Genomic DNA, 453,829 nt, shown 5'->3' on the forward strand with positions numbered 1-453,829 from the left:
TAGAACACCGGACGACTGCGGTCGAGGTTGAGGGTGAGCGACGACTGGTTGATCGTCTCCGAGCGAACCCAGAGGTACAACAGTCGGCGCAAGGTGCCAAACACTAGACGGCGGAACGGGGAACGGGTCATACGGCTTCTGCGTGAGTGGATAAACCGAGCGGTTGCTCGGGAGGGCGACAGTTTGCCGTATTCACCGAAAATCGGCAAAAAAGCGGCGAAGTAATCTCCTGTTGAGACTTTCCGCACCTGTCATATACTCGGCGGTCTGTCGCCGGGGGCCTTTTATGGACGTCGGACGCAGGCTGACGTTCCGCAAAGGCTTTCCTGCGAAAAGCCTGTCCAATAATAAAAAAGGAGTATGAACAGATGGCAACACGCGAAACCGGCAACGTGAAGTGGTTCAACGACGCCAAGGGCTACGGCTTTATCCAGCGCGAAGACGGGGTGGACGTGTTCGTGCACTACCGCGCGATTCGCGGCGAAGGGCATCGGTCGCTGACTGAAGGCCAGCAGGTTGAATACGCAGTGATTACTGGCGAGAAGGGGTTGCAGGCTGAGGATGTTGTAGGCCTGTAATGATCGTTCCCACGCTCTGCGTGGGAATGCCTCAACGGACGCTCCGCGTTCGCTTTGGGACGCAGAGCGTCCCGGACTGCATTCCCACGCGGAGCGTGGGAACGATCAAAGATCGCAGCCTTCGGCAGCTCCTACAGCTGTACACATAGCCCTTTAGGAGCTGCCGAAGGCTCGGGCCGCGATCGGACGATCTTTTGCTTTTAAGCGGTTTTCCAGGTGATTTCTTCTTCACCGTCTTCGCTGATGCGCATCCAGCGGTCCGCCGTTTCCTCACCTTCTTCTTCAACCCACGTCCCCGGCGCGCAACGCACTTCGACGTTCAGCGCAGCAAACGCGGCGCGGGCGCAGGCGATGTCGTCGTCCCATGGGGTCTGGTCGCTTTCGAGGTACAGGCTGTTCCACTTGCCCACGGCTTTCGGCAGCCAGGTCACCGGCACGTTGCCGGCCTTGCATTTGTAGGTCTGGCCTTTCTGTACCCAGTCACTGCACGGGCCCAACGCTTCGCCCAGCCAGGCCGAAATGGCCTTGTGGTCGACGTCGGCGTCTTTCAGGTAAATCTCGATGTCCGGTTGGCGCATGGATGTCCTCACTGCGGGTCTGAAAAATCCATTCGCGGATTTAGCCAGCCCCGGGCACTCGCCCGAGACCAAAAGTTATTGAAGAACGAAATAATCGTAGCGCATCGACACGGTGGTCACGAACGGCTCAGCCTGTTCGATCACCGCCGCACGACGCTCGGCACTGGCGCGCCAGCCGTGGGGTGTCATCGCCAACAGGTTGGCGCGATCCTCAGGCTTTTCCAGCGTCAGCTTGAATTCCAGGGTTTCACTGTGCGCCAGCGTCATGCCTTCCGGCACCAGGGCCAGATGCTTGTCGTCGGTGTATTCGCGCACTTCGTCATAAAGACGTTCGCGCAACTCCATCAGGTGGCCGCTGGTCGGGCCGACTTTCATCAGACCGCCGCCGACACTGAGCAGCCGCTTGGCTTCTTCCCAGTCCAGAGGACTGAAAACGCTGGCGAGAAACTGGCAACTGCCCGACGCCAACGGCACGCGGGCCATGCTGGCGATCAACCAAGTGATCGCCGGATTACGCTTGCAGGCACGTTTGACCGCTTCGCGGGAAATGTCCAGTGCGTAGCCGTCAGCGTTCGGCAAGGCCTCGGCGATCTGCGCGGTGTAGTAACCCTCGCCACAACCGATATCGACCCAGCGATCTGGCGCATAACTCGCCGCCAGCTCGGCCAGACGCTTGGCCACCGGCGCGTAATGCCCTGCGTTCAAGAAGTCCCGGCGTGCTTCGACCATGGCCTGGTTGTCGCCAGGGTCGCGGCTGTTTTTGTGCTGCACCGGCAACAGGTTCAGGTAACCCTGGCGCGCACGGTCGAAGCGATGGCCGGCGGGGCAGACCACGCCGTTGTCCACCGCATTCAGCGGTTCACTGCAGATGGGGCAAGCGAGCATCAGGCGAGCAACTTGATCAGGGTCTGGTAGTAGATCTCGGTCAGTACGTCGAGATCGGCTGCCAGTACGCGTTCGTTGACCTGGTGGATGGTCGCGTTGACCGGGCCCAGTTCAACCACTTGCGTGCCCATGGTCGCGATGAAACGGCCGTCGGACGTTCCGCCGCTGGTGGACGCTTTAGTCTCGCGACCGGTGATGTCCTTGATGCTCGCCGACACCGCGTCGAGCAGTGCGCCTGGTTCGGTGAGGAACGGCAGGCCGGACAGTGCCCAGTCGATGTGCCAGTCCAGATCGTGCTTGTCGAGAATATCGGCCACGCGTTTCTGCAGGCCTTCGACGGTCGATTCGGTGGAGAAGCGGAAGTTGAACACCGCCACCAGATCCCCCGGAATCACGTTGGTCGCGCCAGTGCCGGAATTGACGTTGGAGATCTGGAAACTGGTCGGCGGGAAGAAATCGTTGCCATGATCCCAGTGCTCGGCGGCCAGTTCGGCCAGCGCCGGAGCAGCGAGGTGGATCGGATTCTTCGCCAGGTGCGGATAGGCGACGTGACCCTGAATGCCTTTGACGGTGAGCTTGGCACCGAGCGAGCCGCGACGGCCGTTTTTCACCACGTCGCCAACCAAAGTGGTGCTCGACGGTTCGCCGACGATGCACCAGTCCAGACGCTCGTTGCGTGCTGCCAGACGCTCGACCACAGCCTTGGTGCCGTGGTGCGCCGGGCCTTCTTCGTCGCTGGTGATCAGGAACGCGACCTTGCCCTTGTGGTTCGGGTAGTCAGCGACAAAGCGCTCGGCGGCGACGGTCATCGACGCCAGGCTGCCTTTCATGTCCGCCGCGCCACGGCCGCAGAGCATGCCGTGTTCGTCGATCAGCGCGTTGAACGGGTCGATCTGCCACGCCGTGACCGGGCCGGTCGGCACCACGTCGGTGTGGCCGGCGAAGCACAGCACCGGGCCGTCGTTGTTGCCGTGGGTCGCCCAGAAGTTATCCACATCTTCGATGCGCATCGGCTCGAGGCTGAAACCGGCATCGCCCAGGCGCTGCATCATCTGCTTCTGGCAATCGGCGTCGACCGGCGTCACAGACGGACGGCGGATCAGGTCGATGGCGAGTTGGAGGGTCGGCGAAAGGTCGGCGTGGGCCGTCATGTAATAACTCCGGGTGCGCACGGTAAACCTGTAGGAGCTGCCGCAGGCTGCGATCTTTTGATTTTGTTTTTTAAAATCAACAGCAAGATCAAAAGATCGCAGCCTTCGGCAGCTCCTACCGAGTTTGTTGGCATTGAAAAAGGCGGTCATTCTAAAGCAAAACGGCGGCCCGAAGGCCGCCGTTTGACGTATCCGTTACTGATTATGCTGTTGCCGGCTCAGGCGCAGTGGCCGGTTTAGGCAACGACGACAGGAACGCCATGATCAGCGCCGCCAGATACGGCAGCGACTGCACCAGCAACATCACCACCCAGAAACGCATGTCGTTGCTCGGCATGCCGTTGACCAGGAAGATCCCCAGCGCCGCGCCCCACAACAGCAGCATGATGAACAGCTCTTCCCGTGCCTCGGAAATTGCCACCCAGAAGCCGTGGCTGTCAGCGTTTTTTGGCGTGCGTATGAACGGAATGCTGCTGGTGAAAAAGCCATACAGCACCGCTTTGGCGATGGTGTGCGACAACGCCAGCCCGGCCAGTGCCGCGCAAAACGCATCTTTCAGGTTCACGCCGACGGCGCGACGGTAGAGGAAGATGATCTTGCCGACCTTGAACACGAACAGCGCCAGTGGCGGGATCGCGAAGATCAGCAGCGGCGGATCGACCCGTTGCGGCACGATGATCATTGCCGCCGACCACAACAGCGCGCCGACGGTGAAGAAGATGTTCATGCCGTCCGCGACCCACGGCAACCAGCCCGCGAGGAAGTGGTAACGCTGGCCACGGGTCAGCTCGGTGTCCTTGCCACGCAGCAGACTGCCGGTGTGGCGTTTGATGATCTGAATCGCACCGTAAGCCCAGCGGAAACGCTGTTTCTTGAAGTCGATAAACGTATCCGGCATCAGGCCCTTGCCGTAGCTGTCGTGGTAATACGCCGCCGACAAGCCTTTTTCGAACACGCGCAGACCGAGTTCGGCGTCTTCACAGATGCACCAGTCGGCCCAGCCCAATTCTTCCAGCACCGAGCGGCGGGTCATGGTCATGGTGCCGTGCTGGATGATTGCGTCACGGTCGTTACGAGTGACCATGCCGATATGGAAGAAGCCTTTGTATTCGGCGTAGCAGAGCTTCTTGAAGGTGCTTTCGTTCTGATCGCGGTAATCCTGCGGCGACTGCACCACGGCGATTTTCGGGTCAGCGAAGTGCGGCACCATGTGCTTGAGCCAGTTCGGATGCACGCAGTAATCGGAGTCGATCACCGCGATCACTTCGGCATCCTTGGCGGTGTGCGGAATCAGGTAGTTCAGCGCGCCACCCTTGAAACCGGCCAGGGGCGAGACGTGGAAGAACTTGAAGCGCGGACCGAGGGTTGCGCAGTAGTCGCGCACCGGTTCCCACACCGCCGGGTCCTTGGTGTTGTTGTCGATGATCAGGACTTCGTAGTCCGGATAATCGAGGGCGGCGAGGGCGTCGAGGGTCTGTTTGACCATGTCCGGCGGCTCGTTGTAGCACGGCACATGGATCGAGACTTTCGGGCGATAGCTGGAGTCGCCCTCGACCGGCAGGAACTCACGCCGCCGCTTGTGAATCCACACCGCTTCGGCCAGTTCATGGGCTTCCGTCAGCAAGACGATAAACACTCCGAGCGCACCCAGTGCCAAGAGGAAGCCGACCGTCAAACTGAACCACGTGCTGTATTGCAGGCTGTAGTCGTAACCGATCCACACCAGCACCGAACCACAGAGGAAGGCGATAAAGGTCAGGAAGATCCGCCCACGCTGACGCAGCGCCGAGCCGTCGATCATCAGCAGGGTCAGCGACAGCAACGCCAATACCACCGAACCGACTGCCAGCACTCGCCATTGCGGGATCGCGACCACCGGGCCTTCGAAGTTGAATTTCTGCTGACGCGCAGCGTTGAACACGCCCCAGTACGCGCCGACCGAGCCTTCGTCGCTGGCCTTCCACGGCTGGTCAAACGCTTCGATCACGAAGTAGTTGAAGCCTTGGCGGTTGAGCTTGTTGACCAGTGTGCGCAGGTAGATCGCCTGATCCGCCGGCGACGCATCGGCGCCACCGCGCATGCGACCGTTGCTCGGCCAGCCGACTTCGGAGAGCAGCAGCGGTTTTTTCGGGAACATCTTTTTCAGATCGCGGGCGCGGTCGAAAACGAACTGCCCGGCCTTGTCGACCGGGATGAATTCCCAGTACGGCAGAACGTGCGCAGCGATCAGGTCAACGTGCTTGGCCAGTTCCGGGTGTTCTTCCCAGACGTGCCATTGCTCGGAGGTGGTCACCGGCACTTTCACCGCCGCGCGCACGCGATCGAGCAGCACGCTCAGCTCTTGGGCGGTGATTTCCTTGCGGAAGATCGCTTCGTTACCGACCACCACGCGAACCACGCTGCGTGAAGTGTTGGCCAGTTCGATGGCTCGGGTGATTTCCCGTTCGTTGCGTTCCTGATCGGGGCTGATCCAGATCCCCAATGTCACGCGCAGGCCGAATTCTTCAGCCAGTTTCGGGATGTCTTGCAACGAGCCGTCGACCGAGTAGATGCGGATGTTGTCCGTCAGCTTGCTCATGATCTCCAGGTCGCGGCGCATCTCTTCGTCAGACGGATATTGATCCTTCTGGGGGTATTGGCCCTGCTGGAATGGCGAATAGGAGAAACCGGAGATCTGCTCCGGCCAGTTCGGCGCGGAAACCGGACGATTGATCAGCGCCCAGAAACCGGTGAACAGGGCGGCGATTGCCAGAACCACCACCAGGTTGAGTCCAAATTTACGCGATGACATAGCTATTTCGGGTTCCAAAGGCTGTGGAACGGAGGATCGGTCGGCTATACGCCCGAGGGGCGCGCATCCTACACCGGCAGTTCGCAAGTCGTACATCAGACAGGGAAATGCCCGACATTGGGCAGCCGACTTTGACTTAAGTTCTTACACTTGTAGTTCGAAGCTTAAAACTTGTCGCTGTGTAGCCCTATAATGCGCGCCGGTTTTTGGGGTAATGGTCATGAGTACAGAAGATCCGCGGTTTGCAGGCATCGCCCGTTTGTATGGCATCGAAGGCATGGAGCGCTTGCGCGCGGCCCATGTGGCGATTGTCGGCGTCGGTGGCGTCGGTTCCTGGGCGGCGGAAGCCATGGCCCGTTGTGGCGTCGGCGAGATTTCGCTGTTCGACCTTGATGACGTTTGCGTCAGCAACGCCAACCGCCAGTTGCACGCGCTGGACAGCACCGTCGGCAAGCCCAAGGTCGAAGTGATGGCCGAGCGTCTGCGCGGGATCAACCCGGATTGCACCGTGCACGCCGTGGCGGATTTTGTCACCCGCGAGACCATGGCCGAATACATCACACCGAACATCGACTGTGTGATCGACTGCATTGACGCGGTCAACGCCAAGGCTGCGCTGATTGCCTGGTGCAAGCGCCGCAAGATCCAGATCATCACTACCGGCGGTGCGGGCGGGCAGATCGATCCGACGCTGATTCAGGTGTGCGATCTCAACCGCACGTTCAACGACCCGTTGGCCTCGAAAGTGCGTTCGACGTTGCGTCGTGATTATGGTTTTTCGCGCACCGTGACCCGCCATTACAGTGTGCCGTGTGTGTTTTCCACGGAACAGCTGCGCTACCCGAAACCGGATGGCAGTATTTGTTTGCAGAAGAGTTTTGTCGGCGATGGCGTGAAGCTCGACTGCGCCGGCGGGTTTGGTGCGGTGATGATGGTCACAGCGACGTTCGGCATGGTTGCGGCGACCAAGGCTGTGGACAAGATTGTCGCGGGTGTTCGGCGCCCGGCTGACCGAGTCAAACCTCAGGTTTGATCGGTGAGGCCTTGATCGTTCCCACGCTCCGCGTGGGAATGCAGCCCGGGACGCTCCGCGTCCCATCCAGAGCCGAACGCGGAGCGTCCGATGAGGCATTCCCACGCAGAGCATGGGAACGATCAGTTAGCGCGCCAGATCATTCATTCGCTGGAGCACGGCATTGAGGCCATTACTGCGCGATGGCGATAGTTGTCGCGAAAGCCCTAGCTGATTGAACCAGTCCGGTAAATCAACCTGCTGCAGTTCAGTGGCCGACAAACCGTTAACCCGCAACAGCAACAACGCCACCAACCCACGAATCATCCGTGCATCGCTGCTGGCGCTGAATTGCCAGTGACCGTCGTGCAGTTCACCAACCAGCCAGACCTGACTCTCACAGCCATGCACCCGGTTAGCGTCACACTTGTCGGCGTCACTTAGTGGCGGCAAACGATCACCAAACTGCATCAACAACCGCGCCCGTTGTTCCCAGCCCGCTGCATTCTGAAAAGTCTGCAGCGCCTCGGCGGCCTCAACCGGCAAACTCATCGCAACAACTCCAGCGCCTGATCCAGCGCTTCAAAGAAGCGTTCCAGATCCTCGGAATCGTTGTACAGCGCCAGCGACACCCGAATCGCCCCAGCCAGTTCGAAGCTTTTCAGCAGCGGCATCGCGCAGTGATGCCCGGCGCGCACGGCAATACCTTGCTCAGTCAAAAGATGCGCGAGATCGGCGTTATGCACACCCTCGACAACAAAACTCGCCAGCGCCAATTGCGGCTTGCCGAGCAAACGAATGCCGTTACGGGCGGCAAGGCCACGCAGCAGATAGTCATGCAGCGCAGCCTCGTGGGCGGACACCGCGTCCTGATCCAGACCGGCCAGATAATCCAGCGTCGCACCTAGGCCGATCACACTGGCAATCGGCGGTGTGCCCGCTTCAAAACCCAGCGGAGCAGGGCGGAAGCGCGCGTCGTGGTAGTTGGCTTCCAGCACCATTTCGCCGCCAAACTGCCAAGGCTTCAGTTGTTCAAGCGCTGCATTGAGCCCGAACAGAACGCCTAAACCATCCGGCCCATACAGCTTGTGGCTGGAAAACACGTAGAAGTCGCAACCCAGCGCCTGCACGTCATGCCGACCATGCACCACGCCTTGCGCGCCATCGACCACGGTCAGCGCGTTCTGCGCCTTGGCCATGCTCAGCAACGCCGGCAATGGCTGCCACGAACCGAGCACGTTGGACAACTGACTGACTGCCAGCAATCGCGTGCGCGGGCCAATCAGATGCACAGCGGCAGCGAGGTCGATCAGGCCGTCGGCATCCAGCGGCAGAATCACCAGCTTCAGATTGCGCCGTTGTGCCAGTTGCTGCCATGGCAGCAGGTTGGCGTGATGCTCCAGGGCGCTGATGACAATTTCATCGCCCGGTTGAAAAAGAGGTTCCAGGCCATACGCCAGGAGGTTCAGCGCACTGGTGGCGCCGTGAGTAAAGATGATTTGCCCGCTGTCACCGGCATTCAGCCACTGGGCCACCTTCAGCCGACTGTCCTCGAAAGCCTGCGTGGCGTGGGCGCCGGGCAAGTGTTGCGCGCGATGCACATTGGCTGCGCCATTGGCGTAGTAATGCGTCAGTGCGTCGAGCAGGGCTTGGGGTTTTTGCGTGGTGGCGGCGTTGTCCAGATAGGTCTGGTCTTGCCGTTGCAGCGCGGCGATGGCCGGGAAATCGGCACGCCACGGGGAGGGAATCATCACAGTTTTTAGCCCTGGTGAAGAGGGGCGGGATGTACGCCAAATCCTGTAGGAGTGAGCCTGCTCGCGATGGCGTCCGTGAGGGCGCTAAAAGCATCGCGAGCAGGCTCACTCCTACAATGGATTATTCAAGCACTTAGTTGTGAGCGTGCAGCGCTTCGTTCAGTTCGATCGCCGATTTGTGGGTTTTGCACTCCACAGCACCGGTTTCCGAATTGCGACGGAACAGCAGGTCAGTCTGACCGGCCAGCTCACGCGCTTTCACAACTTTAACCAGATTGTTGTGCTCGTCGAGCAGCGCAACCTTGGTACCGGCCGTCACATAGAGGCCCGACTCAACGGTGTTGCGGTCGCCCAACGGGATACCGATACCGGCGTTGGCGCCGATCAGGCAGCCTTCGCCGACCTTGATCACGATGTTGCCGCCGCCCGACAGGGTGCCCATGGTCGAGCAACCGCCGCCCAGGTCCGAGCCCTTGCCGACGAATACGCCAGCGGAAACGCGGCCTTCGATCATGCCCGGGCCTTCGGTGCCGGCGTTGAAGTTGATGAAGCCTTCGTGCATCACGGTGGTGCCTTCGCCCACGTAAGCACCCAGACGCAGACGCGCGGCGTCAGCGATGCGCACGCCAGCCGGTACCACGTAGTCGGTCATTTTCGGGAACTTGTCCACCGAGAACACTTCCAGCAGCTCGCCACGCAGACGGGCCTCCAGTTGCATTTCCGCCAGTTCGCTCAGGTCGATGGCGCCTTGGCTGGTCCACGCTACGTTCGGCAGCAGCGGGAAGATCCCGGCCAGGCTCACGCCGTGCGGCTTGACCAGACGGTGCGACAGCAGGTGCAGCTTGAGGTAAGCCTCAGGTGTCGAGGTCAGTTGCGCGTCTTCGGCCAGCAGGGTGGCGACCAGCGGCTTGTGGCTTTCCGCCAGACGGGTCAGCAGCTTGCCTTGTACGGCGTCGATGCCTTTCACGGCTTCAGCCAGTTGCGCAGCCTGCGCGGTGGTGAAGGTGATGGCCTGATTGCCTTCGGTGTAACCGAGGATCGGCGCAACCGCCGCGACCAGTTCGGCCGAAGGGTTGAGCAGTGGCTGTGCGTAGAACACTTCCAGCCACGCGCCTTGACGGTTCTGAGTGCCGACACCAAAGGCGATGCTGAACAGGGAATTGGACATGTAAATACACCTCTACAAAGAGTGACGGGCTGCTTACTTCAGAGCGGCCGCGTAGATATCTGGCTTGAAGCCAATCAGGGTTCGATCACCGAGATCGAGCACCGGGCGCTTGATCATCGAGGGTTGAGCGAGCATCAGTTCGATGGCTTTCGACTGGTCGAGATCGGCTTTGCGTTCGTCGTCGAGTTTGCGAAAGGTCGTGCCTGCACGGTTCAACACCGTTTGCCAGCCATGTTCGTCACACCATTGGGTCAGGTGCTCACGGTCGATGCCGGCGGTTTTGTAATCGTGAAAGTCGTAGCTGACAGCGTGTTCATCGAGCCAGGTGCGCGCCTTCTTCATGGTGTCGCAGGCTTTGATGCCGAAAAGGTGCAACGTTTTACTTGAAACGGTCAAGGAATCGCCCCCTTTACAGGTGCTGGAGAAAAATGGTGTCGGATTATGCCATGACCGAACGGTTTCGGGCGCCCGGCTTCATTTCCTTGCATAAATCCCTGTAGGAGCTGTCGAGTGAAACGAGGCTGCGATCTTTTGATTTTTTTTCAAAGATCAAACGATCGCAGCGTGCCGCAGCTCCTACAGGTTTGGCTTTGGTGCGTGCGACATAGGTGCAACGGTCAGACGCATCCTAAGCGGCTAATATGGCAGTTCAACGCTGTCGATTGTCTGAGATTTCCGCTATATGCAAACTGCTTACACCGTCCTGATCCTGCTGATGCTGGTTAGCGTTTCGCGTCTGGTCGGGCGGGTCATTCCGCTGCCTCTGCCACTGGTCCAGATTGCCGCCGGCGCCTTGCTCGCCTGGCCGACCTTGGGTCTGCATGTGGCCCTCGATCCCGAATTGTTCCTGTTTCTGTTCCTGCCGCCCCTGCTGTTTTCCGATGGCTGGCGCATGCCCAAGCGCGAGTTCTGGCATTTGCGCGGGCCGATCCTCACGCTGGCGGTGGGGCTGGTGTTGTTCACCGTGGTCGGCGCCGGGTACTTCATTCATTGGCTGTTGCCGTCCATTCCACTGCCGGTAGCGTTCGCCTTGGCGGCGGTGTTGTCGCCCACCGACGCTGTGGCGGTGTCGGCCATTTCGCAAAACCGCTTGCCGACCCCGTTGATGCATATATTGCAGGGCGAGGCGCTGATGAACGATGCCTCCGGTCTGGTGACCTTCAAGTTCGCCCTGGTGGCGGCCATCACAGGCGTGTTCTCGCTGACCAACGCCAGCCTGACTTTCGTCCTGGTGGCGCTCGGCGGGTTGGCGGTCGGTGTGGCCTTGAGCTGGCTGGTCGGGCGCTTGCGGGCGTGGATGATTGCCCGTGGCTGGGATGATCCGGCGACTCATGTGGTGTTCATGTTGTTGCTGCCGTTCGCGGCTTATGTGCTGGCGGAACGTCTTGGCGTCTCGGGCATTCTCTCGGCCGTGGCGGCGGGGATGATGCAGAGCTGGCTCGATCTGTTGCCAAGGCAGACCAGCACCCGATTGCTCAATCGCAGCGTCTGGTCGTTGCTGGAGTTCGCTTTCAATGGTTTGATTTTCCTCCTGCTCGGCCTGCAATTGCCGGACATCATCAAAGCCGTGGTCAGTCACGAGCCGACGTTGTGGCCGACGTTGTTCTATCGCTGCCTCGATGTCGTGGCGATTTTTCTTGCGCTGGTTTTGTTGCGGTTTATCTGGGTGCAGAGCATCTGGCGTTTATCGGTGCTGTTGCGCCGCTTGCGCGGCAAGGGCGAGCTGACGCAAGTCCCGACCGCGCGCTCCTGCTGGCTGCTGACTGTCGGCGGTGTGCGCGGTGCAGTAACGCTGGCCGGCGTGATGTCGGTGCCGATGTTGATGGGCACGGATACGTTTCCCGAGCGTGACCTGCTGATCTTCATCGCCGCCGGGGTGATTCTGCTGTCGCTGATTTCGGCATGCATCGCGCTGCCGCTGTTGTTGCGCGGGATTGAAAAAAGCCCGGACGACAAGCGACGCCAGGAAGTGCGCGATGCCTGGCGCAAAACCGCGGAAGCGGCGATACATGCGCTGGAGACCGAGGAAGCCACCCCGCAGGACGCTGCTCAGGCTGCGCTGTCGGCCGAGTTGAAGGCGCGGATCATGTCCGAATATCGCCATCAACTGGATGTCTTCAACGATTCCGCCGAAGCGCAGGCCCTCGCGTTTCAGATGGATTTACTCGAGCGGCGCATGCGCCTGAAAGCGCTCAGGGCACAGCGTCTGGAACTCTATAGCCTCAGTCGTCATCACCAGATAGCTGATGACGTCCTCAGAGAAGTGTTGGCCGATCTGGATTTGAGTGAGGCCAATCTGGGGAAGGTCAAATAACCCATCAAGAGTCCGCACCAGATGCCTGGTGCGGACTCTTGATGATTACTGCTGGCGAGTGATGAAGGCGCGAATCCGTTCGGCGGCTTCGACGCATTCGGCCAGGGGGGCAACCAGCGCCATGCGCACACGGCCTGCGCCCGGGTTGACGCCATCGACATCACGGGACAGGTACGAACCCGGCACCACGGTCACGTGCTCTTGCTCAAACAGGTCGCGGCAGAATGCGGCGTCATCACCTTGCACGTTCGGCCACAGATAGAAGCTGCCATCCGGACGCTGCACGTCCATCACCGGGCTGAGAATTTCCAGCACGGCATCGAATTTTTCCCGGTACAGAGCGCGGTTGGCGCGCACGTGGACCTCGTCGTTCCACGCGGCAACGCTGGCCAGTTGGGTTTGTACCGGCATTGCGCAGCCGTGGTAGGTGCGATACAGCAGGAAGCCTTTGAGGATATCGGCGTCGCCGGCAACAAAGCCGGAGCGCAGGCCCGGCAGGTTGGAGCGCTTGGACAGGCTGTGGAACACCACGCAACGCTTGAAGTCCTTGCGGCCCAGTTCGACGCAGGCCGTCAGCAAGCCCGGCGGCGGCGTTTGCTCGTCGAAGTACAACTCGCTGTAGCACTCGTCGGCGGCGATCACGAAGTCGTACTCGTCGGCCAAAGCGATCAGTTTTTTCAGGGCGTCGACCGGGATCAGCGCGCCGGTCGGGTTGCCCGGCGAGCAGAGGAACAGGATCTGGCAACGTTTCCAGATGTCCGGCGAAACGGCATCGAAATCCGGGTTGAAGCCGTTCTCGTCCAGGCACGGCAGGTAGTGCGGCTTGGCCCCGGCGAGGAACGCGGCGCCTTCGTAGATCTGGTAGAACGGGTTCGGGCTGACCACCAACGCATCATCGCCACGGTTGACTACGGTCTGGGTGAACGCGAACAGCGCTTCACGGGTGCCATTGACCGGCAGCACGTTGCGCGCCGGATCGATCCAGCCGCTTGGCACGCCGAAACGACGCTCGCACCAGCCGGCAATGGCCTCGCGCAGGGCGGGGATACCGAGGGTGGTCGGGTAGACGGCCATCTGATCCAGACTGTTGGCCAGCGCTTCGGCGACAAAGCTTGGCGAGCGATGTTTCGGCTCGCCGATCGACAGGGCGATCGGGCGTTTGTCCGGGTTCGGGGTCACGGTGCCGAGCAGGGCGCGGAGCTTTTCGAACGGGTACGGCTGGAGCTGGTTCAGAGCGTTGTTCATTGGGGCTGGGTCTCGTGCAAAGCCATTTGAATCCGGGGCGCCATCAAATACTGAGGCGCGACAGTTTGATATCGGGTTCCTGATTGACGCTCAGTTGCTCAACGATCGCATCCTGCAAACGGCTGCACAGCAACGGGTCGGACAACGGTTGGTTGTGGGCGTCGGTGATGAAGAAGACGTCTTCCACCCGCTCGCCGAGGGTCGCAATCTTGGCGTTCTGCAGCGACAGGTCGAACTCGAGGAAAATCCCGCCGATCCGTGCCAGCAGGCCCGGGCGATCAGGGGCGGTCAACTCCAGCACGGTCACCGGACGCTGCGCATCGTTGTGGATGGTGACCTGCGGCGCAAAGGCGAAATGCTTGAGCTGGCGCGGCACGCGGCGCTGGATGATCGTCGGGTAATCGTCTGGGTTGCGCAGGGCTTCGGTCAGGCCTTCGCGGATCTGCTTGACCCGTGCCGGGTTGTCGCCGATGGATTCGCCTTCGTTGTCGAGCACAATGTAGGTGTCGAGGGTGAACTGGCTGCTCGAAGTGATGACCCGGGCGTCGTGAATGTTCAGGTTGAGCTGATCCATCGCCGCCACGGTCACGGCGAAAAAGTCGTGCTGGTCCGGTGCATAAATGAAGATTTGCGTGCCGCCCTCGAACTCGCGCTGGGTGGTTTCCTTGATCAGTACGAGCGGCCCGCCATCGACCGGTTGCTGCAGGATCGCATCGCTGTGCCAGGCCACGTCGCCGGCGGTGTGGCGCAGGAAATAGTCATCGCCCAATTGCGCCCACAACTGCTCGACGTCGTCCGGGTCGGTGCCACCACGCACCAGAATATCCAGCGCGGCGCTTTGGGTCTGGCGGATCTGCTCTTCGCGGTCCACCGGGTTTTCCAGGCCACGGCGCAAGGCGCGCTTGGTCTCGGTGTAGAGCTGGCGCAACAGGCTGGCGCGCCACGAGTTCCACAGTGTCGGGTTGGTCGCGTTGATGTCGGCCACGGTCAGCACGTAGAGATAGTCGAGGCGGGTTTCATCGCCAACCGCCAAGGCAAAATCGTGGATCACCTGCGGGTCGGACAAGTCCTTGCGCTGGGCGGTGGTCGACATCACCAGATGGTTCTGCACCAGCCAGACAATCAGACGGCTATCCCACACCGGTAACTGATGACGCTGGCAGAACGCCTCGGCATCGACTGCGCCGATCTCCGAGTGATCGCCATGCCGGCCTTTACCGATGTCGTGGTACAGGCCCGCCATGTAGATCAGTTCGGGCTTAGGCAGTTTGGCCATGAGTTTGGCGGCCAGCGGAAATTTCTCCGAGACCTGGGTGTACTGCAATTTGCGCAGGTGCTTGATCAGGTTCAGCGTATGCGCATCGACCGTATAGATGTGAAACAGGTCGTGCTGCATCTGCCCGACGATAAAGCCGAATTCGGGCAGATAACGCCCGAGAATGCCGTAACGGTTCATCCGGCGCAGGTTGCGGTGGATGCCGATCTTGCACTTGAACAGCTCGATGAACAGGCTGGTGTTGCGAATATCGTTGCGGAAGTTGTCGTCGATCAGGTGACGGTTTTCCCGCAGCAATCGAATAGTGTCGGCACGCACGCCTTTGATTTCCGGCTGCTGGGCCATCAGCACGAAGATCTCGAGCATGGCGAATGGCGTGCGGCGGAACACGTTGTCGTTGCGTGCCTCGATATAACCGTCGTGCAACTGGAAGCGTGAGTTGATCGGCTGCGGCGCAGCTTCGTCTTCCGGCGCGAGAATGACTTCCTCGAAGTGCTGGATGATCAGGTCGCTGAGCTGGGCAATGCTCATCACCACACGGAAATATTGCTGCATGAAGTTTTCGACGGCCTGTTTGGCGTCGTCACCTTCAAACCCGAGCAGCCCGGCAATGGTGCGCTGGTGATCGAACAGCAAGCGGTCTTCCGATCGTCCCGCCAGCATGTGCAGGGCGTAGCGCACTTTCCAGAGGAATTCCTGAGAGGAGGCGAGCAGGGCGTTTTCGCTTTCGACCAGGAAGCCTTCGCCGGCGAGGGCGCGCAGGTTCAGGGTGCCGTACTGACGCCGGGCCACCCACAGAATCGTCTGGATATCCCGCAGGCCACCGGGCGAGCCTTTGACGTTGGGTTCCAGGTTGTATTCGGTGTCGTTGTATTTGTGATGACGGGCTTTTTGCTCGGCGCGCTTGGCCAGGAAGAACTCTTTGGCCGGCCACATGTGCGCGGTGCTGGTGACATCGAGCATGCGCTGGCGCAGACGCTCGGGACCGCAGATGGTGCGGCTTTCCATCAGGTTGGTGACGACGGTCAGGTCAGCGCGGGCCTCTTCGGCGCATTCGTCGACCGAGCGCACGCTCTGACCGACTTCCAGGCCGATGTCCCACAGCAGCGTCAGAAAGCGCTCGATGGAGTCGCGGAAAACTTCGTGGTCGGCGCTGTCCAGCAGAATCAGCAAGTCGATGTCGGAATACGGGTGCAGCTCACCGCGACCGTAGCCGCCGACCGCGACCAGCGCGATGTCGGCGTCTTCGCTCCAGTTGAACTGCTCCCAGGCCTTTTGCAGGATGTTGTCGACGAACCAGGCGCGGTCTTCGATCAGGCGGCGGATGTCGCGGCCATTGCGAAAACGCGTGTCGAGCACCTCCCGAGCCTGGCGGATCGCCTTCTTGAACGCCGCGATAGGACTCGCTTTCAGGGCCAGTTCAGCCTGGAACTGGCCGCGGTCGAAGAGTTCGGGATCCACCTGCGGCATCGATTGGCTTTCCTTCTATAAGGCTGGGAGCGTTGTCTGGATCAGGCCGAGACGCGCGGGATGGTGTCATCGGCGCGCAGAGTGAAGATCTCGTAGCCGGTGTCGGTGACCAGCAGGGTGTGTTCCCACTGTGCCGAGAGCTTGCGGTCCTTGGTGATCGCGGTCCAGCCGTCGCCCAGTACTTTGGTGTCGGCCTTGCCCTGGTTGATCATCGGCTCGATGGTGAAGGTCATGCCGGCCTTCAGTTCCATGCCGGTGCCCGCGCGGCCGTAGTGGAGGATCTGCGGCTCTTCGTGGAAGACCTTGCCGATGCCGTGACCGCAGAACTCGCGAACCACCGAGAAACCGTTCTTCTCGGCGTGCTTCTGGATCACTTCGCCGATGTCGCCGAGGCGGCAGCCGGGTTTGACGATCTCGATCGCCTTGTACATGCATTCCTGGGTGATCTGCGACAGACGCTCGGCCCAGACCGGCACTTCGCCGACGTGGAACATGCGGCTGGTGTCGCCGTGGTAGCCGTCTTTGATCACGGTAACGTCGATATTCAGGGTGTCGCCGTTTTTCAGCGGCTTGTCGTTCGGGATACCATGGCAGACCACGTGGTTGATCGAGGTGCAGATCGACTTCGGGTAGCCCTTGTAGTTGAGCGGGGCAGGGATGGCTTGCTGCACGTTGACGATGTAGTCGTGGCAGATCTGGTTCAGCTCATCGGTGGTGACGCCCGGCTTGACATGTTCGGCAATCATTTCCAGCACATCGGCGGCCAGTTTGCCGGCGACACGCATGCCAGCGATGTCCTCGGGAGTTTTGAGGTTGACGGTCATACAGGCTCTCTCTGCGCTCGGCGGCGCTTGCTGATACGGATAGGGTGGCGAGTGTTCGATTGGCGACCCTGAAAAACGCGATTCTAACAGACGCACGGCGCAATTCAGCGCCCGCGTGTATCGCTTCTCTCTATACAATGGTGCGTTCGGGGCCGATTCCAAGGGGCTGCGCCCATGTCCTTGGTGCGAATACAGATTCCGGGTTCCGTTTCTGCGCACCCTGTGGTATAAAATGCGCCGCTTTCCGGGGATACCCCGAAAAGCTTAAATCCACACACGTGTCGACACGATGACCTGGGTGCTTTTGGCTTTATGCCACTGGTTGGTCATTGGGATACGTGGAGGCCAAACCCGACTTATTAAGGAACTATCATGTCCCAAGTCAATATGCGCGATATGCTGAAGGCCGGTGTGCACTTCGGTCACCAAACCCGTTACTGGAATCCGAAAATGGGTAAGTACATTTTCGGCGCGCGTAACAAGATTCACATCATCAACCTTGAAAAAACCCTGCCAATGTTCAACGAAGCTCTGACTTTCGTAGAGCGTCTGGCCCAGGGCAAAAACAAGATTCTGTTCGTCGGCACCAAGCGTTCCGCTGGCAAGATCGTTGCTGAAGAAGCAGCACGTTGCGGTTCGCCGTACGTCGATCACCGCTGGTTGGGCGGCATGCTGACCAACTTCAAAACCATTCGTGCTTCCATCAAGCGTCTGCGTGACCTTGAAGTTCAAGCCGAAGACGGTACTTTCGCCAAGCTGACCAAGAAAGAAGCGCTGATGCGCTCCCGTGACCTGGAAAAGCTGGATCGTTCGCTGGGCGGCATCAAGGACATGGGCGGTCTGCCAGACGCACTGTTCGTGATCGACGTTGACCACGAGCGCATCGCGATCACCGAAGCCAACAAGCTGGGCATCCCGGTAATCGGCGTTGTCGACACCAACAGCAGCCCGGAAGGCGTTGACTACATCATCCCAGGCAACGATGACGCAATCCGCGCTATCCAGCTGTACATGGGTTCGATGGCTGACGCAGTGATCCGTGGTCGCAACAATGTTGCTGGCGGCACTGTAGAATTCGCAGCTGAAGAAACTCAGGCTGCAGCTGAGTAATTAGCGCCCTGGCGTTAACTCAGTAAGCAAAAAGGGGGCTTGGCCCCCTTTTTGCCACCTCGAAAACCATTTGTCGGCAGCGCAGCTACAGCTCCTGTAACGTGCAGCAGCTACAAGGTGGGGCTCGGGAAGAATTGAACGCCCGTTCGATCGGGTGGAATGGTTGAAAACCTATCCAAGAGGAATTTGAAAATGGCAGCAATTACTGCAGCGTTGGTTAAAGAACTGCGCGAGCGTACCGGCGAAGGCATGATGGACTGCAAGAAAGCCCTGGAAAAGGCTGACGGCGACATCGAAAAAGCCATTGATGACATGCGTGCTTCGGGCGCGATCAAGGCTGCGAAAAAGGCTGGCAACGTTGCCGCTGAAGGCGCAATCGCAATCAAGGACGACGGTAAAGCTGCCGTTATCCTGGAAGTGAACTCGCAGACCGACTTCCTGGCCCTGCAAGACGACTTCAAAAACTTCGTTGCTGCCAGCGTTGAAAAAGCCTTCGCTGACAAGCTGACCGACGCTGCTCCGCTGATCGCTTCGCAAGAAGCTGCTCGTGAAGCGCTGGTTGCCAAAGTAGGCGAGAACGTCAACATCCGTCGTCTGACCCGTATCGAAGGTGACGTTGTAGGTTCGTACCTGCATGGCAACAAGATCGGTGTTGTTGTGGCTCTGAAAGGCGGTGACGTCGAGCTGGCCAAAGACATCGCGATGCACGTCGCTGCTAGCAACCCTGAGTTCCTGCTGCCTTCGCAAGTTTCGGCTGAAGCGATCGAGCGTGAAAAAGCTGTGTTCCTGCAGCTGAACGAAGAGAAGATCAAAGGCAAGCCAGAAAACATTGTTGAGAACATGGTCAAAGGCCGTATCAGCAAGTTCCTGGCAGAAGCAAGCCTGGTTGAGCAGGCGTTCGTCAAGAACCCTGAAATCAAGGTTGGCGAGCTGGCCAAGAAAGGCGGCGCAGAAATCGTTTCCTTCACTTACTACAAAGTAGGCGAAGGCATCGAGAAGCCGGTCGACAACTTCGCTGAAGAAGTTGCTGCCCAGCTGGCTGCCGCCAAGCAATAAGACGGTTTTTCAACTGTCGCCCGAAAGAGGCTGCCCGCTTACGCGCGCAGCCTCTTTTCAGATGGGGTTGCCAATTTTTAATTGGTTTCCACTTGGAACTGACTTACAAAGCCATGTTCCGATGGCGCTGAAGCAGCGCCAAGCTAGAGTGAACGCCAGCTGTAAACAGCTCGCAAAGAATTTTTAAATACGCCGCAGGAGAGATTCGCAATGGCTCAGCAGGGCAGTGGTTATCAGGCTCGCTATAAACGCATTCTACTCAAGCTTAGCGGCGAGGCCCTGATGGGCTCGGAAGAGTTCGGGATCGATCCAAAAGTGCTGGATCGGATGGCGCTGGAAGTCGGCCAACTGGTCGGCATCGGCGTACAGGTCGGTCTGGTGATCGGTGGTGGCAACCTGTTCCGTGGCGAAGCGTTGAGCAAAGCCGGTATGGATCGGGTGACAGGTGACCACATGGGCATGCTGGCCACTGTGATGAACGCCCTGGCCATGCGCGACGCGCTGGAGCGTGCCAATATCTCGGCCATCGTGATGTCGGCCATTTCCATGGTGGGCGTGACCGATCACTATGATCGCCGCAAAGCCATGCGCCACCTGAACTCCAAAGACGTCGTGATCTTCGCTGCCGGTACCGGCAACCCGTTCTTCACCACGGATTCGGCAGCCTGCCTGCGTGCAATCGAAATCGATGCCGATGTCGTGCTCAAGGCGACCAAGGTCGATGGCGTCTACACCGCTGACCCGTTCAAAGACCCGCATGCCGAGAAGTTCGATCATCTGACTTATGATGAAGTACTGGATCGCAAGCTGGGCGTTATGGATCTGACCGCTATTTGCCTGTGCCGCGACCACAAAATGCCGCTGCGCGTATTCAACATGAACAAGCCCGGTGCCCTGCTGAACATCGTCCATGGCGGCGCTGAAGGCACCCTGATCGAGGAAGGTCAACAATGATCAACGAAATCAAAAAAGACGCTCAAGAGCGCATGCAGAAATCCCTGGACTCTCTGATCCACGCCTTTGGTCAGATTCGTACCGGCAAGGCTCACCCAAGCATTCTGGGTAGCGTGATGGTGCCGTACTACGGCGCAGACACTTCCATCACCCAAGTGGCCAATATCACTGTAAAAGACTCGCGCACCCTGCAAGTCGTTGCCTTCGAGCGCAACATGCTCGCCGCAGTCGACAAGGCAATCCAGAGCGCTGGTCTGAACCTCAACCCGACCAACCTGGGCGAGTTGTTGCTGATCTCCATGCCTGCCCTGACTGAAGAAACCCGCAAGGGCTTCACCAAGCAGGCGCGCAGTGCTGCCGAAGACGCGCGTGTTGCCGTGCGCAACATTCGTCGTGACGCTTTGGGTGAGCTGAAGAAACTGGTCAAGGACAAAGAAATCAGCGAAGACGAAGAACGTCGTGCTGCTGCCGATATTCAGAAAATCACCGACAAGGCTGAAGCTGATATCGACGCGGCTACCAAGCAAAAAGAAGCGGATCTGATGGCCGTATAAGGTTCGAGCTTTTAATGGACAAGACCAAGCAGACTGCGCCGTCCGCGGTGCCGCGCCATGTCGCGATCATCATGGATGGCAACAATCGCTGGGCGAAAAAACGCTTTATGCCGGGTGTCGCCGGGCATAAAGCGGGTGTGGATGCTGTGCGGGCCGTCATCGAGGTGTGCGCCGAGGCCAAGGTCGAGGTGCTCACCCTGTTCGCGTTTTCCAGTGAAAACTGGCAGCGCCCGGCCGATGAAGTCAGTGCCTTGATGGATCTGTTCTTCAAGGCATTGCGTCGTGAGGCCAAGCGCCTCAACGACAACAACATTAGCCTGCGCATCATTGGCGATCGTTCACGCTTTCATCCGGAGCTTCAGGCAGCAATGCGTGAAGCTGAAGCGATGACGGCGGGTGCCAACCGTTTCATCCTGCAAATCGCCGCCAATTACGGCGGTCAGTGGGATATTGCACAGGCTGCCCAGCGTCTGGCGCGTGAAGTTCAGGCTGGGCACCTGCGCCCGGAAGACATCACCCCGGATCTGCTGCAAACCTGTCTGGCGACCGGCGATCTGCCATTGCCGGACCTGTGCATCCGTACCGGTGGCGAACACCGCATCAGCAACTTCTTGCTGTGGCAACTGGCTTACGCCGAGTTGTACTTCTCCGACCTGTTCTGGCCGGACTTCAAACACGATGCCATGCGTAATGCGCTGGCCGATTTCGCTTCGCGCCAGCGTCGCTTCGGTAAAACGAGCGAACAGGTCGAAGCTGGAGCCCGGGTTTAATGCTTAAACAACGAATCATCACTGCGCTGATCCTGCTGCCGATCGCCTTGTGCGGTTTTTTCTTGCTCGAAGGTTCGGGTTTTGCCCTGTTCATCGGTCTGGTCGTGAGTCTGGGGGCTTGGGAATGGGCGCGTCTGGCGGGATTTACCGCTCAATCGTTCCGCGTCGGGTATGCTGCGGTCGTCGCATTGATGTTGTTCGTCATGTATGTACTGCCGGGCCTGGCACCGTGGGTGCTGGGGGCTTCGGTGCTCTGGTGGGCGGTGGCGACTTACCTTGTGCTGACGTATCCGCGTTCCAGCGAGCATTGGTCCACGGCTGCCACCAAACTGGTCATTGGCTTGCTGATTCTGTTGCCGGCCTGGCAGGGTTTGGTGCAGATCAAGCAGTACCCGCTAGGTAACTGGCTGATCATGGCGGTGATGGTGTTGGTCTGGGGTGCCGATATTGGTGCTTACTTCTCCGGGCGCAAATTCGGCAAGCGCAAGCTCGCCCCGCAAGTCAGTCCGGGTAAAAGCTGGGAAGGCGTGTACGGTGGTCTGGTGCTGAGTCTGCTGATTACCGCCATTGTCGCGTTTGTCCGCGACTGGACCGTCGCCGAGTTGCTTAAAGGCTTGATTGGCGCTGCGCTGATCGTCTTCATCTCCGTGGTTGGCGATCTGACCGAAAGCATGTTCAAGCGTCAGTCCGGTATCAAGGACAGCAGTAATCTGCTGCCCGGTCATGGCGGCGTGCTTGATCGTATCGACAGTCTGACCGCGGCCATTCCGGTCTTCGCCGTGCTGCTGTGGATGGCTGCACCGTGAGTCGCCCACAACAGATTACCGTTTTGGGTGCGACGGGCTCGATCGGCCTGAGCACACTCGATGTCATTGCTCGTCATCCTGAGCGTTATCAGGTTTTCGCGTTGAGTGGTTTCACGCGTTTGAGCGAGCTTTTCGCCTTGTGCGTGCGCCACGTGCCGCAATTCGCTGTGGTGCCCGAGGCAACTGCCGCGCGCAGTTTGCAGGACGATTTGCGTGCCGCCGGTTTGCCGACCCGCGTATTAGTAGGGGAGGAGGGCCTGTGTCAGGTCGCTGCTGCTCCGGAAGTCGACGCGGTGATGGCAGCAATCGTTGGTGCAGCAGGGCTGCGTCCGACCTTGGCGGCCGTTGAAGCGGGCAAGAAGATTCTTCTGGCCAATAAAGAGGCGCTGGTGATGTCCGGCGCCTTGTTCATGCAAGCGGTGCGCAAGAGCGGTTCAGTACTGCTGCCGATCGACAGCGAACACAACGCGATTTTCCAGTGCATGCCACAGGATTTTGCTCGTGGATTGAGCTCGGTCGGTGTCCGTCGGATTTTACTCACGGCCTCTGGTGGTCCGTTCCGACAGACGCCCATGAGTGAATTGGCGCATGTTTCACCTGATCAGGCGTGTGCGCACCCTAACTGGTCCATGGGGCGCAAGATTTCGGTCGATTCGGCCAGCATGATGAATAAAGGTCTTGAACTGATCGAGGCTTGTTGGTTGTTTGATGCAAAGCCTTCGCAGGTCGAGGTGGTGATTCACCCGCAGAGCGTGATTCACTCGCTGGTCGATTATGTCGACGGTTCGGTACTGGCGCAGTTGGGCAATCCCGATATGCGTACGCCGATTGCCAATGCCCTAGCCTGGCCGGAGCGCATTGATTCCGGTGTAGCACCGCTGGATCTGTTCGCCGTCGCGCGTCTGGATTTCGAGGCGCCGGATGAAGAGCGCTTCCCTTGCCTGCGTCTGGCGCGGCAAGCTGCCGAGGCTGGCGACAGCGCTCCGGCGATGCTCAATGCGGCCAATGAAGTGGCGGTGGCGGCGTTTCTCGACGGACGGGTCCGTTACCTGGAAATCGCGAGTATCATCGAGGAAGTCTTGAACCTCGAGCCGGTTGTTGCATTGGCAGATCTCGAGGCCGTGTTTACGGCTGATGCCAAGGCGCGAGTCCTGGCTGAGCAATGGTTGAAGCGTCACGCTCGATAAAACTTGCAACACAATGGCTACACGCGGCACTGAACAGGATTGCGGAGAAAGTAGATGAGCGCGCTCTATATGATTGCCGGCACCCTGATCGCCTTGGGTGTGCTGGTCACCTTTCACGAATTCGGCCACTTCTGGGTCGCGCGTCGCTGTGGCGTCAAGGTTCTGCGCTTTTCCGTAGGCTTCGGCATGCCGTTGCTGCGCTGGCATGACAAGCAAGGCACCGAATTTGTAATCGCGGCGATACCGTTGGGTGGCTACGTCAAGATGCTCGATGAGCGCGAAGGCGAAGTGCCAGTCGATCAGCTTGACCAGTCGTTCAACCGCAAATCCGTGCGTCAACGTATCGCCATTGTTGCCGCCGGGCCCATTGCCAACTTCCTGTTGGCGTTGGTGTTCTTTTGGGTATTGGCCATGCTCGGCAGCGAGCAGATTCGCCCGGTCATTGGTGCAGTTGAGTCCGGCAGTATCGCCGCCAGTGCCGGTTTGAACGCTGGTCAGGAAATTGTTGCTGTAGATGGTGAGCCGACTACCGGTTGGGCTGCCGTCAATCTGCAATTGGTCCGGCGCCTTGGTGAAAGCGGTTCTCTGCAGTTGCTGGTGCGTGAGCAGGGTTCGACTGCGGATACGCCGCGTGAGCTGAAGCTCGATAACTGGCTCAAAGGTGCTGATGAGCCGGACCCGATTCGCTCTCTGGGTATTCGTCCTTGGCGCCCGGCTCTGCCGCCGGTGTTGGCCGAGCTTGATCCGAAAGGTCCGGCCCAGGCCGCTGGCCTGAAGACTGGTGATCGCCTGTTGGCACTCGACGGCCAGGCGCTGAATGACTGGCAACAAGTGGTCGATACCGTTCGTACGCGTCCTGATACCAAAATCATGCTGCGCATCGAGCGTGACAGTGCTCAAATCGACGTCCCTGTGACTCTGGCAGCGCGCGGTGAAAGCAAATCGCCAAGCGGATATCTGGGCGCGGGTGTGAAAGCTGTCGACTGGCCGCCGGAGATGATCCGCGAGGTCAGTTATGGGCCGTTGGCCGCGATTGGCGAGGGCGCCCGTCGCACTTGGACCATGAGCATTCTGACGCTCGATTCACTGAAGAAAATGCTGTTCGGCGAGCTCTCGGTAAAAAACTTGAGTGGACCGATAACCATTGCTAAAGTGGCGGGCGCTTCTGCCCAGTCGGGCGTTGCTGATTTCCTGAATTTCCTTGCTTATCTGAGTATTAGCCTGGGGGTTCTGAATTTGCTGCCCATTCCTGTACTGGATGGGGGGCATTTGTTGTTTTATCTGATCGAGTGGGCGCGTGGTCGTCCCTTGTCGGATCGGGTGCAAGGTTGGGGGATACAGATCGGTATCAGTTTGGTGGTCGGGGTGATGTTGCTTGCTCTGGTCAACGATCTGGGTCGACTGTAACGCTTCGCTGAATTGCGAATCTGCCGCATTTTGCGGCAGTTTGTTTATTGCCAGTTGGAATAAGAAAGGACTTCATGAAACGTCTGCTGCTAACTGCGGTTCTCACCGTATTGATGATCGCCGAAGTTCACGCCGAGTCCTTCACTATCTCTGATATTCGCGTCAATGGCCTCCAGCGGGTCTCCGCGGGTAGCGTCTTTGGTGCCTTGCCGTTGAACGTCGGTGAGCAGGCGGATGATCGTCGCCTGGTGGAATCCACTCGTGCGTTGTTCAAAACCGGTTTCTTTCAAGATATCCAGCTGGGCCGCGAAGGCAACGTTCTGGTAATCACGGTCGTCGAGCGTCCGTCGGTCGCCAGTATCGAAATCGAAGGCAACAAGGCGATCTCGACTGAAGACCTGATGAAAGGTCTCAAGCAATCCGGTCTGGCCGAAGGCGAGATCTTCCAGCGCGCCACCCTTGAAGGCGTGCGTAACGAACTGCAACGTCAGTACGTCGCGCAAGGTCGCTACTCGGCTACGGTCGATACCGAAGTGGTATCGCAACCGCGTAACCGCGTCGGCCTGAAAGTGAAGATCAACGAAGGTACCGTTGCGGCGATTCAGCACATCAACGTGGTGGGCAACACGGTTTTCCCTGAGGAAGACCTGACCGACCTGTTCGAACTGAAGACCACCAACTGGCTGTCGTTCTTCAAGAACGATGACAAGTACGCCCGTGAAAAACTGTCCGGTGACCTGGAGCGTCTGCGTTCCTACTACCTGGATCGTGGCTATATCAATATGGATATCGCTTCGACTCAGGTGTCGATCACTCCGGACAAGAAACACGTCTACATCACTGTCAACGTCACCGAAGGCGAGAAGTACACCGTTCGTGACGTCAAGCTCAGTGGTGATCTGAAAGTCCCTGAAGATCAGGTCAAGTCCCTGCTGCTGGTGCAGAAGGGTCAGGTGTTCTCGCGCAAGCTGATGACCACCACGTCCGAGCTGATCACTCGTCGTCTGGGTAACGAGGGTTACACCTTCGCCAACGTCAACGGCGTACCTCAGCCGCACGATGAAGATCACACTGTCGATATCCTGTTCGCTGTTGATCCGGGCAAGCGTGCCTACGTCAACCGCATCAACTTCCGTGGCAACACCAAGTCCGAAGACGAAGTGCTGCGTCGTGAAATGCGTCAGATGGAAGGCGGCTGGGCTTCGACTTACCTGATCGACCAGTCCAAGACCCGTCTTGAGCGTCTCGGCTTCTTTAAAGAAGTGAACGTTGAAACTCCGGCTGTTCCGGGTGTCGACGACCAGGTAGATGTTAACTACAGCGTTGAAGAACAGGCTTCCGGTTCGATTACCGCCAGCGTCGGTTTCGCCCAGAGCGCCGGTCTGATCCTCGGTGGTTCGATCACTCAGAACAACTTCCTGGGTACCGGTAACCGCGTCAGCATCGGCCTGACTCGCAGCGAATACCAGAGCCGCTACAACTTCGGTTACGTTGACCCGTACTGGACCGCCGATGGCGTGAGCCTGGGTTACAACGCGTTCTATCGCACCACTGACTACAAAGACCTCGACGTCGACGTAGCGAGCTATGCGGTAGACAGCCTGGGCGCCGGCGTAAACGTTGGCTACCCGATCAGCGAGACTTCGCGTCTGACGTTTGGTCTGTCGGTTCAGCAGGACGAGATCAAGACCGGTACCTATACCGTTGACGAGATTTTCGACTTCGTGAACAAGGAAGGCGACAAGTACCTGAACTTCAAGGCTTCGGCCGGCTGGTCCGAGTCCACCCTGAACAAAGGCGTACTGCCGACCCGTGGTCGTTCCCAGAGTCTGACCCTGGAAACCACAGTGCCGGGCAGCGACCTGTCGTTCTACAAACTTGATTACCGCGGTCAGCTGTTCCAGCCGATCAGCGAGAACTACACCCTGCGTCTGCACACAGAGCTGGGTTATGGCGACGGATACGGCGGAACCGATGGCTTGCCATTCTATGAAAACTACTATGCTGGTGGTTTCAACTCGGTTCGTGGCTTCAAGGACAGTACCCTCGGCCCGCGCAGTACGCCGAGCCGTGGTACCAACCCGGGTACATTGGCTGACCCGGACCAGGATCCACTGCCGTTCGGTGGTAACGTCCTGATCCAGGGTGGTGTCGAGGTTCTGTTCCCGCTGCCGTTCGTGAAAGATCAGCGTTCCCTGCGTACTTCTGTTTTCTGGGATGTGGGTAACGTATTTGACTCGCAGTGCAAGGACACTACCAATGCGAACGGCTCGACGTCGAACACCAAGTGCAACGACATCAGCTTGAGCAACATGGCCAGTTCCGTTGGTGTGGGTGTGACCTGGGTCACCGCACTGGGTCCTCTGAGCTTCGCGTTGGCCATGCCGATCAAGAAGCCGGATGAGGCTGAAACTCAAGTGTTCCAATTCTCCCTCGGCCAGACGTTCTAAGCGTCTGACCCAAGATAACGACAATGGATTTTGTAGGAGTGCATCGTGCGTAAGTTGACTCAATTGGTTCTCCTGGCCTCCTTGATGGTGGCAGGCCCGGCATTTGCCGACATGAAAATTGCCGTTCTGAACTATCAGATGGCCTTGCTGGAATCCGACGCGGCGAAGAAATATGCCGTGGATGCCGAGAAGAAGTTCGGTCCGCAACTGACCAAACTGAAGACGCTGGAAAGCAGCGCCAAAGGCATTCAGGACCGTCTGATGGCCGGTGGCGACAAAATGCAGCAAGGTGAGCGTGAGCGTCTGGAGCTGGAATTCAAGCAAAAGGCCCGTGACTTCCAGTTCCAGTCCAAAGAGCTGAACGAAGCCAAAGCTGTTGCCGACCGCGAAATGCTCAAGCAGCTGAAGCCGAAACTGGATAGCGCAGTGGAAGAAGTCATCAAGAAAGGTGGTTTTGACCTGGTGTTCGAGCGTGGCGCAGTGATTGATGTCAAACCTCAGTACGACATCACGCGCCAGGTTATCGAGCGCATGAATCAGCTGAAGTAACCCATGACCGTGACTATCAAACTCGGCCAGTTGGCCGAGTTCCTCGGCGCCACCCTGCGTGGCGACCCTGAGAAGCAAATTACTGGGCTAGCCACTTTGCAAGAGGCTGGCCCAGCTCAGTTGAGCTTTCTGGCAAACCCTCAATATCGCAAATACCTGGCGGGCTCGCAGGCAGCTGCATTGCTGCTCAAAGAAGCTGATGCCGAAGGTTTTGCCGGTAATGCGTTGGTCGTGCCTGATCCTTACCTGGCTTACGCGCGTATCTCTCATCTGTTCGATCCCAAGCCAAAAGCCACTGCGGGTATCCATCCTTCAGCGGTCATTGCGGCGGACGCGGTGGTTGATGCAACCGCCAGCATCGGTCCTTTCGTAGTGATCGAGGCCGGCGCACGCGTTGGTGCGCACGTGACGCTGGGTGCGCATTGTGTCGTCGGTGCCCGCAGCGAAATCGGCGAAGGCGGCTGGCTCGCGCCGCGCGTGACGCTGTATCACGACGTGCGCGTCGGTAAGCGTGTGGTGATTCAGTCCGGTGCTGTGCTCGGGGGTGAAGGCTTCGGCTTCGCCAACGAAAAAGGCATCTGGCAGAAAATTGCTCAGATCGGTGGTGTGACTATCGGCGACGATGTCGAGATTGGCGTGAACACCGCCATCGACCGCGGCGCTCTGGCCGATACCGTGATTGGCAATGGCGTGAAGCTCGACAACCAGATCCAGATCGCCCACAACGTTCAGGTCGGTGATCACACCGCCATGGCGGCGTGCGTCGGGATCTCCGGCAGCACTAAAATCGGCAAGCATTGCATGCTCGCCGGCGGTGTCGGTCTGGTCGGCCACATTGATATTTGCGACAACGTTTTCCTGACCGGGATGACCATGGTGACCCACTCGATTACCGAGCCGGGTGCCTATTCTTCCGGTACAGCCATGCAACCGGCGGCCGAATGGCGCAAAAGCGCGGCCCGCATCCGTCAGCTCGATGACATCGCGCGACGTTTGAAACAGCTGGAAAAGCGCGTAGGGGAAGTGACCCCTGACGGCAATGCTTCATCTGATGGCTGATACCATTTCCATATCAAGTGTGCACAGCCTCTAGACTGCCTCCTTGATTTGCTAGAGGAGTGCGCGTCAGTCGCGCTCCCAATCTTTACATAGGCTTCCCCCGAAATGATGGACATCAACGAGATTCGCGAATACCTGCCTCACCGTTACCCGTTCCTGCTGGTGGACCGGGTGGTGGAACTGGACACTGAAGGCAAGCGCATTCGCGCCTACAAGAATGTCAGCATCAATGAACCGTTCTTCAATGGTCACTTCCCGGCGCATCCAATCATGCCGGGCGTGCTGATCATCGAAGCGATGGCTCAGGCTGCCGGGATCCTCGGTTTCAAAATGCTTGATGTGAAGCCTGCCGACGGCACCCTGTATTACTTCGTCGGTTCCGACAAGCTGCGCTTCCGCCAGCCGGTGTTGCCGGGCGATCAACTGATCCTTGAAGCCAAGTTCATCAGCTGCAAGCGTCAGATCTGGAAGTTCGAATGCCAGGCTTCGGTCGACGGCAAACCAGTCTGCTCCGCTGAAATCATCTGCGCGGAACGCAAGCTATGAGTTTGATTGACCCTCGCGCAATCATCGATCCGTCAGCCGTTCTGGCTGATGGCGTCGAGGTCGGCCCGTGGTCGATCATCGGCGCAGGTGTGGAAATCGGCGAGGGTACCGTGATCGGGCCGCATGTAATCCTCAAAGGCCCGACCCGCATCGGCAAGCACAATCGCATCTACCAGTTTTCTTCGGTAGGCGAAGACACGCCTGATCTGAAGTACAAGGGTGAAGAAACCCGTCTGGTGATCGGTGACCACAACGTCATCCGCGAAGGCGTGACGATTCACCGCGGCACCGTGCAGGACCGTTCGGAAACCACGTTGGGCGATCACAATCTGATCATGGCCTATGCGCACATCGGTCACGACAGCGTCATCGGCAACCACTGCATTCTGGTCAACAACACCGCGTTGGCTGGCCATGTGCACGTGGATGACTGGGCGATCCTCTCCGGGTTTACTCTGGTTCACCAGTATTGCCATATCGGCGCCCACAGCTTTTCCGGCATGGGCACTGCCATCGGCAAGGACGTTCCGGCGTTCGTCACCGTGTTCGGCAACCCGGCTGAAGCGCGCAGCATGAACTTCGAGGGCATGCGCCGTCGTGGTTTCAGCGAGGACGCGATCCACACGCTGCGTCGCGCTTACAAAACCGTCTATCGCCAAGGCCTCACGGTCGAACAGGCGTTGGCCGAGCTGGCCGAGCCTGCTGCGCAGTTCCCGGAAGTTGCGATATTCCGTGACTCCATCCAGTCGTCGACTCGCGGCATCACTCGCTGATCATGGCCAATTTGCGTATTGCGCTGGTGGCGGGTGAAGCTTCCGGTGACATTCTCGGCGCCGGCCTCATGCGCGCGCTCAAGGCTCAACATCCGGCGGTCGAGTTCATCGGCGTCGGTGGTCCGTTGATGCAGGCTGAAGGCCTGACTTCCTACTTTCCCATGGAACGCTTGTCGGTCATGGGCCTGGTGGAAGTCCTCGGTCGTTTGCGCGAACTGCTCAAGCGCCGCAAAGACCTGATCGCTACGTTGATCGCCAAGAAGCCGGACGTGTTCATCGGTATCGACGCGCCGGACTTCAACCTCAATATCGAACTTAAGCTGCGTCAGGCCGGGATCAAAACCGTGCATTACGTCAGCCCGTCGGTTTGGGCGTGGCGCCAGAAGCGCGTGCTGAAGATCCGCGAAGGCTGCGATCTGATGCTGACCTTGCTGCCGTTCGAAGCAAAATTCTACGAAGAGAAAGGCGTGCCGGTGCGGTTCGTCGGTCACACCCTGGCCGATACCATTCCGCTGGAAGCTGATCGCGCTGCGGCGCGTGCCGAACTGGGCTTGCCCGACGGCCCGCTGGTGGCGTTGATGCCCGGCAGCCGTGGCGGCGAAGTGTCCCGGTTGGGGGCGTTGTTCCTCGATGCCGCTGAGCGCCTGCGTGCGCTGCGCCCGGGTTTGCGCTTTGTCATCCCGTGCGCCAACCCGGAGCGCCGCGCGCAACTTGAAGAGCTGCTTGCCGGTCGCGATCTGCCGGTGACCCTGCTCGATGGCAAATCCCATCTGGCTCTGGCCGCGTGCAACGCCGTGTTGATCGCCTCCGGCACCGCGACCCTTGAAGCGCTGTTGTACAAGCGGCCGATGGTGGTGGCGTACCGCCTGGCACCGCTGACGTTCTGGATTCTGAAACGCATGGTCAAGAGCCCGTACGTGTCCTTGCCGAACCTGCTGGCCCAACGTCTGCTGGTCCCGGAATTGTTGCAGGATGATGCGACGGTCGAAGCACTGGCGCAGACGCTGTCGCCATTGATCGAGGGCGGCGAAGAGCAGACCCGCGGTTTCGACGAGATCCATCGCACGCTGCGCCTGGACGCTTCCAATCAGGCGGCGGACGCCGTCCTTAACCTGATCGGTCAGAATCGATGAGCAAGACAAGCATACAGATGGGCCTGGATTTCACCCTGGTCGCCGAAGTCGAAGAGCTGGTTGCCGGCGTCGATGAAGTCGGTCGTGGCCCATTGTGCGGCGCGGTGGTGACGGCGGCGGTGATCCTCGATCCGAACCGGCCGATCCTCGGGCTTAACGACTCGAAGAAGCTCACCGAAGCCAAGCGCGAAAAGCTCTACGACGAAATCATCGAGAAGTCCCTGAGCTGGTGCATCGCCCGCGCCGAAGTCGAAGAAATCGACGAGCTGAATATTTTGCACGCGACCATGCTGGCCATGCAGCGCGCGGTTGCCGGGCTGCACATCCAGCCGAAACTGGCGATGATCGACGGCAACCGCTGCCCGCAACTGCCGATGCGCGCCGAAGCGGTCGTGCAGGGCGACGGCAAGGTTCCAGCCATCGCTGCCGCATCGATTCTGGCCAAGGTCAGCCGCGACCGCGAAATGGCCGCCTTCGAATTGATCTACCCGGGTTACGGCATCGGTGGCCATAAAGGCTATCCGACGCCCGTTCATCTGGAAGCGTTGGTGCGCCTTGGCCCGACGCCGATTCACCGGCGCTCGTTCGCCCCGGTGCGTCTGGCTTACGAAGCGCTGGAAGGTCTGACGCAGGTTTAGTCGCCAGGCTGATGTTTTGTTCGAGGCCCGGTACAATCCGGGCCTTGTTGTCTCTATGTAACTGGACAGGATCACTATGCCGGCTTCATTCGTTCATCTACGCCTGCACACTGAATACTCCCTGGTCGACGGGCTGGTGCGGATCAAGCCGCTGGTCAAGGCGCTGACCGCCATGAACATGCCGGCGGTCGCGGTCACCGACCAGAACAACATGTGTTCCCTGGTCAAATTCTACAAAAACACCATGGGCGCGGGCATCAAGCCGATCTGCGGCGCCGACCTGTGGCTGTCGAACAAAGACCCGGACGCACCGCTGAGCCGGCTCAGCCTGTTGGTGATGAACGCCAAGGGCTATCGCAACCTCACCGAGTTGATCTCGCGCGGCTTCATCGAAGGCCAGCGCAACGGCATGATCATCGTCGAGCGTGAGTGGGTCGCCGAAGCCAACGAAGGCCTGATCATGCTGTCCGCCGCCAAAGAAGGCGAGATCGGCATGGCCATGATCGGCGGCAACCCGGCCGAAGCCGAAGCCTTGGCGCGCGAATGGATGGCGGTATTCCCTGATCGTTTCTATCTGGAAATCCAGCGCACCAACCGTCCCAACGATGAAGAACAATTGCACGGTGCCGTCGCCCTCGCCGACAAGCTCGGCGCGCCGCTGGTGGCGACCAACGATGTGCGTTTCATCAAGCAGGAAGACTTCGCCGCCCACGAAACCCGCGTGTGCATCGGTGAGGGCCGTGCCCTCGACGATCCACGGCGCTCGAAGAATTACAGCGATCAGCAATACCTGAAAAGCGCCGAGGAAATGATCGAGCTGTTCAGCGATATTCCCGACGCGATTGAAAACACCGTCGAGATCGCCAAGCGCTGCAACATTGAAGTGAAACTGGGCACTCACTTCCTGCCCAACTTCCCGATTCCCGATGGCATGACCATCGACGAGTATTTCCGCAAAGTCTCCTTCGACGGTCTGGAGGAACGCTTGTCGGTGCTGCTGCCCAAGGACACCACCGAAGACTACGAAGCCAAGCGTCAGGTCTACGTCGACCGACTGAATTTTGAGCTGGATATCATTATCCAGATGGGTTTCCCCGGTTACTTCCTCATCGTTATGGACTTTATCCAGTGGGCCAAGAACAACGGCGTGCCGGTAGGTCCGGGCCGTGGGTCGGGTGCCGGTTCGTTGGTGGCTTATGTACAGAAGATCACCGACCTCGATCCGCTGGAATACGACCTGCTGTTCGAACGTTTCCTTAACCCGGAACGGGTATCCATGCCCGACTTCGACGTCGACTTCTGCATGGACGGTCGCGACCGGGTGATCGACTACGTGGCCGAGAAGTACGGCCGCAACGCGGTAAGCCAGATCATCACTTTCGGTTCCATGGCCGCAAAAGCGGTGGTGCGTGACGTAGCGCGGGTGCAGGGCAAGTCCTACGGCCTGGCGGATCGTCTGTCGAAGATGATTCCGTTCGAAGTCGGCATGACCCTGGAGAAAGCCTACGAGCAGGAAGAAATCCTCCGTGACTTCATCAAGGTTGATGAAGAAGCTGCGGAAATCTGGGAAATGGCGCGCAAGCTCGAAGGCGTTGTGCGTAACGTTGGTAAACACGCCGGTGGTGTGGTTATTGCGCCGACCAAACTGACTGACTTCTCGCCAATCTATTGCGATGAGGCCGGTGACGGTCTGGTGACCCAGTTCGACAAGGACGACGTTGAAGCGGCCGGTCTGGTGAAGTTCGACTTCCTCGGTCTGCGGACCCTGACGATCATCGACTGGGCGCTGAAAACCATTAACCGTGATCGCGCCAAGGTCAACGAGCCGCCGCTGGATATCGCGTTTATCCCGCTGGACGACAAACCGACGTACTCGCTGTTGCAGAAAGCTGAAACCACCGCGGTGTTCCAGCTTGAATCGCGCGGCATGAAAGAGCTGATCAAAAAGCTCAAGCCCGACTGCCTGGAAGACTTGATCGCACTGGTGGCCCTGTTCCGTCCGGGCCCGCTGCAGTCCGGCATGGTGGACGACTTCATCAACCGTAAGCACGGCCGCGCCGAACTGGCGTATCCGCACTCGGATTACCAGTACGAAGGTTTGAAACCGGTTCTGGCACCGACTTACGGCATCATCCTGTATCAGGAACAGGTGATGCAGATTGCTCAGGTCATGGCCGGTTACACCCTTGGCGGTGCGGACATGCTCCGTCGGGCGATGGGTAAGAAAAAACCCGAAGAAATGGCCAAGCAGCGCGGCGGTTTCATTGAAGGTTGCGCGACCAACAACATCGACGCCGACCTTGCCGGTAACATTTTCGACCTGGTAGAAAAATTCGCCGGTTACGGCTTCAACAAATCCCACTCCGCCGCCTACGGCCTGGTCTCGTACCAGACTGCGTGGCTGAAAGCTCACTACCCGGCGCCGTTCATGGCAGCGGTACTTTCTGCGGACATGCACAACACCGACAAGGTCGTGACCTTGATCGAGGAAGTGCGCACGATGAAGCTGCGCCTCGACGCGCCGGACGTGAACACTTCGGAGTTCAAGTTCACGGTGAACGACGACGGCCGCATCGTTTACGGCCTGGGCGCGATCAAAGGTGTTGGTGAAGGCCCGGTTGAGGCGATCACCGAGGCGCGTCAGGAAGGTCCGTTCAAGGATCTGTTCGATTTCTGCGCGCGGGTCGACCTCAAGCGCATCAACAAACGTACCCTCGACGGCTTGATCCGCAGCGGTGCGCTGGATCGTCTGGGGCCGTACTTCCATGACGAACAGAAGGCTTATCAGGCCAACATCGACCGCAACCGCGCCGTGCTGCTGGCAGCGATGGAAGAGGCGATCAAGGCGGCCGAGCAGACCGCGCGTACCCACGACTCTGGTCACGCCGACCTGTTTGGCGGGCTGTTTGTCGAGGAAGACGCCGACGTGTATGCGTCGCACCGCAAGGCCAAGGAGTTGACTCTCAAGGAGCGCCTCAAAGGTGAGAAAGACACCTTGGGCCTGTACCTGACCGGTCACCCGATCGACGAATACGAAGGCGAGATCCGCCGTTTCGCCCGTCAGCGCATCATCGACCTGAAGCCGGCGCGCGATACGCAAACCGTGGCGGGGATGATCATTGCCCTGCGGGTGATGAAGAACAAGAAGGGCGACAAGATGGGTTTCATCACCCTCGACGACCGTTCGGGGCGGATTGAGGCGTCGCTGTTTGCCGATGCGTTCCATTCTGCGCAGTCGTTGTTGCAGACCGACGCGATGGTGGTGGTCGAAGGCGAAGTCAGCAACGATGACTTCTCCGGTGGCCTGCGCCTGCGGGTCAAACGTGTGATGAGCATGGAAGACGCGCGCACCAATCTGGCCGAAAGCCTGCGCCTGAAGCTGCAAACCCAGGATCTGAAAGGCGATCAGCTACGCTGGTTGGGGGATTTGCTCAAGCGTCATCGCGGCGCGTGCCCGATCACCATGGAGTACACGAGCCCGGATGCGAAGACCTTGCTGCAGTTCGGCGAGACCTGGCGGATCGATCCGGCGGATGCGTTGATTCAAGCCCTGCGTGACCAGTTCGGGCGAGACAACGTCTTCCTCCAATACCGTTGACCGGCAAGTGCCATCATGGCGCTTGCCCGCAACCTGAATTTTTAATCTCGACCTCAGCGCGCCTCTCCCTTAAGGTAGGGCGCGAATAGACAACCGGCCGGCCCAAGCTCATTTGGGACACGACCCAAGACGGACGCCTATGAACCCGAATTTTCTAGATTTCGAACAGCCGATCGCCGACCTGCAAGCCAAGATCGAAGAGTTGCGCTTGGTCGGTAATGACAATTCGCTGAATATCGGCGATGAGATCTCCCGCCTGCAGGACAAGAGCAAAACGCTGACCGAAGACATCTTCGGCAAGCTGACCAGCTGGCAGATCGCACGCCTGGCGCGTCACCCGAAACGCCCGTACACCCTCGACTACATCGAGCATATCTTCACCGAGTTCGACGAACTGCACGGTGACCGTCACTTCTCTGACGACGCGGCCATCGTTGGCGGTATCGCCCGTCTGGAAGACCAGCCGGTGATGATCATCGGTCACCAGAAGGGTCGTGAAGTCCGTGAGAAGGTGCGCCGTAACTTCGGCATGCCGCGTCCGGAAGGCTACCGCAAGGCTTGCCGTCTGATGGAGATGGCCGAGCGTTTCAAAATGCCGATCCTGACCTTCATCGACACCCCGGGTGCCTATCCTGGCATCGACGCTGAAGAGCGTAACCAGAGCGAAGCGATCGCCTGGAACCTGCGCGTGATGTCGCGCCTGAAGACCCCGATCATCGCCACCGTTATCGGTGAGGGTGGTTCCGGTGGTGCACTGGCCATTGGCGTCTGCGACCAGCTAAACATGCTGCAGTACTCGACCTACGCGGTAATCTCGCCGGAAGGTTGCGCTTCGATTCTGTGGAAAACCGCCGAAAAAGCGCCGGATGCTGCTGAAGCAATGGGCATCACCGCCGAGCGTCTGAAAGGCCTGGGCATTGTCGACAAGGTGATTGGCGAGCCTCTGGGCGGCGCGCACCGTGATCCGGCGGCTGCGGCTGCATCGATCCGTGCCGAGCTGAGCTCGCAACTGGCGATGCTGAAGAAGTTCGATAACGAAGCGTTGCTGAAGCGCCGTTATGATCGACTGATGAGCTACGGTCTCTAAGTCGAGCGCAATACCCCTGTAGGAGTGAGCCTGCTCGCGATGAGGGCGTAACATTCAACCAATGTGTTGGCTGTCACACCGCTATCGCGAGCAGGCTCACTCCTACATTTGTTTTGGGGCAAAGAGTTAAATATGGGGCAGTCCATGATTGATTTGCCTTCACGGCTTTTGCACAACCTTGAGCCTTGGCGCAATGCCGCTCATTGGCGTATCGCGTTTTCCGGTGGTCTCGATTCCACCGTCCTGCTGCACCTGCTTGCCGATCTGGCAAAAACCGAATCCATCCCCGCGCTAAGCGCTATCCATATCCATCACGGCCTTCAGGCTGCGGCTGATGCGTGGCCGCAACATTGCCAGTCCGTGTGTGATGCGCTGGGAGTGCCGTTGCTGATCGAGCAGGTGACGGTGCAACCAGGCGCGAGTCTGGAGCGGGCGGCGCGGGATGCGCGTTACGCCGTGTTCAGTGCGCTGACCCAAGCTAATGAGGCGTTAATCACTGGTCAGCACCGTGATGATCAGGCGGAAACACTGCTGTTCCGGCTGCTGCGTGGTGCGGGAGTGCGCGGATTGTCGGGAATGCCGCAGCAAAGGCCAGTGGGGCAGGGCATGTTGATTCGCCCGTTGCTGGATGTCACTCGAGCCGAGCTGGAACGTTACGCGCAGGCTCACTCGTTAAGCTGGATCGAAGATCCGTCAAATCAGGATCGACAGTTCTCGCGCAATTACCTGCGCCATCAGGTCATGCCGGTGCTGAGCGAGCGCTGGCCGCAAGCGCAGGCGAACATGGCCCGCAGCGCCGCGCATCTGCGTGAAGCTCAGGGGCTGCTCGATGAGTTGGCGCAGATCGATCTGGCGCAAGCCGCGACTGCTCATGATTATGAATGGCTGGTTTTACCGTCGCTGGAACTGGCGCCGCTCGCCGCACTGTCTGCTGCCCGGCAACGAAACGCGATCAGCCATTGGCTCGAACCCTTCACGCAACTGCCAGATACCGACCACTGGTCGGGTTGGAAAAATCTGTGCGACGCCGCTCACGATGCTTCACCAGTATGGCGTCTGGCCGATGGCGAGCTTCATCGCAGCGCCGGGCGTCTGTGGTGGCTGAGTGGCAACTGGCTACGCACGCCGATGATCGGCGTCGAGTGGCAGAGTCCGGCGTCAGCGCTACGCTTGGCCGATAACGGACATGTCACGTTCAGCGGGCAGACTCCCGTCGGGCCTTTGCGCATTGCCTATCGTCAGGGCGGTGAAGTCATGCAACTGGCGGATCGCGGCCACCGTGACCTCAAGCGCCTGCTCAATGAGCGCGCGGTCCCGGGCTTCATGCGTGGCAGATTGCCGCTGCTGTTTCGCGGCGATGAATTGCTCGCGGTGGCGAACCTGCCGGGACTTGATGGTCATGCACAGGACGGCTGGAAATTGCATTGGCTGCCAACAGACGAAGATCAAGGTTTGAGCTGAAAGGAGCATTCCGGTAGACTACGCTCCCTTCTTGATACAACTTCTGTGGATTCGCCTGAATTGCAGGAGTTGCCGATTACCAAGCAGTCTTTGCTGGGCGATTCCAAAAAATGTGTAGCGAGCAACGTACCGGTGTTTCACCTGCCGGTCTGTCCCAACGCGGCGGTTTTTTTGAAAGGTGCACTGTGATTAATGCAGGTGATCGGGGGCTTCGGCCTTCCTTCGCTTTCCCCGGCGGCTCGTACCGCTTTAACGCAGACTTCTAGGGTTTTTCATGACGCGCTACATATTCGTCACGGGCGGTGTTGTTTCTTCATTGGGGAAAGGCATTGCATCGGCTTCATTGGCAGCCATCCTGGAGGCGCGGGGACTTAAGGTCACCATGCTGAAGCTGGATCCGTACATCAACGTCGATCCGGGCACCATGAGCCCGTTCCAGCACGGTGAAGTGTTCGTCACCCACGACGGCGCCGAGACCGACCTGGACCTGGGGCACTACGAGCGGTTCATCCGCACGACCATGACCCAGAACAACAACTTCACCACCGGTCGTGTCTACGAGCACGTGCTGCGCAAAGAGCGCCGTGGTGACTACCTGGGTGCAACCATCCAGGTGATCCCGCACATCACCGACGAAATCAAGCGCCGCATCATCAAGGGTGCCGGTGACGCTGACGTGGCGATGGTTGAAATCGGTGGCACCGTCGGTGACATCGAGTCGCAACCGTTCCTCGAAGCCATCCGTCAACTGCGTTTCGAAGTCGGCGCCAAGCGCGCGATGCTGATGCACCTGACACTGGTGCCGTACATCGCCACCGCTGGCGAAACCAAGACCAAACCAACCCAGCACTCGGTAAAAGAACTGCGTTCGATCGGCCTGCAGCCAGACGTGCTGGTGTGCCGTTCCGATCACCCGATCGACATCTCGTCGCGTCGCAAGATCGCTCAGTTCACCAACGTTGAAGAGCGTGCGGTGATCGCACTGGAAGACGCCGACACCATCTACAAGATCCCGGGCATCCTGCACTCGCAGGGTCTGGACGATTTCGTCGTTGAGCGTTTCGGCCTGCAATGCGGCAGCGCGGATCTGTCCGAGTGGGACGCGGTGGTTGACGCCAAGCTGAATCCGGAACACGAAGTGACCATCGCCATGGTCGGCAAGTATATGGAGCTGCTGGACGCTTACAAGTCGTTGATCGAAGCGATGAGTCACGCCGGCATCAGCAACCGCACCAAGGTCAACCTGCGTTACATCGATTCCGAAGATATCGAAAACCAGGGCACTGCGCTGCTCGAAGGTGTCGACGCGATCCTCGTACCGGGCGGCTTCGGTCTGCGTGGCGTGGAAGGCAAGATTACTGCCGTTCAGTACGCTCGCGAAAACAAGGTTCCATATCTGGGTATCTGCCTCGGTATGCAAGTGGCGGTCATCGAGTTCGCCCGTAACGTGATGGGCTGGAAAGACGCCAACTCCACCGAGTTCGATCGCGCCAGCGGCCATCCGGTGGTCGGTCTGATCACCGAGTGGGAAGACGCGACCGGTGCCGTTGAAGTACGTACCGAATCGTCCGACCTGGGCGGCACCATGCGCCTTGGCGCTCAGGACTGCCTGCTTGAAGCCGGTTCCAAGGTCCACGACTGCTACGGCAAGGACGTGATCGTCGAGCGTCACCGTCACCGTTACGAAGTGAACAACAACCTGCTGCCACAGCTGATCGAGGCTGGCCTGAAAATTTCCGGTCGCTCCGCTGATGCGGCGCTGGTTGAAGTGGTTGAAGCGGCCGATCACCCATGGTTCGTTGCTTGCCAGTTCCACCCTGAGTTCACCTCGACACCACGTGATGGCCATCCGCTGTTCAGCGGTTTTGTCAAAGCAGCGTTGGCTCAACACCAGAAAAAGGCGTAACCCCGATGGCACAGAAGATCATCCGCGTCGGCGACATTGAAATTGCCAACGACAAACCCATGGTGCTGTTCGGCGGCATGAACGTGCTGGAAAGCCGTGACATGGCCATGCAGGTTTGCGAAGAGTACGTAAAGGTCACCGAAAAACTCGGTATCCCTTACGTGTTCAAGGCCAGTTTCGACAAGGCTAACCGTTCTTCTGTGGCCTCTTATCGTGGTCCTGGCCTGGAAGAGGGCATGCGCATCTTCCAGGACATCAAACAAGCCTTTGGCGTGCCGATCATCACCGACGTCCACGAGCCTGATCAGGCCGCGGTCGTCGCTGAGGTCTGCGACATCATTCAACTGCCGGCCTTCCTGTCGCGCCAGACCGATCTGGTCGTCGCGATGGCCAAGACCAATGCAGTGATCAACATCAAGAAAGCCCAGTTCCTCGCGCCTCAGGAAATGAAACACATCCTGAACAAGTGCGTGGAAGCGGGTAACGATCAATTGATCCTCTGCGAGCGTGGTTCGAGCTTCGGCTACAACAACCTCGTGGTCGACATGCTCGGCTTCGGCATCATGAAGCAGTTCGAGTACCCGGTATTCTTCGACGTGACCCACGCGCTGCAAATGCCTGGCGGTCGTGCCGACTCCGCTGGCGGTCGCCGTGCCCAGGTTCTGGATCTGGCCAAGGCAGGCATGAGCCAGTCGTTGGCAGGTCTGTTCCTCGAAGCGCACCCGGATCCGGACAATGCCAAATGCGACGGCCCTTGCGCCTTGCGTCTGGACAAACTGGAGCCATTCCTGGCCCAGCTCAAGGCTTTGGACGAACTGGTGAAGAGTTTTCCGACGGTAGAAACCGCGTAACACTCAATTCTCCGGTAAAGTACCGCACGATTTGTCGCTCATGCCCTCGGGCATGAGCGTTATCGTCTGCAAGCCTGCCCGCTGCACACCCCTTGCCGACGGTAAAAAGATTTCCTCTAGCTGCGTCGTTTTCGTCAACTTTGGAGTGTTTACAACAATGGCAAAAATCGTCGACATCAAAGGTCGTGAAGTTCTCGACTCCCGTGGCAATCCCACCGTGGAAGCGGACGTGCTTCTCGACAACGGCATCATCGGCAGCGCTTGCGCGCCGTCCGGTGCATCCACTGGCTCGCGTGAAGCACTCGAGCTGCGTGATGGCGACAAGAGCCGTTACCTGGGCAAGGGCGTGCTCAAAGCGGTAGCCAACATCAACGGTCCGATCCGCGATCTGCTGCTGGGCACCGACCCAAGTGACCAGAAAGCCCTGGATCACGCGATGATCAAGCTCGACGGTACCGAAAACAAGGCAACCCTGGGCGCCAACGCCATCCTCGCCGTGTCCCTGGCTGCGGCCAAGGCTGCTGCACAGGATCAGGACCTGCCGCTGTACGCACACATCGCCAACCTCAACGGCACTCCGGGTGTTTACTCGATGCCAGTACCGATGATGAACATCATCAACGGTGGCGAGCACGCCGATAACAACGTCGACATCCAGGAATTCATGGTGCAGCCGGTTGGCGCCAAGTCGTTCTCGGAAGGTCTGCGCATGGGCACCGAGATTTTCCATCACTTGAAAGCTGTGCTGAAGGCCCGTGGCCTGAGCACTGCCGTTGGCGACGAAGGCGGTTTCGCACCGAACCTGGCGTCCAACGAAGACGCGCTGAAAGTGATCTCGGAAGCTGTGGCCAACGCCGGTTACAAGCTGGGCACCGACGTGACCCTGGCGCTGGACTGCGCGGCTAGCGAATTCTACGAAGACGGCAAGTACAACCTGTCCGGCGAAGGCCAGGTGTTCACCGCTGAAGGTTTCGCCGATTACCTCAAAGGCCTGACCGAACGTTATCCGATCATCTCGATCGAAGACGGTCTGGACGAGTCCGACTGGGCTGGCTGGAAGATCCTCACCGACAAGATCGGCGAGAAGACTCAGCTGGTGGGCGACGACCTGTTCGTAACCAACACCAAGATCCTGAAAGAAGGCATCGATAAAAAGATCGCCAACTCGATCCTGATCAAGTTCAACCAGATCGGCACCCTGACCGAAACCCTGGAAGCCATCCAGATGGCCAAGGCTGCCGGTTACACCGCAGTGATCTCGCACCGTTCGGGCGAAACCGAAGATTCGACCATTGCCGACCTGGCTGTGGGCACCTCGGCTGGCCAGATCAAGACCGGTTCCCTGTGCCGTTCCGACCGCGTTTCCAAGTACAACCAACTGCTGCGTATCGAAGAGCAGTTGAATGGCAAGGCCAAGTACAACGGTCGCAGCGAGTTCCGCGGCTAAGTACAAATCGATGGAAGGACACCGGATTGTGTCGAAAAAGTCGTGACAGCGATGGATTTGCCACTAATCTGATGCCTTAACAGCACAAGCCTGGGTCTTCCAGGCTTCGTGCTATCAGATGCTTCAAAGTTTTGGCGTGGCTGTCTTTTTTCACTGGATACCTGATATTCGATGCGCAGTCCTTACTGGTTGTTTCTCGTTTTGCTCTTGCTACTGGCCGGTTTGCAGTACCGCCTGTGGGTGGGCAATGGCAGTCTGGCGCAAGTCGCCGAGCTGAATCAGCAGATAGCTGATCAACACGCCGAGAACGAAGGTTTGCTGGAGCGCAATCGCGTGATGGACGCTGAAGTCAGCGAGTTGAAAAAGGGCATGGAGACCGTTGAAGAGCGGGCTCGTCACGAACTGGGCATGGTCAAGGACGGCGAAACCCTTTACCAGTTGGCCCAATGATCAATTCCCTGCCGGCCTTCTGGGCCGTGATTCCTGCTGCGGGCATCGGTGCCCGAATGGCCGCGGACCGTCCCAAGCAATACCTGCAACTGGGCGGACGCACAATTCTCGAACACAGCCTCGGCTGTTTCCTCGATCACCCAAGCCTTAAGGGCCTGGTGGTCAGTCTTGCTGTTGATGATCCTTATTGGCCGAACCTGGCGTGCGCTGGCGATTCGCGTATTCAGCGCGTCGAGGGCGGCGCCGAGCGTTCCGGCTCGGTGCTCAATGCTTTGCTACATTTGCATGCGCAGGGTGCCGATGATGAGGATTGGGTGCTGGTGCACGATGCGGCACGACCGAATCTGAGTCGCGAAGATCTCGACAAGTTACTGGATGAACTGGCGGACGATCCGGTCGGCGGCCTGCTCGCCGTTCCGGCGCGCGACACCTTGAAGCGAGTCGACAAGCACGGTCGTGTGCTGGAGACCGTGGATCGCAGCGTGATCTGGCAGGCGTATACGCCGCAGATGTTTCGCCTCGGCGCGTTGCATCGGGCGTTGGCGGACAGTCTGGTGGCGGATGCTGTGATCACTGATGAAGCTTCGGCGATGGAGTGGGCGGGGCTTAAGCCTCGTCTGATCGAAGGGCGGGCGGATAACCTCAAGGTGACCCGGCCGGAAGATCTGGAGTGGTTGCGTCAGCGTTGGGCGAATCGCCGCTGAATTTTTGTGGTGCCTGTTGAATCGCCATCGCGAGCAGGCTCACTCCTACATTTTGAAATGCGTTCCCCTGTAGGAGTGAGCCTGCTCGCGATAGCGCATTTACAGCCAACGCAACACTCATTCCTGATACTCCGGCCGCTCAGCCAATCCTTCCTTGAGAAAGTCCACCAACTTGCGCACCTTCGGCGACAGATGCCGCTGTTGCGGATACAGCGCCCACACCGCCGTATTTGGTGGCTGATGCGCCTCCAGCAACGAAATTAGCGCGCCGCTGTGCAAATGCTCCAGCACGTAATAATCCGGCAACTGACACAGCCCAACCCCCTGCAACGCCGCATCCAGCACCGCTTGCCCGCTGTTGCAGCGCCAGTTGCCCTGCACGCGCTGGGAAAACTCCCGTCCGTTTTGCTCAAGCTGCCAGATGTCCGAGCTGCCAATCAGGCAATTGTGCCGACTCAATTCCGACAGGCTATGTGGGCGACCGTACCGCTCGACGTAGGACGGTGACGCACACAGATACATTCGCCGTGGCGCCAGGCGTGTCGCGACCAACCGCGAGTCCTGCAAGCGGCCCAGGCGAATCGCCAGATCAAGGCCTTCATGTACCAGATCGAGCTGGCGATTGCTCAGTTCGATATCGATGCGCAGTTGTGGATAAAGCCCCATGAACCGCGTCACCAGCGGCACGATAAAACGCTCGCCGTAGGCTACTGCGCAGGTCATGCGCAGCATGCCCTTCGGTTCGCTGGTCAGATCGCCGACGGCGCGCAATGCTTCCTCGCGACCGTCCTGCAAGCGTTGGCAATGTTGCAGGAAGGTCTGCCCGGCCTCAGTCAGTGTCACCCGGCGTGTGCTGCGATAGAGAAGTCGCGTCTGAAGTCTTTCTTCCAGCCGTACGATTTGTCGGCTGATGTGCGAGGACGAAACCCCAAGGCGTTCGGCGGCGGCGGTGAACTGGCTGCATTCGGCAACGGCAACGAACTCGTCGATGCCTTCCCAGCGATTTTCGGACATCGGGATTATCCCTGTGTGGCAATAATGTTTTGCTTTTGTCCTGATTATTCATCGTAAGGCTGTGTATTACACTCCTTGTCTGGTTTTTTATTATTCGATTCACTGGAGAGTCAACATGATCAAGTCGCGCGCCGCCGTTGCCTTCGAGGCCAAGAAGCCGCTGGAAATCGTAGAAGTCGATGTCGCCATGCCCAAGGCTGGTGAAGTGTTGCTGCGCGTGGTGGCTTCCGGGGTTTGCCACACGGATGCCTACACCCTGTCCGGTGCAGACCCGGAAGGTATCTTCCCGTCGATCCTCGGCCACGAAGGCGGCGCCATCGTCGAAGCGATCGGCGAAGGCGTGACCTCGGTTGCGGTGGGCGATCACGTCATTCCGCTGTACACCCCGGAATGCGGCCAGTGCAAATTCTGCAAGTCGGGCAAGACCAACCTGTGTCAGGCGATTCGCGCGACTCAGGGCAAGGGTTTGATGCCGGACGGCACTTCGCGTTTTTCCTACAAGGGCGAAACCATTTTCCACTACATGGGTACTTCGACATTCTCGGAATACACCGTGTTACCGGAAATCTCCGTGGCCAGGATCTCCAAAGATGCGCCGCTGGAAAAGGTTTGCCTGCTGGGCTGCGGCGTCACCACCGGTATCGGTGCGGTGCTCAACACTGCCAAGGTCAAACCCGGTGACACCGTGGCCATCTTCGGTCTGGGCGGCATTGGTTTGTCCGCAGTCATTGGCGCGGTGAAAGCCAAGGCTGCGCGAATCATCGCCATCGACATCAACCCGGCCAAGTTCGAGATCGCCAAACAACTCGGCGCTACCGACTGCGTAAACCCGAAAGATTTCGATCGTCCGATCCAGGAAGTGATCGTCGACATGACCGATGGCGGCGTCGACTTCTCCTTCGAGTGCATCGGCAACGTGCAATTGATGCGCGCCGCCCTTGAGTGCTGCCACAAAGGTTGGGGCGAGTCGGTGATCATCGGTGTGGCCGGTGCCGGCCAGGAAATCGCTACCCGTCCATTCCAACTGGTGACTGGTCGCGTCTGGCGCGGTTCGGCATTCGGTGGCGTGCGCGGTCGTACCGAATTGCCAAGCTATGTCGACATGGCTCAGAGCGGTGAGATCCCGCTGGATACGTTCATCACCCACACCATGGGCCTGGAAGACATCAACAAGGCGTTCGACCTGATGCACGAAGGCAAGAGCATCCGTACCGTCATTCATTTCTAAAAGCAGCCCCAAGTTACGAGCTTCAAGCTGCAAGTCAGGCCGCTTTTGCCTTTTCTTGAAGCTCGAAGCTTGCCGCTTGCAGCTGGGAGAATCCCAATGAGTCTGGAAAACATCTCCTGTCAGAAGAGTTTTGGCGGTTGGCACAAGCGCTATCGCCATCGCTCCGACGTGCTCGGTTGCGACATGGTGTTCGCCGTATACCTGCCGCCGCAGGCGGAACAGGGCGGCAAGTTGCCGGTGGTGTACTGGCTGTCAGGCCTGACCTGCACCGACGAGAATTTCATGCAAAAGGCCGGCGCGATGCGCATGGCTGCCGAACTGGGTCTGATCATCGTTGCGCCGGACACCAGCCCTCGTGGGCCGGATGTGCCGGGTGATCCGGATGGCGCGTGGGATTTCGGCCTCGGTGCCGGTTTCTATCTGAATGCCACGCAGGAACCTTGGTCGCGCCACTATCGGATGCATGACTATGTCGTGCATGAGTTGCCTGCACTGGTCGAAGCGCATTTCCCCGCCTCGGACAAACGCAGCATCAGCGGTCACTCCATGGGCGGTCACGGTGCGCTGGTCTGCGCGCTGCGTAACCCGGGACGCTATCAATCGGTGTCTGCGTTTTCGCCAATCAACAATCCGATGGATTGCCCTTGGGGTCAGAAAGCCTTTTCGCGCTACCTGGGCGAAGACCGTTCCAAATGGAAAGAGTGGGATGCCTGCGCACTGATTGCCGAGGCGGATGAAAAACTGCCGCTGCTGGTCGATCAAGGGGATCGCGATGACTTCCTCGTCACCCAGCTCAAACCCGAAGCTTTGCAACAAGCGGCAAAACAAGCGGGTCATCCGCTGACATTGCGCTTGCAACCGGGCTACGACCACAGCTATTTCTTCATCTCAAGCTTCATAGACGACCACTTGCAGCATCACGCACAAGCCCTTCGGGACTAATGCAGGTAGAATCACGCCCTGACAAAAATCGGGGCGTTTTTTTATGCGTATTGGCCACGGCTATGATGTGCACCGTTTCGCTGAAGGCGATTTCATTACTCTGGGCGGCGTGCGCATTGCACACAGCTTCGGGCTGCTCGCTCATTCCGACGGTGATGTCCTGCTGCACGCCTTGAGCGATGCCTTGCTCGGCGCCGCGGCGCTGGGTGATATCGGCAAACACTTCCCGGACACTGATCCGCAATTCAAGGGCGCCGACAGCCGTGTGCTACTGCGTCATGTGGTCGCGCTGATCCATGCCAAAGGCTGGAAAGTCGGCAACGTCGACAACACCGTCGTTGCCCAGGCGCCAAAAATGGCGCCGCATATCGAATCGATGCGCGCGCTGATCGCGGCGGATCTTCAAGTTGAGTTGGATCAAGTGAACGTGAAAGCTACCACCACCGAAAAGCTCGGCTTTGTCGGTCGCGAAGAAGGCATCGCCGTGCACTCCGTTGCCTTGTTGCTGCGCGCATGAATGAACTGCAATTGCTCGGCCCGCGTGCCTATGGTGAACCCCTCGGCACGGCGGTACTGAAAGCCATCGCTGAAGACTTTCAGGTCGATGAAGTCCTCGATATTCCGTTCAGCGGCGATGGCGAACATCTGTGGATCTGGGTCGAAAAACGCGGCCTGAACACTGAAGAAGCCGCGCGGCGTATCGCCAAGGCTGCCGGCGTGCCGTTGCGCACCGTCAGCTATGCCGGTCTCAAGGATCGTCAGGCGCTGACTCGCCAGTGGTTCAGCGTGCAATTGCCGGGCAAGGCCGATCCGGATCTGTCGGCGGCGGAAAACGACACGCTGAAGATTCTCAAGACCACTCGCCACAAACGCAAACTGCAACGCGGTGCGCATTCGGCCAACGGTTTCACCTTGCGTTTGACTCAGTTCGATGGCGACAAAGCAGCGATTGAGCAGCGTCTGCAGCTGATAGCCCAACAAGGCATCCCCAATTATTTCGGCGCCCAGCGTTTCGGCCACGACGGCGGCAATGTTGTTGATGCGCGTTCGTGGGCGGCGCGCAAGGCGTTGCCGGAGCAACGCAATGTTCGTTCGCGCCTGCTCTCGACCGCGCGCAGTTTTCTCTTCAACAAGGTGCTCGCCGCACGAGTGGCCGATGGCACCTGGCAAAAAGCCCAGGTCGGCGACCTGCTCGCGTTCACCGACAGCCGCAGTTTTTTCCCGGCCGGAGAAGCTGAATGCAGCGACCCGCGTCTGGCGATTCTCGATCTGCACCCGACCGGTCCTCAGTGGGGCGAAGGTGACTCGCCGACCGCAGGCGTTGTCCATGAATTGGAGCAGGGGATCGCCGCCGATGAAGCAGAGCTGCGCGATTGGTTGATTCATGCCGGCATGAGCCACGAACGTCGCATCCTGCGGCTGCCCATTGCCGGGTTGACGTGGCATTATCCCCAGCCTGACATTCTGCAACTGGAATTCGTCCTCCCGGCCGGATGCTTCGCCACCGTATTGGTGCGCGAGCTTGTTGATCTGGTGCCGGTGGGGCAGACGGACAGCCCATGCGTATTCTGATTTCTAACGACGATGGGGTAACCGCACCCGGTCTCGCCGCGCTTTATGCTGCGCTGGCGGATTACACCGAGTGCGTGGTTATCGCCCCGGAGCAGGACAAAAGCGGCGCCAGCAGTTCGCTGACGCTCGACCGTCCGCTGCACCCGCAATACCTGGCCAACGGCTTTATCAGCCTCAACGGCACCCCGACCGACTGCGTGCACCTGGGCCTCAACGGCTTGCTGGAGCGCGAGGCGGACATGGTGGTTTCCGGGATCAACCTCGGCGCCAATCTTGGCGATGACGTGCTGTATTCCGGGACAGTGGCGGCCGCCCTTGAGGGACGTTTTCTCGAGCGTCCGTCGTTCGCTTTTTCGCTGGTCTCGCGGCAGGTGGATAATCTGCCGACGGCGGCCTACTTTGCGCGCAAACTGGTCGAGGCCCATGCCGGGCTTGATCTGCCACCGCGCACGGTGCTCAACGTGAACATTCCCAATCTGCCGATCGACCATATTCGCGGTATTCAATTGACCCGCCTCGGCCATCGCGCCCGTGCAGCGGCGCCGATGAAAGTGGTCGATCCACGGGGCAAGGCCGGTTACTGGATTGCCGCGGCCGGTGATGCCGAAGATGGCGGCCCGGGCACTGATTTTCACGCAGTGATGCAGGGCTATGTTTCCATCACGCCGTTGCAGCTCGATCGCACCTTTAACGATGCGTTCAGAAGCCTCGACGGCTGGCTGGAGGGACTGCGCTGATGGCCCGTGAACATGAAGACAGGCTGCGCAGCGGGATCGGCATGACCTCTCAGCGTACCCGCGAGCGGCTGATCCAGCGCCTGTACGAAGAGGGCGTGTCCAACGCCAAGGTGCTGGAAGTGATCCGGCGTACGCCGCGTCATCTGTTCGTCGATGAAGCGCTGGCACACCGTGCTTATGAAGACACGGCGCTGCCGATCGGCAATAACCAGACGATTTCCCAGCCTTATATGGTGGCGCGCATGAGCGAGCTGCTGCTGGAGGCGGGCCCACTGGATAAGGTGCTGGAGATCGGCACCGGTTCCGGTTACCAGACGGCGGTGTTGTCACAACTGGTTGAGCGGGTGTTCTCGGTTGAGCGCATCAAGGTACTGCAGGATCGCGCCAAGGAACGTTTGGTTGAACTTAACCTGCGCAACGTGGTGTTCCGCTGGGGCGATGGTTGGGAAGGGTGGCCGGCGCTGGCACCTTATAACGGTATTATCGTCACCGCCGTGGCCACGGATGTACCGCAAGCCTTGCTTGACCAACTAGCTCCGGGCGGACGCATGGTGATTCCGGTGGGCTCCGGGGAAGTGCAGCAATTGTTGCTGATCGTGCGTGAGGAAAACGGCTTTTCCCGGCATGTTCTCGGGGCTGTCCGTTTTGTGCCGTTGCTCAATGGGCCACTGGCCTGAGCATTTGTTTGCGTGCGCTGAATTCCTTTCGTTCGCTTGTGTCTTACTTCGGCGACGATGGTTTAAACGCAGCAGATTGTCAGCTGGCAAACGTGTGCGTGAAGCGATTTCGCTTCATTAAAGGTAAAGCCGATCCGGCCCGTTATACTTGCGACACCTCATGCCGAAATCCGGCATTCCACATTTTTCAGCCACCACAAAGGGAGCGGCGGGTGAGTCTCACAGTCATTGCGCAGCGTATGGGTAACACGAGCTTTCAGCGCCTGGTGACTGGCCTCGTCTTGAGCACCTTGCTGGTCGGTTGCTCCAGCACCAAATCGAGCAATGTGCGGGTGGTCGATCGCAACAACGCGGTGGCCCAGCGTCCTACGGTGACGACCGGACAATACGTAGTCCGTCCGGGCGATACGATGTTTTCGATCGCATTTCGCTACGGCTGGGACTACAAAGCCCTCGCTGCCCGGAACAATATTCCTACGCCGTATACGATCCATCCGGGTCAGACAATTCGCTTTGACGGCCGCACCGGTTCAACGCCGACGGCGGTGGTGAGCAATAGCAGTTCTTCACCTTCTTCGTCGAGTAAAACCACGGTAATCCGGCGCCAGGCAAATGGCACCACGACCACTACAACCACCGGTTCTACGGGGGCTGTACCGTCCGTCGCCAACAAGCAAGCGCCCGCGCCGTTGCCTCCGGCAGGCCCAGCCCCGACCGGCTGGGGATGGCCATCTAATGGCATTCTGATTGGAAAATTCTCTTCAAACGGTAGTTTGAATAAAGGAATTGATATCGCCGGAGATTTGGGACAGCCTGTTTTAGCTGCGTCTGATGGGACGGTGGTATACGCCGGGAGTGGCTTAAGGGGCTACGGCGAATTAGTCATCATCAAACACAGCGAAACCTACGTCAGTGCCTACGGACATAACCGCAGGCTGTTGGTTCGGGAGGGACAGCAGGTCAAGGTCGGACAGACAATTGCCGAAATGGGGTCAACGGGTACAGACCGGGTGAAACTGCATTTTGAGATTCGCCGCCAAGGTAAACCTGTAGATCCGCTGCAGTTCCTGCCAAGACGTTGATTTGTAAGCCAGCCTGTTCCGTCGCGTAGAGGGGACAGGCTCCAGCGCTGCCAAGGATAAAGGCGTCGCTTGAGCTTGGGGTCGAACTCACCAAAGGACTATAACAATGGCTCTCAGTAAAGAAGTGCCGGAGTTTGACATCGACGATGAGGTTCTCCTTATGGAGACCGGCATCGATTCGGAATCTTCGATGTCGAATGATGAAGGGGCTGCTCCACCTTCCGTTCGTTCCAAATCCAAACACTCCGCTTCACTTAAACAACATAAGTACATCGACTACACGCGTGCACTTGATGCCACGCAGTTGTATCTCAACGAAATCGGCTTTTCCCCACTGCTCTCTCCGGAAGAAGAAGTTCATTTTGCGCGACTGTCGCAAAGTGGCGATCCGGCCGGACGCAAGCGCATGATTGAAAGTAACCTGCGGCTGGTGGTCAAAATCGCCCGGCGTTACGTCAATCGGGGGCTGTCGCTGCTGGATCTGATCGAAGAGGGCAACCTCGGATTGATCCGGGCGGTGGAAAAGTTCGATCCCGAGCGCGGCTTCCGCTTCTCGACCTACGCGACCTGGTGGATTCGTCAGACCATCGAGCGCGCGATCATGAATCAGACCCGGACCATCCGGTTGCCGATCCATGTGGTCAAGGAGCTCAACGTGTACCTGCGGGCTGCACGGGAGCTGACGCAGAAGCTCGACCACGAACCTTCACCCGAAGAAATTGCCAACCTGCTGGAAAAACCGGTGGGCGAGGTCAAGCGCATGCTTGGCCTGAACGAGCGGGTTTCTTCGGTCGACGTCTCGCTGGGTCCGGATTCGGATAAAACCCTGCTGGACACCCTTACCGACGATCGTCCGACCGATCCTTGTGAATTGCTGCAGGATGACGACCTGTCGCAGAGCATCGATCAATGGCTGTCGGAGTTGACCGACAAGCAGCGCGAGGTGGTCGTACGCCGCTTCGGCCTGCGCGGCCATGAGAGCAGCACGCTGGAAGATGTAGGCCTGGAGATCGGCCTGACCCGGGAACGGGTGCGGCAGATCCAGGTAGAAGGTCTCAAGCGCCTTCGTGAAATCCTCGAGAAGAATGGCCTGTCGAGCGAGTCGCTGTTCCAGTAAGCGCCTTCCACGCGTGCCCGCAAGAAGCCCCGACTGGTTCGGGGTTTTTTGTTGACCTGAATTTGCTGGCAATCCAGCACCACCCTGCGCATTGCCGGACGTATGGTTGGCATTTCCATCGTTTGTAGTCTCGCGGTGTAAGCCTTGGCTTACTCTTTCGTAAGTGTTCACTATCTTTACGCGGGAGCAGACGTCGATTGCTCTAAATGGCTAATTCTAACTTATTGAATTTTATATATATTTTTTAATGTGAAGTGCTTATTACAGCGCTCTTTCGCTCCTACGGCCGATTGCTCTCGGCAGGGAACTCTTTAGTATCTGGGTTGTGTCGACGGACAGACACGCCCTTCAAGGAAGAGGGGAACGGACATCGCAGGACGCGATTCATCAGGACGATGAAAAGGAATACAGGGAATAGGGAAAAAATGTGGGCGGGTCATACCGCCCCTTTTTTCGCCTGCAGAATAGTAGAACCCGCAAAAAGCAAAAAGGCCCGCAAGGGGCCTTTTATTGAACGCGCGACAGATCAGCGTTCGAGGTCTTTGATCTTGCCTTTGACGCCATCCCACTCTTCGGCATCCGGCAGCGATTCTTTCTTCTCGGTGATGTTCGGCCAGATTTCAGCCAGCTCAACGTTGAGTTGAATGAATTCCTGCATCTCTTCCGGAACTTCGTCCTCGGAGAAAATGGCTACGGCCGGGCATTCCGGTTCGCACAGGGCGCAGTCGATGCACTCATCCGGGTGAATCACCAGGAAGTTCGGGCCTTCGTAAAAGCAGTCCACCGGACACACTTCTACGCAGTCGGTGTACTTGCACTTGATGCAGTTGTCGGTGACGACGAAGGTCATTTCTAATTTTCTCCTCAGGCGGCGGCAGCGTTGCCCCTTCACGGTTGGGGTCGCCAGGTTCGGGAGCGATACCTGCTGGCCAGGCTATTAGCCAGCAGCATCCCAAACCGCGCGAGATTCTAACAGCTTGAAGCCGTTTGCGTTATATCCGCTTCTTCAGTGCTTATATCCGGTTCTTCAGTGCATAGAGCATTTCGAGCGCACGACGCGGGCTCAGGTCATCCAGATCCAGTTTAGCCAGCTCATCGAGCACCGGGTGCGGCAGGCTGGCGAACATGTCGCTTTGCTGTGGCGTCGCCGGTTTGCCCTTGGCGGCAGGTTTCGGCGCTTCATGCGGCAAAGCGGTTTCTTCCAGTCGGCTCAAATGCTCACGGGCACGCACGATCACTTCGCTTGGCACACCGGCCAGTTGCGCCACCGCCAGACCGTAGCTCTGGCTGGCAGGTCCCGGCAGCACGTGGTGCAGGAAGACGATGCGTTCGTTATGCTCGGTCGCATTGAGGTGGACGTTGGCCACCAACGGCTCGGCTTCCGGCAACACGGTCAGTTCGAAGTAGTGGGTGGCAAACAGCGTATACGCGCGCAGATGCGCCAGACGCTCGGCCGCCGCCCATGCCAGCGACAGACCGTCGAAGGTGCTGGTGCCGCGCCCGACTTCGTCCATCAGCACCAGACTGCGCTCGGTGGCGTTGTGCAGGATGTTGGCGGTTTCGCTCATCTCGACCATGAAGGTCGAACGGCCACCGGCCAGGTCATCGCTGGAACCGATTCGAGTGAAGATGCGGTCGACCAGCGACAGTTCGCAACTGGCTGCGGGCACGAAGCTGCCAATGTGAGCGAGCAACACGATCAATGCGGTTTGGCGCATGTAGGTGGATTTACCACCCATGTTCGGGCCGGTGATCACCAGCATACGGGTGTTGTCATCCAGGCTCAGGTCGTTGGCCACGAACGGCGTGGTCAGCACTTGCTCGACCACCGGGTGACGACCCTGGGAGATGCGCATGCACGGCTCGCTGACGAAGCGCGGGCAGTTCAGGTCAAGATTCAGCGCACGCTCGGCGAGGTTGCTCAACACGTCCAGTTCGGCCAGCGCGCCGGCGGTGTCCTGCAGCGGTGGCAACTGGCTGATCAGGTCTTCCAGCAGGGCTTCGTAAAGCATCTTCTCGCGCGCCAAGGCACGGCTCTTGGCAGAGAGGGCTTTGTCTTCGAACTCTTTCAGTTCCGGCGTGATGAAGCGCTCGGCGCCTTTCAGGGTTTGCCGACGGATATAGTCCGCCGGTGCCGACTCGGCCTGCTTGCTCGGCAATTCGATGAAGTAGCCGTGAATGCGGTTGTAACCGACTTTCAGGTGGCTAAGACCGGTGCGAGCTTTCTCGCGGGCTTCGAGATCGATGAGGAACTGGCCGGCGTTTTCGCTCAGTGATTGCAGCTCGTCGAGTTCGCTGTCGTAACCGGTTTTCAGCACGCCGCCGTCACGGATCACCGCCGGCGGATTGTCGATGATGGCCTTTTCCAGCAGTGCCGCCAGTTCCGGGTAGGTGCTGGTGATGGTCGCCAGACTTTGCAGGTGCGGTGCTTCCAGGTCAGTCATCGCCACTTGCAGTTCAGGCAGGGCACCGAGGGCGTCGCGCAAGCGAGCAAGGTCACGAGGACGTGCGTTGCGCAGGCCGATCCGCGCGAGAATTCGCTCGATGTCGCCGATTTCCTTGAGCTGTGGTTGCAGCTTTTCGAAACGATAGCGATCGAGCAGGCACGTGATCGAGGTCTGGCGCGCCAGCAGTACGGTCAGATCGCGCAACGGACGATTCAGCCAGCGGGTCAGCAGGCGACTGCCCATGGCGGTCTGGCAGCGATCAACCACCGATTGCAGGGTGTTATCGCGACCACCGGCCAGGTTGGTGTCGAGTTCGAGGTTGCGACGGCTTGCACCGTCCAGCACCACGGTGTCATCCAGGCGTTCGTGGCGCAGGCTGCGCAGGTGGGGCAGGGCGGTGCGCTGGGTTTCCTTGGCGTAGGCCAACAGGCAACCGGCCGCGCCGATTGCCAGGGTCAGGTTCTCGCAGCCAAAACCCTTCAGGTCTTGGGTGGAGAACTGCTGGCAAAGGCTTTTCAGTGCTGAATCACGCTCGAAATCCCACGGCGCACGACGACTGACGCCACGGCGTTTTTCCGCTGGCAGGTCTCTTGGCCAGTCATCTGGTATCAGCAGCTCCACCGGGTTGATCCGCTCCAGTTCCGCCAGCAGGTTTTCCCAGCCTTTGATTTCCGACACGCTGAAACTGCCGCTGGTGATGTCCAGCACGGCAAGGCCGAACAGACGTTCGTCACCCAGCAGGGCTGCAATCAGGTTGTCGCGGCGTTCATCAAGCAGCGCTTCATCACTGACCGTACCCGGCGTGAGGATCCGTACGACCTGACGCTCAACCGGGCCTTTGCTGGTGGCCGGATCGCCGACCTGCTCACAAATCACCACGGACTCGCCAAGCTTCACCAGCTTCGCCAGATAGCCTTCCGCCGCGTGGTAAGGAATCCCACACATCGGAATCGCCTGCCCCGCCGACTGTCCGCGCGCGGTCAGAGTGATGTCCAGCAACTTGGCTGCCTTCTTCGCGTCTTCGTAGAAGATCTCGTAGAAGTCGCCCATGCGGTAGAACATCAGCTGATCTGGATGCTGATTCTTCAGGCGCCAGTACTGCTGCATCATCGGGGTGTGGGAGGACAGGTCTGAAATAGCTTTATTCATCAGGGGTTTAGCTTTACCGGAAAAAGTGACAAGGCAAAAACGGGGTCGTTTGCATCTACGAAATGGCGAGTGTTTGCCAGCGATGCGGCCCGTGAGTTGATTCAGTGGAGCCGAGTATGAAGTTTTTTTGAGGTGGATGCAGCAACGCACCGCCGCTTGGGTTGGCATTGTGTCCTATAGTGCCGAAAAGCTATCGAATGATCAGAATGCGTGGGTGAAGGCCAGTCGAGGAGTCAGCTTGGAACAGTCAGAGGGCATCGGCTCAGGAGCATCAGCGAGCGGTTGTTACTACGATGCGGAAAAAATGACCCTCAGCCGGTCGGGGCAGTCAGCCTTGCTAGGCAGCAATGAAGGTGACCTGCTGCTGGCCCTCATAGCCGGCGTGACCGATAAGGAGCAGCTTATCTCCCGAGTCTGGGGGGAGCGCGGGCTGGTGATTTCCGACAGCAGTTATTACAAGACCCTGCACATGCTCCGCGCGCATTTCGCTGATGTCGGGTTACCTCGGGACAGTCTCAAGACCTTGCCTCGCCGTGGCGTGGTGCTGTTATGTGAAATCCGCTTGCTCAGCCCGGAGATTCAACCCCCTGAACCCCCACTTGCGGTCGTAAGCGATGCGGCGGCAATCAGCGACGCTCCTACAGTGAAGACGTCTGCAAAGCGTTACTGGCGTTTCCTTCTGCCTGCAACGGTAGTGCCGGCGATTGCTCTTCCGGTCTTTTACGCCTATCTGGTGTTTAAAAAAACCTGCCGATCTGGAGGAGTGGAAACTCATCTGGCAAGAAGGCGAAGCGAAGTTGTATGTAGAAGAAAGTGAAAGAATGTCCAAAGAGGATATTGTCAAAGCGCTCAGCGAGTTTGAGCCGCCGATTATACTTACCGATATCAATTATTATGTGCGAAAGCCGCTCTCCCAATTGCTGGTAAAGTGCGTCAAGCCGGAAAGTAAGGGGGAGGCTATATGCGTAAACTATCAACTCGTTGGAAAAAAATAGTAGCACTGTTTGGCGTCTCGTCCGTCTGTATCTTCGGTGCTCTGGTTATCAAGCATTTTTATTTGATCAGTCGCGATATTCCACGCGCCCCCTGTTTCGCATCCATCGATTTTGTCCATACTCATGATCATAAAGTTCGTTGGCATGGTGTCGGTGATATGACGATCGATCCAAGGGAAGGCGCTCTTTATGTGTACTACGTCGTCAAAACCCCTGAAGGCAAAGTTTACACCTATGATCGCAAGTTCGAGATTGCTTTAACTCATCTGGATACTTCCAGGTTTCTGTTCAAGACGCGTTCGATTGTAAAGTTTGACGCGGACACCGCAGGCGATGAACTTCCGTTTATGGAAAGAGGTTTTCAAGGCGGTATGGTGACGTTCAATTACTTCTCCGATGCCGAGTATTACTACAATATCAATAATCTGATCAATGGCGTATGCCACGTTCCTCGCTAGCGCAAAACCCCAGGGTGCAAGGCCTCTGGGCGACTAAGTAAGACTGAGTAAGACGTCAGTAAGGCCTCGACGCCCCCCGCGTTGTTAATGTGATTCGAGTCAAGCCAACAGCTCCTGCGACTAACGGAGAGTCAGCGCAGTGCGGCTGTTTAGTTGCCTTGAATAACATGATGATGTTTAGGCTGTTGAGGAACGTTATAAATGCTCTGGTTTTGCGTGCGCAGTTCTCATGGGATCAAGTCTCCCGCCTGGAAGCGATCGATTGCAATAAGCCGGGAAGGTGTTGTGTTTGTGCCGGCGGTTATTGCTGGAAAAGAAAAGGATGTGAGTATTTCCACATTGTTTGATCGCACTCCTGTTCTGCTGTGTTTCGATCATGTTTACGTACCAGTAGCGTGGATGGTCGAACACTATCCAACGTGCGGAGCTCGCTGTCGCGACATGATGGTCGCAGCACTTTCTGGCTTACAAGAAACGTTAGGTTGTCGTAATGCATGGTCTCGGGTGAGCAACTTCCGTGGCCGCGCTGGAGAAAAAAGTTATCTGGGGGTTGTCTCATGAGATCGACTCTGCTCTGGAATCTATCTCTGTTAGTTGGTGGTGTTTTGATCATCGATAGTTCTTGGGCCGGCGCGCGAGAAAATTGTGCGCAGCGTCGCGCCGAACTTGTATTCCAAATTGAACGTGCTGATAAGGCGGACAATGTTTATCGCAAGTCCGGTCTGGAACAGGCGCTTGCCAATGTGGAGCGTTACTGTCGCGAGCCTTCTGCACAGGATGACCGTTCGAGCGCTATCGAAAAGGCCGAAGCCGAAGTACGGCGCAGACAGAACTATCTGAAGGCCGCGCGTCAGTATGGCGATGTGAAAGTCATCAAGAAACAGGAAGCGAGGCTCGAACGAGCTCAGACAAAACTGCAAAAGCTCATGGATGAGTAAAGGGGCAACCACGGCCAACAAACCGCAGCAGGTGTTCTTTTTCAACTCTGCAATTCAACGCGCTCATCAGCGACACCGGAAAATCGAATATGAAAAACATCCTTATCTTTGCTTCAGTCTTTACTTCTGCTGTGCTGATCTCTGGTTGTACCGCCACCGACTGGGTGCATGCTGCCGGTGGAATCATGGGCGCCAAGGACGATTACGACAGAAAGGCCAGAACTGATCGGCTTAAAAAAGCCAATGCTGCCGCGCGTCGCGTCAAAGGCTGACCACACGTTGGAGCCGGGCCGTTATTCAATGCAGAATGATGGCTCGGCGATATCATTTTGCAGCTGAATTCATATTTATGCGTTAATTATGCAAATCAGCATTTGTCTTAACGAATAACTTCAAGCACTATGCGCGTTATGCAAAAACGCAACGTAGCCTCCGTCTTAAGAGCACTGCTCGACCAGCACGGGATCTCCCCCACGGAGCTCCACCGTCGCACCGGCGTGCCTCAATCAACTCTCTCGCGGATTCTCAGCGGGAAGATCGTCGATCCCTCGGATAAACACATCTCGAAGATCGCCGAATACTTCGCCGTGAGCACCGATCAATTGCGCGGGCGCGCGGATGTCGCGCCGTCGGCCGGTGCCGCGCGTGATGACGTACACGCGGAACTCAAGGACATAATGCTGTGGGACGACGATACGCCTGTCGATGATGACGAAGTATCGGTGCCGTTCCTTCGCGAGGTTGAATTGGCTGCTGGATCAGGAAGATTCGTCATCGAAGAGAGCGAGCGCTCTAGCCTGCGCTTCGGCAAGCGCAGCCTGCGCCATAATGGTGTGCAGTTCGACCAGGCCAAATGCGTGACTGTACGCGGCAACAGCATGTTGCCGGTGTTGCGTGATGGCGCCACTGTCGGCGTGAATGCGGGCAAGTGCGGCATCGGCGACATCATTGATGGCGACCTGTACGCGATCAATCACAACGGCCAGTTACGCGTAAAGCAGCTTTACCGCTTGCCTACCGGCATTCGTCTGCGCAGCTTCAATCGCGATGAGCATCCGGACGAGGACTACAGCTTCCAGGAAATCCAGGAAGAGCAGATCGTCATCCTCGGTCACGTCTTCTGGTGGGGCATGTACGCCCGCTAACCCGACCCTTCTCAGATAAACCCGCCTCGCAGGCGGGTTTTTTTTCGCCTTGATGAAACCGCCAAACCCTTGAGTTGCGGGGCTTCCATGCATCTGCGCATTTTTCATGCATAAATAAATGCATCTACGCATTGACTGGATATGCATACATGCATATTCTTGCCACCAAGCCGCTCGACAAAGCGGCTGGCAAGAAAGCTCTTTAGTTCCACAAGAACAGGCAGCGATGAACCGGCCTCAACGGTTCAGAGGGTTGGCAACTGACCCGGGTGTGCAGCGTAAAGCACCAGAAGCAGTTATCCGGCGGGCAGGGACCGCGGTCGGAAAAACAATTTGAACGGACTCGTACCGCGCCAGTAGCGCCGAAAAGTCAGCTTCCTTCTTGAACACAGGATTTGAAGGAAGGCGAAGGAGCGCATTACTGAAAAGCCCGGCGGACTGCCGGGCTTTTTGGAATGCCTGCCTGATGGATATCCCGTTGAAGAACCTTGACGGAGAGGCAAGTAAGCAAAACCCAAGGACAGTACTCGCGATGAGTGCAAACAGGAGAAACAAATGAACCGCTACGCTTTTGTTCGATTCAACTATTCCAAAGCCTTCAACAAAGTTCTGGTGATTGTCGACGCTGTAGAGAAGCCTACGGCCATGCCAGTAGAAGCACAGTTATCGAATGGTTTTTGGGTGGATATCACAGCAAACCCGGCAGTCCAGGTGGGATGGAAGGGGGCGACGACAAACTTCGTTGATTGGGAGTTCAGTGAACCCACCTATCAAGAGCTCGAAAAGGATGTGGCGCAAGAAGCGCTGGAGCTTCTGTCTGCTGCTGGCCAGTGGCTGATGTTGAATTCTCTGCATTACAAGGTCGACCTGGATGTTGCCACCCCTGAAGAACAAGCGCTGTTGCTCGCCTACAAACAGTACTGCGTGGGTCTCAGCGACATGAAGAAACAATCCGGCTATCCGTCCACCGTCAACTGGCCGGTGGCACCGTTCTGATTCGATCATCACCTTCATGGCCTCTATCGAGAGCGCATTACTGAAAAGCCCGGCCCTGCGCCGGGCTTTTTGGAATGCCTACCTCAAGAGAAAACGATTGAACCCTACACACACCATTCATCCAACACTCCCGGAGGCGTGACATGACAAACGAGCAACAAGCGTTGGCGGACATGCCGATCTGGCTGGTCATCCTGCTCGCAGTGGTAGGCGGGGTCTCCGGCGAAATGTGGCGTGCGGACAAGGAGGGCGCCCGCGGCTGGCCGCTTATGCGGCGTCTGGCCTTGCGCTCTGGCGCCTGCATGATCTGCGGCGTGTCGGCAATCATGCTGCTGTACGCCGCTGGCATGTCGATTTGGGCCGCTGGCGCCTTCGGCTGTCTCACCGCAATGGCCGGGGCCGATGTGGCCATCGGTCTGTACGAACGCTGGGCCGCCAAACGCATCGGCGTCTGCGAAGTCCCACCCCGCGACCAGCCTTAACCTCGAATGTGATTCGTGCCGCCCTTTGGGCGGCAGGGCTGCGCGTGGACGATTGAAAAGGAGGTCATGTATGCCCACACCGATCCAGCAGCCGTCGCAACTGTTCACAGCCATCGCGACGACGCTGCGCAACACTGCCGGGCTCAACATCAATGTCGGCAATCACGATGATTTCACTGCACCGGGCGATCAGGCTTGGGTGTTGATCGACTTCGACCGAAATGCATCAGGACAGCGTGCCGCAGATGGGCGTATCGCTCATGTCCTGACATTGTCGCTGCAAGTTGTTCCGGCGCTATCGGCCAGTGCCTTTGCCGCCTGCGATCTGATCGCTGTACTGAAGAATCTGATTACCGACAATCGCTGGAGCCTGCCGGGCGATCAATGCGATCTGCCGATGAACATGGATGGTTTGCCGTCCATGCTCATTCGCGCCGACCAGCAATTCAAGGCCTGGACCCTGACGTTCAACCAGACCCTCTACCTCGGCCCGACCTTGCTCGACGACCCGCTGGGCACACCGAAATTCGCCCGCACCTGGGAAGTCAGCAACATCGACGATCCAGACCAATACACCGCGCTGGAGGCCTGACCGATGTTCGACGCGTTATTGCGCATGCAACTGGGTCCGATCATCGAACGCCTGGCCGAAATGGAAGCGGAAATCGACGACCTGCACCGCCGCGCTGAAAGCTTCTGCCGCATCGGCATTTGCCAGACAGTCGATGCGGCGAGCAATACCTGCCAGGTCGCCCACGGTGGCTTGCTCACGCCAGCGATCAAGTTTTTCAACCCCAGCGCCGGCGCACAGAGTGAGTCGCGGATTCCGACCGTGGGTGAGCAGTGTCTGCTGTTCAACTACGGCAGCGGCGAAAGTGGCGCACAAAGTGTCGCCCTGTTCGGCCTGAACAGTGATCGCTTTCCACCCGTTTCGACTGTCCCCACGCTGACGCGGCGGGTTCATGTCGACGGCAGCGAAAGCGGCTACGACGATGCCACGCACACCCTCCACTGGCAAAACGGCCCAACGGCTTTCAGCGGTTCTCGCGAGTCGCTGGAACTGAGCATCGGCCCGGCGCGACTGGCGATGACGCCACAACTGATCACCCTGCAACTGGGTGCCGTCGGCATGACCATCGACCCTTCGGGCGTGCACTTCAGCGGTCCATTGGTCGATCACCAGGGCCGTGTCATCAGCCCATGATTCAAGAGCCTCCACATGATCGGAATCGATAGAGACAGCGGGGCCACGGTCGACGACTGGCTGCAATTTGTGCAGCGCGCGACCCGGGCCCTGACCACACCGCTGGGCACCCGGCAAAAACGCCCGTTGTACGGATCGTTGATCCCCACGCTGCTGGGGCAGAACCTCGGTGACGACGTTCTGCTGTTGGCCCAGAGCCACGCCGCGCAAGCGTTCTACAACAAGCAAAACGGTATCGATGATTTTCAGCCACAAGTGATCGTCGCCAGCCGCCAGGGCGCGGGTCTGCTGCTGCGCTTCGCCGGCACCTGGAAAAACCGTCAACAAACCTTCGAGGTCGTGACATGAGCATGTTGATCCCCGGCCAGAACCAATTGGCCGAACCCGCGCTGATCACCGTTGAAGCCTTTGAAGACTTGCTCGCCGAGTTCAAGACTTTCGTCATTGAATACGTCGGTGTGCGCTCGCCGGACAGTGCCGCAAAACTCAAGACCAGCCTGGAAAACGAGAGTGAACTGCTGACCCTGGCGCTTGAGGCTTTCTGCGTGCGGCTGCAAACCCACGAGCGCAAATACAACGCTCGCATCAAACAGATGCTGGCGTGGTGGGCAACGGGCAGCAATCTCGATGCGCGGCTGGCGGACATGGGCCTTGAGCGGCAGTTGCTCGATCCCGGCGATCCGGCGGCATTCCCGCCGGTGCCGGCGATTTATGAAAGTGACGACGACGCTCGCTTGCGTTATTACCTGGCGCCCCATGCGCCGGCAGCAGGTTCGCGGATGCAGTATCGCCGCGAAGTTTTCACCCTCGGCGAGCGTCCGACGGTGCGGGTCGAATCCACCGAGGCAGGTGTGGTGAATGTCACTTACACCTTCAACCCGGACGGCCTCGCTGCGCAGGTCAAGGATGGCAACGGACGTCGCACGGCACCGGGCGAAGTGCAGGTCACGGTGCTGTCCCGTGACGGTGATGGCACGCCTTCCGCGACATTGCTTGACGGCGTTCGTCAGCACTTCGCACGACCGGATGTACGACCGGAAACCGACCTGGTTACCGTCAAGGCAGCCGACATTCAGCGCTACAGGATCCGCGTTGTCGCGAAGATCAATTCCGGCCCCGATTCGGGCCTGACCAAAGTCGCCGCGCAACAACAATTGCAGGCCTACGCCGACAGTTGCCATCGACTCGAAGGCCGGGTCGATCCGAGCTGGATCGACTACACGCTGCACAGCGCCGGTGCCGTGCAACTGCAGATTCTCGAACCGCTGGCGCCGATCGTGACGACGGCGTTTCAAGCGCCGTATTGCACGGCGGTCGAGGTTGAGGTGCTGACGCTATGAGTGAAAAGACTCAGCGCCCAACGCTGCTGCCGGCCAACAGTTCGGCACTGGAACGAGGTCTGGATCTGGGCTTTGGCGCCTTGCTTGATCGCATCGCGCCGCCGTTCCCGGAACTGATGAACCCCGCAGAAACCCCGGCTGCCTTTCTGCCGTATCTGGCAGCGGATCGCGGTGTTGCTGAATGGAGCACCGCTGCGCCGGAAGCGGAAAAACGCCTGACCGTCGAACTGGCCTGGCCCACCGCGCGCCAGGCTGGCACCCGCAAGTCGTTGGAAAACGCCGCCAAGGGTTTGCAGTTAAGACCCGAGATCCGCGCCTGGTACGAACAGACACCGCCCGGCGCGCCGTACAGCTTTTCCGTACGAGCTTTTAGCGACCAGCCCTACAGCGAAGAAATCGACGCCCGTCTCGACCGACGCCTGGCGGATGCCAAGAGCGAACGCGATGTGCTGACGGTCTCGGTCGGCTTGAGCGCTTTCGGCAATCACGTCATCGGCGCCGCGACGTTCTGCGGTGAGCTGACCACGGTTTATCCGGTGTTCATCGAAGGGCTCGAAACCTCGGGAGAGGCGTTCATGGCTGCCGGCATGTACACCGTCGAAACATCCACTATTTATCCTCAGGGGGCCTGAATGGCTGACTATTACACCCTGCTCACCAACGCAGGGATTGCCTACGAAACGGCATGCAAGGCCGCAGGCACGCCGATCAAGCTGACGCAGATTTCCGTCGGCGACGGCGGCGGCACGGTCTACAACCCGGCCGCGACCGCCACCGCGCTGAAACGCGAAGTCTGGCGCGGGCCGCTCAATGCGCTGTTCCAGGACGAGAAGAATCCGAGCTGGCTGCTCGCCGAAGTGACCATTCCGCCGGATGTTGGCGGCTGGTATGTGCGTGAAGCGGGACTGTGGACCGACACTGGAATTCTCTACGCCATCGTCAAATATCCGGAGTCGTTCAAACCGGTGCTGGCGACGTCGGGTTCGGGGAAAGAGTTCTATATTCGCTCGATTTTCGAGACGAGTAATGCGTCGTTGGTGACGTTGCTGATCGATGACACCGTCGTCAAAGCCACCCGTGCCTGGGTCATGAGTTACCTCGCCGAAGAACTCGGCAAACTCGATGGTAAGCAATCGGTGCGTGTTGCTGCATCCAGCAACATCGTGTTGAACGGTGCGCAGCAAATCGACGGTGTCGCAGTGATTGCTGGCGACCGCGTGCTTGTTGCGAATCAGACGCTGGCCAAGGACAACGGCCTGTGGGTTGTTGCCAATGGTGACTGGGTGCGGGCGACCGATGCCAATAGCAGCGCCAAGGTCACGCCGGGACTTACGGTCATGGTCGAGGAGGGCACGGCGAATGGAGATTCGTTGTGGCATCTCACGACTAACGCGCCGATCACTTTGGGTACCACAGCGCTGACGTTCAAGATGCTGGCGGGGCGTACCGGGATTGCTGCCGGGACTTACAAGAGTCTGACCGTCGACGAATATGGTCGCGCTACTGCGGGTGCAAACCCGGAGACGCTGGCCGGATTTGGTATCAAGGATTCGTACACCAAGGCTGAAGTCGAAGCGCTGATTGCCAAGGCGTCGGCGTTGCCGGTGGGTTCGATCGTGGCGTTCCCGGTTGATGCGCCGCCTCCGGGGTTTCTTGAGTTGGATAACAGCGTCAAGAGCAGCGCGACGTATCCAGACTTGAGCGCTTATCTGGGCGGCAAGTTTAATAAGGGTGATGAGGGTGTTGGGAACTTCCGCTTGCCTGAGGCGCGTGGGGAGTTTTTGCGCGGTTGGGATCATGGACGTGGAGTAGATGCCGGACGCGGTCTCGGTAGCGTGCAGTCCATGCAGGCTGAGGATCACTCCCATGTAACAGGTGTAAATGATACGGCGGCGATTGCGGCAGTACAGAGTGCGCGCGGCATGGGAGCGAGTGCGGGAAACTGGCCGTACGGTGCGGTAGCTATAGGAGTCGCCGGCACCAACTCTGTCAGTTCCAATGCAACTTACATCCCTTCCGGTGAGGACAGTTGGCTGAAGACAGGTCCAGCCATTTCGCTGGGTAACGGCGAAACCCGCCCCCGCAACATCGCTGTTATGTGGTGCATCAAAGCCTGGAACGCCCCGGTCAATCAGGGAACCATCGATGTCGCCGCGCTGGCCAAGGAAGTAGAACGGCTCAAATCCGCCGTTCCGGTTGGTGCTGTTCTGGCATTCCCGATCGGCATCGTCGCTCCCGGTTATCTGGAGCTGGATGGCAGTGTGCAAAGCATTGCGACTTATCCGGATCTGGCCGCCTATCTCGGCACTGTCTATAACAAAGGCAATGAAGGCGCGGGTAACTTTCGATTGCCGGAGTCCCGTGGCGAGTTTCTTCGTGGCTGGGATCATGGGCGAGGTGTGGATGCTGGAAGGGGAATTGGTACAAATCAAGCCGAATCATTTGCTGCACACAACCATCGCTATTTTGATGGCACTGCTGCGACCTTCGATCCTGCAGGTAATTGGCAGGACGGGAAAATCAATGGTGCGGCAGCGAGTATCTCAACGGGTGCGTTTCTTTCCCCGATAGAAAACGGTAGCACCATGCAGATGGTGAATGCCGCGAACACCGTCAACGCTGGCGGTGCTGAAACCCGCCCCCGCAACATTGCCGTCATGTGGTGCATCAAAGCCTGGAACGCACCGATCAATCAGGGGAGCATCGATATCGCCGCGTTGGCCGTTCTCGCACAGCAAGCCTCGGAAATTAATCAAGGTACAGCGAAAGTAGCTACCCAGGCGCAGACCAATACCGGCGCCGATGACAGCGTTATCGTCACGCCGAAAAAATTGACGTGGGGCTTTCAGTTTCAGAAAAGTGGCATCGGCTACTGTGTTTTCCCGTCCTGGCTGGGTGGTTTCACTATTCAGTGGGGCGTGTACAGCATTGTCTCCAGTACGACTGATCAGACAATCAGTTTTCCTCTCACGTTTCCTAATGCCGCGTTATCAGCCGTTGCGCTCAGTGACTATACCCCTGGTTCCGGGTCGGTCGGATTCGTCGCGATGGGGGCGTTGAACAAGAACGGCTTTACGGTTCGCTCGTCTTCCGGAACTTCAACGCGATGGCTCGCAGTCGGGTGCTAAGGGAAAAACATGACTAACAAATACATGACGTTCGATGAGTCAGGCTCCATTAAAGACCGCCTGATTCACGGGGTTTGCGACATTCCTGAGGGCGCGATATGCATCAGCGAAGAACTTTGGCTGCAGTCTGCAACAGACCTGACTGGGCACTGGTGCCTAATCGACGGAACGCTGACCAAGGTTCCTTTTGAAATCAAACCAGACTTCGCGAAGTTAATTGCTGCAGAGCGTTTTCGCCGGGAAACGTCTGGTGTCGTATTTGAAGGCTCCGTCGCTGATACCACTCGAGACGGCCAGGCATTGATCGCCGGCGCTGCGGTAGCAGCGATGCTTGATCCAACTTACAAATGTGCATGGAAGTTTGCTGAAGGTTTCGTCGAGTTGCAGGCTGCCCAATTAATCGCATTGGCAACCTCGATTCGAACCTATGTTCAGGATTGTTTTGATCGTGAACGAGCTTTGTTGTCAGCAGTTGAGGCTGGTGAGTGTTCTGAGGACATGATCCTGCAAGGTTGGCCGAATTCGGGCCCGCTACATAAAGCGCCTCAATCATAACACCCCGAATTCCGGGGCGTTTTCATATCTGCTTCAAACCACTCAACACCCGCAAAGCCCCTCCCCAAGAGGGGCTTTCCCGTTTATGGAGAAACGAAAAATGGCAACCCGCCAAACCTACACCGTGCTCGTCCCATTCCCCACCGGCGGTGGGCACTGGTCGAGCGTCGGTCAAGACCTCGATCTGCTCGACGTCGAGGCCAGTGCCTTGCACACCGCCGGTCGACTGGAACTGAAAACATCGTCCACCCAGGCCAAAAAGGCCGCTGCCAAGAAGGCTGACTAAACATGGCTGAGGTTCTGAACTTCGAGCACAACGGCATTACCGTCAATGCCACTGAATCCCCCGAGGCCATGGGTGGCCTGGGGGACAACGTTATCGGTCTGGTCGGCACCGCGCCGAAAGCCGATCCGCTGATTCCGCGCAACGCGCCGTTCCGCATCAACAGCTTCACCACCCACGCGCTGCTCGATCCGACCGGTTCCGAAGAGGGCACCCTGTACCACGCGGTTTACCAGATCCTCAAAGTGGTCAAGGTGCCGGTGTACGTGGTCATCGTCGAAGCGGGCGCGACTCCGGCTGACACGGTCAACGCGGTGATCGGTGGCGTTGAGCCGGCGACTGGCCGCAAGCTCGGTCTGGCCGCACTGGGCAGTGTCCCGGAAGACCTGACCATCATCGGCGCGCCGGGCTTCACCGGCACCAAAGCGGTGGCTAGCGAGTTCGCCTCGTTCGGTAAGCGCATCAAGGCTCGTGTGGTACTCGATGGCAAGGACGCCTCGGTCGCTGACCAAGTCTTGTACAGCCAGGAACTGGGCGGCGCTGATCTCGGTTTCGACCGTTGCCTGGTGGTGCACAACATGCCGGCGGTGTACTCGAAAGCGGCGAAGAAAAATGTCTTCATCGCGCCATCCAGCCTGGCGATCGCCGCGCTGGCCAAGGTCAAGCAATGGGAAAGTCCTGGTAACCAGGTGACCTACGCCGAAGACGTCTCCCGCGTCGTCGAATACAACATCCTCGACACTTCGACCGAAGGCGATCTGCTCAACCGTTATGGCGTCAGCTACTACGCCCGCACCGTGCTCGGTGGCTTCTCGCTGCTGGGTAACCGCTCGATCACCGGCAAGTTCATCAGCTACGTCGGCCTCGAAGATGCGATCAGCCGCAAGCTGGTCAAGGCCGGCCAGAAAGCCATGGCCAAGAACCTCACCAAGTCGTTCATGGATCAAGAGGTCAAGCGCATCAACGACTGGCTGCAAACCCTGGTCGCCGACGAAACCATTCCTGGCGGCAGCGTATATCTGCACCCGGAACTCAACAGCGTCGAGAAGTACAAGAACGGCACCTGGTACGTGGTCATCGACTACGGCCGTTACGCGCCGAACGAACACATGATTTACCAACTCAACGCCCGCGATGAAATCATCGAGCAGTTCCTGGAGGACGTTCTCTAATGTTTACCAACCGCGTAAGACAGGCCATCGCGGCCACCCTGCAAGGCCTGCCGTTGTCGGCAACCGTTGAAGAATTCACTCCGCCGAAGATCGAATTCGACGTGGAAGAAATGCGTGGCGGCCGCTTCATCGTCGAAGAAATGGCCAAGGGCGGCAAAGCGCTCAACGCCAAGTTGACCCTGCAAGGCATGGGCACAGAAGTCATGCTCGCACTGGGCGTGAAGCTGGGCGACGACATCCTGCTGAACGTGCGTGAAGCCGGTCAGGATCAGGATGGCAACACCTGGTTCACCTATCACACCGTCGGCGGCAAGCTGAAATCCCTGGAAGAGACTGCGGTGAAAATGGGTGAAAAACCCAAGACCAACCTGGAGCTGTCCTGCCGCACCTACAACCGCCTGGAAAACGGCGTGCCGGTGATCGACATCGACGTGCGTACCCAGAAGTTCGTGCTCAACGGCGTCGACATCCTCGGTGATGCGCGGCGTGCGGTGCTGATGCCGTAACCCGTTACACCGCAAAACCTGTGGGAGCGAGCCTGCTCGCGAAGAGGCCATCACATTCGCTACCGATGTGACTGTAAGACCGCTTTCGCGAGCAGGCTCGCTCCCACATTGGGCCAGGTTAACTGGCCCCTTTGCGCAACACCCCCTCAAGAATCACCAAGGAATTCATACATGTCGTGGATGCCACCCCAGCATGACCTGTTGTCGCCGATCACCGGTGATGACGGTTCGCAGATCGAAACGATCCAGCTCAAACCGCTGTTCTACGCCGCACAGAAAGAAGCGCTGGAACGCGCCGGCGATGACGAAGACGATCAGTTCTTCGAACTGGCCCTGCTCGCCACCGGCCTGTCGGTCAAGGAACTCGACCAGCTCAAGCGCCCGGACTACGTGAGCATCGCCCAGTACGTGCACGAGATGTCGACACGCCCTGCGTCATACTTTCTGGAGCAGGTCGAAGAGGCGGAAAAATCCGCCGATCCCGACCAGGTGCAATTGCTGCAACCGCTCGCAGTGAGCGGCCGCACCGTGACGTCGCTGTCGCTGGAAATGCCTGCGCTGCGCGCGACCAAAGTGATGAAGAAACTGAAAACGGCCAAGGAACGCGCCGAGTTCATCACTGCCCATTGCACCGGCCTGATGATCCCCGATCTGGCCCTGATGACCGTCCCGGACTGGACGCAATTGCAGGTGCGCATCGACGATTTTTTAAACCAGCCGGCGGCCTACTTTCGGAACGCGACATCGAAGTAATCCTCGATATCGTCCCGCTCATTTACCCGGTAAGTGAGGCGGAGATTCTGGAATGGGACGCCGAAAAGGCGTTGCGCCGCTACGACATAGCGATCACTCGCCTTGGCGTAAAACAGGAGTAGAGCGGCAATGGCAGAGAGTAAATATGCGCCGATAAATGCCGGTGAAAGCGGCGTTGCGGCTGCCGGCAATATCAGTTTGAACATGGCAGCAGTGAGCTCCGGTACAGGAACGATCGGCCGCGAGCAGATTTCCAGCCTGAGTCAGGCGCTCATCACTGCGAGTATCAAGATCGGCTCGCTGACGGCCGCGATCGACTCATTGAGGCTGGCGTTGTCCAGCCTGCGTTCGATTTCGCTGAACAACAATGCGAAGAGCGGGTCGACCCGCGAACCTACTACGCCGGGTGAGGCCAGTGAGCGGGCCAAGGTGCCTGAGAGTCTCAAGCCAGCGATTGACTTGTACACGGCTGCTGCCGAGTTGGGCATCGCCGCGCAACTGCCGCCAAAGCAGACCAACGAAATGGCGCTGTCGAGCCTGATCATAGCCACTAAGCCATTGGTTGCCGCGGGCGGCACCAGCGGTCAAGAGTTGCTCAAGGCCGCTACGCTGGCGGCTGACGCAGGGGTTGGCAATGAGCTGACGAATGCGGCGGACAAACCCTTTGAATTGCTCAACTTTGCTGGCGACGCTGCGATCGTTGCATCAGCCTTCAAAGTCCCGGCTGTGGAAGTCGCCGAAATGATGGCGGTGTGGCGCACTTCGATGAAGCTCACTCGCGACCAGGCGTTTGACCTTGCGGATGCGACAAACCAGCTCGGCAAAATACCGGGTGGTGCCAAACCGGCAGACATCGGTGCCGTTCTCAAACAGTCGGGTGATGCGGCCATTGCGGTAGGCATGCAACCCGAGCAAGCCGCCGCGCTGTCCGCAGCCTTGCTCAACAGCGGGACGAAAAAAGACGATGCCGGCGACGCGTTGAAGCGCATTTCCCACGCGCTGGACAAGGGGGACAACGCGTCCGCCACCGAGCGTGGCGCCTGGAAGCAACTGGGGCTGGATCCCGCGGCCGTGACCGCGGCGATGCATGACCCGGACAAGCAAAGTGCACAGGGAGCGGTACTGTCGGTGCTGGCTGCGCTGAACGCCCAACCGGCCGAGCAACGCGCCCAGTTGGCGCAGACACTCTTTGCCGATGGCGGTAATGCGGTGCAGTTGCTGTCGCAGAACCTTGGCGACGTCAATCAGGCCTTCTCGCAAGTGAAGGACAAAGACCAATACGCGACGTCGAAGGTCGGTGATCAGAGTTCGGTGCGCCAGTCTGCACTGGCGCTCTCCAATACCCCGCAAGGACAGTGGAACGCTCAGAATGCGCGAAGCGATCGGTTGACCATCGCCAGCGCCAATGCCGTGGCGCCCTCTCCAGAGGCGCTAAGTGTTGCCGGTGCCAGCCTCGACAGAATGAGTGAATTCGCCGAGGCCCATCCGACGACGGCTGCGGTGATCATCACTGTCGGCACGGCCTTGAAAAAGATATTCGATGTGCTGTTGGACACCGCTGTCGAGGAGGGGAAAGAGCGGCTGGGCAAACGGATACCCGGTGGCGCGCCGGGCAATCCTCCCGATCTTTCATCTACCGGCGATTCTGCAGTGCAGCTTCCAACGGATGCGCCGGTGGTGGAGATCGCCAGTCTGGCGCCCGCGACTGCCAGGGAAATGGACATCGGCGAACCCTCCTCCTTGCTCAATACGCCGCGCCTGGGGCCTCCGAGCGTTGCCATGGAAACGATTGCCCAGGTTGCTCCAGCTTCGGACAAAGTTGCGGGAGCCGCATTGAGTGATCGGCTCGTGTTCTTCGCTCCCGACACCCTCTCCGCGCCCGGCCAGGTCAGCAAGGATCTGGCGAGCGCCCAGGCCGCCAACCAGCATGTCACTTACGCACCTTCGGTTCAGGTGTACTGCAGTGATCCGGGTAGTTCGGAAAACATCGGATTGCTGGTGACACAGCACCTGCGAAGCCAGTTCGACAGCCAATTCACACCGCTGTTGACCAACAACCCTCTCGCCACCCGCCGTGACGCAGCTCTGACCGATGGAGTCGCCTGATGAAACAACAAATGGCATTGGGCAGTTTCATCTTTGGCCTCTCGCGCCAGTTTGCGTACCACTCGTTGTTGCGCAAGTCCGATGGCGGCTGGACAGAAATACAGATTCTCACTAGCAAACCCAAATCCAGTCAGACCGGGCAGAAGCCGGAAACCCTGACCATCACCGGCAAGTCGATGTACGCCGTGGCCATGGATCGGCTGGATGAATTGCGCGCCTTACAGGCACTGCGCATACCGCTGCCATTGATTGACGGCATCGGTCGCAATTGGGGCTTGTGGCGGATCAACAGCGTTCAGGAAACCCAGACCCAGATCATCGATGACGGTACGGCGATGGTGGTCGATTGGGTCATCGAATTGGCGGAGTTCAACAATGCGTAAGGTACGAAGCGTGGCCGGTGATTCGGTGAATCTGCTGCTCTACCGCGAAACGGGGCGCAGCGATGATGTGGCTGAAGAAGCGCTGTGGAAACTTAATCCGACGCTGGCCGAGCATGGTCCGATCCTGACTGCGGGCATCTGGATCGCACTGCCTGAACTCGACAGCAAACCCGCCGCAATCAAACCGCTCACAGCCTGGGATTAAGGAGGTCGCATGACACTGGGTTTTACCCCGGCGGTAGAAATCTACGGCGCCCATGCGGCCCTGCTCAATCAGCGTCTGATCAGTTGGGAACATATCGATGCCGCGGGCATCGAGTCGGACCAACTGACATTGACGGTGGACCTTGAAGGTCTCGACGGTTTGCCGAGTCTCGGTGGTCGAATCGGCCTGAAAGTCGGTTACCTGGAATCGGGCATGGTCGACAAAGGCCAATTCAAAGTCACTCGCCTGACGCCGACGCTGTTCCCGTTCCGTCTGACCCTGGTCGCTACTGCAGCGCCATTCAGCAAGGATGACGAGACCGGCTTCAAGCAGCGCCGCACGGCGAGTCACGGGCCGACCACTTTAGGTGCGCTGTTTCGCGAGCTGGTATTGCGACACGGCTTTTCACCGCGGGTCGCTCCCGATGTGTCGTTGATCCGTATCGAGCACATTGATCAGACCAACGAAACCGACATGGGCTTTCTGACTCGATTGGCGATGAAGTACAACGTGGTCGCCAAACCGTACGATCAGATTTACGTGCTGGCGCGGTCCGGCCAGACCAAATCGTTGTCGGGGCAGACGCTGGCGGATGTGACCTTGTCGGTGACCCGCAACAACCGCCCCGGCGATCATGCCTTTATCAGCGCCACTCTGGAAGAATCCGCCCGCGAGCAGGCCAAAGGCTGCAAGACCTGTTTTGTCGATGCGGCGACAGGCGTGTTGCGCTGGGTCGAAACCGGGCTTGCGCCGTTCAAGACCATCCGCCAGAAGCAACCCAACGAAGCGGATGCCATCGCCGTCGGCGAGGGTGAAGTGCGCAAGATGCTCCGGCAAAAGTTCAAGGTGAAGATCACCTGCCCGGGCGATCCACGGTTGGCGGCCGAAGGCCTGGTGCTGCTCGATGACACCTGGCCGGACTTCATGCGCGGACGCTGGTCGATCGACAGGGTCACCGCCAGTGGCAATCGAGAGAACAGCTATCGCTGCCTGATCGATGCGTCGTGCCTCGACCCCAAAGCCGAGTCCAAAGACTGACCCACGAGCCACCCTGTAGGAGTGAGCCTGCTCGCGATAGCGGTGCCACATTCAAAACCAACGCGCCTGACACACCGCTATCGCGAGCAGGCTCACTCCTACAGGGGCCTGCGGTAACTCCCACTATTTTGGAACACCCCCATGAAGATCACCCCGATCCTCACGCAATTGCGTGGGCAATGCCCTGGCTTTGCCAATCACATTTCGGTGGGTGTCGATCTGGCGCTGCTACAAGGCAACCCGGATCTGCCGACACCTTCGGCCCACATGCTGCCACTGGCCGACTTGGCGAGTGAAAGCACCACCCAAAACCTCACCACCCAACCGATCCGCGACCGCTTCGAAATCGTCCTGGTGCTTGACGCCACCGACGCTACAAAAGCGCTGGATCTGTTGCACGACCTGCGCGCCGAGTTGTGGCGCGCGCTGGTCGGTTTCAAACCAGATTCGACCTACAGCGCCATCGTTTACGACGGCGGCGAGATGGTCTCGATCAACAGCAGCCGCGCCTTTTACCGGCTGCGCTTTTTTGCCGAGTTCCAGCTTGGCCGCAATCTGCCGAGTCAGCCTGCGGAGAGTTGGCACGAACGTGAACTGGACGGTTTGTCGTCCTTTACCGGGGCCACCGTGCGGGTCGATGCGATCGACCCGGCCGACCCCAACCTGAAACGCCCGGGCCCCGATGGGCGCGTGGAAATGACTTTCTCTGGAGACGTAACCCCATGAGCAATCGCATCACCGTACTGCCGGCCGCTGGCCGTGTCGTACCGGACCCGGAGGCCGGCGATCTGCTGCCGCTCGAAGGCCGTGAAGTGCTGGACAGCGCCTGGTGGCGCCGACGTCTGGCCGACGGCGATATCACCCTCAAAACCGCACCAGCCAAACAAAAGGGAGCCAAATAATGGCGATCGGATTCAGCAACATCCCCGCGGACATTCGTGTACCGCTGTTCTATGCCGAAATGGACAACTCGGCCGCCAATAGCGCGAGTTCGACCCTGCGTCGTCTGATCGTCGCTCAGGTCAACGACAACATCGCGCCGACGGAAGTCGGCAAACTGGTGCTGGTGTCCAGCGTTGCGCTGGCCAAGAGCATCGGCGGCCAAGGCTCGATGCTCGCCTCGATGTACGAGACCTTCCGCAAGGCCGACCCGATCGGTGAGATCTGGTGCCTGCCGCTGCACAACACCGAAGGCGCGATCGCCAAAGGCGTGCTGACCCTGACCGGCAACGCCACTCAGGCCGGCGTGCTCAATCTGTATGTCGGCGGCGTGCGTGTGCAAGCCACCGTGGTCAACGGTGCCACCGCTGCCCAAGCGGCCACCGCCCTGGCGCAAAAAATCAACGCCACCGCCGACCTGCCGGTCAGCGCTGCCGCTGCCGAAGGTGTGGTCACCCTGAACGCCAAATGGACTGGCGACAGCGGCAACGACATCAGCTTGCAATTCAATCGCCTGGGCAAGAGCAACGGCGAAGAAACCCCGGCTGGCCTGACCACTGCAGTCACTGCCATGACCGGCGGTGCCGGTGTGCCGGATCAGGTTGAAGCCATTGCCGCGCTGGGTGACGAGCCGTTCGAATTCATCGCACTGCCATGGTCCGATCTGTCGACCCTCAACACCTGGCAAGCGGTCATGGATGACAGCACCGGTCGCTGGTCGTGGGCCAAACAACTGTTCGGTCACGTCTACAGCGCCAAACGCGGCACTGTCGGCACTCTGGTTGCTGCCGGCCAGGCACGCAATGACCAGCACATGACCATTCAGGCGCTGGAGCCGGGCGTTCCGCAACCGTTCTGGGTACAAGCGGCGGCACTGGCTGCACGCACCGCCGTGTTCATCTCCGCCGACGCCAGCCGTCCGACCCAAAGCGGCAGCCTGCCGGGTGTCGACCCTGCCCCGGCGAGTGAGCGCTTCACCCTGACCGAGCGTCAGTCGCTGCTCAACTACGGCATCGCCACCGCGTACTACGAGGGCGGCTACGTGCGCATCCAGCGCTCGATCACCACCTACCAGAAAAACGCTTACGGTCAGGCCGACAACTCCTACCTGGACAGCGAAACCATGCACCAGTCGGCGTTCATCGTGCGCCGTCTGCAAAGCGTGATCACCAGCAAGTACGGCCGGCACAAACTGGCCTCCGACGGCACCCGCTTCGGCGCCGGCCAGCCGATCGTCACCCCGGCGACCATTCGCGGTGAACTGATCGCGCAGTACGCCAAGCTAGAACTGGAAGGTCACGTCGAGAACGCCGAGCTGTTCGCCGAGCACCTGATCGTCGAGCGCGACGTGCAGGACCCGAGCCGCGTGAACGTGCTGTTCCCGCCGGATTACATCAACGGTCTTCGCGTGTTCGCACTGCTCAACCAATTCCGTCTGCAGTACGACGACGCGGCCTGATAAGCGCGTTTGACGGCAAGTTTTCAGCCCACCGCGTGTGGGCTTTTTTATTCAAGGGAGTAACACCATGGGTCAACTGATTGCAGGCACCTGCTACGTCAAAGTCGACGGCGCACAACTGACCATCAATGGCGGCTGCGAAGCCCCGCTGATGGCGGTCAAACGCGAAACCGTCGTACCCGGCTTCTACAAGGAAACCGACATTGCGCCGTCGTTCAAAGTGACCGCGCTGCACACCGCCGACTTCCCGCTGAAGAAGCTGATTGAAGGCACCGACATCACCGTCACCTGCGAATTCAGCAACGGCAAAGTTTACGTACTGGCCGGCGCCTATCTGGTCGAAGAGCCTGTTTCCAAAGGCGATGACGCCACCATCGAACTGAAATTCGAAGGCATCAAGGGGACTTGGCAATGAGCGGCGCCGTGAAGCTTCAGGTTGCGATCGAAGCTCACGGCGAGCCCCTGACCGAACTCCTTCTGCGCCGTCCGACGGTGCAGGAGGTGCGAGCGATCAAGGCGCTGCCGTACAAGATTGACAAGAGCGAAGAAGTCAGCCTCGACATGGACGTGGCGGCCAAATACATCGCCGTGTGCGCCGGTATTCCACCGTCGTCGGTCAACCAGTTGGATCTGGCTGACCTCAATGCGCTGAGCTGGGCCGTTGCGAGTTTTTTCATGAGTGCGGCGTCGGCGCCATCACCGACCTGATCGCCGTCGCCTATGACCTGGCCTGGTTCTGGAAGGTTGACCCCGAACAGATGATGGCCAGGCCACTGGATGTGCTCCGCGAATCGCTGGAGCACGCGCAACGGATCAATGCGATGCAGCAGGTGCAGTGATGGCAGACGAAGAGAAAAAAGTGAAAACGCCGGTGCTGATCACGGGCATCGATGAACTGTCGCCCAAACTCGGCGCCCTGCGAGTCAAGGTCGAGAGCTTCAAGAACAATCTCGAACAGACCGGCCTCGGTAAGCTGGACATCAGTGGCCTGTTCAAGGGCGGCAGCGTGATCACGCCGTTCGTGGACGGGATCAAATCGGCGGCGGCGTTTCAGGGCAAATTGACCGAAGTCAGCGACACGGCAAAAACCGTCGACCTGCCCGCTACGCCGAAAGTCGCTGCGCAAAACATGAACGTGTTCAGTGCATCGATGGAAAAGGTTTCCGCAGCCGTCGATGCCGCACTGGTGCCGGCGGTGGGCGCATTGGTGGTCGGGCTGGAACCGATGCTGACCCAGGTCGGCAGCCTGCTCGCCGACAACCCGAAACTGGTCGAAGGCCTGGCGGCGGGGGCGATTGCCTTCTCTGCCATGCAAACCGCCGTTACCGGCATGACCCAGGTGATGGACGTCATGAGCATGGTGCTCAAGACCAATCCGATCATGTTGATCGCCATGGGTATCGCAGTGGCAGCCGGTTTGATTTATGCCAACTGGACGCCGATCAGCGCTTTCTTCAAAGGCATGTGGGAGGGCGTGAAAAACATCGGTGTGAGTGCGATGGCGACGTTGCGCTCGATCCTCGATTGGCGACCGCTGGATGCGCTGGCGGCGCTGTGGTCACCGATCGAGGGATTTTTCTCCGGGATCTGGGACAAGGTCAAAGCGGTCACCGCGCCAGTGATCGACTTTTTCAAATCGGTGTTCTCGTGGACGCCCGCCGGCATGATCCTGGAAAACTGGGCGCCGCTGACCGGTCTGTTTTCGGCTATCTGGGACTTGCTCAAGGCCTTGAGTGTGCCGGTGATGACGTTCCTCAAAGATCTGTTCGACTGGACACCGTTGGGGATGATCATCAACAACTGGGGATCGATCACCGGGTTCTTCGCCTCGATCTGGGCGGCGCTGCAACCTGCGGCGCAAGCGATCAAGGACTTCTTCGGCACGTTGTTCGACTATTCCCCACTGGGGATGATCGTCAACAACTGGGGCAGCATCGTCACGTTCTTCGAACCGATCTGGGCCGCATTGCAAACCTCGGCGCAGCAGATCAAAAGCTTCTTCCAGAGCCTGTTCGAATGGTCGCCGCTGGAACAGATCGCGATGTACTGGCAACCGATCAGCGAAGTCTTTTCGGCGCTGTGGGGCGTGGTGCAGGCGTTGGCCGCACCGGTACTCGAGTTTTTGCACAACATGTTCGAATGGACGCCGTTGGGGCAGATCATCAAGAACTGGGGGCCGATCACCGAGTGGTTCGGCGAGTTGTGGCAAAAACTGCAAACCGTGATTGCGCCGATCAAAGAGCTGTTCGACGGCGGCTTTGCCGGACTGATCGCCAAGGTCACCGGCAAGGTTGAAACGTTCACCGAAGCGCAACGCCAGACCAATGCCGAAGGCAAAGGCGAACTGGCACCCGCGTTCTTTGGGGCAACGCCGCAAGCAGCCAACGGTGCACTGCAAAGTGGTTCGTTGCCACAGAGTTCTGGCGCACTGATTCAACAAAGCGCAATCAACAACCGCACGCAACTCGAAGGCGGCCTGACCGTGCGCTTCGAAAATGCGCCGGCAGGGCTGCGTACCGATCAACCGCAAACCAATCAACCAGGGCTGGCGCTGTCTTCGCGCATCGGCTATCGCTCGCTGTCGGCAGGAGGTTCCAATGAACTGGCGTGACCGTTTGTTGCCGGCATCCTTTCGTGGTGTCGGCTTCTGGATCGATCAGGCGAAAACCCCGGTCGGTCGCAAAGGTCAGTTGCATGAATACCCGCAACGCGACCTGCCGTATTTCGAGGATCTGGGCCAGCAGGCCAAGACTCACGAAATCACGGCATTCATCATCGGCGCCGACTGCCTGGAGCAGCGCGACAAGCTGCTCAAGGCATTGGAGGCGGGCAATGGTGAGCTGGTGCACCCGTGGCTCGGGCGCCTGCAAGTCAAGGTCGGTGAATGCGACATGACCCATACCCGCCAGGACGGCGGGCTGGTGACGTTCAGTCTGAAGTTCTACCCCGACCGGCCGTTGCCGTTTCCGACTGCCACCGTCAGTACGCAAAAAGTCCTGTTGGCCAAGGCTGACACTTTGCTGGGGTCAGCAGTGTCGCGTTTCGAAGAGGTCATTGTCCGGATTCAAGCGGCACGGATTGGCATTAACAATCTGCGAAACAGCCTGACCGGGGTGTTCGATGTGATTAAGGAACAGCTGAAACCACTGATCGCGCAATACAAGGAAATCACTGAACTGGTCAGAGCCGTCAAGGAGTTGCCCAAGGAAGTGGCGGCGGAGTTCAAGGGGTTGCTCGGCGATATCAAGGAGCTCAAGGCGTTCGCGAAGGAGGGCTACCGTGGCGTGATTGCCGACGTGTCCCAACAACTCGAAGCGATCCGCAAGGCTGATGCGCCGAAGATCACCACGGGCAAGGACACCAATGCGGCGGCGCAAGCCATGGCCGATCTGGTGCAGGACACTCTGATTGTCAAAGTGGCGCAATGGGTTGCCTCAATGCCGGTGGCGGCGAAACCGGTGAAGTTGCTGTCGACCCCTTCCTTGGATCAGCAGTCGAAGCAGCCGATCTCTCGACAGGAAGTGCCGGCTACCGACGATTTGCAGGCGCTTCAAAAGGACTTGGTCGAGGCGCTCCAAATGGCCAAAAACAAAGCCGGTCCAGCGCACTATCAGGCTATCAGCGACGTGCAGGATGCTCTGGTGGCGCACCTCAAAGCCGTAGCGTCATCGGGGGTGCGTCTGGTCACCAAGTCGTTTCAGGAAAGTTTGCCGGCACTGGTAGTGGCTTACAAACAATTCAGTGATGCGACACGGGTGACCGAAGTGGTCCAGCGTAACGGAGCGACCAACCCGTTGTACCTGCCACCCAACGACGTGAAAGTCTCTCGGGAGTAGTCATGGACGTAATGGACAACCATGTCACGCTGACCGTCAACAACATGGAATACGGCGGCTGGAAAAACGTGGAAATCACCGCTGATCTGGAGCGCCAGTTCCGCACCTTCAAACTCGACATCACCTGGCAGTGGCCAGGGCAGACGGTGGATCAGCGGATCAAACCGGGTGACCCCTGCGAAGTGAAAATCGGCCAGGACCTGGTGCTCACCGGCTATGTGTTCAAGGCCCCGATTCGCTATGACGGACGCCAGATCAGCCTGAGCATCGAGGGCAGTTCCAAGACTCAGGATCTGGTCGATTGCGCTGCCAGGAACACGCCGAACCAGTGGCAGGAACAACCGCTGCTGAGCATTGTTCAGGCGCTGGCGATGGAGTACGGGCTGATGGTGGTCAATGAAATCCCCGAGACCGCGCGGCTGACCAAACACACGATTGTGCCGGGAGAAACGGTGTTTCAGTCGATCGACCGTTTGCTCTCGCTGCTGCGGGTGTTTTCCACCGATGACGAGCAGGGTCGGCTGGTGCTGGCCAAGCCGGGCAGCGGTGGGCGGGCCAGTGATGCGCTGGAGCTGGGCAAGAATATTTTGTCCGCCAACGCGTCGATGGATCAGAGCCAGGTGTTTTCCGAATACCGAGTGATCGGCCAGCAGAAAGGTTCGGACAAGAAGAGCGGGGCGGCGGTAAGCGAGGTTGAATCCAGCGCGACCGATCTGAGCTTCAAACGTCGACGCACCACGATCATCAACGAGGGCACCGCGCTGACGTTCGAACTGGCCCAGCAGCGCGCCCTGTGGGAGAGCGCCACCCGTATGGGGCGGGCGCAGACCACCACTTATCAGGTGCAGGGCTGGCGCCAGTCCAACGGCGATCTGTGGCGCCACAACACGCTGGTCAAGGTCACGGATCCGGTGCTTGGATTTGATGGCGACATGCTGATTTCCAAAGTCACGTATTCGCTGTCGGCTCAAGGCTCGGTGACCACGCTGCAAGTGGCGCCGCCGCATACCTTCGACGCCAATCCAATGCCACCGAAAAAATCCCCGGCCTGACACCGAACCCTGTAGGAGTGAGCCTGCTCGCGATAGCGTCGGCAGCCTCAACATCACAGTGCCTGACCCACCGCCATCGCGAGCAGGCTCACTCCTACAGTTGATCGCGTCGTGGCCGCCTCTTTGAAGGACACCCCATGAGCCTACTGACACGCCTGCTGGCGCGCGGCACTGTCGTGCTCGCCAATTCGGCATCCAAGCTGCAATCGCTGCAAATGCGCCTCACCGCCGGCGAAGTGAACGACGACATGGAGCACTTCGAACCTTACGGCTTCACCAGCCACCCGCTGGCCGGTGCCGAAGGTGTCGTCACCTTTCTCGGCGGCGACCGTTCCCACGCCATCGCTCTGGTCATCGCCGACCGCCGCTATCGCCTGCAATCGCTGGCGTCGGGCGAAGTGGCGATCTACACCGACGAGGGCGACAAGATTCATTTCAAACGCGGGCGGATCATCGACATCGAAACCGCCACGCTGAACATCCGCGCCAGCAGCGCGGTGAACTTCGATACGCCGGTGATCAACCAGACCGGCAAGATCGTTTCCACCGGCGATCAGTTGGCCGGCGGCATCAGCCAGATCAAACACGTGCACGTCGGCGTACAGGCCGGCAGCGGCCAGACCGGCGCGCCGGCAGGAGGCAAGTGATGCTGATCAGCCCGAACCTCCACGCCGCGCTGACCCGCGCCGTACTCATCAGCCTGTTCACCTGGCGCCGCGCCGCCGATGACGACGCCCTCGACGACGAAGAACGTTTTGGCTGGTGGGGCGATACCTTTCCCACCGTCGCCGACGATCGCATCGGCTCGCGGCTGTGGCTGTTGCGCCGGGTCAAGCTGACCCGACAAACGCAGATGGACGCCGAGTTCTATGCCCGCGAAGCCTTGCAATGGCTGATCGACGACGGCCACTGCAGCGCCATCGACATCATCAGCGAACGCCTCGACGCCCAGCGCCTGAACCTGCGCACGGTCCTGACCCTGGCCGACGGCGAACGTCTGGACATCAACCCCGATAACAGTTGGCAGGTGATCTATGCCGTTTGAAACCCCTTCGCTGCCGGTGCTGATCAAGCGCACCCAAAGCGACCTGGCCGGCGATTCGCTGCGCCAGTCCGATGCGCAAGTGCTGGCCCGTACCCTCGGTGGTGCGGCTTATGGTCTGTACGGTTATCTCGACTGGATTGCCGAGCAGATCCTGCCCGACAAGGCTGATGAGTCGACCCTGGAGCGCATCGCCGCACTGCGTTTGAACCAACCGCGCAAACCCGCGCAAGTCGCCACCGGCAGCGTCAGCTTTACCGCCACGGCCGGTGCCGTGCTGGATGTCGACACGCTGCTCCAAGCGAGCGATGGCCGCACCTACAAAGTCACCACCGCACGCACGACCGTCAATGGCAGCAACACCACCACGATCGCCGCGCTCGATGCCGGCAGTCTGGGCAATGCCGACGCCGGTCTGGCGCTGACACCGGTGCAGCCGATTGCCGGTGTGGTCGGCAACAGCTTTGTCGTGCTGGCACCGGGACTCAGCGGCGGCGTGGCGCGGGAAAGTCTGGAGTCGCTGCGTTCGCGGGTGATCCGTTCCTACCGCGTTATTCCCCATGGCGGCTCGGCCAGTGACTACGAGACCTGGGCACTGGAAGTGCCGGGCGTAACGCGCGCCTGGTGTCGTGGCGGTCTGCTCGGGCCGGGCACGGTGACGGTGTTCATCATGCGTGATGAAGACCCGCAACCGGTGCCCAACGATGAGCAATTGGCGGAGGTTCAGGACTACATCGAACCGCTGCGTCCGGTGACTGCGGAAGTGCACGTGCAGCGGCCGATTCAGGTGCCGGTGGTGTATCGCTTCAAGAGCGTCAATCCGGACACCACCGCCGTGCGTGCCGCCGTTGAAGCGCAATTGCGCGACCTGCACAACCGTGAGGCCGATCTGGGTGTGCCGTTGCTGATCAGCCATATCCGCGAAGCCATCAGCAGCGCCGGTGGTGAGTACGATCACACCCTGACCGCGCCGGCCGCTGACGTGCCTGCCGGGCAAAGCGAACTGCTCACCTTCGGAGGCTGCGTATGGGGGGCATAAGAACCGCCGCGCAATATCAGGCGCAACTGCGCGCCTTGCTGCCCAGTGGCCCGGCGTGGGACCCGGAACGCGTACCGGAACTCGAAGAAGTGCTGCAAGGCGTCGCCGTCGAACTGGCCCGCCTCGATGCCCGCGCCGCCGACCTGCTCAACGAAATGGACCCGGCCGGGGTGAGCGAACTGGTGCCGGACTGGGAGCGGGTGATGAACCTGCCCGACCCGTGCCTGGGCGCCACGCCACTGTTCGACGACCGCCGCCTCGCCGTCCGCCGTCGCTTGCTCGCGGTCGGCAGCCAGGCCGTCGGCTATTACCTCGAAATCGCCAAAAGCCAGGGTTACCCCAACGCCACCATCACCGAACTCGAAGCCCCGCGCATGGGCCGCTCGCGTTTCGGCTCGGCGCACTGGGGCACGTGGGAGGCGCAGTTCATGTGGACGCTCAACACCGGCGGCCGCTTGCTGCTCGGCCGGCGTTTCGGCGCGAGCTATTGGGGTGAGCGCTTCGGCGTCAACCCGGGTTCGGCGCTGGAATGCCTGATTCACCGCAGCGCACCGGCGCATACCAAGGTGCACATCAATTATGACTAGGGAGGGATGAGGGGATGGATTATCCGAAGAGTGTGCCCAGCTCGGGTCTGGTGAATGGCCAGTTCGTCGATGAAAATCCGTTGACCGGCACGCCGGGATCACTGATTCCGGCGACTTGGGGCAATGCGGTAACCGAGGAGTTGCTGACCGTGATTCGTGCGGCGGGACTGGTGCCTTCCGAGAGTGAGTCGAATCAACTGCTCAGGGCGCTCAAGAGCGTGCTATCACAGGATGCGTTGCCCTTCGCCGCGTTGGCATTTCCAACAGTGGCTACGGCGGATGGACGCATTGCAGTGACCGCTGCGAGCGGCTCGGCGGGAGGCAACGTGTCGGTACCGGGCGGTGTTCTGGTCAGTCTCTGCGAAGAAGTGACCGTTGGCATGACAGCTCGGCCGCGTGGCTTGTTGACGACAGGTTGGGCATCGCCTGCGCTTGATATCAACAGCACTTACTTTCTGCGATTGCAGGTGCGTGACGGGGCACTGGTTTGCTACCTGCACAAAGGTGCTGATACCGATGCGATCCCAGCGGCACTGAAGGGCGGAACCGGGGGCGGCGGTGGCGGGTTCGACTCCACCTGTATCGACATGCTTGTAGCCAAAGTGGTAACCGCAGGCGCAGGGACGGCGCCCAAGCTGACGCTCTTGGCGAACAAGGCGAGGCTTGAAGCCGTAGGGGTCTGGTCCGCTGCCAGTGGCAGTTACTCGGTAACGTTGAACTGGGCCCGTAAACCGCGCGCGTACATTGCAGGGATCTACGATTTTGACGGCAACGTGAAAACCGATTATGGCGTGGTCAGTGAAGAGATCGGGGTAGCTGTGTCAGGGACGCAGGTTGTACCAGAGGGTGGATTTACGGACCGTTATATGGGACGCGTGTTAATTGTCGCGTGGGCGCAGAACCTTAGTGCGGCAGGTGTCATCAACGCCCGCGTGCGTTGGGAGGTTTGACTATGAAAGCCATTATCGAAAACGGTTTGGTGACTGCTTTGGTGAACGGAGACGTCGATTGCGGCGTTGTGATTCCCATTGGCAAGCCGGTCTCCACAGGTTGGATCTATAAGGACGACACCTTCAGTGAGCCTGCCGCAGTGACCGTTTCGCAGGACGCCGCGGCAACAGCGGAGCGCCAATGGCGCACCGCAGTGCTCATCGAGTCTGACTGGCTGGTGATCCGTCATCGCGATGAACTAGACGCCGGAGTACAAACAAGTTTGAGTTCCAAGCAGTTTGCGAAGTTGCTCGCCTATCGCCAAGCCCTGCGTGATTGGCCCGCCGCTAGCGATGCCGTTGATAACGCGTCGCGCCCTCAAACGCCTAAGTGGCTTGCCCGGTTGTCTCAACGCGTGGTTTGAAATATTGCTTCGATCAAGATCGGTCATCCGATCAAACAGTTGCGATCCGTTCGTGCTGTATCACCAAAGCCCACTCCAAAGTGGGCTTTTTTTATTTTCAGAAACTGACCGTGGACGAGGTTGCAATGGCAGCGCTCGGGACGCGGTTCATTTGTATTTCAGAGGAACGAAAGACCTATGGATTATCCAAAAAGCGTCCCCAGCGTCGGCCTGGTTGATGGTCGCTTCGTCGATGAAAACCCGGTGGCGGGTACGCCGGGGTCGTTGATTCCGGCGGTGTGGGGCAACAGTGTCACCGAAGAGTTGCTAAGCGTTATCAAAGCCGCCGGAATCATTCCGGCCGAAGCCGCTACGGATCAATTGTTGGCAGCATTCAAAAAACTTCTCAGCCTGGCCAGCCCCATGGCATCGCGCGTGACGGAAGTTTCCGGAACAAAGACGTTGATTGCCGATGAACTTGGGCTGGTCTTGATCAGTGCCAATGGGGCCGATGCAACGATCACGTTGCCGGCGGTGAACGCTCTTTCCGGTGTGCGCGACGTCATTGTCCGTCGAACCGACAACAGCGCTAATCGCTTGGTGGTGCAAGCCGCGGGCAATGATCGAATTCGCTTTCATACTCATTTGTCGGCAAACGGCTACCCGTTTCTGGTGCTGATGGGGGCGGGCGACTGGTGGCACCTGCGCAGCGATGGTTCTGGTAATTGGTGGCCGGTCGGGCGTTTCGATGCCAGCGCGCTTGGACGAATTATATTTGAGACGTCGACTGCGCTCAGCCCAGGTGGATATGGCGCACTCAACGGTCGTGAGTTTCTGCGTGCCGAATGGCCGTGGCTCTGGGATCACGCTGTTCAATCGGGAATGTTGCGTGCCGAAGCTGACCGCGCGGGTGGCTGGAGCAGCGGTGACGGCATCAAGACCTTTCGCGGGCCTGAGGTTCGCGGCGAGTTCCTGCGGATGCTGGATGAGCAACGCAATATTGATGCGGGCCGAGTGGCCGGCTCATGGCAGACGGGAACCAACATCGCCGGTGATAACGGCTCTGCACCGGCGGTTCACGCGATCGGCAATCTGGCGACGATCGGGGCAGATCCGACCGTTTTCCTCGGCCTGACGTACTACGTCACTGCCACTAATGCTGAAAACTTCAGCGCCCCGTATTGGGGAATGGCCCGACCTAGAAACATTGCGTATCCAGGTCGCCTGAAACTGATTTGAGGTATTTATGGCTTATTACTATGTCAACGAACTCACCGGGGAACTGACCGGGCCCGTCGAACTGCCGATTTGCCCTGGCATGGGAGTTGTTATACCGGGCAATGCAATCAAGTTGCCGCAAGTATTGCCTGCTGCGGACTCCGGGCATGCCTGGGTTTGGCGCAATGAGCGCGCCCTGCAAATGGTCGACTTGCGCAACCGCACGGTTTTTCGCAAAGACAATGGCAATCCTCAGTACTGGGCGCAATTGGGTTGCCTACCCGATCACCTCACTGCCAAGCCTAGACCGGGTATCTATCACTTCTGGAAGAGTGGCGATTGGGAACTGGATGTCGAAGCCGAGCGCACAGGCCTGATCGCGCACGCGCAAATCGATCGGGACAGCAGACTGCGCGAAGCAGTCATTCGGGTTGCGCCTCTGCAATATGCCTATGAGTTGGGCGAGGCGAGCAGTGATCAGTTAACCACTCTGCAAGCGTGGAAGCGTTATGCGCTGACGTTGGCCCGGATCGAGCAGCAGCCGGATTATCCATCGGTTATTGATTGGCCTGCGCCGCCAACCGCGTAACTCGCCACTCACTTAATAAAAACCTTACAGACGGCCCTTTGCTGCCGGCATTCGGCTGCCTGTAAAACCTCGAAGGTGCCGACATGGACTATCCAAAAAACATTCCCGGCGTGGGGCTGGTCAACGGCGGCTTCGTCGATGAAAACCCGCTCGTCGGAACACCGGGATCGCTGATTCCCGCAGCGTGGGGCAACAGCGTCACACAGGAAATTCTCAATGCCATCAAGGCGGCCGGGCTGACGCCCGATGAGACGAAAACCGATCAGTTGGCGACCGCGATCGGTGCACTGGTCGATTTCACCAAACTGAAAAACACCCCGACGACCTTGAGTGGTTACGGCATCACCGACGCGGTCGGGCGGCTGCTGGCGGTCCGGCAGATCGAGACGGTCGGGATTACGGTTTACAAGCCCAACCCAAGGGCCAAACGGATTCGCGTGAGGTTGGTGGGGGCGGGTGGTTCGGGTGGCGGGTGTGGGCCTGTATCGGCAGGAAACCAAATCCTTGGTGGCGGTGGTGGCTCCGGTGCTTACGCGGAAAGCCTGTATGACGTTACTGCACAAATGCTCGCCGGCGTGCCGGTTTCGCTGGGCGCCGGTGGTGCGGTCAGCAACACCACAGGTCTGGCGGGTGGAGGTGCTTCTTTTGGCGCCTACATGAGCGTTTCGGGAGGCGGCGGTGGGCAAAAACTGGCGATCGTGACCTCGGCTACATCGTCTGGATTCATTCAAGGCGGGGTAGGCGGAATGTTAACCGGGGGCAATCTGTGCAGCTCCCGGGGCATCACGGGTGGATTCGGGATGAGTAACGCTAATTGGGGGCTGCTTTCAGGTTGCGGGGCTCCGAGTCCGTTCGACGGCGGAGCATCTTTTACCGGATCCAACACGGCTGGTAACGCAGGCATCCGTGGCTCGGGTGGCAGCGGTTCATGCTCGGTCAATGCTTCGGCTTCGGTCGTCAGTGGTGCTGGCGGTGACGCCTTCTGTGAAATCTGGGAGTACGAATAATGGCCTGTTATGCACGAGTGGAAAACGGTGTCGCGGTCGAATTGATCGATACCGGCGACTACGCGATTACTCAACTGTTTGCCCCCGCTTTCGTCGAGACGATGGTGCAGGTGCCGGAGGGCATGCACGTTGATATCGGCGCGCCCCTCAGTGAACTGCGCCATGAGCTCGCGCCGTTACCGGTCATGGGCAATCCTGTCGTCATTCCTGAAACTGTCGTCGAGGAGCAAGAGCCTTTGACGGCAGCGCGAACGTGGCGTCAGTCCAGTCTGTCGGCCACTGAATGGTGGGTGACGCGGCATCGCGACGAGCAGGCGCTGGGGCGTGGGACGACGCTCAAGGCCGCGCAGTATCTGGAGTTGCTGGAGTACCGCCAGGCGCTGCGTGACTGGCCTGAGGCTAAAGGTTTCCCGACGGCGGTTTCTCGCCCGACAGCACCGCAATGGTGGGTCGCCAATGCGGATTGACTGGTCTCAGGCATTTTTAAACAAGGAGTTGAATCATGGATTATCCAAAGAGTGTTCCTAGCGCCGGGTTGGTAGATGGCAAGTTTGTCGATGAAGATTTACTGACGGGCAAGCCAGGGTCGTTGATTCCGGCCAGTTGGGGTAATGGTGTTACGCAAGAGTTGTTGACGGTCATCCAGAGCGCAGGGCTGACACCGACGGAGGCCGCCAATAATCAACTGCTCAGTGCGCTGCGCAGCAACAACCTGTTCGTCACGGCGCCGCAATTCAATCAAGGCAAAGCGGTTGCCACTACCGAGTTCGTCGCCCGCGCGGGTCTGCAGTTTTCCGGCTTCGTTTCTTACCCGACCAGCACTGTCCTGACCGTAGCCCACGTGGGGGGCGTGGCGAGTTTCGCCAGCGCAACGCCGATCACGGCAACGTTGCCCTCCATCAATGGCATTGCCCATGCCAGCACGCTACACGTGATCAATGCGGGCAACGGTGTTCTGACCATCAACCCCGCCGCAAACGAGCAAATTGAAACCTGCAACGGCACGTTCGGGTCGCTGAAACTCGGACTCGGCGACTCCGCATGCCTGATCAAACTGGCGAGCCAATGGCGGCTGTACGGAGGGTCGATCAGCGATCGTTATGCCACGGCCCATTCGGGCGTCTATGGCAACGTCGGTTACCAACGGTTTGCCAGCGGCAACATTGAGCAATGGGGTGTCGGCACAACGGATGCGAAGGGCGAAGTCGACGTCATTTTCCCAATCTCTTTTCCTACAGCCTTTTCTTCTCTGGTGGCCACTCATGCCGGCGGTGACGGGGCGATGGTCATCCTGATTGCGGGTTCTGGAAAGCAACAAGGCTGCAAGCTCAAGGTTCGTGATTACAGCGGCAGCGTCGCTGCGGGTTGGGGCATCAATTATTACGCAAAGGGCTATTGAATGAATCCGTTCAACGTTTTGTTCAGCGCCAGCACCCGGGGCGTTTATGTACCGGGTATCAACTCAACTGACATTCCCGACGATGTCATCGAGATTCCTCAGACTTACTGGATCTCGCTGCTGCAGCAATTGGCCGTTGCGGCAAAGGTGATCGGCGTGCGTGCGGATAACGGCTATCCGATTCTGGTCGATCCTGCGCCTCCTTCGGCCGATGAAGCGGCTGACGCCGAGCGCCGTTGGCGCACCGCGCAACTGGCCGCCACCGACGGGTTGGTGGCGCGTGATCGCGATGAGTTGGAAGACGGTGGCGGCACGACGCTGACCACAGAGCAATATGCCCAATTGCAGACGTATCGCCGTGAATTGCGCGACTGGCCGCAGGGTTCCTTTTTTCCGTTCGGCGAGCATCGGCCGGTTGCGCCGAAGTGGTTGGCTGCAGCGCTGTAAGTCATCAGGAGGGTTGCAATGGATTATCCGAAAAGCGCTCCCAGCGTCGGGCTGGTGAATGGCAAGTTCGTCAATGAAGATGTTGTCGCGGGATTGCCCGGATCGTTGATCCCGGCGACCTGGGGCAACAGCGTTACCGATGAATTGTTGAACGTCGTCAAATCTGCGGGTCTTGAACCAAACGAAACCGATGCGACGCAGCTATTGCAGGCGCTGAAAAAACTCAGTCAGGCCGGTGAAGACAAACATGCGACTGATATCGGCGCGGCCAATCTGTACATGGCCAACTACGTGCCGGCCATCACTACGTTGAAAGACGGTCTGGCGCTGCGCTTTACCGCTGGTAATGCCAACACTGGAGCCAGCACGTTCGCACCCAATGGCTTGCTGCCCAAGCCGTTATTGAGCCTTGGGCTGAGTGCATTGCGGCCAGCGGAGATTGTCGGCAGCAGTGTGTGTTCGGTGGTGTACAGCGCGGCGCTGGACAGTTGGGTGCTGGTGTATGCGAGCGGTGGTAATGCTGCGAGCGGCCGGTTGTTGGGGGTAAAGACGTTTACCGTATCCGGCACCTATGAGCCGATAGTCGGGACGAAGCACGTTCTGGTCAAGGTTGTGGGCGGTGGTGGTGGAAGTGCGGGAGTCGGGGCGACGACAACTTCCCAATATGCAACCGTGGGTGGCGGTGCCTCCGGTAGTTATGCTGAAGCGTGGTTACCTTCCGAGGCGATTGGTTCTCGTCAGGCTGTCACTGTGGGGGCTGGGGGAAGCGCGGGACAGGCCGCGGCGAATGCCGGGGGAGGAGGCACCAGTTCTTTCGGCTCGCTGGTTTCGGCTGCCGGTGGTGGAGGGGCGCCGTGGATTGGCTTTGTTGCGAACCAGGGGATGGGACTTTATACCGGAGGCTATCCCGGCCAGTCGGCCAGTGGCGGCAACATCGTCAATAGCGCGGGAAACGCCGGTGCTCCCGGGATCTCTGTCAACGGCTCAACCCTTGCTGGACACGGTGGTAACTCGCCATTGGGCGGAGGCGGTTTTGGCAGCAGTGCAACAGGCTCTCTGGCTGCACCCGGTTCCGGTTTCGGCTCCGGTGCGGGAGGAATCGCCAACGCCCCCAATCAGCCTGGCAGACCAGGTGGCGCAGGTGCCTCGGGCGCCGTGATCATCTACGAGTACGCCTGATGAAAACCTACGCACGCATCGTCAACTCCACTGTGGTCGAGCTGTTCTCCACCGAAGGCAATATGGCCGAGATGTTTCATCCGGATCTGCTCTGGGTCGACATCACTGAAATCACTCCTGCACCGCAAATCGACTGGAGCGCCAACTTCGGCACCCTCGGTTGGTTCTTCGCATCACCCGAAGAACCTGCGCCGGACAGCACCCTGAAAACTCTGGCAAAAAAATGGCTGACAGGCATTAACCGTCAACCGTGATTCAATCGGGGCAATATCCAGGGAGGATCAAGCATTATGCAAATAACTGAAAACAACCTTATCGACATCATGCCTAACGCCCGCTCCCAAGCGGGCGTTTTTGTTTCTGCACTCAACAGCGCGATGGCGCGCCGTCATATCGACTCGCCCAAACGCGTCGCGGCGTTCCTTGCGCAAGTCGGTCACGAGTCCGGGCAATTGCGCTACGTGCGCGAACTGGGCAACAACCAATACCTGAGCAAATACGACACCGGTACGTTGGCCTTGCGTCTGGGCAACACACCAGAGGCTGACGGCGACGGGCAAAAATACCGAGGGCGCGGGCTGATCCAGATCACTGGCCGCAGCAACTATCGCCAGTGCAGCGTTGGCCTGTTCGGCGATGAGCGTCTGTTGTCCCTGCCCGAACTGCTCGAACAGCCACAATGGGCCGCCGAGTCTGCGGCATGGTTCTGGGAGCAGAACGGCTTGAACGAACTGGCTGATCGCGATCAGTTCAACACCATTACCCGTCGCATCAACGGCGGGTTGAACGGTTTACAGGATCGCCTGGAAATCTGGGCACGGGCGAGGGCGGTGCTATGCCAATCCCCTGGCGAGTGATCGCTGTTGTGTTGCTGGCTGCTGGTGCCTTTGCAGCGGCCTGGCAATTTCAGGAGTGGCGCTACGGCCGACAGCTGGCCGAGCAGGCCCGGTTAAACGCCGAAACCCTTAATCAACTGACGCAGACCGCCGCCACTGCGCAACAGGCTGAGCAGGATAAACGTCTGGCGCTGGAGCAACGGCTCGCGACCAGTGAACAAACCCACTACCGAGCGCTGAGCGATGCCCAACGTGATCAGGATCGCCTGCGCGATCGTCTTGCCACTGCTGATGTGCGCCTGTCAGTCCTTCTCGACGCCAGCGACGTTGCCCCAGGCTGCAACGTGCCAGCCACCGCCGGCGCCAGCGGCGTGGATCATGCAACCGTACGCGCCCGACTTGACCCGGCGCATGCTCAACGAATTATCGCCATCACCGACACCGGCGACCGTGGACTGATCGCCTTGCAGGCTTGTCAGGCCTATGTCAGAGCGCTGGCGCCCGAACATTTTGAATGAGTCTGTGTATTGAAAGCGCAACCGGCTCGTGTACGGTGGAGGCATTCCACACGATCCGGAGCACGCCGTGAAAGAGATCACTCAACTGGCCGCCGACCTTGGCCGACGTCTGCAACTGCTCAATGCCCACGTCACCACTGCTGAATCGTGTACCGGTGGCGGAATTGCCGAAGCCATTACGCGGATCCCAGGCAGTTCGGCGTGGTTCGAGGCTGGCTACGTCACGTACTCCAATCGGCAGAAAACCCAGCAATTGAATGTGCCGACCGAGTTGTTCGAAACGGTGGGCGCGGTCAGTCGCGAAGTGGTCGAGGCGATGGTGCGTGGCGCGCAGGACAAAAGTTTGGCGAGATTTGCCGTGGCAGTCAGTGGTGTAGCGGGGCCGGACGGCGGCTCGCCGAACAAACCGGTCGGCACGGTGTGGCTGGCGTGGGGCGTTGGCGAGACGGTGAGCAGTGAGGTTCAACACTTCCCCGGCAACCGCGATGAAGTCCGCCGACAAACGGTGAAGGCCGCGCTAGAGGGGCTCCTGCGACTAGCGGCACGAGAAATCGAAAATCAGGGGTAGGCGATCCGCGAACGCTGTGGAATAATACTGGCTACTTATACAGGTGTTGGCCGTCAGGCCTTATTGATTACGTGAGGACTTTAATGGACGACAACAAGAAGAAAGCCTTGGCTGCGGCCCTGGGTCAGATCGAACGTCAATTCGGCAAGGGTGCCGTGATGCGTATGGGCGATCAGGACCGTCAGGCGATCCCGGCTATCTCCACTGGCTCTCTGGGTCTGGACATCGCACTCGGCATTGGCGGCCTGCCAAAAGGCCGTATCGTTGAAATCTACGGTCCGGAATCCTCCGGTAAAACCACACTGACCTTGTCCGTGATCGCCCAGGCGCAAAAAGCCGGCGCGACCTGCGCATTCGTCGACGCCGAACACGCCCTCGATCCTGAGTACGCCGGCAAACTGGGCGTCAACGTCGACGACCTGCTGGTGTCCCAGCCGGACACCGGCGAACAGGCGCTGGAAATCACCGACATGCTGGTGCGCTCCAACGCGGTTGACGTGATCATCGTCGACTCCGTGGCTGCCCTGGTACCGAAGGCTGAAATCGAAGGCGAAATGGGTGACATGCACGTGGGCCTGCAAGCCCGTCTGATGTCCCAGGCGCTGCGTAAAATCACCGGTAACATCAAGAACGCCAACTGCCTGGTAATCTTCATCAACCAGATCCGCATGAAGATCGGCGTGATGTTCGGTAGCCCGGAAACCACCACCGGTGGTAACGCGCTGAAGTTCTACGCCTCGGTTCGTCTCGACATCCGCCGTACTGGCGCGGTGAAAGAAGGCGACGAAGTGGTTGGTAGCGAAACCCGCGTCAAGGTTGTGAAGAACAAGGTCGCTTCGCCATTCCGTCAGGCCGAGTTCCAGATTCTTTATGGCAAGGGCATTTATCTCAACGGTGAGATGATCGACCTGGGCGTGCTGCACGGTTTCGTCGAGAAGTCCGGCGCCTGGTATGCCTACGAAGGCACCAAGATCGGTCAGGGCAAGGCCAACTCGGCCAAGTTCCTGGCGGACAACCCGGAAATTGCCGCGAAGCTCGAGAAGCAACTGCGTGACAAGCTGCTTACTCCAGCCGTGATCGACTCCAAGGCCTCAGCAGTCAAAGAGACTGAAGACGACCTGGCCGACGCTGACATCTGATTGCAGCGATGACCACTGCAGTACTCGATACCCTCGTCGCGGTGCGGCGAACTGCCATGGACCTGCTCGCACGTCGCGAGCATGGTCGAGTCGAGTTGACGCGCAAACTGCGTCAACGCGGCGCTGAGGCGCAGATGATCGAAACAGCCCTCGACCGTTTGACGGAAGAGGGGCTGCTTTCCGAAGCCCGTTACCTTGAAAGCTTTGTTTCCTACCGTGCCCGTTCCGGCTATGGCCCTCTGCGGATTCGCGAAGAGCTGAGCCAGCGCGGTTTGCAGCGCGCCGATATCGAACTCGCCCTGCGCGAAAGCGGTATCAGTTGGCAGGAGCAATTGCAGGAGACGTGGCAACGCAAGTTCTCCGGGCATTTACCGATTGATGCGAAAGAACGGGCCAAACAGGGCCGGTTCCTGGCCTATCGGGGGTTTTCGATGGAGATGATCAACCGCTTGTTCAGCGGTCGAGGGATAGACGATTAAACCGATTCAATAAAAACGGCCCGCTATGAAAATAGCGGGCCGTTTTTTTTTGCCCTCAAATTGCCTTTGACGGTTCGCGGCTGCGTTGCGCTGTTTGCGGTTGGGAATCTGCCCAGTTTTCCGGCAGGTTGATGTAATCGATCAACTCCCTCAGACGCCCGTGAGTGCGCGCGTTGAAAGCGAAGGCCAGTCGCGCCAGATGGCTGAACTGCGCTTCATCGTGTTCCTCGCCGGCGTAGGCCTGTTGATGAAACCGATCGCTCAGGCACAAATCGGCAAAGGCCTCCTGCATGTGCTCCAGCGCTTGATCGCTGAGTTTATGATTCATGCGGATCATGAATTGTCGCTTGAGCCAGCGACTGGAGTGGAAGTTACTGTAGAACTGGTTGATCTGCTCCACCGCCTCGTCGACGCTGTAGACCAGTCGCATCAGTTTCATGTCGGTCGGCAGGATGTAGCGGTTGCTCTCCAGTTGCTGGCGGATAAAGTCCATCGCGCCCTGCCAGAACGTGCCGCCTGGCGCATCCAACAGCACCACCGGCACCAATGGACTTTTACCGGTCTGGATCAATGTCAGCACTTCCAGCGCTTCATCCAGCGTGCCGAAGCCACCGGGGCATAAAACCAGTGCGTCGGCCTCTTTGACGAAAAACAACTTGCGGGTAAAGAAGAAGTGGAACGGCAGCAGATTGCCGGTGCCGTCCACCGTCGGGTTGGCATGCTGTTCGAAGGGCAGGGTGATATTGAACCCGAGGCTGTGATCGCGGCCGGCACCTTCGTGCGCGGCGGCCATGATGCCGCCGCCAGCACCGGTGATGACCATCATTCCCGAGCGGGTCAAGGCTGCACCGAGTTCGCGGGCCATCGCATACAACGGATGTTCGACCGGTGTGCGCGCCGAACCGAATACGGTGACTTTGCGTCGGCCCTTGAATTGCTCCAGTACCCGAAACGCCTGCTCCAGTTCGCGCAGGGCTTGCAAGGTGATCTTGGCGTTCCAGCGGTTGTGGTCTTCCTGGGCCATGCGCAGCACGGTCAGGATCATGTCGCGGTAGATAGGGATATTCGGGCTGTTGGGGGAAACACGGTTGAGTTGTTCTTCGACCTTGCTGATGAGGTCGGGGCCGCTTTCCTGAAAATGACGACTGAGCAAGTCATTCGGTTGGTAAGGCATTCAACGTCTCCTTCTGCACAGGGCGTCGGCCCTGACGAGCGGCGTCAGTGCCGCGCTGCAAAAAACACACGATCGGCAGTTCCTTGCCTGCCGTTGAAAAAAGATCGGGAATACACTGAATCTAGACCCTCGCGCGCATTTGCGCTGACTTGATCATTGCGCTGTAAAGTTTTGGCTGGCAATCGTTTATTGATTTTCCGCGTGTTGCTTCACCGCTCGTCCGAACGTGCGCCGAGGGGCAATCCCTCTGATTAACTAACGTACAGGCGCCGTACGACAGCTTTGCGTCAACGATCGTACGCCAGGCGCATGCAATTCAAGGATTCGTGGGTGGCAAGGAGGCGGGACATATGGCCAGAGTGATTCTGGAGATCGATACGCAGCTGTATCGGATGTTGAAAGCGGCAGCCGAGACCAATCAACTCAGTCTCGAAGAGGAGTGCTGCCGGCGGTTGGCGGGCGGCGAGCGCCGTTCACACTATCTACAGGCCTTGCTGGCCGAACTGCGCGCCGAGGATGAACAGCGGCGCGCCAATTCGCGATGATTACTTCTTCTTCGCCGGGGCGGCTTTCGGGCAATCCGATTCCTGGTAGCTGGCGGAGCCGATCGCTTTGTTGGTTTTCACTTCAGTGAAGTCGTAACGCATGATCGCACCCTTGGCCATCAGCTTGCGGAACGACGGGTTGTTGCACACCGAGGCGCCCAACTGGAAATACACGGCTTTAGGGTCTGCGCGCATTTTGTCGGCGTGGCTCTTCTGCACGCTCAGGTGGTTGATCAACTGCGTGCCTTCCACGGTGAAACCCTGATCAAGAATGTCTTCACTGATGGCGCGTGGCGTGCCGACGCTGCTTTGTGCGGCGACGTTGCGCAGCTCGCGGTTCAGATTCTGCTCACTCAGCGATGCAGCCTGAGCGGTGAAGGACGACGCCAGCAGAATGGCAGCGGTGGGAACGATAAGGCGCAGCATGAAACTCTCCTGGTTCAGTGACTGGTGGTTCGACCAGCCACGTGACTGTGCGTTCAGTGGCGGCGAATTATAGGGGAGCCGGTCGGGAGGGTACAGGCTTGTGCCCGTCGCTCTGGTAAACTGCCGGCCTTTATTGCCCTGCCGAGTGTTGTTCGTGTCGAGTTTTCCAGCTTTTCGGCGTTATCCGCGATGAACCATGCCCCCAACGCCGTCGCTCGTCTGCGCGACCAGCGCGAAGACGAAGGTATCAAGCCGATTCAGGCCCGTGGCTTTCGCTCCGAGCGTTGCCGCGACTGCCGGGTGATCATCAGCCATTGCCTGTGCGCCTGGCGACCTAGTGTCGAGACGCGGTCGGGCGTGTGCCTGATCATGACCGGCAAGGAAGTGTTCAAACCGAGCAACACCGGTTGGCTGATTGCCGACGTGGTGCGCGATAACCATGCGTTTATCTGGTCGCGTACCGAGCCCGATCCGCAGATGCTGGCGCTGCTCAATGACCCGCAATGGCAACCGTATCTGGTGTTTCCCGGCGAATACGTGGAGCCCTCGCGAGTAACCAACACCGTCGCCATCGATAGCAGCAAGCGCCCATTGTTCATTCTGCTCGACGCCACCTGGACCGAAGCGCGGAAGATTTTCCGCAAGAGCCCGTATTTCGACCGTTTGCCAATCCTCAGCCTGCTGCCCGAAAAACTCTCGCGCTACCGCTTGCGCCGTTCGACCCGCAGTGAGCACCTGTGCACCGCCGAAGTCGCGGCGTTGTGCCTGGAGCTGGCCGGTGACAGTGACGCCGCCTCGGCGTTGGACGCCTATTTCGACGTGTTCAGCCAGCATTACCTCGGCGCCAAACAGCAACTGGACATGAATGAATCGACGCCGGCTCACGCCGAGTTGCTGCCCTATATACGAAAGCCGCAGCCGGAGTTGGCCCAATAGTGGCCCATACTGTACAAGCCAGCGGCCGTGCTGCTTGACCACCCCGTCTTCGCTGGGCATGCTTGGCGCCGATTAGGGTGCGGCCAAGGTTTGAAACGCCGTGTTTGCTGATGATTGGCGTTGAACGTGCCCCTGTGGATATCGCTTGAAAGCGGCATCTTGAGTTGCTTTGGCCAGACCGGAATGCTCCGGGTCTGCCATCAAAAACAGGATCATTTGAAAAATGGCCACATACGACATCCTGATTGCCGATGATCACCCTCTGTTTCGTAGCGCCCTGCATCAAGCGGTGACGCTGGGCCTTGGCCCGGATGTTCGGCTCGTGGAGGTGGCGAGCATCGCCGAGCTGGAAACGCGTCTGACCGAAAAGGCTGACTGGGATCTGGTCCTGCTGGACCTGAACATGCCAGGTGCTTTCGGGTTTTCCGGTTTGGTCATGCTACGCGGACAGTACCCGCAGATTCCGGTGGTGATGGTCTCGGCGCAGGAAGAAGCTTCGGTGATGGTCAAGTCCCGTGAGTTCGGCGCCAGTGGTTTTATTCCCAAGTCCAGCGACCTCAGCGTGATTCAGGAAGCCGTGCGCAAAGTGCTCGATGGCGATGTGTTCTGGCCGCCACAAGCGTTCGAGGCGGTCAGTGTTTCCGACGAAGCCAAAGCCGCCAGCGATGGCCTCGCCAGCCTGACGCCCCAGCAGTTCCGCGTGTTGACCATGGTCTGCGAAGGCCTGTTGAACAAGCAGATTGCCTATGAACTGAGCGTGTCGGAAGCGACCATCAAGGCCCACGTCACGGCGATCTTTCGCAAGCTGAATGTGCGCACTCGTACGCAGGCGGCTTTACTGCTGCAACAACTTGAGTCAATTCCGAGCCAATAATGGCTGGCGTCTTCACGCTTTTTTGACTTTTGTTGATCTAGCTTTCCCACTCCTTTTTGGTTGGTTTCTACTTTATGTCACCTTTCAAGGGCCAGACCGGCCTGAAACGTATCCTCAATGCCTCCGGTTACTCGCTGGATGGCCTGCGCGCAGCTTTTACCGGTGAAGCAGCCTTCCGCCAATTGGTACTGCTCAATGTGGTGCTGATTCCGCTGACGTTCTTCCTTAATGTCAGCCGTGTCGAACAAGCGTTGTTGATTGCCGTGTGCCTGTTGGCGCTGATCGTCGAGTTGCTGAATTCGGCGGTGGAAGCGGCCATCGACCGCATCTCGCTGGAACTGCATCCACTGTCGAAGAATGCCAAGGACATGGGCAGCGCCGCACAATTCGTGGCATTGAGCATGATCGCGCTGGTGTGGGCAGTGATTCTGCTTTAAGCGATTGTCGGCAAAACGATCTCGTCGCTGCGCTGCACCCCGGCGGTGAAAGCGCGGCACAGATCGAGAAATTCGCGCATGGCAGAAGTCTGATACTTCTGTTTGTGCCAGATGAAGTAGAACTGTCGCGCCAGATCCAGATCCGGCGTTTCCACGGGCACCAGACTGCCGCGGCGGAACGCATCACGCAGCGCCAGCCGCGAGATGCAGCCAATCCCTAGTCCTGATTCCACCGCACGTTTGATCGCTTCGGTGTGTTCCAGCTCAAGACGGATATTCAATGCGCTGCGATGGTGACGCATGGCTTGATCGAAGGTCAGCCGCGTGCCGGAACCCTGTTCACGCAGAATCCATGCCTCGCGAGTCAGTTCTTCCATGGTCGCGCTGCCGCGCTTGGCCAGCGGATGCTGCGGAGCGCAGAACACCACCAACTCATCCTCAACCCAGCTCTGCACTTCGATGTCCGGGTGGCTGCAATCACCTTCGATTAGACCCAGATCAATTTCGTAGTGGGCGACTTGTTGCACGATATTGGCCGTGTTCTGTACGTGTAGCTTCACCTGGCTTTCCGGGTGGCGCTGCATGAAACTGCCGATCAGCAGGGTCGCCAGGTAATTGCCGATGGTCAGCGTCGCGCCCACTGACAGCGAGCCGAACCCGGATTTGCCGTTGAGCAGGTCTTCGATTTCCTTGGCCTGATCGAGCAGGGCCACCGCCTGCGGCAATAGCTGTTTGCCGAGGGCGTTGAGGCTCAGCCGTTTACCGGCACGGTCGAACAGCTGGCAGCTGGATTGGCGCTCGAGTTCGGTGATCGAGGTGCTGGCGGCCGACTGCGAGAGGTTGAGCAGACCCGCAGCACGGGATACGCTTTCCTGCTGGGCGACGGCGACGAAGACTTGCAGTTGACGGAGAGTAAATCGCATATCGATATAACCGATAACCCTTATCTTAATAATCCAGTTAACAGATATTGTCGTCGCTATTAGAATGCGATGCAATTGCGCACCGTCGCCTTTAAAAGCCAGCGCAGACCCAATATCCAGGAGTCAAACGTACATGAGCAACATGAACCACGAGCGTGTCCTCAGTGTTCATCACTGGAACGACACTCTGTTCAGCTTCAAGTGCACCCGCGATCCGGGCCTGCGCTTCGAGAACGGTCAGTTCGTGATGATCGGCCTGCAACAGCCCAACGGCCGGCCGCTCATGCGCGCTTACTCGATCGCCAGCCCGAACTGGGAAGAGCATCTGGAGTTCTTCAGTATCAAGGTGCAGGACGGCCCGCTGACCTCGCAACTGCAGCACTTGAAGGAAGGCGACGAGATCATCATCTCGAAGAAGCCTACCGGCACCCTGGTTCTCGACGACCTGAACCCGGGCAAGCACTTGTACCTGCTGAGCACCGGCACCGGTCTGGCGCCGTTCATGAGCGTGATCCAGGACCCGGAAACCTACGAGCGCTTTGAAAAAGTGATCCTGGTTCACGGTGTGCGTTACGTCAACGAAGTCGCGTATCGCGAATTCATCACCGAGCACTTGCCGCAGAACGAGTTCTTCGGCGAGGCGCTGCGTGACAAGCTGATCTACTACCCGACCGTGACCCGCGAGCCTTTCGAGAATCAGGGCCGCCTGACCGACCTGATGCGCAGCGGCAAGCTGTTCAGCGACATCGGTCTGCCACCGATAAACCCGCAGGACGACCGCGCGATGATCTGCGGCAGCCCGAGCATGCTCGACGAGACCAGCGAAGTGCTCGACAGCTTCGGCCTGAAGATCTCGGCGCGGATGCGCGAGCCGGGTGACTACCTGATCGAGCGTGCGTTCGTCGAGAAGTAAGCCCCCCCTTAAAAAGCCCCCATTGCCTATGCAGGCAATGGGGGCTTTTTTATGCCCGAAACATTTCCTTCATGCCTGCCACAATCCATGTAGGAGCTGCCTCAGGCTGTGGCAGGAATGACTTCGAGTACGCGGATCTGCTCAGGCGTCGGGTAATGCCAGCGCACATCCAGATCCCAGAATTGCGCGCCGTACTCGCGTTCAGGCGCCGGGGTTTGATACGCCGGGCGAGGATCCTGCGCCAGGCACTGCTCGATCAGCTCGACCAACGGCTCTTGGAGGCGCTGAGCGTGTGTGTGCGCTTGTTTCAGTGCAGCGTCCGTCCACTGCACGTCAATCAACTGCGGCGCGGCGCTGGCGATGCTATTGGCGGCGTCGGGAATGATATCGGCGTAAGGCACGTAGGGTTTGATGTCGAGAATCGGCGTGCCGTCGAGCAAATCGATCCCGGAAATGAACAACCGATTGGCTTCGACCTTGTCCAGTTTCACCACCGATTGGCCGATGCCGTTTGGTCGGTGGGTGGCGCGGGTGGCGAACACGCCCATGGACTTGTTGCCGCCCAAACGTGGCGGGCGCACTTTCAGCCGTGGTTTGTCTTCCAGTGCCTGATGAAACAGGAATAGCAGCCAGACATGGCTGACCTGTTCCAGACCCTGCACGGCGTCACCCTGATCGAACGGCGCCACCAGTTCCAGCACGCCACGGGCGGCGGGGGCCAGTTGCGGTTGGCGGGGGATGGCGAATTTCTCCTTGAAGCAGGAGCGCACGAAGCCGATGGGGGAGACGCTGTAAGTCATGGTTTGCATTCGAAGCGGGGCAGGGGTGGGCATGATAACCCGGTAGCCCTTATGGCAGGTGGTGACTGGGCTGACGCCATCGCGAGCAGGCTCACTCCTACAGGGGCATGGGTGTACACAAAATCTGTGTTCGCTGAAAATCCCTGTAGGAGTGAGCCTGCTCGCGATAGCTTCACCGCCGACCTAGAGGCTGAACCCACCATCCAGCGGAATAATATTCCCGGTCATATAGGCCCCAGCCGTACTCGCCAGACTGATCGCCAACGCCGCCATCTCCTCTTCACGCCCCCAACGCTTCATCGGAATCAGCGCCGTATCCTCGGCCAACGCCTGCTGATCATTGCCAATATGCTGGGTCATCTTGCTCGGAAAGCGCCCCGGCGCAATCACGTTGACGTTGATGTGCTGGCTCACCAGTTCCCGCGCGAGAATCCGCGACAATTGATGTAGGGCAGCTTTACTTGGCCCATAGGCATACGCCTGCTCGCCAAACGAAGAAATCCCCGCCACCGAACCGATGTTGATGATCCGCGCCGGGTTCGCCGCCGAACCCGCTTTGCGCAACAACGGTAGAAACTGCTGGATGCAACTGAACACCGACGTCACGTTGAGCTGCATGACTTTTTCCCAACCCTTGACCGGGTAGCTCTCCAGCGGCGCGCCCCAAGTAGTGCCGGCGTTGTTCACCAGAATATCCAGATGCGTGATCTGCTCGCCCAGGCGCGCGGCCAGTTCCTGCACGCCTTCTTCCGTCGCCAGATTCGCCGCCACGCCGTGACACTTGCCCAAGGCGCTGAGTTCTTCCGCGGTTTGATGGCAGGCTTCGGCGTCGCGCGAGCACACGTAGACACGCGCGCCAGCCTCGACAAAGGCTTTGGCGATCATTTTGCCGATACCACGGGTGCCGCCGGTCACTAGAGCGGTGCGGCCTTGCAGGGAGAAATACGGGTGCATGGCGAGTCCTGAGTGCTAGGGATCAATACACCCTAGTCGTCAGCCGCGAAAAGCGGAGCCACTATTTTCAGAGGGAATGAGCGGTCATGCGTTGCGGCGGCGACCATCCGTCGCCACCGCAGAAGGGAATCAGGCCGGGCGAACGCGCAGGGTCAGACCCTTGAGGAAGTTGCGCAGCAACTGGTCGCCACACGGGCGGTAGTTGGTGTGGCCGACCTTGCGGAACAGCGCGCTCAGCTCAGGTTTGGACACCGGGAACTCGGCGGCCTTGAGGATCGCGTGCATGTCGTCTTCTTTCAGTTCGAAGGCCACGCGCAGCTTTTTAAGGATGATGTTGTTGGTCACCGGCACTTCGATCGGCTGCGGCGGACGGCTTTCGTCCTTGCCACGCTTGAAGATCACCAGGCCATCGAGGAAGTGTGCGATCACTTCGTCTGGGCAGCGCACGAAACCTTCTTCGTCTTCTTCTTTCTTGTCGAGCCAGGTGATCACGTCGGCGAGGGCCACGTCCATGCCACCGAGTTGGATGATCTCGACAACCTTCTTGTCGCTGATGTCGAGCATGTAGCGCACGCTGCGCAATACGTCGTTATGAATCATGTGAGTAATCCTGATAAGCGTTGTGGGCAGCGCGCGGGCGCACTGCCGGAATGTGTGGCGGCAGTGGAAGTCTTAGAACTTCTCTTTGCCGGACAGGTAGCGCCATTGGCCGACCGGAACCTTGCCGATCGAGACGCCGCCGATACGGATGCGACGGATGCCGATGACCTTGAGGCCGACCGCTTCGCAGAACTGGGCGATGATGCCGGGCTGCGGGTTTTTCATGGCGAAGCGCAGGCGGTTTTCGTTCTGCCAGCTGGCCTTGACTGGCGGCAGCTCCTTGCCCTTGTGGGTCAGGCCGTGCTGCAAACGGTTGAGGCCGTGGGCGACCATGTCTCCTTCGACTTCAACCACGTATTCCTGCTCGATCTTCGCGGCGTCGGCAGTGAGCTTGCGGAGGATTTTCCAGTCCTGGGTGAACACCAGCAGGCCGCTAGCCTTGGCTTGCAGGTCGGCGCTGGCGGTCAGGCGCAGGAAGTGCCCGCGCAACGGGCGCTTGCTGAAGCGGTGTTCTTCGCTGAGGGTTTCGGCGCTCAGCGATTGCATGGCGGTCTCGACATCCATGCCAGCCGGCGCGTTGAGCAGGATGGTCACCGGCTCCGGCGCGGTGGCCTTGGCGTCCTTGTCGAGCTCGACCTTCTGGTCGCCGACCTTGAATTGCGGCTCGTCAATCACTTCGCCGTCCACGGTGACCCAGCCGCCCTCAATGAACAGCTCGGCCTCCCGGCGGGAGCAACCGACCAGTTCGATGAGGCGTTTGGAGAGGCGAATCGGGTCAGTCATGACAGGGCCGTAACAAAAAAGGGGTGGGCATTGTACCTGTGTGGCGCCGGTTAAGCCCGGTTCCATTTACAGGCTGTTCGCTTTACCTGTGGGAGCTGGCTTGCCAGCGATGGCATCACCTCGGTATTTCTTGCAGACCGCAGCGCCCGCATCGCTGGCAAGCCAGCTCCCACAGGGTTTTATGGTGTGTCAGCCATTGCTGGTGCGCTGCTGGTTCTGCCGCAAGCGCATATGCAGCAACGGATACGGCTGCCCCATGCCATCCACCTCCGAACGGCCGATTACCTCAAAACCCTGCTTGAAGTAAAAGCCCAGCGCCTGCGGGTTCTGCTCGTTCACATCCAGTTCATCGGCGTTCAGATGCTGCAGGGCGTAAGTCAGCAACTTTTTACCCAGGCCCTGACCGCGATGGGCGGGGTCGATGAACAGCATCTCGATCTTGCCCGCTGCAACTCCGGCAAACCCGGTGATGCGCTGGTTAGCGTCCTTGGTGCAGATCAGCATTACTGCATCGAGATAGCGGGTGAGCACCAGATTGCGCAGCAGCTCGATATAGCTGTCTGGCAGAAAATCATGGGTCGCGCGAACCGAGGCCTCCCAGACCCGGGTCAGTTCCTGATAATCGCTGAGTTTCGGCGTGTGGATGACCGAATGGTGACGCATGCCCGTCTGCCTCTTGTCCGTTTCAAGGGAGTCCGTCCCCCGCTAAACGATAGCCGTAAAAAAGCCCCGCATCTCGTAAAAAGAGCGGGGCTTTTTGTATTTTTTGCGGTGTCTTGCTGGATACTTCTGTCGCCAGCAAGAGCTCACCCCCTCACCCCAACCCTCTCCCCCAAGGGGGCGAGGGGGAAGGGAGCTGATCTCCGTGCTGTTCAAAGCCTGAGTCCGACTCGATATTTCAGGTCGCCGCAATTCGAAAGAACACCTCGATCAGTCCCCGCTTCCTCTGGGAGGGGGCGAGGGGGAAGGGAGCTGATCTTCGTGCTGTTCAAAACCTGAGTTCGACTCGAACGTTCAGGTCGGTGCAGCTCGCAAGAACACATAGATCAGTCCCCTCTCCCTCCGGGAGAGGGTTAGGGTGAGGGGCTTTTGATCTTCAGATCAGATCAGATCAGATCAGATCTGCTCAGCCCACAGGTCATATTCGTCAGCGTCAGTAACCTTGCACCAGACCTTGTCGCCAGGCTTCAAATTGCTGCCGTTATCGATAAACACATTGCCATCGATTTCCGGCGCATCGAAGAAGCAGCGGCCAACCGCGCCTTGCTCGTCAACTTCGTCGACCAGCACTTCAATCTCACGGCCGATGCGCATTTGCAGGCGGGCCGAGCTGATCGCCTGCTGGTGCGCCATAAAGCGATCCCAACGATCTTGCTTGACCTCGTCCGGCACCACTTCCAGATCCAGATCATTGGCCGGAGCGCCTTCAACCGGCGAGTACTGGAAGCAGCCGACGCGGTCGAGCTGGGCTTCGGTCAGCCAGTTCAGCAGGTACTGGAAGTCTTCTTCGGTTTCGCCCGGGAAGCCGACGATGAAAGTCGAACGGATGATCAAATCCGGGCAGATTTCGCGCCAGTTCTTGATCCGCGCCAGGGTCTTGTCTTCGAAGGCCGGGCGTTTCATCGACTTCAACACTTTCGGGCTGGCGTGCTGGAACGGGATGTCCAGGTACGGCAGGATCTTGCCGGCGGCCATCAGCGGGATCAGCTCGTCGACGTGCGGGTACGGGTAAACGTAGTGCAGACGGACCCAGACGCCGAGAGTGCTCAGCGCTTCGCAGAGTTCGGTCATGCGGGTTTTCACCGGCGCGCCGTTCCAGAAACCAGTACGGTATTTCACGTCAACGCCATAAGCGCTGGTGTCTTGCGAGATCACCAACAGCTCTTTAACGCCGGATTTGACCAGGCGCTGAGCTTCGTCGAGTACATCACCGACCGGACGGCTGACCAGTTTGCCGCGCATCGACGGGATGATGCAGAACGAGCAGCTGTGGTTGCAGCCTTCGGAAATCTTCAGGTAGGCGTAGTGGCGCGGGGTCAGCTTGATGCCTTGTGGCGGCACCAGGTCGATCAGCGGGTTGTGATCCTTACGCGGTGGAACCACTTCGTGCACAGCGTTGACCACTTGCTCGTACTGCTGCGGACCGGTCACGGCCAGCACGCTCGGGTGCACGTCGCGGATATTGCCTTCTTCCACGCCCATACAGCCGGTGACGATCACCTTGCCGTTTTCCTTGATCGCTTCGCCGATCACTTCCAGCGACTCAGCCTTGGCCGAATCGATGAAACCGCAGGTGTTGACGACTACAACGTCGGCGTCCTGATAGGTGGACACCACGTCATAGCCTTCCATGCGCAGCTGGGTCAGGATGCGCTCGGAGTCGACCAGTGCTTTCGGGCAACCCAGAGATACAAAGCCAACCTTTGGATTGGCCGGCGCAGGAGTGGTGGACATGTCTAACCTCGGTATTTTGTGACATCGCTTTCTTGGTGCGAAAGCCGACGGACGGGCGCTTAGGGCGCGCCTCTGATCAAAAAGTGCGCAATTCTAGCGGCGGGCAACGCACTTGACCAGCTTTATGCAGGGAAATACGACGAGTGCTGCGCTATGCTTCGCGCCGTTGCGCTTTACCAATTTTTTACAGTTAACAAAACGTCTGTAACAACAGGTAAAACAGCGCATGCTGCACCACAAAGCATAGTGCTTCATTCAAGAAGCCGGTTCTGAGAAGTAGGAGTGTTGGATGGGTCAGGCAAGTAGTCATGCGGCAGGCGCCGAGGGTTCGGCCTCCAAGCCGCTGAGCATGCTGGTCGCGGCGGTCGGGGTGGTTTACGGCGACATCGGCACGAGCCCGCTGTACACCCTCAAAGAAGTGTTTTCCGGCGCTTACGGCGTATCGGTCAATCACGATGGCGTGCTGGGTATTCTGTCGTTGATCTTCTGGTCGCTGATCTGGGTCGTGTCGATCAAATACATGATGTTCGTGCTGCGCGCCGACAACCAGGGCGAGGGCGGCATCATGGCGCTCACCGCACTTGCGCGGCGCGCGGCGGGGCATCGCAAGAAGTTGCGGTCGTTGCTGGTGGTTTGCGGACTGATCGGCGCGGCGCTGTTTTATGGCGACAGCATGATCACCCCGGCGATTTCCGTACTGTCGGCGATTGAAGGTCTGGGGCTGGCATTCGATGGTATCGACCATTGGGTCGTGCCGTTGTCGCTGGTGGTGCTGGTGGCGCTGTTTCTGATCCAGAAACACGGTACGGCGCGGATTGGCATTCTGTTCGGGCCGATCATGGTCACCTGGTTCCTTGTCCTCGGCGCCCTCGGTGTGTATGGCATCAGCCACGCGCCAGAAGTGCTGCATGCGATGAACCCGATCTGGGCGGTGAATTTCTTCGTCGTTCATCCGGGCATGGGCGTGGCGATCCTCGGCGCCGTGGTGCTGGCGCTAACCGGTGCAGAAGCGCTGTACGCCGACATGGGCCACTTTGGTCGCAAGCCGATTGCCCGGGCGTGGTTCATCCTGGTGTTGCCGGCGCTGGTGCTCAATTACTTCGGTCAGGGCGCCTTGCTGCTGGAAAACCCGGAAGCAGCGCGTAACCCGTTCTATCTGCTGGCACCGAGCTGGGCGCTGATTCCGCTGGTCGGTCTGTCGACGCTGGCCACGGTGATTGCCTCGCAAGCGGTGATTTCCGGTGCATTCTCCCTGACCCGTCAGGCGATTCAGCTCGGTTACATCCCGCGTATGTACATCCAGCACACCTCCAGCGACGAGCAGGGCCAGATCTATATCGGCGCGGTGAACTGGGCGCTGATGGTCGGCGTGGTCCTGTTGGTGCTCGGTTTCGAGTCCTCCGGCGCACTGGCCTCGGCCTACGGCGTGGCGGTGACCGGCACCATGCTGATGACCACCATTCTGGTGTCGGCAGTGATGCTGCTGCTGTGGAAATGGCCGCCGATCCTCGCGGTGCCGGTGCTGATCGGCTTCCTGCTGGTGGACGGTCTGTACTTCGCCGCCAACGTGCCGAAGATCGTTCAGGGCGGTGCCTTCCCGGTGATCGCCGGTATCGCGCTGTTTGTGCTGATGACCACTTGGAAACGCGGTAAGCAGTTGCTCGTCGAACGCCTCGACGAAGGCGCACTGCCGCTGCCGATCTTTATCAGCAGCATCCGCGTGCAACCACCGCATCGCGTGCAGGGCACCGCTGTGTTCCTCACCGCGCGCTCCGACGCCGTGCCGCACGCGCTGTTGCACAACCTGCTGCATAACCAGGTGTTGCATGAGCAAGTGGTGTTGCTGACGGTGGTCTACGAAGACATCCCGCGTGTACCGCCATCGCGACGCTTCGAAGTCGAGGCCCACGGCGAAGGCTTCTTCCGGGTGATCCTGCACTTCGGCTTCACCGACGAGCCGGACGTGCCGCAGGCGCTGAAGCTGTGTCATCTGGATGATCTGGACTTCAGCCCGATGCGCACCACGTACTTCCTCAGCCGGGAAACGGTGATTGCCTCGAAACTTGAGGGGATGGCGCGTTGGCGTGAAGCGTTGTTTGCGTTCATGTTGAAGAATGCCAATGGGAACTTGAGGTTCTTTAATTTGCCGTTGAACCGGGTGATTGAGTTGGGGACGCAGGTGGAGATGTAGGCCACGCTCCAACTGAAAAGCCCCCGTCAGCTTCAAGGCTGGCGGGGGCTTTTTTGTGCGTGTCCGGTGTGAGTGCTTGGTCGGATGAGTGAGAGGTGATTATGACGGCATTATTAGAGCGTGCTGACCAGGCAATCTCCGTTACTGCCATGGTCAGGAGCTTCAGCGCGAAGCTCAAGGAGATTTCCAGTCGTGCCACTGAACGTCTGGTCATCTTCAAGGACAATCAACCGGCAGCGGTCATCATCAACGTGCAGGCCTATCAGGAAATGCTGGATGAACTTGAGAACCTTCGCATCGAAGCGGCAGCCCGTGAGCGTCTGAGCAATTTTGATCAGACCAAGGCTGTCAGCCATGAGGATATGCGGGCAAGGTACGCCCGGAAGGATTAAGGGAGCGCTGGATGGTTTGGGGAGTGATTTATCATCCGGAAGTCCAAGGGGATCTTGATTAATTGGGATCAGCAGCTGCCAACCGGATTCTGGATGTAATCGAAGAACGGATCATCCATGGCGAGCCGGACAAAAGTGGCAAGCCTCTGAGAGCCAGTCTTGCGGGTTGCAGACGAATTCGAACGGGCGACACGCGAATCGTTTATCGAGTCGATGGCCGAGCCATCCAGGTGTTGATCGTTGCGGTGGGTGCCCGACGTGATGAAGAGGTGTATGGCGCTGCTGAACGGCGCCTCTAAAGAATAAGCCCCCGTCAGCCTTGTGGCTGGCGGGGCTTTTGTTTTTTGCGTCTCGGCCGGGTCCTTCAGAAGCGAAATTGCTTGGCTTCCACGCACATCCGCCGCAGCAATTCCTTGGCGTTTTCGGGCGACATCACATGCGCGTGCAGCATGCGCGAAAGGTGCGCGTACTCGAGGCGCAAACCCGTGGCAAAAATCCCCGGGTCATCCGAGCCGATAACCACGCTCACGGGGGCGTCTACTGGATGTTTGCCCAAACCCAGCCAATTGCGCGCGTGGTGATCGTTGTAACTCTTGTGAATGCTGATCCGCAGGTTGCTGCTCGGCAGGGTTTCAATCGCAATCGAGCGTTCACGCAGCAAGCGCAACACCGCGTTCTGGATGGCGCGGATGACTTTGGGACGCAACACATCGTTCTCCCTTGAAACGACCACGTCTTCGCGTGCGGCCTTCAGTTCCTCGGAGTTCGCGTCGATGCCGTGCCGGCGCAGGAAGTGATTGAGTGCTCTGGCGTTGCCTTGACGGGCGTTGGCAAAGCATCGGGCTTCGAAGCGGCGATTGGGGTCCACATCGTCCACGCCCACGTTTTGCGCCAACGGATCGAGGGAGCGCAGCTTCCACGATTCGGCGAGGAGGTCAGGGGTGATACGCGGATCGTTCCAGATCTTCATCGACAGTCGCTGAATCTCCGCTTCAATCAACGGCAGGCTATCGATATGGGTGCGCGTGGACAAGAGCATTGCCCGGGCGAACACCAGGTCGTCCAAGCGCTCTTCCGCCGGCATGACCACGTAGCCGCTGACTGCCTGCCACCACGCCTTCGGATCCAGTCCGGAAGCTGTGCCATGGCCAATCCGGCAGCCCGCATCGAAGTCGAGAAAGACCACCGCCTCGTGGATTGCGCGTACTCCGGAGACAATGTGCCCGAAGTCTTCACCAGCGTGATAGGTAAAGCGGCGGATCCCGGCCTGACGCATGCGCCGAAATACCGGGGCGAATACTTCGGGGCCGGCGTGACGTTCGTTACTGGCGGCATCGATGCCGCGAATCAGCGTTTCGAGTCCAGGGGTGCGCTGGATCAGCGCGACCAGTGCTCGTGCACGTTGATCGGATTCGCGACGGACTTTCGCGTCCCGGCAAATCGCTCGCAGTTTGTCCCCGCTAAAGAAGCTTTCGCGTTCCTTCTTGTCGCTCTGTTTGACGAAGTGCGGCACCAGCCCCAGGCGTAAGCGTCGGGACGAGGGGGGGATGTGGCTGTGACCGGGTTGCTCTGGCGAAATGCCAGACCATTGATCATCGCCTTTTTCCAGCCGACGGACCCGGTTCAGCAAGTCCGACAGAGAGCGATACTTGCGTGCTTCGCGCATCACCCCGGCAGGTCGCGCCACCCCTTCGCCAAGAAACTCCAGATAACCGCGCAAGATCAATCCGAGCAATTTTGCACTGTCATCGGGCGTCATTTTCGGGGTGAAGCGACCTTCTAGGAAGTCCACGCCTTTTTGCTGTCCGCGCTCGATCTGGCGGAACCGCTCGGCGTAGTCCTTTTCTGTCGCTTCGCGCAACTCGTTGAGAGTGATGCTTTGAAACTGATCGAAGCCTTTCTGATCCGCTTGCTGGATCAGCAAACGACAGAACTGCGCGCGCAGCAGGGCGTAGTGCCAGAGCAGCAGGCCGCTGGTGTGGTCCATGCGCTGCTTATCGAAACCTTTGAACAGTGTCACCAGTTGCCAGGCTTCCTTGACCACTCGGGGCGTCTGCGAAGACAGACGCCGCAAACAGTGTTCCTGGGCACGTCGATAGGCCGCGACCGGCGGTTCGCCACACATCTGGGGTACTTTCCCGGCAGCGTGGTTCAACAAGCGTGCCTTCAGTGCCGCAGCGCTGGTAACTCGCTGCATCAGTCGCTCCGGGGAAAGGTCCGGATCTTCTTGTTGCAGCAAGCGTTTCACGCCATTGCCGATCGGGATCCTGATGCCGATGTCTTGTTTGATGGTCTTGGCCGTAAGACCGCCGACCACCTGTTCCGGGCGCTCCAGCGCATCGAACCAGACCTTTTCCGCCTCGGTGGTGCCGTTGAGGTGCAGATGAGTTTCGTCCAGCCCCTCGGTGCGGCACAGGTGATCGAGAAACGGATCATCGTCCACCGGCAGGGTGGAATCGCACAACCATGCGTTGATCCGGCTGACAGCGCGCCGCAACTCGTCAGCTGAGGGCGTGGTGTCGGACAAGTCCAGACGCTGCGCCATCCAGACCGAGGTGATCAGCAGCGGCGGAACCACCAGCACCAGATCCTGCCACGGCTCCAACAGGCGTGCGCGCACGCGGATCGAACCGTCGCGACCTTCGCACAGGAACAGGTCGCCGAGGCACCACAACAGTTCCGGCAGATTGCCATTGAGGTCATCGTCCGTGCCTTTCGGCGGTTTCTGCCCACGACCCAGGCGAAGGCTGCCCGGATACTTATCGGGCACTGCGGTGCGACCATTGATCCGTTTCACGATCCGTGCGATCCGGTTCTCGACGCCCTCATCGGTCAACGCAGGATGCAGTCGGCGCATTTCCAGGAAGCGTCCGGTGCTGTGGGCATCGTTCAAGATTGCCTGTTGCTCGCGAGTGAAGTGCTTGAGCGGCTCGACCCCGGTCGGCGCTGGTTGCGCCATCCGCTCGAAGGCGCGCATCAGGTCGAGGTTGCCCAGCACGCACTTGGCGTAATCCACCAACTCACGGGCCTCGAACAGCTCGTTGGCGAGGGGCGAGGACTGCTCGGGTTTATTTCGTGACATTGCGTGGCACGACGTTGAGGACGTGGTAGAAGCCAGAAATTTTCACTGAACGCTGGTTGCCGGATTGAACGATCGGGCCGATTTTGATCGGGATCGTCGGCTGTACCAGCCAGCTCTCAAAGTCCGGCTCGAGTTTGAAGCTCTCCGCGTCCTGATTGTCTTTCCAGTCGTTGAGCGCTAAGCATGCGGTCAGACCGAGTGGATTAATGGCCCATTCAGTATGATTGTCGTCGTCGTGGGGGTTCAAGAAGGCCCACACCAGTGGGCACGACAGGACAATAATCGCTAAAGGATGAAGGGCTGCAACGGTCCCGGCTGCCTGGATACGTCCCAGTGCCTCGATCAAAGGTCGGTCAGATTCTTTCGGACTTTCCTTACGCCCCGGCAAACCGGAGGTGAGCACGAGAATGCCGTGCAGGATATTGGTGATCTGCCGATGCAGAATCTGCCCGCTTTTCCAAGAGGACGTGACCTTTTCATCCAAGTCCATCAGATCATCATGGATACGTGAGGCAATGCTGCCCAGCATTGCTGGAGACAGAGCCGCATTCAGGTAAGCGTCGCGAGCAAAGGTGTGCCAATTCCTGAGGTTTTGCCCGAAGCTGTCGAAATATCCATCTTCTGGAACACTAGCCGCATCATCCTCGTCGCTTGATTCCTCATCGCTTGGATCATCGTCGACCTCGGTCGGATAAATGACTTCGTCTTGAGTTCTTTCGCGTTTGAATGGAGGAATGGTGGCCGACACAGAGTATGAAGTCAGGTCGCCAATATCGCTGGACATCAACAGATCCCCAATCACGGCGAACAGGGAGAGTGCTGACAGTGACCGAAACATCTCGCCGCGCGCACTGAATCGTTTGTAAACGACCAGTTTCAGCACGTCGCCGAACTTTCCCGTCCGATCTTGGATGAGATCGTCGATTGAGAACCAACTCACATTTTGGCGGATTTGCAGGTCGCCATAGTCGTCAGCTATGTGGGAAATCCAGTTTGCGGCCACAGCGTTAATTTCTGACCCATTAAAATTGTAGAGATCAGCGACAGTCGGCCGATCGCCGCTCTTCACTGGGGCAGATAAACCATACACCCGAAGCAGGTTTTCTTTTTGACTCAATCGATTAGTCAGCCCAACCGAGCCGAATGAACTGGCGGGTATTTTCCCGACTTCCTGACGGCGAGACCTGTCGATGGTGCCGATACGAGCGGCGATTTCCGGTAGTGACGGAGATGCGTTGGTCCAGAGAAATCGGAAGATCGAGGCGCGGGTTTCTGTGTCGCTGTTTTCCGGACGCCGCATCATCGTAATGGGCAGTGCGAGGGCGAACAGCGCCCTCAAAGCCCCTCCGTTATGCGCTTCAATGCCTTGGGCAAGTGCCAGCGCCAAGCAGTGAATTACGACGGCCCTGACTGGGTCAACCGGAACTCCGAATGACAGCAAATCGGCCGCGTCGTCCTGTTTGCACAGCCACTCGAAAGCGGATCTCAGCGCGTAATCGAAATTACCTCGTTCAAGCAGGTTTGTTGGAACCTGGCTGGTTCTCAGGCGAGTTTCAAACACTCGCAAAATCATTTGGCGACTGGCCTTTATGTCGTCTTGATTAAGTGCGCGTAGGTAGCCAATGACCAGGCGAAGGTGTTCCATGGAGATGAAGTCGAAGAACCGCTGCGACTGACCTTCCTTTTCGAGCAATAGCTTGCGTATCTGTTCATTCGCCCAAAAAGCCAGCTCCATAGACTTCTGGCTCTTGCCTGGATCCACCAATATTTTTGATCCCAGCATGATGCCACCCAGAGGCAGCATCGCAATCCGGTTCTGCGGAGGGACGATCTTCAGAAGATATTGTTCTTCCAGTTCGAGAACCGCGTGGCCAAGATTTTGTTTGTCGCCGCCAATGATGTCGGAATCGTGTTCCAGCACTTTGTTGCCAAAAGTGCTGTAAATGTTGCGTCGTAGCAGTCGACCGTACAGATCGGGATCGCCTGACAGAAGGAGGACAAGACGCGGAGAGGTCAGGTATTTGCGGATGGTCTCGAGAATGGTGTGACCATGGGTGAAATTCGTATCGACATCGTCAAAGGCCAAGACGAAAGCCTTCTTTTTCAACATGTCCAGCGCTGTCTCGAGATACACGCCAAACTTGAGCTCGAACAAGCGGCCTTTCTTTGCTTTATGTAGCCCGCGGCTCATTACCCAGTCCGCGTCTTCCCATTCGCTGCCGTAAGCCGAGCTCGAGCCAATCCCATCGAGCAACCCTAGCCCTTCAGACAACGATTGGCGGGCCGTATGCATCTGGCCGTTTTTATCTGCCACGTCTTTGATTGCAGCTTCGATCATCGAAAGGATGACGATTACAATGTGCTCTTTGGTTTCGATCAGGGTCGGATCAATCATCGGCAGTACATGAAGATCGCTTGCCATGCTGGCAATATCTTTATCTGTTCCATCGTGTAGACGTTGAAGCGCGTTCAGCAGAAACGTGGTTTTACCACTGCCCCTGCCACCCTGAACGAGGATCGCGTTGTGCGGCCGTGGATAGCTCAACGAAGTTTCACTGAACTCGGAATGGGGTTTAGTTGGAATGCCGTCCAGCTGTTCACCGATGAGTCTGTCCAGACGCGTGAGGGCAACTGTCTGCAGGATGTCGTCGGGTTTTTCCAACCTTTCCTTTTCGCTCTTGGATAGGTTGATTACCAGCGGCGTCTCAATCATTTCGGCTTCCCTTCCTGAAAAATAGGAAGAGTTTACTTTGAGAAACGCGTGATGGCTATATAATGGCCTTGGCGCCTTTTCGCTCGCTCACATGTAAGTTTTCAGCGGAAGATGAACCACTCGCCCACAAAAAAGCCCCCGCAGCCACAACACTGCGGGGGCTTTTTGTCATCTTGGCTTCAGATCACTCTGTCGGCTGATCCTTGCTCTGACGCTTCTCGATGAGGTCCACCAGACGCTTGGCCAGCGCCGGGTAGTTTTCGTCGAAGTGGTGGCCGCCAGGCAGCTTCACCGCTTCGCCCACCGCGGTCTTGTCGGTGCAGCCGCTTTCGTCGGTTTCCTCGGCGCCGTAGATGCACACCACTTTGGCGGCTGGCAGCTTGGCCATTTCCGGGCCGGTGGCGGCTTCTTTGCCGGCGTTGCCGAGCCAGCCTTCGACTTCGATTTCGAAGCTGCCGGTGCGGGCGAAGGCCAGCAGGATGATTGCGTCTACGCGTTGCTGCTCGGTGTCCGGCAGGCGGTTGTAGATCGCTGGCAGTACGTCAGCGCCGAACGAGTAACCGGTGAGGATGAAGCGTTTGGTGCCCCATTTCTGCCGGTAGTGCTGCATCAGTTCGGTCAGGTCCAGCGCGCTTTGCTCCGGGCTCTTGTGCTGCCAGTAGTAGCGCAGGGTGTCGATGCCGACGACCGGGTAGCCGATCTTGGCCATTTCACCGGCCACGTCGCGGTCGAGGTCGCGCCAGCCGCCGTCACCGGAGAGGAACAGGGTCACGGTGTCTTTGGCCTGGCCGGCCGGCACTTCCACCACCGGGATCGCCAGACCGCCGTTGGCCTTGTCGCCGCCGACGAGGATCTTGCGCAGTTCGTTGTTCAGCACTTGCGGCAGGTTGATGTCGTAGTCGCTGATGCTGGTTTCGGCGTTCGGTTGATCGCGCACGAAACCTGCGCTGGCGTCGTCCGGGTTGTCGTTCCACGCCACCAGCCAGTGGCCGTGGGCGGCGGATTTCGGCAACAGGTGAGTGCAGCCGGGTTTTTCCAGCGCCAGGTCCACGGAAATCGCTTGGGCCTTGTCGTCCTTTTGCTCAGACAACCAACGCCAGGCCAGTACCGCGCCGGGGCCGATACCGCTGACCAGCGTAGCCGGGCCGTTCAGTTCGCGCAGACCGGTTTGCAGGGCGCGGCTTTGCAGCAGGCAGTCCTTGGGCAGAATCACCTGAACGATTTGCGCCGAGGCGCTGCGGCTCAGGGTGGTCAGTTGTTTTTCAGAGAGTTTCTGGTCGTCGTTGACCGCGACCAGCACCTGCGCCTTGGGTTTGGTGCCGGGGATGACGCGGGTCAAAACGGTGCCGTCTGCCGTCGTAACAGGTTCGAGCGTCGGTTCTGGTGCCGGACGTTTGAGGTACCAGAAACCGCCGCCGGCAATCACGGCCAGCACGATCAGTGCGGCCAGGATGTACTTCAAGGAGCGTTGAATCATCAGCGTTTCACCAATCCAGTCAAGCCGCCCGCGATCAGGGCAGCAGTGTCGGCCAGCGCCACCAGCGGATCGAGTCCGGCGGGCACGGCCATATAACGGGGTTCCCAGTCAGGCTGGAACTTGTCTTTGAAGCGGCGCAAGCCTTGGAAGTTGTACAGCTGCTCACCACGGCGGAAAACCATCGAGCCCAGTCGCTGGGTCAGCGGTGCACCACGCCGGGGTTGCAACCCCGACAACGGCACCATGCCCAGGCTGAAGCGCGCGTATCCGTGACTCTTATAGTGTTGAATCAGGCCGACCATCATGAATTCCATGGTCAGCTTGGGGGCGTCCGGGTGCGCGCGCATCAGGTCGAGACTGGCCAGGTCATGGCTGTAAGTCTCGAGCAGGTTGGCGAATGCCACCGGGCGACCTTCGAAGCGAATCACCGCGATGCGGAAATGCTTCAGGTAATCGTCGCTGAATCGGCCGAGGGAGAAGCCTTTCTCACGCACGTTCTTGCCGGTCAGCCATGCATCGGAAATCACTTTCAGCTCATCCATCGGCGCTTGGCCCGGTTCGTGGATTTCCAGCGACAAGCCGTCGCGGGTGCCACGGTTCCAGGTGTAACGCAGGTCCTTCATCTCTTTGCCCTTGGCTTCCAGGTCAAAGCGAAGCAGATCGACCCGGGCTTCTTCGCCGAGTTTGATCGCGGTCAGGCCGATGTCCATGTAGTACGGCAGGTTCTCCGCGCGCACCTGGTAGAACACCGGGCGAGCGTGGTGAATGTCACAAAGGTCGCGGAACTGCCAGATCATTTCGGCGCGCTGCTGGCCGGGGCCGATCGGGTCGTACAGCGCCACCAGGCTGCGGCCACGGCGTGCGTACATCAGGAACGCTTCGTCATTCTGGTGAAACAGCAGCGCCTTGTCACCGGTCAGCGCGAGGCCACCGTCGGGTTGCGACGATGCCATCAGAATCTTCGCCGCGCGATCAAGTTCGTCAGGTGTCGGCAGGTGAATGACCGGGCGCGCGGTGCGCAGCAGCCAGGTCAGCGCGATCACCAGCAACAGCACGGCAGCGCCAAGCAGCGAACGCAGGCCACGCGGGGCGTCAGCGTCGAGGGTGAACTGCCACCACAGTTGATGGCTGTACGGCACGTCCTGATAGGCGAACAGCAGCAGCCACGTCGAAGCGCCCAGCACACAGAGGCTGGCCACCAGATACAGGGGGGAGAAGGGCAGTTCGGTCAGGCGGCTCGGGCGATAGAACGAGCGACGGAACACACCGAGCAAGGCTGCGGTGAGGGTCATCAGCGTCGCTTCTTCCCAGTCGAAGCCTTTAAGCAGCGAGAGCAGGGCGCCGACCAGCAGCAGAATGGTGGTCAGCATCCACGCCGCCGACAGGCGCCGGCGCAGGCCCTGGGCCAGCATCAGGCAGAGCACGCCGATCAGGCTGGCGCCGAAGTGCGAGGCGTCGACCAGACGATGCGGGATCAGAAAGCCGATGTGTTCCAGACGTGTATCGATCTCGGGCGTCGCACCAGAAAACAGCAGCACCACGCCGGACAGGAACACCAACACCGCCAGAATCGGCGCGGCCAGACCAGACGCGGCGCGCATGGTCTGGGTTTGAAACAGGCGCTGACCTTCGTTGATCAGCAGGAATACGCAGGCCACCAGCAGCGGCAGCACCACATAGATCAGGCGATACAGCAGCAGCGCCGCGGCCAGTGGTGCGGCACCTAGCGTGTCGGCGAAAGCGGCCAGCAGAATCGCTTCGAACACACCGACGCCGCCGGGTACATGACTGAGTACACCGGCAGCCAATGCCAACAGGTACACCAGCAGGAATGCGCCGAACGGCGGCGCCTCCGGCAGCAATAGATAGAGAACGGTCGCGGCAGCGGCAACGTCGAGGGCGGTAATGATCAGTTGCAGGAACGTCAGGCGACGCCCCGGCAAGCGCAACGTGCGGCGGCCAACCCTGACCAGCAGGTTGTCGCGCAACGGTTGTTCCGGCAGGCGCCGACGGTAGATGCCAACAGCCAGTACTGCGCCAAGCGCCAGCACGACAGTGGCGACTGTGCCGAGCAGACCTTCGGACAAACCCAGGGCTTGAGAGGCAGCAGGCAGGTCGCTCAGCGTTGCCAATGCAGCCAGTGGCGGCAGGGCGCAACCCAGCGACAGGCTGGCGAACAAGGTCATGTGCGCGACTTCCGACGCCCCCAGACCCAATCGTGCATATAAACGGTAGCGCACCGAACCGCCGGACAGCAGCGACAGACCGATCGCATTGCCAATCGCAAACGCGGTGAAGCCGCCCAGCGCCAATATGCGCGGCGGCAAGGTCACGCCGGCATAGCGACTGGCCGACCATTCGTAGCCAAGCAGAATAATGAAGCCGACCACGGTCGCACCGAAGGCGCCGAGCAGGGCGGGTTTCGGCACGTCAAGAATCGAGTCGTGCAACGCATCGAGATCGAGTTCGGCGAGCAGATGACGACAGGCAATCAGCGCAATGGCGAACAACAGCAAGGTGACCCCCAGCCCGATGGGCTGACGGTATTTGCTCAACCGATCCAGCAAGCGCAGGCGCTCGGGTTTGATCGGGTGTTCCGCTGTGACGGTGTCTTGTGGATCAGACGAGTTGGCGCGCATCAATCACCTCTTGGATTGTGCGCGACAGGATGGAGGTATCCAGCCAAGTTACCAATCCCTGTAGAAAAAAATAATCACAAAATACTACGCCTCTCACCGGGCATCGGCGAGGGCAGTTCCTGGATTGCAGAGGCCTTGCCTGCGACTCAAGCATAGTCGCAAGTGAGTACTTCTGAAGATCCCAAGCGGTTCACTGCACAGTGACAGATCATTGTTGCGAAAGGACTTTTTCAACAGATACAAAAAAGGCCACTCTTTCGAGTAGCCTTTTTTGATGTTTGGTTGCGGGAGCCGGATTTGAACCGACGACCTTCGGGTTATGAGCCCGACGAGCTACCAGACTGCTCCATCCCGCGTCTGTGTGGCGGCATTCTACAGGCGAACGGCGAGGTGTCAACCGCTAATCCCATAAAGGGTCAAATAAGTGTGCATTCGCGTCAAACGGTCGCAGCTGATGCGTTAAGTTTCGGAAATGCAAAGAATTCCTGTTTGGCGATCGCTTCTTTATAAGAAGAGGAAATCGACAAAACAGACGCGCACAAAAAAGGCCACTCTTTCGAGTAGCCTTTTTTGATGTTTGGTTGCGGGAGCCGGATTTGAACCGACGACCTTCGGGTTATGAGCCCGACGAGCTACCAGACTGCTCCATCCCGCGTCTGTGTGTCGGCATTCTACAGAGGAACGCAGGGGTGTCAACCCGCAATCTGGATAAATCTGTTGAGGTTCAATCGGTTAGCGCATTTTTCCGGGTGTTTGTTACGCTACAGGTCAGGCTGGGCAAGGCTTTCAGCTCTATTGGCGGCCGCTCGTCGATTGAGAAAATAAATTCAAAGGACATTTCCTACCGCCTGGAAAGAACCTTCATACCACTGGTGCTATATACAGGTGTCAGTGAGATACTGCCGATCCGGTTCGCCACGTTTCCTTTTCTGACATGACTCAGCGAAAAATCATCCACATTGACTGCGACTGTTTCTACGCCGCCATCGAGATGCGCGATGACCCGCGTCTGGCCGGCAAGCCGTTGGCGGTGGGTGGTTCGGCGGACCGGCGCGGGGTGATCGCCACCTGCAATTACGAAGCGCGGGCCTATGGCGTGCGTTCGGCGATGGCTTCGGGACATGCTTTGAAGCTGTGCCCGGACCTGACCATCGTCAAGCCGCGCATGGACGCCTATCGCGAAGCGTCGAAAGAAATACACACGATCTTCAGCGACTACACCGACCTGATTGAACCGCTGTCGCTGGATGAGGCTTATCTGGATGTTTCCGATAGCGCGCATTTCGGCGGCAGTGCCACACGCATTGCCCAAGACATTCGCCGGCGGGTCTCCAATCAATTGCACATCACCGTGTCTGCGGGCGTGGCGCCGAACAAGTTTCTGGCAAAAATCGCCAGTGACTGGAAAAAGCCCAACGGCTTGTTCGTTATTACGCCGGATCAGGTGGAGGAGTTTGTCAGCGGTTTGCCGGTGAGCAAGTTGCACGGCGTCGGCAAGGTCACCGCCGACAAGCTCGGCAAGCTGGGGATCGTCGACTGCCAGCACTTGCGCGAGTGGGACAAGCTGGCGCTGGTGCGCGAGTTCGGCAGTTTTGGCGAGCGACTGTGGAGTCTGGCCCGTGGGATCGATGACCGGCTGGTGCACAACGACAGTCGGCGTCAGTCGATCAGTGTGGAAAATACCTACGACGTTGATCTGCCGGATCTGCGCAGTTGCCTGGATAAATTGCCCGAACTGCTCGAAACCCTGAAAACCCGTATGGCGCGGATCGACAGCAGTTATCGGCCGGGCAAGCCGTTCGTCAAAGTGAAGTTTCATGACTTTACCCAGACGACACTCGAGCAGGCCGGGGCGGGGCGGGATCTGGGCAGTTATCAGTTGATGCTGACGCAAGCGTTCAATCGCGGCGGGAAACCGGTGCGGTTGTTGGGGGTTGGGGTAAGGCTGGAGGATTTGCGGGGTGGGTTTGAGCAGATGGAGTTGTTTGAACGTTAAAGTCAAAAGATCGCAGCCTTCGGCAGCTCCTACAGGAAAACGCGTTCCAATGTAGGAGCTGCCGAAGGCTGCGATCTTTTATGGGGCCTTAATTCGGTCCCGGATCCGCCACCAGACGTCCGGCATCCTTGGTCAGCGACTTGAGAAACTCAGCCTGCAACTCAGGATCGTTACGCGTCAGTTCGATGAGGCTTTGTTCCAGCTCGCTGGCCTCTTCTTCCAGACCCAGTTCCGACAGACGTTTGACCCGGTGCACCCACTGGCTCACTTCGTCGTCTTCCAGGTCGTCATAAATCAGCCCGTGCGCTTCCAGCAGCTTGCCGCGCAGATGACTGCTGATCATCAGCGATGAGTCAGAGTGCACGTCATCCTTGGCGTCTTCGACGCTGATCTGCAGTTTGCCGACATGATTAAGGTCATTTTCGGCAAACGGACTGTCGAGCAGGTTCAGACGCAGCACACCATTGCGGTCGGTGGTCATGTCGAAGGTCTGCTTGCCAGCCTTGACCTGCACCGGCCGCTCGCTCCACGGCAGGCTCGAATACTCCGTGCGCTTGTCGCGCTGGACTTCATCGATACCGGCGAGGTTCTGTTGTGCGCGACCGTTGGACTGCACGTTCATGAACGGATTGAGCCCGGCGAAACCGTAACTCAGCCAGTCCTTGGTCACGCTGTCCGGCAGGTTGCCGAGGGCGAAAACGTTGACCACGTTGGCACCGACGCCGCCGACCACGGCCACCGCGCCCAGCGGAATCTCATAGATCTCCCGCCAAGGCTGGTAAGGCGTGTAGCGATCGTAGCGACGCGTCACTTCGAACTCGGTGACTTCGAAGGTCTTCTGCTCGTTGATCTTTACGCGTCGCTGCGGCAGCTCAAGCTCCTTAGGCTCACCGACATCGATCTGCAGGCTGTGGTCGAGCAACTTTCGCTCGACCCGCTCTTCGTGCTCGCTGCGTTGTGACATGTGATTGGCACAGCCGCTGACCAGCAGGGCACCGCACAGGGCGGTGCCACCTAGGCCTAAGGTGTTTCGCTTGAACATGACGTCTCTATCTGGTTTCAGCGGCGGATACGGGCCTGAAGGAAGGACACCACATCGGCGACCGGCAGCGCTTGCGCTTCCGGCTCGGTACGGCTCTTGTATTCCAGGTTGCCTTCGGCAAGACCGCGGTCGCTGACCACGATCCGGTGTGGAATGCCGATCAGCTCCATGTCCGCGAACTTGATGCCCGGGCTGGTTTTCTTGTCGCGATCGTCCAGCAGCACTTCGAAGCCGGCGGCTGTCAGTTCGGCGTACAGCTTGTCGGTGGCTTCGCGCACCTGCTCGGTTTCATAGCGCAGCGGTACCAGAGCGATCTGGAACGGCGCCAGGGTGTCGCTCCAGATGATGCCGTTGGCGTCGTTGTTTTGCTCAATGGCCGCAGCCACCACGCGAGACACGCCGATGCCGTAGCAACCCATTTCCAGGGTGACTGGCTTGCCGTTCTCGCCCAGCACTTCACACTTCATCGCTTTGCTGTACTTGTTGCCAAGCTGGAAGATGTGCCCGACTTCGATACCGCGCTTGATTTCCAGCGTGCCCTTGCCGTCCGGGCTTGGGTCACCAGCGACCACGTTACGCAGGTCAGCCACGGTCGGAACTGGCAGGTCACGCTCCCAGTTCACGCCGAAGTAGTGTTTGTCGTCGATGTTCGCGCCGATACCGAAGTCGCTCATCAGCTCGACCGAGCGGTCGATGATGATTGGCAGCGGCAGGTTCAGCGGGCCGAGCGAACCGGCGCCGGCGCCAATGGCGTCACGCAGTTCGGCATCGGTGGCCATGACCAGCGGGCTGGCTACGCCAGGTTGCTGGGCAGCCTTGATTTCGTTGAGCTCGTGGTCGCCACGGATGACCAGTGCGATCAGCTTGCCTTCTTCTTCGGCGCGCACGATCAGGGTCTTGATGGTCTTTTCAATCGGCAGATTGAATTTTTCCACCAGCGCCGCGATGGTTTTGGTGTCTGGCGTATCGACCAGGCGCAGCTCTTCGGTCGGAGCAGGGCGCGAAGTTTCGCGTGGCACGGCTTCGGCTTTTTCGATGTTCGCCGCGTAGTCGGAGCCGTTGCTGAAGACGATGTCGTCTTCGCCGGATTCGGCCAGTACGTGGAATTCGTGCGAACCGGCACCACCGATCGAACCGTTGTCGGCTTCAACCGGACGGAATTTCAGGCCCAAGCGGGTAAACACGTTGCAGTACGCTTGGTGCATGCGGTCATAGGTGACCTGCAGCGATGCCTGATCAGCGTGGAACGAGTAAGCATCTTTCATGATGAATTCACGGCCACGCATCAAACCGAAGCGTGGGCGGATTTCGTCACGGAATTTGGTCTGGATCTGGTACAGGTTGATCGGCAACTGTTTGTAGCTGCTCAACTCGTTGCGCATCAGATCGGTGATCACTTCTTCGTGGGTCGGGCCCGCGCAGAAGTCGCGACCGTGGCGGTCTTTGATGCGCAGCAGCTCAGGGCCGTACTCTTCCCAGCGCCCCGATTCCTGCCACAGCTCGGCCGGTTGGGTGCTCGGCATCAACACTTCCAGAGAACCGGCAGCGTTCATCTCTTCGCGAACGATGGCTTCAACCTTGCGCATGACTCGCAGGCCCATGGGCAGCCAAGTGTACAGGCCCGAGGCGAGTTTGCGGATCATGCCGGCGCGCAGCATCAGCTGGTGGCTGATCACGACCGCGTCGGAAGGCGTTTCTTTCTGTGTGGCGAGCAAAAATTGACTGGTGCGCATGGTTGGCCGTTGTCGGTTGCTATGACTGGAAATGACTCCGCAGTGTACCGGCGAGATTTGCCGACGTACAGGCGTGAGGTCAGTGGGGAGGCACGACGGCGAGATTCCTCCCGCCGTTGCCGAAACGTCTTACGATTCTTCTGCGACCGGCGTCGGCACAGGCTCGGGTGTTGGCGTCGGGCCTTCGCGGCGGCTTTCCTGGAACCAGTGCAACGCGATCAGAATCAGCGTCGGCACGCCGAGCAGAGCGGTGATCAGGAAGAAGCTGTGATAGCCGAACTTTTCCACCAAGACACCGGAATACCCGCCCATCAGGCGCGGCAACAGCAGCATGATCGAGCTGAGCAGCGCGTATTGCGTGGCCGAGAACTTCAGGTTGGTCAGGCTCGACAGGTAGGCAACGAACGCCGACGTCGCCAGGCCGGAGCTGAAGTTATCGAGGGAAATGGTCACCATCAGCATCTGCAGGTTCGGACCCATGTCAGCGAGCATGACGAACAGCAGGTTGGTGGCTGCCGAGGCCGCGCCGCCGATGAACAGGATCGGCAGAATGCCGAAGCGCACGATCAGCAGGCCGCCCATACCGGCGCCGACCAGCGTCATGATCAGGCCGAAGATCTTGCTGACACTGGCAATCTGATCCTTGGTAAAACCCTGATCGATGTAGAACACGTTGGCCATGACGCCCATCACCGTGTCCGACATTCGATAGGTGGCGATCAGGCCGAGCAACAGCAGTGCCTGCCAGCGATAGCGCAGAATGAAGTCGTTGACCGGCGTCAGCACCGGGGCGAGGCCGCGACGGCCCATGGTCGACAGGCACAGACCGGTCAGCAGCGTATACAGAATGGCACGCAGGAACGCGCGGTCTTCGAGCAGCAGGTCGAGCGGGCTCATGCCGCCGAACAGTACGCTGGCGAAATCAGTGTTGTAGAGCTGGGTGAACATCGCCGGTACCGAGACCAGCAACACGATCAGCACAAACACCGACATCAGTTGGTGCATGAAGGTGTAGCGCCCGGCCTGCAACTGAGTGCGTAGCGGCACCGGCGGCTCGCGCATGAACAGCGTGGTCAGCAGCGCGGGAATCATCAGTGCACCGAACAGCGCGTAGGTGCCGGCCCAGGCCGAATGCTGATAGTTGAAGCCAGTGGAGCCGAAGCCCTCAGCGAAGAACAGCGCGCCAGCAGTGGCCAGCAGCGCAGCCACGCGATACCCGGACATATAGCTGGCAGCGAGGGCGGCCTGGCGGTTGTCTTCGGCGATTTCCAGGCGATAGGCGTCGACCGCGATGTCTTGGGTGGCGGAGGCGAAGGCGACAACAACAGCAATGGCGATCAACCAGGACAGGTGCTTTTGCGGGTCGCAGAAACCCATGCCGATCAAGCCGAGGATGACCAGGGCTTGTGAGAGCACCAGCCACGAACGGCGACGGCCAAGTTTGCCCAGCAACGGCAGGCGCCATTGGTCGAGTAAAGGTGACCAGACCCATTTGAACGCATAGGCCAGGCCGATCAGGCTGGCGTAGCCGATGGTTTCACGGGCGACACCGGCTTCACGCAGCCAGACGGATAGCGTAGAGAACACCAGCATGTACGGCAGGCCGGCGGCGAAACCGAGCAACAACAGCACGAGCGTCGAAGGACTGGCATAAGCGGCTAGCGCGGCGCGCCAGGTTTTACGGGGCATGGGCTGAAGTCTGCCTCAAGATTGCGGAAACAAAGCGCGCACTCTAACCGCTGTGCTCTACCGGACGCCAGCCATGGCGCTGAATATCCACACGATTGTTCAGGACGGTGATGCCTTCCATGCGCAATCGGGCCCGCTGTTCATCGCCGGACGGGCTGCCCACCGGCAGGCTGATCCGACCGCCGGCGCCCAGCACGCGGTGCCAGGGCAGCTTTGTATCGCCGGGTAACTGACTCAAGGTGCGGCCGACCCAGCGGGCGGCGCGCCCCAATCCGGCCAGTTCAGCTAACTGACCATAGCTGACGACTTTGCCTTCGGGCACTTGGGCGAGCGTCGAGTAGAGCGCCGTGCGTCGGATTTGCGCATCGTTTTCAACGCTGTCGAGCGGGTCTTTCACGTGCGCGGTTCCTGAGCATGAACAGTTTGATGGCTTTCAGAGTAATCGGTGATCGCGCAATTGAGAAATGAACTCATCGGAAATAGTCCGGTCAGTCCTTGTCAGGGTCTTATTCCTACGGATAATGCCGACCTTTTTTCGCAAACTTGAGCCTTCGATTTGCTTATGTTGTCCAGATCTCTGCTGTGCCTTGCTGTTTTCAGTGCGTCCACGCCCCTGCTTGCCGACACCGTCTGGTTGAAGAACGGTGACAAGTTGAGCGGCACCATCACCGTGTTCGATGGCGGCAAGCTGTTGATCCAGACCAAATACGCCGGTGCGGTCACCATTGACTGGAAAGAGGTCAAGACGCTGGACAGTGATCAGCACTTGCTGGTCAAACAGGATGCCTACAGCGGTGAAGTGTCCAAGTCGCTGACGGCTGCCGAAGATGGCAAGGTCACCCTGGCCAATGGTGAGGCGCCGAAAACCGTTGAGCTGGCGAGCATTCAGCAGATTCTCAAGCCGAAACCGGTGGTCGAAGATCTGGTGTGGAAGGGCAATGTCGACTTGGCGCTGGATTATCAACGCGCCGAGAAAGACACCGATGACTACGATGTCGGCTTCAAGACCACGGCGCGTCATGGTCGCTGGCGTCATACCGCCGAAGGTGAGTACAACCGCGAAGTGCAAGACGACGAGACCACTACCAATAACTGGCGCGCCGAGTACGCACTCGACCGCTTCCTGACCGATAAATGGTTTTGGCAGGGCCGTCTGAACTACAAGCGTGATCACATCGAAGAGCTGGCACGCCAGCGTGTGGTCGGTACCGGTCCCGGCTATCAGTTCTGGGATGACGAGTTGGGCGCGTTCTCGCTGGGCTCGCTGCTTAACCGCACCGACTACGAGTATCGCGATGGCAGCAAGGACAACTTCTATTCTGTCGCGATGAAGTGGGATTACAACCGTTACCTGATCGGCAAGAAAGTCGAGTTCTTCACCAACGGTGAAGTGGGCAAGCCGCTGTCCGGTGTCGCCGATTACGCGCTGGATGCTGAATTGGGGCTGCGCTACAAGGTCACCGACTGGGCATCGCTCAACCTCAAGGCTGAACGCGACATCATCAGCGGCACCAACGATGCCGATCTGAACAAGACCCGTTATACCGCCGGGTTTGGCGTGGCCTGGTAAGGCACCCACAAAAAATCGCAGCCTTCGGCAGCTCCTACAGAGAATTGATGTACATCCTGTAGGAGCTGCCGAAGGCTGCGATCTTTTTTTACGCCCGGAAAAGAGGCGCCCACAAAAAAGCCCCGCTTTTAAGGGCGGGGCTCTTTTCTAAAGAAGCTACAAGTTAGATAACTTGTACTTCTTCAGCTTGCATGCCTTTCTGACCGCGGGTAGCGATGAAAGAAACCTGTTGGCCTTCTTTCAGGCTTTTGAAGCCGTCGGATTGGATAGCTTTGAAGTGAACGAACAGGTCGTCACCGGATTGTGGAGTGATGAAGCCGAAGCCTTTTTCATCGTTGAACCACTTAACGGTACCGGTTTGGCGATTAGACATGGTGTAACTCCTTGAACAAAGATAACTGCGACTCAGGAAGAACCCTGGCCGAGACTGAGTGCAAAGAGCAGGAAAAATTCTTGTAGATGGTTGGATCGAAATTCAACATATCGTGTAGAGATTCTCAGTGACACAAGCAACACAGTGACGCCACCTTAACCCAGTTTCCGAGAAGTGCCAATGCTTCTTGCGAAGGTTTCTCTGTTTTCGGGATCGGCGGTGTGACGGTTCGTCGCCAAAGCCCGTATTTCATGGGTGTTCGGCGAGAATTGCACCGCGCACTTTGAACCGGGCGGCGCGCCCGGTAAGATGCCGGACAGAATTTTTCCACCTCGCTATTCAGGACACCCCGCCATGAGCATCAAATCGGACAAGTGGATTCGCCGCATGGCGCAGGAACAGGGCATGATCGAGCCGTTCGTCGAGCGCCAGATGCGCGGCAGCGATGACAGCCGAGTGATCTCCTACGGTGTGTCGAGCTACGGCTACGACGTGCGCTGCACCAATCACTTCAAGGTGTTCACCAACATCAACTCGTCCATCGTCGACCCGAAAAACTTCGATCCGGGCAGCTTCGTCGACGTCCACAGCGACGTTTGCATCATTCCGCCGAACTCCTTCGCCCTGGCCAGCACCGTCGAATATTTCCGCATTCCGCGCAATGTGCTGACCATCTGTCTGGGCAAAAGCACCTACGCGCGTTGCGGCATCATCGTTAACGTCACACCGCTTGAGCCTGAGTGGGAAGGCCACGTGACCCTGGAGTTCTCCAACACCACCAACCTGCCGGCGAAAATCTACGCCAACGAAGGCGTGGCGCAGATGCTGTTCCTCGAATCCGACGAGGAATGTGAAGTGTCCTATAAGGATCGCGGTGGCAAGTACCAGGGCCAGCGTGGCGTGACCTTGCCGCGCACCTGATCGGTCCATCCGACAGATCGCGGGAATTCTTTGGCGGGCAGACACTCTATGGGGTGTACTGCCCGTTTTTGCTTTCGGCAAAACGGGCCTTCGCCGAGGAGTGCCCTATGAAGATCGATCCGCAAATCACTGCCGAACTGGCAAGGCTCGAGCCCAATCAGATTGGCGTATTGGCCTGGTCCTTGTTGGCGCATCCGCCACTGAGCATGGCCGGCGGAATTCCCGGACAGCCCGATCCCGATACCCCCAACGAACAACCCACCGAGCCTGGCGAACCGACGCTTCCGGACGAGCCGCCACCGGCACCGGTTGCCTGATCTGCATTGAAAACCAATGGCCAGTCAGATGAGGTCTGCAAGGACTTCAACTGACTGGCCATATTTCGTTATCGCCGATGACGAAAATCCTGCAACTCTCTTCGCGCTCGACCGCATAGCCGCCGGTGAAGGCGCCGAATGCCGGTAGCAGGCTGAGGCGTTCGCCGAGCCTGAAACACGCCAGTCGCAAGCTTTGCCGACCCTTGCCGTGCAGCCGATAGACCGGGTGTACGTGACCCGCCAGCACGTGCCTTTCAGGGTGCGGATCAGGCTCATGCTGCAAGGCGAACGGCCCGAGCAGCAGCGGTTCCGGCACCACCCGGATATTCAGCGATTCAGGTGGATCACCGGCGCGTTTGTCATGATTGCCGCGAATCAGTGTCATCGGCAGATCAGCGTGGCGCGCGCGCCATTGTGCCAGCGCGTCCAGCGTACCTGGCGCATGAGAGCCGGGCCCGTGGAGGAAGTCACCGAGAAAGATCAATAACCGGCAGGGCAGCTTCGCCAGCAGCCGATCAATCACTGCGATATTGCTCGCCGTGGTGCCGTGCGGAACCGGTTGACCCAGACTACGGTAAGCCGCCGCTTTGCCGAAATGCACATCGGCAATTAGCAGGACCTGTTGCGCGGGCCAGTACAGGGCTTTTTCCGGCAAAAGCCATAGTTCTTCGCCGGCCAGGCGTACTGGGTAGCCTGAACTCATGAGGATTTATCCTTGTCTGCGCTGTTCTCCAGATCACCAACCATTCGCCTGATGCGATCAGCGAGTTTTTCCGAACTCATGCTTTCGCGCATGCGCTCCACCAGCAGCGGGAAGCCCAGTGGTGTAGGACGTTTAACCTGATGCACGTCCAGTTTCATTTGATTGATCCGGTCCAATGTCTGCTCCAGACGCTGAATATCCAGTTCTTCTCGCAGGACTTCTTCCCCGGCCTGGGCCAGCAACAGATTATCTGCGTCGTATTGTTTGAACACTTCAAAAAACAGTCCGCTGGACGCCTGCACCTGTCGGGTGCTTTTCGGTGCGCCGGGGTAGCCGGCGAAGACCAGCCCGGCAATCCGCGCGATCTCGCGAAAACGGCGCAAGGCCAGTTCGCCTGCGTTCAGACTGGCCAGAACGTCCGCTAATAAATCATCGGCATTGAAGAGATCGGCATTCAAATACTCGGCCCAGTCGATCGGCGTGGCGCTGAGCAATTCCAGGCCGTAATCGTTCACCGCGATGGAAAACGTCACAGGCTGCTGTTGACTGACGCGCCATGCCAACAGGCTCGCCAGTCCCAGATGCACCTGGCGCCCGGCAAAGGGATAGAGGAAAAGGTGCCAGCCTTCGCGGGACTTCAGCACCTCGGCCAACAGGTTTTCGGTGGTGGGCAGTCCAGACCAGCGCATCTGCGTTTCCAGTAACGGCCGCAATGCGTGCATTTCCGGCCCGACAAACTCACCCTGCGCGGCCGCGCTGAAACGACTGACGACGGCGGCGGCGAGCTCATTGGAAAGCGGCATGCGCCCGCCATTCCAGCGCGGCACGGCGGCTTTTTTCGCGGTGCTGCGTTTGACGTAAGCGGTCATGTTTTCCACTCGCACCAACTCCAGCAAACGCCCGGCGAAGAGAAAACCGTCACCCGGTTTAAGCCGCGCGATGAAACCTTCCTCAACACTGCCCAACTGTTTGCCACCGCCGCCCTTGCTCCAGAATTTCAGATGGATGCTCGCGTCACTGACGATGGTGCCGATGCTCATGCGATGGCGCCGCGCCAATCGCGCATCCGGCACTCGCCAGACGCCGTGCTCGTCTGGCTCGACCCGGCGGTAATCCGGATAGGCTGTCAGAGACATCCCGCCATGGCGTACGAAAGCCAGCGCCCAGGCCCAGTCAGCAGCTGTCAGGTCACGATAAGCCCAGGCGCCACGGACTTCTTCGTACAGCTCATCGGGTAAAAATCCACCGCCGAGGGCCATGCTGACCAAATGCTGGACCAGCACATCCAGCGGTTTGTGCGGTGACTGGCGTGGTTCGATACGCCGTTGTTCGACGGCATCACGGGCGGCAGCGGCTTCGATCAGCTCAAGGCTGTGAGTCGGCACCAGCGTTACTCGCGAGGTGCGTCCCGGCGCGTGGCCTGAACGACCGGCGCGTTGCATCAGGCGCGCGACACCTTTGGCCGAACCGATTTGCAGCACGCGCTCGACTGGCAGGAAATCCACGCCCAAATCCAGGCTTGAGGTGCAGACCACGGCTTTGAGTTGTCCGTCTTTCAAGGCCTGCTCGACCCAGTCGCGAGTCTCGCGAGACAGCGAACTGTGATGCAAAGCGATCAACCCGGCCCAGTCCGGCCGTGCCTCCAGCAGCGCCTGATACCAGATTTCCGATTGCGCTCGGGTATTGGTGAAAACCAAGCTGCTGGCGCAGGCCTCCAGTTCGGCGACCACTTGCGGCAGCATCTTCAGGCCGATGTGTCCGGCCCATGGAAAACGCTCGATGGCCGGTGGGAGGAGAGTGTCGACCTTCAGCGCTTTTTCGCTTTGTCCCTGAATGCTGACGCCGCCGCCCTGTGGGATCAGCACTTGTTCGGCGTGGGATTGATTACCGAGGGTGGCAGACACTCCCCAGACGATCAGTTCGGGTTGCCAATGCCGGAGGCGGGCGAGGGCCAGTTGCAGTTGCACGCCGCGCTTGTTGCCCAGCAGTTCGTGCCATTCATCGACGACGATCATGCGTAGGCTCGCCAGCGCCACTTGGGCATCGGCGCGGGCGAGCAGCAGGGTCAGGCTTTCCGGGGTGGTGATCAGCGTGGTCGGCAGGCGCCGGCTCTGCCGGGCGCGTTCGCTGCTGCTGGTATCGCCGGTGCGCAGGCCGATGCTCCATGGGATCTGCAAATCATCTACCGGCGCTTGCAAGGCGCGAGCGGTGTCGGCGGCGAGGGCGCGCATGGGGGTGATCCACAGCACGGTCAGTGGTTCGGCTGGTGATTTGCGTTTGCGCGGGGCTTCGACAGGAGGCTGCGAGCGCTCGAAGCGATTGAGTGCCGCGAACCACACGGCATAGGTTTTACCGGCACCGGTGCTGGCGTGGAGCAGACCGGATTGGCCGTTTTTCACCGCCGCCCAGACCTGTTTCTGAAAGGCGAACGGCTTCCAGTTGCGGGCGCTGAACCAGATTTTTGCCAGGTCGGAAGATTTCGCCATGCGTGCTGCGCGCGCTCTGGAGGGGTTCTTCCAGTGACCACATCAGTTGGCGAAAGGTTTAATCAGGGTGACCGTGTAGGAGCTGCCGAAGGCTGCGATCTTTTGATCTTGATCTTGATCTCTACAAAACAAGATCAAAAGATCGCAGCCTTCGGCAGCTCCTACAGGGGAACGTGGGCTACTTGAGGTTACCGCTGAGGAATTGCTTGAGGCGTTCGCTTTTCGGGTTGCCGAGCACTTCTTCGGGGGCGCCTTCTTCTTCCACCAAGCCTTGGTGCAGGAACAACACCTGGCTGGAAACCTTACGAGCGAAGCTCATTTCGTGGGTCACCATGATCATGGTCCGACCTTCTTCAGCCAGCCCCTGAATCACCTTCAACACTTCCCCCACCAACTCCGGATCGAGCGCCGAGGTCGGTTCATCAAACAGCATTACCTCCGGTTCCATCGCCAGCGCCCGGGCAATCGCCACGCGCTGCTGCTGACCGCCTGAGAGAAACGCCGGATATTGATCGGCCACTCGTGCCGGCAGGCCAACCTTGTCCAGATAACGCCGCGCACGTTCGTCGGCCTCCTGTTTGCTGCAACCCAGCACCCGGCGCGGGGCCATGGTGATGTTTTCCAGCACGGTCATGTGGCTCCACAGGTTGAAGTGCTGGAACACCATCGCCAACCGCGTGCGCAGGCGCTGCAGTTCATCGGCGTCGGCGACGTGCATGCCGTGGCGGTCGGTGACCATGCGGATCGCCTGGCCATCGAGGCTCATGGCGCCATCGTTAGGTTGTTCGAGAAAGTTGATGCAGCGCAAAAAGGTGCTTTTGCCCGAGCCGCTGGCGCCGATCAGGCTGATCACGTCGCCGGTCTTGGCCTTGAGCGAAACGCCTTTGAGCACCTGATGGTCGCCATAGCTTTTGTGCAGGCCTTCAACGGTCAGTTTGTACATGGGACAGACATCCTCAAGGCGAAAGTAGGTAGCCGCTGCGATAGGCTTCAGCGCCCGCGACGTGGGCGATGACCATGCCGGCAGTGGCCATGCGTCGCAGCGAGCGGGCGTACATCACGCCGGCGCTGGTGCAATGAATGGGGGTGACCCGGTCGTGGATCGGGTCGATGATTTCGGCGATCTGTTGCCCGGCTTCGAGGTATTGACCCGCCGTGGCGGTGTACACCAGCAGCCCACCGACCGGGGTGGTCACCGGTTCCACACCGGCCAGCGGCGTGGCGGGGAACGGCAACGGTGGTTGCGATTTGGTCTCGCCAACGATCGCATCGGACTGGATCAGATAGTCGATCAGCGCCTGGCAGTCGCGGCTGGCCAGCGGATGGGTGACGTCACCCTGGCCGCGCAACTCGACGGTGACTGAAAAACTGCCCAGCGGAATCTCGAAGTGTTCGCCGAAGCGCTCCTTCAGTTGCCACCACAGCAGGGTGAAGCATTCGTCGAACGACTGACCGCCGGAGTCGGTGGCCAACAGACTCGCCTGGGCTTCGATGTAGCGCGCCAGCGGTTCAACCTGCGGCCATGCTTCGGGCGTGGTGTAAAGGTGCACCACCGATTCGAAATCACAGTGCAAGTCGAGCACCATGTCCGCGTCGCAGGCCAGCCGTTGCAGGGTCAGACGCTGGGATTGCAGTTGCGTGCTGGCGGTCTGGCGGGCGAGGGCGTCGCGCAGATGTGTGCGGATCAGTTCGAGGTTGTGTTGAGGATCGTCGTTCAGCTTGCCTTCGATGGCGTTGCCGATCTCTTCACTGAGATCGACGAACCAGCGGTTGAAGTTCTGCCCGCTCTCCAGTTCGTAGCGGCCCAGCGGCACGTCCATCAGCACTTGTTCGAGGCCGACTGGGTTGGCCACCGGCACCAACACGATTTGGCTGCGCAGGCGCCCGGCGGCTTCCAGCTCCGCCAGACGCTGCTTGAGGTGCCAGGCCACGAGCATGCCGGGTAATTCATCGGCGTGCAGCGAGGACTGAATGTAGACCTTGCCTTTGGCCTGCTCCGGGCCGAAGTGGAAGCTGTGGATCTGTCGTGCGGTCCCCGGCAGCGGGGCCAGCAAGTCATGAATCAGGTGGCGCATTTTTTATCTCTTTATTCCTGAGATGGGCCTAGTGAGTCGGCCCGAGGAAGGCCAGCCATCGGCGTTCGGCAAGGCGGAACAGGCCGACCAGCGCAAAGGTGATGGTCAGGTAGATCAACGCGGCGATGCCGAACGACTGAAAGGTCAGGAAGGTCGCCGAGTTGGCGTCCCGCGCAACTTTCAGGATGTCGGGGATGGTCGCGGTGAAGGCCACGGTGGTGGAGTGCAGCATCAGGATCACTTCGTTGCTGTAATACGGCAACGAACGGCGCAGCGCCGACGGCATGATCACGTAGGCATACAGTTTCCAGCCAGTCAGCCCGTAAGCCTTGGCCGCCTCGACTTCACCGTGGTTCATGCTGCGGATCGCCCCGGCGAAAATTTCCGTGGTGTAGGCGCAAGTGTTCAGGGCAAAGGCGAGGATTGTGCAGTTCATCGCATCGCGAAAGAAACTGTCGAGCAGCGGCTGCGCACGCACGGCGGCCAAGCTGTAAATGCCGGTGTAGCAAATCAGCAACTGGATATACAGCGGCGTGCCACGGAACAGGTAGGTATAGAACTGCACCGGCCAGCGAATGTAGAAGTGCGGCGAAACCCGCGCGATCGACAGCGGAATCGACACCAGGAAACCAATGAAGATCGAGGCGCTGAGCAGCCACAGCGTCATCGCCAGACCGGTGATGTTCTGGCCGTCGGTATAAAGGAAGGCGCGCCAGTATTCCTGCAGAAGTTCGATCATCGTACGGCCTCCCGGGCACCGGCGGCGTAGCGGCGTTCGAGCCAACGCAGGATGAAGTTCGAGGCACTGGTGATCAGCAGATAGATCAACGCGGCGAGAACCAGGAAGTAGAACAGTTGATAAGTGCTTTTACCGGCGTCCTGCGCGGCTTTGACCAGATCGGCCAAACCGATGATCGACACCAGCGCAGTGGCCTTGAGCATCACCATCCAGTTGTTGCCGATGCCCGGCAGGGCGAAACGCATCATTTGCGGGAACACCACAAAGCGAAAGCGCTGACCGCGTTTGAGACCGTATGCGGTGGCGGCTTCAACCTGACCGCGCGGCACGGCGAGGATCGCGCCACGGAAGGTTTCGGTGAAATACGCACCATAGATAAAACCCAGGGTCAGCACCCCGGCGCTGAACGGGTCGATTTCGATGTATTCCCATTCCAGGTAATCGGTCAGGGACGTCAGCCAGGTTTGCAGGCTGTAGAAAATCAGCAGCATCAGCACCAGATCCGGCACCCCGCGAATCAGCGTGGTGTAGAGCTGGGCGGGCAGGCGCACCAGTTTGACTTTTGACAGCTTGGCACTGGCGCCGAGCAGGCCGAGCAAAACGGCCACCAGCAGCGACAACGCCGATAATTTGATGGTCATCCAGGTGCCTTCCAACAGCAACGGGCCAAAACCCTTGAGGCTGAAGGCTGCGAGCCCCAGATTTTGTAATAGGTTTTCGAACATAAATCAGCAACCTGAGCGGATGGAAAAGGCGCCCATCGAGGATGGGCGCCGGGGCATTATTTGCCGCTGTACAGATTCAGATCGCCAAAGTGTTTCTTTTGAATCTCGGCATATTTGCCGTCATCGTGTAACGCTTTGATACCTTTATCTAAAAGCGCTTTCAGCTCAGTGTTACCTTTCTTAATACCGACAGCGGTTTTGGCTGGCAGCAATTCGCTGTCGACTGGCTTGCTGACGTCATAGTCGGCGCCCTGTGGCGACTTCAAAAAGCCCAGTTCGGCTTGCAGCATGTCCTGAATGCCCGCATCGAGACGGCCGGAGGTCAGGTCGGAGTACACCTGATCCTGGTTCTGATAGGCCTGGGTTTTCACGCCGGCCTTGTCCAGCACGGCTTTGGCGTAGGCTTCCTGAATAGTGCCTTGCTCGTAACCGACGGTTTTACCTTTCAGCGACGCAACGTCGGCGGTGATGCCGGAGCCTTTCTTGAACACATAGGCGGTCGGGCCGGAGAACAGCTCGCTGGAGAAGTCGATGACTTTTTCCCGGGCCGGGGTCACGGTCATCGACGAGATCACACCGTCGAATTTGTTGGCCTTGAGGCCCGGAATCATGCCGTCGAAGTCACTTTCAACCCACTTGCACTTGACCTTGAGTTCGGCGCAGATCGCGTTGCCCAGGTCGATGTCGAAGCCCACCAGGCTGCCGTCGGCCGCTTTCGACTCGAACGGTGCGTACGAAGGGTCAACGCCAAAGCGCAGCTCTTTGTATTCCTTGGCCAGCGCGGAGCCAGCGGCCATGCACAACGCCAGTGCAGAAAGGGTCAGCAATGCTTTTTTCATTATTCAATCCCTAAGAACCAATATGAGCGCTTGTGGCGCAGAATTATTGTTACTGGAACGCGTACGACCTATAGAAAGTAGCAATTTCCGAACCAGAGTCCCGAACAAGTGTTTTAAAAGGTGAGGAGAGCTACAAGATCAATGGATGAATGCACGAAAACGGGCGCGGCAGAAAGCGTGCACTGATTTGTGGCTTGTCGGGGACAGTCAAGCAGATCGCTGATCGTTCCCACGCTCTGCGTGGTAATGCAGCCCGGGACGCTCCGCGTCCCCTCCAAGGCCGAACGCGGAGCGTCCGTTGAGGCATTCCCACGCGGAGCGTGGGAACGATCAATGTCCCGGGAAAAGGGGTCAGGCCAGCAGGTCTTGCAGGGTGGCGAGGCTATCCGCTTCATCCACGGTTTTATCCTGGCGCCAGCGCAGCATCCGCGGAAAACGTACCGCGATCCCGCTCTTGTGCCGCCGCGAAAGGGCAATGCCTTCGAAACCCAGTTCAAACACCAGGCTCGGTTTCACGCTGCTGACCGGGCCGAACTTTTCCACGGTGGTTTTGCGCACGATGCTATCGACTTTGCGCATTTCCTCATCGGTCAGCCCCGAATAGGCCTTGGCAAACGGCACCAGCGCACGCTGGCTCGACTCGGGCGGGCCGTCCCACACGGCAAAGGTGTAATCGCTGTACAGACTGGCCCGGCGACCGTGACCGCGCTGCGCGTAAATCAGCACCGCATCGACGCTGAACGGGTCGACTTTCCACTTCCACCACACGCCCATGTCTTTGGTGCGCCCGACGCCATATAACGCGTCGCGCGCCTTGAGCATCATGCCCTCGACACCCAGTCGCCGCGAGGCTTCGCGCTGGCGGGCGAGGTCGAGCCAGTCGCTGCCGGTCAGCACCGGCGAGGGTAAAAGTACCGGACTGTTACAGCGGGCGATGACGTCTTCCAATTGCGCGCGGCGTTTGGCCTGCGGTTGATTGCGCCAGTCTTCGCCTTGCCATTCGAGCAGGTCGTAGGCGAGCACCACCACCGGCACGTCTTCGAGGATTTTCTTGTCGAGGGTCTTGCGGCCGATGCGTTGTTGCAACAGGGCGAAGGGCTGCACTGCCGGCGGTTCGGTCGATTGCGGATCAAAGGCGTCTTCGGTGCGCGGATGCGTGCTTTTCCACACGACGATTTCGCCGTCGATCACCGTGCCATCGGGCAAGCCGTGTACCAGGACCTCCAGTTCGGGAAAACGCTCGGTCACCAGTTCCTCGCCCCGCGACCAGATCCATAGTCGGCCCTCTCGCTTGACCACTTGTGCGCGGATGCCATCCCATTTCCATTCAATCTGCCAATCGCTGGCCGGGCCTATCAGCGCTTCAAATTCTTCCACCGGTTGCGACAAAGCGTGGGCCAGGAAGAACGGATACGGCTGACCACCCCGCTGGGCATGTTCATCGCTGGATTCAGGGGCAATCAGCTTCAGGTAACTGGCGGCGCTCGGCCGGTTGGACAGATCGGTGTAACCGACCAGACGCTGCGCCACGCGCTTGCTGTCCAGCCCGGCCATCGAGGCCAAGGCCCGGGTAACCAGCAATTTCGACACGCCAACGCGAAAACTGCCGGTGATCAATTTGATGCACAGCATCAGGCTTGATCGATCCAGTTGCGCCCACAGGGCCGGCAGTTGCCGGTTCAGATATTCCGGTGCTTCACCGCGCAGTGGCAGCAGTTTGTCCTCGATCCACTCGGCGAGGCCGGCGTCGGAGGTGTGCGGGTTTTCTGCGAGTACCAGCGAAATGGTTTCCGCCAGGTCACCGACGGCTTGATAGCTTTCCTCGAACAACCACGGTTCCAGGCCGGAGATCTCGACGGCGAGTTCACGCAGAATTCTCACCGGCACCAGTTGCCGGGGCCGGCCACCGGAGAGAAAGTACACCGCCCACGCGGCGTCGTGCGGTTCGGCCTGGGCGAAGTAGGCTTGCATCGCCGCCAGTTTGGCGTTGCTCGAGGTGGTCGCGTCGAGCTCGGTGTACAACTCGGCGAATGCTTTCATGCTGGCATCTCGGCGATGGTCGGTTCGGTGGCGATGTGTTCTTCTTCGTCATCGCCGTATTCGGTGTTGAAACCCTGGGCATCCAGACCCTGTTCGCGCAGATGCCGCACCAGCACGCCGATTGAACCGTGGGTGACCATCACCCGCTCTGCGCCGGTTTGCTCAATGGCCCAGAGCAGGCCGGGCCAGTCGGCGTGATCGGAGAGCACGAAACCGCGATCGACGCCGCGCCGCCGTCGGGTGCCACGCAAACGCATCCAGCCGCTGGCAAATGCGTCGCTGTACTCGCCAAAACGGCGCATCCAACTGCTGCCACCGGCCGAAGGCGGGGCGATGACCAGAGCCTGGCGCATGATCGGGGCGCTTTTTTTTACGTCCCCGGCGTAGATCGTCGGCGGCAAATACACGCCGGCATCGCGGTAGACCCGATTCAGCGGTTCGACCGCACCGTGGCTGAGGATCGGGCCGAGGCTTTCGTCGATGCCGTGGAGTATCCGTTGAGCCTTGCCGAACGAGTAACAGAACAACACGCTGGCCTTGCCGGCCGCGATGTTCGCAGCCCACCACTGGTTGATCTCGCTGAACACCTGCGCCTGTGGCTGCCAGCGATAAATCGGCAGGCCGAAGGTCGATTCGGTGATGAAGGTGTGGCAGCGCACCGGTTCGAACGGGGCGCAGGTGCCGTCCGGTTCGATCTTGTAGTCGCCGGACGCGACCCAGACTTCGCCACCGTATTCCAGACGCACTTGTGCAGAACCGAGCACGTGGCCGGCGGGGTGAAAGCTCAGGGTGACACCGTGGTGTGTCAGACGCTGGCCGTAGGCGAGGGTTTGCAGGTTGATGTCCTGCCCCAGACGCGCGCGCAAAATCCCTTCGCTGGCGCTGCTGGCCAGATAATGTTGGTTACCGGTACGGGCATGATCGCCGTGGGCATGGGTAATGACCGAGCGCTCGACGGGGCGCCACGGGTCTATGTAGAAATCTCCGGCAGGGCAATACAAACCCTCGGGGCGGGCGATAACAAGGTCCATGTCCTTACCAGAATGGGGGGCTTGTTAGCTATGAGGTTGGCGCTGGGCTGGAAGTTCTATCGACTTTGAAGAGCAACCCTCACCCCAGCCCTCTCCCAGAGGGAGAGGGAGCCGACCGCGGTGACTGGGAGAGCTACGCCGACGTGAAATACCGAGTCGAACACAGATTCTGGACCAGATCAAAAGCCCCTCACCCCAGCCCTCTCCCAGAGGGAGAGGGGGCCGACTGAGGTGTCTGGCCAGCTACGCCGACGTGAAATACCGAGTCGATTACGGATTCGGCAAGGCACGAACCGAGTTGATTCTGGATTCGGCAGTGCACGTTCAGGTCGGCGTATGACTCAAGCATCCCCCAATCAGTCCCCTCTCCCTCCGGGAGAGGGTTAGGGTGAGGGGCTTTTGACCTTTGCCTTATTTGCCGGGAGTAAGCGTCAGGCGGGCCTTGCCATACACCCGATCAAAGTTCTGCGGCTGCATCGGCAAGCCGATGTACTGCCCCTTCAACCACGCATCGATGCCATTGAGGTAGTTCGGACTCACCGGATTACCCGACTGCCCCGTACCGTTCTGGCCCATCAGCGGTTCGGCTTGGCCGAAGTCGACGATGAAACGCATCGACGGTGCGCGCGTCGTGGTGAAATCCTGGCCCCAGGCGAACGCCGACGTGTTCAACGTCGTGTGATCGCCACCGGCCGCCAGTGGTCCGCGCACGGTCTGGCCATTGCTGTTCTTCCAGGCATAACTGTGCAGCTTGCCCCACTGCCAGGCCCGGTGATCGCCGCCCAACTGACTCTCGCCAGCGCTGATCGCCGCCACGAAGCTACGGGCAAGAATCACCGCTTTGTCTTCTTTCTGCGGTGTACGAATGTCGTCCCAGAACGGACTGTCTTCGCGCCCCAACAGATGGTCAGCCTGCGCCGCGTAGGACAAATCACCATTGGCGATAAACGCTTTCCACGCCGGGCTCGATTCCGGGCCGAGTTCGTCGAGGAAGATCTGTTTCATGCTTTCCTGCAGGAACAGCTCATAGATCGCCGCATCCGCCGAGGTCGGGCTGAGCTTGCCGTCGAACGCCATCAACCGCGTGAACGCTTCGCGCGCCTTGCTGCGGTCCGTTTCTGGCAGGGCATCGATCGCCTGTTTCAGTGGCTGCTTCATGCCCGGTGCTTCGAAGACTTTCTTCAACTTGGCGGCGAAGGTGGTGGTCTGGTCGTACTGCATGGCGATCACGCTGCGGCTGTCGTGCTTGCTGCTGCCGGCCAGTTCCGCCAGACGCTCGCCACGTTCCGGCGCCGCCCAAGAGTTCGACAGTTGCATGCCGTAACCGTGAGGAATCACACGCTGGTTGGCGGTGCCGAGCCAGCCTTGCGCCGGATCCTGATCGTACGGATGCAGCATCGGGTCGGCGTAACCGTCCCAGTCGTAGCGACCTTCCCAGCCCGGCGACGGCAGCAAGCCTTCGCCTTCTCGGCGGTTGGGGAAACGCCCGGTGACCTGCCAACCGATGTTGCTCGCATCGGCGAACACCAGGTTCAGGGCGATGGCGCGGATCTCGCGGCTCGCGTCGGAAGCGCGTTCAACGGTTTGTGCACGGGTCAGATCAAAAAACGCATCCAGCGACTTGTCATCAGTGAAGCTCGGCGTCTGCAAGGCCAGGCCGAAACCGCTGCCTTGCGCGGCCGCCTGAGCACTGTTGAGCAATGCGCCGTGGCGGGTTTCGTACACCGCTTCGCGAATCGGCCGTTGGCCTTTGACGAAGTAGGTTTCGTTGCGCACGCCCAGCGGCTGCCATTTGCCATTGACCTCGTAGGTCAGGCTGCTGCCCTGGCGGCGAATTTTTTCCAGAAACAGATCCTGGTTGTCGCCGAGCACGCTGGTCATGCTCCACGCGACTTTGCCGTTGAAACCGCCGAGGACCATCGGCAGACCGGCAACGGTGACACCGGCGGCCTGATATTTCGGTGCGCGGATCTGCACAAAGCTCCACAGCGACGGCGCAGCCAGCGGCCCATGGGCGTCGCTGGCCAGCAGGCTCTTGCCGCTGCGGCTGCGTTGCGGGGCGATCGCCCAGTTGTTCGAAGACGGGGTGCCGAGCAGGTTCAGCGCGGACAGTTGCTGGCTGGCGTTGCTCAGTTCGGTCAGGCCGGGGATCTGCCCGTTGAGCTTGAGCCCTTGCAGCTTGTCGGCCTCGGCCAGTGGCAGGTTTTCGTCAGGCGCGGACGGCGTCAGCCAGGCGAGTTTGTCGGTGGTGACGGTTTGCGCCAGCACCAGCGAGGAAATTTCTTCCGGCAGGTTGGCCGACTGGCTGAAATTCAGCAGGGCGAAAATCAGCGCCGAGTCTTCCGGCTTCCAGTATTCCGGCTTGTAACCACTGGAGGCGAGGTCGCCCGGCAGCTTGTCGGCGTAACGGAACAGGTAGGCGTTGACGCCTCGTGCATAGACTTCGAAGAAGCGCTTGAGGCGTGGCGACGAAGCCTTGTACAGCTCGCCAGCGCTTTTCTTCAGATTGACCGCGCGCATGTAGCGGTCGGCATCGAGCATCGACGCGCCGGACATTTCCGCCAGGCGGCCCTGCGCCAACAGGCGCAAGGTGACCATTTGATTGATGCGATCGCTGGCGTGGACGTAACCGAGGCTGAACAGTGCGTCATGGAACGTGTTGCTCTCGATCAGCGGCATGCCCATGGCATTGCGACGTACCGACACGTTCTGCGCCAGCCCCTTGAGCGGTTGCACGCCGGAAGTCGGGGGGAGGGTGTCCTGAGCATTCCAGGTCTGGCAACCGGACAGGCCCAAAACACCGGCCACTGCTGCGGCAACGCCGAACCGGGGAAGAAAATGTGTGAGGGCTGGCGAGGCCATGGCAAAGCTCCTGCGGGGGGTAGCGTCAGTAAAGGCGCTACGTTAGTGAGCAGGAGGTGGCCGCGCAAGCGGGGGCGGGGGTTATTTGCGTATTTCTGTCGAATGGAAAAGATCTCAGCCTGCGGCAGCTCCTACATAAGCATGCATTCCCCTGTAGGAGCTGCCGAAGGCTGCGATCTCTTGCCGTTCAATCAAGCCTTCGGTGGATTGATTTTCTGCACCAACGCGTAGGCCTTCAACGTCGCCGTGCGATCTTTGATGTGGTTGAACCAGCGCTGCACATGCGGGAAGTCTTCAAGGTTCTGGCTTTGCCATTTGTGCGAGACGATCCACGGGTAGATCGCCATGTCGGCAATGCTGTATTCGCTGCCGGCGACGAATTCGTTATCAGCCAGTTGCTTGTTCAATACGCCATACAACCGCGCGGTCTCGTCGATGTAGCGCTTGATCGCGTAGGGGATTTTCTCCGGCGCGAACTGGCTGAAGTGGTGATTCTGCCCGGCCATCGGCCCCAGTCCGCCCATTTGCCAGAACAGCCATTGCAGCGCCGTTTGCCGACCGCGCAGGTCTTGGGGCAGAAACTTCCCGGTCTTCTCCGCCAGATACAAAAGAATCGCCCCGGATTCGAACAGCGACAACGGTTCGCCGCCATCGGCCGGTTCATGATCGACGATGGCCGGGATGCGGTTGTTCGGGGCGATTTTCAGAAAGTGTGGCTGAAACTGCTCACCCTGACCGATGTTGATCGGGTGCACGTTGTACGGCAGGCCGGCTTCTTCGAGGAACAGAGAGATCTTGTGGCCGTTGGGGGTGGTCCAGTAATACAGGTCGATCATGGAGAACTCCAAAGCAGAAATGGACTTGCGTGCGGACAGCAAACGCCGGCGTCAGGTCGTCCCGTGTGCGTTCGATAGCTTGCTTAGCAGGAAGAGGTGATGCTGAACTGCGCAGAATTCAATGACTCTGCATGAGAAAAATCGCCATGGAGCTTCAGGCCAACGCTGCACTGATCATCATCGACCAGCAAAAAGGCATCCTGCAGCCGCGTTTGGGTCGAAGGAATAATCTTCAGGCGGAAGAGCGAATCCTTGATCTGCTGGGGCTGTGGCGGCGTAGCACAAGGCCGGTGATTCATGTGCAACATCTGTCCCGTGAGCCGGAATCGGTGTTTTGGCCGGAGCAGGAAGGGGTGGAGTTTCAGGAGAGGTTTTTGCCGCAGGACGGCGAATGGCTGATTCAGAAACAGGTGCCGGATGCGTTTTGTGCCACGGGATTAGAGGCGCGGTTGCGCGAGGCGGGGATCGGGCAATTGGTTATCGTCGGCGTGGCGACGAACAACTCAGTGGAGTCAACGGCGCGTACGGCGGGCAATCTTGGCTTTGCTGCGTGGGTAGCGGAGGATGCCTGTTTCACCTTCGACAAGGCTGATTATTTCGGCACATTGCGTACGGCTGAAGAGGTGCACGGGATGTCGCTGGGGAATTTGCAGGGGGAGTATGCGACGGTAGTCAGTTCTGCACAGATTCTGGTGGCCGGCTGAAAAACTTCACCGTATGTGCCGGCCCCTTCGCGAGCAGGCACGCTCCTACAGGGGATTGCATTGCAACTGAAGAAACCCGCTCACCTGTAGGAGTGAGCCTGCTCGCGATAACGGTCTGTCAGACGCCAACGATGTTGCATGTGCCGGCCTCATCGCGAGCAGGCTCGCTCCTACAGGGATTGCATTCCAACTGGAGGAACTCGAATGACTGTGGGAGCGAGCTTGCTCGCGAAGGCGGCAGGTCAGGCGAAGAGGCTCTTCGCCCCGGGCATCACGCGCCGTGGCACTTCTTGAATTTCTTGCCGTTGCCGCATGGGCACGGGTCGTTGCGGCCGACGTCTTTCAGGGCGTTGCGCACCGGTTCCTGGTGGGCGTGGCCGCAGTTCGGGCCGTGAACGTGGCCGTGGTCATGTTCGTGATGATGGTCATGATCGTGGTTGCAGTCAGGGCCATGGACATGAGGTTGCTGGGTCATCGGTGTTGCTCCGGAATTAAATCGGCGGGGATTATCACGCCATTGCGCTCAAGGTGCACGTAGTGGGCGATGAATAAACCGGTTTCCATCTCACCCTGCAAGCGATAGGGAATCTGTTGATTCGAGCTTTTCAGCATTTTCACCACATCTTTTACCCGGGGCCACAGGTTCGTGCGGATCGGCACTTTGAAGTAAGCACTGCGTTTTGGTCCGACCGTAAACCAGTGTTCATGCTCACCCTCGGCCAGCAGTATGTCGGCCAGATGAATACGGTATTCGAGGCCGCGCACGGTCAGGTCGCTATCGTTGGGGTTATCGACGCGAAAGTGCAGGATGAATTTCTGTTCGAGCAGTTTGGCGCGCACCACTTCAACTTTCACCAGATGCACGGCGGGGTCGACGCTGTCATCGTTGAACCACGATGCGCAACCGCCGAGGTTCAGGATCAGCATCAAAAACAGAAAATGTAGTGTGCGCCAGCGACCGAGCATGGTTTTACTCCCTTTGCTGGCAGTCTAGCCGCTAAAAGATCGCAGCCTTCGGCAGCGCCTACAGGGGAAACGAAAATCCTGTGTAGGCGCTGCCGCAGGCTGCGATCTTTTGATCTTAAGCGCCGAAATATCCCGCACAGCACTTCTTGAACTTCTGCCCACTGGCGCACGGGCAACTGTCATTGCGCCCCAGCTTCAACTGCACCGTCGGATCAATGAAGTACCAGTGCCCGGCGTTCTGCACGAACGACGAACGCTCGCGATGGCTATGCTCGCCCTGACCGTCATGCCAGCGCGCGGTGAAGGTGACGAAAGCGTGTTCCGGCTGGCCGCCGAAGACTTCCGAGCTCTCGACTTCAAGGCCGAGCCAGGTGCTCTGCGCACTCCAGTCGGTGATCGATTGGCGATTGAGGCCCGCTTGCTGGGCGGGCAGGGTGGTCGCCACCAGATAGTCGATCAGCCCCAGCACATAGGCGCTGTAGCGCGAACGCATCAGCGCTTCGGCGCACGGTGCCGGATGGCCGTCGTGATAATGGCCGCAGCAGGCCTCCAGCAGATTGCCGCTGCCGCACGGGCAAATGGCTGTACTCATTGCATTACCACCAGTATTTCCCGAAGTTTTCCGGATTGGCCCAGAACCGTGAGTTGAGCCAGTCGGGGACTTGTTTGTATTCAAGCAGATCATAGGTGAACAGGGTCAGCACTTGATCGTCGCGTTGAAAACATTCACTGGCTTGCAGCGCCAGTGAATAGAAGTCGGTTTCCTGCCAGCCGCTGGCCGCCAGATCCGCCAGCACGGCGATGCGGCTAGCGTTGAGATTGCGAATCCCGCCCAACAAGTTGAGGCCATCGCGTTTGGGCAAATGTTCCAGGCAATCGACCACCAGCGCCAGATCGAAACGCTGTGCCGCCAGTTCAGCAGGCAACGCCCCCGGCGCGGCGTGGGCCACGACGGTGTCTGGATGTGCCTCTTTAAAGACGCTCAGGGCTGGAAATTCGCTGGCGCCGATCAGCAACAGCCGCGCCGGGGCGTAGCGATCCAGCAAAACGGCCAATGCCTGTTGCGGCGTACGGGAAGAAATGGCGACGTTCATCGAAGCTCCTCAATCAGACCGCCAAGACTAGCCTGCCTGACGGTGGCGGCAAAGCGCCCTGTTCCGCCCGTTTCGGGTAAATGTGCCGAAGTCCTGTGAACAGGCTCGCAAACAGCGGTGGCCTATTGCTGGCGGAGATTAAAACTCCGGTCTTTACTCCCTGAATCGGTTCTAAGCCGATCCCTCAGGAGAAAACCAGATGAGCATAGTTCGGACAGCGTTACCTTTGATTCTGCTAACCAGTGTGTTGACTGGTTGCGCAGGTTTGCAGAAAACCGACTGGCCGACCTGTGCGGCGGTCGGTGGTGTCGTCGGTGCCGGTCTCGGCGCAACCGAAAGTTCGGCATGGGCCGGCTACGGTGCGTTGCTGGTCGGTGGCACGGCAGCGGCCTATTGCTGGGTTCACGGCGATGGCGACGAAGACGGCGATGGCGTGCCGGACAGTCGCGACAAGTGCCCGGGCACGCCTAAAGGCGTACAGGTCGATGCTGACGGTTGCCCTCCACCAGCGCCTGCACCCGTGGTCGAAGAAGCTGTAGTGGTCAAGGAAGAAACCATTGTTATCCGTGATGTGCACTTCCAGTTCGACAAAGCCACGCTGACCGGCCCTGACAAGCAAGTGCTCGACAAGGTCGCCACCCGCCTGAAACAGGAATCCTCGACGGCGCAACTGACCGTGACCGGGCATACCGACAGCGTGGGCAGCGATGCCTACAACAAAAAACTGTCGGATCGTCGTGCGCACTCGGTGGTGGATTACCTGATCCAGCAAGGTGTGCCACGCGCCAGCTTCGTTTCGGTGTCCGGTCTGGGTGAAAGCCAGCCTGTTGCCGACAACAAAACCGCTGACGGTCGCGCGCAAAACCGTCGTACCGAAATCAAAATCCAGCGTTAAGCCCCTCTCGCATCCGCGGCTTGTGCAGTCGCGGATGCGGGTCTTTACTCCTGTGTAACCGGTATGGGCCGGTGACACAGGAGCTTTCACAATGACTGTTTTCTCAAGGTCCGTCTTGCCGGTGCTGCTGCTAGGCAGTTTGCTCACCGGTTGCGCCACCCACAGCGATGGCACTGCACCCCTCAATCAACGTACGTGGCCGATCTGCAGCGTTATCGGCGGACTGGTCGGTGGCGGCCTCGGCGCTATCGAAAGCGCTGGCTGGGCCGGTGGCGGCGCAGCGCTGGGGATTCTTACCGGCGGACTGATCTGTTATGCCCAGGACGGCGATGAAGACGGCGACGGTGTATTTGACCGCCGCGACCGTTGCCCGGACACTCCGGAAAACACACCGGTCGATCACCGTGGTTGCCCGCTGCCACAGTACCCGGTCACGGAAAAAGTGCCGGAGCCTGCACCGCAAACTGAGGTCATTACCTTGAGCGATGCCGGCAACGTGCTGTTCGATTTCGACAAATCCGACCTGACCCCGGCGGCGAAAGCCCAGCTCGATACGCTGATGGACAAACTGCGCAGTGCCGATGTGGTGAGCATCAAGGTCATAGGTCACACCGACAGCAAAGGGTCGGATGCGTACAACCAGGCATTGTCGGAACGGCGTGCGAGCAGTGTCGCCGCGTATTTGCTGAGCCAGGGCTTGGCGCCGAACAAACTCACCAGTGAAGGTCGCGGTGAAAGCGAGCCGGTTGCCGATAACGCCACCGATGAAGGTCGTGCGCAGAACCGGCGTGTGGAGTTGCACATCAACCGTTAGGAAGCGTCTGTAGGGCGCAGGCTAGAGCTGCCGGGCGACGATTAGCGTCGTTTCGGCAGCCATTTGGCAGACGATCGAAGTTTTTTCATTTTCCCCTCTGGCTTATCCCCCGCAGAAGCCGTTACTGTGCGCCCAAAGAATAATTCGCAACACGGGGGAGCGTATGAAAGTGTTCTGGGGGCTGGGGCGATTGTTGACCCTGCTGTTCTGCTGCGTGGTACTGGCCAATCAGTTGGTGCCGTTCGTACATCCGTTGCATCTGCTGGTCAATCTGGCCGGCGGTCTGTTGTTGCTGATTCATTTATTCGAAGTGCTGCTGTGCAATCGCAGCCTCAAAGGTCGCCCGCACCCTTGGCGTGACCGTGGCCGCATCCTGCTGTTCGGCGTATTTCACCTGCAAACCATCCCGGCCCCGGCCGCTCCGGAGGCTTCTTCCCATGCGTAAACTCTGCTTGCTCGCTGCATTCATCAGCCCATTGGCCTGTGCCCAGGTGGTCAGTGTCGAAACCAATTCGCTGATGCGTTTGCCCAATACCACCAGCACCTTGCAGCTCGAACGTCTGGACGTGGCCGATTACGGCACCTTGCTGATTCCCGCCAACGTGACCGAATTGACCGTGGGCGAGTTGCGTCTCGGTCATGAAGCGCGCATTGCAATCGTTCCAGCTGAACAGGCGCTGGAATTGAAAGTGGCCCGCGCCGAACTGAGCGAAGGCAGTCAGATCACTGCGCGCGGGGCGCCGGGGACTTATGAAAAAGCTGCCCGTGCGGGGCGCAATCTGAATCTGCAATTCAAGGCGTTGAACGCGCCGCAGCTATTGGTCGATGCCCGTGGCGGCACCGGCGCACCGGGCTTTGTCGGCCTCGATGGCGGTAACGGCGAAGACCCAGGCTGCACTTATGGCGCGGCCGGGCACGGTTTTGATGGCAGTAACGGCAGCGATGGCCAACCGGGCGCACCGGGTGCGTTGGTGCGGCTGGAAGTGCCTCGCGAGTTTCCGGCGGAGTTGATCAAGGTCAATGTGGCAGGTGGCAACGGTGGCCCGGCGGGTGTTGGCGGCAAAGCAGGGAAGGGCGGCAAGTCCAAGGGGTGCTTGGTGTATCGCGCCGATGGTGGCAAGAACGGCAAGGCCGGGGCGGATGGCCAGCCTGGGCCAGTGGGGGCGGCGGGGGCGGTGACTGTGCAGCGCTTGTAAGATCACTGATTGTTCCCACGCTCCGCGTGGGAACACAGCCCGTGACGCTCCGCGTCACTGGACGCAGAGCGTCCCTTGCGGCATTCCCACGCAGAGCGTGGGAACGATCACGGCCTCGCCGCCGCAATCGCCACCAACACCACCCCCACAATCAGATTAAGCCCCACCACCCGGCGAATTCGCCCCAGCACCGCCGCACCCGCCGGCCAGTCCTTTGCATCAACCGCCGTGCGCAATTCCGGCAGCATCAACCCCTGAATGCGGATAAACAGCGCAGTCATCACCACGTACAAGCCCATCATCACCTGCACATACTTCGGCGCGGTCTCAAACCCGACCTGCTGCAAATGCAGCATGCCCACGCCGCTGATCGGCAACAGAATCACCGCGACCCAGACCCACCGAAAAAAACCTTGAAACACTTCCACCCACAAGGTCAGGCGGGCAGGGCCGTCTAGGGCCTTCACAGCCGCAGGGCGCAGGACCATCCAGGCGAAAAACATGCCGCCGACCCACACCAGGGCGGACAGCACATGCAGGGGGTAAACGAGGCTAAAAGGTGTCATTGGGGCACTCCGTTCTGCGCGGGATTAATTAGCGGGGTATGATAGCCGCCATCCGAAACCACTGAAAATTTATCCAGCGTTTTTTGCGCCCGACAATCCATGATCAGTACTGAACTCAAAACCACGATCCAGGGCGCCTATTCGCGTTTTCTAGAGGCCAAGAGCCTCAAACCGCGTTACGGCCAGCGCCTGATGATCGCTGAAATCGCCAAAGTCCTCGGGGATATCGACACCGACGACGAAGGCCGGCGCAGTGGCGACCCCGCGATTGTCGCGGTGGAAGCCGGTACCGGTACCGGCAAGACAGTGGCCTACAGCCTGGCCGCGATCCCCACCGCCAAACTGGCCGGCAAACGCCTGGTCATTGCCACCGCGACCGTCGCTCTGCAGGAGCAGATCGTCTACAAGGATTTGCCCGACCTGATGCGCAACAGCGGGCTGAATTTCAGCTTCGCCCTGGCCAAGGGCCGTGGCCGCTACATGTGCCTGTCCAAGCTCGACATGCTCTTGCAGGAAGGCCACGCGCAAACCGCCACTGCCCAGCTGTTCGAAGAAGAAGGCTTCAAGATCGAGGTCGATGAGGCCAGTCAAAAGCTGTTCACCAGCATGATCGAAAAGCTCGCCGGCAATAAGTGGGACGGCGACCGTGATAGCTGGCCGAATGCACTGGAAGATGCCGATTGGGCGCGCCTGACCACCGATCACAGCCAGTGTACCAACCGCCATTGCCCGAACTTCGGCCAGTGCGCCTTCTACAAGGCCCGCGAAGGTATGGGCAAGGTCGACGTGATCGTCACCAACCACGACATGGTCCTGGCTGACCTTGCACTGGGCGGCGGCGCGGTGTTGCCGGATCCGCGCGACACCATTTACGTGTTCGACGAAGGCCATCACCTGCCGGACAAGGCCATCGGCCACTTCGCCCATTACACGCGCCTGCGTTCCACCGCCGACTGGCTGGAAACCACCGCGAAGAACCTGACCAAACTGCTGGCCCAGCATCCGCTGCCAGGCGATCTTGGCAAATTGATCGAACAAGTTCCGGAACTGGCGCGTGAGATCAAGGCTCAGCAACAGTTCATGTTCAGCGCCTGCGAGCAGGTCGCCGATTTCAAACCCGGCGAAGACGTCGAGGGTCGCGAGCGGCCACGGCATCGCTTCGTCGCCGGGGTGATTCCCGAGCACATGCGCGAAATGGGCATCGAGCTGAAAAAAGGCTTTGCTCGTCTCAATGATCTGTTCACCCGTCTGACCGACCTGCTCAAGGAAGGCATGGACGGCGAGGTCAACATCGGCATCGCCAGCAATCAGGCTGAGGAATGGTATCCGCTGTTCGGCAGCCTGTTGTCGCGTGCCTCCGGCAACTGGGAGCTGTGGACTGCGTTCACCGCCGAAGACCCGGAAGACAGCCCGCCGATGGCGCGCTGGCTGACTCTGGCCGAAAGCGGTTCGCTGTTCGATATCGAGGTCAATGCCAGCCCGATCCTGGCGGCAGAAACCTTGCGCCGCAGCTTGTGGAACGTGGCTTACGGCTGTCTGGTGACCTCGGCGACCCTCACGGCGCTGGGCACTTTCGACCGCTTCCGCATGCGCGCCGGCCTGCCGAAAAAGGCCGTCACGGCTGTGGTGCCGAGCCCGTTCCATCACGCCGACGCCGGTGTGTTGCGGGTGCCGGACCTGAAAGCCGATCCACGCGATGCCGCCGCACACACGGCAGCGATCATCCGTGAGTTGCCCGATCTGGTCGAAGGCTCGCGCGGCACCCTGGTGTTGTTCTCCTCGCGCAAACAGATGCAGGACGTGTTCGACGGTCTCGACCGCGACTGGCGCAAGCAAGTGTTCATTCAAGGCAACCTGTCGAAACAGGAAACCCTGAACAAGCACAAGGCGCGGGTCGACGGCGGTGATTCCAGCGTGCTGTTCGGTCTAGCCAGTTTCGCCGAAGGGGTGGACTTGCCGGGTGCGTACTGTGAACACGTGGTAATCGCCAAGATCCCGTTCTCGGTCCCGGACGATCCGGTCGAAGCGGCGTTGTCGGAATGGATCGAGGCCCGTGGCGGCAATCCGTTCATGGAAATCTCCGTGCCCGACGCTTCGCTGAAACTGGTTCAGGCCTGCGGGCGGCTGCTGCGCACCGAAGAAGACCGCGGCACCATCACTTTGCTCGATCGGCGTCTGGTCACCCAGCGCTACGGCAAGGCGATCCTCAATGCGTTGCCACCTTTCCGTCGTGAAATATCCTGAGACAACGGTGGGCAGTTTTGCCCGCCGTGTTGTCTATCTCTCTGCCATCGCTTTTCCATTGGCCATTGTTGGTCGTTAGGGAGAACTCCGTTCTTATGATCCGCCGTTCGTTGCCTGCCGTATTTGCCTTGATCTTCGCTGCCCCGTTGCTGGCAGCGCCCGCCGGTCAGCAGACCCTGTTCAACTTTGTCCGTCCTGCCGACGTGGTGAAAATCGCCACCGAAAACGCTGATCTGCCGCAAGCCAACGCCGAGCAAACGCCTGAGGGCGAAGTGCTGCGCCGGGTGACGTTCAACCCGGTGGCCCGCCCGACCTTGCGTCTGACGCCGCAGACCGGGGCTTGGGACTGGTCGCAGTCAGGCATGATGACTTTGCGTTTGCAGAGCGCAATGGACTGGGCGGTGACGGTCTATGTGCAAATCCAGAGCAACGACGGTCGCACCCTGGTCAGCCGCGTCGACCTGCCGGCCGGGCCTGCGCAGACCCTGTTGGTGCCGCTGGTGGCATCGTCACCGCTGAGTCTTGGCATGAAAGCCGGGCCACCCATGCCAATGACGGTCGATGGTCAGCGGATCCTGCTGGCCAGCAGCAGCGGGGAGATCGATCGCAGCCAAGTGGTTTCGGTGAGCTTGTCTTTGGATCAGCCGAAAGTCGCGCAGAGTTTGCTGCTGGAGCGTTTCGGTGTGCAGAACGGCGAATCGGTCACCCAGGCCGTTTACGGCAATCTGGTCGACGCCTACGGGCAATCGACGCGCAGCAAGTGGCCGGAAAAAATCAGCAACGACGAACAACTGAAATCTGCCGCCGCCAAGGAACAGCAACAGCTGAAAACCTGGCTGGCCGAGCGTGAAAAGTCTTCGCTGGACAAATTCGGCGGCTGGAACAAAGGCCCGGCGTTCAAGGCCAGCGGTTTCTTCCGTACTGAAAAGCGTGATGGCCGCTGGTATCTGGTCACGCCTGAAGGTCATCCGTTTTACTCGCTGGGCGTGAACACCGTCAGCCCCCAGGTCAACCAAACCTACGTGGCTGGCCGTGAGTACATGTTTGAATCCCTGCCTAAACCTGAAGAACCGTTGGCCAAGCATTTTGGCGAGGGTGACAACCGTGGCGGCAACGGTGTTGATCAGGGCCGGGGATACGGCAACGGGCGCTGGTACGACTTCTATGGCGCCAACCTGCAGCGCGTGTACGGTGAACCGTGCAAAGCCGACAGTGAGAGCAAGTCCGGAGTCGCCGAAGCGGCCAAGTCTGCCGCCGCTGAAACGGCCGCAGTGAACTCGGCTGAACCTGTCTCGGTGCCTGCGGAGCCGAAGTCCGGTGTCGCTGAGGCAGCCAAAACTGAAACCGTACAAGCGACGGCGGAAAAGGCTGCTGAGCCGTGTAAGGCCACCATTGATGAGCAACAGTGGGCCAGCCACACGCTCGATCGCCTGCAAGCCTGGGGCTTCAACACGGTTGGTAACTGGAGTGCCGATTCGCTAAGTGATGCCGAGCGTGTGCCTTACACCTTGCCGCTGTCGATCGTCGGTGACTACACCAGCATCAGCACCGGCAGCGACTGGTGGGGCGGTATGCCGGATCCGTTTGATCCGCGTTTCGCCATGGCCACCGAGCGCGCTGTCGCCATCGCCGCCCGCGATCACCGCGACGATCCGTGGCTGATCGGCTACTACGCCGACAACGAACTGGCGTGGGCCGGTCCCGGCGATGATCCGAAATCCCGCTACGCGCTGGCCTATGGCACCCTGAAAATGACCACCGACGTGCCAGCAAAGCGAGCGTTCCTCAAGCAATTGCGCGACAAGTATCGCAATCAGGCGGGGCTGTCGAAGGCGTGGGGCATTGATCTGCCGGCGTGGGAATTGATGGAAGACCCGGGTTTCGTGCCACCACTGCCGAACCCGGAACATCCGGAAATCGAGGCTGACTTCAAATATTTCCAGAAAGTCTTCGCCGACACTTACTTCAAAACTATCTCCGACTCGCTGAAATGGCACGCGCCGAACCAGTTGCTGCTTGGCGGTCGCTTCGCCATCAGCACCCCTGAAGCTGTAGCCTCCTGCGCGCAGTATTGCGACGTGTTGAGTTTCAACATGTACACGCTGAAACCGCAGGACGGTTATGACTTTGCCGCACTGGGCGCTTTGGACAAACCGGTAATGATCACCGAATTCAACTTTGGCTCAGCGGATCGTGGCCCGTTCTGGGGCGGCGTCACGCAACTGGCCAAGGAAGAAGATCGCGGCCCGGCCTACGCCAACTTCCTCAAACAAGCGCTGAGTGAACCGTCGATTGTTGGCGTGCATTGGTTCCAGTATCTGGACCAACCGGTAACCGGCCGTCTGCTTGATGGTGAGAATGGCCACTTCGGTCTGGTGGGAGTGACGGATCTGCCGTATCAGGGCTTCGTCGAGTCAGTGCGCAAGAGCAATCTGCAGGCCATTGATCAGCTTGGCAAAGAGGCCGAGAAAGCCGCCGCTGCGGCGGGGCATGAGGCTGAGGGCGGGCGCAAAGGCGAGGCCGGTAAAGGGCCGGGGGCAGGGCATGCCGGTGGGCATTCGGGGAATGGTCATTAACGTGTGATGCTTTAAAAAGATCGCAGCCTGCGGCAGCTCCTACAGAGGAATGCGATCTCATGTAGGAGCTGCCGCAGGCTGCGATCTTTTGACTTGGCTTTTAACCGTCTGGCCCGCAGCTGTTCCCAAATCCCTCTAGGGCTGGAACAATGCGGGCCACTTTGTAGAGCGTTTTCGCGGGGGAGTTGCGGGTGCAGATTCAGGGACATTACGAGCTTCAATTCGAAGCGGTGCGCGAAGCCTTTGCTGCACTGTTCGACGATCCCCAGGAACGCGGCGCAGCCCTGTGCATCAAGGTCGGTGGAGAAACCGTCCTCGACCTCTGGTCCGGTACCTCCGACAAGGATGGCGCCGAGGCCTGGCACAGCGACACCATCGCCAACCTGTTCTCCTGCACCAAAACCTTCACCGCCGTCACCGCCCTGCAACTGGTCGGTGAAGGCAAGCTGCAACTGGATGTTCCGGTCGCCCGCTACTGGCCGGAATTCGCCGCTGCCGGCAAAGAATCCATCACCCTGCGCCAATTGCTTTGCCATCAGGCCGGTCTGCCGGCGCTGCATGAGCTGCTGGCGCCGGAAGCCCTCTACGATTGGCAAACCATGGTCGACGCCCTCGCGGCTGAAACACCGTGGTGGACGCCGGGCACTGGTCACGGCTATGCCGCGATCACGTACGGCTGGCTGATCGGCGAATTGCTGCGCCGCGCTGACGGTCGCGGGCCTGGCGAATCCATCGTCGCCCGTGTCGCCAAGCCGTTGGGACTGGATTTCCACATCGGTCTGGCTGACGAAGAATTCCACCGGGTGGCGCATATCGCTCGCGGCAAGGGCAATACTGGTGATGCCGCCGCGCAACGCCTGCTGCAAGTGACCATGCGCGAACCGGCCGCCATGACCACTCGCGCTTTTACCAATCCGCCCTCGGTGCTCACCAGCACCAACAAACCGGAGTGGCGACGCATGCAGCAACCGGCGGCCAATGGCCACGGGAATGCGCGCAGTCTGGCCGGTTTCTACGCTGGTTTGCTCGACGGCAGCCTGCTCGAAAGCGACATGCTCGAAGAGCTGACCCGCGAACACAGCCTCGGCGAAGACAAGACTTTGTTGACCCAGACCCGTTTCGGTCTGGGCTGCATGCTTGATCAACCGGATGTGCCCAACGCCACTTACGGCCTCGGCCCACGTGCGTTCGGCCATCCGGGCGCGGGCGGTTCCATCGGTTTTGCTGACCCCGAGCATGATGTCGCGTTTGGTTTTGTGACAAATACCCTTGGGCCGTACGTCTTGATGGATCCCCGCGCGCAGAAGCTCGCGCGGGTGCTTGCCACTTGTCTGTAAAGTTTCATCCGAGGTCCCAGGGTCGGAACCTCAAGCGGTTTTTCGTTTCAAAACGGCTGTTTATCCGGGCGAAAGTGCTCTGATTTTTCATTACTTCATTTTGTGGATTTTCAATGTCATCTAAAAAGACCCTCGCCCTGGCCCTGTGTGTAGCGATCACCGGTTGTGCACAGACCCCGAAAAACGATGCGGACGGCGGTAGTTGGTGGCCGTTCGGTTCTTCCGACAAGGTCGCGGCCAAGGAGCCAGCTCCGGCCCCCGCCCCGCTGAAACCTGCGGCCTCCGCACCCGTGGCCAAGACTCAAAGCAGCAGCCCGTGGTACTGGCCGTTCGGTTCCGATGATGAAGCGGCCAAGGCCGATATGAAGGCTGAAGTCGCCCCGGAAGCGAAAAAAACGGTCACCGTGGCCAAAGCTGAAGCCGACGCGGGTGGCAAATGGTGGTGGCCGTTCGGCGGTAAGGATCAACCCACCACCAAAGCCGTGCCGATGCCGGATCCGAAAGTGACCCAGGCCTGGCTCGACGACTACGAACCGCGCCTGCGTGAAGCGGTCAAGGACAGCAATCTGCAACTCGAACGCCGTGAAAACGTGCTGGTCGTGACTGCACCGGTCGAAGGCTCGTTCAATCCGGATCGTCCCGCCATGCTGCTGCCGGTCACCCTCGGTCCGTTCACCCGAGTGGCGAAAATCCTCGAAGCCGACCCGAAAACTGCCGTGCTGGTCCTTGGCCACAGCGATTCCAGTGGTGCCGCGCCTGCCAACATCAAACTCAGCCAGGAACGTGCCCAGTCCATTGCGGCGATCTTCCGTCTCAGCGGCTTGCAGCGTGATCGCCTGATGCTGCGCGGCATGGGTTCGGAAGCGCCGCGTGCGGCCAACGACAGCGTTGAAGGTCGTGCCCTGAACCGTCGTGTCGAACTGCTGGTGACCCCGCAGAACACCATGGTTGCGCTGCTGAGCAAGTACAACATGCCAACGCCGAAGCCAGTGACCATGGTCGCCGCGCAAGACGTCAAGCCAGCCGCCAAACCGGTAACTCCAGCGCCTGCTGCGAAAAAAGCGGCTGTTCCGGCAACCAAGAAGGCTCCGGTGAAAAAAGCGGCTGCCAAGGCACCGGCCAAAAAAGCCCCAGCCAAAGCCCCAGCGAAAAAGACTGCGCCAGCCAAAGCCGCCGCGACCGACAAGAAAGTCGCCGCGACCGATGCCACCAAGAAGTGATCCGCTAACGAAAAGGAATGCGCCATGACCCAGGCTCTGGCAGATATGCGTCGTGATTACACCCGGGATGGTCTGACCGAGGCGCAAGCCCCGGCCGAGCCGTTTGCGTTGTTCCACCAGTGGTTCGCCGACGCGGTGAAAACCGAACAGGCGCCGGTGGAAGCCAACGCCATGACCCTGGCCACGGTCGACCAGGATGGGCGACCGCACTGTCGCATTCTGCTGCTCAAGGGCCTCGATGAGCAGGGGTTCACCTTCTTCACCAACTACGACAGCGCCAAGGGCCAGCACCTGGCGGCCAACCCGTTTGCCGCCATGACTTTTTTCTGGCCCACCCTCGAACGCCAGGTGCGCATCGAAGGGCGGGTGGTGAAGGTCACGCCCGCGGAGTCGGATGCGTATTATCAGGTGCGTCCGCTGGGCAGCCGTCTCGGTGCCTGGGCATCACCGCAGAGCCGGGTGATCAACGGGCGCGGTGAACTGGAAGATTTGCTCAAGGCCACCGAGCAGCGTTTCTCCGATACTCAGCCCGACTGCCCGCAACACTGGGGTGGTTACCGCTTGCTGCCTGAGCGCATCGAATTCTGGCAGGGCCGTCCGAGCCGTCTGCACGATCGCCTCAACTACCGTGTGCAGGGCGCCGACTGGATTCTTGAACGTCTGGCACCCTGAGCAGTCTACCGAGCGGGATAGCCTGCCGCAGCGGCCTCCAGCCACTTCGGCAGATCCCGGCGCTTGATCTTCTGCATCTGAGCATTCGCTAACTGTTTGAGCATGAAGGCGCGTTTGCCTTCATCCTTGCCCGCCAGTGACAGCGCCAGGTCGCGATCCATCCAGCGTTTGATCCGCACGTACAACCACCAATGGAAGTACAAACCGGCGGCAGTGGTGACGACGATGATGAAGTAATCCATGAAAATCCTTGGTGTCGGTGGCGCAGAATCGGTAATTTGGCGCTACTGTAGGCCTACATCAGGGGGAGCGTGCAGGTGTCTGTACCGCGCCTGAATGAAAGCCAATTTATCCGGGCGGTGTCGTGACAGGCGTCAAGCCACGGAGTTTAATGACTATATGTTTCTTTGGAGTTGATGCTATGCGTAAGTCTGTTCTGCTGGTTGCTTCCTTTTCCACGATGGCGATGTTGCTTACCGGCTGCCAATCGAGCCTGACCGGTGACTCCTACTCCCGTGACGAAGCGCGTCGCGTGCAGACGATTCGCATGGGCACCATCGAATCCCTGCGTCCGGTGAAAATCGAAGGCACCAAAACCCCGATCGGTGGCCTCGCTGGTGCAGCGGTCGGCGGCGTTGGCGGCAGCGCCATCGGCGGCGGCAAGGGCAGCATCGTTGCCGCGGTTATCGGTGCGGTGGCGGGTGGTCTGATCGGTTCGGCCACGGAAGAAGGCCTGACTCGTACGCAAGGTGTGGAAATCACCGTGCGTGAAGACGACGGCAGCATGCGTGCCTATGTGCAGCAGGTTCAGGAGAATGAAGTGTTCCGCGTTGGCGAGCGCGTGCGCATCTCCACCGTTGGCGGGACCAGCCGCGTTTCGCACTAAGCGGAATTCAGGGTAAAGAAAACCCCGATCAGGTGACTGGTCGGGGTTTTTTGTTTTTTGCTTCCCAATTCGGTAGTCAGTAATCAGCACCGGTGCCCATGAAGAACTCCAAACCCTTCGGGAGGCTAACTTTGAGAAGAGTTTTCAGCGCAGTGACTTGATCTGTAGTCAATAACAGCTCCCCGGGTTCCAATTCATTCAGGGGCTTGGATTCAATGAGCTGTGCAACTTTTTCGTTCATCTCGCTATCTTTTATATGTAACTCGAATTGCAAAGAGTCATCTTGAGCGTCATCAGGGTAAAAGCCGGTTATCGAAAGGTAGCGCATTAAATTTCAATAGCCTGTTTGTCGGTATTAACTGTAGTCAAACGAAATTTGATAGTCGTTGGCACTCAGAATGATTTGATGTTGAAAGTATGGCTGAATGGTCGCAACCCACTTCTCGACGACGTTGAAGCTGCCATTATTGATGTTGCCCTCCACCGGAATGCCTAAGGCATTCAGTACTGATTCATCATCCCCCAGATCTTTTGACGACTCCTCGCCCTGCAATTGCAGGGTTGCTGTGTCGTACCACTCCAGTCTCAGTTCTAGTCCCATATCTCTTCCTCACAGATATCTTTTTTTGATATTTTTTCGGGTATTGAATGGGTATCTACCAGTTGTCGCGGTATACGAATGATATCTGATAGTCGTAAGACGAATATTGGATGAAGTGCTGGAAGTACGGTTGAAGAATCTTTAACCAATCGGATTTAACATCAAATCCGCCATTATTTATGTTTCTGGCAGGCGACAGGCCTAACGCTTCAATTAGTGAGCAGTCCTCACCAAAATCTTTCGACAGCTCCTCTCCTTCACCCAGTTCGGTTTGCTTGTCATACCATTCAAGCCTGGCCTTCAGTCCCATGTAATCCTCATAAATATTTTTTGATATTTCGTTTCTTTTTGGGCGGATCTATCTGTTCGCCAGTCCTATGATCGAAAGAGCCTAAATGGCTGCCATCGCTTGCGCGGTATGCTTCAAGTTCACCGTGCAGATAGTCCCATTCGTATATTATCCGGCCTTTCGCGTTGATCCAGCGATCCCGAAGCCCTCCGTTGTATGGTGTTTTCTTTTTTGCTCTTCTCAAATCAGGAAAGGCTGTTATATCCACCGTTTCAGGAGCTGGGTGATAGGTATGACCCTCTTCGGCGGTACCTTTCGCAGCGCTGACAACAATGTAAATCGGTTTTACTCCCGACCCCACCGGAAAAACCAGAATGAAATCCCGGTACTCCGGCGGATAAACCGGATTCACCAGAATCCCGTCCGCTGCTTTCGTCGGCGGATACACCCAGATATGCGGCGCTTGCGGTGCAGCCTCCAGCGCGGGGATGCCAAGGATGTCCGAGCCATCCACGGCAGGCGTCCAGATCAGTTCTACGCCTTCGCCCAAGTCAGCAATGAACCGGCTGTCACGCAACTTGAACTGCACGACATCAACCATTTCCCAATCGCGATTCTTGCCGGTGTAGAAACCGTAGCCCTTCAGGCTGCCGTCGGCCTGCTGTTCGACCCTCAGCCGAACACGCGTTCGCGCCTGTTCAAGTCCACGCAGTTGTTCGTCGGTATAGAGCGCACTGTCGCCAAGACTCGATGGCATGAACAGCGCAACCAAACCAACTAAAGGCGCAACAGCCGCGCTTGATACAGCAGCGGGCAGTGCTTCAAACACCGATCCCGCCAGAGCCAGACTGCCAAATCCGGCCGGAATAGCGGTTGCGCCGATTTTCTTGAGCGGAACTGCGCCGCTTTCATCGGCCTCACGCGCGCCCAGCAGAATCAGATCGCCGTAATCCTTCAGGCTGTCGGTCGGCACCATCCCCGAAGGACTCGAGTAATCGATAATCGCATCCGGCAATTTGCAGGACTTGGCGAATACGCAGCCGGCGCGAACGGGATCGGCTTTTTTGACCGCCACCTCACGACTGCGCTCGAAAGCCTCCTGCCGCGCCAGCATGGCGTCGTAAGCGTTTTGTCTGGCATCGCGCTCGGCCAGTTCAGTGGCCGTCATGTAGCGGTAGGTGACGTGATGCCCGTCGCCTTGCGGTGGGTTTTGAACCCGAGGAATGTCCTTGTTGCCAGCCACTGATCGTCCTTTCGTTCATCCATCGACAGCCCTTCGCAAAGGGCTGCGCAACGTTAACGAAGCAGGAAAATGGTGGCTGTAGGACGCGTCGCTAAAGACGTGAGGATTGTTCGCTGTGTAACGGGAACGCAGGAAGTTTGTGGCGAGGGTGCTTGACCCTCGCCACAGAGGTTATATCGGTTGGGAGTTCTTGCGACTCGCCGCCGCCGTCACCGCATAACCAATCAACGCCGCCAGAATCGACCCGGTCAAAATCCCCATCCGGTCCATGCCAGCGTAATCACTCACACCCGGTTCAAACGCCAGCGAGCCGACAAACAGGCTCATAGTGAAGCCAATGCCGCACAGGATCGCCACGCCCAGCACCTGACCCCAGTTGGCACCTTGGGGCAGGGCGGCGATGCCGGTTTTGACCGCGAGCCAAGTCAGGCCGAACACGCCGACGGTCTTGCCCAGCAGCAGGCCCACCGCGATGCCCATCGGCACATGGTGAGTGAAGCTTTCCACGGTGACACCGCTCAGCGACAGGCCGGCGTTGGCGAAGGCGAACAGCGGCAGGATGCCGTAGGCCACCCATGGGTGCAGCGCATGTTCGAGGGTCAGCAACGGCGACGGTTCGGCGTTTTTCGTGCGCAGCGGGATGCAGAAGGCCAGGGTTACGCCAGCCAGCGTTGCGTGGACACCACTCTTCAGTACGCAGACCCAGAGGATCAAACCGATGATCATGTACGGCCCAAGCTTGACCACCCCGAGCCGGTTCATCGCCACCAGCGCCGCGATGCACGCTGCTGCAAGGCCCAGGGAAAGAGTCGAGAGTTCGCCGGAGTAGAAGATGGCGATGATCACGATGGCGCCGAGGTCATCGATGATCGCCAGGGTCATCAGGAACAGTTTCAGCGACACCGGTACGCGCTTGCCGAGCAGTGCAAGCACGCCGAGGGCGAAGGCGATGTCGGTCGCGGTCGGGATTGCCCAGCCGTCGAGGGCTGCCGGATTGTCGCGGTTGAGGAACCAGTAGATCAGCGCCGGCACCAGCATGCCGCCGATCGCGGCTGCACCGGGCAGGACGATCTGCGACGGTTTAGACAGCTGACCGTCAAGGACTTCGCGCTTCACTTCCAGGCCGATGAGCAGGAAGAACATCGCCATCAGACCGTCGTTGATCCACAGCAGTAGGGGTTTAGCGATTTTCAACGCACCGATCTGCGCCACCACCGGGGTGTCGAGCAGGCCGGTGTACAGCCACGACAGCGGCGAGTTGTTGATAATCAGAGCCAGGATGGCCGCGGCGATCAATAACAGACCGCTGGCAGCTTCCAACTGAAAGAAACGCGTGAAAGTGCTACGCAGAGGCAAGGTCGCTCTCCATCGATAAAGTAAAAAGGTGGGACACCCTAACCCGTACTGTTAGTTGTTAAAACAAAAGTTATATTCTTTTTTGTTATATGTCGTTACAAGGTGTCTGGCTCAAGCCACGCTGAGCCTAGCAGTTGCCTGACATATTGAGACTCAGCTGTATCTGTGCGCGCTATAGGATTTTTCCTAAGCTGATGAGTGAGCCATTCGAACAGATTCATCTCCTGCCGATTCAACGAGAACCATCACCATGAGCGACAACCGACAGTGGGCCCGCGAAGCGATCCGCATCATCGAAGCGGATTTTCAGCGCAGCGCCGACACCCACCTGATCCCTTTGCCGCTGCCGGGTTTTGCGGGCATCGAGTTGTACTTCAAGGATGAGTCCAGCCATCCGACCGGTAGCCTCAAACATCGTCTGGCCCGCTCGCTGTTTCTCTATGCGCTGTGTAACGGCTGGCTCAAACCCGGCGCGCCAGTGATCGAGGCGTCCAGCGGTTCGACGGCGATTTCCGAAGCGTATTTCGCGCGGATGCTCGGCCTGCCGTTTATTGCGGTGATGCCGGCGACCACGTCCAAAGAGAAGATCGCGCAGATCGCGTTCTACGGTGGCCAGAGCCATCTGGTGAAAGATCCGACGCAGATCTACGCCGAATCCGAGCGCCTGGCCCGCGAACATGGTGGCCACTTCATCGACCAGTTCACCTACGCGGAACGCGCGACTGACTGGCGCGCAAACAACAACATTGCCGAATCGATTTTCCAGCAGATGCGCTATGAGCAACACCCGGAACCGAGCTGGCTGATTTCCAGCCCCGGCACTGGCGGCACCACCGCAACGCTTGGCCGCTACGTGCGCTATCGCCAGCACTGCACCCGCGTGTTGTGCGCCGATGCCGAGCGTTCGGTGTTCTTCGATTACTACCAAACGGGCGATGCGAGTTTGCGCCTGGACTGCGGTTCGCGCATTGAAGGCATTGGCCGGCCGCGCGTTGAGGCGTCGTTCCTGCCGAAGGTGATCGATGCAATGGTCAAAGTGCCGGATGCCTTGTCGCTGGCCGCTATGCATTATCTGGCGCAGCGCCTAGGACGGCATGTTGGCGGGTCGAGCGGGACCAATCTGATCGGTGCGTTGATGGCGGCGCAGCAGATGAAAGCGGCGGGGGAGTCGGGGTCGATCGTGGCGATTCTGTGCGATGGCGGCGAGCGGTATGCCGACACCTATTACGATCAGGATTGGTTGAAGGCGCAGGGGTATGAACTGGCTGGATTGATCGACGCAGTGGCGGCGAGTGCCGAGCGGGGTGAGGCGCTGCCGACTTCAGTACAGCGCGCCAATATCTGATGCAGCGAAATCAACTGTAGGAGTGAGCCTGCTCGCGATAGCGGTACTCCATTCAACATCAATGTTGAATGGAGTACCGCTATCGCGAGCAGGCTCACTCCTACAGGGTTTTGTGTCAGTCAGTCAGGCCGAGGATGTCCCGTGCCACGGCTTCGGCAATGCGAATCCCGTCAACACCCGCCGACAGAATGCCGCCCGCATAACCCGCGCCTTCACCGGCCGGGAACAAGCCCTTCACGTTCATGCTCTGCAGCAATTCATTACGGGTAATGCGCAGCGGCGATGAAGTGCGCGTCTCGATCCCGGTCAACACTGCGTCGTGCAGCGAATAACCGCGAATCTGCTTTTCGAACGCCGGCAAGGCTTCACGAATCGCTTCGATGGCGAAGTCCGGTAGAGCCAAGGCCAGATCACCCAGCGCCACCCCCGGTTTGTACGACGGCTCGACTTCGCCCAGTTCGGTCGATGGGATGTCGTTGATGAAGTCGCCAACCAGTTGCGCCGGCGCCTTGTAATCGCTGCCGCCGAGGATAAAGGCGTGGGATTCCAGGCGTTCCTGCAACTCGATCCCGGCCAGCGGGCCGCCCGGGTAATCGACTTCCGGCGTAATCCCGACAACGATGCCTGAGTTGGCATTGCGCTCGTTACGCGAGTACTGGCTCATGCCGTTGGTGACCACGCGATTCGGCTCGGAAGTCGCCGCGACCACGGTGCCGCCCGGGCACATGCAGAAGCTGTAGACCGAGCGGCCGTTCTTGGCGTGGTGCACCAGTTTGTAGTCGGCAGCCCCGAGTTTCGGGTGGCCAGCGTATTTGCCCAGACGTGCACGGTCGATCAGCGATTGCGGGTGTTCGATGCGAAAACCCACCGAGAACGGCTTGGCTTCCATGAACACGCCACGGCTGTGGAGCATGCGGAAGGTGTCACGGGCACTGTGGCCGAGGGCCAGAACCACGTGTTTCGAATGCAGGGTTTCGCCGCTCGCCAGTTGCACGCCGACCAATTGGCCGTCTTCGATCAGCACGTCGGTGACGCGTTCCTGGAAGCGCACTTCGCCGCCCAGTTCGCGGATCTGCTCGCGCATGTTTTCAACCATGCCGGTCAGACGGAACGTACCGATGTGCGGCTTGCTGACGTAGAGGATTTCTTCCGGTGCACCGGCCTTGACGAACTCGTGCAGGACTTTGCGGCCGAGAAACTTCGGGTCCTTGATCTGGCTGTACAGCTTGCCGTCGGAGAACGTGCCCGCACCGCCTTCGCCAAACTGCACGTTGGATTCCGGGTTGAGCACGCTTTTACGCCACAGGCCCCAGGTGTCTTTGGTGCGCTGGCGGACTTCGGTGCCGCGTTCGAGGACGATCGGCTTGAAGCCCATTTGCGCCAGCAGCAGGCCGGCGAAGATCCCGCACGGGCCGAAACCGACAACGATCGGACGCTGGCTCAGGTCGCTCGGCGCCTGACCGACGAATTTGTAGCTGACATCCGGCGCCACGTTGACGTTACGGTCATCGGCGAACTTGCCCAACACGTTGGCCTCGTCGCGTACGTTGAGGTCGATGGTGTAGATGAAGCACAGTTCGGAGGACTTTTTGCGCGCATCGTAGCTGCGCTTGAACAAGGTGAAATCGAGCAAATCATCGCTGGCGATGCCCAGGCGTTGCACGATGGCAACGCGCAGGTCTTCTTCGGGATGGTCGATTGGCAGCTTGAGTTCAGTGATTCGTAACATGGCGAGGATCCGGGTTCGCGGGGCGCACAACTGCGCCAGGGCGTTTGAAGGCCGCGATTATAAGCCGCAAAGGCCGGATCCGGTGAGGCTAAAACGCTCAGTCGTTGCGCGATCCGCCGAAATACCCGCAACCACGCTGCACCTGGCCGTCGATGCGCAACTCGGCGCTCATGTGCTGCACGCTGCCGGTGCTGCTGTCGACGCAGCGTTGCGGCGCGACCCACAATTCGATGCGCTGGTTGTTGGCTTCGCTGCTCAGATTGAAGCGGCCATCGCCCAATTGATCTTCAATATACGGCACAGCAAGTGGCGGCTGACCTTCGCGGTCGATGACCATGCCTTTGCCGCTGACTTTGACGTTCCATTCCGGGCCGTGGCCGGTGGCGCGCAGGATCAGCAGTTTGAAGTTGGGGTCATCGCAGGCAGTGCCGGAGCGTTCGACGCGATACAGCTGCGTCAGATCGAGTCGATCACCGGCGACTTTGCCGCGAACGTCGGCAAACAGTTTGCCTTGCTCGTCCGCGAGGGTCGCGGCTTCCTGCAGAATGCTGGTGCCACCCATGTCATTGACGACGAGTTGGCGCTGATCCTGGCATGGCTGGAACACCAGTTTGCCGTCAGCGGCGGTCAGTTGCCCCTGCATCCGCGTCTGCCCGACGTGCGAGGCACTTTCTCGCTGGCCATCGAACAACTGGCAAGCGGCAAACAACGGCAGCAGGGCAATAACGACTAACGAACGGGCAACACGCATCTTCGGCTCTCCAGACAAGTGCCGCCACGTTACGCAGCCTGACCGTTCATCACAAGGGTTTAGCCCACGTGAGATGTCTGACCTGTCTGCAAGCCTTCGACACTTTTCGCGTAGGCCAGCGCCACATCCGCCGCAGGAACCGGCTTGTAACCACGGAAATACGGGGCGTAGCTACCCATGGCTTCCAGCAGTACGGTCGGGCTGATCGAGTTCACTCGCAGGCCGCGTGGCAATTCGATCGCGGCGGCGCGGACGAAGCTGTCGAGGGCGCCGTTGACCAGCGCTGCCGAGGCACCGCTGCGAATCGGATCGTGGCTGAGCACTCCGGTGGTGAAGGTGAATGACGCGCCGTCATTGGCGAATTCGCGACCGATCAGCAGCAGATTGACTTGGCCCATCAGTTTGTCTTTAAGCCCGAGGGCGAAGCTGTCTTCAGTCATCTCACCCAGCGGTGCGAAGGTCACGTTTCCGGCAGCGCAGACCAGTGCATCGAACTTGCCGGTCTTTTCGAACAATTTGCGGATCGATGCGCTGTCGCTGATATCCACCTGCAAGTCACCGCTGGTGCGGCCAATGCGGATGACTTCATGGCGTTGCGACAGTTCTTTGTCCACCGCTGAACCAATGGTGCCGCTAGCGCCTATCAACAGAATCTTCATCGTGCCGTACCTCAAGTGATTGAACGAGGTTTCAGTCTAGAGTGGTTTTTTCTGTGGATAAGCGCGCTAATAGGCAACCTTTGGTTTTCAAATGGAAACAATCCATGAGCGAAATGGATGATCTGGCGGCGTTCGCGGTGTTGATCGAAGCGGGCAGTTTCACTTTGGCGGCGCAGCAGTTGGGTTGCAGCAAGGGCCAGTTGTCCAAACGCATCAGCCAGCTCGAAGCGCAGTTTTCCGTTGTGTTGCTGCAACGCACCACCCGGCGCTTGAGCCTGACTGCGGCGGGCGCTGCGTTACTGCCGCAGGCGCAGGCGCTTGTAGTCCAGGTCGAAAAAGCGCGTCAGGCATTGGCGCGATTGAAGGACGATATGGCCGGACCGGTGCGTATGACCGTGCCGGTGTCGCTGGGCGAAACCTTCTTTGATGGTCTGTTGTTGGAGTTCTCGCACAAATACCCCGAGGTGCAGATCGAGCTTGAGTTGAATAACAGTTACCGCGATTTGTCTCGGGACGGGTTTGATCTGGCGATCCGTAGCGAAGTGGCCAACGACGAGCGACTGGTCGCCAAACCGTTACTGGCATGGCAGGAAATGACCTGCGCGAGCCCTGCTTACCTCGAACGCTTCGGTGAACCGTTGACGCCGCAGGTACTGGCCGAGCATCGGTGCTTACTCAACAGCCACTACAGCGGGCGTGAGGAATGGCTTTATCACCAGCAACACGAATTGCTGCGGGTGCGGGTGTCGGGACCGTTTGCCAGCAACCATTACAACTTGCTGAAGAAAGCCGCGCTTAGCGGCGCCGGTATCGCGCGACTGCCTTCCTACTTGCTGCAAGCGGAATTGGCTGACGGTCGATTGCGCTGGCTCCTGCGCGATTTTCAGACCCGGCGCATGCCGATGTACCTGGTGCATCCGTATCAGGGCGGACTGCCGAAGCGCACGCAAGTACTCGCTGACTATCTGATCGGCTGGTTCAGACGCAGCGGTGAGGCGCTGGATCGCCTTCAGCGCTGATCATATGAACGTAAACCCAATGTAGGAGCTGCCGAAGGCTGCGATCTTTTGATTTTTTTTTTCAAAGCAAGATCAAAGGATCGCAGCCTTCGGCAGCTCCTACAGGTCGGCGTTCAGTTGGCGAAATGGCGGGCGATCAGATGATCAATCGACAACTTGCCCGGCCCCGTCGCCATCAGGTACAGCAACACCGCCGCCCAGGTGCCGTGGGTCGGATAGGCATCGGGATACACAAACAGTTGAATGGTCAGGGTCATCCCCAACAGCGCCAACGCCGAAAAACGCGTAGCGAAGCCGATCAGAATCAGCAGCGGAAAAAAGTGCTCGGCGAACGCGGCCATGTGCGCGGCAATCTCTGGCGACAATAACGGCACGTGGTATTCGCTCTTGAACAACGGAATCGTCGAGTCGGCCAGACGTGGCCAGCCGAGTTGAAAAGTGCCGTCAATCAAATCAATGGCCAAACCTTCAACCTTGGTCTGTCCTGATTTCCAGAACACCGCGGCAATCGAGAAACGCGCAATGAACGCGATCAGGCTGTGGGGGATTTTTTCCAGCAGCGCGATGGCGCGGGTGATGAGCGTTTTCATGGCAGTTCCTTGTTATTCAAGTGGGTAATGGCGTTGTGCGCGATCAGCAAGCCAAGGGTTTGCGCGAGGTCGAACTCAGGGCTGTTTTCCGCCGCTTTCAGCAGTGGCTGGCCATCGATCAGGTTGCGGATAAACGTACTGGCGCCGGGGTCAACGGCAAACACTTCGACGTCCAGGCCATTGCGCAATACCAGCGCGTGTTGCCTTTGGTTGATGTCGATGCCCTCCAGTGTCGCGTCGTGTTGATGTGCGCCCCAGATCGCCACCACGGCATAGGTTGAGTCGAGCAGGTGCAGGGAGGGATGAAGGTCGAGGCGCAGCTCACTCAGCGTTTGCGCATCAGTCAGTGCTGCCGTGATTTCTTCTGGCCGGACGGGCAGGGCGTCGGCGGCGTGATAGGCGAGGGTGCGCAGGTGCTCAAGGCGCGCCACGTCGGCCAGATAAGGCACGCTGCCGGCCGGTTCAAACGCTGCAATGAAGTCCGCCAATTGTTCGCCGTAGCGGCTCATCAACCGACTTTGCGGCGGTTGCTGTTGTACGAAAACGGCCGCCATGGCGCGGAAGAATTCTTCGCCCACCAATTGCGCAACCACCGGATAGCTGTCGCCCAACGCATTGCTCAGCGAGCCCTGCACGTTGTTGCGATACACCGCGAAACGGCTCGCCGGATCAGCGCCGTTGGCACTGCACAGACCTTCGGGGCAGGGCAGCCGCGTGTCGATGAGCGCAGCCGCGAAAGCGCGTTGAGTGCTCATGTGCGGCCTCCGGCATCGCGCAAAAGCGCATCAGCCTGTTGCGCCTCGGACAGCAGCACCGTGAACGCCGGCACTTGATTGTCGCGTTCGATCAATGTCGCCACCGGGCCGGTGCGCTGCAGCACTTGCCGGTACAAACCCCAGACGGCTTGATCGATCGGCGCGCCGTGATCATCGATCAGCAAACGGTCGCCGAGGCTGTCGCTATCTTCGGCAAAACCGGCCAGATGAATCTCGCCAACCCTGTGCAGGGGCAGGGCATCGAGATACGCCAGCGGATCACGCTGATGGTTCACACAGGAAACGTAGACATTGTTGACGTCGAGCAACAGGCCACAGCCGCAGCGGCGAATGACCTCTGCGATGAAGTCTGCCTCATCGATCGTCGAGCGCTCGAACGCCAGATAGGTTGCCGGATTCTCCAGCAGCATGGGTCGTTGGAGGGTGTTCTGCACCTGATCGATATGTTCGCAGACGCGGTTCAGCGTCGGCGTGTCATAGGCCAGTGGCAGCAGGTCATTGAGAAACACCGGGCCGTGGCTCGACCAGGCCAGATGCTCGGAAAAGGATTGAGGTTGATAGCGCCGAATCAGTTCGGCGAGGCGCTTGAGGTGCTGTTCATCCAGCGGCTCTTCAGCACCGATGGACAAGCCGACACCGTGCAGCGACAGCGGATACTGCTCGCGGATCAAACCGAGAAAATGATGAAACGGACCGCCGGCCACCATGTAGTTTTCGGCGTGGACTTCGAAGAAGCCGATGTCCGGTTGTGAGCCGAGCACTTCACGAAAGTGCCCGGTCTTGAGTCCCAGCCCGGCACGGGGCGGGAGCCCGGAGAGGGCTGCCTGAGTGCGGGGTTGGGCATGGTCATTGAGGGTGAGCATGATCGTCACTCAGGCAGTTCGCGGATCAGGACTTGGCTTTGAACGCTTCCATCTGACCGAAACCGGTCGGCGAGGTCTTGCTCTCGGTGGTGGCGCAGGTGCCTTTCGGAACGAGTTTCCAGGCGTTGGCTTGGTAGTCCGTTTTCGACGTGCCGGCACAAGTGGTGCCTGCGCCTGCGGCGCAATCGTTGTGACCTTTCATGGCCACGCCGAAGCATTTTTCCATGTCGGCGTCAGCGGCGTGGACGGTCGATACAGCAGCCATGCTCAGGGCAGAACCGAGGGCCAGAACCAGGGCAGTGGCGGACAGGGTGCGAGTGGTAGCAGTCATGATGTTTCTCCAGTCTTGTTCAGGGTTTTTACAAGCGGTTTGTGCTTGCTTACCCCTCTAGAGAACGCTCACTGCGATGCGTTACAGCAACGCTCAAATCTTTTCCAAAAGAACCAACGCACGTCGCCGGTGGGAGCAGAGATAGCCCGAGGGAATTGAATAATGGTTATCGTGAACGGTTATTAAAAACTGTCATTTCTGACAGTTGGCAGGGTTTTTCGACTGAGTATATTGGGCTTGTGGCGGTACACATCAGGGAGAAAGACCATGAATTTGTCCGAATTGAAAAAGCTCGTGCAAGCCAGGATCGACGAGAAGGCCAATATCATCCTGGATGAAAAGGTTGTTAATGACGGCGCTGCATTTGGTGAACTGCAGATCTATTTTTGCCTGCGTCGCATTCTGAATAAAAAAGCCACTCTTGAAGATTTTGGTGTCTTGCACGCGGTGAGTGATTTGCTGCAGGCGACGGGTGTTATTTCTGCGAATCAGACGCTGGGATCAAGAGTTGCCCCCTGATTCGGGACGTTTCCTCGCGGCAGGAACCTTCAATGAAAAGTGAGGTGTTGGAAATGGACGATGTAGAGCAACAAGTGAGAAAGTTTGTCGCTGATTATTTTGAAATCAATGAGGACCAAGTCAAAAATGAAAGCAGCTTCGTCGGTGATCTGGGGTTGGACGACGTGGACAAGCTTTATTTGATGATGGTGATTGTGAATGAGTTTGGTATGGAGATCCCGGAGTATGAATCCATGGCTTTTACAACGGTGCAGGACGTGATCAATTATCTACGCGAAGAAAACGTCAATGATCAGTAAAACATGGCAGCCTGTTATGAACCGCCAAAGTCCGGTCCCCAAGGGAGGAATGCCAGGCACAAAAAAAACGGCCCGAAGGCCGTTTTTTTGTTGGGCGAAACACATCAACCGCCGAGGTACGCCTCGCGTACTTTCGGGTCGGTCAGCAGCGCTTCACCGGTGCCTTGCATGACCACACGGCCGTTCTCCAGAACGTAGGCGCGGTCAGCGATTTTCAGCGCCTGGTTGGCGTTCTGCTCGACCAGGAACACCGTCACACCATCCTTGCGCAGCATTTCGATGATGTCGAAAATCTGCTGGATGATGATCGGTGCCAGGCCCAGCGACGGCTCGTCAAGCAGCAGCAGTTTTGGCTTGCTCATCAGCGCACGGCCGATGGCGAGCATTTGCTGTTCGCCGCCGGACATGGTGCCGCCGCGCTGGTTGAAGCGTTCTTTCAGGCGCGGGAACAGGCCGAGGACCTTGTCCATTTGTTCCTGATAGTCGCCCTTGTCGGTGAAGAAGCCGCCCATGGAGAGGTTTTCTTCAACGGTCAGACGGGCGAATACCCGACGACCTTCCGGCACCACCGCGATGCTCTTGCGCATGATCTGCGACGAGTCCTGGCCGACCAGTTCCTCACCCATGTAGCGGATGCTGCCGCTATGCGCTTGCGGCGAACCGCAGAGCGTCATCAGCAGCGTGGACTTGCCGGCACCGTTGGCGCCGATCAGGGTCACGATCTCGCCCTGACGGACTTCGACGTTGACGCTGTGCAGGGCCTGGATCTTGCCGTAGAAGGTGGAAACGTTTTCGAACTGCAGCATTTACGCTTCCCCCAGGTAGGCTTTGATCACTTCAGGATTGTCGCGGATCTGTTCCGGTGTGCCGTCGGCCAGAGGCGTGCCTTGGTTGATCACGACGATGTGGTCGGAAATGCTCATGACCAGTTTCATGTCGTGTTCGATCAACAGCACGGTGACGTTGTGCTCTTCACGCAGCACGCCGATCAGCGCCTTGAGGTCTTCGGTTTCCTTCGGGTTCAGACCGGCCGCCGGTTCGTCGAGCATGAGGATCCGTGGACGGGTCATCATGCAGCGAGCGATTTCCAGACGCCGTTGCTGACCGTAGGCCAGGGTGCCGGCGGTACGGTTGGCGAACTCTTTGAGGTTGACCTTTTCCAGCCAGTACTCGGCAAATTCCATGGCCTCGCGCTCGCTTTTGCGAAACGCCGGGGTCTTGAACAGACCGGCCAGGAAGTTGGTGTTCAGGTGACGGTGCTGGGCGATCAACAAGTTTTCGACCGCCGTCATGTCCTTGAACAAACGCACGTTCTGGAAGGTGCGCACCACGCCTTTGAGGGCGATCTTGTGGCCCGGCAGGCCTTGGATCGGCTCGCCGTCCAGCAGGATGCTGCCGCCGGTGGGCTGATAGAAACCGGTCAGGCAGTTGAACACAGTGGTCTTGCCCGCGCCGTTCGGCCCGATCAATGCAACCACTTGTTTTTCTTTGACGGTCAGGGCCACACCGTTGACCGCCAGCAAGCCGCCGAAGCGCATGCTCAGGTTTTCGACTTTAAGGATCTCGCGGCTCATTTTCGCAACTCCATGTGTGGGCGTTGCATCGGCAGCAGACCTTGTGGACGCCAGATCATCATCAACACCATCAGGGCACCGAACATCAACATGCGGTACTCACTGAACTCACGCATCATTTCCGGCAACAGGATCATCACCACGGCCGCGAGAATCACGCCCAGTTGCGAGCCCATGCCACCCAGCACGACGATGGCGAGGATGATCGCCGACTCGATGAAGGTGAACGACTCCGGCGTCACCAGACCCTGACGTGCAGCGAAGAAGCTACCGGCGAAACCGGCGAACGCAGCGCCGAGGGTGAAGGCGGACAGCTTGATGATCGTCGGATTCAGCCCCAGCGCACGGCAGGCGATTTCGTCTTCACGCAGCGCTTCCCAGGCACGGCCGATCGGCATGCGCAGCAGGCGGTTGATGACGAACAGTGCGGCCAGTGCCAGCAACAGGGCAACGAGGTACAGGAAGATCACCTTGTTGATCGAGTTGTATTGCAGACCGAAATACTCGTGGAAGGTTTGCATGCCTTCCGCGGCCTTACGTTCGAAGGTCAGGCCGAAGAACGTCGGTTTCTCGATGTTGCTGATGCCGTTCGGGCCACCGGTGATGTCGGTCAGGTTACGCAGGAACAGACGGATGATCTCGCCGAAGCCGAGGGTTACGATCGCTAGATAGTCACCGCGCAAACGCAGCACCGGGAAGCCCAGCAGGAAACCGAACGTCGCCGCCATCAGGCCGGCAATCGGCAGGCAGATCCAGAAGCTCAGGCCGTAGTAGTGCGACAGCAGCGCGTAGCTGTAGGCGCCGACGGCGTAGAAGCCGACGTAACCGAGGTCAAGCAGACCGGCCAGACCGACGACGATGTTCAGGCCGAGGCCGAGCATCACGTAGATCAGGATCAGCGTCGCGATGTCCACCGCGCCACGCGAGCCGAAGAACGGCCACACCAGCGCCACCAGGATCAGCGCAATGATGAAATAGCGCTGGGTGGTCGGCAGGGTCAGGAAGTTGCTGGCCTTGGCCGGAATCAGCGGCAAGCCCGGCGAGGATCGCCAGGCCTTGCTGATCTGCTGATTGAACAGCACGCGCAGGAACATCAGTACCGAGCAGATGGCGATGGTCGCCAGCACGGCCGGGCTGGTGTTGTGCACTTCCAGGTTGATGCCGACGATGGTCAGTTTCAGACCGAGTACCGGGTAGGCCACGGCCCACACCAGCAAAGCGCTGAACAGCGCCTGTTTAAGATTCCTAGTCATACTTTCTCAACCTCCGGACGGCCCAGAATGCCGGTCGGACGGAACAACAGCACCAGAACCAACAAGCCGAAAGCCACGACGTCCTTGTACTGGTCGCCGAAGATATCGGCACCAAAGGCTTCCGCCACCCCAAGCACCAGCCCGCCGAGCATGGCGCCGGGGATGCTGCCGATACCGCCCAGTACCGCTGCGGTGAAGGCTTTGAGGCCGACGAGGAAACCGGCGTTCGGGTTGATTACGCCGTACTGCATGCTCAGCAGCACAGCCGCAACGGCCGCCAGCGCGGCACCGATGACGAAGGTCAGGGCAATGATGTTGTTGGTGTTGATGCCGAGCAGGTTGGCCATCTTGATGTCTTCGGCGCAGGCGCGGCAGGCGCGACCCAGGCGAGAGCGGGAGATGAACAGGGTCAGGCCGAGCATGGCGATCAGGGTCACCACGAACACCACGATCTGCATGTAGGAAATCAGCACTTCTTGTGCGCCACCTGGGCCGAAGGCAATGTTGCCCGGAATCAGGTTGGGGATAGCTTTGTCCTTGGAGTCTTGCGCCAGCAGAACGGTGTTCTGCAGGAAGATCGACATACCGATTGCGGAAATCAGCGGGATCAGACGGTTGCTGCCGCGCAACGGGCGGTAGGCAATGCGTTCGATGCTGTAACCGTAGGAACTGGTGACGACGATGCTGGCGATAAACGCTGCGGTCATCAACAGCGGGACACTGTCGAGTCCCATCATGGTCAGCCCGGCGATGGCGATGAACGCCACGTAGGAACCGATCATGTACACCTCGCCGTGGGCGAAGTTGATCATTCCAATGATGCCGTAGACCATCGTGTAGCCGATGGCGATCAGGGCATACATGCTGCCAACGTTCAGGCCGTTAACCAGCTGTTGGAAGAAGTGATAGATGTCAGGCATTACAGCGCTCCTAAAAACCTGATACGCATTTCACTGGTGGAGTCATTTTCCCGCCCGGCCCCGTGGATCTTTATCCACTTCGAATCCGGGTTTTGCCAGCGAACCGCTGATGACGGTTTTGAGATTTTCAGGTGGGGAGACTGGCGGATCACGCCAGCGCGGCCCAATACATTCGTAAAACAAAGCCCACGGCACGCCGTGGGCTTTATTGGCAGTCAGTCAGGCAGCGCCTTACTGAGGTGACACTTCGGTTTTCGGCTTGCCGTTGTGCCACTCGTAGACTACGAATTTGAAGTCTTTCAAGTCGCCCTTGGCGTCGAAGCTCAGGTCGCCAGTAGGCGTCTTGAAGGTACCGGCATGAATGGCTTCAGCCACTTTGGTCGCGTCTTCGGACTTGGCTGCCTTGATGCCTTCGGCAATCACTTCAACCGCCGAGTAGGAAGGGAACACGAACGGGCCGCTCGGATCTTCTTTCTTCGCCTTGAAAGCATCAGCCAGGGCAATGTTGGCTGGATCCTGGTCGAAGGATTTCGGCAGGGTCACCAGCAGGCCTTCGGCCGCGTCTTTGGCGATCTGGGTGATCGAGTCGTTACCCACGCCTTCCGGACCCATGAACTTGGCTTTCAGGCCTTTTTCCTGGGCTTGACGCAGGATCAGACCCAGCTCCGGGTGGTAGCCGCCGTAGTAAACGAAGTCGACGTTGGCTTGTTTGAGTTTGGCGATGATCGCCGAGAAGTCTTTGTCGCCGGCGTTGACGCCTTCGAACACGGCAACCTTGGTGCCTTTCTTCTCGAGGGTCGATTTCACAGCGGTGGCGATGCCTTCACCGTACTGCTGTTTGTCGTGCAGCACGCCAACGATTTTCGGTTTGACGTGATCGGCAATGTAGTTACCGGCGGCAGGGCCCTGGGCGCTGTCCAGACCGATGGTGCGGAAGATCATTTTGTAACCACGGGCGGTGATGTCCGGGCTGGTGGCAGCCGGGGTGATCATGATCACGCCTTCGTCTTCGTAGATGTCCGAAGCCGGTTGAGTGGAGCTGGAGCACAGGTGACCAACCACGAACTTGACGCCGTCGTTGACGACCTTGTTCGCGACCGCTACCGCTTGTTTCGGATCGCAGGCATCGTCGTATTCAACGGCTTCGAGCTTCTTGCCGTCGACACCGCCCTTGGCGTTGATTTGCTCGATGGCCATTTTCGCGCCACTGAACTGCATGTCGCCGTACTGGGCTACAGGACCGGTTTTAGGACCGGCGATACCGATTTTGATGGTGTCAGCTGCGAACGAATGGCTGGCAACCCCGGCCAGAACCATAGCGGCAAACAGTTTGGAAATCTGCTTAGTAGCCTTAGTCATAGTGCTCCACTCTTACTGTTGTAATTTTTTTGAGTTCTGGCGCCGTAGCAGCAGAACCGGGTCAGATATCTTTGCGATACCCTCCGGAAATGCCCCCGGCAACTGTACCGGTACAGTGTAGAGCGCCGGTTGTCAGCCTGGGAAGCGGGCGCCGAGGGGCAAAACTTCGGGGTGTCGCATTTTTGAATGAAAAAGACAGAATTGCGGCGGGGCGTTCGTGGGCATATATCCCAATCAGCAGCATTCCCTGGCGTTCCTGCTCTTTTCGTTCGGTGCAGCCATTTGCAACCGGGTTTTGCTGGCGGACCACCGACGTTATTATTCGCGTCGATTTCTTTTCCGGACAGCACCCATGAACCAAGAACCTAGCACCCTCTATGCCAAGCTGCTTGGTGAAACCGCATCTATTACCTGGAAAGAGTTGGAGCCGTTCTTCGCCAAGGGTGCCCTATTGTGGGTCGACCCTGCGCTGGATTTGATCGCCGCTGCCGAGGCCGTGGCGTCGGATGATGGCGAGAAAGTGGCTGCCTGGCTGGCCGAAGACAGACTCGCCAAGCTGTCTGAAACGCGGGCGCTGGATCTTTTCGAGCGCGATCCGTCGTTGTGGGCGGTGGTGGTTTCGCCGTGGATTATGATCCAGGAAAGGGCAGTCGCTGCTGACGTCGCACCGTGATAGTGCGACCAGCCATCAGCGAAAAGTGTGTAGCGGAGTAGCGTGATGGCACGTTGCCGTAGAGAAACACCACAAGCGCAGGCGGGCTCACGGTGACGTAAACGTAACGGGAACAGTTTAGTAAGCAGCCTAACGGCTGCTTAATTGTTTCTGGATATTGGAAAGGCCGAAATCTTCAGTGAATTTGAAGGCCTCTTCGCGAGCAGGCTCGCTCCCACATTTGGAATGTATTCCCCTGTGGGAGCGAGCCTGCTCGCGAATGGGGCGACTCGTTCTCAGATCAGATCAGATCAGACCGAGAACGACTTGCCGGTATGGTTATTGAGGGAAATAACCTTGGTCTTGCCAATCCGGTGACGGTAAATCTCGCGCAGGTACTTGATCGACTTCTTCACGCAATCACGCGACAAACGAATGTCGTTGATCGAGACAAACTTCTCTTTGTCGTTGATCAACTCGCGGTACTTCTTCTCGTACATCGGTTTTATTGCATACCAGTTAGTGTCGAGGATCTTCGCCGGGTTCTCGAATTCGTTGAGCAGGTCGTCGATGCGGTCTTCGTCGAACTCTTCGTTGATGATGAAATCGAGGATCGAGTTGTCCAGGGTCTCGTCGAAACGGTACGGGTTCTTCGCGAAGCAGCGCTTGATAAACGCCACGATCAAGGTCAGGAAGTCATCCGACAGGCACGGGCTCTTCGCGATCAGGGTGGTCAGCGAGAGGTTGGCCGAGGCGCCGATCACCAGCGCGTAACGCTTGAGCGTGGTGTTGGGGAACAGGCTGTTGAGGTGAGTCTTCAACCGGTTCAGGTCCATGTACGACAGCTTGTAGTCTTTCGGCAACGAGACAATCGAGACCACCGACGAGCAGTTCTTGAAGAAGTGCAGGTCGTGCAGCGCGGCAGCGTCGTAGCCGGAATTCTTGTACTGCTCCAGCGAAGCGCGATAACGCTTGGACTCAATCGGCAACAGACTGATGCCTTCAATCGCCTGGGTGACTTTGTTGAAGTGCGGCAGGTCGATCGAGCGGAAGAACAGGTCGTCGATGTTCAGGCGCTGCGGCTCTTTGTCGAACACCTTGAACTTGTCGCTGCTCGGTGGCGGGGTTTCCGGCACCACCGATTCGGCGTAGGCAATTGCCACCGGGCCGGCCAGACTCATGAACAGGTCGTTGGCGTCGAGGCGAATGGTTTCGCCGATGTCGATGCCGGCGCGGCGGAAGTAGTTCTGGTCGTAGTCGGTGGTGACGGCCTGCGCTGTCAGAATGTTGAAGATCTGCTGCGAGATGTATTGATTGGCGTGCTTCTCCATCGCATTGACATCAATGTTCTGGATGTTGCCGTCATCGCTTTCTTCGGCGTAACGCATGATGTCGTTGGAGATCAGCATCATCGCGTTCCAAGGGCGGATACGGCCCATGACGCTGGCTTCGCTGCTGTCTTCATTGGCGAAGTTGTAGGAGAAATCCCACTCTTCCGAAAGATATTTGCACAGCAGGCGACCGGCGTTGATGTGCAGCGCCTCGGACATTTCGCTGCGGTGATCGGAGATGTTCGGCAGCACGCAGATGCCGCTGGTGAAGATCGGTTCGAACACGAACGAATGCCCGCTCTTGCCGTCATGCTCATCCATCGGCTTGGTGTCGAACGTCTTGTTCATGTACGAGTGCTGTTGGGCCAGACCGAACTCCGAAGCCATGCCGGAACCGGTACCGCCGCCGGCACTGAAGATCGAGAAATACAGGCGCGACTGGTTGGCCTTGATGCCGCAGCTGTCGATCAGGTACGAATGGATCATTTTCCAGTCAGGGCTAGAGAAGCGCTGGGTGTCCTTGTTGAGGATGATCTTCGCCAGGTACTGGCCGAGGATCGGCGCGTTACCGGCGCCACCGGCGTGGACTTCGGACAAGTCCATGATCTTCATTTTGCTGTAGTCGCGCAGGAAGCCGCTTTTCTCGCCCTTGCGCGAGAAACGGATGCGCCCGGCGATGTCCTTGTCGAGGTCGCCGAGCATCACCAGCGGTTCGACCAGGAACACCGGTTTGGTCGATTTGTTCGGGCCGATCCGCAGGTTGTTCTTGATCCACTGGGCCGGGCTGTAGCCCTTGTCGGCCAGACGCCGATCTGCCGCGCGGTCTTCGTTGTTGAATTCGTTGAGGTAAAACTTGCGCGCGTTGTACACCAGCTCCGCGACATCGAGCGCGATGTTGGAGCCGCAGCGACCGAGGCCGATCAGGCACACAGACGGGAATTCCTGGTCGTTGTGCTGTTCGTTATCGCCTTCCAGGTGCGGCGGGCGCGGGAACACCAGATCACGCAAACCGTCGAGGTTGTCGAGGATGCGGTCGGTATTGGTTTCGGTGAAGTACAGGTATTGCTGAGTCGACAGCGGGCGCGACGGCAGCAATGGCTTCGACGGTGACGGGCTGTTGGCGGCGGGGCTCAAAGTCAGATCGGATACCGCAGTGGCGGGATTGTTTTTAGAAGTCATTGTGCGCCATATACCTGGACTGGGTTGGCTCGTGGGCTTTTGCCTGCGAACCTCACGGAATAAGATCTCGCGTCTTTGTGCGCGAATTGAGCCCGAGCATCAGGTTTTTGGCCTGACTGTCGCTGGGGGGAATCCTTTCCTGATCGTTGATGAATCGGCCATTATTCGGCGATCTTTAATCGAAAAGAGGCAAAATGATGTCAACGCTACCTTCGTTGGGGTTCGCCGGAATCGGTCTGATGGGCCTGCCCATGTGCCGGCGTTTGTTGGAGGCGGGTTATCCGCTGACCGTGTGGAACCGCAACCCGGCCAAGTGCGCGCCATTGGTCGAGGCCGGCGCGCGACAGGTAGCGAGCCCCGCTGAACTGTGCGAACACGCTGACGTGGTGATGCTGTGTCTGGCCGATACGGCGGTGGTTCGCGAGGTGGTGTTTGGCCCTGTTGGTGTTGCCGAAGGCGCGAAGAGAGGCCAGTTGCTGGTGGATTTTTCCAGTCTTGAGCCAACCGCCACGCGCGAGATGGCCACAGAACTGGCGGAGAAAACCGGCATGGCCTGGTTGGACTCACCGGTGTCCGGTGGCGTGGTGGGTGCCGAGGCGGGCAGTCTGGCAATCATGGTCGGTGGTGACGCTGCGGATCTTGAGCGGGTGCGCCCGGTGTTGCTCAATCTCGGTCAGCGCGTCACGCACATGGGCGGCATCGGTGCGGGGCAGGTGACCAAGGCCTGCAATCAGATGATCGTCGCCTGCAACGCGCTGGTGATTGCCGAGGTGGTGGCGCTCGCCGAGCAAGCGGGGGTCGATGCGAGCCTGATCGCCGAAGCGCTGGCCGGTGGTTTTGCCGACTCCAAACCGTTGCAGATCCTCGCCCCGCAAATGGCTGACAGCCGTTTCGAACCGATCAAATGGCACGTGCGCACATTGCTCAAGGATCTCGACACCGCCGTCAAATTCTCCCGCGAACAGGGTTCGGCGACGCCGATCAGCGGATTGGCCGCACAACTGATGCGTCTGCATGGGGCGCAAGGCTATTTGGCGCAGGATCCAGCGACACTGGTGCAAATGTACCGCGCGCCAGAATCAGCGGATTGACCGTGTGTGAATGCTTGCGCTGATTGATTTCTTCCAGCACCGGGCGCAACTCGTCCAGCGGCACGGGGCGACTGAGCAGGTAACCCTGGATGAAATCGCAGCCCGAGCGTTCAAGGAATTCGTACTGCTCCAGACTTTCCACGCCTTCGGTCACCACCTGTAAATGCAGGGTGTGCGCCATAACGATGATCGCCTGGACGATCTCCATGTCGGCGGTCGCCGTGGGAATGTCGAGGATAAACGAGCGGTCGATTTTCAGGGTGTTGAGCGGCAGGCGTTTGAGGTAGGCCAGCGAGGAATAACCGGTGCCGAAGTCGTCGATCGACAACGACACACCGAGCGCACGAATCTGACGCAGCAGCACCAGGGTGTTGGCAATGTTGCCCATCAACGCGTTTTCGGTGACTTCCAGTTCCAGCCGTCCCGGCGCCACCCCGGCGGTGCGTAATGCGCTTTCGATTTCCGTGGCCAGTTCTTCCCGGGTGAGGTTGAGCGGAGAGCAGTTCCAGGCAATTTTCAGTTCTTCGCAGCCATGCCGCGAGAGTTCGCCCAGATCCTTGCAGGCCCGGCGCAGCACCCAATTATCCAGTTCGGCAATCAGGCCATTATTTTCGGCGATAGAGATAAAGCGATCCGGGGTCAGCAACCCGTGCAGTGGATGCTGCCAGCGGATCAGTGCTTCAAGCTTGGTGACGCGGCCGGTCTTCAGTTCGAAGATTGGTTGGTAATACAGCGTCAGGCCGTTTTCTTCGCGCAAAGCGTGGCGCAATTCTTCTTCCAGTTGCAGCTCGAAGCTGGCGCGGGTCTTGAGGTTGGAACTGAAAAAATGCAGGCCGTTGCGCCCCGCGCCTTTGGATTGATACAGCGCCAGATCCGCGTGTTTGAGCAATTCTTCGCAGGTGCTGCCATCCTCCGGAAACAGACTGATGCCGATGCTGGTGGTCATCACCATGCGGCGTCCGGCCAGTTCGATCGGCTCCTTCATCTTGAGCATGATGCGCTGGGCCATGTTGCGGGCTTCTTCGCGGTCACGCAGATTGATGAGGATGCAGAACTCGTCGCCGCCGAAACGCGCGACCACGTCTTCATGGCTGCGCACCGAGCCTTTGATGTGCTGGGCGATGACTTTGAGCAGTTCGTCACCGGCGTCATGGCCGAGGCTGTCGTTGATCCGCTTGAAGTGGTCGATGTCGAGAAACATCACCGCGAGCATGCCGCCCTCGGTGGCTTTCTGGCAGAGTTTCTCGGCGAAGATCTGGTTGAACCCGCGGCGGTTGATCAGGTTGGTCAGGGCGTCGTAGTTGGCCGCTTGTTGCAGCGACATGCGCGCCTGATCGAGCTGGCTGAGCAGGGCGTTGACGCGGCGCAGGTCCTCTTCTTTGTTCTGCAGTTTCTTGTCGGCCAGCGCCGCACTGATCGCACTGCCAAGGATCAGCAGGATGATCAGCGCCACGGTCAGGCCCAGTTGCAGATGCCCGTTATCGCCGCCGCTCGCTGTCAGGCCTCCCTCGGGAAGAACCAGATCCAGCGCAGCCATGCCGGTGAAATGCATGCTGATGATGCCAGCGCCGAGAATCAGCGCAGCGCCGTACTTGAGCAACTGATGCGCCACGCCGCTGCCTTCGCTCAGATAGCGGGCCACACACAGCGCGGCGAAACTGGCGCCGATGGCGATCGCCACAGACAGTGCGAACAGTCCTGGCTGATAGTAGGCGGTGGCGCTCGACTTCATCGCCGCCATGCCAACGTAATGCATGCCGGCGATGCCCAGGCCGATGACAAACGCGGTTTTCAAGCAATGCAACGCACTCGGCTGCGCTTCGCTCAAAGTTTGCATGGCCAGCCAAGAGGCGAGCAGGGCGATCAGCAACGAGAAAAGGGTGATACCAAGGTCGTACTGAATGTCGATCGGTGTCTGGAAAGCCAGCATGCCGATAAAATGCATGGCCCAGATGCCGCCGGCCAGGCAGGTCGCGCCGATCCAGCGCCAGATCCGCCGCGATCCCGGATCTTCGGCATTTACAACGCGCTCAGCCATATCCAGGGTGGCGAAACTGGCTGCGCAGGCGACCAGATACGCAACCATCACCAGGAGAGGGTTGTGACTGCAATCGAGGATGACCTGCCCGCTCTCCGGCAGCTCGGCAACAAACTGCAAACCAAGCCACTCCATAGCATGCCCCGTCTCTGAAGTCGTCCCGAGTGCGCGTTGAACGCAGTTGAATGTCAGGAGTATAGAGGCCGATTTCGGCGTGCAAGCGGTAGTGGCACATTGGCGCTAATGATTTTGGCATTAGCGTCATAGCGATTGGCGCTAAAAGCTTAAGCGATCTGTTCGAAAGGGATTTGCGCCCAATCGGGTTGCAGGGGCGGCAAGCCGAAACGCGCGCGGGCCTTATCGCAATCGACATTCTGCTCGCCGTTTTCCCACGACGACTCGAATTCGCGGCAGGGGCTGGAACGCAGTTCATAAATCGAACACTTCACCTCGCTGCCGACTTCGCCGACCAACGCCGTGCAGCGCGGCGATTTGCAGTCGGTGCCGTTCATCGCCACCCGGCTGGGGCTGATCTGTGTGACCAGTTCATCAGGCACCGTGCCGCCGGAAGATGCGCACTCACCCCAAAAGAAAGACACGCGAAAATGGGAACAGCAGGCACCGCAATTCAGACACGGACTGACTTCAGACATGGGCGAGGGTATCAAAGGGATTGATCGGGAGATCCGGACGGATCCGGCGGCCATTCTAGGCTTTGCCGCAGACTTGGGAAGGGGGGCAGGAAACTATTTTTTTGTGGCAAGGTTTTGCCGCAAAAGCCCCGGTTTTCGGGGGATTTCAGGCTTATCAAGGGCTTACGTTTCGTTACAGTGCCATGGGTCGATATCAGGCAGACGAATGATCACAGACAGCCTTTGCGCGGCTGACTAGATTGCAGGTTCCGGGCTCGGATGCGGTGGCAGTGAAGCCCTATAACAATAAAGAGACGGACCCATGCAGAACTCGACCCAAGCGGCGAATGCCTGGCGCATTCTGTTCCTGCTGTTCCTCGCCAACCTGTTCAACTTTTTCGACCGCACCATTCCGGCGATCATCATCGAGCCGATCCGCATGGAATGGCACCTCAGTGACTTTCAACTGGGCATCGTCGGTACCGCATTCACCATTGTGTACGCGATTGCCGGACTGCCGCTGGGGCGGATGGCCGATACCGGTTCGCGCAGCAAGCTGATGGGCTGGGGCCTGGCGACGTGGAGTGCGCTGACGGCAGTCAATGGCCTGGTCGGCAGTTTCTGGAGCTTCCTGATCGTGCGCATGGGCATCGGCATCGGTGAAGCCAGTTATGCGCCGGCGGCCAACTCGCTGATCGGTGATTTGTTTCCTGCCCATCGTCGGGCGCGGGCGATGGGCATATTCATGCTCGGTTTGCCGTTAGGGCTGTTGTTGGCGTTTTTCACCATCGGGGCGATGGTCAAGGCGTTCGACAGCTGGCGTGCGCCGTTCTTTATTGCCGCAGTACCAGGGCTGATCCTAGCGATTTTCATGTTCTTCATTAAAGAGCCGAAGCGCGGGGCGGCGGAAACCGTGCAGGTTTCGCAAGAAAAGGTCGACAAGCCGATCCGGCGGATTCTGGCGGTGCCGACTTTTCTCTGGCTGGTGATGGCCGGGTTGTGCTTCAACTTTGCGACGTATGCCTGTAACTCGTTTTTGGTGCCGATGCTGCAACGCTATTTCCTCATGCCGTTGCAGGAAGCGGCGGTGGCCACCGGAGTTATCGTTGGCGTGACCGGGCTGGTCGGCTTGACCCTGGGCGGCTGGATTGCCGACAAAATTCACCAGCGTGTGGCCAACGGGAGACTGTTGTTTGCCGCGTTCAGCCTGATCATTTCAACGCTGTGCACGGCGTGGGCGCTGCACGCCGGGCGTATCGAGATCGGTGTATTCGTGGCGGTGTTCAGCGTCGGCTGGCTGTTCGCCTACAACTTCTACACCTGCGTTTATACGGCGATTCAGGACGTGGTCGAACCGCGCCTGCGAGCGACGGCGATGGCGTTGTTCTTTGCCGGGTTGTATCTGCTGGGCGGTGGTCTGGGGCCGGTGGTGGTGGGGGGCTTGTCGGATCATTTTGCGCACACGGCGATGCTGGCGGCGGGGGCGGAGCAGATGACCGAAGCGTTCAAGGCAGTCGGGCTGCATGATGCGATGTACCTGATTCCGGTGGCGCTGTTTTTGACCATGGTCTTTCTGTTTCTGGCGGCGCGGTGTTTTGTCCGCGATGCGCAGCGGATGAAGGCGGGGTTGGTGGCGGTGGTTGAGCCAGAAGTGGCTGCGGCGACTGCATAGCCGCTATCGCGAGCAGGCTCACTCCTACAGGGGGACGCATTCCAACTGTAGGAGTGAGCCTGCTCGCGATAGGGCCCTTAGTATCGGCAAGTAAATAACAGGCAAACAAAAAGGCCCGCATCGCTGCGGGCCTTTCTGTTTTCAGCGGTGGAGCGGGGCGGTTTAGCCCGCCACCAACACCCGAATCGCTTCCAGGCGCAACGCCGCTTTATCCAGCATCGCCAGACCCTGCTCACGCTGCTGGCGCAGCGCATCCAGTTCGCTGTCACGCACAGTCGGGTTGACCGCTTGCAACGCGGTCAGGCGCGCCAGTTCTTCGTCGGTGTCGGCTGCCAGACGGCGGCGGGCCTCGGCCACGCGCTCGGCGTGACGCGGGGCGATCTTGTCTTCACCGGCGTTGATCCGTGGCGTCAACTGATCGCGCTGGGCCTGGATGAACTTGTTGGCGCTGGCACGCGGCACGCTTTCCAGCTGATCGTTCAGCGTTTCAAACGATACCCGTGGCGACAGGTCGTTGCCGTTGGCGTCGAGCAGGCAGCGCAGGGCGGCCGGCGGCAGGTAACGGCCCAGTTGCAGCGAACGCGGCGCGACCACTTCGCTGACATACAGCAATTCCAGCAACACGGTGCCCGGCTTCAGGGCTTTGTTCTTGATCAGTGCGACAGCGGTGTTGCCCATCGAACCGGACAGCACCAGGTCCATGCCGCCCTGCACCATCGGGTGTTCCCAGGTGATGAACTGCATGTCTTCGCGCGACAGCGCCTGGTTGCGGTCGTAGGTGATGGTCACGCCTTCGTCGTCGCCCAGCGGGAAACTGGCGTCGAGCATTTTTTCGCTCGGCTTGAGGATCAGGGCGTTTTCCGAATGGTCTTCGCTGTCGATGCCGAACGCGTCGAACAGGGTTTCCATGTAGATCGGCAGGGCAAACTGATCGTCTTGCTCAAGGATGGCCTCGACCAGCGCTTCACCTTCGCCAGCGCCGCCGGAGTTCAGCTCCAGCAGACGGTCGCGACCGGTGTGCAGCTCGGCTTCCAGACGCTCACGCTCGGTGCGTGCTTCGTCGATCAGCGCTTGCCACTCGCTGTCGTCGGCTTCTTCGAGCAGCGGCAGCAGGCGCGGGCCGAACTGGTGCTGCAAGGCGTTGCCAGTCGGGCAGGTGTTGAGGAACGCGTTGAGCGCTTCGTGGTACCACTGGAACAGGCGCTCTTGCGGGCTGGTTTCCAGGTACGGTACGTGCAGTTCGATGATGTGTTTCTGGCCGATCCGGTCGAGACGACCGATACGCTGCTCGAGCAGGTCCGGGTGCGACGGCAGATCGAACAGCACCAGGTGGTGCGCGAACTGGAAGTTGCGACCTTCACTGCCGATTTCCGAGCAGATCAGCACTTGCGCGCCAAACTCTTCGTCGGCGAAGTAGGCGGCGGCGCGGTCACGCTCAAGGATGTTCATGCCTTCGTGGAACACCGTGGCCGGGATGCCGGAACGCACGCGCAGGGCGTCTTCCAGGTCCATCGCGGTTTCGGCGTGGGCGCAGATCACCAGCACCTTGGTGCGCTTGAGCATTTTCAGCTGATCGATCAGCCACTCGACACGCGGGTCGAATTTCCACCAGCGCTCTTCTTCGCTGGCGTCCGGCTGGGCCTGGAAGCTGACCTCCGGGTACAGCTCGGCGTGTTCGCCCAGCGGCAGTTCGAGGTATTCGTCCGGGCATGGCAGCGGGTACGGGTGCAGTTTGCGCTCCGGGAAACCCTGCACGGCGGCGCGGGTATTACGGAACAGCACGCGGCCGGTGCCGTGACGATCGAGCAGTTCACGCACGAGGCGCGCGCTGGCTTCGGTGTCGCCATCGTTGACAGCGGTCAGCAAGGCTTCGCCTTCGTTGCCGAGGAAACCCTGAATGGTTTTGTGCGCTTTGGCCGAGAGACGGCCCTTGTCGAGCAGTTCCTGAACGGCTTCGGCCACCGGGCGATAGTTCTCGCTCTCGGCGCGGAAGGCAGCCAGGTCATGGAAACGGTTCGGGTCGAGCAGGCGCAGACGGGCGAAGTGGCTGTCCTGGCCGAGTTGTTCCGGGGTGGCGGTGAGCAGCAGCACGCCCGGAATGACTTCGGCGAGTTGCTCGACCAGCGAATATTCCGCGCTGGCTTTCTCTTCGTGCCAGACCAGGTGGTGGGCTTCGTCGACCACCAGCAAATCCCAACCGGCAGCAAACAGTGCGTCTTGCGCCTTTTCGTCGTCGACCAGCCATTCCAGCGCGACCAGCGCCAGTTGGGTGTCTTCGAACGGGTTGGTGGCATCGCTTTCGATGAAACGTTCTTCGTCGAACAGCGCAACTTGCAGGTTGAAGCGGCGGCGCATTTCGACCAGCCACTGGTGCTGGAGGTTTTCCGGGACGAGGATCAGCACGCGGTTGGCGCGGCCCGAGAGCAGTTGGCGATGGATCACCAGACCGGCTTCGATGGTTTTACCCAGACCCACTTCGTCCGCCAGCAGAACGCGCGGCGCGATGCGGTCGGCGACTTCGCGAGCAATGTGCAATTGGTGCGCGATTGGCTGAGCGCGTACGCCACCCAGGCCCCAGAGCGACGATTGCAATTGGCGGCTGGTGTGTTCGAGGGTGTTGTAACGCAGCGAGAACCACGCCAGCGGGTCGATCTGCCCGGCGAACAGACGGTCGCTGGCCAGACGGAACTGAATGAAGTTCGACAGCTGGGTTTCCGGCAGGGTGACGGCTTCGTTCTGCCCGTTGAGACCGTGATAGACCATCAGCCCGTCGACGTCGTCGACTTGCTGCACGGTCATCTTCCAGCCTTCGAAGTGGGTGATGCTGTCGCCCGGCGAGAATCGCACGCGGGTCAGGGGCGCATTCCGTAGCGCGTACTGGCGGGTTTCGCCAGTGGCCGGGTAAAGCACGGTCAACAAGCGGCCGTCCTGTGCCAGAACGGTGCCTAAACCAAGCTCTGCTTCGCTGTCACTGATCCAGCGTTGCCCCGGTTGATACTGCTGCGCCATGCTGCCTGACTCCCACCTTGAAAAAGCGGGCTATCTTAACGGAATGCAGGCTTCAGGGCCAAAGATTACTGGCGTAGGAGCTGCCGTAGGCTGCGATCTTTTGATCTTTGAGAACCCTTGAGGTTTGAGCTGTCTGATGAAGATCGCAGCCTTCGGCAGCTCCTACACGTGCCAAGTGCGTCACAGATTTTCGACCAGTGGCTCAAGGCGCCTTTGCCGCAGCCGATAGCCTGCTGACAGGAGACCCCATATATGTTGCCACCGATGCTCCCCCTGAGCGCTGTGCCGATCACTTCCCAGCAGGATCCGATCCGCCAGCGGCCGGACATTCCTCCGGTGGTGCCGGTGCAGGAAAGCTCCAACGAAAGCACGATCGATCTGCAAAAGCGCGACCCGGAAGAGGATCGACTGCTGGCGCGTGAAGAGCAGCGCCGTCAGCAAGAACGTGATCGCCGTCGTCGCGAAGCCGACGAAGACCCGGAAGAACACCTGGCGGTGCCCGGTACCGAACTGAATGCCGACAACACCGTGCCGGTGGTGCCGCTGATGGAAGATCAGCCGCGTCAGGGCTTGTGGGTCGATATCGAGATTTGAGTCGCTGTACCGCGTGGGGCGCGCCGGCTGGTCAGCGCGCGTCTGAGGCTGCATTATTGGCGCAGTCCTGCCGGTGATGTGGCAGTTGTGATTCTTTCAAGTGATGTACTGACGCCATGAGCCAAGACGACAAATTGATTGACCTCAGCACTGAGCGCGCCAAGCGTGTGCATGACATTAAAGAGAAGCGCCTGAACGAGGTGCGCCAAGCGTTCGAACAGGCTATGCCGCTGGGAAAAGCCAAGAAAAAGTCGAAAAACAAGCCGAAAAAGCGTTGATCTCCCCCTGCATCCGTTGATGCAGGTCAGTTATTTTCCCTCCTTTATCCCCCTTCGTTGCTGGTATTGATCCCGGTCAATTTGTGCGCCTGTGTGTTTGGTAACTTAGTCCCATCGCAGCAGAGCAGGGGCCAGGAGGCCAGTCATGTTTTTCGATAACGTGGTGTTTGCCGGGGTCCTGACTGTAGGGCTGATGGTTCTGTTTTTTGCAGGGTTTGGATTTTTTATCTGGAAGGATGCGAATAAGCGCAAGAAGTGATTCTTCTGGATTGATGAGCACGCAAGGCATTTTGGGGCGACTTCGGTTGCCCCTTTTTTTTGTGTCTTGGCGGCCTTTGGGCCGACCATGCTCCTGGGGTTCTGGGTGAATATCCGTTTTTGCGGGTGTTGCTGATTACGGTTCCGCCCTTACGGCGGGTCACCTTTTTCAAACGCCAAAAAGGTAACCCAAAAGGCTTGCTCCTGCGTTCGGCCCTCGCAGGCTCGGGTTCCTTCGCTCCGGGATCGATCCGGGCGCAGCGGCTCCGGTTTGCTTCGCTGCACCTCCTTCCGCTGTGTTTGGCTTCGCCAAACGGTCGCTGCGCTCCCACGCCCGGATCAATCCCTCCACTCAGCCTTCCGACGTCGCCTTACAGATCAAGATCAAGAGCAGGCGAGCTGACACTCGGCCTATTGAGTGGTGAAAAGCGGGTGTTCGGCTTTGGGTTTGTGGTGCTCTTGCCACTCACCCCAGCCCTCTCCCGAGGGAGAGAGAGCCGATGGTGGGCCTGTGAAAATTTGCGTTCAACTCGGACTTTCACGTCGGCGTAACTCTACCAAACACCTCGATCAGTCCCCTCTCCCTCCGGGAGAGGGCTAGGGTGAGGGGCTTTTGATCTGGCTTTTGATCTGGCTTTTTGCCCCATCGGCAGGCCGAGCGAAGGTGTTCATCCGGGGGTAGGCGCGTAGCGCCGTGCGGCGTAGCCGCATACATCGAGAGGAGGTGCAGCGAAGCAAACCGTAGGCGATGCCCCCGGATGGACACCGTAGCGAGGGAACACTGAGCTTCAGCGAAGTGCCGTACGCCAGGGGCAAAGCCTTTTGGTTCCTTTTTGGCGTTTGAAAAAGGGACTCGCTGTAAGAGCGAAACCGCCAGCGGCAGCACCCGCAGCAACGGATATGCCCCCAATCCCAATCCCAAAACCCCAAACACAAAAAAAGGCGCGATCCTCTCGAATCGCGCCTTTCTCAAGTACCGCTATCTATCAACTACCCAGCGCCTTCGACGCCAGCCAGAACAACCCGGCCGACAGCGCCACAGTCGCCGGCAGGGTCAACACCCACGCCAACAGAATGGTACGCACCGTGCCACCCTGCAGGCCGCTCTTGTTAGCAACCATGGTGCCCGCCACGCCCGAAGACAGCACGTGAGTGGTCGACACCGGCAGGCTGAAGATATTGGCCATACCGATCAAACTGGCAGTAGTGATCTGCGCCGACATGCCCTGGGAATAGGTCATGCCCTGCTTGCCGATCTTCTCACCGATGGTCAGTACCACGCGTTTCCAGCCAACCATGGTGCCCAGGCCCAGGGCCAGTGCAACCGCCAGAATCACCCAGAACGGGGCGTATTCGGTGGTGGTGGTCAGGTCTTTGCGCAGCTTGTCGAGGTCAGCCTTTTCACGGGCTTCCAGGCCAGGCAGCTTGCCAACCTTCTTCGCGGTGTCGTCCAGGCAGAGCAGGTAACGGCGCACTTCAATGCGGCTTTCCGACGATAGCGAGTGATAGTCCGCTACGCCTTTAAGCGTGTGCAGCAGGGCGCTGATGGTCGGTTCGGTCTGCTGCGGGTTGCAGCGGAATTTCTCCGGCAGGTCGCCTTCCACGCTTTTGCCCAAGGCCAGGAATTCACCCAGCGAATCGGCGTTGCGCTGGTAGAACTGGCTCAGGTGCAGGGTCGCATCGCGAGTGCGTTCGATCTGGTACGTGGTGCTGTTCAGATCAAGGACGAACTGCGCCGGGACGATACCGATCAACACCAACATGATCAGGCCGATGCCTTTCTGGCCATCGTTGGAACCGTGCACGAAGCTCACGGCCATGGCCGAGATCACCAGAACGAGACGGTTCCAGAACGGTGGGTGCTTCTTGTCGTCGATCTTACGGCGTTGTTCCGGTGTCTTGTGCATCTTCGACAGCGGACGCCACCACTTCAGGCCGATCAGGATCAGCGCGGCGATCAGGAAGCCGGCCATTGGCGAGAACACCAGCGAGGCACCGATGTCGATCGCTTTCTGCCAGTTCACGCCGTCGGCCAACGGAATGTCGTTGATCAGGGCGTTGGCGAGGCCGACACCGAGGATCGAGCCGATCAGGGTGTGCGAGCTGGAAGCCGGGATACCGAAGTACCAGGTGCCCAGGTTCCAGGCGATTGCCGCGGCGAGCAACGAGAACACCATCGCCAGGCCATGGCCGGTGTTCACATTGATCAGCAGCTCAACCGGCAGCAAATGGACAATGGCATACGCCACGCCAACGCCGCCCAGCAGCACGCCGAGGAAATTGAACACACCGGAGAAGAACACCGCCAGGTGGGGCGGCATGGCTTTGGTGTAGATAACAGTGGCTACCGCGTTAGCGGTGTCATGAAATCCATTGATGAACTCGAAGGCGAGGACAAACGTCAGGGCGAGCAAGAGGCTCACAAGCACCCAAGCATCCAGTCCGCTGAATAAATCGATCATGAAGGTTTTCTGACCCGGTCGTAAGGGGGCGCGATTATGCCAGAAAAGACTGGAAATCGATCCCCTCCCTGCTCATCGGTTACACACTTCTTCGATTTAATTTGTTGCAACGCATGAAAACCAAGCGTGCTGCAGGGTTTTTCAAGTGTTTGATTTGTTTAATAAAAAGCTTGTTTTGCAAGCGAATTTACCGATGCGCAGACGTCTCAAACGCTTGTCTGAAATATCTGTGAAACCTGTAGGACGCCCGTTCTCAGTCAGTCAGACTGGATGATGGCCGCTGCCCGCGGGTAGCGGGCGCGCAAGGCATCGTCGTTCCACCGCGCTTGTAACCGGTGTGGACGCAAACCTTCAAAAGATCCGAAAACCGTGGCTCAAGGCTCTTCGGCTTTGAGTTCCTTTTCGATTTTTTCGATTTCCTGCTTGAAGACCTGATCCTGAACGGTAGGGCGTTTACGCCATGCTTTGCGTTCCGGTTCGGGCTGAGCGGCGTAGGTGGTGACTTCCCCGCCGTAAACTTCCTTGTAACGTTGTTCCTGGCGCTCAAGTTCCGCGCGCAGTTCGTCTTTCGTCACAGTGCTACCTGTATGAGTTGAGTTAAGTGTCTGGTGAAACGCACTGCAACGAATCGATTGAACGGAGCCACCGCGAGTTCAACGCCCGGACAGGCATTGGTGTGAACGGTGGGGCGATCAAGACTTCCGTGTTACAGGCGGCTACGGCACCAGATAAAAACTGACGCAGCATCAGTTTCCTGTTTCAGCGAGCGCAGGCGTTGCATGAGTAATGCGCGTCAGGCGCTGGCCGGGCTGTTGGCGATGGGCATCGCCGCAGCGGGTGACGACCTCGCGATTGAAAACGAGGTGCCACTGAGCTGCATTATAGCGGTCGATTCAGGAATGACTATCTTTGCCAAGTTAAAAACGGTTCCGGATGTGTGATTGTTTTGTGACTCGCAACTTTTGTTACTAGTTGAAGTGCGTGTTGGCGCTTATTGCGTGGGTGATCTGTTTTTGGCGCCATTTAGTCGGACAACTAAGGCTGTGATTCTGATAATCGCAAAGTTTGGCTTGCCCCATAAATGGCTAGAGGCTAGCCCATCAGCTGATTGCGATTATCGGTCGACGGTTCGATAATCGCCCAATCTTGCAGCCCGACGCTTGTGCATTTGTCGGCGAGCCGCTTGTATAGCCCATTGATCCGTGCCGGATAAAAGGACAAGAAATGAACGATCAAATGCGCAACTCCTTCACCTCCGTGGCGCCGCCGATCGTCGCCTCGCCGGCCAAACGCATCCAGGCGCTGACCGGTGATCCGGACTTCATGACTTCGCTGGCTCGTGGTCTGGCGGTGGTGCAGGCGTTTCAGGAGCGCAAGCGCCATCTGACTATCGCCCAGATCAGCCACCGCACCGAGATTCCCCGCGCCGCCGTGCGCCGTTGCCTGCATACGCTGATCAAACTCGGCTACGCCACCACGGACGGTCGCACCTATTCCTTGCTGCCCAAAGTGCTGACCCTCGGCCACGCCTATCTGTCGTCGACGCCGTTGGCAGTGTCCGCTCAGCCGTACCTCGACCGCATGAGCGAACAACTGCACGAAGCCTGCAACATGGCCACGCTGGAGGGCGACGACATTCTCTACATCGCCCGCTCGGCGACCACTCAGCGGCTGATTTCGGTGGACCTGTCGGTGGGCGGTCGCCTGCCCGCGTATTGCACGTCGATGGGGCGGATTCTGCTCGCAGCACTTGATGACACCTCGCTGCGTGAATACCTCGATCACGCCGAATTGGTCGCCAAGACCAGCCGCACGATTCACACGCCCGATGCTTTGCTCGAATGCCTGCAGGAAGTGCGGCAGCAAGGCTGGTGCATCGTCGATCAGGAACTGGAACAAGGTCTGCGTTCGATTGCCGTGCCGGTCTACGACGCTTCCGGCCAGGTGGTGGCAGCGCTCAACGTCAGCACCCACGCCGGTCGCGTCAGTCGTACCGAGCTGGAGCAGCGCTTCCTGCCGGGACTGCTCAGTGCCAGTCGTGACCTCAGTGCGCAGCTGTTCGCCTGATGAAGCTGTTCGATAAACGCACAGTGTTGCGTTTATCGAATTGACGCTAAAACCCTCGGATCATTAATGTCGCGGCAGCGTCATCCGGCGCTGATGTGAATGAACCCGCCGGACTGCCGACTCCCATAATAATGACAAGAGGCAACTCACCATGCGCATGCTCTCCGACTGTCTCCGCCCCATCCGCTGTTGCCGGGTTCACCGCAACGCCTGATCCAGACCTTCTATTCTTGTGACCGTGCCGCTCTCTGGCCGGCCGCCGTTCGACTGCGTTTTTTGCGTGGAATAAAAATAATGAACCAGCCTCAGTCCGCTGTGGGTAACTGCCTCGACGTGCAGACCTTCATCAATGCCCAACCGATCTCGCGCTATCAGTGGCGCGTAGTGATCCTGTGTTTCCTGATTGTCTTTCTCGATGGCCTCGACACCGCCGCGATGGGATTTATTGCCCCGGCGCTGTCGCAGGATTGGGGCATCGACCGGGCCAGCCTTGGCCCGGTGATGAGTGCCGCGCTGATTGGCATGGTCTTCGGCGCACTGGGTTCCGGGCCTTTGGCTGACCGCTTCGGGCGCAAAGTGGTACTCGTTGGCGCGGTGGTTCTGTTCGGTGCCTTCAGCCTGGCGTCGGCGTACAGCAGCAACGTTGAACAGCTGCTGGTGCTGCGCTTCCTCACTGGCCTTGGCTTGGGCGCGGGGATGCCGAATGCCACAACTCTGCTCTCGGAATACACCCCGGAGCGCAAGAAATCGCTGCTGGTGACCAGCATGTTCTGCGGTTTCAACCTGGGCATGGCCGGTGGCGGGTTCATTTCCGCCAAGCTGATTCCGGCGTTCGGCTGGCACAGCCTGCTGCTGATCGGCGGGATCCTGCCGCTGATCCTCGCCGTGGTGCTGCTGTTCTGGCTGCCGGAATCGGCGCGTTATCTGGTGGTGCGCAATCGTGGCACGGACAAAGTGCGCAAGACCCTGGCGCCGATCGACCCGGTCACCGTCGCTCAGGCCTCGAGCTTCAGCGTACCGGAACAGAAAACCGTCAAGGCGCGCAACGTGTTCGCGGTGATCTTCTCCGGCACTTACAGCACTGGCACCTTGCTGCTGTGGCTAACCTACTTCATGGGGCTGGTGATTGTTTATCTGCTGACCAGTTGGTTGCCGACACTGATGCGTGACAGCGGCGCGAGCATGGAGCAAGCCGCATTTATTGGCGCGTTGTTCCAGTTCGGCGGGGTGTTGAGCGCGGTCGCTGTGGGATGGGCGATGGACCGCTTCAATCCGCACAAGGTCATCGGCATTTTCTACCTGCTGGCCGGGGTGTTTGCCTACGCGGTCGGACAGAGCCTGGGCAACATTACGTTGCTGGCGACTTTGGTGCTGGTGGCGGGGATGTGCGTCAACGGCGCGCAATCGGCGATGCCGTCACTGGCGGCGCGGTTTTATCCCACCCAAGGGCGGGCGACCGGGGTCTCATGGATGCTGGGGATTGGCCGCTTTGGCGCGATTCTCGGGGCATGGATGGGCGCGACGTTGTTGGGCCTGGGCTGGAATTTCGAGCAGGTGTTGACGGCGTTGGTGATTCCGGCGGCATTGGCGACTACTGCGGTGGTGATCAAAGGCATGGTCAGTCATGCGGATGCGACCTGAGTATCAGCGCATGATCGTTCCCACGCTCTGCGTGGGAACGCCTCAATAGACGCTCTGCGTCTGCTTTGGGACGCGGAGCGTCCCGGGCTGCATTCCCACGCGGAGCGTGGGAACGATCAATCAAAACACGAACCGATAGGCTGACAACAATCTGTTCGATAAACGAACACTCAGTCGATTATCGGATTGTTTGGCGATTTTCCCAGGCTTAATCTGCAGTGACTCCGGCGCTGAACCTCGCGCCTTTTTATCACTGGCGATTCATTACAAAAACAGGAGCCCGCTCCATGGCTGAGATCCTTTCGCTGCACGACGCGGTGAAGCAATTCGTCAACGACGGTGACACCGTCGCACTCGAAGGCTTCACTCACCTGATCCCTACGGCAGCGGGTCATGAAATCATTCGTCAGGGCAAGAAAGATCTGACGCTGGTGCGGATGACACCTGACCTGATCTACGACCAACTGATCGGCGCCGGTTGCGCACGCAAACTGATTTTCTCCTGGGGCGGCAACCCGGGCGTCGGTTCGCTGCACCGCCTGCGTGACGCGGTCGAGAAACAATGGCCGCATGCTCTCGAAATCGAAGAGCACAGCCATGCCGACCTGGCCAATGCCTACGTCGCTGGCGCATCCGGCCTGCCGTTCGCGGTGCTGCGCGCCTACGCCGGCTCCGACCTGCCGAAGGTCAATCCACTGATCAAAACCGTGACCTGCCCGTTCACCGGTGAAGTGCTGGCGGCGGTGCCGTCGGTGCGCCCGGACGTGACCGTGATCCACGCACAGAAAGCCGACCGTCAGGGCAACGTGCTGCTGTGGGGCATCCTCGGTGTGCAGAAAGAAGCGGCACTGGCGGCCAAACGCTGCATCGTCACCGTGGAAGAGATTGTCGACAACCTCAACGCGCCGATGAATGCCTGCGTGCTGCCGACCTGGGCCTTGAGCGCAGTCTGCCACGTACCCGGCGGCGCGCACCCGTCCTACGCCCACGGTTACACCGAGCGCGACAATCGTTTCTATCAGGCGTGGGACCCGATTGCCCGTGACCGTGAAACGTTTACTGCGTGGATCAACGAATACATCCATGGCTGCGCTGACTTCAGCGCGTTCCAGGCCAAGTTGGCCGCTGCTTCGGAGGCCAAGTAATGACTTACACCACCAATGAAATGATGACCGTCGCGGCGGCCCGTCGCCTGAAGAACGGCTCGGTGTGCTTCGTCGGTATCGGCCTGCCGTCGAAAGCCGCCAACCTGGCGCGCCTGACCTCGTCGCCGGACGTGGTGCTGATCTACGAGTCGGGCCCGATTGGCGCCAAGCCAAGCGTGTTGCCGCTGTCCATTGGTGACGGCGAGCTCGCTGAAACCGCTGACACCGTCGTACCGACCGGTGAGATTTTTCGCTATTGGTTGCAGGGCGGACGCATTGACGTTGGTTTCCTCGGTGCTGCGCAAGTCGACCGTTTCGGCAACATCAACACCACCGTGGTTGGCGATTACTTCTCGCCGAAAGTGCGTCTACCGGGGGCCGGTGGCGCGCCGGAGATTGCCGGTTCGGCAAAAAGCGTGTTGATCATCCTTAAACAGTCGGCGCGTTCGTTTGTCGACAAGCTCGACTTCATCACCTCGGTCGGTCACGGCGAAGGCGGCGACTCGCGTAAACGTCTGGGCCTGCCGGGCGCCGGGCCGGTCGGGATCATCACCGACCTGTGCATCATGGAACCGGAAGAAGGCACCCACGAATTCGTGGTCACCGCGCTGCACCCGGGCGTGACCCGCGAGCAAGTGGTCGCGGCCACCGGTTGGGCGATTCGTTTTGCCGAGCATGTTGAAAACACCGCTGAACCGACTGAAGTCGAACTGACTGCGCTGCGCGATCTCGAAGCGCGTACTGCCGCCGCCCACGGCCAGGCACCGGGAGAAGCATGATGCGTGACGTTTATATCTGCGACGCGATTCGCACCCCGATCGGCCGTTTCGGCGGCGGTTTGTCCGCCGTCCGCGCCGATGACCTGGCCGCTGTGCCGATCAAGGCCCTGATGGAACGCAATCCATCGGTGGACTGGAATGCCATCGACGAAGTCTTCCTCGGTTGCGCCAACCAGGCCGGCGAAGACAACCGCAACGTTGCGCGTATGGCCCTGCTGCTGGCGGGCCTGCCGGAAAGCGTACCGGGCGTGACGCTCAATCGTCTTTGCGCTTCGGGCATGGACGCGATCGGCACCGCATTCCGCGCCATCGCCAGCGGCGAGATGGAGTTGGCAATTGCCGGCGGCGTCGAGTCGATGTCCCGCGCACCGTTCGTGATGGGCAAGGCTGACGCGGCGTTTTCGCGCAACATGAAGCTGGAAGACACCACCATCGGCTGGCGTTTTATCAACCCGTTGATGAAGGCGCAGTACGGCGTCGACGCGATGCCGCAGACCGCCGACAACGTCGCCGACGACTATAAAGTCTCGCGCGCCGATCAGGACGCGTTTGCTCTACGCAGTCAGCAACGCACTGCTGCCGCGCAGGCTGCGGGCTACTTCGCCGAAGAAATCGTCGAAGTGCGGATCGCCCACAAGAAGGGCGAAACCGTGGTCAGCCAGGACGAACATCCGCGCGCTGACACCACGATTGAAGCGTTGACCAAATTGAAACCGGTCAACGGCCCAGACAAAACCGTCACCGCCGGCAATGCCTCCGGCGTCAACGACGGTGCTGCCGCACTGATTCTGGCTTCCGCCGAAGCGGTGAAAAAACACGGCCTGACCGCCCGCGCCAAAGTGCTCGGCATGGCCAGCGCCGGTGTCGCACCTCGGGTGATGGGCATCGGCCCGGTACCGGCGGTGCGCAAATTGATCGAGCGTCTCGGCGTCGCGGTCAGCGATTTCGACGTGATCGAACTCAACGAAGCATTTGCCAGCCAAGGCTTGGCGGTGCTGCGTGAACTGGGTCTGGCGGATGACGCCGCGCAGGTCAACCCGAACGGCGGGGCGATTGCCCTTGGTCACCCGTTGGGCATGAGCGGTGCGCGTCTGGTGCTGACCGCGCTGCATCAGCTGGAAAAGACCGGTGGCAAGAAAGGTCTGGCGACCATGTGCGTCGGTGTCGGCCAAGGTCTGGCCCTGGCCATCGAACGCGTCTGACGCAAGCCGTGACGAAATAGAACAGAGGAAAGCGACATGTCTGACAAGCCTGGTTACCGTCGTCCGCAGGAAGGCACTCAGCCTGAGTACCTGCACCCGACGTATCAATCCACCAACCTGCGCTCGCCGTCCAAACCATTGGTGTTTCTGCCGCACTCGCTGTCGGAAATCACCGGGCCGACCATCGGCGCCGAGCGCGTGGGCGACACCGATAACGACCTGACCGCCCAGCATGAAGGCGAGCCGCAGGGCGAACGCATCATCATTCACGGCCGCGTGCTCGACGAAAACGGTCTGCCGGTGCCGGGGATTCTGGTGGAGATCTGGCAGGCCAACGCCGCCGGCCGCTATAACCACAAGCGCGACCTGCACGACGCGCCGCTGGACCCGAACTTCACCGGTACTGGCCGCACCGTCACCGACGCCGATGGCTGGTATCAGTTCCAGACCATCAAGCCCGGCGCCTACCCTTGGGGTAACCATCACAACGCCTGGCGCCCGGCGCATATCCACTTCTCGCTGTTCGGGCCGAGCATCCTCACGCGTCTGGTCACGCAAATGTATTTCCCGGGCGATCCGCTGCTGGCCTATGACCCGATCTACAACTGCGTGCCGGACACCTCGGCCAAGGAACGCCTGATCGCCAGTTTCGATCTGGAAAAAACCATTCCGTCCTACGCCCTCGGTTATCGCTGGGACATCGTGCTGCGCGGGCGTGAAGCCACGCCGATGGAGAAATAAGATGACGCTGACTGCGACCACGTCCCACACCGTCGGGCCGTACTACCACATCGGCCTGACCTGGCTGAACCGTGAAGACCTCACCGTTGAGCAAACCCTCGGCGAGCGCGTGGCAATCACCGGGCAAGTGGTGGATGGCAACGGCGATGTCGTTAACGACGCCATGCTCGAAGTCTGGCAGGCCAACGCTGCCGGCAAATACGACCACCCGGAAGACGAGCAGGACAAACCGCTTGATCCGCACTTTGAAGGTTTTGGCCGGGTGCCGGTGGATGCTGAAGGGCGCTTCCGTTTCACCACCATCAAACCGGGCACGGTTGAGGGGCTGAAGGGCTCGACCCAGGCGCCGCATCTGGTGGTGCTGGTGTTTGCCCGTGGCTTGGTCAAACACTTGCTGACGCGGATCTACTTTGAAGGCGAGCCGGCCAACGTTGATGATCCGTTACTCGATTGTGTGCCGGCCGAGCGTCGCAGCACGTTGCTGGCCAAGCAGGACGCCTCGGGTGTTTACCAGTGGAATGTGATTCTGCAGGGCACTGATGCCGAAACCGTGTTCTTCGATTATTAAAATCAAAAGATCACCGCCTGCGGCAGCTTCTACATGATCGTTCCCACGCTCTGCGTGGGAATGCCGCCATGGACGCTCCGCGTCCACTGTGACGCGGAGCGTCACCGGATGCGTTACCACGCGGAGCGTGGGAACGATCGATGTAGGATGTGGAACGGGACTGTTGCAAAGTATGTCTAGACTCTCACTGTCCCTATCGAGTGAAAAACAATGACAACGACCACCTCCCATTACACCGGTGAAGAGCGCAGCAAGCGCATCTTTGCCATTGTCGGCGCCTCGTCTGGCAACCTCGTCGAATGGTTCGACTTCTACGTCTACGCCTTCTGCGCGATCTATTTCGCCCCGGCGTTCTTCCCCTCCGACAACCCGACGGTGCAACTGGTCAATACCGCTGGCGTGTTCGCCGCCGGCTTCCTGATGCGTCCGATTGGTGGCTGGATTTTCGGCCGGGTCGCCGACAAGCACGGGCGCAAGAATTCGATGCTCATCTCGATTCTGATGATGTGCTTCGGCTCGTTGCTGATTGCCTGCCTGCCGACCTATAAGGACATCGGCGTCTGGGCACCGGTCCTGCTGTTGTTCGCACGCTTGCTGCAAGGCTTGTCGGTCGGCGGCGAGTACGGCACCACCGCGACCTATATGAGCGAAGTTGCCCTCAAGGGCCAGCGTGGATTTTTCGCCTCGTTCCAGTACGTGACCCTGATCGGCGGACAACTGCTGGCGGTGTCGCTGGTGGTGGTCCTGCAGCAATTCCTCACCGAAGAAGACCTGCGTGCCTACGGCTGGCGGATTCCGTTTGTGGTCGGTGCGGTGGCGGCGCTGATTTCGCTGTTCCTGCGTCGCAGCCTGAAAGAAACCACCAACAAGGAAACCCGCGCGCATAAAGACGCCGGCAGCATCAGCGCACTGTTCCGCGATCACAAAGCCGCGTTCATCACCGTGCTCGGTTACACCGCCGGTGGTTCGCTGATTTTCTACACCTTCACTACCTACATGCAGAAGTACCTGGTCAACACCGCTGGCATGCACGCCAAGACCGCCAGCTACATCATGACCGGCGCGCTGTTCCTGTATATGTGCATGCAGCCGCTGTTCGGCATGCTTGCTGACAAGATTGGCCGCCGTAATTCGATGCTCTGGTTCGGCGCGCTCGGCACGCTGTTCACCGTGCCGATTCTGTTGAGCCTGAAAAGCGTCAGCAGCCCGTTCCTCGCGTTTGTATTGATCACCGTGGCGCTGGCGATTGTCAGTTTCTACACCTCGATCAGCGGCCTGGTAAAAGCCGAAATGTTCCCGCCGGAAGTCCGCGCCCTTGGCGTTGGTCTGGCCTATGCGGTGGCGAACGCGATCTTCGGCGGTTCGGCGGAATTCGTCGCCCTGAGCCTGAAGAACATCGGCATGGAAAACTCCTTCTACTGGTACGTTACGGCCATGATGGCGATCGCCTTCCTGTTCAGTCTGCGCTTGCCGAAACAGGCGGCGTATTTGCACCACGATCTCTAACCCGAAGTGCGCGGGTCGTCACGGCCCGCGCCGGCAAGGACTGTTTATGACTCAGCGACTGGGCAATCAATTGTTCGATGCCTATTTCACTGCCCGCGATATGCGTGAGGTGTTCTGCGATCAGGGCCGCGTGCAGGCCATGCTCGACTTCGAAGCGGCGCTGGCCCGGGCCGAGGCGCGGGTCGGGTTGATTCCAGCTTCCGCTGTGGCACCGATTGCGGCGGCATGCAGCGCTGGTCTGTATGACTTCGCGGTGCTGGGCGAGGCGATTGCCACGGCCGGCAATTCGGCGATTCCGCTGGTCAAGGCATTGGGCAAGCAGATTGCTGCCAGCGACGCTGAAGCCGAACGTTATGTGCATTTGGGCGCGACCAGTCAGGACGTGATGGATTCCGGGCTGGTGTTGCAATTGCGTCAGGCGCTGGCGTTGATCGAGAACGATCTCTCGCAACTCGCTGATTCCCTCGCGATCCAGGCGCAACGTCATGCGGCGACGCCGTTGGCCGGGCGCACGTGGCTGCAACACGCGACGCCGGTAACCCTCGGCATGAAAATCGCCGGATGGCTGGGCGCGGTGAATCGCAGCCGTCAGCGCTTGCGTGAACTCAAGCCGCGTTTGCTGGTGCTGCAATTCGGTGGCGCTTCCGGGACCCTCGCCGCGTTGGGCGAACAGGCCTTGCCGATTGCCGAAGCGCTGGCTGAAGAACTGCAACTGACCTTGCCGGAACAGCCGTGGCACACCCAGCGTGATCGCGTGGTCGAGTTCGGCGCGGTGCTGGGTTTGATCGCCGGCAGCCTGGGCAAATTCGGCCGCGACATCAGCCTGTTGATGCAGACTGAAGCGGCTGAGGTGTTCGAGCCATCGGCACCGGGCAAGGGTGGTTCGTCGACCATGCCGCACAAACGCAACCCGGTGGGCGCGGCGGTGTTGATCGGCGCAGCGACGCGGGTGCCGGGTCTGGTCTCGACGCTGTTCAGCGCGATGCCCCAGGAGCACGAGCGCAGCCTCGGTCTGTGGCATGCCGAATGGGAAACCCTGCCGGAGATTTGCTGCCTCGTTTCCGGTTCGCTGCAACAGGCACGCTTGCTCGCCGACGGTCTGGAAGTCGACGCCGCACGCATGGCCCGCAACCTCGAATTGACTCAGGGGCTGGTGTTGGCCGAAGCCGTCAGCATCGTCCTTGCCCAGCGTGTCGGCCGCGACGCCGCGCATCACCTGCTCGAACAATGCTGCAAACGCGCGGTGGCCGAGCAGCGCCATTTGCGCGCCGTGCTCGGTGACGAACCGCAAGTCACCGCCGAGTTGAGCAGCGCTGAACTTGATCAACTTTTGAACCCCGCTCATTACCTCGGCCAGGCAAAAACCTGGGTCGAGCGCGCGGTGGCCGAACACAACGCATTGTCTGTCTGAAAGGAGAGGGCTGTGGCTTTCGTTCAACTCGCCGATGGCGAACTGCATTATCAAATCGAGGGCCCGGTCGATGCGCCGGTGCTGGTGCTCTCCAACTCGCTAGGCACTGATCTGCACATGTGGGACGCGCAGATGCCGGCGTTTACCGAGCACTTTCGCGTGCTGCGTTTCGATACCCGTGGCCACGGCGAATCGCTGGTGACGCCGGGTCCTTACAGCATCGAGCAACTCGGTCATGACGTGCTCGGTTTGCTGGATGCACTGCACATTGAGCGTGCGCATTTTTGTGGGCTGTCGATGGGAGGCCTGATCGGCCAGTGGCTGGGGATCAATGCCGGGCATCGGCTGCATAAGCTGATCGTCTGCAATACCGCGGCAAAAATCGGTGATCCGTCGGTGTGGAATCCACGCATCGAAACCGTGCTGCGTGACGGTGCGGCAGCGATGGTGGCCCTGCGTGATGCATCGATTGCCCGCTGGTTCACCCCGGACTTTTCGGCTGCTCATCCGGCAGCGGCCAAGCAGATTACCGACATGCTCGCGGCCACCTCGCCGCAAGGTTATGCGGCTAACTGCGCAGCGGTGCGTGATGCGGATTTCCGCGAGCAACTGGTTTCGATCAACGTGCCGTTGCTAGTGATTGCCGGCACTGAAGATGCGGTGACGCCGCCGGCCGGTGGGCACTTTATTCAGGAACATGTACGCGGCGCCGAATACGCCGAGTTCTATGCGGCGCACCTGTCCAACGTGCAGGCTGGCGTGGACTTCAGTGATCGTGTGTTGGCGTTTTTGCGGGCTAAGTGAGGAAGTTTTTGTGGACGAGAAACAACGTTACGACGACGGCATGCAAGTGCGTCGCGCGGTGCTGGGCGATGCCCATGTCGATCGCAGCCTGACCACGCTGACCGAGTTCAACTCGGAGTTTCAGGAAATGATCACCCGGCATGCGTGGGGCGATATCTGGACGCGTCCGGGCTTGCCACGTCATACGCGCAGTCTGATCACCATCGCCATGCTGATCGGCATGAACCGCGAAGGCGAACTGAAACTGCACTTGCGCGCGGCGGCCAATAACGGCGTGAGCCGGGGTGAGATCAAGGAAGTGATCATGCAGAGCGCGATCTATTGCGGGATTCCAGCGGCGAATGCGACGTTTCATCTGGCTGAATCGGTTTGGGATGAGCTGGGTGTTGAATCCAGGGATTGATGGTGCCTGAGCTGACGTCTTCGCGAGCAGGCTCGCTCCCACATTTGGAATGCGTTCCCCTGTAGGAGTGAGCCTGCTCGCGATAGCGATAGTGGCCGCGACGAATCAGACGGTGGCAACAATAAATATCCGCTTGAACGCAAACAACGTATGCCCATCCCCCTCCTGCGGATAATGCTTATGCACCCGCATCAGGTAGTGATAGATAAACCGCGCCTGTTCCGCTGAATCCAGCGCCTGCATCACCGGCCGCAGCGCCGAGACCTTCACCCAGTCATAAATTGGCGATTTGCCGTCAACCACCTGCAACTGCTCGGTCTCCCAGATATCCAGGGATGAGGTCAGCGGCGCGAGCAAGCGGTAGTAATCCTCCAGTGCCAACAACGGCCGCGCGGCCATGCGCTGGCGCAGTTCAGGTGTGCCCATTGGCCTGCCACCGGGGCCGCCATTTTCGAGAGTGTCGAGCATCAGCCGATACCACAGCGCATCGCGCCAGTCCGGCATGTGCGCCGCCAGACAACCGCCGGGATTCAGATAACCGAGCAGATGCGGCAGCAGCGTTTCATGGCCCTCGATAAAGTGCAGCACGGCGGCTGCGAGCAGCAGGTCCGCCGGCTGCTCCGGTTGCCAATCGAGCAGATCGCAGTGTTTCCACGATGCCCTGAGCGGCAGACAGCGCGCTTCTGCGAGCATCTGTGCCGAGCTGTCGATCCCCTGCAACTGCGCGCGCGGCCAGCGTTTGGCCAACAACTGCGTGGCAATGCCGGTGCCGCAGCCAAGGTCGTAAATGCGTTGAGGATTTGGCAGGTCAACACGGTCGAGCAATTCATTGACCGGGCGTTGCCTGAGACGGGAAAACTGCTGGTACGCCTTGGCGTCCCAGTCGGGTGTTGCAAGACGAGAGATCATTGAGGTGGTCCTCCAGTGATCGATGGTGTCTTCCGATGACAACCTGGCTCCCAGCTTGAGGACCGACTACGACGACGGAAGCGGAAAGGTGAAGCACCTGACTCCTTCAGGTTTTGTCACTTTACCTGCCGGCCGGCAAAGTGCCACTTCTCCTGACCAATGGCGAGAATTCCAATGTAGGAGCTGCCGCAGGCTGCGATCTTTTGATCTTGTTTTTAAGATCAAAAGATCGCAGCCTGCGGCAGCTCCTACAGGGTTGGATCGGTGTTTAGAGGAGGCTGATCGGGTAGCTGACGATCAAGCGGTTCTCATCGAACTCGTTGTTGCTGAAGTCCCGGCGCATGGTCGAGTTGCGCCATCTGACGTTCAGATCCTTAAGCGCGCCGCTCTGCACGGTGTAGCCCAGTTCCGATTCGCGGCCCCACTCCTTGCCGTCGGTGGTGGTCCCGGTGTGCACGTTGTCGCCGCTGATGTAGCGGTTCATCAGGGTCAGGCCGGGGATGCCCAGCGCGACGAAGTTGTAGTCATGGCGTACTTGCCAGGAACGTTCCTGCGCATTGTCGTAGCTGGCGTTGTAGCTGTCGTTGGCCAGCGTGCCGCCGCTGGTGCCGTTGACGCGCATCCAGGCGCTGTCGCCGGTGAGTTTCTGCAGGCCGACGTAGAAGGTGTTGCCGCCGTACTTCGCCGAGAACATCCCTGACCAGGTTTTGTTGTCGAGGTCGCCGGCGCGGGCGCTGCCATCGTCCTTGCCGTAGAAGAAGCCGAGGTTGGCGCCCAGCGTCCAGTCGCCCAGCGGCTGGCTGTGGATCAGGTTGACGTATTGCTGGCTGTAGATGTCCTTGAGTTCGGCGTTCCACAGGCCGATCTGTGTGCGTTTTTCGTTGAAAACGTACTCACCGCCCTGAAAGTTGAAGCGATCAGAGGTGAATGCCGCTTTGCCGGTCATCGACATGTCGCTCATGCTGCTGTCATCGCGCGGGCTGTTGGCGCGGAACTGGCCGCCGTAGAGGGTCAGGCCGTCGATTTCTTTGGACGTGATCTGCCCGCCACGGAAGGTCTGTGGCAATGAGCGGCCATCGTCCGAACGCAGGATCGGCAGCACCGGCATCCACTCGCCGACCTTCACTTCGGTCTGCGAAAGCTTGGCTTTGAAAGCGACGTTGGTGCGACCGAAGTTGTCCGCCGGACGACCGTCATGGTCCAGCGGCAACAATTGGGTGCCGCCCGTGCCTTTGCCGCCATCAAGCTTTACCGAATACAGGCCCAGCACGTCCATGCCGAAGCCGACGGTGCCTTGGGTGAAGCCGGATTTGGCGTCGAGGATGAAGCTCTGCGTCCACTCTTCAGCCTTGCCCTGAGCCTTGGTCGGGTTGGTGAAGTTACGGTTGATATAGAAGTTGCGCAGGTTGAGATTGACCTTGGCGCCCTCGATGAAGCCGGCTTCTTCAGCCGCTGCGGGCAGCGCCGCGCCGGCCAGGGCCAGGGCGATCAGGCCGGGAATTGCGTAAGGCGCAGGGGAGGTTGTCATGGGCTCGGGTCTCTCTTGTTTTTTTAAGGCGAACAGGTGCGCTGACACCGGTTTTCGGAGTGCAAACATGAAAAGTGTTCAGAGGTGAAACGACGGCAATCAGCCGGACGGGGCAGGGCGCGGGAGCATGGTGTCGAACCTGTTGTTATTGGTTTTGTGGAGCGAATGGTGCGGGGGGCGGTGGTGGGGATTCAATCGGCGGAAGCGGTTTTTGGGCGATTATCGAACGCAAGATTTGCTCGGGGTTTTGGGTGAATGGGAGGGCCTCATCGCTGGCAAGCCAGCTCCCACAGGTTTTTGTGTCGTTCACAATGTTGGGTACACCACAGAACATTGTGGGAGCTGGCTTGCCAGCGATGGGGCCACCCCAGACACCACAACTTTCTGACAGGCAACAAAAAGCCCACCAATCGGTGGGCTCCTTGTATTCAGCCGATGATCAGAACAACTTCATCTTCGGCGCTTCTTCTTTCAGCGGTTCGTTCTGCGCGGTCTGCGCATTCCAGCCACCGCCCAAGGCCTTGTACAGGTTGACCGCACTGGTCAGCTGCGCGAGGCGGTCGGTGATCAGCGCTTGTTGCGCGCTGAACAGCTGACGCTGGGCATCGAGGAAGGTCAGGTTGCTGTCGACGCCGATGCGGTAGCGACGTTCGGCCAGGCGGTAGTAATCCTGGTTGGCCGCGACGAAGTCACGCTGCGCTTGCAACTGCTCGGTGTAGGTCTGGCGGGCGGCGAGGCCGTCGGCGACTTCCTGGAAGGCCGTTTGAATGGACTTCTCGTAGTTCGCCACGCCAATGTCCTTCTGGATCTTGGCGTAGTCGAGGCTGGCGCGCAGGCTGCCGGCGTTGAAGATCGGCAGGTTGATCTGCGGCTGGAATAACCACGTCCCCGAACCACCCTTGAACAGGCCGGACAGGTCCGGGCTCAGGCTGCCCGCGTTGGCGGTCAGGCTGATGCTCGGGAAGAACGCGGCACGGGCTGCGCCAATGTTGGCGTTGGCCGCTTTCAGGTTGTACTCGGCTTGCAGAATGTCCGGACGACGTTGCAGCAGGTCCGAAGGCAGGCCGGCCGGTACGTCGCTGAGCAGGTCATCGGACAGCGGTTTGGCCGTTTGCAGATTAGCCGGGATACCAGTGCCGAGCAGCAGGGTCAGGCTGTTTTCGTCCTGCGCCACCTGGCGGGTGTAACGCGCCAGTTGTGCGCGAGCGTTCTCGACCGAGGTGCGCGACTGCGCCAGGTCCAGTGCCGAAGCGACACCGACTTCGTTGCTGCGGCTGGTCAGCTTGTAGCTTTCTTCAAAGGCACCGAGGGTGTCTTGCGTCAGCTTGAGCAGTTCCTTGTCCGCTTGCCAGGTCAGGTAAGCATTGGCGACGCTGGCGACCAGACTGATCTGCGTGCTGCGGCGTGCTTCTTCGGTGGCGAAGTATTGTTGCAGCGCTTGTTCGCTCAGGCTGCGAACGCGACCGAACAGGTCGAGTTCGTAGGCGCTGATGCCGACAGTGGCGGAGTAGGAGCTGGTGATGCTCGACTCGCCGGTCTGCGATGCACGGGCCGGAACCCGCTGACGGCTGCCGCTGGCATTGGCCGATACCGCCGGGAACAGGTCGGCGCGCTGGATGCGGTATTGAGCCGCATAGGCGTCGATGTTCAGCGCCGCGACACGCAGGTCGCGGTTGTTTTCCAGGGACACCTGGATCAGCTGTTGCAGCGCCGGGTCATGGAAAAACTGCTTCCAGCCCTGCTCGGCAGCGGCTTGCGCCGGTGCCTGGGCCGGCGAATAGGCCGGCCCCTGCGGGTACTGACCTGCGACCGGAACCTCAGGCTGCTGATAATCAGGTATCAGCGAGCAACCGCTCAGCACGAAGGCGGCGACTGCGATGGAGAGTAGCGACTTGCTCATTGGCCAGCCTCTTTAGGAGTTTCTTTAGTTTCATCCGGGTCGGTGATTTTACGCTGGCCCATGGACGAAACCGTAACGAAGAACAGGGGTACCCAGAAAATCGCGAGTACTGTGGCGGTGATCATACCGCCAATTACCACGGTGCCAATGGCGTGCTGGCTGCCTGAGCCGGCGCCTGTGGAAATTGCCAGAGGCACTACGCCGAGGATGAACGCCAGGGACGTCATGATGATCGGACGCAAACGCATGCGGCAAGCTTCGATGGCTGCGTCGCGCAGACTGGCGCCCTGTTCATGCAATTCCTTGGCGAACTCGACGATCAGAATGGCGTTTTTCGCTGCCAGACCGATGGTCGTCAACAGCCCCACCAGGAAGTACACGTCGTTGGACAGCCCGCGCAGACTGGTCGCCAGCAAGGCACCGATGATCCCCAGCGGAACCACGAGCACCACCGCAATCGGAATCGACCAGCTCTCATAGAGAGCCGCCAGACACAGGAATACCATCAGCAGCGACAGCGCAAACAGTGCCGGCGCCTGCGAACCCGCCAGACGTTCTTCATAGGACAGCCCCGTCCAGGAGATGCCTACGCCTTTCGGCAGTTTCGCGGCAATGGCTTCGACCTCGGCCATGGCTTCACCCGTGGAGTAACCTGGAGCCGGGGCACCGAGGATTTCCACCGCTTCCACACCGTTGTAGCGCGAGAGCTTCGGCGAACCGTAGATCCACTCGCCCTTGGCGAATGCCGAGAACGGAACCATGGTGCCGCTGGCGTTGCGTACGTACCACTTCTTCAAGTCTTCCGGTTTCATGCGCGAATCCGGCTGGCCTTGCACGTACACCTTCTTCACCCGACCACGGTCGATGAAGTCGTTGACGTAGCTACTACCCAAAGCAATCGACAAGGTGTTGTTGATGTCGCTGATGGTAACGCCCAGGGCGCTGGCCTTCTCGTCATCGATTTCGAGCTGGAATTGCGGCTCGTCATTCAGACCGTTCGGACGTACCTGCGACAACACTTTGCTTTGCGCCGCCATGCCGAGGAACTGGTTGCGTGCCTCCATCAGTTTTTCATGACCGATACCGGCGCGGTCCTGCAGGAACACGTCGAAACCGGTGGCGTTACCCAACTCCAGCACTGCCGGCGGGGCGAAGGCGAACACCATCGCGTCGCGGAAGGTAAAGAAGTGCTGCTGGGCGCGAGCCGCCAGCTTGAACACGCTGTTGTCGGCGTTACGCTCATCCCATGGCTTGAGCATGATGAATGCCATACCCGAGCTCTGACCACGGCCGGCGAAGTTGAAACCGGTCACGGTGAACACCGAGGCGACGGTGTCACCTTCACCGCCATCCTTGGTCGGACGCAGCAGGTATTCACGCATTTCATCCACGACTACCTGGGTGCGCTGGGCGCTGGAACCGGCCGGGGTCTGCACTTGAGCGAACAGTACGCCCTGGTCTTCTTCCGGCAGGAAGGAGGAGGGGATGCGCATGAACAACCAGATCATGCCGATCAGAATCAGCGCGTAGGCCAGCAGGTAAGGCACCTTCTGGCGCAGGATATTGCCGACGCCACGCTCGTAGCTTTTGACGCTGCGATCGAAGTTGCGGTTGAACCAGCCGAAGAAGCCTTTTTTCGGAACGCCGTGCTCACCATGGGGAATAGGCTTGAGCATGGTCGCGCAGAGTGCCGGGGTGAAGATCAGCGCGACCAGCACCGACAGGGCCATGGCCGAGACAATGGTGATCGAGAACTGCTTGTAGATCACACCGGTCGAGCCACCGAAGAACGCCATTGGCAGCAGAACCGCCGACAGTACCAAGGCGATACCAACCAGTGCGCCCTGGATCTGGCCCATGGATTTCTTGGTCGCTTCCTTCGGAGACAGGCCCTCCTCAGCCATGACTCGCTCGACGTTTTCCACCACGACGATGGCATCGTCCACCAGCAAACCGATGGCCAGTACCATGCCGAACATGGTCAGGGTGTTGATGCTGAAACCGGCGGCGGCGAGGATGCCGAACGTACCGAGCAATACCACCGGCACGGTCATCGTGGTGATGACGGTGGCGCGGAAGTTCTGCAGGAACAGGAACATCACCAGGAACACCAGCGCGATCGCTTCGACCAGCGTGTGAACCACACCTTTGATCGACTCGGTCACTACGGGGGTCGTGTCGTACGGGAACACCACTTCCATGCCTGGCGGGAAGAACGGCTTGAGGCTGTCGATAGTGGTGCGCAAGGCTTTGGCCGTATCGAGGGCGTTGGCGCCGTTGGCCAGTTTCACTGCCAGACCGGATGCCGGGCTGCCGTTGAACTGGGCACTGATGGCGTAGTTTTCGCCACCCAGGCCAACATCAGCCACGTCTTTGAGGCGAACCTGCGAACCGTCCTTGTTGACCTTGAGCAGGATTTCCTTGAACTGCTCGGCCGTCTGCAGACGGGTCTTGCCGATGATCGTCGCGTTCAGCTGCTGGCCCTGTACGGCCGGCAAGCCGCCGAGCTGGCCGGACGAGACCTGGACGTTCTGCGCCGCGATGGCAGTCTTCACGTCGATCGGGGTCAGGTTGAAATTGTTCAGCTTGGCCGGGTCGAGCCAGATGCGCATCGCATACTGGGCACCGAAGACCTGGAAGTCACCGACGCCAGCAGTCCGCGAAATCGGATCCTGCATGTTCGACACGATGTAGTTGGACAAGTCGTCCTTGGTCATGCTGCCGTCACGCGAGACCACGCCGATGACCAGCAGGAAGTTTTTCACTGCCTTGGTCACGCGTATACCTTGTTGCTGCACTTCCTGCGGCAACAGCGGAGTGGCGAGGTTCAGCTTGTTCTGAACCTGCACCTGCGCGGTGTCGGAGTTGGTGCCTTGCTCGAAGGTCGCGGTGATGGTCATGCTGCCGTCGGAGTTACTTTCCGAGGACACATAACGCAAGTTGTCGATACCGTTGAGCTGCTGCTCGATCACCTGGACCACGGTGTCCTGCACGGTTTGCGCCGAAGCGCCCGGGTAGGTCACGGAGATCGCAATGGCCGGTGGCGCAATGCTTGGGTACTGGTTGATCGGCAATTTCAGGATCGAAAGTGCCCCGACCAGCATGATCACCAGGGCAATTACCCAGGCGAAAATCGGACGGTCGATGAAGAATTTTGACATGGATTACTCCCCTTTGCCGCCGGCGGCTTTGTCAGCTGCCTGAGCGGGGGCCGGGTTCTTGGTGCCGACGTTGGTCGCTTCAGTCGGTTTGACCTCGACGCCCGGTTTGACGAATTGCAGCCCTTCGGTGATCAGGCGATCGCCGGCCTTCAAGCCGTCTTCGATCAGCCATTGGCTGCCGACGGTGCGGCTGGCCTTCAACTGACGCAACTCGACTTTGTTGTCCGGGCCGACGACCAGTGCGGTCGGCGTGCCTTTGAGGTCACGGGTCACGCCTTGCTGCGGGGCGAGGATCGCGGCGCTGTTGACACCGGCCTGCAGCTGCGCGTGGACGAACATGCCTGGCAACAGGGTGTGATCCGGGTTCGGGAACACGGCGCGCAGGGTTACCGAACCGGTGGTCTGGTCGACCGACACTTCGGAGAATTCCAGCTTACCGTCGAGCTTGTATTGGCTGCCGTCTTCCAGAGTCAGCTTGACTGCGGCGGCGTTGTCACCCGCTTTCTGCAGACGACCGCTTTCCAGTTCGCGGCGCAGCTCCAGCAGTTCCACCGAGGACTGGGTGACATCAACGTAGATCGGGTCCAGTTGCTGGATCACGGCCATGGCGTCGGTTTGACCATTGCTCACCAAGGCACCTTCGGTGACCGAAGAGCGGCCGATACGCCCGGAGATCGGCGCGTACACCTTGGTGTAACGCACGTTGATCTGCGCGCTCTGCAGCGACGCTTCCGATTCCATGCGGTTGGCCACGGCGGTGTCGTATTCCTGGCGGCTCACGGCCTGTTCATCGACCAGTTGCTTGTAGCGGTCGGAGATCGACTTGGTCGAACGCAGGCTGGCTTCGGCGCTTTTCAGGGTCGCTTCATAAACCGCCGGATCGATCTGATACAGCTGCTGACCGGCTTTGACATCGCCGCCTTCCTTGAACAGGCGCTTGAGAATGATGCCGTTGACCTGTGGTCGAACTTCCGCGATGCGGTACGCACTGGTGCGCCCCGGCAGTTCGGAGGTGAGGGTAAAGGCTTGTGGTTGCAGGGTGACGACGCCGACCTGAGGCGGTGGAGCGGCCGGTGCCGCTTCTTCCTTTTTACATCCGCTGAGCAGCGATGCCAGGGCGACGGCAGTGACCAGAGCGGTAACAGCTGGCTTGAATTGCATGAAGATCCTCGGGTCAGGCGCGCAAAAAGCGCACAAGAAGTGTGGAAGGGTAAAAAATGGGTATCGGGTGGATAAGTAGCTTGCTAAGGAATATACTTACGTTCATGGTTGTTTGTAAATACCTTGGCGTCGTATCCACCCTGTTACAAAACTCGTCGCAAGGTTTGAAATTGTAGGCCGGGGAGCAGATCCGTGAGAGATCGCCCCCTCTTTATTCAGCGGATATTCAGCCATCCCTGAAACATCCTGTTTGAGGTTTTACTGTCATGGTCCGTCGTACCAAAGAGGAAGCTCAAGAAACCCGTAGCCAGATCCTGGAAGCGGCGGAGAAAGCCTTTTATGAAAGGGGTGTCGCTCGTACGACGCTGGCCGATATCGCGACAATGGCCGGCGTCACACGTGGTGCTATTTACTGGCATTTCAGTAACAAGGCCGATCTGGTCCAGGCCATGCTGGATTCGCTGCGTGAGCCGCTGGATGAATTGGCCAGGGCCAGCGAAAGTGAAGATGAACTCGATCCGTTGGGCTGCATGCGCCAACTGCTGATTCATTTGTTTCATCAAGTTGCGCTGGACCCGAAAACCCGGCGTATCAACGAAATTCTGTTTCATAAGTGCGAGTTCACCGATGAAATGTGCGATTTGCGCCAGCAGCGCCGGGACGTCAGTCTCGATTGCAACGAGCGCATCGCTCTGACGTTGCGTAATGCGGTCAATCGCGGCCAGTTGCCAGAAGATCTCGACACCGCCCGCGCGGCCATCAGTATTCACAGCTATATCGATGGCCTTCTGTATGGATGGCTTCTGGCGCCGGACAGCTTTGAGCTGCATGCCGAGGCCGAGCGTTGGGTCGATACAGGGTTGGATATGCTGCGCCTGAGCCCCAGCCTGCGCAAATGAAACAAAATGCGTAATTGACACCGCTTATGTCAATTGGCCTGCCTTTATATAGCTTCGCAGCGGGGGGAGTTTAAACGTAGCGAGCTACGCATTTTGTAGGGGATTTGTGTCTTCTGTGTGAATGAGTGTAAGCCGCTTGCCCTCACCCTAACCCTCTCCCAGAGGTAGAGGGGACTGACCGAGGTGTTCTTGCGAGATACACCGACGTGAAAAATCCAGCCGAACTCAGGTTTCGAATATTCCCCGATCGGCCCCCTCTACCAGAGGTAGAGGGGACTGACCGAGGTGTTCTTGCGAGTTACGCCGACCTGAAATGTCCGGTTGAACTCACGTCCCGAACATTCCCCGATCGGCCCCCTCTCCCAGAAGGAGAGGGACTGACCGAGGTGTTCTTGCGAGTTACGCCGACCTGAAATATCCGGTTGAGCTCCGATTTCGAACGTTCCCCGATCGGCTCCCTCTCCCCTGGGAGAGGGCTGGGGTGAGGGGCTACGTACTCAGACGCGCAATCATTCTCCAGGCGAGCACAAAAAAGCCCCCGACTCTCAAAAGTCGGGGGCTTTGTGTTCCTACTGCTTATAGCGCTGGATAGTCGATGTAACCGACCGGCCCCTTACCGTAGAACAACTCCGGACGCGCATCATTCAACGGCGCATCCGCCTTCAAGCGAGCCGGCAGATCCGGGTTGGCAATGAACGGCACACCAAATGCCACGGCATCAGCCTTGCCGCTGGCCAGCCACTCATTAGCGCTGTCCTTGGTAAAGCGCTCGTTGGCGATGTACGGGCCACCGAACGCTTCTTTCAGTTGCGGACCGAGGCTGTCGGCGCCTTCTTTCTCACGGGAGCAGATGAACGCGATGCCGCGCTTGCCCAGTTCACGTGCGACGTAGGTGAAGGTTTCCGCCAGGTTGTCATCGCCCATGTCATGGGAGTCAGCGCGCGGTGCCAAGTGCACACCAACGCGACCAGCGCCCCAGACTTCGATCGCGGCGTCAGTCACTTCCAGCAGCAGGCGCGCACGGTTTTCCAGCGAGCCACCGTAGTTGTCGGTGCGCTGGTTGGTGCTGCTTTGCAGGAACTGGTCGAGCAGGTAACCGTTGGCGCCGTGGATTTCCACGCCGTCGAAACCGGCGGCTTTGGCGTTCTCGGCACCGGTGCGGTAAGCGTCGACGATGTCGGCGATTTCAGCTGTTTCCAGTGCGCGCGGGATTGGGTAGTCGGCCAGTGGGCGCACCAGGCTGACGTGACCTTTAGGCTGGATCGCGCTTGGTGCCACCGGCGTTTCACCGTTGAGGTACGACTCGTGGGAGATACGGCCCACGTGCCACAGTTGCAGGAAGATCTTGCCGCCGGCAGCGTGAATCGCTTTGGTCACGTTGGCCCAGCCGCGCACTTGATCGTTGGACCAGATTCCCGGGGTGTCCGGGTAGCCAACGCCCATTGGCGTCACCGAAGTGGCCTCACTGAGGATCAGGCCAGCGGACGCGCGCTGTACGTAGTATTCAGCCATCAGCGCGTTCGGTACGCGGCCTTCGTCGGCGCGGCAGCGGGTCAGCGGGGCCATGATGATGCGGTTGGCCAGCTCGACGTCGCCGAGTTTGATCGGATCAAAAATAGTTGCCATGTCTACAACCCTCGTAAGTAAAAGTTAATCAGTTGGTTGCCGGGGCCAGATCGGCATTGCCGTTCTGACGGAAAGTAATCAGGGTCACCAGCAGGGCGAGCACGGCCAGAGCCGCCGCCGCGAGTGGCACGCTGGTCAGGCCATAGCCGTGGGCGATGACGCTGCCGCCGACCCAGGCGCCGAGGGCGTTGCCGACGTTGAAGGCGCCGATGTTCAGGGTCGAAACCAGGTTCGGTGCGGCTTTGCCGAAGGTCACCACGTTGACTTGCAGCGCCGGCACGGCGGCGAAACACGCGGTGGCCCAGAGGAACAGAGTGATTTCAGTCGGGATCAGCGCAACGCTGGTCCAGGTCAGTACGGTGGAGACCACGGCCATGGCGATGAACACGCCGATCAACGTCGCGGCCATGCCCTTGTCGGCGAGTTTGCCGCCGATGATGTTGCCGACGGTCAGGCCCAGGCCGATCAGCATCAGCGTCCAGGTCACGCCACGCGGTGACACGCCGGTGACTTCGCCGAGCAGCGGGGCGACGTAGGTGAACAGGGTGAAGACGGAGGCGGCGAACAGCGCGGTCATGCTCAGCGACAGCCAGATCCCGGCACCTTTGAGGGCGGCGAGTTCGGCGCGCATGTCGAGTTTTTCTTCGTCACGCTTGGCCGGCAGGAAGCGGATCAGGCCGATCAGCGCGATCACGCCGATAACGGTCACCGCCCAGAAGGTCGAGCGCCAGCCGTATTGCTGACCCAGCGCAGTGCCCAGCGGCACACCGAGGACGTTGGCCAGGGTCAGGCCGGTGAACATCAACGCCACCGCCGAAGCACGTTTGTTGGCCGGCACCAGATTGGCCGCCACCACCGAACCGATGCCGAAGAACGCACCGTGGCACAGCGCGGTGATCACCCGGGCGAACATCAGCACGTTGTAATCACTGGCAATGGCGCAGAGCAGGTTGCCGACAATAAAGATGCCCATCAACGCCACCAGCGCCGCTTTACGCGGCAGTCTGGCGGTGGCCATGGCCATGAACGGCGCACCGATGGCCACGCCGAGGGCGTATCCGGTCACCAGCCAACCGGCGCCGGGTATCGACACACCGAGGTCGGCCGCCACATTGGGCAGCAGGCCCATGATGACGAACTCGGTGGTGCCGATGGCGAAGGCGCTCAAGGCGAGAATGAGTAGCGAGAGGGGCATGCAGGTTTCCTTGTCGGCTGGCTGACGTTAAGGGTCAGAGCTCTTTACTGAGGGTGCTGAGGAACGCCTGGATCACGTCCTCGTTACGTTTGAAAAAGTGCCATTGCCCGGCCTTCTGGCTGCTGATCAGGCCGGCGCGCTGCAACGTTGCGAGGTGTGCCGAAACGGTCGATTGCGACAAGCCGCAGCGTTGATCGATCTGCCCGGCGCAGATGCCGTACTCGTGGTTGTGCAACTGTTCCGGAAATTCGTTCTTCGGGTCTTTCAGCCAGTTGAGGATGTCTCGCCGTACTGGGTGCGCCAGGGCTTTTATTATTTCGTCGAGGTCGAGGTTCATGGCAGGGTGCTCACAATGTGTACAACGCTATATCGCGATGTGGCGAAATATAAATCGTTAGATCGCGATACACCAATATGATTTTGATCTGACATCAGCATAAATTGGTATATCGCGTTATAACGATACGTGGGTGTATGGCTTGTGGGTCGCAGTGCTAAGCTGCGCCCATGAACTATCTCGCACATTTACACCTCGGTGGCCAGCGCCCCGGGCAACTGCTCGGCAGTCTGTATGGCGATTTCGTCAAAGGTCGGCTGCAAGGGCAGTTTGCCCCGGAGGTCGAGGCGGCCATTCAACTGCATCGGCGGATTGACGTGTTTACCGATCGCCATCCGTTGGTGGACGTTGCGTTGGGGCGGTTTTCCGATACGAGGCGGCGTTATGCCGGGATCGTCCTCGACGTGTTTTTCGATCATTGCCTGGCCCGGGACTGGCGGTTGTATGCCGATCAGCCGCTGGAGGTTTTCACCGCTGATGTGTATCGGGTGCTGACCCGCGAACGGCAACTGCCCGAGCGATTGGCGAAGATTGCCCCGCACATGGTCGCCAATGATTGGTTGGGCTCGTATCAGGAATTTGAAGTGCTGGAGCAGGTGTTGCGCGGCATCTCACGGCGACTGACCCGGCCGGAAGAGCTGGCGGGGGCGATGGAGGAATTGCGGCGGTTGTATGAGCCGTTGAGTGAAGACTTCCGCTTGTTCTACCCGCAACTCCAGGACTTCGCCCAAAACCCCGAATCACTGAAGATCTAAATGTGGGAGCGAGCCTGCTCGCGAAGGCGGCGTGTCATTCAGCATCTACATTGGCTGAGACACCGCTTTCGCGAGCAGGCTCACTCCTACAGGGGATGTGTGTTTTCAGGCGGCGATCAGTTCGCCTGCACGACGCGGTTCGGCCGGTTTCGCCACCTCACCAAACAACGCCTTCTGCACCGCCTGCTGTGCTTCAAATGCCAACGCCGCACGCTCACGACCCTGACAGGCAAGCGGCTTGAGCAGATGGACTTCGACATCGCCGCAATCATTGCTGAACAGACGCATCAGGTGCGAGAGCAGATCATCATCACCAATGAACGGCGCCAGCGCATCGATCTTGCCATCACGCAGATAACGGATCGCCACCGGTTGCAGCATCACCTCGGAATCAATCGCCGCCGCCAGCAAGCGACCATGAAAGGTACGCAGCGAGCGGCCATCGGTGGTGGTGCCTTCCGGGAACATCAGCAGGGCGTGGTCGGTTTGCAGGTGACGGGTCATCTGCTTGCGGATCAACTGGCTGTCGCCCGAACCGCGACGGATGAACAGGCTGCCAGCCTTCGCCGCCAGCCAACCAGCCACCGGCCAGGTACGCACTTCGGCCTTGGACAGAAACGACAACGGCGTGAGCATGCCGAGCAGCGGAATATCAGTCCACGACACATGATTGCTGACCCACAGCATCGGCTGTTTCGGCAGCTCACCGTGCACGGTCACGCGAAAGGGCAGGGCATTGCTCAGGCGCGCCATGAAGAAGCGCGACCAGCGCTGACGCCGTTCCATCGAATGCGCCAGGCCAATTCGTTCAAATACGCCAAAGACAGTGGCCATGGTCAACCCCAGCGCCACCACCAGCAGCACCCGCGCGATCCGCGCGTACACCCGCAGCCGGCTCATCACACGGCCGCCTTGAAGTGCTTGGCGTAGCGCGGGCAGAGTTCGTCGCGCTTGAGCAGGATAAACACATCGGCGACCTGGAAGTCTTCGTCCCAGCACGGCTCGCCGCAGATCTTCGCGCCCAGGCGCATGTAGGCCTTGAGCAGCGGCGGCATTTCGGCGATCACGTTGGAAGGAATATCCAGCGTCGGCAGCGGATTTTTCGGTTCGGCGCGCAGGTGTTCGGTGCACAGATAGCGTTCACGCAAACGCTGCATGATCGCGTGGGCCTGGATGCCGCCGTCTTGCATAGGAATGCTCGCGCAACCCATCAAGTAGCTGTAACCGCCCTGATTCAACACTTCGGCCAATTCGCCCCACAACACCGCAATGGTGCCGCCGTTGCGATAGGCCGGGTCGACGCAGGTGCGACCGATTTCGAGGATCGGGCCTTGCAGATGCGTCAGGCCGTGCAGGCTGAATTCTTCTTCGCTGTAAAACTTGCCGAGGCTGCTGGCGGCGGTGTGATCGAGCAGACGCGTGGTCGCCACCAAACGGCCGGTGTTCAAGTCACGCACACCGATGTGGCTGCAGTGAACATCATAATCATCCATGTCCAGACCCAGTTCCGCGCCTTTCAGTTTGGCGTTGAACTCGCCGCTGAAGACGTTGAAGCGTAAGGCCTGGGCTTGCTGCAAGGCCTCGGCGCCGATCAGGCGTTCGGCTTGCAGGCGGCGTTCATTGCCGGTGTCGCTGATGCGGGCGATCTGAGTCATGTGAATCTCCGTACGGGCCTTTAACCCGTCGTGGGTTGCAGCCGATCGACTTTCTTTATGCAGCCGTGTTGTGCAAAGTCAGGCTATGTAGCCCCGGTGTCATCGCCATGAACGTTCGGTGATGCTTATATGACAGCCCACAAGGAGCCTCTTATGCCCTGGCCAGATTTGCTGCACCGCCGTGAACGATTGCCCGCCGTTGCTGACCTGGCCGAGGGTTTTGCGACGTTGTTGCAGCAACTGGGCAACGTCACCCCGTTCGAATTGGCGGTCGCGGGCGGGCGGCGGATGGCGACGCCGGGGCTGGCGTTTCTGGTCGGTTACCAGGCGGCATTGCGCATGTTGTGGCCGAGTGCACCGCTGAGCCTCGGTGCGTTGTGTGCGACCGAACAGCGCAGTTTGCGCCCGGCGGACATGCACACGCGGCTTGCCGATTTACGTCTGAGCGGACGCAAGGATTTTGTCACCGCCGGCGATGCGGCGGACTGGTTGCTGATCGCCGCGCGCAGTGAAGAATCCGGTGAAACGCCGCGCCTGAGTCTGGCGGTGGTGTATCCCGGCGAACCCGGCGTGACCGTGGAGAAGCTGCCGGCGCTGCCGTTGATGCCTGACATCAGCCATGGTCGGCTGCAGCTTGATAACGCGTTGTGCGAGTTGTTGGCCGGCGATGGTTGGGACGCTTACGTCAAACCGTTCCGCACCCTGGAGGACGTTTATGTGCTGAGCGCGATGACCGCGTGGCTGTATGGCGTCGGCCAGGACAGTGACTGGCCGCAGGCGCTGCAATTGCGCTTGCTGGCGCTGTTGGCCGGGTGTGCGGAGGCGAGTCGGCAACCGCCGAACAATCCGGCCGGGCATGTGTTGTTGGGCGGGTTGTTTGCGCAGTTTGAAGCGCTGGAGGGGGAGGTGAGTCAGGCGTTGACTTACGGGCCGGCAGAATGGGCGCAGATGTGGCAGCGGGATCGGGGGGTGATGCAGTTGGCCTCTGGCGCTCGGGCCAAGCGGTTGGCCAAGGCACTGGTGGTGTCCTGACTGGCCCCATCGCTGGCAAGCCAGCTCCCACAGGTTTCACAGGTGTTCACAAAATTTGTATCCACTCAAGAACCCTGTGGGAGCTGGCTTGCCAGCGATGGCGATTTCATGGAAAAGCAAAATCTCAAATTTGTCATGAGTCCCGACTAATCTCAGCAGGTTCTCCCCAAGAGCCCTCACCATGCGCAAAGGCCTGTCGCTGTTTCTGCTACTGATCAGCTTCACCGTTCACGCCGAACAATGGCCGGGTGAAGAATGGCCAATCGGCACGACGATCACCGATACCGGAGCGCTGGATAATTACGCCTTCCCACCCCGCGACGACACAACCCGCAAAGGCATCCGCACCGATGCCCTGCTGATCATCCACGACGGCCAGATCCTCTACGAACGTTACGCCGGCCCGACCACCGAACAAACCCCGCATCTGACTTGGTCAATCAGCAAAAGTCTGATGGCCACCGTCCTCGGTATGGCGTATGGCGAAGGCCTGTTCAAACTCGAAGCCCCGGTCGTGCAGTTTTACCCGCCGCTGGAACAACACCCGGCCATCAAAATCGCCGATCTGTTGCACTGGGCCTCCGGTATCGACTGGCAGGAAGACTACGAATACGCGCCGCTGAAATCCTCGGTGGTGGCGATGCTCTACACCCGGGGCCATCGCGACATGGCCGCGTTCACCGCCGATCACGATGCTTACGCCGAACCGGGGCAGGCCTTCCGTTATTCCAGCGGCGACAGCAACCTGCTCGCGGCGGCGTTGAAAAATATCGTCGGCCCGCAGCGTTATCCTGATTATCCGTGGACGGCGTTGTTCGAACCGTTGGGCATCCGTCACGCCGTTTGGGAGACTGATGCCAACGGCACGTTTGTCGCGTCGTCTTATGCTTACCTGACAGCGAGGGATCTGGCGCGCGTCGGTCTGTTGATGGCCCGTGACGGGCGCTGGAACGATCGGCAATTGCTGCCCAAGGAGTGGGTCGACTTCAATCGGCAGCCCTTCGCCGGCTACAAGGCTCATCAGGACGAAGCGGTGCCCGGCGGTCAATGGTGGCTCAATCGCCCGGCCGATGGCGCCTTGTCACCGTGGCCCGATGCACCGCTCGACACCTTCGCGGCCCTCGGCCACTGGGGCCAGGCGCTTTACGTGATCCCCAGCGAGAAACTGGTGATCGTGCGATATGGCGATGATCGCGACGGCAGCTACCGTCACAACGAGTTGCTTAAGCGTGTGCTGAAGGCGGTGCGCCCATGAAGCGCTTATTCCTGTTAATGCTGGTCCTGTTGCTCGGCTGGGTCGGCTACGAGCGCGAAAATCTGTGGGCCTTCCCCGACATCATCAGCGCCTACACCGCCAAGGAATATTGTTCCTGTCGTTATGTGATGAACAATGATGCCGAGTACTGCCGTGGCTATGTAAAACAATGGCTGCCGACCAGCCAATTCACGGATGACAGCGCGAACAAAACCATCACGGTCAGCGGCATGGGCCGCAGCAACCGCGCCCAGTGGCAAAGCGAACGGCAAGGCTGTCGCCTGAATCCCTGAAACACCCGATTGTTTTTTGTGGGAGCGAGCCTGCTCGCGAATGCAATAGCAGGCGCACCTTCTCTGTTGAGGCAGATGACGTCTTCGCGAGCAGGCTCGCTCCCACCGGGTGTGATCTTCAGTTTGCAATAACAGCGTGGGCGGTTAAGGTTCGTGCAGGTTTATCGGCCCTACGAGTGTTCAATGTTCAACCGCTCTCTCTGTGCAACCCTGTCCAGTCTGCTGCTCGCCACCGTCGCGTTGCCGGCGCAGGCCAATTGGTATCTGGACGGCGAGTCGTCGCGGCTGTCTTTTGTCAGCACGAAAAACACCCATATTTCCGAGGTGCAGCGCTTTCTGGTGTTGCACGGCAAGGTCGACCCCAACGGTCGCGCCGAAGTCGAAGTCGAGCTGGATTCGATCAACAGTGGCATCCCGCTGCGTGACGAGCGCATGCGCAAGGAGCTGTTCCAGATCGAGCAATTCCCCGAAGCGACCATCACCACCCAGATCGACCTGCGCCCAATCAACGATCTGGCTCCCGGTGCGCAGCTGGAATTGCGTCTGCCGCTGACCGTCAACCTGCACGGCAAGCAACACGAATACCCCGCTGAGCTGCTGGCGACGCGCCTCGATGACCGGCGTTTTCAAGTGGTCACCCTGGAGCCGCTGGTGATCAACGCCGAGGATTTCGATCTGGTGCCGGGGCTGGAAAGCCTGCGCAAACTCGCCGACCTGTCGGCGATCAGTCTGTCGGTGCCGGTGGGTGCGGTGCTGATTTTCACGGCGCGCTGACATGCGCGGCGCGGTGTTCCCGTGGCGCGATGGCAACCGCTTCGAGCTGTTGATCGATGGCCCGCAATTCTTTCCGCGCATGCTTGAGCAGATTGCTGGCGCGCAGGAGCAGATCGAACTGGAGTTGTATCTGGTCGAGGCCGGCGCCTGTGCCGAAACCATCGTGCAAGCGTTGGTGCTGGCCGCCGAGCGTGGTGTGCGCGTGCGCTGCCTGTTCGATGATTACGGCAGCCTCGCGTTCACCCTCAATCTGCGTCAGCGCCTGACCCATGCCGGGGTTGAACTGCGTTTCTACAATCGGCTGAACTGGCGGCGCTGGGTCGGCAATTTCTATCGTGATCATCGCAAGTTGCTGTTGGTCGATCAGCGTCTGGCAGTGGTCGGCGGCACCGGAGTCACTGATGAGTTCTGGACACCGGGGCACGACACCAGCGAGTGGCACGAAGTGATGGTCGAGATCAGCGGCCCACTGGTGATCGACTGGCAATTGCTGTTTGACCGCCAGTGGATTGCCAACCGCTATCGCCGCGCCTGGCGCCCGGCCGCGCATTTCGGCTTGCCGCGATTACCACGCGTACCGGACAAGGGCGAGGGCATGGGCCGCGTGGCGTATGCCGACGCCCGCCAGCATCGCGACATTCTGCAGTCGCTGTTCCGCGCTTTGAACAGTGGGCAAAAACGCATCTGGATGGCCACACCGTATTTCCTGCCGACCTGGAAAATCCGCCGCTCCCTGCGCAAGGCTGCTGCACGCGGAGTCGATGTGCGTTTGCTGCTGACCGGGCCGCGCACCGATCACCCGTCAGTGCGTTACGCCGGGCATCGTTACTATCCGCGACTGCTCAAGGCTGGCGTGCAGATCTTCGAATATCAGCCGTGTTTCCTGCACTTGAAAATGGTGCTGGTGGATGATTGGGTGAGCATCGGTTCGTGCAACTTCGATCACTGGAACCTGCGCTTCAATCTGGAGGCGAATCTGGAGGCGCTGGATCCGTCGTTGACGGCAGCGGTAGAGGCGAGTTTCGTGAAGGACTTCTGGCTGAGTCAGCAGGTGAGTCTGGAGGAATGGCAGCGCCGGCCGTTGTGGCGACGGGTGAAGCAGCGGGTGTGGGGCTGGGTGGATCGGGTGGTGGTCAACATCCTCGACCGCCGCGGATAACCGCTCACCTGATGATCGTTCCCACGCTCTGCGTGGGAATGCAGCCCGTGACGCTCCGCGTCACTGGACGCGGAGCGTCCCTTGAGGCATTCCCACGCGGAGCGTGGGAACGATCAGCCGAGCAAAAACCGGTTACAGCAATTCAAAGCTCTGCTGCGTCACGTCCTGGGAATCCAGGCCGATCTGCACGTTGAACTTGCCAGGCTCCGCCGCGTATTTGAGCTGGGCGTTGTAGAACTTCAGGTCATCCTCGCTGATGGTGAAGTGCACGACTTTCTGTTCACCGGCCTTGAGCATGATTTTCTGGAAGTTCTTCAGTTCTTTCACCGGACGAATCATCGAGCCGGTGACGTCCTGAATGTACAACTGCACCACGGTTTCGCCGTCACGCTTGCCGGTGTTCTTGACCATGACGCTGGCGTCGAGTTTGCCGGTGGCGTTCAGGGTGGTCGACGACAGCGCCATGTCACTGAGGGCGAATTGGGTGTAGCTCAGGCCATAACCGAACGGGAACAGCGGCCCGGTCGTGTCATCGAAATACTGCGAGGTGTAGTTGCCCGGTTTGCCCGGCGTGAACGGCCGGCCAATGCTCAGGTGGTTGTAGTAAGTCGGGATCTGGCCCACGGAGCGCGGGAAGGTCACCGGCAGTTTGCCCGACGGGTTGTAGTCGCCGAACAGCACGTCGGCGATGGCGTTGCCGCCCTCGGTGCCGCTGAACCAGGTTTCCAGAATCGCGTCAGCCGACTGGTTCTCTTCGAGAATGGTCAGTGGGCGGCCGTTCATCAGCACCAGCACCAGCGGTTTGCCGGTGGCTTTCAGCGCGCGGATCAGCTCACGTTGGTTTTCCGGGATGTTCAGGTCGGTGCGGCTGGAGGATTCATGAGACATGCCACGGGATTCGCCCACAGCCGCAACGATTACGTCAGCGTCCTTGGCGGCTTTTACCGCTTCGTCGATCAGCACGTTGGCCGGGCGCGGGTCATCGACCACTTCCGGCGCATCGAAGTTGAGGAAGTTCAGGTAGTCGAGCACCTTCTTGTCGCTGGTGATGTTGGCGCCACGGGCGTAGATCAGGTTTGACTTGTTGTCGATCACCGAACTCATGCCATCGAACAGCGTGACCGATTGCGCAGGGCGCCCGGCGGCGGCCCAGCTGCCCATCATGTCGATCGGTGCTTTGGCCAATGGGCCGACCAGCATGACTTTTGCGTCTTTCTTCAGCGGCAGGGTTTCGTTCTGGTTCTTCAGCAGCACCAGACTGCGACGCGCCACTTCACGGGCCTCGGCGCGGTGCAGGCGGCTTTCGGCGTAGGTGTCGGCCGGATCATCTTCAGCCTTGCCGATGCGCAGGTACGGGTCTTTGAACAGGCCCATGTCGTACTTGGCCGCGAGCACTTCGCGTACGGCGTTGTCGATGTCTTTCTGTTCGATCTCGCCGGACTTGAGCAGTCCCGGCAGCTCTTTGCCGTATAGGGTGTCGTTCATGCTCATGTCGATACCGGCCTTGATCGCCAGCTTCGCCGCTTCACGACCGTCGCGGGCGACGCCGTGCTTGATCAGTTCGAAGATCGCGCCGTGGTCGCTAACCGCCAAGCCCTTGAAGCCCCAGTCTTTGCGCAGCAGATCATTCATCAGCCAGGTGTTGGCGGTGGCCGGAATGCCGTTGATCGAGTTCAACGCGACCATCACACCGCCAGCGCCGGCATCGATCGCGGCGCGGTACGGTGGCAGGTAGTCCTGGTACATCTTCACCGGGCTCATGTCGACAGTGTTGTAGTCGCGACCGCCCTCGACCGCGCCGTACAGGGCGAAGTGCTTGACGCTGGCCATGATGCTGTCGGCCGCGCTCGGGGTGGCCCCCTGATAGGCGCGCACCATGACGCCGGCAATGCGTGAAGTCAGGTAGGTGTCTTCACCGAAGCCTTCGGAGCTGCGGCCCCAGCGCGGGTCGCGGGAGATGTCGACCATCGGCGCGAAGGTGATGTCGAGGCTGTCGGCAGCGGCTTCTTTAGCAGCAACGCGCCCGGACTGACCGATGGCGTCCATGTCCCAGCTCGAAGCGAGGGCCAGTGGAATCGGGAAAATCGTACGGTGACCGTGGATCACGTCGTACGCGAAAAACATCGGAATCTTCAGGCGGCTGCGCATGGCGGCGTCCTGCATCGGACGGTTTTCCGCGCGGGTGATCGAGTTGAACGTGCCGCCGATGTTGCCACCGGCAATCTCCTTGCGGATCAGCTCACGGGGCATTTCCGGGCCGATGCTGATCAGGCGCAACTGGCCGATCTTCTCGTCGAGGGTCATTTGCTTCATCAGGTTGCTGATGAACGCGTCCTTGTTTTCCAGAGGTACCGGGGTCGTGGCGGCCAATACTTGATGACTGGCCAGGCTGACGAACAGACCCAGCAAACACAGCTTCTTCATGAATAGTTTTCTCAAGGGCCCATGCGGCAATGCAACGCCGGCCAGCCAAAATTTAGGGAGCGACTATTGTTGTTCGGGTACAGGCTCAAAGAAACAGAGCCAAAAAACGGCAGCCGACACTTGGCCGCATGATCACGCAGGGCACTTTTTAGCCCATTGCCCCGTCGTAATCCAGCGACGCGGCCGATTATGCCCCAACAGCCCGCTGAGAATGTTTCGCGCTCGGTTTTTATAATGATATGTGCCAAGGAGCATCACTGCGATGAATGTAAGCCCAACCAATCGCTCGCGTTTGCAGGTCGCCACACTGCTGGTGCTGGCCACGCTGTTGACCGCGTGCGGAATCAACAATATCCCGACCCTCGACGAACAGGCCAAAGCTGCGTGGGGCCAGGTGCAGAACCAGTACCAGCGCCGCGCCGACCTGATCCCCAACCTGGTGGAAACGGTGAAGGGTTATGCCAAGCATGAAGAGGAAACCCTCACGGCAGTGATTGAGGCGCGGGCGAAAGCGACCTCGATTCAGGTCGACGCCAGCACCCTCGACAATCCCGAGAAACTCAAGCAATTCCAGCAGGCGCAGGACCAACTGACCGGCGCATTGAGCCGCCTGATGGTGGTGTCCGAGCGCTATCCGGATCTGAAAGCCAACCAGAACTTCCTCGCCCTGCAATCGCAGCTGGAAGGCACGGAAAACCGCATTGCGGTGGCTCGCCGCGATTTCATTCTGGCGGTGCAGAAATACAACACCGAGATCCGCACCTTCCCCGGTCGCCTCTGGCACAGCGTGATGTACAGCGATCTGCCGATCCGCGAAACCTTCGAAGCCACCACGCCCGGCGCGGAAAAGGCCCCGGAAGTGAAATTCTGATTCGAGGTTGTCCATGCGCGTGTTGAAAATGGGTCTGGTGCTGATGCTGTGGCTGTTCGCCGTCAGCGCCCAGGCCGAGTTGACGTTCCCGGCGCTGAGCGGGCGGGTGGTGGACGAAGCGCAGATGCTCGAGCCGTCGGTGCGCACGCAACTGACCCAGCAGTTGCAGGCCCACGAACAGGCGACCGGCGAGCAGTTGGTCGTGGTCACGCTGCCGGATCTGCAAGGTACGACCATCGAGGACTTTGGCGTTCAACTCGGGCGTCATTGGGCGATTGGTCAAAAGGACAAGAACAACGGCGCGCTGCTGATCGTTGCCCGTGACGAGCGCAAACTGCGCATCGAAGTCGGTTATGGCCTGGAGGATCGGCTGACCGATGCGCAGACTTCAGTGATCATCCATCAAGTCATCACGCCCGCGTTCAAGAGCGGCAATTTCAGCAAAGGCATCAGCGACGGCGTGGCGGCGATGCTGGTGGTGCTGGGTGGCAATCCGCTCGATGAACCGTCGACGGTGTATGAATCCACCGGTGATCCGTCCGATGATTTCATCTCGCGGCATCCGGCATTGTTTGTGTTTTTGGTGATGTTGTTCATCCTGACGGTGTTTGTCTGCCAGATGCTCGGTATCCTGCCTGCCGGCCGGGGCGGCTCAGGAGGAGGGGGCGGCTTTGGCGGTGGTGGTTTTGGCGGCGGCGGTGGAGGTGGAGGCTTCAGCGGCGGCGGGGGCAGTTTCGGCGGCGGTGGTTCGTCCGGCGGCTGGTGATATCAGAAGAATAATGAGCAGGCACTTTTCAACATGGCACTACTGACCGAACACGAACAACGCAAAGTCGCCGAGGCGATTGCCCGGGTCGAGCGCGACACCGACGCCGAACTGGTGACGGTGCTAGCCGCGCGCGCCGATGACTACGCGTACATCCCGCTGCTGTGGGCGAGCCTCTTGGCACTGGTGGTGCCGGGCGTCGTGCACTACCTGACCGGCTGGCTGACCCTGCGCAGTCTGCTGTTGGTGCAGTGGGGCGCGTTTATCGTGCTGTGTCTGCTGTTTCGTTTGCCGAAAATCACCACTCATTTGATCCCGCGTCGCGTGCGCCACTGGCGCGCCTCGAATCTGGCGCGGCGGCAGTTTCTAGAGCAGAACCTGCACCACACCGTGGGCAGTACCGGCATGCTGATTTTTGTCTGCGAGGCGGAGCGGTATGTGGAGATTCTGGTGGATGAGGGGATTTCCAAGCGGTTGGATAACAAGAGTTGGGATGCGATTGTCGCGGCGTTTACCGAGCAGGTCAGGCAGGGGCGCACGCTGGAGGGATTTGTGACGTGTATCGAGGCGTGTGGGGAATTGCTGAAGGTGCATGTGCCGGTGACGCAGGTGAGGAATGAGTTGCCGAATCGGTTGATTGTGCTGGGGTGAGACAAACCCTCACCCCAGCCCTCTCCCGGAGGGAGAGGGGGCCGACCGAGGTGTCTTGCGCTCGACATCGACCTGAAAAACCGTGTCGATTATGGATTCAAGGCAAATCGTTCAAGTCGGTGTATCTCGTCAATATCCCCCAATCAGTCCCCTCTACCTCTGGGAGAGGGCTAGGGTGAGGGCCGCTTTAACCAACCGTTCGGTAAATAAGAGCGTGTCCCCAACCCCCATCCCCCCTAAAATACCCGCCATTCCCGATTTCGCCCGTCCGAGGCCGCTTTTCCATGTCCGTTACTGCCCCGTCCATCAAGCCTGCGCCCGATCACCACGCCCAGTTCATCGAGCTGCTGCAAACCAGCCTCGAACAGAACGGCTTCATCAAACTGGTGCTGGCCAAATACGTCGGCGAAGAAGTGGATCTGCAGCGAGTCATCATCAAACCGGTGACGGTCAAGGCGCAGCCGAATCTGTCGTTCGTCTATCGATACAAAACCCGCGACATCACCAAAAACCTGCCATTGGCTGACGGTGTGACGGCGATTGCCGAGTTGTTGCCGGCCTCGTTCAAAAATGCCCATTTACTCGCGGTGACTGATGAAGCCCAGCTCGAATACAGCAAAAAGGGCAAGAGTTCGCTGTTCAAGAGCAGGCCTCAGCAATTGCGCGAAGCGCCGTCTGCCGAGCACAACCGCGAGAAAAATCGCTTCCTCGAACTGAGCCGACCGTTCCTCAAGGACCTGGGCGTGACCAACGCGCAGCATGAGCTGATCCCGGCGATGTCACGCAAGTGGAAGCAGATCAACAAGTTCATCGAAGTGTTCAGCCATGCCCTGACCTCGTCGCCGCTGGCGCTGGACAAACCAGTGCGGGTGGCAGATTTCGGTTCGGGCAAGGGCTATCTGACGTTCGCCATTCACGATTACCTGCGCAATACGCTCAAGGCTGAAGGCGAGGTCACCGGCGTCGAGTTGCGTGAGGAAATGGTCAACCTGTGCAACGCCGCTGCAGCGAAACTCGATCACCCGGGGCTGGTGTTCAAGTGCGGTGACGTGCGCAGTGTGGCGCCGAGCGAGCTGGACGTGATGATCGCCCTGCATGCCTGCGACATCGCTACCGATTACGCGATCCACACCGGCATCCGTTCCGGCGCGTCGATCATCATGTGCTCGCCGTGCTGCCACAAACAGATCCGCCTGCAGATCCAGAGCCCGGCGCTGCTCAAGCCGATGCTGCAATACGGTTTGCATCTCGGTCAGCAAGCGGAAATGGTCACCGACAGTCTGCGCGCACTGTTCCTTGAAGCCTGCGGCTACGAGACCAAGGTCTTCGAATTCATCTCGCTGGATCACACCAACAAGAACAAAATGATTCTGGCGGTGAAGCGCGCCGAGCCGGTGGACCCGGCGCAGTTGTTGGTGAAGATCGAAGAATTGAAGGCTTTCTACCACATCAGCGAGCACTGCCTGGAAACACTCCTGCGCGCCGACGGCTACCTGACCTGACAAGATCTGAAATAAAACCACTATAGGAGCTGCCGCAGGCTGCGATCTTTTGATCTTAAAAAACAAGATCAAAAGATCGCAGCCTGCGGCAGCTCCTACAAGGGAATGTGTTCAGGCTGTGGCAGGTTGGGCAGGGCGCACGGCGGTTTTGCGCCCGAGCGTGACCGTTGCAATCACGCCACAGGCAAACACCCAGGTAATCGGCTCGACATGTTCGCCAAAGAACAGCGCCGAAAACGCGATGGTGAAGAAGATCTGCAGCAACTGGATCTGACTGACCCGGGCGATCCCGCCCATGGCCAGCCCTGCGTACCACGCGAAAAATCCGAGAAACTGCGAAAACAGCGCCACATACCCGAACGCCCACCAGGCCTTGGCCGACACTGCGCCCTGATGTTGCAGGGCCAGATACAGCACCGGCCCGATCAACAACGGTGTCGACAGCACCAGCGCCCAGCAGATCACCTGCCAGCCGCCCATCTCCTTGGCCAACCGGCCACCTTCGGCGTAGCCCAGTCCTCCGACGGCAATCGCGCCGAGCATCAACAGATCACCCGCCTGAATGCTGCCGGCCCCGGTGTATAGCGCATAACCGAGCACCAACGCACTGCCCAACGCTGCGCAGGCCCAGAAGGCTTTTGACGGCCGCTCATGGGACAACCACGCGGCATACAGCGCCACGCACAGCGGTTGCAGTCCGTTGACCAAGGCACCGTGGGACGCCGGCAACGTTTGCATGGCCCACGCCGACAACACCGGGAAACCCAGAATCACCCCGGCGATCACCAGGCTCAGGCCTTTGACTTGCTGCCATGTCGGCCACTTCTCGCGACGCCACAAAAGCAACAGCGCCGCCGGAATCGCCGCGAACAATGCGCGGCCCAAACCGTTGAGCAGCGGATGCAGTTCCTGCACCACGATGCGGGTGAAGGGCAGGGTGAGGCTGAAAATCACCACGCCGAGCAGGCCGAGGGCCATGCCGGTGTTTTCGCGCGAGGACATGATGGGGGACCGGAATTGAAGGTGGCAGGGAATGACCTTCATAAAGCCATAAACCTTGCAGTTCGGGCTGTTACAGCTAGGCACAGACTTATCCGTACAGTTTGAGATCGCATCGCTGGCAAGCCAGCTCCCACAGTGTCCGAGTTGAACACAACATCGGTGGTCGCCTCAGAACCTGTGGGAGCTGGCTTGCCAGCGATGAGTCAACTCGGTAGTAGCCGGTTGTTACCCGACCTCGCGGATAAGGTCTACCTTGAATACTCCCAAGCATTCCCCCAGAGGAGTCCTCCCCATGGCCGCGAAAAAGATCCTGATGCTGGTCGGCGATTACGTCGAAGATTACGAAGTGATGGTGCCGTTCCAGGCCCTGCAAATGGTTGGTCACACCGTCCACGCCGTGTGCCCGGACAAGGCTGCCGGCAAAACCGTGCGCACCGCGATCCATGACTTCGAAGGCGATCAGACTTACAGCGAAAAGCCCGGTCACCTGTTCGCCCTCAACTTCGACTTTGCCAAGGTCAGCGAGGCCGATTACGACGCGCTGCTGATCCCCGGCGGTCGGGCGCCGGAATACCTGCGCCTGAACGAAAAAGTCCTCGACCTGGTGCGCGCCTTCGACAAGGCCGGCAAACCGATTGCTGCGGTCTGCCACGGCGCGCAATTGCTGGCAGCGGCGGGCGTGCTTGAAGGGCGCGAATGCAGTGCCTATCCGGCCTGCGCGCCGGAAGTGCGACTGGCGGGTGGTACGTACATCGATATCCCGGTGACGGACGGCCACGTTCAAGGCAATCTGGCCACAGCCCCGGCATGGCCGGCGCATCCGAACTGGCTGGCCGGTTTCCTTGGTTTGCTCGGCACCAAAATCACCCTGTAACGAGGATCCGCCGATGTGCGAGCTCTACGTCAAGGCTGACCCTATTCTCTACGAATCACGCTCGCGCTCGTTGCGCATCTGCGGCGTGGTGACGACGTTGCGCCTGGAGAATCAGTTCTGGGACATCCTCAGTGAAATCGCCGAGGTCGACGGCATGACCACCAACCAGCTGATCACCAAGCTGTATGAAGAGGTGATGGATTATCGCGGGGAAGTGGTGAATTTTGCCTCGTTCCTGCGGGTGAGTTGTACGCGCTATCTGAGTCAGCGGCGGGTGGGTGCGCCGGAGTTGTCGGTGGTGCGGGCGGTGGTGAAATAGGCCAGACCGGGTTGACCCCATCGCTGGCAAGCCAGCTCCCACAGGTATTGTGATGCGGCACAGTTATAGGGCACACAACAGACCTCTGTGGGTGCTGGCTTGCCAGCGATAGGGCCGGTACAGGCGACAGATAATCAGGACTGGTCTTTACTCTGAAGCGCGAAATCTCTCAATCGCCAAGGAGAAACGAGCATGTCCGGATGGTACGAAATCAGTAAAAGCAGCAACGGCCAGTTCAGGTTCGTGTTGAAAGCGGCGAATGCCGAAACGATTCTGACCAGCGAGCTGTACACCACTCGCGCTGCGGCCGACGGCGGCATCGCGGCGGTGCAAACCAACAGCCCGCTGGATGAACGCTACGAGAAGAAGTCAACGAAGGACGGCCATCCGTACTTCAATCTGAAAGCGGCCAATCACCAGATCATCGGTAACAGCGAGGCGTATTCATCGGATGCTGCGTGCGATAAAGGCATTGCCAGCGTTAAAACGAACGGGCCGAGCAAAGTGATCAAGGACAAGACTTTGCCGGTTCTCTAAACCCGCTTTCAAATCCAACACCATTCCTGTGGGAGCTGGCTTGCCAGCGATGAGGCCATTTCATTCAGCATTGATGTTGAATGATTCACCGCCATCGCTGGCAAGCCAGCTCCCACAGGTTTTTGCGTTGTCAGTGGATCAGCGCAGGGTTTTCAGGATTGCTTGCAGCTGCGTCTGGCCCGCTTCACTCAGCGGGAAGACCGGCAAGCGCGGATCGCCCACTTCAAGCCCGGTCTGCCGCAACCCTGCCTTGATCGTCGCCGGCAAGCCACCCTTCAAGATGAAATCCAGCAGCGGCAACTGGCGGTAAAACAAATCCCGCGCGCGATCCAGATCACCGGCCATGGCGGCCTCGTACAAGTCCAGATTCAACTGCGGGATCAGGTTCGGCGCCGCTGTGCACCAGCCTTTCGCCCCGGCCGCAAACGCTTCCAGTGCCAGCGGATTGCAGCCGTTGTAGAACGGCACCTGACCTTCGCCGAGCAATTGCAGCTTGTGCATGCGCTGAATATCGCCGGTGCTCTCCTTGACCATGGTCACGTTTTCCACGCCTTTGACGATGCGCAAAATCAGCTCCACCGACATGTCAGTGCCGCTGGTGGCCGGGTTGTTGTAGAGCATGATCGGCACGCCGATGCGCTCGCCAATAGCGCGGTAGTGAGCGAAGATTTCCGCCTCGGTGAGCTTCCAGTACGAAGCCGGCAGCACCATCACCACATCGGCACCGTGGGCTTCGGCGAAACGTGCGCGGCGCACGACTTTGACGGTGGTCAGGTCAGAGACGCTGACGATGGTTGGCACCCGTTTGGCGACGTGCTTGATGCTGAACTCGGCAACCTGATCCCACTCCGCATCGCTCAGGTAAGCGCCTTCGCCAGTGCTGCCCAACGGCGCGATGGCGTGGACGCCGCTGTCGATCAGGCGATCGATCGATTGCCCGAGCGCTGGCAGGTCCAGCCCTTCGCCGTTGGCGCCGAACGGGGTGATGGTGTAGCCGATGATGCCGTGAATAGTGGACATAGGAATCTCTCCGTAACAGGTTTCAGTTCAGGCAATCGGCGTGTTGGCGCAGGTTCTGCCGGGCGTAATAGTTGAAGGCAGCGGCGTGGCGTTTCCGCTTGGCGATCCAGTCATGGGCTTCGCGACCCAGTTCGGGAATGATCGGCTTGATCGTACCGGCCGCCATCGCCAGCAGTTGCAGCTTGGCCGCGCGCTCGATCAGTTGGGCGATGACACAGGCTTCTTCAATCGTCGTACCGGTCGACAGTTGACCGTGGTGCGAAAGCACAATCGCGCGTTTGTCGCCCAGCGCGCCGGCAATCAGCTCACCTTCTTCATTGCCCACCGGCACACCCGGCCAGCCTTCGAGAAACGCGCAGTCGTCGTACAGTGGGCACAGGTCCATGTGGGAAATCTGCAGCGGCACCTCCAGCATCGACAGCGCCGCGACGTGGGTCGGGTGGGTGTGGATGATGCAGTTCACATCCGGCCGGGCGCGGTACACCCAGCTGTGGAAACGATTGGCCGGGTTGGCCATGCCGTGACCTTCGAGGACTTCCAGATCCTCGTTGACCAGCAGCAGATTGCTCGCGGTGATTTCGTCGAAACCCAGCCCCAGTTGCTGCGTGTAATAGGTGCCGGGTTGCGGCCCACGGGCGGTGATTTGTCCGGCCAGACCGGAGTCGTGACCGTTCTCGAACAAAATCCGGCAGGTCAGGGCCAGCTTTTGCCGGTCCGTCCACGTATTATCCGCCAGGCTTTTTTGCATCTGGGTCAGCGCTTGCTTGACCAGTTGGTCTTTGGGTAGTGCTAATGTCTTGGCCATGTCTGTGTCCTTTGGGTGAGAGCAAATGACACGAAAGAGGCTATGTGACACAAAGTGTCATTAGCAAGCACAAATCGTCGCTTCCTCCATGGAATAACTGCTGCGCATGTCTATCCGTTTGAAATTATTGAGAAAAAAACTTGGCGTAACCCTTGAGGCATTGGCCGAAAAATCCGGCATGACCAAGAGTTATCTGTCCAAAGTCGAGCGCGGGCTGAACACGCCGTCGATTGCTGCTGCGTTGAAACTGGCGAAAGCGCTGAATGTGAAAGTCGAGGAATTGTTCTCCGAAGACAACGTCAGCCTCGACAGCTACAGCCTGGTGCGCAGCCACGAGCGCCAGTCACTGGCAGCGAATGACCAGAGTCCGGGATATGCCGTGCTCGCGCATCAGGTCAGCGAGCGCAACCTGCTGCCGTTCATCATCTACCCGCCCAGCGAGTTCACTGACAAAACCTTCAAGGAGCATTTGGGCGAAGAGTTTCTGTTCGTCCACGAAGGGCAGGTCGAAGTGGATTTCATGAACGAGAAGGTGCTGCTGGAACGTGGCGATGCGTTGCACTTCAATGCGCAGAAGCCGCACCGGATCCGCTCGGTGGGGGAGGTGCAGGCGCAGTTGCTGGTGGTGGTGCACAGCGCCGAAGATTGAGGCGCCCCCAAAAGCTTCGCGAGCAGGCTCTCTCCCACAGGGGAATGCGATCCAAATGTGGGAGCGAGCCTGCTCGCGAAGGCGTCAGTCAGGCCTGCATCAAACCTCGACGGGCACCGACAACTTCGGATTGCCGAGCGCATGGCTCTTGGCATCAAAAAACCGCAACTCAACCCCGGTCCCCTCAAACACCTGCGCGTAATGCCGCTTCTGATGCTGCACAAACGCCGCACTGCGCGGATAAATCGAGATCGCCACAGTCTTCGGTTTCGCCAACCGCAGCGCCCGAACGATATGCGCATCCTGCTCACCCAAGGCATGACCAAAGATGCACAAACTGCCGCCATGCCCGAGCAACTGCTCATAACAGAACGACAGGTAATCCGAACTGCGAATGGTCTTGAGCTTGTCCGCGCTCGGCCCTTCGGTGACGAACAGCGGCACGTCATCCAGCGTCTTGAGCGTGTTGTTGATCGCAAAACTACCAAGCAACGTGCCTTCGGTTGAAGTCAGCTTGCGCGCCGTGCCGTCCTGATTGCGCACCAGATGCAGACCGCCGTGCAGGTACAACAAGCGCGGTTTGTCGGTGGCAGTTTCGCTCAGATCAAAACTCGCGCTGGCGCCGTTGAACAGATCGTCAATGGCCGCGCTGTTGTGTTGCAGCGCCCAGTAGTTGAGCAGGTCGTAATTGGTGGTGAACACGGTGCGATAGCGCGCCAGTTCTTCGTTCACCGTCGCCAGCGTCGAAGGCTTCACCAGTCGCCACGGAATGTGCACCGCGTGCACTGTGTTGATCAGCGCTTCCTTGATCGCGTAGTAGCGGTTGCGCGGCGCCGCCGAACTGACGGCCAGGGCCTTGTTGACCCGGCTGGTGGTTTTCAGCGCACCGAGCACCTGCTCGAAGCTGCGTGTTTGCAGCGCGTCGAACACTGCCAGTTCCGATGGGCTCAGCGGTTTTTCTTCGACGGTGCGGGCGTTTTCGAACAGCGAGTCGTAGCCGAAGTCGTCCCACACCGCACGGCTGGCGCCATTGCCCACCAGCAAACCGCTGAAATCGGTCGCGGCGCGCACGGTGTTCCAGTCTTCGAGGCTGGCGTCGACATCGAGAAAATCGGTCATTGCGTAGGCGGTCTCAAAACAAAGGGGCTGATGGGCGGCGACTTTATCACGAGCGGGCATTGAGCCAGATCAACATCGGTCGTGACCGATCGGTCGATCCTGTGTGCATCCGCCGGATCGGCGCAGTCGATTCGGCCTCAGTCAGGAGATGCGCGCATGACCAGCACCTTTTTCATTCCGGCGGTAAACATCATGGGCAACGGCTGCCTCGACGAAGCCATGGTCGCCATTCGCAATTACGGTTTTCGCAAAGCGCTGATCGTCACTGACGTGGGGCTGGCCAAGGCTGGCGTGGCCACGATGGTCGCCGAGAAACTGGCGATGCAGGACATCGATTCGGTGATTTTCGACGGCGCCAAACCGAACCCGAGCATTGCCAATGTCGAGTCGGGGCTGGGCCTGCTCAAGGAAAGTCGCTGCGATTTCGTCGTCTCGCTGGGCGGCGGTTCGCCGCACGACTGCGCCAAAGGCATTGCCCTGTGCGCGACCAATGGCGGACAGATCCGTGATTACGAAGGCATCGATCAATCGAGCAAACCGCAACTGCCACTGATCGCGATCAACACCACCGCCGGCACCGCCAGTGAGATGACCCGGTTCTGTATCATCACCGACGAATCGCGCCACGTGAAAATGGCCATCGTCGACCGCAACGTCACGCCGCTGCTGTCGGTCAACGACCCGGCGCTGATGGTCGCCATGCCGAAAAGCCTGACCGCCGCCACCGGCATGGATGCGCTGACTCACGCCATCGAGGCGTATGTTTCGACTGCCGCGAATCCGATCACCGACGCCTGTGCGCTGAAAGCCATGACCCTGATCAGCAACAATCTGCGCTTGGCTGTGCGTGACGGCAGCGACCTTGCCGCGCGGGAAAACATGGCGTACGCGCAGTTCCTCGCCGGCATGGCCTTCAACAATGCCTCGCTCGGTTACGTGCATGCGATGGCGCATCAGTTGGGCGGTTTCTACGACTTGCCTCATGGCGTGTGTAACGCCGTGCTGCTGCCTCATGTGCAGACGTTCAACGCGCTGGTGTGTGCCGAGCGGCTGACCGATGTTGCCCACGCCATGGGTGCAGATATTCGCGGTTTCAGCGCGGAAGAGGGCGCGCAGGCGGCGATCAATGCGATCCGCTGCCTGGCCAGGGATGTCGAAATTCCCGGTGGCTTGCGTGAACTCGGCGCCAAGCTCAGTGATATTCCGCTGCTCGCCACCAATGCGCTGAAAGACGCCTGCGGTTTGACCAATCCTCGGGCGGCGGATCAGCGCCAGATCGAGGAGATTTTTCGCAACGCGTTTTGAGCGGTCATGACGGGGGCAACGGGCTTGACTGCTAGGTTTTGCCCTTGTCTTTGTCCTCAGTGATCACCGTAAATGTTCGAACACGGCCCCAGTCTGACAATTCTCCGTTGATGTTGTGAATGGCGGATATTCGATACCTGCCTTTCGTTAGGGGGGGTGTAGCTTGAGTATGCCATTGCATTTCGCTGTCGACGCTGGCTCTGGCAATCTCCAGGTCGGTGTCCAAATCGATAATGCTAACGATGCCAATGGGCTTGGTGACATTGCCATAAAAGACCGGAACGGCATCTACCTCCGCTTCTTCCTCCGGTCCCATCACTATCGGAATGTTGACGGGGGGCACCAAGAGCGCCTTGTATTTGCGCACTTCACTCCAACCTGACATGACGCCATCCACCTCCTGGCGGGCCTTGATCCTATGCTCTCCCGGAAACTGGGCACCGCTGAAGCTAAACGCCCATCGTCCCTTTGCGCTGACCTGTCCTCCACCCAGCGAATGTGTCTCTTCAACGTTCCAGACCTGCACCAGAGCCCCCGGTATACCGCTGCCGAGAAACAGTGTTGCAACCCCCGTGTTCTTGTCCTCTTCGGGGTAGGTGATGGTCGGGGGCGGGACAGGTTGCGTATTGGGTTTGTCGGGAGTGCTCATTGTGCTTCTCGTTTCAGGCTGAATTTGAAACGAAACACTGGCACGATGTGTCCCGTTTAGAACCTGTAAGAACTACCAGTTTTTAGCTTTTTTTACTTGATCGGTAATTTCGTTTTCTTCTAAAAAACTGTCATTTCTGTCAGTTGTCTGCTGTGGCTGCTTCGGATCGAATGCTCTGACAACGGGGGTCGACTCCGATCGCCTTGAGGAGCACACGAACATGCCGAAAGCCAATGCACGTAAAGCACGATCAGCCGGTGAGCTGGATCAGACCTTTGCCCATTCGGGCCTGCAAACACTGCAGTTTCCAGCCGCGCGCAAAACCATCGGGAAAAGTGTCGCAGTGCTGCCTTCGGGACACATCATGGTCAGTACGACCGTCATCGATGCATCGGGAGCCTCGCATTACGGCCTGACGCGACTGCTCGCGGACGGTCATCTCGATACCAGCTTCGGCGAGGGCGGGTACCTTCACGGTCAGTTTGTCAGGGGGCGATTGTCACAAGGCGGGAACCTGGCCGTCGTCGAGAGCGGCGTATTCTGGTTGTGCGCAGTGCTTGCAGATGCAGCAGGCAAGCTTGAGCAAATCATCGCTCGATTCAAACCGGACGGTACGCTCGATCCCGAATTTGGTGATGGACAGACTGGCTACCGAGTCGTGCCGACGCGTATTCCCGTGCTGAACAATGCCACGGGCGGCCGCTTGATACTGGCGCACTCCACTCCAGCGAAAGCGCTGCCGGACAGATTGCTTTTCGTCACCTCTCAAGGGGGCAGCGGGTTGTTGACGCGTTTTTTTCTGGATGGCAAGGATGACCCGGAGTTTGCAGGCAAAGGCTGGATTCACCTGACGCTTTCCGGTGTGGCGATCACGTTGCACGGGGTTACGCAGTTGGACGATGGGCAGATTCTGGTCCATGGCAAGACTGAAGTGACCAACCAAGGTTTAGTCATGGCTTACGAGCGTTCCGGGCAGGTTGCCACGTCGTTCGGCAAGGACGGTACGCTGCTGCTGGAACTGCAAAATGCGGGTGCACCGCTCGAAAGCTCGGTGAATCGCATCGTTGGGCAATCGGCGCAGCGCCTGTTGTTGATCGGATCGGCCGTCGAGTCGTCCGCCGGGGAAAAGCGTCAGCATGGCTTCATCAGCGGGATCACCCGCGACGGTGAGTTTGATCCAGCATTCAACGGCGGTGCGCCAGTCATTACTGCCGCAACGCGGCCACTGGATCTTAAAAGCTGGAGCGCAGGATTCGCGCTGGATGACTCCCCCGGCTCGCCAATCGTCACGGTCGGACAGACCTCGGACGGCGAACGACGCTTACTCACCGGAGGCTTTTTGGTCGATGGCGCCGTGGATCCTGCATTTGATGTCGAAGGCGCCGCCGGTATCGAGTGGATTGCGCAGGATGCCTGTCTGCAGGAGTCGTCAGTGTTGGTACTGGGGCAGAGAAATGAAGCCGCTCATCTGGTGCGATTGTTGACGGTAGCGGACTGACGGGGAGGGCTGACAAGCCTTCGCTGAAGGGGCTGGCCTCTTCGCGAGCAAACTCGCTCCCACAGTTGATCGCATTTCCCAGTTGAAATGCATTCCCCTGTGGGAGCGAGCTTGCTCGCGAAGACTGACTTCCAGACGCAGAAAAATCATGGATTCATGACATCAGCTAACAGCCAGTCCGCTCCTCTCAAGCATCCGAATCAACACCCCCCCCCCGCGATCACCAACATCGCCCCGCCACCCGCGACGCCGTCAACTGCTTCTCGCTACCAAACGGGAAATGCGCTTTGGTCTACTGATGATTCGGTTGAAAGGGCCGATATAGCAAGGGATAGTGCGCGGCTGAAAAAGTAATCAAGGAGCGTGAAGTGACAATGAAGTCTGGCTGGATCGGATGTGCGGCATTGTGCGGGTGGTTGCTGGCGGGGCAGGCATTGGCCGATTGCACGCCGGCGCCAAAGGCGCATGAGATGGATTTTTCCATCTGTAAGGATTGGCCAGCGTATCCAGGGCTGACGCTCACCGCCGCCGCCAACTTCTCGCCCGATCCGGTGTATGGCGAGTCAGAGACTATAGGGCTTTACGATCTGCGTTTGGCCTTGATGGCGAGTGCAGACTCCAAGCCGTTAGCGAGCTTTTATCAGCCCTCGGCATTCTCTGTGGATGCCATCGCGCTGGACGAACTGAAATTCGATACCGCCCGCTATAAGCTCACGCCGCAATTGCAGGCCTTTGGCGTTCGGGTTCGATTCAAAGGCTCTTCCCGTGTGAATCCTTTGGATGAAACCTGGTTGTCGCTCTATGTGAAAGACGGCAACGCATTGCGTCCTGTCATGGATCGGCTGGTGGTTTATGAATATGGCGGAGAGTGGGATGGCAATTGTGCGGGAGAGCGCTACGAGACTACGCGAACCGTGGCTCTGGCCAAGACCAGCAGCCATGGCTTTGCCGATCTGATGATCAAAACGATCCGTAGCTCGACCGTTGGCGAGGGCGAGGGCGAGGCGTGTGTATCCAATACCGTCACGCAAAAACCTGTCTTGACGACACTTCGCTATGACGGCAAAAACTACGTAATGCCTGAAGATTTCAAAGGCCTCTAAGACCGATGTCTTTTACTCAAGGAAGAACAATGATCTCGCGTTCCACATTGCTGGGCTCTTTCATCGCAATGGGCCTTTTGACGATGGCCGCTCAAGCCCAGGCCGCCTGCGAAGTGAAGAAGTTCGACGGCCATTCCCTTTCGCGCTGCAAAGCGTGGCCTGCTTTCAATGACCAATCGATTGCGGCGAAATCTTCATTTCTCTCGGATTCGGGCGACGATGAGATGGGGGTATTCGATCTGGAACTGGCACTCGTCAGTTCGACAAGCGGCAAGAGCCTCGCTACCTATGCAAAGCCGGGTGCCTACAATTCCGATGCCATTAGTTTCGACGATCTGACAATCGATACGGCCCGTTACCGATTGGCTGCTGATGTCCGTGCATTCGGTTTGCGTTCAAAATTCGCCAGTCACGGCTCCAGAGCCAATCCTTACGCAAAAACTGATTTGGCGTTGTATGTGCGCGAAGGCAACAAATTGCGCCCTGTGCTGGAAGGCTTGGTGATTCGCAAGGAGTTCGGCGAAGGAACGGATGAGTGTGGAACCGAGGACACGCAAATCCGCAGAACTATCGATCTCGGCCCGACGAGCCACCATGGTTTCGCCGATCTGATCGTCAGCTCAAGTGGTTCAGTTTACAAATCCTTCCTGTCGGGCAAAGACTGCATCTCGAAAACGATCGAGATGAAGAAAACTCGCGTCACCCTGACCTACGACGGCCAACAATACATCGTCCCCGAAGACCTCAGAGGTTACTGACCCGATGCTCACCGGCCTCAACCACCTGACCCTCGCGGTCAGCGATTTGAATCGCAGCCTCGCCTTCTACCGTGATCTGCTGCAGTTGCGCGTCGAAGCCACGTGGGATGCCGGCGCCTACCTGTCGCTGCCGGGGCTGTGGTTGTGCCTGTCGCTTGATCCGCTGCGTTCGAGTCAACCGTGCGCCGATTACACCCATTACGCTTTCAGCCTCGATGCAGCCGATTTCTCAACGTTTGTGCATAAGCTACAAGCGGCAAACGTGCAAGAGTGGCGGGATAACCGCAGCGAAGGTGCGTCGTTCTACTTTCTCGATCCCGATGGCCACAAGCTCGAAGCGCATGTCGGCGATCTCGCTTCACGGCTGTCGGCGTGTCGGCAAAAACCGTACGCCGGCATGCGTTTTTACGACGAGTCATGATCAGACTCATTTGTCTGTTATAGACTGGCGGCCACGTGTTCTGGCGCTTGCAGGTTTTCCATGACTCCATCGTTGCTAATGGCCGTGCTGGCCTCGGGTTTCATTTACGGCATTACGCCCGGGCCGGGTGTGCTGGCGGTGTTCGGCATCGGTGCAGCCCACGGGCGGCGGGCCGGGGCGGGGTTTCTTTGCGGGCATCTGCTCGGCGATGTGGTCTGGTGCAGCACCGCGCTGATCGCGATTGTCGGCGCCCGGGAAATCGGCAGCACCGCGTTTGATGTGCTCGGTGTGCTCAGCGGTGTGTACCTGTTCTGGCTCGGCTGGCGCGCGGTGCGCGCCCAGCGTCGCAACGGTGACGAGCCCCAGGGCGCGGCGCGCAATCCGTTCTGGCACGGCATTCTGTTCGGCTTGACCAATCCCAAGGCTTATCCGGTGGCGGTCGCGACCTTCACCGCGCTGTTGTCGAGCCGCGCCGAACTGCTCAACTGGTCGATGCTGCCGGCGTTGATTGCCCTGAGTTTCCTCGGTGGCTTGCTGGCCTACGCTATTCTGATTGGCGTGGTCGGCGCGCAACGGGTACGCACGCTGTATCAGCGTCATGAGTTGCTTATCACCCGCTTGTGCGGCGTGATGTTTATCGGTTTTGCCATCAACGCGCTGGTGCATGCACTGCCGGGGCTGATGCCGAACAAGGCTTGAAAATGTGTGCAGGGAGGCGCAATAAAAAGGTCAGGGATGGTTGATCAGTGCTGCATTGTCCGGACACCCACGCTGAACCATGGAAAGCCGAAATTCCGCGCCGTTGGCGAGTTTTATTGATCTGTTGCTGGACGCCGTTTGCGCGGTCGACAAGCAGGGTCGCTTCGTTTTTGTCAGTGCCGCTTGTGAGCGTGTTTTCGGTTATTCGCCTGAAGAGTTGATCGGCCGGCAAATGATCGAGCTGGTGCACCCGGCGGATCGTCAGCGCACTCTGGCTGCCGCCAACGAAATCATGGGTGGCGAACCCAAACTCAACTTTGAAAACCGTTACCTGCGCAAGGACGGCAGCGTCGTGCATATCCTCTGGTCGGCGCGCTGGTCGGAAGTCGATCAGTTGCGCATCGCCGTGGCGCGCGACATCACCGAGCGCAAGCAGGCCGAGTCGCGCCAGGCTGCGCTCTATGCGATATCCGAAGCGGCCCATGCGGCTGAGGATCTGCTGGCGCTGTTCAAGCGTATTCATCTGATCATCGGCGAATGGCTGCCGGCGATGAATTTTTCCGTGGCGCTGTACGACGAGCACTGCGCACAACTGAATTTCCCCTATCACGTCGACGATGACGAATTGCAGCCCGAGCAACCGGGCACCGTCACCGGGCGGCTGTGCACGGAAGTTATCCGTAGCGGCCAGCCGATTCTTCTGACGCCGGACAGCCCGGATTCCCCAGCCGATTTCGCCGAGTTGGTGGCGGGGCAGAACGCGCCGTGCTGGCTCGGCGTGCCGTTGAATTCGAAAAACGGCACCATCGGCGCCTTGATCGTCAAAAGCCTGCCCGGCGGCGAGCGCTACACCGAGCAAGACAAGGAATTGCTGCAATACGTTTGCGCTCAGGTCGCCACGGCCATCGAGCGTCAGCAATTGCACGCCCGCCTGCGGCGCATGGCGCAGTACGATCAACTCACGCAGCTGCCCAATCGTGAATTGCTGCGCGATCGCTTGAAGGCTGCGTTGGCCGGCGCTCGCGCGCAATCAGGGCACATGGCCTTGTTGTATGTCGACCTGGATCGCTTCAAACAGGTCAACGACACCTTTGGTCACGCCGTCGGCGACATGCTCCTGCAAACTGTGGCCAACCGCCTCAAGGGCTGCGTGCGGGAAACCGACACGGTGGCCCGAATTGGCGGCGATGAATTTGTCGTGCTCCTGCACAGCGTTCAGGTTTCGGAAGATGCTGACGGCGTGGCGGAAAAAATCCGACAGGTGCTGGTGCAACCGATGCGTCTCGATGGCCACAACCTGCACATCGAACCAAGCATCGGCGTGGCCCGCTATCCAGAGCACGGCAGTGAGGAACAGCAACTGTTTCGCCATGCCGATCAGGCGATGTACGCCGCCAAACGCTTGAACCATCACGCGCTCAATAGCTAATCCGGGGCCGCCGTTCGTCGCAGCGACTGCAACTTTTCTAAACCTTTGCGGCCCGGGAAATTCTCAATCTAGGCGGGCACCTGCTCGCCACGATCATTACCAAGAGGTAGAGAATCATGCCTAATTCAAGAAACTCGAACTCGGGAAACTTCGCCAACGATCGAACGAAGGCCTCTGAAGCAGGTCGCAAAGGTGGGAAAACCACCACAACGACCGTCGACAAAGAGCCAAAACCAGATATGGGCCGCAAGCCCGCTCAGAAATCGAAGTAGTCGGTGAAGGTAGTTTTGATTGAGAGGCGGGGGCGTAAGCTCCCGCTTGAATTTCGCAAGTAAGGAGGGCGCGACCATGAGCCGAATGGCCACCCGTATACGCACCGTGAGTTTTGCATCGCTGTTGGGTCTGTGCGCCAGCAGTGCCTTTGCCCAGTCGCCCGCCGATTTCATCAACGATGCCTCGGCCAAAGGCATGGCCGACATCGAGGCCAGTCGTCTGGCCCACAGCAAGGCCGAATCGAAAGAGGTCAAGGACTACACCATCGTCGTCATCAACGACCGCACCACGGCCAACCAGCATCTGGCGAAGATCGCCAAGAAGCTCGACCTGCCCGTCGCGCCCCGTGAAGAACTGGCCGACAAGGCTAAAGAACTGATGCCGCCAGTGACCGACGGCGCCTCCTTCGATCAGGCCTACGCCGCCAGTCAGGTCAAAGCCACTGAAGAGGCCATCGAGCAGATTCAGCAGGAAGCGCAGACCACCGACGTGCCGGAGATCAAAGCCTTCGCCGACGAGACATTGCCGAAACTGCAAAGCCATCTGGAAATGGCCCGCCAGTTACAGGCCAGCCGCTAACGACAAAAGATCGCAGCCTTCGGCAGCTCCTACACGGTCCCTGTAGGAGCTGCCGAAGGCTGCGATCTTTTGATTTTAAACCCTCAGCACTCATTCAAATCCTGCTTCGACTTACTCTTCTCACCCAGCCCCTCAAGGTTAAACACCTCACCCTCGCCCAACGAGCGGTAGTGCCTGCGCAACGCCTCCAACTGTTTCAGATCCAGCGCCTCCAACCCAAGCATCGCGTTCTGCGCCTCTTTGGTCACCAACAACAACTCATCGATCTTCAAATGCAGAATGTCGGTATCGCGGTTCTGCGTGTTCTGGATCAGGAACACCATCAGGAAGGTGATGATGGTGGTTGAGGTGTTGATGATCAGTTGCCAAGTATCGTTGTAGTCAAAGATCGGCCCGCTCAGTCCCCACAGCCCGATCAGGATCAATGCGCCCATGAAGGTCTTGGGACTACCGGCCACCATCGCGAGCTTCTGGGAGATTTTTGCGAATTTCATAGCCGTGTTCCTTATTGGGAAGAGTCTTGAAATTCAGACATTGGCGGCTGGTGGAAAATTCTAATTACAAATCCACCCACGTCACCGGACGTTGGTAGGAGAGGCAGGCGCGCTGGATCGCGGTATCGTGTCGAACCGCTGAAATGCCCCGACAGGAGAACGCAATGAGTTGGTCCGCCAAACAATACGTCGCTTTCGAAGATGAACGCACCCGCCCGGCCCGCGATCTGCTGGCGGCGATTCCCGCGGCTGAAGCGCGAACAGTGGTCGATATCGGTTGCGGTCCCGGCAACTCGACGGAGCTGCTGGTACAGCGTTATCCCGGGGCGAAAGTCAGCGGGCTGGACAGCTCGGCGGACATGATCGATGCCGCACGCAAGCGCTTGCCAGAGTTGCAGTTCGAGGTGGCCGAGATTGATAAGTGGGCCGATGCAGGCCCGTTCGATGTGATCTTCGCCAACGCCGTGTTGCAGTGGGTGCCGGATCACGCGACGTTGTTGCCGGCGTTGGCCAGCAAGTTGTCGGCCGGTGGCAGTCTGGCGATCCAGATGCCGGACAACCTTAATGAACCCTCACACCGCTTGATGCGTGAAGTCGCCGCGGATGGTCCGTGGGCGAGCAAGCTCAGCGGTGCAGCGGGGCAACGTACCGACATGGCGAGTGCCAGCGATTATTTCTCGATGCTGCGGCCGCACTGTGCGCGGGTCGATGTGTGGCGCACCACCTATCACCATCAGCTGTCTGGCGGGGCAGCGGGGGTGGTGGAGTGGTTCAAGGGGAGCGGGTTGATTCCGTTTTTGAATCCGCTGACCGAGGCGGAAAAGGCGCAGTACCTGGAGCAGTATCTGGCGGAGGTTGAGAAGGCTTATCCGGCATTGGCGGATGGCTCGGTGTTGTTGCCATTTCCACGGTTATTCATTGTCGCGACTCGCTGAAATGAGCCGGACGTGTTGTTCGGCTGGAGATTTCGGGTGCGTTTTCGGACGGGCCCCCTCATCGGAACGCCGCCCGCCCAGCCCTCTCCCGAGGGAGAGGGAGCCGACCGGTGTTGTATTCGAAACCGGAGTTCGGCTCGATATTTCAGGTCGGCGTAACCCTAGAGAACAACTCGGTCAGTCCCCTCTCCCTCTGGGAGAGGGTTAGGGTGAGGGCTTATCAAGCTGCAAACCCGCTCAACGCTGCACCGCCACCAACATCATCATCGGCCGCTCCCGCTCTTCCGCCAGCGCCGGTTGCGCCGCCACTTCAGCTTCGCTCGGCCCCCATTCATTGACATGACGAATCGAAAACCCTGCGTCGATCAACGAATTGAGCAATGTCCCCACCGTACGATGCTGCTTGATCACACCCTCAGCCAACCAATTGGTCACCCGCTCACCCTCCAACTGATAGCTGTCCAGCGGCCAACGTTTGTTGCCTTCGCTATCTACCAGCCAACCCGGATTACGCGGCGCCATAAAGATTGGATGCTCAATGGAAAACACAAAATGCGAACCCGGCTTCAGTGCCGCGTACAGGTGCGCAAACAGCCCCGGCAGATCCTTGATGTAGTGCAGCGCCAGTGAGCTGTAGGCCAAATCAAAACTACAGGCTGACAGATCGAGCTGTTCCAGATCAGCGCGCTCATAACGAATATTCGCCGCCGTCGTGGTCTCCCGCGCCCGCTCCAGCATCTTCTCCGAGACATCCAGCCCCAAGACACTGGCCGCGCCATTCTCAATGGCCCAACGGCTGAACCAGCCATAACCGCAGCCCAGATCCGCCACGTTCAGGCCGTGCATGGAAGGCAACAGCGCCTTGAGCGCCGGCCACTCCGGCGCCGCGTCGAGGCCACTGATGGAGCGGTTCATCTGGCTGTAGCCTTGAAAGAATTCGGGATCGTCGTAAATGTTTTGCGTCATGGTGAAGGCTCTTTTGAGTTCGGTCGTCAGCGGCAAAGTGGCCGCGATTGGAATCCCTCGAAGGTGATGGCGCGTATTCGTCGATGGCCGCGCAGGAGGAGGGTGGTGGGTGATGAGGAAATGCTAGTTGGTCGGGTGGGAGGTGGAAACCGGTGGAGTGTTATGGATCTGTAATGTCGGGGAAATCGCTATATTTTATCGCTGCGTAAACGTCTTCCGAGCGAAGTGTTTAAAGGCGTGCAGTGTTACGTCCTGAAGCCTACAAATCCTTGCGCCGTTGCCTACCGCTACGCCAGAATCCGCCGGCTTGTGCGCCTTTGGGGCAGTCGGTAACTTGGTTCGCGTCACTGATTTCCAGTGATCGGGTTTAGTAGCCTGGCATCCTCAATCTAAATAGCTGCATGAGTACCACTCAGTCAGGCGAATGCTTGCACCTGATGGTGGCTGTGCGCATGGCGCCCTCGGGTGCGCCGGATTTGGATTGGGGTCCGGTCTACTAACTTGCGCACAGCTGCCACCCATCCGTTTAGTAGCGAGATCGGTTGCGGCCTTACTAAAAGGTCTCAATCCAATGTTCAAAGTTACGCCCAATCCGCCGGAAACCGATCCGGCATCCCCCTACGAATCACCCAATTCCAAAAAATTCCACGAAGCCGCCGAGCGCGCGCTCGACCACTACCTCAGCCCCACGGCCAGAATCATGGGTTCCACCCACGAACCCGAACCGATGTACCTCGCCAACCCTGCCTACGACACCGAGTCTCTGCTGGCCAACGCCAGCGAAACCCTCGGCTCGGCCACCACCATGCTCAACAACTTCGCCGCGCTGCTCGACACCTCGCACCGCAAGACTGCACTCGGCATCGCGCAGGTTGTCATGTTGGGCGAATTGGCGGTGAATCAGGCCCTGGATAAGGTTGTGCCGGCTGAGTTGCCGCGTAGAGTCGATATCTGACAGACATAAAAAAACCGGCCGTTAGGCCGGTTTCCAAAGTTCAGGATTTAACCCTGCTGCAACACCTTCAACGCTGCCGAAGCCAGAAACCCGGAACGGCTTTTCTCTTCCGGGTGATGCAACACATACTCATCAATGCGATTGAGCAGGTGGCCCGGCAGGGTGATGTTGAGCTTCTGGGCTTTGCCCAAATACTTGAGCACATCGATATCCACCACGGCCCATGCACAACCGGCGTATTTCGGGTTGGCCACGTGCAGGCTCAATTTGCTGGCCGCTGGAATGGGGGCGTCGTCGTCCGCGAGAATCTCGAAATGACCTTCGATGGCTTCGCGAGCCATGGCGACGGCATCGTCCAGATCCTCTCCTGCGGAAAAGCATCCAGGAATGTCCGGGACTTCTACACCCCAGGCGTGATGGTCATCGCCAATTGAAATCGCAATCGGGTAGAGCATATTTGTTGTCCTCCATGGCGCAACTGACTCAGAGAGTCAAAGCAGCGCCTGCTGCAAAATACTGATGGCCGTTTTCTTCAGCAGATCCTTTTTCGGATGTGGCACGGTGACCAGTCCTGGTTTGGTCGGATGCTTGAAGTGGTGGTGACTTCCTTTGATCCGTACCAGATACCAACCGTCTGCGACGAGTTGGCCGATTAAAAAACGGCTATTCACAACACCTCCCTGTGGTGTGCTTGGTGGGTACTATACCCATTGAGTTAAAGTGATCAACACTATAACCACCGGTCGGTCGTCCTCCGCTGACGGGCGGGGTCGCTTACCGCAGTCTAGGTAAGGCAGACGCGATGGTGAGGTAGGGTGTGTTACCGGGTTTTGCTCATGTTCATGTGGCGATCTTTCGCTGCAAAATCATGGAACACATCTTTTTCTGACGTCACTCTCGGGCTGCTAACGTTGACTCTAATGGGCGAAGGTCATGGACATTCAACGATCCTGTTGAAAGGAAATCACCTCTCGATAAAGCCAGCGTACTAATGCATGAAATTTGGCCATGTGATTGTCAGAAGGGAGTGAAACGGATGTCGACTCTAAAATTCAGCTATAGAGATGCAAAGGGCGATTTAAGTCAGAGAGAGTTGATTCAATGGGCAGAAAATTCGGCTTACATTCAAGGACGATCGGCCAGCGATACCTTTCCTAAAACCTATCGCAAGGATCGCATCATCGAAGTATTGCTTGGGGCTGAGCTGCTCTTAAACGAGGCCGCTCCTCCTTCTCCGAGGCTTCAGCACGATCGAAAGCCACCGGCGCTCGTTGCTTCAGAAGCCGCTTCGCAAATGCCTCATCCGAAAATGTCACCGGGTAGGATCAATCAAATTCTTTTCACTGGGTTCGCAGCTGCACAACGGGCTGAGCTTGAGCAAAAAGCAGTGGAATATGGGTTGAAGGTCATGAGTACGGCAGGCAAGACGCTGACGTTTCTTTGTTATGGCGAAAATGCGGGGCCAACCAAAGTTTCCAAGGCACTTGAGGCTGGGGCTTTTATCATCAACTCAGAGCAATTCTTGAATCTGATCACAACGGGAGAAATCCCCTGAAGTCATCACTGCGCTCAGCCTGCGCATTGAAACTGCGCCAACCACCGAATGCTTGTTACATGCAGCCAGCATCACCTCATTTTGCTTCTTGGTAGATTCGGTCAGCACTTCACAGTAAACGCGCTTTTTTTCGTGCGATTTCGCATTACGGATGAAGTCTGCGAATGGGCTTGCGTACTCCTGTTGGAATCCGATTGTCATGGGATTGCTCCGCCATTGATCCCAGCCATGGGCATCATTTCGTGCCTCGCATACTTCTCAAGGGTTGTCGTTAGAGAGAACAAAAGCGTACAGGTGGAGGGTGCATCATCAACCTGCAGTGTGTTTCTGAATGGTTCGGCGCTGCCCAAGTGGCCAACCTCAAATCTCAGACACAAAAAAACCGGCCCTGTAGGCCGGTTTTTGCTGTTCCTGCATCCCCCGTCAAAAACACACAACGTGAGACAAAAAATGAGTGGAGCGGGTAGAGGGAATCGAACCCTCGTCGGAAGCTTGGGAAGCTACTGTTCTACCATTAAACTATACCCGCTCAGAGCGGCTGACTTTGTACCAGACTCGGCCACGGATTTGAAGTTTTTCTTTTACTCATGAACGCTTTAAATCACTGAAATCGGTCAATCGCGGGCGAGCACTGCGGTGCGTAAAGCAAAATCCCAGCCCCACAGCCTCGCTCGCAACGACACCCTTTCAAATAGCCAATGCATGTTGATCCTGAACAAACGAGTAACGCGTTCGGTTGGTCTGCTGTGCCGGTTTCAGAAAGCCGAGCAAGGCGTTCTGGCTATCGCGGCACGCGGCCTTGTGTTCCATGTCGAGGAAGTGCCCGGTGGCTTGCAGCGTGGTGAACGTGCTCTGGGCCACATGATTGCCAAACAGGCGCGCGTCTTCGGCAGCGGTGTATTCGTCCCATTCGCCGTTTAGAAACAGCACTGGTACGTTGATCTTTTTCGCTGCGTTCAGATAGCACTGCCGATCGCTGTGCAGCACGTCGCTGATGTGGAAGTGCATCTGCCCGTATTCGTGCTCGGCGAGGCTGCTGACGTGGCGATAGTTGAAGCGTTTGAACAACGACGGCAGGTGTTTGCCGATGGTGTTGTTGACCAGATGGCCGACGCGGTCGCCGTCGCGCTGGCCGAGGTAGTCGACGCCGCGTTCGAGGTAATCGAGCATGTGCGCGTTGATCACTGGCGAGAACGAGCTGATCACCGCCCGTTCGATGCGCCGTGGCTGCTGGGCGAGGGCGACCAGGGTCGCGGCGCCGCCCCAGGAGAACGACAGCACGTGTTCGGCGGCGAAGTGGTCAATCAGCTCGAGCAGAATCTGCCCTTCGACGTCCTTGGTCAGATGTTTCTCGTGGCGGTTGTGGGCTTTTGACCGGCCCGCGTAGGGCTGGTCGTAGCAGACCACGTTGAATTGCGGGTGCAGGTTTTTCACAGTCTGTGCAAACGACGCAGTCGTGGCCATCGAGCCGTTGACCAGGATGATGGTCTTTTCTGCGGCGTCTGCGCGATAGAACTCCGTGTAAACCCGATACTGACCCTGTATATCCAGCACAGCGATTTCTGGCCTCATGTCATAAGACTCCTGGCAAGCAAGCGGGTATGCGCGCAAATAGAGATTGCACGAGCTTTGTGACAGGTAGGCATACGCCTGGAATTTGCTTGGCCCATGTCGATCCATGACTGCGGTCGACGGGTGTTGTTATTGGCGGGCAGTCTGCCGGCTGAGGCGGAGCCTTGAAGGCTCTCTACCGGCAAAAAGTTTCTTGGATGTATGTTGTGACTCATCGGTCACAATCTGGCCGACGTCCTGATTCAAGCAGGGGAGTAGGGATCGCGCAAGTGCCGTTGGTAAATTGTTCGACAACTTCTGCTGAGCGGTCGCGAGCTTAGAACAAATGGATCTCTTCGGTGCGCAAAGCGCGGTACTCGCCCGGTTTTAGCGCGTTATCGAGGTGCAGAAGCCCCATGGATTCGCGGTGCAGGCGCAGGACTTTGTTGTTGAAGAAACCAAACATGCGCTTCACCTGATGATAGCGGCCCTCGACGATGCTCAGCCGCGCCGAGCGTGGGCCGAGCAGCTCTAGGTGCGCCGGCTGCGTGGTCAGGTCTTCGAAGGCGAAGTAGATCCCCTCGGCAAAGGTGCTCGCATATTGCGCGCCAATCTCCTGCTCGGTCTCGACGTAGTAGACCTTTGGCAGTTTGGTCTGCGGCTGGGTCAAGCGGCGCGACCACGCGCCGTCGTTGGTGATCAGCATCAGGCCGGTGGTGTTGAAGTCCAGGCGTCCGGCGATGTGCAGGTCGTCCTTGTCCGGCTCATCGATCAGGTCGAGCACGGTGGGATGTTGCGGATCGCGGGTGGCGCTGACGCAGCCCGGCGGTTTGTGCAGCATGAAATAGCGTGCCGGTTTGCCGCTTTGCAGGACTTCGTCATCGACTTCGACACGGCTGAATTCCAGCACTTCGCTGTGCGGATCGCTGACGACTTTTCCGTCAACCCGCACGCGCTTTTCCACCAGCAACAGACGAACCTGCTGACGGTTGTAGCGGGGCAGGTTGCTGAGGAAACGGTCGACACGCATGTTCAGAGTTCGATCAATGAAGGGCCGCGCATCTTACGGGATCGGCCGCTTGGCCGCTTGCAGTTGCGCCTCGACCTGCGCGCAACGCGGGCACAGGCAGGATTGGTTGCGCAGTTCTGGCGGCAGCGCTTCAAGCACGGCCGGGTCGATGCTGACGCCATAGCACCAGCATTCGCGGTCGGCGGTGCGCGGGTCGGCCAAGCTGCAGTCGTTGCGGGCGCCGCAGGCCGGGCAATGATCGGGTTTAACGTCGGAATCAGGCATAAGTCGAGTGAGGCATTTCCACGCAGGTGCGGTTGCGGCCGGTTTGTTTGGCTCGGTACATCGCATGATCGGCCCGCGACAGCAGGCTGTGCAAGGTGTCATCGCGTTGCAGGGTGGTGGCGCCGATGCTCACCGTCAGATTGAGGCTGTGGCCGTCGTAGGCATATTCGTGTTGTTCGACGTGTTGGCGGATCTTTTCGGCAATTTTCTGACCGGTATCGCCGTCGGTGTCCTTCAGTAAAACGATAAATTCCTCACCACCCCAGCGGCAAACAATGTCGACTTGGCGCAGGCAACTTTGCAGGTCGCGGGCAAAACCGATCAGCACCTGATCGCCGGCCATGTGCCCGTAGGTGTCGTTCAACACTTTGAAGTGATCGAGGTCGAGCAGCAGCGCGGTTAACGGTTTGGTCTCGCGTCGGGCTTCGTGCAGGGCCTGTGCGGCGAGAATGTCGAAGCCACGGCGATTGGGCAGTTCGGTGAGGCTGTCGAGTATGGCCTGCGCGTGGATTTTGCTTTGGTAGCGCTTGATCACGCGGTTGAGCAGCGCCAGCACAATCAGCGTCACCAGCAGGCAGATCAGTAGATTCAGATACAGCGACTGACGGATTTCACTCAGGGCGCCGTCTTCGCGTTTATCGACAAACAGGTACCAGTTCAGCTCAGGAATAAACCGCACGTTGAGGAAGTGCCCCTGACCGTGGGCGGAGTATTCGTAGCTGCCGCTGTGCGGTTTCGGCAACTGGCTGACCAGGCTTTTCATGCTCTCGAGTTCACTCAGGCTCTGGCCGATGTGTGCGTCTTCAGGTCCGCCTTCGGCGCCGGTCAGGACCAACCGGCCAAAGGTGTCGACGAAGTACACGCTGCGTTGATAGCGCTGTTGATACTTGTCGATCAGCTTGATCACCGCGTCCACGGTCAGACCGACCCCGGCCGCGCCGATGAAGCGGTTGTGATAGTCGTAAACCTTGTAGTTGATGAAGAAGGTCAGGTTGTCCTTGTTGGCCAGATCCGGGTCGACGTTGATCTCGTACGGATCCTTCATGTCACGCACGCGGAAGTACCAGGCATCGCGCGGTTCATCGACCTTGACCTGCTTGAGCACGCCTTTGGCGTGGTAGTAGGTGTGGGTGCTGTTGGAGACGAAGAACGCCGTGTAGGCGCCGTAATGGGTCATGACCTCGTCGAGGTAACGGGTCATCTGCTCGGGGTTTTGTTCGCCGTTGACCACCCAGTCGCGCATGAAGGTGTCGCGGGACATCATCGAGGAAATCAGGATCGGCCGGACCAGGTCTTTCTGGATTTCCGAGTAGACCGTGTCGGACGTCAGCGGCAGCTCGGTGTTGACGATGTTGTCGCGGATCGACTCGCGGGAGGCGTAGTAGCTGAGCAACGACGTGGCGAGGAACCCGGCGCCGAGCAGGGCGATCAGCGTCAGGACCAGCGAGCGTTGCGAGTACAGGGGAGAACGAAGCGGCATGGCGGTTCCGTTGGCAGTGGCCCGATGGCATGCATTCTAGTGGGATGGCCGGGAAAAGACTGCGGGATTTATGCCTGAAATGGCGGGGGATATGACGTAGAGGGTGTGTCAGAAGGATAGCTCCCTCACCCCAGCCCTCTCCCGGAGGGAGAGGGAGCTAGATTGTGGTGATTTCAAAACCTGATTTCGACGGGTTATCACCGAATGGCAATCACCTCACAAACACCCCGGTCAGTCCCCTCTCCCTCCGGGAGAGGGCTAGGGTGAGGGTTGGTTTCTGGATCAGTTCCGAGTCTCAAGATACGCCCGCCAGCCCCCCAAATGGCTGATGTCCAGCGCACCCTCCAGTCCATACGGCTCACAAATAAACCCGCTCTCCCAACGTCCATCCGCCAGTTGCACCTTGCCCAGTCCCAGCGGTGCCGGAATCCCGGTGAGGAACGAGCCCAATTCACTGCTCGGCAACTCCCACACTTCCACCGCAATCGTCACGCCGCCATCCTTTACCCGCACCATCCCCGGCCGCAATGGCGGGCCGCCGGCCAACGCATACAGTTGATAATCAGGTGAGCTCAACGTCGTCTCCAGCAAGCGCCCACCCCGCTGGGTCAGTTGCCAGTTCAACGCCAACCCTTGCAGATGCGCGCCACACACCACAATGCGTGCGCGATCATGGCGAGCTGCGTTCGCCGGTGTCGGCAGGTCGGAATCCAGCTGACGCTGCAGCGCATCGGCCACGCTCAACAGGTATTGATCGGTGAACGCCCGGCCAAACAGCGTCACGCCCCACGGCAAACCGTTGGCCATGAACGCGCTCGGCACGGCGACGGCGGCGTAGTCGAGCAGGTTCATGAAGTTGGTGTAGTAACCCAGTTCGGAGTTGCGCAGCACCGGTTCGGCGTGCAGTTCGGCCAGCGTCACCGCACGACCGATGGTCGGGCTCAGCACGCAGTCGAGGCCTTCGAGGGCCTGATCGCACAGGGCTTTCAGGGCTTGCAGCCGATACTGCGCACGGAAGGTCTGCACGCCGGTCACCGCCGGGGCTTTCGCCAGCACGGCTCGAATCACCGGTAACACCGCTTCGGGATTCTGCTCCATCAACTCACCCGCCACGCTATAGCGCTCGGCAACCCAGGGCCCTTCGTAAAGCAGGCGCGCGGCTTCAAGGAAGGGCGACAGGTCCAGTTCGACCGCTTCGCCACCCAAAGCCTTGAGCCGGTCGATGGCATCGCCGAACAACAGCGGCCCTTCGACGCAACCGAAAAACTCAAGATCCTGCGCACGCGGCACACCGAAACGAAATGCGCGTGGTGCTCCAAACGCCGAGCCGTCATTCCACGATGGATTGCGACGGCTGTACTCATCACTCGGATCTAGTTTGGCGGTCAGCGCCAGCAACTGACTGGCCTCACGCGCTGTGGCGGTGAACGTGGTCACGCAATCCAGCGTGCGACAAGCCGGCAGCACGCCGGCCGTGGAGATCAGCCCTTTGCTCGCCTTCAACCCGACCAGATTGTTCAGCGCCGCGGGCACCCGACCGGAGCCTGCGGTATCGGTGCCCAAGGCAAAACTCGCCACGCCCAATGCCACCGCCAGCGACGAACCGGCGCTGGAACCGCCGGACGGATATTCCGTCAGCACACTGTTCGGGCATGCGCCATAAGGCGAGCGGCTGCCGTTGAGGCCCGTGGCAAATTGATCGAGATTGGTCTTGCCCAGCGGAATCGCTCCCAAGGCGATCAACTGCTCGACGATGGTCGCCGAGCGTTCCGGCACATAAGCGAAGTCCGGACACGCGGCGGTGGTCGCAATCCCCGCCAGATCAATGTTGTCCTTGATTGCAAACGGCACGCCGTACAGCGGCAGGTTGTCGAGGTCACGACCGTCGAGGGCGGCGAGATACGGCTCCAGTTCGGCGGCGCTGAGCAGATGAATGAACAAGTGATAATCCGGGTTCAGCGCGGCGGCTTTCTCGCGCAATTTCAGCAGCAGTTGGCGCGGTGTGGTGTCGCCATTGCGATAGGACTGGCGCAGAACATCGAGTTGCAGATTCATCAGTTGATCCTTATCCAATTGGCTTCAGTCGAGTGCCAGCACCACGACGCGTTGTCCGGCGCGTACCGCCGAACCGGGTTGCACGCGAATCTCGCGCACCACCCCGGCCAGCGGCGCGAGTACCGGGATCTCCATCTTCATCGACTCGAGAATCACCAGCACATCGCCCGCCGCGACACGGCTGCCGGCCTCGACCTGCACCTGCCAGAGATTGCCGGCAATGTGGCTGTCAACGCTGTGTTCTCCGTCGGCTAGCGGCGCGTCTTCGCTGGACTCCGGCACGGCTTCTTCGCTGTCGAAATGCGCCTGACCGCTGGCGATCCAGCGTTCGCGTTCGGCGTTGAAGGCGCCCTGTTGCTGGGCACGAAAGGCGTTGATGCCTTCGGCTTCGCGATTGAGAAAAGCCTGATAATCGGCAAGGTTGAGCTGGCTGTGTTCGATGTTGAGATCGAAACGCCCCAGCGGAAAATCGCGGCGGATGCGCAGCAGTTCTTCGGCGCTGACCGGGTAGAAACGAATCTGATCGAAGAAGCGCAGCAGCCATGGTTTGCCATCGAACGCGGCGACTTCGCGGTAGCGATTCCACATCTGCAAGGTGCGCCCGACAAACTGATAACCGCCGGGGCCTTCCATTCCGTACACGCACATGTAGGCGCCGCCGATGCCCACCGAATTTTCGGCGGTCCAGGTGCGCGCCGGGTTGTATTTGGTCGTGACCAGGCGATGGCGCGGATCCAGCGGCGTGGCGACTGGCGCTCCGAGGTAAACGTCGCCAAGGCCCATCACCAGATAGCTCGCATCGAACACCGTGCGCTGTACTTCGTCGAGATTCGGCAGGTCGTTGATGCGGCGGATGAACTCCAGATTGCTCGGGCACCACGGCGCGTCCTTACGCACGGTGGTCATGTATTTCTCGATGGCCAACTGGCAAGCCGGGTCGTCCCACGACAGCGGTAAATGCACAATACGTGACGGCACTTGCAGGTCGTTGGCGGCGCACACCGCGTCCCATTCACCGGCGACGATGCCGAGCAGATCGGCCAGCGGCAGTTGCTCGGGCTGGTAGTGGATTTGCAGCGAGCGAATGCCGGGGGTGAGATCGATCACGCCGTGCAGGGTTTTGCTTTCCAGTGCTTGCATCAGGGCGTGGGCACGGAAACGCAGGACGAGATTGAGTTCAGGCTCGCCGATTTCCAACAACAAATGCGTATCCCCGGAAACCCGCGCAACAAGCCGCACATCCCCCTGACCCAACTCCAATACCACAGGTGACACAAGATCCTGTGGGAGCTGGCTTGCCAGCGATGAAGTTAATGCGGTGTCTGGCCGGGCCCCATCGCTGGCAAGCCAGCTCCCACAGTTATCCCATTGACAGGCGAGATCGCGAGCGGTTTTTAGATTGACAGGAATGAACTGGATTCTATCGCCCGCCTTGAGCTGCCCCAGTTGCCACAGATCCGCCTCGATCACCGTCACCGGGCAGACAAACCCGCCAAGGCTTGGGCCATCCGGGCCGAGGATCACCGGCATATCCCCGGTGAAATCCACCGCGCCAATGGCATACGGATTGTCGTGAATGTTCGACGGATGCAATCCGGCCTCGCCACCGTCGGCCCGCACCCATTCCGGTTTCGGCCCGATCAGACGAACACCGGTGCGGCTGGAGTTGAAATGCACTTCCCATTGGGTTTCAAAGAACGTGCCGATATAGTTTTCCGTGAAGTATTCCGGTGCGCCGTGCGGGCCGTAAATCACCCGAATCTGCCGCACCGCCGGCAACGCGGTGATGTGCTGCTCGGCCAGTTGCTCACCAGCACTGCGATCCTTCAGCGCAGCGATATGCAACACGTCCCCGGCACGCAACGCCCGACCACCATGCCCACCAAACTGGCCAAGGGTGAAGGTGCTTTTACTGCCCAGATAATCCGGCACCTGCAAGCCACCGCGCAGGCACAGATAACTGCGTGCCCCGGCGCCACTGATGCTGCCCAGATGCAACGTTGCGCCCGCCGGGATCAGCAGGGCGGTGTTCATCGGTACGCTTTCGCCCTCGAGCGTCACGCCGATCGGCGCGCCGGTCACTGCGATAACCGCTTCACAATTGAAGCGCAACAGCGGCCCGCTCATGGTGATTTCCAGCGCCGCTGCCCCGTCAGCATTGCCGAGCAAGCGGTTGCCCAGACGCAATGCACGGCTGTCCATCGGCCCCGATGGCGGCACACCGACCGCCCAGTAACCGAGGCGACCGGGATAGTCCTGCACGCTGGTTTGCGTGCCGGCGCTGAGCACTTCGAAGGTGTTGGCGCGATAGACCAGATTCTCCAGACAACGGGTCCACGGCTCGCCGCTGGCGAATGGAGTGTCGCGGAGAATCTGCCGCAGATAATCACGGTTGGTTTCCACGCCGTACAACAAACTATCGCCCAATGCTTGATGCAACTCGGCACGCGCCTGTTCGCGGCTCGGCGCCCAGGTGATGACTTTGGCGATCATTGGATCGAAGTACGGCGGAATCTCGCAGCCAGCCTCGACCCAGGTATCGATGCGCAGTTGAATGCCGTTGGCCGGCGGAAACTCCACCGCCGTCAGCAAGCCCGGGCTTGGCTGGAAATCGCGGCCCGGATCCTCCGCATACAGCCGCGCCTGAATCGCATGGCCGTCAGGTTTCAACTGGCGATACAACTCGCTCAGCGGCGGCAGCTCACCCGCCGCCAGCTCAACCATCCAGCGCACCAGATCGACGCCCCAGACTTGTTCAGTGACGCCGTGTTCCACCTGCAACCGTGTGTTCACTTCGAGAAAGTAGAAGCGCTGCGCCTCGCTGTCGAAGACGAATTCCACCGTGCCGGCGCTGCGATAGTTCACCGCTTTCGCCAGCTTGATCGCCGCTGCGCACAACTCTTCGGCCATGCCGTGCGGCAGGTTCGGCGCCGGGGTTTCTTCGAGGACTTTCTGATTGCGCCGCTGCACCGAGCAGTCGCGCACGCCGAGGGCGATGACCTCACCGCGACCGTCACCGAACACCTGAACTTCCAGATGGCGGGCGCGCTGAATGTACTTCTCGATGAACACGCCAGCGTCGCTAAAGTTGTTCTGGCCGAGACGTTTTACCGCTTCGAAGGATTCGCTCAATTCGCTGGCGCTGCGGCACACGCGCATGCCGATGCCGCCACCGCCGGCGGTGCTTTTCAGCATCACCGGGTAGCCGACCTGTTCGCCGGCAATCAGCGCGGCGTCGAGGCTGTCGAGCAGTTCGGTGCCTTCGAGCATGGGCACGCCGTGCTGTTTGGCCAGCGCACGGGCGGTGTGCTTGAGGCCGAATACGCGCAGTTGTTCCGGCGTCGGGCCGATGAAAGCGATGTTGTGCGCTGCGCAGGCTTCGGCGAACGCGGCGTTTTCCGAGAGAAACCCGTAACCGGGATGGATCGCCGTGGCGCCGCTTTGTCGGGCGATGGCGAGGATTTTATCCACTGCCAGATAGGTACCGGCAGCGGCGCCTTCACCGAGGCTGTGCGCTTCATCGGCGTGCAGAATGTGCAGGCTGGCGGCGTCGGCTTCGGAATACACGGCCACGCCTTTGACCTGCAGTGAAGCAAGGGTGCGCAGGATGCGGCAGGCGATGGCGCCACGGTTGGCGATGAGGATTTTTTCGAACATGGCATAACCCCTGAAGGGGAAGCGGGCCGTCCCGCCGTTTTTCGACAGACATCCGGGTCGTCCCGGATGAAAAAAACACTTCAGATCACCACCGAGCCCCTGTAGGAGTGAGCCCGCTCGCGATAGCGTCGGATCAGTCAAAACTCATGTACCTGACACACCGCGATCGCGAGCAGGCTCACTCCTACAATGGGATTTGTGGTGGTTTCACTTTTTAAGGCACTGGCCGGAACGGGCCTGGCACAGGGCGAATAGCCAACGGCGCAAACGGCTGATTTTCAGTTCCATACCAGCAGCTCCGCAGGTGTCGGGTTATAGGCGTTGCACGGGTTGTTCAATTGCGGGCAGTTGGAAATCAGCACGATCACATCCATCTCCGCGCGCAAATCGACGTACTTGCCCGGCGCCGAAATCCCGTCCTCGAAGGTCAGCCCGCCATCCGCCGTCACCGGCACATTCATGAAGAAATTGATGTTCGGCCCGATGTCGCTTTTGCCCAGTCGCCCATCATGGACACAAGCGCGCAGGTAGTTGTCGCGGCAGCTGTGCATGTAGCGTTTTTCCAGGGCGTAGCGCACGGTGTTGCTCTCTTGTGCACAGGCACCGCCGAGGGTGTCGTGGCGTCCGCAAGTGTCGGCGACGATGGTCAGCATCGCGTGGCCGAGGTTGGAATACAGCACGCTGCCGGTGCTCAGGTAGACGCTGTTCTGCCGACGCAAGGTGCGCTGCACGTCGTAGCGTTCCTTGGGATTGGCGAGGCTGTAGAACAACGTATCGATGGCCTGATTACCTTCTAGATCGAGGATGCGCAGGGTCTGGCCGGCCTTGACCTCCATCAGCCAGGGTTCACCGGCCGGGATCGTGGCGCGGTACACCGCTGTGTCGGGTTGGTTTTGCGAAGTGGCGATAGCAACTGACATGGCAGCGATCCTCAGGCGAACAAACGGTCGGTGTTGATAAAGCCGCGCTCATTTTCCGGGCGCGAGGTGCGGCAGTGTTCGGCGACGCTGGCGTCGGCGTTCATCCAGCTCAGCTTTAGCGGTTTCGGTGCGTATTCCGGCGCCGGATCCATCGGGTGCTGCAGCGCAGTGAGCACCACCAGCGTGTCCATCGGTGCGTACAGTTCGATGTAATCGCCAGCCTTGGAATTGCCTTCGACGAAGTGGAAACGCCCGGCCTCGTCGACGTTGACGCGACTGAACAGATTGAGCGTCATCAACAGGTCGGAGAGGCCCAGGCCCCACTTGCCGAGTTCCACCAGCAGGTTGTCGGTACCGTTGCGGAAGAAGCCGTTGCGCAGTTCCTGATAGCGGCCCTGACCGTACTTCTGCGCGACTTCTTCGGCGCAGAGCACGCCGCCGAGGCTGTCGCTCCAGCCGCAGGTGTCGGCGGTGATTGCAGCCAGCACGCGGCCCATGTCCGAGTACAGGCAATGGCCACTGGTGAGCTTGGCGGTGTGTTGGCATTTGAGGCTGTCGGGCAGGTTCAGCCGCTCGGTTTTTTCATTGGCGTTGAGCAAGGTCAGGCTGACGTTGGCGCCGCCGCGCAGATCGGTCAGGCGCAGCAATTGGCCGCGCTTCAACACGAAGGAACGGTGGCCGCCGCCGGGGAGCATTTCTTCGGCAAACGGTGGAAACAGTTGAGTCGAATCGGTCATCGGCTTATTCATTGAAGAAGTCCTCTCAAGCGGTGCGAAGGGCGCCTGCCAGTGGCAACGGCAGGGCGTCGACGGCGGCGCGTTGGGCGCGGCGGTCGCTGTTCAAAGGGATGTCGTAGGTGATGCGCGCGCCATAGGCGCCGGGGGCGTGCGGGTCGAGGCGAACCTTGTCGAACACCAGCAGACGCGTGCCGAGGCTGAAGCCTTCGGACAGGTCATGGGTGACCATGAACACCGTCAGTTTGGTTTCGCGCCACAGTTCCAGCAGCAAGGCGTGCATGTCTTTGCGGATGCCCGGATCGAGCGCGCCGAACGGTTCGTCGAGCAGCAACACGCGCGGTTTCATGATCAGTGCCTGGGCAATCGCCAGCCGTTGCTGCATGCCGCCGGACAGCTGCGCCGGGTACTTGTCCAGTGCATGGCCGAGGCCAACTTTATTCAGCAATGCTGCCGCTTGTTCGCGAGCTTCACGTTTGGCGGTGCCGAACAGCCGACCGAGCAATGGCGCACGCGGCAGTTCGAGGCCGAGGGCGACGTTGTCGAGCACGCTCAAATGCGGGAACACCGAGTAGCGCTGGAACACCACGCCACGGCTGGCATCCGGTTCGCTGGCCAGCGGCTGACCGTCGAGCAGGATCTCGCCGCGACTCGCCGTTTCCTGGCCGAGCAGCAGACGCAGGAAGGTCGATTTGCCGCAACCGGACGCGCCGACCAAGGTGCAGAACTCGCCCTCGTTGACGCTTAGGTTCAGGCCTTCCAGCACCACCTGATCGGCGTATTGCTGCCAGACGTTTTTCACGGTGATGAAGCTCATTTGGCCGCCCCCTCATACCAAGGGAATGCGCGACGGGTCAGGTATTTCAGGCCCCAATCCATCAGCCAGGCGAGGAGGGTGATCCACACCACATACGGCAGAATCACGTCCATCGCCAGATAACGCCGGACCAGAAAAATCCGGTAGCCGAGGCCGTCGGTGGAGGCGATCGCTTCGGCGGCAATCAGGAACAGCCATGCCGAACCGAGCATCAGCCGCAACGAGATCAACAAACGCGGCAACAGTTGCGGCAGCACTACGCGCAGCATCAACGTCCAGGTCGAGGCACCGAGGGTCTGCGCTTTGATCAGCAGTTCGACGGGGATTTCCCGCGCACGCTGTTCAAGGTCGCGAGCGAGCGCCGGGGTGATGCCGATCACGATCAGCATGACCTTCGACCACTCGCCCAGACCGAACACGATGAACAGAATCGGCAGGATCGCCAGCGGCGGCACCATCGATAGCACTGTCAGCAGCGGCGACAACGGTGCGCCGAACAACGGCAGCGTGCCGGCGGCGATGCCCAGGCACAGCCCGGCCAATGCAGCGATGCCGAGGCCGATGGCCAGGCGCCGCAGACTCGACGCGGTGTCCTGCCACAACAGGTAGTCACCGGTGCGGCTGTCGGCATTGAAGGCCAGGCGTTTTACCGCGTCGCTCATCTGCACGGCGCTGGGCAGCAGTTTGTCGTTGGGGTTTTCCGCCAGGCGCTCGGCCGAGCCCATGAAATAGGCGAACAGCAGCAAAGCGAACGGCAGGATCACCAACAACAGGCGACTGGGGCGATCCGGGTGGCGATTGATCAGGCGCATGGCCAAATCCTCCGTGGCTTACAGCTTGGCGTCGGCGGCCATCTGCACGTAGGTCGGATCGAAACGCAGCTTGAGGTTGCCGGTATCGCCACTGGTCACGCCGTTGGCGAAGGCCATGCCGACCGCGCTGGTGTCTTTCGCGCCTTCACCGAGCAAGCCGTGCAGGAAGGAGAATTCGGCGACCTTGCGCATGGTTTCCGGCAGTTGCTTGCTGGTGGCGAAACTCAGCGCTTCGCTTGGCGTGGCGAACAGTCTGGTGGTGTCGAGTTGCGCCTGGAATCCGGCCAGATCCGTGCCCGAGGCCTTGGCCATGTGCTCCAGCGCAGCTTTGCTCGCGGCGTTCTTGGCGTTCATCAGCTCGACCACTTCGAACCACGCGCCAGTCAGCGCTTTGCCCAGCGCCGGGTTGTCTTTGAGGGTGGCGCTGTTGACCACCATCATGTCCATGATCTCGCCGGGAATCTGGCTGGAGTTGAATACTTCGGTCACGCCCGGCTTGGCCTTGATGTCCGATAGCATCGGGTTCCAGGTGGTCACGGCGTTGACCTGATCGGTGTTGAATGCAGCGGAAATGTCGGCGTCGGAGGTGTTGACCACTTTCAGGTCTTTTTCGGTCAGGTCGATCGAGTCCAGCGCGCGGGCCAGCAGGTAGTGCGAGACCGACAGTTCGACCAGATTGACGTCCATGCCCTTGAGGTCGGCGACTGTCTTGCCCTCGCCCTTGAGGACGATGCCGTCGTTGCCGTTGGAGAAATCGCTGACGATCAGCGCGGTGCTGTCGACGCCGCCGGCGGCCGGAATGGTCAGTGCATCCATGTTGGTCATGGTGCAGCCGTCGAACTGGCCGGCGGTGTACTGGTTGATCGATTCGACGTAGTCGTTGAGCTGCACGACGTCGATCTTGATCCCGTACTTCTTCGCCCATTTGTCGACGATGCCTTGGCTGCCGGCGTATTCCCAGGGCATCCAGCCAGCGTAAATCGTCCAGCACACGCTGAAGTGGTCTTTCTGGGCGGCGGGGGATTGCGTGCTGATGAGCGCGGCGAACGCAGCGGCGAGCAGGGCGGGAAAACTTAGTCGAGTCATGGTGGATTCTCCAGTTGATCAAGGGCGGACAGGAAGGCAACGCGGCACCGCGAACGGTGGCTTGTCTCCCGGGCTTTTGTCCCGCCGTGTAACCTCAACTGGAGGTCGCCAACTCTCGGACCAGCCACTCGCGATTGCGAGCCGGAACCCTAGTCAGCCATTGCAAATTGTGGTGCCGCGAACCTGTGATGACTCCTGCACGGGTTTGCTAAAGCGAGACGCGTGCCAAGTCGCGTCAGGCGCTCTGGCACGGGCGCGCGGGTTGCCTAGGGTTGGTGGCGAGGCTGCTGAGGCGCTTTGAGTTGGTGCGCGACTGCACCGTCATGCAGCGTGTTTGCCGCTGATCCGATGATTTTGCGCTGTTGGCACTCGGTCTGGTTTTGCCAGTCAAAACAGATGTCAGCCGGTCTGTGCCGACTGCTGTCGCGGGTCTTTCAGGAGGCCGCCATGCTTATTCAAAAAACATTGCGAAGGGTGCTGCTGGGAGCGGTGCTCGGTTTGGGTCTGTCCGGTTGTTACTACTACGCCGGACCCTACGGCGGTTACCCAGCCACTTATTACTATCCCGGCTATTACTCACCTTATCCGTACGGCAATTATTACGGCCCCCGCTACTACGGCGGCGCGCGTTATTACTACGGTGGCTACGGGTATCGAGGCGGTTACGGACGGAGTTATCACGGCGGCGGATATCACGGTGGGCACCATTAATCAGCGGCTGAATGACAGCGTTTTTGCGGATGAACAAGGTTTCATAGATCACTTGTTTCAACTTGTTGCAGCAACGCACCAGATGCCGAAAACGCTGTCTGATTTTTCGACAGTCACCGATTAAATGACTGTCGCCTGCCAGCGTCGCTGGTGTGGCCAACCCGCGGTCCAGGAGGCCGCCATGTATAGACGAATTCTTCTACTTGCTGCGATGATGTTTTCCGTTGCCGGTTGCGTCCCGTACTCTTACGCGGACTCGTATTACAGCTCAGAGGTCTACACATCACCTGCACCGGCCTACTACAACACGGGTGGCACGTATTACAACGGTGGCAGCAGGTATTACGCGCAGCCACGCTACTACCAGCCAGCCCCGCGGTACTACCAGCAACCGCGCTATTACCAATCGGCGCCGCGTTACTACCAACCGGCTCCACGTTATTACGAAAGCCGTCGCTGGCACGGCAACGATCGCGGGCGTTGGGATGGTCATCGTCGCGGCGGTTGGGATAACGATCACCGCGGTCGCGGTAACTACGACCGACACAGTGGACGCGGCGACCATAACGGGCGTGGCAACCGCTGGTAGATTCACGCAAATGAAAGCGGCGCAATTAGCGCCGCTTTTTTGTGCCCGGGAATATCGTCAGGATTAAGGCGCCACCGTACAGCGCACCCAAGGATCAATGGCCGTCGTCGCTTTGACGCCTCAACGGGCAGTCAGCGACCAGGGTCCTGTTTGACCGCTATATCAGGCACGGGCTGATAGAGCAGGCCGTAATCCATCAGTAATTCATCACCCTTGCTGATGTCCTCTAGCGCCACGTAGAACGTCAGGTTTTTTCCCGCGGCAATGGAAATGACGTTGTTCGACTTCCATGCCGGCTCATTGCCCAGTTGTGAGGTATTGATCAGGCTCAGGGTATTGCCCGTGTGCAGCCCACTCACCGAGCGATTGCCCGAGCGTGTGCCGAACAAGTAAGTCAGTACAGCCCGTGAACCTTGTTTGCGTATCTCCTGAAACAACGACGCATCTGATTCATGAAACTTGCCTGCGTACGGTCCTAGCACTTCAAATTTGGCAATATCGCGTCGTGCCCACACTGACGCGCCGCGATTGGGGCCGTCATCCAGTGCCGTGAACACTTCCAGAGTTTGATCAAACCGCGATTGATGCTGTCCTTCGGTACGCAACCAGTCTTTGATCGATTCCTTGATCTGGCTTGAAACGTTTTTTTTGCTTGCGTTATCGAGACCGTCAAGCAAGCCATTCCAGTGGGCGATACGGATGTCATCTATCGGCCCCTCTAATGCATGGGTCAAACTGAGCCTGGGGTTCTTTGGGTCCTGCAGGATTGGCAATGTGTTGTCGACCTGATGAGGCAATGACGAGGACGTTCCGGTTTCAACCTTGATTGCGACAGGCAGGATGTCCGAGGAGGGGCCGGGAGCCTGTTCTGAGTTTTGTGGTGTGTCGGCAGACTTCTTCGGCTGGGTCGGGTCGACAGATTCCTGTGCAGGCCGCTTTTGTCCCGAACTTGTCTCGATTTGTTGAGGCGCGGGAGACAATGTGGTGTTTCTCCCTGCCTGTTCGAGACGCCGCACAGCGGTATCTTTTAAGAGTCCATTAGCTCTGACAAGTCGTCGCCAAGAGTTGGGGCTTAATCCGTGCTGGCGTACGAATTCTTCTACTGTGACTGTGTTGCCCGACTTCTCGAAGAGCATTTTCCACTGGCTTAGATGCTCATCTCTAATCGAGTTGTAAGCAACGCCTGCCGCCCTGTTCAACATCGCTTCACCGGCAGGTGCCAGGCTTCCATTTTGCCGGACAATACTTTTAAACAGACCCGGATGAAGGTGATGAAGACCGGCAAATCCCTCCATGGTCATTGCATCACGCAACGGTTGTGTCATGGCTTGCCAATCACGAATATGCGCACCGGTCACCTGATTGACGGGTGTGCCGGCGGGGCGTTCACGCACGATCATGCCCGCGGCGCTCAACTGTCCGTCAGGCTCCACATAGTACGCAAAGGTTTTGCCGGATAGCCCTTTCTGGCGGGTAAAACCCTCGCGGGTAAGCGACAGCTGTTCTGCTCGCGGTAATGCTTCCCAAGCCAATAAGTGCTCAGCAGTGATTAACTCACTACGCCGGCCTGGCACATGAGCCGGCAGGCTCGCAATTGCATCAGTTTTTTGGGGCGCGGAGGGGAGTAGTGCGACGTCGCGCCCTGCTGGATAGAGACGCTGCGCAGTCGCATCTCGTAAAGATCCATTAGCTCTTACTTGCGCATGCCAAGAGGTTGGGCTAAATCCATGTTGACTGACGAACTCCGCTGCCGTGACCAAATTATCCGGTTGCCCGAATTGCCGGCTCCACTCGCGTAGATGATCATCGGTAATCGCGTTATAGGCGGTGCCGGTTGCTCTGTTCAATAGCGCTTTACCGGCGGGCCCCAAGCTTCCATTGCGCCGCACAAAGCTTTTGAACGTCCCCGGATGAAGGTGATGATGACCGGCAAATCCCTCCATGGTCATTGCGTCACGCGCTCGTTGCGTCATGTTTTGCCAATGATCGATATGCGTTTGGGTCACCTTGTCGAAGGGCATATTGGCGGGGCGGTTGCGCACAATGGCGCCCGTAGCACTCAGTTGGCCGTCAGGTTGCACGTAGTATTCAAAAGTTGTCTGGGACAGGTTATGTTGCCGGGCAAAGTCTGCACGACTCGTGTTCCCCTGTTCGTTACGCGACACCGCCTCCCAACTCAGTAGATGCTCGGCAGTGATCTTCTCCTCCGGTCCCCCCGGAACCCGCGCCGGTAAACGGGCTGGCGTCGCAGCGAGCGGCACGGCGGACGTCTGCCGAGCTTGATCAAGACGCTGCACAGTCTCATCTTTCAGGGTGCCATCAACTTTAACGTGAAGTCTCCAAGAGTTCGGGCTGAGCCCGTGTTCACGTATGAACTCTTGCGGTGTGACCGAGTTGTCCGGTTTCTCGAACAATCCTTTCCACGTGCGTAAATGGTCATCGGTAAGCGCGTTGTAAGAGCTGCCGGCCGCCCTGTTCAGCAGCGTTTCACCCGCGGGCCCGAGCCCGTCGGCTCGCACATAAGTTTTGAACGAGATCGGATTAAGGTGGTGGTGGCCGGCAAATCCTTCCATGGTCATTGCGTCACGCGCCGGCTGTGTCATGGTTTGCCAGTCACGGACATGTACATGAGTCACCTTGTTGAAAGGGGTGTTGGCAGGTCGGTTACGCATGAGCAAGCCGGCAGCGCTCAACTGACCCTCGGGTTCTACGTAGTACGCAAAGGTTTTGGCCGACACTCCGTTCTGTAGCGCAAAGCCCCGAATGGTCAGCCTCTTCTGTTCCGCTTGCGGCAACGCCTCCCAGGCCCGCAAGTGATCCGCCGTGATCTGCCCCCCACCAAACAATCCCAGTCGTTGCCACTGATCACCCTGGAGATGCTGGACCAGCAGACTGGTTTGCCGGTTGTCGTGATACACCCGCGCACGCACGACGCCGTCTTCCGTGCGAGTGACTTGCCTGACCTCGTACACCGCCGTGGTACCGCTGCCATCGGTATGGCGTATGTGGGAGAGGTGTCCGTCGGCGGCAACATACACCCCTTGGCTGTTGCGAGAGAGCCCGGCGATTCTGGAATCGGGCACACTGTAGCGGCTGAACAAGGTATGGCTCAGTTCGTCCCAATCATCGATGTGTGCAGCGAGCACTTCTCCGGCGACCGCCTGGGTGGCGACAGCGAATTCCTCGAGCGGGCTGCCGTAAGGTCGCATCGTGTCGGCATCAAATGAATACCATTGACCGCTCTTCAGCACGGCCGCACCTTCCACAGTCTGGCCGGTTACTTTTACGGTGCCCGTTGCCGCCGCGTCGTACTGTTTGCTGAGCGCTTTCAAGACATCGTAACTGTTGGCGGTCCCCCTGAGCCGGTTGACGGCTTTGGCGCCTCTGGACAGCAGATAAAGGCCACCGGTGCCCACGAGTCTGGCCAGATCACTCAAGCCACCCACCGGGTTGAGCACATCAATGGTGGCGACACCGATGACATGGGCGGTCTTCAATGCCTTGGCGCCGGTGGACAGAGCAGTCCTGCCGATTCTGATCAGTTTTCCTGCCGTGGCGACGCCCGCCGTGAGAAAACCGAATACATCCACAGTGAGATCAAACACCGCCTCGCCGTAGTTGCCCTTCTGAAAATTGACAATGGCGGATCTGAAGGGGATCAGGTTCAACAAAAACTCACCCAGCGGTTTGGGCCGGTAATATTCGTCCATTGGGGTTTGCCCGCGTGCGAGCTCTTTGATTGCGGGGTCATCCAGATCCAGATGTTGCACAAAGGTGTCGGCAATCGCACGGGACCGCGCGCTGCTGAAACTGCTCACCAGTGATTCGCTTAAAGCGAGCTCGCGACCCAGTTCATTTGCCGCTTCACGGGGGACAAGCTCTTTGGTCGTGAAGTATTTGTTGGCCTCCCTTGATTCCTGTTGCTTTGCCTTGTGCAGGGCCGTCCGTTCAATCGTGTCTTTATTGATGTTGATTTCGTACGCCTGGAACGTGCCGCTCAGCTCCGTCCTGATGAGCAGCCCGGGCTCGTTGGGGCAAGGGGTATGATTGAAAAATCCATCCGAGACAAATGAACCTTGTTGGAAAAAGCTGACTTTTCCAAACTCGAAATTCTTTTTGTCTTCTAGTGGGAGCAGGGAGATCATGTGCCTGATCGTTGTATTGACGGCGGCCTTTTTATCCAGAATTGAGCGGGCGAACTGCCGGTCGAAGGCTTCCTGCACACCGAACGTCGGGTTGTTATTCAATGCCTCGAGTGGGAGGCGGGTATCACTTGATGCAAGTGGACGCGGATTCGGCAAGTCCATCATTGCGTAATCCAGAAGCGAATGGATGCCACTGAAACCCGTCTGTCCACTCTCGCCACGATACGTATCCGTGTGGAGAGCCTTGACTTCGAAAAGCGTGCCCAGATCGCTAAACCGCTCTATCAGCAGGGCCAGGGCAATGTCTTTTCGTGTCGGTAATGCTTTGTCCAGAATCCTGGCGGCAGCAAGCCGCTCTTCAAGCTCTTGGTTAAATGTCGCTCTTATCGTTTCAAGTTGTCCTTCGGTGTAGGCGTCATCGTTTCTTTTCAGGATGATTTCGTTGGTGACAGCCCAATCGCGTAATACGGCTGTCTGAATGCGTTGAGTCGATGCCGGGTCAGCCCGGCGAGCACTTTCAGCCTTGCTCATGACTTGGGCAAACGTCAGGCCGGGGACTTTGCCAGGTGTTTGTGCCTCGATGGCCATTGCCGCCATGGTCAGGTTGGCCCAGGCCAGACTGCCAACTTTCACATTTCGGGGAATGTCTGCAATCAGAAACTGCGGTGCCGACCTGCCTAGCAAAAGGTATGCGCCGGTTTTCGCCAAGGCAGCGCTGGTTCTGCCTTCACGGCTTAAGTGTTCGGCGAGGTCATCGATGACTGCAGATGCATGCCGGCCGCAATGTCGATTGCTGGCCAGATCCAAGCCAGCTGTCTTGTTGCGAAGGGGGGCGGTGATCGACTCAGGATCCATCTGCAGTGCGATCCCCGCCAGCAGGTAATCCATAACGCTGCTATCGCTGTCGATGCCTTGCATTCTCTGTTGCAGCGTTTTGCCCATCAGTTGCCCTTGCGGGGAGCGGAGCAGCGCGTCGAGCATCTTTGCAGGGTCGTCTGTCACGTTCTCGGGAATAGGGTGGTCATAACGCAAGAACTCCAGCACACCGCCCTTGATCTGCATCACCAGCGGCTGGTCGCCCAAATGGTGTGCATGGCTCATGGTGATCAGACGCAAGCGGCGTTGTTCGTCCGCACTCAGGGGAATGGGCCAGGACAACGCTCCACCCAAGTTAGCCAGGGGAGTAGCCGGGGAGTCGATGTCATCAGGTCCTGGCGTGGATTGATCGTCAGGGGAGAGCCGTCGAGTCTGCGAAGGTGTGAGTACGAGGGTGTTGGCCATCATGAGACTGTCCATAGTCAAAGAGTCATCCTTGGAAGCGCGCAGGTTGGCGCTTCCAGCGTTCACGAGTGTAAAAACACTCCGTGAATAAACGCCATAAACCAAGTATGAGTCTTTGCGTACAGGTCAGATGAGCCCTGCGCCGCTTTTTATGCCCGTCGAAAAAGTCGCCCCGTTAGCCATCTCCTAGGGCATTCCCAGACGCTTCCTACAGTTTCATTTCCTTGCATTTGTTAGCGTCTGTTCGTGCCGATCGAGGTGAGCAAAACTCAGTTCAACAGCGGCGAATAAAAGGACGATGCCGCTATGAAGCTTCTTGTGATTCACCAAAACTTTCCAGGCCAGTTCCGTCATGTAGTGCTGGCGGCGATTGACAGGCGTTATGAGGTTTTGGCGATAGGTCGGGATACGGCGCCGGGTATCGCAGGGGTGAAAATATATCGATACCGCGCTGCCAGCCGAGCACCGGGCGGTATTCACCCCTACCTGACCCGTTACGAACAAGCGGTGACTGATGGACAGAAGGTTTTTGAAATTCTGAGCCGGCTGAAACATTCGGGTTATCGGCCGGACGTAATTCTCGCTCATCCCGGATGGGGGGAAACGCTCTTCGTCAAGGATGTCTATCCTGACGCGCCGCTTATTCACTATTGCGAATATTACTATCGGGCGCAGGGCGCAGATTCCGGGTTCGACCCTGAATTCCCGCGAGCAACAAGAGAGTCATCAAGGCTGCGAGTGCTCAATTCGCTGCATCTTTTGAATCTTGAGCAATGTGACATTGCCATTGCGCCCACGCGGTGGCAGCGCAGTCTGTTTCCTGCAGCTTATCAGCCGGCCATTCGGGTTATTCACGAGGGCGTCATTCAAAGTTCTTGCTTGGCGAAAGCGGGGGCCGTCAGGTTGCCCAATGGCGTCGAACTGAGAACCGGGCAGCCGATCGTTACTTATGTCGCGAGGAATCTTGAGCCTTATCGCGGGTTTCACAGTTTTATGCGAGCGATCCCGCATATTCAGGCTGAGTGTCCCGATGCACAGATAATCATAGTAGGCGGTGATGACGTCAGTTACGGGTGTAAGCCGGTTGGCTTTGCAAATTGGCGCAGCAGGATGGAGGCAGAGGTAAGTTTCGATGACTCCAGGGTGCATTTCACAGGGAAGCTTCCTTACCAGACTTACCGGGCAGTTCTGGAATGTTCGAAAGTCCATGTTTATTTGACGTATCCGTTTGTTTTGTCGTGGTCGTTACTGGAGGCGATGGCGTCTGAGTGTGTGGTAGTAGCGTCGGATACGGCTCCGGTAAGGGAGGTGATCGTTGATGGTCACAATGGGTTGCTGGTGGACGTCTTCGATCATCACGCTATTGCCAAACGTATTGCCAGGGTTCTTGAATCCGCTGGTGAGTACGACCGCCTTCGCAGCGCTGCGAAGTTGACGGCGAGCAGATTTAATGTGGAGTACGGCACGAAACAATACTTTGAGGTGTTTGAGAACGCGACATCCGGGTATCTCAAGAAACAGCCTGCTCCTCAGTTTGGCAGGGAGGTTTGAAATGCTCCGGATGTCGTATAAGCAATTGATTAAATGGTTTAAGAAGTTGTTGAAATACGGCTTGTTTATTTATGCCTGTTATTGCGTGGTGGATTTTTATATCCGTGAAGAAGAAGTCGCCGCGGCGATGGCAATCTATTACGCGGATCAGGAGGCCTGCCAAAAGAAGCTGGCGAGCATGAAGCAGGTGCCCATACTGGGCGGTAGCTATGTGGATAAGACTCTGGTCCCGGAGTTTTATGTGGGCATGCCTGAACTGGCGAATAAGAAAGCGTGTCTGGCCAATACGCTCAAGGGGCATTTCTGGTGGACCGGGACGGAGATACGGTCGTACCACGATCAGAGTGTAACGCCGACTCCTGAAAGTTGGCGTCTTTATAAACTGAACGCTGGGCTTTATACAAAAAAAGAAAACACTGAACCCCATGAACGGGGCTATCGGCACGTCAACTGGCCGGATGAGTTGATTGTGAAGTTGAAAAATTATCCTGGACTGGAACTTTGGCTGAATGCACCTCCGCCGCATTTCAAGAATGAGGCTTCCGTTCGAAAGTTTGTCATTGCTGACTGGCCGCGGCGTGATGGCACTCCTCGATTGATAAGCTGTAACGGCTTGATTCGCCCCGCTGCTGAGGAAGAACTGACCGACGAGAAATTGGCAAAGCTCAGCAGGGCCGAATTGGAAAACCTGGATTTTGGAAGTTTGAATTTTTTTTGCACCGTGGAATTACACAGCTTTGACTTTACCGGAGGGCACGGTCGGGTAAGTCTCGGTCTGTCGTCATTACGCGAATCACCTGAAATGCTTAAGTTTCTCAGTAGCTATCTTTCACGCTCTGTTATTACAAGGAAGTAACGATGAGTTATGTTTTTAATGATCTGGAAAAGTCAGAAATTTTAAATGCAGCAAATATTTGTAAGGGGCTGATGTTCGATTCTGAAGATATCGAATATCTTGCGCTGAAATTAACAGGGGCTAGCTGCGCTCCCCTGTATCAAAAACTATTCGATATTATTGGCGGAAGAGTTTCTGAGGTTATCGTTGTCGATAATGAAGCGGGAGAAATTCTGAAAAGCGCCAGGCTCTGGCTTGCCGTGGCCATTGATGCCAACGGTGGAAACGGTGCCTACTCCGCCCTGATTCGCGGCTACACCTCTCGGCAAGGTGAACTGAGATTGAATAAAATCTTCAGTGAAAACCTGATGCAGCTGTCATCGAATCAGGTCGCCGCCAATTTCATCAATACCTTGATCGACGGATCCCTCGCGGGTCGGCTGGCACCCTGGACGGTTCCATCCATCAGCCAGATTGCAGAGATTGATGCCAGTGCGATCGGCAAGGCACTGTTTAGTGAGGCTTGCGGAGAGAAGGATACAGCCGTGAGCCATAACGCCGGTTGGTCCGGGACCGTCGGATTCAGCCTGTTGGGTGGAGCGCCGCCCTATGAAACCTGGAGATTGATCTCTGCTGGTGATTCGCAAGGGGAAGATGGCGGCCCGCCGACTCAAACAACGAAGGAACAGCGACTCAAGACTACAGCGCGATGCAGATTGCTGAACGTCTGCACCCTCTTCCGCCATTGAGGAATGTCGAAGACATTCTGATAAAGGGCGACGAAGAAGCGCAGCGGGCGATGACGGAGATCATTCAGTTTTACGAGCTGAATGTCTGAGTCGTATGGCGACCAATTGAGCCAGCTCGCGATGGGAATCCAGTCCTCATCGCGAGCATCGCGTCAGTTCAATACTGCGTCAAATCCGCCAACGGATGCCGCCCCTCCCAGACCTTGTGAAAGTGCGCCTCAACCACCGCATCCGGCACATTGTTGATATCCGGCCAATGCCAGTGCGGCTTCTGATCCTTATCGATCAACCGCGCGCGAACCCCTTCGCTGAACTCCGGATGCCGGCAGCAATTGAGGCTCAGGGTGTATTCCATCTGAAAGACCTCGGCCAGCGACATATGGCGGGCACGGATGATCTGTTCCCAGACCAGATGCGCGGTCAGTGGCGAGCCTTCGCTCATGGTTTTCGCCGCCCGCGCGATCAACGGATCTCTGCTGTCGCGCTGCAGGCTGATGGCTTTCCACGCACAGGTAACGTCGCTGACGTCGAGCAGTTCGTCGATCTGCTGACGACGTGGCAGCCACTGCGCCTCGGGCATCTGCGCCACGGCTTCCTGCTGCAACGCCTTGAGCAGGCTGTTGAGTTGCACGTCGGTCTGTTCCTGCCAATTGAGCTGCAACAGGCCTTCGATCAGTTGCGGCTGCTGTTCGTCGAGCAGGAAGCGGTCGGCCAGGTCCAGATCGATCGCATCACGACCGTTCATGTGCGCACCGGTCAGGCCCAGAAACAAGCCAAGCTTGCCCGGCAGCCGCGCGAGAAACCAACTGGCGCCGACGTCGGGATACAGACCGATGGTAATTTCCGGCATGGCCAAACGGCTGCTCGGTGTGACGATCCGCGTACTGGCGCCTTGCAATAGGCCCATGCCGCCGCCGAGCACGTAGCCATGGCCCCAGCAGATCAGCGGTTTTGGATAGGTGTGCAGGCTGTAATCCAGGCGGTATTCCGCGCCGAAAAACTGCGCGGCCAGCGGCGGGACTTCGCCGGGATGGGCGCGACAGGCCTCGACCAGGCTGCGCACCTCGCCGCCGGCGCAGAAGGCCTTGGCGCCGTTACCGCGCAGCAGCACACAGACGATTTGTGGATCCTTGGCCCAGGCGTTCAACTTGTCGCTGAGGGCATTGATCATCGGCAGGGACAGCGCATTCAGCGACTTTTCAGCATCCAGGCTGGCGATACCGATGCGGGCGCCGTCGGTGCCGGTGAGTTCTTCGAAGTGCAGATTCATCGTGACCTCGATCGGGAATTTGAACGATCAGTATGATCGTTGTGTGGGAAAGTGCCGGATCTGCATCAGATCAATTGACAAGCGTGGTCGGCTTTCCTAGGGTTCGCCCCATTGTTTTTGCCGGGTATGACCATGACTGCTGACGACCGTATCAAACTCGAACCGAGCTGGAAGGAGGCACTGCGTGCTGAGTTCGACCAGCCTTACATGGCAGAGTTGCGCCAGTTTCTGCAGCAGGAGCGGGCTGCCGGCAAGGAAATCTATCCGCCGGGACCGATGATTTTCAACGCGCTGAACTCGACGCCGCTGGATAAAGTGAAGGTGGTGATCCTCGGCCAGGACCCGTATCACGGCCCGGGCCAGGCCCACGGCTTGTGCTTTTCGGTGCAACCGGGCGTGCCGGCGCCGCCGTCGCTGGTCAACATCTATAAAGAGTTGAAGCGCGACCTGAACATCGATATTCCCAATCACGGCTACCTGCAGAGCTGGGCCGATCAGGGCGTGTTGATGATCAACACCACCATGACCGTCGAGCGCGCCAACGCCAATGCGCATAAAGACAAGGGCTGGCAGTTCTTCACTGATCGGATCATTGAGGTGGTCAGCGAGCGCCAGCCGCATCTGGTGTTCATGCTCTGGGGCGCGCACGCTCAGAGCAAGCAGAAGCTGATCGACGCGACCAAGCATCTGGTGCTGACGTCGGTGCATCCGTCACCATTGTCGGCATATCGCGGGTTCTTGGGTTGCGGACACTTCAGCCGGACCAACAAGTTTCTCGAGCAGAATGGCGAAACACCGATCGAGTGGCGGCTTCCTCCGATCTGATGACGGTCTGAAGGGCCCCATCGCTGGCAAGCCAGCTCCCACAGGTTTTTGGGGGGGGCCCATAGTCTGTGGCAGCCACAAGAACCTGTGGGAGCTGGCTTGCCAGCGATGAAGTCGACTCGGTGCTACTCGGGATTACGATTCCAGTACTTGAACAACGGCTCCGCCAGAAACAGCACAAACAACAACCGCATCACCTGCATCGCCGTCACCAACGGCACCGACAATTGCAGCGTCTCTGCCGTCAGACTCATCTCGGCAATCCCGCCGGGCATCATGCCCAGTGTCAGCGAACGCAAATCCAGATGGGTCAGCGCACTCAAGCCCAACGCCGCCAACGTCGCGATCAACATGGTCAGCGCCGTGCCGATCAATGTCCGCCCCATAAACGAAGGCGCGCGGCGGAAGAACTGCCGATTGAAGTGACAACCCAGACCGCTGCCAATCAGCCACTGACCAATCTGACTGCCGCCATTGGGCAAACCAATGTGCAAATCCCAGCCAATGCTCACCGCCGCACTCACCAGCAACGGCCCGAACAGCCACGGATTGGGTTGGCGCAAACGCTGCCAGAGCCACGCAAGCAAACCGCCCGCCGGAAACAGAATCGCCAGCCAGCGCCAATCGACGCTGCCAGCGTGAGAAATCGGGTTGCCATCGCCGAGCAGGTACTTGAACGCTGCCGGCACACACAGCACCACCACCAGCACCCGCAAACTCTGCCCTGCCGCAACATGACTGAGCATCGCGCCGTTGCGGGCGCCGAGGTTGACCATCTCCCCGGAACCGCCGGGCATGCTCGAGAAAAACGCTGTGGCGCGATCTTCACCGGTACGGCGCATCAACCACACGCCGACCACCGCCGAGACACTGGTGACCAGCGCACCGAAGAAGATCAAACCGAAATGACTGAGCACCTGCTCCATCACCACCGGGGTGAAGTGCAGGCCAATCCCGATGCCGACAATCCACTGGCCGCACTTGCGGCCGCCAGGGATTTCCGTGAGTTGCCACGGGGTCAGGCAGCGCACGAGGATGATCGCCAGCAACGAGCCGACCATCCACGGCAGTGGCCAGCCGATCTGGCTGGCGAGGTAGCCGCCAAGCAGACCGACCAGCGGGGTTCCCCACCAGGATTTCAGTGAGGCGCGATCAAACATCGGCGATGGCGCGACGCGCGACCGAACGTTTGCGCCAGATGCGCAGCAGCGGCATCAGCAGCATGATCGCGGTCAGCACCCAGACACCGAAAGTGATAGGGCTCGACCAGAGAATTTCCAGCGCGCCGTTGGAAATCGACAGCGCCCGACGCAGGTTTTGCTCCATCAGACCACCGAGGATGAAGCCCAGCAGCACTGGCGACAACGGGAAGTCGAGCTTGCGCAGGATGTAGCCGAAGATGCCGATGCCGACCATCAGGAACAGGTCGAACGTGGTGGCGTGCACCGCGTAGACGCCAATCCCGGTGATGATCGCGATCACCGGCACCAGTGCCCAGTTCGGCACGGCGAGGATGCGGGTGAAGATGCGGATCATCGGGATGTTGAGGATCACCAGCATGATGTTGGCGATGAACAACGAGGCGATCAGGCCCCAGACGATGTCCGGTTGTTGCTGGAACAGCAGTGGGCCCGGGGTGATGTTGTACAGCGACAGAGCGCCGATCATCACCGCGGTCGTGCCCGAACCTGGAACGCCGAGGGTCAGCATTGGCACCAGTGCGCCACAAGCCGAAGCACCGATGGCAGTTTCTGGCGCGGCGAGACCACGAGCGTCGCCCTGACCGAATTTGCCACTGGCACCGGCGATGCGTTTTTCGGTCATGTAGGCCACGGCGCTGGCCAGCGTCGCGCCGGCACCCGGCAGCACGCCCATGATGAAACCGAGCAGGCCGCAACGGATGTTCACCACGAACACCGACGACGCTTCCTTGAAGTTGAACATCATCCGCCCGGTGGCTTTCACCGCTTCCTGACCGCGATGGGTTTTCTCCAGCAGCAACAGAATCTCACTGACCGAGAACAGACCGAGCACCAGCACAACGAATTGAATGCCGTCAGTCAGGTGGATGTTGTCACCGGTGAAGCGGTAAACGCCGCTGTTGGCGTCGATGCCGACGCTCGACAGGAACAGGCCGATCAACGCCGCGATGAAGGTCTTCAACGGTCGATCACCGGCCATACCGCCGAGACAGACAATCGCAAACACCATCAACACGAAGTATTCCGCCGGGCCGAAGGCTATCGCCCATTTCGCCAGCAACGGCGCAAACAGCACCATGCCGCAGGTGGCGATAAACGCGCCGATAAACGAACTCCACGCCGACAGCGACAGCGCGACACCAGCGAGGCCTTTGCGGGCCATCGGGTAGCCGTCGAGGGTGGTCATCACGGTCGATGCTTCGCCTGGAATGTTCAGCAGGATCGAGCTGATCCGTCCGCCGTATTCACAGCCCAGGTACACCGCTGCCAACAGAATCAACGCCGACTCCGGCGGCAGGCCGAGAGCAAAAGCAATCGGAATCAGCAAGGCCACGCCATTGATCGGGCCAAGGCCCGGCAGCAGGCCGACGACGGTGCCGATCAGCGTGCCGGTCAGGGCCGTGACCAGGTTGTACGGGCTCAGCGCAACGCCGAAGCCTTGACCCAAATAACCGAGGGTATCCATATCAGTTCTCCAGCACGTCGAGCAGGCCAAGGGGCAGCGGAACGTCCATCACACGGTCGAACAGCAGGTACAGACCGATGGCCATCAGCGTGGTCACCACGATGCTCGGCATCCAGCGACCGCCATACAGGCGCGCCATTGGAATACCGATAAGGATGCTGCTGAGGATGAAACCCAGCGGTTCGAAGAGACCGGCGAACACCAGCAGCAGTGCGACGCAAATGGCGATCTTGGTCAGGGTTTCGCGATCCAGTGGCGGCTCGTCTTCACTGTGTTTGATCGGCGCCGGGCGAAATACCATGTACAGCAGCGCCGCGCCCATCAGGCCGAGCATCAACAGAGGGAAGGCGCGCGGGCCCACCGGTTCGTAGGAAAAAGCCGCTTGGTACGGCCACGCCATCAGTGCCAGGCCGGCGCAAACCAGCAACAGCACGGAGGCGAAAATGCGTTGAATAAGCATGGGAGCTCCTGTGCCGCGTCCCCGCAACCGGGAACGCAGCGGCTAGACAGAGGCGATCACTGAATCAGGCCGAACTCTTTGGCCAGCACTTTGTAGTCCGCAACCTGCTTCTTCACGTAGGTGTCGAGTTCCGGGCCGGTCATGGCGAACGGGAACAGTTCACGCTGGTCGCGCAGCTTGGCGAATTCGTCGGAGGCCAGCAGTTTGTCGAACGAGTCTTTCCACCAGGCGTAGTCTTCATCGCTGACTTTTGGCCCCAGGTAGAAGCCGCGCACCACTGGCCAGACGATGTCGTAGCCTTGTTCGCGAGCGGTCGGAATGTCTTTCATTTCCGGCTCGTCGAGACGCTTGTCGGCGAACACCGCGAGCAGGCGCATGTCACCGCTCTGGATGTGCGGCATGGAGTCGGAGATGTCGGTACTGCCGACCTGGATGTGACCACCGAGCAGGGCCGTGGCGATTTCGCCGCCACCTTCAAGCGCGACGTAACGCAGGTCGCGCGGGTTGATCCCGGCAGCCTTGGCGATCAGTGCGGTTTGCATCCAGTCCTGGCTGCCGACGGTGCCGCCGGAGCCGATCACCACTGAGCTTGGATCTTTCTTCAGAGCCTGAACGAGATCGTCGAGGGTCTTGTAGGGCGAATCGCTTTTCACCGCAATGGCACCGTAGCTGGTGCCGACCGCTGCCAGCCAACGCACGTTGGTCTCATCGAAACGACCGAACTTGCCCTGGGCCAGGTTCAACAGCGAACCGCTCGACCACGCGACCAGCGTGCCGGCATCGGCCGGACGTTGCGCGACCACGGCGTTGTAGGCCACCGCGCCGACACCGCCGGGCATGTAGGTCACACGCATCGGTTTGCTCAGCAGTTTCTGGTTGACCAGTGCGCTCTGCACCAGTTTGCAGGTCAGGTCGAAACCACCGCCGGGGGAGGCCGGGGCGATACATTCCGGACGTTTCGGTTCGGCCATCAGTTGGCCGGCAAACAGGATGCAACTGGCGGCCAGTGCAACTTTACGCAGTGACAGGTTCATTCGATTCTCCACGGGCATTGTTGTTATTCGACGTGTTTTTCACTTACGGGCATTTACCAAAGGGCAACGCTGTAGCTCACCAGCAAACGCACTTCGTCAGCATCGCGAGCCGAGTAATTGGAGCGGTAAGTGGCATTACGCAAACGCACGGCGACATCCTTCAAGGCGCCGCTTTGTACTACATATTTGATCTCGGTGTTGCGTTCCCATTCTTTGCCTTCCTCGCCGTTCTTGAGCTTGATGTTGTCACCGCTCAAGTAGCGACTCATGAAGCTAAGACCGGGGATGCCGAGTTTGGCGAAGTCGAAGTCGTAGCGCGCCTGCCAGGAGCGCTCTTCAGCGCCGGCGAAATCGTTGATCTGCACGAAGTTGACCAGGTACGGGTCGCTGCCATCGACATAAGGGAAGGCACTGTCGCCAGACATGTGCTGGTAACCGGCGCTGAACTTGTGGCCGCTCAGCGCGTAGCTGACCAGACCGTTGAGCGAGCGGTTGTCGATCTCGCCGCCACGGGCTGCGCCCTGATCATCACTGACGGCGAAACGCAGGTCGGTGGCAAACGTACCGGGTCCCATAGGTCGCGAGGCAACGAGGCCGAAGAAGTGCTGGTTGTAGACTTCGTCGAGTTGGGCGAAGTGGTAACTGCCGGTGATCTTGTCGGTGAACTTGTAGTCCACGCCGCCAAAATCGAAGTGCTTGCCAGCGGCGGTGCCGGCAAAACGGCTGTTCTTGTTGTTGAGGGCGATGTCCTCGAAATCGGTGCTGTCGCGATCCTTGGCTTTCTCCAGACGGCCGCCGGTGAAGGTCAGGTTCTTGATCTCTTTGGAGGTCAGCAAGCCGCCTTCAAAGGTCTGCGGCAGGATGCGCCCGTCGTTGGGCTTGAGGATCGGCAGTTCAGGAATCAGGCTGCCGATTTTCAGCTCGGTGGCGGAAATTTTCACTTTGCCGGTCAGGCCGACTTTGGAGTATTCATCCGCCGCGCGCCCGTCATCATGGGTCGGCAGCAGGCCGGTACCGGTGCGGTCCGGGCTTGAATCAAGTTTGACCCCGAGCATGCCCAGCGCATCGACACCGAACCCCACGGTGCCGTCGGTGTAACCCGATTGCAGATTAAGCATGAACCCTTGAGCCCATTCGTCACGCTTGGATTGCTGGGCGCTGGTGCCATCGCGAAAGTCGCGGTTGAAATACATGTTGCGGGTTTCGAAGGTGGCGCTGCTGTCTTCGATGAAGTCGGCAAAACTCAACGGCGAAAAACCGGCAAGGGCGGCGGCACTGGCGAGGGCGGTGTGGCTGAAACGGGAAGGGCGGACAGGCGTGGAGGCCTGAGGCTGCATGGACGGCATGCGGGTTTACTCCGTTTATTGTTCTTATTGGTCGAAAACGCTTCGAGGCGTTTTTCTTTACGCTGTGTGGCATCAGCGACGGCAGTCGGAACTGTCCGTGGGCCGACTGTAACGAGCTAACCTTTCGCTAACCTTTCAGCTGACTTTCAAGGTTTTCGGGCTTCACAGCGGCGGTTGCGGCTGTAAACTCCGCGGCAAAGCGTGGCGTTGGCCATTCCTGAACGAGGTAAAAATCCATGCGTGTTCTGCTCGTCGAAGACCATCTGCAATTGGCTGAAAGCGTTGCGCAGGCGCTCAAGAGCACCGGTCTGACCGTGGATGTGTTGCACGATGGTGTGGCCGCCGATCTGGCGCTGGGCAGTGAGGAATACGCCGTGGCGATCCTCGATGTCGGCCTGCCGCGCATGGACGGTTTCGAGGTGCTCGCGCGTTTGCGCGCACGCGGCAAAAATCTGCCGGTGTTGATGCTAACGGCGCGCAGCGATGTGAAGGATCGCGTCCATGGCCTCAATCTGGGCGCCGACGATTACCTCGCCAAGCCTTTCGAGCTGACTGAGCTGGAAGCACGGGTCAAAGCCTTGCTGCGCCGCAGTGTGCTCGGTGGTGAACGCCAGCAGCGCTGCGGTGTGCTGGCCTACGACCTCGACACCCGGCGCTTCACCCTCGGCGAAGAGTTGCTGACCCTGACATCCCGCGAACAAGCGGTGCTGGAAGCGCTGATCGCCCGGCCGGGACGGGTGATGAGCAAGGAGCAACTGGCGTCCCAGGTGTTCGGTCTCGACGAAGAGGCCAGCCCCGATGCCATCGAAATCTACGTGCACCGCTTGCGCAAGAAACTCGACGGCCAACCAGTGGCGATCGTGACGTTCCGTGGTCTGGGTTATCTGCTGGAAAGCCGCGATGCATAAGCCCAGCAGCCTGCGCTGGCGCTTGCTGTGGAACCTTGCATTGCTGCTGGTGGTACTGATGCTCGCCAGCGGTTTGAGTGCGTACTGGAATGGTCGCGAAGCCGCCGACACCGCGTATGACCGCACGTTGCTGGCCTCGGCGCGGACCATCGCCGCGGGCCTGTCGCAGCGTGACGGCACACTGAGCGCCGATGTGCCCTACGTCGCACTCGATACCTTCGCTTACGACAGCGCCGGGCGGATTTACTATCAGGTCAACGATATCCATCAGAAGCTGATTTCCGGCTACGAAAACCTCCCGGGCCCGCCGCCGGGGACGCCGCGAACGGACAGTTATCCCGCGTTGGCGCGCTTCTACAACGCCACCTACAACGGTCAGAACGTGCGCGTGGTCAGTCTGCTGAAAGCGGTGAGCGAGCCGAACATGAACGGCATGGCGGAAATCCGCGTGGCCGAAACCGACGAAGCGCGGGTGAGCATGGCGCGTAGTCTGGCCGCCGATACCTTGCTGCGTTTGGGTATGTTGGCGATTGGCGCGTTGTTGCTGGTCTGGTTCGCGGTCAGTGCGGCACTGCGCCCATTGGAGCGCTTGCGCACGGCGGTGGAAGAGCGTCAGCCCGACGACTTGCGCCCGCTGCCATTGGTTGAAGTGCAGCATGAACTGTGGCCGCTGGTGCGCGGGCTCAATCATTTCACCGAGCGTCTGCGCGGGCAGTTTGAACGGCAGGCGCAGTTCATTGCCGATGCCGCCCATGAGTTGCGTACGCCTTTGGCAGCGCTGAAGGCGCGGCTTGAGCTGGGCCTGCGTTCCAATGATGCCGAGGTCTGGCGTTCGACGCTGGAGTCCTCGGCACAAAGCACTGATCGCCTGACACATCTGGCCAATCAGTTGCTGTCGTTGGCGCGGGTCGAAAACGGCGCCCGGGCGATTGCCGAGGGCGGCGCGCAGTTGCTCGATCTGAGTCAGTTGGCCCGAGAGCTGGGCATGGCCATGGCGCCACTGGCGCACAAGCGCGGGGTGGCCCTGGCGCTAGAGGCGGACGAACCGGTGTGGCTGCGCGGTGAACCGACGTTGCTCAATGAGTTGCTGAGCAATCTGGTGGACAACGCCTTGGCGCACACGCCATCGGGCGGCAACGTGATTTTGCGGGTGACGGCGCCGGCGGTGCTTGAAGTGGAAGATGACGGCCCGGGGATTCCGCTGGAAGAGCGCGATCGGGTGTTCGAGCGTTTCTATCGGCGTAATCAGCAGGTGGCGGGTTCAGGATTGGGGCTGGCGATTGTTGGCGAGATCTGCCGGGCGCATCTGGCGCATATTAGTTTGCATGACGGTGAGCAGGCGGGGTTGAAGGTGCGGGTCAGTTTTATTGCCGGCTGATTGTGGTGGTTTTGCTGGCCCCTTCGCGAGCAGGCTCGCTCCCACTCTGGAATGCATTTTCCTGTGGGAGCGAGCCTGCTCGCGAATGTGGCGGCGCGGTCTCGGATCAGTAAAACATCGTCCGCGACTCTTCCAGATCTTCACACAACGCTTTGTTCTCCGGATCAATCCCAAGCTTCCTGAACGCCGGCACGCTCAGTGGATCAATCCGCGCAAACGGGTGGTCAGTGCCCTTGTGGCAATACAGGCTCGCCACCTGCACCAGATCGACATAGTCAATTGCAGTCGAGTCGCGCTTGAAGTCCTGATAGCGCCCCGGCAACTCCACCAATCGTTCCGGAAACTCCCACACGCGCAGCAACTTGTCGCCGAGCAACGGGTGAATATGGTCGATCACATGGTTGAGGCTGACCGGATCCGACAGCAGCTCATAGTGATCTTCGGCGTAAGTCAGAATCGGCAGTACCCCGATCTGATGCACCAGCCCGCCAAGGGCTGCCTGATCGGGCTTGAGTTGCGTGTAGCGGCGGCACAACGCGTAACTGACCCCGGCAATTTCCAGGCTCTTGCGCCAGACTTCGCGCATCTTCTGCTCGACCACTTCGGAGCGGGCGTGGAAGATCTGCTCCATCACCAGGCCGATGGCCAGGTTGCTGCTGTAGTTGATGCCCAGCCGGGTGATGGCTGTGTGCAGGTCGGTGACTTCCTGCGCGGCGCGCAGCAGCGGGCTGTTGACCACTTTGATCAGGCGCGCCGACAGTGCCGTGTCACGGCCGATCACTTTGCTCAGGTCGCTGACGCTGATTTCCGGGTCTTCAGCAGCCTTGCGAATCTGCAGGGCCACTTCCGGCAACGTGGGCAGAACCAGGTCATCGTTATCGATGGCCGCAACCAAATCCTGTTGGACTTTTTCCGCCAGTTCGCTCATTTAAACTCTCTAGGGTGTTGCAACAAATGCTGCGATCAGCGCTGGATTTCGCGGTCGCGATCCAGTTCGTAAGGCAGGTCGAGCAGATGCAGCGCGGGACCTTCGAGGGTGCCCAGACGCAAATCACCGGCTTCGGCAGCTTCGGCCTGCAGCACCGCCAGGAGTTCAATGTTTTGCCCGGCCTTGGCGGCCAGCACCACTTCGCCGATGGCGCTGTTGTGGCTTGGCGCGAACAGTTGTGTACCAGGCTCCGGCAAGTCAGCAGCGTCCAGGCTCAATCGATACAGACGACGCTTGAGTTTGCCCAGGTACTGCATGCGCGCAACGATTTCCTGGCCGGTGTAGCAACCTTTCTTGAAACTCACGCCGCCGACGGCTTGCAGGTTGAGCATCTGCGGGATGAACAGCTCGCGAGTGCTTGGCATGACCTGACCGATACCGGCGCGGATCTGGCCCAGCAGCCATTGATTCAGCTCGGCTTCAGGCAGGGCTTCGGACAATTTGGCTTTGATCGCGTCAGCCTGATCGACCGGTGCCCAGAGTTCGGCGCGATCCGGCGAGACGCGAATCGCGATCAGGCTTTCATTGCGCACGAGGCTGTCAGTTTCTGCCGGCAGATCCAGACCGAGGCTGGTCAAGGCGTTGTCGCCATGGGCCAGGCCGAAGCGTACCCAAGCGGCGCTTTCGTCGGTCAGTTTTGATTTGGAGAACACCGCGTACTTTTTCAGGTCCGCCAGTTGCGGCTCCAGCAGCTCGCTGGCCATCGCCAGGACCACGCCATCGCCTTCAAGCAGAATGCGGAAGCTCGACTGCATCCGGCCTTTCTGTGTGCAACGAGCACCGAGGCTGGCGCGGCTGTCGCTCAGGTAATTGAGATTGCAGGTCAACTGGCCTTGCAGGAATTTTCCGGCATCCGCGCCGCGAACCGCGAGAACGCCTTCATGAGACAGGGTGCAGAAAAAAGCAGAATCGGCCATGGGTCTTCGCAGGGTAAATAGACTGGGGCACATCATAAGGGCGCGTTGGTGAAATGGGTAGTTGATAAAGGATCGGTGGTGCCCGACCAAAGCCGACTGTGCGACCCGCCTCGGCGCTGTATACTTGCCGCCAAATTTGAGGAGGGCTCCATGGTCGAACAAGTTGAACTGAATCGCCTCTTTTGGCACAGCCGTCGCGGCATGCTTGAGCTTGACGTGTTGCTGGTGCCGTTCGTGAAAGAGGTTTATGCCGATCTGAACGAGGTGGATCGTGCGTTGTATGTTCGCCTGTTGGAGTGCGAGGATCAGGACATGTTCGGCTGGTTCATGGAGCGCAGCGAGTCTGAAGATCCGGAGCTGCAGCGTATGGTTCGCATGATCCTGGACCGTGTCCAGCCCAAGTAACACGTTCGAATGCCGCTGGCATGCCTCACGGCAGTTGCTGGCGGCGTATCTGCTGGCCCAGGCGTTCGCACTGGGTTCGGTGTTCCTGCTTTCTATTCCACTCTGGGCAAGTTTGCTCGGGGCTTTTGGCTGTCTGCTTCACGGATATTGGGTGTTGCCTCGGCAGATTCTGCTAAATCACCCTCAGGCGTTTCGCGGATTGCGCCGGGACGCCGATGGCTGGCAGTTGTGGAATCAGGCGGATGGCTGGCAAGCCGTGCAGTTGAGGCCGGACAGCCTGGCGCTGCCGTTGATCGTGGTTTTGCGTTTTCGTCTGCGCGGGGAATGGCGGGTCAGATCAATCTGTGTACCACGGGACTCGCAGGCGGCGGATCTGCACCGGCGCCTGCGAGTACGGCTCAAGTTCAGCCGGCGTAGGTGGGCGGCACCAGAATAGTGTCGAGCGCCTCAGGCAACAGGTCGGGATAGTCGAGGGTGTAATGCAGGCCGCGACTTTCCTTGCGCTCCATGGCTGAGCAAATCATCAGTTCGGCGACTTGTGCCAGGTTGCGCAGTTCGATCAGATCGCGACTGACCTTATAGTTGCTGTAGAACTCGTCGATCTCGTCCAGCAGCAGGCGCACGCGGTGTTGCGCCCGTTGCAGGCGCTTATTGGTGCGCACGATGCCGACGTAGTCCCACATGAACCGTCGCAGTTCATCCCAGTTGTGCGCGATGATCACGTCTTCGTCGGAGTCGGTGACCTGGCTGGCGTCCCAGACGGGCAGGGCGCTTGGCGCGGCGACATCGTCCAGTTGCGCGAGGATGTCCGCCGCCGCCGAACGGGCATAGACGAAACATTCCAGCAGCGAATTACTGGCCATGCGGTTGGCGCCATGCAGGCCGGTGAAGCTGGTTTCGCCGATGGCATACAGGCCCGGCACATCGGTGCGACCGTTCTGATCGACCATCACGCCGCCACAGGTGTAATGCGCGGCCGGGACGACCGGGATCGGCTGTTTGGTGATGTCGATGCCGAATCCCAGGCAGCGCTCATAAACAGTCGGGAAGTGACTTTTAATGAACGCTTCGGGTTTGTGGCTGATGTCGAGATACACGCAGTCAACGCCCAAGCGCTTCATTTCATGGTCGATGGCCCGGGCGACGATGTCACGCGGTGCCAGCTCGGCGCGCTTGTCGAAGCGGGACATGAAGCGTTCGCCATTGGGCAGCTTCAAATGGGCGCCTTCGCCGCGCAGGGCTTCGGTGATCAAAAAACTCTTGGCTTGCGGGTGATACAGGCAGGTCGGGTGGAACTGGTTGAACTCCAGGTTCGCCACCCGGCAACCCGAACGCCAGGCCATGGCGATGCCGTCACCGCAGGCGCCGTCGGGGTTACTGGTATAGAGATAGACCTTGGCGGCACCGCCCGAGGCCAGAATCACGAAGCGTGCGCCGTAGGTGTCGACTTCGCCAGTCTTGCGGTTGAGTACGTAGGCGCCGAGGCATCGTTCGCCTTGCATGCCTAAGCGTCGTTCGGTGATCAGGTCGACGGCGACCCGCTGCTCCAGCAGTTCGATATTCGAACGCTCTTTGGCCTGGGCCAGCAGGGTTTTGAAGATGGCAGCGCCGGTGGCATCGGCCGCATGGATGATGCGGCGGTGACTGTGGCCACCTTCGCGGGTCAGGTGGAATTCGAATCCGCCGTCTTCAGTGCCGGACTGATCGTCGCGGGTGAAAGGCACGCCTTGGTCGATCAGCCACTGGATGGCCTCGCGGCTGTGCTCGACGGTGAAACGCACTGCGTCTTCGTGGCATAGACCGCCGCCGGCGTTCAGGGTGTCGTCGACGTGGGATTCGACAGTGTCGGTGTCATCCAGCACAGCTGCGACGCCGCCCTGGGCCCAATAGGTGGATCCGTTGGCGAGATCGCCTTTGCTCAATACGGCAATGCGCAAATGACCCGGCAGGGTCAGCGCGAGACTTAAACCGGCAGCACCGCTGCCAATGACCAGAACATCATGTTGGAATTGTTGGCTCATTACAGGATTCCGCTCAAAGCGACCCGGGTCGGGGGTGGTGCAGGACTGCCGGATCGGCGAGTCAAGGCAGCCACACAGCCCACTAGTATATAGAGGGGGGGATCGGCACAATAGCCGGGCCGACATGGCATTGTGAAACTACTGTGACCGAAAAAACCGTGTGCTTCGTCGGAAGTTTTTCTCACCCATTTGGGGAAAAGACGACTGTATCGGTGCTGAAACAGACTTTTTCTGCACAGGGTCGCCCAATGTCAGGTGGTGACGGCTATAAATAATTGGAACTTTTGCCAAAGGCCCAAGATCAATAGTCGGTGCCAGAGATAAGGGACAGTGTCGGCTTCAGTGCGGAATCTGCGGTTGGATTCCTGCCGGCGAAACCGATGACAAGATTATTCGCGCAGCCGGTTTATCCCGAGCTGCGCTTTTCGTGCGTGCCAAATCAGAGCCCGCAGGAAACTTGCCTGGAGGGGGAGAACTTTTGCGAAAAGCCCGAGTCTATGTTTGCAAGTCTGGTCGTTTAGTTATGCAAGTCTCCTTCGGGCTTATCGAGGAGTGTTCATGCTAACCCAGGAAGAGGATCAGCAGCTGGTCGAGCGCGTTCAACGCGGCGACAAGCGAGCTTTCGATCTGTTGGTGCTGAAGTATCAGCACAAGATTCTCGGGTTGATCGTGCGTTTCGTGCACGACACCCATGAAGCCCAGGACGTGGCTCAGGAAGCCTTTATCAAGGCATATCGAGCGCTTGGAAACTTTCGCGGCGACAGTGCGTTTTATACGTGGCTGTACCGTATTGCCATTAACACGGCAAAGAATTACCTGGTTTCACGCGGCCGCCGGCCGCCGGATAGCGATGTAAGTTCCGAAGATGCAGAGTTCTACGATGGCGATCATGGCCTCAAGGATCTCGAGTCACCAGAACGTGCACTGCTGCGGGATGAGATCGAAGGCACTGTCCATCGAACCATTCAGCAACTGCCAGAGGATTTGCGTACGGCGTTAACTTTACGTGAATTCGATGGTCTGAGTTACGAGGACATTGCGAGCGTCATGCAATGTCCGGTGGGTACCGTGCGCTCCCGGATTTTCCGCGCCCGGGAGGCCATCGATAAAGCCCTGCAGCCGTTGTTGCAGGAAAACTGAGACAGCGGCGACAGCCAAGAGAGGAACGCCATGAGTCGTGAAGCCCTGCAGGAATCGCTGTCCGCAGTGATGGATAACGAAGCGGACGAACTGGAATTGCGTCGAGTGCTCAATGCACTGGATGATGTTGATACCCGTGAGACCTGGGCTCGTTACCAGATCGCTCGGGCAGCCATGCACAAGGATCTGCTGCTGCCACGTCTGGATATCGCTGCGGCAGTGTCTGCTGCACTGGAAGACGAAACGGCTCCGGCCAAAGTATCTCGCAGCCCATGGCGCAATCTCGGCCGTCTGGCTGTTGCAGCCTCGGTGACTGTTGCCGTTCTCGCCGGTGTTCGCCTGTACAACCAGGACGAAATCGCTGGTGTTGAGCTGGCTCAGCAATCCAATCAGCCAACCTTGGCCACCCCACAGGTCAAAGGTCCGGCTGTTCTGGCAGGCTATAGTGAAAGTTCGGAAGCCACTGGCCCTATGGCCAACGGCGTACTGCAAGGTCAGCCAGGCTGGCATGATCAGCGTCTGCCAGGCTACCTGCGTCAGCACGCACAACAGGCCGCACTGAAAGGCACTGAAAGCGCGTTGCCATACGCACGTGCAGCAAGTCTGGAAAACCGTTAAGGAGGATCATGCGCGCCATACCTCTACTTTCGCTTCTGCTCAGTGGCTGGTTCATAGTTCCAGCCCACGCTGATGAGGCCCAGGACTGGTTGACCCGTCTGGGCCAGGCCGAGCAGCAGCAAAGCTTTCACGGCACTTTCGTATACGAGCGTAACGGTAGCTTTTCTACCCATAACATCTGGCATCGCGTCCAGAATGGCCAGGTTCGCGAGCGTTTACTCCAGCTCGACGGTTCGGCGCAGGAAGTCGTGCGCATTGATGGACACACTCAATGCGTCAGCGGCACCCTGATTGCCGGTCTGGGGGATTCCCCCAACTCAGCCGCTCGTCCTCTCGATCCGCAAAAGCTGAAAAACTGGTATGACCTTGCCGTCATCGGCAAATCGCGCGTGGCTGGGCGAGACGCAGTGATTGTATCGCTGACGCCTCGCGATCAGCATCGTTACGGTTTTGAATTGCATCTGGACAAGAAAACGGGTTTGCCGCTGAAGTCGTTGCTGCTGAACGACAAGGGGCAGTTGCTCGAACGCTTCCAGTTCACCAGTCTCGATACTGACGAAGTCCCGTCGGACAAAGATTTGCAGGCTGATGCCGACTGTAAAGCGATAACGCTCGACAGCGACAAGGCTTCCGCCGTCAAGACCGCTCAGGTCTGGCATTCGGACTGGCTGCCGCCGGGTTTTGAACTGACCAGCAGCACCTCGCACAAGGACCCGGAAACCAAGACTCAGGTCAACAGTTTGCTGTACGACGACGGCTTGGCACGCTTTTCGGTTTTCCTTGAGCCTTTGAACGGCGCAACCGTCACTGACACTCGCACGCAACTGGGTCCAACCGTTGCCGTTTCCCGTCGCCTGACAACGCCTGAAGGCGAGATGATGGTCACTGTGGTTGGTGAGATTCCAATTGGCACTGCCGAACGAATTGCTCTGTCGATGCGAAATACCGATGGCACTGCAACCAGTAAGCAGTGAGCTGATTTCAGTCATTACCACGTCTTCATCGAGACGTAGATGAAATGTTTGCTGAGCATTTTCATTTGCAAATACCCCGAAAATTTTTTATAGGTCAGAGCCTCACGGCTCTGGCCTTGTTTGTTGTTCCCGGAACAAAAATGCCGGTCGGTGGTTTCCGGCGTTCCTTGCTCCATATCGCTTAACCCTGCTCGTCGTAACGGGAGCTGTATGTCGATACCAAGTTTGAAATCCTATCTCTCCATTTTCGCCACTGTGCTGTTGCTCGGTCAGGCGGTGCCTGCGGCGCAAGCGGCCGATCTGCCTGACTTCACCCAATTGGTCGAACAAGCTTCGCCAGCCGTGGTGAACATCAGTACCACGCAGAAACTGCCGGATCGCAAAGTGAACCAGCAGATGCCTGATCTGGAAGGCCTGCCGCCGATGCTGCGCGAATTCTTCGAGCGCGGCATGCCGCCTCAGCAGCGTTCGCCGGGCGGTGGTGGTCGTCAGCGTGAAGCGCAGTCGCTGGGTTCGGGCTTCATTATCTCCCCGGATGGCTACATCCTGACCAATAACCACGTAATCGCCGATGCCGACGAGATCCTCGTCCGCCTCGCCGACCGCAGTGAAATGAAAGCCAAGCTGATCGGCACCGATCCACGCTCCGACGTGGCCTTGCTGAAAATCGAAGGCAAGGACCTACCGGTGCTCAAACTCGGCAAATCCCAGGACTTGAAAGCCGGTCAGTGGGTCGTGGCAATCGGTTCGCCGTTTGGCTTCGACCATACCGTGACTCAAGGCATCGTCAGTGCCGTGGGTCGTAGCCTGCCGAACGAAAACTATGTGCCGTTCATTCAGACCGACGTGCCGATCAACCCAGGCAACTCCGGTGGTCCGCTGTTCAACCTGAACGGTGAAGTGGTCGGCATCAACTCGCAGATCTACACCCGTTCGGGTGGTTTCATGGGCGTGTCGTTCGCGATCCCGATCGACGTGGCGATGGATGTGTCCAATCAGCTGAAGAGCGGTGGCAAAGTCAGCCGCGGCTGGCTGGGCGTGGTCATCCAGGAAGTGAATAAGGATCTGGCCGAGTCGTTCGGCCTGGATAAACCGGCCGGCGCGCTGGTTGCCCAGATTCAGGATGACGGCCCGGCAGCCAAAGGTGGCCTGCAAGTTGGCGACGTGATCCTGAGCATGAATGGTCAGCCGATCGTCATGTCAGCTGATCTGCCGCATCTGGTCGGCGCACTGAAAGCTGGCGCCAAAGCCAATCTGGAAGTGATTCGTGAAGGCAAGCGCAAGAATGTCGAGCTGACGGTTGGCGCGATCCCTGATGAAGACAAAGAGCTGGATGCGCTACCGAAGTCCGGTACTGAAAGCACCAGCAACCGCCTCGGTGTGTCGGTGGGCGAGCTGACCGCCGAGCAGAAGAAAACCTACGACCTCAAAGGTGGTGTGGTGATCAAGGAAGTGCAGGACGGTCCTGCGGCGCTGATTGGTCTGCAGCCAGGTGACGTGATCACGCACCTGAACAACCAGGCCATCGGCTCCACCAAGGAGTTCGGCGAGATCGCCAAGGCACTGCCGAAGAACCGTTCGGTGTCGATGCGCGTTCTGCGTCAAGGTCGTGCCAGCTTCATCACCTTCAAACTGGCTGAATAATCCAGCGCTAAGGTAAAAAAGAAACCGCCTCGAAAGAGGCGGTTTTTTTATGCCTGAAGCTTTTGTCTGGACGGCAGGAGGCTTAGCCCATCATGTCCTTGACCATCCGCTCTTGTTCCATCAGCTCACGCTGGCGGGCATCGATGCGTGAAGACAGCGGGAAGTTACTGCCAGCCTTGCGCTTGGCAAAATCGAGTTGCTGGATCGCCTGGCGATAATCGCCAACCAGCGCGAAATACTCGGCCCGCGCCTGGTGCAGGCCAATGATGTTCCCCGACAAGCCACGGGTTTCGGCGACCTGATACCAGACATCCGGATCATCCGGGCGGGATTTGAGTAATGCTTCCAGCGCCTTCTCGGCATCCGGCGCGCGATTCTGTTTCAGCAGCAGATCCACTCGAACCTGATTCAGCGGATAGTTGCCCGGATATTGTGTAAGCATCCGGTCCACACGGGACTGTGCATCCGGCAAACGATTATTGGTGATGTCCAGATCGACTTGGGCAAGGTTGTAGATGATTTCGTTCGGCGACGTCGTCAGCAATTGCTTGAGATTCTCGCGCGCTTCATTCAACTGGCCACCCTTGATCTGCGCAATCGCCAGACCGTAGCGCGCCACATCGTTCTTCGGGTTTTCATCCAGCTGCGCACGGAAACGCTTGGCGCCCAGACCCGGGGTTTCTTCGTAGATCAACTGCACGCGCGCGCGGATCAATTGATAGCGCTTGGAGTCTTCAATGCCGCCCGGTTTGGCTTGTTCGGCGCGGTTGCGGGTGTCGGCAATACGCGATTCGGTCACCGGGTGAGTCAGCAGGAATTCTGGTGGCTTGGCGTCGAAACGGTATTGACGCATCAGGCGTTCGAACATGGTCGGCATCGAACGCGGGTCATACCCGGCCTTTTCCAGATTGAGGATGCCGATGCGGTCGGCTTCCTGTTCGTTCTGCCGGGAGAAGGTGCGTTGCGACTGAATCGCCGCTGCCTGCGTACCGGCGATGGTCGCAATACCGGCGTCACCGCCACCGGCTGCGGCAATGACGATCCCGGCCAGCAGCGCGGCCATCATCGGTACCTGCATTCGTTGCGATGCCTCGACGCCGCGCGCGAAGTGGCGTTGTGACAAGTGCGCCAGTTCGTGCGCCAGTACCGATGCGTATTCACCCTCGGTCTGCGCATTGAGGAACAAGCCACCATTGACCCCGACCACGCCACCCGGCGCCGCGAAGGCGTTGAGCTGCGGGCTGTTGATCAGAATGAATTCAAGGCGTCGGTCAGTGACTTGACTGGTCTCCACCAGCTTATAGACGCTGGATTCGACGTAGTCCTTGAGCTGCGGATCGTTGAGCTGTGAAACCTGGCTGCGCAACATCGCCAGCCAGGCGCGGCCAAGCTGGTATTCCTGTTGCGGCGAGACAATGGCAGAACTGGCGTCGCCAAGTGACGGCAGATCGTCGGCAAAGCCTGGTGAGGCGAGCAGGCAAGCGAGCGTCAGCAGGGTAGGGCGCAGAAAAGTCATGCACAAAGCCTTAGAAGACAAAGACCTTACTGTAGCCGGACACCGATGCTGCGACCAGATATTCTAGGCTGCTCGAAGACCTGAACCGGAGTGACGCAATGACTGACGCTGTAGCCCATGACGTGGAACTGGACGCCAGTGGCCTGAATTGTCCGTTGCCGTTGCTCAAGGCGAAAATGGAGCTGAACAAGCTTCAGAGTGGCGCCGTCCTCAAGGTGATCGCCACTGATGCGGGCTCGCAACGCGACTTTCGCACCTTTGCCAAATTGGCCGGTCATACGCTGCTGCGCGAAGAAGACGAAGCAGGTGTCTACCGTTACTGGTTGAAAAAGGCCTGAAATCGACAGCGTTACAATCTAAGGATTATTGATGTTCAAAGTGTTACGCGACTGGATTCAGCGCTATTTCTCCGATGAGGAAGCGGTGGTGCTGGCGGTGCTGCTGTTTCTCGCCTTCACGGCCGTGCTCACCCTCGGCGGCATGCTTGCGCCGGTATTGGCGGGGATGGTGCTGGCGTATCTCATGCAGGGCCTGGTGGTCACGCTCGAGCGTCTGCGCGTGCCGGGTGGTGTGGCGGTAGGATTGGTGTTCGCGCTGTTCATGGGCGTGCTGATGCTGTTTATCCTCGTGGTGTTGCCGCTGCTCTGGCATCAGTTGATCACGCTGTTCAATGAGTTGCCGGGCATGCTCGCCAAATGGCAGTCGCTGCTGTTGCTGCTGCCGGAACGCTATCCGCACCTGGTGTCCGATGAGCAAGTGTTGCAGGCGATCGAGGCGGCGCGTGGCGAGATCGGCAAGTTCGGCCAGTGGGCTCTGACATTCTCTCTGTCGAGTTTGCCGCTGCTGGTGAACATCATGATCTATCTGGTACTGGTGCCGATTCTGGTGTTCTTCTTCCTCAAGGACCGGGCCATGATCGGCGAATGGGTGCGTGGCTACTTGCCGCGTGAGCGCGCGCTGATCACTCGGGTTGCGCAGGAGATGAACCGGCAGATTGCCAACTACATTCGCGGCAAGGTCATCGAAATCGTGATTTGTGGCGGCGTGACCTACATCGCGTTTGCCGCCCTCGGACTCAACTATGCGGCGCTGCTGGCGTTGCTGGTCGGTGTGTCGGTGGTGGTGCCGTATGTCGGTGCCGTGGTGGTGACCGTGCCGGTGCTGCTGATTGCGCTGTTCCAGTGGGGCTGGAGCGATCAGTTCATTTATCTGATGGCGGTCTACGGGATCATTCAGACACTGGATGGCAATGTGCTGGTGCCGCTGCTGTTCTCGGAGGCGGTCAATTTGCACCCGGTGGCAATCATCTGTGCAGTGCTGTTGTTTGGCGGGTTGTGGGGATTCTGGGGGGTGTTCTTTGCGATCCCGCTGGCGACCCTATTCAAGGCAGTGCTGGATGCGTGGCCGCGCAAGGAGCCGGTGGTGGCGCCGCTGCTGTAGCGATTGATCCAGATTGTTCGGTGCGGCTTAAGGCCTCATCGCCGGCAAGCCAGCTCCCACAGGGTTTTCGGTGCACACAAAACCTGTGGGAGCTGGCTTGCCAGCGATGGCGTCAGAGAAGACGCCAGAGAAACATCAGGCCTTGTTCAAATTCTGCGCAGCTGCCAAAACAGCATCCACATGCCCCGGCACTTTCACACCACGCCATTCCTGACGCAGCACACCGTCCTTATCAATAAGGAACGTGCTCCGATCAACGCCCAGGTATTCCTTGCCGTACAGCTTCTTCAGCTTGATCACGTCGAACAATTGGCAGACGGCTTCGTCCTTGTCGCTGATCAGCTCAAAGGGAAACTCCTGCTTGCACTTGAAGTTCTCGTGGGACTTCAGGCTGTCACGGGAGATACCGAAAATCTCGGTATTGGCGGCCTTGAAGGCGGCGTACTGATCACGAAAGCCCTGGCCTTCTGTGGTGCAACCCGGGGTGCTGTCCTTCGGATAGAAATAGATCACCACTTGTTTGCCCTTTAGGGCAGACAGGCTGACAGTCTGCCCGCTGGTGGCAGGTGCTTCGAAATCGGCAACCGGTTGGTCGATGACAACAGCCATGAAAGCTTCCTTACATTGGGTTCTGTGGGCGCCAAGGTTCGATCAGTGCGTCCAGGTTCATCGCGTCGGAGAAGTCGAGAAACTGGTCGCGCAGCCAGCTGATCTGGGTGCCGGCGGGCAGGGTCACGGTAAATGTGGCGTTGAGCATGGTGCCGCCGGTCTGCGGCGCCTGATACGTGTCGCAGGTCAGGTTTTCCAGTTCGACGTTGTGATCCATGAAGAACTGGCACAGCTCATTGATGATGTCCGGGCGATATGCCGAGCTGACATACGCCACATACGGCAGGGCCTGCGGACGATTTTCCAGCGGCGCGCTGCGCACCACGTTGGCGGTAAAGGCGTGTTTCTTGGCCAGACCCGGCAAGCTGCCTTCCAGGCGGGCGAGGGCATCCCAACTGCCGGAGACCTCGAGGACCAAAGCGCTGCACTCGCCGTGGCGAGTCAGGCGTGAAGTAACCACGGCGCAGCGATTTTCATGGCTGGCGCGGCACAGGACGTTAGTCAGCTCCATGGGGTTGGCGCCGAGGGCACTGATGACAAGGAATTGTTCGCGAACTGTGGGGGTGGACATGCAGCATTCCTAAAGCGATGAGCGGTCGGTAGGTTTACGGGCGTTGGCCACCGGGGAGTGCCTGTTCTGGCTGTCCGTACAAAGAGGCCCGGCAAGCGCTCGCGGCTCGCTCCACTATAGCGGGAGCGCGTCGATGCGACGCAGGAACGGGGTCTGGGAGGCCGTAAAGGGAGGCTGGAACCCGGCGTACAAGCTGATCAGTACCGATCAAAGTCTGAAGGGTAGCGAAAAGCGGCGCCAAGGGGAATGGCGGCAGCGCAGTACTTCGCTTGTGCAAGCATCTTGGCGCCAGTACCATTACCGCTCTCTTTTTCCGGCAGGAGCGGTTTCATGATTGCGGGCAGTATGGTGGCACTGGTCACTCCCATGGATGCACAAGGGCGTCTTGACTGGGACAGCCTCAGCAAACTCGTGGACTTCCATCTCAAGAACGGCACCCATGCCATTGTCGCGGTCGGTACTACCGGCGAGTCGGCAACCCTTGATGTAGAAGAACACATCGCCGTCATCAAAGCCGTGGTCAAACAGGTTGCCGGGCGCATTCCGGTCATCGCCGGCACTGGTGCCAACTCGACCCGCGAAGCTGTCGAGCTGACCCGCAACGCCAAGGAAGCCGGGGCCGATGCCTGCCTGCTGGTGGTTCCGTACTACAACAAGCCGACTCAGGAAGGTCTGTACCAGCACTTCAAGCACATTGCTGAAGCGGTCGACATTCCGCAGATTCTCTACAACGTTCCTGGCCGCACGTCTTGCGACATGCAAGCCGAGACCGTGATTCGCCTGTCCACCGTGCCGAACATCATCGGTATCAAGGAAGCCACTGGCGACCTGAAACGCGCCAAAGCGATTATCGATGGTGTGAACAAGGATTTCATCGTGCTGTCCGGCGATGATCCGACCGCCGTTGAGCTGATCCTGCTGGGTGGCAAAGGCAACATCTCTGTAACCGCCAACGTCGCGCCACGCGAAATGGCCGATCTGTGCGAGGCCGCGCTCAAGGGCGACGCCGACACCGCACGGGCGATCAACGAAAAACTGATGCCACTGCACAAAGACCTGTTCATCGAAGCCAACCCGATTCCGGTGAAGTGGGCTTTGGTGGAAATGGGCCTGATGCATCAAGGCATCCGCCTGCCACTGACCTGGCTGAGCACACCTTGTCACGAAACGCTCCGCTCGGCCCTGCGCCAGTGCAGCGTCCTGGTTTAATTGAGGAAATACAACGCATGAAGCGAATGGCCGGACTTTCCGCACTTGCCTTGATTATCTCCAGCACCAGCGGCTGCGGATGGGTCTGGGGGCCGGAAGGTTATTTCCGCGACCGTGGTAGCGATTACCTGCAAGCGCAACAGACTGCACCAATGCAACTGCCACCGGAAGTCAGCACTTCCAAGCGTCTGGATCCGCTGTTGCCGATCCCGCGTAACGTTGCTGATGACACCGAGAAGGGCGAATACATTGTGCCGCGTCCTCAGCCGCTGTCGGCCGTTGCCGATGCCAGCGATTACTCGCTGCAGAAGAGCGGTGACTCCCGCTGGGTCGTGGCCCAGCACCCACCGGCCGAAGTCTGGCCAGTGGCGGTGCAGTTCTTCCAGGACAACGGTTTCCGTCTGGATGAACAGCGCCCGCAGACCGGCGAGTTCACCACCACCTGGCAGCATTCCGACGAACTGTCCGCGGCCATGGCCAAGCGCCTGAGCGCAGCCGGCATCGCCAGCGACAGCGAAACCCGCGTGCGTGTGCGGATCGAGCCGGGCGTGCAGCGCAACACCAGTGAAATCTACGTGGTCAGCGCCGAGCGTCCAGCCGGCAGCACGGCCGATGTGGCCTTCACCAACCGTTCGGTCAACACTGGCCTGGACGCAGCGCTGGTCGACGACATGCTCGCGAGCATGAGCCGGATCTCCGAGAAGGGCGGCTCGGTGTCGATGCTGGCCTCGCGTGATTTCGATACGCCAAGCCGTGTCAGCCTCAGCGAAGACGGCAGCGGCAACCCGGTGTTGAACGTCGGTAACGATCTGGACCGTGCCTGGTCGAGCGTTGGCCGTGCACTGGAACAAGGCGAATGGCGCGTTGAAGACATCAACCGTAGCCTGGGCCTGTACTACATCAACCTGGCCGAAAAAGCCGAGAAGAAAGACGACAAGCCTGGTTTCTTCAGCAGCCTGTTCGGCAGTGCGCCGAGCAAGGAAGAAGTTGAAGCCCGTGCCGAGCGTTATCAGGTTCGCCTGAGCAAGGTTGGCGAGAACATTCAGGTGACCGTCGAGAAAAACATCAACACCGTCGCGCCGGCTGAAGTGGCACGCAAAGTGTTGAGCGTGATTCAGGACAACCTGGGCTGATCAACCATGCGTTTTGCCGTTCTCGGCAGCGGTAGCCAAGGGAACGGCACGCTGATCGCCAGTGCTGATACGTATGTGCTGGTGGATTGTGGTTTTTCCCTGCGGGAAACCGAAAAACGCCTGTTGCGCCTGGGTGTGACCCCGGCGCAACTGAGCGCGATACTCGTAACCCACGAACATGCCGACCACGTGCATGGCGTGGGTTTACTGTCTCGGCGCTACAATCTACCGGTCTACCTCAGTCGCGGCACACTGCGCGGGATGCGCAAACCGATTGAACCCGCAGGCTTTCTGGCCGGCGGCGAGCAACTGCAGATCGGTGCACTGAGCATCGGGGTCATTGCCGTGGCCCATGATGCGCAGGAACCGACCCAGTACGTCTTCAGTGATCACCAGCAGCGGCGCTTCGGCCTGCTGACCGACCTGGGTTCCTACTGCGAGCGGGTGCTGGATGGTTATCGGGACCTCGATGCGTTGATGATCGAGTCCAACCACTGTCGCGATATGCTGGCCCGTGGTCATTACCCGTACTTTCTCAAGCAGCGGGTGGGCGGCGAGCTGGGACATTTGAACAACCATCAGGCGGCATTCCTGGTGTCCGAGTTGGGCTGGCAGGGCTTGCAACACCTGGTCCTGGCCCATCTGAGCAGCAAGAACAACCTGCCGCAGTTGGCCCGGCAATGTTTTGTCGACACCCTCGGGTGCGACCCGGACTGGCTGCAACTGGCCGATCAAGATTCAGGGCTCGACTGGCGCCACATCGCCTAGCCCACCTACTTAGCAAGCGGAGCCCATCATGGAAAAACGTGAAGAACTCTACCGCGGCAAAGCCAAATCGGTTTACAAGACCGACGACGCTGACCGCTTGATCCTGCTGTTTCGCAACGACACCTCGGCGTTCGACGGCAAGCGTATCGAGCAGCTCGACCGCAAAGGCATGGTCAACAACAAGTTCAATGCCTTCATCATGCAGAAACTCGAAGCGGCCGGCGTACCGACCCAATTCGACAAACTGCTGGCCGACAATGAAGTCCTGGTGAAGAAACTCGACATGATCCCGGTCGAGTGCGTCGTGCGTAACTACGCTGCCGGTAGTCTGGTCAAGCGTCTGGGCGTCGAAGAGGGCCTGAAGCTCAATCCTTACACCTTCGAACTGTTCCTGAAGGACGACGCCAAGGGCGACCCGTTCATCAACGAATCCCACGTCGTGGCATTCGGTTGGGGCACCGCCGAGCAACTGGTGCGCATGAAAGAACTGTCGCTCAAGGTCAACGAAGTCCTGACCAAGCTGTTCGACGACGCTGGCCTGCTGCTGGTCGACTTCAAGCTTGAGTTCGGCGTGTTCAGCGACGGCTCCATCGTCCTCGGTGACGAGTTCAGCCCGGACGGCTGCCGTCTGTGGGACAAGGACACCAAGAAGAAGATGGACAAAGACCGCTTCCGTCAGGGCCTCGGTGACGTTATCGAAGCCTACGAAGAAGTCGCCAATCGTCTGGGTGTACCGCTTTAATCGACGCAAGCATCTGATAGCACGAAGAAAATTTCGAAAGAGGGTTTGCTTTCGGTAAAAGTGTTGTTATGATGCGCGCCGTTGGAGAGATGCCAGAGTGGCCGAATGGGACGGATTCGAAATCCGTTGTACCTTCACCGGTACCTAGGGTTCGAATCCCTATCTCTCCGCCATTACATAGAAAAAGCCCCGTAGATGAAAATCTACGGGGCTTTTTTGTTTCTGCGAATTCAGCATTCGTTGCGATAGCGCTGAAGCGCGTCGTGCATGGTGAGGTCCTCGGCAGAGAGGCAATTTAAGTAAACACAGCCTCTGCCGACATTAGAGACACAACGCTCACAGGACTCACCGACCCATTTAGAGCCGCGCTCGCAGAGTAGGGGCTGTCATTATTGGCCAGCGATCGGCCGCCAAATCACACCTGTCGTCGTTTATCCTCTGTCCAGTCATGAGGCCAGCGCTCTCACTAAAGTGGATACTTGCTCACCTCGGCCGTGAAAGGCGCATCCAGCGAGTTCCAGCCACGCTCCCTATTTGAATTGGTTTGAATATGAAAATTCCACCATCAGCCCAAGGTGCTCACCGCGTTTCTGAACGTCAGTCCGTCAGGTCAGGCAGCAGCGCCGCACCCCACGTCGAAGACTGCGAAGTGCTGGTTGCGCAGCCGCCAGCGTTCGAGGATGGCGAGCCGCCAGTCGGCGTGGTTATCCATGCGTATTACCCTGAAGTGCTGAAAGATATTCTGCGCCGTTTGATTAAACTGCCTGAACGCCTGCACCTCTACGTAACCTGCGTAGCCGGTCGTGAAGATGAGATCTGTGCTCAGCTGACGGCCAGCACATTGAGTTTTTCGCTATACCGGGTGCCGAATCACGGCAGGGATGTTTTGCCGTTTCTGCGGGTGCTGCCGTTCTTGCGTGCCGACAATATCCGCACGCTGGTCAAGCTGCACACCAAGCGTTCGCTGCACTTGGGCGGGGCGATCGATTGGGGCGTTGAACTATTCGATGATCTGCTAGACCCGGTACGATTCAGTCGAGCGCTGGAACACCTTGCCGACCCGGTGCATGTGCCGATGCTGGGTCCTCAGCGATACCTGGTGCCCGTCACCCGATTCCTCAGCGAAAGCAACCGCGCGTTGCTTGTCACCCTGGCCGAGCGTGGCGGTATTGAGCCGCAGGGCATCAACGAAGCGGATTATTTTGCCGGCACCATGTTCTTTGCGCGCATTGAAGTGTTTGCGCCTTTGGAGCGGATTCAACTGACGGGCAGCGATTTCGAAGTTGAAAGTGGCCAGCTCGACGGTACCCTGGCACACACGTTAGAGCGGTTTTTCGGCGTTCTGGCGAATGTTGGCCGGCAGCAGCGCAATATCGACCTTTATCAGCGCTGGCTGGCGAGTCGGCAACTGGCCGCCGTCGAGGTCGAAGGTTTGCCCGCGCGACTGGCGAGCTGGCCGCGGCAACCGGACGTGTTGTTGGTGTTGACCGACACTACGGGTGATATCGGACTGTTGCGTTCCAGCCTGGAAAGCATTGACCGCCAGCTTTATCGGGCGGCGGCCATCGTGGTGCTCTCCAATGCCGAACCTGTAGGCGTGACGCCGGCCGATAATCTGGTCTGGCTGCCGTTGGCCGAATCCTGGCCGAGCCAGCTCAATGAACTGTTGCAGGAGATCGACGTTGACTGGTGGTACCTTTTGCGTGGCGGAGACGAACTGGATCCCCACGCGCTGCTTTTGCTCGCCGAAGGCATCGCGCTCAATCCCGGTGTCAGCGCATGCTACAGCGATGAAGACTCACTGACCGCTGAAGGCTGCCAGAGTCCGGTATTCAAGCCGGATTTGAATCTGGATATGTTGCGCAGTTATCCCTATGTCGGCCGCGCACTGGCTTTCAGTCGCGAGGCCGCGCTGTCTGCCGACGGCTTTGATCCCGCCTTCAGCGAACTGGCGCCCCATGATTTGCTTTTTCGGCTGATTGAAACTCACGGTCTGGGCACTGTCGGGCACCTCGCGGATGTGCTGGTGCATCAGGCCATCAATTTCCCTCAGTGGCTCGGTGAACCGCAAGTCATCGTGAACTCGGCAGCCATCGTCGGGGCGCACTTGCAGCGCCTGGGCGTGGCGCATGAGCTGCTGGCCGGACCTTTGCCAATGGCTAATCGTGTGGTCTACCAACATGCGGAACAGCCGCTGGTGTCGATCCTCATTCCCACCAAGGACTGCCTGCCGATGCTGCTGCGCTGCATCGAAAGCATCATGGAGAAAACCAGCTACACGAATTACGAACTGATCATCGTCGACAACAACAGCGAAACAGCCGAGGCCCGGGACTGGTTCAACGGTATGGAGCTGTTGAACAATCCCAAGGTGCGCATCCTGCGTTATCCGCACCCGTTCAACTATTCGGCGATCAATAATTTTGCTGCCAGCCATGCCCGCGGCGATTACCTGGTGCTGCTCAACAATGACACGGCGATCATTGATGGCGACTGGCTTGGTGCACTGCTCCATCACGCCCAGCGGCCAGAAGTGGGGATAGTGGGCGCTAAACTGTTATTCCTCGACGGGACTGTTCAGCATGCAGGTGTGGTACTCGGGTTGCGTGGTGTTGCAGACCACCCGTTTATCGGCGATTCAATGCAGTCCAACGGCTACCTTCACCGCTTGCATCTTGATCAGAACTACAGCGCGGTCACCGCCGCCTGCCTGATGATCAGCACCGAGCTGTACCAGCAAGTGGGGGGTATGGACGAGGTCGGCCTGGCCGTTTCCTTTAACGATGTGGATCTGTGCCTGAAAGTCGGCCAGGCTGGACGGCTGATTGTCTGGACGCCTTATGCGCTGCTCGTTCACGAAGCCAGTGTGAGCCAGAACAACGTCGACACGACCAAGGAGGAAGCCAAGCGCAAACGATTCAAGGGCGAACAGTCGGTGATGTACCAGCGTTGGCTTGCGCAAATCGCCAACGATCCGGCCTACAACCGCAACCTGACCCTGGAGGGTAGTGGCTTCTCCTCCAAATACCGCACCGACACTGATTGGCACCCGTTTGCCAGTCGTGAATTGCCTCACGTGCTGTGCCACCCTCTCGACTCTTTCGGCAGCGGACACTACCGCGTGCGTCAGCCTTTCGCTGCCCTGAAAGCCGCGCAGCTGATCGGCGGAACGGTGAGCAACGAGGGACTGCAACCGACAGAACTGGAGCGCATTGCGCCGGACACGATCATTTTCCAGGGACAGCACACAACGCCTCATCTGGAGTACATGCAGGACACCAAGGCATTCTCCAGGGCGTTCAAGATTTACGAGCTGGATGACTATATTCTTGACGTGCCCGCTGGCAACTTGAACCACGAATTGCTGCCCAAAGACATCACCAAACGCTTGAAGAAAGCCGTAGGGCTGTGCGATCGGTTGGTGGTGTCTACCGAGCCGCTGGCCAATGCGCTGAAGGGGTTCAATGCCGACATCCGGGTGATGGAAAACCGTCTGCCGAGCCATTGGTGGAGCGACCTGACCAGCCAGCGCCAACAAGGCCGCAAGCCTCGGGTTGGCTGGGCCGGCGGCTCGAGTCACAGCGCCGATCTGCAAGTCCTTGCCGAAGTGGTTCGTGCGCTGGAAGGAGAAGTTGAATGGGTGTTCATGGGGATGTGCCCACCAGCACTGCGTCCCTATGTCCATGAGTTCCATAGGGGGGTGAGTATCGAAAAATACCCGCAAAGACTGGCTGAGCTGAACCTCGACCTGGCTTTGGCACCTCTGAAAGACAACTTTTTCAACGCCTGCAAAAGCAATTTGCGCTTGTTGGAATATGGCGCCTGTGGTTTCCCCGTGATCTGCTCGGACATCCCTTGTTATCGTGGTGATTTCCCGGTGACGAGGGTCAGGAACCGTTCGCAAGACTGGATTGCCGCTATTCGCGAACATCTGGCTGAACCCGATGCCAGCGCCAAGGCTGGAGACGCCCTGCGCAGCGTTGTACTCAATCAGTGGATGCTCAAGGACGAACATCTGTTGGCGTGGCGAAACGCCTGGCTGGCGGACTGAAGATGAAGCCTGGGTTGCGCTGACTGCATTCAGGTCTTTTGCTACCGGCTCGGAAAAAAGCCTCACAGCCTTAAAACTGTGGGGCTTTTTCATATCTGCTGGACCGTGCAGAGCGGCTAGATCTCCTTGACCGGCGTCTCCCCCTGCACAGCCTTGATCAACCCGATCACGTGCATGCAATCCGCCTTGTTCACATACGACTCGCCACTGGCGATGGTCTCGTGGTTACCCGCCCGCAATCTCCAGCGCCATTGTCCTTTGCCGGTGCTCGGGGTGCCTCTGGATTGCCTGTAAATCTCGAAATACATTCAGTTCGCTCCATGCGATTCATTGTGCGACAGCCGGTGTGGCGCATGCTCGCAAGCCTAGCGCAGACGCTTTTTTTGGCTATCGGACATTTGTTTCCAATCGTTCGCGGATGTTTCTGAAGGACGCGGGCTAGAGCGCAGCAATAGGCCTGTGGATTGGCCAAAATGACGCCGTCTGATCCTTGCAACACCGTCGACGCTGCTGCTTAATACGGGACGGCTCATGGCGTCGAATATTGTTCGGTGACCGACAAACACTATAAGAAGAGCACTCCTTTGATTGAGCACGGAAAGCAACAGGCCGGGCTGGTGACGTTATCGCTGGTGGTCCCCGTTTTTAACGAAGAGGACAGCCTCGACACGTTTCTGCGGCGAATCAATCAAGTCTTTCAGACGCAGGCGTTGATCGACCTTGAACTGGTGTTCGTCAACGACGGCAGTACCGATGCCACGCTTGAGCGCCTGCTTGAACATCAGCGGGACGATGCGCGTCTGCGTATCGTCGATTTGAGCCGCAACTTCGGCAAAGAAGCAGCGTTGTCCGCCGGTTTGCAGATCGCGACCGGGCAGATCGTGGTGCCGATCGACGCTGATCTGCAGGACCCGCCCGAGGTCATTGTGCAGATGATCGAGCGTTGGCGAGAAGGCTTTGAAGTGGTGCTCGGTCATCGCATCAGCCGTCGCAGCGACACCTGGGCCAAGCAGACATCAGCGCACTGGTTCTACCGCCTGCACAACAAGATCGCCGAACAGCCTTTGCCCGAGAATGTCGGCGATTTTCGTCTGATGGATCGCTGCGTGGTCGATGCCTTGCTGACCCTGCCGGAATCCCGGCGCTTCATGAAAGGCCTGTTCGCCTGGGTCGGCTTTCGCACCACCCACGTCGATTACGAGCGCCCGGAGCGCGTGGCGGGGCAGAGCAAGTTCAATGGCTGGCGCCTGTGGAACTTTGCGCTTGAAGGCATCACCAGTTTCAGCACTGAACCGTTGCGGATCTGGACGTATGTCGGCGCATTGGTGTCGCTGGTGTCTTTTGCCTTCGCCATGTTCATTGTCGTGCGCACGCTGATTCACGGTGTCGACCTGCCCGGTTATGCCTCGCTGATGGTGGCCGTGACCTTTCTCGGTGGACTGCAATTGATCGGCATCGGTGTGCTCGGTGAGTACCTGGGCCGCACGTATATCGAATCCAAACGCCGGCCGGTTTTTCTGGTGCGTCGCGTCTATGACCCCAAGGACTGACACATGGATCTCAAGGAAACCGACATCCTCGGCGACGCCATCAACGAGCACTGGTATTACTGCTCAAAAGCCGCCGCCACCCGGCGTTTGCTGAGAGATGCACCCATCAGCCGAATCCTCGATGTCGGTGCCGGCTCGGGATTTTTCTCCCACCATTTGCTGACGCACACCGATGCACGCGAAGCATGGTGCGTGGATATCAGCTACCCCGCCGACTCCAGCGCGACCACCGCCGGTAAACCGGTGCACTACCGTCGCGGGATCGAAACCATCGAGGCCGATCTGGTGTTGTTGATGGACGTGCTGGAGCACGTCGATGATGACCTCGGTCTGCTCAAGATGTACGTCGACAAAGTGCCATCGGGCAGCAGGTTTCTGATGACGGTACCGGCATTCCAGTTCTTGTGGAGTGGCCACGATGACTTTCTCGAGCACAAGCGCCGCTACACCCTGGCGCAGTTCGAAACCTTGGCGCGTGATGCCGGTTTGACGGTGCAGCGCGGTGCCTATTATTTCGGTGCGGTGTTTCCGATCGCTGCGGCGTTGCGCTTGCTGCCGCAAGGCGCACAAGCCCAAACGCCGCGTTCACAGCTCAAGCGTCATCATCCGCTGGTGAACGGTGTTCTCAAGACGCTATGCAGTCTTGAACTGCCGTTGATGGGCATCAACCGTCTGGCCGGGTTGAGTGTGTTCGTGCTGGCGCGCAAACCGTGACCTCGGCGCAAAAAACAGCATTGATTCAGCGAGGTTTGCGCTTTGCCGTGACCGGGCTGTTTGTCACTGCGCTGCATGCGCTGGTGGCGGTGCTGTTCATCAACTTCATTACTGCGCAACCGCCGCTGGCCAATGGCGTGGCGTTTGCCGTGGCGACGGTGGTTTCCTACGTGATTAACACCACCTGGAGTTTTTCTGCCCGCTTGCGCGGACGAACGCTGCTGCGTTTTCTGCTGGTGTCCGTGGGCGGCTTTTTCCTCGCGATGTTCGTTGCCTGGGCCGCGCAGGTTGCCGGGCTGCACTATCTGCTGGGCATTGTTGCGGTGGCGCTGACGATTCCGGCGTTCACCTTTGTCTTGCACAATTTCTGGACCTATCGATGAAGGCGTCACCAAACCATCCGGCGCTGGGCGTGTTGCCTTTACTGCTTGGCGTTCTGGCATTTTTCTGCGTGATCGGACCGCAAGCGCTGGATCCGCAAAACATTGCCTGGCTGGAGCAGGGCGATCCGGCGACGCATTATCTGGGCTGGGAATATTTTCGTCATTCACCCTGGATCTTTCCGCTCGGACTCAACCCTTCCTATGGTCTGGAGCTGGGCAGTTCGATCATCTTTTCCGACTCCAATCCGCTGCTGGCGTTGCTGTTCAAACCGTTCAATGCGTGGTTGCCGGCGACCTTCCAGTATTTCGGTCTGTGGCTGCTGGCGTGTTTCGTGCTGCAAGCCTGGTTCGCCTGGAAACTGCTGGGGCTGATGACCGGCAATCCGCTGATTCGTTTGCTGGGTACCGGTTTGCTGGTGGTTTCACCGCCGATGTTTCTGCGCATGGGCGGACACCTTTCCCTGTCCGGGCATTTTCTGATTCTGGCGGCGCTGTACCTGGCGTTGTTGCCGAACCTGTCTCGACGACGCCTGGCCTGGGGCGCGTTACTGGCGGTGACGGCGATGGTGCATGCGTACCTGCTGGCGATGGTGGCGCTGATCTGGGTAGCAGATCTGCTCGGCAAAACTTTCAGCCAACAACTGACTCGGCGTCAGGGGCTGCTTGAAGGCGTTTCGCTGTTTGCCGTGGTGAGTGTGTGTTGCTGGCAGGCCGGTTACTTTGCCATTGCCGACGGCGGGCAATCCGGCGGTTTCGGGTTGTACCGGATGAACCTGTTGTCGCCACTCGATCCAGCGGGCTGGTCGTTCATCTTGCCGGATCTGCCAAAAGCCAGCGGCGATTACGAAGGCTTTAATTATCCGGGGTTGGGTGTGCTGTTGCTGGTGCCGTTGGCGCTGATTGCCTTGCTTAGAAATCGCCAGCCGCTGAAGGATGAGCTTCGCGTTCGCCCTTGGCTGTTGCTGGCGTTGATCGGTTTATCGTTGTTTGCGCTATCGAACCAGATCGGTGTCGGCGCGCACACGTTCAGCTATCCGCTGCCGAAAATCGCCCTCAAACTGGCCAATATTTTTCGCGCGTCGGGGCGGATGTTCTGGCCCGTGTTGTACGCGCTCATCCTGATGGTGATGTTCCTGCTGGTGCGCGGTTACCGGCCACGTATCGTCGTCGCGTTGTTGGCGCTGGCATTGACGATACAGATTGTCGACACACGCAACGGCTGGATGGGCTTGCGCAACAGCAAAATGATGACGCCCTCCGCACAATGGCCAACGCTGATGCGTGATCCATTCTGGGCGAGTGCGGCGGCGCATTACTCGAAGGTGCGCAGTCTGATGCCACAGAATCAGTCCGAACGCTGGCAAGTGATTGCCGATTTCGCTGCGACCCATGGTCTGAAAACCGACGCTGTTTATCTGGGACGCATGAGTTCCACAGCGCTGGATCAGGCTCGGCAGAAAACGCAGCACATGCTCGAATCAGGGCAATACGATGCCGACTCGTTGTACATCCTCGACGACTCCGTGCTGGCCGATGCCGCCAAAAGCGTCAACAGTGAAACGGATCTGCTGACCCGAGTGGATGGTCTGGTGGTGCTGGCGCCGGGCTGGAAGCGTTGCTCGCAGTGCCTGAGCGTGCCTGATGAAGGACGCCGAATGTCATTGCTGGCACTGATGCGTCCCGGTCAGGCGCTGATCTTCAACTACTCCGCCCGGCAGTTGACCAGCGGTTGGTCGACCCCGGAAAACTGGGGTACATGGTCGGCGGGACAGCAGGCGCAGGTCGACTTGCGGGTGTCACCCGAGGCGCGCTCGATTGCGCTGGAGGTCATGGCATTCGTTTTGCCGCAACACCCGGCGCAGCGAGTGATTGTCAGTTTGAATGGCGAGCAGGTACTGAGCACGCGGCTGGTGCAACATCAGGATAATCATCTGGAGATCCCGATCAGTCCTGCGATCCGTCAGCATCTGGCAGACAACGATCGCCTGACGATCGAGCTGCAATTGCCCGACGCCATCAGCCCGGAACAATTGGGCATCAATGATGATTCACGGATCATGGCGCTGGGCTTGAAACGCCTGACGGTGAACTGACGCTGCGTGGCGATGGACGGCGGGGCCCTGCGCTTTCTACACTGCCGGTATTCCGGGGGGCAGGGGGCAATGGATGAACCGCAATGAACTACGCAAGGCTGACATCAACCTGATGGTGGTGTTCGAGACCTTGATGCTCGAACGCAACGTGACCCGGGCGGCCGAGAAGCTGTTTCTCGGCCAGCCGACCATCAGCTCGGCGCTCAATCGCTTGCGCACCATGCTCAATGATCCGCTGTTCATCCGTGTCGGCCACCGCATGGAGCCGACAGCGCGTGCCGAAGATATTTTCCGCCATCTCAAGCCCGCGCTTGACTCATTGTCGGTCGCGCTGAGTCTGACCCGCGATTTCGATCCGGCCGTGAGCACCATGACCTTTCGCATCGGTCTGTCCGATGACGTCGAGTTCGGCCTGTTGCCGCCGCTGTTGCGTGCGTTGCGCCAGGAAGCGCCGAACGTGGTGTTCGTGGTGCAACACGTCGATTACTGGCGCATCCCCGATCTGCTCGCAGCGGGTGATATCACGGTCGGCATCAGCCAGACCCGGGGCCTGCCGGCCAATGCCAAGCGCAAACTGCTGCGGCACATTCAGCCGAGCATCCTGCGCGCCGACGCCAGCGATACACCGCTGACGCTGGATGAATATTGCGCGCGCCCCCATGTACTGGTTTCGCACACGGCCAACGTCAGTGGTTTTGCCGATGAGTGGCTGGCCGAACTCGGTCGTACTCGCCAAGTGGTGCTGTCGGTACCGCAATACAGCGCGTTGCCGGCGCTACTGGCCGGCACCGACCTGATCGCCAGTCTGCCGGATTACACGGCGGCAGCCATGGCCACTTCCGGATTGCTGTTTAAGGAGCCGTTTCCGTTTAAAACACCGACGCTGGATTTGTCGATGGTCTGGCTCAGCCACGTCGACAGCGACCCGGCCGAGCGCTGGTTGCGCTCAAGGCTGGAGCAGTTCATGAGCGAACGGCCACTGACGCCATCCTGAGCTATAACACTCCCCCTGTAGGAGCTGCGGCACGCTGCGATCTTTTGATCTTCAAATCTCAAGATCAAAAGATCGCAGCCTCGTTTCACTCGACAGCTCCTACAGGGGTTAGTGTGAACCGCATGTGCTATATGTACGACCTTTCTGCCAACTGACTGGGGACCTGCAATGCCACACCTGCACATGGAATACACCGCCAACCTGCCGCAGTTGAACGCCGATGTAGCGTTGATGCGGCTCAACAACACCCTGGTGGGCTCTGGTCAGTTCGCGGCGGAGTTCGATATCAAGAGCCGTGCGGTGAAAGTCGAGACCTTCAAGGTCGGAACCGCCATGGCCGAGCGCGCCTTCGTCTATGTGAAGCTGGCGCTGCTCAGCGGGCGTTCGCCGCAGATCAAGAAGCAGTTGTCAGAAAGCCTGTTGGCAGTCTTGCAGGACCTGTGCGAATGGCCGGCCGGTGTCGAGGTGCAGTTGTGTGTCGAACTGGTCGACATGGATCGCGAGTCCTACAGCAAAACCGCTATTGGCGTGTAGGACTCAGGCCGCTTCGAGTTCGCTGCACACCTTGACCACCTGCTCGCGCAACCACAGATTGGCGCTGTCCTGATCAACGCTCTGGCTCCATTGCATGTCCAGGGTAAAGCCCGGCAAGCCATTTGGCGCCTCGCAGTGATTGAACACCGCCTCGTTGGTCAGTAAACGCTGGATACGGCGGGGCAGGGTGAGGATGAAGTCGGTCCCCGTGATCATTTTCAATGCCGCGCTGTAGCTGTTCGAGCGCGCGACGATCTGACGCTTCTGCGCCTGCCGCGCCAGCCAGCCATCGACCATGTTGGTAGTCGACGTCCATGGCGTCGGGAACACGTGCCGGCGTTCGGTAAAAGCCTGCAGGCTCAGGCGCGGCTCCAGTGGCGTGGCGCGTTTGTCGAAGACGCAGACCAGATCGTCCTCCAGCAGCATTTGTGATTTCAGGTCAGCGTGATGACGGTGGAAGTTGGGGCCGAAGCTGATGACAAGATCGAGGCTGCCGTCGCGCAGCTCATCCGCCGGGACATCGGTCTCGAACTTGTGCATGTTGACCATCACCGGCAAATCGTCGAAGTCGAAACGCTTCAACAGACGCGGCAGGATCAGTTGCTCGAAGTATTCCGGGGCGCAGATATTAAAGGTGACGGCTTGTCGGGTCGGGTCGAACGTGGGGGCACCGGCGTGGCACAGGTTGATGCTTTCGAGGATTTTCTGCACATGGCCATACATGGTGCTGGCCTTGTAGGTCGGACGCATGCCGGTGCGGGTGTTGATAAACAGTTCGTCTTCGAAACTGGTGCGCAGTTTTTTCAAACAATAACTGACCGTGGACTGGCTGACGAACAGGGTTTCTGACACATCAGTGACGCTGCTCTGCTCATAAACAGCGATGAACACCATGAGATCCTGCATGTCGAGCTTTCTAAGCAAGTTACTGTTCAGCATCCGTTCCGTCTCGCTGTGCTCCTTGCGCTGAATCCGCGCAAACGTGTGCGAATGATCCTAACGGAACGATGGTGCCAGGACAAAGCCCTGTAGGACGTTTCACAGTCAGTTGTGGGACAGAAAGTTTTAGTAACACGACGTCACGGGGCAAACCGCAGAAAGATGGCCAGAGGCCTTAGCCCGATCAGGAAAAGTGCCTCGCGTAATGCCGGGGATCGAAGCGCCACACCATCAACAGCATCACCACCATTACCGCTGTCAACGACCACCACGCCCACTCGAAGCTGCCCAGTTGATCGCGGATCATTCCAGCCATCAGCGGCGAGAGACCAGCAATCAGATAGCCAATGCCTTGCACAAATGCAGTCAGGCCACCGGCACGTTGCGGGTTGTCGAGGTGATCAAGCGAGACAATCAGGCTCATCGGGAACAACCCGCCAATGCCCAGCCCCAACAGGCATGGCCATAGCAGGCTGAATTGTTGCGGGCTGAGGATCAGGCCGCAAAATCCGCCGATGATCAGTGCCAGTAGTGTCATCAGAATCACACGCCGATCCCGGCTGCGATTGGCGATAGCCGGAACCACTAGACCGGAAATCACCTCCATGGCCGTCAGCAAACCCAACAGCAATCCGGCGTTCTGTTCGCTCCAGCCGTTTTCCACGTAGTACGGCGCGAGCCAGGCCAGCACGCAGGTATAGGACGCTGTCCCCAGACCAAAGAAGAGGGCCAGCAACCAGGCACGGGAATACTTGAAGAACGAATCCTTGCCGGCTGTCGCCGTTACGGTGGAGGACAGCTGGTTGCGTTGCGACCACCAGAACAGCAGCGCGATGAATGCCAGGATCGCCCAGATCGCCAAACCGCCGCGCCAGCTCCCGGTTTGCAGCATCACCAGCGGTGCGAACGAGGCCGCAATGGCCGCTCCACCCATGATCGACGTGACATACAGACCCATGCACAGCGCGACATTGTCGGCGAAGCGCGATTTGATCAGCGTCGGCATCAATGCCTGAATCAGTGCAATCCCGAGGCCGGCCAGCACCGCGCTGACGATCATTTCGGCGGCCGATTCGATGAACAGCCGCGACAGCGTCGCCAGGCCAATGATCAGCAGTGACAGGAAAACCGTCCGTTGCTCGCCCAGCCGCTGACCGATGCCAATGCCGAAAAACATCGCCAGCCCCATTGCCATCACCGGCAGCATGGTCAGCAGCGACGCGACGCTGAAGTTCAGCGGGATGTCAGCGCGAATGGCTGACAGTAATGGGCCGATTGCCGCCATCGACGGACGCAGATTGAGGGCTACGAGAATGATGGCGAGCATCAACCAGGCAGCGGGGCGAGCGGTAGCGCGGACGTTTTCCATCATCAGACCTTTGGGCGGGGCAGATGATTAAGCGCGGAGCGGTCTGGTTCGGGCAAACCAGAAAATCCACAGCAGTATTTAAAAAGTCGATATCCCCGCTCCCACAATGGACAGCCGTGCTGTTTTTCTGAATAAAACCTGAACCATTCTCAAATACTTCACACTTTCATCGCATGGCCAACAGCCAACTAATCGTTGGCGTCTTTTTCACAAAAAATTGATGGTTGCCTGCTTAAAGTTTCTCGTGCCTTAGTTAATGAAATTTTCACAATTGAAATTTCTTTCATGGAACGAGGCTCTTCTTTTCAGGAATCGCCCTTTCTATGTTGAAGTTAAAAGCCGTGCGCCCGGAATGGGTGACGTTAATTGCCAGTGCCTTTCTTTTAATCGGCTGCAATTTTGTCCTCTGGCAACACCTGTTCGAGATCACCGCCGCCGATGGTAAGGGCATCGCCATGCGTGTGGCGTTCGGGGTGATGATTCTCGCGGCATTCAATATCGTGCTGACGGTCCTCGCCTTCCGTCCGCTGCTCAAGCCGCTGTTGACCGTGATATTTCTGATCAGCGCCGGCGTGGCTTACTTCATGAGTCAATATGGCGTCATGATCGATGCCGGCATGTTGCGCAACTTTGCCGAAACCAATGCAACGGAAGTGCGTGATCTGCTCTCGTTGAAGTTGTTTGCTTATATTCTACTGCTCGGTGTATTACCGTCCTGGTTGTTGTGGAAAGTTCCAGTCAACTATCGTCGTTGGCATCGTGAGTTAATCAGCAAAGTTATTGTCGGTGTTGCTTCTGTGGCGGTGATTGGTGGGGTGGCGCTGGCCAACTATCAGGGCTTGTCATCGCTGTTTCGCAATCACCACGAAATTCGCCTGATGCTGGTGCCCAGTAATTACATCGGTGCTTCGGCGGGTTATCTACGTGAGCAAGTAGTCTCGGCGCGGCAGCCATTCATCAAGATCGGCGAGGACGCCGAGCGCAATCCGGATGTGAAGCTTCAACCGCGTAAATCCCTGACCGTGCTGGTGGTGGGTGAAAGTGCCCGGGCGGAGAACTTCGGCATCCTCGGCTATGACCGTGACACCACGCCGACACTCGATAAGGAAGCCGGGCTGATCGCCTTCACTGACGTGCATTCCTGCGGAACGGAAACGGCTGTTTCGGTGCCGTGCATGTTCTCCAACATGGGCCGCAAGGATTATGACGCCAGCAAGGCGAAGAATGAGGAAGGCCTGCTCGATGTGCTCAAACGTGCCGGTATCGATGTGATCTGGCGTGACAACCAGTCCGGTTGCAAAGGCACTTGCGACCGGGTCACCCTGCAAGATGTCAGCAACCTGAAAGACCCGGCGCTGTGTGCCAACAGCGAGTGCCGCGACGAAATCCTCCTGCAAGGTCTGCAAAGTTTTATCGACCATCTGGACAAGGACACCGTGCTGGTTTTGCACCAGATGGGCAGTCACGGCCCGGAATACTTCAAGCGTTATCCCAAGGAATACGAGCACTTCACCCCGGTGTGTGAAAGTAACGCGCTGAACAATTGCAGCCGCGAAAGTATCGTCAACGGTTACGACAACACGTTGGTGTATACCGACCATGTGTTGTCGAGCCTGATCGATGTATTGCGCAGCAATCAGGACAAAGTCGATACCGCGATGTTGTACCTGTCGGACCACGGTGAGTCGCTGGGCGAGTACAACTTGTTCCTGCACGGTACGCCTTACATGTTGGCGCCAGAGCAACAAAAGCATGTAGCGATGCTGGCGTGGTTCTCCGATAACTATCAGAAGGCCTATTCGGTCGACACGCATTGCTTGCAAATGAGCCGTGACAAACCGCTGAGCCAGGACAACCTGTTCCACTCGATGCTTGGCCTGCTCGAGGTCAGGAGCAAGGTCTATCAGCCGGGTCTGGACATGTTTGCCGGTTGCCGAGGTGCGGTGATCGACGGCGTACTCGCCAAGGACTGAGGCCAATCGGCTCCGTCGTTCTGATACGACGGGGCTTTCTGCTTCTTTTGTCAGACTATTCTTGCTCTCTGGAAGGACATTTCGTTACAGCTCTTGCCCTTCACAGGCGCGTAAATCGCCAGTGGCGATATATACTGCGCGCCATTCTTCAAGGGAGAGCCGTGTGGCCATCGATATTCACTGGATTCGCGACAACGAAAGCCTCGCGCAGTTTTGCGCCGAGTGGCAGCAGCTGCCGTTCGTTGCCCTCGACACCGAATTCATGCGGGTCGACACCTTCTACCCGATTGCCGGCCTGTTGCAGGTGGGCGACGGCAAACGCGCCTACCTGATCGATCCGCTGACCATCAATGCCTGGCAACCGCTGGCTGCGTTGCTGGAGAACCCGGCGGTACTCAAAGTCCTGCACGCCTGCAGCGAAGACCTCGAAGTGCTGTTGCGCCTGACCGGCAGCCTGCCGGCCCCGATGTTCGACACGCAACTGGCCGCCGCTTACCTGAACCTCGGTTTCTCGATGGGCTATTCGCGACTGGTGCAAGAAGTGCTCGGCATTGAACTGCCAAAGGGCGAGACCCGTTCCGACTGGTTGCAGCGTCCGCTGTCCGAGACGCAAATCAGCTACGCCGCCGAAGATGCCGTGCATCTGGCGGAGGTTTTCGTACAGCTGCGGCCGAAACTGTCTGACGACAAATTCGCCTGGGTGCTGGAGGACGGCGCTGAACTGGTCGCCAACCTGCGCCGTGAAACCGACCCGTACGAGGTCTATCGCGAGGCCAAACTGGCGTGGAAACTCTCCCGTGCGCAACTGGCGGTTCTGCGTGAACTGTGCGCCTGGCGGGAAAAGGAAGCCCGCGCCCGCGATCTGCCGCGCAACCGCATCGTCCGCGAGCATTCGCTGTGGCCACTGGCCCGCACGCAACCGGACAACCTCGCGGCGCTGGGCAAAATCGAAGACATGCACCCGCGTACCGTGCGTCAGGACGGCCAATTTCTGCTTGATCTGATCAAGCGCTCTGGCAGTGTGGGGCCTGATCAATGGCCGCCCGCCGTAGCGGAGCCCTTGCCGATCGAAGCCGCCGCGTTGATCAAACAATTGCGCGCATTGGGCCAGGCTGAGGCCGAGCGTCTGGGCATTGCCCCGGAACTGATGCTGCGCAAGAAAACCCTCGAAGCCCTGGTCAAAAGTGGCTACCCCGAGGGTCCTTACCAATTGCCTGAGTCGTTGCGTGGCTGGCGCCGCGAACTCATGGGCCAGAAGCTGCTCGACAGCCTGGCCACCGCCGGAGAACAGCCTTGAAACGTATTTGCTCTATTTACCAAAGCTCGAAGCGCAAGGGCATGTATCTCTATGTGCTCAAGAGCGATGAGCTGGAACGCGTGCCCGAGGCCCTGATGGCGGCTTTCGGCAAAGCCATATTTGCCTTCAGTCTGGTGTTGACGCCTGAGCGCAAACTGGCCAGCGAGGACATCGTCGTGGTCCTGGAAAACCTCGACAAGCAGGGCTACCACCTGCAAATGCCGCCGGCCGAGGACGAGTACATCGAGCACTTGCCCGAAGAGTTGCTGCGACGCAACGACCCGGTCTGATCTGCGCGGCTCTGTTCTGAGTCTCGGTTTACCCTGGAACTGTTTTTACCGCGATGGCCGGCTTAATCCGGCGGCCATCTGCACGGTTTGCGAAAGGTTTGAAGATGCGCGTTCTGATTGCTGAACACGACCACGCGATATACGCCCGGCTGCTGCGTCAGGCAGCGCCCGAGCTTGAAATACTGACCAGCGGCGACTCCGCCGAGCTGGCCCGGCAGGCCGCCGATTGCCCGGTGTGGCTGGGCCAACCGGATTTGCTCGCGACTCTGTTGCGCCAGGGGCACCAGCCACAATGGCTGCAATCGACCTGGGCCGGTATCACACCATTGCTCGCTGACGGCTTGCGCCGCGATTACCGTTTGACCCGTGCAGTGGGGATTTTCGGTCAGGTGATGGCCGAGTATGTGCTGACCTACATCCTTGGCCATGAGCGCGAAGTGCTGGCGCGACTGGTCAGCCAGGTCGAGCGTAAATGGGACAACCGCAGCGGCCAGAGCCTGGTCGGGCGCAAAGTGCTGATCGTCGGCACCGGGGATATCGGCCAGAGTGTCGCGCAGTTCCTGCTGCCCTTCGGCATTGAGCTGTACGGGATTGCCAGCAGCGCCCGTGAGCAGGCGCCGTTTGTCGAGGTCGGTTCGATGGCGGATCTGCCGCGACTGGTGGGTGAAGTGGATTACGTGGTCAATCTGCTGCCGAACACCGAACACACCCACGATATCTACGACGCGGCGCTGTTCAAGCAATTCAAGCCAACCGGGTTGTTCATCAACGCCGGGCGCGGTGTCGCGGTGGTCGATGCCGATCTGGTGGACGCGTTGAAGGAAGGCCATCTGGCGGGGGCGGTGATCGACGTTTGCCGTCAGGAACCACTGCCGCAACGCCATCCATTCTGGACCGCTTGGGGCTTGCTGCTGACCGGGCACAGTTCGGCGCCGACGTCACCGGCGTTGATGGTGCAGCTGTTTGTCGAGAACCTGAAGGCGTATCAGGCGGGTGAAGCGTTGCGCGGGGAAGTGGATTTCAACCGCGGATATTGATCTCCTTGCTTCAGATCGTTCCCACGCTCCGCGTGGGAATGCAGCCGGGGACGCTCTGCGTCCCATTGGAACGCGGAGCGTCCCTTGAGTCATTCCCACGCGGAGCGTGGGAACGATCATTTGCGGTGTGGCTTAGAGGGTGAAGTCGCCTTCAGCCGCCAGTTCGCTCAGCGGACGGCGCGGGCTCGGCTCTTCGCGAGCCTGCAGGTATTCAGCCAACGTTGCCTTGTCACCGAGTTTGCCAACGGCAACGGCCGCATGCAGCGCATAACCTTCAGGAATGTTCAGCTCTTTGCGCGTCAGTTCCTGATCGAACCCGGCCATGCCGTGGGTGTGCCAGCCACTGATGCTTGCTTGTAGCGCCAGATGGCCCCACGCCGAGCCGGTGTCGAAGGTATGCCACAGCGCCGGGGTTTCTTCAGTGGCGCCTGGTGCAGTGAAGGTGGTTTTCGAAATCACGATTACCAGCGCCGAGGCATGCTGCGCCCAGCTACGGTTGAATTCGTTGAGCAGACCCAGATAACGCTCCCAGTTTGGCGTATCGCGACGCGCATAGAGGAAACGCCAAGGCTGCGAGTTGTACGCCGAGGGCGCCCAGCGTGCGGCTTCGAAGAAACTCAGCAGGGTTTCTTCCGGGATCGCTTCGCCGGTGAAGGCGCGCGGCGACCAGCGGTCGGTGAATTGCGGGTGAATGGCGTAATCGGCAACGCGAGGGTTGGCACTCATCGAGAGATTCCTTGCTACGGTTGAGTCAGGGATTTGAATGAAAACCCGGCGGGATCAGTTGCGCTGAACGATGGGGTTTTCCGAGCCTGAGGGTTCACCACAATGCAACGCGGTCGCGCGTTAATGGCTTGCGGGCAAGGCTCCTTGCGACTGGCAAAGCTACGCGCCGCCACAAAAACTGACAAGCCCCGCGCAACCGGCAGTCGCCGACGCTTGGCCCGCAAGGCCTTGGGCACTAGACTGGCGGCCTTTTCACCACCTGATGTTGATGCTTGAGCCATGGCCGCCAAAGTCGAACCGTTCTGGAAACGCAAAACCCTCGATCAACTCGATCACCAGGAATGGGAATCGCTGTGCGACGGCTGTGGTCTGTGCTGCCTGCAAAAGCTTGAGGATGAGGAAGACAACAGCGTTTATTACACGCGCATCGCCTGCAAACTGCTGGACCTGAAAACCTGCCAGTGCAGCGATTATCCGAACCGCATCAAGTTTGTCCCGGACTGCATCCAGCTCACCCCGGGGCAGGCCGAAGAGTTCAAGTGGCTGCCGCCGACCTGCGGTTATCGGCTGGTCAGCGAAGGCAAGGATCTGCCGTTGTGGCATCACCTGGTCTGCGGCGATCGCGATGCGGTGCACCACGAGCGGATTTCCCAGTCCGGGCGCATGCTCGCCGAAGGCAGCGTGCCGGAGGATGACTGGGAAGATCACCTGATTTTCCGCGCGGGCTGATACCTGCTGATTCAAGCTTTACCAAGGAGTGCGTATGGCTGTCGGATTGCAGCGAGCGTTGATGATTGCGCTGCTGGCGCTGAGCGCCCCGGTGTGGGCGGCGAAGAAAGTCGATCTGGATTATCACGTGCGCCTGTTGCCGCAAAGCGATCAGGCCGAGGTGCGCCTGACCCTGGGCAAAGGCGAGGCGGTGCGCAGTCTCGATTTCGACCTTGGCGACGGTAGCCATTACAGCGATTTCAAGGCTGACGGCCATTGGCTGCTGACCCCGGGCAAAAACGCCCGGGGCGTCTGGCGCCCGACCAGTGACAAGGCCAGCCTGACTTACCGCGTGCGCATCAGCCACGGGCGCAAGAACGGCAGTTTCGACACCCGCATGACCCCGAACTGGGCGTTGATGCGTGGCGATGAACTGGTGCCGCCAGCCAAACTCGATCAGCAGGACGGCACCGAACTGATCGCGCGTCTGCAATTCGAATTGCCCGATGGCTGGAAAAGTATCGAAACCGCTTGGCCGCGCATCGGCAAGAACAAATTCCGCATCGACAACCCGTCACGCCTGTTTGATCGTCCGACTGGCTGGATGCTCGCCGGCCATCTCGGCAGCCGCCGTACGCGCCTGGGCGAAACCGAAGTCACCGTGGCCTCGCCGCAAGGGCAGGGCATGCGCCGGATGGACGTGCTGACCCTGCTTACGTTCGTCTGGCCGCAGGTGCAGGCGGTTTATCCACGCCATCCGGCGAAACTGTTGATCGTCGGTGCCAATGACCCGATGTGGCGCGGCAGCCTCGGCGCACATGAATCCATCTACGTGAACACGCGATTGCCGCTGGTCAGCGAAAGCGGCAGCAGTGCGCTGGTGCGCGAGCTGGCGCAGGTGTTCGGGCGGATTAACGACGAGCAGCGCAGCGACTGGATCAGCGAGGGTTTTGCCGAGTATTACGCCATTGAACTGGTGCGCCGTGCCGGCGGCATGAGCGATGAGCGTTATCAGGCACTACAGACGAAACTGGCCAGGGACGGCCAGAAAGTCACCACGTTGCGCGGCGAGCAGATCAGCCCGGCGCAGGTGGCGAAAGCGGTGTTGCTGTTGCAGGAACTGGATCGCGAAATTCGCTTGAAGACGCGCAACAAGCGTTCGCTGGATGACGTGTTGCGTGGGGCGATGCATCTGGGGACGGTGAGTACCAAAGAGTTTGTGCAACTGGCCGAGAGCGTGCTCGACGAGTCCTCCAAGGTCCTCGATACCGCATTACTGCAGTAATACCGCTATCGCTGGCAAGCCAGCTCCCACAGTGCTTTGGGATGGGCACAAAATCAGTGCACAACCCATAAGCCGATTTTGGGCTGGGCAAAAATTCTGTGGTCTCCACAGAACCTGTGGGAGCTGGCTTGCCAGCGATGAGGCCGTCAGCCCCACCGCAATTCTCGGATCAAACCCCGGCTTTCGGCGATTTAACCGAATCATTGCCGGTCACGGTGGCGGTGCTGGTCGCCGCCTCGGCATTGGCTTTCAGCTTGCTCAGTTCTTCTCCGGCGCGCTCGATCTTCGCCCGCACGTTGTTCATGTCCTGACGACTTTTCTCAAACAGGCTTTTCACCGAACTGTGCCCGGTAATCCCGCGCGCCATGGCCACGCCGCCAATCGCCACCTGAATCAACCCGAACACGCCGCCACGGCGCAGGCCTTTACCGACCATGATCACGCCGCCCGCGAGTGAGCCGATGCGCTCCCAGCCTTCGACGTTCTGCTCGGAACGGCTCTGGAACGGGGTGGATTCGATACGTTCGACACGTTTGAGCTCGGTCATGATCTTTCTCCAGGCAATGAGTAATGGATAAACAAGCTGACTGCCGGAGCGGTCAGCTCGTTCCATCGGATGTGCGACGCTTTAGCGGAATTTTGGTCCGGAGCGGGTGTTCAAGCCCTTGGCCATGCGGTCGTAGAGCACGACGTTGACCGTGGCGGCGAGGTTCATGCAGCCGGTGGTCGGGATGTACACGACGTCTTCGCACCAGTCGCGGATCTCTTTGTCCAGCGAACCGTCTTCGGGGCCGAAGATATAAAGGGCGCGATCCGGGTGGGTGTATTCCGGCAGCGGGCGGGCGCCTTCGACCAGTTCCACGGCGACGGGCACGCAGTTGAGCGGGAGGATCTTTTTCAGGTCATCGATGCCGATCAGCGGAATGTCGTAGTGCACGCGCTTGGTGTCAGTGACGAAGTCGGCGGCGCGTTCATAACGTTTGCCGGTGTAGAACACCGAGGCCACGCCATAGCAGCCTGCGGCGCGCATCACCGAACCGACGTTTTCCGGTGATTTGGGGTTATACAAACCAATGCAGCTGTACCGTTTGTCTGCCACGAGCGGGGTGCCTTCGGGAAAAAGAGCGCGATTATACGGGGATTGGGAGAGGGCGGCACCGCTCGTTCCCACGCTCTGCGTGGGAACGTCTCTTCGGACGCTCTGCGTTCGGCTTTGCAAGGGACGCGGAGCGTCCCGGGCTGCATTCCCACGCAGAGCGTGGGAACGATCATGACTGGCTTATTCTTCTTTCTTCATCAGCCCGGCCAGCGCGGCAAACGGGTTATGCGTTGCCTTGGCGATCTTCGGCGTGCTCAGCGAGCCTTCGCTGAAATACTGCTGATCGGTATAGCGCGAGTGTTCGTTGTCGTGGCAATACAGGCACAACAATTCCCAGTTCGAGCCGTCCTGCGGGTTGTTGTCGTGGTTGTGGTCGCGGTGGTGCACGGTCAGTTCGCTCAGGCGCTTGCCGGAAAACTCACGGGTGCAGCGGCCGCAGACGTGCGGGTACATCTTCAGGGCCTTGTCGCGGTAGCCCATTTCCTTGTCGCGCTGGTTGTCGGCGAGGATGCGATCCAGCTTCGACGTATTGGTTGGAGTGGACGAACTCATGGGTTCACCTTTGTAAAAGACTAATGACGGTTATGCGCAGAGTTTAGCTCAGCCCTTGAGCTTCTCGGCAATCCAGATCGTGTGGCGCGTGCCCTTGTTGCCGTGGGCGAAAACCTGGACTTCTTCGGCCTTGAAACCGGCCTTCTTCAATTTGTCGGAAAACAGCCGATCGGCGCTGGCCGACCACACCGCCAGCACACCTTTCGGTCGCAATGCTTTGGCGCACGCATTCAGACCAGCGGCGGAGTACAGCCAGCTGTTGGCCTTCTGCGTCAGGCCTTCGGGGCCGTTGTCGACGTCGAGCATAATCGCGTCGAAACCGTTCGGCTCACTTTGCAGCACCTTGGCTACGTCGTCCTGACGGATCACCGTGCGCGGATCGAGCAACGGACGTCCGGACTTTTCGCCGAGCGGGCCACGGTTCCATTCGACCACGCCGGGCACCAGTTCAGCGACCACCACTTCGGCAGTCTTGCCCAGATGCTTGAGCGCGGAGGCGAGGGTGAACCCCATGCCCAGACCGCCGATCAGCACCCGCGAATTCGCCCGGCCAGCGACCTTGCGGCACGGAATTTCGGCCAGCGCATCTTCGGAACCGTGCATGCGCGTGTTCATCAATTGTCCGCCGTCGCCGCCCTGGATCTTGATGACAAAATCCTCGCCATACTCGAACAGGCACAGGGCACCGCCGCTTTCAGGGATCGGGGTGGTGTCGAGCAGAACGAAACGTTTCATGGAAATCTCTACAAGGGGGAAGGCAAGCAGGCCCGTTGGGAGTAGCCTGAGCGCAGACTAAGGCCAAACGGAGCCCTTGATGAAGCGCACCATTCTAACGGTCATTGCCCTGGCCGCGCTCTCGATTACTGCAGTGCAGGCGCAGCAGGTCGTTCCAGTCAGCCCGGCGCCGCAACCCGGCTCGCCCGGCACCGCTACACCGACACCGTATCCGCAGATCACGCCGATCAATATTCCCAAGTCTGGCGCTGGCAGTGGCAGCCCGCCGCTGGTGCCGATTGAAATGCCCAGTCCGCCGAGCAAGGATCAATCGGTGCCGGGCATCGAGCCGAGTGGCACCAAGGCGAAATCCCCCGGCGGTTAAACCTGTTGCGCCGCCAGTTGGCCGTCGGCCATGCGCAGGCGTTTCGACAGAGAGACGGCGAGGGCGCGGATGATTTTCGCGGCGATCTTCGGCGCGTCGTTGAGCATTTTTTCCAGCGAGTCTTTGCCGAGGTTCAATAGCTGACAGTTCGTCGCCGCCACGCACGTTGCCGAGCGCCGTTCGCCATCGAGCACGGCCATCTCGCCGAACGCCCGACCACTGCGCAGGGTAGCCATGGTGATGACCTGGCCATCGGGCCCGGTTTTCTGCACGGCCACCTGGCCGGTGTGGAGGATGCACATGAAACTGCCGGCATCGCCCTCGCGGAAAATCGCTTCGCCTTCAGCCACGGTACTGATGCTGAAGTAGCCGGAAGCGGCCGCAAAGTCGGCCAACTGCAATTGATCGAACAGGCCGCAGTCCATCAGCCAGTCGCGGATTTCGTTGTTCAGGAAGGTTGGTTCTGACATGTCGTCACGGTCTTTTTGTTTTCACTGTTTCAGGCTTCACACGGTCCCCATGTAGGAGCTGCCGAAGGCTGCGATCTTTTGATCTTGCCTTTGAAAAAATCCAAATCAAAAGATCGCAGCCTTCGGCAGCTCCTACAGGGATGTGTGGGGTATCGGCCTCTTGGGTCTGCAATTAAGACCCAAGTGACCAACGGAGTTCCTCAGGCCAGACCCAAAACCTTGAAAACAAATGCGTATTCGAGCGCTACGTCACGTAATCCCTGATAACGCCCGCTCATCCCGCCATGTCCGGCGCCCAATTCAGTCTTGAGCAGCAGCACGTTGTCGTCGGTTTTGGATGCGCGCAGTTTCGCCACCCACTTGGCCGCTTCCCAGTACTGCACGCGGCTGTCGTTGTAACCGGCGATCACCAGCATCGCTGGATAATTCTGTGGGCTGACGTTTTCGTACGGTGCATAAGCCTTGATCCGCTCGTAAACCTCCGGCTCTTCGGGATTGCCCCACTCGTCGTACTCGGTGACGGTCAGCGGCAGATCGGGATCGAGCATGGTGTTGAGCACGTCGACGAACGGCACTTCAGCAATCGCAACGCCGAACAGATCCGGCCGCTGGTTCAACACCGCACCAATCAGCAGACCACCGGCGCTGCCGCCGCTGATCGCCAGTTTATCGGCCGTGGTAATGCCGTTGAGGACCAGAAATTCGGCGCAGGCAATGAAGTCGCTGAAGGTGTTGTGCTTGTGTTCCTGCTTGCCGGCGCGATACCAGGCTTCGCCCAGCTCACCGCCGCCACGCACATGCGCAATGGCGAAGGCCATGCCACGATCCAGAAGGCTCAGGCGGGCGTGGGAGAACCACGGATCAAGGCTCGAACCGTAAGCGCCGTAACCGTAGAGATACAGCGGCACGGCTTTGCCAACCATTTCGCGCTTCATCACCAGGCTGATCGGCACTTGCGTACCGTCCGGCGCAGTCGCCCACAAGCGCTGGCTGACGTAGGCATCGGCGTCGAACGGGCCGAGCACCGGGGTTTCTTTCAACACCGCTTGTTCGCCGCTGGCGAGGATCAGTTGGCGAACTTGCGCCGGACGGTTCAACGCCTCGTAGCGCAGGCGAATGCGGTCGCTCTCGAACTCCAGGCTGTTTTGCACATAGAGACTGTAGGCCGCGTCCGGCAATTGCACGCGATACGGCGCCAGACCGTGTGGGTGAACTTCGATAATCGGCAGTCCGCCCTCGCGCAAGCTCAGGGTCATCGCCTCGGTGTTCAGACTGACGCCATCGAGCATCACCGTATCGCTGTGGGGGATCAGGTTCTGCCAGTCGGCTTCGGTCGGCGCGGTGCCGGTGTCCGGTGCCTGATACAAGGCATAGTTGATGCCGTCACGGTTGGTGCGGATAAACCACGTCCACACGCCATCGAGCAGGCCGTGATCGACATCATATTCATGATCCTCGACCCGCGGCGCCAGGCAAGTGAACGGCAGGTGCGGCTGGTGGGCGTCCAGCGCCCAGACTTCGCTGGTGGTCTTGCTGCCCAGCGACAACAGCAGTTGCTGCTCGGAACTGGAACGGTAGCAGTGCAGGAAGAAACGCCCGTCCGGCTCGTGGAAAACTTCTTCGGCAGCGGTGCCGTCGAGGCGGTAACGGAACAGCTTGTGTGGACGATGGGTGTCGTCGAGTACGCCGAAAAACAGGGTCAGGCTGTCATTAGCCCAGGTCATGCTGCCGTCGCAGTCTTCGAATTCCAGTTCGCTGACTTTGTCGTTGGCCAGTTCCTTGACAAACAACGTGTAAATCTCATCGCCCGAAGCGTCGACGCTGTAGGCCAGACGCTGGTGATCCGGGCTGATGCTGAACGCGCCCAGCGAGAAAAAACCACCGTTGGCCAGTACATTCGGGTCGAGCAGCAGTTGTTCGCGACTTTCATCGAGGGTCAGACTGTCGTCCGCCGGGCGTGGGCAGCGGTAGTGCCGGGCGTACTCGTCGCCCGCCGTGGTGCGCGTGTAATACAGGTACGGACCCCAAGGCGAGGGTAGGGACAGGTCGGTTTCCAGAATCCGGCCCTTGATCTCTTCGAACAGGCTTTCACGCAATTCGGCTTGATCGGCGGTTTGCGCTTCCTGGTAGGCGTTTTCGGCTTTGAGGTAATCGAGCACCGCGTCGGTGTCGCGCTCCTGCAGCCAGGCATACGGGTCGGCACCGGGCGCCTTGTGGGCGATCGGGGCACTGATGGCGTTGGCGGATTCGGACATGAAAGGCTCTCGGACAATGTACGGAATAAGGGTTTTCGCAGCGTTTGAAACCGCCGCAGACCCTATAGGAGTGAGCCTGCTCGCGATAAGGCCGGCACATTCAACATCAATGTTGTCAGGCTGTCCGTCATCGCGAGCAGGCTCACTCCTACAGGTCGCATGTCTATTGGGACAAGCCTGACGGGCGAAAAGTCGTTACTATAAGCGCCTCTTTGCCTGCCTTGCCATGGACACCATGACCGAGAACGACTATCTGATCGCCTGGGGCCTCTACGCCTTTGCTGCTGTGGGCTGCCTGTTGGTATGGATGCGCCTGACCACCTGGATGTGGCGCTGGTTGCGCGAACCGCTGCGCGTCTTGATGGCCGTGTTGTTGTTCAGCCCGACCATCATTGATCCGGTGAAAGCCAAAGTTGCGCCGTCCATCGCCATTACTGCGCTGGATCTGGCCTTCAAGGTCGGCAACAACGCCTGGCGTGCAGTCTCCGATCTGTTCATGTACGGCATGATCGCCTTTGGCATCTATCTGATTTTCGTGGCGATCCGCTTCCCGATCGAGCGTGCTTCCCGTGCGCGTCGTGAACAGGCAGAAGCCGCCAAGGCCGCCGCTCGCGCTGATGACCGCGACGACGATCAGCCGTTTGGCGGCGCCGGCGATGACCGCTATGGCCGTCCCCCTCTGCCAAACAATCCGCAGCGCATGCGGGTCGAGCCGCGCCTGTAACCCGAGAGTCCGCACATGTGTGAATTACTGGGCATGAGTGCCAACGTGCCGACCGATATCGTGTTCAGCTTTACCGGCCTGATGCAGCGTGGCGGTCGCACCGGGCCGCACCGCGACGGTTGGGGCATCGCCTTTTATGAAGGCCGTGGCTTGCGTCTGTTTCAGGACCCGGCGGCGAGTTGCGAGTCGGAAGTCGCCAATCTGGTGCAACGTTATCCGATCAAAAGCGAAGTGGTCATCGGCCACATCCGCCAGGCCAACGTCGGCAAGGTCTGCTTGTCCAACACCCACCCGTTCGTCCGCGAACTGTGGGGACGCAACTGGTGCTTTGCGCACAACGGCCAGCTCGCCGATTTCACCCCGATCAAAAGCTTCTATCGCCCGGTCGGCGATACCGACAGCGAGGCGGCTTTCTGCGATTTGCTCAACCGCGTGCGTGCAGCATTCCCGGAACCGGTCGATATAGAAGAGCTGCTGCCGGATCTGGTCGCCGCGTGCGCCGAATACCGCAGCAAAGGCGTGTTCAACTGCCTGCTCAGCGATGGCGACTGGCTGTTCTGCTATTGCTCGACCAAACTCGCACAGATCACTCGCCGCGCCCCGTTCGGCCCGGCGCGTCTGAAAGATGTCGACGTGATCGTCGATTTCCAGGCGGAAACCACGCCCAACGACGTGGTCACGGTGATCGCCACCGAGCCTTTGACCGAAAACGAAACCTGGACCCGCTACGAACCGGGCCAATGGAGCCTGTGGCGACGCGGCGAATGCGTCAGTCAGGGCAAGACCGAATAAGGATTGCACCCCATGTTGCTCAGTTATGTACGGCTGGTGTTGTTTGCGGCGGGCCTGTTGATCGGTATCCAGGTGCCAGGCTTCATCAACGATTACGCGAAACGCGTGGAGGCGCACCTGATCGAGGCGCAGACCGGCCTGCGCGGTTTTCAGGGCACCGCCGAGCAGTTTTTCAAGGGCGATATGCAGGCGCTGGTGGCGCATTACCGCGCCAGCGAAGACCCGGTGTTTCGTAGCGATGCCGACAGCCTGAGCACCTTGCTCAGCCGCCAGATTGCGCTGGACAAGCAGTTCCAGGCGATGCAAGGCCCGTGGTACATCCGCTTCCTGCAAGTGGTGCTGGCCGCCGACCCGGACATTCGCAAGGAAACCTGGAATGGCTACAGCTACCAGATCCTGCTGACCCCGGAAGCAATGATCTGGGGCATGAGCGGCGCGCTGTTGCTGTCGTTCGGGATTGAATGCGTGTTCCGTCTGATTGACTGGGTGGTGCTCGGTGGCCGGCGCTTGCGCCAGAGCCGGCCGATCGAAGACCGCGACGTACGCGGCCTCTGAGATCAGCGCAGCAAGGATCGTTCCCACGCTCTGCGTGGGAATGCCTCAACGGACGCTCCGCGTTCGGCTTTCGAGGGACGCGGAGCGTCCCGGGCTGCATTCCCACGCGGAGCGTAGGAACGATCAACTTAAAGCGATGTAGTCCTTGCCCACCTTGATCGCATATCCCTCCAGCACCTGCTGACACAACGTCACAATCTCCTCGACCCACTCAACCCCCACCCGCCACGACACCACCACCTGTAAATTCGGTGGCCGTTGATCAATCGCCAACAAGATCAATTCCCCCCGCGCCAATTCCTCAGCCACCAGCACCGGTGGCAACACGCCAATACCAAACCCATCGCGCAGCAACCGCGTGATCGCCGAGACTGAGTTCACGCAATTCAAGCGCGGCGCCAGTACGCCATTGGCTTGCATCAGCGCCAGAAGATCCTGATGCGGCCGGGAGTTTTTCGAGTAGGTGATGATCCGTTCCTGCGCCAGTTCGGCAAGGTCGGCGTAGTCGCGGTTGTAGATCGAATTACTGGCGACAATCCAGCCTAGCGGATGGCTGGCCAGCTCCAGACTGCGCACGCTTTCATGGCGGATCAGATCGGTTTGCAGAACGATGTCGAGAAAGCCTTTTTGCAGCTGATCGCAGAGGTTCAGCGAAGTATCCGCCACCAGCTCGATTTCCACCCGAGGGTACAGATCAGTCATCTGCGCGACCAACGGGCTGAGCCAGGTGTGGATTACCGTGTCCATCACGCCGATGCGCACGCGGCCGACTTTGCTCGAGCGAGTCTCAATCGACTGTTTCAGCGCCGACATGGTGTCGAGCATCTGCTCGGCGTACTCCAGCACTTTCAGCCCTTCGGGCGTCAGGCTGACACCGCGCGAATCGCGCAAAAACAGCTTCACCCCCAGCTCACCTTCCAGTACCGCGATGCGGCTGGAAATCGACGCCTGGGTGGTGAACAGCTTGTCGGCGGTCAGGCGAAAACTCTTCAGTCGGGCGACCCAGACAAAGGTCTCGAGAAACTTCAGGTTCATGGGCAAGGCTCGGGTGACAAATTTTTCTTATGGCTAAGGCGGGTTTTTATTCGTTGGACGCAGCAGGGCCGCGCGACGAAAAATCGACGCATCCGGTCCCCACGATAGGCGTCGTCGGGGCTACGAACAAGACCAATAAAAAACCTGCGGAGATAAGCCATGCGTGCTCCCGACACCCTAGAAGTCCCCAAGGCAACGGCGCGTCCGGGGCCGTTCGACTGGTATCGCAACATCAACCAGCAGGAGCGTCGCACGTTCTGGAGCTGCAAGATTGGCTACGGTCTGGACGGCATGGACACGCAGATGCTCAGCTTCGTCGTGCCGACACTGATCGCGATGTGGGGCATCACCACCGGCGAAGCAGGACTGATTCACACCAGCACATTGATCGCTTCGGCCATCGGCGGTTGGGTTGCGGGGATTCTCTCTGACCGCATCGGCCGTGTACGCACCTTGCAACTCACCGTGCTGTGGTTCGCCTTCTTCACCTTTCTCTGCGGCTTCGCGCAAAACTACGAACAACTGTTGATCGCACGCACGTTGATGGGCTTCGGTTTCGGCGGCGAATGGACCGCCGGCGCGGTGCTGATCGGCGAGGTGATCCGCGCCAAGGACCGTGGCAAAGCGGTGGGCATGGTGCAATCCGGTTGGGCGCTGGGCTGGGGGCTGACGGCGATTTTATATGCGCTGCTGTTCTCGGTGTTGCCGCCGGAAGACGCCTGGCGCGCCTTGTTCATCCTCGGCATCGTGCCGGCGATTTTCGTGATTTTCGTCCGTCGTCTGGTCAAGGATCCGGAGATCTATCGCGAGGCCAAGGCCCAACAAACGCCGGAGACTCAGTCGAAGTTCTACGAGATCTTCGCCCCCGGCATGCTCTTCACCACGTTTCGCGCTTCACTGCTGACCACCGGCGCGCTGGGCGGCTATTACGCGATCACTTCCTGGCTGCCGACCTTCCTGAAAAACGAACGCGGCTTGAGCGTGCTGGGCACGGGGGGTTATCTGGCGATGGTGATTGTCGGTTCCTACGTCGGCTATGTGATCAGCGCCTATCTGACTGACCTGCTGGGGCGGAAAAAGAACTTCATCCTCTTCGCTGTCGGTTCGTTCACCATCGTTCTGCTCTATACGCAACTGCCGGTGAGCAACGGCGTGATGCTGTGGCTGGGCTTCCCGCTGGGCTTCTTTGCCTCGGGGATTTTCAGCGGCATGGGCGCGTTTCTGACTGAACTGTTTCCTACGCGAATTCGTGGTTCGGGGCAGGGCTTTTGCTACAACATCGGTCGGGCGCTGGCGGCATTGTTTCCGCTGCTGATTGGTCTGCTTAGCCAGAAAGTTCCGTTGAGCGTAGGCATTGGCGCCTTTGCGGCGGTGTCCTACGGCGTGGTGATTATCGCGGCACTGAGTCTGCCGGAAACCCGTGGCAAGCAACTCGATGCGCAGTAACTGATAACCTGCAAAGCAAAGTCCTACAGATAAAAAGACAAGCACCTACAGGAGTGTTCACCGTGAGCCGCCTGCTATTGAATTGCGACATAGGCGAGAGCTTCGGCAGTTGGACCATGGGTCTGGACGCCGAAATCATGCCCTTCATCGATTGCGCCAACGTGGCCTGTGGTTTCCACGCCGGCGATCCGAGCATCATGCGCAAGACCGTCAGCCTGGCGTTGAGCCACGGCGTGCAGATCGGCGCACACCCGGCCTATCAGGATCTGGTCGGTTTCGGTCGCCGCTCCATGGCGTACTCCGCGCAAGAGCTGCAAGACATCCTGCATTACCAGATCGGCGCTCTCGACGGCATTTGCAAAGCCCAGGGTGGGCGCGTCAGTTACGTCAAACCCCATGGCGCGATGTACAACGACATGATGGCCAACCCGGCACAATTGCGTGCGGTGATTCAGGCGGTGGCCGCTTACGACCGCAGCCTGCCGCTGATGCTGATGGCCACCCGCGACAACGCCGCCGCGCAGCAGATCGGCGATGAGTATGGCGTGATCCTGTGGTTCGAAGCTTTCGCCGACCGCGCTTACGACAGTGCCGGCAAACTGGTTTCACGACAATTACCGGGCGCGGTGCATCACGACCCGGAAAAAATCATTGAACAAGCCCTGACCATTGCCCGTGGCGACAACCTCACCGCCAGCGACGGCAGCGCCTTGCGTCTGCACGCCAACACCCTCTGCGTACACGGCGACAATGCCGGTTCGGTGGCTGCCGTGCAGCGCATTCGCGAGGCCTTGAATCAGCAGCGTGCCTCATGAACCCAAGGATTGAAGTGGTGGCACTGGATTGCCTGATGCTGCGTCTGTTTGATGAGATCGCCGAAGCCAACATGCCGTGGATGCTCGCTGCCAGTGAGTGTTTGCGCGGGGCATTCGGCGCGCAACTGATCGATCTGGTGCCGTCCTATACGACGTTGATGGTGCATTACGATCTGACTGCACTGAGCCCGAGCCAGGCGCGGGAATTGATTGCCAAGGCGTTGATCGACCTGTCGCCGAATGCGCGAACTGGCGGTCAATGTCATGTGTTGCCGGTCTGGTATGACCTCAGCGTCGGGCCAGAATTGAGCCTGCTCGCCGAGCGTAGTGGGCTGGCAGTGGAGGAGGTGATCCGTCGTCACAGCGGACGTGAATATCAGGTATTCGCCCTGGGTTTCGCACCGGGGTTCGCCTTTATGGGGCTGGTCGAAGAGGTTCTGGCGGCGCCACGTCTTAACACGCCGCGCAAGAAAGTCGCTGCGGGCAGTGTCGGCATTGCCGAGCGCCAAACCGCTGCGTATCCCGTGGTCTCGCCCGGTGGCTGGAACCTGATCGGCCGCACCCCGGCGAAACTGTTCGATCGCACACGTGATGGCTACAGCCTGATGCAACCGGGCGACACCGTGCGATTCGAGGCGGTCAGTCATGCCGAGTTCATCAATCTGGGCGGCGATGACACACCACTGGAGGCGCTGGCATGAGCCGACTGAGGATTGAAGCGAGTACACCGCTGTGCCTGTTGCAGGACGCGGGCCGTTTCGGCGTACGGCATCTGGGCGTGACCCAGGGCGGCGCGGCAGACTGGTGTTCGATGAGTTGGGCCAACTGGCTGCTCGGCAATGGACTGGATGTGCCGGTGATCGAAATCACGCTTGGCGGCTTTGCCGTAGTCGCTGAAGACGATTGCTTGCTGGCGCTGGCCGGAGCTGATCTTGGCGCGCAGATTGAGGGTCAACCGCTGGCGCCGTGGCGCAGTTTCAAGTTGGGTAAAGGACAGAAGTTGCTGTTCACGCAACCGCTGCATGGTGCCCGGGCGTATCTGGCGGCGCCCGGCGGTTTCGACGCTCCGAAGGTCTTGGGCAGTAGTGCGACGGTGGTGCGCGAAGAACTCGGCGGACTCGATGGCATGGGCTTGCCGTTGGCCAAGGGTTCGACGCTGAGTTATCACGGGGAAGCGCGATTGGTTCGCGAAGTGCCATTGGCGTTGCGGCCGGATCTGAAATCGACTGCACCGCTGGATCTGGTGCTCGGCGCGCAGATCGGCCAGTTCAGCGGGCAGAGTCTGTTTGATGTGTTCAACAGTGCCTGGACGCTCGACAGTCGCGCCGATCGCATGGGCATTCGTTTGCTGGGCAAGGCGTTGGAATATCAGGGCCAGCCGATGATTTCCGAGGGGATTCCCTTGGGCGCGGTGCAAGTGCCGCCGGATGGCCAGCCGATTGTGTTGCTCAATGATCGGCAGACGATTGGCGGGTATCCACGGCTGGGCGCGTTGACGCCGTTGGCGTTAGCGCGGTTGGCGCAGTGTCTGCCGGGGGCGCAGATACGGTTGCGGCCGGTGGTGCAAGACGTCGCGCACCGTGAGCACATCAATTATCTGCAGCGCTTCAAAGATAGCTAGAAGCATCGCGAGCAGGCTCACTCCTACAGGGGAACGCATTCCAAATGTAGGAGTGAGCCTGCTCGCGATAGCGTCCGTCCAGACAAAGCAGGTTATTTGGAAAGAAACCGCATCCCTTCCTCAAGCCCGCGCAACGTCAACGGATACATCTGATCCTCGATCAGATCCCGTACGATATTGGTCGACGAGGTATAGCCCCAGGTGTCTTTCGGGTACGGATTGATCCAGATGAGCTTCTTGTACTTCTCCATGAAGCGCTGCATCCACACGTAACCCGGCTCTTCGTTCCAGTGCTCGACACTGCCGCCGGCCTGGGTAATTTCATACGGCGCCATGGCGGCGTCACCGATGAAGATCACTTTGTAGTCGGCGCCGTACTTGTGCAGCAGGTCCTGGGTCGAAGTGCGCTCCGAGGTGCGGCGCATATTGTTCTTCCACACCGATTCATAAACGAAGTTGTGGAAGTAGAAATACTCCAGATGCTTGAACTCGGTCTTGCAGGCCGAGAACAGTTCCTCGCAGATCTTCACGTGCGCGTCCATCGAGCCGCCGATGTCGAACAGCAACAACAACTTCACCGTGTTGCGCCGTTCCGGGCGCATCTGAATATTCAGCAGACCGGCATCCTTGGCGGTGTGGTCGATGGTGCCGTCGATGTCCAGCTCTTCTGCCGCGCCTTGGCGGGCGAATTTGCGCAGTCGGCGCAGGGCGACTTTGATGTTGCGCGTGCCCAATTCCACCGAATCATCGAGGTTCTTGTACTCGCGCTGATCCCAGACTTTCACGGCTTTGCCCTGGCGCTTGCCAGCATCGCCGACCCGAATGCCTTCCGGGTTGAAGCCACCGGAGCCGAACGGGCTAGTGCCGCCAGTGCCAATCCATTTGTTGCCGCCGGCGTGGCGTTCCTTCTGTTCTTCCAGACGCTTCTTGAACTCTTCGATCAGTTTGTCGAGGCCGCCGAGGGACTGGATCTGCGCGCGTTCTTCGTCGCTTAATGAGCGCTCGAACTCCTTACGCAGCCAGTCTTCGGGAATCAATGCCTGCAAGTGATCGTCGAGCTTTTCCAGGCCATTGAAGTAGGCGCCGAACGCACGGTCGAACTTATCGAAATGGCGTTCGTCCTTCACCAGAATCGCCCGCGACAAGTAATAGAACTCGTCCATGTCGGCGAAGGTCACGCGCTGTTTCAGCGCGTTGATCAGGTCGAGCAGCTCACGCACCGACACCGGCACCTTGGCTGCACGCATTTCATTGAACAGGTTGAGCAACATGGCAGCAGCCTCTTAGCGGGTGCCGCGACGGCTCATGAACGCCAGGCGCTCAAGCAATTGCACGTCCTGTTCGTTCTTCACCAAAGCACCGGCCAGCGGCGGAATCGCCTTGGTTGGATCGCGCTCGCGCAACACCGCTTCGCCGATGTTGTCGGCCATCAGCAGTTTCAGCCAGTCCACCAGCTCCGAGGTCGACGGCTTCTTCTTCAGGCCCGGCACCTTGCGCACGTCGAAGAACACGTCCAGCGCTTCGCTGACCAGATCCTTCTTGATGTCCGGGTAGTGCACGTCGACGATTTTTTGCAGGGTGGTACGGTCGGGGAAGGCGATGTAGTGGAAGAAGCAGCGGCGCAGGAAGGCGTCCGGCAGCTCTTTCTCGTTGTTGGAGGTAATGATGATGATCGGGCGCTTCTTGGCCTTGATGGTCTCGTCGATCTCGTAAACGTAGAACTCCATCTTGTCGAGTTCTTGCAGCAAGTCGTTGGGGAACTCGATGTCGGCCTTGTCGATTTCGTCGATCAACAGAATGACCCGCTCTTCTGACTCGAACGCCTCCCAGAGCTTGCCCTTCTTCAGATAGTTACGTACATCGTGGACTTTTTCATTGCCCAGTTGCGAGTCGCGCAGACGGCTGACCGCATCGTATTCGTACAGACCCTGATGGGCCTTGGTGGTGGACTTGATGTGCCAGGTGATCAACTTGGCGCCGAACGATTCGGCCAGTTGCTCGGCGAGCATGGTCTTGCCGGTGCCCGGCTCGCCCTTGACCAGCAGCGGCCGCTCCAGGGTGATGGCGGCGTTGACCGCCAGCTTCAGGTCATCGGTGGCGACGTAGGCCTGGGTGCCTTCGAACTTCATCTGCTAATCCTCGAACGGTAACGCCGACCTGACGGGCAGGGCGGGGGCGAAATAATCGGATGCCCGACTATAACGCGCAGCCCGGTCGACTGTGAACGCAGACGGCTTATTCAGTCTCTGAATGGGGCGTCACATGTTGACTCAGTCTCGGCCGATGGCCAGTATTCAGGCCTAGTTGATTTGACGATAGCCTTCAGGATGTCCACTGAATCTGTGGCGAGGGAGCTTGCTCCCGCTGGGCTGCGAAGCAGTCCCCATATGCCTGGAGGCGCTGAATTGATGCTATCCATGAAACGACCACGCTTGGCCGCAGTTACTGCACTCTCTGATTGCCGGCTTGCACTGGACTTTGTTGATGGTCGAGCGCTGACACTCGATTTGAGTCGAGATATTCAAACGTGTAAGCAGTTGCAGCCCTTGCTTGATCCCCAAGTCTTTGCGACTGCCATCTTGGGCGATAAAGGTTGGACCGTTGAATGGCCGGCCCCGGACATTCAGATTGGCGCCGATACTCTATATCTGGATGCTTTTCCAGAAATGAACTCTAACCCGCATCCGGCTTAGGCCGTTCATAGCGGGCATTGAATGCCTGTACGAATCCATTGCGCAAAATCTGCAAAAACGCTTCGAACGCGCTGATGTTTTGCTGATGCACGTTACCGCTGAGTTCGACCTTGGTGGCGAACTGGTTTTTCGCCTGGTTCTTCAGCACGGTTTCCGAGCCGCCGACGATGGCCTCCCAGACCGAGCGGAAGATGCTCTTGTTCTTGTTTTCCACGTCCTGCTGCCAGTTGAACACTTCGACGTCGCGCAGCAGGGGTTTGATGTAGCCGTTGACCTGGGCTTTTTTGGCTTGGGCTTCGATCACCACGTCACCGTGGCCTGCGTTGAAGTCGAACTTGCCGTAGGCCGAGGCGAAGTCGTTCATGCTTTTGAGTTCGATGTCTTTGGCGCGCAGGCGGAACTGGAAGTCTTCGAAATTGCTCAGCGGGTCGAAGGTGGCAGTGGTTTCCAGTGGGGCATGCCCGAGCAAAAGCGCTTTGCCCTCGAAACGGGCGTCGCGTTTGCCCTGTTTGTCGACCACGTTGGTCAGGTTGTAGATGCTCGCGTCGACGTTGGTCGCGTTCATGTTCACCGGCGGTTTTGAGTTGAAATTGCGGAAGCTGATCTTGCCGTCGTGAATCTGCACTTCGTCAAGGGTTATCGGCAGCAATTTGCCTAGTTGCGCACGCCAGTCAGTGCCCTGACCGGTCTGGGAGTTCTGCTTGTTGGCTCCGCCATCGACGAAATTGATCTCGGGATTGACGAATTTCACTTGCGCCACCACAGCATGGTCGTACCACAGCGAATGCCAGCTGACCGCCAGATCGATCAGCGGTGCATTGACGAACGGCACCGGTACCTTGCCGTCGACCTTGACGATCTTCAGTCCATTGATCTTATAGGCGCCGCGCCATAGGGCCAGATCGACATCAGTGATCTGGCCCCGATAATCACCCATGTCCGCCAGCTTGCCGTTCAGGTAGTCGCGCACCATGTAGGGCAGGGCGATGTGCAGCGCGATCAGCAGCACAACGACGACGGCGAAAATCCCTAGTGGCCAACTGTAGCGACGCTTCATGACGGCAATTCCCTGACGATGTAAGCGATTGACTGTTACGTCGCGCAGACGTTCGACCCGACTGGACTGTGATGGGCAACAGGCATACCTTTGAAGGCTGAATTCAATGCTGCATAAGGACCCAGCCATGAGCCGTATTTTTGCTGACAACGCCCATTCCATCGGTAATACGCCGCTGGTGCAGATCAACCGCATAGCGCCGCGTGGCGTGACCATTCTGGCCAAGATCGAGGGGCGCAACCCCGGTTACTCGGTCAAGTGCCGGATTGGCGCCAACATGATCTGGGACGCCGAAAGCAGCGGCAAACTCAAGCCTGGCATGACCATTGTCGAGCCGACATCGGGTAACACGGGGATCGGTCTGGCCTTTGTTGCCGCGGCCCGTGGGTACAAGTTGATGCTGACCATGCCGGCCTCGATGAGCATCGAACGCCGTAAAGTCCTCAAGGCTCTGGGCGCCGAACTGGTGTTGACCGAGCCGGCCAAGGGCATGAAAGGCGCAATCGAGAAGGCGGCCGAAATCGTTGCCAGCGATGCTGACAAGTACTTCATGCCATCGCAGTTCGATAATCCGGCCAACCCCGCCATTCACGAAAAGACTACCGGTCCGGAAATCTGGAACGACACCGACGGCGCCGTCGATGTACTGGTAGCGGGCGTCGGTACCGGCGGAACCATCACCGGCGTTTCGCGGTATATCAAGAATACCCAAGGCAAACCGATTCTGTCGGTGGCCGTGGAGCCGATGTCGTCGCCGGTGATCACCCAGGCGCTGGCGGGTGAAGAAATCAAACCGAGCCCGCACAAGATTCAGGGGATCGGTGCCGGTTTTGTGCCGAAGAACCTGGATCTGTCGATGGTCGACCGGGTCGAGCAGGTCACCGACGAAGAGTCCAAGGCCATGGCGCTGCGCTTGATGCAGGAAGAGGGGATTCTATGCGGCATCTCCTGCGGTGCCGCAATGGCGGTAGCGGTGAGACTGGCAGAGACGCCGGAGATGCAGGGCAAGACTATCGTCGTGATTCTGCCGGACTCCGGTGAGCGTTATCTGTCGAGCATGCTGTTCAGCGATCTGTTCACTGAGCAGGAGACTCAGCAGTAATCCAGTTGATTCAGATCAGCCGGGGTTCAGGATCGTTATGCTAATAAATGCTTTGTTGCGCAATGCTTAACACTGATTCTTGTGTAAGGCGGGTTTTGCCCGGCGCCGGTAGTGTTTATCATGGCCGGCTGCCATGCCGGGTAAAGGGCGTTGCGCAGCGTTGTCTTTATTCAAGGAGTCGTTGATGACCTTTTCGTTAGCCGCCAAGGTATTGGTGCTGCTGCTGTTCGTGGGCAGCATCCTCTATGTGCATTTGCGCGGCAAGGCGCGTTTGCCGGTTCTGCGCCAGTTCGTCAACCACTCGGCGCTGTTTGCTCCGTACAACGCCCTGATGTACCTGTTCTCCGGCGTGCCGTCCAAGCCGTACCTGGACCGCAGCAAATTTCCGGAGCTGGACGTGCTGCGCGACAATTGGGAAACCATTCGCGACGAGGCCATGCACCTGTTCGACGAGGGTTATATTCGCGCGGCAGAAAAGAACAACGACGCCGGTTTCGGCTCGTTCTTCAAGAAGGGCTGGAAGCGTTTCTACCTCAAGTGGTACGACAAACCGCTGCCATCGGCCGAAACCCTGTGCCCGAAAACCGTGGCGCTGGTCAGTGCGATTCCCAACGTCAAAGGCGCGATGTTTGCGCTGTTGCCGGGTGGCAGCCACTTGAACCCGCACCGCGATCCGTTCGCCGGCTCGCTGCGTTATCACCTCGGCTTGTCGACGCCGAACTCCGACGATTGCCGGATCTTTGTTGATGGTCAGGTTTATGCCTGGCGTGACGGTGAAGACGTAATGTTCGACGAGACCTACGTGCATTGGGTCAAGAATGAAACCGACCAGACCCGCGTCATCCTGTTCTGCGACGTCGAGCGTCCGCTGAGCAACCGTCTCATGACCCGCATCAACCGCTCCATCAGCGCCTGGCTCGGCCGTGCCACTGCACCGCAGAACCTTGATGATGAACGCGTCGGCGGGATCAACCAGGCCTACGCCTGGAGCAAGAACTTCAGCGACAAGTTCAGTGGCGTGGTCAAACAGTGGAAACGCCGTCATCCGAAAGCCTACCGCGTGATGCGTCCGGTGCTGGCGGTGGTGGTATTGACGTTGTTGGGGTATTGGCTGTTTGGCTGAGGCTGGATATTGTAGAAAAACCGCTCCTTGTGAGCGGTTTTTTATTATCTGCGAGTCAGCGCCGCCCAGCGAGAACGTCGGGTTCGTCTTCGATGCCTGTAATCAGTAGCTGAAGAAAGCGCTGCTGATTGGCTGATAGCTCGGAGGAGATAAACTTTTCGTCCGTTTTGATTGATCTTTTCTTAGTAGGGGATTTTTTCACGGATTTACGCATGTTCCCGCCCTCGTTGATCATTACTTGAACAGTTTTCACGATACTTTACTCTCCACTGCGAGGACAAGGCGGCCTTCAAAATCAAATTTGAAGCCGAGTTTTGTATAAACAGGAATTGCTCCTGGTATCGGTTCCTGGACTTCAATGCACTTACTGCCGATTATTTGCGCAAACTCATCAATGGCCACCATCGACAAAAGCGCAATACGCTTTTTAAGCGGGTGAGGCACTCCGGACCGCCCCTCCAATCGTACGATCCGAATTCGCTGGCGGCTTTTGTTCGGATTGACGAAACACAGCCCGCACAGCTGTTCTTCAAACCAGATCGCGATATCCAGGGATAAAGGTTCTCGTGACTTCCATTCGGCAATCTCTCGCCAGCAAAAATGCGGATCATCCCAAAGCTCAAACGCATCTAGTGCTTTGGCATCGATAGGTTCAAAGCGTACTTTCGACAAGTCTTGTCCCGCTGGTAGCTGCAACAGAGCAGTGGCGATGCTTGCCTGCTTCCTGGCCAGCGACCGATACAACTGATATCGCAGATAACTCCGTTCCCTTGGCATATGATTTCGAGCATTCCATGTCTCCCCATCGATAGGTGTTGCGGTTGCTCAAAAGCCTATTCAGCTCTCATGCATCCGTCGCTACTGGCCCTTTGTCCAAATCATTGCAATCCATGTCGCCCGCTGGTTATAGTCGGCGCTCGTGAGTCGTAAGCCTCACCTTCCACCCTCTCAAAAAAGATCTGCGCCAATGCCTGCATCCCTCATCAACGCGGTAGTCGATTCAGCGGTCAACGCTGGCGTCGTGCCGTGCGGGAATCAGCAGCCCAAGCAGATCAGTCATTACCCCCCACCTGTCAGTAGCACGCCGGTGTGCGCAGTCGTATCACCGCCGGGCGTTGGCGTTTCGGGCTGATCGGCAGTTTCTGCTGACCCCTGCGCCCGCCAGAAAAACCTACTGAATTTCAGCTTCGGCTGAGTTGGCTTCTTGCCTGACTACAGGTGGTAATCATGTTTGTCCTGTCGAAAAAATCCGCGCTCGCGGCCGCGTCCACGAGCCTGTTCGTTCTGCTGTGGAGCAGCGGCGCGATCTTCTCCAAATGGGGGCTGGCCCACGCGTCACCATTTGCCTTTCTGCTAATTCGTTTCGCGATTGCCTTGTGCGGCCTCTTGTTGTTGGCGCCGCTGCTCAAGCTCAAGTTGCCCAAGGGCGGCAAACCAATGCTGTTTGCGGTTGCCACCGGCGTGGTGTTGTTGGGGGCGTATCAGATTTTCTATCTGCTGGCGCTCAACACCAAAGTCACCCCTGGGGTGATGGCGACCATCATGGGTGTGCAGCCGATTCTCACCGTGGTGTTGATGGAGCGGCAGCGCTCGGCGAGCCGGATGTTTGGTCTGGCCTTGGGGTTGGCGGGGCTGATCATGGTGGTTTACCAAGGCATCGGTTTGGCCGGGATGTCCTTGGCGGGGATGCTGTTTGGTCTGCTGGCGCTGGCGAGCATGACGCTGGGCTCGATCATGCAGAAACGCATCACCGACAATCCTCTCGGTACGCTGCCGGTGCAATACTTGGCCGGTCTGTTGTTATGCGGGATTTTCGTGCCGTTCCAGCCGTTCCACTTTGAGCACAGCACAGGTTTTATCGTGCCGGTGTTGTGGATGGGGCTGGTGGTGTCGGTGCTGGCGACGCTGTTGCTGTATCGGTTGATCGCGCGGGGCAATCTGGTCAATGTCACCAGTCTGTTCTACCTGGTGCCGGCGGTGACGGCAGTGATGGACTATCTGATTTTCGGCAATCGCCTGGCGGCGTTGAGTGTGCTGGGGATGCTGTTGATCATTGTCGGTCTGGCGTTTGTGTTCCGTAAAACCAGCTAACAGATCGTCAGGTGGCGGCTTTTAGGCCGCCGATCGCAAGCAGGCTCACTCCTACAGAGGAACGCATTCCAATTGTAGGAGTGAGCCTGCTCGCGATGGCCTTTTCGGCACCGCACAAATTTATCGGGCCGGCGCCTCAGCCGGTTTCACCACCGCCGGCTTCAACACCAGCCACAACGCCAACGCAATCAACACCCCGCCGTAGATATGCGCCATCGACAACGGCTCATCCAGCAGCAACGCCCCCCACAGCACGCCGAATGGCGGAATCATGAAGGTCACGGTCATCGACTTCACCGGCCCGATCGAACTGAGCAGGCGGAAGTAGATGATGTAGGCAAACGCCGTGCAGCCAAGACCCAGGCCCAACAGCGACAGCCAGACATTCCAGCCGCCCCAACTGGCCGGCGGTGCGGTGATCACGCTATATCCAAACAACGGCAACAGAAACAACGTCGCACCGAGCATGCTGCCCAGCGCCGACAGGCGACTGTCCAGACCACCGGCCTGATCCAGCCAGCGTCGCGCGAGGAAACCGGCAAAACCATAACAAGTGGTCGCCAGCAAACAGGCGAGGGCGCCCATCAACAATTGCAGATCGAACGCCACGGGACCGGCGCGGGTCAGCACGCCAACGCCGAACAAGCCGAGGAACACCCCGCCTAGTTTGGCTGCGGTGAGTTTTTCACTGAAGAACAACCCGCCAATCAGCACGCCCATGAGCGGCGTGGTGGCGTTGAAGATCGCCGAATAACCGGCCGGTAACACCTGGGCCGCGACCGAATACAGCGTCGCCGGAATCCCCGAGTTGATCACGCCCAGCAGCATCACGGTTTTCAGTTTGCCTTTGAAGTCCCAGCGCACGCGCATCAGCCCAAGGATCACCAGCAGGCCGACGGCCGCAATCGACACGCGAAAGAATCCGGTCGGGATCGTGCCGACCACCGGTGCAATAATGCGCATGAACAGAAAACTCGCGCCCCAGATGGCCGCCAGCGACAACATACGGAAAATATCGACAGGGCTCACGGCGGGTCTCCTTCCTTGATCGGGACGAGAGTGTTGCCGAGCGCCCTGCCGAAGGCAACCGCTAATCGGGCATGCAACTGTTCGTTCAGATCACAAAGCGTGTAACCAGGCCGTTCAAGTCGACGGCCAGACGCGACAGCTCCTGGCTTGCGGCCGAGGTCTGGGTGGCGCCAGCGGCGGTCTGGGTCGAGAGGTCGCGGATGGTCACCAGATTCTGATCGACTTCGCGAGCGACCAAGGCCTGTTGCTCGGCTGCACTGGCGATCACCAGATTGCGCTGGTTGATCTGCGAGATCGACGCGGTGATTTTCTCCAGCGCCTGACCTGCGCTGTTGGCCCGGCGCAGCGTCTGACCCGCCTGCTCGGCGCTGCTTTGCAATGCGCCCACGGTAGCGCCTGTGCCTTGCTGGATGCTGCTGATCATCAGCTCGATTTCCTCAGTGGAGTTCTGCGTGCGTTGTGCCAGCGAACGCACTTCATCGGCGACCACCGCAAAGCCGCGCCCGGCTTCACCGGCGCGGGCCGCTTCGATCGCCGCATTGAGCGCCAGCAGGTTGGTCTGTCCGGCAATCCCGCGAATCACTTCCAGCACTTTGCTGATGTCCTGTGCCTGCGTGGCCAGGCCTTCGGCTTGTTCGGAAGCACCGAGTACCGCATCGACCAGTTCCTGAATCGAACTGATGGTTTCGCTGACCTGCACATGGCCGTGCTTGCTGTCCTCGTTCGACGCGGCGGACGCCTCGGCGCTGGACACCGCGTTGGCCGCGACTTCGTCCACCGCGGTGCTCATCTCCGTGACTGCGGTGGCGGCTTGTTCGATCTGATTGTTCTGCTGTTGCAGGCCGCGAGTGCTTTGCTCCATCACCGAACTCATTTCCTCGGCCGCGGAAGCCAGTTGCTGTGCCGATTCGCTGATGCCGCGAATAGTCGAGCGCAGATTGCCCTGCATCTCGGCCAAGGCGTCGAGCAGATCTGCAGCCTCATCTTTACCAGTGCTGACGATCTGTCCGCTGAGATTACCGGCAGCAATGCGCCTTGCGACATTCAGCGCCTGATTGATCGGGGTGGTAATACTACGCGTCAACTGCCAGGCCAATAGCAGCGTGGCAATCAGGGCAACCACGATGATGGTCGCGACGATCCACAATGCCCGTAGATATATCGTTGCGGCGGCAGCGGCGGCGGTATTGGCGCCTTGCTGATTGAACGAGATCATCTGCTCCAGGGCCTTGTCGAGCAGCGTTCCCTGTGGCGCCAGTTCATTGTTAAGCCGCGTGTAGGCCTGTTCACTTTGCCCGGCGTCGATCTGGCCGATGATCTGTTCGAGGATGTTCATGTACTTGGCCGTGTTGGCATTCAAGCCGTCGAGCATCACTCGTTCTTCTTCGCTGGAGAGCAGGGTTTTGTGATCGGCGAGGCGTTTGAGCAATTCTTCGCGCTGCGCTTTGATGATGCCTTTGCTTCTGTCGCGCACGGCAGGTTGGGTGCTGGTGATCAGGCGCAACGATTCGAGGCGAATGCTGGCGATGTTCGCCGCCGCGACATGGATGTTCTCGATGCTTGGCATCCATGATTCTTCAATCACTGCTGCACTCTCGCGCAGGGTTTTCATCTGGCCCAGCCCGAACAGGCCGACCACCACCAGCAGACCGGCCAAAACGGCAAAGCTCAAACTGGCGCGCAAACCTATGCGCAGATTCCGGATAGACATCAGTGTGCTCCTTGATCTTTGAGGGGGGGGAGGTCGTCCTCGTCAGCGAGGATCTTGTTATGAAGGGGGTAATGGCGGGCTGTATATCAAAGCGCCACTATTTTGGTAAGACCAATCTGGAAGCGTCGCTGTCGGTAAACGCATGCGCAGCAAAGCAACGAGCTAGACGCGTCTGGTCAGTATTGGAGCCGAAACCCAGCGAATTCGCGGGCTGGCGCGGGGCGACAAGAAGAACCGCTCAGGCGATTAACTGACCGAACGGTCGATTAAAAAAACTTTGCTGAAAACTGTGCCGTTGTACAACCCCGACGCAGAATTGGCCGAAATTGCACTTCACGCGCACACGCTTGCGTGGCTAAGCTCAGCACAGATTTCCCATGCACGCAGAGGTCTTATCTATGCCGCAGCAATGGCCCGCCACCGATATCGCCCGCATGATCCTCGATGGCTTTGACGATTACCGCGAGCATTTCCGGCGAATCACCGACGGCGCCCGGGAGCGTTTCGAGCAGGCGCGCTGGCAGGAGACGCAAACGGCGTCGACGGCACGGATCAATCTCTACGAAGAAAAGGTCGGCGAAACCATCGCTCGCCTGCGCGAATACTTCGATGATGAAACGCTGATGAACGTCAGCTGCTGGCCGCTGGTGAAAAGTGCCTACATCAGCGTCATCGACCTGCGCTTCGATGATGAGTTGTCCGAGACCTGGTACAACTCGATTTTCTGCGGGCTGTTCAGCCACGACCTGATCAGCGACGGCTGCATGTTCATTCACACCACCCGCCCGAGCCTGCGCCGAGCCCGCGCCGCGCAAACCCGCACCTACAAACCGCAGGGGCAGTTGTCGGGGATGCTCGCGAGTATTTTTGCCGATTACCGTTTCAGCGAGGATTACGCCGATCTGCCGGGTGACCTACGCCGCCTCGAAGCGCAACTGCGCGAGAACCTGCCGGACTGGGTGTGCAAGGACCCGGAACTCAGCGTCGAGCTGTTTTCCTCGGTGCTGTACCGTAACAAGGGCGCGTATCTGGTCGGACGCATCTACACCCGCGACGAACAGTGGCCGCTGGTGATTCCGCTGCTGCACCGGGAAGGGCGCGGGATTCAGATCGACGCGTTGATCACCGACGAAGCTGATGTATCGATCATCTTCTCGTTCACCCGTTCGTATTTCATGGTCGATGTACCGGTGCCGGCGGAGTTCATCGGCTTCCTGCGACGCATTCTGCCGGGCAAGCACATTGCCGAGTTGTACACCTCAATCGGCTTCTACAAGCACGGCAAGTCCGAGTTTTACCGCGCGCTGATCAATCACCTGGCCAACACCGATGATCAGTTCATCATGGCGCCGGGCGTGCGCGGCATGGTCATGAGCGTGTTTACGCTGCCGGGCTTCAACACCGTGTTCAAGATCATCAAAGACCGTTTTTCGCCGTCGAAAAACGTCGACCGCGCCACGGTGATCGAGAAGTATCGACTGGTGAAAAGCGTCGACCGGGTAGGGCGCATGGCCGATACCCAGGAGTTCGCCGATTTCCGTTTTCCGTTGAGCAAGTTTGATCCGGCGTGCCTGGAGGAGCTGCTGGAGGTGGCGCCGTCGACGGTGTCGGTCGAGGGCGACACGGTGTTGATCCGTCACTGCTGGACCGAGCGGCGGATGACCCCGCTCAACCTCTATCTGGAAAACGCCAACGATGCGCAGGTGCGTGAGGCGCTGGAGGATTACGGCCTGGCGATCAAGCAACTGGCGGCGGCGAACATCTTTCCCGGTGACATGTTGCTGAAGAACTTCGGCGTCACTCGCCACGGGCGCGTGGTGTTCTACGACTACGACGAAATCTGCTTCCTGACCGAAGCCAACTTCCGCCACATCCCGCAACCGCGCACACCGGAGGATGAAATGGCGTCGGAGCCGTGGTATTCGATCGGGCCGCTGGATGTCTTTCCTGAGGAGTTTCCGCCGTTTCTGTTTGCCGATTCGGGGCAGCGCAAGTTGTTCGATCAGTTGCATGGCGAGCTGTATAACGCGGATTACTGGAAGAGCTTGCAGGAGGCGATTCGGGCGGGGAAGGTCATTGATGTTTTCCCGTATCGGCGCAAAGGCCTCGACAACGAGTAGCTCTTTTAAAAAAACACCCTCACCCCAGCCCTCTCCCAGAGCGAGAGGGGGCCTGCCGAGGTGCCTCAAGTCGAACGCCTACCTGAAAGGCCTTGGCGATTATGGATTCGGTAAATTTCTTTCAGGTCGATGGGCCTCTGGAATATCCCCCAATCGGTCCCCTCTCCCTTTGGGAGAGGGCTAGGGTGAGGGCTGCAATCCCCCTGACACGCCACAAATCCGCCAAATCTGCGACAATCCGCCCCCTGCATAAATAGACGACCGAATTGCCTACCCGATGACCGACGAATCGCCCTCCATCGACAAACTGCTGAAGAACCTCGATCACGCCATGCTCGCCGACCGTCACCGGCTGCGGCGGCAGTTGCTTGAGCTGCGCAAGAAACCCGACGAGGCCAAACTGGCCCAGTGGGTGACGCGCATGCAGGCGTCCTGTGATCAGGTGCTGGCCCGCCGCGCTAGCCTGCCGGTGATTCGTTACGACGACAGTTTGCCGATTGCGGCCAAGCGCGACGAGATCAAAAAGGCGCTGGAAAAACACCAGGTGCTGATCATCGCCGGCGAAACCGGCTCGGGTAAAACCACCCAGTTGCCAAAAATCTGTCTGGAAATCGGTCGCGGTCAGCACGGTCTGATCGGCCACACCCAACCGCGTCGAATCGCTGCGCGCAGCGTCGCCAGCCGGGTCGCCGAAGAACTCGCTACGCCGCTCGGTGCGCTGGTCGGCTATCAGGTGCGTTTCGAGGATCAAAGCGATTCCAACACCCTGATCAAGCTGATGACCGACGGTATTCTGCTGGCGGAAACCCAGAACGATCGCTACCTCGAACGCTACGACACGATCATCGTCGACGAAGCCCACGAACGCAGCCTCAACATCGACTTCCTGCTCGGCTACCTGAAAACCCTGCTGCCGCGTCGCCCGGACCTGAAAGTCATCATCACCTCGGCGACCATCGATCTGGAGCGCTTCTCCAAGCACTTCGACGATGCGCCAATTGTCGAAGTCTCCGGCCGCACCTTCCCGGTGGACACCTGGTATCGCCCGCTGACCCTGGAGCAGGACGAAGAGGGCAACCGCGTCGAAGACGACCTGACGGTGGATCAGGCGATTCTCGCGACCCTTGATGAAATCGCCGCTTACGAGCGCAGCGAGCGTCGCAGCCCCGGTGACGTGCTGGTGTTCCTGCCCGGCGAGCGCGAGATTCGCGACGCTGCCGACATGCTGCGCAAGGCGCAGATCAAACACACTGAAATCCTGCCGTTGTACGCGCGCTTGTCGCCCGCCGAGCAGCAGCGGATTTTCCAGTCGCACCCGGGCCGTCGCGTGGTGCTGGCGACCAACGTCGCCGAGACCTCGTTGACTGTGCCGGGCATTCGTTACGTGATCGACAGCGGCACCGCGCGCATCAGCCGCTACAGCTATCGCGCCAAGGTCCAGCGTCTGCCGATCGAGGCGATTTCCCAGGCCAGCGCCAATCAGCGTAAAGGTCGCTGCGGGCGGGTTGAGCCGGGCATTTGTATTCGGCTGTACAGCGAAGAAGATTTTAACGGGCGCCCGGAATTCACCGATCCAGAGATTCTGCGCACCAACCTCGCTGCCGTGATTCTGCAGATGCTGCATCTGCGTCTCGGCGAGATCACCGCGTTCCCGTTTATCGAGCCGCCGGATGGCAAGGCGATCAGCGACGGTTTCAATCTGCTGCAAGAACTCTCGGCGGTGGATCGCAACAGTCAGTTGACCCCGCTCGGTCGTCAACTTGCGCGCCTGCCGGTCGACCCGCGCATGGGCCGCATGCTGCTTGAAGCGGCCAAGCTCGGCAGTTTGCAGGAAGTGCTGATCGTCGCCAGTGCGATGTCGATTCAAGACCCGCGCGAGCGTCCGCCGGAGCGTCAGCAAGCCGCTGATCAAGCCCACACGCAATGGAAAGACGTTGATTCTGACTTCGCCGGACTGGTGAATCTGTGGCGCGGTTTCGAAGAGCAGCGCCAAGCATTGACCGCGAGCCCGCTGCGCAACTGGTGCCGCAAAAACTTCCTCAACTATCTGCGTCTGCGCGAGTGGCGCGACTCGCATCGGCAGTTGAGCCTGATCTGCCGCGACATGCAGCTGAGCCTCAACAAAGAGCCGGCGGATTACCCGAAACTGCACAAAGCGGTGCTGGTCGGCTTGCTCAGCCAGATCGGTCAGAAAACCGAGGATGGGGATTACCTCGGCGCGCGTCAGCGACGTTTCTGGATTCACCCGTCGTCGGGCATCGGCAAGAAGCGACCGCAATGGCTGATGACCGCTGAGCTGGTGGAAACCACCAAGCTTTATGCACGCATGGTCGCCAAGATCGACGCCGACTGGATCGAGCCGTTGGCCGGGCACCTGATCAAGAAAAACCACTTCGAACCGCATTGGGAAAAGAAGCGCGGCCAGGTCGTGGCCTACGAGCAGATCACTCTGTTCGGGCTGATCGTGGTCGGCCGCCGGCCGGTGCATTACGGCCCGGTGGATCCGGTGGTTTCTCGCGAATTGTTTATCCGTGAAGGTCTGGTGCGTGGCGAGATTCAATCGAAAGCCAAGTGCCTGACCGCCAACCAACAGTTGCTTGAACAGCTCGACGAACTGGAAGCAAAAGCCCGTCGTCGCGACATTCTCGCGGATGAAGAAACCCTGTACGCGTTCTACGACGCGCGGTTGCCGGCGGAGATTCACCAGACCGCGACCTTCGACAGTTGGTACCGCATCAACAGCCAGAAGAATCCGCAGTTGTTGATCATGCGCGAAGAAGACGTGCTGGCCCGCGAAGCCAGTGAAGTCACCGCGCGGGATTACCCGGACACGTTGCACATCGGCGATCTGGAGTTGGCACTGACCTACCACTTCGAACCCAATCATCCGCGCGACGGCGTGACCCTGCGCGTACCGGCGCCGCTGTTGCCGATGTTGCCGCCGGAACGCCTGGAGTGGCTGGTGCCGGGGATGATCGAAGCCAAGTGCATCGCCCTCGTGCGCAACCTGCCGAAAGCTTTGCGCAAGAACTTCGTGCCGGTGCCGGACTTCATCAAGGCTGCCTTGCAACGCATGACCTTTGCCGAAGGTTCGTTGCCGCAGGCGCTGGGCCGCGAGTTGTTGCGCATGACCGGCGCGCGGGTCAGCGACGAGGCGTGGGCCGAAGCCGAGCAAGGCGTCGAGGGGCATCTGCGGATGAACCTGGAAATTGTCGACGGCCAAGGCAAATTCCTCGGCGAAGGTCGCGATCTGGCCGAGCTGACCGCACGGTTTGCCGAAGCCAGTCAGGCCGCGCTGGCGGTGCCGCAGAGTGCGAAAAGTCAGCAACCGGTGGAGGCCAAGGTCTTCGCCCCGGTAGCAGAAAAGACTCAACAGAAGATCGCCGGGCTGTCGATGACGGTATATCCGGCGCTGGTTGAAGAGGGCGGCACGGTCAAGGAGGGGCGCTTCTCGACCCCGGCCGAAGCCGAATTCCAGCATCGTCGCGCCTTGCAGCGGTTGTTGATGCAGCAACTTGCGGAACCGGCCAAGTTCCTGCGTGGCAAGTTGCCGGGGCAGACTGAGCTGGGCTTGCTCTATCGCGAGTTGGGCCGGGTTGATGCGCTGGTCGAAGACATTCTGCTGGCGAGCCTCGACAGCTGCATTCTCGAAGGCGAAGACCCGTTGCCCCGCGACGGCGCCGGTTTGGCGGCACTGGCCGAGCGCAAACGCGGCAACTGGACCGAGCACGCCGAGCGCGTGGCCCGGTTGACCCTGGAGATTCTCAAGCTGTGGCACGGCCTGCAAAAGCGCTTCAAGGGCAAGATCGATCTGGCCCAGGCCGTGGCGCTCAATGACATCAAGCAGCAAATCAACAATCTGGTGTATCCGGGGTTTGTCCGCGAAACGCCGATGCAGTGGCTTAAGGAGTTGCCGCGTTACCTGAAAGCGGTCGAGCAGCGTTTCGAAAAGCTCGGCGCGCAGGTGCAGAAGGATCGGGTCTGGAGCGGCGAACTCGCCGGCCTCTGGGGGCAATACCAGACTCGTGCGGCGAAACATGCCCAGGAAGGCAAACGCGATCCGCAGCTTGAGCTGTATCGCTGGTGGCTGGAGGAATACCGGGTGTCGCTGTTCGCCCAGCAGTTGGGCACGAAAACGCCGATTTCCGACAAACGCCTGAACAAGCAGTGGAGCCAGGTCGAACCGTAACGCTGATCGTTCCCACGCTCTGCGTGGGAATGCCTCTGGGGACGCTCCGCGTCCAGTGACGCGGAGCGTCACGGGCTGCATTCCCACGCAGGAGCGTGGGAACGATCATCCGTGTTGATCTTGAGAAAGGCGCCAAAACCCCGCGTTTATGGCAAACTTCGCGACCATAAACGCCGGTTTCGCGACCCAGAGCCTTCGGCCGGTTCGCGCGACGGAATAAAGCGATGCCAGGTTTGCGTCCCCCGGATGGGAATAGACCCTTTGTGTGTTGGTACGACGGTTCCAGCACTTTCTGCCTGAACAGATTAGAGAAACGACCATGCATAACGTCGTCATCAGCGGCACCGGCCTGTACACCCCGGCCAACAGCATCTCCAATGAAGAGCTGGTGCAGTCTTTCAATACCTACGTCGCCCAGTTCAACGCCGACAACGCCGAGGCCATTGCCAGCGGCGAGGTCCAGGCCCTGACTGAATCCAGCGCCGCGTTCATCGAAAAAGCTTCAGGCATCAAGAGCCGCTTTGTCATGGACAAGGACGGCATCCTCGATCCGCAACGCATGGCCCCGCGTCTGCCGGAGCGTTCCAACGACGAATGGTCGGTGCTTTGCCAGATGGCCATCGGCGCTGCCGAACAGGCCCTGCAACGTGCCGGCAAAACTGCTGCCGACATCGACGGCGTCATCGTTGCCTGTTCCAACCTGCAGCGCGCCTACCCGGCCATCGCCATCGAAGTCCAGGAAGCTCTGGGCATTCAGGGTTTCGGTTTCGACATGAACGTGGCCTGTTCCTCGGCGACTTTCGGCATCCAGGCTGCTGCCAACAGCGTGCAGCTGGGCCAGGCCCGGGCGATCCTGATGGTCAACCCGGAAGTCTGCACCGGTCACCTGAACTTCCGTGACCGCGACAGCCACTTCATCTTCGGCGATGCCGCGACTGCAGTGATCATCGAGCGCGCTGAGACCGCGACGTCCAAACACCAGTTCGACGTGGTCAGCACCAAGCTGCTGACCAAGTTCTCCAACAACATCCGCAACAATTTCGGTTTCCTCAACCGCGCGGCGGAAGAGGGCATTGGTGCCCGCGACAAACTGTTCGTGCAGGAAGGCCGCAAGGTGTTCAAGGATGTCTGCCCGATGGTTGCCGAGCTGATCGGCGAACATCTGCAAGAGAACCAGCTTAACGTCGGCGACGTGAAGCGCTTCTGGCTGCACCAGGCCAACTTGAGCATGAACCACCTGATCGTGCGCAAGTTGCTGGGTCGCGAAGCCACTGAAGAAGAAGCCCCGGTGATTCTCGACACCTACGCCAACACCAGCTCGGCGGGTTCGGTGATTGCTTTCCACAAGTATCAGGATGATCTGGCTGCCGGTTCGCTGGCGGTGTTGAGTTCGTTCGGTGCAGGCTATTCGATCGGTAGCGTGATTCTGCGCAAGCGTTGAAAATCGGTTTAATTTCCTCCTAATCGCGCCGACCTTTCCTACATCCGAATCGGCTCAAACGCTGTAATTTTTCGGAAATGGCGGCAGGTGAAGACCTGCCGCTATCATTTTCGGAATCGGCACAAGGAGATTTTTGGATGGCGGCTGACGACACCCAACTGCTTGCGCGCCTGCTGGCGGGTGAGCAAAAGGCTTTCAAGGAACTGGTGACGACGTATCAGAGCGCTATGCGCGCCGTGGCGTATGCGATTGTCGGCCAGCGTCATGTCGAAGAAGTGGTGCAGGATGCCTGGCTATCGGTGGTGCGCCACATCGCCAGTTTCGAAGGTCGCTCCAGTCTCAAGACCTGGCTGCTGACCATCACGGCCAACTCGGCCAAAAGCCGTTATAAACAAAATCGCCGGGAAGTGTTGATGGATGATCTGCCGTCACCCCATGGCACGATCGACGATGACCGCTTTTCTCCCGGTGACGGCCATTGGCTGGTTGCCCCGTTCGCCTGGCATCAGGACACCCCGGAAGCCTTGCTGACCGAAGGTGAATTGCGTGACTGTCTGGAGCACACCCTGCTGAACCTGTCGGAACTGCAAAGCAGCGTTTTGTTGTTGCGCGAACGCCAGGGGCTGGAGCTGGAGGAGATCTGTAATCTTCTGGAGATCTCGCTCTCCAATGTCCGTGTGCTGCTGCATCGTGCGCGGCTGAAAGTCTTCGCGACCGTGGAGCATTTTGAGGAGACCGGAGAATGCTGACCTGTAAGGAACAAGTGGCGCGCTCCAGCGATTATCTCGATGGCCAATTGAGCTTTCGCGAAAAGCTGATGGTGCGTCATCATCTGATGTTCTGCCCGAACTGTCGGCGTTTCATTCGCCAGATGCGTTTGATGCAAGCGACCTTGAAGGCGATGCCGGAACCACCGCTGGAAGGCGTCGAAGAACTGGCCGAACGCCTGGCCGAGCAACGACGAAAAGATAACCCCCTGTAGGAGCTGTCGAGTGAAACGAGGCTGCGATCTTTTGATCTTGTTTTCAAGATCAAAAGATCGTCCGATCGCGGCCCGAGCCTTCGGCAGCTCCTACATGGGGTTTTTGCATCCTGCAGAAATAACCCAGTGCGGGTGAAACGAACGGATGATGGGGATCGTCCCGCCCGCACAGGGCTATAGGGTGAAGCGTTTTAGAACTTGGCTTCCGCGTCCAGCTGCAAGGTGTTGGCGTCAGCGTCACGCTGGGTACGGCTGGCGAAGTCAGCCTTGGTCAGGAAGTACGTGGCACCGATGGCGAAGTTCTTGTCGATGTCGTAACCGACCTTGAACTTGTGACCGCGCGAACCAGTGGTGCCGTTGGCGAAGTCGGAGTCGGTAAAGGCGCCGACCACAGCGTTGCGCTGCACGTCGCGGTAGTTGTAATCGAGGTTCAGGCCGAAGACTTTCGACTTGGCACCCAACAGCCACGCAGTGTCCTGATCGGTCACGGCGTCGTTGTTCTTCACGTACTGACCGTAGAACGACAGTGGCATTGGCAGACCGCCGATGTCGACCTGGCTGAACCCTTCATACAGACGGAATTCGTTGTTGGCCGAGTTGCCATTGACTGCCAGGGCGCACGGTGTGGACGTGCCGGTGCAGCGGCTGTCTTCGTCGTTCTGGTAGGCGTAGACACTACCGCCCAGAGTCACTTTCAAGTTGTCGGTGATGTTGAAGCGGCTACCCAACTGGCCGGCGGTCAGACGCAGGTCGTGACGGAATTGCACGCCATCGCCGTCAACGTTGTCCTTAAGGTTGTAGTTACCCAGGCTGCCGAACAGTTCGGCGCTGCTGCCCAACGGGTATTTGTAGGTAACGGCCAGACCTTCCGGGTTGATGTCGCTATCCCAGATCACGTCGCCCATGCTGACCCACGGCTGGAGCATCTTGCCGCCGATGATGTGCAGGTTCTTGATCTGGTCAGGGTGGTAGTCGATGTAGCCCAGATCCAGCCAGATCTGCTTCTTGTCGAAGTAGTTGTCCTGGTCCTGGTTGGTCGAACGGGCATCATCGCCGCCGCCGGTGGCGATACGGATACCGGTGTCGACTTGCGGGTTGATCTCGGTGTAGGCACCCAGACGGGCACGAATGCGCTGACGGTCCTTGTCGCGGCCACCGTTGTTCGGCTCGCCGTCGATCTTGATGGTTTCCTGGCGGATACGCACATCGCCCTTGAACTGGGTCTTGGCCGCCCAGGCCAGTTTCTGGTCGAAGACGCTTTGTTCGTTGGTTTTCTTCGCAACAGCAGCGACTTGTTCGTTGGTCTCTTGCTGCGCCTGCTGCGCGATTTGCTGAGCCTTCTGATCCTTGGCCAGTTCAGTTTGCAGTTCGATGTACTGCGCCTGGGAAATGGAACCGTTAGCCTTGAGCATGTCGAGCAGTTTGGCGTCGACTGCAGCACTGGCCGGAACACTCATGGCCAGCAACAAGCCACCGCACAGGGCCGCCGCAGTTTTCGTGGAAGCAAGACGCATAGCAATCTCCGAAGATGAGAGGGGATGGCACAACCATCCGGGGCACAACCGACGATTCGAACGTCGGAAAACAGTGTCCGGGTAGAACCCGGCGCTCTAAAAACAGGCGCCAGTATCGCGATGGTTTATGACAGACCAGTGGCACAGTGATGGCAGGTTGATGACGATATCGATTTGGCCTGAACTATTGATCTAGAGCGCTGTCGGCCGATTGCGGGTGTGCAATGGCGCGCAATCGGCGATACTCGCCGGGCGCTGAAGTCCTGTTGTGGAGAGCTGTCGATGCCGTTGCAATGCCTGCAAAACCTGTCGCAAATCGCTCCGGCAACCTGGGATGCGCTGGTGCCTGAAAGCCAGCCATTTCTGCGCCACGCTTTTCTCAGTGCACTGGAAGACAGTGGCAGCGTTGGCCCTCATACCGGCTGGCAACCTGAGCATTTGCTGCATATTGAAGATGATCGACTGATCGCCGCACTGCCCAGTTATCGCAAGTGGCATTCCTACGGCGAGTACGTGTTCGATCACGGCTGGGCCGACGCCTGCGCCCGCGCCGGCATCGATTACTACCCCAAGCTTTTGACGGCTGTGCCATTCAGCCCGGTGAGCGGCCCGCGCTTGTTGGCGGCCAATGTCGAAGACGGTTTCGAGCTGCTCAAGAGCCTGCCCGGTTACCTGGAAATCGAAGGGCTTTCCAGCGCGCACATCAATTTCACTGACCCGTTTACCGACGCGGCGATGGCCGAACAACCGGGTTGGCTGCAACGCATTGGCTGTCAGTATCACTGGCAGAATCGCGGGTATCGCGACTTTCAGGATTTCCTCGACGTACTCAGTTCGCGCAAGCGCAAACAGATGCGCAAGGAGCGCGAGCAAGTGGCGGGGCAGGGTTTTGAATTTGAATGGCGGGAGGGGCGCGAGCTGGACGAGGCGCAGTGGGATTTTGTCTATGCCTGTTACGCCAACACCTATGCGGTGCGGCGCCAGACGCCGTATCTGACGCGGGAGTTTTTCAGTCTGCTAGCCGAGCGTATGCCCGAGGCGATCCGCGTGGTACTGGCCAAACAAGGCTCACGGCCGGTGGCGATGGCCTTCAGTCTGGTGGGGGGCGACAGTTTCTACGGACGCTATTGGGGCTGTCTGGCGGAGTTTGATCGGCTGCACTTTGAGACGTGTTTTTACCAGGGCATGGATTATGCGATCGCGCAGGGTTATCAGCGTTTCGATGCTGGCGCTCAGGGCGAGCACAAGTTGATTCGCGGGTTTGAACCGGTGATCACCCATTCGTGGCATTACCTGCGGCACCCAGGTCTGAACGCGGCGGTGAAGGATTTCCTGCATCAGGAACGCGCCGGCATCCTCGCGTATGCCGAAGAAGCGAAAACAGCCTTGCCCTACCGCCAAACCTAGATCCCCTTGTGGGAGCGAGCTTGCTCGCGAAAGCGGTGTTGCATTGACATGGATATCAGCTGACACACCGCCTTCGCGAGCAAGCTCGCTCCCACATTTGTTTTGTGTATGCCTTGGCTACTCTTCTTTGCCCAACCAGCGATAGATCCCGCCACCGACCACCGCGCCAATCAACGGCGCGACCCAGAACATCCACAACTGCGCAATCGCCCAGCCGCCGACCATCAATGCCGGCCCGGTGCTACGAGCCGGGTTCACCGAGGTGTTGGTGACGGGAATCGAGATCAGGTGAATCAGCGTCAGGCCCAGGCCGATGGCGATCGGTGCCAGCCCCGGTGGTGCGCGTCTATCGGTCGCGCCCAGAATGATGATCACGAACATCGCCGTCATCACCAGCTCGGTCACAAACCCCGCCGCCATGGAATACTTCCCCGGCGAATGCTCGCCATAACCATTGGATGCGAGGCCGGCGGCGATATCGAAACCCTCCTTGCCGCTGGCAATGTGCGCAATCAGCGCCGCCGCGAGAATCGCGCCGAGCAGCTGCGCGATGATGTAGGAGGGCAACTCTTTGGCCGGAAACCGACCGCCGACGAACAGACCGACCGACACGGCCGGGTTTAGGTGACATCCGCTGATGTGACCGATGGCGAATGCCATGGTCAGCACCGTCAGACCAAACGCCAGGGCCACCCCCAGCACCCCGATTCCCAACGGTGAAGACGCGGCGATCACCGCGCTGCCGCAACCACCCAATACTAACCAGAACGTACCCAACAACTCAGTGACTGAACGTTTGAACAGAGACATGAGAGGCGTCCTTGATAGCCCTGCTATCGAGACTGCATCGAGTTGTGCATCCCTGCAGATTTACGACAGGTTTCGTGCCGAAACCTTGGCTGAGTACAGCAGGCTTTCTGCGGATTTCCAGCGGCCACAAAAAACCGCCAGCGCCCGTGGTTGGCGGGCTGTGGCGGTGATTGTTCCCACGCTCTGCGTGGGAAGGCCTCAAGGGACGCTCTGCGTCCAGTGACGCGGAGCGTCACGGGCTGCATTCCCACGCAGAGCGTGGGAACAATCATGGGAAGGTCAATCGATGCCGACAAACCCTCCGGTCTGGTGCGCCCAAAGTCGTGCATACAAACCGCGATGGGCCAACAGCTCGGCATGGGTGCCGCTCTCGGCAATCTTGCCGTTCTCCAGCACCACCAGGCGATCCATACGGGCAATGGTCGAGAGTCGGTGCGCAATCGCGATCACGGTTTTGCCCTGCATCAACGTTTCCAGGCTTTCCTGAATCGCCGCCTCGACTTCCGAATCCAGCGCCGAGGTCGCTTCGTCCATGATCAAAATCGGCGCGTCCTTGAGCAGCACCCGCGCAATCGCAATGCGTTGACGCTGACCACCGGACAATTTCACCCCACGCTCACCGACATGCGCATCGAAACCCGTGCGACCTTCAGCGTCCGACAACAGCGGAATGAACTCATCGGCGCGCGCCTTGTGCACCGCGTCCCACAGTTCTGCGTCGGTCGCATCCGGTTTGCCGTACAGCAAGTTGTCGCGGATCGAACGGTGCAGCAGCGAGGTGTCCTGGGTGATCATGCCGATCCGTGCACGCAGGCTTTCCTGACCGACTTCGGCGATGTTCTGGCCATCAATCAAAATCCGCCCACCCTCGACGTCGTACAGGCGCAGCAATAGATTGACCAGCGTCGATTTGCCAGCGCCGGACGGCCCGATCAAACCGATTTTCTCACCCGGTTTGATGTTCAGATTGAGATCGCCGATGATCCCGCGCTTCTTGCCGTAGTGAAAATCCACGTGCTCGAAACGCACTTCGCCACGGGCCACTTCCAGCGGTTTGGCCTGCTCGTGATCGGTGACGCTGACCGGTTGCGAAATGGTCTGTAAGCCGTCCTGGACCATGCCGATGTTTTCGAAAATGCCGGTGACCACCCACATGATCCAGCCGGACATGTTGACGATGCGAATCACCAGACCGGTTGCCAGGGCAATCGCCCCGACAGTGATCAGCGATTGCGTCCACAGCCACAAGGCCAGGCCTGTGGTGCCGACGATCAACAGGCCGTTCATGGTGGTAATGGCGATGTCCATGCTGGTCACAACGCGGCCCGCCAGTTGGGCTTTTTCGGTTTGTTCTTCGATTGCTTCGCGGGCGTATTGCTGCTCGTAATTGGTATGGGCGAACAGCTTCAGGGTGGCGATATTGGTGTAACCATCGACGATCCGCCCCATCAGTTTGGAGCGTGCATCGGAGGACACCACCGAGCGTTCCTTGACCCGCGGCACGAAGTAACAGAGCGCGCCAATGTAAGCGGCGATCCACGTCAGCAACGGAATCATCAGGCGCCAGTCCGCCTCGGCGAACAGCACCAGCGAGCTGATCGCGTAGATCAGCACATGCCACAACGCATCCACTGCTTGCACCGCAGAGTCACGTAGCGAGTTGCCCGTCTGCATGATGCGTTGGGCGATACGACCAGCGAAGTCATTCTGGAAAAAGTTAAGGCTCTGCTTGAGCACGTAGCTGTGGTTCTGCCAGCGGATCATGCTGGTCATGCTCGGGCTCAGGGTCTGGTGCACCAGCAGGTCGTGCAAGCCGACAAAGACCGGGCGCAAGATCAGCGCGACCACGGCCATCCAGGCCAATTCCAGGCCATGCTCCTGAAAGAAATTCGGATTCGGTGCACCTTGGGCGAGGTCAATGATGCGACTGAGGTAGCTGAACAACGCCACTTCGATCAAGGCGCCGAACAGTCCGACGGTGAGCAGGGCGGCAAAACTCGGCCAGACCTGCTTCAGGTAATAGGTGTAGAAGGGCAGCACGCGATCCGGCGGGGATGCCGTGGGGGCGTCGCGGAACACGTCGATCAGTTGTTCGAAACGGCGATAGAGCATCAGATAACCGCCCGGAGCACGGGCTCTCCTTTTATCGGTGTGAGCGGCGCGGGATCAGGCCAGCGCCGCTCGATACGCCCTGTACAGCTTAGTCGATGACTTTGGCCGACTTGATGAATACAGGGTCGGCAGGTACGTCTTTCATGCCGCTTTTGGTGGTGGTCGGCGAGTTGACGATGATGTCTACAACGTCCATGCCTTTGACCACTTTGCCGAATACTGCGTAGCCGTCGCCCTGGTCGAGGAAGTCGTTGTCCTTGACGTTGATGAAGAACTGGCTGGTCGCCGAATCAGGTACGGAAGTGCGAGCCATGGACAAGGTGCCACGAACGTTAGCCAGACCGTTTTTGTGTTCGTTCTTGATTGGAGCCTTGGTATCTTTCTGCTGCATCTGTTGAGTGAAACCGCCGCCCTGGACCATAAAGCCCGGGATCACACGGTGGAAAATCGTGTTGTTGTAGAAGCCGCTGTTCACGTAATCGAGAAAGTTCTTGGTGCTGATCGGTGCCTTGACCGGATCCAGTTCGATTTCGATCTGGCCGTTGGTGGTGTCCAGCAGCACGTGCGGTGCCTTGGCCGGCGTGGCAGCCATCAGGTTGGCGGCAAACAGCACAGTACCAGCGGCGAGGGCGAGTTTTTTCAACATGGGTCAGTGATCCTGAGATTGAATATCGGCTGCGGCGAGGAACTCCAGCAGCGTTTGATTGAAACGTTCGGGTTGATCGAGCGGGGTGGCGTGGCGCGAATCGGCGATCACCACCAGCCGCGCATTCGGCAGCAGTTTTACATAGGTTTCTTTCAGTGCCACCGGTGTGTAGTCACGGTCGGCGCTGATGACGAGCGTTGGACAGGACACTCGGGAAAGTCGTTCCTGAACACCCCAGCCAACAATCGCATCGAAGCTGGCGAGATAAGCACGTTTGTCGTTTTTTGCCCAGCGTTCGGCCATTTTCTGTCGCAGATCCGCCTGTTCCGGTTTCGGAAAAAGTTTACCGCCGAGGGCTTTGCCGATGGTCGCGAGGCTGAGTACGCGCATCAGGCTCCAGCGTTTGAACCACTGCCAGTAGTCGTCGCGGCTGCGGATTTTGACTTCGGGTGCGCTGTTGACGATGGTCAGGCTCTTGAGCTGGTCAGGATGATCGACGCCGAACTGGAAGCCGATCATGCCGCCCATCGACAGCCCGACGTAGTGCACCGGGCCGAGGTTCAAGTGCTCGATCAGCGCCAGCATATCGGCACTGAAACCGGCGATGCTGTAGCGCTCGCGCGGTTTGTCCGAACGCCCGTGGCCGCGGATGTCCGGGACGATCACGCGGTAGTGCGCGGCCAGGGCCGGGATCTGCATTTCCCAGTCCAGTGTGCTCGAACCGAGCCCGTGAACCAGTAGCAACGGCGCGCCGTGGCCATATTCCTCGTAGTGCAGGTTGCAACCTTCATGTTCGAACCAGGCCATCGGTGAACTCCGTGTCAGGCTTGTTCAGGGGCGGCGAACGGTGCGTCCAGCGGCAAAGTGTCGAAGGTACGCAGCAGTTCGATGAGGATTTGCGTGGCCGGGCCCAGGGGTTTGTCCTTGTTCGAATACAGATAGAAGCTGGAGTTGCGGTTGCCGCCCCTGTCCAACGGTAGCAGCTTGAGCGAGCCATCCTTCAGCTCTCGTTCAATCATGTGGCGAGGCAGCCAGGCAAAACCGAGTCCGCTGCTGACGAACGTCGCCGCCGTGGCGAGGCTGCCAACGGTCCAGCGCTGTTCGGCGCCGAGCCAGCCGACATCCCGTGGTTGCTGGCGGCCGGAGTCGCGGATCACCACCTGCATCTGGGTTTCCAGATCCTGAAAGCTCAGCTCACGGTTGAGCCGGTGCAGCGGGTGATCGGGGTGGGCGACGGCGACAAACTCGACGTCGCTCAGCTCCGCGCCGAGGTAGCCGGGAATGCTCAGACCGGTGATGGCCAGATCGGCCACGCCTTCGAGCAGCACTTCTTCGACACCCGACAATACTTCTTCACGCAAACGTACGCGGCAGCCGCGACTCTGCGGCATGAACGCGGTCAGCGCGCGGACAATGCGTGCGCTCGGGTAGGCCGCATCGACCACCAGCCGCACCTCGGCTTCCCAACCTTGCTCCATGTGATGGGCGAGGTCTTCCAGTTGACTGGCCTGTTTCACCAGTTGCCGCGAGCGGCGCAGCAACACGCCGCCGGCTTCGGTGAGCACGGCTTTGCGCCCGTCGATGCGCAGCAACGGCACGCCGAGTTGGTCCTGCATGCGGGCGACGGTGTAACTCACCGACGATTGCGAACGGTGCAAGGCCTCGGCGGCCTGGGCAAATCCGCCGTGGTCGACCACGGCCTGCAATGTTCGCCATTGATCCAGGGTCACGCGGGGCGCTTTCATCAATAGCTCCTCTTGTCCTAAGCTGGCCGTCCCTCATGGAGACTGCCGAATGAAAAAATTCTGTTGTGTGCTGCTGGCGCTGCTGCCGCTGACTGCTTTTGCTTACCCGATCGATGTGCAGAAGGATCTCAACGGCATGAAGATCGATTACGAGACCTTCGATACCGATAACGACATCGGCTCGATTCGGGTGGCCAACTACGGTGATGTCGATGCAACGTGCAAGGCGGTGTTCAGCAATGGCCCGGAAGCACCGCGCACCCGCACGATCGAGGTACCGGCCGGCAAACATAAAAACGCCACGGCCAAGTTCACCCGCGAGATCATCAAGCTGCGCATCAAGCTGACCTGCACCCCGAAATAACGGTCGATCCCTTGTAGGAGTGAGCCTGCTCGCGATAGCGGTGTGTCAGATACATCTGTGTTAACTGACACACCGCTATCGCGAGCAGGCTCACTCCTACAAGGTGTGTGTCAGCATCTAAACGAATTATTCGATGCTTTGCAGCAATTATTTGCGCTTTTTCATCGATTCGACTCTGTTTAACCTTCATTCCATCGACCTACAACATTCTCGGATGGAGGCTACACACCATGTCCCGCGTTCTGATCATCGAAAGCAGCGCCCGCCAGCAAGACTCGGTTTCCCGTCAACTGACCCAGACTTTCATCAGTCAGTGGAAAGCAGCGCATCCCAACGATCAGATCACTGTGCGTGACCTCGCCGTGAACCCGGTGCCACACCTGGACAGCAACCTGCTAGGTGGCTGGATGAAGCCTGCCGAGCAGCGCAACGCCAACGAGCAAGCGTCGCTGGATCGTTCCAACGAATTGACTGATGAGTTGCTCGCCGCCGACGTACTGGTGATGGCCGCGCCGATGTACAACTTCGCCATCCCGAGCACCCTTAAGGCCTGGCTCGACCACGTGCTGCGTGCCGGCGTGACCTTCAAGTACACCGAAACCGGCCCGCAAGGCCTGCTCAGCGGCAAGCGTGCTTACGTGCTCACCGCTCGCGGCGGCATCTACGCCGGCGGTCCGGCCGACCATCAGGAACCGTACCTGCGCCAGGTCATGGGTTTCATCGGCATCAACGACGTGACCTTCATTCATGCAGAGGGCATGAACCTCGGTGGCGACTTCCAGGAAAAGGGCCTGAATCAGGCCAACGCCAAACTGTCTCAGGTTGCTTGATAGGTTAATCGCCAGATAATCCCCGATTGTTTAAGTGACCTGGCGCAACCCCTTCAAGGCTCTACGCGCATCGAACCTCCCTTTGCACTTGTTGCTCCTGAGTGCTGTAGCCCGATTGAACGCATTAGCGAGATCGGGCTTTTTTTTGCCTGTATTTTTTTTCGACGCAAAACTCCTGGTGAGAGCGAGCCTGCTCGCTCCCACAGGGGAATGTTGTGTTTCGGGCTATTCGCAGTGAGACCAGAAAACCGCTATCGTCGCCGCCATTCAAATTAGGGGCGAGCATGGGCTATCTACTTTTTGTCACGCTGATCCAGGCGTTTTCCTTCAGTCTGATCGGCGAATATCTGGCCGGTCATGTCGACAGTTACTTCGCGGTGCTGGTGCGCGTAGTGCTGGCGGGGCTGGTGTTCATTCCGTTGACCCGCTGGCGTTCGGTGGAACCTTCGTTCATGCGCGGCATGCTGATGATCGGGGCGTTGCAGTTCGGCGTGACTTACGTTTGCCTCTATCTGAGCTTCCGCGTGCTGACGGTGCCGGAGGTGTTGCTGTTCACCATCCTCACGCCGCTGCACGTGACGTTGATCGAGGATGCGCTGAACCGACGCTTCAACCCGTGGGCGCTGATCGCCGCGTTAGTGGCGGTGGGCGGGGCGGCGGTGATTCGTTTCGACAGCGTCAGTCCGGACTTCTTCATGGGCTTCCTGCTGCTGCAACTGGCCAACTTCACCTACGCGGCAGGGCAGGTGATGTACAAGCATCTGGTGGCGAAACACCCGAGCGATCTACCGCACTATCGGCGTTTCGGCTTCTTCTATCTCGGCGCGCTGGCGGTGGTGCTGCCGGCATTCCTGATGTTCGGCAAAGCCAACTTCCTCCCGGAAGCGCCGCTGCAATGGGGCGTGTTGCTGTTCCTCGGCCTGGTCTCGACCGCGCTGGGCATGTACTGGTGGAACAAGGGTGCGTGCATGGTCAACGGCGGCATGCTAGCGGTTATGAACAATCTGCATGTGCCGGTGGGGTTGCTGCTGAATCTGCTGATCTGGAATCAGCATGAGGAACTTGGAAGATTGTTCCTCGGTGGCAGCGTCATCCTTGCCGCCGTATGGATCAGCCGACTGGGCATCCGCCGCACTGCATGAACCCATGTAGGAGCTGCCGCAGGCTGCGATCTTTTGATCTTTAAGGTCAAAAGATCGCAGCCTGCGGCAGCTCCTACACGGGAATCGTGTGTTACATCAGGTGTTTTTGCGGCTCGGGAATGCTCGCCGCGCCAAGTACCGCCGGCAGCAGGCCAGAGCGCAAATCCCCGCCACTCGGTTGCTGATACAGGCTCAAGCCAAACTCCGGCAGCACCGCCAGCAGATAATCGAAAATATCCCCCTGAATCCGCTCGTAATCGGCCCACACCGTGGTGCGGGTGAAGCAGTAAATCTCCAGCGGAATACCCTGCGCCGTGGTCTGCATCTGCCGCACCATGCAGGTCATGTTCGGCTGAATCTCCGGATGACTCTTCAGGTACGCCAGTGCATACGCGCGGAACGTGCCGATATTGGTCATGCGCCGACGGTTAGCCGACATCGCCGCGACATTGCCCTGCGCTTCGTTCCACGCCTTGAGTTCAGCTTTTTTGCGGCTCATGTAATCGGTGAGCAGGTGCACCTGGGAGAGCTTTTCTTCTTCGTCGTCACGGATGAAACGCACGCCGCTGGCATCGATGAACAGGCTGCGCTTGATCCGCCGCCCGCCCGATTGCTGCATGCCGCGCCAGTTCTTGAATGACTCCGACATCAGCCGCCAGGTCGGAATCGAGACGATGGTTTTATCAAAATTCTGCACCTTGACCGTGTGCAGGGTGATGTCGACCACATCGCCATCGGCGCCGACTTGCGGCATCTCGATCCAGTCGCCGACCCGCAACATGTCGTTGCTGGTCAACTGCACACTGGCGACAAACGACAGCAGGGTGTCCTTGTAGACCAACAGAATCACCGCCGACATTGCGCCCAGACCGGACAGCAGCAACAGCGGCGAACGGTCGATCAGTGTGGCGACGATGATGATCGCTCCGAACACGTACAAAACCATTTTTGCCAGCTGCACGTAGCCTTTGATCGAGCGCGTACGCGCATGTTCGGTGCGTGCATAGATGTCGAGCAGGGCATTGAGTAGAGCGCTGACCGAGAGCAGCAGGAACAGAATGGTGAACGACAACGCCACGTTCCCAAGAAAGGTCATCGCGGTTTTGCTCAGTTCCGGCACCAGATGCAGGCCGAACTGGATGACCAGCGACGGCGTCATTTGCGCCAGGCGCTGAAACACCTTGTTGTGGCGAAAATCATTGATCCAGTGCAGCGCCGGCTGGCGGCCGAGCATGCGGCTGGCGTGCAGGATCAGGTAACGCGCCACTCGTCCGAGTACTAGCGCGATGACCAACAGCAGCATCAGCGCTAGGCCGGCCTGCAAAAGTGGATGCTGTTCGAGGGTGCCCCAGAGGTCCTGGGCGTTGAGCCAGAGCTGTTTGAAATCCATATGAGCAACGATTCTTCTGTAAGACGCGATGGGCGATTAGAGCATTTAAGACGCCGTGTATTACCGTTCAAGACAAATCGAGCAACAAAAAAGCCACTGATTACGTCCGTTTGTATAAAGAAACTCGGCCTGAGCGCTCGAAACCGGTAACCTATGCAGCTGTTTTTTTGCATATCTTCGAGGTAGCACCCGTGTTTTCCCAATTCGCCCTGCACGAACGCCTGCTTAAAGCTGTGGCCGAGCTGAAATTTGTCGAGCCAACGCCTGTGCAAGCCGCGGCCATCCCGCTGGCGCTCCAAGGGCGTGATCTGCGGGTGACGGCGCAAACCGGTAGCGGCAAAACCGCCGCTTTCGTTCTGCCAATCCTCAATCGCCTGATCGGCCCGGCCAAGGTCCGCGTCAGCATCAAGACGCTGATCCTGCTGCCGACCCGTGAACTGGCTCAGCAGACCTTGAAGGAAGTTGAACGCTTTTCGCAGTTCACTTTCATCAAGTCCGGCCTGATCACTGGCGGTGAGGACTTCAAGGTCCAGGCCGCGATGCTGCGCAAAGTGCCAGACATCCTCATCGGTACCCCGGGCCGGATGATCGAGCAACTCAACGCCGGCAACCTCGACCTCAAAGAAGTCGAAGTGCTGGTGCTCGACGAAGCCGACCGCATGCTCGACATGGGCTTCGCCGAAGACGTACAGCGTCTCGTCGACGAATGTCCTAACCGTCAGCAGACCATGCTGTTCTCCGCCACCACCGGCGGTTCCGGCCTGCGCGAGATGATCGGCAAGGTGCTGAACAACCCTGAGCACTTGCAGCTCAATGCGGTCAGCCAACTGAACTCGACCACTCGCCAGCAAATCATCACCGCTGACCACAATCAGCACAAAGAGCAGATTGTGAACTGGTTGCTGGCCAACGAGACCTATCAGAAGGCCATCGTCTTCACCAACACCCGCGCCATGGCCGACCGTATCTACGGCCGTCTCGTGGCTCAGGAATACAAAGCGTTCGTGCTGCACGGCGAGAAAGACCAGAAGGATCGCAAACTGGCGATCGACCGTCTGAAGCAGGGCGGCGTGAAGATTCTGGTCGCTACCGACGTCGCGGCCCGTGGTCTGGACGTTGATGGCCTGGATCTGGTGATCAACTTCGACATGCCACGCAGCGGGGACGAATACGTGCACCGCATCGGCCGTACCGGCCGCGCCGGCAACGACGGTCTGGCGATCTCGCTGATCTGCCACGGCGACTGGAACCTGATGTCGAGCATCGAGCGCTACCTGAAGCAGAGCTTCGAGCGCCGCACCATCAAGGAAGTCAAAGGCACCTACGGCGGACCGAAAAAGGTCAAGGCCTCGGGCAAAGCCGTTGGTGTGAAGAAGAAAAAGACCGACGCCAAGGGCGACAAGAAGAAAACCGCCGCCAAGACGCCGACCAAGCGCAAGAGCGTCAACCGTCCGAAGCCGGACTCGTTGGTGAGCAGCGATGGCATGGCACCGCTCAAGCGTCGCAAGCCAGCAGAGCCTGCGGCTGAGTAAGGCGTTTCAAGCGAGCATAAAAAACCCGGACAGTGTCCGGGTTTTTTTTCGTCCATCAGTTGCCGAGCTGGCCACTGGTGTCGGCATCAAAGCGCCGTTTGGCCTGATCAGCTACCGGTTTCAATGCTGCGAGCAAGGCTGCCTCGCTGTACAACCGCGTGACCGCCAGCTCCTTCGGCGTCGGCTCGATCGGGATCAGCACGTCCTCACCGTCGGCGTGCAGCCAGATCGCCACAACATGCAGCGCCGAGACAAACAGCACGCGCAGCTCAACGTTTTTACCCTGCAATTGCGGCGCTTGTTCCGCCAGTTTCAGCGCACCCACCGTAGCGGCGGCGTGATCGCCGTGGTTCAACGAGGCGAATTCGACATGCCCGCGCACCTCGGCCAATTGCGCATCGGCAATCGTCACGCCGTCGGCAAACACCAGGTAATGCCAGTCGCCGAGGCGGGCATCCTTCAGGCCTTTGCCGCTGCTCAGGTCTTCCAGGTTCAACGAGTAGCCACGATAGGCTTCGCTGAGGCTGATTTTTGCAGGTGCTGCGTTGGCGAACTGGCGATTGGCGCCAAAGCCTTGGGTTTGCAGTGCCGCTTGCAGCGCCGGGCGCAAGGTCTGTACGCCGTTGGAAGGCGCCTTTGGATAAGTCAGTTGCATGATGTCGCCCTCCTAGTTTTTAACGGTGAAGTAAGTGTGAGTCCAATTGCCGCCGCCGTTGTAGGCGCGGGGGAACGCGTTCAGTGCGCGGGTCGAATAGCCGTAGATCGAGTCCGCAACCAATACGTAATCGCCGTTGGTGCCGTAGATCGTCAGGAAGTGCGCACCGCCGCCGTACCAGGCGCAGCGCAGGCCGACCGGGCGGCCCATGCTGATCTGGTTCTGGATGGCCGACATCTGTAGCGAGCCCTGATTCATGCCGTTGTAGCTACGGGTGGTTTGCAGAGCGGAATCCAGATAGCCGTAGACGTTGCACGGCCCCGGCTGATTGCAGCAGTTGCGGTCGAGCTGAGTGCTGGCCACGCCGCACTGCGTCCAGTTGCCGGTGCCGTAATAGTTACCGACCGAGGCGGAAACGGCCGCCCAGCACCAGTTGGTCTGGGTCTGTTTCTGCATGTTGAAGTTAAGGCTGCCGGCGGCGAGGGCGCTGATTTGTTCAGCGGCCTCGACTTCGACCAGTTGTGGGTCGAGCAGGTGACTGGCCAGGCACCTTGGCAGTGATTCGCCGGTGAATTGTGTTGCTGCTGTGGTTAACATTTTTCAATCCTCCATGAGTGAAAACAAGCGTCCAGCTTGTGTGGGTGTAGCGGTGTTGCCGAGCGATCGGTGTGCAAGGGTTGCCATCTCCGATGGCCGGTTCCGATCTCGTTGCTCGATGTAACCGTAGATGTGGATATGCGTTAATGCAAATAAATAAATGCATAAATGCATTTTCAGGGTCAAAAGATCGCAGCCTTCGGCCGTTCCTACAGGGATCGATGTAGGAGCTGCCGCAGGCTGCGATCTTTTAATCTGGCTTTTAGCTTTCCGCTTTTTTCTCCGCCGTGCCCAACTCTTTCAACCGTTGATCAATCAACTGACATTTATCCGGCAGATCGGCACTGGCCGTGCCCAGATCCATCTTCTGCAACTCGGCGTTGATCTCCTTGGCCTTGGCCGGATTCTGTTCGGTGAGCTTGGCGACTTCCTTGGCCAGTTGTTCGCGTTTGGCGGTGGCTTCTTCCGGCGTGCAGGCCCAGACGGGCAGGGCGCAGGCAAGGGTGGTGGCGATCAATAATGTGTTAAGGATTTTCATGGAGGGCGGCCTCAGTTCCGGTCAAGGCGAGTTGATCGGTTGAGGGCTGCTGGCCTGGAAAAGTTCAGTGCAATGCACGTGATGCGTGTCGATTTGTGTGACCGATAAGTCGCTATTTTCGGCAAAATTTCGATTATGTCCCGAAAAGCCGCGTTCTAGAGCGGTTGCCCAAAAAGCCTTATTACGACTTATTGACGCCAGAATGATGGCAATCTACCATCGCGCCATCACATTGATATCAATGTGCGCTTTCGAGGGATCGAACCGACTTTTCGCAGTCTGCACTGCGATTGTTTTCGCATCGTTTTGGACGTTCTGACCGAAACGCGCATTTATCCCCATTTGTTTCTTTCACTCTCCCGGCAGCCTGTTTTTTTTCCGGGTAGGGACTGCTTTGCCTGTCGATTGCCCCGATCAACTTGCCCGTTGCAAAGAGACTTTAAACATGGACGTTCGCCATTACGCCTTCCTTGCTTGTCAGCCTGCCGCTGCCGTGAAAAAACGCGATTTATTCCTTGGCATGCCCAAGCGCGGCCTGGCGTTCCTGTTGGCGAACGTGATGTTCTGGCAACCGATGTGGGCGCAGGCCGACGGCATTGTCGTGGCCAACCCGAACACCTCGCTGGATCGCGCCGGCAACGGCGTGCCGATCATCAATATCGCCACGCCCAATGCCAGCGGGCTGTCGCATAACCAGTTCCACGACTACAACGTCGGCGCGCAGGGGCTGATTCTCAACAACGGTTCGACGCAGAATAATCTGACGCAGTTGGGCGGGCACATCATCGACAACCCGAACCTGAAAAACAGCGGTTCGGCACAGGCGATTCTCAACGAAGTCATCAGTGGCAACCCGAGCCAGTTGCGCGGTTACACCGAAGTGGCGGGGCAGTCGGCGCGGGTGATTGTCGCCAACCCTTACGGCATCACGTGCAACGGGTGCGGTTTCATCAACTCACCGCGTGTGACTTTGACCACCGGCAAACCAGTGCTCGACAACGGTCGGCTGGATCGCTTTCAAGTTGATCAGGGCAGCGTCGCTATTGAAGGCGCGGGACTCAACGCGACCAATGTCGACCGCTTCGAAATCATCACCCGCAGCGCGAAGATCAACGCCGAGATTCAGGCGCAGAACCTGACGATTGTCGCCGGTCGCAACGATGTCAACGCGCAAACCCTGAATGCCACCGCCCGCGCCGATGACGGCAGCACCAAGCCGCAACTGGCCATCGACTCCTCGGCACTCGGCGGCATGTACGCCGGGGCGATCAAACTGGTCGGCACCGAGGCCGGGGTCGGGGTGAAACTCGATGGCAAGCTGATTGCCAGTGGCGGTGATATTCAGCTCGATGCCAACGGCCAACTGAGTCTGGCCGACACCTCGGCCACCGGCGCGGTCAACGTCAAGGCGGCCAGCCTCGACGCACGCGGCCCGGTTTATGCCGGCACCGCGCTGAACGTGCAAACCCAGGGCAACCTGACTAACCGCCAGACCCTCGCGGCCCGCGACAGCATCAGCCTCAGCGCCGGCGGCCAACTGACCAACGCCGGCGCCATCGAAGCCGGCGTCAACGCCGACGGCAGCCGCAATGCCAACGGCGACCTGAGCCTCACCGCGCAAAACCTCGACAACACCGGCAAAAGCCTTACTGCCAGCCGCAATCTGACCATCAATACCGCACAAACCCTGAACAACCAGGGCGGTACGCTCAGCGGCCAAACCGCTGCGATCAGCGCCGGCACGCTGGATAACCGCAACGCCGGCAAGGTGCAGAGCAACACCACCCTGAACCTAAACGCCGCGCAGGTGCTCAACAGCCAAGGCGTGATCACCAGCAACGCCAGCCTCACCGCCAACATCGGCCAGTTGATCAACAACAGCGGCGAACTCAGCAGCCAGACCGACGCGGTTCTCAACGTCACCTCGCTGGACAATGTTGCCGGCCTGATGAGCGCCGGCCGTCTGCTCGACATCAGCGCCCTAGGCGCGATCAACAACCGCACCGGCAAGATCGGCGCCAAACAGACCCTCACGCTAAAAGCCCAACAGCTCGACAACAGCCAGCAAGGCCAGTTGACCAGCGAAGGCACGCTGACCACGCGGATCAGCGAGCAACTGAACAACCAGAACAAGGGCCTGATTCAGGCCAACGGCGCCATGGACGTGCAGGCCACGCGCCTGGATAACCGCGCCGGCAAGATTTCCAGCCTCGACACCCTGACCGTCAGCAGCGCCAACACCGACAACCGCGGCGGGACGATCCGCGCCGACCAGGCCGCCAAACTGCTGATCGACAACCTGGACAACCGCGACAAGGGCCGCCTCGAAAGCAAGACGGCGCTGAGCTTCGACGGCAACACACTCGATAACAGCAATGGCGGCCTGCTGACTTCGACCGGTCTGTTGAGCCTCAAAGCCAAAGCAGTCACCAACGATGGCGGACGGATTTCCGCCAAAGGTGATATCGACGCCAACGTCGACACCCTCAATCAAGAACACGGCGAACTGGTCGCCGAAGGCAATCTGCTGCTGACCGGCAAAACCCTCAATAGCCATCAGGACAGTCTGGTCGGTTCGCTCAAGACTTTGACCGTCAACGTCGAGCAGATCGACAACCGCGCCAGCACACTGTCCAGCCAGCTGGATTTGCACATCAACGGTTCGCGCCTGGACAACAGCGATGGCGGCAAGGTGCTGTCCGACACCACACTGGCGCTGAAAGTCGCGCAGATCATCAACGCCACCAACGGCCTGATTTTCAGCAAAGGCGCGAGCACCCTCAGCGGCATCGGCCTGAGCAACGTTGGCGGGCGCATCGTCAGCCAGAACACGCTCGGGCTGACCTTCGACGAGGCCATGGACAACCAGCAAGGCCTGATCAGTAGCGAAGGGCAGATGACCCTCAGCGCCGGCAGCCTCGACAACCGTCTGGGCAAACTATCGAGCCTTGAAGCGATGGCACTGACCGCCAGCGGTGCCGTGCTGAGTCAGGGCGGCCTGATCGTTTCGCAGAAAGGCCTTACCTTTAAAAGTGGCAGTCTGGATAACAGCGACAACGGCATCATCAGCGCCAAGGCTGATTCGACCCTGACTACCGGTGAGTTGAAGAACCGCCAGGGCGGCAGTATCGCCACCGATGGCTCACTATTATTGACCGCCGCGCACCTGGACAACTCCGGCGGCAGCCTCGGCAGTCAGCAGAAACTCGAAGTCTCGGTGACTTCGCTGGCGCAGGACGGCGGCGAGCTGTTCAGCAACGGCGACCTGACCCTGGACATGAACAACGGTCTGCTCAATAACCAGCGCGGCAACATCCATACGCCGGGCCAGCTGCTGCTGAAAAACCTCAAGGACGTCAACAACAGTGCCGGTGAAATTTCCGCCGCCAAGGCCTGGAGCGTCAACGCGCAAAGCCTGAACAACGACGGCGGCAAGTTGCTGAGCAATGAAAAGCTCACCTTGGCCATCGAGCGCGCGTTGAGCAACGTCAAAGGTCTGATTGCTTCCGCCAACCTCGACAGTCGCAGCGACAGTTTGAACAACAGCAGCGGTGACATTCGCGTACGCGGTGATGTCGATTTCAGCGTGACTGGCATGTTCGATAACCAGAACGGCGTGGTCATCGCCGACAACGGCCTGACGATCATCGCCGCGAGTCTGGATAACCGTCAGGAAGGTCTGATCGGCTCAACAAAAGCGCTGAACCTCAACGTCGCTCGCGTCGACAACCGCAGCGGCGAGTTGTCGAGCAAGAGCGATGTCAGTCTGATCGGCGCCTGGCTCGATAACAGCAACAGCGGTTACATGCTCGCCGGCGGCAATCTGGCGCTGACCGTCAATGACGTCATCAACCGCAATAAAGGCCTGCTGTCCGGCGACAGCGGGCTGACGCTGAGCGGCAAGACGCTGGAAAACAGTGGTCGCCTGACCAGCCAGAAAGACCTCGCGATCAACCTGTCTGAAGACCTGAACAATGCGCAGGGCAGCGTCGTCAGCGAAGCTGCTCTGGCGATCACCGCGCAAAGCCTCAACAACGACGCCGGCACGGTTTCCAGCGCAAAATCGCTCACCGTCGACACGCGCGGCGCCGTCAGCAATCAGGGTGGTAGCCTGCTGACCGATGGTGATCTGACCCTCAACAGCAGCGCGCTGGATAACCAGCAAAAAGGTGTGATCAGCAGCAAGGCCAACCTCAACATCAGCACTGGCGAGTTCAACAACAGCCAAGCGAATATTTACGCGGCCGACCACGTTGAGATCAATGCCGGTCAGGTGACCAACACCGCAGGCAGCCTCGGCGCGGGCAAGACGCTGACCGCCAATATCCAAGGCCTCGACCAGCAGGGCGGCAAACTGTTCAGCGGCGGCACCGTCAGTGTCGATCTGAACGGCAGCGCGCTGAATAACCAGGGCGGCGTGATCAACGCGCCGGACCAGTTACTACTGAAAAACCTCTCCGACGTGAACAACCGTGGCGGCGAGATTTCCAGCGACAAGGCTTTTGAACTGATCGCCACATCGCTGGACAACAGCGGCGGCCAACTGCTGAGCAACCATAAACTCACCGTGACCCTCGACAAGGCGCTGACCTCGATCAAAGGCACGATTGCCGCTGCGGCGTTGCAGGTTCGCGCGGCGAGTCTGGATAACAGCGATGGCGGCGTGTTGCTCAGTGACAGCGACATCGAGGTGAGCGTCGATGGCCTGCTGAAAAACACTAATAAAGGCAGCATCCGCGCCGCACAACAACTGACCCTGAACAGCACCGGCCTGAACAATCAGGGCGGCACGCTGGTCGGCGTTTCCGGGCTGAATATGGATCTGGGCGCCACCGCGCAGGATCTGAATAACCAGAACGGTGTGATCAGCAGCAAAGGTGGGTTGAGCATTGCCCATCTGCGCGACCTGAATAACCAGAACGGCGTGATCAACAGCAAAGGCGTGCTGAGCATCGCCACCCTGCGTGACCTGAATAACCAGCAAGGCGAAATCTCCAGCGTCAACAGCTTCAGCCTCACCGGTAACCGTTTCGATAACCGTGGCGGCAACCTGATCAGCAACGATCAGTTGAGCCTCACGGCTGCCGAACTGAATAACCAGGGTGGACTGATTTCGGGCTGGAAGAGTGTCACCCTTACAGGCGGCACGCTCGATAACAGTCGCGAAGGCACCGTCTCCAGTCTGCTCGGCAACACCAGCATCGACCTCAGTGGCGCGTTGATCAACCACAGCAATGGGGGCGTGGGCGGCAAAGGCGAGGTGAGCATCAAGGCTACCAGTCTGGACAACAGCAACGGCATCGTCACGAGCGGCGGCAAGCAGACGTTGACGATCAGCGGCGGCAACATAAGCAACACCGCGGGTGGCTTGATCGAAAGTGGCGACGCACTGGATATCCGCGCCGCCACGCTGGACAACACCTCCGGCAGAATCAGCGCCACCAAAGCCCTGAATTTCACTGGCACGCAACTGAACAACACCAGCGGCAGTCTGGTTGGTGATGACAGCGTCACCCTCGACCTGCTCGGCGCTCTCAGCAATATCAATGGGACTCTGGGCAGTACCGGCGCATTCTTGATCAACCGCTCCACCAGCATTGATAACCGCGGCGGGCAATTGATTAGCCAGACCCTGCTGAGCCTGTTTACCAGCGGCGATTTGAACAACAGCCAACGCGGCACCCTGTCGGCCAAAGATCAACTGGATATCGCCGCTGGCGGCACGCTGCATAATGAAAACGATGGCTTGATTTCCAGCCGCGATGCCGGTGTAACCCTCACCGCCGCCGCACTGAACAACGGCAAAGGCGCGGTGCAAAGCATGACCGCGCTGACCGTGATCACGGGCACTGGCGCCATCGACAACCAGGGCGGCAAGATCATCGCCCAGAACGGCGACCTTACCCTCACCGCCGCCAGCCTCGACAGCCGTGGCGGGGTGCTTTCAAGCCTCAAAGGTCTGCTGCAAACGCGCCTGAACGGCGTGTTGCGCAACGGTCAGGGCGGCAAGATCGAAGGCAGTCGCCTCGACCTGCAAGCGCTGGGCGGCATCTACAGCGACGGCGGACGAATCGCCGCCAACACCGGCAACATCCTGCTCAACGCTGGCGGCAACACCCTCGACAACAGCGGCGGCGGGATCTATGCCAAAGGCGTAGTGAAAACCATCGCCGGTTTGATGAGCAACAACAACGGCCAGATCAGCGGCAGCCGCATCGAGCTGGGTGCCGATGGCAACCTGAGTAACCACAGCGGCCTGATCGAAAGCGCCGGCACACTGGCGATTCGCGCGGCCAATCTCGACAACCAGGGCGGCAAGCTGCGCGCGCTCGGCACCAGCGGCAAAACCGATTTCCAGATCGGCAGCCAGTTCGACAACCGCAACGGTCTGGTGGAAACCGCCAACACCGATTTCACACTGGCCGCTCCGAGCTTCCTAAATGCCGGCGGTTCGGTGACGCATGTCGGTCTGGGCGAGTTCGGCATCTCCACCGCCAACGTGATGAACGCCGGCGGCTCGCTGGTGACCCGTGGCGGCCTGACGCTCAACGCGGACAGCTGGACCAACAGTAGCGTGATTCAGGCGGGGCGGTTGACGGTGAATGTCGGCAATTTTGTGCAGACCGCGAGCGGGCAGTTGCTCGCTTCGAATCAACTGGTGGGGCGTGGTGGCAACTGGAGCAACGAGGGCTTGATCGCCAGTGACGGCAGCCTGGATATCCAGCTGTCCGGGAATTACGGCGGTAATGGTCGTGTCAGCAGTCTGGGCGATATGACCCTCAATGCTGCGCAACTGGGCCTGACCAGCGCCTCAAGCATTGGAGGTGGTGGCCTGACCACCGTTAACGTCGGTGGCCTGCTGAACAATGCCGGCGGACGACTGACGTCCAACTATGCGATGACGATCAACGCCGGTGCGGTGAGCAACACCGGTACGTTGGGGGCTGCGCAGGATCTGACGATCAGGACTGCAAATCTGGTGAATAACCGCGGCCTGGTGTTCAGCGGCGGCAATATGAGTCTGCTGGTTAACGATTTCACCAACCAGACCGGTGACGTTTACAGCATTGGCAATTTGACGATTGGCGGGCAATACGGCGGGCGGGCGAACAGTGTCAATAACCTCGCGGCTTCGATCAATGTGGATGGTGATTTTTCGCTGTCGGCCAATAGCTTCAATAACAAGACGGAAGGGGTTGTAGGCGAGGAAAAGTTTATCTCCGGCGACATCACCTTCAGCGGCACTACGTTCTACGTCAATGAAAACTTTGAATCCACCTCGACGATCACAGGGCCGCAAGCATCGCTTTCGGTGGCGGGAAATCTGACTGCCAATGTGGGGGCTTTCACCAATACTGCGTCGCTGATTTCTGCAGGCAGGAACATCAAACTCGACGTCGATACTTTCGATAACTTCGGGTTGCAGTCGGGCAGCTTTACACGGATGCGCGTTTATAAACTAGGCGGGCTACCGAATAAACAAACCAGTTGGGTCAGCGTCGATCTGCAGAACTATGCAGACCGAAACTCAAAAAACCAATATGACTACATAGATACCTGGCACGAACCCGACAAGGGAGGGACTCACTGGGATTATCAATCGCTGGACAAGCAACTCATGAACAGGGTCAATACCAAGTTCGGTATTGGACCTGAAGTCGCAGTGCCTTCGCAGATTCTGGCGGGCACCAAGCAGCGCGACGACCGAGTGTTCACTAATGGCGGAAGTAGTGTCTCCTCTATCGTTCAGGCCGGCCAGGCGGTCCAGATCAACGCCAAAACCACGATCAACAACGGCAACCTGAACCCGTACACCAATTTTGGTGGCACGGTAAAAGACACGGCCGACACCGGGGTAAAGAACTCCGCCAAACCCACCGTCGTTTTCTTGAATCCGCAGCTGCCTCCGGATCTGGCTCAACAGCAAGTCAATCCGCTGGCCCTGCCGGGCTTCACCTTGCCAACCGGTGATAACGGCCTGTTCCGACTCAGCCGCAAGGACGGTAGCGAACAGACGATTGTTGCGGCTAAAGACTGGACCATTGGCACCATCACTGCCGCACCTGCTGGCCACGCGGGCGGTATGCCAGTCAAACATGCAACGGATTTCCAGATCGACAAGAACGATCCGGTTTCGGTTAAAAACCGTGAACTGGCGTTAGCCGATCGCCCATCGCTGAACCTCAACGACAAAATTGCTGACATAAACGTCAACGCTGCCGCTGGCGATGGCCCCGTTGGCGTCATGCTGCCCAATCGTGGGGACTCTTCATTCAATGTCCCGCGTGTTCAAGGCTTGCCTGACACCAGCGTACGTTCCAACCCACATAAATACCTGATCGAGACCAACCCGGCGCTGACCGATCTCAAGCAGTTCATGAGTTCGGATTACTTGCTCGACAAGCTCGGCTACGACCCCGACAACAGCGCCAAGCGCTTGGGCGACGGCCTGTTTGAACAACGTCTGGTGCAGCAAGCCGTGGTCGCCCGCACCGGCCAGCGTTTCATCGACGGCCAGACCTCCGACGAAGCCATGTTCAAGTACCTGATGAACAACGCCATCGCCAGCAAGAATGAACTCAACCTGTCGATGGGCGTGACCTTGACCGCCCAGCAAGTGGCGGCACTGACCCACGACATCGTCTGGCTCGAAGAGCACGAAGTGAACGGTGAGAAGGTGCTCGTGCCTGTCTTGTATCTAGCCCATGCCGATAACCGCCTGGCGCCGAACGGTGCGCTGATCCAGGGCAATGATGTTGACCTGATCGCTGGCCAGAACCTGACCAACGCAGGAACGTTGCGTGCTACCAACAATCTGGCGGCCAGTGCCGGGCAAGACCTGACCAACAGTGGCTTGATTGAGGCGGGGAATCGGCTGGGGCTGCTAGCCACCCATGACATCATCAATAAATCAGGCGGTGTCATTTCCGGACGCGATGTCACTATGGTGACGCTGACCGGAGACGTCATCAACGAGCGCACGGTCAACAGTATGGTCTTCAACAACAAGGGCCAAATCCAGCAACGTGACTACGTTGATAGCGCTGCACGTATCGAAGCAGCCAATGATCTGACCATCTTCTCGGGCCGGGACGTGCTTGGCATCGGTGGGGCCATGTCCAGTGGGGGAGACACGCGGATCGAGGCCAGTCGAGATATCGCCATCGCTTCGGCCCAACAGCTGAGCGTTGACAGTGGCGGCAAGGAACAACGCAGCTCCATCACACAGTACGGATCCAGCATCAATGCCGGACGCGATATCCTGATGAGTGCGGGCCGTGACTTTGCCGCCGTGGGCAGTGACATGAATGCCAAGCGCAATTTCACCCTCGTTGCAGAGGGTGATGTGACGATTGCTTCAGCCGCTGATGAAAGTCACTCCTATTCAAAAACCAAAAAACTCACGACTCAGGAAGATCACGTTAAACAGATTGCCAGCACGATCACTGCCGGTGGTGATGTCGCGATCCGGGCAGGTAATGATTTGGCGCTGATCTCCAGTCGTATCACCGCTGGCGATGAAGCCTATCTGGTGGCGAAGAACGATATTCAAGTGCTTGCCGCACAAGACACGGACTACTCTTTGTACGACAAAAAAGACAAAGGCAGTTTTGGCAAAAAGAAATTGAAGCATGACGAAGTCACGCAGGTGACGAACGTTGGCAGTGAGATTACGACCGGTGGAAACCTGGCTGTAGTAAGTGGCGGCGATCAACGATTCCAGGTCGCGAAACTCAACAGCGGTGGCGACATCCTGTTGGACAGTGGTGGGCAGATTGTCTTTGAAGGCGTGAAGGATCTGCACGATGAGAGCCATACGAAAACCAACAATAATGCGTTCTGGAACTCTTCTAAAGGTAAGGGCAATACAGACGAAACGTTCCGTCAGACGCAGATGTTTGCCAAGGGCGACATCGTCATCAAAGCGGTCGATGGCCTGAAAATCGATGTAAAGCAGGTCAATCAGCAAACGGTCAGCGAGTCCATTGATGCCATGGTCAAGGCCGATCCGCAGATGGCCTGGCTTAAACAGGCAGAAGAACGTGGCGATGTGGACTGGCGGCAGGTCAAGGAGATTCATGAGTCTTTCAAATACCAGAACTCCGGATTGGGGCCAGCTTCACAACTGATCATTGCCATCGCCATGGCGGCCATCCTCGGACCGATGATGGCCGGCATGAACGCAATGTTGCAGGGAGTCGCCATTACCGCCGCAACCAAAGCGACGGTCAGCACGATCGACAACCGCGGTAACCTTGGAAAAGTGCTCAAGGACGTTACGTCCGAAGATGCCTTGAAAAGCTACGTCGTGGCGGCGGCAACTGCAGGCGTTACTCAGGGAATGAAGTTCGATGTGGGCAATATCACTCTGACGCCGGAGGGGCTCAAGGCCGTGGCGACCAAAGTGACTGCCGATGCGTTGATCAAAACCGTCGTCTACGGAGGCAGCTTCAAGGACAACCTGGTCAGCTCTGCGGCCGGAACGCTGGCCAGCATCGGCGCAGCCATGGGCGCTGGGGAAATTGGCGACCTGAAACTGCCCGAGGGCAGCCTGGAGAAAATTCTCCTGCACGCCGGACTCGGCGGTCTGGTGTCCAAAGCCATGGGCGGAGATTTTGGCACCGGAGCGCTTGCCGGTGGTGCCAACGAGTTTCTGGTCGGTTTGCTGGGCGATAAGCTCTTGCCGGAAAACTATGTTCCGGGAACCCCTGAATACATTCAGGCGCAGGCCAATCTGCTCGCCGTCTCACAAATAGTGGGGGTGTTGGGCGCTGCCGCTTCCGGTAGCGATGTGGGTATCGCCGCTTCGGTGGCCGCCAATGGAACGCTTTACAACTATCTGTCTCACCAAGCCTTCGAGGAAGTCGAAAACTGTCTCAATGGCAAAACCTGCACGACGAAGGAACAGAAAGACGCTGCCATCGCCAAGGCCGAAAAGCTGAGCGAATTTCTCGATTCGGAAATGCGCAGCATGTGTGACAAGGCCCCCCAAAGTGATGGCTGCCGCACGGCGGTCAACTCGGCACTCAAATACATTGCCATGCAGGATGCGTGGAATGTCATGCACAAAGACGTGGCACGTACATCGCAAACGACCTTTGACTATCTCTACAACACCCAAGGTGCTTCTGATCGTCTGGTGACCTATCTGAACACGATCGATAACCGAGCCAACTTTTTCGGTGCGAGCAATGTGTATGAGCAACAACTCGGAATAGGCGCGTCATGGTTTGGAGGCGCTGAGACCGTTTCCCGAGCGCCGTTGACCGGTCTGGGCGCAGATGGCAATGCATCGTTCCTCAGCTTTGGTCTGGGCTGGTTCCTGGCGCCCGTTTATGACTGGCGTAAAGCGGCTGGCGATGCGTTGATTACAGGCGGGTTTGATAACTTCAAAGACCTTTACAATAAAAACGCTACGGATCCGGCAGGCTGGGATATCAAACAATTGAAGAACGAGCAGTCGTTGTTGCAGACCATTCATGAGAAGTTTCTGGGTGATCACACGTTCTTTCAAACGGTTGGCAAGTACGCAACAGATACATCACTCAACCCGTTTATTGGCGACAAACAGGGCGTCGATGGTGGCGTGATTATTTTGAATTACGACTCAAGGGTCGAATATGGTTGTAAATTGCTGGGTCTTTCGAAAAGCCAGGGTTGCGCACCATGAGTAAGACGGGGTATCCACGCCGCAGGGTTTTTCTGGCGTTTCTTTTATGCCCGTTCGTTTTGGGGTTCATTGGGGGGATCATCAAGACCATCACTCTGCTTGCTCACTTGGTCAATACCCCGAAACTCTTGGGCGAGGTCAGGGGAGGCGAACTGGTTCTGATGCCGCTATTAGCGCCATTTCTTGCGCAACTGATTTTCCTCCTGCCCTTTTTAATATTGGCAGGGGCAATTTCATTGCTGAAGGTCAGGAGGACGACGGCGAACTGTTCGCTGGTGGCACTGGCGGGTGCCAGTGTCGCCACCGGGTGGGTGTTTTGTTTCGTCCTGCTCGTGGTGTTCGACGAAGACATTAAGGGCGGCGGGATTTCGGATTATCTGATGGAGTTGTCGGGCGTGTTTTTCGCATCACTGGCGACGTGTTGGTTCGCCGCCAGATTGTTCCTTCCTCAGGGAAACATTGATATCTACCGCTCGGGCGACAAAACAATTCAGGGTCCCTGAACAGGCGCCCGGAAGGATGCGAAACAGGGCACTTGTGAGCGCGCCCACTCTCACTATTTCCATCTACTCAATACTTATTTTTCGTGGCAGCAACTGGACGCTTTTCCCTCTTCATATCGATCATGGTGCCGCACCCACTCCATGATCTCGTCCTCATTCCTGCCCTTGGGCGTGAGGTCGAGATAGTTGTAGGCACCTACCAACATGTCCAGACCGCGAGCGTAAGTTGAGTAGGTGTGGAAAATGTCGCCGTTCGCATCCCGATAAAACACGCTCAGACCAGGCATTTCTTCCTCAGCACTGTCAGTCTTTTCGTAGTTGTACGTAGCCTTTCCGGCCGCGACATCCTCAGCCCGGGCACAAACGCCGAAGTCATAGTTGAAGTCGCAACCTTCCGACGACACCCAGTCGAACTTCCAGCCCATGCGCCGTTTAAAGTCTTGGAACTCGTTGAACGGCGCGTGCGAAACCGCAACCACGGCGATGTCGTGATGAGCCAGATGCTGGTTGGCACCGTCGATGTGGTCGCTGAGGAACGAGCAACCCTGGCAACCTTCCTTCCAGTCCTTGGCAAACATGAAGTGGTAGATCACCAGTTGGCTGTGTTTACCGAACAGATCCCCCAGCTTTAATTCGCCGTTCGGGCCCTGAAAGCGGTAGTCCTTGTCGACCTTTACCCATGGCAATGCGCGACGTTTGGCGCTGAGGCGGTCGCGTTCTTTGGTGAAAGCTTTTTCGTCAGCGAGATGCTGCTTACGGGCGGCGAGCCATTCTTCGCGCGACACCACCGGATGATTCTCAACGTTCATGATGATTTCTCCTGCGGGGTTGAAGCCTGTTTCAGACTAGTCGTTTAACCCTGCGCAGGATCGACAGACCGCCGGTCGGTCGCTGCGGGAAATGCGGCTGAACGGCTGACAGCCACTCCGGTCACAACCTATGAACGCGCCATAAATCACGCGCACCGGAGGTTGTATCAGGATGACGACTTATAACTGGGATTTGATTGAACGCTTACTGCACGAAGTGCAGAACAGTGCCGGCCACAGTTTTGCCCCTCGGGCTTACGCCGAAGATTATGCGGCGGCGAAAGCCAGCGCCGGCGAGCCGATCGAGAATCTGGATCATCTGAAAACGCTGGCTTGCGACTATGAACGGTTGTTGCTCTTGCGCGGCTATATCGCACCGCGCCCGGATGAGGAGGGCAGCACCGGAAACAATTTTGTTCTGACCCCGCGCGGTTCCAGCTTGCTGAGCCTGATCGACAGCAGCATTCCTGGCAATGATCACCCGCGTCAGGTGCTGGATGAGCAAGAGGATGCGCTGGCCGAGGCGACCTTTGAGGAAGTGGCTTCGAAAGCCCAGATCGCCTGAGTTCATGCAGATCCCCCTGTAGGAGTGAGCCTGCTCGCGATAGCGGTCTTCCAGTGACATCAATGTTGACTGGAAACCGCTATCGCGAGCAGGCTCACTCCTACAATTGGATTTAGGAGTCTTCAGGTTTTTTGCGCGGCCTTAAGGCATTTGAGGTCATTGAAATCCTTGCGAACCCCTTCAATCTTCTTCAACAACCGCTGACGCTGTTGCGGCGTACTTTGGGCCATCAAATCCACCGCCAGAGAGCGTCCCTGCGCTTCAGTTTCGGCGAAGGCTTTGCGGTAATCGGCTGTCCATAAACTCTCGCGATTGACCAGAAGCGTCTCGATTCTCTGTGGGAATTCGGGGCTTTTGCGTTGTGCGACGGCTGCACTGAATTGCTTTTGCCAATGGGCCCGGTTGGCAATCCATTGGGTGTACTGATCGCCCAGGGCGGTCGACCACGCCATGACCCGCTGTTCCTGGGAGGCGCTCAAGGGGCCGAGCCAGTCATTCAAGCGTTTAACCATTCGCGCGCCACGCTCGGCAATTTGTTGATCAAGTGGTGGTTTGAGGTATTCCTGCTGACGTTTGCGCAGATCCTTGGCAAACGCGTCATTCATCTCGGCCACTTGCTTGTCATCCAGCCCTTGCAGCAACTCGATTGCCGACGGGGTGATCTCTCGAGCGGTTTCGGCAATCGCCCGCTTGGCTTCGACAGTGCGCGCCTGTAATGCGGCATCGTTGACCTGATTGGTCTCGACCATCGTTTGTAAACGATCCAGCCAGTCCAGGTAACCCGGCAATTGTGTGGTGCAATGCCAGTTCAAGTGATCCTTGAGCCGCTCGTTGAACCAGTCCTTTTGCTCGCCGTTCATGTCCAGATAGTCGCTGAGCGTCCATGGAATGATCACGTCGAGGTTGCGATAGGCCAGGCCGACACGGCTGCAAGCGCCGAGGGCGAGGGTGAAAATCAGTAGTGCGGCGATGTGTTTGAACCAGCGAGACATGGGCGAATCCTTGCGTGAGCCTGGCTTCGAGGAACTGATTCCTATGTGAACGCAGAATGAACCCGGCAGTTCAGCCAATCAATAGAACGCGCGCGCAGCCTTGAGGGTGACGAGGCCGTCGCACTCGCTGTTGTGCCCGGAGTAGGCCGAACAATCGCTGCCGCTGAGACTGGAGTCGCTGTAGATCAGATCGAGGTCGACGCCCATGAATGGTCGGGACAATTTCACCGACCAATCGGTAAAACTGCCGACATAACCACCGTCCACGGCCACTGGCGTGTTCAGTTGGTGGGTGGTGTATTTCATGCTGACGCCGATGCCGAATGGCTGGTTGCCGCCAAGATCGGCAAACAACGTGTTGTTCTGTTTATCCGGGTCATTGCTGAAGGCCACGCCGAAACGACTGCCGAGCAAGGTCAGGCCACCGAACAGCTCCTGGCTGTCGAGAGTGTCTACCTTGGGATAGCTGTAGTGGATCATGCCGACTTCATAGCCGAGGGTCTGATCGAAAGGTTGTTTAAATCCGACGTAGGAGTCGATTTCGAGGTTCTTGCCCGGGGAGATGCCCATGCTCGGTGCGTACTGGCCGACATAGAGGCCGCTGTCGTGGCTCAGGTCGAGGCCGCCATGGAAGGAACCGACTGCCGCCGGTTTGACCAGGCCTTGAGCCATGCTGCGCGTGGGCGTGGTACCGAGTTTGAGATCGAAGTCGCCGAGTTCACGCTGGAAAATCTGCGCGTGCGCGGTCGAGCCGACTATCAGGCTTACGAGCAATAAACAGGAAGGTTTGCGCATGCGTCACTCCATGAACAGCGAGCGCAGGAAGGCGGGCCTGCTGAAACGCTTGATCTAGACGCGTGCAAGGATACCGGCGAATGATCGGCATTGAAGGCCGTTCGTCGATTTACAAGGAATTTTGTTTAAAAAGGAGGGAGGTTACGCGGTGCCAGTCCAGGCGCTTCAAAGCTCAAAGCGCCTCTGGACGGGTGTAAAACCGGTGTTACTTCTTGCCCAGGCTGATCTGCTTGGACGGGCCGAATGTCTGGCCACTGACGCCTTTGGCAATTTGCTGAATCTCGCCACCAGACTTGAGAAACGCTGCGATCTGATCGTTGATCGATTCGCTGGTTTCAACGGCTGGAGCTGGCTTTGCTTTGCTGGAGGATGCTTTTACACGCATGGCGGCCATTAACCTGTAGAAAAGTAACTCGGCCAGGCATCGTACAGGAATAACTTGACAATTGCTTGGTAAATATCCCCCGGAATAACCAACCGCATTGCTGCATTATTCTCGATCCAATATTCGAAATATCCGGCTAACCTGCTGTTTTAAATAACAACATTTATGTGCGCGTGCATTGAAATATTCAGTCATGAGCGTTCGTGCCTGTCTGACGAGCGGCACCTCGGCCCGGCTGCGCCCGAGGAAAATCAAGGTGTTGAACCGGTTTCACAAGCGTGCCGATCTGTCACCCGACGGCCACGATAAAAACGGGTAGAATGCCGCCCACGCAATGAGGGTTCTGGAAATGGCTTTAGTCGGGCGTTACAACAGTTTGCAAGTGGTTAAACACACTAACTTCGGTTTATATCTGGATGGCGGAGCCGATGGCGAGATTCTTTTGCCTAATCGTTATATCCCAAAAGATATTCCGACCGAAGATGAAGATTGGCTCAACGTTTTTGTTTATCTGGACAGCGAAGACAAACTTCTCGCCACCACGGAAAAACCGAAAGTGCAGGTCGGCGAATTTGCCAGTCTGAAAGTCGTTGAAGTCAACAGCATCGGTGTGTTCCTCGATTGGGGGCTGCCGAAGGATTTGTTGCTGCCGTATTCCGAAGAGAAGCGCCAGATGACCGCCGGCGAATACTGCGTGGTGCATGTCTACCTCGACAAGCACACCCGCCGTATCACCGCCACTGCGCGACTGGATCGCTACCTCGACAAGACTCCGGCCAATTACAGTCAGGGTCAGGAAGTTGATCTGCTGGTTGCCGAAGCCACCGACATGGGCTTCAAGGCGATCATCAACAACAAGCACTGGGGTTTGATTCACAAGAACGAAATCTTCAAGTTCATGCGCGCCGGCATGAGCGAGAAGGGCTACATCAAGGAAGTGCGTGCCGACGGCAAGATCGCCCTGAGCTTGCAACCGGTTGGCCAGGAAGCGGCGAGCAGCCTGAACTCGAAGATCCTCGCCAAGTTGCGTGACAACAGCGGCACGTTGCCGGTCAGCGACAAGAGCGATCCAGCATTGATCAGCAGCCTGTTCGGCGTCAGCAAGGGCAACTTCAAGAAGGCCATCGGTGCGCTGTACAAGGAAGGCAAAATCGTCATTCACGCCGATCGTATTGAACTAACCTGAGACACCGCTGGCCCCATGTAGGAGCTGCCGAAGACTGCGATCTTTTGACTTTGAAGATCAACAGATCGCAGCCTTCGGCAGCTCCTACATGAGGGCGGGTGTGATGAAGAAGTCTCTGGTTGCCTATGTTGCGACGCTGATTGCGTTTCTGTTGCTCGACGGTATCTGGCTCGGCCTGTTGATGGCGCCGACCTATCGCGAACTGCTCGGCCCGCTGATGCTCGAAAAACCGCTGCTGATTCCCGCAGCGGTTTTTTATTGCCTGTATGTATTTGGCTGCGTGGTGTTTGTGGTGCTGCCTGCGGCGACCTGGCAGTGGGCGGCGAAGCGGGGCGCGTTGTTGGGGCTGGTGGCTTATGGCACCTATGACCTGACCAATTGGGCGACGTTGCGCGGCTGGTCGGTGCAGGTGACGCTGATGGATTGGGCGTGGGGTATGTTTGCTACTGCTGTGGCTTGTAGCGTCGGGTTTTTGTTGGCGAGGCGGTTTGGCAAGGTCTGATCCGAAATGCAGGTAAGCCATGCCGGCCTCTTCGCGAGCAGGCTCGCTCCCACAGGGGAACGCATTCCAAAGTGGGAGCGAGCTCGTTCGCGAATGGCGGCGTAGCCGATAGCCATTCACCACTGGCGCCAATGAAGCACAAAATGTCTTTTCCAGACGGCTTTTTGCGCCCGAGTCATTGATAATCCTCGACACTGTTTTCTGACCATTGGATGGCCTGCCATGTTGTGTGTATTCGAGGTGTTGCGGTGAGTGTCGAGCGGCGCAATGCCGACAGTTTTGCCCTGCAAGTGATGATCGGCCTCTGCCTGATCTGGGGCGTGCAACAGGTGATGATCAAGTGGGCCGCAGCGGACATCGCGCCGGTGATGCAAGCGGCGGGGCGCTCGGGAATTTCCGCGTTGCTGGTCGGTTTGCTGATCTGCTGGAAAGGTGGCTGGGATCAGGTCGGTACGACCTGGCGTGGTGGCCTGCTGGCCGGTGCGCTGTTTGGTCTGGAGTTTTTTTTCATCGCCGAAGGCTTGCAACTGACCACTGCTGCGCACATGTCGGTGTTCCTCTACACCGCACCGATTTTCACCGCGTTGGGTGTGCACTTTCTGCTGGCCAGTGAGCGACTGCGGCCGCTGCAATGGCTTGGCATCCTGCTCGCCTTCATCGGCATCGCGATTGCCTTTGCCGGCGGTGTGTCGTGGGACAACCTCGACCGGCGCATGCTGCTCGGCGATGCCTTTGGCGTGTTGGCTGGCGCCTGTTGGGGCGCGACTACGGTGGTGGTGCGCGCATCACGGCTGTCGGAAGCACCGGTGACGCTGACCCTGTTCTATCAATTGATCGTCGGCTTCATCGGGCTGCTCTTGATTGCGCTGTTCAGCGGCCAGATCACCCACGTCAGCCTGACCACCGTGGCGGTGGCCAGCGTGTTGTTCCAGGGCCTAGTGGTATCGTTCTTCAGCTACCTGATCTGGTTCTGGTTGCTGCGCCGTTATCTGGCAGCCAACCTCGCGGTGTTTTCGTTCATGACGCCGCTGTTCGGCGTGACCTTTGGCGTGTTGCTGCTCGGCGAACAGTTGACTGTGAACTTCGTCGTTGGCGCTGTACTGGTGCTGCTCGGCATCACTTTTGTCAGCGCCGAGCAGTGGCTGCGTCGGCGTTTGCGCAAAGCGCTGGGCCAGCGCTAGTCGACTGCATCGCCAGACCGCCGGCAATCAACAATCCGCTGCCGGCGATGACCAATGCTGGCTGCAAACCGCCGCTGAAATGGCTGCTCAACGCCGCCAGCAACGGGCCGCTGAGTTGGCCGACGGCGAAGCACGCGGTGAGCATGCCGGCATTGCGTTGGGTGGCATGCGGCGCCAGTTCCCGCGAGCGTTGCATGACCAGTTGCATGCAGGCGAGGAACGGTGTGCCACAGAGGATCACGCCCAGTGCGAGGCCCAGGCCACTGCCGAGCAGGCAGGCAAAGACACCGGCCGCTTGCAGCCACAACGTCGCCATCAACCAGTGGCGCGTCGTTTCGGGATCGTGACGCCGTAGACTCACCAGCAACACGCCAAGCGCCGCAGCCAGACCGAAGCACGGCCAGAACAAGTCCGCCTGCCATTGTCCGTGAAACTGCTCATTGGCCATCTGCGACAGGAATGTCGCCGGAATGATGTAGCCGACGCCGTACAGCGCATAAATCACGGCCAGCCGCCCGATGCCGCGATTCGATGGATTGCTTGCCGCCACAGCAACTGCAGCCGTTGCGACGGGCTTAGGCAGCAGTCGCCATACGCTCAGCATCATCACCAACGCAGCCGCTGCGTAAATCAGCCACAACGTCGCGGAAGTCTGGTTGAGAAGATGTGAGACCAGTGCCAACAATCCTGTCAGAAAAATCCCTAAGCCCGGTCCGGCGAATACCAGTGCGCCCAAACGTGGACGACCCGCTGCCGCTGCCAACGGTTGGCTTAAAGCCGTAATCATCACCAGCACCCAGGCACTCGCCACCCCGGTGCCAAAGCGCAGCACCAGGTGCGACCAAAAACCATCGGCCCAGAACGATGCCAGGGTCAGCAGCACACAGAGCCACAAGCCACCGTGCAGGCGCCGCTGAACCTGCTGCGGGCGATGGGCGAACATCGCGTCCACCGCGCCGAGCAAGTAACCGAGGTAGTTGGCCGCTGCAATCAGACCAGCGGCTGTCAGGTCGATCTGACCTTCGCTGAGCAGGTGCGGCATTTGCGGGGTGAGAGCGAAACGTCCGATGCCCATGGCCATCATCAGGGCCACGAAGCAGGCAGATAAGCGAATAAGCGGCGACATGGTCGGAATTCCGTGAGGGCTTCAATGACCGTCAGGCTAGGACTGATTGACTTTCTTTAAAATTGAATAATAGTGAGTAACTTGTTCTGTTCTGGAGAAAGGTTGTGGAATTCAGCCAACTACGGATCTTCCAGGCCGTGGCCGAGGAAGGTTCCATCACCCGCGCTGCGGAACGCCTGCACCGCGTGCCATCGAATCTATCGACCCGGCTCAAGCAACTGGAGGAGCAGCTCGGTGTCGAGTTATTCGTCCGTGAGCGTCAGCGTTTGCAACTGTCGCCTGCAGGAAAAGTCCTGCTGGACTACACCGGCAAACTCTTCGCCCTGCGCGATCAGGCCAGTGCGGCGGTGATGGGCGGCAAACCCGCCGGTGACTTCGCTCTGGGCACCATGTACAGCACGGCGGCGATTCATCTGCCGGCGCTGCTGGCGCAGTATCACAAGCGCTATCCAGCGGTGAATCTGCAAGTGCAGTCAGCACCGAGTGGCGAGTTGCTGGAGGGGTTGCTCACCGGGCGCCTTGATGCCGCGTTGGTCGATGGCCCGCTGGAACTCGCCGGGCTCGACGGCGTGCCGTTGTGCGAGGAGCGGTTGGTGTTGATCACTGAAATCGATCATCCGCCGGTGCGCAGCGCGCGGGATGTTGAAGGGCGTTCGGTGTTCACCTTTCGTCGCGGCTGTTCCTACCGCATGCGCCTGGAGGCGTGGTTTTCGCACTATCACGCGACTATGGGCCGGGCGATGGAGATCGAGTCGTATCAAGGCATGCTCGCCTGTGTGATTGCCGGCAGTGGCGTGGCGCTGATGTCGGAGTCGATGCTGGCCAGTCTGCCGGGGCGTGACAGCGTCGCGGTGCATCCATTGGCCGAGCCATTTGTGGGTGCGACAACGTGGCTCATGTGGCGCAAGGGCATGGTCGGCGCCAACCTCAATGCATGGATTGAGGTGCAGCAGGCTGTCTATCCTGCGGCTCAGATTGAAACCCGAGAAACAGCCTGAACCAATGGCGGCATATTCTGTTCAATTCAGTAACAGATCATTGCGGATTTGGCCGAGCATTACGTAGGACTTCGGACTATTATCAGTGCGAAGCGGCCTCAGAATTCCGGCCGCTCAGCACCACCCTGAAGGGGGCATGACGATGAAAGAGAAAATTCAAAACTGGCTGCACGACTTGGGTGTTGCCCTTGGCTTGATCGAACCGCCTCTGCAACCTGTCCCGATCCGCACCGATGACGAGCAGCGCCGCCGTCAACAACGGCGCCGGTAAGCCCCCCGATCCGAGATCAAAGGATTCAGATCAAGAGATCGCAGCCTGCGGCAGCTCCTGCACGGATTAATGCAGGAGCTGCCGCAGGCTGCGATCTTTTGCTTTTAATGACGGCCGATCTCCAGTAAAAACCGGCTCAAGTCATTCGCGGTCTTCGCGGTCTTGAGCATGCGGTCTTCCTCGGCGGTAAACGCCGTCAGGCCGAATTCATCTTCCAGATGAAAGATCAAATCTTCTATATCGGCTTTCTCCAGGCCCAGTTGCACCAGACTGGTGTTGTCGTTGAATTCGCGGGTTTCCAACAGACGCCGGATATATCGGTGCACGGCGGCACGCACGGCAGCTCTTCTCATGGCAGATATTTCTGATTGTTGTTGTGCTTGAGTGAAGCAGGCCTCAGGCGTGGCCGCGCAACCACTCGTCAATCATCGAGCGCAAATGCTCCCCGGAAAAACTACCGAAGTGCCCGCCATGCACCGTGCGAATCGGCAACGCCTGCAAACGTCGCAGACTGGTGGCGTAATCCTCAAGATTGGAGTGGTAGGCGTCTTCGATCAGCGGCCCGGCGTAGATGATGTCGCCGCTGAACAGCGTTTCAGTCGCCGCTTCATACAGGCTGATGCCGCCCGGCGAATGCCCCGGCGTGTGCAGCACCTGCAGCGTGCGATTGCCCAGATCGAGCACATCACCGTCCTCGACAAACCCGGTCGCCGGCGCGGCTTTGACCCGGTACTCGGCGTAGCACAACGGGCAATCCGGGTGCGCTTCGAACATGTCGTCGCCAACGAAAGCACGGCTCAAGTCGTTTTCGCCATCCGGCGCGGCCAGAATGTCCGCTTCGGCCGGATGCACCAGCCGTTCAGAAAATTCGTGATGCCCGGCGATATGGTCGAAGTGGCAATGACTGGCCACTGCCACCAGTGGCCGCTCGGTAATCCACGGCAACTGTTCGCGCAGGCTGACCAGTCCTGAGCCGCTGTCCAGCAGCAGGTCTTTGTCACGGCCCTGCACATGCCAGAGGTTGCAGCGGTAGAACGGGCGGATATACGGCTCGTGAATCAACCGAATGCCATCGCTCAGGTGCTGCACTTCAAACCACTGATCACGAGAAACGATCTTCATCGGTACTTTTCTCCAAGCGTAAAAAAACGAGTGTGGCAACCGACGCCACACTCGTCGAAGAAAGCATCAAGTCGTTATGTTTCAGCTTAGATCGCGCGGGCCACCGAGACAGGACGGCGCGAGGCGAGGCTGACCACCACGAAACTCACCAGACCCACCGCCAGGCTGTAGTAGATCGGCGTATTGGCATCCAGACCGTCCTTGAACATGAACAGCAGTGCGGTGGCGAAACCCAGGCCCATGCTGGCGATGGCGCCGGCGGTGGTCGCGCGTTTCCAGAAAATCGCACCGATCAGCGGAACCAGCATGCCGCCCACCAACAGGTTATACGCCAGCGTCAGGGCGCTGATCACGTCATTTACCACCAGCGCGATACCCAGCACCACGACACCGGTCAGCAGAGTGAACAGGCGGTTGACGCCCAGGCTCGACTGTTTGCCGCCACGCAGCTTCGGCAGCAAGTCTTCAGTCAGCGTGGTGGCGGCGGCGAGCAGGCCGGCGCTGGCGGTGGACATCATCGCCGCGAGTGCAGCCGCGATCACCAGACCACGGATGCCGTCCGGCAGCGACAGTTTGACGATGGCGGCGAAGGCGTTGTTGACGTTGTCCAGATCCGGGATCAGCACGTGTGCAGCCATGCCGATCAGCGCGCAGGCCAAGCCGTAGATGATGCAGTAGATGCCGGCGATGCTGCCGGCGTATTGCGCGACTTTGGCGGTCTTGACGGTGAACACCCGTTGCCAGATGTCCTGACCGATCAGGATGCCGAAGAAGTAGATCATGAAGTAGGTGATGATCGTGTCCCAGCCGATGGTGGTGAAGCTGAAGGCAGTCGCCGGCAGTTTCAGCACCAGTTCGTCCCAACCGCCGACGCGGTACAGGCAGATCGGCAACAGGATGAACATCAGGCCCACGGTCTTGATGATGAACTGGACGATGTCGGTGAGGGTCAGCGACCACATACCGCCGATCGCCGAGTAGATCACCACCACGCCACCACCGACGAGTACCGAAACCCAGAATGGCAGGTCAAACAGCACTTGCAGCACGGTGCCGATCGCCAGGATCGAGGTCACGCCGATCATCAGTGCGTAGGCCAGCATGATCGCCGCGCTCGCCGAGCGCGCCATCGGGTTGTAGCGTTTTTCCAAGACCTGGGTAACGGTGTAGATCTTCAGTTTCAGCAGCGGTTTGGCGAGGAACAGGTTCAGCGCAACGATGCCGCAACCCAGAGCCGCGCACAGCCAGAAACCGGAGATGCCATGCACGTAGCCCAGACGTACGGTGCCGACGGTGGACGCGCCACCCAGAACAGTCGCGGCCATGGTGCCCATGTACAGGCTCGGGCCGAGGTTTCGACCGGCAACGAGAAAGTCCTCGTTGGTCTTGGCCTTGCGCATGCCGAAGTAGCCGAGCAAGAGCATGCCGGCGGCGTAGATGAGGACGACGAATAAATCCAAAGCCATGATGGCGTGTCTCCGATTGTCTTTTTTATGTTGAGGCCAAAATCATTTCCCTTGTAGGAGTGAGCCTGCTCGCGATAGCGGTCTGTCAGTCACATCTTTATTGGATGTGCTGAAGTCATCGCGAGCAGGCTCACTCCTACAGGGATCTTCGTCAGGCGGCCTGACGCAGTTGAGGTTTTACTGCGGCTTCACGCCGGGCATCCTTGGGGCCGAACACTTCGCGCGGTTCCGGGAACAGGCTCAGCAGCGTCAGGTACACCACCGAAGCCAGGCCCAGGGTCACCGGCAAACTGATGTCGATGCCGCCGGCCATTTCACCCAACGGGCCAACGAACTGCCCCGGCAGATTGACGAAGCACAAACCGACCACCGCGCTCGGGATCCATGCACCAAGACCGCGCCAGTTCCAGCCGTGGCTGAACCAGTAGCGTCCGCCCTGTTCGCCACGGGTGAACACTTGCAGGTCATCCGGGCAGTAGAAGCCGCGGCGCACCAACAGACCGATGATCATGATCACCATCCATGGCGTGGTGCAGGTGATGATCAGCACGGCGAAAGTCGACACGCTCTGCACCAGGTTCGCCGCAAACCGGCCGATGAAGATGAAGGCAATCGACAGCACGCCGATCAGCAGTGTCGCTTTCACTCGCGACAGCACCCGCGGGAACACGCTGGACATGTCCAGCCCGGTGCCATACAGCGAAGTGGTGCCGGTGGACATGCCGCCGATCACCGCAATCAGGCACACCGGCAGGAAGAACCAGCTCGGCGACACCGCCAGCAAACCGCCCACATAGTTGTTCGCCGCGATGTAGTCCGGCGCCTTGATCGCGACGATGGTCGCGGTGGTAAGGCCGAACAGGAACGGGATGAACGTGGCGATCTGCGACAGCACGACCGCTGCCATGATCCGTTGTTTCGATGTGTCACGCGGGATGTAGCGCGACCAGTCGCCGAGGAACGCGCCGAAGGAAATCGGGTTGCTCATGGCTACCAGCGCGGCGCCGATGAACGCGGCCCAGAAGCCTGGCTGACCGAGGCTCACCGTACCGGCGTAGTTCACATCGAAAGGACCGGCGAAGGCGAAGATGCCCAGCAGGAACAACAGGCTGGCGCTCCACACCGCGATCTTGTTCACCCACAGCAAAAAGCGGAAGCCGTAGATGCACACGGTCAGCACCAGAATCGCGAACAGACCGTAGGCCAGGCCCAGGGTCAGGTCGGTTTCCGGCAGACCGATCAGGCGTTTTGCACCGCCGATCAGCGCATCGCCCGAACTCCACACTGAGAGCGAGAAAAACGCGATAGCGGTCAACAGCGACAGGAACGAACCGACGATCCGCCCGTGCACGCCGAAGTGCGCACCGGACGACACGGCATTGTTGGTGCCGTTGAGCGGACCGAACAGACCCATCGGTGCGAGAATCAGCGAGCCAAGCAGCACGCCCGACACAATCGCCCAGACGCCGGCCTGAAAGGACAGACCGAACAGCACCGGGAAACTGCCGAGCACGGCGGTGGCAAAGGTATTCGAACCGCCGAAGATCATCCGGAACAAGTCCGTCGGGCCTGCGCTGCGTTCGTGGTCCGGGATCTGCTCGACCCCGTGGGTTTCAATCTGCGTAAGGCTTTGGTCGTTGTTGTTGTTATTCATGATCTGCTCCGATCATAAAGGCGCGCCTCATCGTGCGTGAGGCGTCACCTGTTTTGGCTAAGGGGATGGCAGCCCTTCCGGCATTGCGGACAAATGTTCGTGGCAGGCCAGCCAATGGCCTTGTTGTTCTAGGCTCGACGCTTGTTTCTTGAAAACAATCGTCTCGCGCTCCTGGCTGAAGTGTTGCTCCCCTTGCATGCGCAGCTCGGTGGCCACGTCATGGATGAAAATCGCCACATCACCTTGCAGGCTGACGAAGGCGTTGCTCGAGGTGCACGCAAGCACCTCGAAGCCATCCTCGGCGCGCCAGCTGTCCCACAAGGCCTGATAGGCATCGCGCGACAGCAGCGGCTGTTCGAGGGTGTAGAAAACGAAACTCGCATCGGCGCTGAAGGCGCCGAAGTAAGCTTCGCGATCGTTACGGGCGAAGGCGGCCACCAGATCGGCGGCCGCTTGCAGAACCTGATCACGTTCGTTCATGACCCGACCCTCAGCGATGGACCACGCCAGGCAGTACGCAGAGCATTTCGTACAGCAGGTTGGCGGCCAGCAGCGAGGTGTTGCCGGTGGTGTCATAAGCGGGCGAGACTTCTACCAGATCGCAACCGATCAGGTCGAGGCCTTGGCAGCCGCGAACGATTTCAATCGCCTGAATGGTCGTCAGACCACCGATTTCCGGGGTGCCGGTGCCCGGTGCCCAGGCCGGATCGATGCCGTCGATGTCGAAGCTCAGATACACCGGACCACCGCCGACTTTCTCACGCACTTCGGCCATCAGCGGCGCCAGCGACTTGTGCCAGCACTCTTCGGCCTGAACCACGCGGAAGCCCTGATCGCGGCTCCAGTTGAAGTCGTCCGCGGTGTAACCCTGCGCGCGCAGACCAATTTGCACCACGCGGTCGCAGTCCAGAAGGCCTTCTTCGACGGCGCGACGGAAGGTCGTACCGTGGGCGATCTTCTCGCCGAACATGTGATCGTTGACGTCAGCGTGGGCATCGATGTGCACCAGACCGACCTTGCCGTGCTTTTTATGAATCGCCCGCAGGATCGGCAGGGTGATGGTGTGGTCGCCACCCAGGGTCATCGGGATCACGTTGTGCTCGAGGATGTTGTCGTAGGCTTCTTCGATGATGCGCACGGCGTCGAGCAGGTTGAAGGTGTTGATCGCCACGTCACCAATATCGGCGACCGACAGTGAGTCGAACGGCGCAGCGCCGGTGGCCATGTTGTAGGGGCGGATCATCACTGATTCGTTGCGGATGTCGCGTGGCCCGAAGCGGGTACCGGGGCGCAGCGAAGTACCGATGTCCAGGGGCACGCCAACAAAGGCAGCGTCCAGGCCGGCAGCGGTCGGTACATGGGGGAGTCGGAGCATGGTGGCGATGCCGCCGAAGCGCGGCATTTCGTTGCCGCCCAGTGGTTGGTGAAGAATCTTGTCCACGGGTAAGGCCTCATCGTCTTTGTTTTATTTATGTCGGCGCGCCGTGGAGCACAGTTTCGGGCGCCGCTGTGGGGCCGATGATGCGAAATGTAGTGAGGGGAAAGAATCGCTACGGGCAAAAACTTAGTTCAGATTTTTCTAAACTAATGCCAGACTTCCACACCTGCTCGTTCCCATGCTCCGCGTGGGAATGCATCTACGGACGCTCCGCGTCCAGCCGTACTCGCAGGTGACGCAGAGCGTCACGGGCTGCATTCCCACGCAGAGCGTGGGAACGATCCTTGGAGTAGACATGGCCAACGCTTTACCCGACCTGAAACTATTACGCATTTTCGTCAGCGTGGTCCGTCATCAGGGTTTCGCTAACGCCCAGCAGGAACTCAACCTGTCGACCTCGGCGATCAGCACCTACATGAGCCAGCTCGAAGCCGCGCTCGGCCTGGTGCTATGCCATCGCGGCCGCGGTGGGTTCAGCCTGACCAGCAAGGGTGAGCTGTTCCATCAGGAAACCCTGCGCCTGCTCGCCGAACTCGAAGGTTTCGAGCAATACGCCGCGGCGCTCAAGGGCGAACTGCGCGGCACACTTAACCTCGGCGTGATCGACTCCACCGTCAGCGACAAGGCCTTGCCGTTCGCCGAAGCCATCGGCGCCTACAGTCAGGAACACCCGGCGGTGCATTTGCATCTGTCGGTGATGAGCCCTTACGAACTGCAACTCGGCGTGCAGGACAACCGTCTCGATCTGGCCATCGGTGCGTTTTCCACGCGCATGAGCGGCCTGATCTACATGCCGCTGTACCGCGAGCAGCACTGGTTGTATTGCAGCAGTCGCCATCCGTTATTCAACGAGCGGCGGATTCCCGAGCAAGTCATCACCCAGCAACGCATGGTCGGGCGCGGTTACTGGAGTCAGGCGGAACTCGCACGGCACGGTTTCAAACACAGCGCCGCGACGGTGGAAAGCATGGAGGCACAGCTGATTCTGGTGCTGTCCGGCGCCTACATCGGCTACTTGCCGGAGCACTATGCTCAGGCCTGGGCCGACAAGGGTGACCTGCGCGTGTTGCTGCCGGCGACCTTCGGTTATCAGGCACCGTTTTCGATGATCATGCGCCGGGGCCGTAGCCGTGAACCGCTGATCCAGACCTTCCGCGATTTGCTCAAAGCACAGCTCAATCAGGCTTAGCTTGTAGGGAAAAGAAGTATGTCCAGACCTCAATGCCCGCGCTGCCTGCGCCCCCAAACCCATTGCCTGTGCCCGCTGATCCCGAGCCTCGACAGTCGCACGCGGGTGTTGCTGTTGCAGCATCCGAGCGAGGTTCATCACGCGTTGAATACCGCGCGTCTGGCAGCGCTGGGGTTGAGCAATGCCGAGCTGATCGTCGGTGAGGTGTTCGAGGATTTGCCGGCGCTGTTGAACCGCCCGGGGTATCAGGCGCGGTTGTTGTTTCCGGCCGATGACGCGCAGCCGATGCAGGCTTACGGTGAGTCCGAGGAACCGTTGTTGCTGGTGGTGCCGGATGGCACCTGGCGCAAGGCGCGCAAGATGTTGCACCTCAATCCGTTGCTGGCGGCGCTGCCACGGGTGACGCTGGCCGAGGGCGGGGTGTCGCGGTATCGCTTGCGCAAGGCTCCGGGGCCGGGGGCGTTGTCGACCATCGAGGCGATTGTGCAGGCGTTGCAAACGCTGGAGGCGCCGGCTTCATTCGAGCCTTTGCTCAAGCCGTTCGAGGCGTTGATCGAGGGGCAGATTGCGGCGATGGGCGAGGAGACCTTCCAGCGTAACCATGGCGACAAATGATCGTTCCCACGCGGAGCGTGGGAACGATCATTGGCTAGCGTTCGCGCATCGCCTCGGTCCGCGCTTTCAACACTGGCTTGAGCAGGTAATCCAGGACACTTTTTTCCCCGGTAATAATGTCCACCGTCGCCACCATCCCCGGAATAATCAGCAACGGTTTCACATCCCCGCCCAAATGGTTTTTATCGGTGCGCACCTGAATCAGATAAAAGCTGTTGCCCTTGTCATCGGTAATCGTGTCGGCACCGATCAGCTCCAGTTTGGCACTCAGTCCGCCGTAGATCGTGTAGTCGTAGGCACTGAACTTGACCATGGCTTTCTGGCCCGGATGCAGGAACGCGACATCCTGCGGCCGCACTTTGGCCTCGATCAACAGGTTGTCTTCCAACGGTACGATTTCAACCATGTCGCTGCCCGGCTGAACCACGCCGCCGATGGTGTTGACCTTCAATTGCTTGATCACCCCGTGCACCGGAGAGGTCACCGTCGTGCGGGTGACGCGGTCGTCGATGGCGATGCTGGTGGCGGTGATTTTCGACAGGTCGGTGCGTTTCTCATTCAGCTCTTTCGCCGCTTCCGAACGGAAGGTTTGTTCCGACTCGTCGATCTTGCTGCGGATCTCGGCAATCGCCGATTCGGCGCGGGGGATCGCCAGCGTCGTCGCGTTCAATGAGCCGCGGATTTCTACCGCGCTGCGCTTGAGTCGGAGGATTTCCACCGGTGATACCGCACCGGTTTTCACCAGCGGCTCGGACATGTTCATTTCTTGCTGCAGCAACGCCAGACTTGAGCTGAACTGACCCTGCTTGGAGCGAAACTCGGCGAGTTCCTGAGTCTTCTGCCGCAGTTGTTCGCTGAGCGTGCGCTGCTCGCTGGCCAGCCGGCGCTGACGTTGTTCATACAGCGAGCGCTCGTCTTCGGCGACTTGCGGGGCTTTGGCGATCACTTCATCGGAGAGCTTGAACGGCCGACCTTCGGCCTCCGCCGACAGCCGTTCGACCTGCGCCGTCAGCGCATAACGATCCGCCTCGCTTTCGCCCTTGTTCGAGCGAAAGCGCGTGTCATCCAGACGCAGCAGGGTATCGCCTTTGTTCACCATCTGCCCTTCACGTACAAAGATTTCGGTGACGATGCCGCCCTCAAGGTTCTGGATCACCTGAATCTTGCTCGAAGGAATCGCCTTGCCTTCGCCCATGGTCACTTCTTCGAGCACGGCGAATTTGGCCCAGACCACCGCGCTGATCAGCAGCGCCGCCGCCAGCCACACGGTGATCCGCGACCAGCGCGGCGAATCCTGTAACGAGGCACCGGCGGTTTCCGGCATGAATTCGGCTTCGGCGCTTTTACCGAAACTGTCGAAGTAGCCGCGCTCTTTGCTATCGGTGGAAGCAGACATGGGGCAACTCCTAAACCGCCGCCGAGCCGACACGGCCCTTGCGCAGTGCATCGATGACCGCTTCTTTCGGGCCGTCGGCGACGACCCGGCCGTTGTCCAGCACCAGCAAGCGGTCCACCAGACTCAGCATTGAAGTGCGGTGGGTGACCAGCAGCAGTGTCTTGCCTTGCACCCAGCCGTGCAGCTTCTGCCGCAGTAAGTCCTCGCTGCTGTTGTCCATGGCGCTGGTGGGTTCGTCGAGCAGCATGATCGGCGGGTCGAGCAGCAGCGACCGTGCGAGCAAAACGGCCTGACGTTGGCCGCCGGAGAGCAATTGCCCGCGCTCGCCCACCGGCCGGTCGAAACCTTGCGGATGCTGGCGGGCAAGTTCGGTAACGCCGGTCAGTTCGGCGACTTCGAGCATCCGCGCATCGCTGATGTAGCGTGCGCCGAGGGTCAGGTTGTCACGCAGGCTGCCGGCCAGCAGCGGCAGATCGTGAGCGACGTAGCCGATCTGCTGGCGCAGGTCAGCGACATCGAGTTGGCGCAGGTCGAGACCGTCAAGCAACAGTTGGCCTTCTTCGGGTTCATAGAAACCCATGACCAATCGCGCCAAGGTGCTTTTGCCCGAACCGCTGCGGCCGATGATGCCGACCCGTTCACCGGGTTTCAGGCTGAAGCTGACATTGCTCAGTGCCGGCGCATTCTGGCCGTTGTAGTGAAAGGTCACGCCGCTGACGTCGAGCGCGCCTTGCAGTTGCGTGCGCTCCAGCGGCCGCTGCTTGCCGTCGCGTTCCTGCGGTAAGGCCATCAGCGCATCGGTGCTTTTCATGGTCAGTTGCGCTTGCTGATAGCGGGTGATCAGCCCGGCAATCTGCCCCAGCGGCGCTAGTACACGGCTGCCGAGCATGTAACTGGCAACCAGCGCACCGACGCTGAGGTTTCCAGCGATGATGCTGTAGACCCCGGCGACAATGGTCGCCATCCCCGAGAATTGTTGAATGAACAATGTGCCGTTAGTGGCCAGCGCCGACAGATTGCGTGCGTGGCTGTCGAGGCGGGTGAGGGCGCCGTGGGTGCTTTCCCATTTGTGCTGGCGCTCGCTTTCGGCGCTGCAGGCCTTGAGGGTTTCCAGGCCGCCGAGGGTTTCGATCAGTACCGCCTGACGTTCGGCGCCGAGGCTCAGGCTCTTTTGCACGGTGTCACGCAGACGTACCTGAATGATCATCGCGAAGATAATGGTGATCGGAAACGCCAGCAGCGGAATCACCACCAGCCAGCCGCCGAGCAGGCCGATCACCACCAGCATCAGCACGACGAAGGGCAGGTCGATCAGGCTGGTCAGGGTCACCGCTGTGAGGAATTCGCGCAGGCCCTGGAAGTCATGAATGCTCTGGGCGAAACCGCCGATGGTCGCCGGCCGTGCCTTCATCGACATGCCGGTGATGCGCTCGAACAAAGTCGCGGAAAGGATCACATCGGTTTTCTTGCCGGCGGTATCCAGCAGGTGCGCGCGCACCACGCGTAACACCAGTTCGAAACCGGTGCCGATCAACAGCCCGATCGACAGCACCCACAGTGTCGACGTGGCCTGATTCGGCACCACACGGTCGTAGGTTTGCATAACGAACAGCGGCACCATCAGGCCTAAAAGGTTGATCAGGAAACTGGCGAGAATCGCATCGCTATACAACCATTTCGACAGCTTCAGGGTGTCGCGAAACCACGCATGCACCCGTGGCACCAGCGGCGAGCGCAGGTCTTCGAGTTCGTGGCGCGGACGGGCGAATAATGCCTGGCCGCTGTAGTGCTCGGTGAGTTCTTCACGGTTGATCCATTGCTCGCCGCCATCGGCTTCGCTGGGCAGGATCAGCGCTTTGCCGTCGTCGCCGAAGCGCCGTAAAACTGCAGTGCGACCGTCGTTGAGCAGCAGCAGGATCGGCAGATTGAGCGGCGAGATGTCTTTCAGCTCGCGGCGCAGAATCCGTGCCTGCAACCCGGCCCGGGCGGCGGCGCGGGGCAGCAGGTCCAGACTCAGGCGTTGCTTGTTCAGGGGCAGCCCGGCACTCAGGCTGGCGCGACTGACCGTCGCGCCATGCAGTTTGCAGAGGATCAACAGACCGTCGAGTAACGGATCATCGAAGCTCAGCCGCGGATCGATCCCGGTGTGGCCGGGTTCCATGCTGGTCATATTGATCGCTCCCCTGTTACCGCTTCATTGATCGTTCCCACGCTCTGCGTGGGAATGCCTCTAGGGACGCTCTGCGTCGAGTGACGCGGAGCGTCACGGGCTGCATTCCCACGCGGAGCGTGGGAACGATCAGGGCAAAGCTGACTCCTGCGTTGGTTATTTCAGTTCGGGCAGGCGCGCTTCGTTTTTCACTTCGGTCGCGGCGATCGCATCGGCCGGCAGCACCACCCGTTGTTTGCTCAGCAACTGACCCATGTTTGCCAGCACGCGGTACATCGAATATTCCTCGGTGTAGCGGATTTCGGTGTAGCGACGGTTGGCGTTGTAGAGCTCGTTCTCACTGTCGAGCAAGTCGAGCAGGGTGCGTTGGCCCAGGCCGAACTGATCCTGATACGCCGCGCGTACACGTTTGGTGGTTTCCGCGTATTCGCGGGCGGTCGGGGTCTGTTTCTTCGCGTTTTCCATGGCGTTCCACGCCAGGCGAATGTTCTCGTTGAGTTGACGCAGGGCGTTGTTGCGGATGTCCATCGCCTGATTGATCTGGTGCGCATCGGAGGCCAGGCGCGCCTTGTCGCTGCCGCCACGGAACAGGTTGTAGTTCATCACCACACCCACGCGCCATTCGTTGTCGTGGCCTTCATCGCCTTGCACATTGTTGTTCGCGCCGACGGCCGCTTCCGCGTCGAAGCGTGGATAGAAAGGCGACTTGGCGACTTCGTACTGGCTCTCGGCCGATTGCACGTCAGCCTGGGCGGACTTCAGATACGGGTTGTTGTCGACCATGCTCTGCTGGGCTTCACGCAATTCGGTCGGCAGTTCGCCACGGGTTGAGGCCGGGGTTTCCAGCTCATCGGGCATGCGCCCGACCACGCTGTAGAAGTTGGCTTCGGCGTCAGACAGATCGACTTCGGCGGTGTCGAGGTTGTTCTGTGCCAAGGCCTTACGAGCGACCGATTGATCCGAGTCAGCGGTGCTGCCGACGCCACGCTCGGTGCGCAGGCCGATCTGGTCGTTGACGCGCAAGTGCGCCTGCAGGTTATTGCGGGCCAGGGTCACCAGTTCACGACGCTTGAGCACTTCGAGGTAGACCTCAATGGTGCGCAGAGCCAGATCCTGGGCAGTACCTTGCGCGTAGTACGCGCGCGAATTGGACACGCCTTTGGTGCGTTCGACTTCGTTGGCGGTGTTGAAACCGTCGAACAGCATCTGCCGCAGGCGCAGCTCGGACTGGGTGTAATTGAGGATTTCGGTGTGGTGATTACCGAAGGCCCGGGTATTGGTGTTGTCGCTGTAGCCACGGCCATAGGCGGCGTTCAAATCGACGGACGGATAGAAGCCGCCCTTCGCGACTTTGACTTGTTCATCAGCCGACAGGCGCGCGTCCACGCGCGAGGCCAGTTCCGGGTGAGTGGCGATGGTGCTTTGAATGGCCTCGGTGAGGTTCATGGCCTGGGCTTGAGAAGTGCAAGCCATGGCCAGCAAAACCGCGCTGCAGAGGGGGGTTAGAACGCGCATGGGTGCATCTCCCTGAGTCCTGATGGTGTGTCACTGTCGCCAAATATTTGACGATATTTTTAGGTGTAGGCGTTTCACTCTTGTAACAACAGAGCTAAGAACATCCTGAAGCGTAGCTAAGAAAAAATTTTCATAAGGCTTATGCCGAAAAAAACTTATGCGCTTTGTAAAAACCGGCACATTGTTCAGCATGAAAGCCTTTGTTTTATGCGCTTTAGGGAGCGCAAAAAGGCTTGAGGAAAGTTCCACTCACTTTGCGACATACGGCGAAGTAATGCTGAAGGGGAGGGACGCGTAGCGGTTGATGAGCGACATTTTTTTGTCACTCAAGTGATTCACCACCGTTACGTAGCGTTAGTGGGCGTATGGCTTTGATCAGGATGCGGAAGTGTTTGATAGCACTGATGTTTCCGAAAGAGGCCGCCTGCGAAACGAACTGTCGAGGGTGCGAGCGTCCCCTCCGACAACCCGATTGAGCCATGGGCTGCTTCGCTTACCAGTGCCGACGGTGGTCGGCAGCGGAGGATTTCACATGGCAACGCTCATCGGGATAGTCACCAAAGTCATTGGCCAGGTTTTCGCCCAGTCAGCCGACGGCACTAAGCGCGCACTGGTTGAGGGGGATCGCCTGGTAGCAGGTGATCAACTGATTACTGGCGCGGAAGGCGCGGTGGCGGTGAAGCTGGAAAACGGCAAGGAACTGACCCTCGGACGCGGCAGCAGCATGACCATGACCGGTGAACTGCTGGCGGGTCAGGCGGCGCATGTAAATGCCGCTGAGGCAGTGACCCCGAGCGACGCGCAATTGACCGACGTTGAGCAGATCCAGAAAGCCATCGCCGCCGGTGACGACCCGAGCCAAACCGCTGAAGCCACCGCGGCCGGTTCGAATGCCCCGGGCGGCGCACCGGGAGAGGCGGGCGGCGGCCACAGTTTTGTCCTGCTGACGGAAGTTGGCGGACGTGTTGACCCGATCATCGGTTTCCCCACCGCTGGGTTCGGCGGTATTCCCGAATTCCCTGAAGAACGCCATAACGCGGTGATCGACAACGGCGATGACACCCCGGCAGTCGTAGTGCCGCCTCCGGTGAACAATCCGGTGACCCTCACTGGTCTGAACGTGGCTGGCGGCGAGCTGAACGTCAATGAGGCCAATCTGCCCGGCGGTTCTGCGGCCAACCCTGGCGCACTGACGCAAAACGGCAGCTTCACCGTCTCGGCGCCGGACGGTCTGACCAGCCTGAGCATCGGCGGCATCAACGTAATCATCGGCGGTGTGCCGATCGGCTTCCCGCAATCAATCACCACGCAACTGGGCAACACCCTGACCGTCACTGGTTACAACTCGGCGACCGGCGTGGTCAGTTACAGCTACACCCTCAACGGCAATGAAAACCACGCGGCCGGCGATGGCGCGAATAATCTCAGCGAACAGTTCACCGTGATTGCCGGCGACAGCAATGGCGACACCGCGACCGGCACGCTCGACGTTAATATCACCGACGACGTGCCCAAAGCCTTTGATGACAGCAATGGCACGGCGACTGAAACGCAGCTGACACTGACCGGCAACGTGTTGACTAACGATGTGCAGGGGGCTGATCGCGTGCCCACCGGGCCAGTCACCCCAGGCACATTCACTGGCACTTACGGCACCTTGGTGCTGAACGCCGACGGCACGTACACCTACACGCTGAACACCAGCGATGCCGACTTCAAGAACCTGCACGGCGGCGGCAATGGCACGGAAACCTTCGCCTACACCATCACCGATTCCGACGGTGATACCAGCACCGCCAACCTCGTCCTGCAGATCCACAACAATGATGATCCGGTGGTTATCAATGGCTTGAATGTCGAAGGCGGCGAGCTGACGGTTTACGAGAAAAACCTCAGTGACGGCAGTGCACCGGACGCCACCGCACTGACCCAGAACGGTACCTTCACCATCACTGCACTCGATGGCGTGACGAGCCTGACTGTCGGCGGCATTGCCGTCGTCACCAACGGTGTAGCGGCAGGTTTCCCGCAATCAATCACCACACCCTTGGGCAGCACGCTGACGATTACCGGGTTCAATGCCGCAACGGGCGCGGTCAGTTACAGCTACACCCTGGTCGACAACGAGGCGCATCCAACCGCCAACGGCGCAAACAATCTGCCTGAGCAGTTCGCCGTCACGGTGATCGACGATAACGGCACCACCGCCAATGGCACGCTGGACGTGAACATCGTCGACGATGTTCCCCAAGCGGTTGACGACACCAATGGCACCGCTTCGGAAACCCTGCTGACCCTGACCGGCAACGTCCTGACCAACGATGTGCAAGGCGCCGACCGCGTGTCCACCGGACCGGTTACCCCGGGCACTTTCACCGGGACTTACGGCACCTTGGTACTGAATGCCAACGGCACGTACACCTATACGCTGAACACCAGCGACGCGGACTTCAAAAATCTGCACGGCGGCGGCAACGGCACAGAGACCTTCGCCTACACCATCACCGATGCAGACGGCGATACCAGCACCGCCAACCTCGTTCTGCAGATCCACAACAATGACGATCCGGTGATCATCAACGGCCTCGACGTGAATGGCGGTGAACTCACCGTCTACGAGAAAAACCTCACTGACGGCAGCGCACCGGATTCCACCGCGTTGACCCAAAGCGGCACGTTCACCATCACCGCACTCGACGGCGTGACGACCCTGACTGTCGGTGGCATCGCCGTGGTCACCAATGGTGTAGTCGCAGGCTTTCCGCAATCCGTGACCACGCCATTGGGCAGCACACTGACCATCACCGGTTTCAACGCCACCACCGGCGTGGTCAGCTACAGCTACACCCTGGTCGACAACGAAGCGCATCCAATCGCCAATGGCGCAAATAACCTGCCTGAGCAGTTCGCCGTTACCGTGGTGGATGACAACGGCACCACCGCCAATGCCACCCTCGACGTAAACATCGTCGATGATCTGCCCAAAGCCGTGGATGACAGCAACGCAGGCACCGCGTCGGAAACTCTGCTGACCCTGACCGGCAACGTGCTGACCAACGATGTGCAAGGTGCTGACCGCGTACCCACCGGACCAGTGACCCCGGGGACATTCACCGGCACTTACGGCACCTTGGTTTTGAACGCCGACGGCACGTACACCTACACTCTCAATACCAGCGATGCCGATTTCAAAAATCTGCACGGCGGCGGCAATGGCACAGAGACCTTCGCCTACACCATCACCGACGCAGACGGCGACACCAGCACCGCCAACCTCGTTTTGCAAATCCACAATAACGACGATCCGGTGATCATCAACGGCCTCGACGTCAACGGCGGCGAACTCAGCGTTTACGAGAAAAATCTCAGCGACGGCAGTGCACCGGATTCCACTGCGCTGACCCAGAGCGGCACGTTCACCATCACCGCACTCGATGGCGTGACGACCCTGACTGTCGGTGGCATCGCCGTCGTCACCAACGGTGTAGCCGCAGGTTTCCCACAATCGGTGACCACTCCGTTGGGCAGCACACTGACCATCACCGGTTTCAACGCGGCTACCGGCGTGGTCAGCTACAGCTACACCTTGGTCGACAACGAAGCCCACCCAACCGCCAACGGCGCGAACAATCTGCCTGAGCAGTTCGCCGTTACCGTGGTCGATGACAACGGCACCACTGCCAACGCCACACTCGACGTGAACATCGTCGATGACTTGCCGAAAGCCGTGGATGACAGCAACGCCGGCACCGCGTCGGAAACCTTGCTGACTCTGACCGGCAACGTCCTGACCAACGATGTGCAAGGCGCCGATCGTGTACCGACCGGGCCGGTAACCCCGGGCACTTTCACCGGGACCTACGGCACCTTGGTGCTCAACGCCAACGGCACGTACACCTACACGCTGAACACCAACGATGCCGATTTCAAAAACCTGCACGGCGGTGGCAACGGCACGGAAACCTTCGCTTACACCATTACCGATGCCGACGGCGATACCAGCACCGCGAACCTGGTGCTGAACATCCACAACAATGACGATCAGGTCTACCTCAACGGCCTCGACGTCAACGGCGGCGAACTCACCGTCTACGAGAAAAATCTCAGTGACGGCACCAGCCCCGACACTCCCGCGTTGACCCAGAGCGGCACCTTCACCGTCACCGCCCTCGACGGTCTGCAAACCCTGACTGTGGGCGGCATCAACGTGGTCACCGGTGGCGTAGCCGCAGGCTTCCCGCAATCGATCGTCACGCCGCTCGGCAGCACGTTGACCATCACCGGTTACAACCCGGCCACCGGCGTGGTGAGTTACAGCTATACCTTGGTCGACAACGAAACCCATCCGAATGCCAACGGTGCCAACAGCATCACCGAGAACTTCAATGTCGTTGCCAGCGACACCGATGGCAGCACGGCCACCGGCCAGATCAACGTCAATATCGTCGATGATTTGCCCAGCGCCCATCCTGATGCGGCGTCGGTGGCGGAGGGCGGCACGGTCAGCGGCAATGTTCTGAACAATGACATCGGCGGCGCCGACGGCCCGGCGGTGACTGGTGCAGTGGTCGGCGTGCGTGCAGGCGCCGACACCTCGACTTCGGCCATCGGCGGCCTCAACAGCAACATCAACGGCACCTACGGCTACCTGACCCTGGACGCCAACGGCAACGCGGTCTACCACAGCAATCCGAATACGGTGAACGGGCCGGGCGCAATGGATGTGTTCACCTACACCGTGCGCGATTCCGACGGTGATGAAAGCACCACCACCATCACCATCGATGTCGCCAACAGCAAACTGTGCGCGACCAGCGACACCGACGTCTCCGTCTACGAGAAAGCACTGGACCTGACCAAGGACGGCGCGGATCTGGCTCCCGGGACAGTCACTGGCAGCGACCCGACCAGCACCGGCGAAACCGCGTCCGGCACACTGGTCGGCTCGGTCACCGGGGCGGTCGGCGCGATCAGCTATGCGCTGGTCGGCAGCGCCACCGGCAATTACGGGCAGATCGTCCTCAACCCCAACGGCACGTACACCTACACCCTGACATCGCCGGCGAGCACCACGCCGCATGCCGACGACGGCGCCAACACCCTGAGCGAAACCTTCACCTATCAGGCCACTGATTCACTGGGCAACATCGTCACCAGCACCATTGTTGTCAGCATCGTCGATGACGTGCCGAAAGCGGTGAACGACAGCAACGCCAACAGCGCCTCGGAAACCCAGCTGACCCTGACCGGCAATGTGCTGACCAACGATGTGCAAGGCGCCGATGTGGTCGCGACCGGACCGAATGCCGGGCCGATCACCGCCGGCACGTTCACCGGCACTTACGGCACGCTGTTGCTCAACGCCAACGGCACGTACACCTACACGCTGAACCCCAACGATGCCGACTTCAAAAACCTGCACGGCGGCGGTAACGGCAGCGAGACGTTCACCTACACCCTGACCGATGCCGACGGCGACACCAGTACCGCCAACCTGGTGCTGAACATCCACAACAACGACGATCCGGTGCTGCTCAACGGCCTTGACGTAAATGGCGGCGAACTCACCGTTTACGAGAAAAACCTCAGCGACGGCACCAGCCCCGACATCCCGGCACTGACACAGAGCGGCACCTTTACCGTCACCGCGCTCGATGGCTTGCAAACCCTCACCGTTGGGGGCATTGCCGTGGTCACCAATGGTGTCGCCGCAGGCTTCCCGCAATCCGTCGTCTCGCCGCTGGGCAGCACCTTCACCGTCACCGGTTACAACCCAGCGACCGGTGTTGTGAGTTACAGCTACACCTTGGTCGACAACGAAACCCACCCGAATGCCAACGGTGCCAACAGCCTCACCGAGAACTTCAACGTGGTGGCGACGGACACCGATGGCAGCACTGCCAATGGTCAGATCAACGTCAATATCATCGATGATCTGCCGACCGCCAAACCCGACACCGGCTCGGTGGCCGAGGGCGGAACGGTCAATGTCAGTGTGCTCGGCAATGACATCAGCGGTGCCGATGGCGCCGCCACTGTGGTCGGCGTGCGCGCCGGCAGCAACACCGGCACTTCGGCCATCGGCGGCCTCAACAGCAACATCAATGGCAACTTCGGTTACCTGACCCTCGATGCGGCGGGCAACGCCGTCTATCACAGCAACCCGAACTCGGTGAGTCCACCGGGCGCCACCGACACCTTCACCTACACCGTCCGCGACAGCGACGGCGATGAAAGCACCACGACCATCACCATCAACGTCGCCGACAGCAAACTGGTGGCCTCGGTCGATCAGGACGTCACGGTCTATGAGAAAGCTCTCGATCTGAGCAAGGACGGTCAGGATCTGGCCGCCGGCACGGTGACTGGAAGCGATCCCACCAACACTGGTGAAACCGCCACCGGCACGCTGGTCGGGGCGGTTACCGGCGGCACCGGCGCGATCACCTACACCCTGGTCGGCAGCGCAACCGGCAGCTACGGGCAGATCCAGCTCAACGCCGACGGCACTTACACCTACACGCTGACATCGGCGCCGAAAACCTCGCCGAGCGCCAACGACGGGGCGAACACTCTCAGCGAAAGCTTCACCTACAAAGCCACCGATGCACTGGGCAACAGCACCACCAGCACCCTTGTGGTGAACATCGTCGATGACGTACCAAAAGCCGTGGCCTCGGATCGTTCGGTGGCGGCAGTGGAGATCGATTCGAACCTGCTCATCGTTCTCGACATCTCCGGCAGTATGGCTGACGCCTCCGGTGTGCCGGGCCTGTCGCGACTGGCGCTGGCCAAGCAGGCAATCAGTGCCTTGCTCGACAAGTACGACGACCTCGGCGACGTCAAAGTCCAGCTCGTCACCTTCAGCAGCAACGCCACCGACCGAACCTCGGTATGGGTCGATGTGGCGACCGCGAAGACGATTCTCGCCGGCCTGACGGCGGGTGGCGGCACCAACTACGACGCCGCGGTGGCGGTCATGCAAACCGCGTTCAATACCTCGGGCAAACTCACCGGGGCACAGAACGTCGGTTACTTCTTCTCCGACGGCAAACCCAACGAAGGCGACATCAACGCCGCTGACGAAGCCGCGCTGAAAAACTTCCTCGATGCCAACAACATCAAGAACTACGCGATCGGCCTCGGCAGCGGCGTGAGCAACGCCAACCTCGACCCGCTGGCCTATGACGGCATCAGTCACACCAACACCAATGCGGTGGTGGTCACCGATCTCAACCAGCTCAATTCGGTACTGTCGGGCACCGTACAGGGCGCGCCGGTCACCGGTTCGTTACTGGGCGAGGGCGGCACCTTCGGCGCCGATGGCGGCTTCATCAAATCCATCGTGGTTGACGGCACCACTTACACCTACGATCCGAAAGCTCTCAGCGGCCAAGGCTCGCTGACGCCAAGCGGCGGCACCAATCACGGGACGTTCAACACCGTGAACAACACGCTGAGCATCGCCACCAATAACGGCGGCACACTGCTGATCAACCTCGATACCGGCGACTACACCTACACCTCGCAGAAAACCACCGCTGTGGTCATCACCGAGAACATCGGCTTTACCGTCAGCGACAACGACGGCGATCTCGCCAGTTCGACGCTGACCGTGAAAGTCATCCCCAACGCGCCGCCGGTGGCGGTGGACGACCACGTCATCACCAACGTGCTGTCGGGCAACATTGTGGTGCCGGGCGAACTGCTGCTGGCCAATGACACCGATCCGAACGGCGATACGCTCAATGCCACGCCCACCAGTTTCAACACCGGCTGGGTCTCGAAAGCGGCGGACTTCACCGGCACCGGGGCGATCAACTTCACCGGCACCAACGTCAACACCGCCGCCAACCAGAACCTGGCCAACGTGCGTAATTCGTTCAGTGCCAACGCCGCGACCATGACTGCCGTACTGGTGGTCAGTGGCTATCTCGGTGCGGTGACCAACAGCAACGCCAACGATGAAGACCGCATCACCGTCAACCTGCGCCAGGGCGAAACCCTCAACCTCGATCACAACCTGGCGGCCGGTCACGTCACCATGGAGTACTCGATCAACGGTGGCGCCTACACAACCCTGGCGGACGGGCAAACCCTCACCGCGTCGGCCGATGGCGTCTATCAGATCCACATCACCAACATCGCCAATCCCAGCGGCGGCGGTAACCCCAACGCGGCGGAAAACTATCAGCTGACCATGACCCTCAACTACGCCGGGGCGCATGACATTACCCCGGACTTCCACGGCAGCTACACCGCCAACGACAACCACGGCGGCAGCGACACGGCCAACGTGAGCATCAGCTATCAGGACGGCCACACCCTCACCGGTACCTCGGGGATGACGTGCTGGTGGCCGGCAGCGGCGACAACATCATCAACGCCGGCGACGGCAACGATGTGCTCACCGCCGGTTCCGGCAACAACGAACTGCACGGCGGCGCCGGCAACGACTTGCTCTACAGCGGCCCGGGCAATGATCTGCTCGACGGCGGCACGGGCAGCGACACCGCCAGTTATGCCCATGCCACGGCCGGGGTCACGGTCAACCTCGGCCTGCTCGGTGCGCAAAACACCCTCGGCGCCGGCACCGACACCCTGACCGGGATCGAGAACCTCGTCGGCTCGAACTTCAACGACACCCTGACCGGCGACAACAATAACAACGTGATCAACGGCGGCCTGGGTAACGACATCCTCAACGGTGGTGGCGGTGATGACCTGCTGATCGGCGGCCTGGGCAACAACACGATGACGGGCGGGGCAGGGGCCGACACCTTCCAGTGGCTCAAGGGCAACAGCGGCCACGACCTCATCACCGACTTCACCCCCGGCACTGACAAGCTCGATTTGTCACAACTGCTGCAAGGTGAAAACGGCACCACCGCCTCACTGGATGACTACCTGCACTTCACCGTCACCGGCAGCGGCGCCTCGGTGCTCACCAGCATCGACGTCAGCGCCATGGCCGGTGCAACGCCGAACCAGACCATTGACCTGGCCGGCGTCAATCTGGCCAGCCACTACGGCGTCACGCCGGGCGCGGGCGGGGTGGTGGCCGGCGGGCATGACACGGCGACGATCATCAGCGGCATGCTGAATGATCATTCGTTGAAGGTGGATACGGTGTAAGCGGCTTTTGATTCGGGCCTGAAACGAAAAAACCCGCCGTCCCGGTTGATGGGGCGGCGGGTTTTTTCTGTCTGATGGTATGGCGTTGCTCATTCGTGATCGTTCCCACGCTCTGCGTGGGAATGCAGCCCAGGACGCTCCGCGTCCCCTCCAGAGCCGAACGCAGAGCGTCCGAAGAGGCATTCCCACGCAGAGCTTGGGAACGATCGGTTGTCTGGCCTACTGCGGCAACTCCAGATTATCCATCACCCGATTCACCGCCAGCTCCCCGAGCATGATCAATTGCGCGATCCCCAACAGCGTCCTGCGCTGCGACGCGGGTATGAGGTGGGCGAAGTCATGGGCGATGGTTCTGGCTGAGGCGAGTGTTTCGCTGGCATCGGCCAGCAGTTCTTCATTTTTGAAGTCTGCGGTCACGGCGTACATCCGGCGGGTTTTTCGGGGCGGAGGGGGGGAGCCGGGTGGGCAGAGGTAATGATCGAGGGCGCGTTCGGCGGCGTCGTTGAGCTTTTTTGAATCGAGGGATTCGTAGGGTGAGGCGAGATCGGTTTCGGGCGGGTTGGGTGTTGGTTTGATCATGGTGAAGCTCCTACAGGTGAGGCCACCAAAACCTGTCGCTAAACAAGAAAGGGTGGCGGCTGGACGCAGGTTAGCGAACCGGGTGTAGGCGCCCGGCAGACCCGAAGGTCTCCCACGCACAGCCGCCATGACATCAACTGCAGACAGATCGTTTGCAATGAGTTTTGGAGCGCTGGTGCGCCTACACAGATTCGGGTCGCTAAACCCGATCGCTGAATGAGTCAGCGACCGACCAACAATAGATCCCGTCCCCAAGGCGCACAAGCCGGCGGATTCTGGCGTAGCTGTAGGCAAAGGCGCAAGGATGTGTAGCCTGGAAGGCGTGTCTGAAGGTGTCTCTTAAACAGCCTGAGATTTCGACAAAGTGTGTCGGATAGCTGTAGAGAATGGAAGATGTGCGGTGTTCTGAATTTCGCCTTCCAGAAACGCTAGAAAGTCGTCCGGCGAAAAATCATCGGCTATAGCCATCAGCTCCTGGACAGTCTGCAGATGCGGGCGAATAGCCTCTCGTCTTATGGCACGCAGGGCGCCGTTTTGTGCGTCAAGATTGAATAAACGCAACGTCTCGACGGCACGTGTCCGTGCTCGAACATCGAGGTTGGCGAGAGGGCTGATTGTGCCGTCGCTGACAAAAAGTAAATAGCTATCCGGATCATCTTCGTCAGGTTTGAGCAGGTCTCTGTGATCATAGGGAGGGCAATTGTCTTTGAATTTTCCGCAGGCTTCCTCCCTACAACATGAGTGGAATAGATTGGTCCATTCGAAGGTGCCCTGCGGATAACTGCGTCTTTGTCGAAAGTGCTCGATATGCGAAAGTCTTGGCACGCTGATATCCGCTTCACAGTAGGCGCAACGAGTATCTTGCATCGCTTGAAGGCACTGGCGGATTTGGTCTCTATCTGCGTGTGTCACATCAACCCATTGATGTAATCCATGCCTATATCCAGCAAGACAGTTTGGAGTCGCAGTTCGAATCAGTTTTCGCATTCGCCCGACTTCCTTATTTTTGTTGTGTCAGTTGTTTGCGTTTGAATGTTTCGAGGCGAATCAACCGATCACAATCAAGCATGACGGGGTGTTGTGTCTCAAAGTGCGTGTCCAGATATTTTCGCAATGATAGTCCTTGGTCCGACTCATGCTGATCTTGCTGAATCAAGGCTATATATTCGCTCAATTTGCGAGAGGGTTCATTGTCTGGTGTGGGGTCAATACCCATGATGTATGCCAGAACCTGAGAGCTGGTGACTCCCTGAGTTTGTTGATCGACATTACTTATTCTAACGTGGCGGCAATTGTCGTCAGTCACTGTGTGCAGCACACGGATACACGTTGCCTGAACGGAGGTAATTACTTGCGGGCTATGTGTGGTGACGACGAACTGGATGTTCGGAAAGGCGCCGAGCAGATCGGGTATGACCGTTTGCTGCCAAGCAGGATGAAGGTGCATATCGACTTCATCGATCAGCACCACTCCCGTGCATTGGCGTGGCGCGGTGCTGCCGAAGTGAGGATTCAGTTTTACGCAGCGATAGGCAATATCGGCTGCCAAGGCAACTATGTTGCGAATACCGTCGCTGAGTTGGCTGACTTTCAGCACGCCATGTATTGGATGCTCCAACACCAGATCTGCGAATTCACTACTGTAGGCAAGGTTTCTCCATCCAGTTTGTGATTCAAGCATTGAGTTGACTGTGTTCTGAACTGCTTTGACTGGATTCAAAAACTCGTCTTTAACATCGAACGTTGTTTTTCCTCGTTCAAGACTGCGAATTTGCTCTTCACGATAGGTACGAAAAATTCGTGTGTACCATTTGCTGAACTGCTTGTAGTTGGAGGCAGGGTCAAGGCTGTCCCGATAACCATAGGTTCTGGAAAGTTCGGCGTTATCGATGGGTTCAGAGGTAGGCGTGTTATCCCTCCATAGGCGACTCGTACCGTAATAGGCCAGCACAGGTAGATCGATCGGTTTGGTAACGTCCATTAATACGTTATGAAAGATCCAGCCTTGCAAATCACGAGCTTTGTTCTCCAAAGCCCTTGCACCTTGGTCGCTGCGGGTTTTCGTTCCTTTGCGAATACTGATTCGACTGCGTGACCAGGAAATGTCAGCACTCTGAAAATCAGCATGAGCCGTCAGGCGAGCTGGAAGAGAAGGTTCCATTTGATGCGCCTCGACGGGGCGTAAAAAAACATCGTCAGGCTGAATGCCCGTCAAGGGAGCGTTACCCAAATCAAATCCGCGAACAAAGGGCCACAAGGCCACTTTGATAGCGTCCAGCAAACTTGTCTTGCCCTGACCGTTGCGCGCAACCAGCAGCGTCAGCTGTTCATTGAGTTCCAGTGTCAGCGCGGGGAAGCAGCGGTAGTTTTCCAGATCGAGCCTGATCAGTTTCAAAGACTTTCCTCCATGTGAACCGATTCCAGGCTACGGCAGTGGCTATATTGGCGGGGACCGATGTGGTGCAAATTCTACTGTGAATGAATACAGGTGAATACATGCTCACTGCTAACGGTGTGTTTCAGGATTTGGGTAGTGTCTTCTGCCGCAAAATATAAACCGTCACCAACACCGCGCTCGTCAACATGAACCCCCGCGCCCACGGCAACGGCACCAGGTAGCAGGAAAACAGAATGCTCGCCCACATCAGCCCGATCGCGTAGACCTTGCCCTTGAGCGGAATGCCGTTGCCATCGAGATAATCGCGGATCCACGGGCCGAGTCGGGGATGCTCGACCAGCCATTGATAGAAACGCGCAGAGCTGCGCGCGAAGCACGCCGCGGCGAGCAGAAGGAAAGGGGTAGTGGGCAGGACGGGCAGGAAAATCCCGATCACCCCCAATGCCACGCTGAGCCAGCCGATGGCCAGCAGGAAGTAGCGCAACATCAGGGGGCGGTTGCCTATGGGGTTGTCCATAGGCCGGATCTTAGTGGTGACGTGGCTTGAGGATCGCCGGTTTTTCGTCTGGCGCTTGGCACAGCAGGTACAGCGCGGTCAGGGCTTCCGGGATCTGCACGATCATGTCGTCCATCAGGTTGGCGTCTTTGGCGATGTCTTCGAATTCCGGCTGTTCGTCGAACAGGCCCGAACCGACCATGATCGGCAGGAGCATTTCGCTGACTTCTTCTTCGGCGGTTTCGAACCAGGCCGCTTCACGCAGGAACACGCCTTCCATGAAACCGATGCACCAGCCGCGCAGTTCGGAATCATCAGGCTCGTCGCCCAGGTCCAGTTCGCATGGCAGTTCGAACTCTTCATCCGAGGCCAGTTGACGGGCGATGTGTGCCTTGAGGCCGATCAGGGTGGCTTCGATCTCTTCGCGCTGGGCGTCGCTGCTGTAATGCGGCTCTTCGGCGAACAGGGCGTCGATCCACTCACGCTCCGGTACGTCTTCAGCGCAGATCGACAGCGCGGTCAGGTAGCCGTGAGCGGCCACGTAATCCAGCGCCTCGTCATGCAGCTCGTCGGCGTCGAGGAAAACTTGCAGGCGGGTCAGTTGCTCAGCGAAGGACATTACGGGGCTACCTTGGGGAATAAACAATGCGGGAATTCTAGGCCTTCTTGCGCGCTCAAGCCAGCCGCATGGCAGATTTGACCTGTCATACCCTGCATACACCCTGTAGGAGCTGCCGAAGGCTGCGATCTTTTGATTTGCTTTTAATAAAGACATGATCAAAAGATCGCAGCCTTCGGCAGCTCCTACACAGGTATCAGCGATTGTATCGACGGGTGTCGCCCTGTGCAGGGGAGGGCTCGGGTATACTGCCGCGTTTTGCGATCCCTGCCCGCATTGCGGTTGTCGTGCAATGCGCTCTTACGTTTTGTTTAAGCAGCTCCGGCTGTTCTGAACCAGCCTGCGCAGGGATGTATCGGTAGATTTTTGGAGTTTTTATGCTCGAACAGGCTCAACGCGTCCTCAAGGACATCTTCGGCTACGACAGTTTCCGTGGCCGTCAGGGTGCAATCATTGAGCGCGTGGCCAGTGGCGGTGATGCGCTGGTGCTGATGCCTACCGGTGGCGGCAAGTCCCTGTGCTTTCAGGTGCCGGCGCTGTTGCGCGATGGCCTGGCGGTGGTGGTGTCGCCGCTGATTGCGCTGATGGACGATCAGGTCGCCACCCTCGAAGAGCTCGGTGTGGCCGCCGCCGCGCTGAACTCCACCCTGAGCGCTGAACAGCAGCGTGACCTCGCAGCGCGGATCAAGCGCGGCGAAGTGAAGATGTTGTATCTGGCGCCCGAGCGTCTGGTGCAGCCGCGCATGCTGTCGTTCCTGCAAGGCTTGAACATTGCGTTGTTCGCCATTGACGAAGCGCACTGCGTGTCGCAATGGGGTCACGATTTCCGTCCGGAATACCTGCAGTTGGGCCAGTTGGCCGAGATGTTTCCCGACGTACCGCGCATCGCCCTGACCGCCACCGCCGACAAGCGTACCCGCGAAGAAATCGTCACGCGCCTGCATCTGCAGAATGCCGAACGCTTCCTGTCGAGCTTCGACCGCCCGAACATCTTTTACCGCATCGTGCCCAAAGAGCAGCCACGCAAGCAGTTGCTGGCGTTCCTCGCTGAGCGGCGCAGCGATGCCGGCATTGTCTATTGCCTGTCGCGCAAGAAAGTCGAGGAAGTCGCGGCATTCCTCAGCGAGCAGGGCTTCCCGGCGTTGCCGTATCACGCTGGTCTGCCCAATGATCTGCGCGCCTTCAATCAGAAACGCTTCCTCAACGAGGAAGGCTTGATCATGGTCGCTACCGTGGCGTTCGGCATGGGCATCGACAAGCCCAACGTGCGTTTCGTCGCCCACCTCGACTTGCCGAAATCCCTTGAGGCGTATTACCAGGAAACCGGGCGCGGCGGTCGTGACGGTCTGCCGGCAGATGCCTGGATGGCCTACGGTCTGCAAGACGTGGTGATGCTCAAGCAGATGCTGCAGAACTCCGAAGGCGACGAGCGGCACAAGCGTCTGGAGCAACACAAGCTCGACGCCATGCTGTCGCTTTGTGAAGAGACCCGCTGCCGTCGTCAGACCCTGCTGGCGTACTTCGATGAAGACATGCCCGAGCCGTGTGGCCATTGCGACAACTGTGTCGACGGCGTGCAGACCTGGGACGCCACCGAGCCTGCACGTCAGGCCTTGTCGGCGATTTTCCGTACCGGCCAGCGTTATGGCGTAGGTCATCTGGTTGATGTGCTGTTGGGCAAGGACAACGAAAAAATCCGCAGTTTCGGCCATCAGCATCTGTCGGTGTGGGGCGTCGGCAAGGCGTTGAGCGAGAGCGAGTGGCGCTCGCTGTTCCGTCAATTGGTGGCGCGCGGTCTGGCGGATGTCGATCACGAAGGTTATGGCGGTCTGCGTTTGAATGACAGTTGCCGGCCATTGCTCAAGGGCGAGGTCACGCTGGAGCTGCGCCGCGACCTCAAACCGCAGGTTACGGCCAAAACCGCCAGCAAGAGCCCAGCCAGCCAACTGGTGCGCGGCGAAGAGCGCGAACAGTGGGAAGCCTTGCGCGCCCTGCGGCGCAAGTTGGCCGAAGAGCATGGCGTGCCGCCGTACGTTATCTTCCCCGATTCCACGTTGTTGGAAATGCTCCGCAGCCAGCCGACCTCGCTGGCGGAAATGGCCCGGGTCAGCGGTGTCGGCGCACGCAAGCTGGAGCGCTACGGTGATGCCTTCCTCGAAGTGCTCGGTGGCGAGGCCGAGGCGCCAAAAGCGGTGGCCGATGTGCGCCACGAATTGATCACCCTGGCCCGCGCCGGCATGACGCCGCTGCAGATCGCCGGGCAGTTGCAGTGCTCGGAAAAAAATGTGTACACGATGCTCGCTGAGGCCATTGGCAAGCAGCAGTTGTCGCTCGAGCAAGCGCTGGACTTGCCGGAAGAGTTGATGGGCGAAGTGCAGGACGCGTTCCTTGATGGCGAGGGCGAGTTGCCATCGGTCGCTGAGGTTGCGGAGCTGTTTGCCGGACGTGTGCCGGAAGGCGTGCTTTACTGCGTGAGGGCTGCGTTGCAGTCGGAATTCGAGATGTGAAATTCGGTCTCGACCCTCACCCCAGCCCTCTCCCAGAGGGAGAGGGGGCCGACCGAGGCGTCTGAGGTTTGACATCGACCTGAAAGAACCAGTCGATTATGGATTCGGTAAAGCAGGATCAGGTCGGCGTAACCCTGAACCATCCCCCATTCAGTCCCCTCTCCCTCTGGGAGAGGGCTAGGGTGAGGGCCGTCCAATTCCGGATTCAGCAAAGCATTCCCAAGTCGCTGAATATCTAAAGCATCCCCCCATTCAGTCCCCTCTCCCTTTGGGAGAGGGTTAGGGAGCCTCAAGATGTAACGATTCAGTACAGACCGCCACTTGCCTATAACTGCAGCTCATGCTTAGCTGGCTAATAATTAGATTTTCTTTATTTTCAGTCTAACCGTGAGTGTTTTATGCCGTTAACCGATCAACACCGCTTTGGCATGCAACTGGCCCAGATGTCCCGTGGCTGGCGTGCCGAACTGGACCGCCGACTGGCCGGGCTGGGTCTGTCCCAGGCGCGCTGGCTGGTGCTGCTGCATCTGGCGCGTTTTGAAGAAGCGCCGACCCAACGCGAGCTGGCGCAGAGCGTTGGCGTCGAAGGGCCGACCCTCGCACGCTTGCTCGACAGTCTGGAAAGCCAGGGCCTGGTGCAACGCCAGTCCGTGATGGAAGACCGCCGGGCGAAAAAAATCGTCCTCTGCGCACCGGCCCTGCCGCTGATCGAACAAATCGAAACCATTGCCACACAACTGCGACACGAGTTGTTCGAAGGCGTCGACGAGGCGGATTTGAAAGTGTGCATGCGGGTTCATGGGCACATTTTGGCCAACCTGGAAAAATCTTGAGGCACATCCACGTGCCGTATCTTTGAGAGATCGCGCTGAGCCGACTATAAGAACTACTGGGCAATATCGTGTTCGTACCGGATGTGCGAACGCATAGAAGTCGGTTTTGCTTATTTAAGGGATGCTCATGCTCGCAAGTCGGCACGTGGTACTGCGCGGTGGCGCCAAATGGCTGCTGGCCGCTGGCGTATTCAGCTATTCGGCCTGGTCGATGGCTGTGGGGCTAGGTGATATCACCGTTCATTCAGGCCTCAATCAGCCGCTCAAGGCCGATATCGCGTTGGTCGATGTCGGCGGGCTGACGCAAAACGATCTGACGGTGCGCTTGGCCACGGCGGATGAATTCGCCGAGGCCGGGGTTGAGCGGGTGTTCTTCCTCAACGACCTCAAGTTCATCCCGATCCTGCATGGCAATCGCCAGATGATCCGGGTCACGTCAAGCAAACCAGTCAACGAACCCTTTCTGAATTTCCTTGTGCAGCTCAATCAGCCCAATGGCCGTTTGCTGCGTGAGTACACGGTGTTGATCGACCCTCCGGGGTCGCCGGGTATCGTGCCGGCCACCGATGAACCGGATCCGCGTGCACAATCTTCCGCGTTTCCCAGCGTCGAGCCTGTTGTCGCAGCGCCGCAGGCACCTCAGGCCAAACGCGATGCCGTGCCCGCGCCAACGCCTGCAAATCCGCCGGCCAACGATGCACTCGCCGAGCAACTGGCTGCCAGTGCGTTGCTGAATCAGCAATTGCAAAAGAGCGTCGATGAGCTGAACGCCAAACTGCAGACGCAGGATGTGCAGATTGCCGCTGGCAAGAAGCAGATTACTGAGCTGCAAACGCAATTGATCGAACTCAGGAAAGCACCGCCACCTACCGAAGTCGCTCCGGCACCTGCCCCGGTTGTGGCACCTGTTGAGTCCACAGATGACGGTTTGAACTGGCCATTGTTCGCGGGCCTGTTGCTGTTGTTGGGGGCCTTGGCCGGGCTGTTTGTGCACCGTCGACGGCAACAGTCGCAACAGGCTGATCGACCGCTGCCGCAGTTGCCGCAGAGCGAGGAACCTGAGGTAGATGAAGTCGAAAACGCAGAGTCTGTCAGGGCTCACACCTCAACCCAACACCGTGAAGAACCGGCAGCGGGCGATGTGCTGGAGGCGGTAGGAATCTATCTGGCCTACGGCCGCTTGGGCGAAGCTGCTGGGTTATTGCGCGACGCTTTGCACAAAGAGCCGGAGCGCACCGATATCGGTTTGCAGTTGCTCGAAGTCTTGGGGCGTCAGGGTGACAGCGCCGTGTATGAACAGCAGGAAAGTCAGTTGCGTGAACAGGGTGTGGATGCCCAGACGTTACAGGATGTTCGTGTTCGACATCCGAAACTGGCGGGTGCCGAACCGTTGGCCGCGGTGGCGCCCATCATTGCGGTGGCGCCTGCTGTCACTGCCCAACCGGCGCCTGAAGATGATTTCGAGTTGAATCTGGGCGAGCTGTCGATGGATTCCAGTTGGGATTTGGAAGACAGCCGCACGGCCACTACTGAGCAAGCGGCAGACACCTCGGCGCTGGGCTCCAGCCTGAAAATACTGCCTCAGGATTTTGAACTGCCGGAAGCGGCCGGCGAGGACGCTGAACTTGAGTGGATCCCTGAGCCGCACGCCGAGCCGCTGGATGAAGATTTTCTCAATGAGTTTGCCGATGCCGAGCCGTCTCTGGTGTTGCAACCGTTGGACTTGCAGGCACCTGAGCCGCTACACGACGAAAACTCCGGAAAACTCGAACAGGCGCAGACCTGCATTGATGACGGTGATATCGACAGTGCGATTGCGTTGCTCAATGAGCTGCTCAAAGAGGGCGATGAACCTTTGAAGCAAACGGCGCGGACGTTGCTGGCGGGGATTCGCTAATACCCGATTGATTTGCGGTGGCGCTGATATCGTTTTCGCGAGCAGGCTCGCTCCCACATTTGAACTGTATTCGCAGAACCATTGTGGGAGCGAGCCTGCTCGCGAAGACTGACGGTCAGACAACATCAATTCCTGACCCGGTTAGAAGGTCTGGCCAAGGTTCAGATAAACCGCCTGCTCATTCGCATCATTCAACCCGTAACTGAAATTCAACGGCCCCAGCGGCGTGTCAAAACCAATGAACACGCTGGCGGCGTTGATGTAGCCACTGTCGAACTCATTGTCGTTGTTCCACGCCCGCCCACGCTCCAGCGAGGCGCCGGCATACAGCGGAAAGTCCAGCGGCAGATACGAGCGCGGCGTCAACCGACGGTAGTACACCGCGCGCATCAGGCTGACGTTTTGCCCGGAAATGGCGTCTTCACGGAACCCCGACAATTGCCGCGCGCCGCCGAGCAGAAAGCTCGACGTCACCACGTTGGCATCGTTCAGCGTACGCCCGTAGCGCCCTCCGAGAATCAGCGTGTCCGGGCCACGGCTCATGGCTTTGTCGAGTTTGAACTCCCACTGTCTATAACGCGTATCCGAACCCAGCCCCGGTTCGAACTGCATCAGCGTCAGGCTGACGTCCTTGCCTTCGTGAGGGAAGTAGACGTTATCCAGTGAGTCGTACGAATACTTCAGCGCATAGAAGCCTTCGTTGAAGTTTTCACTCGGCAGGTCCTGATCACCAATGCGCACATCGGCCTTGCCCCAGGCCTCGCCGACACCGAACCGCACTTCGCCGTTGTTGCCGATCTGGCGACCGAAGTTAAGGCCGAAACCGTAGCGCTCGACGCGGTACTGTGCGATCGGATCGTTATCGAGCACCGCCTCGACGTTCTGTGCTTCAAACGAGGCGTACGGTGCGACGAAATAGCGCGAACCGACGTCCAGTGGTTGATAGAACTCGGTATACAGCTCTTGTTTGTCACCAATCTGCGCGCGGGTCAGCCATTCCGCGCCGAGGCGGTTGATGCCGTTGATGCGGTAACTGGCCCCGAGGTTGAAGGCGCTATCGCCACGCATGTCGTCGGACAGATTGAGGCCGACCCGCAGGTAATCGGTGCCGCTGCGCTTGCCCCGAGCACTGATCACCAGTGTGTGGTCCTGGCCCTTGTGCACCACGCGGTACTGCACTTGTTCGAAGTAGTCGAGGCCATACAAGGTGCCCATGTCCGAGTGCAATCGCCCCAGGTCCAGCGGCTCGCCAATGTGCTGGCGAATGTAGTAGCGGATCACGTCGTCGTCGACTTTTGAGTCATTCTCGACGCGGATCGCGGTGATGATCGGCGTGCGCTGCCCCGGGGAACGGGCGGCAGCGAGTTCGGCGTCTTGGGATTCCTTGGGTTTGAGCACGGCGAGGCGCGCATCGAGGATGCGGGTCGCGCGGTAGCCGGCGTCGATCATGTCCTGGGCTTTACCGAAATCGGTGACACCGAATGCGGCCAGCGCGGGCTGGATCAGTACATCGGAGGATTTCAGCGCGGCCAGTTGTTCTTCGGAGTTACTGCGGGTCATCAGAGTGATCGACTGGTTCAGCACATCGACCACGGTGGTCAGTTGCTTGCGGTTGCGCAGCGGTGTGCCGATGTCGACGACGATGGCCACGTCAACGCCCATTTCCCGCGCGACATCCAGCGGGATATTGTCGGTCATACCGCCGTCCACCAACAGCCGGCCGTCGAGCTCGACCGGGGCGAACACCGCCGGGATCGACATGCTGGCGCGGATCACCTGAGGCAAGTGGCCTTTGCGGAACACCACTTTTTCGCCATTGGCAATGTCGGTGGCCACAGCGCGGAACGGGATCGGCAGTTTGTCGAAGTCCCGGGTATCGCTGGTGTGGGCCAGCAGGCTTTCCAGCAGTAGCGCGAGGTTCTGGCCCTGAATCACACCCAGAGGCAGGCCGAGACTGCCGTCGTCGCGAAAGCTGAGTTTCTGTTTCACCAGAAAGTCGCGGTCATCCTGTTTGCGTCGAAACGGCACGTCCTCGCGCGGCGGGGCGTCGGACAATGCGGCTTGCCAGTCGATGTTCAGCGCGAGTTTTTCCAGCTCATCGATCTTGTAGCCCGAGGCGTACAGCCCGCCGACCACCGCGCCCATGCTGGTGCCGGCGATCGCATCGATTTTGATGCCTTGCTCTTCCAGGGCTTTGAGCACACCGATGTGCGCCAGACCACGCGCGGCGCCGCCGGACAGCACCAGGCCGACTTTCGGTCGCGGCGCGTCACTGGCGTGAACAAACAGTGGAAGCAAACCAAGCAGCAGGCAGAACAGCAGACGGCGCATTGTGAGTCTCTGGGCAAGCAATAAAGCCGGCTATTATAGCGGCGCCCTCTGTCTCAGGAGTTTCAGCGAACATGACTGTCGCAAAAGCAGAAGTTGTCATCACCTATTGCACCCAATGCCAGTGGCTGCTGCGCGCGGCGTGGCTGGCGCAGGAACTGCTCAGCACCTTTGGTGATGACCTCGGCAAAGTCTCCCTGGTACCCGGCACCGGCGGGGTATTTCACATCACCTGCGACGGCGTGCAGATCTGGGAACGCAAGGCTGATGGCGGTTTTCCCGAGGCCAAGGTGTTGAAGCAGCGGGTTCGCGATCAGATCGATCCTGACCGCGACCTCGGTCACAACGACGGCACTCAGTGAGACGCGGCCTCGGCGGCGACGGCTTTCTTGTCGGCGTGGCCTGACATCCGTGCTGACACAACGATGGCGATAATGATCAATGCGCCGCCGAGCAACATCTTCGGCGTCGGGTTTTCATTGAACAGCAGCCAGGCGACGGTGATGCCGTAGACCGGCTCCATGGCAAACACCACCGCCGCCGTGCGCGCCTTGATCACCGCCAGGCTGGCGACGAACAGGCTGTGCGCGACGCCGGTACAGAACACCCCGAGCAGGGCGATCCACAGCCAGTCGAGTGCGCGTACTTCGCTGAGTAGCGGTGCTGCAACCGGCAGCAGAAACAGCGCCACCACGACGTTTTGACACAACGCCGCCTGCACTGCCGGAATCCGCCCGGAGCTGGCGCGGTTAGTCAGTGACAACAGCGAGAACAACAGCCCCGACAGCACCGACCAAAGCAAACCGATGGTCGCGCCGCTGCTCAGGTCGAAGGCTGGGGTCACCAGAATCAGGCCGATGCTGACCAACACCACCAGCACAATTTCATTGGCACGGATGCGTTCTCGGAAAATCAGCCCTTCGAGAATCACCGTGAAGGCCGGGAAACTGGCAAAGCCCAATGTTGCGATGGCGACACCGGCGATCTTCACAGACAGGAAGAAACTCACCCAGTGCCCGGCCAGCAACACGCCGCTGAGGGCGAGGCGGCGCCAGTCCACGGCCTGAAGTTTTTGCCAGCCGTGCTGACTGGCGAAACGGGCAAAAAATGCCAGGGCGAGCACGGCGAAAGCCGCGCGTCCAAAGACGATCACAGCGGGGGACGCAGCAGCGAGTTTGCCCAACACACCCGTCAGGCCAAACATCAAGGCGCCGATATGCAGAGCGCCGAGGGCGGTACGCGGAGTCATCGAAATCCTTCTATCTCAAACACAATTCTTGATCGTTCCCACGCTCTGCGTGGTAACGCCTCTAGGGACGCTCTGCGTCCAGTGACGCGGAGCGTCACGGGCTGCATTCCTTTGCTGCGCGTGGGAATGATCAGCAGTGGACACATAATGAGCCGGGGAAGGTCGAAAGTCTGTCGGCAGACTATCGTCGTTTGTCGCAGGAATCGCGCCGAAGCTGGCCGGGTGACGAACCGAACTCACGCAAGACGGCGGCCGAGAAGGCACTCTGCGAGTTGTAGCCGACGCGACTGGCAACTTCCCCGATCGGCAGGGCTGTGTCGCGTAGCAGTTGAACTGCCAGATGCAGGCGTCTACTGCGGATGTAATCCATCGGCGTCTGCCCGCATTCGGCCATGAACCGTGCATGCAGGCGCGCGCTGGACAACCCCGCCACTCGCGCCAGATCGGCGACTTGCAATGGATAAGCGGCGTACTGCTCGATGTGCGCATCCAGCGCGGCATAGGGCAAGCGGCGAGCAGCCAGTTCGCCAGGTTGCGCGTGATTGAGACTGGCCAGCAGCAACACCGCGCCTTGTTGGGCAATCAATGGATCGCTGACCGGACTGTTCGCCAGCCAACTGACCAACTGGCTTTGCCCGGAATCCAGCGACAAGCGCGCCGGTTGATCGAGCAGACGATGGCTGGCGTCGGCATGCTCGCCCAGTGAATCCGTCAGCCATTGGCCGTCCGGGATATCCAGTACCAGACAGCGGCTGCCGTTGGGACTGCCGCAGGCATGATGAGCGCCGGACGGGACCACCACAAAGCTTTGCTGGCGCACCTGACTGCCACAACCCTCGACCTCGAAATCCAGCGCACCGGACAACCCGAACACCAATTGCGCGTGGTCGTGGCTGTGGACGATCAAGTCGTGGGTGTACTGACGCAAGGTGAGGATCGGTCGCATGGCAGGTGGTCTCCGAAGTGATCGCCAGTCTACACCGGCGCACGCCGGATGCGTTGTCACAGGACTGACTCATGTTTGTCATGGTCGATTAACCGAGCGCGCGCAGAGTGGCGAAAACATCGCAGAGGGTTGCCCATGACCAGCGCCGAGCTCGCCAGACCCAGCCGTAAACAACGCGTGCGCACCCTGTGGATCTCCGACGTGCACCTGGGCACGCGGGATTGTCAGGCCGAGCACTTGTCGCAATTTCTCAAGGGCTACCATGCCGACAAGATTTACCTGGTTGGCGACATCATTGACGGTTGGAAGCTACGCGGCGGCATGTACTGGCCGCAGGCGCATACCAACGTGATCCGCCGCTTGCTGACCATGAGCAAGCGCGGCACCGAGGTGATTTACGTCACCGGCAACCACGACGAATTCCTGCGTCGTTATTCGAAGCTGATTCTGGGCAATATCCAGTTGGTCGACGAGGCCGTGCATGTCACGGCCGATGGTCGGCATCTGCTGGTGATTCACGGCGATCAGTTCGATGTGATCACCCGATATCACCGCTGGCTGGCCTTTCTCGGCGACTCCGCTTACGAATTCACCCTGACCCTCAATCGCTGGCTCAACCATTGGCGTGCGCGCTATGGCTACGGCTATTGGTCGTTGTCGGCGTACCTGAAGCACAAGGTGAAGACCGCGGTGAGTTTCATCAGCGACTTTGAAGAAGCCATTGCCCATGAGTGCGTGAAGCGCGAGTTGCATGGCGTGGTGTGCGGGCACATTCACCACGCCGAGATTCGTAAGGTGGGCGAGGTCGATTACCTTAATTGCGGTGATTGGGTGGAGTCGTGCACGGCGCTGATCGAGCATTGGGACGGCACGATCGAGCTGTATCGGCTGGCGGATGCGCAGGCGCGGGAGGCGGAGCTCAAGGCGGCCAAAGTCGCCGAACTCGCATAATGCTCTGGTGATTGAGAGGGCCTCATCGCGAGCAGGCTCACTCCTACAGGGGTACGCATTTCAACTGTAGGAGTGAGCCTGCTCGCGATGAACCGCGCAGCGGTTGCCGAGGATGATTACGCTGGCGAGTGTTCCTCCATCGCCGCCTTGTAAATCGAGTTCTTCGGCTGCGCAAACAACCGCTCCATCATCGGCTCGAAAAAACTCAACGGCAGCGTGTCATAGTCAGGATCAAACGCCGCCGCATCGTATTTGGCGCAAAACTCGGCGGTCGCCTGAAACTGCGGATGCTCCCTGAACTGCTCACGAAGATGCCGATCCATGCCCAGGTGATGAAAGAAGTAATACCCCTGAAACACCCCGTGCTTCTCGACCATCCACAAATTTTCGGCACTGACGAACGGCCTGAGAATCGCCGCAGCAATGTCCGGATGGTTGTACGAACCCAAGGTGTCGCCGATGTCATGCAGCAAGGCACAAACCACATATTCCTCGTCGCGCCCGTCACGAAAGGCACGGGTGGCGGTTTGCAGCGAGTGGGTCAGGCGATCCACCGGGAAGCCGCCGAAATCGCCTTCCAGCAATTTCAGGTGGGTCATGATCCGTGCGGGCAACTGTTTGGCGTAGGCGCTGAAGTCGGCGGCGATGATCGCCCAATCTTCTTGGGTACCGTCCTTCATATGGGTGAAGCGGGCATTGGCATTCATTGGCTGACCCTCATTCAGAACGCCACGCGACCCAGAATCATGTCGCGGTACATGACGAAGTCGCCAAGCAGGCTGTACAGCGGATGCTGGAAAGTCGCCGGCCGGTTCTTTTCAAAGAAGAAGTGCCCGACCCAGGCGAAGCTGTAACCGGCCAGCGGCAAGGCCAATAACAGCAGCCAGGCGCCCTTGGCGATGGTCAGCGCGAGAATAAAAATCACCAGTGTCGTGCCGATGAAGTGCAGACGCCGGCAGGTGCTGTTGCTGTGTTCGCTGAGGTAATACGGATAGAACTCAGCGAAGCTGTTGAAATGCTTGATGTTTTCCACGACCGCGTTCTCTGTGGTTATTGTTCTGGCGACGAGTTGTGCTGCGGGTAGCTTATTTGAGTCTAGAGTGATCATTGGCGTGGGCCAGTGACAATCGGCGCCACTTTAGTATCCTTCGCAAATCGGGCCGTAACATGCGGCCCATCATGTAAAAGAAAAACGCCATGAGCGAACGAACGACTTCTGCAAGCTGGGCGATGGGGATTGTCAAAGCATTGGAGATGGACGGCCTGGATTGCCGGGTTCTGTTCAAACAACTGGGGCTCGATTACACGGCTCTGGATGATCCGGATGCGCGCTTCCCGCAAGATTCCATGACCCGTCTCTGGCAACGGGCGGTCGAGTTATCTGGCAACCCCGCGATCGGCCTGAACATGGGCAAGGTGGTGCGACCGGCGTCTTTTCATGTCGCTGGCTACGCTTTGATGTCGAGCAATACCCTCGCCGAAGGCTTTCAGCGGCTGGTGCGCTATCAGCGCATCATCGCCGAGAGCGCCGATCTGAGTTTCCGATTGCTTGATGAAGGTTATGCGCTGATTCTGACCGTGCACGGTGACCATCTGCCGCCGACCCGGCAAAGCGCCGAAGCCTCGCTGGCCTGTGCGCTAGGCCTGTGCGGCTGGTTGACCGGACGCACGTTGCACCCGGTCAAAGTGCTGGTGCAGGGCGCGGAACCGGATGACCTGGAACCCTATAAACAAGCTTTCCACGCACCGCTGATGTTCAACGCGCCGTACGATGCGCTGATCTTCGAGCGTGCCGACATGGAAGCGCCGCTGCCCACCGCCAACGAAGCGATGGCGCTGCTGCATGACCGCTTTGCCGGGGAATACTTGGCGCGTTTTTCCGAAAGCCGCGTGACCCACAAGGCGCGACAGGTGCTCTGCCGTTTGCTGCCGCAAGGTGAGCCGAAGCGCGATACCGTCGCGCAGACCCTGCATCTATCGCAGCGCACCTTGCAGCGCCGCTTGCAGGAGGAGGGCACGAGTTTTCAGCAACTGCTCGACGACACCCGCCGTGAACTGGCCGAGCAGTATCTGGCGCAACCGAGCATGACGCTGCTGGAAATCGCTTATCTGTTGGGATTTGCCGACCCGAGCAACTTCTTTCGCGCGTTCCGCCGCTGGTTCGACACCACGCCCGGCGATTACCGGACGCGGTTGTTGCAGGCGCCGGGTGCGGTCAGTGACGCCAAAAGGCCGGAATACACAGTACAAACACCGTAATGATCTCCAGTCGGCCGAGCAGCATGCCGAACGACAGGATCCACTTGGCTGCGTCCGGCAGAGTGGCGAAGTTGCCCGCCGGGCCAATGGTCTCGCCCAGGCCTGGGCCGACCCCGGACACGGTGCTGGCAGCGCCGGTCAACGCGGTCATCCAGTCGACGCCGAGCAGCGACAGGAGCAGGGCGATCACGCAGATGGTAATGGCGAAGAAGAACGAAAAGGTCAGAATCGAACGGACGATCTCTTCGTCGAGACGGTGGCCGTTGTACTTCTGTTTGATCACTGCGCGCGGGTGAATCAGTTGATTAAGGTTGGCCTTGAGCAAGATGTAGGCGACCTGGAAACGGAAGATCTTGATCCCGCCCGCCGTCGACCCGGAACAGCCTCCGACAAAACCCAGATAGAAAAACAGCATCAGCGAGAAGTTACCCCACAGGCTGTAGTCGCCGAGGGCGAAACCGGTGGTGGTGACCACCGACGTCACGTTCAGCGCCACGTGGCGTAGCGCCTCCAGCCAATGCAAATTGGTCGTCCACCAGTACCAGGTGCCGAGCACCAGCCAGGTCACCAGCAGCATACCGAGCAAACCCTGTACTTGCTGATCCTTGATCAGCGCCTTGCGGTTGCCGCGCAACGTCGCCACGTACAGGGTGAACGGCAGGCTGCCGAGAATCATGATGACGACTGCGACCCAGTGCACCGCCGGTTGCGTCCACTTGGCCAGGGATTGATCGGAGGTCGAGAACCCGCCAGTGGAGATCGCCGACATCGCGTGGTTGATCGCGTCGAACGGACTCATCCCGGCCCACCAGAACGCCAGGCTACCAAGGATGGTGATGCCGACATACGCTGCCACAATCAGGCGCGCCACCATGTGCGAGCGGGGCATGACCTTTTCCGAGCGGTCCGAGGACTCGGTCTGGAACAGGCGCATGCCACCGATACGCAGCAGCGGCAGAATCGCCACCGCCATACCGATAAAGCCGATCCCGCCGATCCAATGCAGTAACGAGCGCCACATCAGGATCCCGGGGGACATGTTGTCGAGGCCATTGAGCACGGTCGAGCCGGTCGCGGTAATGCCCGACATGCTTTCGAAAAACGAGTCGGTGTAGCTGATGTGCTGGGTCAGCAGAAACGGCAGCGCAGCAAAAATGCACACCACCAGCCAACTGCTGACCGTCAGCAGGTACATGTCACGCGGACGCAGGTGAATGTGTTCCGGTCGGCCGGGAATCACCAGCGCGAGGCCGGCGACGAAGGTGATCATGCTCGCCCAGAGGAACGACGGCAGATCACCGGTGCGCTCGAAAATCACCAGGGTGGCCATAGGCACGACCATGGCCACGGCCAGGGTGATCAGGAAGATGCCGATGATGAAACCAATGATCCGTAAGGTCGGCAACGCCATGAAGTCCGCTCGGGCTGATGTGGGAAGGGCGCCATTCTACCCGTGGGGCAGGGCATGTAAACCGGCATCCTGTTGGCAGATACAGCTAGAATAGCCGCACATATTTTTCAGGAGGTGGCCGATGCAGGCTCTCGACGCGTTGCTCAACCGTGTTTCCGTTCCACGACTGGTCGAACCGGCCCCCACTGCCGAGCAGCGCGAAGCCCTGTTTGGCGCCGCGTTGCGCGCGCCGGATCACGGGCATTTGCAGCCGTATCGCTTCCTGACGGTCGAAGGCGCGGCGCGTGAACAGATGGGCGAGTTGTTGGCCGAGGCTGCACAGCAGCAGGAAGGCGAGGTCACCGAAGCGATGATCGACAAGGCGCGCAACGGTCCGCTGCGAGCGCCGTTGGTGGTTGTGGTGATCGCCAAATTGCAGGAACACGTTAAATATCCGAAGGCCGAGCAGTTGCTGGCGGCCGGGTGTGCGGCGCACGGGATTTTGCTGGCGGCGTATGCGCAGGGGATTGGTGCGGTGTGGCGTACGGGTGATCTGGCTTATTCGCAGCATGTGGCTAAAGGCTTGGGCCTGGCCGAAGGTGAAGAGGTGATTGCGTTCCTGTATCTCGGCACGCCGCAGAAAGAGCCGCGTGTGGCAGATAAAGTCGATCTGAGCGAGTTCGTCAGTGCCTGGCCTGGTAAAGCCTGAAGATCAAAAGCCCCTCACCCTAGCCCTCTCCCAGAGGGAGAGGGGACTGATTGGGGGATGCTGTAGAGGTACGCCGACCTGAAAGTGCTCGGCTGAATCCAGAGTCGATAACGGTTCCAGTGCATTTCGAGTTCGGAGTCGATAACGGCTCCAGTGCATTTCGAGTTCGGAGTCGATAACGGTTCCAGTGCATTTCGAGTTCGGAGTCGATAACGGTTCCAGTGCATTTCGAGTTCGGAGTCGATAACGGCTCCAGTGCATTTCGAGTTCGGAGTCGATAACGGTTCCAGTGCATTTCGAACCCAGAGTCGGCGACGATTCACGTGCCTTCCTGGTCCATAATCAACTCGGTTCTTCAGGTCGATGTATGACGCAAGACACCTCGGTCGGCCCCCTCTCCCTCCGGGAGAGGGCTGGGGTGAGGGTAGCTTTTAGGCTCTTAAAGTTGCACCACCGCTCCGGGCACCAACGGCAATTCCAGGCTGGCAATAAACCCACCCTGCGGATGATTTGCCAGCGTCAAACTCCCACCATGCCGTTCCGCCGCTCGCCGCGCAATCGCCAGGCCCAAACCGTGTCCCGCTGCCGTCTGCCCCGGCGCCCGGTAAAACGGTTCGCCCAACTGGCTCAAATGTTCAGCCTGCACCCCCGGCCCATGGTCGCGCACGCTCACGATGATTTTTTCACCCTGACGTGAAGCCTGCATTTCAATCGGCTGACCTTCCGGGTTGAAGCGCTGGGCGTTGCGCAGCAGGTTATCGACGGCGCGCTCGATCATGGTCGGCCAGCCTTTCAGATTCAGCTGCGGTTCGGCATCAAGACGCACGATCTGCTCGGGCGATCCCAGTATTGCGTCCTTCTGCAAGAGGCCGAGCAACGCATTCAGATCCACCTCTTCAGCACTGGCGTTGTCGGCATCGACTCGCGCCAATACCAGTATTTCACTGATCAATGCTTCCAGCCGATCACACTCGCGGGTCAGGCGTGGCCAGAGTTTTTCCCGTTCTTCAGGATTGGCTCGTTCCGCCAGCGCCAAGGCAATGCGCAACCGCGCCAACGGTGAGCGCAATTCGTGGGAAACGTCGCGCAACAACTGCCGTTGGCTGCCTATCAGGCTCTGCAGACGCGCACCCATGCGGTTGAAGTCGGTGGCCAGCACGCCGAATTCGTCGCGGCGATTGGCCAGTTTCGCCAGGCTGTTCTGCTGATAGGTGGTCTGCCCGAGATCATGCACCGCGCCGCGCAAACGGCTGAGCGGGCGGGTGATGGAGAAGGTCACCAACAGACTGAACAGGGTCAGCACCACCAACGCGATGCCCAGCGCACTCAATGGCCAAAGCAGACTTTCGCGGTGCCAAGAGTCGAGTTCCGGATGCGGGATGCGGTAGATGAACAGGTAGGTGTCACCGGTTTTTTCGCTGGTGAATTCATCGGTCAGACGTCGCCATGGCAGGCGCCGGTCATCATTGTTCTGGCGGGCTTCGAACGCGGCTGCGCGGCGCGGGAAGGTGCCGCGAACCACCGGGTCGCCGGATTCGTTCAGCACCTGAACATCGATGTGATATTGGCGTTTGCGCTGTTCGAGGATGTCCTGAGCAGCTTCCTCGCCCTGGGCTTCGTAGGTTTGCGTCCATTCGCCGGCGAGGGTGTTGAGGCCCGGATGGCGGCTGAGGATCCACGCGTCCTGGTTGAGCATGTGCCCGAGCAGAATGGACAGCCCGGCCACCAGAGCGATGGCCAGCCAGAAGCTCGCGAGAATACGCCAGAACAATGAACGCACAGAAAATCCTCAGAACAAACGCAAATCCCTGTAGGAGTGAGCCTGCTCGCGGTAGCGGTGAGTCAGACAAGTATTCGTTGACTGACACACCGCTATCGCGAGCAGGCTCACTCCTACATTGGATCGGTGGAAAAAGACCCGGCGGTGTTTAGCCGTCGGGTCCGGGGTCAGAACATTATTGCGCCTTTTGCGCCTGTTGCGCTTTCCACGCCTTGAATTCGGCCCATTCGGCGCGACGCTCGGCCTGTTTTTTCTGGATCTCGTCGAATTTCTTCTGTTGATCCGGTTTCAGCAGCGCCCGAACATCGGACTCGGCTTTCTTGTGGTTGGCGGCCATCTCGTCCTTCATGGCTTTCTGGTCAGCCGGCGAGAGTTTTTCCAGGTACTTGTCGACCACTTGCTTACGCTCGTGCATCTGCTCGCCCATGATCTTGCGGATCTGCTCGCGTTGTTCGCGGGATAGGTCGAGTTGGCTGTACGGGCCTTTGCCGTGCATGCCGTGCATCTGACCGCCGTGGCGTGGGCCGTCGAGCGGGCCACCCATCGGGCCACCGTCTTGCGGCATGGCCATGGCGACGGTTGGCAGAGCGGCAGCGAACATCAGAGCGATAAGAGTCTTGCGCATGGTGTATCTCCTTGTCTCGTTCCCGGTACGTTCCGGATGAGTACAGATTACGGAGATCAAGGTCAGCGGCGGTCAGCACTGCGTAAAGCTTGGGTAAAGACGCTTCGCGCCCAGCCTTACACATATCCCGTTGTAGGAGCTGCGGCACGCTGCGATCTTTTGACTGTGGGACGCAGAGCGTCCCCGGCTGCATTCCCACGCAGAGCGTGGGAACGATCAGATCGCAGCCTGCGGCAGCTCCTACAGGGGGAGGCGTCGGTTACCGTTGGCCGGGGGATGTGTGCAGTTCAGAGGCTGTAGAAGTAACCGCGGCTGCGCAGAGCGACGATGCGTGGGCGGCCGTCGGGGTGCGGGCCGATCTTCTTGCGCAGGTTGCTGACGTGCATGTCGAGGCTGCGGTCGTACAGGGTCAGCTTGCGACCGAGGGCGATCTGCGCCAGTTCCTGTTTGTCCAGCGGCTCGCCGGGTTGCTTGAGCAGGGCTTCGAGCAGGCGGCTTTCGGAAACGGTAAGGGTCAGTTCTTTCTCGTCGATGCTGACCACGCCGCGCACCGGGCTGAAACTCAGATCGCCCAGCTCAAGCTGCGTCGAGACTGCCGCCGGGTGGCTGCGGCGCAGTACGGCGCGCAGGCGAGCGGTCAGTTCTCGTGGGTCGCAGGGTTTGGCCAGATAATCGTCGGCGCCCAGTTCCAGACCGAGGATACGATCCAGCGGCTCGCCACGGGCCGAGAGCATCAGCACCGGCAGATCAGCGTGATCGTTGCGCAATTGCTTGAGCAGTTCCAGACCGCTGCCGTCGGGCAGCATCACGTCCAGCACCACCGCCGCCGGGGCCGTTTCGGCCAACGCCTTGCGCGCACTCTGGCCATCGTGGCAGGCGCGCACATGGAAGCCTTCCTGGCTCAGCCAGCTACTCAGGAGTTCGCACAACTCCTGGTCATCATCAATCAGTAACAGCTCGCTCATGACTCACTCAATTTAGCCATTGCCGACGTTTTCGGCTTGCTCCACTGGCAAAGATACCGCAGAGCAGCGCCAATAGCGCTACTCCGGCGCCCGTGACGAACCATTGCTGCTGATCAGTCAGCAGACGCGGCAGCGGGCTGGCCTGGGCTTCCTTGAGTTGCAGCTTGAGACGCTGGTTCTCCTGGCGCAACCGGGCGAGCTGGGCGCTTTCACGGGTATTGTCGGCATTTTGCAGTTGTTTGCTCAGTTCTTCCCGTTGCTGCTCGCTGGCCTTGAGGCGCTGCTGCAACTCGGTGATCTGGCTGCCGGCGCTTAACGACAATGGCGTGGAACTGCCGCCTTCGGTGGTTTCCTCACCATGGGCGGGTGCCATGATCGACAACGTGACCAACATCAGACACAACGGACCCTTGCGCATCGCGACACCTGTTTCCAAATGGATATTGGGCAGGTTGTCGGCAGGCAAACGAGAATAATGAGCGATTGAGAGCAGCAAGAACCAGGAAGGTTCATTGCGTGAGGCAGTGTCGCGAGTGATGAGGGGTAAATCCCCTCATCACCGAACGTTTAAGGCAGGACTTGCTTGAACGGCTTGACGACCACGTTGGCGTAGACACCCGCGGCGATGTACGGATCAGCATCGGCCCATGCTTGCGCAGCGCTGAGGGAATCGAATTCGGCGACGATCAGGCTGCCGGTGAAACCCGCTGCGCCCGGATCATTGCTGTCGACGGCCGGGTGCGGGCCGGCCAGTACGATGCGGCCTTCGCCCTTGAGCGCATGCAGGCGTTCCAGATGCGCAGGGCGCGCGGCCAGGCGTGCTTCCAGCGAGTTGGCGACGTCGGTGGCAATGATGGCGTAGAGCATGTCAGTCCTCGGTTTTTGGTGTTGTTGTGGTATCGGCATCGTGCAGATGACGCGACAGGTAAATGCCCTGTGCGACCAGGAATACCAAGGTCATGCCCAGGCTGCCGAACACCTTGAAGTCCACCCAGTAGCTCTGGAAGGTGAAGGCGACGAACAGGTTGGCAGCGCCGCAGAACAGGAAAAAGCCGATCCAGGCGATGTTCAGGCGGGTCCAGACCGGATCCGGAAGGGTCAGTGCGTGGCCCATGATGCGTTTGATCAGCAGGCGGTCACCGATGAAGTGGCTGCCGATGAAGGCGACGGCGAACAGCCAGTTGACCACCGGGGCTTTCCACTTGAGGAAAGTCTCGCTGTGGAAGGCCAGCGTCAGGCTGCCGAATACCAGGCAGGCAATCAGGGTCAGCCATTGGCTCTTTTCCAGCTTGCGCTGTTTGATGAACAACGCGCCGTACACCACCAGGGAACTGATGATCAGCATCGCCGTGGCGCTGTAAATACCGCCTACAGTCACTTCATGGCCAGCGATGTCGACGACCCGTGGATCAAGTTTGTAAACGATGAAGAACAGCAGAAGCGGGATGAAATCGATGAATTGTTTCACAGTGAGAGCCAGAAGCTGGATGTGGCGGCATAATAACAAACATATGGGCGCGCGATAGCGCCAGCTGATTTGAGGTTACAACTCCCCGTGAATGTTGATTTGCATTGCCATAGCACGGCCTCCGATGGCGCCCTCGCGCCTGCGGTTCTGGTTGCGCGTGCGTTCGAGAACGGCGTGCGAGTCCTGGCGTTGACTGACCACGACACCCTCGAAGGCCTCGCCGAAGCGCGCACGGCCGCCAACGAATTGGGCATGCAACTGGTCAACGGCGTCGAATTGTCCTGCACCTGGGGCGGCGCGACGATTCATGTGTTGGGCTACGGTTTCGACGTCAATGCCGCACCGTTGGTCGAAGCGATTGCCAGATTGCACGATGGGCGCTGGCTGCGGTCGGAAGAAATAAGCCGCAAACTCGCTCTCAAGGGCATGCCCGGTGCCCTCGATGGTGCCCGGCAGGTCCAGCAGGAACTGGGCGACAGCGGCAACGCCCCGGCCCGTCCGCATTTCGCCGACTGGATGGTGCGTGAAGGGTTTGTAAAGGATCGCGCCGAGGCGTTTCGCAAATGGCTAGGCGCCGGCAAGCTGGGTGACGTCAAGTTGCACTGGCCGACGCTGGAAGACACCGTTGGCACACTGCGTGCCGCCGGGGCCTGGGTCAGCCTCGCGCATCCGTGGCACTACGATTTCACTCGTAGCAAGCGTCGAAAGCTGATTGCCGACTATATTCAAGCAGGCGGGCATGCGATCGAGGTGGTCAATGGCCATCAGCCTGCGGAACAGGTCGGCAGCCTGGCAATCCTTGCCCGAGAGTTCGGTCTGCTGGTCAGCGCTGGCAGTGACTTCCATGGCCCTGGCGGCTGGTCCGAGATCGGCCAGTACCGGCCGGTTCCCGAGGACCTTCCACCCCTGTGGTGTCGGTTCAAACATGACACAGATATTGCCGCCGTCTGAACAGGTAGAGAATGTGAGTCAATTTTTCCAGATTCATCCGGAAAACCCGCAAGCGCGCCTGATAAAACAGGCGGTCGAAATCATCCGCAAGGGCGGGGTGGTGGTTTATCCCACGGATTCTTCCTACGCCATCGGCTGCCAGATCGGCGACAAGACCGCGATTGAGCGCGTGCGCCGCCTGCGCCAGCTCGATGAAAAGCATAACTTCGCGCTGATCTGCAGTGACCTGTCGCAATTGGGCAACTACGCCAAGATCGACACCGGCACCTTCCGCATTCTCAAAGCGCATTTGCCAGGGCCATACACCTTCATTCTCAACGCTACCCGCGAAGTGCCGCGTCTGTTGCTGCATCCGAAGAAGCGCACCATCGGTCTGCGTGTGCCGAGCCATCCGATCGCGCTGGCGCTGCTGGCCGAACTCGGCGAGCCGCTGATGAGCGTGACCCTGATCATGCCCGGCGACGAAGACCCGCTCAGCGATCCTTACGAAATGCGCCAACTGCTTGAACACCAAGTGGACTTGATCATCGACGGCGGTTTTGGCGGCATCAAAGCCTCCACCGTGATCGACCTGACCGGCGACGACCCGGAAGTGATCCGCGTCGGTTGCGGCGACCCCGCGCCGTTCATGGTCGAGGCCTGAATGTCCGCAGTGGAAACCGTTGTCGATCCCCAGGCCGGCGCTCAGCAGGAACTGCCATTTGCCATGGTCTATGGCCAGGCAGTCATGGAGATGCCGCTGGACCTGTACATTCCGCCGGATGCGCTGGAAGTCTTTCTTGAAGCCTTCGAAGGCCCGCTCGACCTGCTGCTGTACCTGATCCGCAAACAGAACATCAACATCCTCGACATCCCGGTGGCGGAAATCACCCGCCAGTACATGGGCTACGTGGAGTTGATGCAGTCGGTGCGCCTGGAGCTGGCCGCCGAATATCTGGTGATGGCCGCGATGCTCGCCGAGATCAAGTCGCGCATGCTTCTGCCTCGGGCCGAGACTGTCGAAGACGAGGAAGACGACCCGCGCGCCGAACTGATCCGCCGCTTGCAGGAATACGAGCGTTTCAAGGCGGCCGCCGAAGGCATCGACGGCTTGAGCCGGGTTGGCCGCGATGTGATCGTGCCCAAGCTCGACGCCCCGGAAGCCCGGGCGCGCAAGCTGTTGCCGGACGTTGCGCTGGAGGAGATTTTGATGTGCATGGCCGAAGTGCTGCGCCGTGGCGATATGTTTGAAAGCCACCAGGTCAGCCGCGAGGCACTGTCCACCCGTGAGCGCATGAGTGATGTGCTGGAACGGCTCAAGGGCGGCGGATTTGTGCCGTTCGTCGAGCTGTTCACCGCCGAAGAGGGCAGGTTGGGTGTGGTGGTGACCTTTATGGCGATCCTTGAACTGGTCAAGGAATCCTTGGTCGAGCTGGTGCAGAATGAGCCGTTCGCCGCGATCCACGTGCGAGCCCGAGCCGAATAACGAGTCGAAACATGAACCTGACTGAACCCCGCGAGCTGGCCCCCCTGCTTGAAGCCTTTCTGTTGGCCTCGGGAAAGCCGCAATCCCTTGAGCGTCTGTTTGAACTGTTTGAAGAAGGCGAACGGCCCGAGCCTGCGGTCTTCAAGAAAGCCCTGACCCTGCTGGGCAAGTCCTGCGAGGGCCGTGCTTTCGAGCTCAAGGAAGTCTCATCGGGCTATCGCTTGCAGATCCGCGAAAAGTTTTCGCCGTGGGTCGGCCGCTTGTGGGAAGAGCGCCCGCAGCGTTACTCCCGCGCCTTGCTCGAAACCATCGCGCTGATCGCCTACCGTCAGCCGATCACCCGTGGCGAGATCGAAGACGTGCGTGGCGTGGCGGTGAACAGCAATATCGTCAAGACCTTGCTGGAGCGCGAGTGGATCCGTGTTGTTGGTTACCGCGATGTGCCGGGCAAACCGGCGATGTTTGCCACCACCAAGATGTTTCTCGATCACTTCAACCTGAAGAACCTCGAAGACCTGCCGCCGCTGGCCGAATTGCGCGAAATGGAAACCGACCCGGTGCTTGATTTCGACGACGCTCCGGTGCCGCAGGGCTTGCAGGAACTGGCCGATGCCAGCGCCGAGCCGGAAGAGGAGAAGGAAGAGACCAGTTTCCATACCTTGCTGTTGGAGCTGGACAGCATGGAGGAGGGGATCAAGACCGACTTCGATGATTTGCTGCGGGATGCGGTGGATGGTGAGGCGGGCGACAGTGACGCGCCGACGAACGAGCCTGAAACCGAAGTCGCTGAGCCAGCGATTGAAGTTGAACTTGAAGCAGAGCCAGAAGCCGAACCGGAAGAGGACATTCTTGGCGTCGCCGAAGCCCGCGAAAAACTATTGGCCGCCGTCGCCGCGCTCGAACAACCCGCGCCAGAACCCGAGCTGAGCGAAGAAGAAGCCGAAGCCCGTGCGCTGGCCGAAGCCATCGAGGCCGAACGCCGCGAATTGGAAGACTGACCCGCCCTTCCAAACACCGCGATCCCCTGTAGGAGTGAGCCTGCTCGCGATAGCGGTGTATCTGTCAAGAAGATGTTGACTGACACACCGCTATCGCGAGCAGGCTCACTCCTACAAGGGATTTGTGTTTTTCGGAGACCTCGATGAGTTCCACCAAAGACCCGTGCATCAGCCTCTGCAAATTCACCGACGACATCTGTCTCGGCTGCGGCCGCAGCAAGCGCGAAATCAAAGCCTGGAAGAAACTCGACAAGGACGACAAGCGCAGCGTACTGGCCGAAGCCGCGCTGCGCCTGATCAAACTCGGTGGCGCCGGTCGGCGGAAAAAGAAATAACCTTGGCCTGATCGACTAGTCTCTGATGCGCGATGGCGCACATCCGCGTATGATTCGCGACCCTTCGCCGATCCCTTCGGCTAAGTACCCAGATTTCAATGCTTCAGGCGCCGCCTGAACAGACCACACCGGGAGGTGCCCAGATGAGCGACATCATTCAGAAAGACGACCAGGAAATCGGCCCAGCAGGCGAAAAGCTGCAGAAAGTCCTCGCCCGTATCGGCGTCGGCTCGCGCCGTGACGTGGAATCCTGGATCAGCCAGGGCCGGATCAAGGTCAATGGCAAAGACGCCACCCTCGGTCTGCGCGTCGACATGCACGACGCCATCACCATTGATGGCAAGGTGATCAAGCGCGAAGAAGCGGCCGAATCGGTCCGCCGCGTGATCATGTACAACAAACCCGATGGCGAGATCTGCACCCGTGACGACCCTGAAGGCCGTCCGACCGTGTTCGACAAGCTGCCGCGTCCGAAAGAAGGTCGCTGGATCAACATCGGTCGTCTCGACATCAACACCACCGGTCTGCTGATGTTCACCACCGACGGTGAGCTGGCCAACCGTCTGATGCACCCGTCCTACGAGATGGACCGTGAGTACGCCGTGCGCGTACGCGGTGAAGTCGACGACGAGATGATCGAGCGCCTGAAGGCCGGCGTCGTGCTGGAAGATGGCCCGGCGAAGTTCACCGACATCAAGCAGGCGCCAGGCGGTGAAGGCTTCAACCACTGGTATCACTGCGTGGTGATGGAAGGCCGTAACCGTGAGGTTCGTCGTCTGTGGGAATCGCAGGGTCTGGTGGTCAGCCGTCTGAAGCGCGTGCGTTTCGGTCCGGTGTTCCTCAACTCCGACCTGCCGATGGGGCGCTGGCGCGAAATGAGCCAGTACGAAGTCGACATCCTCAGTGCTGAAGTCGGCCTGACGCCGGTAGCGATGCCGCAACTGAACGCCAAGAGCAAAGACAAGCTTGAGCGCATGCAGCGCAAATCGTCGCGGCCGATGGCCAAGACCGAGCGCGTTCGTACGCTGCGTCCAGCCGCTGGCGCGCCGACCGGTCCGCGCCCAAGCCGTGAACCGCAGATCGAAGGCGAGCGTCCAGGTCGCAAGCCAGTAGCCCGTGACGGCGAACGCGCTCCGCGTCCGGCCAACGGTCGCACTGAGCGTGGCGAGCGTGGTGCACCTGCCGGTCGTGGCACGCCTGTGGCGGATCGTCCAGCGGACACCACCAACAAGCGCCCGGCCAAACCTGCGCCGAAGCGTCCGGGGATCAAGCTGGTTGACGGTGACAAGCCGTCGGGCAAGCGTCGTGGCGCACCGGCCGGTTCCGGTCAGCGTCCGGGGTTTGGTCGTAAAAAGCCTGAGTGATCGGGTTTAGCGCCAAATGAAAAAACGCCAACCGCAGGGTTGGCGTTTTTTTTCGTCTGGCGCACACCGATCGTTCCAACGCTCTGCGTGGGAATGCCTCAACGGACGCTCCGCGTTCGGCTCTAGAGGGACGCGGAGCGTCCCAGGCTACATTCCCACGCGGAGCGTGGGAACGATTAAATCTTGGGGCTAGAACACAAAGCGTCCGTCAAACACCGGCTTGTCATCCAGCGCCAGCACCCCACCCGAAAAGATCAGATCCAGGTGATGACTACCCTTGGCGCCACCGCCCAACCCAAGATGCAGCCCACAATGCCGCTCTTCAAACCCGGCATTACGCGCATACAAATCCTTCACGCCTTCGTTGGTACCAATCCCCAACTCCTCAATCCGCCGGTTCGACGGATTGGCGTCCAGGTACTTGTTGAAGTCATGCTCCAGCCCCGGCACCTCCGTGGCGATGCGGCTGATGGTCGAATTCTCGATCCACAGTTCCAGTGGTGATTCCAGCACACCGTACTTGCGCGCAAACGGGATGGTGCTGAGGAACGTGCCCTTGAACTTCACATGGCCGTTGATGGCCTCGCTGTGCGTAGCGATTTCGCCGGGGGCCAGGTCAAAGTTGCCGACACCGTTGATATCGGTCCACTTCTTGATGCTGCTCAGCGGCGTTTCAAACCATGAGCCGTCATCGTCCTTGAAACTCAGCGTGGTCGCGTGGGACATACGCTGGATCAGGTGACTGTTCAGTCCGGCAATCCGCTGCGGGGTGACGCTGAAGGTGTCATAGAAATAATCGCCGTAATCCTTGAACAGCAGCGACTTCTTCCAGTTCTCCGCCATCACCGCTTGCAGCGCGCGCACGAACTCCGGGCCGTCGGGGCGCGGGTTGGGCAGGGTGGAAGAGTCGTAGAAGAAAATGTACAGATCGCTGTCGGTAATCGCCGAAGTCAGCGTTGCGGTGCTTTCCAGGTCCAGACGTCGGGCGCTGAACTGGAAACGAGGATGATCGCCTGCCTGTTCGGCGATCGCGCCGGTCAGCGCTTGGTAATCAGCCGTGTGGCCGAGCAATACCTTCGCCGAGTCGATGCCGGCAAGGGCGGGGTGGTGTTCGAGGTAGTAAAGGAAATGCGAGATCGCGCGGGGCTTATCCATGAATCCTCCCTGACTGACCGTGTAAAAAGCGGCAGGCACGACCGGCCGGATCGTGCCTGCCCGGAGATGTCTTACAGAGGCCACATCGCCGTGCCGAACGGAACTACCGCGTCGGCTTGCATCATTTCTACAGCCGCCTCGTGGGTCGGTGCTTCAAACCATTCGTCCAGTTGCAGTTCGGTATCCAAGTCTTTTTCCAGTGCTTGCATGGTCGATCTCCTAGATGACTTTCACGGTTGTGACTGGCCGGTCGAGGTGGCCGGCAAGACGTGAAGAACCTAGTTCAGGGTTTTTTGTAATGCAAAAAATTATTCATTTATTTTTTAAATAGACTTTTTATTCTGTTTTTCGGCGGCAGTTTTTTTATTTGAAAACAAAAAACTAAACGGCACGTTTCATTAGCAAGCTAGCTACCGTCAATTTGCAGACGTCTGACAGATATTTCTGAAATGGAAACTCTGCGTTACGCGTCGTAAAGAAATGTTTACAAAAAAGCCGTTAAAACCGAGTGAAACCAACCCGTCATGAGCGCTGTAAGGAAAAGCTGCCGAAGCCTGCTCCGCCGCGGGCCGGACAAGGCTCTGGCACGCTTGTTTCAGCATCGTTTGCAGGGTGATATGCGCCCCATGCCTGTCGTGCAGGTGCATAACAAGAAGGAGGCGCAATGAACGCCGTGACTGATCTCCATCTCTCTCCGTGGGACGGTTTTTTCCTCGTCCACGCCGATGGCCTGCAAAGGCCTGACTCAATTTTTGCAGCCGCTCGAGTGTCTCGAGGCGGACACACGCAATCCCGGCAACCGCCACGCTGATCCAGCGGGGTCTGGCAGCAGGGGGTTAGCGGTGTACAATGCGCCGCGTTTTAACTGTGACCCTCTGCGTAATCGCGCAAATCTCAAGGCTATCCGCCTTGTTCACTCCGTGGCGCCACAAGCGTTTCGGGTTCGATTTCGTCACAGATAAAAACAAACAGGTGACGCATGACCGTTGTAAATGAGCTGAACTCCTGGTGCCTGCGCTGGGGTTTGATCGGGGCTGCTTGAAATCGCAACCTGGCAGCAACGTCTACTGAACATCATCAAACCTTGCGTGAGACCTTTTTCATGAGTGGACAACCCTCGCAATCAGGCGAGCTGAAACGCGGCCTGAAAAATCGCCACATTCAACTGATTGCCCTCGGTGGCGCGATCGGTACCGGATTGTTCCTCGGCTCGGCCGGGGTACTGAAATCCGCCGGCCCGTCGATGATCCTCGGCTACGCCATCTGCGGCTTCATCGCCTTCATGATCATGCGCCAGCTCGGCGAGATGATTGTCGAAGAGCCGGTGGCCGGTTCCTTCAGCCATTTCGCGCACAAGTACTGGGGCGGCTTTGCCGGGTTCCTGTCCGGTTGGAACTGCTGGATTCTGTACATTCTGGTGGGCATGTCGGAGCTGACCGCGGTCGGCAAATACATCCACTACTGGGCACCGGACATCCCGACCTGGGTGTCTGCAGCGGCTTTCTTCGTGCTGATCAACGCGATCAACCTGGCCAACGTCAAAGTCTTCGGTGAGGCCGAATTCTGGTTCGCGATCATCAAGGTCGTGGCGATCGTCGGCATGATTGCGCTCGGTAGCTACCTGCTGGTCAGCGGCAACGGCGGCCCGCAAGCCTCGGTGAGCAATCTGTGGTCGCACGGTGGTTTCTTCCCCAATGGCGTTAGCGGTCTGGTGATGGCCATGGCGATCATCATGTTCTCCTTCGGCGGTCTGGAAATGCTCGGTTTCACCGCCGCTGAAGCGGACAAACCGAAAACCGTGATCCCGAAAGCGATCAATCAGGTGATCTACCGGATCCTGATTTTCTATATCGGTGCGCTGGTGATCCTGCTGTCGCTGACCCCATGGGACAGCCTGCTGGCAACCCTCAACGCGTCTGGCGATTCGTACAGCGGCAGTCCGTTCGTGCAAGTGTTCTCGATGCTCGGCAGCAACACCGCCGCGCACATTCTCAACTTTGTGGTGCTGACCGCCGCGTTGTCGGTGTACAACAGCGGCACCTATTGCAACAGCCGTATGCTGCTGGGCATGGCCGAGCAGGGCGATGCGCCGAAAGGTCTGGCGAAGATCGACAAGCGCGGCGTGCCGGTGCGGTCGATCCTGGCTTCGGCAGCAGTGACGCTGGTGGCTGTGCTGCTCAATTATCTGATCCCGCAGCACGCGCTGGAGCTGCTGATGTCGCTGGTGGTTGCGACGCTGGTGATCAACTGGGCGATGATCAGCTTCTCGCACTTCAAGTTCCGCCAGCACATGAACAAGACTCAGCAGACGCCGCTGTTCAAGGCGCTGTGGTACCCGTACGGCAACTACATCTGCCTCGCGTTCGTCGCGTTCATCCTGGGCGTGATGCTGCTGATCCCGGGCATTCAGATCTCGGTGTATGCGATTCCGGTGTGGGTCGTATTTATGTGGGTTTGCTACGTGATCAAGAACAAGCGCGGTGCGCAACAGGCCGTACCTGCGGCAGGTGCTGCCAAGTAAGCGCTGACGCAGAAACACAAAACCCGGCCTGAGTGCCGGGTTTTTTATGGGCGCAAATGTTGGACCGCTATTGATAGTCGGCGAGAGGATAGTCCCTGCACAGGGTTTCGACCTCTGAGCGAAACTGCGCGAGGAGCAGAGGTTCCAGCGTGTAATCCTGTTCGCCGAGCGGCGCTACCGTATTCAGAACCCGCACTATCAAATCGACGATCTGGCGGCTGCCGTGGACATCGACCCGGCGTTGCGCTAGAGCCGCGGTGCCGATACGCAGCCCGCTGGTGACAAGTGCCGAACGGGGATCGTCGGGTAGGCGATGTTTGTTGACGATGATCCCGCAGTGTCCCAGCGCCGCCTCCGCGATAGCCCCTGTGATGCCACCCCGCAAGCGAACCAGCACTGTGTGGTTTTCACTGCAGTCGCCGACCACCTCATAATCCTTGGCCTGAAACGCTTTGACCATTTCATCCGCCGTACTGCGGATCTGTGCCATGCAGGCATCGAATTCTGCGGACATTGCGTAACCCAGCGCGGCAGCCTTCGCTGCGATCATGTTGGCGGCGAGCGCGCCCTGCATGCGTGGGTAAACGGCTTGATCCAGCAGGCGACTGAAGGTGGTTCTCAAGCCGGGGATCTTGGTGTTTGCGTCCCGACCGCTGAGGATCACGCCACCCCGAGGTCCGGCGAGTTGCTTGTGCGTGCAGGTGACGGTGACATGTGCGGCGTCGATCGGACCTGGATGCCGTCCGGTGGCCACAAGCCCGGCGATATGCGAAATGTCGGCGAGCAGGATGGCGCCGGCTTCATCGGCAATTTCGCGAAACCGCTTGAAGTCGACTACGCGTGAATAGGCGGTGGCGCCGCAGAGGATGACGCGTGGGCGATGGGCGAGCGCCAGCAGACGCACTTTGTCGTAATCAATGAGACCGTCGGATGTCGTGCCGTACTGGATCGCCTTGTAGTAGGCGCCCGAAAACGCCGCGAGGCTGCCATGCGTGAGATGACCACCGTGTTCCACTGCCATACCCAGCAAGGTGTCGCCAGGCTCCAGCAAGGCCGTAAGGACTTGGTATATAGCGTTCGACGCTGAGTGTGGCTGCACGTTGGCGTATTGCGCGCCGAACAGTTGCCGCGCTCGGCGGATGGCCAGCGACTCGACCAGTTCGACGTTCTCGCACCCTGCACTGTGGCGCTTGCCGGACATGCCCTCTGCCGTCACGTTGACCAGCACGGAAGCAGAGGCCGCCAAGGTTCGCGGCTGGACGGCGCAGGAGGAGGAGGCCAGTGAAAGCGTGTGCTGTTGACGCGTGACTTCAGCGTCGAGAATGGCCGCCAGTTCGGCGTCTTCTGCGCGAAGATGCGCCAGGCCACGACGCAACATGTCAGCCTGGTTCTTGAGCGGTTCAGTAATGACTGCCATTGCTTGATTCCTTCCCTGGTTTTGCGAGATTTGCGCATGTCCTTGCTTGCCAGATCTGTACAGGCGAATCCGTGTTTTGACCGCTGTGAGCGCAAAACTAAACCCTGTACAGGTCCCCGTTTTTTCGTTCTTTCACTCTCGAGAATGAAGCGCCGGGTTGACGCATCATAAATTTTTCAGTGAGGAACGCCACAGAATTAATCAAAAAAATGAACATTCTTCAAAGAAAATGATTCTTTTTGTAGCCGCTGCGGGTGTAAAACGGCCATGGCATGATGCCGATTTTCAGACGCCGGGTGAAAGGCAACCGAAACTGACTAGTCAGTACAAAGGCTGAAATCATCCTGCCAGTGGGTGGGTGGCATCGCGTGAAGGCTGACTTTTTATACCGAACCCAAGGAGGGAGAATGCTATGATCCTGCGCGGCACTGACAGGGATATAACTGCAATTTCCTACCTCACTTGTGCATGTCCGGAATGATCATTCGGGACGTGACATTGATTGCAGTTAAAAATGGATGATAAGCATGTGATACACAGAAGAGAAAGATCGGAGAATCTGAAAAACAACATCAAATACCTGATAAAGAGTCGCGGGGAGACGCAGTTGTCCTTGTGTCACTCCAGTGGTTTGACGCGTACCACCATCTACAACATCCTTGAAGGCAAAGTGGTCAATGTACAACAGTCCACTGTACGCAAGATTTCTGATTTCTTCGGCGTGTCTTACGAGGAAATAGAAACGATTGATTTTGAAGAGAAGGAAATCATCGAAAGCAGTATTTCGCCACAGGGGAACATGAATCCGGCGGCGGTGCCTGTCATCAAGGAAAGTATGCTGCTGCAAAGTCTGGATAAAAGAATTGGTGAACTGGCCACGATTCATCCACTGACTTACTATTTTGGCGCTTCCTTTAACCTGATTGGCGTGCTTCTGGAAAACGAAATCAGTGGCATGAACGAACCCGGCGATCTGTTGATCGTGCAGAAAGGAGCATCGACCAGCGACAGGGAAAAACTGGTGTATGACAAAATCACAGCGAAGTTATCTATAAGCCATGAAGGCAGCTTTGATACGGATCGTGTATGCGTGATCGGAGATGTAATCGAGGAACGATTTAATGGATTGCAGTGTTGAAATGGAAAACAGCAAGTACAAATTGCTGGGGTTCGAAAATGGAAAAAGCCTGGCCGTTATCATGGTCATTGCGACAGGCAAGATAATTAAAATAAAACTGAGTGAAGTGTTGAATAGTGAGATTATGGATAATCTGAATAAAATCGAAGTGAAAAACCTCTACAAGAAGTTCTACTCCCAGGGTGGGGCGCTGACGGCTTACGAAATCAATGATCGTCATGAGAGTTCCTGGATGATCTACATTATCCTGAACTTGATGTTGTTCACGCTTTATATCTTCACCAGTATTGCAGCGACTAAACCGATCTATCTGGATTACTTTGACATTGTCGTGACCCCGGGAACCTTTCTTTACCCGCTGACCTTTCTGATCGTTGACCTGTTGAACGAGACCTTTGGTCTGCGGTTGGCGCGCCGGGCAATTCTCTTTGCGTTCATCAGCAATGCGGCGATTATCATTCTATTGGCGATCACCACCCATTTGCCGGGGTTGCCGGGGTGGAAGCTCGATGGACCTTACAATGACGTGATCAGTCAATTGTCTTCTGTTCTGGTAGCGTCTTCGATATCGTTTCTGGTGTCCGAAAACATCAACTCGTATCTGTTGTGCAAGATCAAGGAACTGACCAACTCCAGATTCCTGTTCTTGCGCGTATTCTTGAGTACATTGTTTGCAGTAATCATCGACAGCTTTCTGTTCTGTTACATCGCATTCTATGGAACGATGGAGAACAGTGCGATCTTGAGCATGATCTATGTGCAGATCGCGATCAAAGTGGGTTTTGCTTTCTTTAATATCATGCCCGCTTATGGGGCGCGGTCGCTGTTCAAGAAGTATTTGACAGGAAGCCAGGTTTGATCGAATAGCAGAAGCGCTCGCTTGGATTGTCCAGGCGAGCGTTTTTTTTGTGCCTTATTTTAGTTTGAGTTTCAATTTCAAACTGTTGGTTACCTGCTCTTTGTTCTCCAGGAACTCGCTGAGGCCTTTCGCGCGAAGATTGCACGCGTCACAGTCGCCGCATCCGCTTCCAGCTATACCGTTGTAGCAGGTCAGCGTGTGATGACGAATCAGGTCAAGTTGATTGTGGTAATCAGCCAGCGCCCAGGTTTCGGCTTTGTTCAGCCACATCAGTGGCGTTTCCAGACGTAACTTGTAATCCATGCCCAGTTCAAGCGCGTTGTTCAACGCCTTGACGAACTCATCGCGGCAATCCGGGTAACCCGAGAAGTCGGTTTCGCAAACGCCGGTAATGACTGTTCGGGCTTGAACTTGATACGCATAGATAGAAGCGAGGGTCAAAAACAGAATGTTTCTTCCCGGTACGAAAGTGCTGGGCAGACTTTCTCCGGAGCTGTTGACGGTCGGCACGGGAATGTTGTCGCGGGTCAGGCTGCTGATCGCCAGTTCATTCAGCAGAGAGACATCCATTACCTTGTGAACGGTCACGCCAAGCTGTTTGCAAAGTTGCTGGGCAACTTCAATTTCCGCGTGGTGACGCTGACCATAATCAAAGGTAATGCAGTGGACTTCATCGTAGTGGGTCAGTGCATGGATCAGGCAGGTCGTAGAGTCCTGGCCACCACTGAAAACGATAACTGCCTTGTTGCTCATAAGTCTGCTTCCTGCATTAAACGGGTAAATTTAAAGGTCGCAATGGTAACTCGAAATGATGCTCGATATAAGTGCGCTGGAAGTTGCGCCCGCAGGCCGCAGGTCGCTTTGCAGCTAATCGCGGTATCCTGTGCACTCTGATTACGGACGTTTTTCCATGCTGGTGATTTCCAACAACGTGCATCTTCCCGATGCCGAGATCGAACTGACGGCCATCCGCGCGCAAGGTGCCGGTGGGCAGAACGTCAACAAGGTTTCCAGTGCGGTGCACCTGCGCTTCGACATTCCGGCCTCGTCCTTGCCCGAGTTCTACAAGGAGCGGCTACTGGCGTTGCGCGACAGTCGCATCACCAGCGATGGCGTGTTGATCATCAAGGCCCAGCAATACCGTACGCAGGAGGCCAACCGTGCCGATGCGCTTGAGCGTCTGGTCGAGCTGATCCTCAGCGCCACCAAAGTCGAAAAGAAACGCCGCCCGACCAAGCCGACCCTCGGATCGAAGAAGCGCCGGCTCGAATCGAAAACCAAGCGCGGCAGCATCAAGGCCGGGCGCGGCAAAGTGGACTTCTAGTCTTCGCGGTACTTGGCCGTGTGCTTGTACAGATACACGCTCAAGGCCAATCCGCTCAATGCAGCGAGAGCGGCGAACAGGAAGATCGAAGCAAAGCCGAAGCCTGCCGCAATCGCCCCGGCCAATGGCCCGGTGATCCCCAGCGACAAATCAATGAACAGCGAATAAGCACCGACCGCTGCGCCACGGCTTGAAGCCGGCACCAGATTCACTGCCTCCACACCCAGCGCCGGGAACACCAGCGAGAAACCAAACCCGCTCAGCGCCGCACCGGCCAGCGCCCAATGTGCGTCCGGTGCCAGCCACAACAGCAGCAGGCCCAGTGTCTCCACCGACAGGCAGGCAATCGCCACGCGAAAGCCGCCGAGGCGGTTGATCAGATTGCCGAACAGCAGGCGCGCACCGATGAAGCTGGCACCGAACAGGCTCAGGCACAGCACGGCGTTGTCCCAATGCTGTGTGGCGTAATACAGGGTGATGAAAGTGGCGATGGTGCCGAAGCCGATCGAGCCCAGCGCCAGGCCGCAACCGTGGGGAAACACTTTACCGAGCACATGCATGAACGGCAGGCGTTCACCCGCCACAATCGGTGCGGCGGTTTTCGGCCAGGCCAACGCCAGACCAAGAATCGCCAGCAAGATGATGCTGACGCCCATGCTCCACAAACCCAACTGGCCGACCAGCCACACACCGAACGGTGCGCCAACCGCCAGTGCGCCATAACTGGCGATGCCGTTCCAGGAAATCACTTTGGCGGTGTTTGCCGCGCCAACCCGGCCAATGCCCCAGCCGATCGAGCCGGAACCGACAAGGCTTTCAGCGCTGCCCAGCACCAGGCGACCGATCAACAGACTGATCAAACTGAGCATCGGCATGCTCGGTGTCCACGCCGAAATCAGCATGAACACACCGCTCAAGCCACACCCGGCCAGGCCAATCATCACTGCGCGTTTGCTGCCCTGGTTGTCGATGATCTTGCCGGCGTACGGGCGGCTGAGCAGGGTGGCGAGGTATTGCACGCTGATCACCAGACCGGCGATCACCGCACCAAAGCCCAGATCGCTGTGCACATAACCTGGCAGCACCGCGAGCGGAATGCCGATGTTCAGATAACCGATAAAGGTGAAGAGGACGATAGAAACGACTTGCAGCGTGACCGCCAGGGGGCGCTGGGGCTCGGACATAGAGGACGACATGGGTAACGATCCACAGGAACGGCAGATTAGATAGGCTGCTTATGATACCGGCGTGGAGGCTTCTGGGGCGGGAAAAGTAAAACTATTTGCCGGGAGGCCGCTTCAGGGGTTGGCCGGGGCAACCAGTTGTGTGGTGACCAGCGCCGCGAGGGCATTTTCTTCGCTGCCGAAACGGGCGAGCAGGGCGGCTTGTTTCTCGGGGGAGAGACGGTTCCAGATGTCGATCATTTTCTCGGTGGCGCCGATGAGTACGGCAGCTTGGCTTTCGGAGAATTCGTCGGTCATGGCGGGCTCGGGGTTCAGGCAGTGTGGAAAGCGCATGTTAGCGCTTTCCACACGGTCTGTACGACGGGGTCTTACTCTTCGTTGTCGGCCGGGCGGCTCTCAACGGCTTCTTTCTGCTCGGGCTGTTGGGCTCCGGCTTGCTGCGTGGTCGTCTGCTCAGGTACGTGCAGGCTTGGGAAGGGGAGATTAGGAATCTCGTGCATGGTTGCGCTCCTCGCTAAGTCTGTTGATAGATCTGGTAGATCCGCGCTTCTTGAAAGCCTGCGCAGGATACAGCAGGAAAAATGACAATCAGACTTTTAATTCAAATTAATGCGACAGATGGCCGCAGGGGAGGGCAAAACCCAAAGGTCACCACAAACAAATGTGGGAGCGAGCCTGCTCGCGAAGGCAGTGTGTCAGGCAACATTTTCGTTGAATGACACGCCGCTTTCGCGAGCAGGCTCGCTTGTATGGTAGGACTTGAAGGGAGGAGGAGGGACAAGGCTCGATTCTGACTGTTGACGCAGCACAGACCGTGGGAGATTTCGCCCCTCCTCCTTTCACCCAAGCGCCGATAAAGAATGCATCTGGCTAGACCGACGATAGGAACAAGCCTGCGCCTCTGGGTGAGCCCTTCAAGTGCTCAAACCTTATCCCGGAGGAAATCCTGTGGCAATGCCAGTCGCTCTATCAAATCCGATCGTTGGCGTGGATGTCGCCAAAAATGAACTGGTGATTTATCAGGCCGATAGCGATCTGCTTGAAGCGATTCCCAACACCAAAACATCCATTAAGCAGTGGCTGAAGGCCTTGCTCGGCCCCGTGTCTATTGCCATTGAGGCTACAAACATCTACCACTTGGAATTCGCTGATTTGGCTTATGCGGCCGGTTGCACGATTTACATGGTGGGCGGCTATGAACTCAAACATTACCGCGAAGGCGTGAAGATCCGCGCCAAAACCGACGCCTTGGACGCCAAGTTGCTGGCCCGTTACCTGAAGAACGAAGCCGAGGAGTTGCGCCCCTGGACCCCGCCATCACCGCTGTACCGCCAGCTCCTGAGCCTTTTCCGCCGCCGCGCGGCTTTGGTCCAGGCAAGGGTCGGCCTGGTGCAGAGCTGGTCGAATGAGCCGCTATTGAAGGCAGCTTTTGCTGAACAAATAAAATCCATGCAGCGGCTTGAAACGATGATCGAAAAGACGATCAACGATCAGCTCAAACAAGCCGGTTTGCTCGGCCAATTGAAGCGTTGCCTGAAAGTTGAGGGCATTGGATTTCTGACCGGAGCGCGCCTGCTCACGGCGTTTCAGCGGGGGGAATTTAGCAACGCGGATGCGTTTATCGCCTTCCTGGGCATGGATTTAAGGGTATCGAAATCAGGGCAAAAGGACGGTCGCCGCAGCTTGACCAAGCGCGGAGACCCCGAGGCCCGCCGACTTTTGCACAACGCTGCGATGTCGGCTAGCCGTACGAAAGCCTGGAAAGGGTTTTACGAGGCCCAAAGAGCACGGGGTTTCAGCACCACGCAGGCGTTGGTGATGCTGGCTCGCAAACTTGCTCGGGTGGTATTCGCCTTGCTGAAAGGGCAAAGCGAATACCAGACAAAAGTCAGTTGAGGGCTTCCCCTCAACCATAGAATCTCCCACAGGGTTTTGTGTTGCAGTAACTATTTGCAGACGCTGGCGATGGCTTCTGCCAACAAGGCGAGGCGCGTAGCGTCGATGCCGGCGACGTTCGCCCGGCCCGAGTTGACCATGTACACGCTGTGATGCTCACGCAGTTGTTTCACCTGCTCCGGCGACAGTCCGGTGTAAGAGAACATCCCGCGTTGTACGCCAATGTGTGCGAAACGCTCGCGCAGGCCATGCGGCTCCAGCGCTTCAACCAGGCCGCTGCGCAACTGCGCGATACGCAAACGCATGGCTTCCACTTCATCGGCCCAACGGGCTTTCAGCTCTGGATCGGCGAGGATGGTCGCGACCACCGCAGCACCATGATCGGGCGGTGTCGACCACAAATTGCGGGCGATGTTGGCCAGTTGGCTGCGGATGTCGATGAGCTTTTCGGCGCTTTTCGCGCAGACGATCAGCGCACCGGTGCGGTCGCGGTACAGACCGAAGTTCTTCGAGCAGGAACTGGTAATCAGCAGCTCAGGCACCTCGGCCGCGAACAACCGGGTCGACCACGCATCCTGTTCCAGACCATCGCCAAAGCCCTGGTAGGCAAAGTCGATCAGCGGCAGCAGATTGCGGCTGCGCACCACATCGAGCACGCGCTGCCAGTCGTCATGGCTCAAGTCAAAACCGGTCGGGTTGTGGCAGCACGCGTGCAGCAGCACCACATCACCGTTTGGCACTTGGTTGAGCACGGCAAGCATGGCATCGACGTCGAGGCGGTTGTCACTGCCCACGTACGGGTAGTGACTGACCTTGACCCCGGCCGTGGCGAAAATGGTTTCGTGGATCGGCCAGGTCGGGTTGCTCAGCCACACGCCTTTGCCCGGCAGGCATTGGGCGATGAAGTCGGCGGCCAGGCGCAGGGCGCCAGTGCCGCCCGGGGTCTGGGTGGCGCCGGCACGTTGTGCGGCGATCAGCTTCGAGTCGGCACCGAGCACCAACTGATTGATGACTTTGCCGAACAGCGGGTTGCCGTGGCCACCGATGTAGGTCTTGGTGTCCTGGCTTTCGACCAGCCGCGCTTCGGCGATTTTCACCGCCTCCGGGATTGGCGTCAGGCCCTGAGCGTCCTTGTAGACGCCAACGCCCAGGTCGAATTTGCGCGGGTTGGTGTCCTGCGCATACGCCTCCATCAAACCGAGGATCGGGTCGCCGGGTACCCGGCCGATGGCGTCGAAGTGCATTACTTGCGTCCTTCTGCGGTCTTGGCCACTTCGTCAGTGCGCGCAGCCATGATGAAGTCGTTGCGGTGCAGGCCTTTGATCGAATGGCTCCACCAGGTCACGGTGACTTTGCCCCATTCGGTCAGCAGGCCCGGGTGATGACCTTCTGCCTCGGAGATCTCGCCGACAGCGTTGGTGAACGCCAGGGCGTGCTTGAAATTCTTGAACAGGAAAACTTTCTCCAGCTGCATGATGCTGTCGCGGACTTCGATGTTCCAGTCAGGGATCTGCTTGATCAGGATCGGCAGTTCTTCGTCGCTGACTTGTGGCGCATCGGCGCGGCAGGCTTCGCAGTGGGCTTGGTTCAAAGTGGACATGGTGTATTCCTGAATCGAGTGTGTTTTTTTTATTAAAACGTTTGAGCTGTCAATGCCGTCACGCTAAACCAAAGTGGCGGCGACGGACAGGCTCAATTGTCAGCAAAAGTCGCGGTTCACGCGGCTTTCGGTTTCGGCGGAAACTTCGGTGCGTGCAGACCCAGCTGCATGCCTTGGCGAACCATGGCCATGATGTCTTCATGGGCCACGTCGAACAGACGCTTGAGGTTCGGCAGGACAAAATACAGCGGTTGCAAGATGTCGATGCGATACGGCGTGCGCATGGCTTCAAGCGGATCGAAGGCCTGATGCTCAGGTTCGTCCGACAGCGAATAAACGGTTTCTTTTGGCGAGGACAGGATGCCGCCACCGTAAATGCGTTTGCCTTGCGGGGTGTCGACCAGGCCGAACTCGATGGTCATCCAGTACAGGCGCGCCAGATAAACACGTTCTTCCTTGGTGGCCTGCAAACCGAGTTTGCCGTAGGTGTGGGTGAATTCGGCGAACCACGGGTTGGTCAGCAGCGGGCAGTGACCAAAGATCTCGTGGAAAATGTCCGGCTCTTGCAGATAGTCCAGTTCTTCGCGGGTGCGAATGAACGTCGCCACAGGAAATTGCTTGCTGGCCAGCAATTCAAAAAAGGTCTGGAAGGGGATCAGTGCTGGCACGCGGGCGACCTGCCAACCGGTGGTCTCGCCGAGCACCTTGTTGATCTCGCCCAGTTGCGGAATGCGGTCGTGGGGCAGACCGAGTTTTTCGATACCGTCCAGGTATTCCTGGCAGGCACGCCCTTCGATCACTTTCAACTGGCGAGTGATCAGCGTGTTCCACACCGCATGTTCTTCGGCGGGGTAGTCGATAAAACCTTGCGCATCGGGCTCGCGGGCCACGTATTGCGTCTGCTTCATACTGCTCTCCTGCTAGGGGAATTCGTTCTTGTTATGTCCAGCGATGGATTCAGAATTACCTGAGAGCGGGTTGATGTGCAGCAGGTTGAATGGCCTGCTCGTGGGAAATTTCTCTTTAATTCGTAAAGTTATCGTTACGCTTTGACCGCCGGTGCGCATTTTCGGTGATTTTCAGGTTTGAAAAGCCTAGTGGCTGTCACATAATCTTGACAACTATCTGCGTGCCACTACAGAAAAGTCTGGTGCGGTCCCCCTGTAGTAGTGAGCCTGCTCGCGATAGCGGTGCATCAGTCAGCATCAATATCAACTGACCCAAAGCCATCGCGAGCAGGCTCACTCCTACAGGTTTCTCATCGTTTATTCGGGCGATTTATATGCGCATCAAAGTCCACTGCCAGAACCGCATCGGCATCCTGCGCGACATTCTCAACCTGCTGGTTGCCTACGGGATCAACGTCGCGCGCGGTGAGGTCGGCGGTGAGCATGGCAACGCGATCTATCTGCATTGCCCGAACCTGATCAACATCCAGTTCCAGGCGTTGCGCCCGAAATTCGAGGCGATCGCCGGAGTGTTTGGCGTCAAGCGGGTTGGGCTGATGCCCAGCGAACGACGGCACATGGAGTTGAACGCGTTGCTCGGTGCGCTGGAGTTTCCGGTGCTGTCGATCGACATGGGTGGCTCGATCGTGGCGGCCAACCGTGCGGCGGCGCAGTTGCTCGGCGTGCGGGTCGATGAAGTGCCGGGTATTCCGCTGTCGCGTTACGCCGAAGATTTCGACTTGCCGGAGTTGGTGCGCGCCAACAAATCGCGAATCAACGGCATGCGGGTCAAGGTCAAGGGCGACATCTTTCTGGCCGACATCGCGCCGCTGCAATCGGAGCACGACGACAGCGAGGCCATGGCCGGTGCGGTGTTGACCTTGCATCGCGCTGACCGCGTTGGCGAGCGTATCTATAACGTGCGCAAGCAGGAGCTGCGTGGCTTCGACAGCATCTTCCAGAGCTCGAAAGTGATGGCCGCCGTGGTGCGTGAAGCGCGGCGTATGGCGCCGCTCGACGCTCCGCTATTAATTGAGGGCGAAACCGGTACCGGCAAGGAATTGCTTGCGCGCGCCTGTCACCTCGCCAGTCCGCGTGGGCAGTCGCCGTTGATGGCGCTCAACTGCGCAGGCCTGCCGGAGTCGATGGCCGAGACTGAGTTGTTCGGTTATGGCCCGGGCGCGTTCGAAGGTGCACGCGCTGAAGGCAAGCTCGGGCTGCTGGAATTGACAGCGGGCGGCACGCTGTTTCTTGACGGTGTCGGTGAGATGAGCCCGCGTCTTCAGGTGAAGTTGCTGCGCTTTTTGCAGGACGGTTGCTTCCGCCGGGTCGGCAGTGATGAAGAGGTTTATCTGGATGTGCGGGTCATCTGTGCGACGCAGGTCGACTTGTCGGAGCTGTGCGCGCGCGGCGAGTTTCGCCAGGATTTGTACCACCGCTTGAACGTGCTCTCGCTGCACATCCCGCCGCTGCGTGAATGCCTCGACGGACTGACGCCGCTGGTCGAGCACTTTCTCGATCAGGCCAGTCGGCAGATCGGTTGCTCGCTGCCGAAACTGGCGCAGGCGGCGATGGATCGCCTCAGTCATTACCATTGGCCGGGCAACGTGCGGCAGTTGGAAAACGTTTTGTTCCAGGCAGTTTCGCTGTGCGATGGCGGCACGGTGAAGGCCGAACATATTCGTCTGCCGGATTATGGCGTGCGTCAGCCGCTTGGCGATTTCTCGCTGGAAGGCGGGTTGGACGAGATTGTCGGGCGATTCGAAAAAGCGGTGCTGGAGCGGTTGTATTCCGAGCATCCGAGCAGTCGGCAGTTGGGTAAGCGTTTGGGGGTTTCGCATACCACCATTGCCAACAAGC

At 59.1% G+C, this 453,829-nt stretch carries 428 protein-coding genes, 4 tRNA genes, 2 pseudogenes and 1 riboswitch (2 of these 435 cut by a window edge); of the genes and pseudogenes, 244 read left to right on the plus strand and 190 right to left on the minus strand.

Features of this window, described 5'->3' with window-relative positions:
- Nucleotides 1–131: the 5' portion of a glycerol-3-phosphate 1-O-acyltransferase PlsB gene (plsB, locus tag LOY43_RS05560; RefSeq protein ID WP_095050388.1), read on the minus strand. The gene continues 2,371 nt to the left of window position 1, outside the view; the window shows 131 of its 2,502 coding nt (coding positions 1–131); its start codon is at nt 129–131; the stop codon falls past the left edge of the window.
- A gap of 237 nt (nt 132–368) precedes the next feature.
- Between plsB and LOY43_RS05565 the strand changes: the two genes are divergently transcribed.
- Nucleotides 369–578, plus strand: a complete 210-nt coding sequence (locus LOY43_RS05565; RefSeq protein ID WP_007908870.1) for a cold-shock protein — start codon at nt 369–371, stop codon at nt 576–578.
- A 200-nt stretch (nt 579–778) separates the two neighbouring features.
- Here LOY43_RS05565 and LOY43_RS05570 read toward each other — a convergent pair whose 3' ends face one another.
- The 4 genes from LOY43_RS05570 to LOY43_RS05585 form a co-directional block, all read right to left on the minus strand.
- Nucleotides 779–1,156, minus strand: a complete 378-nt coding sequence (locus LOY43_RS05570; RefSeq protein ID WP_258709317.1) for a hypothetical protein — start codon at nt 1,154–1,156, stop codon at nt 779–781.
- 75 nt (nt 1,157–1,231) lie between these two features.
- The gene (locus LOY43_RS05575; RefSeq protein WP_095050389.1) at nt 1,232–2,041 is read right to left on the minus strand and encodes a putative RNA methyltransferase; all 810 of its coding nucleotides are present in this window, start codon (nt 2,039–2,041) and stop codon (nt 1,232–1,234) included.
- Entirely contained in the window at nt 2,041–3,192 is a 1,152-nt protein-coding gene (gene dapE / locus LOY43_RS05580; RefSeq protein WP_095050390.1) for a succinyl-diaminopimelate desuccinylase, read from the minus strand. The genes LOY43_RS05575 and dapE overlap by 1 nt, the downstream gene beginning before the upstream one ends.
- Before the next feature lie 202 nt (nt 3,193–3,394).
- A complete protein-coding gene (locus LOY43_RS05585) occupies nt 3,395–5,983 on the minus strand; it encodes a glycosyltransferase (protein WP_258709318.1) in 2,589 nt (862 codons plus the stop codon).
- A 214-nt stretch (nt 5,984–6,197) separates the two neighbouring features.
- Here LOY43_RS05585 and tcdA point away from each other — a divergent pair, with 214 nt between their 5' ends.
- Nucleotides 6,198–7,016: a tRNA cyclic N6-threonylcarbamoyladenosine(37) synthase TcdA gene (tcdA, locus tag LOY43_RS05590; RefSeq protein WP_095050392.1), complete on the plus strand. Its 819-nt coding sequence runs from the start codon at nt 6,198–6,200 to the stop codon at nt 7,014–7,016.
- A 126-nt stretch (nt 7,017–7,142) separates the two neighbouring features.
- Here tcdA and LOY43_RS05595 read toward each other — a convergent pair whose 3' ends face one another.
- The 4 genes from LOY43_RS05595 to LOY43_RS05610 all read right to left on the minus strand — a co-directional run bounded on the left by LOY43_RS05595 (nt 7,143) and on the right by LOY43_RS05610 (nt 10,313).
- Complete coding sequence (locus LOY43_RS05595) at nt 7,143–7,547, minus strand: SufE family protein (protein ID WP_095050393.1); 405 nt, start codon at nt 7,545–7,547, stop codon at nt 7,143–7,145.
- Complete coding sequence (locus LOY43_RS05600; protein ID WP_258709319.1) at nt 7,544–8,749, minus strand: aminotransferase class V-fold PLP-dependent enzyme; 1,206 nt, start codon at nt 8,747–8,749, stop codon at nt 7,544–7,546. The genes LOY43_RS05595 and LOY43_RS05600 overlap by 4 nt, the downstream gene beginning before the upstream one ends.
- Nucleotides 8,750–8,882: 133 nt before the next feature.
- Nucleotides 8,883–9,917 carry a 2,3,4,5-tetrahydropyridine-2,6-dicarboxylate N-succinyltransferase gene (dapD, locus tag LOY43_RS05605; protein ID WP_003222105.1) on the minus strand — a complete coding sequence of 345 codons (1,035 nt, stop codon included), beginning with the start codon at nt 9,915–9,917 and terminating at the stop codon, nt 8,883–8,885.
- A 33-nt stretch (nt 9,918–9,950) separates the two neighbouring features.
- A complete protein-coding gene (locus LOY43_RS05610; protein WP_003222107.1) occupies nt 9,951–10,313 on the minus strand; it encodes an ArsC family reductase in 363 nt (120 codons plus the stop codon).
- Nucleotides 10,314–10,599: 286 nt separating this feature from the next.
- Between LOY43_RS05610 and LOY43_RS05615 the strand changes: the two genes are divergently transcribed.
- Nucleotides 10,600–12,231 (plus strand): Na+/H+ antiporter, encoded by a 1,632-nt coding sequence (locus LOY43_RS05615; protein WP_258709320.1) that lies wholly within the window; start codon nt 10,600–10,602, stop codon nt 12,229–12,231.
- 45 nt (nt 12,232–12,276) lie between these two features.
- Here LOY43_RS05615 and dapC read toward each other — a convergent pair whose 3' ends face one another.
- Genes dapC through map form a run of 3 tightly spaced genes read right to left on the minus strand, consistent with a single transcriptional unit; the run spans nt 12,277 to nt 17,046 of the window.
- Nucleotides 12,277–13,476: a succinyldiaminopimelate transaminase gene (gene dapC / locus LOY43_RS05620; protein WP_095126487.1), complete on the minus strand. Its 1,200-nt coding sequence runs from the start codon at nt 13,474–13,476 to the stop codon at nt 12,277–12,279.
- A 43-nt stretch (nt 13,477–13,519) separates the two neighbouring features.
- Nucleotides 13,520–16,222, minus strand: a complete 2,703-nt coding sequence (locus LOY43_RS05625) for a [protein-PII] uridylyltransferase (protein WP_093436598.1) — start codon at nt 16,220–16,222, stop codon at nt 13,520–13,522.
- A gap of 41 nt (nt 16,223–16,263) precedes the next feature.
- Complete coding sequence (gene map, locus LOY43_RS05630; protein WP_007908857.1) at nt 16,264–17,046, minus strand: type I methionyl aminopeptidase; 783 nt, start codon at nt 17,044–17,046, stop codon at nt 16,264–16,266.
- Between the two features lie 372 nt (nt 17,047–17,418).
- On the opposite strand from map, the gene rpsB reads away from it, so the two are divergent.
- The 23 genes from rpsB to ispD all read left to right on the plus strand — a co-directional run bounded on the left by rpsB (nt 17,419) and on the right by ispD (nt 43,542).
- On the plus strand, nt 17,419–18,156 hold the full coding sequence (gene rpsB, locus LOY43_RS05635) for a 30S ribosomal protein S2 (RefSeq protein WP_003222119.1): 738 nt from the start codon (nt 17,419–17,421) through the stop codon (nt 18,154–18,156).
- Between the two features lie 192 nt (nt 18,157–18,348).
- Nucleotides 18,349–19,212, plus strand: coding sequence for a translation elongation factor Ts (gene tsf / locus LOY43_RS05640; RefSeq protein WP_093436595.1), 864 nt, complete (start codon nt 18,349–18,351; stop codon nt 19,210–19,212).
- Between the two features lie 210 nt (nt 19,213–19,422).
- Complete coding sequence (gene pyrH, locus LOY43_RS05645) at nt 19,423–20,166, plus strand: UMP kinase (protein ID WP_003222124.1); 744 nt, start codon at nt 19,423–19,425, stop codon at nt 20,164–20,166.
- Nucleotides 20,163–20,720 (plus strand): ribosome recycling factor, encoded by a 558-nt coding sequence (frr, locus tag LOY43_RS05650; RefSeq protein WP_095050399.1) that lies wholly within the window; start codon nt 20,163–20,165, stop codon nt 20,718–20,720. Before pyrH ends, frr begins: the two co-directional genes overlap by 4 nt.
- Before the next feature lie 14 nt (nt 20,721–20,734).
- Complete coding sequence (gene uppS / locus LOY43_RS05655) at nt 20,735–21,490, plus strand: polyprenyl diphosphate synthase (protein WP_007908854.1); 756 nt, start codon at nt 20,735–20,737, stop codon at nt 21,488–21,490.
- Nucleotides 21,490–22,296: a phosphatidate cytidylyltransferase gene (locus LOY43_RS05660; RefSeq protein ID WP_093436592.1), complete on the plus strand. Its 807-nt coding sequence runs from the start codon at nt 21,490–21,492 to the stop codon at nt 22,294–22,296. The genes uppS and LOY43_RS05660 overlap by 1 nt, the downstream gene beginning before the upstream one ends.
- A complete protein-coding gene (gene ispC, locus LOY43_RS05665) occupies nt 22,293–23,483 on the plus strand; it encodes a 1-deoxy-D-xylulose-5-phosphate reductoisomerase (protein ID WP_095050400.1) in 1,191 nt (396 codons plus the stop codon). Before LOY43_RS05660 ends, ispC begins: the two co-directional genes overlap by 4 nt.
- Nucleotides 23,484–23,537: 54 nt before the next feature.
- Nucleotides 23,538–24,890: a sigma E protease regulator RseP gene (gene rseP / locus LOY43_RS05670; RefSeq protein WP_258709321.1), complete on the plus strand. Its 1,353-nt coding sequence runs from the start codon at nt 23,538–23,540 to the stop codon at nt 24,888–24,890.
- 74 nt (nt 24,891–24,964) lie between these two features.
- Nucleotides 24,965–27,340: an outer membrane protein assembly factor BamA gene (bamA, locus tag LOY43_RS05675; protein WP_258709322.1), complete on the plus strand. Its 2,376-nt coding sequence runs from the start codon at nt 24,965–24,967 to the stop codon at nt 27,338–27,340.
- A 45-nt stretch (nt 27,341–27,385) separates the two neighbouring features.
- The gene (locus LOY43_RS05680; RefSeq protein WP_007908849.1) at nt 27,386–27,889 is read left to right on the plus strand and encodes an OmpH family outer membrane protein; all 504 of its coding nucleotides are present in this window, start codon (nt 27,386–27,388) and stop codon (nt 27,887–27,889) included.
- 3 nt (nt 27,890–27,892) lie between these two features.
- Nucleotides 27,893–28,948: a UDP-3-O-(3-hydroxymyristoyl)glucosamine N-acyltransferase gene (lpxD, locus tag LOY43_RS05685; RefSeq protein WP_258709323.1), complete on the plus strand. Its 1,056-nt coding sequence runs from the start codon at nt 27,893–27,895 to the stop codon at nt 28,946–28,948.
- 105 nt (nt 28,949–29,053) lie between these two features.
- Nucleotides 29,054–29,494 carry a 3-hydroxyacyl-ACP dehydratase FabZ gene (gene fabZ / locus LOY43_RS05690; RefSeq protein WP_003222142.1) on the plus strand — a complete coding sequence of 147 codons (441 nt, stop codon included), beginning with the start codon at nt 29,054–29,056 and terminating at the stop codon, nt 29,492–29,494.
- Nucleotides 29,491–30,267 carry an acyl-ACP--UDP-N-acetylglucosamine O-acyltransferase gene (lpxA, locus tag LOY43_RS05695; RefSeq protein WP_007908847.1) on the plus strand — a complete coding sequence of 259 codons (777 nt, stop codon included), beginning with the start codon at nt 29,491–29,493 and terminating at the stop codon, nt 30,265–30,267. Before fabZ ends, lpxA begins: the two co-directional genes overlap by 4 nt.
- A 2-nt stretch (nt 30,268–30,269) precedes the next feature.
- Nucleotides 30,270–31,400: a lipid-A-disaccharide synthase gene (gene lpxB / locus LOY43_RS05700; RefSeq protein ID WP_258709324.1), complete on the plus strand. Its 1,131-nt coding sequence runs from the start codon at nt 30,270–30,272 to the stop codon at nt 31,398–31,400.
- Between the two features lie 11 nt (nt 31,401–31,411).
- The gene (gene rnhB, locus LOY43_RS05705; protein ID WP_053117640.1) at nt 31,412–32,038 is read left to right on the plus strand and encodes a ribonuclease HII; all 627 of its coding nucleotides are present in this window, start codon (nt 31,412–31,414) and stop codon (nt 32,036–32,038) included.
- 76 nt (nt 32,039–32,114) lie between these two features.
- Nucleotides 32,115–35,636: a DNA polymerase III subunit alpha gene (dnaE, locus tag LOY43_RS05710; protein ID WP_038357916.1), complete on the plus strand. Its 3,522-nt coding sequence runs from the start codon at nt 32,115–32,117 to the stop codon at nt 35,634–35,636.
- 139 nt (nt 35,637–35,775) lie between these two features.
- The gene (locus LOY43_RS05715; RefSeq protein ID WP_038357918.1) at nt 35,776–36,723 is read left to right on the plus strand and encodes an acetyl-CoA carboxylase carboxyltransferase subunit alpha; all 948 of its coding nucleotides are present in this window, start codon (nt 35,776–35,778) and stop codon (nt 36,721–36,723) included.
- A gap of 132 nt (nt 36,724–36,855) precedes the next feature.
- A complete protein-coding gene (gene tilS, locus LOY43_RS05720) occupies nt 36,856–38,184 on the plus strand; it encodes a tRNA lysidine(34) synthetase TilS (RefSeq protein WP_095050405.1) in 1,329 nt (442 codons plus the stop codon).
- A gap of 274 nt (nt 38,185–38,458) precedes the next feature.
- The gene (locus LOY43_RS05725) at nt 38,459–40,090 is read left to right on the plus strand and encodes a CTP synthase (protein ID WP_093436570.1); all 1,632 of its coding nucleotides are present in this window, start codon (nt 38,459–38,461) and stop codon (nt 40,088–40,090) included.
- Between the two features lie 5 nt (nt 40,091–40,095).
- Nucleotides 40,096–40,941: a 3-deoxy-8-phosphooctulonate synthase gene (gene kdsA / locus LOY43_RS05730; RefSeq protein WP_095050406.1), complete on the plus strand. Its 846-nt coding sequence runs from the start codon at nt 40,096–40,098 to the stop codon at nt 40,939–40,941.
- A gap of 157 nt (nt 40,942–41,098) precedes the next feature.
- On the plus strand, nt 41,099–42,388 hold the full coding sequence (gene eno, locus LOY43_RS05735; RefSeq protein ID WP_093436567.1) for a phosphopyruvate hydratase: 1,290 nt from the start codon (nt 41,099–41,101) through the stop codon (nt 42,386–42,388).
- Between the two features lie 171 nt (nt 42,389–42,559).
- Nucleotides 42,560–42,838 (plus strand): cell division protein FtsB, encoded by a 279-nt coding sequence (ftsB, locus tag LOY43_RS05740; RefSeq protein ID WP_007908838.1) that lies wholly within the window; start codon nt 42,560–42,562, stop codon nt 42,836–42,838.
- Nucleotides 42,835–43,542: a 2-C-methyl-D-erythritol 4-phosphate cytidylyltransferase gene (ispD, locus tag LOY43_RS05745; RefSeq protein ID WP_220558173.1), complete on the plus strand. Its 708-nt coding sequence runs from the start codon at nt 42,835–42,837 to the stop codon at nt 43,540–43,542. The genes ftsB and ispD overlap by 4 nt, the downstream gene beginning before the upstream one ends.
- A 117-nt stretch (nt 43,543–43,659) precedes the next feature.
- Here ispD and LOY43_RS05750 read toward each other — a convergent pair whose 3' ends face one another.
- Nucleotides 43,660–44,556 carry a LysR substrate-binding domain-containing protein gene (locus tag LOY43_RS05750; protein ID WP_095050408.1) on the minus strand — a complete coding sequence of 299 codons (897 nt, stop codon included), beginning with the start codon at nt 44,554–44,556 and terminating at the stop codon, nt 43,660–43,662.
- A 115-nt stretch (nt 44,557–44,671) separates the two neighbouring features.
- Between LOY43_RS05750 and LOY43_RS05755 the strand changes: the two genes are divergently transcribed.
- The 8 genes from LOY43_RS05755 to rpoS all read left to right on the plus strand — a co-directional run bounded on the left by LOY43_RS05755 (nt 44,672) and on the right by rpoS (nt 51,911).
- Complete coding sequence (locus tag LOY43_RS05755) at nt 44,672–45,784, plus strand: S-(hydroxymethyl)glutathione dehydrogenase/class III alcohol dehydrogenase (RefSeq protein WP_093436558.1); 1,113 nt, start codon at nt 44,672–44,674, stop codon at nt 45,782–45,784.
- A 96-nt stretch (nt 45,785–45,880) separates the two neighbouring features.
- Nucleotides 45,881–46,726 (plus strand): S-formylglutathione hydrolase, encoded by an 846-nt coding sequence (gene fghA / locus LOY43_RS05760; protein ID WP_408980828.1) that lies wholly within the window; start codon nt 45,881–45,883, stop codon nt 46,724–46,726.
- A gap of 43 nt (nt 46,727–46,769) precedes the next feature.
- Nucleotides 46,770–47,243, plus strand: a complete 474-nt coding sequence (gene ispF, locus LOY43_RS05765) for a 2-C-methyl-D-erythritol 2,4-cyclodiphosphate synthase (protein ID WP_053159558.1) — start codon at nt 46,770–46,772, stop codon at nt 47,241–47,243.
- A complete protein-coding gene (gene truD / locus LOY43_RS05770) occupies nt 47,240–48,298 on the plus strand; it encodes a tRNA pseudouridine(13) synthase TruD (protein WP_095050410.1) in 1,059 nt (352 codons plus the stop codon). Before ispF ends, truD begins: the two co-directional genes overlap by 4 nt.
- Nucleotides 48,286–49,035 (plus strand): 5'/3'-nucleotidase SurE, encoded by a 750-nt coding sequence (surE, locus tag LOY43_RS05775; protein ID WP_007908831.1) that lies wholly within the window; start codon nt 48,286–48,288, stop codon nt 49,033–49,035. The genes truD and surE overlap by 13 nt, the downstream gene beginning before the upstream one ends.
- A 41-nt stretch (nt 49,036–49,076) precedes the next feature.
- Nucleotides 49,077–49,712, plus strand: a complete 636-nt coding sequence (locus tag LOY43_RS05780) for a protein-L-isoaspartate(D-aspartate) O-methyltransferase (RefSeq protein ID WP_171057346.1) — start codon at nt 49,077–49,079, stop codon at nt 49,710–49,712.
- A 212-nt stretch (nt 49,713–49,924) separates the two neighbouring features.
- Nucleotides 49,925–50,794: a peptidoglycan DD-metalloendopeptidase family protein gene (locus LOY43_RS05785; protein ID WP_093436549.1), complete on the plus strand. Its 870-nt coding sequence runs from the start codon at nt 49,925–49,927 to the stop codon at nt 50,792–50,794.
- Nucleotides 50,795–50,900: 106 nt separating this feature from the next.
- Nucleotides 50,901–51,911 carry an RNA polymerase sigma factor RpoS gene (gene rpoS / locus LOY43_RS05790; RefSeq protein ID WP_038357938.1) on the plus strand — a complete coding sequence of 337 codons (1,011 nt, stop codon included), beginning with the start codon at nt 50,901–50,903 and terminating at the stop codon, nt 51,909–51,911.
- Between the two features lie 526 nt (nt 51,912–52,437).
- On the opposite strand, the gene fdxA is transcribed toward rpoS, so the two are convergent.
- Nucleotides 52,438–52,761, minus strand: coding sequence for a ferredoxin FdxA (gene fdxA, locus LOY43_RS05795; RefSeq protein ID WP_007908827.1), 324 nt, complete (start codon nt 52,759–52,761; stop codon nt 52,438–52,440).
- 163 nt (nt 52,762–52,924) lie between these two features.
- The gene (gene mutS / locus LOY43_RS05800) at nt 52,925–55,495 is read right to left on the minus strand and encodes a DNA mismatch repair protein MutS (RefSeq protein ID WP_176471349.1); all 2,571 of its coding nucleotides are present in this window, start codon (nt 55,493–55,495) and stop codon (nt 52,925–52,927) included.
- A 250-nt stretch (nt 55,496–55,745) separates the two neighbouring features.
- On the opposite strand from mutS, the pseudogene LOY43_RS05805 reads away from it, so the two are divergent.
- The 50 genes and pseudogenes from LOY43_RS05805 (at nt 55,746) to recX (ending at nt 93,860) form a co-directional block, all read left to right on the plus strand.
- Nucleotides 55,746–56,502: pseudogene (locus tag LOY43_RS05805) on the plus strand (transcriptional regulator).
- Nucleotides 56,469–56,960, plus strand: coding sequence for a hypothetical protein (locus tag LOY43_RS05810; protein WP_095050412.1), 492 nt, complete (start codon nt 56,469–56,471; stop codon nt 56,958–56,960). Before LOY43_RS05805 ends, LOY43_RS05810 begins: the two are co-directional and overlap by 34 nt.
- Before the next feature lie 201 nt (nt 56,961–57,161).
- Nucleotides 57,162–57,521 (plus strand): hypothetical protein, encoded by a 360-nt coding sequence (locus LOY43_RS05815; protein ID WP_258709325.1) that lies wholly within the window; start codon nt 57,162–57,164, stop codon nt 57,519–57,521.
- Entirely contained in the window at nt 57,518–57,898 is a 381-nt protein-coding gene (locus LOY43_RS05820; RefSeq protein WP_220558178.1) for a DUF1090 domain-containing protein, read from the plus strand. The genes LOY43_RS05815 and LOY43_RS05820 overlap by 4 nt, the downstream gene beginning before the upstream one ends.
- An 89-nt stretch (nt 57,899–57,987) precedes the next feature.
- The gene (locus LOY43_RS05825) at nt 57,988–58,170 is read left to right on the plus strand and encodes a hypothetical protein (RefSeq protein ID WP_007908822.1); all 183 of its coding nucleotides are present in this window, start codon (nt 57,988–57,990) and stop codon (nt 58,168–58,170) included.
- A 138-nt stretch (nt 58,171–58,308) separates the two neighbouring features.
- Nucleotides 58,309–59,043 (plus strand): XRE family transcriptional regulator, encoded by a 735-nt coding sequence (locus LOY43_RS05830; protein WP_007908821.1) that lies wholly within the window; start codon nt 58,309–58,311, stop codon nt 59,041–59,043.
- Between the two features lie 555 nt (nt 59,044–59,598).
- A complete protein-coding gene (locus LOY43_RS05835; RefSeq protein ID WP_095126491.1) occupies nt 59,599–60,039 on the plus strand; it encodes a tail fiber assembly protein in 441 nt (146 codons plus the stop codon).
- Between the two features lie 143 nt (nt 60,040–60,182).
- Entirely contained in the window at nt 60,183–60,521 is a 339-nt protein-coding gene (locus tag LOY43_RS05840; RefSeq protein ID WP_095050416.1) for a phage holin family protein, read from the plus strand.
- A gap of 70 nt (nt 60,522–60,591) precedes the next feature.
- Nucleotides 60,592–61,113 (plus strand): hypothetical protein, encoded by a 522-nt coding sequence (locus LOY43_RS05845; protein WP_095050417.1) that lies wholly within the window; start codon nt 60,592–60,594, stop codon nt 61,111–61,113.
- 3 nt (nt 61,114–61,116) lie between these two features.
- A complete protein-coding gene (locus LOY43_RS05850) occupies nt 61,117–61,725 on the plus strand; it encodes a phage baseplate assembly protein V (protein WP_258709326.1) in 609 nt (202 codons plus the stop codon).
- 15 nt (nt 61,726–61,740) lie between these two features.
- A complete protein-coding gene (locus LOY43_RS05855) occupies nt 61,741–62,073 on the plus strand; it encodes a phage baseplate protein (protein ID WP_016985063.1) in 333 nt (110 codons plus the stop codon).
- Nucleotides 62,070–63,065 (plus strand): baseplate J/gp47 family protein, encoded by a 996-nt coding sequence (locus LOY43_RS05860; RefSeq protein ID WP_258709327.1) that lies wholly within the window; start codon nt 62,070–62,072, stop codon nt 63,063–63,065. The genes LOY43_RS05855 and LOY43_RS05860 overlap by 4 nt, the downstream gene beginning before the upstream one ends.
- Nucleotides 63,062–63,697 carry a phage tail protein I gene (locus LOY43_RS05865; RefSeq protein WP_258709328.1) on the plus strand — a complete coding sequence of 212 codons (636 nt, stop codon included), beginning with the start codon at nt 63,062–63,064 and terminating at the stop codon, nt 63,695–63,697. Before LOY43_RS05860 ends, LOY43_RS05865 begins: the two co-directional genes overlap by 4 nt.
- The gene (locus LOY43_RS05870; protein WP_258709329.1) at nt 63,698–66,193 is read left to right on the plus strand and encodes a phage tail protein; all 2,496 of its coding nucleotides are present in this window, start codon (nt 63,698–63,700) and stop codon (nt 66,191–66,193) included. It begins immediately after the preceding gene.
- A 9-nt stretch (nt 66,194–66,202) separates the two neighbouring features.
- The gene (locus LOY43_RS05875; protein WP_258709330.1) at nt 66,203–66,748 is read left to right on the plus strand and encodes a DUF4376 domain-containing protein; all 546 of its coding nucleotides are present in this window, start codon (nt 66,203–66,205) and stop codon (nt 66,746–66,748) included.
- A gap of 100 nt (nt 66,749–66,848) precedes the next feature.
- Nucleotides 66,849–67,034, plus strand: a complete 186-nt coding sequence (locus LOY43_RS05880; RefSeq protein WP_099758137.1) for a hypothetical protein — start codon at nt 66,849–66,851, stop codon at nt 67,032–67,034.
- A 2-nt stretch (nt 67,035–67,036) separates the two neighbouring features.
- Nucleotides 67,037–68,203, plus strand: coding sequence for a phage tail protein (locus LOY43_RS05885; RefSeq protein WP_258709331.1), 1,167 nt, complete (start codon nt 67,037–67,039; stop codon nt 68,201–68,203).
- Nucleotides 68,203–68,709 (plus strand): phage major tail tube protein, encoded by a 507-nt coding sequence (locus tag LOY43_RS05890; protein ID WP_085697357.1) that lies wholly within the window; start codon nt 68,203–68,205, stop codon nt 68,707–68,709. The genes LOY43_RS05885 and LOY43_RS05890 overlap by 1 nt, the downstream gene beginning before the upstream one ends.
- A gap of 171 nt (nt 68,710–68,880) precedes the next feature.
- Nucleotides 68,881–69,462, plus strand: a complete 582-nt coding sequence (locus LOY43_RS05895; protein WP_258709332.1) for a phage tail assembly protein — start codon at nt 68,881–68,883, stop codon at nt 69,460–69,462.
- 129 nt (nt 69,463–69,591) lie between these two features.
- A complete protein-coding gene (locus LOY43_RS05900) occupies nt 69,592–71,568 on the plus strand; it encodes a phage tail tape measure protein (RefSeq protein ID WP_258709333.1) in 1,977 nt (658 codons plus the stop codon).
- Nucleotides 71,568–71,951 carry a phage tail protein gene (locus LOY43_RS05905; protein ID WP_095050425.1) on the plus strand — a complete coding sequence of 128 codons (384 nt, stop codon included), beginning with the start codon at nt 71,568–71,570 and terminating at the stop codon, nt 71,949–71,951. Before LOY43_RS05900 ends, LOY43_RS05905 begins: the two co-directional genes overlap by 1 nt.
- Entirely contained in the window at nt 71,944–72,156 is a 213-nt protein-coding gene (locus LOY43_RS05910; RefSeq protein WP_258709334.1) for a tail protein X, read from the plus strand. The genes LOY43_RS05905 and LOY43_RS05910 overlap by 8 nt, the downstream gene beginning before the upstream one ends.
- Nucleotides 72,157–72,165: 9 nt before the next feature.
- Nucleotides 72,166–73,194, plus strand: a complete 1,029-nt coding sequence (locus LOY43_RS05915) for a phage late control D family protein (protein ID WP_258709335.1) — start codon at nt 72,166–72,168, stop codon at nt 73,192–73,194.
- Between the two features lie 141 nt (nt 73,195–73,335).
- The gene (locus LOY43_RS05920) at nt 73,336–73,920 is read left to right on the plus strand and encodes a hypothetical protein (protein ID WP_095050428.1); all 585 of its coding nucleotides are present in this window, start codon (nt 73,336–73,338) and stop codon (nt 73,918–73,920) included.
- Nucleotides 73,917–74,096 (plus strand): DUF2635 domain-containing protein, encoded by a 180-nt coding sequence (locus tag LOY43_RS05925; protein WP_034154909.1) that lies wholly within the window; start codon nt 73,917–73,919, stop codon nt 74,094–74,096. The genes LOY43_RS05920 and LOY43_RS05925 overlap by 4 nt, the downstream gene beginning before the upstream one ends.
- Nucleotides 74,096–75,592 (plus strand): phage tail sheath subtilisin-like domain-containing protein, encoded by a 1,497-nt coding sequence (locus LOY43_RS05930; protein WP_258709336.1) that lies wholly within the window; start codon nt 74,096–74,098, stop codon nt 75,590–75,592. Before LOY43_RS05925 ends, LOY43_RS05930 begins: the two co-directional genes overlap by 1 nt.
- 67 nt (nt 75,593–75,659) lie before the next feature.
- A complete protein-coding gene (locus LOY43_RS05935) occupies nt 75,660–76,007 on the plus strand; it encodes a phage tail tube protein (protein WP_007908779.1) in 348 nt (115 codons plus the stop codon).
- Complete coding sequence (locus LOY43_RS05940; protein ID WP_095050430.1) at nt 76,004–76,300, plus strand: phage tail assembly protein; 297 nt, start codon at nt 76,004–76,006, stop codon at nt 76,298–76,300. Before LOY43_RS05935 ends, LOY43_RS05940 begins: the two co-directional genes overlap by 4 nt.
- Nucleotides 76,301–76,430: 130 nt before the next feature.
- Complete coding sequence (locus LOY43_RS05945) at nt 76,431–78,203, plus strand: phage tail protein (protein WP_258709337.1); 1,773 nt, start codon at nt 76,431–76,433, stop codon at nt 78,201–78,203.
- Nucleotides 78,190–79,428, plus strand: a complete 1,239-nt coding sequence (locus tag LOY43_RS05950; RefSeq protein WP_095126528.1) for a DNA circularization protein — start codon at nt 78,190–78,192, stop codon at nt 79,426–79,428. Before LOY43_RS05945 ends, LOY43_RS05950 begins: the two co-directional genes overlap by 14 nt.
- A gap of 2 nt (nt 79,429–79,430) precedes the next feature.
- Nucleotides 79,431–80,480 carry a phage baseplate assembly protein gene (locus LOY43_RS05955; protein WP_220558195.1) on the plus strand — a complete coding sequence of 350 codons (1,050 nt, stop codon included), beginning with the start codon at nt 79,431–79,433 and terminating at the stop codon, nt 80,478–80,480.
- A gap of 137 nt (nt 80,481–80,617) precedes the next feature.
- Nucleotides 80,618–81,127 carry a phage baseplate assembly protein V gene (locus tag LOY43_RS05960; RefSeq protein ID WP_220558197.1) on the plus strand — a complete coding sequence of 170 codons (510 nt, stop codon included), beginning with the start codon at nt 80,618–80,620 and terminating at the stop codon, nt 81,125–81,127.
- Nucleotides 81,127–81,525, plus strand: a complete 399-nt coding sequence (locus tag LOY43_RS05965; RefSeq protein ID WP_093436478.1) for a phage GP46 family protein — start codon at nt 81,127–81,129, stop codon at nt 81,523–81,525. Before LOY43_RS05960 ends, LOY43_RS05965 begins: the two co-directional genes overlap by 1 nt.
- Nucleotides 81,515–82,561, plus strand: a complete 1,047-nt coding sequence (locus LOY43_RS05970) for a baseplate J/gp47 family protein (protein WP_093436475.1) — start codon at nt 81,515–81,517, stop codon at nt 82,559–82,561. The genes LOY43_RS05965 and LOY43_RS05970 overlap by 11 nt, the downstream gene beginning before the upstream one ends.
- Nucleotides 82,549–83,148 carry a YmfQ family protein gene (locus LOY43_RS05975; protein WP_016985041.1) on the plus strand — a complete coding sequence of 200 codons (600 nt, stop codon included), beginning with the start codon at nt 82,549–82,551 and terminating at the stop codon, nt 83,146–83,148. The genes LOY43_RS05970 and LOY43_RS05975 overlap by 13 nt, the downstream gene beginning before the upstream one ends.
- A gap of 14 nt (nt 83,149–83,162) precedes the next feature.
- A complete protein-coding gene (locus LOY43_RS05980) occupies nt 83,163–84,098 on the plus strand; it encodes a hypothetical protein (RefSeq protein ID WP_258709338.1) in 936 nt (311 codons plus the stop codon).
- Nucleotides 84,099–84,100: 2 nt separating this feature from the next.
- Nucleotides 84,101–84,502 (plus strand): phage tail assembly chaperone, encoded by a 402-nt coding sequence (locus tag LOY43_RS05985; RefSeq protein ID WP_258709339.1) that lies wholly within the window; start codon nt 84,101–84,103, stop codon nt 84,500–84,502.
- A gap of 177 nt (nt 84,503–84,679) precedes the next feature.
- Nucleotides 84,680–85,720, plus strand: coding sequence for a phage tail protein (locus LOY43_RS05990; RefSeq protein ID WP_258709340.1), 1,041 nt, complete (start codon nt 84,680–84,682; stop codon nt 85,718–85,720).
- Between the two features lie 7 nt (nt 85,721–85,727).
- Nucleotides 85,728–86,288, plus strand: coding sequence for a tail fiber assembly protein (locus LOY43_RS05995; protein WP_220558205.1), 561 nt, complete (start codon nt 85,728–85,730; stop codon nt 86,286–86,288).
- 83 nt (nt 86,289–86,371) lie between these two features.
- Nucleotides 86,372–87,295 (plus strand): hypothetical protein, encoded by a 924-nt coding sequence (locus tag LOY43_RS06000; RefSeq protein WP_220558206.1) that lies wholly within the window; start codon nt 86,372–86,374, stop codon nt 87,293–87,295.
- Nucleotides 87,295–87,762: a phage tail assembly chaperone gene (locus LOY43_RS06005; protein WP_220558208.1), complete on the plus strand. Its 468-nt coding sequence runs from the start codon at nt 87,295–87,297 to the stop codon at nt 87,760–87,762. The genes LOY43_RS06000 and LOY43_RS06005 overlap by 1 nt, the downstream gene beginning before the upstream one ends.
- Before the next feature lie 35 nt (nt 87,763–87,797).
- The gene (locus tag LOY43_RS06010) at nt 87,798–88,694 is read left to right on the plus strand and encodes a gp53-like domain-containing protein (protein ID WP_093436451.1); all 897 of its coding nucleotides are present in this window, start codon (nt 87,798–87,800) and stop codon (nt 88,692–88,694) included.
- Nucleotides 88,695–89,141, plus strand: coding sequence for a phage tail assembly chaperone (locus tag LOY43_RS06015; RefSeq protein ID WP_093436448.1), 447 nt, complete (start codon nt 88,695–88,697; stop codon nt 89,139–89,141).
- Nucleotides 89,142–89,159: 18 nt separating this feature from the next.
- Complete coding sequence (locus LOY43_RS06020; protein WP_258709341.1) at nt 89,160–90,320, plus strand: hypothetical protein; 1,161 nt, start codon at nt 89,160–89,162, stop codon at nt 90,318–90,320.
- The gene (locus tag LOY43_RS06025; protein WP_220558213.1) at nt 90,320–90,574 is read left to right on the plus strand and encodes a hypothetical protein; all 255 of its coding nucleotides are present in this window, start codon (nt 90,320–90,322) and stop codon (nt 90,572–90,574) included. The genes LOY43_RS06020 and LOY43_RS06025 overlap by 1 nt, the downstream gene beginning before the upstream one ends.
- Before the next feature lie 36 nt (nt 90,575–90,610).
- Nucleotides 90,611–91,177 (plus strand): glycoside hydrolase family 19 protein, encoded by a 567-nt coding sequence (locus tag LOY43_RS06030; protein WP_095050439.1) that lies wholly within the window; start codon nt 90,611–90,613, stop codon nt 91,175–91,177.
- Nucleotides 91,156–91,674: a lysis system i-spanin subunit Rz gene (locus LOY43_RS06035; protein ID WP_095050440.1), complete on the plus strand. Its 519-nt coding sequence runs from the start codon at nt 91,156–91,158 to the stop codon at nt 91,672–91,674. Before LOY43_RS06030 ends, LOY43_RS06035 begins: the two co-directional genes overlap by 22 nt.
- A gap of 67 nt (nt 91,675–91,741) precedes the next feature.
- Nucleotides 91,742–92,242, plus strand: coding sequence for a CinA family protein (locus tag LOY43_RS06040; protein WP_258709342.1), 501 nt, complete (start codon nt 91,742–91,744; stop codon nt 92,240–92,242).
- An 83-nt stretch (nt 92,243–92,325) separates the two neighbouring features.
- A complete protein-coding gene (recA, locus tag LOY43_RS06045; protein ID WP_007908746.1) occupies nt 92,326–93,381 on the plus strand; it encodes a recombinase RecA in 1,056 nt (351 codons plus the stop codon).
- Nucleotides 93,382–93,389: 8 nt separating this feature from the next.
- Complete coding sequence (recX, locus tag LOY43_RS06050) at nt 93,390–93,860, plus strand: recombination regulator RecX (protein ID WP_095050442.1); 471 nt, start codon at nt 93,390–93,392, stop codon at nt 93,858–93,860.
- A 55-nt stretch (nt 93,861–93,915) separates the two neighbouring features.
- Here the strand turns inward: recX and LOY43_RS06055 are convergent, their stop codons facing one another.
- A complete protein-coding gene (locus LOY43_RS06055) occupies nt 93,916–95,034 on the minus strand; it encodes a TIGR00730 family Rossman fold protein (RefSeq protein ID WP_258709343.1) in 1,119 nt (372 codons plus the stop codon).
- Between the two features lie 350 nt (nt 95,035–95,384).
- Between LOY43_RS06055 and LOY43_RS06060 the strand changes: the two genes are divergently transcribed.
- Complete coding sequence (locus tag LOY43_RS06060; RefSeq protein WP_077571372.1) at nt 95,385–95,579, plus strand: hypothetical protein; 195 nt, start codon at nt 95,385–95,387, stop codon at nt 95,577–95,579.
- Here the strand turns inward: LOY43_RS06060 and LOY43_RS06065 are convergent, their stop codons facing one another.
- The gene (locus LOY43_RS06065; protein WP_016985722.1) at nt 95,580–96,005 is read right to left on the minus strand and encodes a PA3611 family quorum-sensing-regulated virulence factor; all 426 of its coding nucleotides are present in this window, start codon (nt 96,003–96,005) and stop codon (nt 95,580–95,582) included.
- 189 nt (nt 96,006–96,194) lie between these two features.
- Here LOY43_RS06065 and LOY43_RS06070 point away from each other — a divergent pair, with 189 nt between their 5' ends.
- The gene (locus LOY43_RS06070) at nt 96,195–96,941 is read left to right on the plus strand and encodes a tRNA-uridine aminocarboxypropyltransferase (RefSeq protein ID WP_258709344.1); all 747 of its coding nucleotides are present in this window, start codon (nt 96,195–96,197) and stop codon (nt 96,939–96,941) included.
- 72 nt (nt 96,942–97,013) lie between these two features.
- Here the strand turns inward: LOY43_RS06070 and LOY43_RS06075 are convergent, their stop codons facing one another.
- Nucleotides 97,014–97,172, minus strand: coding sequence for a hypothetical protein (locus LOY43_RS06075; protein ID WP_156685511.1), 159 nt, complete (start codon nt 97,170–97,172; stop codon nt 97,014–97,016).
- On the opposite strand from LOY43_RS06075, the gene erdR reads away from it, so the two are divergent.
- Nucleotides 97,165–97,815, plus strand: coding sequence for a response regulator transcription factor ErdR (gene erdR / locus LOY43_RS06080; RefSeq protein ID WP_095050444.1), 651 nt, complete (start codon nt 97,165–97,167; stop codon nt 97,813–97,815). The two genes, LOY43_RS06075 and erdR, sit on opposite strands and share 8 nt — an antisense overlap.
- 74 nt (nt 97,816–97,889) lie before the next feature.
- Nucleotides 97,890–98,252, plus strand: a complete 363-nt coding sequence (locus tag LOY43_RS06085; protein ID WP_003222276.1) for a diacylglycerol kinase — start codon at nt 97,890–97,892, stop codon at nt 98,250–98,252.
- Here the strand turns inward: LOY43_RS06085 and LOY43_RS06090 are convergent.
- A complete protein-coding gene (locus tag LOY43_RS06090) occupies nt 98,249–99,175 on the minus strand; it encodes a LysR family transcriptional regulator (protein WP_095050445.1) in 927 nt (308 codons plus the stop codon). The genes LOY43_RS06085 and LOY43_RS06090 overlap by 4 nt on opposite strands.
- A gap of 133 nt (nt 99,176–99,308) precedes the next feature.
- Between LOY43_RS06090 and fpr the strand changes: the two genes are divergently transcribed.
- Nucleotides 99,309–100,088, plus strand: coding sequence for a ferredoxin-NADP reductase (fpr, locus tag LOY43_RS06095; protein WP_007908723.1), 780 nt, complete (start codon nt 99,309–99,311; stop codon nt 100,086–100,088).
- A 101-nt stretch (nt 100,089–100,189) separates the two neighbouring features.
- Here fpr and tsaA read toward each other — a convergent pair whose 3' ends face one another.
- From tsaA to rimO, 6 genes are all read right to left on the minus strand, one after another.
- Nucleotides 100,190–100,888, minus strand: coding sequence for a tRNA (N6-threonylcarbamoyladenosine(37)-N6)-methyltransferase TrmO (tsaA, locus tag LOY43_RS06100; protein WP_095050446.1), 699 nt, complete (start codon nt 100,886–100,888; stop codon nt 100,190–100,192).
- A 183-nt stretch (nt 100,889–101,071) separates the two neighbouring features.
- Entirely contained in the window at nt 101,072–101,842 is a 771-nt protein-coding gene (locus LOY43_RS06105; RefSeq protein ID WP_093436415.1) for an SDR family oxidoreductase, read from the minus strand.
- A 129-nt stretch (nt 101,843–101,971) separates the two neighbouring features.
- Entirely contained in the window at nt 101,972–102,442 is a 471-nt protein-coding gene (locus LOY43_RS06110; protein ID WP_220558219.1) for a DUF1456 family protein, read from the minus strand.
- Nucleotides 102,443–102,514: 72 nt separating this feature from the next.
- Nucleotides 102,515–103,225, minus strand: coding sequence for an rRNA pseudouridine synthase (locus LOY43_RS06115; RefSeq protein WP_042704893.1), 711 nt, complete (start codon nt 103,223–103,225; stop codon nt 102,515–102,517).
- 189 nt (nt 103,226–103,414) lie between these two features.
- Complete coding sequence (locus tag LOY43_RS06120; RefSeq protein ID WP_095050448.1) at nt 103,415–103,888, minus strand: GNAT family N-acetyltransferase; 474 nt, start codon at nt 103,886–103,888, stop codon at nt 103,415–103,417.
- A gap of 453 nt (nt 103,889–104,341) precedes the next feature.
- Nucleotides 104,342–105,679 (minus strand): 30S ribosomal protein S12 methylthiotransferase RimO, encoded by a 1,338-nt coding sequence (rimO, locus tag LOY43_RS06125; RefSeq protein WP_095049100.1) that lies wholly within the window; start codon nt 105,677–105,679, stop codon nt 104,342–104,344.
- 349 nt (nt 105,680–106,028) lie between these two features.
- On the opposite strand from rimO, the gene LOY43_RS06130 reads away from it, so the two are divergent.
- The 3 genes from LOY43_RS06130 to LOY43_RS06140 all read left to right on the plus strand — a co-directional run bounded on the left by LOY43_RS06130 (nt 106,029) and on the right by LOY43_RS06140 (nt 108,561).
- The gene (locus LOY43_RS06130; RefSeq protein WP_371857626.1) at nt 106,029–107,870 is read left to right on the plus strand and encodes a potassium transporter Kup; all 1,842 of its coding nucleotides are present in this window, start codon (nt 106,029–106,031) and stop codon (nt 107,868–107,870) included.
- Nucleotides 107,871–107,971: 101 nt separating this feature from the next.
- Nucleotides 107,972–108,262 carry a Phd-YefM gene (locus LOY43_RS06135; protein WP_007954962.1) on the plus strand — a complete coding sequence of 97 codons (291 nt, stop codon included), beginning with the start codon at nt 107,972–107,974 and terminating at the stop codon, nt 108,260–108,262.
- Between the two features lie 62 nt (nt 108,263–108,324).
- The gene (locus tag LOY43_RS06140; protein WP_258709345.1) at nt 108,325–108,561 is read left to right on the plus strand and encodes a type II toxin-antitoxin system RelE/ParE family toxin; all 237 of its coding nucleotides are present in this window, start codon (nt 108,325–108,327) and stop codon (nt 108,559–108,561) included.
- Nucleotides 108,562–108,626: 65 nt separating this feature from the next.
- On the opposite strand, the gene LOY43_RS06145 is transcribed toward LOY43_RS06140, so the two are convergent.
- The 6 genes from LOY43_RS06145 to LOY43_RS06170 all read right to left on the minus strand — a co-directional run bounded on the left by LOY43_RS06145 (nt 108,627) and on the right by LOY43_RS06170 (nt 118,828).
- Nucleotides 108,627–111,344, minus strand: a complete 2,718-nt coding sequence (locus LOY43_RS06145) for an adenosine deaminase (RefSeq protein WP_258709346.1) — start codon at nt 111,342–111,344, stop codon at nt 108,627–108,629.
- Entirely contained in the window at nt 111,331–114,057 is a 2,727-nt protein-coding gene (locus tag LOY43_RS06150; protein ID WP_258709347.1) for a hypothetical protein, read from the minus strand. Before LOY43_RS06150 ends, LOY43_RS06145 begins: the two co-directional genes overlap by 14 nt.
- A gap of 184 nt (nt 114,058–114,241) precedes the next feature.
- Nucleotides 114,242–115,534, minus strand: a complete 1,293-nt coding sequence (locus LOY43_RS06155; RefSeq protein WP_258709348.1) for a virulence factor family protein — start codon at nt 115,532–115,534, stop codon at nt 114,242–114,244.
- The gene (gene mprF, locus LOY43_RS06160; RefSeq protein ID WP_258709349.1) at nt 115,534–118,173 is read right to left on the minus strand and encodes a bifunctional lysylphosphatidylglycerol flippase/synthetase MprF; all 2,640 of its coding nucleotides are present in this window, start codon (nt 118,171–118,173) and stop codon (nt 115,534–115,536) included. Before mprF ends, LOY43_RS06155 begins: the two co-directional genes overlap by 1 nt.
- A 279-nt stretch (nt 118,174–118,452) precedes the next feature.
- Nucleotides 118,453–118,529, minus strand: a tRNA-Met gene (locus tag LOY43_RS06165).
- Between the two features lie 222 nt (nt 118,530–118,751).
- Nucleotides 118,752–118,828, minus strand: a tRNA-Met gene (locus tag LOY43_RS06170).
- 34 nt (nt 118,829–118,862) lie between these two features.
- On the opposite strand from LOY43_RS06170, the gene LOY43_RS06175 reads away from it, so the two are divergent.
- Both LOY43_RS06175 and dinB read left to right on the plus strand, forming a co-directional pair.
- Nucleotides 118,863–119,111 carry a hypothetical protein gene (locus LOY43_RS06175; protein ID WP_258709350.1) on the plus strand — a complete coding sequence of 83 codons (249 nt, stop codon included), beginning with the start codon at nt 118,863–118,865 and terminating at the stop codon, nt 119,109–119,111.
- Nucleotides 119,108–120,169 carry a DNA polymerase IV gene (gene dinB, locus LOY43_RS06180; RefSeq protein ID WP_095049107.1) on the plus strand — a complete coding sequence of 354 codons (1,062 nt, stop codon included), beginning with the start codon at nt 119,108–119,110 and terminating at the stop codon, nt 120,167–120,169. Before LOY43_RS06175 ends, dinB begins: the two co-directional genes overlap by 4 nt.
- 88 nt (nt 120,170–120,257) lie before the next feature.
- On the opposite strand, the gene LOY43_RS06185 is transcribed toward dinB, so the two are convergent.
- From LOY43_RS06185 to LOY43_RS06200, 4 genes are all read right to left on the minus strand, one after another.
- A complete protein-coding gene (locus tag LOY43_RS06185) occupies nt 120,258–121,211 on the minus strand; it encodes a hypothetical protein (protein WP_258709351.1) in 954 nt (317 codons plus the stop codon).
- 17 nt (nt 121,212–121,228) lie between these two features.
- Nucleotides 121,229–122,944, minus strand: coding sequence for a proline--tRNA ligase (locus LOY43_RS06190; RefSeq protein WP_093436373.1), 1,716 nt, complete (start codon nt 122,942–122,944; stop codon nt 121,229–121,231).
- 129 nt (nt 122,945–123,073) lie between these two features.
- A complete protein-coding gene (locus LOY43_RS06195) occupies nt 123,074–124,633 on the minus strand; it encodes an AmpG family muropeptide MFS transporter (protein WP_095126539.1) in 1,560 nt (519 codons plus the stop codon).
- A 43-nt stretch (nt 124,634–124,676) separates the two neighbouring features.
- Nucleotides 124,677–125,030 carry an MGMT family protein gene (locus tag LOY43_RS06200; protein ID WP_016985281.1) on the minus strand — a complete coding sequence of 118 codons (354 nt, stop codon included), beginning with the start codon at nt 125,028–125,030 and terminating at the stop codon, nt 124,677–124,679.
- A 165-nt stretch (nt 125,031–125,195) separates the two neighbouring features.
- On the opposite strand from LOY43_RS06200, the gene LOY43_RS06205 reads away from it, so the two are divergent.
- Nucleotides 125,196–126,203, plus strand: a complete 1,008-nt coding sequence (locus LOY43_RS06205) for a DUF481 domain-containing protein (protein WP_095049110.1) — start codon at nt 125,196–125,198, stop codon at nt 126,201–126,203.
- Nucleotides 126,204–126,366: 163 nt separating this feature from the next.
- Here LOY43_RS06205 and LOY43_RS06210 read toward each other — a convergent pair whose 3' ends face one another.
- Entirely contained in the window at nt 126,367–126,576 is a 210-nt protein-coding gene (locus LOY43_RS06210; protein WP_002554837.1) for a cold-shock protein, read from the minus strand.
- Between the two features lie 354 nt (nt 126,577–126,930).
- Between LOY43_RS06210 and dcd the strand changes: the two genes are divergently transcribed.
- Together dcd and LOY43_RS06220 are read left to right on the plus strand one after the other, a co-directional pair.
- Nucleotides 126,931–127,497, plus strand: coding sequence for a dCTP deaminase (gene dcd / locus LOY43_RS06215; RefSeq protein ID WP_093436360.1), 567 nt, complete (start codon nt 126,931–126,933; stop codon nt 127,495–127,497).
- A gap of 107 nt (nt 127,498–127,604) precedes the next feature.
- Nucleotides 127,605–127,814 carry a hypothetical protein gene (locus tag LOY43_RS06220; protein ID WP_007918615.1) on the plus strand — a complete coding sequence of 70 codons (210 nt, stop codon included), beginning with the start codon at nt 127,605–127,607 and terminating at the stop codon, nt 127,812–127,814.
- Nucleotides 127,815–127,860: 46 nt separating this feature from the next.
- On the opposite strand, the gene pdeM is transcribed toward LOY43_RS06220, so the two are convergent.
- The 11 genes from pdeM to LOY43_RS06275 all read right to left on the minus strand — a co-directional run bounded on the left by pdeM (nt 127,861) and on the right by LOY43_RS06275 (nt 142,150).
- On the minus strand, nt 127,861–128,517 hold the full coding sequence (gene pdeM / locus LOY43_RS06225; protein ID WP_258709352.1) for a ligase-associated DNA damage response endonuclease PdeM: 657 nt from the start codon (nt 128,515–128,517) through the stop codon (nt 127,861–127,863).
- A complete protein-coding gene (locus LOY43_RS06230) occupies nt 128,514–131,003 on the minus strand; it encodes a ligase-associated DNA damage response DEXH box helicase (RefSeq protein WP_258709353.1) in 2,490 nt (829 codons plus the stop codon). The genes pdeM and LOY43_RS06230 overlap by 4 nt, the downstream gene beginning before the upstream one ends.
- Before the next feature lie 178 nt (nt 131,004–131,181).
- Entirely contained in the window at nt 131,182–131,946 is a 765-nt protein-coding gene (locus LOY43_RS06235; RefSeq protein ID WP_095049113.1) for an ABC transporter ATP-binding protein, read from the minus strand.
- Between the two features lie 13 nt (nt 131,947–131,959).
- Entirely contained in the window at nt 131,960–133,078 is a 1,119-nt protein-coding gene (locus LOY43_RS06240) for a succinylglutamate desuccinylase/aspartoacylase family protein (protein WP_095126541.1), read from the minus strand.
- Between the two features lie 28 nt (nt 133,079–133,106).
- On the minus strand, nt 133,107–133,817 hold the full coding sequence (locus LOY43_RS06245; protein ID WP_016986412.1) for an ABC transporter permease: 711 nt from the start codon (nt 133,815–133,817) through the stop codon (nt 133,107–133,109).
- On the minus strand, nt 133,814–134,542 hold the full coding sequence (locus LOY43_RS06250; RefSeq protein WP_095049115.1) for an ABC transporter permease: 729 nt from the start codon (nt 134,540–134,542) through the stop codon (nt 133,814–133,816). The genes LOY43_RS06245 and LOY43_RS06250 overlap by 4 nt, the downstream gene beginning before the upstream one ends.
- A gap of 56 nt (nt 134,543–134,598) precedes the next feature.
- Nucleotides 134,599–135,381, minus strand: coding sequence for a transporter substrate-binding domain-containing protein (locus LOY43_RS06255; protein ID WP_007918608.1), 783 nt, complete (start codon nt 135,379–135,381; stop codon nt 134,599–134,601).
- Nucleotides 135,382–135,732: 351 nt separating this feature from the next.
- A complete protein-coding gene (locus tag LOY43_RS06260; RefSeq protein WP_220558230.1) occupies nt 135,733–137,421 on the minus strand; it encodes an ATP-dependent DNA ligase in 1,689 nt (562 codons plus the stop codon).
- Nucleotides 137,418–138,452, minus strand: a complete 1,035-nt coding sequence (locus LOY43_RS06265; RefSeq protein WP_258709354.1) for a ligase-associated DNA damage response exonuclease — start codon at nt 138,450–138,452, stop codon at nt 137,418–137,420. Before LOY43_RS06265 ends, LOY43_RS06260 begins: the two co-directional genes overlap by 4 nt.
- A 411-nt stretch (nt 138,453–138,863) precedes the next feature.
- Nucleotides 138,864–141,314: a penicillin acylase family protein gene (locus tag LOY43_RS06270; protein ID WP_258709355.1), complete on the minus strand. Its 2,451-nt coding sequence runs from the start codon at nt 141,312–141,314 to the stop codon at nt 138,864–138,866.
- A 191-nt stretch (nt 141,315–141,505) separates the two neighbouring features.
- Nucleotides 141,506–142,150 carry a glutathione binding-like protein gene (locus tag LOY43_RS06275; protein ID WP_095049119.1) on the minus strand — a complete coding sequence of 215 codons (645 nt, stop codon included), beginning with the start codon at nt 142,148–142,150 and terminating at the stop codon, nt 141,506–141,508.
- A gap of 146 nt (nt 142,151–142,296) precedes the next feature.
- On the opposite strand from LOY43_RS06275, the gene LOY43_RS06280 reads away from it, so the two are divergent.
- The gene (locus LOY43_RS06280) at nt 142,297–142,854 is read left to right on the plus strand and encodes a cysteine hydrolase family protein (protein WP_095049311.1); all 558 of its coding nucleotides are present in this window, start codon (nt 142,297–142,299) and stop codon (nt 142,852–142,854) included.
- Nucleotides 142,855–143,125: 271 nt separating this feature from the next.
- Here LOY43_RS06280 and LOY43_RS06285 read toward each other — a convergent pair whose 3' ends face one another.
- The 4 genes from LOY43_RS06285 to LOY43_RS06300 form a co-directional block, all read right to left on the minus strand.
- Nucleotides 143,126–143,329 (minus strand): SEC-C metal-binding domain-containing protein, encoded by a 204-nt coding sequence (locus LOY43_RS06285; RefSeq protein ID WP_034154967.1) that lies wholly within the window; start codon nt 143,327–143,329, stop codon nt 143,126–143,128.
- The gene (locus LOY43_RS06290) at nt 143,326–143,820 is read right to left on the minus strand and encodes an LEA type 2 family protein (protein ID WP_095049120.1); all 495 of its coding nucleotides are present in this window, start codon (nt 143,818–143,820) and stop codon (nt 143,326–143,328) included. Before LOY43_RS06290 ends, LOY43_RS06285 begins: the two co-directional genes overlap by 4 nt.
- A 115-nt stretch (nt 143,821–143,935) precedes the next feature.
- The gene (locus LOY43_RS06295) at nt 143,936–144,412 is read right to left on the minus strand and encodes a YchJ family protein (RefSeq protein ID WP_095049121.1); all 477 of its coding nucleotides are present in this window, start codon (nt 144,410–144,412) and stop codon (nt 143,936–143,938) included.
- Nucleotides 144,413–144,416: 4 nt separating this feature from the next.
- Complete coding sequence (locus LOY43_RS06300; protein ID WP_095049122.1) at nt 144,417–144,914, minus strand: DUF6231 family protein; 498 nt, start codon at nt 144,912–144,914, stop codon at nt 144,417–144,419.
- A gap of 199 nt (nt 144,915–145,113) precedes the next feature.
- Here LOY43_RS06300 and LOY43_RS06305 point away from each other — a divergent pair, with 199 nt between their 5' ends.
- The 4 genes from LOY43_RS06305 to LOY43_RS06320 all read left to right on the plus strand — a co-directional run bounded on the left by LOY43_RS06305 (nt 145,114) and on the right by LOY43_RS06320 (nt 147,819).
- Nucleotides 145,114–145,809 carry an OmpA family protein gene (locus LOY43_RS06305; RefSeq protein ID WP_007918596.1) on the plus strand — a complete coding sequence of 232 codons (696 nt, stop codon included), beginning with the start codon at nt 145,114–145,116 and terminating at the stop codon, nt 145,807–145,809.
- A gap of 91 nt (nt 145,810–145,900) precedes the next feature.
- Nucleotides 145,901–146,623, plus strand: coding sequence for an OmpA family protein (locus LOY43_RS06310; protein ID WP_095049123.1), 723 nt, complete (start codon nt 145,901–145,903; stop codon nt 146,621–146,623).
- Nucleotides 146,624–146,786: 163 nt separating this feature from the next.
- Nucleotides 146,787–147,068, plus strand: a complete 282-nt coding sequence (locus LOY43_RS06315; RefSeq protein WP_095049124.1) for a DUF1145 domain-containing protein — start codon at nt 146,787–146,789, stop codon at nt 147,066–147,068.
- A complete protein-coding gene (locus LOY43_RS06320) occupies nt 147,061–147,819 on the plus strand; it encodes a hypothetical protein (protein WP_095119206.1) in 759 nt (252 codons plus the stop codon). The genes LOY43_RS06315 and LOY43_RS06320 overlap by 8 nt, the downstream gene beginning before the upstream one ends.
- A gap of 107 nt (nt 147,820–147,926) precedes the next feature.
- Here LOY43_RS06320 and LOY43_RS06325 read toward each other — a convergent pair whose 3' ends face one another.
- Complete coding sequence (locus LOY43_RS06325; protein ID WP_095049126.1) at nt 147,927–148,385, minus strand: CopD family protein; 459 nt, start codon at nt 148,383–148,385, stop codon at nt 147,927–147,929.
- Between the two features lie 99 nt (nt 148,386–148,484).
- Here LOY43_RS06325 and dinG point away from each other — a divergent pair, with 99 nt between their 5' ends.
- The 5 genes from dinG to pdxH all read left to right on the plus strand — a co-directional run bounded on the left by dinG (nt 148,485) and on the right by pdxH (nt 156,434).
- Nucleotides 148,485–150,629 (plus strand): ATP-dependent DNA helicase DinG, encoded by a 2,145-nt coding sequence (gene dinG, locus LOY43_RS06330; RefSeq protein ID WP_007918588.1) that lies wholly within the window; start codon nt 148,485–148,487, stop codon nt 150,627–150,629.
- 95 nt (nt 150,630–150,724) lie between these two features.
- The gene (locus tag LOY43_RS06335; RefSeq protein WP_258709356.1) at nt 150,725–153,205 is read left to right on the plus strand and encodes a beta-galactosidase; all 2,481 of its coding nucleotides are present in this window, start codon (nt 150,725–150,727) and stop codon (nt 153,203–153,205) included.
- Nucleotides 153,206–153,396: 191 nt separating this feature from the next.
- Nucleotides 153,397–154,542, plus strand: a complete 1,146-nt coding sequence (locus LOY43_RS06340; protein WP_220558235.1) for a serine hydrolase domain-containing protein — start codon at nt 153,397–153,399, stop codon at nt 154,540–154,542.
- A 113-nt stretch (nt 154,543–154,655) separates the two neighbouring features.
- Complete coding sequence (locus LOY43_RS06345) at nt 154,656–155,762, plus strand: OmpA family protein (RefSeq protein WP_258709357.1); 1,107 nt, start codon at nt 154,656–154,658, stop codon at nt 155,760–155,762.
- Between the two features lie 24 nt (nt 155,763–155,786).
- Nucleotides 155,787–156,434, plus strand: a complete 648-nt coding sequence (pdxH, locus tag LOY43_RS06350) for a pyridoxamine 5'-phosphate oxidase (protein WP_258709358.1) — start codon at nt 155,787–155,789, stop codon at nt 156,432–156,434.
- Between the two features lie 5 nt (nt 156,435–156,439).
- Here the strand turns inward: pdxH and LOY43_RS06355 are convergent, their stop codons facing one another.
- Nucleotides 156,440–156,676: a hypothetical protein gene (locus LOY43_RS06355; RefSeq protein ID WP_095049130.1), complete on the minus strand. Its 237-nt coding sequence runs from the start codon at nt 156,674–156,676 to the stop codon at nt 156,440–156,442.
- 179 nt (nt 156,677–156,855) lie between these two features.
- Between LOY43_RS06355 and LOY43_RS06360 the strand changes: the two genes are divergently transcribed.
- On the plus strand, nt 156,856–157,320 hold the full coding sequence (locus tag LOY43_RS06360; RefSeq protein ID WP_007918566.1) for a glycine zipper 2TM domain-containing protein: 465 nt from the start codon (nt 156,856–156,858) through the stop codon (nt 157,318–157,320).
- Nucleotides 157,321–157,396: 76 nt separating this feature from the next.
- Here LOY43_RS06360 and LOY43_RS06365 read toward each other — a convergent pair whose 3' ends face one another.
- The 5 genes from LOY43_RS06365 to nhaA form a co-directional block, all read right to left on the minus strand.
- Entirely contained in the window at nt 157,397–157,648 is a 252-nt protein-coding gene (locus tag LOY43_RS06365; protein WP_095049131.1) for a pyocin S6 family toxin immunity protein, read from the minus strand.
- A gap of 27 nt (nt 157,649–157,675) precedes the next feature.
- Nucleotides 157,676–157,921 carry a colicin E3-like toxin immunity protein gene (locus tag LOY43_RS06370; protein ID WP_034154981.1) on the minus strand — a complete coding sequence of 82 codons (246 nt, stop codon included), beginning with the start codon at nt 157,919–157,921 and terminating at the stop codon, nt 157,676–157,678.
- Between the two features lie 55 nt (nt 157,922–157,976).
- On the minus strand, nt 157,977–158,231 hold the full coding sequence (locus LOY43_RS06375) for a colicin E3-like toxin immunity protein (RefSeq protein ID WP_095049132.1): 255 nt from the start codon (nt 158,229–158,231) through the stop codon (nt 157,977–157,979).
- A gap of 7 nt (nt 158,232–158,238) precedes the next feature.
- Complete coding sequence (locus tag LOY43_RS06380; protein WP_258709359.1) at nt 158,239–159,453, minus strand: S-type pyocin domain-containing protein; 1,215 nt, start codon at nt 159,451–159,453, stop codon at nt 158,239–158,241.
- A 171-nt stretch (nt 159,454–159,624) separates the two neighbouring features.
- Entirely contained in the window at nt 159,625–160,809 is a 1,185-nt protein-coding gene (gene nhaA, locus LOY43_RS06385; protein WP_095049134.1) for a Na+/H+ antiporter NhaA, read from the minus strand.
- A 250-nt stretch (nt 160,810–161,059) separates the two neighbouring features.
- On the opposite strand from nhaA, the gene LOY43_RS06390 reads away from it, so the two are divergent.
- On the plus strand, nt 161,060–162,154 hold the full coding sequence (locus LOY43_RS06390; RefSeq protein ID WP_258709360.1) for a PLP-dependent cysteine synthase family protein: 1,095 nt from the start codon (nt 161,060–161,062) through the stop codon (nt 162,152–162,154).
- 115 nt (nt 162,155–162,269) lie between these two features.
- On the opposite strand, the gene LOY43_RS06395 is transcribed toward LOY43_RS06390, so the two are convergent.
- From LOY43_RS06395 to LOY43_RS06405, 3 genes are all read right to left on the minus strand, one after another.
- Nucleotides 162,270–163,883: an NAD(P)/FAD-dependent oxidoreductase gene (locus LOY43_RS06395; protein ID WP_258709361.1), complete on the minus strand. Its 1,614-nt coding sequence runs from the start codon at nt 163,881–163,883 to the stop codon at nt 162,270–162,272.
- Nucleotides 163,884–163,980: 97 nt separating this feature from the next.
- Nucleotides 163,981–164,634: a COG3650 family protein gene (locus tag LOY43_RS06400; RefSeq protein ID WP_095125620.1), complete on the minus strand. Its 654-nt coding sequence runs from the start codon at nt 164,632–164,634 to the stop codon at nt 163,981–163,983.
- A 59-nt stretch (nt 164,635–164,693) separates the two neighbouring features.
- Complete coding sequence (locus LOY43_RS06405; protein ID WP_258709362.1) at nt 164,694–165,293, minus strand: short chain dehydrogenase; 600 nt, start codon at nt 165,291–165,293, stop codon at nt 164,694–164,696.
- A gap of 104 nt (nt 165,294–165,397) precedes the next feature.
- Between LOY43_RS06405 and LOY43_RS06410 the strand changes: the two genes are divergently transcribed.
- Entirely contained in the window at nt 165,398–166,312 is a 915-nt protein-coding gene (locus LOY43_RS06410; RefSeq protein WP_258709363.1) for a LysR family transcriptional regulator, read from the plus strand.
- A gap of 113 nt (nt 166,313–166,425) precedes the next feature.
- On the opposite strand, the gene LOY43_RS06415 is transcribed toward LOY43_RS06410, so the two are convergent.
- The 4 genes from LOY43_RS06415 to LOY43_RS06430 are packed head-to-tail and all read right to left on the minus strand — an operon-like array spanning nt 166,426 to nt 168,872.
- The gene (locus LOY43_RS06415; RefSeq protein ID WP_095125618.1) at nt 166,426–166,902 is read right to left on the minus strand and encodes a DoxX family protein; all 477 of its coding nucleotides are present in this window, start codon (nt 166,900–166,902) and stop codon (nt 166,426–166,428) included.
- Entirely contained in the window at nt 166,899–167,657 is a 759-nt protein-coding gene (locus LOY43_RS06420; protein WP_095049141.1) for a DUF2063 domain-containing protein, read from the minus strand. Before LOY43_RS06420 ends, LOY43_RS06415 begins: the two co-directional genes overlap by 4 nt.
- The gene (locus tag LOY43_RS06425) at nt 167,654–168,541 is read right to left on the minus strand and encodes a DUF692 domain-containing protein (RefSeq protein ID WP_095125616.1); all 888 of its coding nucleotides are present in this window, start codon (nt 168,539–168,541) and stop codon (nt 167,654–167,656) included. The genes LOY43_RS06420 and LOY43_RS06425 overlap by 4 nt, the downstream gene beginning before the upstream one ends.
- A gap of 25 nt (nt 168,542–168,566) precedes the next feature.
- Nucleotides 168,567–168,872, minus strand: coding sequence for a DUF2282 domain-containing protein (locus tag LOY43_RS06430; RefSeq protein ID WP_095049143.1), 306 nt, complete (start codon nt 168,870–168,872; stop codon nt 168,567–168,569).
- Nucleotides 168,873–169,139: 267 nt separating this feature from the next.
- Between LOY43_RS06430 and LOY43_RS06435 the strand changes: the two genes are divergently transcribed.
- Nucleotides 169,140–169,391 (plus strand): hypothetical protein, encoded by a 252-nt coding sequence (locus LOY43_RS06435; RefSeq protein ID WP_093438705.1) that lies wholly within the window; start codon nt 169,140–169,142, stop codon nt 169,389–169,391.
- A 32-nt stretch (nt 169,392–169,423) separates the two neighbouring features.
- Complete coding sequence (locus tag LOY43_RS06440; RefSeq protein ID WP_256579902.1) at nt 169,424–169,690, plus strand: phosphopantetheine-binding protein; 267 nt, start codon at nt 169,424–169,426, stop codon at nt 169,688–169,690.
- A 104-nt stretch (nt 169,691–169,794) separates the two neighbouring features.
- On the opposite strand, the gene LOY43_RS06445 is transcribed toward LOY43_RS06440, so the two are convergent.
- The 5 genes from LOY43_RS06445 to LOY43_RS06465 all read right to left on the minus strand — a co-directional run bounded on the left by LOY43_RS06445 (nt 169,795) and on the right by LOY43_RS06465 (nt 174,796).
- Nucleotides 169,795–170,496, minus strand: coding sequence for an ABC transporter ATP-binding protein (locus LOY43_RS06445; RefSeq protein ID WP_008082262.1), 702 nt, complete (start codon nt 170,494–170,496; stop codon nt 169,795–169,797).
- Nucleotides 170,497–171,264: a high-affinity branched-chain amino acid ABC transporter ATP-binding protein LivG gene (gene livG / locus LOY43_RS06450; protein WP_041478028.1), complete on the minus strand. Its 768-nt coding sequence runs from the start codon at nt 171,262–171,264 to the stop codon at nt 170,497–170,499.
- Entirely contained in the window at nt 171,261–172,517 is a 1,257-nt protein-coding gene (locus tag LOY43_RS06455) for a high-affinity branched-chain amino acid ABC transporter permease LivM (RefSeq protein WP_093438700.1), read from the minus strand. The genes livG and LOY43_RS06455 overlap by 4 nt, the downstream gene beginning before the upstream one ends.
- Nucleotides 172,514–173,437: a high-affinity branched-chain amino acid ABC transporter permease LivH gene (gene livH, locus LOY43_RS06460; protein WP_007918526.1), complete on the minus strand. Its 924-nt coding sequence runs from the start codon at nt 173,435–173,437 to the stop codon at nt 172,514–172,516. The genes LOY43_RS06455 and livH overlap by 4 nt, the downstream gene beginning before the upstream one ends.
- Nucleotides 173,438–173,668: 231 nt before the next feature.
- Nucleotides 173,669–174,796: a branched-chain amino acid ABC transporter substrate-binding protein gene (locus LOY43_RS06465; protein WP_016986598.1), complete on the minus strand. Its 1,128-nt coding sequence runs from the start codon at nt 174,794–174,796 to the stop codon at nt 173,669–173,671.
- Nucleotides 174,797–175,148: 352 nt separating this feature from the next.
- On the opposite strand from LOY43_RS06465, the gene LOY43_RS06470 reads away from it, so the two are divergent.
- Nucleotides 175,149–175,469, plus strand: a complete 321-nt coding sequence (locus tag LOY43_RS06470) for a DUF2288 domain-containing protein (RefSeq protein ID WP_095125615.1) — start codon at nt 175,149–175,151, stop codon at nt 175,467–175,469.
- A 290-nt stretch (nt 175,470–175,759) separates the two neighbouring features.
- Here LOY43_RS06470 and LOY43_RS06475 read toward each other — a convergent pair whose 3' ends face one another.
- Nucleotides 175,760–177,958, minus strand: a complete 2,199-nt coding sequence (locus tag LOY43_RS06475; protein ID WP_095049146.1) for a hypothetical protein — start codon at nt 177,956–177,958, stop codon at nt 175,760–175,762.
- A gap of 194 nt (nt 177,959–178,152) precedes the next feature.
- On the opposite strand from LOY43_RS06475, the gene LOY43_RS06480 reads away from it, so the two are divergent.
- Nucleotides 178,153–179,049, plus strand: a complete 897-nt coding sequence (locus LOY43_RS06480) for an NAD(P)-dependent oxidoreductase (RefSeq protein ID WP_258709364.1) — start codon at nt 178,153–178,155, stop codon at nt 179,047–179,049.
- Here LOY43_RS06480 and LOY43_RS06485 read toward each other — a convergent pair.
- Entirely contained in the window at nt 178,940–181,222 is a 2,283-nt protein-coding gene (locus LOY43_RS06485) for a bifunctional diguanylate cyclase/phosphodiesterase (protein WP_258709365.1), read from the minus strand. The genes LOY43_RS06480 and LOY43_RS06485 overlap by 110 nt on opposite strands.
- Nucleotides 181,223–181,371: 149 nt before the next feature.
- Nucleotides 181,372–181,740: a YkgJ family cysteine cluster protein gene (locus LOY43_RS06490; protein ID WP_034155003.1), complete on the minus strand. Its 369-nt coding sequence runs from the start codon at nt 181,738–181,740 to the stop codon at nt 181,372–181,374.
- Between the two features lie 301 nt (nt 181,741–182,041).
- Here LOY43_RS06490 and LOY43_RS06495 point away from each other — a divergent pair, with 301 nt between their 5' ends.
- A complete protein-coding gene (locus LOY43_RS06495) occupies nt 182,042–183,391 on the plus strand; it encodes an MFS transporter (RefSeq protein WP_258709366.1) in 1,350 nt (449 codons plus the stop codon).
- Nucleotides 183,392–183,553: 162 nt separating this feature from the next.
- Here LOY43_RS06495 and rapA read toward each other — a convergent pair whose 3' ends face one another.
- On the minus strand, nt 183,554–186,400 hold the full coding sequence (gene rapA, locus LOY43_RS06500; protein ID WP_095125612.1) for an RNA polymerase-associated protein RapA: 2,847 nt from the start codon (nt 186,398–186,400) through the stop codon (nt 183,554–183,556).
- Between the two features lie 252 nt (nt 186,401–186,652).
- Between rapA and LOY43_RS06505 the strand changes: the two genes are divergently transcribed.
- The 3 genes from LOY43_RS06505 to ccoM all read left to right on the plus strand — a co-directional run bounded on the left by LOY43_RS06505 (nt 186,653) and on the right by ccoM (nt 187,531).
- Nucleotides 186,653–186,994 carry a hypothetical protein gene (locus LOY43_RS06505; RefSeq protein ID WP_003222394.1) on the plus strand — a complete coding sequence of 114 codons (342 nt, stop codon included), beginning with the start codon at nt 186,653–186,655 and terminating at the stop codon, nt 186,992–186,994.
- Between the two features lie 116 nt (nt 186,995–187,110).
- Nucleotides 187,111–187,272 carry a hypothetical protein gene (locus tag LOY43_RS06510; protein WP_007918490.1) on the plus strand — a complete coding sequence of 54 codons (162 nt, stop codon included), beginning with the start codon at nt 187,111–187,113 and terminating at the stop codon, nt 187,270–187,272.
- A gap of 145 nt (nt 187,273–187,417) precedes the next feature.
- On the plus strand, nt 187,418–187,531 hold the full coding sequence (ccoM, locus tag LOY43_RS28710) for a cytochrome c oxidase subunit CcoM (protein ID WP_003222396.1): 114 nt from the start codon (nt 187,418–187,420) through the stop codon (nt 187,529–187,531).
- 985 nt (nt 187,532–188,516) lie between these two features.
- Here the strand turns inward: ccoM and LOY43_RS06515 are convergent.
- The gene (locus tag LOY43_RS06515; RefSeq protein WP_007917114.1) at nt 188,517–189,992 is read right to left on the minus strand and encodes an inorganic phosphate transporter; all 1,476 of its coding nucleotides are present in this window, start codon (nt 189,990–189,992) and stop codon (nt 188,517–188,519) included.
- A 374-nt stretch (nt 189,993–190,366) separates the two neighbouring features.
- Entirely contained in the window at nt 190,367–190,567 is a 201-nt protein-coding gene (locus LOY43_RS06520; protein WP_008080067.1) for a hypothetical protein, read from the minus strand.
- 204 nt (nt 190,568–190,771) lie between these two features.
- On the opposite strand from LOY43_RS06520, the gene LOY43_RS06525 reads away from it, so the two are divergent.
- The 12 genes from LOY43_RS06525 (at nt 190,772) to pcaC (ending at nt 202,259) form a co-directional block, all read left to right on the plus strand.
- Nucleotides 190,772–190,933, plus strand: a complete 162-nt coding sequence (locus tag LOY43_RS06525; RefSeq protein ID WP_156685510.1) for a hypothetical protein — start codon at nt 190,772–190,774, stop codon at nt 190,931–190,933.
- Between the two features lie 283 nt (nt 190,934–191,216).
- Complete coding sequence (pcaR, locus tag LOY43_RS06530; RefSeq protein WP_007917109.1) at nt 191,217–192,059, plus strand: pca regulon transcriptional regulator PcaR; 843 nt, start codon at nt 191,217–191,219, stop codon at nt 192,057–192,059.
- 294 nt (nt 192,060–192,353) lie between these two features.
- Entirely contained in the window at nt 192,354–193,700 is a 1,347-nt protein-coding gene (locus LOY43_RS06535) for an MFS transporter (protein WP_093438668.1), read from the plus strand.
- Nucleotides 193,701–193,987: 287 nt separating this feature from the next.
- Nucleotides 193,988–194,845, plus strand: coding sequence for a CoA transferase subunit A (locus tag LOY43_RS06540; protein ID WP_077571457.1), 858 nt, complete (start codon nt 193,988–193,990; stop codon nt 194,843–194,845).
- Nucleotides 194,845–195,624, plus strand: a complete 780-nt coding sequence (locus LOY43_RS06545; protein ID WP_064393051.1) for a CoA-transferase subunit beta — start codon at nt 194,845–194,847, stop codon at nt 195,622–195,624. The genes LOY43_RS06540 and LOY43_RS06545 overlap by 1 nt, the downstream gene beginning before the upstream one ends.
- The gene (gene pcaF, locus LOY43_RS06550; RefSeq protein ID WP_258709367.1) at nt 195,621–196,826 is read left to right on the plus strand and encodes a 3-oxoadipyl-CoA thiolase; all 1,206 of its coding nucleotides are present in this window, start codon (nt 195,621–195,623) and stop codon (nt 196,824–196,826) included. The genes LOY43_RS06545 and pcaF overlap by 4 nt, the downstream gene beginning before the upstream one ends.
- Nucleotides 196,827–196,862: 36 nt before the next feature.
- Entirely contained in the window at nt 196,863–197,567 is a 705-nt protein-coding gene (pcaH, locus tag LOY43_RS06555; RefSeq protein WP_008080089.1) for a protocatechuate 3,4-dioxygenase subunit beta, read from the plus strand.
- 1 nt (nt 197,568) lies between these two features.
- The gene (gene pcaG / locus LOY43_RS06560; RefSeq protein WP_095049153.1) at nt 197,569–198,135 is read left to right on the plus strand and encodes a protocatechuate 3,4-dioxygenase subunit alpha; all 567 of its coding nucleotides are present in this window, start codon (nt 197,569–197,571) and stop codon (nt 198,133–198,135) included.
- Nucleotides 198,136–198,345: 210 nt separating this feature from the next.
- Nucleotides 198,346–199,641, plus strand: a complete 1,296-nt coding sequence (locus tag LOY43_RS06565) for an MFS family transporter (RefSeq protein ID WP_095049154.1) — start codon at nt 198,346–198,348, stop codon at nt 199,639–199,641.
- A 46-nt stretch (nt 199,642–199,687) separates the two neighbouring features.
- Nucleotides 199,688–201,052: a 3-carboxy-cis,cis-muconate cycloisomerase gene (locus LOY43_RS06570; RefSeq protein WP_258709368.1), complete on the plus strand. Its 1,365-nt coding sequence runs from the start codon at nt 199,688–199,690 to the stop codon at nt 201,050–201,052.
- A 12-nt stretch (nt 201,053–201,064) separates the two neighbouring features.
- A complete protein-coding gene (pcaD, locus tag LOY43_RS06575; protein WP_095049156.1) occupies nt 201,065–201,856 on the plus strand; it encodes a 3-oxoadipate enol-lactonase in 792 nt (263 codons plus the stop codon).
- Between the two features lie 10 nt (nt 201,857–201,866).
- The gene (pcaC, locus tag LOY43_RS06580) at nt 201,867–202,259 is read left to right on the plus strand and encodes a 4-carboxymuconolactone decarboxylase (RefSeq protein WP_007957838.1); all 393 of its coding nucleotides are present in this window, start codon (nt 201,867–201,869) and stop codon (nt 202,257–202,259) included.
- Between the two features lie 105 nt (nt 202,260–202,364).
- Here the strand turns inward: pcaC and LOY43_RS06585 are convergent, their stop codons facing one another.
- The 5 genes from LOY43_RS06585 to emhA form a co-directional block, all read right to left on the minus strand.
- Entirely contained in the window at nt 202,365–203,168 is an 804-nt protein-coding gene (locus LOY43_RS06585) for a methyltransferase domain-containing protein (protein WP_258709369.1), read from the minus strand.
- Between the two features lie 268 nt (nt 203,169–203,436).
- Nucleotides 203,437–204,696: an OprD family porin gene (locus LOY43_RS06590; RefSeq protein WP_258709370.1), complete on the minus strand. Its 1,260-nt coding sequence runs from the start codon at nt 204,694–204,696 to the stop codon at nt 203,437–203,439.
- Nucleotides 204,697–205,135: 439 nt separating this feature from the next.
- Nucleotides 205,136–206,596 carry an efflux RND transporter outer membrane subunit EmhC gene (emhC, locus tag LOY43_RS06595; RefSeq protein WP_258709371.1) on the minus strand — a complete coding sequence of 487 codons (1,461 nt, stop codon included), beginning with the start codon at nt 206,594–206,596 and terminating at the stop codon, nt 205,136–205,138.
- Nucleotides 206,593–209,757, minus strand: a complete 3,165-nt coding sequence (locus LOY43_RS06600) for an efflux RND transporter permease subunit (protein ID WP_095049159.1) — start codon at nt 209,755–209,757, stop codon at nt 206,593–206,595. The genes emhC and LOY43_RS06600 overlap by 4 nt, the downstream gene beginning before the upstream one ends.
- 3 nt (nt 209,758–209,760) lie before the next feature.
- Nucleotides 209,761–210,918, minus strand: a complete 1,158-nt coding sequence (emhA, locus tag LOY43_RS06605; RefSeq protein ID WP_095049160.1) for an efflux RND transporter periplasmic adaptor subunit EmhA — start codon at nt 210,916–210,918, stop codon at nt 209,761–209,763.
- 266 nt (nt 210,919–211,184) lie between these two features.
- Here emhA and emhR point away from each other — a divergent pair, with 266 nt between their 5' ends.
- The gene (emhR, locus tag LOY43_RS06610; protein ID WP_016982806.1) at nt 211,185–211,817 is read left to right on the plus strand and encodes an efflux system transcriptional repressor EmhR; all 633 of its coding nucleotides are present in this window, start codon (nt 211,185–211,187) and stop codon (nt 211,815–211,817) included.
- A gap of 576 nt (nt 211,818–212,393) precedes the next feature.
- On the opposite strand, the gene LOY43_RS06615 is transcribed toward emhR, so the two are convergent.
- From LOY43_RS06615 to LOY43_RS06625, 3 genes are read right to left on the minus strand one after another with little or no spacing between them, the layout of a single operon-like run.
- Entirely contained in the window at nt 212,394–213,443 is a 1,050-nt protein-coding gene (locus tag LOY43_RS06615; RefSeq protein WP_258709372.1) for an alkene reductase, read from the minus strand.
- A 28-nt stretch (nt 213,444–213,471) separates the two neighbouring features.
- Nucleotides 213,472–214,638, minus strand: coding sequence for an MFS transporter (locus LOY43_RS06620; protein ID WP_095049162.1), 1,167 nt, complete (start codon nt 214,636–214,638; stop codon nt 213,472–213,474).
- A 34-nt stretch (nt 214,639–214,672) separates the two neighbouring features.
- Nucleotides 214,673–214,975, minus strand: a complete 303-nt coding sequence (locus LOY43_RS06625; protein WP_007917068.1) for a helix-turn-helix transcriptional regulator — start codon at nt 214,973–214,975, stop codon at nt 214,673–214,675.
- A 170-nt stretch (nt 214,976–215,145) separates the two neighbouring features.
- On the opposite strand from LOY43_RS06625, the gene LOY43_RS06630 reads away from it, so the two are divergent.
- Complete coding sequence (locus tag LOY43_RS06630) at nt 215,146–215,730, plus strand: ACP phosphodiesterase (protein WP_220558245.1); 585 nt, start codon at nt 215,146–215,148, stop codon at nt 215,728–215,730.
- Nucleotides 215,731–215,835: 105 nt separating this feature from the next.
- Here LOY43_RS06630 and LOY43_RS06635 read toward each other — a convergent pair whose 3' ends face one another.
- Both LOY43_RS06635 and olsB read right to left on the minus strand, forming a co-directional pair.
- The gene (locus LOY43_RS06635) at nt 215,836–216,630 is read right to left on the minus strand and encodes a 1-acyl-sn-glycerol-3-phosphate acyltransferase (RefSeq protein WP_258709373.1); all 795 of its coding nucleotides are present in this window, start codon (nt 216,628–216,630) and stop codon (nt 215,836–215,838) included.
- Nucleotides 216,630–217,385, minus strand: a complete 756-nt coding sequence (gene olsB / locus LOY43_RS06640; RefSeq protein ID WP_093438600.1) for an L-ornithine N(alpha)-acyltransferase — start codon at nt 217,383–217,385, stop codon at nt 216,630–216,632. The genes LOY43_RS06635 and olsB overlap by 1 nt, the downstream gene beginning before the upstream one ends.
- A gap of 153 nt (nt 217,386–217,538) precedes the next feature.
- Here olsB and LOY43_RS06645 point away from each other — a divergent pair, with 153 nt between their 5' ends.
- From LOY43_RS06645 to LOY43_RS06665, 5 genes are all read left to right on the plus strand, one after another.
- Nucleotides 217,539–218,417, plus strand: a complete 879-nt coding sequence (locus LOY43_RS06645) for an acyl-CoA dehydrogenase family protein (protein WP_220558246.1) — start codon at nt 217,539–217,541, stop codon at nt 218,415–218,417.
- Nucleotides 218,418–218,598: 181 nt separating this feature from the next.
- The gene (locus tag LOY43_RS06650; RefSeq protein ID WP_095049166.1) at nt 218,599–219,672 is read left to right on the plus strand and encodes a serine hydrolase; all 1,074 of its coding nucleotides are present in this window, start codon (nt 218,599–218,601) and stop codon (nt 219,670–219,672) included.
- Nucleotides 219,669–219,965 carry an amidase gene (locus LOY43_RS06655; RefSeq protein ID WP_220558247.1) on the plus strand — a complete coding sequence of 99 codons (297 nt, stop codon included), beginning with the start codon at nt 219,669–219,671 and terminating at the stop codon, nt 219,963–219,965. Before LOY43_RS06650 ends, LOY43_RS06655 begins: the two co-directional genes overlap by 4 nt.
- A gap of 183 nt (nt 219,966–220,148) precedes the next feature.
- Nucleotides 220,149–220,739: a YceI family protein gene (locus tag LOY43_RS06660; RefSeq protein WP_095049168.1), complete on the plus strand. Its 591-nt coding sequence runs from the start codon at nt 220,149–220,151 to the stop codon at nt 220,737–220,739.
- A gap of 1 nt (nt 220,740) precedes the next feature.
- Nucleotides 220,741–221,898 (plus strand): phosphatidylserine/phosphatidylglycerophosphate/cardiolipin synthase family protein, encoded by a 1,158-nt coding sequence (locus LOY43_RS06665; protein WP_258709374.1) that lies wholly within the window; start codon nt 220,741–220,743, stop codon nt 221,896–221,898.
- A 132-nt stretch (nt 221,899–222,030) separates the two neighbouring features.
- Here the strand turns inward: LOY43_RS06665 and bglX are convergent, their stop codons facing one another.
- Nucleotides 222,031–224,322, minus strand: a complete 2,292-nt coding sequence (gene bglX, locus LOY43_RS06670) for a beta-glucosidase BglX (protein WP_258709375.1) — start codon at nt 224,320–224,322, stop codon at nt 222,031–222,033.
- Nucleotides 224,323–224,584: 262 nt separating this feature from the next.
- Between bglX and LOY43_RS06675 the strand changes: the two genes are divergently transcribed.
- The 4 genes from LOY43_RS06675 to LOY43_RS06690 all read left to right on the plus strand — a co-directional run bounded on the left by LOY43_RS06675 (nt 224,585) and on the right by LOY43_RS06690 (nt 228,112).
- On the plus strand, nt 224,585–225,193 hold the full coding sequence (locus LOY43_RS06675) for a LemA family protein (protein ID WP_093438567.1): 609 nt from the start codon (nt 224,585–224,587) through the stop codon (nt 225,191–225,193).
- 13 nt (nt 225,194–225,206) lie between these two features.
- Nucleotides 225,207–225,959: a YgcG family protein gene (locus LOY43_RS06680; RefSeq protein ID WP_220558251.1), complete on the plus strand. Its 753-nt coding sequence runs from the start codon at nt 225,207–225,209 to the stop codon at nt 225,957–225,959.
- A 33-nt stretch (nt 225,960–225,992) separates the two neighbouring features.
- The gene (locus tag LOY43_RS06685; RefSeq protein ID WP_038358258.1) at nt 225,993–226,610 is read left to right on the plus strand and encodes a TPM domain-containing protein; all 618 of its coding nucleotides are present in this window, start codon (nt 225,993–225,995) and stop codon (nt 226,608–226,610) included.
- A gap of 284 nt (nt 226,611–226,894) precedes the next feature.
- Nucleotides 226,895–228,112 carry an SAM-dependent methyltransferase gene (locus tag LOY43_RS06690; RefSeq protein WP_258709376.1) on the plus strand — a complete coding sequence of 406 codons (1,218 nt, stop codon included), beginning with the start codon at nt 226,895–226,897 and terminating at the stop codon, nt 228,110–228,112.
- A 111-nt stretch (nt 228,113–228,223) separates the two neighbouring features.
- Here the strand turns inward: LOY43_RS06690 and LOY43_RS06695 are convergent, their stop codons facing one another.
- The gene (locus LOY43_RS06695; protein WP_220558253.1) at nt 228,224–229,114 is read right to left on the minus strand and encodes a DMT family transporter; all 891 of its coding nucleotides are present in this window, start codon (nt 229,112–229,114) and stop codon (nt 228,224–228,226) included.
- A 292-nt stretch (nt 229,115–229,406) separates the two neighbouring features.
- Between LOY43_RS06695 and LOY43_RS06700 the strand changes: the two genes are divergently transcribed.
- The 3 genes from LOY43_RS06700 (at nt 229,407) to LOY43_RS06710 (ending at nt 230,844) form a co-directional block, all read left to right on the plus strand.
- Nucleotides 229,407–229,988 (plus strand): DJ-1/PfpI family protein, encoded by a 582-nt coding sequence (locus LOY43_RS06700; RefSeq protein WP_095049176.1) that lies wholly within the window; start codon nt 229,407–229,409, stop codon nt 229,986–229,988.
- A 13-nt stretch (nt 229,989–230,001) separates the two neighbouring features.
- Nucleotides 230,002–230,307, plus strand: a complete 306-nt coding sequence (locus LOY43_RS06705; RefSeq protein WP_095049177.1) for a ribbon-helix-helix domain-containing protein — start codon at nt 230,002–230,004, stop codon at nt 230,305–230,307.
- A gap of 192 nt (nt 230,308–230,499) precedes the next feature.
- On the plus strand, nt 230,500–230,844 hold the full coding sequence (locus tag LOY43_RS06710) for a YegP family protein (RefSeq protein ID WP_095049178.1): 345 nt from the start codon (nt 230,500–230,502) through the stop codon (nt 230,842–230,844).
- A gap of 138 nt (nt 230,845–230,982) precedes the next feature.
- On the opposite strand, the gene LOY43_RS06715 is transcribed toward LOY43_RS06710, so the two are convergent.
- Entirely contained in the window at nt 230,983–231,864 is an 882-nt protein-coding gene (locus LOY43_RS06715; RefSeq protein WP_258709377.1) for a dihydrodipicolinate synthase family protein, read from the minus strand.
- A 22-nt stretch (nt 231,865–231,886) separates the two neighbouring features.
- Entirely contained in the window at nt 231,887–232,669 is a 783-nt protein-coding gene (locus LOY43_RS06720; protein WP_258709378.1) for an aldolase, read from the minus strand.
- A gap of 106 nt (nt 232,670–232,775) precedes the next feature.
- Here LOY43_RS06720 and LOY43_RS06725 point away from each other — a divergent pair, with 106 nt between their 5' ends.
- Nucleotides 232,776–233,318 carry a helix-turn-helix domain-containing protein gene (locus LOY43_RS06725; RefSeq protein ID WP_034153101.1) on the plus strand — a complete coding sequence of 181 codons (543 nt, stop codon included), beginning with the start codon at nt 232,776–232,778 and terminating at the stop codon, nt 233,316–233,318.
- A gap of 99 nt (nt 233,319–233,417) precedes the next feature.
- On the opposite strand, the gene LOY43_RS06730 is transcribed toward LOY43_RS06725, so the two are convergent.
- The gene (locus LOY43_RS06730; protein WP_095049181.1) at nt 233,418–234,437 is read right to left on the minus strand and encodes a DUF4917 family protein; all 1,020 of its coding nucleotides are present in this window, start codon (nt 234,435–234,437) and stop codon (nt 233,418–233,420) included.
- Between the two features lie 156 nt (nt 234,438–234,593).
- Here LOY43_RS06730 and yiaY point away from each other — a divergent pair, with 156 nt between their 5' ends.
- Complete coding sequence (yiaY, locus tag LOY43_RS06735) at nt 234,594–235,742, plus strand: L-threonine dehydrogenase (protein ID WP_095049182.1); 1,149 nt, start codon at nt 234,594–234,596, stop codon at nt 235,740–235,742.
- 31 nt (nt 235,743–235,773) lie between these two features.
- Here the strand turns inward: yiaY and LOY43_RS06740 are convergent, their stop codons facing one another.
- Entirely contained in the window at nt 235,774–236,391 is a 618-nt protein-coding gene (locus LOY43_RS06740; protein WP_095125604.1) for a hypothetical protein, read from the minus strand.
- Between the two features lie 220 nt (nt 236,392–236,611).
- On the opposite strand from LOY43_RS06740, the gene LOY43_RS06745 reads away from it, so the two are divergent.
- From LOY43_RS06745 to LOY43_RS06780, 8 genes are all read left to right on the plus strand, one after another.
- Nucleotides 236,612–237,889 (plus strand): hypothetical protein, encoded by a 1,278-nt coding sequence (locus LOY43_RS06745; protein ID WP_220558255.1) that lies wholly within the window; start codon nt 236,612–236,614, stop codon nt 237,887–237,889.
- Between the two features lie 368 nt (nt 237,890–238,257).
- Nucleotides 238,258–238,992 carry a hypothetical protein gene (locus LOY43_RS06750; RefSeq protein WP_408980829.1) on the plus strand — a complete coding sequence of 245 codons (735 nt, stop codon included), beginning with the start codon at nt 238,258–238,260 and terminating at the stop codon, nt 238,990–238,992.
- A 29-nt stretch (nt 238,993–239,021) separates the two neighbouring features.
- Complete coding sequence (locus tag LOY43_RS06755; protein ID WP_095125602.1) at nt 239,022–239,750, plus strand: hypothetical protein; 729 nt, start codon at nt 239,022–239,024, stop codon at nt 239,748–239,750.
- Nucleotides 239,751–239,754: 4 nt separating this feature from the next.
- Nucleotides 239,755–240,171, plus strand: coding sequence for a fosfomycin resistance glutathione transferase (gene fos, locus LOY43_RS06760; RefSeq protein WP_095049186.1), 417 nt, complete (start codon nt 239,755–239,757; stop codon nt 240,169–240,171).
- A 60-nt stretch (nt 240,172–240,231) separates the two neighbouring features.
- On the plus strand, nt 240,232–240,870 hold the full coding sequence (locus LOY43_RS06765; RefSeq protein ID WP_095049187.1) for a LysE family translocator: 639 nt from the start codon (nt 240,232–240,234) through the stop codon (nt 240,868–240,870).
- Between the two features lie 79 nt (nt 240,871–240,949).
- Nucleotides 240,950–242,299 carry a bifunctional diguanylate cyclase/phosphodiesterase gene (locus LOY43_RS06770; RefSeq protein WP_258709379.1) on the plus strand — a complete coding sequence of 450 codons (1,350 nt, stop codon included), beginning with the start codon at nt 240,950–240,952 and terminating at the stop codon, nt 242,297–242,299.
- A 116-nt stretch (nt 242,300–242,415) separates the two neighbouring features.
- A complete protein-coding gene (locus LOY43_RS06775; RefSeq protein WP_007911485.1) occupies nt 242,416–242,571 on the plus strand; it encodes a KGG domain-containing protein in 156 nt (51 codons plus the stop codon).
- Nucleotides 242,572–242,647: 76 nt separating this feature from the next.
- Nucleotides 242,648–243,151: a DUF4142 domain-containing protein gene (locus LOY43_RS06780; protein ID WP_258709380.1), complete on the plus strand. Its 504-nt coding sequence runs from the start codon at nt 242,648–242,650 to the stop codon at nt 243,149–243,151.
- An 83-nt stretch (nt 243,152–243,234) separates the two neighbouring features.
- Here LOY43_RS06780 and LOY43_RS06785 read toward each other — a convergent pair whose 3' ends face one another.
- The gene (locus LOY43_RS06785) at nt 243,235–243,645 is read right to left on the minus strand and encodes a low affinity iron permease family protein (protein ID WP_007911483.1); all 411 of its coding nucleotides are present in this window, start codon (nt 243,643–243,645) and stop codon (nt 243,235–243,237) included.
- Nucleotides 243,646–243,809: 164 nt separating this feature from the next.
- Between LOY43_RS06785 and tam the strand changes: the two genes are divergently transcribed.
- Entirely contained in the window at nt 243,810–244,580 is a 771-nt protein-coding gene (tam, locus tag LOY43_RS06790) for a trans-aconitate 2-methyltransferase (protein ID WP_258709381.1), read from the plus strand.
- A gap of 237 nt (nt 244,581–244,817) precedes the next feature.
- Here tam and LOY43_RS06795 read toward each other — a convergent pair whose 3' ends face one another.
- Nucleotides 244,818–245,546: a bifunctional 2-polyprenyl-6-hydroxyphenol methylase/3-demethylubiquinol 3-O-methyltransferase UbiG gene (locus tag LOY43_RS06795; protein WP_258709382.1), complete on the minus strand. Its 729-nt coding sequence runs from the start codon at nt 245,544–245,546 to the stop codon at nt 244,818–244,820.
- A 571-nt stretch (nt 245,547–246,117) separates the two neighbouring features.
- Here LOY43_RS06795 and LOY43_RS06800 point away from each other — a divergent pair.
- Entirely contained in the window at nt 246,118–246,501 is a 384-nt protein-coding gene (locus LOY43_RS06800) for a DUF6124 family protein (protein ID WP_258709383.1), read from the plus strand.
- 47 nt (nt 246,502–246,548) lie between these two features.
- On the opposite strand, the gene LOY43_RS06805 is transcribed toward LOY43_RS06800, so the two are convergent.
- Both LOY43_RS06805 and LOY43_RS06810 read right to left on the minus strand, forming a co-directional pair.
- Nucleotides 246,549–246,956 (minus strand): type II toxin-antitoxin system HicB family antitoxin, encoded by a 408-nt coding sequence (locus LOY43_RS06805; RefSeq protein WP_007911473.1) that lies wholly within the window; start codon nt 246,954–246,956, stop codon nt 246,549–246,551.
- A gap of 36 nt (nt 246,957–246,992) precedes the next feature.
- Nucleotides 246,993–247,172: a type II toxin-antitoxin system HicA family toxin gene (locus LOY43_RS06810; protein WP_095049193.1), complete on the minus strand. Its 180-nt coding sequence runs from the start codon at nt 247,170–247,172 to the stop codon at nt 246,993–246,995.
- Between the two features lie 365 nt (nt 247,173–247,537).
- Here LOY43_RS06810 and LOY43_RS06815 point away from each other — a divergent pair, with 365 nt between their 5' ends.
- Nucleotides 247,538–248,056 (plus strand): BRCT domain-containing protein, encoded by a 519-nt coding sequence (locus tag LOY43_RS06815; protein ID WP_099758239.1) that lies wholly within the window; start codon nt 247,538–247,540, stop codon nt 248,054–248,056.
- A 455-nt stretch (nt 248,057–248,511) separates the two neighbouring features.
- On the opposite strand, the gene LOY43_RS06820 is transcribed toward LOY43_RS06815, so the two are convergent.
- The 12 genes from LOY43_RS06820 to LOY43_RS06875 all read right to left on the minus strand — a co-directional run bounded on the left by LOY43_RS06820 (nt 248,512) and on the right by LOY43_RS06875 (nt 262,462).
- Nucleotides 248,512–248,585, minus strand: a tRNA-Gly gene (locus LOY43_RS06820).
- A 158-nt stretch (nt 248,586–248,743) separates the two neighbouring features.
- Entirely contained in the window at nt 248,744–249,628 is an 885-nt protein-coding gene (locus LOY43_RS06825; protein ID WP_095125591.1) for an alpha/beta fold hydrolase, read from the minus strand.
- A 316-nt stretch (nt 249,629–249,944) separates the two neighbouring features.
- Nucleotides 249,945–250,637 (minus strand): pseudouridine synthase, encoded by a 693-nt coding sequence (locus tag LOY43_RS06830; protein ID WP_095049197.1) that lies wholly within the window; start codon nt 250,635–250,637, stop codon nt 249,945–249,947.
- A gap of 33 nt (nt 250,638–250,670) precedes the next feature.
- Entirely contained in the window at nt 250,671–250,901 is a 231-nt protein-coding gene (locus tag LOY43_RS06835) for a cysteine-rich CWC family protein (protein ID WP_064119704.1), read from the minus strand.
- A complete protein-coding gene (locus LOY43_RS06840) occupies nt 250,894–252,381 on the minus strand; it encodes a sensor domain-containing diguanylate cyclase (RefSeq protein WP_258709384.1) in 1,488 nt (495 codons plus the stop codon). The genes LOY43_RS06835 and LOY43_RS06840 overlap by 8 nt, the downstream gene beginning before the upstream one ends.
- A 282-nt stretch (nt 252,382–252,663) precedes the next feature.
- Entirely contained in the window at nt 252,664–254,436 is a 1,773-nt protein-coding gene (gene atzF / locus LOY43_RS06845) for an allophanate hydrolase (protein ID WP_258709385.1), read from the minus strand.
- 24 nt (nt 254,437–254,460) lie between these two features.
- A complete protein-coding gene (uca, locus tag LOY43_RS06850; protein ID WP_258709386.1) occupies nt 254,461–258,093 on the minus strand; it encodes an urea carboxylase in 3,633 nt (1,210 codons plus the stop codon).
- Between the two features lie 278 nt (nt 258,094–258,371).
- Nucleotides 258,372–259,013 carry an urea amidolyase associated protein UAAP2 gene (locus LOY43_RS06855; RefSeq protein ID WP_095049201.1) on the minus strand — a complete coding sequence of 214 codons (642 nt, stop codon included), beginning with the start codon at nt 259,011–259,013 and terminating at the stop codon, nt 258,372–258,374.
- An 11-nt stretch (nt 259,014–259,024) separates the two neighbouring features.
- A complete protein-coding gene (locus LOY43_RS06860) occupies nt 259,025–259,750 on the minus strand; it encodes an urea amidolyase associated protein UAAP1 (protein ID WP_095049202.1) in 726 nt (241 codons plus the stop codon).
- A 25-nt stretch (nt 259,751–259,775) separates the two neighbouring features.
- Nucleotides 259,776–260,564, minus strand: a complete 789-nt coding sequence (locus tag LOY43_RS06865) for an ABC transporter ATP-binding protein (RefSeq protein ID WP_258709387.1) — start codon at nt 260,562–260,564, stop codon at nt 259,776–259,778.
- Nucleotides 260,561–261,376, minus strand: coding sequence for an ABC transporter permease (locus tag LOY43_RS06870; protein WP_258709388.1), 816 nt, complete (start codon nt 261,374–261,376; stop codon nt 260,561–260,563). Before LOY43_RS06870 ends, LOY43_RS06865 begins: the two co-directional genes overlap by 4 nt.
- 18 nt (nt 261,377–261,394) lie before the next feature.
- On the minus strand, nt 261,395–262,462 hold the full coding sequence (locus tag LOY43_RS06875; protein WP_258709389.1) for a putative urea ABC transporter substrate-binding protein: 1,068 nt from the start codon (nt 262,460–262,462) through the stop codon (nt 261,395–261,397).
- A 63-nt stretch (nt 262,463–262,525) separates the two neighbouring features.
- A riboswitch (guanidine-I (ykkC/yxkD leader) is annotated at nt 262,526–262,626 on the minus strand.
- A 283-nt stretch (nt 262,627–262,909) separates the two neighbouring features.
- Between LOY43_RS06875 and LOY43_RS06880 the strand changes: the two genes are divergently transcribed.
- A complete protein-coding gene (locus LOY43_RS06880) occupies nt 262,910–263,173 on the plus strand; it encodes a hypothetical protein (RefSeq protein ID WP_095049206.1) in 264 nt (87 codons plus the stop codon).
- A 181-nt stretch (nt 263,174–263,354) separates the two neighbouring features.
- Nucleotides 263,355–263,762 (plus strand): hypothetical protein, encoded by a 408-nt coding sequence (locus LOY43_RS06885; RefSeq protein ID WP_095125587.1) that lies wholly within the window; start codon nt 263,355–263,357, stop codon nt 263,760–263,762.
- Nucleotides 263,763–263,893: 131 nt separating this feature from the next.
- On the opposite strand, the gene LOY43_RS06890 is transcribed toward LOY43_RS06885, so the two are convergent.
- On the minus strand, nt 263,894–269,191 hold the full coding sequence (locus LOY43_RS06890; protein WP_258709390.1) for an SET domain-containing protein-lysine N-methyltransferase: 5,298 nt from the start codon (nt 269,189–269,191) through the stop codon (nt 263,894–263,896).
- A gap of 303 nt (nt 269,192–269,494) precedes the next feature.
- Between LOY43_RS06890 and LOY43_RS06895 the strand changes: the two genes are divergently transcribed.
- Genes LOY43_RS06895 through LOY43_RS06905 form a run of 3 tightly spaced genes read left to right on the plus strand, consistent with a single transcriptional unit; the run spans nt 269,495 to nt 272,323 of the window.
- On the plus strand, nt 269,495–270,739 hold the full coding sequence (locus LOY43_RS06895; RefSeq protein ID WP_258709391.1) for a glycosyltransferase family 4 protein: 1,245 nt from the start codon (nt 269,495–269,497) through the stop codon (nt 270,737–270,739).
- A gap of 1 nt (nt 270,740) precedes the next feature.
- Nucleotides 270,741–271,595, plus strand: coding sequence for a hypothetical protein (locus tag LOY43_RS06900; RefSeq protein ID WP_258709392.1), 855 nt, complete (start codon nt 270,741–270,743; stop codon nt 271,593–271,595).
- 2 nt (nt 271,596–271,597) lie between these two features.
- Nucleotides 271,598–272,323, plus strand: coding sequence for a hypothetical protein (locus LOY43_RS06905; RefSeq protein WP_258709393.1), 726 nt, complete (start codon nt 271,598–271,600; stop codon nt 272,321–272,323).
- Between the two features lie 157 nt (nt 272,324–272,480).
- On the opposite strand, the gene LOY43_RS06910 is transcribed toward LOY43_RS06905, so the two are convergent.
- Entirely contained in the window at nt 272,481–273,593 is a 1,113-nt protein-coding gene (locus LOY43_RS06910; protein WP_220558268.1) for an enoyl-CoA hydratase/isomerase family protein, read from the minus strand.
- Nucleotides 273,594–273,725: 132 nt separating this feature from the next.
- Between LOY43_RS06910 and ung the strand changes: the two genes are divergently transcribed.
- Nucleotides 273,726–274,418 (plus strand): uracil-DNA glycosylase, encoded by a 693-nt coding sequence (ung, locus tag LOY43_RS06915; protein ID WP_108225992.1) that lies wholly within the window; start codon nt 273,726–273,728, stop codon nt 274,416–274,418.
- Between the two features lie 125 nt (nt 274,419–274,543).
- On the opposite strand, the gene LOY43_RS06920 is transcribed toward ung, so the two are convergent.
- From LOY43_RS06920 to LOY43_RS06940, 5 genes are read right to left on the minus strand one after another with little or no spacing between them, the layout of a single operon-like run.
- Complete coding sequence (locus LOY43_RS06920) at nt 274,544–275,578, minus strand: AbrB family transcriptional regulator (protein ID WP_095119120.1); 1,035 nt, start codon at nt 275,576–275,578, stop codon at nt 274,544–274,546.
- Nucleotides 275,571–277,085: a tripartite tricarboxylate transporter permease gene (locus LOY43_RS06925; protein WP_007911435.1), complete on the minus strand. Its 1,515-nt coding sequence runs from the start codon at nt 277,083–277,085 to the stop codon at nt 275,571–275,573. Before LOY43_RS06925 ends, LOY43_RS06920 begins: the two co-directional genes overlap by 8 nt.
- Nucleotide 277,086: 1 nt before the next feature.
- Nucleotides 277,087–277,545 carry a tripartite tricarboxylate transporter TctB family protein gene (locus LOY43_RS06930; protein ID WP_007911434.1) on the minus strand — a complete coding sequence of 153 codons (459 nt, stop codon included), beginning with the start codon at nt 277,543–277,545 and terminating at the stop codon, nt 277,087–277,089.
- Nucleotides 277,546–277,601: 56 nt separating this feature from the next.
- Entirely contained in the window at nt 277,602–278,579 is a 978-nt protein-coding gene (locus LOY43_RS06935) for a tripartite tricarboxylate transporter substrate binding protein (RefSeq protein ID WP_034153137.1), read from the minus strand.
- 53 nt (nt 278,580–278,632) lie between these two features.
- Nucleotides 278,633–279,925: an OprD family porin gene (locus LOY43_RS06940; protein WP_038358338.1), complete on the minus strand. Its 1,293-nt coding sequence runs from the start codon at nt 279,923–279,925 to the stop codon at nt 278,633–278,635.
- 236 nt (nt 279,926–280,161) lie between these two features.
- Here LOY43_RS06940 and LOY43_RS06945 point away from each other — a divergent pair, with 236 nt between their 5' ends.
- Together LOY43_RS06945 and LOY43_RS06950 are read left to right on the plus strand one after the other, a co-directional pair.
- Nucleotides 280,162–280,833, plus strand: a complete 672-nt coding sequence (locus LOY43_RS06945; protein ID WP_007911422.1) for a response regulator — start codon at nt 280,162–280,164, stop codon at nt 280,831–280,833.
- The gene (locus LOY43_RS06950; RefSeq protein WP_258709394.1) at nt 280,826–282,211 is read left to right on the plus strand and encodes a sensor histidine kinase; all 1,386 of its coding nucleotides are present in this window, start codon (nt 280,826–280,828) and stop codon (nt 282,209–282,211) included. The genes LOY43_RS06945 and LOY43_RS06950 overlap by 8 nt, the downstream gene beginning before the upstream one ends.
- Nucleotides 282,212–282,317: 106 nt before the next feature.
- Here the strand turns inward: LOY43_RS06950 and LOY43_RS06955 are convergent, their stop codons facing one another.
- Nucleotides 282,318–283,139 (minus strand): HDOD domain-containing protein, encoded by an 822-nt coding sequence (locus LOY43_RS06955; RefSeq protein WP_093438380.1) that lies wholly within the window; start codon nt 283,137–283,139, stop codon nt 282,318–282,320.
- A 35-nt stretch (nt 283,140–283,174) separates the two neighbouring features.
- A complete protein-coding gene (locus tag LOY43_RS06960; RefSeq protein ID WP_095049215.1) occupies nt 283,175–284,116 on the minus strand; it encodes a folate-binding protein YgfZ in 942 nt (313 codons plus the stop codon).
- Nucleotides 284,117–284,266: 150 nt separating this feature from the next.
- Here LOY43_RS06960 and LOY43_RS06965 point away from each other — a divergent pair, with 150 nt between their 5' ends.
- Both LOY43_RS06965 and LOY43_RS06970 read left to right on the plus strand, forming a co-directional pair.
- Nucleotides 284,267–284,521, plus strand: a complete 255-nt coding sequence (locus LOY43_RS06965; protein ID WP_095049216.1) for a succinate dehydrogenase assembly factor 2 — start codon at nt 284,267–284,269, stop codon at nt 284,519–284,521.
- A complete protein-coding gene (locus LOY43_RS06970; protein WP_095049217.1) occupies nt 284,505–284,957 on the plus strand; it encodes a protein YgfX in 453 nt (150 codons plus the stop codon). Before LOY43_RS06965 ends, LOY43_RS06970 begins: the two co-directional genes overlap by 17 nt.
- Here LOY43_RS06970 and nadB read toward each other — a convergent pair.
- Nucleotides 284,926–286,542: an L-aspartate oxidase gene (gene nadB, locus LOY43_RS06975; protein WP_095049218.1), complete on the minus strand. Its 1,617-nt coding sequence runs from the start codon at nt 286,540–286,542 to the stop codon at nt 284,926–284,928. The genes LOY43_RS06970 and nadB overlap by 32 nt on opposite strands.
- A 558-nt stretch (nt 286,543–287,100) precedes the next feature.
- Here nadB and rpoE point away from each other — a divergent pair.
- From rpoE to LOY43_RS06995, 4 genes are all read left to right on the plus strand, one after another.
- Nucleotides 287,101–287,682, plus strand: a complete 582-nt coding sequence (gene rpoE, locus LOY43_RS06980; RefSeq protein ID WP_003172477.1) for an RNA polymerase sigma factor RpoE — start codon at nt 287,101–287,103, stop codon at nt 287,680–287,682.
- 30 nt (nt 287,683–287,712) lie between these two features.
- Entirely contained in the window at nt 287,713–288,300 is a 588-nt protein-coding gene (locus LOY43_RS06985) for a sigma-E factor negative regulatory protein (RefSeq protein ID WP_034153146.1), read from the plus strand.
- An 8-nt stretch (nt 288,301–288,308) separates the two neighbouring features.
- Nucleotides 288,309–289,274 carry a MucB/RseB C-terminal domain-containing protein gene (locus LOY43_RS06990; RefSeq protein ID WP_093438329.1) on the plus strand — a complete coding sequence of 322 codons (966 nt, stop codon included), beginning with the start codon at nt 288,309–288,311 and terminating at the stop codon, nt 289,272–289,274.
- Between the two features lie 210 nt (nt 289,275–289,484).
- The gene (locus LOY43_RS06995) at nt 289,485–290,918 is read left to right on the plus strand and encodes a DegQ family serine endoprotease (RefSeq protein ID WP_034153148.1); all 1,434 of its coding nucleotides are present in this window, start codon (nt 289,485–289,487) and stop codon (nt 290,916–290,918) included.
- 82 nt (nt 290,919–291,000) lie between these two features.
- Here the strand turns inward: LOY43_RS06995 and LOY43_RS07000 are convergent, their stop codons facing one another.
- Nucleotides 291,001–292,434: a M48 family metalloprotease gene (locus tag LOY43_RS07000; RefSeq protein WP_258709395.1), complete on the minus strand. Its 1,434-nt coding sequence runs from the start codon at nt 292,432–292,434 to the stop codon at nt 291,001–291,003.
- Nucleotides 292,435–292,532: 98 nt separating this feature from the next.
- Between LOY43_RS07000 and LOY43_RS07005 the strand changes: the two genes are divergently transcribed.
- Together LOY43_RS07005 and LOY43_RS07010 are read left to right on the plus strand one after the other, a co-directional pair.
- Nucleotides 292,533–292,772 (plus strand): sulfurtransferase TusA family protein, encoded by a 240-nt coding sequence (locus LOY43_RS07005; protein WP_007911399.1) that lies wholly within the window; start codon nt 292,533–292,535, stop codon nt 292,770–292,772.
- A gap of 31 nt (nt 292,773–292,803) precedes the next feature.
- Nucleotides 292,804–293,874 (plus strand): AI-2E family transporter, encoded by a 1,071-nt coding sequence (locus LOY43_RS07010; protein ID WP_095049219.1) that lies wholly within the window; start codon nt 292,804–292,806, stop codon nt 293,872–293,874.
- A 135-nt stretch (nt 293,875–294,009) separates the two neighbouring features.
- Here the strand turns inward: LOY43_RS07010 and LOY43_RS07015 are convergent, their stop codons facing one another.
- The gene (locus LOY43_RS07015; RefSeq protein ID WP_038358361.1) at nt 294,010–294,483 is read right to left on the minus strand and encodes a peroxiredoxin; all 474 of its coding nucleotides are present in this window, start codon (nt 294,481–294,483) and stop codon (nt 294,010–294,012) included.
- 10 nt (nt 294,484–294,493) lie between these two features.
- A complete protein-coding gene (locus tag LOY43_RS07020; RefSeq protein WP_034153153.1) occupies nt 294,494–295,054 on the minus strand; it encodes a glycine cleavage system protein R in 561 nt (186 codons plus the stop codon).
- 330 nt (nt 295,055–295,384) lie between these two features.
- On the opposite strand from LOY43_RS07020, the gene dapA reads away from it, so the two are divergent.
- From dapA to LOY43_RS07050, 6 genes are all read left to right on the plus strand, one after another.
- Nucleotides 295,385–296,263 carry a 4-hydroxy-tetrahydrodipicolinate synthase gene (gene dapA / locus LOY43_RS07025; protein ID WP_220558271.1) on the plus strand — a complete coding sequence of 293 codons (879 nt, stop codon included), beginning with the start codon at nt 295,385–295,387 and terminating at the stop codon, nt 296,261–296,263.
- Nucleotides 296,264–296,280: 17 nt separating this feature from the next.
- Nucleotides 296,281–297,396, plus strand: a complete 1,116-nt coding sequence (gene bamC / locus LOY43_RS07030; RefSeq protein WP_093438304.1) for an outer membrane protein assembly factor BamC — start codon at nt 296,281–296,283, stop codon at nt 297,394–297,396.
- A gap of 6 nt (nt 297,397–297,402) precedes the next feature.
- Complete coding sequence (locus LOY43_RS07035) at nt 297,403–298,164, plus strand: MBL fold metallo-hydrolase (RefSeq protein WP_095049221.1); 762 nt, start codon at nt 297,403–297,405, stop codon at nt 298,162–298,164.
- 28 nt (nt 298,165–298,192) lie between these two features.
- Nucleotides 298,193–298,906, plus strand: coding sequence for a phosphoribosylaminoimidazolesuccinocarboxamide synthase (purC, locus tag LOY43_RS07040; RefSeq protein ID WP_007911389.1), 714 nt, complete (start codon nt 298,193–298,195; stop codon nt 298,904–298,906).
- Nucleotides 298,907–298,989: 83 nt separating this feature from the next.
- Nucleotides 298,990–299,079, plus strand: a tRNA-Ser gene (locus LOY43_RS07045).
- 377 nt (nt 299,080–299,456) lie between these two features.
- Entirely contained in the window at nt 299,457–302,957 is a 3,501-nt protein-coding gene (locus LOY43_RS07050) for a glycosyltransferase (protein ID WP_258709396.1), read from the plus strand.
- Between the two features lie 116 nt (nt 302,958–303,073).
- Here LOY43_RS07050 and LOY43_RS07055 read toward each other — a convergent pair whose 3' ends face one another.
- Nucleotides 303,074–303,265: a DUF1508 domain-containing protein gene (locus LOY43_RS07055; protein WP_095125580.1), complete on the minus strand. Its 192-nt coding sequence runs from the start codon at nt 303,263–303,265 to the stop codon at nt 303,074–303,076.
- Between the two features lie 276 nt (nt 303,266–303,541).
- Here LOY43_RS07055 and LOY43_RS07060 point away from each other — a divergent pair, with 276 nt between their 5' ends.
- From LOY43_RS07060 to LOY43_RS07085, 6 genes are all read left to right on the plus strand, one after another.
- Nucleotides 303,542–304,507, plus strand: coding sequence for a glycosyltransferase family 2 protein (locus LOY43_RS07060; RefSeq protein WP_095125579.1), 966 nt, complete (start codon nt 303,542–303,544; stop codon nt 304,505–304,507).
- Nucleotides 304,508–304,510: 3 nt separating this feature from the next.
- A complete protein-coding gene (locus tag LOY43_RS07065) occupies nt 304,511–305,221 on the plus strand; it encodes a bifunctional 2-polyprenyl-6-hydroxyphenol methylase/3-demethylubiquinol 3-O-methyltransferase UbiG (RefSeq protein WP_258709397.1) in 711 nt (236 codons plus the stop codon).
- On the plus strand, nt 305,218–305,604 hold the full coding sequence (locus tag LOY43_RS07070; RefSeq protein WP_258709398.1) for a GtrA family protein: 387 nt from the start codon (nt 305,218–305,220) through the stop codon (nt 305,602–305,604). Before LOY43_RS07065 ends, LOY43_RS07070 begins: the two co-directional genes overlap by 4 nt.
- Entirely contained in the window at nt 305,601–307,697 is a 2,097-nt protein-coding gene (locus LOY43_RS07075; RefSeq protein WP_095049245.1) for a DUF6311 domain-containing protein, read from the plus strand. The genes LOY43_RS07070 and LOY43_RS07075 overlap by 4 nt, the downstream gene beginning before the upstream one ends.
- 73 nt (nt 307,698–307,770) lie before the next feature.
- Complete coding sequence (locus tag LOY43_RS07080; protein WP_007911372.1) at nt 307,771–308,691, plus strand: LysR substrate-binding domain-containing protein; 921 nt, start codon at nt 307,771–307,773, stop codon at nt 308,689–308,691.
- 168 nt (nt 308,692–308,859) lie between these two features.
- Complete coding sequence (locus LOY43_RS07085; protein WP_093438263.1) at nt 308,860–309,225, plus strand: 5-carboxymethyl-2-hydroxymuconate Delta-isomerase; 366 nt, start codon at nt 308,860–308,862, stop codon at nt 309,223–309,225.
- A gap of 3 nt (nt 309,226–309,228) precedes the next feature.
- Here the strand turns inward: LOY43_RS07085 and LOY43_RS07090 are convergent, their stop codons facing one another.
- Nucleotides 309,229–310,164, minus strand: a complete 936-nt coding sequence (locus tag LOY43_RS07090; protein ID WP_095049246.1) for a LysR family transcriptional regulator — start codon at nt 310,162–310,164, stop codon at nt 309,229–309,231.
- A gap of 184 nt (nt 310,165–310,348) precedes the next feature.
- The gene (locus LOY43_RS07095) at nt 310,349–311,533 is read right to left on the minus strand and encodes a cyanate transporter (RefSeq protein ID WP_258709399.1); all 1,185 of its coding nucleotides are present in this window, start codon (nt 311,531–311,533) and stop codon (nt 310,349–310,351) included.
- A 323-nt stretch (nt 311,534–311,856) separates the two neighbouring features.
- Here LOY43_RS07095 and LOY43_RS07100 point away from each other — a divergent pair, with 323 nt between their 5' ends.
- From LOY43_RS07100 to LOY43_RS07115, 4 genes are all read left to right on the plus strand, one after another.
- On the plus strand, nt 311,857–313,506 hold the full coding sequence (locus LOY43_RS07100; RefSeq protein WP_258709400.1) for a phosphoethanolamine transferase: 1,650 nt from the start codon (nt 311,857–311,859) through the stop codon (nt 313,504–313,506).
- A 163-nt stretch (nt 313,507–313,669) separates the two neighbouring features.
- Nucleotides 313,670–314,803 carry a ribonuclease D gene (rnd, locus tag LOY43_RS07105; RefSeq protein WP_093438244.1) on the plus strand — a complete coding sequence of 378 codons (1,134 nt, stop codon included), beginning with the start codon at nt 313,670–313,672 and terminating at the stop codon, nt 314,801–314,803.
- Nucleotides 314,800–315,093: a YcgL domain-containing protein gene (locus LOY43_RS07110; RefSeq protein WP_093438239.1), complete on the plus strand. Its 294-nt coding sequence runs from the start codon at nt 314,800–314,802 to the stop codon at nt 315,091–315,093. Before rnd ends, LOY43_RS07110 begins: the two co-directional genes overlap by 4 nt.
- Before the next feature lie 104 nt (nt 315,094–315,197).
- Nucleotides 315,198–316,130 (plus strand): D-2-hydroxyacid dehydrogenase, encoded by a 933-nt coding sequence (locus LOY43_RS07115; RefSeq protein ID WP_095049250.1) that lies wholly within the window; start codon nt 315,198–315,200, stop codon nt 316,128–316,130.
- Between the two features lie 132 nt (nt 316,131–316,262).
- On the opposite strand, the gene LOY43_RS07120 is transcribed toward LOY43_RS07115, so the two are convergent.
- Entirely contained in the window at nt 316,263–316,856 is a 594-nt protein-coding gene (locus LOY43_RS07120) for a nitroreductase family protein (RefSeq protein ID WP_258709401.1), read from the minus strand.
- Nucleotides 316,857–317,135: 279 nt separating this feature from the next.
- On the opposite strand from LOY43_RS07120, the gene LOY43_RS07125 reads away from it, so the two are divergent.
- Both LOY43_RS07125 and LOY43_RS07130 read left to right on the plus strand, forming a co-directional pair.
- Complete coding sequence (locus LOY43_RS07125; RefSeq protein WP_093438229.1) at nt 317,136–317,585, plus strand: YcgN family cysteine cluster protein; 450 nt, start codon at nt 317,136–317,138, stop codon at nt 317,583–317,585.
- Nucleotides 317,586–317,619: 34 nt separating this feature from the next.
- The gene (locus LOY43_RS07130) at nt 317,620–318,849 is read left to right on the plus strand and encodes a hypothetical protein (RefSeq protein WP_095049252.1); all 1,230 of its coding nucleotides are present in this window, start codon (nt 317,620–317,622) and stop codon (nt 318,847–318,849) included.
- A 169-nt stretch (nt 318,850–319,018) separates the two neighbouring features.
- Here LOY43_RS07130 and LOY43_RS07135 read toward each other — a convergent pair whose 3' ends face one another.
- From LOY43_RS07135 to LOY43_RS07150, 4 genes are all read right to left on the minus strand, one after another.
- The gene (locus LOY43_RS07135; protein ID WP_095049253.1) at nt 319,019–319,396 is read right to left on the minus strand and encodes a DUF2892 domain-containing protein; all 378 of its coding nucleotides are present in this window, start codon (nt 319,394–319,396) and stop codon (nt 319,019–319,021) included.
- 81 nt (nt 319,397–319,477) lie between these two features.
- On the minus strand, nt 319,478–319,948 hold the full coding sequence (locus LOY43_RS07140) for an RNA methyltransferase (RefSeq protein WP_007911337.1): 471 nt from the start codon (nt 319,946–319,948) through the stop codon (nt 319,478–319,480).
- 180 nt (nt 319,949–320,128) lie between these two features.
- Nucleotides 320,129–320,500: a YajD family HNH nuclease gene (locus tag LOY43_RS07145; RefSeq protein ID WP_095049254.1), complete on the minus strand. Its 372-nt coding sequence runs from the start codon at nt 320,498–320,500 to the stop codon at nt 320,129–320,131.
- Nucleotides 320,501–320,548: 48 nt separating this feature from the next.
- On the minus strand, nt 320,549–321,235 hold the full coding sequence (locus tag LOY43_RS07150) for a spermidine synthase (protein WP_095049255.1): 687 nt from the start codon (nt 321,233–321,235) through the stop codon (nt 320,549–320,551).
- Between the two features lie 79 nt (nt 321,236–321,314).
- Between LOY43_RS07150 and LOY43_RS07155 the strand changes: the two genes are divergently transcribed.
- Nucleotides 321,315–321,599, plus strand: coding sequence for a hypothetical protein (locus LOY43_RS07155; protein WP_095049256.1), 285 nt, complete (start codon nt 321,315–321,317; stop codon nt 321,597–321,599).
- On the opposite strand, the gene LOY43_RS07160 is transcribed toward LOY43_RS07155, so the two are convergent.
- Nucleotides 321,596–322,069 (minus strand): cyclic nucleotide-binding domain-containing protein, encoded by a 474-nt coding sequence (locus LOY43_RS07160; protein ID WP_034153174.1) that lies wholly within the window; start codon nt 322,067–322,069, stop codon nt 321,596–321,598. The two genes, LOY43_RS07155 and LOY43_RS07160, sit on opposite strands and share 4 nt — an antisense overlap.
- A 200-nt stretch (nt 322,070–322,269) precedes the next feature.
- The gene (locus LOY43_RS07165) at nt 322,270–324,324 is read right to left on the minus strand and encodes a S9 family peptidase (RefSeq protein WP_095125572.1); all 2,055 of its coding nucleotides are present in this window, start codon (nt 324,322–324,324) and stop codon (nt 322,270–322,272) included.
- A 226-nt stretch (nt 324,325–324,550) separates the two neighbouring features.
- Between LOY43_RS07165 and LOY43_RS07170 the strand changes: the two genes are divergently transcribed.
- Genes LOY43_RS07170 through LOY43_RS07180 form a run of 3 tightly spaced genes read left to right on the plus strand, consistent with a single transcriptional unit; the run spans nt 324,551 to nt 326,395 of the window.
- The gene (locus LOY43_RS07170; RefSeq protein WP_095049258.1) at nt 324,551–325,048 is read left to right on the plus strand and encodes an MFS transporter; all 498 of its coding nucleotides are present in this window, start codon (nt 324,551–324,553) and stop codon (nt 325,046–325,048) included.
- A 15-nt stretch (nt 325,049–325,063) separates the two neighbouring features.
- A complete protein-coding gene (locus tag LOY43_RS07175; protein ID WP_007911322.1) occupies nt 325,064–325,840 on the plus strand; it encodes a class II glutamine amidotransferase in 777 nt (258 codons plus the stop codon).
- A 12-nt stretch (nt 325,841–325,852) separates the two neighbouring features.
- On the plus strand, nt 325,853–326,395 hold the full coding sequence (locus tag LOY43_RS07180; protein ID WP_258709402.1) for a DUF2937 family protein: 543 nt from the start codon (nt 325,853–325,855) through the stop codon (nt 326,393–326,395).
- Nucleotides 326,396–326,518: 123 nt separating this feature from the next.
- Here the strand turns inward: LOY43_RS07180 and LOY43_RS07185 are convergent, their stop codons facing one another.
- Nucleotides 326,519–327,430 carry a LysR family transcriptional regulator gene (locus LOY43_RS07185; RefSeq protein WP_095125571.1) on the minus strand — a complete coding sequence of 304 codons (912 nt, stop codon included), beginning with the start codon at nt 327,428–327,430 and terminating at the stop codon, nt 326,519–326,521.
- A gap of 159 nt (nt 327,431–327,589) precedes the next feature.
- On the opposite strand from LOY43_RS07185, the gene LOY43_RS07190 reads away from it, so the two are divergent.
- The 4 genes from LOY43_RS07190 to LOY43_RS07205 all read left to right on the plus strand — a co-directional run bounded on the left by LOY43_RS07190 (nt 327,590) and on the right by LOY43_RS07205 (nt 331,312).
- Nucleotides 327,590–328,876: an MFS transporter gene (locus LOY43_RS07190; RefSeq protein ID WP_034153180.1), complete on the plus strand. Its 1,287-nt coding sequence runs from the start codon at nt 327,590–327,592 to the stop codon at nt 328,874–328,876.
- A 62-nt stretch (nt 328,877–328,938) separates the two neighbouring features.
- Nucleotides 328,939–329,691 carry a 5-oxoprolinase subunit PxpA gene (locus LOY43_RS07195; protein WP_258709403.1) on the plus strand — a complete coding sequence of 251 codons (753 nt, stop codon included), beginning with the start codon at nt 328,939–328,941 and terminating at the stop codon, nt 329,689–329,691.
- Nucleotides 329,688–330,392: an allophanate hydrolase subunit 1 gene (locus LOY43_RS07200; protein WP_220558281.1), complete on the plus strand. Its 705-nt coding sequence runs from the start codon at nt 329,688–329,690 to the stop codon at nt 330,390–330,392. Before LOY43_RS07195 ends, LOY43_RS07200 begins: the two co-directional genes overlap by 4 nt.
- Entirely contained in the window at nt 330,389–331,312 is a 924-nt protein-coding gene (locus LOY43_RS07205; protein WP_095049263.1) for a biotin-dependent carboxyltransferase family protein, read from the plus strand. Before LOY43_RS07200 ends, LOY43_RS07205 begins: the two co-directional genes overlap by 4 nt.
- Nucleotides 331,313–331,404: 92 nt before the next feature.
- On the opposite strand, the gene LOY43_RS07210 is transcribed toward LOY43_RS07205, so the two are convergent.
- Nucleotides 331,405–332,583: a VWA domain-containing protein gene (locus LOY43_RS07210; protein WP_007911295.1), complete on the minus strand. Its 1,179-nt coding sequence runs from the start codon at nt 332,581–332,583 to the stop codon at nt 331,405–331,407.
- A 12-nt stretch (nt 332,584–332,595) separates the two neighbouring features.
- Complete coding sequence (locus LOY43_RS07215) at nt 332,596–333,441, minus strand: MoxR family ATPase (RefSeq protein WP_007911294.1); 846 nt, start codon at nt 333,439–333,441, stop codon at nt 332,596–332,598.
- Between the two features lie 288 nt (nt 333,442–333,729).
- Between LOY43_RS07215 and LOY43_RS07220 the strand changes: the two genes are divergently transcribed.
- A complete protein-coding gene (locus LOY43_RS07220) occupies nt 333,730–334,005 on the plus strand; it encodes a DUF2442 domain-containing protein (RefSeq protein WP_245398029.1) in 276 nt (91 codons plus the stop codon).
- Here the strand turns inward: LOY43_RS07220 and LOY43_RS07225 are convergent.
- Nucleotides 333,986–335,062 (minus strand): DUF748 domain-containing protein, encoded by a 1,077-nt coding sequence (locus LOY43_RS07225; protein ID WP_077571561.1) that lies wholly within the window; start codon nt 335,060–335,062, stop codon nt 333,986–333,988. The two genes, LOY43_RS07220 and LOY43_RS07225, sit on opposite strands and share 20 nt — an antisense overlap.
- Nucleotides 335,063–335,189: 127 nt before the next feature.
- Here LOY43_RS07225 and cysK point away from each other — a divergent pair, with 127 nt between their 5' ends.
- Both cysK and LOY43_RS07235 read left to right on the plus strand, forming a co-directional pair.
- A complete protein-coding gene (cysK, locus tag LOY43_RS07230) occupies nt 335,190–336,164 on the plus strand; it encodes a cysteine synthase A (RefSeq protein ID WP_095049267.1) in 975 nt (324 codons plus the stop codon).
- 184 nt (nt 336,165–336,348) lie between these two features.
- On the plus strand, nt 336,349–337,287 hold the full coding sequence (locus tag LOY43_RS07235; protein ID WP_093438167.1) for an aspartyl/asparaginyl beta-hydroxylase domain-containing protein: 939 nt from the start codon (nt 336,349–336,351) through the stop codon (nt 337,285–337,287).
- Between the two features lie 55 nt (nt 337,288–337,342).
- On the opposite strand, the gene LOY43_RS07240 is transcribed toward LOY43_RS07235, so the two are convergent.
- Nucleotides 337,343–337,540, minus strand: a complete 198-nt coding sequence (locus LOY43_RS07240; RefSeq protein WP_220558902.1) for a hypothetical protein — start codon at nt 337,538–337,540, stop codon at nt 337,343–337,345.
- Nucleotides 337,537–337,959 carry a hypothetical protein gene (locus tag LOY43_RS07245; protein WP_309475315.1) on the minus strand — a complete coding sequence of 141 codons (423 nt, stop codon included), beginning with the start codon at nt 337,957–337,959 and terminating at the stop codon, nt 337,537–337,539. Before LOY43_RS07245 ends, LOY43_RS07240 begins: the two co-directional genes overlap by 4 nt.
- Before the next feature lie 295 nt (nt 337,960–338,254).
- Here LOY43_RS07245 and LOY43_RS07250 point away from each other — a divergent pair, with 295 nt between their 5' ends.
- Together LOY43_RS07250 and LOY43_RS07255 are read left to right on the plus strand one after the other, a co-directional pair.
- Complete coding sequence (locus tag LOY43_RS07250) at nt 338,255–338,419, plus strand: hypothetical protein (protein ID WP_162835961.1); 165 nt, start codon at nt 338,255–338,257, stop codon at nt 338,417–338,419.
- 95 nt (nt 338,420–338,514) lie between these two features.
- Nucleotides 338,515–339,378 (plus strand): DMT family transporter, encoded by an 864-nt coding sequence (locus LOY43_RS07255; RefSeq protein WP_220558285.1) that lies wholly within the window; start codon nt 338,515–338,517, stop codon nt 339,376–339,378.
- Nucleotides 339,379–339,498: 120 nt separating this feature from the next.
- Here the strand turns inward: LOY43_RS07255 and LOY43_RS07260 are convergent, their stop codons facing one another.
- Nucleotides 339,499–340,407 carry a DMT family transporter gene (locus LOY43_RS07260; protein ID WP_095049271.1) on the minus strand — a complete coding sequence of 303 codons (909 nt, stop codon included), beginning with the start codon at nt 340,405–340,407 and terminating at the stop codon, nt 339,499–339,501.
- A gap of 85 nt (nt 340,408–340,492) precedes the next feature.
- The gene (locus tag LOY43_RS07265) at nt 340,493–342,118 is read right to left on the minus strand and encodes a methyl-accepting chemotaxis protein (RefSeq protein WP_258709404.1); all 1,626 of its coding nucleotides are present in this window, start codon (nt 342,116–342,118) and stop codon (nt 340,493–340,495) included.
- A gap of 398 nt (nt 342,119–342,516) precedes the next feature.
- On the opposite strand from LOY43_RS07265, the gene aceK reads away from it, so the two are divergent.
- The 5 genes from aceK (at nt 342,517) to LOY43_RS07290 (ending at nt 350,850) form a co-directional block, all read left to right on the plus strand.
- On the plus strand, nt 342,517–344,238 hold the full coding sequence (gene aceK, locus LOY43_RS07270) for a bifunctional isocitrate dehydrogenase kinase/phosphatase (RefSeq protein WP_258709405.1): 1,722 nt from the start codon (nt 342,517–342,519) through the stop codon (nt 344,236–344,238).
- A gap of 277 nt (nt 344,239–344,515) precedes the next feature.
- The gene (gene hrpA / locus LOY43_RS07275) at nt 344,516–348,427 is read left to right on the plus strand and encodes an ATP-dependent RNA helicase HrpA (RefSeq protein ID WP_258709406.1); all 3,912 of its coding nucleotides are present in this window, start codon (nt 344,516–344,518) and stop codon (nt 348,425–348,427) included.
- A 319-nt stretch (nt 348,428–348,746) separates the two neighbouring features.
- A complete protein-coding gene (locus tag LOY43_RS07280; RefSeq protein WP_095049275.1) occupies nt 348,747–349,868 on the plus strand; it encodes a beta-ketoacyl-ACP synthase III in 1,122 nt (373 codons plus the stop codon).
- Nucleotides 349,869–350,005: 137 nt separating this feature from the next.
- Nucleotides 350,006–350,617 (plus strand): RNA polymerase sigma factor, encoded by a 612-nt coding sequence (locus LOY43_RS07285; RefSeq protein WP_093438125.1) that lies wholly within the window; start codon nt 350,006–350,008, stop codon nt 350,615–350,617.
- Entirely contained in the window at nt 350,611–350,850 is a 240-nt protein-coding gene (locus LOY43_RS07290; RefSeq protein WP_095049277.1) for an anti-sigma factor, read from the plus strand. The genes LOY43_RS07285 and LOY43_RS07290 overlap by 7 nt, the downstream gene beginning before the upstream one ends.
- 191 nt (nt 350,851–351,041) lie before the next feature.
- Here LOY43_RS07290 and LOY43_RS07295 read toward each other — a convergent pair whose 3' ends face one another.
- Complete coding sequence (locus LOY43_RS07295; RefSeq protein ID WP_007914428.1) at nt 351,042–352,364, minus strand: putative porin; 1,323 nt, start codon at nt 352,362–352,364, stop codon at nt 351,042–351,044.
- Between the two features lie 282 nt (nt 352,365–352,646).
- Here LOY43_RS07295 and LOY43_RS07300 point away from each other — a divergent pair, with 282 nt between their 5' ends.
- On the plus strand, nt 352,647–353,771 hold the full coding sequence (locus LOY43_RS07300) for a GNAT family N-acetyltransferase (protein ID WP_220558288.1): 1,125 nt from the start codon (nt 352,647–352,649) through the stop codon (nt 353,769–353,771).
- A gap of 117 nt (nt 353,772–353,888) precedes the next feature.
- Here the strand turns inward: LOY43_RS07300 and aqpZ are convergent, their stop codons facing one another.
- The 5 genes from aqpZ to LOY43_RS07325 form a co-directional block, all read right to left on the minus strand.
- Nucleotides 353,889–354,581: an aquaporin Z gene (aqpZ, locus tag LOY43_RS07305; protein ID WP_258709407.1), complete on the minus strand. Its 693-nt coding sequence runs from the start codon at nt 354,579–354,581 to the stop codon at nt 353,889–353,891.
- 279 nt (nt 354,582–354,860) lie between these two features.
- Complete coding sequence (locus LOY43_RS07310; RefSeq protein WP_093438109.1) at nt 354,861–356,693, minus strand: ABC transporter ATP-binding protein; 1,833 nt, start codon at nt 356,691–356,693, stop codon at nt 354,861–354,863.
- Between the two features lie 88 nt (nt 356,694–356,781).
- A complete protein-coding gene (locus LOY43_RS07315; protein WP_258709408.1) occupies nt 356,782–357,339 on the minus strand; it encodes a peptidylprolyl isomerase in 558 nt (185 codons plus the stop codon).
- 3 nt (nt 357,340–357,342) lie between these two features.
- The gene (locus LOY43_RS07320; protein ID WP_095049281.1) at nt 357,343–358,146 is read right to left on the minus strand and encodes an alpha/beta fold hydrolase; all 804 of its coding nucleotides are present in this window, start codon (nt 358,144–358,146) and stop codon (nt 357,343–357,345) included.
- A 14-nt stretch (nt 358,147–358,160) separates the two neighbouring features.
- A complete protein-coding gene (locus tag LOY43_RS07325) occupies nt 358,161–359,084 on the minus strand; it encodes a LysR family transcriptional regulator (RefSeq protein WP_007914443.1) in 924 nt (307 codons plus the stop codon).
- Nucleotides 359,085–359,133: 49 nt separating this feature from the next.
- On the opposite strand from LOY43_RS07325, the gene LOY43_RS07330 reads away from it, so the two are divergent.
- The 3 genes from LOY43_RS07330 to LOY43_RS07340 all read left to right on the plus strand — a co-directional run bounded on the left by LOY43_RS07330 (nt 359,134) and on the right by LOY43_RS07340 (nt 361,420).
- Complete coding sequence (locus tag LOY43_RS07330) at nt 359,134–359,448, plus strand: 3-phosphoglycerate kinase (protein WP_122608916.1); 315 nt, start codon at nt 359,134–359,136, stop codon at nt 359,446–359,448.
- 230 nt (nt 359,449–359,678) lie between these two features.
- A complete protein-coding gene (locus LOY43_RS07335; RefSeq protein WP_095049283.1) occupies nt 359,679–360,278 on the plus strand; it encodes an FMN-dependent NADH-azoreductase in 600 nt (199 codons plus the stop codon).
- A 284-nt stretch (nt 360,279–360,562) separates the two neighbouring features.
- Complete coding sequence (locus LOY43_RS07340; RefSeq protein ID WP_258709409.1) at nt 360,563–361,420, plus strand: carboxylate/amino acid/amine transporter; 858 nt, start codon at nt 360,563–360,565, stop codon at nt 361,418–361,420.
- A 91-nt stretch (nt 361,421–361,511) separates the two neighbouring features.
- Here LOY43_RS07340 and LOY43_RS07345 read toward each other — a convergent pair whose 3' ends face one another.
- Complete coding sequence (locus LOY43_RS07345; protein ID WP_095049286.1) at nt 361,512–362,810, minus strand: mechanosensitive ion channel family protein; 1,299 nt, start codon at nt 362,808–362,810, stop codon at nt 361,512–361,514.
- A gap of 191 nt (nt 362,811–363,001) precedes the next feature.
- Between LOY43_RS07345 and LOY43_RS07350 the strand changes: the two genes are divergently transcribed.
- A complete protein-coding gene (locus LOY43_RS07350) occupies nt 363,002–364,342 on the plus strand; it encodes a DEAD/DEAH box helicase (protein WP_038358505.1) in 1,341 nt (446 codons plus the stop codon).
- Between the two features lie 55 nt (nt 364,343–364,397).
- Here the strand turns inward: LOY43_RS07350 and LOY43_RS07355 are convergent, their stop codons facing one another.
- From LOY43_RS07355 to LOY43_RS07365, 3 genes are all read right to left on the minus strand, one after another.
- Nucleotides 364,398–364,997: a hypothetical protein gene (locus tag LOY43_RS07355; RefSeq protein ID WP_220558291.1), complete on the minus strand. Its 600-nt coding sequence runs from the start codon at nt 364,995–364,997 to the stop codon at nt 364,398–364,400.
- A 12-nt stretch (nt 364,998–365,009) separates the two neighbouring features.
- A complete protein-coding gene (locus tag LOY43_RS07360; RefSeq protein WP_095049288.1) occupies nt 365,010–365,594 on the minus strand; it encodes a papain-like cysteine protease family protein in 585 nt (194 codons plus the stop codon).
- A gap of 262 nt (nt 365,595–365,856) precedes the next feature.
- Nucleotides 365,857–366,132: a hypothetical protein gene (locus tag LOY43_RS07365; protein ID WP_038358513.1), complete on the minus strand. Its 276-nt coding sequence runs from the start codon at nt 366,130–366,132 to the stop codon at nt 365,857–365,859.
- 445 nt (nt 366,133–366,577) lie between these two features.
- Here LOY43_RS07365 and LOY43_RS07370 point away from each other — a divergent pair, with 445 nt between their 5' ends.
- Together LOY43_RS07370 and LOY43_RS07375 are read left to right on the plus strand one after the other, a co-directional pair.
- Entirely contained in the window at nt 366,578–377,803 is an 11,226-nt protein-coding gene (locus tag LOY43_RS07370) for a filamentous hemagglutinin N-terminal domain-containing protein (protein ID WP_258709410.1), read from the plus strand.
- Entirely contained in the window at nt 377,800–378,306 is a 507-nt protein-coding gene (locus tag LOY43_RS07375; protein WP_258709411.1) for a hypothetical protein, read from the plus strand. Before LOY43_RS07370 ends, LOY43_RS07375 begins: the two co-directional genes overlap by 4 nt.
- Before the next feature lie 74 nt (nt 378,307–378,380).
- Here the strand turns inward: LOY43_RS07375 and LOY43_RS07380 are convergent, their stop codons facing one another.
- Entirely contained in the window at nt 378,381–379,115 is a 735-nt protein-coding gene (locus LOY43_RS07380) for a thioredoxin family protein (protein WP_258709412.1), read from the minus strand.
- Nucleotides 379,116–379,287: 172 nt separating this feature from the next.
- On the opposite strand from LOY43_RS07380, the gene LOY43_RS07385 reads away from it, so the two are divergent.
- A complete protein-coding gene (locus LOY43_RS07385) occupies nt 379,288–379,680 on the plus strand; it encodes a transcriptional regulator (protein ID WP_220558295.1) in 393 nt (130 codons plus the stop codon).
- A gap of 122 nt (nt 379,681–379,802) precedes the next feature.
- Here the strand turns inward: LOY43_RS07385 and LOY43_RS07390 are convergent, their stop codons facing one another.
- The 3 genes from LOY43_RS07390 to LOY43_RS07400 form a co-directional block, all read right to left on the minus strand.
- Nucleotides 379,803–380,672, minus strand: a complete 870-nt coding sequence (locus LOY43_RS07390; RefSeq protein WP_258709413.1) for a DUF6279 family lipoprotein — start codon at nt 380,670–380,672, stop codon at nt 379,803–379,805.
- A 78-nt stretch (nt 380,673–380,750) separates the two neighbouring features.
- Complete coding sequence (locus tag LOY43_RS07395) at nt 380,751–381,467, minus strand: TorF family putative porin (protein WP_258709414.1); 717 nt, start codon at nt 381,465–381,467, stop codon at nt 380,751–380,753.
- 205 nt (nt 381,468–381,672) lie between these two features.
- Nucleotides 381,673–381,861, minus strand: coding sequence for a hypothetical protein (locus LOY43_RS07400; RefSeq protein ID WP_170844885.1), 189 nt, complete (start codon nt 381,859–381,861; stop codon nt 381,673–381,675).
- Between the two features lie 340 nt (nt 381,862–382,201).
- Between LOY43_RS07400 and LOY43_RS07405 the strand changes: the two genes are divergently transcribed.
- From LOY43_RS07405 to LOY43_RS07415, 3 genes are all read left to right on the plus strand, one after another.
- The gene (locus LOY43_RS07405) at nt 382,202–383,038 is read left to right on the plus strand and encodes a S1 RNA-binding domain-containing protein (protein WP_095049293.1); all 837 of its coding nucleotides are present in this window, start codon (nt 382,202–382,204) and stop codon (nt 383,036–383,038) included.
- 103 nt (nt 383,039–383,141) lie between these two features.
- Nucleotides 383,142–383,540, plus strand: coding sequence for a DUF2177 family protein (locus tag LOY43_RS07410; protein WP_095049294.1), 399 nt, complete (start codon nt 383,142–383,144; stop codon nt 383,538–383,540).
- A 248-nt stretch (nt 383,541–383,788) separates the two neighbouring features.
- Complete coding sequence (locus LOY43_RS07415) at nt 383,789–384,721, plus strand: DMT family transporter (protein WP_099758297.1); 933 nt, start codon at nt 383,789–383,791, stop codon at nt 384,719–384,721.
- Here the strand turns inward: LOY43_RS07415 and LOY43_RS07420 are convergent.
- Nucleotides 384,666–385,847, minus strand: coding sequence for an MFS transporter (locus LOY43_RS07420; protein ID WP_095049296.1), 1,182 nt, complete (start codon nt 385,845–385,847; stop codon nt 384,666–384,668). The two genes, LOY43_RS07415 and LOY43_RS07420, sit on opposite strands and share 56 nt — an antisense overlap.
- Nucleotides 385,848–385,951: 104 nt before the next feature.
- Between LOY43_RS07420 and ptrR the strand changes: the two genes are divergently transcribed.
- A complete protein-coding gene (gene ptrR, locus LOY43_RS07425; RefSeq protein WP_095125552.1) occupies nt 385,952–386,845 on the plus strand; it encodes a putrescine utilization regulator PtrR in 894 nt (297 codons plus the stop codon).
- Between the two features lie 142 nt (nt 386,846–386,987).
- Nucleotides 386,988–387,116 (plus strand): PA1414 family protein, encoded by a 129-nt coding sequence (locus tag LOY43_RS07430; protein WP_007914492.1) that lies wholly within the window; start codon nt 386,988–386,990, stop codon nt 387,114–387,116.
- A gap of 104 nt (nt 387,117–387,220) precedes the next feature.
- On the opposite strand, the gene LOY43_RS07435 is transcribed toward LOY43_RS07430, so the two are convergent.
- The 6 genes from LOY43_RS07435 to speB form a co-directional block, all read right to left on the minus strand.
- A complete protein-coding gene (locus LOY43_RS07435; RefSeq protein ID WP_034153223.1) occupies nt 387,221–387,469 on the minus strand; it encodes a phosphopantetheine-containing protein in 249 nt (82 codons plus the stop codon).
- Between the two features lie 43 nt (nt 387,470–387,512).
- Nucleotides 387,513–388,238, minus strand: coding sequence for an MBL fold metallo-hydrolase (locus LOY43_RS07440; protein ID WP_095049298.1), 726 nt, complete (start codon nt 388,236–388,238; stop codon nt 387,513–387,515).
- A gap of 86 nt (nt 388,239–388,324) precedes the next feature.
- A complete protein-coding gene (locus LOY43_RS07445; RefSeq protein WP_095125550.1) occupies nt 388,325–389,704 on the minus strand; it encodes a sodium:solute symporter in 1,380 nt (459 codons plus the stop codon).
- A gap of 151 nt (nt 389,705–389,855) precedes the next feature.
- Nucleotides 389,856–391,358, minus strand: coding sequence for a cytosine permease (locus LOY43_RS07450; protein ID WP_258709415.1), 1,503 nt, complete (start codon nt 391,356–391,358; stop codon nt 389,856–389,858).
- 57 nt (nt 391,359–391,415) lie between these two features.
- Nucleotides 391,416–391,838, minus strand: coding sequence for a nuclear transport factor 2 family protein (locus tag LOY43_RS07455; RefSeq protein WP_064119611.1), 423 nt, complete (start codon nt 391,836–391,838; stop codon nt 391,416–391,418).
- Between the two features lie 10 nt (nt 391,839–391,848).
- Nucleotides 391,849–392,799: an agmatinase gene (gene speB / locus LOY43_RS07460; RefSeq protein ID WP_258709416.1), complete on the minus strand. Its 951-nt coding sequence runs from the start codon at nt 392,797–392,799 to the stop codon at nt 391,849–391,851.
- Between the two features lie 292 nt (nt 392,800–393,091).
- Here speB and LOY43_RS07465 point away from each other — a divergent pair, with 292 nt between their 5' ends.
- Nucleotides 393,092–393,985, plus strand: a complete 894-nt coding sequence (locus LOY43_RS07465) for a LysR family transcriptional regulator (RefSeq protein ID WP_007914510.1) — start codon at nt 393,092–393,094, stop codon at nt 393,983–393,985.
- Between the two features lie 18 nt (nt 393,986–394,003).
- A complete protein-coding gene (locus LOY43_RS07470; RefSeq protein ID WP_095049301.1) occupies nt 394,004–394,600 on the plus strand; it encodes a tRNA-uridine aminocarboxypropyltransferase in 597 nt (198 codons plus the stop codon).
- Between the two features lie 34 nt (nt 394,601–394,634).
- On the opposite strand, the gene LOY43_RS07475 is transcribed toward LOY43_RS07470, so the two are convergent.
- From LOY43_RS07475 to LOY43_RS07485, 3 genes are all read right to left on the minus strand, one after another.
- Complete coding sequence (locus tag LOY43_RS07475; protein ID WP_095049302.1) at nt 394,635–395,996, minus strand: HlyD family type I secretion periplasmic adaptor subunit; 1,362 nt, start codon at nt 395,994–395,996, stop codon at nt 394,635–394,637.
- A 10-nt stretch (nt 395,997–396,006) separates the two neighbouring features.
- Complete coding sequence (locus LOY43_RS07480; protein ID WP_258709417.1) at nt 396,007–398,166, minus strand: type I secretion system permease/ATPase; 2,160 nt, start codon at nt 398,164–398,166, stop codon at nt 396,007–396,009.
- Nucleotides 398,167–398,322: 156 nt separating this feature from the next.
- A complete protein-coding gene (locus LOY43_RS07485; RefSeq protein WP_095049304.1) occupies nt 398,323–399,681 on the minus strand; it encodes a TolC family outer membrane protein in 1,359 nt (452 codons plus the stop codon).
- A 532-nt stretch (nt 399,682–400,213) separates the two neighbouring features.
- Here LOY43_RS07485 and LOY43_RS07490 point away from each other — a divergent pair.
- Nucleotides 400,214–408,816, plus strand: a pseudogene (locus LOY43_RS07490) (retention module-containing protein).
- 219 nt (nt 408,817–409,035) lie between these two features.
- Here LOY43_RS07490 and LOY43_RS07495 read toward each other — a convergent pair.
- The 5 genes from LOY43_RS07495 to LOY43_RS07515 all read right to left on the minus strand — a co-directional run bounded on the left by LOY43_RS07495 (nt 409,036) and on the right by LOY43_RS07515 (nt 412,908).
- The gene (locus LOY43_RS07495; RefSeq protein ID WP_220558299.1) at nt 409,036–409,395 is read right to left on the minus strand and encodes a DUF6124 family protein; all 360 of its coding nucleotides are present in this window, start codon (nt 409,393–409,395) and stop codon (nt 409,036–409,038) included.
- Nucleotides 409,396–409,734: 339 nt separating this feature from the next.
- A complete protein-coding gene (gene ptuB / locus LOY43_RS07500; protein ID WP_095049307.1) occupies nt 409,735–410,382 on the minus strand; it encodes a retron Ec78 anti-phage system effector HNH endonuclease PtuB in 648 nt (215 codons plus the stop codon).
- 13 nt (nt 410,383–410,395) lie between these two features.
- Nucleotides 410,396–411,790: an AAA family ATPase gene (locus LOY43_RS07505; RefSeq protein WP_095049308.1), complete on the minus strand. Its 1,395-nt coding sequence runs from the start codon at nt 411,788–411,790 to the stop codon at nt 410,396–410,398.
- 124 nt (nt 411,791–411,914) lie between these two features.
- Nucleotides 411,915–412,310 carry a YbaN family protein gene (locus LOY43_RS07510; protein ID WP_095049309.1) on the minus strand — a complete coding sequence of 132 codons (396 nt, stop codon included), beginning with the start codon at nt 412,308–412,310 and terminating at the stop codon, nt 411,915–411,917.
- A gap of 10 nt (nt 412,311–412,320) precedes the next feature.
- Complete coding sequence (locus tag LOY43_RS07515; RefSeq protein WP_016984205.1) at nt 412,321–412,908, minus strand: YecA family protein; 588 nt, start codon at nt 412,906–412,908, stop codon at nt 412,321–412,323.
- A gap of 377 nt (nt 412,909–413,285) precedes the next feature.
- Here LOY43_RS07515 and recQ point away from each other — a divergent pair, with 377 nt between their 5' ends.
- The 3 genes from recQ (at nt 413,286) to LOY43_RS07530 (ending at nt 418,145) form a co-directional block, all read left to right on the plus strand.
- The gene (recQ, locus tag LOY43_RS07520) at nt 413,286–415,415 is read left to right on the plus strand and encodes a DNA helicase RecQ (RefSeq protein ID WP_093442610.1); all 2,130 of its coding nucleotides are present in this window, start codon (nt 413,286–413,288) and stop codon (nt 415,413–415,415) included.
- Nucleotides 415,416–415,813: 398 nt separating this feature from the next.
- The gene (locus LOY43_RS07525; RefSeq protein ID WP_007919713.1) at nt 415,814–416,248 is read left to right on the plus strand and encodes a MarR family transcriptional regulator; all 435 of its coding nucleotides are present in this window, start codon (nt 415,814–415,816) and stop codon (nt 416,246–416,248) included.
- 127 nt (nt 416,249–416,375) lie between these two features.
- Nucleotides 416,376–418,145, plus strand: a complete 1,770-nt coding sequence (locus LOY43_RS07530) for a FimV/HubP family polar landmark protein (RefSeq protein ID WP_258709418.1) — start codon at nt 416,376–416,378, stop codon at nt 418,143–418,145.
- 141 nt (nt 418,146–418,286) lie between these two features.
- Here the strand turns inward: LOY43_RS07530 and LOY43_RS07535 are convergent, their stop codons facing one another.
- Entirely contained in the window at nt 418,287–420,476 is a 2,190-nt protein-coding gene (locus tag LOY43_RS07535; protein ID WP_095050134.1) for a patatin-like phospholipase family protein, read from the minus strand.
- 71 nt (nt 420,477–420,547) lie between these two features.
- Here LOY43_RS07535 and LOY43_RS07540 point away from each other — a divergent pair, with 71 nt between their 5' ends.
- Nucleotides 420,548–420,835: a SelT/SelW/SelH family protein gene (locus LOY43_RS07540; RefSeq protein ID WP_095050135.1), complete on the plus strand. Its 288-nt coding sequence runs from the start codon at nt 420,548–420,550 to the stop codon at nt 420,833–420,835.
- On the opposite strand, the gene LOY43_RS07545 is transcribed toward LOY43_RS07540, so the two are convergent.
- The gene (locus LOY43_RS07545) at nt 420,829–421,722 is read right to left on the minus strand and encodes a DMT family transporter (RefSeq protein WP_258709419.1); all 894 of its coding nucleotides are present in this window, start codon (nt 421,720–421,722) and stop codon (nt 420,829–420,831) included. The genes LOY43_RS07540 and LOY43_RS07545 overlap by 7 nt on opposite strands.
- 181 nt (nt 421,723–421,903) lie before the next feature.
- On the minus strand, nt 421,904–422,668 hold the full coding sequence (locus LOY43_RS07550; protein WP_258709420.1) for an AraC family transcriptional regulator: 765 nt from the start codon (nt 422,666–422,668) through the stop codon (nt 421,904–421,906).
- 135 nt (nt 422,669–422,803) lie between these two features.
- Between LOY43_RS07550 and LOY43_RS07555 the strand changes: the two genes are divergently transcribed.
- Nucleotides 422,804–423,619: a UDP-2,3-diacylglucosamine diphosphatase gene (locus tag LOY43_RS07555; protein WP_007919701.1), complete on the plus strand. Its 816-nt coding sequence runs from the start codon at nt 422,804–422,806 to the stop codon at nt 423,617–423,619.
- A 116-nt stretch (nt 423,620–423,735) separates the two neighbouring features.
- Here LOY43_RS07555 and LOY43_RS07560 read toward each other — a convergent pair whose 3' ends face one another.
- A complete protein-coding gene (locus tag LOY43_RS07560; protein WP_095125542.1) occupies nt 423,736–424,326 on the minus strand; it encodes an HD domain-containing protein in 591 nt (196 codons plus the stop codon).
- A 14-nt stretch (nt 424,327–424,340) separates the two neighbouring features.
- Nucleotides 424,341–424,652 (minus strand): DUF962 domain-containing protein, encoded by a 312-nt coding sequence (locus LOY43_RS07565; protein ID WP_093442638.1) that lies wholly within the window; start codon nt 424,650–424,652, stop codon nt 424,341–424,343.
- A gap of 164 nt (nt 424,653–424,816) precedes the next feature.
- On the opposite strand from LOY43_RS07565, the gene LOY43_RS07570 reads away from it, so the two are divergent.
- Entirely contained in the window at nt 424,817–425,878 is a 1,062-nt protein-coding gene (locus LOY43_RS07570) for an AraC family transcriptional regulator (RefSeq protein WP_218251785.1), read from the plus strand.
- Here the strand turns inward: LOY43_RS07570 and LOY43_RS07575 are convergent.
- Nucleotides 425,835–427,289: a TrkH family potassium uptake protein gene (locus LOY43_RS07575; protein WP_095050140.1), complete on the minus strand. Its 1,455-nt coding sequence runs from the start codon at nt 427,287–427,289 to the stop codon at nt 425,835–425,837. The genes LOY43_RS07570 and LOY43_RS07575 overlap by 44 nt on opposite strands.
- Before the next feature lie 121 nt (nt 427,290–427,410).
- Between LOY43_RS07575 and LOY43_RS07580 the strand changes: the two genes are divergently transcribed.
- The gene (locus LOY43_RS07580; RefSeq protein WP_095050141.1) at nt 427,411–427,977 is read left to right on the plus strand and encodes a nitroreductase family protein; all 567 of its coding nucleotides are present in this window, start codon (nt 427,411–427,413) and stop codon (nt 427,975–427,977) included.
- Nucleotides 427,978–428,416: 439 nt separating this feature from the next.
- Here the strand turns inward: LOY43_RS07580 and LOY43_RS07585 are convergent, their stop codons facing one another.
- The 6 genes from LOY43_RS07585 to LOY43_RS07610 all read right to left on the minus strand — a co-directional run bounded on the left by LOY43_RS07585 (nt 428,417) and on the right by LOY43_RS07610 (nt 432,815).
- A complete protein-coding gene (locus tag LOY43_RS07585) occupies nt 428,417–429,757 on the minus strand; it encodes a cell wall metabolism sensor histidine kinase WalK (protein WP_095050142.1) in 1,341 nt (446 codons plus the stop codon).
- Between the two features lie 175 nt (nt 429,758–429,932).
- Nucleotides 429,933–430,382 carry a Spy/CpxP family protein refolding chaperone gene (locus tag LOY43_RS07590; RefSeq protein ID WP_007919681.1) on the minus strand — a complete coding sequence of 150 codons (450 nt, stop codon included), beginning with the start codon at nt 430,380–430,382 and terminating at the stop codon, nt 429,933–429,935.
- A 287-nt stretch (nt 430,383–430,669) separates the two neighbouring features.
- Entirely contained in the window at nt 430,670–431,347 is a 678-nt protein-coding gene (locus LOY43_RS07595; RefSeq protein ID WP_095050143.1) for a response regulator transcription factor, read from the minus strand.
- Between the two features lie 7 nt (nt 431,348–431,354).
- Nucleotides 431,355–431,765 (minus strand): translation initiation factor 2, encoded by a 411-nt coding sequence (locus LOY43_RS07600; RefSeq protein WP_038363742.1) that lies wholly within the window; start codon nt 431,763–431,765, stop codon nt 431,355–431,357.
- 149 nt (nt 431,766–431,914) lie between these two features.
- Nucleotides 431,915–432,214 (minus strand): YciI family protein, encoded by a 300-nt coding sequence (locus tag LOY43_RS07605; protein ID WP_095050144.1) that lies wholly within the window; start codon nt 432,212–432,214, stop codon nt 431,915–431,917.
- Between the two features lies 1 nt (nt 432,215).
- Complete coding sequence (locus tag LOY43_RS07610; RefSeq protein WP_093439529.1) at nt 432,216–432,815, minus strand: septation protein A; 600 nt, start codon at nt 432,813–432,815, stop codon at nt 432,216–432,218.
- A gap of 87 nt (nt 432,816–432,902) precedes the next feature.
- Here LOY43_RS07610 and LOY43_RS07615 point away from each other — a divergent pair, with 87 nt between their 5' ends.
- From LOY43_RS07615 to rluB, 6 genes are all read left to right on the plus strand, one after another.
- On the plus strand, nt 432,903–433,766 hold the full coding sequence (locus LOY43_RS07615; protein WP_095050145.1) for a PHP domain-containing protein: 864 nt from the start codon (nt 432,903–432,905) through the stop codon (nt 433,764–433,766).
- Between the two features lie 13 nt (nt 433,767–433,779).
- Nucleotides 433,780–434,409 carry an L-threonylcarbamoyladenylate synthase gene (locus LOY43_RS07620; protein ID WP_093440143.1) on the plus strand — a complete coding sequence of 210 codons (630 nt, stop codon included), beginning with the start codon at nt 433,780–433,782 and terminating at the stop codon, nt 434,407–434,409.
- A 123-nt stretch (nt 434,410–434,532) separates the two neighbouring features.
- Nucleotides 434,533–435,231 carry a ScpA family protein gene (locus tag LOY43_RS07625; RefSeq protein WP_172828192.1) on the plus strand — a complete coding sequence of 233 codons (699 nt, stop codon included), beginning with the start codon at nt 434,533–434,535 and terminating at the stop codon, nt 435,229–435,231.
- A gap of 11 nt (nt 435,232–435,242) precedes the next feature.
- Entirely contained in the window at nt 435,243–436,229 is a 987-nt protein-coding gene (scpB, locus tag LOY43_RS07630; RefSeq protein ID WP_258709421.1) for an SMC-Scp complex subunit ScpB, read from the plus strand.
- Between the two features lie 143 nt (nt 436,230–436,372).
- Nucleotides 436,373–436,564 carry a DUF1289 domain-containing protein gene (locus LOY43_RS07635; RefSeq protein ID WP_034153249.1) on the plus strand — a complete coding sequence of 64 codons (192 nt, stop codon included), beginning with the start codon at nt 436,373–436,375 and terminating at the stop codon, nt 436,562–436,564.
- Nucleotides 436,565–436,707: 143 nt separating this feature from the next.
- Nucleotides 436,708–437,928 carry a 23S rRNA pseudouridine(2605) synthase RluB gene (rluB, locus tag LOY43_RS07640; protein ID WP_095050147.1) on the plus strand — a complete coding sequence of 407 codons (1,221 nt, stop codon included), beginning with the start codon at nt 436,708–436,710 and terminating at the stop codon, nt 437,926–437,928.
- A 189-nt stretch (nt 437,929–438,117) separates the two neighbouring features.
- Here the strand turns inward: rluB and LOY43_RS07645 are convergent, their stop codons facing one another.
- Both LOY43_RS07645 and LOY43_RS07650 read right to left on the minus strand, forming a co-directional pair.
- Entirely contained in the window at nt 438,118–439,083 is a 966-nt protein-coding gene (locus LOY43_RS07645; RefSeq protein ID WP_258709422.1) for a leucyl aminopeptidase, read from the minus strand.
- Nucleotides 439,084–439,154: 71 nt separating this feature from the next.
- Nucleotides 439,155–439,292: a hypothetical protein gene (locus tag LOY43_RS07650; protein WP_003222780.1), complete on the minus strand. Its 138-nt coding sequence runs from the start codon at nt 439,290–439,292 to the stop codon at nt 439,155–439,157.
- Between the two features lie 893 nt (nt 439,293–440,185).
- Here LOY43_RS07650 and LOY43_RS07655 point away from each other — a divergent pair.
- The gene (locus LOY43_RS07655; protein ID WP_258709423.1) at nt 440,186–441,604 is read left to right on the plus strand and encodes an amino acid permease; all 1,419 of its coding nucleotides are present in this window, start codon (nt 440,186–440,188) and stop codon (nt 441,602–441,604) included.
- 67 nt (nt 441,605–441,671) lie between these two features.
- Here LOY43_RS07655 and glyA read toward each other — a convergent pair whose 3' ends face one another.
- Nucleotides 441,672–443,021 carry a serine hydroxymethyltransferase gene (glyA, locus tag LOY43_RS07660; RefSeq protein ID WP_258709424.1) on the minus strand — a complete coding sequence of 450 codons (1,350 nt, stop codon included), beginning with the start codon at nt 443,019–443,021 and terminating at the stop codon, nt 441,672–441,674.
- 514 nt (nt 443,022–443,535) lie between these two features.
- Between glyA and LOY43_RS07665 the strand changes: the two genes are divergently transcribed.
- Both LOY43_RS07665 and LOY43_RS07670 read left to right on the plus strand, forming a co-directional pair.
- Nucleotides 443,536–444,159: a helix-turn-helix transcriptional regulator gene (locus tag LOY43_RS07665; RefSeq protein ID WP_258709425.1), complete on the plus strand. Its 624-nt coding sequence runs from the start codon at nt 443,536–443,538 to the stop codon at nt 444,157–444,159.
- The gene (locus tag LOY43_RS07670) at nt 444,143–445,018 is read left to right on the plus strand and encodes a queuosine precursor transporter (protein WP_093439557.1); all 876 of its coding nucleotides are present in this window, start codon (nt 444,143–444,145) and stop codon (nt 445,016–445,018) included. The genes LOY43_RS07665 and LOY43_RS07670 overlap by 17 nt, the downstream gene beginning before the upstream one ends.
- Nucleotides 445,019–445,072: 54 nt before the next feature.
- Here the strand turns inward: LOY43_RS07670 and queC are convergent, their stop codons facing one another.
- A complete protein-coding gene (gene queC, locus LOY43_RS07675) occupies nt 445,073–445,771 on the minus strand; it encodes a 7-cyano-7-deazaguanine synthase QueC (protein ID WP_095050151.1) in 699 nt (232 codons plus the stop codon).
- A gap of 157 nt (nt 445,772–445,928) precedes the next feature.
- Between queC and arfB the strand changes: the two genes are divergently transcribed.
- Nucleotides 445,929–446,342: an alternative ribosome rescue aminoacyl-tRNA hydrolase ArfB gene (gene arfB, locus LOY43_RS07680; protein WP_095050152.1), complete on the plus strand. Its 414-nt coding sequence runs from the start codon at nt 445,929–445,931 to the stop codon at nt 446,340–446,342.
- On the opposite strand, the gene LOY43_RS07685 is transcribed toward arfB, so the two are convergent.
- From LOY43_RS07685 to LOY43_RS07695, 3 genes are all read right to left on the minus strand, one after another.
- Nucleotides 446,339–447,526 carry an MFS transporter gene (locus LOY43_RS07685; protein WP_176471293.1) on the minus strand — a complete coding sequence of 396 codons (1,188 nt, stop codon included), beginning with the start codon at nt 447,524–447,526 and terminating at the stop codon, nt 446,339–446,341. The genes arfB and LOY43_RS07685 overlap by 4 nt on opposite strands.
- A gap of 114 nt (nt 447,527–447,640) precedes the next feature.
- Complete coding sequence (locus LOY43_RS07690; RefSeq protein ID WP_256579948.1) at nt 447,641–447,859, minus strand: hypothetical protein; 219 nt, start codon at nt 447,857–447,859, stop codon at nt 447,641–447,643.
- A 35-nt stretch (nt 447,860–447,894) separates the two neighbouring features.
- Complete coding sequence (locus LOY43_RS07695; protein WP_256573958.1) at nt 447,895–448,026, minus strand: hypothetical protein; 132 nt, start codon at nt 448,024–448,026, stop codon at nt 447,895–447,897.
- Nucleotides 448,027–448,480: 454 nt separating this feature from the next.
- Here LOY43_RS07695 and LOY43_RS07700 point away from each other — a divergent pair, with 454 nt between their 5' ends.
- Nucleotides 448,481–449,422 carry a transposase gene (locus tag LOY43_RS07700; protein WP_220558825.1) on the plus strand — a complete coding sequence of 314 codons (942 nt, stop codon included), beginning with the start codon at nt 448,481–448,483 and terminating at the stop codon, nt 449,420–449,422.
- Between the two features lie 50 nt (nt 449,423–449,472).
- Here LOY43_RS07700 and LOY43_RS07705 read toward each other — a convergent pair whose 3' ends face one another.
- The 3 genes from LOY43_RS07705 to phhA all read right to left on the minus strand — a co-directional run bounded on the left by LOY43_RS07705 (nt 449,473) and on the right by phhA (nt 451,930).
- A complete protein-coding gene (locus tag LOY43_RS07705) occupies nt 449,473–450,666 on the minus strand; it encodes an amino acid aminotransferase (protein WP_095125533.1) in 1,194 nt (397 codons plus the stop codon).
- The gene (locus tag LOY43_RS07710; RefSeq protein ID WP_003222798.1) at nt 450,666–451,022 is read right to left on the minus strand and encodes a 4a-hydroxytetrahydrobiopterin dehydratase; all 357 of its coding nucleotides are present in this window, start codon (nt 451,020–451,022) and stop codon (nt 450,666–450,668) included. The genes LOY43_RS07705 and LOY43_RS07710 overlap by 1 nt, the downstream gene beginning before the upstream one ends.
- Nucleotides 451,023–451,138: 116 nt before the next feature.
- The gene (phhA, locus tag LOY43_RS07715) at nt 451,139–451,930 is read right to left on the minus strand and encodes a phenylalanine 4-monooxygenase (protein ID WP_007965510.1); all 792 of its coding nucleotides are present in this window, start codon (nt 451,928–451,930) and stop codon (nt 451,139–451,141) included.
- A gap of 374 nt (nt 451,931–452,304) precedes the next feature.
- Here phhA and LOY43_RS07720 point away from each other — a divergent pair, with 374 nt between their 5' ends.
- On the plus strand, nt 452,305–453,829 hold the 5' portion of the coding sequence (locus LOY43_RS07720; protein ID WP_220558314.1) for a sigma-54-dependent transcriptional regulator. It continues 41 nt past the right edge of the window; 1,525 of the gene's 1,566 nt are visible here — the first part of the coding sequence; the start codon lies at nt 452,305–452,307; its stop codon lies off the right edge, out of view.

Source organism: Pseudomonas sp. B21-041, from assembly GCF_024748675.1.
GTDB lineage: Bacteria > Pseudomonadota > Gammaproteobacteria > Pseudomonadales > Pseudomonadaceae > Aquipseudomonas > Aquipseudomonas neuropathica.

Excerpts from the sequence above, each read along its gene's own strand:
- LOY43_RS07420 (WP_095049296.1), bottom strand. The coding sequence starts at position 385,847 with ATGTCGCCGCTTATTCGCTTATCTGCCTGCTTCGTGGCCCTGATGATG.
- LOY43_RS05915 (WP_258709335.1), top strand. The coding sequence starts at position 72,166 with ATGACACTGGGTTTTACCCCGGCGGTAGAAATCTACGGCGCCCATGCG.
- LOY43_RS06505 (WP_003222394.1), top strand. The coding sequence starts at position 186,653 with ATGTTGCCACCGATGCTCCCCCTGAGCGCTGTGCCGATCACTTCCCAG.
- LOY43_RS06485 (WP_258709365.1), bottom strand. The coding sequence starts at position 181,222 with ATGGAGTGGCTTGGTTTGCAGTTTGTTGCCGAGCTGCCGGAGAGCGGG.
- LOY43_RS06955 (WP_093438380.1), bottom strand. The coding sequence starts at position 283,139 with ATGAGCGAACTGGCGGAAAAAGTCCAACAGGATTTGGTTGCGGCCATC.
- LOY43_RS05870 (WP_258709329.1), top strand. The coding sequence starts at position 63,698 with ATGGCTGACTATTACACCCTGCTCACCAACGCAGGGATTGCCTACGAA.
- LOY43_RS06565 (WP_095049154.1), top strand. The coding sequence starts at position 198,346 with ATGACAACGACCACCTCCCATTACACCGGTGAAGAGCGCAGCAAGCGC.
- LOY43_RS06620 (WP_095049162.1), bottom strand. The coding sequence starts at position 214,638 with ATGCCCCTCTCGCTACTCATTCTCGCCTTGAGCGCCTTCGCCATCGGC.
- queC (WP_095050151.1), bottom strand. The coding sequence starts at position 445,771 with ATGAGCAACAAGGCAGTTATCGTTTTCAGTGGTGGCCAGGACTCTACG.
- LOY43_RS07155 (WP_095049256.1), top strand. The coding sequence starts at position 321,315 with ATGAAGCGCACCATTCTAACGGTCATTGCCCTGGCCGCGCTCTCGATT.
- tsf (WP_093436595.1), top strand. The coding sequence starts at position 18,349 with ATGGCAGCAATTACTGCAGCGTTGGTTAAAGAACTGCGCGAGCGTACC.
- LOY43_RS07410 (WP_095049294.1), top strand. The coding sequence starts at position 383,142 with ATGAAGAAGTCTCTGGTTGCCTATGTTGCGACGCTGATTGCGTTTCTG.
- LOY43_RS06295 (WP_095049121.1), bottom strand. The coding sequence starts at position 144,412 with ATGAGTACAGCCATTTGCCCGTGCGGCAGCGGCAATCTGCTGGAGGCC.
- LOY43_RS07705 (WP_095125533.1), bottom strand. The coding sequence starts at position 450,666 with ATGCACTTCGACGCCATCGGCCGGGTACCCGGCGACCCGATCCTCGGT.
- LOY43_RS06210 (WP_002554837.1), bottom strand. The coding sequence starts at position 126,576 with ATGTCTAATCGCCAAACCGGTACCGTTAAGTGGTTCAACGATGAAAAA.
- LOY43_RS07035 (WP_095049221.1), top strand. The coding sequence starts at position 297,403 with ATGCGTTTTGCCGTTCTCGGCAGCGGTAGCCAAGGGAACGGCACGCTG.
- LOY43_RS07285 (WP_093438125.1), top strand. The coding sequence starts at position 350,006 with ATGGCGGCTGACGACACCCAACTGCTTGCGCGCCTGCTGGCGGGTGAG.
- LOY43_RS07325 (WP_007914443.1), bottom strand. The coding sequence starts at position 359,084 with ATGAAAGCGCCCCGCGTGACCCTGGATCAATGGCGAACATTGCAGGCC.
- LOY43_RS06335 (WP_258709356.1), top strand. The coding sequence starts at position 150,725 with ATGATCCGCCGTTCGTTGCCTGCCGTATTTGCCTTGATCTTCGCTGCC.
- LOY43_RS06775 (WP_007911485.1), top strand. The coding sequence starts at position 242,416 with ATGCCTAATTCAAGAAACTCGAACTCGGGAAACTTCGCCAACGATCGA.
- LOY43_RS07300 (WP_220558288.1), top strand. The coding sequence starts at position 352,647 with ATGCCGTTGCAATGCCTGCAAAACCTGTCGCAAATCGCTCCGGCAACC.
- mprF (WP_258709349.1), bottom strand. The coding sequence starts at position 118,173 with ATGCGCGCCAACTCGTCTGATCCACAAGACACCGTCACAGCGGAACAC.
- LOY43_RS07590 (WP_007919681.1), bottom strand. The coding sequence starts at position 430,382 with ATGCGCAAGACTCTTATCGCTCTGATGTTCGCTGCCGCTCTGCCAACC.
- yiaY (WP_095049182.1), top strand. The coding sequence starts at position 234,594 with ATGACCAGCACCTTTTTCATTCCGGCGGTAAACATCATGGGCAACGGC.
- LOY43_RS06365 (WP_095049131.1), bottom strand. The coding sequence starts at position 157,648 with ATGCGCTACCTTTCGATAACCGGCTTTTACCCTGATGACGCTCAAGAT.
- LOY43_RS06120 (WP_095050448.1), bottom strand. The coding sequence starts at position 103,888 with ATGCGTCACCATTCGGTCATCCACACGCCGAAACTCAGCGATTATCAG.
- LOY43_RS07535 (WP_095050134.1), bottom strand. The coding sequence starts at position 420,476 with ATGCGCCGTCTGCTGTTCTGCCTGCTGCTTGGTTTGCTTCCACTGTTT.
- dinG (WP_007918588.1), top strand. The coding sequence starts at position 148,485 with ATGATCAGTACTGAACTCAAAACCACGATCCAGGGCGCCTATTCGCGT.
- LOY43_RS06055 (WP_258709343.1), bottom strand. The coding sequence starts at position 95,034 with ATGCCTTACCAACCGAATGACTTGCTCAGTCGTCATTTTCAGGAAAGC.
- LOY43_RS05930 (WP_258709336.1), top strand. The coding sequence starts at position 74,096 with ATGGCGATCGGATTCAGCAACATCCCCGCGGACATTCGTGTACCGCTG.
- LOY43_RS06700 (WP_095049176.1), top strand. The coding sequence starts at position 229,407 with ATGGCCGCGAAAAAGATCCTGATGCTGGTCGGCGATTACGTCGAAGAT.
- dapD (WP_003222105.1), bottom strand. The coding sequence starts at position 9,917 with ATGTCCAATTCCCTGTTCAGCATCGCCTTTGGTGTCGGCACTCAGAAC.
- LOY43_RS07465 (WP_007914510.1), top strand. The coding sequence starts at position 393,092 with ATGGCCAACGCTTTACCCGACCTGAAACTATTACGCATTTTCGTCAGC.
- frr (WP_095050399.1), top strand. The coding sequence starts at position 20,163 with ATGATCAACGAAATCAAAAAAGACGCTCAAGAGCGCATGCAGAAATCC.
- LOY43_RS05965 (WP_093436478.1), top strand. The coding sequence starts at position 81,127 with ATGCTGATCAGCCCGAACCTCCACGCCGCGCTGACCCGCGCCGTACTC.
- LOY43_RS06675 (WP_093438567.1), top strand. The coding sequence starts at position 224,585 with ATGAATGTAAGCCCAACCAATCGCTCGCGTTTGCAGGTCGCCACACTG.
- pcaG (WP_095049153.1), top strand. The coding sequence starts at position 197,569 with ATGACGCTGACTGCGACCACGTCCCACACCGTCGGGCCGTACTACCAC.
- LOY43_RS07360 (WP_095049288.1), bottom strand. The coding sequence starts at position 365,594 with ATGTTAACCACAGCAGCAACACAATTCACCGGCGAATCACTGCCAAGG.
- LOY43_RS05920 (WP_095050428.1), top strand. The coding sequence starts at position 73,336 with ATGAAGATCACCCCGATCCTCACGCAATTGCGTGGGCAATGCCCTGGC.
- dapC (WP_095126487.1), bottom strand. The coding sequence starts at position 13,476 with ATGAACAACGCTCTGAACCAGCTCCAGCCGTACCCGTTCGAAAAGCTC.
- LOY43_RS06065 (WP_016985722.1), bottom strand. The coding sequence starts at position 96,005 with ATGCTGCGCCTTATCGTTCCCACCGCTGCCATTCTGCTGGCGTCGTCC.
- LOY43_RS06185 (WP_258709351.1), bottom strand. The coding sequence starts at position 121,211 with ATGTTCAAGCGAAACACCTTAGGCCTAGGTGGCACCGCCCTGTGCGGT.
- LOY43_RS07560 (WP_095125542.1), bottom strand. The coding sequence starts at position 424,326 with ATGAATGCCAATGCCCGCTTCACCCATATGAAGGACGGTACCCAAGAA.
- rimO (WP_095049100.1), bottom strand. The coding sequence starts at position 105,679 with ATGTCCACCACTCCTGCGCCGGCCAATCCAAAGGTTGGCTTTGTATCT.
- LOY43_RS07205 (WP_095049263.1), top strand. The coding sequence starts at position 330,389 with ATGAGCCGACTGAGGATTGAAGCGAGTACACCGCTGTGCCTGTTGCAG.
- rpoS (WP_038357938.1), top strand. The coding sequence starts at position 50,901 with ATGGCTCTCAGTAAAGAAGTGCCGGAGTTTGACATCGACGATGAGGTT.
- LOY43_RS06260 (WP_220558230.1), bottom strand. The coding sequence starts at position 137,421 with ATGAAAGCATTCGCCGAGTTGTACACCGAGCTCGACGCGACCACCTCG.
- LOY43_RS07200 (WP_220558281.1), top strand. The coding sequence starts at position 329,688 with ATGAACCCAAGGATTGAAGTGGTGGCACTGGATTGCCTGATGCTGCGT.
- LOY43_RS07450 (WP_258709415.1), bottom strand. The coding sequence starts at position 391,358 with ATGAATAACAACAACAACGACCAAAGCCTTACGCAGATTGAAACCCAC.
- LOY43_RS05890 (WP_085697357.1), top strand. The coding sequence starts at position 68,203 with ATGTTTACCAACCGCGTAAGACAGGCCATCGCGGCCACCCTGCAAGGC.
- LOY43_RS07160 (WP_034153174.1), bottom strand. The coding sequence starts at position 322,069 with ATGTCAGAACCAACCTTCCTGAACAACGAAATCCGCGACTGGCTGATG.
- LOY43_RS06765 (WP_095049187.1), top strand. The coding sequence starts at position 240,232 with ATGACTCCATCGTTGCTAATGGCCGTGCTGGCCTCGGGTTTCATTTAC.
- LOY43_RS06475 (WP_095049146.1), bottom strand. The coding sequence starts at position 177,958 with ATGACTTCTAAAAACAATCCCGCCACTGCGGTATCCGATCTGACTTTG.
- LOY43_RS07215 (WP_007911294.1), bottom strand. The coding sequence starts at position 333,441 with ATGAAGTTCGAAGGCACCCAGGCCTACGTCGCCACCGATGACCTGAAG.
- ccoM (WP_003222396.1), top strand. The coding sequence starts at position 187,418 with ATGTTTTTCGATAACGTGGTGTTTGCCGGGGTCCTGACTGTAGGGCTG.
- LOY43_RS06190 (WP_093436373.1), bottom strand. The coding sequence starts at position 122,944 with ATGCGCACCAGTCAATTTTTGCTCGCCACACAGAAAGAAACGCCTTCC.
- LOY43_RS06925 (WP_007911435.1), bottom strand. The coding sequence starts at position 277,085 with ATGGATACCCTCGGTTATTTGGGTCAAGGCTTCGGCGTTGCGCTGAGC.
- LOY43_RS07710 (WP_003222798.1), bottom strand. The coding sequence starts at position 451,022 with ATGTCCACTTTGAACCAAGCCCACTGCGAAGCCTGCCGCGCCGATGCG.
- LOY43_RS06205 (WP_095049110.1), top strand. The coding sequence starts at position 125,196 with ATGTTGTCCAGATCTCTGCTGTGCCTTGCTGTTTTCAGTGCGTCCACG.
- LOY43_RS06920 (WP_095119120.1), bottom strand. The coding sequence starts at position 275,578 with ATGTTTGATCGCGCCTCACTGAAATCCTGGTGGGGAACCCCGCTGGTC.
- LOY43_RS06360 (WP_007918566.1), top strand. The coding sequence starts at position 156,856 with ATGCGTAAGTCTGTTCTGCTGGTTGCTTCCTTTTCCACGATGGCGATG.
- LOY43_RS07050 (WP_258709396.1), top strand. The coding sequence starts at position 299,457 with ATGAAAATTCCACCATCAGCCCAAGGTGCTCACCGCGTTTCTGAACGT.
- LOY43_RS05875 (WP_258709330.1), top strand. The coding sequence starts at position 66,203 with ATGACTAACAAATACATGACGTTCGATGAGTCAGGCTCCATTAAAGAC.
- LOY43_RS06570 (WP_258709368.1), top strand. The coding sequence starts at position 199,688 with ATGACTCAGCGACTGGGCAATCAATTGTTCGATGCCTATTTCACTGCC.
- LOY43_RS07355 (WP_220558291.1), bottom strand. The coding sequence starts at position 364,997 with ATGCAACTGACTTATCCAAAGGCGCCTTCCAACGGCGTACAGACCTTG.
- aceK (WP_258709405.1), top strand. The coding sequence starts at position 342,517 with ATGCCGCAGCAATGGCCCGCCACCGATATCGCCCGCATGATCCTCGAT.
- ispD (WP_220558173.1), top strand. The coding sequence starts at position 42,835 with ATGATCAATTCCCTGCCGGCCTTCTGGGCCGTGATTCCTGCTGCGGGC.
- tsaA (WP_095050446.1), bottom strand. The coding sequence starts at position 100,888 with ATGACTTACAGCGTCTCCCCCATCGGCTTCGTGCGCTCCTGCTTCAAG.
- LOY43_RS06235 (WP_095049113.1), bottom strand. The coding sequence starts at position 131,946 with ATGTACAAACTGACCGTTGAAGGCCTGCACAAAAGCTATGGCGACCAT.
- LOY43_RS05845 (WP_095050417.1), top strand. The coding sequence starts at position 60,592 with ATGCCCACACCGATCCAGCAGCCGTCGCAACTGTTCACAGCCATCGCG.
- LOY43_RS07655 (WP_258709423.1), top strand. The coding sequence starts at position 440,186 with ATGAGTGGACAACCCTCGCAATCAGGCGAGCTGAAACGCGGCCTGAAA.
- LOY43_RS06290 (WP_095049120.1), bottom strand. The coding sequence starts at position 143,820 with ATGCTCGGTCGCTGGCGCACACTACATTTTCTGTTTTTGATGCTGATC.
- LOY43_RS06830 (WP_095049197.1), bottom strand. The coding sequence starts at position 250,637 with ATGCGTGTCGACCGTTTCCTCAGCAACCTGCCCCGCTACAACCGTCAG.
- LOY43_RS06440 (WP_256579902.1), top strand. The coding sequence starts at position 169,424 with ATGAAAAGTGAGGTGTTGGAAATGGACGATGTAGAGCAACAAGTGAGA.
- LOY43_RS05585 (WP_258709318.1), bottom strand. The coding sequence starts at position 5,983 with ATGTCATCGCGTAAATTTGGACTCAACCTGGTGGTGGTTCTGGCAATC.
- fpr (WP_007908723.1), top strand. The coding sequence starts at position 99,309 with ATGAGCAACATGAACCACGAGCGTGTCCTCAGTGTTCATCACTGGAAC.
- olsB (WP_093438600.1), bottom strand. The coding sequence starts at position 217,385 with ATGACTCAGATCGCCCGCATCAGCGACACCGGCAATGAACGCCGCCTG.
- LOY43_RS07000 (WP_258709395.1), bottom strand. The coding sequence starts at position 292,434 with ATGACTTTTCTGCGCCCTACCCTGCTGACGCTCGCTTGCCTGCTCGCC.
- LOY43_RS05815 (WP_258709325.1), top strand. The coding sequence starts at position 57,162 with ATGCTCTGGTTTTGCGTGCGCAGTTCTCATGGGATCAAGTCTCCCGCC.
- LOY43_RS06965 (WP_095049216.1), top strand. The coding sequence starts at position 284,267 with ATGGTCGAACAAGTTGAACTGAATCGCCTCTTTTGGCACAGCCGTCGC.
- LOY43_RS07540 (WP_095050135.1), top strand. The coding sequence starts at position 420,548 with ATGACTGTCGCAAAAGCAGAAGTTGTCATCACCTATTGCACCCAATGC.
- LOY43_RS05985 (WP_258709339.1), top strand. The coding sequence starts at position 84,101 with ATGAAAGCCATTATCGAAAACGGTTTGGTGACTGCTTTGGTGAACGGA.
- LOY43_RS06930 (WP_007911434.1), bottom strand. The coding sequence starts at position 277,545 with ATGCTTATTCAACGCATTTTCGCCTCCGTGCTGTTGCTGGTTTGCGCC.
- emhR (WP_016982806.1), top strand. The coding sequence starts at position 211,185 with ATGGTCCGTCGTACCAAAGAGGAAGCTCAAGAAACCCGTAGCCAGATC.
- recQ (WP_093442610.1), top strand. The coding sequence starts at position 413,286 with ATGCTCGAACAGGCTCAACGCGTCCTCAAGGACATCTTCGGCTACGAC.
- uppS (WP_007908854.1), top strand. The coding sequence starts at position 20,735 with ATGGACAAGACCAAGCAGACTGCGCCGTCCGCGGTGCCGCGCCATGTC.
- LOY43_RS07445 (WP_095125550.1), bottom strand. The coding sequence starts at position 389,704 with ATGGCTTTGGATTTATTCGTCGTCCTCATCTACGCCGCCGGCATGCTC.
- LOY43_RS07530 (WP_258709418.1), top strand. The coding sequence starts at position 416,376 with ATGCTCGCAAGTCGGCACGTGGTACTGCGCGGTGGCGCCAAATGGCTG.
- LOY43_RS05615 (WP_258709320.1), top strand. The coding sequence starts at position 10,600 with ATGCAAACTGCTTACACCGTCCTGATCCTGCTGATGCTGGTTAGCGTT.
- LOY43_RS06715 (WP_258709377.1), bottom strand. The coding sequence starts at position 231,864 with ATGTCCACTATTCACGGCATCATCGGCTACACCATCACCCCGTTCGGC.
- LOY43_RS05860 (WP_258709327.1), top strand. The coding sequence starts at position 62,070 with ATGAGCATGTTGATCCCCGGCCAGAACCAATTGGCCGAACCCGCGCTG.
- uca (WP_258709386.1), bottom strand. The coding sequence starts at position 258,093 with ATGTTCGAAAAAATCCTCATCGCCAACCGTGGCGCCATCGCCTGCCGC.
- LOY43_RS07005 (WP_007911399.1), top strand. The coding sequence starts at position 292,533 with ATGACTGACGCTGTAGCCCATGACGTGGAACTGGACGCCAGTGGCCTG.
- LOY43_RS07700 (WP_220558825.1), top strand. The coding sequence starts at position 448,481 with ATGCCAGTCGCTCTATCAAATCCGATCGTTGGCGTGGATGTCGCCAAA.
- LOY43_RS06495 (WP_258709366.1), top strand. The coding sequence starts at position 182,042 with ATGCAGAACTCGACCCAAGCGGCGAATGCCTGGCGCATTCTGTTCCTG.
- LOY43_RS05990 (WP_258709340.1), top strand. The coding sequence starts at position 84,680 with ATGGATTATCCAAAAAGCGTCCCCAGCGTCGGCCTGGTTGATGGTCGC.
- LOY43_RS07210 (WP_007911295.1), bottom strand. The coding sequence starts at position 332,583 with ATGTTGCTCAACCTGTTCAATGAAATGCGTGCAGCCAAGGTGCCGGTG.
- LOY43_RS06730 (WP_095049181.1), bottom strand. The coding sequence starts at position 234,437 with ATGACCGATTTTCTCGATGTCGACGCCAGCCTCGAAGACTGGAACACC.
- LOY43_RS06740 (WP_095125604.1), bottom strand. The coding sequence starts at position 236,391 with ATGAGCACTCCCGACAAACCCAATACGCAACCTGTCCCGCCCCCGACC.
- LOY43_RS06010 (WP_093436451.1), top strand. The coding sequence starts at position 87,798 with ATGGATTATCCAAAGAGTGTTCCTAGCGCCGGGTTGGTAGATGGCAAG.
- LOY43_RS05835 (WP_095126491.1), top strand. The coding sequence starts at position 59,599 with ATGAACCGCTACGCTTTTGTTCGATTCAACTATTCCAAAGCCTTCAAC.
- LOY43_RS06815 (WP_099758239.1), top strand. The coding sequence starts at position 247,538 with ATGTCGACTCTAAAATTCAGCTATAGAGATGCAAAGGGCGATTTAAGT.
- LOY43_RS05960 (WP_220558197.1), top strand. The coding sequence starts at position 80,618 with ATGAGCCTACTGACACGCCTGCTGGCGCGCGGCACTGTCGTGCTCGCC.
- LOY43_RS06455 (WP_093438700.1), bottom strand. The coding sequence starts at position 172,517 with ATGACTAGGAATCTTAAACAGGCGCTGTTCAGCGCTTTGCTGGTGTGG.
- LOY43_RS06625 (WP_007917068.1), bottom strand. The coding sequence starts at position 214,975 with ATGAACCTCGACCTCGACGAAATAATAAAAGCCCTGGCGCACCCAGTA.
- LOY43_RS06785 (WP_007911483.1), bottom strand. The coding sequence starts at position 243,645 with ATGAAATTCGCAAAAATCTCCCAGAAGCTCGCGATGGTGGCCGGTAGT.
- LOY43_RS06545 (WP_064393051.1), top strand. The coding sequence starts at position 194,845 with ATGACTTACACCACCAATGAAATGATGACCGTCGCGGCGGCCCGTCGC.
- LOY43_RS07475 (WP_095049302.1), bottom strand. The coding sequence starts at position 395,996 with ATGTCTGCTTCCACCGATAGCAAAGAGCGCGGCTACTTCGACAGTTTC.
- LOY43_RS06600 (WP_095049159.1), bottom strand. The coding sequence starts at position 209,757 with ATGTCAAAATTCTTCATCGACCGTCCGATTTTCGCCTGGGTAATTGCC.
- LOY43_RS07225 (WP_077571561.1), bottom strand. The coding sequence starts at position 335,062 with ATGAAGCGTCGCTACAGTTGGCCACTAGGGATTTTCGCCGTCGTCGTT.
- nadB (WP_095049218.1), bottom strand. The coding sequence starts at position 286,542 with ATGAGCCAACAATTCCAACATGATGTTCTGGTCATTGGCAGCGGTGCT.
- LOY43_RS05950 (WP_095126528.1), top strand. The coding sequence starts at position 78,190 with ATGAACTGGCGTGACCGTTTGTTGCCGGCATCCTTTCGTGGTGTCGGC.
- LOY43_RS07645 (WP_258709422.1), bottom strand. The coding sequence starts at position 439,083 with ATGGATAAGCCCCGCGCGATCTCGCATTTCCTTTACTACCTCGAACAC.
- LOY43_RS06935 (WP_034153137.1), bottom strand. The coding sequence starts at position 278,579 with ATGAACCTGTCACTGCGTAAAGTTGCACTGGCCGCCAGTTGCATCCTG.
- pcaH (WP_008080089.1), top strand. The coding sequence starts at position 196,863 with ATGTCTGACAAGCCTGGTTACCGTCGTCCGCAGGAAGGCACTCAGCCT.
- LOY43_RS06745 (WP_220558255.1), top strand. The coding sequence starts at position 236,612 with ATGCCGAAAGCCAATGCACGTAAAGCACGATCAGCCGGTGAGCTGGAT.
- eno (WP_093436567.1), top strand. The coding sequence starts at position 41,099 with ATGGCAAAAATCGTCGACATCAAAGGTCGTGAAGTTCTCGACTCCCGT.
- fos (WP_095049186.1), top strand. The coding sequence starts at position 239,755 with ATGCTCACCGGCCTCAACCACCTGACCCTCGCGGTCAGCGATTTGAAT.
- LOY43_RS07055 (WP_095125580.1), bottom strand. The coding sequence starts at position 303,265 with ATGTATTTCGAGATTTACAGGCAATCCAGAGGCACCCCGAGCACCGGC.
- fghA (WP_408980828.1), top strand. The coding sequence starts at position 45,881 with ATGAGTCTGGAAAACATCTCCTGTCAGAAGAGTTTTGGCGGTTGGCAC.
- LOY43_RS05910 (WP_258709334.1), top strand. The coding sequence starts at position 71,944 with ATGCGTAAGGTACGAAGCGTGGCCGGTGATTCGGTGAATCTGCTGCTC.
- LOY43_RS06265 (WP_258709354.1), bottom strand. The coding sequence starts at position 138,452 with ATGGACCTTGTTATCGCCCGCCCCGAGGGTTTGTATTGCCCTGCCGGA.
- LOY43_RS06685 (WP_038358258.1), top strand. The coding sequence starts at position 225,993 with ATGGCACTACTGACCGAACACGAACAACGCAAAGTCGCCGAGGCGATT.
- LOY43_RS06825 (WP_095125591.1), bottom strand. The coding sequence starts at position 249,628 with ATGAGGCCAGAAATCGCTGTGCTGGATATACAGGGTCAGTATCGGGTT.
- LOY43_RS07265 (WP_258709404.1), bottom strand. The coding sequence starts at position 342,118 with ATGTCTATCCGGAATCTGCGCATAGGTTTGCGCGCCAGTTTGAGCTTT.
- LOY43_RS05750 (WP_095050408.1), bottom strand. The coding sequence starts at position 44,556 with ATGTCCGAAAATCGCTGGGAAGGCATCGACGAGTTCGTTGCCGTTGCC.
- LOY43_RS06135 (WP_007954962.1), top strand. The coding sequence starts at position 107,972 with ATGACGGCATTATTAGAGCGTGCTGACCAGGCAATCTCCGTTACTGCC.
- dapA (WP_220558271.1), top strand. The coding sequence starts at position 295,385 with ATGATTGCGGGCAGTATGGTGGCACTGGTCACTCCCATGGATGCACAA.
- dcd (WP_093436360.1), top strand. The coding sequence starts at position 126,931 with ATGAGCATCAAATCGGACAAGTGGATTCGCCGCATGGCGCAGGAACAG.
- LOY43_RS07280 (WP_095049275.1), top strand. The coding sequence starts at position 348,747 with ATGCATAACGTCGTCATCAGCGGCACCGGCCTGTACACCCCGGCCAAC.
- LOY43_RS05940 (WP_095050430.1), top strand. The coding sequence starts at position 76,004 with ATGAGCGGCGCCGTGAAGCTTCAGGTTGCGATCGAAGCTCACGGCGAG.
- LOY43_RS05725 (WP_093436570.1), top strand. The coding sequence starts at position 38,459 with ATGACGCGCTACATATTCGTCACGGGCGGTGTTGTTTCTTCATTGGGG.
- LOY43_RS06805 (WP_007911473.1), bottom strand. The coding sequence starts at position 246,956 with ATGCTCTACCCGATTGCGATTTCAATTGGCGATGACCATCACGCCTGG.
- LOY43_RS07150 (WP_095049255.1), bottom strand. The coding sequence starts at position 321,235 with ATGAAACGTTTCGTTCTGCTCGACACCACCCCGATCCCTGAAAGCGGC.
- LOY43_RS07235 (WP_093438167.1), top strand. The coding sequence starts at position 336,349 with ATGACCTTTTCGTTAGCCGCCAAGGTATTGGTGCTGCTGCTGTTCGTG.
- tilS (WP_095050405.1), top strand. The coding sequence starts at position 36,856 with ATGGGGCAGTCCATGATTGATTTGCCTTCACGGCTTTTGCACAACCTT.
- rpsB (WP_003222119.1), top strand. The coding sequence starts at position 17,419 with ATGTCCCAAGTCAATATGCGCGATATGCTGAAGGCCGGTGTGCACTTC.
- LOY43_RS07545 (WP_258709419.1), bottom strand. The coding sequence starts at position 421,722 with ATGACTCCGCGTACCGCCCTCGGCGCTCTGCATATCGGCGCCTTGATG.
- LOY43_RS06515 (WP_007917114.1), bottom strand. The coding sequence starts at position 189,992 with ATGATCGATTTATTCAGCGGACTGGATGCTTGGGTGCTTGTGAGCCTC.
- LOY43_RS07670 (WP_093439557.1), top strand. The coding sequence starts at position 444,143 with ATGGATTGCAGTGTTGAAATGGAAAACAGCAAGTACAAATTGCTGGGG.
- LOY43_RS07290 (WP_095049277.1), top strand. The coding sequence starts at position 350,611 with ATGCTGACCTGTAAGGAACAAGTGGCGCGCTCCAGCGATTATCTCGAT.
- LOY43_RS06250 (WP_095049115.1), bottom strand. The coding sequence starts at position 134,542 with ATGTTCGAAAACCTATTACAAAATCTGGGGCTCGCAGCCTTCAGCCTC.
- phhA (WP_007965510.1), bottom strand. The coding sequence starts at position 451,930 with ATGAAGCAGACGCAATACGTGGCCCGCGAGCCCGATGCGCAAGGTTTT.
- rseP (WP_258709321.1), top strand. The coding sequence starts at position 23,538 with ATGAGCGCGCTCTATATGATTGCCGGCACCCTGATCGCCTTGGGTGTG.
- LOY43_RS06315 (WP_095049124.1), top strand. The coding sequence starts at position 146,787 with ATGAAAGTGTTCTGGGGGCTGGGGCGATTGTTGACCCTGCTGTTCTGC.
- LOY43_RS05595 (WP_095050393.1), bottom strand. The coding sequence starts at position 7,547 with ATGAGTTTGCCGGTTGAGGCCGCCGAGGCGCTGCAGACTTTTCAGAAT.
- bglX (WP_258709375.1), bottom strand. The coding sequence starts at position 224,322 with ATGAAGAAGCTGTGTTTGCTGGGTCTGTTCGTCAGCCTGGCCAGTCAT.
- LOY43_RS06655 (WP_220558247.1), top strand. The coding sequence starts at position 219,669 with ATGAAGCGCTTATTCCTGTTAATGCTGGTCCTGTTGCTCGGCTGGGTC.
- LOY43_RS07010 (WP_095049219.1), top strand. The coding sequence starts at position 292,804 with ATGTTCAAAGTGTTACGCGACTGGATTCAGCGCTATTTCTCCGATGAG.
- LOY43_RS06710 (WP_095049178.1), top strand. The coding sequence starts at position 230,500 with ATGTCCGGATGGTACGAAATCAGTAAAAGCAGCAACGGCCAGTTCAGG.
- LOY43_RS06480 (WP_258709364.1), top strand. The coding sequence starts at position 178,153 with ATGATGTCAACGCTACCTTCGTTGGGGTTCGCCGGAATCGGTCTGATG.
- LOY43_RS06280 (WP_095049311.1), top strand. The coding sequence starts at position 142,297 with ATGGAGCTTCAGGCCAACGCTGCACTGATCATCATCGACCAGCAAAAA.
- LOY43_RS07310 (WP_093438109.1), bottom strand. The coding sequence starts at position 356,693 with ATGCTCTATCGCCGTTTCGAACAACTGATCGACGTGTTCCGCGACGCC.
- pcaF (WP_258709367.1), top strand. The coding sequence starts at position 195,621 with ATGATGCGTGACGTTTATATCTGCGACGCGATTCGCACCCCGATCGGC.
- LOY43_RS07690 (WP_256579948.1), bottom strand. The coding sequence starts at position 447,859 with ATGCGCTTTCCACACTGCCTGAACCCCGAGCCCGCCATGACCGACGAA.
- LOY43_RS06085 (WP_003222276.1), top strand. The coding sequence starts at position 97,890 with ATGTCACCTTTCAAGGGCCAGACCGGCCTGAAACGTATCCTCAATGCC.
- LOY43_RS06510 (WP_007918490.1), top strand. The coding sequence starts at position 187,111 with ATGAGCCAAGACGACAAATTGATTGACCTCAGCACTGAGCGCGCCAAG.
- LOY43_RS06115 (WP_042704893.1), bottom strand. The coding sequence starts at position 103,225 with ATGACTGACCCGATTCGCCTCTCCAAACGCCTCATCGAACTGGTCGGT.
- LOY43_RS06755 (WP_095125602.1), top strand. The coding sequence starts at position 239,022 with ATGATCTCGCGTTCCACATTGCTGGGCTCTTTCATCGCAATGGGCCTT.
- LOY43_RS07250 (WP_162835961.1), top strand. The coding sequence starts at position 338,255 with ATGCCTGCATCCCTCATCAACGCGGTAGTCGATTCAGCGGTCAACGCT.
- rapA (WP_095125612.1), bottom strand. The coding sequence starts at position 186,400 with ATGGCGCAGCAGTATCAACCGGGGCAACGCTGGATCAGTGACAGCGAA.
- LOY43_RS06275 (WP_095049119.1), bottom strand. The coding sequence starts at position 142,150 with ATGATCGACCTGTATTACTGGACCACCCCCAACGGCCACAAGATCTCT.
- LOY43_RS07595 (WP_095050143.1), bottom strand. The coding sequence starts at position 431,347 with ATGAGCGAGCTGTTACTGATTGATGATGACCAGGAGTTGTGCGAACTC.
- LOY43_RS06445 (WP_008082262.1), bottom strand. The coding sequence starts at position 170,496 with ATGCTGCAGTTCGAAAACGTTTCCACCTTCTACGGCAAGATCCAGGCC.
- LOY43_RS07090 (WP_095049246.1), bottom strand. The coding sequence starts at position 310,164 with ATGCTGAACAGTAACTTGCTTAGAAAGCTCGACATGCAGGATCTCATG.
- LOY43_RS06320 (WP_095119206.1), top strand. The coding sequence starts at position 147,061 with ATGCGTAAACTCTGCTTGCTCGCTGCATTCATCAGCCCATTGGCCTGT.
- lpxD (WP_258709323.1), top strand. The coding sequence starts at position 27,893 with ATGACCGTGACTATCAAACTCGGCCAGTTGGCCGAGTTCCTCGGCGCC.
- emhA (WP_095049160.1), bottom strand. The coding sequence starts at position 210,918 with ATGCAATTCAAGCCAGCTGTTACCGCTCTGGTCACTGCCGTCGCCCTG.
- ispF (WP_053159558.1), top strand. The coding sequence starts at position 46,770 with ATGCGTATTGGCCACGGCTATGATGTGCACCGTTTCGCTGAAGGCGAT.
- LOY43_RS05980 (WP_258709338.1), top strand. The coding sequence starts at position 83,163 with ATGGATTATCCGAAGAGTGTGCCCAGCTCGGGTCTGGTGAATGGCCAG.
- LOY43_RS06325 (WP_095049126.1), bottom strand. The coding sequence starts at position 148,385 with ATGACACCTTTTAGCCTCGTTTACCCCCTGCATGTGCTGTCCGCCCTG.
- LOY43_RS07345 (WP_095049286.1), bottom strand. The coding sequence starts at position 362,810 with ATGGATTTCAAACAGCTCTGGCTCAACGCCCAGGACCTCTGGGGCACC.
- LOY43_RS06535 (WP_093438668.1), top strand. The coding sequence starts at position 192,354 with ATGAACCAGCCTCAGTCCGCTGTGGGTAACTGCCTCGACGTGCAGACC.
- LOY43_RS06310 (WP_095049123.1), top strand. The coding sequence starts at position 145,901 with ATGACTGTTTTCTCAAGGTCCGTCTTGCCGGTGCTGCTGCTAGGCAGT.
- LOY43_RS06255 (WP_007918608.1), bottom strand. The coding sequence starts at position 135,381 with ATGAAAAAAGCATTGCTGACCCTTTCTGCACTGGCGTTGTGCATGGCC.
- LOY43_RS06910 (WP_220558268.1), bottom strand. The coding sequence starts at position 273,593 with ATGAATCTGCACTTCGAAGAACTCACCGGCACCGACGGCGCCCGCATC.
- LOY43_RS05895 (WP_258709332.1), top strand. The coding sequence starts at position 68,881 with ATGTCGTGGATGCCACCCCAGCATGACCTGTTGTCGCCGATCACCGGT.
- LOY43_RS06375 (WP_095049132.1), bottom strand. The coding sequence starts at position 158,231 with ATGGGACTGAAGGCCAGGCTTGAATGGTATGACAAGCAAACCGAACTG.
- surE (WP_007908831.1), top strand. The coding sequence starts at position 48,286 with ATGCGTATTCTGATTTCTAACGACGATGGGGTAACCGCACCCGGTCTC.
- LOY43_RS07455 (WP_064119611.1), bottom strand. The coding sequence starts at position 391,838 with ATGAACGAACGTGATCAGGTTCTGCAAGCGGCCGCCGATCTGGTGGCC.
- LOY43_RS06540 (WP_077571457.1), top strand. The coding sequence starts at position 193,988 with ATGGCTGAGATCCTTTCGCTGCACGACGCGGTGAAGCAATTCGTCAAC.
- LOY43_RS07065 (WP_258709397.1), top strand. The coding sequence starts at position 304,511 with ATGGATCTCAAGGAAACCGACATCCTCGGCGACGCCATCAACGAGCAC.
- LOY43_RS05820 (WP_220558178.1), top strand. The coding sequence starts at position 57,518 with ATGAGATCGACTCTGCTCTGGAATCTATCTCTGTTAGTTGGTGGTGTT.
- LOY43_RS07075 (WP_095049245.1), top strand. The coding sequence starts at position 305,601 with ATGAAGGCGTCACCAAACCATCCGGCGCTGGGCGTGTTGCCTTTACTG.
- LOY43_RS07335 (WP_095049283.1), top strand. The coding sequence starts at position 359,679 with ATGTCCCGCGTTCTGATCATCGAAAGCAGCGCCCGCCAGCAAGACTCG.
- LOY43_RS05570 (WP_258709317.1), bottom strand. The coding sequence starts at position 1,156 with ATGCGCCAACCGGACATCGAGATTTACCTGAAAGACGCCGACGTCGAC.
- LOY43_RS06950 (WP_258709394.1), top strand. The coding sequence starts at position 280,826 with ATGCATAAGCCCAGCAGCCTGCGCTGGCGCTTGCTGTGGAACCTTGCA.
- LOY43_RS05970 (WP_093436475.1), top strand. The coding sequence starts at position 81,515 with ATGCCGTTTGAAACCCCTTCGCTGCCGGTGCTGATCAAGCGCACCCAA.
- LOY43_RS07430 (WP_007914492.1), top strand. The coding sequence starts at position 386,988 with ATGAAAGAGAAAATTCAAAACTGGCTGCACGACTTGGGTGTTGCCCTT.
- LOY43_RS06035 (WP_095050440.1), top strand. The coding sequence starts at position 91,156 with ATGCCAATCCCCTGGCGAGTGATCGCTGTTGTGTTGCTGGCTGCTGGT.
- LOY43_RS05575 (WP_095050389.1), bottom strand. The coding sequence starts at position 2,041 with ATGCTCGCTTGCCCCATCTGCAGTGAACCGCTGAATGCGGTGGACAAC.
- LOY43_RS06630 (WP_220558245.1), top strand. The coding sequence starts at position 215,146 with ATGAACTATCTCGCACATTTACACCTCGGTGGCCAGCGCCCCGGGCAA.
- LOY43_RS06425 (WP_095125616.1), bottom strand. The coding sequence starts at position 168,541 with ATGCTCACCCTCAATGACCATGCCCAACCCCGCACTCAGGCAGCCCTC.
- LOY43_RS06230 (WP_258709353.1), bottom strand. The coding sequence starts at position 131,003 with ATGGCGAAATCTTCCGACCTGGCAAAAATCTGGTTCAGCGCCCGCAAC.
- recX (WP_095050442.1), top strand. The coding sequence starts at position 93,390 with ATGACCACTGCAGTACTCGATACCCTCGTCGCGGTGCGGCGAACTGCC.
- LOY43_RS07480 (WP_258709417.1), bottom strand. The coding sequence starts at position 398,166 with ATGACCAGCATGGAACCCGGCCACACCGGGATCGATCCGCGGCTGAGC.
- LOY43_RS06430 (WP_095049143.1), bottom strand. The coding sequence starts at position 168,872 with ATGACTGCTACCACTCGCACCCTGTCCGCCACTGCCCTGGTTCTGGCC.
- LOY43_RS06875 (WP_258709389.1), bottom strand. The coding sequence starts at position 262,462 with ATGACTCGACTAAGTTTTCCCGCCCTGCTCGCCGCTGCGTTCGCCGCG.
- LOY43_RS07695 (WP_256573958.1), bottom strand. The coding sequence starts at position 448,026 with ATGCACGAGATTCCTAATCTCCCCTTCCCAAGCCTGCACGTACCTGAG.
- LOY43_RS07180 (WP_258709402.1), top strand. The coding sequence starts at position 325,853 with ATGTTGCTCAGTTATGTACGGCTGGTGTTGTTTGCGGCGGGCCTGTTG.
- LOY43_RS06030 (WP_095050439.1), top strand. The coding sequence starts at position 90,611 with ATGCAAATAACTGAAAACAACCTTATCGACATCATGCCTAACGCCCGC.
- LOY43_RS06395 (WP_258709361.1), bottom strand. The coding sequence starts at position 163,883 with ATGTTACGAATCACTGAACTCAAGCTGCCAATCGACCATCCCGAAGAA.
- bamA (WP_258709322.1), top strand. The coding sequence starts at position 24,965 with ATGAAACGTCTGCTGCTAACTGCGGTTCTCACCGTATTGATGATCGCC.
- LOY43_RS06795 (WP_258709382.1), bottom strand. The coding sequence starts at position 245,546 with ATGACGCAAAACATTTACGACGATCCCGAATTCTTTCAAGGCTACAGC.
- LOY43_RS07015 (WP_038358361.1), bottom strand. The coding sequence starts at position 294,483 with ATGGCTGTTGTCATCGACCAACCGGTTGCCGATTTCGAAGCACCTGCC.
- pyrH (WP_003222124.1), top strand. The coding sequence starts at position 19,423 with ATGGCTCAGCAGGGCAGTGGTTATCAGGCTCGCTATAAACGCATTCTA.
- dapE (WP_095050390.1), bottom strand. The coding sequence starts at position 3,192 with ATGACGGCCCACGCCGACCTTTCGCCGACCCTCCAACTCGCCATCGAC.
- LOY43_RS05975 (WP_016985041.1), top strand. The coding sequence starts at position 82,549 with ATGGGGGGCATAAGAACCGCCGCGCAATATCAGGCGCAACTGCGCGCC.
- pdxH (WP_258709358.1), top strand. The coding sequence starts at position 155,787 with ATGACCCAGGCTCTGGCAGATATGCGTCGTGATTACACCCGGGATGGT.
- LOY43_RS06150 (WP_258709347.1), bottom strand. The coding sequence starts at position 114,057 with ATGATTGAGACGCCGCTGGTAATCAACCTATCCAAGAGCGAAAAGGAA.
- LOY43_RS05905 (WP_095050425.1), top strand. The coding sequence starts at position 71,568 with ATGAAACAACAAATGGCATTGGGCAGTTTCATCTTTGGCCTCTCGCGC.
- dnaE (WP_038357916.1), top strand. The coding sequence starts at position 32,115 with ATGCCGGCTTCATTCGTTCATCTACGCCTGCACACTGAATACTCCCTG.
- LOY43_RS06025 (WP_220558213.1), top strand. The coding sequence starts at position 90,320 with ATGAAAACCTACGCACGCATCGTCAACTCCACTGTGGTCGAGCTGTTC.
- LOY43_RS05945 (WP_258709337.1), top strand. The coding sequence starts at position 76,431 with ATGGCAGACGAAGAGAAAAAAGTGAAAACGCCGGTGCTGATCACGGGC.
- livH (WP_007918526.1), bottom strand. The coding sequence starts at position 173,437 with ATGCCTGACATCTATCACTTCTTCCAACAGCTGGTTAACGGCCTGAAC.
- LOY43_RS06245 (WP_016986412.1), bottom strand. The coding sequence starts at position 133,817 with ATGATCGAACTTCTGCAGGAATACTGGCGCGCCTTCCTTTATACCGAC.
- LOY43_RS06370 (WP_034154981.1), bottom strand. The coding sequence starts at position 157,921 with ATGGGACTAGAACTGAGACTGGAGTGGTACGACACAGCAACCCTGCAA.
- LOY43_RS07600 (WP_038363742.1), bottom strand. The coding sequence starts at position 431,765 with ATGCGCAAGGGTCCGTTGTGTCTGATGTTGGTCACGTTGTCGATCATG.
- LOY43_RS05840 (WP_095050416.1), top strand. The coding sequence starts at position 60,183 with ATGACAAACGAGCAACAAGCGTTGGCGGACATGCCGATCTGGCTGGTC.
- LOY43_RS06635 (WP_258709373.1), bottom strand. The coding sequence starts at position 216,630 with ATGAGCCGGCTGCGGGTGTACGCGCGGATCGCGCGGGTGCTGCTGGTG.
- LOY43_RS06195 (WP_095126539.1), bottom strand. The coding sequence starts at position 124,633 with ATGCCCCGTAAAACCTGGCGCGCCGCGCTAGCCGCTTATGCCAGTCCT.
- lpxA (WP_007908847.1), top strand. The coding sequence starts at position 29,491 with ATGAGTTTGATTGACCCTCGCGCAATCATCGATCCGTCAGCCGTTCTG.
- LOY43_RS07380 (WP_258709412.1), bottom strand. The coding sequence starts at position 379,115 with ATGAACGTTGAGAATCATCCGGTGGTGTCGCGCGAAGAATGGCTCGCC.
- LOY43_RS07330 (WP_122608916.1), top strand. The coding sequence starts at position 359,134 with ATGAAAAAATTCTGTTGTGTGCTGCTGGCGCTGCTGCCGCTGACTGCT.
- LOY43_RS07405 (WP_095049293.1), top strand. The coding sequence starts at position 382,202 with ATGGCTTTAGTCGGGCGTTACAACAGTTTGCAAGTGGTTAAACACACT.
- LOY43_RS05715 (WP_038357918.1), top strand. The coding sequence starts at position 35,776 with ATGAACCCGAATTTTCTAGATTTCGAACAGCCGATCGCCGACCTGCAA.
- hrpA (WP_258709406.1), top strand. The coding sequence starts at position 344,516 with ATGACCGACGAATCGCCCTCCATCGACAAACTGCTGAAGAACCTCGAT.
- LOY43_RS07185 (WP_095125571.1), bottom strand. The coding sequence starts at position 327,430 with ATGAACCTGAAGTTTCTCGAGACCTTTGTCTGGGTCGCCCGACTGAAG.
- fdxA (WP_007908827.1), bottom strand. The coding sequence starts at position 52,761 with ATGACCTTCGTCGTCACCGACAACTGCATCAAGTGCAAGTACACCGAC.
- LOY43_RS07515 (WP_016984205.1), bottom strand. The coding sequence starts at position 412,908 with ATGTCCTTCGCTGAGCAACTGACCCGCCTGCAAGTTTTCCTCGACGCC.
- kdsA (WP_095050406.1), top strand. The coding sequence starts at position 40,096 with ATGGCACAGAAGATCATCCGCGTCGGCGACATTGAAATTGCCAACGAC.
- LOY43_RS05810 (WP_095050412.1), top strand. The coding sequence starts at position 56,469 with ATGCGTAAACTATCAACTCGTTGGAAAAAAATAGTAGCACTGTTTGGC.
- LOY43_RS06770 (WP_258709379.1), top strand. The coding sequence starts at position 240,950 with ATGGAAAGCCGAAATTCCGCGCCGTTGGCGAGTTTTATTGATCTGTTG.
- LOY43_RS06020 (WP_258709341.1), top strand. The coding sequence starts at position 89,160 with ATGGATTATCCGAAAAGCGCTCCCAGCGTCGGGCTGGTGAATGGCAAG.
- LOY43_RS07635 (WP_034153249.1), top strand. The coding sequence starts at position 436,373 with ATGAGTTCCACCAAAGACCCGTGCATCAGCCTCTGCAAATTCACCGAC.
- LOY43_RS06005 (WP_220558208.1), top strand. The coding sequence starts at position 87,295 with ATGGCCTGTTATGCACGAGTGGAAAACGGTGTCGCGGTCGAATTGATC.
- LOY43_RS06940 (WP_038358338.1), bottom strand. The coding sequence starts at position 279,925 with ATGCCGTCCATGCAGCCTCAGGCCTCCACGCCTGTCCGCCCTTCCCGT.
- livG (WP_041478028.1), bottom strand. The coding sequence starts at position 171,264 with ATGAGCCGCGAGATCCTTAAAGTCGAAAACCTGAGCATGCGCTTCGGC.
- LOY43_RS06860 (WP_095049202.1), bottom strand. The coding sequence starts at position 259,750 with ATGACCGATTCGACTCAACTGTTTCCACCGTTTGCCGAAGAAATGCTC.
- LOY43_RS07385 (WP_220558295.1), top strand. The coding sequence starts at position 379,288 with ATGACGACTTATAACTGGGATTTGATTGAACGCTTACTGCACGAAGTG.
- LOY43_RS05830 (WP_007908821.1), top strand. The coding sequence starts at position 58,309 with ATGCAAAAACGCAACGTAGCCTCCGTCTTAAGAGCACTGCTCGACCAG.
- LOY43_RS06400 (WP_095125620.1), bottom strand. The coding sequence starts at position 164,634 with ATGCGTGTTGCCCGTTCGTTAGTCGTTATTGCCCTGCTGCCGTTGTTT.
- LOY43_RS05880 (WP_099758137.1), top strand. The coding sequence starts at position 66,849 with ATGGCAACCCGCCAAACCTACACCGTGCTCGTCCCATTCCCCACCGGC.
- LOY43_RS05825 (WP_007908822.1), top strand. The coding sequence starts at position 57,988 with ATGAAAAACATCCTTATCTTTGCTTCAGTCTTTACTTCTGCTGTGCTG.
- LOY43_RS07255 (WP_220558285.1), top strand. The coding sequence starts at position 338,515 with ATGTTTGTCCTGTCGAAAAAATCCGCGCTCGCGGCCGCGTCCACGAGC.
- LOY43_RS05865 (WP_258709328.1), top strand. The coding sequence starts at position 63,062 with ATGAGTGAAAAGACTCAGCGCCCAACGCTGCTGCCGGCCAACAGTTCG.
- ptuB (WP_095049307.1), bottom strand. The coding sequence starts at position 410,382 with ATGCGAAAACTGATTCGAACTGCGACTCCAAACTGTCTTGCTGGATAT.
- recA (WP_007908746.1), top strand. The coding sequence starts at position 92,326 with ATGGACGACAACAAGAAGAAAGCCTTGGCTGCGGCCCTGGGTCAGATC.
- atzF (WP_258709385.1), bottom strand. The coding sequence starts at position 254,436 with ATGAATCTGCAACTCGATGTTCTGCGCCAGTCCTATCGCAATGGCGAC.
- LOY43_RS06960 (WP_095049215.1), bottom strand. The coding sequence starts at position 284,116 with ATGGCCGATTCTGCTTTTTTCTGCACCCTGTCTCATGAAGGCGTTCTC.
- LOY43_RS07395 (WP_258709414.1), bottom strand. The coding sequence starts at position 381,467 with ATGCGCAAACCTTCCTGTTTATTGCTCGTAAGCCTGATAGTCGGCTCG.
- LOY43_RS06130 (WP_371857626.1), top strand. The coding sequence starts at position 106,029 with ATGCTGGTCGCGGCGGTCGGGGTGGTTTACGGCGACATCGGCACGAGC.
- LOY43_RS05955 (WP_220558195.1), top strand. The coding sequence starts at position 79,431 with ATGGACGTAATGGACAACCATGTCACGCTGACCGTCAACAACATGGAA.
- rpoE (WP_003172477.1), top strand. The coding sequence starts at position 287,101 with ATGCTAACCCAGGAAGAGGATCAGCAGCTGGTCGAGCGCGTTCAACGC.
- LOY43_RS07190 (WP_034153180.1), top strand. The coding sequence starts at position 327,590 with ATGCGTGCTCCCGACACCCTAGAAGTCCCCAAGGCAACGGCGCGTCCG.
- arfB (WP_095050152.1), top strand. The coding sequence starts at position 445,929 with ATGCTGGTGATTTCCAACAACGTGCATCTTCCCGATGCCGAGATCGAA.
- LOY43_RS07375 (WP_258709411.1), top strand. The coding sequence starts at position 377,800 with ATGAGTAAGACGGGGTATCCACGCCGCAGGGTTTTTCTGGCGTTTCTT.
- LOY43_RS06070 (WP_258709344.1), top strand. The coding sequence starts at position 96,195 with ATGAACCATGCCCCCAACGCCGTCGCTCGTCTGCGCGACCAGCGCGAA.
- LOY43_RS06885 (WP_095125587.1), top strand. The coding sequence starts at position 263,355 with ATGTATAGACGAATTCTTCTACTTGCTGCGATGATGTTTTCCGTTGCC.
- LOY43_RS05900 (WP_258709333.1), top strand. The coding sequence starts at position 69,592 with ATGGCAGAGAGTAAATATGCGCCGATAAATGCCGGTGAAAGCGGCGTT.
- LOY43_RS06695 (WP_220558253.1), bottom strand. The coding sequence starts at position 229,114 with ATGTCCTCGCGCGAAAACACCGGCATGGCCCTCGGCCTGCTCGGCGTG.
- LOY43_RS06835 (WP_064119704.1), bottom strand. The coding sequence starts at position 250,901 with ATGCCTGATTCCGACGTTAAACCCGATCATTGCCCGGCCTGCGGCGCC.
- LOY43_RS06220 (WP_007918615.1), top strand. The coding sequence starts at position 127,605 with ATGAAGATCGATCCGCAAATCACTGCCGAACTGGCAAGGCTCGAGCCC.
- LOY43_RS06870 (WP_258709388.1), bottom strand. The coding sequence starts at position 261,376 with ATGCGCCTGATCAATCGCCACCCGGATCGCCCCAGTCGCCTGTTGTTG.
- LOY43_RS06000 (WP_220558206.1), top strand. The coding sequence starts at position 86,372 with ATGGACTATCCAAAAAACATTCCCGGCGTGGGGCTGGTCAACGGCGGC.
- LOY43_RS07510 (WP_095049309.1), bottom strand. The coding sequence starts at position 412,310 with ATGGACAACCCCATAGGCAACCGCCCCCTGATGTTGCGCTACTTCCTG.
- LOY43_RS06145 (WP_258709346.1), bottom strand. The coding sequence starts at position 111,344 with ATGTCACGAAATAAACCCGAGCAGTCCTCGCCCCTCGCCAACGAGCTG.
- LOY43_RS06690 (WP_258709376.1), top strand. The coding sequence starts at position 226,895 with ATGTCCGTTACTGCCCCGTCCATCAAGCCTGCGCCCGATCACCACGCC.
- LOY43_RS06880 (WP_095049206.1), top strand. The coding sequence starts at position 262,910 with ATGCTTATTCAAAAAACATTGCGAAGGGTGCTGCTGGGAGCGGTGCTC.
- LOY43_RS06680 (WP_220558251.1), top strand. The coding sequence starts at position 225,207 with ATGCGCGTGTTGAAAATGGGTCTGGTGCTGATGCTGTGGCTGTTCGCC.
- LOY43_RS06585 (WP_258709369.1), bottom strand. The coding sequence starts at position 203,168 with ATGATCTCTCGTCTTGCAACACCCGACTGGGACGCCAAGGCGTACCAG.
- LOY43_RS07400 (WP_170844885.1), bottom strand. The coding sequence starts at position 381,861 with ATGGCCGCCATGCGTGTAAAAGCATCCTCCAGCAAAGCAAAGCCAGCT.
- LOY43_RS06525 (WP_156685510.1), top strand. The coding sequence starts at position 190,772 with ATGAGTAATGCGCGTCAGGCGCTGGCCGGGCTGTTGGCGATGGGCATC.
- LOY43_RS06855 (WP_095049201.1), bottom strand. The coding sequence starts at position 259,013 with ATGTCAGTTGCTATCGCCACTTCGCAAAACCAACCCGACACAGCGGTG.
- glyA (WP_258709424.1), bottom strand. The coding sequence starts at position 443,021 with ATGGCAGTCATTACTGAACCGCTCAAGAACCAGGCTGACATGTTGCGT.
- emhC (WP_258709371.1), bottom strand. The coding sequence starts at position 206,596 with ATGAGCAAGTCGCTACTCTCCATCGCAGTCGCCGCCTTCGTGCTGAGC.
- LOY43_RS06705 (WP_095049177.1), top strand. The coding sequence starts at position 230,002 with ATGTGCGAGCTCTACGTCAAGGCTGACCCTATTCTCTACGAATCACGC.
- LOY43_RS07020 (WP_034153153.1), bottom strand. The coding sequence starts at position 295,054 with ATGTCCACCCCCACAGTTCGCGAACAATTCCTTGTCATCAGTGCCCTC.
- LOY43_RS06865 (WP_258709387.1), bottom strand. The coding sequence starts at position 260,564 with ATGAGCTTCATCACCGTGAAAAACGTCTGGCAGCAATACGCCGATCAG.
- LOY43_RS06470 (WP_095125615.1), top strand. The coding sequence starts at position 175,149 with ATGAACCAAGAACCTAGCACCCTCTATGCCAAGCTGCTTGGTGAAACC.
- LOY43_RS07570 (WP_218251785.1), top strand. The coding sequence starts at position 424,817 with ATGAGCGAACGAACGACTTCTGCAAGCTGGGCGATGGGGATTGTCAAA.
- tcdA (WP_095050392.1), top strand. The coding sequence starts at position 6,198 with ATGGTCATGAGTACAGAAGATCCGCGGTTTGCAGGCATCGCCCGTTTG.
- LOY43_RS07095 (WP_258709399.1), bottom strand. The coding sequence starts at position 311,533 with ATGGAAAACGTCCGCGCTACCGCTCGCCCCGCTGCCTGGTTGATGCTC.
- cysK (WP_095049267.1), top strand. The coding sequence starts at position 335,190 with ATGAGCCGTATTTTTGCTGACAACGCCCATTCCATCGGTAATACGCCG.
- LOY43_RS06840 (WP_258709384.1), bottom strand. The coding sequence starts at position 252,381 with ATGCCGCTTCGTTCTCCCCTGTACTCGCAACGCTCGCTGGTCCTGACG.
- LOY43_RS07580 (WP_095050141.1), top strand. The coding sequence starts at position 427,411 with ATGCAGGCTCTCGACGCGTTGCTCAACCGTGTTTCCGTTCCACGACTG.
- lpxB (WP_258709324.1), top strand. The coding sequence starts at position 30,270 with ATGGCCAATTTGCGTATTGCGCTGGTGGCGGGTGAAGCTTCCGGTGAC.
- LOY43_RS07555 (WP_007919701.1), top strand. The coding sequence starts at position 422,804 with ATGACCAGCGCCGAGCTCGCCAGACCCAGCCGTAAACAACGCGTGCGC.
- LOY43_RS07315 (WP_258709408.1), bottom strand. The coding sequence starts at position 357,339 with ATGTTGAAAAAACTCGCCCTCGCCGCTGGTACTGTGCTGTTTGCCGCC.
- LOY43_RS06420 (WP_095049141.1), bottom strand. The coding sequence starts at position 167,657 with ATGAGCACTCAACGCGCTTTCGCGGCTGCGCTCATCGACACGCGGCTG.
- LOY43_RS07435 (WP_034153223.1), bottom strand. The coding sequence starts at position 387,469 with ATGAGAAGAGCTGCCGTGCGTGCCGCCGTGCACCGATATATCCGGCGT.
- LOY43_RS07365 (WP_038358513.1), bottom strand. The coding sequence starts at position 366,132 with ATGAAAATCCTTAACACATTATTGATCGCCACCACCCTTGCCTGCGCC.
- LOY43_RS06720 (WP_258709378.1), bottom strand. The coding sequence starts at position 232,669 with ATGGCCAAGACATTAGCACTACCCAAAGACCAACTGGTCAAGCAAGCG.
- LOY43_RS07665 (WP_258709425.1), top strand. The coding sequence starts at position 443,536 with ATGGATGATAAGCATGTGATACACAGAAGAGAAAGATCGGAGAATCTG.
- LOY43_RS07650 (WP_003222780.1), bottom strand. The coding sequence starts at position 439,292 with ATGCAAGCACTGGAAAAAGACTTGGATACCGAACTGCAACTGGACGAA.
- LOY43_RS06090 (WP_095050445.1), bottom strand. The coding sequence starts at position 99,175 with ATGCGATTTACTCTCCGTCAACTGCAAGTCTTCGTCGCCGTCGCCCAG.
- ftsB (WP_007908838.1), top strand. The coding sequence starts at position 42,560 with ATGCGCAGTCCTTACTGGTTGTTTCTCGTTTTGCTCTTGCTACTGGCC.
- LOY43_RS06405 (WP_258709362.1), bottom strand. The coding sequence starts at position 165,293 with ATGAAGATTCTGTTGATAGGCGCTAGCGGCACCATTGGTTCAGCGGTG.
- LOY43_RS07080 (WP_007911372.1), top strand. The coding sequence starts at position 307,771 with ATGAACCGCAATGAACTACGCAAGGCTGACATCAACCTGATGGTGGTG.
- LOY43_RS07165 (WP_095125572.1), bottom strand. The coding sequence starts at position 324,324 with ATGTCCGAATCCGCCAACGCCATCAGTGCCCCGATCGCCCACAAGGCG.
- LOY43_RS07495 (WP_220558299.1), bottom strand. The coding sequence starts at position 409,395 with ATGATCAAACCAACACCCAACCCGCCCGAAACCGATCTCGCCTCACCC.
- bamC (WP_093438304.1), top strand. The coding sequence starts at position 296,281 with ATGAAGCGAATGGCCGGACTTTCCGCACTTGCCTTGATTATCTCCAGC.
- LOY43_RS06105 (WP_093436415.1), bottom strand. The coding sequence starts at position 101,842 with ATGCACCCGTATTTCTCCCTGCAAGGCCGCACCGCTCTAGTGACCGGC.
- LOY43_RS06985 (WP_034153146.1), top strand. The coding sequence starts at position 287,713 with ATGAGTCGTGAAGCCCTGCAGGAATCGCTGTCCGCAGTGATGGATAAC.
- LOY43_RS06780 (WP_258709380.1), top strand. The coding sequence starts at position 242,648 with ATGAGCCGAATGGCCACCCGTATACGCACCGTGAGTTTTGCATCGCTG.
- map (WP_007908857.1), bottom strand. The coding sequence starts at position 17,046 with ATGACCGTCAACCTCAAAACTCCCGAGGACATCGCTGGCATGCGTGTC.
- LOY43_RS05935 (WP_007908779.1), top strand. The coding sequence starts at position 75,660 with ATGGGTCAACTGATTGCAGGCACCTGCTACGTCAAAGTCGACGGCGCA.
- LOY43_RS06155 (WP_258709348.1), bottom strand. The coding sequence starts at position 115,534 with ATGATTCAACGCTCCTTGAAGTACATCCTGGCCGCACTGATCGTGCTG.
- LOY43_RS05885 (WP_258709331.1), top strand. The coding sequence starts at position 67,037 with ATGGCTGAGGTTCTGAACTTCGAGCACAACGGCATTACCGTCAATGCC.
- LOY43_RS07135 (WP_095049253.1), bottom strand. The coding sequence starts at position 319,396 with ATGACCGAGCTCAAACGTGTCGAACGTATCGAATCCACCCCGTTCCAG.
- LOY43_RS06435 (WP_093438705.1), top strand. The coding sequence starts at position 169,140 with ATGAATTTGTCCGAATTGAAAAAGCTCGTGCAAGCCAGGATCGACGAG.
- LOY43_RS07390 (WP_258709413.1), bottom strand. The coding sequence starts at position 380,672 with ATGTCTCGCTGGTTCAAACACATCGCCGCACTACTGATTTTCACCCTC.
- fabZ (WP_003222142.1), top strand. The coding sequence starts at position 29,054 with ATGATGGACATCAACGAGATTCGCGAATACCTGCCTCACCGTTACCCG.
- LOY43_RS06945 (WP_007911422.1), top strand. The coding sequence starts at position 280,162 with ATGCGTGTTCTGCTCGTCGAAGACCATCTGCAATTGGCTGAAAGCGTT.
- LOY43_RS06415 (WP_095125618.1), bottom strand. The coding sequence starts at position 166,902 with ATGAAAACGCTCATCACCCGCGCCATCGCGCTGCTGGAAAAAATCCCC.
- LOY43_RS06895 (WP_258709391.1), top strand. The coding sequence starts at position 269,495 with ATGAAGCTTCTTGTGATTCACCAAAACTTTCCAGGCCAGTTCCGTCAT.
- ung (WP_108225992.1), top strand. The coding sequence starts at position 273,726 with ATGACTGCTGACGACCGTATCAAACTCGAACCGAGCTGGAAGGAGGCA.
- truD (WP_095050410.1), top strand. The coding sequence starts at position 47,240 with ATGAATGAACTGCAATTGCTCGGCCCGCGTGCCTATGGTGAACCCCTC.
- LOY43_RS06285 (WP_034154967.1), bottom strand. The coding sequence starts at position 143,329 with ATGACCCAGCAACCTCATGTCCATGGCCCTGACTGCAACCACGATCAT.
- LOY43_RS06660 (WP_095049168.1), top strand. The coding sequence starts at position 220,149 with ATGTTCAACCGCTCTCTCTGTGCAACCCTGTCCAGTCTGCTGCTCGCC.
- LOY43_RS06725 (WP_034153101.1), top strand. The coding sequence starts at position 232,776 with ATGTCTATCCGTTTGAAATTATTGAGAAAAAAACTTGGCGTAACCCTT.
- LOY43_RS06390 (WP_258709360.1), top strand. The coding sequence starts at position 161,060 with ATGAGCGACAACCGACAGTGGGCCCGCGAAGCGATCCGCATCATCGAA.
- LOY43_RS07130 (WP_095049252.1), top strand. The coding sequence starts at position 317,620 with ATGGCTGTCGGATTGCAGCGAGCGTTGATGATTGCGCTGCTGGCGCTG.
- LOY43_RS07605 (WP_095050144.1), bottom strand. The coding sequence starts at position 432,214 with ATGCTCTACGCCATCATTGCCACCGACGTCGCCAACTCGCTGGAAGCA.
- LOY43_RS07175 (WP_007911322.1), top strand. The coding sequence starts at position 325,064 with ATGTGTGAATTACTGGGCATGAGTGCCAACGTGCCGACCGATATCGTG.
- LOY43_RS06615 (WP_258709372.1), bottom strand. The coding sequence starts at position 213,443 with ATGGCAACTATTTTTGATCCGATCAAACTCGGCGACGTCGAGCTGGCC.
- LOY43_RS06240 (WP_095126541.1), bottom strand. The coding sequence starts at position 133,078 with ATGCGCCACCTGATTCATGACTTGCTGGCCCCGCTGCCGGGGACCGCA.
- LOY43_RS06110 (WP_220558219.1), bottom strand. The coding sequence starts at position 102,442 with ATGATTCATAACGACGTATTGCGCAGCGTGCGCTACATGCTCGACATC.
- LOY43_RS06905 (WP_258709393.1), top strand. The coding sequence starts at position 271,598 with ATGAGTTATGTTTTTAATGATCTGGAAAAGTCAGAAATTTTAAATGCA.
- LOY43_RS06355 (WP_095049130.1), bottom strand. The coding sequence starts at position 156,676 with ATGGATTACTTCATCATCGTCGTCACCACTGCCGCCGGTTTGTACTTC.
- LOY43_RS07295 (WP_007914428.1), bottom strand. The coding sequence starts at position 352,364 with ATGCGTCTTGCTTCCACGAAAACTGCGGCGGCCCTGTGCGGTGGCTTG.
- LOY43_RS05850 (WP_258709326.1), top strand. The coding sequence starts at position 61,117 with ATGTTCGACGCGTTATTGCGCATGCAACTGGGTCCGATCATCGAACGC.
- LOY43_RS06465 (WP_016986598.1), bottom strand. The coding sequence starts at position 174,796 with ATGACTAAGGCTACTAAGCAGATTTCCAAACTGTTTGCCGCTATGGTT.
- LOY43_RS06900 (WP_258709392.1), top strand. The coding sequence starts at position 270,741 with ATGCTCCGGATGTCGTATAAGCAATTGATTAAATGGTTTAAGAAGTTG.
- dinB (WP_095049107.1), top strand. The coding sequence starts at position 119,108 with ATGACTCAGCGAAAAATCATCCACATTGACTGCGACTGTTTCTACGCC.
- LOY43_RS07685 (WP_176471293.1), bottom strand. The coding sequence starts at position 447,526 with ATGTCCGAGCCCCAGCGCCCCCTGGCGGTCACGCTGCAAGTCGTTTCT.
- LOY43_RS05625 (WP_093436598.1), bottom strand. The coding sequence starts at position 16,222 with ATGCCGCAGGTGGATCCCGAACTCTTCGACCGCGGCCAGTTCCAGGCT.
- scpB (WP_258709421.1), top strand. The coding sequence starts at position 435,243 with ATGAACCTGACTGAACCCCGCGAGCTGGCCCCCCTGCTTGAAGCCTTT.
- LOY43_RS07320 (WP_095049281.1), bottom strand. The coding sequence starts at position 358,146 with ATGGCCTGGTTCGAACATGAAGGTTGCAACCTGCACTACGAGGAATAT.
- LOY43_RS06345 (WP_258709357.1), top strand. The coding sequence starts at position 154,656 with ATGTCATCTAAAAAGACCCTCGCCCTGGCCCTGTGTGTAGCGATCACC.
- LOY43_RS07440 (WP_095049298.1), bottom strand. The coding sequence starts at position 388,238 with ATGAAGATCGTTTCTCGTGATCAGTGGTTTGAAGTGCAGCACCTGAGC.
- purC (WP_007911389.1), top strand. The coding sequence starts at position 298,193 with ATGGAAAAACGTGAAGAACTCTACCGCGGCAAAGCCAAATCGGTTTAC.
- LOY43_RS05565 (WP_007908870.1), top strand. The coding sequence starts at position 369 with ATGGCAACACGCGAAACCGGCAACGTGAAGTGGTTCAACGACGCCAAG.
- LOY43_RS05780 (WP_171057346.1), top strand. The coding sequence starts at position 49,077 with ATGACCTCTCAGCGTACCCGCGAGCGGCTGATCCAGCGCCTGTACGAA.
- LOY43_RS07220 (WP_245398029.1), top strand. The coding sequence starts at position 333,730 with ATGAAACGACCACGCTTGGCCGCAGTTACTGCACTCTCTGATTGCCGG.
- LOY43_RS05925 (WP_034154909.1), top strand. The coding sequence starts at position 73,917 with ATGAGCAATCGCATCACCGTACTGCCGGCCGCTGGCCGTGTCGTACCG.
- pcaR (WP_007917109.1), top strand. The coding sequence starts at position 191,217 with ATGAACGATCAAATGCGCAACTCCTTCACCTCCGTGGCGCCGCCGATC.
- LOY43_RS07525 (WP_007919713.1), top strand. The coding sequence starts at position 415,814 with ATGCCGTTAACCGATCAACACCGCTTTGGCATGCAACTGGCCCAGATG.
- LOY43_RS07115 (WP_095049250.1), top strand. The coding sequence starts at position 315,198 with ATGCGCGTTCTGATTGCTGAACACGACCACGCGATATACGCCCGGCTG.
- LOY43_RS07370 (WP_258709410.1), top strand. The coding sequence starts at position 366,578 with ATGGACGTTCGCCATTACGCCTTCCTTGCTTGTCAGCCTGCCGCTGCC.
- LOY43_RS05755 (WP_093436558.1), top strand. The coding sequence starts at position 44,672 with ATGATCAAGTCGCGCGCCGCCGTTGCCTTCGAGGCCAAGAAGCCGCTG.
- LOY43_RS06995 (WP_034153148.1), top strand. The coding sequence starts at position 289,485 with ATGTCGATACCAAGTTTGAAATCCTATCTCTCCATTTTCGCCACTGTG.
- LOY43_RS06270 (WP_258709355.1), bottom strand. The coding sequence starts at position 141,314 with ATGGCCTCGCCAGCCCTCACACATTTTCTTCCCCGGTTCGGCGTTGCC.
- LOY43_RS06490 (WP_034155003.1), bottom strand. The coding sequence starts at position 181,740 with ATGTCTGAAGTCAGTCCGTGTCTGAATTGCGGTGCCTGCTGTTCCCAT.
- LOY43_RS06060 (WP_077571372.1), top strand. The coding sequence starts at position 95,385 with ATGGCCAGAGTGATTCTGGAGATCGATACGCAGCTGTATCGGATGTTG.
- LOY43_RS06665 (WP_258709374.1), top strand. The coding sequence starts at position 220,741 with ATGCGCGGCGCGGTGTTCCCGTGGCGCGATGGCAACCGCTTCGAGCTG.
- aqpZ (WP_258709407.1), bottom strand. The coding sequence starts at position 354,581 with ATGTCTCTGTTCAAACGTTCAGTCACTGAGTTGTTGGGTACGTTCTGG.
- LOY43_RS06990 (WP_093438329.1), top strand. The coding sequence starts at position 288,309 with ATGCGCGCCATACCTCTACTTTCGCTTCTGCTCAGTGGCTGGTTCATA.
- LOY43_RS06300 (WP_095049122.1), bottom strand. The coding sequence starts at position 144,914 with ATGAACGTCGCCATTTCTTCCCGTACGCCGCAACAGGCATTGGCCGTT.
- LOY43_RS07575 (WP_095050140.1), bottom strand. The coding sequence starts at position 427,289 with ATGGCGTTGCCGACCTTACGGATCATTGGTTTCATCATCGGCATCTTC.
- LOY43_RS06590 (WP_258709370.1), bottom strand. The coding sequence starts at position 204,696 with ATGACAACCTCCCCTGCGCCTTACGCAATTCCCGGCCTGATCGCCCTG.
- LOY43_RS06410 (WP_258709363.1), top strand. The coding sequence starts at position 165,398 with ATGAGCGAAATGGATGATCTGGCGGCGTTCGCGGTGTTGATCGAAGCG.
- LOY43_RS06305 (WP_007918596.1), top strand. The coding sequence starts at position 145,114 with ATGAGCATAGTTCGGACAGCGTTACCTTTGATTCTGCTAACCAGTGTG.
- LOY43_RS05855 (WP_016985063.1), top strand. The coding sequence starts at position 61,741 with ATGATCGGAATCGATAGAGACAGCGGGGCCACGGTCGACGACTGGCTG.
- LOY43_RS07485 (WP_095049304.1), bottom strand. The coding sequence starts at position 399,681 with ATGCGCGTTCTAACCCCCCTCTGCAGCGCGGTTTTGCTGGCCATGGCT.
- LOY43_RS06645 (WP_220558246.1), top strand. The coding sequence starts at position 217,539 with ATGCCCTGGCCAGATTTGCTGCACCGCCGTGAACGATTGCCCGCCGTT.
- tam (WP_258709381.1), top strand. The coding sequence starts at position 243,810 with ATGAGTTGGTCCGCCAAACAATACGTCGCTTTCGAAGATGAACGCACC.
- LOY43_RS07125 (WP_093438229.1), top strand. The coding sequence starts at position 317,136 with ATGGCCGCCAAAGTCGAACCGTTCTGGAAACGCAAAACCCTCGATCAA.
- LOY43_RS07470 (WP_095049301.1), top strand. The coding sequence starts at position 394,004 with ATGTCCAGACCTCAATGCCCGCGCTGCCTGCGCCCCCAAACCCATTGC.
- LOY43_RS07340 (WP_258709409.1), top strand. The coding sequence starts at position 360,563 with ATGGGCTATCTACTTTTTGTCACGCTGATCCAGGCGTTTTCCTTCAGT.
- LOY43_RS06800 (WP_258709383.1), top strand. The coding sequence starts at position 246,118 with ATGTTCAAAGTTACGCCCAATCCGCCGGAAACCGATCCGGCATCCCCC.
- LOY43_RS06015 (WP_093436448.1), top strand. The coding sequence starts at position 88,695 with ATGAATCCGTTCAACGTTTTGTTCAGCGCCAGCACCCGGGGCGTTTAT.
- LOY43_RS07550 (WP_258709420.1), bottom strand. The coding sequence starts at position 422,668 with ATGCGACCGATCCTCACCTTGCGTCAGTACACCCACGACTTGATCGTC.
- LOY43_RS07120 (WP_258709401.1), bottom strand. The coding sequence starts at position 316,856 with ATGAGTGCCAACCCTCGCGTTGCCGATTACGCCATTCACCCGCAATTC.
- LOY43_RS06650 (WP_095049166.1), top strand. The coding sequence starts at position 218,599 with ATGCGCAAAGGCCTGTCGCTGTTTCTGCTACTGATCAGCTTCACCGTT.
- erdR (WP_095050444.1), top strand. The coding sequence starts at position 97,165 with ATGGCCACATACGACATCCTGATTGCCGATGATCACCCTCTGTTTCGT.
- LOY43_RS05660 (WP_093436592.1), top strand. The coding sequence starts at position 21,490 with ATGCTTAAACAACGAATCATCACTGCGCTGATCCTGCTGCCGATCGCC.
- LOY43_RS05995 (WP_220558205.1), top strand. The coding sequence starts at position 85,728 with ATGGCTTATTACTATGTCAACGAACTCACCGGGGAACTGACCGGGCCC.
- rluB (WP_095050147.1), top strand. The coding sequence starts at position 436,708 with ATGAGCGACATCATTCAGAAAGACGACCAGGAAATCGGCCCAGCAGGC.
- LOY43_RS06890 (WP_258709390.1), bottom strand. The coding sequence starts at position 269,191 with ATGATGGCCAACACCCTCGTACTCACACCTTCGCAGACTCGACGGCTC.
- LOY43_RS07100 (WP_258709400.1), top strand. The coding sequence starts at position 311,857 with ATGTTGAAGTTAAAAGCCGTGCGCCCGGAATGGGTGACGTTAATTGCC.
- LOY43_RS07170 (WP_095049258.1), top strand. The coding sequence starts at position 324,551 with ATGGACACCATGACCGAGAACGACTATCTGATCGCCTGGGGCCTCTAC.
- LOY43_RS07085 (WP_093438263.1), top strand. The coding sequence starts at position 308,860 with ATGCCACACCTGCACATGGAATACACCGCCAACCTGCCGCAGTTGAAC.
- LOY43_RS07145 (WP_095049254.1), bottom strand. The coding sequence starts at position 320,500 with ATGAGTTCGTCCACTCCAACCAATACGTCGAAGCTGGATCGCATCCTC.
- pdeM (WP_258709352.1), bottom strand. The coding sequence starts at position 128,517 with ATGAGTTCAGGCTACCCAGTACGCCTGGCCGGCGAAGAACTATGGCTT.